The organism is Nocardia higoensis, from assembly GCF_015477835.1.
Taxonomy (GTDB): domain Bacteria; phylum Actinomycetota; class Actinomycetes; order Mycobacteriales; family Mycobacteriaceae; genus Nocardia; species Nocardia higoensis_A.
Map to the genome: position 1 here is coordinate 2468602 of NZ_JADLQN010000001.1, position 461373 is coordinate 2929974.

At 69.4% G+C, this 461373-nt stretch carries 417 protein-coding genes, 3 tRNA genes and 4 pseudogenes (2 of these 424 cut by a window edge); 208 read left to right on the top strand and 216 right to left on the bottom strand.

All coding sequences use genetic code 11. From position 1 onward, the window contains the following. From IU449_RS11185 to narI, 4 genes and pseudogenes are all read left to right on the top strand, one after another. Positions 1-2917: the 3' portion of a nitrate reductase subunit alpha gene (locus IU449_RS11185; protein ID WP_195001746.1), read on the top strand. The gene continues 878 nt to the left of window position 1, outside the view; the window shows 2917 of its 3795 coding nt (coding positions 879-3795); its start codon lies off the left edge, out of view; its stop codon occupies positions 2915-2917. A 10-nt stretch (positions 2918-2927) separates the two neighbouring features. Further along, a pseudogene (narH, locus tag IU449_RS11190) lies at positions 2928-4523 on the top strand (nitrate reductase subunit beta); the annotation flags it as partial. Positions 4524-4828: 305 nt separating this feature from the next. After that, complete coding sequence (gene narJ / locus IU449_RS11195; RefSeq protein ID WP_195001747.1) at positions 4829-5509, top strand: nitrate reductase molybdenum cofactor assembly chaperone; 681 nt, start codon at positions 4829-4831, stop codon at positions 5507-5509. After that, positions 5506-6264 (top strand): respiratory nitrate reductase subunit gamma, encoded by a 759-nt coding sequence (narI, locus tag IU449_RS11200; RefSeq protein ID WP_195001748.1) that lies wholly within the window; start codon positions 5506-5508, stop codon positions 6262-6264. The genes narJ and narI overlap by 4 nt, the downstream gene beginning before the upstream one ends. A 100-nt stretch (positions 6265-6364) precedes the next feature. Here the strand turns inward: narI and IU449_RS11205 are convergent, their stop codons facing one another. Further along, positions 6365-6685 (bottom strand): DMT family transporter, encoded by a 321-nt coding sequence (locus tag IU449_RS11205; RefSeq protein WP_195001749.1) that lies wholly within the window; start codon positions 6683-6685, stop codon positions 6365-6367. Positions 6686-6729: 44 nt separating this feature from the next. Then, complete coding sequence (locus IU449_RS11210; RefSeq protein ID WP_195001750.1) at positions 6730-7101, bottom strand: DMT family transporter; 372 nt, start codon at positions 7099-7101, stop codon at positions 6730-6732. Between the two features lie 152 nt (positions 7102-7253). On the opposite strand from IU449_RS11210, the gene IU449_RS11215 reads away from it, so the two are divergent. Then, complete coding sequence (locus tag IU449_RS11215; RefSeq protein WP_324188184.1) at positions 7254-7724, top strand: MarR family winged helix-turn-helix transcriptional regulator; 471 nt, start codon at positions 7254-7256, stop codon at positions 7722-7724. 111 nt (positions 7725-7835) lie between these two features. Here IU449_RS11215 and IU449_RS11220 read toward each other — a convergent pair whose 3' ends face one another. The 6 genes from IU449_RS11220 to IU449_RS11245 all read right to left on the bottom strand — a co-directional run bounded on the left by IU449_RS11220 (position 7836) and on the right by IU449_RS11245 (position 14657). Then, positions 7836-8159, bottom strand: a complete 324-nt coding sequence (locus IU449_RS11220; protein WP_195001752.1) for a hypothetical protein — start codon at positions 8157-8159, stop codon at positions 7836-7838. A gap of 53 nt (positions 8160-8212) precedes the next feature. Further along, positions 8213-8956, bottom strand: coding sequence for a sirohydrochlorin chelatase (locus IU449_RS11225; RefSeq protein ID WP_195002491.1), 744 nt, complete (start codon positions 8954-8956; stop codon positions 8213-8215). Further along, positions 8953-10176, bottom strand: coding sequence for a uroporphyrinogen-III synthase (locus IU449_RS11230; RefSeq protein ID WP_195001753.1), 1224 nt, complete (start codon positions 10174-10176; stop codon positions 8953-8955). Before IU449_RS11230 ends, IU449_RS11225 begins: the two co-directional genes overlap by 4 nt. A 7-nt stretch (positions 10177-10183) precedes the next feature. Next, positions 10184-10579 (bottom strand): nitrite reductase small subunit NirD, encoded by a 396-nt coding sequence (nirD, locus tag IU449_RS11235; protein WP_195001754.1) that lies wholly within the window; start codon positions 10577-10579, stop codon positions 10184-10186. An 88-nt stretch (positions 10580-10667) separates the two neighbouring features. Then, positions 10668-13193, bottom strand: a complete 2526-nt coding sequence (gene nirB, locus IU449_RS11240) for a nitrite reductase large subunit NirB (protein WP_195001755.1) — start codon at positions 13191-13193, stop codon at positions 10668-10670. 27 nt (positions 13194-13220) lie between these two features. Further along, positions 13221-14657, bottom strand: a complete 1437-nt coding sequence (locus tag IU449_RS11245; RefSeq protein WP_195001756.1) for an MFS transporter — start codon at positions 14655-14657, stop codon at positions 13221-13223. A gap of 343 nt (positions 14658-15000) precedes the next feature. On the opposite strand from IU449_RS11245, the gene IU449_RS11250 reads away from it, so the two are divergent. Further along, positions 15001-15678: a FadR/GntR family transcriptional regulator gene (locus tag IU449_RS11250; RefSeq protein WP_195001757.1), complete on the top strand. Its 678-nt coding sequence runs from the start codon at positions 15001-15003 to the stop codon at positions 15676-15678. A 145-nt stretch (positions 15679-15823) separates the two neighbouring features. After that, entirely contained in the window at positions 15824-17308 is a 1485-nt protein-coding gene (locus IU449_RS11255) for an MFS transporter (protein WP_195001758.1), read from the top strand. A gap of 283 nt (positions 17309-17591) precedes the next feature. Here the strand turns inward: IU449_RS11255 and IU449_RS11260 are convergent, their stop codons facing one another. From IU449_RS11260 to IU449_RS11270, 3 genes are all read right to left on the bottom strand, one after another. Beyond that, complete coding sequence (locus IU449_RS11260) at positions 17592-18452, bottom strand: TIGR02569 family protein (RefSeq protein WP_195001759.1); 861 nt, start codon at positions 18450-18452, stop codon at positions 17592-17594. 98 nt (positions 18453-18550) lie between these two features. Beyond that, a complete protein-coding gene (gene moeZ / locus IU449_RS11265; protein WP_324188185.1) occupies positions 18551-19735 on the bottom strand; it encodes an adenylyltransferase/sulfurtransferase MoeZ in 1185 nt (394 codons plus the stop codon). Positions 19736-19831: 96 nt separating this feature from the next. Continuing rightward, positions 19832-20914: a DUF3152 domain-containing protein gene (locus tag IU449_RS11270; RefSeq protein WP_416382128.1), complete on the bottom strand. Its 1083-nt coding sequence runs from the start codon at positions 20912-20914 to the stop codon at positions 19832-19834. Positions 20915-21113: 199 nt separating this feature from the next. Here IU449_RS11270 and IU449_RS11275 point away from each other — a divergent pair, with 199 nt between their 5' ends. Then, entirely contained in the window at positions 21114-21788 is a 675-nt protein-coding gene (locus IU449_RS11275) for a TetR/AcrR family transcriptional regulator (RefSeq protein ID WP_195001761.1), read from the top strand. Positions 21789-21875: 87 nt separating this feature from the next. On the opposite strand, the gene IU449_RS11280 is transcribed toward IU449_RS11275, so the two are convergent. The 3 genes from IU449_RS11280 to IU449_RS11290 form a co-directional block, all read right to left on the bottom strand. Next, positions 21876-22103 (bottom strand): DUF3107 domain-containing protein, encoded by a 228-nt coding sequence (locus IU449_RS11280; RefSeq protein WP_195001762.1) that lies wholly within the window; start codon positions 22101-22103, stop codon positions 21876-21878. Positions 22104-22277: 174 nt separating this feature from the next. Then, the gene (locus tag IU449_RS11285) at positions 22278-23012 is read right to left on the bottom strand and encodes a ferritin-like fold-containing protein (protein ID WP_195001763.1); all 735 of its coding nucleotides are present in this window, start codon (positions 23010-23012) and stop codon (positions 22278-22280) included. Positions 23013-23079: 67 nt separating this feature from the next. Then, positions 23080-24138, bottom strand: coding sequence for an alpha/beta fold hydrolase (locus IU449_RS11290; RefSeq protein WP_324188186.1), 1059 nt, complete (start codon positions 24136-24138; stop codon positions 23080-23082). 540 nt (positions 24139-24678) lie between these two features. Here IU449_RS11290 and IU449_RS11295 point away from each other — a divergent pair. The 4 genes and pseudogenes from IU449_RS11295 to IU449_RS11310 form a co-directional block, all read left to right on the top strand. Then, positions 24679-26086 (top strand): annotated as a pseudogene (locus IU449_RS11295) (DEAD/DEAH box helicase); the annotation flags it as partial. A gap of 1742 nt (positions 26087-27828) precedes the next feature. Beyond that, positions 27829-29055, top strand: coding sequence for a PQQ-binding-like beta-propeller repeat protein (locus IU449_RS11300; RefSeq protein ID WP_195001765.1), 1227 nt, complete (start codon positions 27829-27831; stop codon positions 29053-29055). A gap of 109 nt (positions 29056-29164) precedes the next feature. Beyond that, positions 29165-29656 carry a GNAT family N-acetyltransferase gene (locus IU449_RS11305; RefSeq protein ID WP_195001766.1) on the top strand — a complete coding sequence of 164 codons (492 nt, stop codon included), beginning with the start codon at positions 29165-29167 and terminating at the stop codon, positions 29654-29656. A 19-nt stretch (positions 29657-29675) separates the two neighbouring features. Then, entirely contained in the window at positions 29676-30383 is a 708-nt protein-coding gene (locus IU449_RS11310; protein WP_195001767.1) for an endonuclease V, read from the top strand. A gap of 49 nt (positions 30384-30432) precedes the next feature. Here IU449_RS11310 and IU449_RS11315 read toward each other — a convergent pair whose 3' ends face one another. Beyond that, the gene (locus IU449_RS11315) at positions 30433-30843 is read right to left on the bottom strand and encodes a hypothetical protein (RefSeq protein WP_324188240.1); all 411 of its coding nucleotides are present in this window, start codon (positions 30841-30843) and stop codon (positions 30433-30435) included. Positions 30844-31009: 166 nt separating this feature from the next. On the opposite strand from IU449_RS11315, the gene IU449_RS11320 reads away from it, so the two are divergent. After that, positions 31010-31951 carry a diacylglycerol/lipid kinase family protein gene (locus IU449_RS11320; RefSeq protein WP_195001768.1) on the top strand — a complete coding sequence of 314 codons (942 nt, stop codon included), beginning with the start codon at positions 31010-31012 and terminating at the stop codon, positions 31949-31951. Positions 31952-32209: 258 nt separating this feature from the next. Continuing rightward, positions 32210-32464, top strand: a complete 255-nt coding sequence (locus IU449_RS11325) for a WhiB family transcriptional regulator (RefSeq protein WP_195001769.1) — start codon at positions 32210-32212, stop codon at positions 32462-32464. A 270-nt stretch (positions 32465-32734) separates the two neighbouring features. Here the strand turns inward: IU449_RS11325 and IU449_RS11330 are convergent, their stop codons facing one another. Then, positions 32735-34249, bottom strand: coding sequence for a sensor histidine kinase (locus IU449_RS11330; RefSeq protein WP_195001770.1), 1515 nt, complete (start codon positions 34247-34249; stop codon positions 32735-32737). 21 nt (positions 34250-34270) lie between these two features. Further along, positions 34271-34486: a biotin/lipoyl-binding carrier protein gene (locus tag IU449_RS11335; RefSeq protein WP_195001771.1), complete on the bottom strand. Its 216-nt coding sequence runs from the start codon at positions 34484-34486 to the stop codon at positions 34271-34273. A 91-nt stretch (positions 34487-34577) separates the two neighbouring features. Here IU449_RS11335 and IU449_RS29825 point away from each other — a divergent pair, with 91 nt between their 5' ends. Continuing rightward, a complete protein-coding gene (locus IU449_RS29825) occupies positions 34578-34652 on the top strand; it encodes a 50S ribosomal protein bL37 (RefSeq protein WP_110293457.1) in 75 nt (24 codons plus the stop codon). Between the two features lie 91 nt (positions 34653-34743). On the opposite strand, the gene rsrA is transcribed toward IU449_RS29825, so the two are convergent. Both rsrA and IU449_RS11345 read right to left on the bottom strand, forming a co-directional pair. Further along, positions 34744-35016 carry a mycothiol system anti-sigma-R factor gene (gene rsrA / locus IU449_RS11340; RefSeq protein WP_195002494.1) on the bottom strand — a complete coding sequence of 91 codons (273 nt, stop codon included), beginning with the start codon at positions 35014-35016 and terminating at the stop codon, positions 34744-34746. Positions 35017-35039: 23 nt separating this feature from the next. Continuing rightward, positions 35040-35750, bottom strand: a complete 711-nt coding sequence (locus IU449_RS11345; protein WP_416382162.1) for a sigma-70 family RNA polymerase sigma factor — start codon at positions 35748-35750, stop codon at positions 35040-35042. A 199-nt stretch (positions 35751-35949) separates the two neighbouring features. Between IU449_RS11345 and ybaK the strand changes: the two genes are divergently transcribed. Both ybaK and IU449_RS11355 read left to right on the top strand, forming a co-directional pair. Then, entirely contained in the window at positions 35950-36441 is a 492-nt protein-coding gene (ybaK, locus tag IU449_RS11350) for a Cys-tRNA(Pro) deacylase (protein ID WP_195001772.1), read from the top strand. 158 nt (positions 36442-36599) lie between these two features. Further along, positions 36600-36971 carry a hypothetical protein gene (locus IU449_RS11355; protein WP_195001773.1) on the top strand — a complete coding sequence of 124 codons (372 nt, stop codon included), beginning with the start codon at positions 36600-36602 and terminating at the stop codon, positions 36969-36971. A 30-nt stretch (positions 36972-37001) separates the two neighbouring features. Here IU449_RS11355 and IU449_RS11360 read toward each other — a convergent pair whose 3' ends face one another. Continuing rightward, complete coding sequence (locus tag IU449_RS11360) at positions 37002-37838, bottom strand: SOS response-associated peptidase (protein ID WP_195001774.1); 837 nt, start codon at positions 37836-37838, stop codon at positions 37002-37004. 174 nt (positions 37839-38012) lie between these two features. Here IU449_RS11360 and IU449_RS11365 point away from each other — a divergent pair, with 174 nt between their 5' ends. From IU449_RS11365 to IU449_RS11390, 6 genes are all read left to right on the top strand, one after another. Further along, entirely contained in the window at positions 38013-39512 is a 1500-nt protein-coding gene (locus tag IU449_RS11365) for an aldehyde dehydrogenase family protein (protein WP_195001775.1), read from the top strand. A gap of 131 nt (positions 39513-39643) precedes the next feature. Then, positions 39644-40969 (top strand): 3-phosphoshikimate 1-carboxyvinyltransferase, encoded by a 1326-nt coding sequence (gene aroA / locus IU449_RS11370; RefSeq protein WP_416382129.1) that lies wholly within the window; start codon positions 39644-39646, stop codon positions 40967-40969. Further along, positions 40966-41967 (top strand): ribosome small subunit-dependent GTPase A, encoded by a 1002-nt coding sequence (rsgA, locus tag IU449_RS11375; protein ID WP_228804466.1) that lies wholly within the window; start codon positions 40966-40968, stop codon positions 41965-41967. Before aroA ends, rsgA begins: the two co-directional genes overlap by 4 nt. A gap of 188 nt (positions 41968-42155) precedes the next feature. After that, a complete protein-coding gene (locus IU449_RS11380; protein WP_195001777.1) occupies positions 42156-42542 on the top strand; it encodes a DUF732 domain-containing protein in 387 nt (128 codons plus the stop codon). A 166-nt stretch (positions 42543-42708) separates the two neighbouring features. Then, the gene (gene gdhA / locus IU449_RS11385) at positions 42709-44058 is read left to right on the top strand and encodes an NADP-specific glutamate dehydrogenase (RefSeq protein ID WP_195001778.1); all 1350 of its coding nucleotides are present in this window, start codon (positions 42709-42711) and stop codon (positions 44056-44058) included. A gap of 102 nt (positions 44059-44160) precedes the next feature. Next, positions 44161-44595 carry a hypothetical protein gene (locus IU449_RS11390; protein ID WP_195001779.1) on the top strand — a complete coding sequence of 145 codons (435 nt, stop codon included), beginning with the start codon at positions 44161-44163 and terminating at the stop codon, positions 44593-44595. A gap of 379 nt (positions 44596-44974) precedes the next feature. Here the strand turns inward: IU449_RS11390 and IU449_RS11395 are convergent, their stop codons facing one another. Together IU449_RS11395 and IU449_RS11400 are read right to left on the bottom strand one after the other, a co-directional pair. Next, complete coding sequence (locus tag IU449_RS11395; RefSeq protein ID WP_228803907.1) at positions 44975-45946, bottom strand: fatty acid desaturase family protein; 972 nt, start codon at positions 45944-45946, stop codon at positions 44975-44977. 234 nt (positions 45947-46180) lie between these two features. Beyond that, positions 46181-47185 (bottom strand): DUF2797 domain-containing protein, encoded by a 1005-nt coding sequence (locus IU449_RS11400; protein ID WP_195001780.1) that lies wholly within the window; start codon positions 47183-47185, stop codon positions 46181-46183. Positions 47186-47279: 94 nt separating this feature from the next. On the opposite strand from IU449_RS11400, the gene IU449_RS11405 reads away from it, so the two are divergent. Continuing rightward, on the top strand, positions 47280-47471 hold the full coding sequence (locus tag IU449_RS11405) for a hypothetical protein (RefSeq protein WP_228804684.1): 192 nt from the start codon (positions 47280-47282) through the stop codon (positions 47469-47471). A 24-nt stretch (positions 47472-47495) separates the two neighbouring features. Here the strand turns inward: IU449_RS11405 and IU449_RS11410 are convergent, their stop codons facing one another. Then, on the bottom strand, positions 47496-48296 hold the full coding sequence (locus IU449_RS11410) for an SDR family NAD(P)-dependent oxidoreductase (RefSeq protein ID WP_195001781.1): 801 nt from the start codon (positions 48294-48296) through the stop codon (positions 47496-47498). Positions 48297-48298: 2 nt separating this feature from the next. Continuing rightward, positions 48299-48877: a hypothetical protein gene (locus IU449_RS11415; protein ID WP_195001782.1), complete on the bottom strand. Its 579-nt coding sequence runs from the start codon at positions 48875-48877 to the stop codon at positions 48299-48301. Between the two features lie 180 nt (positions 48878-49057). Between IU449_RS11415 and IU449_RS11420 the strand changes: the two genes are divergently transcribed. Together IU449_RS11420 and IU449_RS28990 are read left to right on the top strand one after the other, a co-directional pair. Continuing rightward, a complete protein-coding gene (locus tag IU449_RS11420; RefSeq protein WP_195001783.1) occupies positions 49058-49759 on the top strand; it encodes a TetR/AcrR family transcriptional regulator in 702 nt (233 codons plus the stop codon). Positions 49760-50003: 244 nt separating this feature from the next. Beyond that, positions 50004-50987: a uracil-DNA glycosylase gene (locus tag IU449_RS28990; RefSeq protein ID WP_228803910.1), complete on the top strand. Its 984-nt coding sequence runs from the start codon at positions 50004-50006 to the stop codon at positions 50985-50987. 21 nt (positions 50988-51008) lie between these two features. Here the strand turns inward: IU449_RS28990 and IU449_RS11430 are convergent, their stop codons facing one another. Beyond that, positions 51009-51623, bottom strand: coding sequence for a helix-turn-helix domain-containing protein (locus tag IU449_RS11430; protein ID WP_324188188.1), 615 nt, complete (start codon positions 51621-51623; stop codon positions 51009-51011). A gap of 98 nt (positions 51624-51721) precedes the next feature. Here IU449_RS11430 and IU449_RS11435 point away from each other — a divergent pair, with 98 nt between their 5' ends. Genes IU449_RS11435 through IU449_RS11450 form a run of 4 tightly spaced genes read left to right on the top strand, consistent with a single transcriptional unit; the run spans position 51722 to position 56055 of the window. After that, positions 51722-52615 carry a metal-dependent hydrolase gene (locus IU449_RS11435; RefSeq protein ID WP_195001784.1) on the top strand — a complete coding sequence of 298 codons (894 nt, stop codon included), beginning with the start codon at positions 51722-51724 and terminating at the stop codon, positions 52613-52615. Positions 52616-52647: 32 nt separating this feature from the next. Beyond that, positions 52648-53652 carry a PDR/VanB family oxidoreductase gene (locus IU449_RS11440; RefSeq protein WP_195002501.1) on the top strand — a complete coding sequence of 335 codons (1005 nt, stop codon included), beginning with the start codon at positions 52648-52650 and terminating at the stop codon, positions 53650-53652. Between the two features lie 55 nt (positions 53653-53707). Then, positions 53708-55174 (top strand): flavin-containing monooxygenase, encoded by a 1467-nt coding sequence (locus IU449_RS11445; protein ID WP_195001785.1) that lies wholly within the window; start codon positions 53708-53710, stop codon positions 55172-55174. Further along, positions 55171-56055 carry a short-chain dehydrogenase/reductase gene (locus IU449_RS11450; protein WP_195001786.1) on the top strand — a complete coding sequence of 295 codons (885 nt, stop codon included), beginning with the start codon at positions 55171-55173 and terminating at the stop codon, positions 56053-56055. The genes IU449_RS11445 and IU449_RS11450 overlap by 4 nt, the downstream gene beginning before the upstream one ends. 178 nt (positions 56056-56233) lie before the next feature. Here the strand turns inward: IU449_RS11450 and IU449_RS11455 are convergent, their stop codons facing one another. Together IU449_RS11455 and IU449_RS11460 are read right to left on the bottom strand one after the other, a co-directional pair. Then, positions 56234-57394 (bottom strand): hypothetical protein, encoded by a 1161-nt coding sequence (locus tag IU449_RS11455; RefSeq protein ID WP_195001787.1) that lies wholly within the window; start codon positions 57392-57394, stop codon positions 56234-56236. Between the two features lie 136 nt (positions 57395-57530). Then, a complete protein-coding gene (locus tag IU449_RS11460) occupies positions 57531-59564 on the bottom strand; it encodes an N-6 DNA methylase (protein ID WP_195001788.1) in 2034 nt (677 codons plus the stop codon). A 145-nt stretch (positions 59565-59709) separates the two neighbouring features. On the opposite strand from IU449_RS11460, the gene IU449_RS11465 reads away from it, so the two are divergent. The 4 genes from IU449_RS11465 (at position 59710) to IU449_RS11480 (ending at position 63699) form a co-directional block, all read left to right on the top strand. After that, positions 59710-60006, top strand: coding sequence for a hypothetical protein (locus tag IU449_RS11465; protein ID WP_195001789.1), 297 nt, complete (start codon positions 59710-59712; stop codon positions 60004-60006). Positions 60007-60124: 118 nt separating this feature from the next. Further along, on the top strand, positions 60125-60823 hold the full coding sequence (locus IU449_RS11470) for a vWA domain-containing protein (RefSeq protein WP_324188189.1): 699 nt from the start codon (positions 60125-60127) through the stop codon (positions 60821-60823). Then, positions 60823-61695, top strand: coding sequence for a PP2C family serine/threonine-protein phosphatase (locus tag IU449_RS11475; protein WP_195001790.1), 873 nt, complete (start codon positions 60823-60825; stop codon positions 61693-61695). Before IU449_RS11470 ends, IU449_RS11475 begins: the two co-directional genes overlap by 1 nt. A gap of 3 nt (positions 61696-61698) precedes the next feature. After that, positions 61699-63699, top strand: coding sequence for a hypothetical protein (locus tag IU449_RS11480; protein ID WP_195001791.1), 2001 nt, complete (start codon positions 61699-61701; stop codon positions 63697-63699). A gap of 53 nt (positions 63700-63752) precedes the next feature. Here the strand turns inward: IU449_RS11480 and IU449_RS11485 are convergent, their stop codons facing one another. Continuing rightward, the gene (locus tag IU449_RS11485) at positions 63753-65114 is read right to left on the bottom strand and encodes an FAD-binding oxidoreductase (RefSeq protein WP_195001792.1); all 1362 of its coding nucleotides are present in this window, start codon (positions 65112-65114) and stop codon (positions 63753-63755) included. Positions 65115-65330: 216 nt separating this feature from the next. On the opposite strand from IU449_RS11485, the gene IU449_RS11490 reads away from it, so the two are divergent. Beyond that, a complete protein-coding gene (locus IU449_RS11490) occupies positions 65331-66491 on the top strand; it encodes a helix-turn-helix transcriptional regulator (RefSeq protein ID WP_195001793.1) in 1161 nt (386 codons plus the stop codon). A 61-nt stretch (positions 66492-66552) separates the two neighbouring features. Here the strand turns inward: IU449_RS11490 and secA are convergent, their stop codons facing one another. After that, the gene (secA, locus tag IU449_RS11495; protein ID WP_195001794.1) at positions 66553-69351 is read right to left on the bottom strand and encodes a preprotein translocase subunit SecA; all 2799 of its coding nucleotides are present in this window, start codon (positions 69349-69351) and stop codon (positions 66553-66555) included. 285 nt (positions 69352-69636) lie between these two features. Between secA and IU449_RS11500 the strand changes: the two genes are divergently transcribed. The 6 genes from IU449_RS11500 (at position 69637) to bluB (ending at position 76592) form a co-directional block, all read left to right on the top strand. Then, a complete protein-coding gene (locus tag IU449_RS11500) occupies positions 69637-71058 on the top strand; it encodes a WS/DGAT/MGAT family O-acyltransferase (protein ID WP_195001795.1) in 1422 nt (473 codons plus the stop codon). Between the two features lie 55 nt (positions 71059-71113). After that, complete coding sequence (locus IU449_RS11505; protein WP_195002503.1) at positions 71114-71662, top strand: DUF6912 family protein; 549 nt, start codon at positions 71114-71116, stop codon at positions 71660-71662. 302 nt (positions 71663-71964) lie between these two features. Then, positions 71965-73101 carry a ferredoxin reductase gene (locus IU449_RS11510; RefSeq protein ID WP_195001796.1) on the top strand — a complete coding sequence of 379 codons (1137 nt, stop codon included), beginning with the start codon at positions 71965-71967 and terminating at the stop codon, positions 73099-73101. A 50-nt stretch (positions 73102-73151) separates the two neighbouring features. Then, a complete protein-coding gene (locus tag IU449_RS11515; protein WP_195001797.1) occupies positions 73152-74492 on the top strand; it encodes a fatty acid desaturase family protein in 1341 nt (446 codons plus the stop codon). A gap of 110 nt (positions 74493-74602) precedes the next feature. Continuing rightward, complete coding sequence (locus IU449_RS11520) at positions 74603-75853, top strand: fatty acid desaturase family protein (RefSeq protein ID WP_195001798.1); 1251 nt, start codon at positions 74603-74605, stop codon at positions 75851-75853. Positions 75854-75902: 49 nt separating this feature from the next. After that, positions 75903-76592: a 5,6-dimethylbenzimidazole synthase gene (bluB, locus tag IU449_RS11525; RefSeq protein WP_195001799.1), complete on the top strand. Its 690-nt coding sequence runs from the start codon at positions 75903-75905 to the stop codon at positions 76590-76592. A 123-nt stretch (positions 76593-76715) separates the two neighbouring features. Here the strand turns inward: bluB and IU449_RS11530 are convergent, their stop codons facing one another. The 16 genes from IU449_RS11530 to cofD form a co-directional block, all read right to left on the bottom strand. Further along, positions 76716-78008 (bottom strand): acetyl-CoA C-acyltransferase, encoded by a 1293-nt coding sequence (locus tag IU449_RS11530; RefSeq protein WP_195001800.1) that lies wholly within the window; start codon positions 78006-78008, stop codon positions 76716-76718. Between the two features lie 151 nt (positions 78009-78159). Continuing rightward, a complete protein-coding gene (gene hpf, locus IU449_RS11535) occupies positions 78160-78825 on the bottom strand; it encodes a ribosome hibernation-promoting factor, HPF/YfiA family (protein WP_195001801.1) in 666 nt (221 codons plus the stop codon). A gap of 311 nt (positions 78826-79136) precedes the next feature. Further along, complete coding sequence (locus IU449_RS11540; RefSeq protein WP_195001802.1) at positions 79137-79781, bottom strand: ComF family protein; 645 nt, start codon at positions 79779-79781, stop codon at positions 79137-79139. 110 nt (positions 79782-79891) lie between these two features. Beyond that, positions 79892-81703, bottom strand: coding sequence for an MtrAB system accessory lipoprotein LpqB (lpqB, locus tag IU449_RS11545; RefSeq protein ID WP_195001803.1), 1812 nt, complete (start codon positions 81701-81703; stop codon positions 79892-79894). Then, entirely contained in the window at positions 81700-83562 is a 1863-nt protein-coding gene (mtrB, locus tag IU449_RS11550; RefSeq protein WP_416382163.1) for an MtrAB system histidine kinase MtrB, read from the bottom strand. The genes lpqB and mtrB overlap by 4 nt, the downstream gene beginning before the upstream one ends. 41 nt (positions 83563-83603) lie before the next feature. Beyond that, entirely contained in the window at positions 83604-84281 is a 678-nt protein-coding gene (gene mtrA / locus IU449_RS11555) for an MtrAB system response regulator MtrA (protein WP_067863212.1), read from the bottom strand. 135 nt (positions 84282-84416) lie between these two features. After that, positions 84417-85073, bottom strand: a complete 657-nt coding sequence (locus tag IU449_RS11560) for a dTMP kinase (protein ID WP_195001804.1) — start codon at positions 85071-85073, stop codon at positions 84417-84419. Further along, complete coding sequence (ahcY, locus tag IU449_RS11565; RefSeq protein WP_195001805.1) at positions 85073-86557, bottom strand: adenosylhomocysteinase; 1485 nt, start codon at positions 86555-86557, stop codon at positions 85073-85075. The genes IU449_RS11560 and ahcY overlap by 1 nt, the downstream gene beginning before the upstream one ends. Positions 86558-86665: 108 nt before the next feature. Continuing rightward, on the bottom strand, positions 86666-87865 hold the full coding sequence (locus IU449_RS11570) for an alkane 1-monooxygenase (protein ID WP_195001806.1): 1200 nt from the start codon (positions 87863-87865) through the stop codon (positions 86666-86668). A 149-nt stretch (positions 87866-88014) separates the two neighbouring features. Continuing rightward, the gene (locus IU449_RS11575; protein ID WP_416382130.1) at positions 88015-88635 is read right to left on the bottom strand and encodes a TetR family transcriptional regulator; all 621 of its coding nucleotides are present in this window, start codon (positions 88633-88635) and stop codon (positions 88015-88017) included. A 1-nt stretch (position 88636) separates the two neighbouring features. Continuing rightward, a complete protein-coding gene (locus IU449_RS11580; RefSeq protein WP_195001807.1) occupies positions 88637-88819 on the bottom strand; it encodes a rubredoxin in 183 nt (60 codons plus the stop codon). After that, positions 88816-88989 (bottom strand): rubredoxin, encoded by a 174-nt coding sequence (locus IU449_RS11585; RefSeq protein WP_195001808.1) that lies wholly within the window; start codon positions 88987-88989, stop codon positions 88816-88818. The genes IU449_RS11580 and IU449_RS11585 overlap by 4 nt, the downstream gene beginning before the upstream one ends. Continuing rightward, on the bottom strand, positions 88986-90221 hold the full coding sequence (locus tag IU449_RS11590) for an alkane 1-monooxygenase (protein ID WP_195001809.1): 1236 nt from the start codon (positions 90219-90221) through the stop codon (positions 88986-88988). The genes IU449_RS11585 and IU449_RS11590 overlap by 4 nt, the downstream gene beginning before the upstream one ends. A 173-nt stretch (positions 90222-90394) precedes the next feature. Then, positions 90395-90913: an NUDIX hydrolase gene (locus IU449_RS11595; RefSeq protein ID WP_195001810.1), complete on the bottom strand. Its 519-nt coding sequence runs from the start codon at positions 90911-90913 to the stop codon at positions 90395-90397. Further along, positions 90910-92274: a coenzyme F420-0:L-glutamate ligase gene (locus tag IU449_RS11600; protein WP_195001811.1), complete on the bottom strand. Its 1365-nt coding sequence runs from the start codon at positions 92272-92274 to the stop codon at positions 90910-90912. Before IU449_RS11600 ends, IU449_RS11595 begins: the two co-directional genes overlap by 4 nt. Further along, a complete protein-coding gene (gene cofD, locus IU449_RS11605; RefSeq protein ID WP_324188190.1) occupies positions 92271-93305 on the bottom strand; it encodes a 2-phospho-L-lactate transferase in 1035 nt (344 codons plus the stop codon). The genes IU449_RS11600 and cofD overlap by 4 nt, the downstream gene beginning before the upstream one ends. Positions 93306-93754: 449 nt before the next feature. On the opposite strand from cofD, the gene IU449_RS11610 reads away from it, so the two are divergent. The 6 genes from IU449_RS11610 (at position 93755) to manA (ending at position 99223) form a co-directional block, all read left to right on the top strand. Then, entirely contained in the window at positions 93755-93988 is a 234-nt protein-coding gene (locus IU449_RS11610; protein WP_040797961.1) for a WhiB family transcriptional regulator, read from the top strand. 99 nt (positions 93989-94087) lie between these two features. Continuing rightward, a complete protein-coding gene (locus IU449_RS11615; RefSeq protein ID WP_169333755.1) occupies positions 94088-94567 on the top strand; it encodes a metallopeptidase family protein in 480 nt (159 codons plus the stop codon). A gap of 153 nt (positions 94568-94720) precedes the next feature. Next, the gene (locus IU449_RS11620) at positions 94721-95098 is read left to right on the top strand and encodes a DUF3499 domain-containing protein (protein ID WP_195002507.1); all 378 of its coding nucleotides are present in this window, start codon (positions 94721-94723) and stop codon (positions 95096-95098) included. A gap of 176 nt (positions 95099-95274) precedes the next feature. Beyond that, a complete protein-coding gene (locus IU449_RS11625; protein ID WP_195002508.1) occupies positions 95275-96645 on the top strand; it encodes a phosphomannomutase/phosphoglucomutase in 1371 nt (456 codons plus the stop codon). Positions 96646-96740: 95 nt separating this feature from the next. After that, complete coding sequence (locus tag IU449_RS11630) at positions 96741-97976, top strand: tobH protein (protein ID WP_195001812.1); 1236 nt, start codon at positions 96741-96743, stop codon at positions 97974-97976. Continuing rightward, positions 97976-99223, top strand: coding sequence for a mannose-6-phosphate isomerase, class I (gene manA / locus IU449_RS11635; RefSeq protein ID WP_195001813.1), 1248 nt, complete (start codon positions 97976-97978; stop codon positions 99221-99223). Before IU449_RS11630 ends, manA begins: the two co-directional genes overlap by 1 nt. Before the next feature lie 245 nt (positions 99224-99468). On the opposite strand, the gene IU449_RS11640 is transcribed toward manA, so the two are convergent. From IU449_RS11640 to rfbD, 3 genes are all read right to left on the bottom strand, one after another. Then, positions 99469-100938, bottom strand: a complete 1470-nt coding sequence (locus tag IU449_RS11640) for a phytoene desaturase family protein (protein ID WP_195001814.1) — start codon at positions 100936-100938, stop codon at positions 99469-99471. Positions 100939-101267: 329 nt separating this feature from the next. Then, complete coding sequence (locus IU449_RS11645; RefSeq protein WP_067863171.1) at positions 101268-102347, bottom strand: sugar phosphate nucleotidyltransferase; 1080 nt, start codon at positions 102345-102347, stop codon at positions 101268-101270. 252 nt (positions 102348-102599) lie between these two features. Then, positions 102600-103457 (bottom strand): dTDP-4-dehydrorhamnose reductase, encoded by an 858-nt coding sequence (gene rfbD, locus IU449_RS11650; RefSeq protein WP_324188191.1) that lies wholly within the window; start codon positions 103455-103457, stop codon positions 102600-102602. A gap of 157 nt (positions 103458-103614) precedes the next feature. Here rfbD and IU449_RS11655 point away from each other — a divergent pair, with 157 nt between their 5' ends. The 3 genes from IU449_RS11655 to IU449_RS11665 all read left to right on the top strand — a co-directional run bounded on the left by IU449_RS11655 (position 103615) and on the right by IU449_RS11665 (position 107298). Then, entirely contained in the window at positions 103615-105177 is a 1563-nt protein-coding gene (locus IU449_RS11655) for an LCP family protein (RefSeq protein ID WP_195001815.1), read from the top strand. Then, the gene (locus tag IU449_RS11660; RefSeq protein WP_195001816.1) at positions 105165-105887 is read left to right on the top strand and encodes a TIGR03089 family protein; all 723 of its coding nucleotides are present in this window, start codon (positions 105165-105167) and stop codon (positions 105885-105887) included. The genes IU449_RS11655 and IU449_RS11660 overlap by 13 nt, the downstream gene beginning before the upstream one ends. Positions 105888-105990: 103 nt before the next feature. Then, on the top strand, positions 105991-107298 hold the full coding sequence (locus IU449_RS11665; protein ID WP_195001817.1) for a cytochrome P450: 1308 nt from the start codon (positions 105991-105993) through the stop codon (positions 107296-107298). Between the two features lie 4 nt (positions 107299-107302). Here the strand turns inward: IU449_RS11665 and IU449_RS11670 are convergent, their stop codons facing one another. Continuing rightward, entirely contained in the window at positions 107303-108880 is a 1578-nt protein-coding gene (locus IU449_RS11670) for a carboxylesterase/lipase family protein (protein ID WP_195001818.1), read from the bottom strand. Between the two features lie 215 nt (positions 108881-109095). Here IU449_RS11670 and IU449_RS11675 point away from each other — a divergent pair, with 215 nt between their 5' ends. Continuing rightward, positions 109096-109323 (top strand): FmdB family zinc ribbon protein, encoded by a 228-nt coding sequence (locus IU449_RS11675; protein ID WP_195001819.1) that lies wholly within the window; start codon positions 109096-109098, stop codon positions 109321-109323. A gap of 49 nt (positions 109324-109372) precedes the next feature. On the opposite strand, the gene IU449_RS11680 is transcribed toward IU449_RS11675, so the two are convergent. From IU449_RS11680 to IU449_RS11695, 4 genes are all read right to left on the bottom strand, one after another. Continuing rightward, entirely contained in the window at positions 109373-109648 is a 276-nt protein-coding gene (locus tag IU449_RS11680) for a SelT/SelW/SelH family protein (protein ID WP_195001820.1), read from the bottom strand. Positions 109649-109683: 35 nt separating this feature from the next. Then, positions 109684-110070: a YchJ family protein gene (locus IU449_RS11685; protein WP_195001821.1), complete on the bottom strand. Its 387-nt coding sequence runs from the start codon at positions 110068-110070 to the stop codon at positions 109684-109686. A 133-nt stretch (positions 110071-110203) separates the two neighbouring features. Then, positions 110204-110671 (bottom strand): hypothetical protein, encoded by a 468-nt coding sequence (locus tag IU449_RS11690; RefSeq protein WP_324188192.1) that lies wholly within the window; start codon positions 110669-110671, stop codon positions 110204-110206. Continuing rightward, positions 110668-113244, bottom strand: a complete 2577-nt coding sequence (locus IU449_RS11695) for an AAA family ATPase (RefSeq protein ID WP_324188193.1) — start codon at positions 113242-113244, stop codon at positions 110668-110670. Before IU449_RS11695 ends, IU449_RS11690 begins: the two co-directional genes overlap by 4 nt. A gap of 461 nt (positions 113245-113705) precedes the next feature. Between IU449_RS11695 and IU449_RS11700 the strand changes: the two genes are divergently transcribed. Genes IU449_RS11700 through IU449_RS11715 form a run of 4 tightly spaced genes read left to right on the top strand, consistent with a single transcriptional unit; the run spans position 113706 to position 121279 of the window. Further along, positions 113706-116453: a DUF5691 domain-containing protein gene (locus tag IU449_RS11700; protein WP_195001823.1), complete on the top strand. Its 2748-nt coding sequence runs from the start codon at positions 113706-113708 to the stop codon at positions 116451-116453. After that, on the top strand, positions 116450-117556 hold the full coding sequence (locus IU449_RS11705) for an ATP-binding protein (RefSeq protein WP_195001824.1): 1107 nt from the start codon (positions 116450-116452) through the stop codon (positions 117554-117556). Before IU449_RS11700 ends, IU449_RS11705 begins: the two co-directional genes overlap by 4 nt. Before the next feature lie 47 nt (positions 117557-117603). Then, positions 117604-120108 carry a DUF5682 family protein gene (locus IU449_RS11710; RefSeq protein WP_416382164.1) on the top strand — a complete coding sequence of 835 codons (2505 nt, stop codon included), beginning with the start codon at positions 117604-117606 and terminating at the stop codon, positions 120106-120108. Further along, positions 120101-121279: a VWA domain-containing protein gene (locus tag IU449_RS11715; protein WP_195001825.1), complete on the top strand. Its 1179-nt coding sequence runs from the start codon at positions 120101-120103 to the stop codon at positions 121277-121279. The genes IU449_RS11710 and IU449_RS11715 overlap by 8 nt, the downstream gene beginning before the upstream one ends. Positions 121280-121485: 206 nt before the next feature. Here IU449_RS11715 and IU449_RS11720 read toward each other — a convergent pair whose 3' ends face one another. The 3 genes from IU449_RS11720 to IU449_RS11730 all read right to left on the bottom strand — a co-directional run bounded on the left by IU449_RS11720 (position 121486) and on the right by IU449_RS11730 (position 128146). Further along, complete coding sequence (locus IU449_RS11720; RefSeq protein ID WP_195001826.1) at positions 121486-124038, bottom strand: ABC transporter permease; 2553 nt, start codon at positions 124036-124038, stop codon at positions 121486-121488. Continuing rightward, positions 124038-124814: an ABC transporter ATP-binding protein gene (locus IU449_RS11725; RefSeq protein ID WP_195001827.1), complete on the bottom strand. Its 777-nt coding sequence runs from the start codon at positions 124812-124814 to the stop codon at positions 124038-124040. Before IU449_RS11725 ends, IU449_RS11720 begins: the two co-directional genes overlap by 1 nt. 71 nt (positions 124815-124885) lie before the next feature. Next, the gene (locus IU449_RS11730; protein WP_195001828.1) at positions 124886-128146 is read right to left on the bottom strand and encodes a BTAD domain-containing putative transcriptional regulator; all 3261 of its coding nucleotides are present in this window, start codon (positions 128144-128146) and stop codon (positions 124886-124888) included. A gap of 27 nt (positions 128147-128173) precedes the next feature. On the opposite strand from IU449_RS11730, the gene IU449_RS11735 reads away from it, so the two are divergent. Continuing rightward, a complete protein-coding gene (locus IU449_RS11735; RefSeq protein WP_195001829.1) occupies positions 128174-128914 on the top strand; it encodes a hypothetical protein in 741 nt (246 codons plus the stop codon). 52 nt (positions 128915-128966) lie between these two features. Here the strand turns inward: IU449_RS11735 and IU449_RS11740 are convergent, their stop codons facing one another. The 6 genes and pseudogenes from IU449_RS11740 to IU449_RS11765 form a co-directional block, all read right to left on the bottom strand. After that, entirely contained in the window at positions 128967-129545 is a 579-nt protein-coding gene (locus IU449_RS11740; protein ID WP_195001830.1) for a TetR/AcrR family transcriptional regulator, read from the bottom strand. A 14-nt stretch (positions 129546-129559) separates the two neighbouring features. Beyond that, positions 129560-131029: an FAD-dependent oxidoreductase gene (locus IU449_RS11745; protein WP_195001831.1), complete on the bottom strand. Its 1470-nt coding sequence runs from the start codon at positions 131027-131029 to the stop codon at positions 129560-129562. 184 nt (positions 131030-131213) lie between these two features. Continuing rightward, a pseudogene (locus IU449_RS11750) lies at positions 131214-131567 on the bottom strand (carboxymuconolactone decarboxylase family protein); the annotation flags it as partial. Continuing rightward, positions 131567-132445: an NAD(P)-dependent oxidoreductase gene (locus IU449_RS11755; protein WP_195001833.1), complete on the bottom strand. Its 879-nt coding sequence runs from the start codon at positions 132443-132445 to the stop codon at positions 131567-131569. The gene IU449_RS11755 and the pseudogene IU449_RS11750, both read right to left, overlap by 1 nt. After that, positions 132442-133191, bottom strand: coding sequence for an SDR family oxidoreductase (locus IU449_RS11760; protein ID WP_195001834.1), 750 nt, complete (start codon positions 133189-133191; stop codon positions 132442-132444). Before IU449_RS11760 ends, IU449_RS11755 begins: the two co-directional genes overlap by 4 nt. A 58-nt stretch (positions 133192-133249) precedes the next feature. After that, a complete protein-coding gene (locus IU449_RS11765; RefSeq protein WP_195001835.1) occupies positions 133250-134716 on the bottom strand; it encodes an aldehyde dehydrogenase in 1467 nt (488 codons plus the stop codon). 212 nt (positions 134717-134928) lie between these two features. On the opposite strand from IU449_RS11765, the gene IU449_RS11770 reads away from it, so the two are divergent. Both IU449_RS11770 and IU449_RS11775 read left to right on the top strand, forming a co-directional pair. After that, positions 134929-136542, top strand: coding sequence for a succinic semialdehyde dehydrogenase (locus IU449_RS11770; RefSeq protein ID WP_195001836.1), 1614 nt, complete (start codon positions 134929-134931; stop codon positions 136540-136542). Between the two features lie 88 nt (positions 136543-136630). Continuing rightward, complete coding sequence (locus IU449_RS11775) at positions 136631-137095, top strand: glutathione peroxidase (RefSeq protein WP_228804496.1); 465 nt, start codon at positions 136631-136633, stop codon at positions 137093-137095. Between the two features lie 18 nt (positions 137096-137113). On the opposite strand, the gene IU449_RS11780 is transcribed toward IU449_RS11775, so the two are convergent. From IU449_RS11780 to IU449_RS28995, 3 genes are all read right to left on the bottom strand, one after another. Continuing rightward, positions 137114-138448, bottom strand: coding sequence for a serine/threonine-protein kinase (locus IU449_RS11780; protein WP_324188194.1), 1335 nt, complete (start codon positions 138446-138448; stop codon positions 137114-137116). After that, positions 138424-140199, bottom strand: coding sequence for a serine/threonine-protein kinase (locus tag IU449_RS11785; RefSeq protein WP_195001838.1), 1776 nt, complete (start codon positions 140197-140199; stop codon positions 138424-138426). Before IU449_RS11785 ends, IU449_RS11780 begins: the two co-directional genes overlap by 25 nt. Positions 140200-140304: 105 nt before the next feature. After that, positions 140305-142032, bottom strand: a complete 1728-nt coding sequence (locus IU449_RS28995) for a serine/threonine-protein kinase (protein WP_324188195.1) — start codon at positions 142030-142032, stop codon at positions 140305-140307. A 201-nt stretch (positions 142033-142233) separates the two neighbouring features. Between IU449_RS28995 and IU449_RS11795 the strand changes: the two genes are divergently transcribed. Both IU449_RS11795 and IU449_RS11800 read left to right on the top strand, forming a co-directional pair. Further along, positions 142234-143004: a deoxyribonuclease IV gene (locus IU449_RS11795; protein ID WP_195001839.1), complete on the top strand. Its 771-nt coding sequence runs from the start codon at positions 142234-142236 to the stop codon at positions 143002-143004. A 304-nt stretch (positions 143005-143308) separates the two neighbouring features. Continuing rightward, positions 143309-144280, top strand: coding sequence for a hydroxymethylglutaryl-CoA lyase (locus IU449_RS11800; protein ID WP_195001840.1), 972 nt, complete (start codon positions 143309-143311; stop codon positions 144278-144280). Positions 144281-144338: 58 nt separating this feature from the next. Here IU449_RS11800 and IU449_RS29830 read toward each other — a convergent pair whose 3' ends face one another. Next, complete coding sequence (locus IU449_RS29830; protein WP_416382131.1) at positions 144339-144650, bottom strand: hypothetical protein; 312 nt, start codon at positions 144648-144650, stop codon at positions 144339-144341. A gap of 280 nt (positions 144651-144930) precedes the next feature. On the opposite strand from IU449_RS29830, the gene IU449_RS11810 reads away from it, so the two are divergent. Beyond that, positions 144931-145662 (top strand): hypothetical protein, encoded by a 732-nt coding sequence (locus IU449_RS11810; protein WP_195001841.1) that lies wholly within the window; start codon positions 144931-144933, stop codon positions 145660-145662. Positions 145663-145969: 307 nt separating this feature from the next. Here the strand turns inward: IU449_RS11810 and IU449_RS11815 are convergent, their stop codons facing one another. Both IU449_RS11815 and IU449_RS11820 read right to left on the bottom strand, forming a co-directional pair. Then, on the bottom strand, positions 145970-147106 hold the full coding sequence (locus tag IU449_RS11815) for an acyl-CoA dehydrogenase family protein (RefSeq protein ID WP_195001842.1): 1137 nt from the start codon (positions 147104-147106) through the stop codon (positions 145970-145972). 9 nt (positions 147107-147115) lie between these two features. Continuing rightward, on the bottom strand, positions 147116-148288 hold the full coding sequence (locus tag IU449_RS11820; protein ID WP_195001843.1) for an acyl-CoA dehydrogenase family protein: 1173 nt from the start codon (positions 148286-148288) through the stop codon (positions 147116-147118). A gap of 239 nt (positions 148289-148527) precedes the next feature. On the opposite strand from IU449_RS11820, the gene IU449_RS11825 reads away from it, so the two are divergent. After that, on the top strand, positions 148528-149283 hold the full coding sequence (locus IU449_RS11825) for a hypothetical protein (RefSeq protein ID WP_195001844.1): 756 nt from the start codon (positions 148528-148530) through the stop codon (positions 149281-149283). Positions 149284-149467: 184 nt separating this feature from the next. Here the strand turns inward: IU449_RS11825 and IU449_RS11830 are convergent, their stop codons facing one another. Beyond that, entirely contained in the window at positions 149468-149821 is a 354-nt protein-coding gene (locus IU449_RS11830; protein ID WP_195001845.1) for a DUF6191 domain-containing protein, read from the bottom strand. Between the two features lie 194 nt (positions 149822-150015). Between IU449_RS11830 and IU449_RS11835 the strand changes: the two genes are divergently transcribed. From IU449_RS11835 to IU449_RS11855, 5 genes are all read left to right on the top strand, one after another. Further along, positions 150016-150882: a glycosyltransferase family 2 protein gene (locus IU449_RS11835; RefSeq protein ID WP_195001846.1), complete on the top strand. Its 867-nt coding sequence runs from the start codon at positions 150016-150018 to the stop codon at positions 150880-150882. A 94-nt stretch (positions 150883-150976) separates the two neighbouring features. Next, positions 150977-151702 (top strand): alpha/beta hydrolase, encoded by a 726-nt coding sequence (locus tag IU449_RS11840; RefSeq protein WP_195001847.1) that lies wholly within the window; start codon positions 150977-150979, stop codon positions 151700-151702. A 56-nt stretch (positions 151703-151758) separates the two neighbouring features. Beyond that, positions 151759-152157, top strand: a complete 399-nt coding sequence (locus tag IU449_RS11845) for a hypothetical protein (RefSeq protein WP_195001848.1) — start codon at positions 151759-151761, stop codon at positions 152155-152157. Next, positions 152150-153799: a PPE domain-containing protein gene (locus IU449_RS11850; protein ID WP_195001849.1), complete on the top strand. Its 1650-nt coding sequence runs from the start codon at positions 152150-152152 to the stop codon at positions 153797-153799. The genes IU449_RS11845 and IU449_RS11850 overlap by 8 nt, the downstream gene beginning before the upstream one ends. Beyond that, positions 153796-154677, top strand: coding sequence for an ESX secretion-associated protein EspG (locus IU449_RS11855; RefSeq protein WP_195001850.1), 882 nt, complete (start codon positions 153796-153798; stop codon positions 154675-154677). Before IU449_RS11850 ends, IU449_RS11855 begins: the two co-directional genes overlap by 4 nt. Before the next feature lie 177 nt (positions 154678-154854). Here IU449_RS11855 and IU449_RS11860 read toward each other — a convergent pair whose 3' ends face one another. Together IU449_RS11860 and IU449_RS11865 are read right to left on the bottom strand one after the other, a co-directional pair. Continuing rightward, the gene (locus IU449_RS11860; protein ID WP_195001851.1) at positions 154855-155481 is read right to left on the bottom strand and encodes a phosphoribosyltransferase; all 627 of its coding nucleotides are present in this window, start codon (positions 155479-155481) and stop codon (positions 154855-154857) included. Positions 155482-155494: 13 nt separating this feature from the next. After that, the gene (locus IU449_RS11865) at positions 155495-156346 is read right to left on the bottom strand and encodes a carbon-nitrogen hydrolase family protein (protein ID WP_195001852.1); all 852 of its coding nucleotides are present in this window, start codon (positions 156344-156346) and stop codon (positions 155495-155497) included. A gap of 62 nt (positions 156347-156408) precedes the next feature. Here IU449_RS11865 and IU449_RS11870 point away from each other — a divergent pair, with 62 nt between their 5' ends. Together IU449_RS11870 and IU449_RS11875 are read left to right on the top strand one after the other, a co-directional pair. Continuing rightward, entirely contained in the window at positions 156409-158235 is a 1827-nt protein-coding gene (locus IU449_RS11870) for a DEAD/DEAH box helicase (protein WP_228803922.1), read from the top strand. A gap of 119 nt (positions 158236-158354) precedes the next feature. Next, positions 158355-161699, top strand: coding sequence for a bifunctional RecB family nuclease/DEAD/DEAH box helicase (locus tag IU449_RS11875; protein ID WP_324188196.1), 3345 nt, complete (start codon positions 158355-158357; stop codon positions 161697-161699). A gap of 100 nt (positions 161700-161799) precedes the next feature. Here IU449_RS11875 and IU449_RS11880 read toward each other — a convergent pair whose 3' ends face one another. Both IU449_RS11880 and IU449_RS11885 read right to left on the bottom strand, forming a co-directional pair. After that, a complete protein-coding gene (locus IU449_RS11880; protein ID WP_195001854.1) occupies positions 161800-162987 on the bottom strand; it encodes an amino acid deaminase/aldolase in 1188 nt (395 codons plus the stop codon). Between the two features lie 44 nt (positions 162988-163031). Further along, the gene (locus IU449_RS11885) at positions 163032-163403 is read right to left on the bottom strand and encodes a TetR family transcriptional regulator (RefSeq protein WP_324188241.1); all 372 of its coding nucleotides are present in this window, start codon (positions 163401-163403) and stop codon (positions 163032-163034) included. Positions 163404-163939: 536 nt separating this feature from the next. Here IU449_RS11885 and IU449_RS11890 point away from each other — a divergent pair. Further along, positions 163940-164686 carry a tyrosine-protein phosphatase gene (locus IU449_RS11890; protein WP_195001855.1) on the top strand — a complete coding sequence of 249 codons (747 nt, stop codon included), beginning with the start codon at positions 163940-163942 and terminating at the stop codon, positions 164684-164686. Here IU449_RS11890 and IU449_RS11895 read toward each other — a convergent pair. Next, positions 164683-165885 (bottom strand): class I adenylate-forming enzyme family protein, encoded by a 1203-nt coding sequence (locus IU449_RS11895; RefSeq protein WP_195001856.1) that lies wholly within the window; start codon positions 165883-165885, stop codon positions 164683-164685. The genes IU449_RS11890 and IU449_RS11895 overlap by 4 nt on opposite strands. Before the next feature lie 123 nt (positions 165886-166008). Next, positions 166009-166812, bottom strand: a complete 804-nt coding sequence (locus IU449_RS11900) for an enoyl-CoA hydratase/isomerase family protein (RefSeq protein ID WP_195001857.1) — start codon at positions 166810-166812, stop codon at positions 166009-166011. 38 nt (positions 166813-166850) lie between these two features. Here IU449_RS11900 and IU449_RS11905 point away from each other — a divergent pair, with 38 nt between their 5' ends. The 8 genes from IU449_RS11905 to IU449_RS11940 all read left to right on the top strand — a co-directional run bounded on the left by IU449_RS11905 (position 166851) and on the right by IU449_RS11940 (position 182833). Continuing rightward, positions 166851-167873, top strand: a complete 1023-nt coding sequence (locus IU449_RS11905; protein ID WP_195001858.1) for a glutathione S-transferase family protein — start codon at positions 166851-166853, stop codon at positions 167871-167873. A gap of 125 nt (positions 167874-167998) precedes the next feature. After that, a complete protein-coding gene (locus tag IU449_RS11910) occupies positions 167999-168757 on the top strand; it encodes a hypothetical protein (protein ID WP_195001859.1) in 759 nt (252 codons plus the stop codon). Further along, the gene (locus IU449_RS29675) at positions 168754-169887 is read left to right on the top strand and encodes an ATP-binding cassette domain-containing protein (RefSeq protein ID WP_195001860.1); all 1134 of its coding nucleotides are present in this window, start codon (positions 168754-168756) and stop codon (positions 169885-169887) included. The genes IU449_RS11910 and IU449_RS29675 overlap by 4 nt, the downstream gene beginning before the upstream one ends. Then, a complete protein-coding gene (locus IU449_RS29680) occupies positions 169884-170663 on the top strand; it encodes an ABC transporter permease (RefSeq protein ID WP_195001861.1) in 780 nt (259 codons plus the stop codon). Before IU449_RS29675 ends, IU449_RS29680 begins: the two co-directional genes overlap by 4 nt. A gap of 201 nt (positions 170664-170864) precedes the next feature. After that, positions 170865-174686, top strand: a complete 3822-nt coding sequence (locus tag IU449_RS11925) for an ABC transporter ATP-binding protein (protein ID WP_195002515.1) — start codon at positions 170865-170867, stop codon at positions 174684-174686. Positions 174687-174879: 193 nt separating this feature from the next. Further along, positions 174880-178710, top strand: coding sequence for a multifunctional oxoglutarate decarboxylase/oxoglutarate dehydrogenase thiamine pyrophosphate-binding subunit/dihydrolipoyllysine-residue succinyltransferase subunit (locus IU449_RS11930; protein WP_195001862.1), 3831 nt, complete (start codon positions 174880-174882; stop codon positions 178708-178710). Between the two features lie 443 nt (positions 178711-179153). Then, positions 179154-180959, top strand: a complete 1806-nt coding sequence (locus IU449_RS11935; RefSeq protein WP_195002516.1) for an ABC transporter ATP-binding protein — start codon at positions 179154-179156, stop codon at positions 180957-180959. Further along, positions 180956-182833: an ABC transporter ATP-binding protein gene (locus IU449_RS11940; RefSeq protein WP_195001863.1), complete on the top strand. Its 1878-nt coding sequence runs from the start codon at positions 180956-180958 to the stop codon at positions 182831-182833. The genes IU449_RS11935 and IU449_RS11940 overlap by 4 nt, the downstream gene beginning before the upstream one ends. A 123-nt stretch (positions 182834-182956) precedes the next feature. Here the strand turns inward: IU449_RS11940 and IU449_RS11945 are convergent, their stop codons facing one another. Both IU449_RS11945 and IU449_RS11950 read right to left on the bottom strand, forming a co-directional pair. Further along, positions 182957-183259, bottom strand: a complete 303-nt coding sequence (locus tag IU449_RS11945) for a hypothetical protein (RefSeq protein WP_195001864.1) — start codon at positions 183257-183259, stop codon at positions 182957-182959. A 168-nt stretch (positions 183260-183427) separates the two neighbouring features. Continuing rightward, positions 183428-184054: a LysE/ArgO family amino acid transporter gene (locus tag IU449_RS11950; RefSeq protein ID WP_195001865.1), complete on the bottom strand. Its 627-nt coding sequence runs from the start codon at positions 184052-184054 to the stop codon at positions 183428-183430. 70 nt (positions 184055-184124) lie between these two features. On the opposite strand from IU449_RS11950, the gene IU449_RS11955 reads away from it, so the two are divergent. From IU449_RS11955 to IU449_RS11990, 8 genes are all read left to right on the top strand, one after another. Continuing rightward, positions 184125-185024 carry a LysR family transcriptional regulator ArgP gene (locus tag IU449_RS11955; protein WP_195002517.1) on the top strand — a complete coding sequence of 300 codons (900 nt, stop codon included), beginning with the start codon at positions 184125-184127 and terminating at the stop codon, positions 185022-185024. A gap of 127 nt (positions 185025-185151) precedes the next feature. Continuing rightward, positions 185152-185673 (top strand): TerD family protein, encoded by a 522-nt coding sequence (locus tag IU449_RS11960; protein ID WP_324188197.1) that lies wholly within the window; start codon positions 185152-185154, stop codon positions 185671-185673. Positions 185674-185696: 23 nt separating this feature from the next. Continuing rightward, positions 185697-186500: an aminoglycoside 6-adenylyltransferase gene (locus IU449_RS11965; RefSeq protein ID WP_195001867.1), complete on the top strand. Its 804-nt coding sequence runs from the start codon at positions 185697-185699 to the stop codon at positions 186498-186500. Positions 186501-186562: 62 nt separating this feature from the next. After that, positions 186563-186760 carry a hypothetical protein gene (locus IU449_RS11970; RefSeq protein WP_195001868.1) on the top strand — a complete coding sequence of 66 codons (198 nt, stop codon included), beginning with the start codon at positions 186563-186565 and terminating at the stop codon, positions 186758-186760. 73 nt (positions 186761-186833) lie between these two features. Next, a complete protein-coding gene (locus IU449_RS11975; RefSeq protein ID WP_195001869.1) occupies positions 186834-187346 on the top strand; it encodes a hypothetical protein in 513 nt (170 codons plus the stop codon). Between the two features lie 70 nt (positions 187347-187416). Then, positions 187417-187743, top strand: a complete 327-nt coding sequence (locus IU449_RS11980) for a hypothetical protein (RefSeq protein WP_195001870.1) — start codon at positions 187417-187419, stop codon at positions 187741-187743. Between the two features lie 371 nt (positions 187744-188114). Continuing rightward, positions 188115-188825: a hypothetical protein gene (locus IU449_RS11985; protein WP_195001871.1), complete on the top strand. Its 711-nt coding sequence runs from the start codon at positions 188115-188117 to the stop codon at positions 188823-188825. Further along, on the top strand, positions 188822-189211 hold the full coding sequence (locus IU449_RS11990) for a hypothetical protein (protein ID WP_195001872.1): 390 nt from the start codon (positions 188822-188824) through the stop codon (positions 189209-189211). The genes IU449_RS11985 and IU449_RS11990 overlap by 4 nt, the downstream gene beginning before the upstream one ends. 368 nt (positions 189212-189579) lie before the next feature. On the opposite strand, the gene IU449_RS11995 is transcribed toward IU449_RS11990, so the two are convergent. Then, entirely contained in the window at positions 189580-190083 is a 504-nt protein-coding gene (locus IU449_RS11995) for a hypothetical protein (RefSeq protein ID WP_195001873.1), read from the bottom strand. Between the two features lie 167 nt (positions 190084-190250). Here IU449_RS11995 and IU449_RS12000 point away from each other — a divergent pair, with 167 nt between their 5' ends. Together IU449_RS12000 and IU449_RS12005 are read left to right on the top strand one after the other, a co-directional pair. Next, on the top strand, positions 190251-190580 hold the full coding sequence (locus IU449_RS12000; RefSeq protein WP_195001874.1) for a hypothetical protein: 330 nt from the start codon (positions 190251-190253) through the stop codon (positions 190578-190580). After that, positions 190577-190960 carry a hypothetical protein gene (locus IU449_RS12005; protein ID WP_195001875.1) on the top strand — a complete coding sequence of 128 codons (384 nt, stop codon included), beginning with the start codon at positions 190577-190579 and terminating at the stop codon, positions 190958-190960. Before IU449_RS12000 ends, IU449_RS12005 begins: the two co-directional genes overlap by 4 nt. Positions 190961-191519: 559 nt before the next feature. Here IU449_RS12005 and IU449_RS12010 read toward each other — a convergent pair. From IU449_RS12010 to IU449_RS12020, 3 genes are read right to left on the bottom strand one after another with little or no spacing between them, the layout of a single operon-like run. Continuing rightward, on the bottom strand, positions 191520-191789 hold the full coding sequence (locus IU449_RS12010) for a hypothetical protein (protein WP_195001876.1): 270 nt from the start codon (positions 191787-191789) through the stop codon (positions 191520-191522). 60 nt (positions 191790-191849) lie between these two features. Then, positions 191850-193109: a cytochrome P450 family protein gene (locus IU449_RS12015; RefSeq protein ID WP_195001877.1), complete on the bottom strand. Its 1260-nt coding sequence runs from the start codon at positions 193107-193109 to the stop codon at positions 191850-191852. Between the two features lie 18 nt (positions 193110-193127). Continuing rightward, on the bottom strand, positions 193128-194648 hold the full coding sequence (locus IU449_RS12020; RefSeq protein WP_228803926.1) for a cytochrome P450: 1521 nt from the start codon (positions 194646-194648) through the stop codon (positions 193128-193130). A 301-nt stretch (positions 194649-194949) separates the two neighbouring features. On the opposite strand from IU449_RS12020, the gene IU449_RS12025 reads away from it, so the two are divergent. From IU449_RS12025 to IU449_RS12075, 11 genes are all read left to right on the top strand, one after another. After that, entirely contained in the window at positions 194950-196371 is a 1422-nt protein-coding gene (locus tag IU449_RS12025) for a hypothetical protein (RefSeq protein ID WP_195001878.1), read from the top strand. After that, positions 196368-197204: an NAD(P)-binding domain-containing protein gene (locus IU449_RS12030; RefSeq protein WP_195001879.1), complete on the top strand. Its 837-nt coding sequence runs from the start codon at positions 196368-196370 to the stop codon at positions 197202-197204. The genes IU449_RS12025 and IU449_RS12030 overlap by 4 nt, the downstream gene beginning before the upstream one ends. A 213-nt stretch (positions 197205-197417) precedes the next feature. Then, positions 197418-197951: a hypothetical protein gene (locus IU449_RS12035; protein ID WP_195001880.1), complete on the top strand. Its 534-nt coding sequence runs from the start codon at positions 197418-197420 to the stop codon at positions 197949-197951. A 54-nt stretch (positions 197952-198005) separates the two neighbouring features. Next, positions 198006-199388: a hypothetical protein gene (locus IU449_RS12040; RefSeq protein ID WP_195001881.1), complete on the top strand. Its 1383-nt coding sequence runs from the start codon at positions 198006-198008 to the stop codon at positions 199386-199388. 124 nt (positions 199389-199512) lie between these two features. Further along, positions 199513-199758, top strand: coding sequence for a hypothetical protein (locus IU449_RS12045; RefSeq protein ID WP_195001882.1), 246 nt, complete (start codon positions 199513-199515; stop codon positions 199756-199758). 112 nt (positions 199759-199870) lie between these two features. After that, complete coding sequence (locus IU449_RS12050) at positions 199871-201922, top strand: ATP-binding protein (RefSeq protein ID WP_228803928.1); 2052 nt, start codon at positions 199871-199873, stop codon at positions 201920-201922. Positions 201923-202331: 409 nt separating this feature from the next. Continuing rightward, entirely contained in the window at positions 202332-203459 is a 1128-nt protein-coding gene (locus IU449_RS12055) for a hypothetical protein (protein ID WP_195001884.1), read from the top strand. Between the two features lie 100 nt (positions 203460-203559). Continuing rightward, on the top strand, positions 203560-204105 hold the full coding sequence (locus IU449_RS12060; RefSeq protein WP_195001885.1) for a hypothetical protein: 546 nt from the start codon (positions 203560-203562) through the stop codon (positions 204103-204105). Then, positions 204102-204536 carry a hypothetical protein gene (locus IU449_RS12065; RefSeq protein WP_195001886.1) on the top strand — a complete coding sequence of 145 codons (435 nt, stop codon included), beginning with the start codon at positions 204102-204104 and terminating at the stop codon, positions 204534-204536. The genes IU449_RS12060 and IU449_RS12065 overlap by 4 nt, the downstream gene beginning before the upstream one ends. Before the next feature lie 304 nt (positions 204537-204840). Continuing rightward, the gene (locus tag IU449_RS12070) at positions 204841-205077 is read left to right on the top strand and encodes a DUF5652 family protein (protein WP_195001887.1); all 237 of its coding nucleotides are present in this window, start codon (positions 204841-204843) and stop codon (positions 205075-205077) included. A 44-nt stretch (positions 205078-205121) separates the two neighbouring features. After that, positions 205122-205526 carry a PaaI family thioesterase gene (locus IU449_RS12075; protein ID WP_195001888.1) on the top strand — a complete coding sequence of 135 codons (405 nt, stop codon included), beginning with the start codon at positions 205122-205124 and terminating at the stop codon, positions 205524-205526. A 99-nt stretch (positions 205527-205625) separates the two neighbouring features. Here the strand turns inward: IU449_RS12075 and IU449_RS12080 are convergent, their stop codons facing one another. Beyond that, on the bottom strand, positions 205626-206321 hold the full coding sequence (locus tag IU449_RS12080) for a TetR/AcrR family transcriptional regulator (RefSeq protein WP_195001889.1): 696 nt from the start codon (positions 206319-206321) through the stop codon (positions 205626-205628). A 68-nt stretch (positions 206322-206389) separates the two neighbouring features. Between IU449_RS12080 and IU449_RS12085 the strand changes: the two genes are divergently transcribed. The 4 genes from IU449_RS12085 to IU449_RS12100 all read left to right on the top strand — a co-directional run bounded on the left by IU449_RS12085 (position 206390) and on the right by IU449_RS12100 (position 211847). Beyond that, positions 206390-208021 carry a flavin-containing monooxygenase gene (locus IU449_RS12085; RefSeq protein WP_195001890.1) on the top strand — a complete coding sequence of 544 codons (1632 nt, stop codon included), beginning with the start codon at positions 206390-206392 and terminating at the stop codon, positions 208019-208021. Next, positions 208018-208851, top strand: a complete 834-nt coding sequence (locus IU449_RS12090; RefSeq protein WP_195001891.1) for an SDR family NAD(P)-dependent oxidoreductase — start codon at positions 208018-208020, stop codon at positions 208849-208851. Before IU449_RS12085 ends, IU449_RS12090 begins: the two co-directional genes overlap by 4 nt. Positions 208852-209049: 198 nt before the next feature. Further along, positions 209050-209964, top strand: coding sequence for an alpha/beta hydrolase (locus IU449_RS12095; RefSeq protein ID WP_324188198.1), 915 nt, complete (start codon positions 209050-209052; stop codon positions 209962-209964). An 89-nt stretch (positions 209965-210053) separates the two neighbouring features. Further along, the gene (locus IU449_RS12100; protein ID WP_195001892.1) at positions 210054-211847 is read left to right on the top strand and encodes an AMP-dependent synthetase/ligase; all 1794 of its coding nucleotides are present in this window, start codon (positions 210054-210056) and stop codon (positions 211845-211847) included. 68 nt (positions 211848-211915) lie between these two features. Here IU449_RS12100 and IU449_RS12105 read toward each other — a convergent pair whose 3' ends face one another. Further along, a complete protein-coding gene (locus IU449_RS12105; RefSeq protein ID WP_195001893.1) occupies positions 211916-212332 on the bottom strand; it encodes a winged helix-turn-helix transcriptional regulator in 417 nt (138 codons plus the stop codon). 111 nt (positions 212333-212443) lie between these two features. Between IU449_RS12105 and IU449_RS12110 the strand changes: the two genes are divergently transcribed. Further along, entirely contained in the window at positions 212444-212851 is a 408-nt protein-coding gene (locus IU449_RS12110) for a RidA family protein (protein ID WP_195001894.1), read from the top strand. Between the two features lie 276 nt (positions 212852-213127). After that, a complete protein-coding gene (locus IU449_RS12115; RefSeq protein ID WP_195001895.1) occupies positions 213128-214780 on the top strand; it encodes a molybdopterin-dependent oxidoreductase in 1653 nt (550 codons plus the stop codon). 27 nt (positions 214781-214807) lie between these two features. On the opposite strand, the gene IU449_RS12120 is transcribed toward IU449_RS12115, so the two are convergent. Together IU449_RS12120 and IU449_RS12125 are read right to left on the bottom strand one after the other, a co-directional pair. Beyond that, positions 214808-216283 (bottom strand): DHA2 family efflux MFS transporter permease subunit, encoded by a 1476-nt coding sequence (locus tag IU449_RS12120; RefSeq protein ID WP_195001896.1) that lies wholly within the window; start codon positions 216281-216283, stop codon positions 214808-214810. 47 nt (positions 216284-216330) lie between these two features. Next, the gene (locus IU449_RS12125; RefSeq protein ID WP_195001897.1) at positions 216331-216930 is read right to left on the bottom strand and encodes a PadR family transcriptional regulator; all 600 of its coding nucleotides are present in this window, start codon (positions 216928-216930) and stop codon (positions 216331-216333) included. Between the two features lie 236 nt (positions 216931-217166). On the opposite strand from IU449_RS12125, the gene IU449_RS12130 reads away from it, so the two are divergent. After that, positions 217167-217511, top strand: a complete 345-nt coding sequence (locus tag IU449_RS12130) for a hypothetical protein (RefSeq protein WP_195001898.1) — start codon at positions 217167-217169, stop codon at positions 217509-217511. A 94-nt stretch (positions 217512-217605) separates the two neighbouring features. Here IU449_RS12130 and IU449_RS12135 read toward each other — a convergent pair whose 3' ends face one another. The 8 genes from IU449_RS12135 to IU449_RS12170 all read right to left on the bottom strand — a co-directional run bounded on the left by IU449_RS12135 (position 217606) and on the right by IU449_RS12170 (position 225270). Further along, a complete protein-coding gene (locus IU449_RS12135) occupies positions 217606-218541 on the bottom strand; it encodes a glycine betaine ABC transporter substrate-binding protein (protein ID WP_324188199.1) in 936 nt (311 codons plus the stop codon). A gap of 129 nt (positions 218542-218670) precedes the next feature. Continuing rightward, complete coding sequence (locus IU449_RS12140) at positions 218671-219867, bottom strand: NAD(P)-dependent malic enzyme (protein ID WP_416382132.1); 1197 nt, start codon at positions 219865-219867, stop codon at positions 218671-218673. 428 nt (positions 219868-220295) lie between these two features. Continuing rightward, the gene (locus IU449_RS12145; protein ID WP_195001900.1) at positions 220296-221921 is read right to left on the bottom strand and encodes an FAD-binding protein; all 1626 of its coding nucleotides are present in this window, start codon (positions 221919-221921) and stop codon (positions 220296-220298) included. Between the two features lie 51 nt (positions 221922-221972). Then, entirely contained in the window at positions 221973-222230 is a 258-nt protein-coding gene (locus IU449_RS12150; RefSeq protein ID WP_324188200.1) for a hypothetical protein, read from the bottom strand. A gap of 5 nt (positions 222231-222235) precedes the next feature. Beyond that, complete coding sequence (locus IU449_RS12155) at positions 222236-223090, bottom strand: PHP domain-containing protein (protein WP_195001902.1); 855 nt, start codon at positions 223088-223090, stop codon at positions 222236-222238. Between the two features lie 74 nt (positions 223091-223164). Next, positions 223165-223743, bottom strand: coding sequence for a suppressor of fused domain protein (locus tag IU449_RS12160; protein ID WP_195001903.1), 579 nt, complete (start codon positions 223741-223743; stop codon positions 223165-223167). Positions 223744-223745: 2 nt separating this feature from the next. Continuing rightward, entirely contained in the window at positions 223746-224237 is a 492-nt protein-coding gene (locus IU449_RS12165; RefSeq protein WP_040798083.1) for a general stress protein, read from the bottom strand. Between the two features lie 88 nt (positions 224238-224325). Beyond that, positions 224326-225270 carry an HpcH/HpaI aldolase/citrate lyase family protein gene (locus IU449_RS12170; RefSeq protein WP_195001904.1) on the bottom strand — a complete coding sequence of 315 codons (945 nt, stop codon included), beginning with the start codon at positions 225268-225270 and terminating at the stop codon, positions 224326-224328. A gap of 54 nt (positions 225271-225324) precedes the next feature. On the opposite strand from IU449_RS12170, the gene IU449_RS12175 reads away from it, so the two are divergent. The 9 genes from IU449_RS12175 (at position 225325) to IU449_RS12215 (ending at position 233521) form a co-directional block, all read left to right on the top strand. Then, positions 225325-226605, top strand: a complete 1281-nt coding sequence (locus tag IU449_RS12175) for a magnesium transporter MgtE N-terminal domain-containing protein (RefSeq protein ID WP_195001905.1) — start codon at positions 225325-225327, stop codon at positions 226603-226605. Further along, positions 226602-227195: a DUF1003 domain-containing protein gene (locus tag IU449_RS12180; RefSeq protein WP_195001906.1), complete on the top strand. Its 594-nt coding sequence runs from the start codon at positions 226602-226604 to the stop codon at positions 227193-227195. Before IU449_RS12175 ends, IU449_RS12180 begins: the two co-directional genes overlap by 4 nt. 143 nt (positions 227196-227338) lie before the next feature. Then, positions 227339-228763: a lytic transglycosylase domain-containing protein gene (locus IU449_RS12185; RefSeq protein ID WP_228803930.1), complete on the top strand. Its 1425-nt coding sequence runs from the start codon at positions 227339-227341 to the stop codon at positions 228761-228763. A 502-nt stretch (positions 228764-229265) separates the two neighbouring features. Further along, positions 229266-230117, top strand: coding sequence for a lytic transglycosylase domain-containing protein (locus IU449_RS12190; protein WP_195001908.1), 852 nt, complete (start codon positions 229266-229268; stop codon positions 230115-230117). 19 nt (positions 230118-230136) lie between these two features. Beyond that, entirely contained in the window at positions 230137-231273 is a 1137-nt protein-coding gene (locus tag IU449_RS12195) for an Mrp/NBP35 family ATP-binding protein (RefSeq protein WP_195001909.1), read from the top strand. 7 nt (positions 231274-231280) lie between these two features. After that, positions 231281-231742 (top strand): DivIVA domain-containing protein, encoded by a 462-nt coding sequence (locus IU449_RS29835; RefSeq protein ID WP_416382133.1) that lies wholly within the window; start codon positions 231281-231283, stop codon positions 231740-231742. After that, positions 231739-232392 carry a DNA-3-methyladenine glycosylase I gene (locus tag IU449_RS12205; RefSeq protein ID WP_195001910.1) on the top strand — a complete coding sequence of 218 codons (654 nt, stop codon included), beginning with the start codon at positions 231739-231741 and terminating at the stop codon, positions 232390-232392. Before IU449_RS29835 ends, IU449_RS12205 begins: the two co-directional genes overlap by 4 nt. Before the next feature lie 102 nt (positions 232393-232494). Continuing rightward, entirely contained in the window at positions 232495-232662 is a 168-nt protein-coding gene (locus tag IU449_RS12210) for a DUF3117 domain-containing protein (protein ID WP_011211259.1), read from the top strand. Continuing rightward, positions 232649-233521, top strand: a complete 873-nt coding sequence (locus tag IU449_RS12215) for a putative RNA methyltransferase (RefSeq protein ID WP_324188201.1) — start codon at positions 232649-232651, stop codon at positions 233519-233521. The genes IU449_RS12210 and IU449_RS12215 overlap by 14 nt, the downstream gene beginning before the upstream one ends. A 108-nt stretch (positions 233522-233629) precedes the next feature. On the opposite strand, the gene glgA is transcribed toward IU449_RS12215, so the two are convergent. Continuing rightward, a complete protein-coding gene (gene glgA, locus IU449_RS12220; protein WP_195002522.1) occupies positions 233630-234799 on the bottom strand; it encodes a glycogen synthase in 1170 nt (389 codons plus the stop codon). 137 nt (positions 234800-234936) lie between these two features. Between glgA and glgC the strand changes: the two genes are divergently transcribed. Further along, positions 234937-236151 (top strand): glucose-1-phosphate adenylyltransferase, encoded by a 1215-nt coding sequence (gene glgC / locus IU449_RS12225; RefSeq protein WP_195001911.1) that lies wholly within the window; start codon positions 234937-234939, stop codon positions 236149-236151. Between the two features lie 43 nt (positions 236152-236194). Here the strand turns inward: glgC and IU449_RS12230 are convergent, their stop codons facing one another. Then, positions 236195-236416 carry a hypothetical protein gene (locus IU449_RS12230; protein ID WP_195001912.1) on the bottom strand — a complete coding sequence of 74 codons (222 nt, stop codon included), beginning with the start codon at positions 236414-236416 and terminating at the stop codon, positions 236195-236197. Between the two features lie 82 nt (positions 236417-236498). After that, complete coding sequence (locus IU449_RS12235) at positions 236499-237131, bottom strand: O-methyltransferase (RefSeq protein ID WP_416382134.1); 633 nt, start codon at positions 237129-237131, stop codon at positions 236499-236501. 288 nt (positions 237132-237419) lie between these two features. Between IU449_RS12235 and sigE the strand changes: the two genes are divergently transcribed. From sigE to IU449_RS12260, 5 genes are all read left to right on the top strand, one after another. Further along, positions 237420-238178, top strand: a complete 759-nt coding sequence (gene sigE / locus IU449_RS12240) for an RNA polymerase sigma factor SigE (RefSeq protein ID WP_228803934.1) — start codon at positions 237420-237422, stop codon at positions 238176-238178. A gap of 62 nt (positions 238179-238240) precedes the next feature. Next, positions 238241-238681 carry a zf-HC2 domain-containing protein gene (locus IU449_RS12245; protein ID WP_228803936.1) on the top strand — a complete coding sequence of 147 codons (441 nt, stop codon included), beginning with the start codon at positions 238241-238243 and terminating at the stop codon, positions 238679-238681. 10 nt (positions 238682-238691) lie between these two features. After that, positions 238692-240251 carry a S1C family serine protease gene (locus tag IU449_RS12250; protein ID WP_416382135.1) on the top strand — a complete coding sequence of 520 codons (1560 nt, stop codon included), beginning with the start codon at positions 238692-238694 and terminating at the stop codon, positions 240249-240251. Between the two features lie 33 nt (positions 240252-240284). After that, positions 240285-240728, top strand: coding sequence for a Sec-independent protein translocase protein TatB (gene tatB / locus IU449_RS12255; RefSeq protein WP_195001913.1), 444 nt, complete (start codon positions 240285-240287; stop codon positions 240726-240728). 123 nt (positions 240729-240851) lie between these two features. Beyond that, positions 240852-241706, top strand: a complete 855-nt coding sequence (locus IU449_RS12260; RefSeq protein ID WP_195001914.1) for a hypothetical protein — start codon at positions 240852-240854, stop codon at positions 241704-241706. 50 nt (positions 241707-241756) lie between these two features. On the opposite strand, the gene IU449_RS12265 is transcribed toward IU449_RS12260, so the two are convergent. The 5 genes from IU449_RS12265 to dapE all read right to left on the bottom strand — a co-directional run bounded on the left by IU449_RS12265 (position 241757) and on the right by dapE (position 246518). After that, positions 241757-242695: a glucosyl-3-phosphoglycerate synthase gene (locus IU449_RS12265; protein ID WP_195001915.1), complete on the bottom strand. Its 939-nt coding sequence runs from the start codon at positions 242693-242695 to the stop codon at positions 241757-241759. Next, positions 242692-243660 (bottom strand): dihydropteroate synthase, encoded by a 969-nt coding sequence (gene folP, locus IU449_RS12270; RefSeq protein WP_228804540.1) that lies wholly within the window; start codon positions 243658-243660, stop codon positions 242692-242694. The genes IU449_RS12265 and folP overlap by 4 nt, the downstream gene beginning before the upstream one ends. Before the next feature lie 89 nt (positions 243661-243749). Then, a complete protein-coding gene (locus tag IU449_RS12275; protein ID WP_195001917.1) occupies positions 243750-244334 on the bottom strand; it encodes a TIGR00730 family Rossman fold protein in 585 nt (194 codons plus the stop codon). Continuing rightward, a complete protein-coding gene (locus tag IU449_RS12280; protein WP_195002527.1) occupies positions 244328-245065 on the bottom strand; it encodes a TIGR00730 family Rossman fold protein in 738 nt (245 codons plus the stop codon). Before IU449_RS12280 ends, IU449_RS12275 begins: the two co-directional genes overlap by 7 nt. 343 nt (positions 245066-245408) lie before the next feature. Beyond that, positions 245409-246518, bottom strand: coding sequence for a succinyl-diaminopimelate desuccinylase (gene dapE, locus IU449_RS12285; RefSeq protein WP_195001918.1), 1110 nt, complete (start codon positions 246516-246518; stop codon positions 245409-245411). A gap of 78 nt (positions 246519-246596) precedes the next feature. On the opposite strand from dapE, the gene dapD reads away from it, so the two are divergent. Beyond that, positions 246597-247553: a 2,3,4,5-tetrahydropyridine-2,6-dicarboxylate N-succinyltransferase gene (gene dapD, locus IU449_RS12290; RefSeq protein WP_195001919.1), complete on the top strand. Its 957-nt coding sequence runs from the start codon at positions 246597-246599 to the stop codon at positions 247551-247553. 45 nt (positions 247554-247598) lie between these two features. Here dapD and IU449_RS12295 read toward each other — a convergent pair whose 3' ends face one another. Further along, entirely contained in the window at positions 247599-249056 is a 1458-nt protein-coding gene (locus tag IU449_RS12295) for an acyl-CoA synthetase (protein WP_195001920.1), read from the bottom strand. A gap of 150 nt (positions 249057-249206) precedes the next feature. Between IU449_RS12295 and IU449_RS12300 the strand changes: the two genes are divergently transcribed. Continuing rightward, positions 249207-250073, top strand: coding sequence for an oxygenase MpaB family protein (locus tag IU449_RS12300; protein WP_195001921.1), 867 nt, complete (start codon positions 249207-249209; stop codon positions 250071-250073). A 9-nt stretch (positions 250074-250082) separates the two neighbouring features. Here the strand turns inward: IU449_RS12300 and IU449_RS12305 are convergent, their stop codons facing one another. Next, a complete protein-coding gene (locus IU449_RS12305; RefSeq protein WP_195001922.1) occupies positions 250083-250760 on the bottom strand; it encodes a TetR/AcrR family transcriptional regulator in 678 nt (225 codons plus the stop codon). Between the two features lie 298 nt (positions 250761-251058). On the opposite strand from IU449_RS12305, the gene IU449_RS12310 reads away from it, so the two are divergent. Next, positions 251059-251901, top strand: coding sequence for an oxygenase MpaB family protein (locus IU449_RS12310; protein ID WP_324188202.1), 843 nt, complete (start codon positions 251059-251061; stop codon positions 251899-251901). Positions 251902-251905: 4 nt separating this feature from the next. Here IU449_RS12310 and pruA read toward each other — a convergent pair whose 3' ends face one another. The 4 genes from pruA to IU449_RS12330 all read right to left on the bottom strand — a co-directional run bounded on the left by pruA (position 251906) and on the right by IU449_RS12330 (position 257903). Next, positions 251906-253540, bottom strand: a complete 1635-nt coding sequence (pruA, locus tag IU449_RS12315; protein ID WP_195001924.1) for an L-glutamate gamma-semialdehyde dehydrogenase — start codon at positions 253538-253540, stop codon at positions 251906-251908. A 168-nt stretch (positions 253541-253708) separates the two neighbouring features. Then, the gene (gene dapC / locus IU449_RS12320; RefSeq protein ID WP_416382136.1) at positions 253709-254839 is read right to left on the bottom strand and encodes a succinyldiaminopimelate transaminase; all 1131 of its coding nucleotides are present in this window, start codon (positions 254837-254839) and stop codon (positions 253709-253711) included. 6 nt (positions 254840-254845) lie between these two features. Then, positions 254846-255166, bottom strand: coding sequence for a ferredoxin (gene fdxA, locus IU449_RS12325; protein ID WP_195001925.1), 321 nt, complete (start codon positions 255164-255166; stop codon positions 254846-254848). A 124-nt stretch (positions 255167-255290) separates the two neighbouring features. Continuing rightward, positions 255291-257903: a bifunctional FO biosynthesis protein CofGH gene (locus IU449_RS12330; RefSeq protein ID WP_195001926.1), complete on the bottom strand. Its 2613-nt coding sequence runs from the start codon at positions 257901-257903 to the stop codon at positions 255291-255293. A 240-nt stretch (positions 257904-258143) separates the two neighbouring features. Here IU449_RS12330 and IU449_RS12335 point away from each other — a divergent pair, with 240 nt between their 5' ends. Together IU449_RS12335 and IU449_RS12340 are read left to right on the top strand one after the other, a co-directional pair. Next, positions 258144-258641 (top strand): PH domain-containing protein, encoded by a 498-nt coding sequence (locus IU449_RS12335; RefSeq protein ID WP_195001927.1) that lies wholly within the window; start codon positions 258144-258146, stop codon positions 258639-258641. Next, positions 258638-260467 (top strand): PH domain-containing protein, encoded by a 1830-nt coding sequence (locus tag IU449_RS12340; RefSeq protein ID WP_228803939.1) that lies wholly within the window; start codon positions 258638-258640, stop codon positions 260465-260467. The genes IU449_RS12335 and IU449_RS12340 overlap by 4 nt, the downstream gene beginning before the upstream one ends. 67 nt (positions 260468-260534) lie before the next feature. On the opposite strand, the gene IU449_RS12345 is transcribed toward IU449_RS12340, so the two are convergent. Genes IU449_RS12345 through typA form a run of 4 tightly spaced genes read right to left on the bottom strand, consistent with a single transcriptional unit; the run spans position 260535 to position 265641 of the window. Further along, positions 260535-261056, bottom strand: a complete 522-nt coding sequence (locus IU449_RS12345) for a hypothetical protein (RefSeq protein ID WP_195001928.1) — start codon at positions 261054-261056, stop codon at positions 260535-260537. A 10-nt stretch (positions 261057-261066) separates the two neighbouring features. Further along, positions 261067-261963: an N-acetyl-1-D-myo-inositol-2-amino-2-deoxy-alpha-D-glucopyranoside deacetylase gene (gene mshB / locus IU449_RS12350; RefSeq protein ID WP_195001929.1), complete on the bottom strand. Its 897-nt coding sequence runs from the start codon at positions 261961-261963 to the stop codon at positions 261067-261069. Then, positions 261960-263732, bottom strand: coding sequence for an ABC transporter family substrate-binding protein (locus IU449_RS12355; protein WP_416382137.1), 1773 nt, complete (start codon positions 263730-263732; stop codon positions 261960-261962). Before IU449_RS12355 ends, mshB begins: the two co-directional genes overlap by 4 nt. Before the next feature lie 10 nt (positions 263733-263742). Next, positions 263743-265641, bottom strand: a complete 1899-nt coding sequence (typA, locus tag IU449_RS12360) for a translational GTPase TypA (RefSeq protein WP_195001930.1) — start codon at positions 265639-265641, stop codon at positions 263743-263745. A gap of 148 nt (positions 265642-265789) precedes the next feature. Between typA and IU449_RS12365 the strand changes: the two genes are divergently transcribed. Both IU449_RS12365 and IU449_RS12370 read left to right on the top strand, forming a co-directional pair. Then, positions 265790-265966 (top strand): hypothetical protein, encoded by a 177-nt coding sequence (locus IU449_RS12365; RefSeq protein ID WP_195001931.1) that lies wholly within the window; start codon positions 265790-265792, stop codon positions 265964-265966. Positions 265967-266023: 57 nt separating this feature from the next. Further along, entirely contained in the window at positions 266024-266332 is a 309-nt protein-coding gene (locus tag IU449_RS12370; RefSeq protein ID WP_195001932.1) for a 4a-hydroxytetrahydrobiopterin dehydratase, read from the top strand. Positions 266333-266336: 4 nt separating this feature from the next. On the opposite strand, the gene IU449_RS12375 is transcribed toward IU449_RS12370, so the two are convergent. After that, positions 266337-267581 (bottom strand): mannosyltransferase, encoded by a 1245-nt coding sequence (locus IU449_RS12375; protein ID WP_195001933.1) that lies wholly within the window; start codon positions 267579-267581, stop codon positions 266337-266339. A 362-nt stretch (positions 267582-267943) separates the two neighbouring features. Between IU449_RS12375 and IU449_RS12380 the strand changes: the two genes are divergently transcribed. Together IU449_RS12380 and IU449_RS12385 are read left to right on the top strand one after the other, a co-directional pair. Continuing rightward, positions 267944-268693 carry a hypothetical protein gene (locus IU449_RS12380; RefSeq protein ID WP_228803940.1) on the top strand — a complete coding sequence of 250 codons (750 nt, stop codon included), beginning with the start codon at positions 267944-267946 and terminating at the stop codon, positions 268691-268693. A 193-nt stretch (positions 268694-268886) separates the two neighbouring features. Next, on the top strand, positions 268887-269246 hold the full coding sequence (locus IU449_RS12385; protein WP_195001935.1) for a hypothetical protein: 360 nt from the start codon (positions 268887-268889) through the stop codon (positions 269244-269246). A 4-nt stretch (positions 269247-269250) separates the two neighbouring features. Here IU449_RS12385 and IU449_RS12390 read toward each other — a convergent pair whose 3' ends face one another. From IU449_RS12390 to IU449_RS12410, 5 genes are all read right to left on the bottom strand, one after another. After that, complete coding sequence (locus IU449_RS12390; RefSeq protein ID WP_195001936.1) at positions 269251-269988, bottom strand: DUF1906 domain-containing protein; 738 nt, start codon at positions 269986-269988, stop codon at positions 269251-269253. 196 nt (positions 269989-270184) lie between these two features. Continuing rightward, positions 270185-271327 carry a hypothetical protein gene (locus IU449_RS12395; RefSeq protein WP_195001937.1) on the bottom strand — a complete coding sequence of 381 codons (1143 nt, stop codon included), beginning with the start codon at positions 271325-271327 and terminating at the stop codon, positions 270185-270187. Positions 271328-271517: 190 nt separating this feature from the next. After that, positions 271518-272111: a CHAP domain-containing protein gene (locus IU449_RS12400; protein WP_195001938.1), complete on the bottom strand. Its 594-nt coding sequence runs from the start codon at positions 272109-272111 to the stop codon at positions 271518-271520. 176 nt (positions 272112-272287) lie between these two features. Continuing rightward, positions 272288-272911 carry a DUF305 domain-containing protein gene (locus tag IU449_RS12405; protein WP_416382138.1) on the bottom strand — a complete coding sequence of 208 codons (624 nt, stop codon included), beginning with the start codon at positions 272909-272911 and terminating at the stop codon, positions 272288-272290. After that, positions 272908-274467 carry an LVIVD repeat-containing protein gene (locus IU449_RS12410; protein WP_416382165.1) on the bottom strand — a complete coding sequence of 520 codons (1560 nt, stop codon included), beginning with the start codon at positions 274465-274467 and terminating at the stop codon, positions 272908-272910. Before IU449_RS12410 ends, IU449_RS12405 begins: the two co-directional genes overlap by 4 nt. Positions 274468-274571: 104 nt before the next feature. Between IU449_RS12410 and IU449_RS12415 the strand changes: the two genes are divergently transcribed. After that, complete coding sequence (locus IU449_RS12415; protein WP_195001939.1) at positions 274572-275126, top strand: TetR/AcrR family transcriptional regulator; 555 nt, start codon at positions 274572-274574, stop codon at positions 275124-275126. 26 nt (positions 275127-275152) lie between these two features. Here the strand turns inward: IU449_RS12415 and IU449_RS12420 are convergent, their stop codons facing one another. The 6 genes from IU449_RS12420 to IU449_RS12445 all read right to left on the bottom strand — a co-directional run bounded on the left by IU449_RS12420 (position 275153) and on the right by IU449_RS12445 (position 279748). Continuing rightward, the gene (locus IU449_RS12420; protein ID WP_195001940.1) at positions 275153-275524 is read right to left on the bottom strand and encodes a hypothetical protein; all 372 of its coding nucleotides are present in this window, start codon (positions 275522-275524) and stop codon (positions 275153-275155) included. 127 nt (positions 275525-275651) lie between these two features. Then, positions 275652-276023 (bottom strand): hypothetical protein, encoded by a 372-nt coding sequence (locus IU449_RS12425; protein WP_195001941.1) that lies wholly within the window; start codon positions 276021-276023, stop codon positions 275652-275654. A gap of 11 nt (positions 276024-276034) precedes the next feature. Further along, positions 276035-276511, bottom strand: a complete 477-nt coding sequence (locus IU449_RS12430; protein WP_324188203.1) for a roadblock/LC7 domain-containing protein — start codon at positions 276509-276511, stop codon at positions 276035-276037. After that, complete coding sequence (locus IU449_RS12435) at positions 276508-277650, bottom strand: hypothetical protein (protein ID WP_195001942.1); 1143 nt, start codon at positions 277648-277650, stop codon at positions 276508-276510. The genes IU449_RS12430 and IU449_RS12435 overlap by 4 nt, the downstream gene beginning before the upstream one ends. After that, positions 277640-278032 carry a hypothetical protein gene (locus IU449_RS12440; RefSeq protein WP_195001943.1) on the bottom strand — a complete coding sequence of 131 codons (393 nt, stop codon included), beginning with the start codon at positions 278030-278032 and terminating at the stop codon, positions 277640-277642. Before IU449_RS12440 ends, IU449_RS12435 begins: the two co-directional genes overlap by 11 nt. Positions 278033-279088: 1056 nt before the next feature. Continuing rightward, entirely contained in the window at positions 279089-279748 is a 660-nt protein-coding gene (locus IU449_RS12445) for a TetR/AcrR family transcriptional regulator (protein ID WP_195001944.1), read from the bottom strand. Between the two features lie 112 nt (positions 279749-279860). On the opposite strand from IU449_RS12445, the gene IU449_RS12450 reads away from it, so the two are divergent. The 5 genes from IU449_RS12450 (at position 279861) to IU449_RS29015 (ending at position 285592) form a co-directional block, all read left to right on the top strand. Then, complete coding sequence (locus IU449_RS12450) at positions 279861-281294, top strand: cytochrome P450 (protein WP_195001945.1); 1434 nt, start codon at positions 279861-279863, stop codon at positions 281292-281294. Between the two features lie 77 nt (positions 281295-281371). Next, entirely contained in the window at positions 281372-281953 is a 582-nt protein-coding gene (locus IU449_RS12455) for a Uma2 family endonuclease (RefSeq protein ID WP_195001946.1), read from the top strand. A gap of 77 nt (positions 281954-282030) precedes the next feature. Then, positions 282031-283299 carry an MFS transporter gene (locus IU449_RS12460; RefSeq protein ID WP_195001947.1) on the top strand — a complete coding sequence of 423 codons (1269 nt, stop codon included), beginning with the start codon at positions 282031-282033 and terminating at the stop codon, positions 283297-283299. A 245-nt stretch (positions 283300-283544) separates the two neighbouring features. Continuing rightward, complete coding sequence (locus tag IU449_RS12465; protein WP_228803942.1) at positions 283545-285128, top strand: GMC oxidoreductase; 1584 nt, start codon at positions 283545-283547, stop codon at positions 285126-285128. Between the two features lie 161 nt (positions 285129-285289). Continuing rightward, complete coding sequence (locus tag IU449_RS29015) at positions 285290-285592, top strand: hypothetical protein (protein WP_228803943.1); 303 nt, start codon at positions 285290-285292, stop codon at positions 285590-285592. A gap of 85 nt (positions 285593-285677) precedes the next feature. On the opposite strand, the gene IU449_RS12475 is transcribed toward IU449_RS29015, so the two are convergent. Then, the gene (locus IU449_RS12475; protein WP_067863882.1) at positions 285678-285881 is read right to left on the bottom strand and encodes a cold-shock protein; all 204 of its coding nucleotides are present in this window, start codon (positions 285879-285881) and stop codon (positions 285678-285680) included. A 178-nt stretch (positions 285882-286059) separates the two neighbouring features. Continuing rightward, a complete protein-coding gene (locus IU449_RS12480; protein WP_195001948.1) occupies positions 286060-286407 on the bottom strand; it encodes a hypothetical protein in 348 nt (115 codons plus the stop codon). 199 nt (positions 286408-286606) lie between these two features. On the opposite strand from IU449_RS12480, the gene IU449_RS29840 reads away from it, so the two are divergent. The 3 genes from IU449_RS29840 (at position 286607) to IU449_RS12490 (ending at position 288395) form a co-directional block, all read left to right on the top strand. Continuing rightward, positions 286607-287065 (top strand): Scr1 family TA system antitoxin-like transcriptional regulator, encoded by a 459-nt coding sequence (locus IU449_RS29840; protein ID WP_416382139.1) that lies wholly within the window; start codon positions 286607-286609, stop codon positions 287063-287065. Beyond that, a complete protein-coding gene (locus IU449_RS12485) occupies positions 286975-287748 on the top strand; it encodes a 2-phosphosulfolactate phosphatase (RefSeq protein WP_324188204.1) in 774 nt (257 codons plus the stop codon). Before IU449_RS29840 ends, IU449_RS12485 begins: the two co-directional genes overlap by 91 nt. A gap of 293 nt (positions 287749-288041) precedes the next feature. Beyond that, the gene (locus IU449_RS12490) at positions 288042-288395 is read left to right on the top strand and encodes a DUF4870 domain-containing protein (RefSeq protein ID WP_228803944.1); all 354 of its coding nucleotides are present in this window, start codon (positions 288042-288044) and stop codon (positions 288393-288395) included. 221 nt (positions 288396-288616) lie between these two features. Here the strand turns inward: IU449_RS12490 and IU449_RS12495 are convergent, their stop codons facing one another. Further along, positions 288617-288967: a hypothetical protein gene (locus tag IU449_RS12495; RefSeq protein WP_228803945.1), complete on the bottom strand. Its 351-nt coding sequence runs from the start codon at positions 288965-288967 to the stop codon at positions 288617-288619. 95 nt (positions 288968-289062) lie between these two features. Continuing rightward, positions 289063-290142, bottom strand: coding sequence for a redox-regulated ATPase YchF (gene ychF, locus IU449_RS12505; protein ID WP_195001949.1), 1080 nt, complete (start codon positions 290140-290142; stop codon positions 289063-289065). A gap of 191 nt (positions 290143-290333) precedes the next feature. Here ychF and IU449_RS12510 point away from each other — a divergent pair, with 191 nt between their 5' ends. From IU449_RS12510 to IU449_RS12535, 6 genes are all read left to right on the top strand, one after another. Beyond that, entirely contained in the window at positions 290334-291173 is an 840-nt protein-coding gene (locus IU449_RS12510; protein WP_195001950.1) for a helix-turn-helix domain-containing protein, read from the top strand. Between the two features lie 10 nt (positions 291174-291183). Continuing rightward, on the top strand, positions 291184-291612 hold the full coding sequence (locus tag IU449_RS12515; protein WP_195001951.1) for a VOC family protein: 429 nt from the start codon (positions 291184-291186) through the stop codon (positions 291610-291612). 70 nt (positions 291613-291682) lie between these two features. After that, positions 291683-293953, top strand: a complete 2271-nt coding sequence (locus tag IU449_RS12520) for a carbon starvation CstA family protein (protein WP_195001952.1) — start codon at positions 291683-291685, stop codon at positions 293951-293953. 70 nt (positions 293954-294023) lie between these two features. After that, a complete protein-coding gene (locus IU449_RS12525) occupies positions 294024-294266 on the top strand; it encodes a YbdD/YjiX family protein (protein ID WP_195001953.1) in 243 nt (80 codons plus the stop codon). A gap of 51 nt (positions 294267-294317) precedes the next feature. Then, positions 294318-295811, top strand: a complete 1494-nt coding sequence (locus IU449_RS12530; protein ID WP_195001954.1) for an AlkA N-terminal domain-containing protein — start codon at positions 294318-294320, stop codon at positions 295809-295811. A 25-nt stretch (positions 295812-295836) separates the two neighbouring features. Next, positions 295837-296397 carry a methylated-DNA--[protein]-cysteine S-methyltransferase gene (locus IU449_RS12535; protein ID WP_195001955.1) on the top strand — a complete coding sequence of 187 codons (561 nt, stop codon included), beginning with the start codon at positions 295837-295839 and terminating at the stop codon, positions 296395-296397. Positions 296398-296675: 278 nt separating this feature from the next. Here the strand turns inward: IU449_RS12535 and IU449_RS12540 are convergent, their stop codons facing one another. Next, complete coding sequence (locus IU449_RS12540; RefSeq protein WP_195001956.1) at positions 296676-299867, bottom strand: AAA family ATPase; 3192 nt, start codon at positions 299865-299867, stop codon at positions 296676-296678. 61 nt (positions 299868-299928) lie between these two features. Next, positions 299929-301248 carry an exonuclease SbcCD subunit D gene (locus tag IU449_RS12545; RefSeq protein WP_195001957.1) on the bottom strand — a complete coding sequence of 440 codons (1320 nt, stop codon included), beginning with the start codon at positions 301246-301248 and terminating at the stop codon, positions 299929-299931. 95 nt (positions 301249-301343) lie between these two features. Between IU449_RS12545 and IU449_RS12550 the strand changes: the two genes are divergently transcribed. After that, positions 301344-302306, top strand: coding sequence for a DUF6542 domain-containing protein (locus tag IU449_RS12550; RefSeq protein WP_195001958.1), 963 nt, complete (start codon positions 301344-301346; stop codon positions 302304-302306). A 33-nt stretch (positions 302307-302339) separates the two neighbouring features. On the opposite strand, the gene IU449_RS12555 is transcribed toward IU449_RS12550, so the two are convergent. Next, positions 302340-303350, bottom strand: coding sequence for a 4-hydroxy-3-methylbut-2-enyl diphosphate reductase (locus IU449_RS12555; protein WP_195001959.1), 1011 nt, complete (start codon positions 303348-303350; stop codon positions 302340-302342). A 63-nt stretch (positions 303351-303413) separates the two neighbouring features. Between IU449_RS12555 and IU449_RS12560 the strand changes: the two genes are divergently transcribed. The 3 genes from IU449_RS12560 (at position 303414) to IU449_RS12570 (ending at position 305762) form a co-directional block, all read left to right on the top strand. Further along, positions 303414-304097 (top strand): lipid droplet-associated protein, encoded by a 684-nt coding sequence (locus IU449_RS12560; RefSeq protein ID WP_195001960.1) that lies wholly within the window; start codon positions 303414-303416, stop codon positions 304095-304097. Positions 304098-304170: 73 nt separating this feature from the next. Then, positions 304171-305523, top strand: coding sequence for an exodeoxyribonuclease VII large subunit (gene xseA, locus IU449_RS12565; protein WP_228803946.1), 1353 nt, complete (start codon positions 304171-304173; stop codon positions 305521-305523). 2 nt (positions 305524-305525) lie between these two features. Next, positions 305526-305762, top strand: coding sequence for an exodeoxyribonuclease VII small subunit (locus IU449_RS12570; RefSeq protein WP_195001961.1), 237 nt, complete (start codon positions 305526-305528; stop codon positions 305760-305762). A gap of 122 nt (positions 305763-305884) precedes the next feature. Here IU449_RS12570 and IU449_RS12575 read toward each other — a convergent pair whose 3' ends face one another. After that, a complete protein-coding gene (locus IU449_RS12575) occupies positions 305885-306451 on the bottom strand; it encodes a DUF4245 domain-containing protein (RefSeq protein WP_195001962.1) in 567 nt (188 codons plus the stop codon). Between the two features lie 130 nt (positions 306452-306581). Here IU449_RS12575 and glpX point away from each other — a divergent pair, with 130 nt between their 5' ends. Together glpX and IU449_RS12585 are read left to right on the top strand one after the other, a co-directional pair. Next, on the top strand, positions 306582-307625 hold the full coding sequence (gene glpX / locus IU449_RS12580) for a class II fructose-bisphosphatase (RefSeq protein ID WP_195001963.1): 1044 nt from the start codon (positions 306582-306584) through the stop codon (positions 307623-307625). Between the two features lie 163 nt (positions 307626-307788). Further along, on the top strand, positions 307789-309192 hold the full coding sequence (locus tag IU449_RS12585; RefSeq protein WP_195001964.1) for a class II fumarate hydratase: 1404 nt from the start codon (positions 307789-307791) through the stop codon (positions 309190-309192). A 53-nt stretch (positions 309193-309245) separates the two neighbouring features. On the opposite strand, the gene IU449_RS12590 is transcribed toward IU449_RS12585, so the two are convergent. The 3 genes from IU449_RS12590 to IU449_RS12600 all read right to left on the bottom strand — a co-directional run bounded on the left by IU449_RS12590 (position 309246) and on the right by IU449_RS12600 (position 313211). Beyond that, entirely contained in the window at positions 309246-310004 is a 759-nt protein-coding gene (locus tag IU449_RS12590; RefSeq protein ID WP_195001965.1) for an ESX secretion-associated protein EspG, read from the bottom strand. Then, positions 310001-312811 (bottom strand): hypothetical protein, encoded by a 2811-nt coding sequence (locus IU449_RS12595; protein ID WP_195001966.1) that lies wholly within the window; start codon positions 312809-312811, stop codon positions 310001-310003. The genes IU449_RS12590 and IU449_RS12595 overlap by 4 nt, the downstream gene beginning before the upstream one ends. Positions 312812-312920: 109 nt before the next feature. Continuing rightward, positions 312921-313211 carry a hypothetical protein gene (locus IU449_RS12600; protein ID WP_195001967.1) on the bottom strand — a complete coding sequence of 97 codons (291 nt, stop codon included), beginning with the start codon at positions 313209-313211 and terminating at the stop codon, positions 312921-312923. Between the two features lie 315 nt (positions 313212-313526). Here IU449_RS12600 and IU449_RS12605 point away from each other — a divergent pair, with 315 nt between their 5' ends. After that, on the top strand, positions 313527-314945 hold the full coding sequence (locus tag IU449_RS12605) for a PhoH family protein (RefSeq protein ID WP_195001968.1): 1419 nt from the start codon (positions 313527-313529) through the stop codon (positions 314943-314945). A 223-nt stretch (positions 314946-315168) separates the two neighbouring features. Continuing rightward, a complete protein-coding gene (locus IU449_RS12610) occupies positions 315169-316035 on the top strand; it encodes an acyl-ACP desaturase (RefSeq protein WP_195001969.1) in 867 nt (288 codons plus the stop codon). 77 nt (positions 316036-316112) lie between these two features. Here IU449_RS12610 and glyA read toward each other — a convergent pair whose 3' ends face one another. Genes glyA through IU449_RS12620 form a run of 3 tightly spaced genes read right to left on the bottom strand, consistent with a single transcriptional unit; the run spans position 316113 to position 318824 of the window. Next, the gene (gene glyA / locus IU449_RS12615) at positions 316113-317408 is read right to left on the bottom strand and encodes a serine hydroxymethyltransferase (protein ID WP_195001970.1); all 1296 of its coding nucleotides are present in this window, start codon (positions 317406-317408) and stop codon (positions 316113-316115) included. Between the two features lie 30 nt (positions 317409-317438). Then, a complete protein-coding gene (locus tag IU449_RS29475) occupies positions 317439-317564 on the bottom strand; it encodes a hypothetical protein (RefSeq protein ID WP_267468264.1) in 126 nt (41 codons plus the stop codon). A 48-nt stretch (positions 317565-317612) separates the two neighbouring features. Further along, on the bottom strand, positions 317613-318824 hold the full coding sequence (locus tag IU449_RS12620; RefSeq protein WP_195001971.1) for a DUF885 domain-containing protein: 1212 nt from the start codon (positions 318822-318824) through the stop codon (positions 317613-317615). A 192-nt stretch (positions 318825-319016) separates the two neighbouring features. Between IU449_RS12620 and coaA the strand changes: the two genes are divergently transcribed. Further along, positions 319017-319949 carry a type I pantothenate kinase gene (gene coaA / locus IU449_RS12625; protein WP_195001972.1) on the top strand — a complete coding sequence of 311 codons (933 nt, stop codon included), beginning with the start codon at positions 319017-319019 and terminating at the stop codon, positions 319947-319949. A gap of 30 nt (positions 319950-319979) precedes the next feature. Here the strand turns inward: coaA and IU449_RS12630 are convergent, their stop codons facing one another. After that, positions 319980-320768, bottom strand: a complete 789-nt coding sequence (locus tag IU449_RS12630) for an isoprenyl transferase (protein ID WP_195001973.1) — start codon at positions 320766-320768, stop codon at positions 319980-319982. A 218-nt stretch (positions 320769-320986) separates the two neighbouring features. On the opposite strand from IU449_RS12630, the gene trhA reads away from it, so the two are divergent. Further along, the gene (gene trhA / locus IU449_RS12635; protein ID WP_195002538.1) at positions 320987-321610 is read left to right on the top strand and encodes a PAQR family membrane homeostasis protein TrhA; all 624 of its coding nucleotides are present in this window, start codon (positions 320987-320989) and stop codon (positions 321608-321610) included. 114 nt (positions 321611-321724) lie between these two features. After that, positions 321725-323332: an adenylate/guanylate cyclase domain-containing protein gene (locus IU449_RS12640; protein WP_195001974.1), complete on the top strand. Its 1608-nt coding sequence runs from the start codon at positions 321725-321727 to the stop codon at positions 323330-323332. A gap of 101 nt (positions 323333-323433) precedes the next feature. Here the strand turns inward: IU449_RS12640 and IU449_RS12645 are convergent, their stop codons facing one another. From IU449_RS12645 to mca, 4 genes are all read right to left on the bottom strand, one after another. Then, complete coding sequence (locus IU449_RS12645) at positions 323434-325476, bottom strand: thioredoxin domain-containing protein (protein WP_324188205.1); 2043 nt, start codon at positions 325474-325476, stop codon at positions 323434-323436. Between the two features lie 62 nt (positions 325477-325538). After that, on the bottom strand, positions 325539-326102 hold the full coding sequence (locus IU449_RS12650; RefSeq protein WP_195001975.1) for a TIGR03086 family metal-binding protein: 564 nt from the start codon (positions 326100-326102) through the stop codon (positions 325539-325541). Between the two features lie 196 nt (positions 326103-326298). Continuing rightward, entirely contained in the window at positions 326299-326583 is a 285-nt protein-coding gene (locus IU449_RS12655) for a hypothetical protein (protein ID WP_195001976.1), read from the bottom strand. Further along, positions 326580-327467, bottom strand: a complete 888-nt coding sequence (mca, locus tag IU449_RS12660) for a mycothiol conjugate amidase Mca (RefSeq protein WP_195001977.1) — start codon at positions 327465-327467, stop codon at positions 326580-326582. The genes IU449_RS12655 and mca overlap by 4 nt, the downstream gene beginning before the upstream one ends. A gap of 103 nt (positions 327468-327570) precedes the next feature. On the opposite strand from mca, the gene IU449_RS12665 reads away from it, so the two are divergent. Together IU449_RS12665 and greA are read left to right on the top strand one after the other, a co-directional pair. Further along, positions 327571-328011, top strand: coding sequence for a DUF4307 domain-containing protein (locus IU449_RS12665; RefSeq protein ID WP_195001978.1), 441 nt, complete (start codon positions 327571-327573; stop codon positions 328009-328011). A gap of 345 nt (positions 328012-328356) precedes the next feature. Next, positions 328357-328851: a transcription elongation factor GreA gene (gene greA, locus IU449_RS12670; protein WP_195001979.1), complete on the top strand. Its 495-nt coding sequence runs from the start codon at positions 328357-328359 to the stop codon at positions 328849-328851. An 83-nt stretch (positions 328852-328934) separates the two neighbouring features. Here the strand turns inward: greA and IU449_RS12675 are convergent, their stop codons facing one another. Beyond that, positions 328935-330080 carry a cystathionine gamma-synthase gene (locus IU449_RS12675; protein WP_195001980.1) on the bottom strand — a complete coding sequence of 382 codons (1146 nt, stop codon included), beginning with the start codon at positions 330078-330080 and terminating at the stop codon, positions 328935-328937. 293 nt (positions 330081-330373) lie between these two features. Continuing rightward, positions 330374-331762: a cystathionine beta-synthase gene (locus tag IU449_RS12680; RefSeq protein ID WP_195001981.1), complete on the bottom strand. Its 1389-nt coding sequence runs from the start codon at positions 331760-331762 to the stop codon at positions 330374-330376. A gap of 73 nt (positions 331763-331835) precedes the next feature. On the opposite strand from IU449_RS12680, the gene IU449_RS12685 reads away from it, so the two are divergent. From IU449_RS12685 to IU449_RS12695, 3 genes are all read left to right on the top strand, one after another. Then, positions 331836-332297 carry a hypothetical protein gene (locus IU449_RS12685; RefSeq protein WP_195001982.1) on the top strand — a complete coding sequence of 154 codons (462 nt, stop codon included), beginning with the start codon at positions 331836-331838 and terminating at the stop codon, positions 332295-332297. A 70-nt stretch (positions 332298-332367) separates the two neighbouring features. Then, positions 332368-333306 (top strand): SGNH/GDSL hydrolase family protein, encoded by a 939-nt coding sequence (locus IU449_RS12690; protein ID WP_195001983.1) that lies wholly within the window; start codon positions 332368-332370, stop codon positions 333304-333306. Positions 333307-333540: 234 nt separating this feature from the next. Continuing rightward, complete coding sequence (locus IU449_RS12695) at positions 333541-334761, top strand: acetyl-CoA C-acetyltransferase (RefSeq protein WP_195001984.1); 1221 nt, start codon at positions 333541-333543, stop codon at positions 334759-334761. Between the two features lie 86 nt (positions 334762-334847). On the opposite strand, the gene IU449_RS12700 is transcribed toward IU449_RS12695, so the two are convergent. Both IU449_RS12700 and IU449_RS12705 read right to left on the bottom strand, forming a co-directional pair. Further along, on the bottom strand, positions 334848-335717 hold the full coding sequence (locus IU449_RS12700) for a Bax inhibitor-1/YccA family membrane protein (protein WP_195001985.1): 870 nt from the start codon (positions 335715-335717) through the stop codon (positions 334848-334850). A gap of 130 nt (positions 335718-335847) precedes the next feature. Further along, positions 335848-336999 (bottom strand): methyltransferase, encoded by a 1152-nt coding sequence (locus IU449_RS12705; protein ID WP_195001986.1) that lies wholly within the window; start codon positions 336997-336999, stop codon positions 335848-335850. A gap of 72 nt (positions 337000-337071) precedes the next feature. Between IU449_RS12705 and IU449_RS12710 the strand changes: the two genes are divergently transcribed. Both IU449_RS12710 and IU449_RS12715 read left to right on the top strand, forming a co-directional pair. Next, positions 337072-337683 (top strand): hypothetical protein, encoded by a 612-nt coding sequence (locus IU449_RS12710; RefSeq protein ID WP_195001987.1) that lies wholly within the window; start codon positions 337072-337074, stop codon positions 337681-337683. Between the two features lie 160 nt (positions 337684-337843). Further along, complete coding sequence (locus IU449_RS12715) at positions 337844-338377, top strand: hypothetical protein (RefSeq protein WP_195001988.1); 534 nt, start codon at positions 337844-337846, stop codon at positions 338375-338377. Between the two features lie 16 nt (positions 338378-338393). Here the strand turns inward: IU449_RS12715 and IU449_RS12720 are convergent, their stop codons facing one another. Continuing rightward, on the bottom strand, positions 338394-338855 hold the full coding sequence (locus tag IU449_RS12720) for a hypothetical protein (RefSeq protein ID WP_195001989.1): 462 nt from the start codon (positions 338853-338855) through the stop codon (positions 338394-338396). Between the two features lie 205 nt (positions 338856-339060). Between IU449_RS12720 and IU449_RS29480 the strand changes: the two genes are divergently transcribed. The 5 genes from IU449_RS29480 to IU449_RS12740 all read left to right on the top strand — a co-directional run bounded on the left by IU449_RS29480 (position 339061) and on the right by IU449_RS12740 (position 342762). Beyond that, positions 339061-339183 carry a hypothetical protein gene (locus tag IU449_RS29480; protein ID WP_267468265.1) on the top strand — a complete coding sequence of 41 codons (123 nt, stop codon included), beginning with the start codon at positions 339061-339063 and terminating at the stop codon, positions 339181-339183. 3 nt (positions 339184-339186) lie between these two features. Beyond that, positions 339187-339414, top strand: a complete 228-nt coding sequence (locus tag IU449_RS12725; RefSeq protein ID WP_195001990.1) for a DUF6480 family protein — start codon at positions 339187-339189, stop codon at positions 339412-339414. A gap of 79 nt (positions 339415-339493) precedes the next feature. Further along, positions 339494-340153: a GntR family transcriptional regulator gene (locus IU449_RS12730; protein ID WP_195001991.1), complete on the top strand. Its 660-nt coding sequence runs from the start codon at positions 339494-339496 to the stop codon at positions 340151-340153. Further along, positions 340153-341373, top strand: a complete 1221-nt coding sequence (locus IU449_RS12735) for an MFS transporter (RefSeq protein ID WP_195001992.1) — start codon at positions 340153-340155, stop codon at positions 341371-341373. Before IU449_RS12730 ends, IU449_RS12735 begins: the two co-directional genes overlap by 1 nt. Positions 341374-341433: 60 nt before the next feature. After that, positions 341434-342762 (top strand): serine hydrolase domain-containing protein, encoded by a 1329-nt coding sequence (locus IU449_RS12740; protein WP_195001993.1) that lies wholly within the window; start codon positions 341434-341436, stop codon positions 342760-342762. A gap of 9 nt (positions 342763-342771) precedes the next feature. On the opposite strand, the gene IU449_RS12745 is transcribed toward IU449_RS12740, so the two are convergent. Then, positions 342772-344025, bottom strand: coding sequence for a serine hydrolase domain-containing protein (locus tag IU449_RS12745; protein WP_195001994.1), 1254 nt, complete (start codon positions 344023-344025; stop codon positions 342772-342774). 90 nt (positions 344026-344115) lie between these two features. Between IU449_RS12745 and IU449_RS12750 the strand changes: the two genes are divergently transcribed. Next, complete coding sequence (locus tag IU449_RS12750; RefSeq protein WP_195001995.1) at positions 344116-344541, top strand: nitroreductase/quinone reductase family protein; 426 nt, start codon at positions 344116-344118, stop codon at positions 344539-344541. A 103-nt stretch (positions 344542-344644) separates the two neighbouring features. Here IU449_RS12750 and IU449_RS12755 read toward each other — a convergent pair whose 3' ends face one another. Continuing rightward, positions 344645-345835 carry a helix-turn-helix domain-containing protein gene (locus tag IU449_RS12755; protein WP_195001996.1) on the bottom strand — a complete coding sequence of 397 codons (1191 nt, stop codon included), beginning with the start codon at positions 345833-345835 and terminating at the stop codon, positions 344645-344647. Between the two features lie 134 nt (positions 345836-345969). Between IU449_RS12755 and IU449_RS12760 the strand changes: the two genes are divergently transcribed. Then, on the top strand, positions 345970-346263 hold the full coding sequence (locus IU449_RS12760) for a hypothetical protein (RefSeq protein ID WP_195001997.1): 294 nt from the start codon (positions 345970-345972) through the stop codon (positions 346261-346263). 767 nt (positions 346264-347030) lie between these two features. Here IU449_RS12760 and IU449_RS12765 read toward each other — a convergent pair. Further along, positions 347031-347585: a hypothetical protein gene (locus IU449_RS12765; protein WP_195001998.1), complete on the bottom strand. Its 555-nt coding sequence runs from the start codon at positions 347583-347585 to the stop codon at positions 347031-347033. 387 nt (positions 347586-347972) lie between these two features. Between IU449_RS12765 and IU449_RS12770 the strand changes: the two genes are divergently transcribed. Continuing rightward, entirely contained in the window at positions 347973-349133 is a 1161-nt protein-coding gene (locus IU449_RS12770) for a helix-turn-helix domain-containing protein (RefSeq protein ID WP_195001999.1), read from the top strand. Positions 349134-349398: 265 nt separating this feature from the next. On the opposite strand, the gene IU449_RS12775 is transcribed toward IU449_RS12770, so the two are convergent. Beyond that, positions 349399-350571, bottom strand: coding sequence for a helix-turn-helix transcriptional regulator (locus IU449_RS12775; RefSeq protein WP_324188206.1), 1173 nt, complete (start codon positions 350569-350571; stop codon positions 349399-349401). A gap of 207 nt (positions 350572-350778) precedes the next feature. On the opposite strand from IU449_RS12775, the gene IU449_RS12780 reads away from it, so the two are divergent. Continuing rightward, positions 350779-351072 (top strand): hypothetical protein, encoded by a 294-nt coding sequence (locus IU449_RS12780; RefSeq protein WP_195002001.1) that lies wholly within the window; start codon positions 350779-350781, stop codon positions 351070-351072. Positions 351073-351299: 227 nt separating this feature from the next. On the opposite strand, the gene IU449_RS12785 is transcribed toward IU449_RS12780, so the two are convergent. Then, a tRNA-Leu gene (locus IU449_RS12785) sits at positions 351300-351373 on the bottom strand. Further along, a complete protein-coding gene (locus IU449_RS12790) occupies positions 351364-351900 on the bottom strand; it encodes a winged helix-turn-helix transcriptional regulator (protein WP_228804588.1) in 537 nt (178 codons plus the stop codon). The genes IU449_RS12785 and IU449_RS12790 overlap by 10 nt, the downstream gene beginning before the upstream one ends. 94 nt (positions 351901-351994) lie before the next feature. On the opposite strand from IU449_RS12790, the gene IU449_RS12795 reads away from it, so the two are divergent. Both IU449_RS12795 and IU449_RS12800 read left to right on the top strand, forming a co-directional pair. After that, positions 351995-352696: an SDR family oxidoreductase gene (locus IU449_RS12795; protein WP_195002003.1), complete on the top strand. Its 702-nt coding sequence runs from the start codon at positions 351995-351997 to the stop codon at positions 352694-352696. Between the two features lie 37 nt (positions 352697-352733). Then, positions 352734-353159 (top strand): tautomerase family protein, encoded by a 426-nt coding sequence (locus IU449_RS12800; RefSeq protein ID WP_195002004.1) that lies wholly within the window; start codon positions 352734-352736, stop codon positions 353157-353159. A 154-nt stretch (positions 353160-353313) separates the two neighbouring features. On the opposite strand, the gene IU449_RS12805 is transcribed toward IU449_RS12800, so the two are convergent. The 7 genes from IU449_RS12805 to IU449_RS12835 form a co-directional block, all read right to left on the bottom strand. Continuing rightward, positions 353314-354828: an amino acid permease gene (locus IU449_RS12805; protein ID WP_195002005.1), complete on the bottom strand. Its 1515-nt coding sequence runs from the start codon at positions 354826-354828 to the stop codon at positions 353314-353316. A 17-nt stretch (positions 354829-354845) separates the two neighbouring features. Then, a complete protein-coding gene (locus tag IU449_RS12810) occupies positions 354846-356309 on the bottom strand; it encodes a peptide MFS transporter (RefSeq protein WP_195002006.1) in 1464 nt (487 codons plus the stop codon). Positions 356310-356557: 248 nt separating this feature from the next. Continuing rightward, the gene (locus IU449_RS12815) at positions 356558-357505 is read right to left on the bottom strand and encodes a Ppx/GppA phosphatase family protein (RefSeq protein ID WP_195002007.1); all 948 of its coding nucleotides are present in this window, start codon (positions 357503-357505) and stop codon (positions 356558-356560) included. A 1-nt stretch (position 357506) separates the two neighbouring features. Beyond that, the gene (locus IU449_RS12820; RefSeq protein WP_195002008.1) at positions 357507-358025 is read right to left on the bottom strand and encodes a DUF501 domain-containing protein; all 519 of its coding nucleotides are present in this window, start codon (positions 358023-358025) and stop codon (positions 357507-357509) included. Next, positions 358022-358684, bottom strand: coding sequence for an FtsB family cell division protein (locus IU449_RS12825; RefSeq protein ID WP_195002009.1), 663 nt, complete (start codon positions 358682-358684; stop codon positions 358022-358024). The genes IU449_RS12820 and IU449_RS12825 overlap by 4 nt, the downstream gene beginning before the upstream one ends. Positions 358685-358699: 15 nt before the next feature. After that, positions 358700-359986 carry a phosphopyruvate hydratase gene (gene eno, locus IU449_RS12830; RefSeq protein WP_195002010.1) on the bottom strand — a complete coding sequence of 429 codons (1287 nt, stop codon included), beginning with the start codon at positions 359984-359986 and terminating at the stop codon, positions 358700-358702. A gap of 208 nt (positions 359987-360194) precedes the next feature. Next, positions 360195-360917, bottom strand: coding sequence for a lytic murein transglycosylase (locus tag IU449_RS12835; RefSeq protein WP_195002540.1), 723 nt, complete (start codon positions 360915-360917; stop codon positions 360195-360197). Between the two features lie 236 nt (positions 360918-361153). Between IU449_RS12835 and IU449_RS12840 the strand changes: the two genes are divergently transcribed. The 5 genes from IU449_RS12840 (at position 361154) to IU449_RS12860 (ending at position 367587) form a co-directional block, all read left to right on the top strand. Beyond that, positions 361154-362365, top strand: a complete 1212-nt coding sequence (locus IU449_RS12840) for a TauD/TfdA family dioxygenase (protein WP_324188207.1) — start codon at positions 361154-361156, stop codon at positions 362363-362365. Further along, positions 362337-363347, top strand: a complete 1011-nt coding sequence (locus tag IU449_RS12845; protein WP_195002012.1) for an ornithine cyclodeaminase family protein — start codon at positions 362337-362339, stop codon at positions 363345-363347. The genes IU449_RS12840 and IU449_RS12845 overlap by 29 nt, the downstream gene beginning before the upstream one ends. Before the next feature lie 302 nt (positions 363348-363649). Further along, positions 363650-364963 carry an alanine racemase gene (locus tag IU449_RS12850; protein WP_228804596.1) on the top strand — a complete coding sequence of 438 codons (1314 nt, stop codon included), beginning with the start codon at positions 363650-363652 and terminating at the stop codon, positions 364961-364963. A gap of 85 nt (positions 364964-365048) precedes the next feature. Continuing rightward, positions 365049-366083: a PLP-dependent cysteine synthase family protein gene (locus tag IU449_RS12855; RefSeq protein ID WP_195002013.1), complete on the top strand. Its 1035-nt coding sequence runs from the start codon at positions 365049-365051 to the stop codon at positions 366081-366083. A gap of 106 nt (positions 366084-366189) precedes the next feature. Beyond that, on the top strand, positions 366190-367587 hold the full coding sequence (locus IU449_RS12860; RefSeq protein ID WP_195002014.1) for an MATE family efflux transporter: 1398 nt from the start codon (positions 366190-366192) through the stop codon (positions 367585-367587). 22 nt (positions 367588-367609) lie between these two features. Here IU449_RS12860 and IU449_RS12865 read toward each other — a convergent pair whose 3' ends face one another. Together IU449_RS12865 and IU449_RS12870 are read right to left on the bottom strand one after the other, a co-directional pair. After that, complete coding sequence (locus IU449_RS12865; RefSeq protein ID WP_195002015.1) at positions 367610-368185, bottom strand: TerD family protein; 576 nt, start codon at positions 368183-368185, stop codon at positions 367610-367612. 72 nt (positions 368186-368257) lie between these two features. After that, positions 368258-368713, bottom strand: a complete 456-nt coding sequence (locus tag IU449_RS12870; RefSeq protein WP_324188209.1) for a hypothetical protein — start codon at positions 368711-368713, stop codon at positions 368258-368260. Between the two features lie 374 nt (positions 368714-369087). Here IU449_RS12870 and IU449_RS12875 point away from each other — a divergent pair, with 374 nt between their 5' ends. Then, entirely contained in the window at positions 369088-370539 is a 1452-nt protein-coding gene (locus tag IU449_RS12875; RefSeq protein WP_195002016.1) for a stealth family protein, read from the top strand. Here IU449_RS12875 and IU449_RS12880 read toward each other — a convergent pair. The 4 genes from IU449_RS12880 to IU449_RS12895 all read right to left on the bottom strand — a co-directional run bounded on the left by IU449_RS12880 (position 370487) and on the right by IU449_RS12895 (position 377950). After that, positions 370487-371440, bottom strand: a complete 954-nt coding sequence (locus IU449_RS12880) for a phosphodiesterase (protein ID WP_195002017.1) — start codon at positions 371438-371440, stop codon at positions 370487-370489. The genes IU449_RS12875 and IU449_RS12880 overlap by 53 nt on opposite strands. Before the next feature lie 261 nt (positions 371441-371701). Continuing rightward, positions 371702-372331, bottom strand: a complete 630-nt coding sequence (locus tag IU449_RS12885) for a MazG family protein (RefSeq protein WP_228804601.1) — start codon at positions 372329-372331, stop codon at positions 371702-371704. A 143-nt stretch (positions 372332-372474) separates the two neighbouring features. Continuing rightward, positions 372475-376086: a transcription-repair coupling factor gene (mfd, locus tag IU449_RS12890; protein ID WP_195002019.1), complete on the bottom strand. Its 3612-nt coding sequence runs from the start codon at positions 376084-376086 to the stop codon at positions 372475-372477. Between the two features lie 427 nt (positions 376087-376513). After that, the gene (locus tag IU449_RS12895) at positions 376514-377950 is read right to left on the bottom strand and encodes an amidase (protein ID WP_195002020.1); all 1437 of its coding nucleotides are present in this window, start codon (positions 377948-377950) and stop codon (positions 376514-376516) included. A 136-nt stretch (positions 377951-378086) separates the two neighbouring features. Between IU449_RS12895 and IU449_RS12900 the strand changes: the two genes are divergently transcribed. Next, positions 378087-379112 (top strand): helix-turn-helix transcriptional regulator, encoded by a 1026-nt coding sequence (locus tag IU449_RS12900; protein WP_195002021.1) that lies wholly within the window; start codon positions 378087-378089, stop codon positions 379110-379112. A 77-nt stretch (positions 379113-379189) separates the two neighbouring features. Here the strand turns inward: IU449_RS12900 and IU449_RS12905 are convergent, their stop codons facing one another. Together IU449_RS12905 and IU449_RS12910 are read right to left on the bottom strand one after the other, a co-directional pair. Further along, complete coding sequence (locus tag IU449_RS12905) at positions 379190-379816, bottom strand: TetR/AcrR family transcriptional regulator (RefSeq protein WP_195002022.1); 627 nt, start codon at positions 379814-379816, stop codon at positions 379190-379192. Between the two features lie 185 nt (positions 379817-380001). After that, entirely contained in the window at positions 380002-380625 is a 624-nt protein-coding gene (locus IU449_RS12910; protein ID WP_195002023.1) for a TetR/AcrR family transcriptional regulator, read from the bottom strand. A gap of 299 nt (positions 380626-380924) precedes the next feature. Between IU449_RS12910 and IU449_RS12915 the strand changes: the two genes are divergently transcribed. From IU449_RS12915 to IU449_RS12925, 3 genes are all read left to right on the top strand, one after another. Further along, positions 380925-380995, top strand: a tRNA-Gln gene (locus IU449_RS12915). Between the two features lie 89 nt (positions 380996-381084). Continuing rightward, positions 381085-382575, top strand: a complete 1491-nt coding sequence (gene glmU / locus IU449_RS12920) for a bifunctional UDP-N-acetylglucosamine diphosphorylase/glucosamine-1-phosphate N-acetyltransferase GlmU (protein ID WP_195002024.1) — start codon at positions 381085-381087, stop codon at positions 382573-382575. Beyond that, positions 382572-383552 carry a ribose-phosphate diphosphokinase gene (locus IU449_RS12925; RefSeq protein ID WP_067852922.1) on the top strand — a complete coding sequence of 327 codons (981 nt, stop codon included), beginning with the start codon at positions 382572-382574 and terminating at the stop codon, positions 383550-383552. The genes glmU and IU449_RS12925 overlap by 4 nt, the downstream gene beginning before the upstream one ends. 71 nt (positions 383553-383623) lie before the next feature. Here the strand turns inward: IU449_RS12925 and IU449_RS12930 are convergent, their stop codons facing one another. Beyond that, entirely contained in the window at positions 383624-383929 is a 306-nt protein-coding gene (locus tag IU449_RS12930; RefSeq protein WP_195002025.1) for a hypothetical protein, read from the bottom strand. A 245-nt stretch (positions 383930-384174) separates the two neighbouring features. Here IU449_RS12930 and IU449_RS12935 point away from each other — a divergent pair, with 245 nt between their 5' ends. From IU449_RS12935 to IU449_RS12945, 3 genes are all read left to right on the top strand, one after another. Then, positions 384175-384873 carry a hypothetical protein gene (locus IU449_RS12935; protein WP_195002026.1) on the top strand — a complete coding sequence of 233 codons (699 nt, stop codon included), beginning with the start codon at positions 384175-384177 and terminating at the stop codon, positions 384871-384873. 238 nt (positions 384874-385111) lie between these two features. Continuing rightward, a complete protein-coding gene (locus tag IU449_RS12940) occupies positions 385112-385915 on the top strand; it encodes a DUF4190 domain-containing protein (RefSeq protein ID WP_195002027.1) in 804 nt (267 codons plus the stop codon). Between the two features lie 101 nt (positions 385916-386016). Next, a complete protein-coding gene (locus IU449_RS12945; protein ID WP_195002028.1) occupies positions 386017-386661 on the top strand; it encodes a DUF2461 domain-containing protein in 645 nt (214 codons plus the stop codon). A 33-nt stretch (positions 386662-386694) separates the two neighbouring features. Here the strand turns inward: IU449_RS12945 and egtD are convergent, their stop codons facing one another. From egtD to egtA, 4 genes and pseudogenes are all read right to left on the bottom strand, one after another. Further along, positions 386695-387666 (bottom strand): L-histidine N(alpha)-methyltransferase, encoded by a 972-nt coding sequence (gene egtD / locus IU449_RS12950; protein ID WP_195002029.1) that lies wholly within the window; start codon positions 387664-387666, stop codon positions 386695-386697. Positions 387667-387860: 194 nt separating this feature from the next. Further along, a pseudogene (gene egtC / locus IU449_RS12955) lies at positions 387861-388676 on the bottom strand (ergothioneine biosynthesis protein EgtC); the annotation flags it as partial. Next, positions 388676-390001 (bottom strand): ergothioneine biosynthesis protein EgtB, encoded by a 1326-nt coding sequence (gene egtB / locus IU449_RS12960; RefSeq protein WP_416382141.1) that lies wholly within the window; start codon positions 389999-390001, stop codon positions 388676-388678. The gene egtB and the pseudogene egtC, both read right to left, overlap by 1 nt. A gap of 448 nt (positions 390002-390449) precedes the next feature. Beyond that, complete coding sequence (egtA, locus tag IU449_RS12965) at positions 390450-391763, bottom strand: ergothioneine biosynthesis glutamate--cysteine ligase EgtA (protein ID WP_195002030.1); 1314 nt, start codon at positions 391761-391763, stop codon at positions 390450-390452. Positions 391764-391883: 120 nt separating this feature from the next. Here egtA and IU449_RS12970 point away from each other — a divergent pair, with 120 nt between their 5' ends. The 4 genes from IU449_RS12970 (at position 391884) to IU449_RS12985 (ending at position 396367) form a co-directional block, all read left to right on the top strand. Continuing rightward, positions 391884-393062 (top strand): aminotransferase class V-fold PLP-dependent enzyme, encoded by a 1179-nt coding sequence (locus tag IU449_RS12970; protein ID WP_195002031.1) that lies wholly within the window; start codon positions 391884-391886, stop codon positions 393060-393062. After that, the gene (locus IU449_RS12975) at positions 393063-393980 is read left to right on the top strand and encodes a ribonuclease Z (RefSeq protein WP_195002032.1); all 918 of its coding nucleotides are present in this window, start codon (positions 393063-393065) and stop codon (positions 393978-393980) included. Between the two features lie 123 nt (positions 393981-394103). Beyond that, a complete protein-coding gene (locus tag IU449_RS12980; RefSeq protein ID WP_195002033.1) occupies positions 394104-394553 on the top strand; it encodes an SRPBCC family protein in 450 nt (149 codons plus the stop codon). A gap of 170 nt (positions 394554-394723) precedes the next feature. Then, positions 394724-396367, top strand: coding sequence for a fatty acyl-AMP ligase (locus IU449_RS12985; protein ID WP_195002034.1), 1644 nt, complete (start codon positions 394724-394726; stop codon positions 396365-396367). Positions 396368-396528: 161 nt separating this feature from the next. Here the strand turns inward: IU449_RS12985 and pth are convergent, their stop codons facing one another. Together pth and IU449_RS12995 are read right to left on the bottom strand one after the other, a co-directional pair. Continuing rightward, positions 396529-397110: an aminoacyl-tRNA hydrolase gene (gene pth / locus IU449_RS12990; RefSeq protein ID WP_195002035.1), complete on the bottom strand. Its 582-nt coding sequence runs from the start codon at positions 397108-397110 to the stop codon at positions 396529-396531. A gap of 36 nt (positions 397111-397146) precedes the next feature. After that, positions 397147-397740 carry a 50S ribosomal protein L25/general stress protein Ctc gene (locus IU449_RS12995; protein WP_195002036.1) on the bottom strand — a complete coding sequence of 198 codons (594 nt, stop codon included), beginning with the start codon at positions 397738-397740 and terminating at the stop codon, positions 397147-397149. A gap of 370 nt (positions 397741-398110) precedes the next feature. On the opposite strand from IU449_RS12995, the gene IU449_RS13000 reads away from it, so the two are divergent. Continuing rightward, the gene (locus IU449_RS13000) at positions 398111-399754 is read left to right on the top strand and encodes a peptide chain release factor 3 (RefSeq protein WP_195002037.1); all 1644 of its coding nucleotides are present in this window, start codon (positions 398111-398113) and stop codon (positions 399752-399754) included. Between the two features lie 37 nt (positions 399755-399791). On the opposite strand, the gene IU449_RS13005 is transcribed toward IU449_RS13000, so the two are convergent. Further along, entirely contained in the window at positions 399792-400328 is a 537-nt protein-coding gene (locus tag IU449_RS13005) for a nuclear transport factor 2 family protein (protein ID WP_195002544.1), read from the bottom strand. A gap of 442 nt (positions 400329-400770) precedes the next feature. Further along, positions 400771-401646 carry an Abi-alpha family protein gene (locus IU449_RS29020; protein WP_324188210.1) on the bottom strand — a complete coding sequence of 292 codons (876 nt, stop codon included), beginning with the start codon at positions 401644-401646 and terminating at the stop codon, positions 400771-400773. Between the two features lie 183 nt (positions 401647-401829). On the opposite strand from IU449_RS29020, the gene IU449_RS13015 reads away from it, so the two are divergent. Next, complete coding sequence (locus tag IU449_RS13015; protein WP_324188211.1) at positions 401830-403200, top strand: hypothetical protein; 1371 nt, start codon at positions 401830-401832, stop codon at positions 403198-403200. After that, positions 403191-404084, top strand: a complete 894-nt coding sequence (locus IU449_RS13020; protein WP_228803950.1) for an Abi-alpha family protein — start codon at positions 403191-403193, stop codon at positions 404082-404084. The genes IU449_RS13015 and IU449_RS13020 overlap by 10 nt, the downstream gene beginning before the upstream one ends. A 69-nt stretch (positions 404085-404153) precedes the next feature. Here IU449_RS13020 and IU449_RS13025 read toward each other — a convergent pair whose 3' ends face one another. Together IU449_RS13025 and IU449_RS13030 are read right to left on the bottom strand one after the other, a co-directional pair. Beyond that, positions 404154-405971 carry an ABC-F family ATP-binding cassette domain-containing protein gene (locus IU449_RS13025; protein WP_195002038.1) on the bottom strand — a complete coding sequence of 606 codons (1818 nt, stop codon included), beginning with the start codon at positions 405969-405971 and terminating at the stop codon, positions 404154-404156. A 125-nt stretch (positions 405972-406096) separates the two neighbouring features. Continuing rightward, entirely contained in the window at positions 406097-407020 is a 924-nt protein-coding gene (locus IU449_RS13030) for a 4-(cytidine 5'-diphospho)-2-C-methyl-D-erythritol kinase (protein ID WP_195002039.1), read from the bottom strand. 145 nt (positions 407021-407165) lie between these two features. Between IU449_RS13030 and IU449_RS13035 the strand changes: the two genes are divergently transcribed. Then, positions 407166-407372 (top strand): heavy-metal-associated domain-containing protein, encoded by a 207-nt coding sequence (locus tag IU449_RS13035; RefSeq protein WP_195002040.1) that lies wholly within the window; start codon positions 407166-407168, stop codon positions 407370-407372. A 45-nt stretch (positions 407373-407417) separates the two neighbouring features. Here IU449_RS13035 and rsmA read toward each other — a convergent pair whose 3' ends face one another. From rsmA to IU449_RS13050, 3 genes are all read right to left on the bottom strand, one after another. Further along, entirely contained in the window at positions 407418-408323 is a 906-nt protein-coding gene (rsmA, locus tag IU449_RS13040; RefSeq protein WP_195002547.1) for a 16S rRNA (adenine(1518)-N(6)/adenine(1519)-N(6))-dimethyltransferase RsmA, read from the bottom strand. A 141-nt stretch (positions 408324-408464) separates the two neighbouring features. Then, positions 408465-409589: a resuscitation-promoting factor gene (locus IU449_RS13045; RefSeq protein ID WP_195002041.1), complete on the bottom strand. Its 1125-nt coding sequence runs from the start codon at positions 409587-409589 to the stop codon at positions 408465-408467. 188 nt (positions 409590-409777) lie between these two features. Beyond that, complete coding sequence (locus IU449_RS13050; RefSeq protein WP_195002042.1) at positions 409778-410605, bottom strand: TatD family hydrolase; 828 nt, start codon at positions 410603-410605, stop codon at positions 409778-409780. A 181-nt stretch (positions 410606-410786) separates the two neighbouring features. Here IU449_RS13050 and metG point away from each other — a divergent pair, with 181 nt between their 5' ends. Then, entirely contained in the window at positions 410787-412355 is a 1569-nt protein-coding gene (metG, locus tag IU449_RS13055) for a methionine--tRNA ligase (RefSeq protein WP_195002043.1), read from the top strand. 45 nt (positions 412356-412400) lie between these two features. Here the strand turns inward: metG and IU449_RS13060 are convergent, their stop codons facing one another. Continuing rightward, the gene (locus tag IU449_RS13060) at positions 412401-413153 is read right to left on the bottom strand and encodes an isocitrate lyase/PEP mutase family protein (protein ID WP_195002044.1); all 753 of its coding nucleotides are present in this window, start codon (positions 413151-413153) and stop codon (positions 412401-412403) included. A 70-nt stretch (positions 413154-413223) separates the two neighbouring features. Then, positions 413224-413715 (bottom strand): redox-sensitive transcriptional activator SoxR, encoded by a 492-nt coding sequence (soxR, locus tag IU449_RS13065; RefSeq protein ID WP_195002045.1) that lies wholly within the window; start codon positions 413713-413715, stop codon positions 413224-413226. 156 nt (positions 413716-413871) lie between these two features. Here soxR and IU449_RS13070 point away from each other — a divergent pair, with 156 nt between their 5' ends. Next, the gene (locus tag IU449_RS13070; RefSeq protein WP_195002046.1) at positions 413872-415137 is read left to right on the top strand and encodes an arginine deiminase; all 1266 of its coding nucleotides are present in this window, start codon (positions 413872-413874) and stop codon (positions 415135-415137) included. An 8-nt stretch (positions 415138-415145) separates the two neighbouring features. Continuing rightward, entirely contained in the window at positions 415146-415502 is a 357-nt protein-coding gene (locus tag IU449_RS13075) for a GntR family transcriptional regulator (protein WP_195002047.1), read from the top strand. Positions 415503-415506: 4 nt separating this feature from the next. Here the strand turns inward: IU449_RS13075 and IU449_RS13080 are convergent, their stop codons facing one another. Beyond that, positions 415507-417099 carry a dolichyl-phosphate-mannose--protein mannosyltransferase gene (locus tag IU449_RS13080; RefSeq protein WP_195002048.1) on the bottom strand — a complete coding sequence of 531 codons (1593 nt, stop codon included), beginning with the start codon at positions 417097-417099 and terminating at the stop codon, positions 415507-415509. 355 nt (positions 417100-417454) lie between these two features. Here IU449_RS13080 and rsmI point away from each other — a divergent pair, with 355 nt between their 5' ends. After that, positions 417455-418321 carry a 16S rRNA (cytidine(1402)-2'-O)-methyltransferase gene (gene rsmI / locus IU449_RS13085; RefSeq protein WP_324188212.1) on the top strand — a complete coding sequence of 289 codons (867 nt, stop codon included), beginning with the start codon at positions 417455-417457 and terminating at the stop codon, positions 418319-418321. Positions 418322-418338: 17 nt separating this feature from the next. On the opposite strand, the gene IU449_RS13090 is transcribed toward rsmI, so the two are convergent. From IU449_RS13090 to IU449_RS13140, 11 genes are all read right to left on the bottom strand, one after another. After that, positions 418339-419097, bottom strand: coding sequence for an ESX secretion-associated protein EspG (locus IU449_RS13090; protein ID WP_195002050.1), 759 nt, complete (start codon positions 419095-419097; stop codon positions 418339-418341). Between the two features lie 111 nt (positions 419098-419208). Then, a complete protein-coding gene (locus tag IU449_RS13095; protein ID WP_195002051.1) occupies positions 419209-420405 on the bottom strand; it encodes a hypothetical protein in 1197 nt (398 codons plus the stop codon). Between the two features lie 40 nt (positions 420406-420445). Then, entirely contained in the window at positions 420446-420919 is a 474-nt protein-coding gene (locus IU449_RS13100; RefSeq protein ID WP_228803951.1) for a hypothetical protein, read from the bottom strand. A gap of 75 nt (positions 420920-420994) precedes the next feature. Then, positions 420995-421579, bottom strand: a complete 585-nt coding sequence (locus IU449_RS13105) for a DUF3558 domain-containing protein (RefSeq protein WP_228803952.1) — start codon at positions 421577-421579, stop codon at positions 420995-420997. Between the two features lie 287 nt (positions 421580-421866). Further along, a complete protein-coding gene (locus tag IU449_RS13110; RefSeq protein WP_195002053.1) occupies positions 421867-422994 on the bottom strand; it encodes a glycosyltransferase in 1128 nt (375 codons plus the stop codon). Positions 422995-423162: 168 nt separating this feature from the next. Next, entirely contained in the window at positions 423163-425004 is a 1842-nt protein-coding gene (locus IU449_RS13115; protein WP_324188242.1) for a putative bifunctional diguanylate cyclase/phosphodiesterase, read from the bottom strand. A gap of 43 nt (positions 425005-425047) precedes the next feature. Next, positions 425048-427552 (bottom strand): Rv1355c family protein, encoded by a 2505-nt coding sequence (locus IU449_RS29025; protein ID WP_228803953.1) that lies wholly within the window; start codon positions 427550-427552, stop codon positions 425048-425050. Further along, positions 427549-428298, bottom strand: coding sequence for a hypothetical protein (locus IU449_RS13125; protein ID WP_195002054.1), 750 nt, complete (start codon positions 428296-428298; stop codon positions 427549-427551). The genes IU449_RS29025 and IU449_RS13125 overlap by 4 nt, the downstream gene beginning before the upstream one ends. Positions 428299-428545: 247 nt before the next feature. Then, positions 428546-428980, bottom strand: coding sequence for a GyrI-like domain-containing protein (locus tag IU449_RS13130; RefSeq protein WP_195002055.1), 435 nt, complete (start codon positions 428978-428980; stop codon positions 428546-428548). Further along, positions 428977-429420, bottom strand: coding sequence for a GyrI-like domain-containing protein (locus IU449_RS13135; RefSeq protein ID WP_195002056.1), 444 nt, complete (start codon positions 429418-429420; stop codon positions 428977-428979). Before IU449_RS13135 ends, IU449_RS13130 begins: the two co-directional genes overlap by 4 nt. A 247-nt stretch (positions 429421-429667) precedes the next feature. Then, the gene (locus IU449_RS13140) at positions 429668-431764 is read right to left on the bottom strand and encodes an acyltransferase family protein (protein WP_195002057.1); all 2097 of its coding nucleotides are present in this window, start codon (positions 431762-431764) and stop codon (positions 429668-429670) included. A 215-nt stretch (positions 431765-431979) separates the two neighbouring features. Here IU449_RS13140 and IU449_RS13145 point away from each other — a divergent pair, with 215 nt between their 5' ends. Both IU449_RS13145 and IU449_RS13150 read left to right on the top strand, forming a co-directional pair. Continuing rightward, the gene (locus IU449_RS13145) at positions 431980-432795 is read left to right on the top strand and encodes a hypothetical protein (RefSeq protein WP_195002058.1); all 816 of its coding nucleotides are present in this window, start codon (positions 431980-431982) and stop codon (positions 432793-432795) included. A gap of 126 nt (positions 432796-432921) precedes the next feature. After that, a complete protein-coding gene (locus IU449_RS13150) occupies positions 432922-433788 on the top strand; it encodes a hypothetical protein (RefSeq protein WP_195002059.1) in 867 nt (288 codons plus the stop codon). A 177-nt stretch (positions 433789-433965) separates the two neighbouring features. On the opposite strand, the gene IU449_RS13155 is transcribed toward IU449_RS13150, so the two are convergent. The 5 genes from IU449_RS13155 to IU449_RS13175 all read right to left on the bottom strand — a co-directional run bounded on the left by IU449_RS13155 (position 433966) and on the right by IU449_RS13175 (position 440562). Continuing rightward, a complete protein-coding gene (locus tag IU449_RS13155; RefSeq protein WP_195002060.1) occupies positions 433966-435789 on the bottom strand; it encodes an ATP-binding cassette domain-containing protein in 1824 nt (607 codons plus the stop codon). 39 nt (positions 435790-435828) lie between these two features. Then, a complete protein-coding gene (locus IU449_RS13160; protein ID WP_195002061.1) occupies positions 435829-437025 on the bottom strand; it encodes a type III polyketide synthase in 1197 nt (398 codons plus the stop codon). A 78-nt stretch (positions 437026-437103) separates the two neighbouring features. Continuing rightward, a complete protein-coding gene (locus IU449_RS13165) occupies positions 437104-438573 on the bottom strand; it encodes a cytochrome b5 domain-containing protein (RefSeq protein ID WP_195002062.1) in 1470 nt (489 codons plus the stop codon). A gap of 407 nt (positions 438574-438980) precedes the next feature. Next, positions 438981-439823: an LppX_LprAFG lipoprotein gene (locus IU449_RS13170; protein ID WP_324188213.1), complete on the bottom strand. Its 843-nt coding sequence runs from the start codon at positions 439821-439823 to the stop codon at positions 438981-438983. Positions 439824-440160: 337 nt separating this feature from the next. Beyond that, entirely contained in the window at positions 440161-440562 is a 402-nt protein-coding gene (locus tag IU449_RS13175; RefSeq protein WP_195002063.1) for a DUF6223 family protein, read from the bottom strand. A gap of 232 nt (positions 440563-440794) precedes the next feature. Between IU449_RS13175 and IU449_RS13180 the strand changes: the two genes are divergently transcribed. Both IU449_RS13180 and IU449_RS13185 read left to right on the top strand, forming a co-directional pair. Further along, positions 440795-441901, top strand: a complete 1107-nt coding sequence (locus IU449_RS13180) for a histidine kinase (RefSeq protein WP_195002064.1) — start codon at positions 440795-440797, stop codon at positions 441899-441901. Further along, the gene (locus IU449_RS13185; RefSeq protein ID WP_195002065.1) at positions 441898-442560 is read left to right on the top strand and encodes a response regulator; all 663 of its coding nucleotides are present in this window, start codon (positions 441898-441900) and stop codon (positions 442558-442560) included. The genes IU449_RS13180 and IU449_RS13185 overlap by 4 nt, the downstream gene beginning before the upstream one ends. Positions 442561-442710: 150 nt before the next feature. Here IU449_RS13185 and IU449_RS13190 read toward each other — a convergent pair whose 3' ends face one another. From IU449_RS13190 to IU449_RS13225, 8 genes are all read right to left on the bottom strand, one after another. Further along, positions 442711-443718 (bottom strand): DUF5914 domain-containing protein, encoded by a 1008-nt coding sequence (locus IU449_RS13190; RefSeq protein ID WP_195002066.1) that lies wholly within the window; start codon positions 443716-443718, stop codon positions 442711-442713. Then, positions 443715-445292 (bottom strand): NAD(P)/FAD-dependent oxidoreductase, encoded by a 1578-nt coding sequence (locus IU449_RS13195; protein WP_195002067.1) that lies wholly within the window; start codon positions 445290-445292, stop codon positions 443715-443717. Before IU449_RS13195 ends, IU449_RS13190 begins: the two co-directional genes overlap by 4 nt. Then, the gene (locus IU449_RS13200; protein ID WP_195002068.1) at positions 445292-446047 is read right to left on the bottom strand and encodes a class I SAM-dependent methyltransferase; all 756 of its coding nucleotides are present in this window, start codon (positions 446045-446047) and stop codon (positions 445292-445294) included. Before IU449_RS13200 ends, IU449_RS13195 begins: the two co-directional genes overlap by 1 nt. A gap of 563 nt (positions 446048-446610) precedes the next feature. Next, a tRNA-Ala gene (locus IU449_RS13205) sits at positions 446611-446683 on the bottom strand. 78 nt (positions 446684-446761) lie between these two features. Next, complete coding sequence (gene glpR / locus IU449_RS13210) at positions 446762-448243, bottom strand: gephyrin-like molybdotransferase receptor GlpR (RefSeq protein WP_195002069.1); 1482 nt, start codon at positions 448241-448243, stop codon at positions 446762-446764. 291 nt (positions 448244-448534) lie between these two features. Further along, positions 448535-449185: a GNAT family N-acetyltransferase gene (locus tag IU449_RS13215; RefSeq protein WP_195002070.1), complete on the bottom strand. Its 651-nt coding sequence runs from the start codon at positions 449183-449185 to the stop codon at positions 448535-448537. A 42-nt stretch (positions 449186-449227) separates the two neighbouring features. After that, the gene (gene glp / locus IU449_RS13220) at positions 449228-450484 is read right to left on the bottom strand and encodes a gephyrin-like molybdotransferase Glp (protein WP_195002071.1); all 1257 of its coding nucleotides are present in this window, start codon (positions 450482-450484) and stop codon (positions 449228-449230) included. A gap of 115 nt (positions 450485-450599) precedes the next feature. Next, entirely contained in the window at positions 450600-451589 is a 990-nt protein-coding gene (locus IU449_RS13225) for a UTP--glucose-1-phosphate uridylyltransferase (RefSeq protein WP_228803954.1), read from the bottom strand. Between the two features lie 81 nt (positions 451590-451670). Here IU449_RS13225 and IU449_RS13230 point away from each other — a divergent pair, with 81 nt between their 5' ends. The 4 genes from IU449_RS13230 to mscL all read left to right on the top strand — a co-directional run bounded on the left by IU449_RS13230 (position 451671) and on the right by mscL (position 454039). Then, a complete protein-coding gene (locus tag IU449_RS13230; protein WP_195002072.1) occupies positions 451671-452267 on the top strand; it encodes a 5-formyltetrahydrofolate cyclo-ligase in 597 nt (198 codons plus the stop codon). A 70-nt stretch (positions 452268-452337) separates the two neighbouring features. Continuing rightward, positions 452338-452685 (top strand): FmdB family zinc ribbon protein, encoded by a 348-nt coding sequence (locus IU449_RS13235; RefSeq protein WP_195002073.1) that lies wholly within the window; start codon positions 452338-452340, stop codon positions 452683-452685. 189 nt (positions 452686-452874) lie between these two features. Further along, positions 452875-453519 (top strand): SAF domain-containing protein, encoded by a 645-nt coding sequence (locus IU449_RS13240; RefSeq protein ID WP_195002074.1) that lies wholly within the window; start codon positions 452875-452877, stop codon positions 453517-453519. A gap of 112 nt (positions 453520-453631) precedes the next feature. Then, positions 453632-454039 carry a large conductance mechanosensitive channel protein MscL gene (gene mscL / locus IU449_RS13245; RefSeq protein ID WP_195002075.1) on the top strand — a complete coding sequence of 136 codons (408 nt, stop codon included), beginning with the start codon at positions 453632-453634 and terminating at the stop codon, positions 454037-454039. Positions 454040-454116: 77 nt separating this feature from the next. On the opposite strand, the gene IU449_RS13250 is transcribed toward mscL, so the two are convergent. The 7 genes from IU449_RS13250 to IU449_RS13280 all read right to left on the bottom strand — a co-directional run bounded on the left by IU449_RS13250 (position 454117) and on the right by IU449_RS13280 (position 460541). Beyond that, the gene (locus IU449_RS13250; RefSeq protein ID WP_195002076.1) at positions 454117-454794 is read right to left on the bottom strand and encodes an MspA family porin; all 678 of its coding nucleotides are present in this window, start codon (positions 454792-454794) and stop codon (positions 454117-454119) included. 66 nt (positions 454795-454860) lie between these two features. Beyond that, the gene (locus tag IU449_RS13255; RefSeq protein WP_195002077.1) at positions 454861-455535 is read right to left on the bottom strand and encodes an MspA family porin; all 675 of its coding nucleotides are present in this window, start codon (positions 455533-455535) and stop codon (positions 454861-454863) included. A 522-nt stretch (positions 455536-456057) separates the two neighbouring features. Then, a complete protein-coding gene (locus tag IU449_RS13260) occupies positions 456058-456246 on the bottom strand; it encodes a hypothetical protein (RefSeq protein ID WP_195002078.1) in 189 nt (62 codons plus the stop codon). After that, positions 456243-456734: a MogA/MoaB family molybdenum cofactor biosynthesis protein gene (locus tag IU449_RS13265; RefSeq protein ID WP_228804624.1), complete on the bottom strand. Its 492-nt coding sequence runs from the start codon at positions 456732-456734 to the stop codon at positions 456243-456245. The genes IU449_RS13260 and IU449_RS13265 overlap by 4 nt, the downstream gene beginning before the upstream one ends. 107 nt (positions 456735-456841) lie before the next feature. After that, positions 456842-458191 carry a S1C family serine protease gene (locus IU449_RS13270; protein WP_195002079.1) on the bottom strand — a complete coding sequence of 450 codons (1350 nt, stop codon included), beginning with the start codon at positions 458189-458191 and terminating at the stop codon, positions 456842-456844. Between the two features lie 181 nt (positions 458192-458372). After that, a complete protein-coding gene (locus tag IU449_RS13275; protein WP_195002080.1) occupies positions 458373-459842 on the bottom strand; it encodes a sensor histidine kinase in 1470 nt (489 codons plus the stop codon). Between the two features lie 12 nt (positions 459843-459854). Beyond that, a complete protein-coding gene (locus IU449_RS13280) occupies positions 459855-460541 on the bottom strand; it encodes a response regulator transcription factor (protein WP_067853068.1) in 687 nt (228 codons plus the stop codon). A 438-nt stretch (positions 460542-460979) separates the two neighbouring features. Between IU449_RS13280 and IU449_RS13285 the strand changes: the two genes are divergently transcribed. Next, on the top strand, positions 460980-461373 hold the beginning of the coding sequence (locus IU449_RS13285) for a sensor histidine kinase (RefSeq protein ID WP_324188214.1). 2402 nt of this gene lie beyond the right edge of the window; the window shows 394 of its 2796 coding nt (coding positions 1-394); its start codon is at positions 460980-460982; the stop codon falls past the right edge of the window.

Genomic DNA, 461373 nt, shown 5'->3' on the forward strand with positions numbered 1-461373 from the left:
CTACCGCGGCCAGAAGGTGGTCGTGGTCTCCCCCGACTACGCCGACAACACCAAATTCGCCGACGAGTGGGTGCCCGCGCGACCGGGAACCGATGCGGCGCTGGCCATGTCGATGGGCCACGTGGTGCTCAGGGAGTTCTTCGTCGAGCGGCAGACGCCCCGCTTCCTGGACTATGTCAAGCGCTACACCGACCTGCCGTACCTGGTGTGTGTGGACGACCCGAGGGGCTGGGACGCCGAGGGCGTCTACCACCACGACGGCGCGACCGCGGGCAAGTTCCTCACCGCCGCCGATCTGGGTCGCGACGACCAGAACGCCGCGCACAAGCCGGTGTTGCTCGACGCCGCGGGCGAGCCGGTCGTGCCCAACGGCGCGCTGGGCCATCGGTTCAACGAGTCCGACGCGGGCAAATGGAATCTCGATCTCGAGGGCGTCGACCCGCTGCTGACCCTCTACGGGCGCGCGGACGCCGAGCCGATCGCGGTGCGCATGCCGCGCTACGACGGCGACCAGCCGGGCGTGGTGCTGCGCGGCGTCCCGACCGTCACTGTCGCGGGCAGGCGGGTCACCACGGTGTTCGATCTGCTGCTCGCCCAGTACGGCGTCGGCCGCGACGGACTGCCCGGCGAGTGGGCGAGCGGCTACGACGACGCCTCCTCGCCCTACACCCCCGCCTGGCAGGAGACCATCACCGGCGTCCCGGCCGTGCAGGCCGAGCGGATCGCGCGCGAATTCGCCGACAACGCCGAGCGTTCCGGCGGCCGCTCGATGATTCTGATGGGCGCGGGCACCAACCACTGGTTCCACTCCGATCAGATCTATCGGGCCTTCTTCACCCTCACCCTGCTCACCGGCTGCCAGGGCGTGAACGGCGGCGGCTGGGCCCACTACGTCGGCCAGGAGAAATGCCGTCCGGTGACCGGCTGGGCCACCCTCGCGTTCGGCCTGGACTGGCAGCGTCCGCCGCGCCAGATGCAGGGCACGGTGTTCTGGTACCTGACCAACGACCAGTGGCGCTACGACCCGTTCACCGCCGACGCGTTCGCCTCCCCGCTGGGCAAGGGCGCGTTCGCCGGGCGCACCGCCGCCGACAATATCGCGCTGGCCAGCAGGCTCGGCTGGATGCCCAGCTACCCGACCTTCGACCGCAATCCGCTGGACCTCGCCGACGAAGCCGAGGCCGCGGGGGTGAGCGCCGCCGATCACGTGGTGTCCCAGCTGAAATCCGAGCAGCTGCGTTTCGCCTGCGAGGACCCCGACGCCCCGGAGAACTTCCCGCGCTGCCTGACGGTGTGGCGAGCCAACCTGCTCGGCTCTTCGGGCAAGGGCAACGAGTACTTCCACCGGCATCTGCTCGGCGCGGACTCCAATCTGCAGACCACTGACGACACCGGCGTGCGCCCGCAGGAACTGGTATGGCGCGACGAGGCCCCCACCGGCAAGCTCGACCTGCTGCTGAGCCTGGACTTCCGGATGACCAGCACCACCTTGTTCTCCGACATCGTGCTGCCCGCGGCCACCTGGTACGAGAAGCACGATCTGTCCTCGACCGATATGCACCCGTTCGTGCACGCCTTCTCCCCCGCCATCTCCCCGCCGTGGGAGGCCAAGACCGATTTCGACGCCTTCCACCGCATCGCGCGGGGCTTCTCCTGGATGGCCGAGAAGCACCTGGGCGTGCGCAAGGACATCGTCGCGGTGCCACTGCAGCACGATTCGCCGGACGCGCTGGCCCAGGCAGGCGGCCGGGTACTGGACTGGAAAGCCGGCGAATGCGAGCCGATTCCGGGCAAGACCATGCCGAAGCTGGTGGTCGTCGAACGCGACTACCCGAAGGTCGCCGAGAAGATGGCCGCCCTCGGTCCGCTGGTGGAGACGCTCGGCCTGACCACCAAGGGCGTCACCACGCTGCCCGACGCCGAGGTCGAATACCTGGCGGGCAAGAACGGCAAGGTCGTCTCCGGCATCGCCCAGGGCAGGCCGTCGCTGGCCAAGGACACCCATGCCGCCGAGGCGATCCTGGCGCTGTCGGGCACCACCAACGGCAGGCTCGCGGTCGAGGGCTTCCACGCCCTCGAGCGCCGCACCGGTACCGAACTGGCCGATCTCGCGCTGGAAGCCGAGGGCAAGCGGATCACCTTCGCCGATACCCAGGCCCGGCCCGTCCCGGTCATCACCTCGCCGGAGTGGTCGGGCAGTGAGACCGGCGGACGCAGGTACTCGCCGTTCACCATCAACACCGAACGGCTCAAGCCCTGGCACACCCTCACCGGCCGCCAGCACTTCTACCTCGACCACGACTGGATGATCGAACTCGGCGAGCAGTTGCCGATCTTCCGTCCGCCGCTGGACATGACCGCGCTGTTCCGTGAACCGGGCGTCGGCGATGTGACCGAGCGCGGCGTGACCGTGCGCTATCTGACCCCGCACTCCAAGTGGTCCATCCACTCCGCCTACCAGGACAACCTGCACATGCTGACGCTCTCGCGCGGCGGTCAGTCGATCTGGATGTCGGACAAGGACGCCGCCAAGATCGGGGTGGCCGACAACGACTGGATCGAGGCGGTCAACCGCAACGGCGTCGTGGTCGCGCGCGCCATCGTCTCGCACCGTATGCCCGAGGGCACCGTGTTCATGTACCACGCCCAGGACCGCGCGGTGGACGTGCCGCGCATCGAAGGCACCGACCCGAGCGGCTTCGACTGGCCCAAGCCGGGCCTGCAACCCGGCGAGCAACCCGGTAAGGGCAAGCGCGGCGGCATCCACAACGCGCTGACCCGGATCATGATCAAGCCCTCCCATCTCGTCGGCGGCTACGCCCAGCAGTCCTTCGCGCTGAACTACCACGGCCCCACCGGCAATCAGCGCGACGAGGTCACCACCATCCGCCGCCGGTCCCAGGAAGTGGAGTACTGACATGCGCGTCATGGCACAGATGGCGATGGTGATGAACCTCGACAAGTGCATCGGCTGCCACACCTGTTCGGTCACCTGCAAGCAGGCCTGGACCAACCGTGGTGGCACCGAGTACGTCTGGTTCAACAATGTCGAGACCAGGCCGGGTCAGGGATATCCGCGGCAGTACCAGGACCAGGAGAAGTGGAAGGGCGGCTGGACGCTCACCAAGCGCGGCAAGCTGACGCTGAAGTCCGGCTCACGGTTCAAACGGCTGCTCAACATCTTCGCCAACCCGGACCTGCCGACGGTGTCGGACTACTACGACCCGTGGAGCTACGACTACGACAACCTGCTGTCCTCGCCGCCGGTCGACACCACCCCGGTGGCACGGCCGAAGTCGCTGATCACCGGCCAGGACACCAAGGTCACCTGGGGTGCGAATTGGGACGACGATCTGGGTTCGGGCCCTGAGCAGGTCGGCAAGGACCCCTTGCTCGACCGGCTCTCGGAGAAGGTGAAACTGGAGTTCGAACAGACCTTCATGTTCTACCTGCCACGCATCTGCGAGCACTGCCTCAATCCCTCGTGCGCGGCCTCCTGCCCATCCGGCGCGATCTACAAGCGCGCCGAGGACGGCATCGTGCTCGTCGACCAGGACAAATGCCGTGGCTGGCGGCAGTGCATCACCGGTTGCCCGTACAAGAAGATCTACTTCAACCACAAGACGGGCAAAGCGGAGAAGTGCACCTTCTGCTACCCGCGCGTGGAGGTCGGCATCCCGACCGTGTGCTCGGAGACCTGTGTGGGACGGCTGCGCTACATCGGCGTGATGCTCTACGACGCCGACAAGGTGCTCGAAGCCGCGTCGGTGACCGACACCGCCGACCTGTACCCCTCGCAACTCGGCGTGTTCCTCAATCCGCACGACCCGCGGGTGATCGCCGAGGCCGAGCGGGCGGGCATCTCGCCGGAATGGATTCAGGCCGCCCAGGATTCGCCGGTCTACAAGCTGATCGTCGACTACCAGATCGCGCTGCCGCTGCATCCCGAGTACCGCACCATGCCGATGGTCTGGTACGTGCCGCCGCTGTCGCCGGTGGTCGACGTGCTCTCGGAGACCGGGCACGACGGCGAGAGCGCCCGCAACCTGTTCGGCGCGATCGACGCGCTGCGCATCCCGGTCGAGTATCTGGCCGAACTGTTCACCGCGGGCGAGGTCGGCCCGGTGCGGGCGGCGCTGCAACGGCTCGCGGGGATGCGCTCGTTCATGCGCTCGGTGAACCTCGGTGAGGAGCCCGATCCGGCGATCGCGCCGTCGGTGCGGCTGGAGCCGGAGGAGATCGAGGCGCTCTACCGGCTGCTGGCGATCGCCAAGTACGAGGACCGCTATGTGATCCCGCAGGGGGCGACCTCCCAGGCCCACGAACTGGACTCGCTGGCGACGGGGTGCAGTCTCGACACCGACGGCGGCCCGGGCATGACCGCGTTCGACCAGATGGTCGAGAAGTTCCATCTGACCGACACGCCGCTGTCGGACACCAACGCCGCCGCACCGGAGGCGAAGTCGAATCGGATCAACCTGTTGAACTGGGACGGCAAGAGCACCGCGGGACTGGTGCCCGTCGGTGCGGCGAGCTCGAACGGCGGCAGCGCCGACGCCGGTGTCGCCGAGTACGGGGCAGCGGTCGGGGCCGCGACCAACGGCGCAGGTCTGGACAGCGCAGGACTGAACGGCCCGGCCGCCGACGGCGCCGGACCGACCGGCGCGAACAACGGTACGGCCGAAAACCACGCGAGCGGCAGCGGCGGTGCGGCGCCCGGCAATGGCGACAAGGGCTCCGGCATCAACGGCGCGGCCGGGAACGGCAGCGGGGCGAACGGCAACGGCGCCGGCTCCGCTGCCACCCCCGATGTGACGGGAGCGCCGCGATGAGTCTGTTGAAATTGCGCCGCAGGCCCGAGCCGGTGGTGCGCATGTCCGAGCGCGACCGTCGCCTGGTGTGGCGGCTGGCGGCGCTGGTCCTGGACTACCCGGGACAGCCGCTGCTGGCCATGCTCGACCAATTGTCCGGCGCGGCCGCGGAGTTGCCCGACGAGGTGCGCCGCCCGCTCGAGCCGCTGCTCGCGCACCTGCGGAGCACCCCGCCGCTGACGCTCGCCGCCGACTACGTGGCGACGTTCGACCTGCGCAAGCGGGCCAGCATGCACCTGACCTTCTACGCCTACGGCGACACCCGCAAACGCGGTATGGCACTGCTGCGTTTCAAGCACGCCTACCGGCACGCGGGCGTGGAACTCGGCGACGAGGAACTGCCCGACCACCTGCCGGTGCTGCTGGAGTTCGCCGCCACCGTCGATCCGATCGGCGGCGAACGCCTGCTCGGCGAGCACCTGCCGGTGATCGAGCTGCTGCGGCTGTCGCTGGCCGACAACGGTTCGCCCTACGCGGGCGCGCTCGCCGCCGTGGTCGCCACCCTGCCGCCGCTGACCACGGCCGACCGGCGCCGCATCGCCGAACTCGCCGCCGAGGGCCCGCCGGAGGAAGAGGTCGGTCTCGACCCGTTCGCCTTGGACCCCTCGCTGTTCACCGACTCGGAAGGGCGCCGATGAACGCCAGCTTGAACCTGCCCGCCGAACTGTGGATGATCCTGCCCTACATCGCCTTCACCTCGTTCGTGCTCGGCCACGTCTGGCGCTACCGCAACGACCAGTTCGGCTGGACCACCCGCTCCTCGCAGGTCTACGAGAGCCGGCTGCTGCGCCTGGGCAGCCCGCTGTTCCATTTCGGCATGCTCGGCGTGTTCGGCGGGCACGTGCTGGGCGTGCTGATCCCCGAATCGTGGACCCACGCGGTCGGCATCTCCGAGCACGCCTACCACCTGATCGCTGTCGGCGCGGGCTCGGTCGCGGGCCTCGCTGTGCTGGCGGGCGTCGCGATTCTGCTCTACCGCAGGGTCACCGTGCCCGCGGTGCGCAAGGCCACCACCGCCAACGACAAGGTGATGTACGCCTTGCTCGCCGCCGCGCTGGTGACCGGACTGCTCAACACCTGGGGCAGCAATCTGCTGTGGGGCACCTACAACTACCGCGAGACCGTCTCCCCCTGGTTCCGCAGCCTGTTCACCCTCGCCCCGCAGCCCGAACTGATGGTCGGCACGCCGTGGACCTTCCAGTTGCACGGCCTCGTCGTCCTCGTCCTGGTCGCCCTGTGGCCCTACACCCGCCTGGTCCACATGTTCAGCGCCCCGCTCGGCTACCTGACCCGCCCCTACATCGTCTACCGCGCCAAGGAGACCAACGCCGCCGACACCCGCCGCTACGCGCGGGCGTGGGATTCTCCGGTGACCCCGGAACGCTGGCGCTGAGGATGTCGTTGTGCCCGCCGAAACCCGACGGGCACAACGACATTCACCGACTTTTACCACAACCGGACATTCACCGCCGCCGGCGGCGTTCGCGCACGGCTCAAGCGCCCGCGGCCAGACGCAATACGACGACCCCGGCGATGATCGCGCCGAACGAGACCACCTTGGGGACGGTGATCCGCTCCTTGTAGATCAGCGCGCCGAGCACCACCGTGCCGATCGCGCCCAGCCCGGTCCACACCGTGTAGCCGACGCCGACGTCCAGCGTGCGCAACGCCAGGCTCAACGTGTAGATGCCGCCCGCCGCGGCGAGCAGCGTGAACACCGAGGGCCACAGGCGCGTGAATCCCTTGGTGGCATTGGTGCCGAGCGCGAACGCGATCTCGAACACCACGGCGATGAGCAGATAGATCCAGGCCATGACAACTCCTTACGAACGAATGGGTGGGATCGCGCGCGGCGGGATCAGGCGGGCACTTCGGAGCGGCCCGCGGGCACGTGTCCCGCCGAGTCCTCCGCGAGCTTGTCCGCCAGGCGCAGGCCGAGCACCCCGCTGATGATCAGCACGAAGGCCACGATCTTCGGCGCGGTCATCGCCTCGCCGAACACCACGGTCCCGAGTACGACCGTGCCGACCGACCCGATGCCGGTCCAGACCGTGTAGCCGACACCGACGTCCAGCGATCGCAACGCCAGACTCAGGAAGAAGATCCCGCCCGCCGCCGCGGCGGCGGTGAGCAAGGACGGTCCCAGCACGGTGAAGCCGTTCGTGGCATTGGTGGCCAGCGCGAAGACGACCTCGAAGACGGAGGCGATGAGCAGGTAGACCCAGGGCACGGTCACTCCTTCGAACTATTTGTATGTATATGCAACTTCCTGCTGCCGGAGATAAGGATGCATGTACATGTAAACTTGTGTCAAGCCACGGGTTCACCCGGGCGGTCCCTGTCCGTCTCCTGGAGGAGTGCCGTGCCGAGAAAGTCAGCGCCGTGACCGCGACGGCCGATGTCGAGCTGTGGAATCGCCTGCTGCGAATGCATTCTCAGGTCGAGAACCGCCTCGCCACCACGATGCAGCGACGCCACGGGCTCGGCCTGTCGGAGTATCGCGCGCTCGGCCTGCTGGACGGCGCGCCGCGCCGCGAGTTGCGCATGCAGGAACTCGCCGACGGCCTCGGTTTGAACCAGAGCTCGGTCACCCGGCTCGTCGGTCGCCTCAACGCCGCCGGATACACCGTCCGTGACCTGTGCCCGGACGACAAGCGCGGCGCCTACACCGTACTCACCGACGCCGGGCGCACCCGCTACCGCGAAGCCCGCGCGACCTACACCGCCACGCTCGTCGACGCACTCGCCGACATCGCCGCGGACGACCCGCGGACCGCCGCGATCCTGGCCGCCGCCCGCGAATCCCTTCAGCGAGAACACATCCGGTCATCCGCCGCTGCGCCGCCGCCGTGACCGCGCTCCCTCGCACCTATTTCGCCGGCAACGGGAATCGCGCATCTTGTCGCACCGGCACGACAGCGCGTGGTAGCGCGCCGGATCCGCTGATGCCGGGGCCTGCACCGCTCAGGAACGGTGCGGGCGGTCGACCGAATCGAGGACGGCGCGCCGCAACTGCGCGGGATCGACCGACAGCGGGTCCAGCGGCAGCGGATCGAGGCGTGCGGCTTCGGCGAGGACGCGGTCGAGGCGTTCACAGGCCGGGTCCGCGTGCGACACGGCGTAGCGTGACGGGCCCACGACCGGGCGGGGTCGACGCCGGGAGGGTAGTGCGCCCAAGGACCTGCCGCCGACGGTGATCTCACATGCCGCGCCCGCCGCGACCCGTCGAGAGACGGCTCGCGCGTGATCGAGCAGTGACTGCTCCGATACCCGCTCGCGCTTGGACATATCTACGAGCCTAGACCTACCGGCGGTGTGAGCAACGCCTCGCAGGTAACAACTCAGCGTACGTGCACGGCGGCCGATTGCGCTGCGGCGCTGCGATAGCGGTCGGCGAGCAGGCGAACGACCGCGGGATGCACGCCGATCGGCTCGGCCACACCGTCGGCGCCCGCCTCGTGCAGCCGCTGCTGGAACAGGCCCTGCGCCAGCAGATAGGAGGCGATGAAGACCCGGCGCCTACCCGAGTCACGAAGTTCGGCAACGACTTCCGGGACCCGTGGCGTACCGGTGGCGACGTAGGCGATGCGCACCGGAGCGTCCAGATGCGCGGTGAGCAGCGCGGCCGCGCGGCGCACGTCGGCACGGGCGCGGGCGTCCGACGAACCGGCGGCGGCGAAAACCACCGCGTCGCCGCGCCGCATGCCCGCAGCGCGCAGGCGCATGGTCATGATCCGGGCCAGTGCCGGATCAGGGCCCATCGCCGGGGTCACCGTCACCGCCGGATGCCCGCTCTCGCCGACTTCGCGCGGAACGTCCTGATACACGTGGTAACCGGAGGCCAGGAAGGCCGGGATCACCACAGCGGGCGTGTCCGGGGCGGCGGCGCGCAGATCACGCAGCACCTCCGACGGGGAAGGGCCGAGCACATCGACGAAGGCGGTGCGCACGACCGGCGCGAGGATTCCACGCGCGCAGGATCCGGACAGCTCCCCGGTGACCGCCTCGGCGAGCGCGGCGATCATCTCCACTCCCCTGGTGCTCCTGGTGCCGTGCGCCACCAGGACCAGGGCCGGGCCGTTCACCACGCCCCGATCGTGGGCGCGTAGCGCGGCGCACGGGCGGGGATCCCGATCGACGGGCGCAGCACAGGCGCGTTGTCGTCGGCGCATTCGGCGGCGTCGAGCGCCAGCCGGTAACCACGTTTGACCACCGTCTGAATCGCCTTGGGCGCCCCGAGACCGGCGCGCAGGCGGGCGATCGCGGTCTCCACCGCGTGGGTGTCCTCACCGCCGCCGGGCAGCGCGGCCAGCAGATCCTCACGCGAGACCACCCGACCGGGCTGCCGGGCCAGTGAACGCATCAGGGCCATGGGGGCGGGCGCCAGTTGACGCACCTCGCCGTCGACGACGACGCACCCACCGCGCACGCTCACGATGTGCCCGGCGGCGTGGATACGGTTGGCCCGGCGCGGCAGTTCCTCGGCGACATGCCTGGCCAGCGCGCCGAGGCGGGCGCGAGCGGGCATGGAGGTCGGTACGCCGAGCTCTTCCAACGGCGCCGCGGTGATCGGGCCGACACACGCGGGCAGCACCCGGGTCCGCAGCGCGTGCAACAAGCCCTCCAGCAGGCCGGTCTCCTTGGCCCGCATCAGCATCGAGGCCACCGCGGGCGCGCTGGTGAACGTCACGCAGTCCAGCCCGGTGGTGACGATGGATTCGATCAGCTGGTCCATGGGCCCCTGATCCGCGGGCGGAATCCAGCGGTACACCGGCACCGGCACCACATCGGCGCCCGCGCAGCGCAGTACCTCGCAGAAGTCGGGTACCGGCTCCCATTCGGTGGTGGCGCCGTGCAACTGCACCGCGATGCGCACGCCGTCCACCCCCTCGGCGAGCAGGTGATCGAGCACCTCCGCCGAGGACTCCGAGGCCGGTGACCACTCCTCGCGCAGTTCCGCGGCGCGGATCGCGCCCTTGGCCTTCGGGCCGCGTGCCAGCATCCTGGTCCCGGCCAGGGTGTCGCGCAACTGTTCGGCCAGACCCCAGCCCTCGGCCGCCTCCATCCAGCCGCGGAAACCGATGCCGGTGGTGGCGACGGTCAATCGCGGCGGTTCGGCGATCAGAGTGCGGGTCACTCGTTCGAGTTCGGTGTCGTCGGCCAGCGGAATGATCCGGATGGCCGGCACCGAGACGATCGACGCCCCCCGCCGGGTCAGCAGCTTGGCGAACTCGTCGGCGCGGCGTGCCGCGGTGATTCCGACAGTGAATCCGGCTAGGCCGTCGCCCGCGTCAATGGTGTTCATAGATAACTCATCCGTCCGAGGATTCGACCGTGACCGGCTCGTTGGAAATCGAAACGATGCCGTCGTCCACGCGCACCGCGTATACCGGCAACGCCGCCGATTCGTCGTCGAGGCAGTGTCCGTCGAGGAGCGAGAACGCCTGCTTGAGCAGCGGCGACGCCACGACGGGAATGCCGCCCCGATCCCCGACGATGCCGCGCGACATGACCGCCGCCCGACCGAAGGGATCGATGTTGCCGACGGCGGACAAGGTGCCGTCGGTCATCAGGAACAGGGCCGCCTGCCTCCCGCCTCGCAACAGTACCGCCACGCCACGGCCCGGAATCAGAAAGTCCAAGCGGCAGGCCTGCGTCCAGCCGGTCACGGTGGACGGTGCGAAGCTGGGTGTATCGATTACGGTCATCGGGTTCCTCCTCCGGAAGCCTGTCCCAATTGTTCAGGCGTCCTGTTTCCGCCTGGTTAAGCCGTTATTGCGCCTGGCCGGAAGTGGCTCATTTCGCAGTGGCGCGCGCCACTTCCGGCATGCCGAGCAGGACCGGGACCTTGCGCTCGCCGCTGTCGTCGAAGGAGATGGTCGGGTCGGACTCCTCCGGGGCGTTGACGAAGGACACGAAGCGCGAGAGCTTGTTCTCGTCCTCGAGCACCGCGGCCCACTCGTCCTGATAACCCTCGACATGCCTGGCCATCGCGGCTTCCAGCTCGTCGGCGATGCCGAGGCTGTCGTCGCAGACGACGCTCTTCAGGTAGTCCAGACCACCTTCGAGCGCCTCCTGCCACGGCGCGGTGCGCTGCAACCGGTCGGCGGTGCGGATGTAGAACATCAGGTAGCGGTCGATGTACTTGACGAGCGTCTCGTCGTCGAGTTCGCCCGCCAGCAGCACCGCGTGCTTGGGCGTGAGGCCGCCGTTACCGCCGACGTACAGGTTCCAGCCGTTCTCGGTGGCGATGACGCCGACATCCTTGCCGCGGGCCTCGGCGCATTCGCGGGCGCAGCCGGAGACGCCCAGCTTGAGCTTGTGCGGGGAACGCAGGCCGCGGTAACGCTTCTCCAGCAGCACTGCCATGCCGACCGAGTCCTGCTGACCGTAGCGGCACCAGGTCGAACCGACGCAGCTCTTCACCGTGCGCAGCGACTTGCCGTAGGCGTGGCCGGATTCCATGCCCGCGTCCACCAGCCGCTTCCAGATCAACGGCAGCTGTTCGACGCGCGCGCCGAACAGGTCGATGCGCTGACCGCCGGTGACCTTGACGTAGAGGCCGAATTCCTTGGCGACCTCGCCGATGGTGATCAGCTGCTCGGCGGTGACCTCGCCGCCGGGCATCCGCGGCACCACCGAGTAGGTGCCGTTCTTCTGCAGGTTGGCCAGGAAGTGATCGTTGGTGTCCTGTAGCGCGGCGGCCTCGCCGTCGAGGATGTGATCGCTCGAGGTGGAGGCCAGGATCGAGGCCACCGTCGGCTTGCAGATGTCGCAGCCGGAACCCTTGCCGTACTTGGCGATCAGGCCGGAGAAGGTGCGGATGCCGGTGACCTGGACGATCTGGAACAGTTCGGCACGCGACTGCTCGAAGTGCTCGCACAGCGCCTTGGACATCTCCACGCCGGACTGTTCGAGCAGCTTCTTGAGCATCGGCACACAACCGCCGCACGAGGTGCCCGCGGTGGTGCAGCTCTTGACCGCGGCGATGTCGCAGGCGCCTTCGGCGATGGCGCCGCAGATGGAGCCCTTGGAAACGTTGTTGCAGGAGCAGATCTGCGCGTCGTCGGGCAGCGCGTCGGCGCCCAGTTCGGCGCCGGCCGGGGAGATCAGCGCGGCCGGATCGGCGGGCAGCGGACGGCCGACCAGCGGGCGCAGCGCCGCGTACTGGCTCGCGTCGCCGACCAGGATGCCGCCGAGCAGGGTCTGCGCGTCGTCGGAGACGACCAGCTTGGCGTAGGTACCCTTGGCGGCGTCGTGCAGCACGACCGACAGCGCGCCCTCGGTGGTGCCGTGCGCGTCGCCGAAGCTGGCCACGTCCACACCCATCAGCTTGAGCTTGGTCGACATGTCGGCGCCGGGGAATTCGCCCGCGCCGCCGAGCAGCCGGTCGGCGACGATCTCGGCGGTGGTGTAGCCGGGGGCGACCAGGCCGTAGCAGGTGCCCTCGACCGCGGCGCACTCGCCGATCGCCCAGATGTTCGGGTCCGAGGCCCGCATGCCCAGGTCGGTGACGATGCCGCCACGCGGACCGACGTCCAGGCCGGCGTCGCGGGCGATCTGGTCGTTGGGGCGGATGCCCGCGGAAAACACGACCAGCGCGGCGTCGATGGTCGACTCGTCGGACAGGGTCAACCGCAGGCCGGTCTCGGTCCGCTCGATCGAGGAGGTGCCCACGCCGGTGTGCACGTTCAAGCCGAGGTCGGTGACCAGGCGCTCGAGGACCGCGCCGCCGCCTTCGTCGACCTGGGCGGGCATCAGGCGATTGTTGTACTCGATGACGTGCGGCGTCATGCCGAGCAGCTTCAGCGCGTTGGCCGCCTCCAGCCCCAGCAGGCCGCCGCCGATGACCACGCCGTGCGCGCCCGGTCCGGCTGCCTCGGCGGTGGCGCGGATGCCGTCGAGATCGTCGAGGGTGCGGTAGACGAAGCAGCCGGGCAGGTCGTGACCGGGCACCGGCGGCACGAAGGCGTAGGAGCCGGTGGCCAGCACCAGCGCGTCGTAGCCGATGATCTCGCCTTCGGAGGTGGTGACCTTGCGCGCCTCGCGGTCGATGGACTCCGCGCGGCGGCCCAGCTTCAGCTCGACCAGATCGTCACCGGCGTACTCGTTGCCGGGCAACGCGAGCGCGGCCGGATCCCAGGCCCCGACGTAGGAGGACAGCCCCACCCGGTCGTAGGCGGGCAGCTGCTCCTCGCCGAGGACGACGACCTGCCAGTGCCCCGCCTCGTCGCGGGCGCGCAGCGCCTCGACGAAGCGATGCCCGACCATGCCGTGGCCGGCCACGACCACTGTCTTGCGTGTGGTGGTTTCGGGGTTCATGAGAGACCTCCCAGTGTGGATCGGGCGTCAGGCGCCGGCGGACACGACGGACGGAGTGGCGGGAGCGGATTCGACGACCGCGTCGCCCGCGGGCGAGCGCAGGCTCGGCCGGCGCATGAAGACCATCCAGGTGACCGCGGCGCAGACGATGTAGAAGGCCAGGAAGACCCAGAACGCGGTGGTCGCGGAGTTGGTGGAGGCGTAGGAAGAGCGCAGCACCAGGTTGATGCCCACGCCGCCGAGCGCGCCGATGGCGCCGACGAAGCCGATGAGCGCGCCGGAGGTGTTCTGCGACCAGGCCGAACGCGCGGCCGGGCTCATGTCCAGGCTCTTGGACTTGGCCTCGAAGACCGACGGGATGATCTTGGTGACCGCGCCGTTGCCGATGCCGGAGAGCACGAACAGGGCGACGAAGCCGATGACCAGCACGGCCATCACGCCTCCGCTCGCGACGCCCGCGTTGCCGTCGGCCATCGTGCTCGCGCCGATGACCAGCACGGTGGCGGCCATCATCGCGGCGAAGGTGGCCAGCGAGACCTTGCTGCCGCCGAGGCGGTCGGCCAGCTTGCCGCCGTAGGGGCGGGCCAGCGATCCGAGCAGCGGGCCGATGAAGGCGATCTGCGCGGCGTGCAGTGCGGCCTGGGCGGCGGTGTCCCCGCCCGCCTTGAAGCTGATCTGCAGGATCTGGCCGAAGGCGAAGCTGTAGCCGATGAACGAGCCGAAGGTGCCGATGTAGAGAAAGGCGATGGCCCAGGACTGCGGAACCTTCAGCGACTCGAGCATGAAGGACAGGTCGGCCTTCTGGTTACGCAGGTTGTCCATGTACAGCGCCGCGCCGATGCCCGCCACCGCGATGGCGACCAGGTAGATCGCGCAGATGAGGGTGGCGTACTCGTTGCCGAGGGTGGCGATGACCAGCAGGCCGATCAGCTGGATCACCGGCACGCCGATATTGCCGCCGCCCGCGTTCAAGCCCAGCGCCCAGCCTTTGAGCCGCTGCGGGTAGAAGGCGTTGATGTTGGTCATCGAGGAGGCGAAGTTGCCGCCGCCGATGCCCGCGAAGGCCGCCACCACCAGGAACGTGGTGTACGAGGTGCCGGGCTGGTTGATGAAGTACAGCGTCAGCAGCGCCGGGATCAGCAGCAGCACCGCGGAGAACACCGTCCAGTTGCGACCGCCGAAACGGGCGGTGGCCACGGTGTAGGGGATGCGCAGCAGCGCGCCGACCAGGGTCGGCACCGCCATCAGGAAGAACTTGCCCGCGGCATCGATGCCGTACTTCTCGGTCGGCATGAACAGCACCATGACCGACCAGATCGACCAGATCGAGAATCCGACGTGCTCGGCGAACACCGACCAGATCAGATTGCGACGGGCGATGTCCTTGCCGCCCGCCTCCCAGGCGACGACATCTTCGGCATCCCAGTGCTCGATGTTGTGGTTACGCGTCAGCGTGCTCAACAAGGGCCTCCCAAAATCGGTTGGCCCCCACGGTAGGGAGTAGGTATTGCCGAAATGCTGCCGTGCGTGACGGGTCGATCAACGGTTGCTCACCTGTTCCGGCGAGCCGAGGTGAGTTCCGTGCTCGTGTTTCGCGCATGTGACACAGCGGTTTTCGGCAGGTCACGAAGTGTCACGGGCCACCGGAAGCGGGCTGTGAGTGTGACGCGCACAGCATGCGCCCCCCTCGTGTCCCTCGCAACCGGAACGTCGTGGCACCCGCTCAGGGGCGGCTCTCGGCACCCAGATTCATGGGATGATCCGATGAAACGAGCCGGCCGAACAGATCAGCGGTACCCTGTTTTTCGTGCAACCCGTCCGGCGCACCAGCCTCATCGCCCAGGTAACCGAGCAACTGCGCGCCGAGGTCCGCTCCGGCCGGTGGCCGATCGGCTCCCGCATTCCCACCGAACCCGAACTCACCGAATTGACCGGCACCGGGCGCAATACCGTCCGCGAAGCCGTGCAGGCCCTCGTGCACGCGGGGATGCTGCAGCGCCGCCAGGGTTCGGGCACCTACGTCGTGGCGGGCTCGGAGGTCGGCGGCACCCTCGGCAAGTACTTCGCCGACGCCCGCGACCGTGACGTGATCGAACTGCGTCTGGCACTGGACACTACCGCCGCCGCGCTGGCCGCGCGCCGCCGCGACGACGACGACATCGCCGAACTGCGCAGGCTGCTCGCGGCACGCGTCGCCCAGGACTGGCGCCTCGACCCCGAGGCGATGGCCACCGACGTGGCGTTGCACCGCGCGATCGTGGCCGCCAGTCACAATGCCGTCTATCTGGAGTTCTACGACTCGCTGGTGTCCCGGATCGAAGAGGTCAACCGCGCGCACGCCGCGAAGACCGACCAGTCCTATAGCGACGAGCACACCGCACTCGTCCAGGCGATCATCGACGGCGATCCCGAGCGGGCCGCCCGGACCGCGCGCTGCCTTCTGCACACGGTCCTGGCCGTGTATCCCGATCCCGACCTCGCGTGACCGACCCGACGTAACCAACTGTGCACCACGCGCGGTCCCGCGATGTGAGACGGATTTGCCGGGAACGTCACCGGCGCTCATGGCGACGCAACAACCGGCTTCTACGTTCGACTCGACCGAATTACGAGGCGTCGAGAGGAAGCCGATGACCGCCACAGCAGCTGCCGCCGGCCAGCATTCGGAAACGCCGGCATTCACGCACCAGAAGCGTGGACGCTGGCTCGACAGATGGGATCCCGACAACACCGCGTTCTGGGAATCCGGCGGAAGCCGCACCGCCCGAAAGAATCTCGGCTTCTCGGTGTTCGCGGAGAACCTCGGATTCAGCGTCTGGGTCATCTGGGGCACCGTTGTCACCAGCATGGGCGCCGCGGGCTTCTCGTTCCTCGAGGGACTCGGCAAGGGCAACCCGATCGCGGTGAGCAACGCGCTGCTGCTGACCTCCACCCCGACCCTGGTCGGTGCGGCGCTGCGCATCCCCTACACCTTCGCCATCCCTCGCTTCGGCGGCCGCGCGTTCACCGCGTTCAGTGCCGCGATGTTGCTGATCCCGACTCTCGGCCTGGCCTGGTTCGTCAACCAGCCCGGCACGCCGATGTGGGTGTTCATGCTGCTGGCCGCGCTCGCCGGTTTCGGCGGCGGCAACTTCTCCTCGTCGATGGCCAACATCTCGTTCTTCTTCCCCGAGGGCAAGAAGGGCGCCGCGCTGGGTATCAACGCCGCGGGCGGCAACCTCGGCGTCGCGCAGACCCAGCTGATACTGCCCCTGCTGATCACCCTCGGCACCCACCTGACCGCGAAAGACGCGGCGGGCTACCGATTCGGCATCACGCTCTCGGTCCTGGTCTGGGTGCCGTTCATCCTGATCGCGACCTTCGGCGCGCTGCGCTACATGGACTCCATCACCACCGCCAAGTCCGACGGCAAGTCCTACAAGCTGGCCCTCACCAATCGGCACACCTGGGTGATGTCGTTCCTCTACATCGGCACCTTCGGCTCGTTCATCGGCTTCTCCTTCGCCTTCCCGACCCTGATCAAGGCCAACTTCCCCGACCTGGCCAAGATCAGCTGGATCACCACCCTGGGCAATCTGGCCTTCCTCGGCGCGCTCGTCGGCTCGTTCAGCCGTCCGCTCGGCGGGTGGATCTCCGACAAGATGGGCGGGGCGAAGATCACCGTGGCGGTCTTCACCGGCATGGCGCTGTCGGTGGCGGCCATCGTGGCGGCGCTGGAGCTGCGCAGTTTTCCGCTGTACCTGACCGCGTTCCTGGTGCTGTTCGTACTCACCGGTATCGGCAACGGCTCGACCTACCGGATGATCCCGTCGATCTTCAGCGCGGAATCCAAGAAGTACGCCGCCGAACACGGCCTCGACCTGACCGAAGCCGCGGCCTCGGCCAAGCGGCAGGCCGGTGCGGCGATCGGCGTCATCGGCGCGATCGGCGCCTCCGGCGGGTACCTGCTGCAGCAGGCGCTTCGACTGTCCAACATCAACTTCGGCAGCATGACCCCGGCATTCTGGGCCTACGCGGGAGCCTTCCTGGTGATGGCCGGCGTCACCTGGTTCTTCTACCTGCGTTCCTCGTTCGTGGTCGGGCGGGTCCCCTCGCTGGCTTACGCACGGGTGTGACGTCTGCCCGCCGACTCGGTGTCGGCGAGTCCTGAACCGGAACATCCTCTGTGTCAACGAATGCCGCGCCGGTCCACCGGCGCGGCATTCTCCTGCCCGGACACATCCGGGGTGACGAACACAGCCGGATGCCGAGCCCGTAGGCCGCCGATGCCGATGACAGCGGGGGCGAAGCGGTGGGGCGAACCGACATCGACGCGGTACCGGCTCTCGGTGACCGGGCGCTCCGCACCGGAGCGCAGGTACCGACCGACCGAGCGATCGGAGCAGGAAGCGGACCACGTCAGAGCAGAAAGCGGACCATGTCCGCGGTGCGCGCCAATCCCGGGAACGCATCGGGTGTCGAGCGTGGATGCAGTGCGTGCACCGCGAGCCGAAACATGACCGCTCGCAACAACATCTGCGGCCACTCGGGTAGCTCCGACCAGCGCTCGAGCAGGCCGTCGTCGGCGCCGCCCCACGACAGCGCGTCGACCACCACCACGCCCGCCGCCCAGGGGGCGGGCCGCCAGTACGGCACGATGTCGGACAGGCCGGGCACCTCGGCACCCTGGAACAGCACGGTGCCGAACAGGTCGCCGTGCACGAGTTGCGGCGGAGTGCGCACCTGCTTGCGCAGAGTGGCCAGCTGACCGATCAGTTCCAGGCTGCGATGACCGTCCGGTGTGCTGGGCGTGGCGATCCCGCCCGCGCGCAGGCTGCGCAGCGGCACCTGTTCCCAGGCGGCGCGGTCGGCGGCGACGAAGATGTCCACCTCGGCCCAGGGCGCGATGGGTGGTTGGGCCAGGAACCGGGGACGTTCCAGGTCCGCGGTGGCCTGGTGCAGCCGCAGCGACACCGAGACGACTTCGTCGTGACGTGGTTGCGGGGCGCCGGACAGATAGGTGTCGGCGCGCCAGCCCGACACCACATACCTGCCGTCGGTGGCGCGCACCGGCCGCGCCAGCCGCAGACCGTCCACGCGCAGCGTCTCGCGGACCCGCGCCGACCACGCGGCTCTCGCGTGATCGGCGACCGGCGTCAGCACCACGTCGCCACAGCGCCAGCCCCCCTCCCAGTCGCCCAGGTAGACGGGCGCGATCCCACGCAGACCGAACGTGGAGCGCACGTGCTCGGGGGGTTCCGCGTCGCCGGGGGTGGTCACGACTCGTACGTTAACGCCGTGACGACGCCCGATTCGGTACGGCGCGCCGTGGGTGCAGCGTCCGTGATCTGCCGAGGTCCGACGCGGTGCGGAGGCTGTCAGTAAACCGGCAGCGACGGGTCGATCTGGGTGGCCCAGGCCACGATGCCGCCCTGCACATGGGTGGCATCGGAGAAACCGGCGCTCTTGAGCACGGCCAGCGCTTCGGCCGAGCGGATGCCGGTCTTGCAGTACAGCACGATCGGCCGGTTCTGCGGCAGATCGGAGAGCGCTTCGCCGGAGAGGATGCGATCCTTCGGGATCAGCGTGGCGCCCTCGATACGCACGATGTCCCACTCGACCGGCTCGCGCACATCGATCAGCTCGATCTCCTTGCCCGAGTCGATCAGATCCTCGAGCTCCTTCGCGGTGATCGTGGACCCGGCGGAAGCGGCCTGGCCTTCCTCGGACACCACACCGCAGAAAGCCTCGTAGTCGATCAGCTCGGTGATCGGGCGACGTTCCGGATCGCGACGCAGCTTGATGGTCCGATAGGTCATGTCCAGTGCGTCGTAGACCATCAGCCTGCCCAGCAGCGGCTCGCCGATGCCGGTGATCAGCTTGATCGCCTCGGTGACCATGATCGAGCCGATCGAAGCGCACAACACGCCGAGCACGCCACCTTCGGCGCAGGAGGGCACCATGCCCGGCGGCGGGGCCTCGGGGTAGAGGTCGCGGTAGTTGATGCCGCGGCCGTCCGGCGCGTCCTCCCAGAACACCGAGGCCTGGCCCTCGAACCGGTAGATCGACCCCCAGACGTACGGCTTGCCCGCCAGCACGGCGGCGTCGTTGACCAGGTAACGGGTGGCGAAGTTGTCGGTGCCGTCCAGGATCAGGTCGTACTGGGCGAACAGTTCCACGGCATTGTCCGGTTCCAGACGGAACTGGTGCAGCCGCACGTCCACATCCGAGTTGATCTCGAGAATGGAATCGCGGGCGCTCTCGGCCTTCGGCCTGCCGATGTCGGACTGACCGTGGATGACCTGACGCTGCAGATTCGACGCGTCGACCTCGTCGAACTCCACGATGCCGAGCGTGCCGACACCTGCGGCGGCCAGATACAGCAGGGCGGGTGAGCCGAGTCCGCCCGCGCCGATCACCAGCACCTTGGCGTTCCTCAGCCGCTTCTGCCCGTCCACACCCACGTCGGGAATGATCAGGTGGCGGCTGTAGCGAGCGATCTCGTCCTTGCTCAGATCCGCGGCCGGCTCGACCAGCGGCGGCAGGGACTTCGATAGTGACACGTCGGGGACTCCTCGCATCGTGTGGGCCGAATCCCGAGGTACAACGTCGGGGAATGGGTTGTTCTTCCCGGTACCGCCCGGCGGCGGTCCGGCTGGTCAGCCGCGCGGATAGGGCCAGGGATTGAACCGGCAACTCTTGCTGTCCATCGGCACCACCCCGCCCGGATCGAGAGCGGCGATGGCGTCGTTGTCGGTACCGAAGGTCTGCTGCATCATGATCGGCGCCAGGCCGCCGTCGGTCTCACACGGCTGATGCTGGTGGTACCCGATCGCATGGCCGACCTCGTGATTGACCAGGTATTGACGGTAGGAGCCGATGTCGCCGTCGAAGGCCAGGGCGCCGCGCACCCAGCGCGCCTCCGAGAGCAGCACCCGGTCCAGGCCGGCGTTGTAGCAGGAGGAATCGATGGGGATCTCGAAACCACAGGCCGTCCGGACCGTCTGGCGCGAGGTGAGCGAGATACGGAAATCGGGAGTGCCCGCATCGACGCGGCGGAAGGCGAACTTCGGATCGTGCACCCAGCTCTTGGGATTGGCCAGGGTGCTGTCGATCATCTTCGCCACCGAGGCATCACCGCCGAAACCCGAGGTGTCCACACCGTTCTCGATCTCGACGGTGTAGGAGAAGTGGTATTCGGTTCCCGAGCCCACCTCGGGACTCGTACCGGGGACCACCCGCCACTGGCCCGTGCCCGCCTCGGCGAAGGGGCCGCCGTCGGGCAGCGCGCCGGTCGGCAGATCGGCGGGGAAGGTGCCGTCACCGGGCGGAGCGCCGATCACGCCGCCCTCGGTCGGCGCGCTCAGTGCGCCGAATCCGGGTTCCTCACCGTCGGCGGTGAGGCCGGGACCACCGCGCATCGCGTCGACCAGCACCAGCGCGGTCACGGTCAGCAACACCGGCAGGGCGTAGGCGCGCCAGCCGTAGGTGGACACGAAGCGGCCGAGCGCGCTCTGCTTCTTGACCGGGCGATCGGGGCGCGGAGCACGGCGGGCGTTGTCGGTGGCGGCGGTCGGGTCCCAGCGGGCGCGCAGCGGTTGACGGGAACGGTCGGGACGCGCCCAGGTCTCGGTCGCGGTTCCCGGGGATCGGCCGTTGCCTGCGAGTGCGTCCGGCCGCGATGCCACTCCCGAGGTCACATCGTGCCCGCCGCCGGACGGTCTTTCCGTTCGGTCGGTCACGACGACCAGGTTCTCACAGTGCGCGATCGGCGACACCGGCCGCGTACCGCACGCGCCGGAAGGCTGCGAGAAATCTCACCGGCGGGCGATCTCATCGCGCACCCGGGTCGGCTGAGGACACCCGAGCGAGTATCGTGCAGGGAATACCCGGTGTACAACCCCTTTCTTGCCCCGGGGAATCGACTGGGAGAGCGAACATATGACCGACCTCGTGGACCGGATGACAGGCCGCAGGCTGTCCTCCGATGCCCCGCAGCCGACCAAACGCGGCACCCGGCTGCCGCGCGACGAACGGCGGCAGCAGCTACTCCACGCGGCGAGCGAGGTGTTCGTGCTACGCGGCTACCACGCCGCGGGCATGGACGAGATCTCCCAGGTCGCTGGCGTCAGCAAACCCGTGCTGTATCAGCACTTCACGAGCAAGCTCGAGCTCTACATCGCGGTACTGCAGAACTATGTCGACATGCTGGTGTCGAGCGTGCGCCAGGCGCTGCGCTCCACCACCGACAACAAGCAGCGCGTCCGCGCGGCCGTGCAGGCCTACTTCGATTTCGTGGACAACGAGATGCAGGGCTTCCGGTTGGTCTTCGAATCGGATCTGACCAGCGAGCCGCAGGTACAGCGCCGGGTCGAGCAGGCCACCGAGGCCTGTGTGGACGCGGTCTTCGACCTGGTCGCCCACGACTCCGGTCTGGACCCCTACCGCGCCCGGATCCTGGCCGTCGGCCTGGTCGGCGCCAGCCAGTTCACCGCGCGCTACTGGCTGGAGGCGGACCGCCCGATCCCGAAGGAAGAGGCCGTCGACACCACCGTCGCGCTGGCCTGGGGTGGTCTGTCGCACGTCCCGCTGCACAACGAGGAACGCCGGGTCTAGACCGCGGACTCCACCGACGAACACACCGCGCCCTCGGCATTCCTTCCGGAAGGAATGCCGAGGGCGCGGTGTGTTCGGTCCGCCGGATCAGATGGCGGCGAAGCCGACCCGGCCCACGGTGGAGGTGCCGATCTCGACGTAGGCGACCTTGGCGGCCTGCACCAGGAACGTACGCCCCTTGTCGTCGGTCAGCTTCACGATGCCCTCGGCCCCGTTCAGCGCCTCGGACACCAGCGCCTCGACCTCATCCGGCGTCTGCGTGCTGGTGATGACCAACTCGCGGGGGCTATCCGAAATACCGATCTTGACCTCCACGGCCAACCTCCGAACTTAGAGTCCTGTGCTGTCCGAACCAGGCTAGTGCAGTCGCGGCCCCCTGGAGCACACGAGTGCTGTGCTCTGAGCGAACCGAGGCATCCGAGCGAACCGAGGCACCCGAGCGAACCGAGGCACCCGAGCGAACCTGGGCACCCGAGCGAACTCGGCGCCTCAGATGCCCAGCACGGCCATCCGCTCGGCATGGCTGGCCTGCATGCGCTCGAACAGCGCGCCGATGCCGTTGAGATCACCGGTCACGGCGAGTACCAGGTCGGTCAGCTCGTCGCGCTGGGCCATCACGTACTGCGCCTGGGTGATCGCCTCGCCGAGCAGGCGCCTGCCCCACAGGGTCAGCCGGTCGCGCTCGGAGCGGTTGTCGCGCACCGCGCGACGCACCTCCTCCACGACGAACTCCGAGTGGCCGGTCTCGGCGAGCACGTCGCGCACGATGGCGGTCACCTCGGGGGTGAGCGCGCCCGCGATCTCGGTGTAGAAGTCCGCCGCGATGCCGTCGGCGACGTAGAACTTCACCATCGACTCGAGCCAGGTGGAGGGATCGGTGGAGGCGTGATAGGCGCTCAGTGGCCGCACGTAGGGCGCCATCGCGTCGAACACGTCGACGCCGCGCTCGCTCAGCGCGGTGCGCAGGGTCTGGAAGTGGGCCATCTCCGAGGCCGCCATCTCGGCCACCGCGACCTTGCCACGCAGCGAGGGAGAGAGTTCGGCTTCCTCGGCGAGACGGTAGAACGCGGAGATCTCGCCGTAGGCCAGCACCGCGAACAGTTCGGTGACACCCGGATGGTCGGCGGCGATCGGCGGATTCGCCCGAGTCTGCGCAGACGAAACGGACTGTGCCGACGGGACAGATGACGAAACACCGATCGCTGCGGATGACTGTGCTCCCATGCCGCCCAGCGTAGCCCTCGTGGCAGGAACGGTAGCTCCCGTGTCGCCCGCGGGGATCCGGCGTCGGTCAGGACACTTCGGCGAGGAACTTTTCCAGATGGGCCCAGGTGGTCTCGCGTGCGGTTTCGCCGGTGAGAATGCCCAGATGGCCGCCGGGCACCGTGTCGTAGCGGACGAACGGCGCACCGCTCAGCAACCGCGCGCCCGCCGCCACGGCCCTGGCCGGGGTGATCACGTCGGTCGTGCCGCCGATGAGCAGCACCGGTGTGTTCACCTCCGACAGCGCGATGCGCCTGCCTCGCAGGTTCAGCCCGCCGCGACCGATGTCGTTGGCCAGCACCAGCCGTTCCCACAGCTGCGCGTAGAAGCGGCCCGGGTAGCCGGGCATCGCGGCCATGAACCGGTCGATGGACTCCATCTTGGCCAGTGATTCGGTGCGCGCGATATTGCTGGCGACGAACCAGGGCCTGGTCAGTTCCCGGTTCCACGCCGTCGCCCGATAGGCGGCGCGGGTCAGCGGCGCGGGCACGCCCGTGGCGCGCACGGCGGTCGAGACGGTGCGGCCGCCGTCGATCCTGGCGACGGTGCGCACCGAACTCATCCCCGGCATCTCGTCGTAGTCCAGCGGCGAACCGACCGCGGTGATGGAGCGGATCGGCAGATGCGCGTGCGCGGCGGCGGCGAGCAACGACAGCGTGCCGCCGATCGACCAGCCGACCAGGTCGACCGGTGCCCCGGCGGCATCGGCACTGGCCCGCAGGACGGCGTCGGGCAGGATGTCGTCGATCCAGTCCTCGAAGCCCATCCGCCGGTCGGCGTAGCCGATCTCGCCGTAGTCGACCAGGTACGGGGTGCGCCCGGTCCCGAGCAGGAAGCGTGCCAGGCTCTGGTCCGGCCGCAGGTCGAAGCAGCTCGCGGGCGCGGCCAGCGGGGGCACCAGCAACACCGGCGGGTGCGCGCCCCCGGCGCCGTCGCGGAGCTCGTCGCGCTCGAATCGGCGCAGTTGCCGATGCGGTCGATCCCAGAGCACCGTCGACGCGGTGGGCTCGGGCGCTTCGACGCCGGTACCGAAGGTCAGTGCCCAGGCATTGCGGGCGGCGAGGGTGACGGTGTCTGCGATGCTCACGCCCAAGAATGTCTCACAGCCTGTCACAGACAGCTGCGGGCCACTGTCGCGGCGGAGGCGGCCCGCGACGCCGGTCACTCCGGTACCGGGAGGCCGGCCCGGGCGGACCGGGTGCCCGCCGAATTCACCTGTCGCGCACAGTGAATCCCTTGCCCATACCGCGTCGATGATCATTCGCCGAAAATCCACCGGCCCGAAAATTCGGGGGCTGCACATTATCACGCTACAATCAAGGCGGACTGTGGAGAATTTCGCTCCCGAGCCCACCACGAAGTCGCGCCGAACAGCGGTCCGTACACCGATGACCGCGGCGGTGACACCAGGTGGACACCGATGCGTTCCGCAGTCCGGAAATGTGCGCGCACCAGATCCGCATCACCCCGCGCCGCGCCGATTGCTCCGGGCCGAAAGCGCCCACCGCCCGCCGTCGATCACGACGGGCCAGCGACATCCGGCAGCGCCCACGGTGAACATCACAGGCGGATACGTGGTCGTCGCGGACCGGCCGGTCCGCCCCACGCCTCGTGCGCGCGTGACGCGATGACGAGGAAAGGCACGATCCTGAGCAAGATCACTGTCGAGCAGGAGCCAGGTCTGACGGACACTCTGGTGACGGCCGAACTGGACAACACACATACCGCCCCGACTTTCGCCGAATTGGGAGTGCGCGAGGAAATCGTCCGCGCGCTCGACGAGCGGGGTATCGAACGTACATTCGCCATTCAGGAACTCACCCTGCCGTTGGCGTTGGCCGGTGAGGACCTCATCGGTCAGGCCCGCACCGGTATGGGCAAAACCTTCGGATTCGGCGTCCCGCTGCTGCATCGCGTGGCCACCGCCGATTCCGGCACCACTCCGCTGGACGGCACCCCGCGCGCACTGGTCATCGTGCCCACCCGCGAGCTGTGCATCCAGGTCACCGAAGATCTCGAGCGCGCGGGCAAGTACCTGCGCAACCACAAGGGCGCGCTGAAGGTCTCCGCGATCTACGGTGGCCGCCCCTACGACTCCCAGATCGCCGCCCTGCGCGACGGCGTCGACGTGGTCGTCGGCACTCCGGGTCGCCTGCTGGATCTGGCCAAGCAGAACCATCTGATCCTCGGCAAGATCGGCGTGCTGGTTCTCGACGAGGCGGACGAGATGCTCGACCTGGGCTTCCTGCCCGATATCGAGCGCATCCTCACCATGGTTCCCGCGCAGCGCCAGACCATGCTGTTCTCGGCCACCATGCCCGGGCCGATCATCACCCTCGCCCGCACTTTCCTCACCCGCCCCACCCACATCAGGGCCGAGGAACCGCATGATTCCGCGGTGCACGACCGCACGGCGCAGTTCGTCTACCGCGCGCACGCGCTGGACAAGGCCGAGCTCGTCGCGCGGGTACTGCAGGCCGAGGGTCGCGGCGCCACCATGATCTTCACCCGCACCAAGCGCACGGCTCAGAAGGTGGCCGACGACCTGGCCGAACGTGGATTCGCGGTCGGCGCGGTGCACGGCGACCTCAATCAGGTGCAGCGCGAGAAAGCGCTGGACAAGTTCCGCAAGGGCGCGATCGACGTGCTGGTCGCCACCGACGTGGCCGCGCGCGGCATCGACATCGACGATGTCACCCATGTCATCAATTACCAGTGCCCGGAAGACGAGAAGACCTACGTCCACCGCATCGGCCGGACCGGTCGCGCGGGCCGCACCGGTGTCGCGGTCACGCTGATCGACTGGGACGAACTCAACCGCTGGGCAGGCATCGACACCGCCCTCGGTCTGGGCATTCCCGAGCCGGTGGAGACGTACTCGCGGTCCCCGCATCTGTTCGCCGAGCTCGGCATCCCGGAGGGTGTCACCGGCACCGTGCGCAAGGCGCCGCGTGTCCGAGAAGCCGATGCCGTGGTGGAGGAGCGTCCCGCCCGCGCGCCGCGCAAGCGCAACCGCAGGCGGACGTTGCGCGGCAAGCCGCTCGACGAGTCGCAGACCACCGAGCACAGCGAAACCCCGGCGGGCGACGCCGCCGAACGCGTCTCCGCCGACGCCGCGGTTGCCGATACCTCCGCGGTTGCCGATACCTCCGCCCCGGAAACGCCGACCGGAAACGATCGGGTGGGCGCCGATGAAGCTCCGGCCCGTCGCAGGCGCAGGCGCCGCCGTGGTGGCTCCTCGGCGAACAGCGCTGGCGCCCAGGCAGGTTCGGCCGACGCGAACGTTGCGGCGCCGACCGACGCCGCAACGCGCGCCGACGCGGCGCCCCAGCCCGACGCGGTGACGCAGCGCGGAGCCGCGGAGCCGCGCGACAGCTCGGCTTCCGACGGCGCCGCCACGTGTGCCGATACCTCGGCGAGCGAGGCGGAGACCGCGAATACCGCTGCTGCACAGGTCGATTCGGCCGGTCAGAGCGTCGATGCGGCCGCTGCTACGGCGGCAGTCCCTGATGCCGGGACGACAGCCACGCAGAACTCGGCCGCGGCGACGGATTCGGCTTCCGTACCGGCGACCGACGCGCCCCGTCGCCGGACTCGGCGTCGCACCGGTGCCACCGAGCCTGCCGACACCGCGGCCACCGACACCACCGTGACCGCTGCGCCGACTGCCCCCACATCGGCCGAGAGGGAGTCGGCGCAGGACACCGACGTCGCGCAGGTCCCCGCCGAGCCGGTCGAGGGCACCGCCCCTGCCGCCACCGAGGTGAGCACGGCGGACGGACAGACCGCTCCGCGCCGTCGTACCCGCAAGGCCGCGACCGGCGAAGCCTCGACCTCGGAAAACACCGGGGCGACGGTGCAGCCGGCCGAGGCAGCGGAAGCCCCGGAGGCAGCGACCGCGGAGGCGGTCGAGGGCGGCAAGCCCGCACCCCGCAAGCGCGCCCCCCGCAGGACAGCGGAGGCCGCGACCGCGGAGACGACCGACGGCGACACCCCGGCACCCCGCAAACGCGCCACCCGCAAGAAGGCGACCGCCGAGGCCGACGCATCGGCCGCACCTACGGCGACCGCAGCGGCGACCGCGTCGGGCCCGGACACCACCCCGGCCGACCCCGTGGCCCAACCCGCCGAGGCGACTCACGCCCCGACCGGGATCGACACGGCACAGGCGAACGGCGCGACCGGCGCCGCTCCTCGCCGCCGGGCCCGCAAGGCCGCCGCGACCACCGAAGCCGCGACTACGGCAAGCATCGGGGCGGCGACAGCAGAGCCGGCCGAGGCAGCGACAGCGGGAGCGGCCGAGGGCGACAAGCCCGCACCCCGCAAACGCGCCCCCCGCAAACCGGCGGAGGCCGCGACCGCGGAGACGACCGACGGCGACACCCCGGCACCCCGCAAACGCGCCACCCGCAAGAAGGCGACCGCCGAGGCCGACGCATCGGCCGCACCTGCGGCGACCGCAGCGGTGGCCACGTCGGCCGGGCCGGACACCACCCCGGCCGACCCCGTGGCCCAACCCGCCGAGGCGACTCACGCCCCGACCGGGATCGACACGGCACAGGCGAACGGCGCGACCGGCGCCGCTCCTCGCCGCCGGGCCCGCAAGGCCGCGACCGCGGAAACCGATGGGGCCACGGGAGAAGCGGCTGGGGCCGACAAACCCGCGCCCCGCAAACGCGCCCCCCGTAAGAAGGCCGACTCGAGCGCCGATGCGGTGGAAACGACGGCGGGATCAGCGGCTTCGGCGTAGAGCGGGCTATCGACTAATCTCGCATTCGTGCTCGCACCAGAGCGGCGAACGCGCGCCGACATCATCGCCGCCATCGGTATCGCGGTCGCGGTGCTGCTCGCCGCGATCGTGGTGTGGGCGCGCGGCGACGCCACCGGTACCGAATCGGTGACGGCGGTCGAGCCGGCGACCACCCCGTCGGCCGCGGTCGAACTTCCCACCACTCTGCGGGAGTTGTGGCACGCCCCCGACGACGCGAGCGATCGCGCTCTCGTCGCCGGGGGCGCGGTCGTCACCGCCTCCGACGGCACCGTCACCGGACGCGATCCGGACAGCGGCGCCGAACTGTGGCACTACCGCAGGGACATGCCGCTGTGCGGGGTGGAAGCGCAGTTCGGCATGGTGGTGGCCGTCTACCGGGACGAGCGCGGATGCAGCCAGGCCACCATGCTCTCCGGCAACGACGGCGCGCGCCGCACCGCACGCAGCAGTTACATGGACGACGAGGTACGGCTGTCGGTGGACGGCACCTACCTGCTGGCCTACGGCGACGAGCGACTGGAAGTGTGGCGTTCGGATCTGGTGCGCACCGTCGAATACGGCTATGTCGACGCGCCGGTGAACGTGAAAACCCAACCCCGCCGGGGTTGCGCGCTGCTCTCGGCGGCCTCCGGCTCGTCGCGGCTGGCGGTGCTGGAATCGTGTCCGGACGACGCGGCCATCCGCCTGACGGTGATGAACCCGTCGCCCAAGGACAACACCGTCCCCGAGGAATACGGTTCCCGCGTACTGACCGGGCCCGGGGCACAGTCGCGTGAAGCGAAGGTGCTCGCGGTGTCCGACAGCAAGATCCTGCTCTACCAGCCGGGCGCCGAGTCGGGTTCGGAGTCCGTGCCGCCGCGCCTGTCGGTTTTCGACGGCAACGGCAATCCGCTTGCCGTGCACGAGCTTCCGGCGCCGATGAAGGATCCGCGGACGACCAGGGTGGGGTCGGTGTCGTTGGTGCACACCGGCTCGGACCTGATCGCGCTGAACTCGGCCACCTTCGAGCCGCAGTGGACGGTCCCGGGCGCGATCGGCACACCGGCGGCGATGGCGACCCGGCTGCTGGTGCCGGTGCCCGATGCCATCGTGGCCGTGGATCTGATCAGCGGGGCCGAGGTGGCACGTATCCCCGTCGACCGCTCCGGCGGGGCGGACGCGGAGATATCCCTCGCCGTCCTCGGCGAGATCGTGCTCGAGCAGCGCGGCGACACCCTCTTCGGGCTCGGCTGACCGGAGCCGCTCGCCCCGCGCGCGCACCCGACCGTCCCGCCCGGCCGAGCGCAGATCTATCCGACCGGAGTCCGTGAGCACCGGACTCCCCCGACCGACGGAGCACCCGATGTCCGAATCGCCGATCCGCCGCGCCACCCGCGACGATGTTCCCGCCCTGGTGCGTCTGGTCTACGACCTGGCCGAATACGAGCGTGCCCGCGAGGAGTGCACTCTCACCGAGGAGCAGTTGCGCACCGCGTTGTTCGGCCCCGCGCCCGCCCTGTTCGCGCACGTGGCCGAGGACGAGACCGGCGCGGTCGTCGGCTGCGCGATCTGGTTCCTGAACTACTCCACCTGGGACGGCGTGCACGGCATCTATCTCGAAGACCTCTTCGTCGACCCGGCGGCCAGGGGCGCCGGTCTGGGCAAGGCGCTGATCGCCGCGCTGGCGAAGGAGGCCGTCGATCACGGCTACAGCCGGGTGTCGTGGTCGGTGCTGACCTGGAATACACCCTCGATCGAGTTCTACCGGGCGATCGGCGCGGCCGAGCAGGACGAGTGGGCCGGCTACCGCCTCAGCGGCGCGCACCTGTCGGCGCTGGCCGCGACCGTCTCCTGAGTCCTGCGAAACGACACCCGTGCGCATCCCCACGACTTTCACGCTGCCCGCGAACGCCGAAGAGGCCACGGCGATCCAGAACGAACTCCGACGTGGAGTGATCACCGTGGACCCGCGCCCACCGGCCTTCGCCACCGTCGCCGGACTCGACTCCGCCTACGACGACGCGACCGGCCTGGCCGCCTCGGCCGCGGTCGTGCTGGACGCCCGGTCCCTCACGCCTATGGAGACCGCCGTCGCGCACGGTGAGGTGCGGTTTCCCTATGTGCCCGGCCTGCTCGCCTTCCGCGAACTGCCGACCACCCTGGCCGCGCTGGAACAGCTGACGACGACCCCCGATCTGCTGGTCTGTGATGCGCAGGGCGTGGCCCACCCGCGCCGCTTCGGGCTGGCCTGTCACGTGGGCGTGCTGTGCGAGCTGCCGACGATCGGTGTGGCCAAGAACGCGTGGGGCGTGTGGAGTGAACCGGGCCCGCGCCGCGGCGACGCCACCGACATACTGCTCGACGGCGAGGTGGTCGGGCGCGCGCTGCGCACCCGCGACGGCGTGAAACCGGTTTTCGTCTCGGTGGGTCACGCCATCGGCCTGGACACTGCCTGCGCGCAGGTACTGGCTCTCACCCCGCGCTATCGCCAGCCGGAGACCACCAGGCAGGCCGACCAGCTCTGTCGCCGCGCACTCGCCGAGGCCGTCGCGGCACGGTCCGAGCCGAACGCTCGTCCCTGAATCCGTTCGTCCCGAGCCCGCTCACGCCGGGCCATTCACGCCGGGCCGTTCATCCCTGGGGAGACGCGCCCCCATAGTCCTCGGCCATCCAACGGTTCGAGGCGGGCGCGAACAACATCACCAGCGCCGCGACCACGATCACGGCGAGCAACGTGCCGAGTACAGGCTGATGGGAATCGGTGAGCAGCGACCATGCCACGGGCAGCAACAGAATCTGCGCGATCACCGCGATCGAGCGTCCCCAGCGGTGCCCGAGCAACAGCCCGATGCCCGCCGCGAACACCCCGCCGCCGAGGATGCCGAACCACGCCGCCGTGCCGTAGCCACTGGCCTGGGACTGATCGTGGCCGAGCAGGCCGCGGATCACCAGCACGATCGCCACGGTCACCGCGACGCCGCCCTCCAGGGTCACCAGCGCGCCCGCGCCGCGCACCGTGACCGGTGTCGCGTCCGCCGAAATCTCACCCGGGTCCGAGATCTCACCCTTGCCGGTCCCATCACTGTCGCTGTCAGCCACGCGGCCAAGCCTACGACGCGCGCCGCGCTCGTCACGCCGCCCGGTCGGCCCGGTCGGCCCGGTCGGCCGGATACGAGCCGCCGCCGCTCGCGCAACTAGGCTGCTCGGCGTGCGCACGCTGCTGATCGTCAATCCCAATGCCACTTCGACCACCCCGGCCACCCGCGATCTGCTGGCGCACGCGCTGGAAAGCCGCACGCAGTTGACCGTCGCACACACCCAGCACCGCGGTCACGCGGCCGAACTCGCCCAGTGGGCCTCGACCAACCAGATGGATCTGATCGTCGTACACGGCGGCGACGGGACGGTCAACGAGACCATCAACGGTTTCGTCCCGCTGCCCGAACTCGACGACGGACAGGTCTGGCGCCCGCGCCTGGGCATCATTCCCGGCGGCTCGGCGAATGTCTTCGCCCGCGCACTGGGAATTTCGCCGGACCCGGTCACAGCGACCAACCAGCTCATCGACCTGCTCACCCTGAATCGCGACCGCCGAATCGGCCTGGGACTGGCCGACGACCGCTGGTTCACCTTCAGCGCCGGCGTGGGCTTGGACGCCGATGTGTGCGAGGCCATAGATGCCGCCCGCGCGAAAGGCCATTCGGCCACTCCGGCGCGCTATCTTCGCACAACAGTTCGACAATTCTTCCGCGCCAAGGGGCATGAACCGAAGGCGCGAATCACCATTCCAGGACATGAGCCGATCGACGGTGTGCATTACGTCTTCGTGACGAACACCGATCCGTGGACATATCTGAACTCCACTCCCGTGCGCACCAATCCCGGCACGAGGTTCGAGACCGGCCTCGGGGTGTTCGCCATGAGATCGATGTCACTACTGCCCACCCTCCTGGTCGCCGGGCAACTTCTCGCGCCGGAGGGAAACCCGCAGTCGCGCCAATTGTTTCGCCAGGACGACGTCCCGGCCGTGCATATCGAGGCGCGGGAGCCTCTCGGCCTGCAAATCGACGGCGACTTCATCGGCAAGCGCGAGACGGTGGATTTCACCGCCGTCGCCGGCATGCTCGATGTCGTGGCTCCGCAGTCGTGAGAGCGACCTCACACCTGTGACGAACCTCCCGGTTGCGCTGCGAAAAGCCGGGCGAGCGAGTAAAAAGGAACGGACGGGCACCCCATGCGGGAACCCCGATCGCGTGAGCTTCCCCACGGTGACCTGGATACCTATTGACATCTACGGTGTTCGTGAAAGCATTCACAAGCAACCGTGCGGAAACCTTCAGGTCGCACAAGTTAACGAACCACAAACCACTAAGGCGCCTCTCCGGGCGCCCAGCAAAGGAGCAGAGGAATGGACTGGCGCCACAAGGCCATCTGTCGCGACGAGGACCCCGAACTGTTCTTCCCGGTGGGTAACAGTGGTCCTGCGCTCGCGCAGATTGCCGATGCCAAGCTGGTCTGCGCCCGCTGCCCCGTCACCGCCGATTGCCTGTCCTGGGCCCTGGGCTCCGGTCAGGACGCGGGCGTATGGGGTGGTATGAGCGAAGACGAGCGCAGGGCGCTGAAGCGTCGCAACGCGCGCACCCGCACCCGCACCACCGTCTGAGAGACGACGCAGCGATACCGGGCCCTATTCGGCGGCCCGGTATACGCATTGAGCCCGGCACACGGACAAGTGCCGGGCTGTTTTATTTTCGCGGAATTGTCTGCAATTTTTCGGTAATAGACGAACGATTCACAACGTGTCCTACACCACATGAATAACTCCGCTTTCATTCGGCGCGCGCACCGCCGGTAAAGGCAAGGCATCTTCTCGGCAAATGCCGGCGGCGGAACGTCGGATACCGAGGCCGGGCAGGATGGAGCGGCCGGGCCGTCAGCGCCCTTGACGACGGCCGAGCGGCACACGCAGCACCGCGTCGGTTCCGACGTCGGCACCGGGGTGCAGTCCGATCGAGCCGCCCAGTTCGGCGGTCACCAGGGTCCGCACGATCTGCAGCCCCAGCCGATCCGAGCCCTCCAGACTGAAACCCGGGGGCAGGCCGCGGCCGTCGTCGCTGATGATCACGTCGAGCCAGCGGGCCGAACGCTCCGAGCGGATGGTGACGGTACCGGTCTGGCCGGAGTCGAAGGCGTGCTCGATGGCGTTCTGGACCAGCTCGGTCAGCACCATCACCAACGGGGTGGCGCGCTCGGCGGAGAACACGCCGAGAGAGCCGGCACGGCGGACCTTGATCCGGGTCGTGTGCACGGTGGCGACGTCGGCCATGATCGGCAGCAGCCGGTCGACGACCTCGTCGAGATCGACCTCCTCGTCCACCGACATCGACAGCATCTCGTGCACCGAGGCGATCGAGGTGACCCGGCGGACCGACTCGGTCAACGCGACTCTGGCTTCCTCGTTCTCGGTACGCCTGGCCTGCAGTCGCAGCAGCGCCGCGACAGTCTGCAGATTGTTCTTGACCCGGTGGTGGATCTCGCGGATGGTCGCGTCCTTGGACAGCAGCGCGCGGTCGCGGCGTTTGACCTCGGTGACATCGCGGACGAGCACCGCCGCGCCCGCCAGCTCACCGTGCGGTCGCAGCACCAGGGTGCGCAGCAGGACCGTGGCGCCCCGCGCCTCCACCTCCATGCGGCGGCCGGTTCGCCCGGCGAGCGCGGCCTGGATGTCGCCGACGACCTCCTGGGCGTCGAACGGATCGGTGATCAGCGACCGGGTGGTGGCGGCCAGGTCCTGCCCGTCGAGATCGGCCTGCAGCCCCATCCGGTGATAGGCCGACAGCGCGTTCGGGCTGGCATAGACGACGATGCCCTGGGTGTCGAGACGGATGAACCCGTCACCGGCACGTGGACTGGAGTGCGTGGCCGCGCGGTCCTCGGTGGTGGGGAAGGTGCCCTCGGCGATCATCTGGCACAGATCGTCGGCACAGGCGACATAGGCGATCTCCAGGCTGCTGCGCACCCGGGAACGCTGCATGTCGGTGTCGCGGGAGAGCACGGCGATCACATGGTCGCCGCAGCGCACCGGGATGGCCTCGCGCACCGCGTGTACCGGGTGCGGGTGGTAGACGCCCTTCATCTCCGCGTCGCCCTCGGTACGGGTCACCGTGCCGGTCAGCAGCGCCTCGAACACCTGCGGATGATCCTCGCGCGAGGCGACCGTACCGACCATGTCCTCGACGTGCACGGTCGACGCCGTCGTGGGACGGCACTGGGCGACGCAGACGAGATCCGCGCCGTCCTCCACCGGACCGGCCCCCACCCACAGCAGAAGATCGGCGAAGGACAGATCGGCGAGCAGCTGCCAGTCCCCCACCACCCTTTGCAGATGGTCCACGGCCAGGCCGGGAAGGTCGGTGTGTTCGGCGAGGAGTTCGCTCAGCGTCGCCATATCGGGTCCGGCGCCGGACCGCTAGGAGATGACGGCGATGAGATCGCCGGCCTGTAGCACCTGGCCGGGCTCGACCTCCACGGCGGTGACCTCACCGGCGATCTCGGTGAGCACCGGGATCTCCATCTTCATGGACTCGAGCAGGATCAGCGTCTGGTCCTGTTCGACCTTGTCGCCGACGCTGACCTCCACGGTCAAGACGGTGGAAACCATCTCCGCGCGCACTTCCTCAGCCATGACACCTCATTCGTTCGGTTGGCCTGTATCCGCTGAAGCTACAGCCAACCACACGTGAAAGAATGGCCTTCAATCAGAAGGGAGACTACCGATGGGTAAGCGTGGACGTAAGAAGCGTAGCCGCAAGGGCAATGCCGCCAACCACGGCAAGCGGCCCAACTCCTGAGCCGCGGCCGGCAGGCTGAACATCGAGCGGCACGCCACCCCGTTTCCGGGAGGCGTGCCGCTCGGTTTCGTTTCGATGGCGGCTGTGCCGCTCAGGCGGTGTCCGCCGGGCTGTCGCTGCTCTCGATGATCGTCACCGACCTGCGGATCTCGACCGACAGCCGCGCGCGTAGCGAGTCGGGTGCCTTGTCCCCGCCGCATTTACGACTGAGCAGGCTCTTGACCTTCTCCTCGATACCGTATGCCTCGATGCACGGCGAACAGTGGTCCATGTGGTGCTGCAACCGGGCACGGGTGGCATCGTCGCACTCGCCGTCGAGCATCAGCCAGACGTCGGTGAGCACGGCCGTGCAGTCCATCTCCATGTCGGGGTCGTCGTGCTCGACACTCACTGCTTGACCTCCTGACGCTCGCCCCGGTGGAATCCCCGCTCGCGCGCCACGTCGGCGAGCAGGCCCTTCAGTTGCTTGCGGCCGCGGTGCAGCCGCGACATCACGGTACCGATCGGGGTCCCCATGATGTCGGCGATTTCCTTGTAGGGGAAGCCTTCGACATCGGCGTAGTAGACCGCCATGCGGAACTCTTCGGGCAGTTCCTGGAGTGCCGCCTTGATGTCGTCGTCGGGCAGGGCGTCGAGCGCCTCCACCTCCGCCGAGCGCAGTCCGGTGGAGGTGTGCTCGGCGGTGGCGGCGAGCTGCCAGTCGGTGATCTCGTCGGTCGGGTACTGCGCGGGCTGGCGCTGCTTCTTGCGGTAGGAGTTGATGTAGGTGTTGGTGAGGATGCGGTACAGCCACGCCCGCAGGTTGGTGCCCTCCTTGAAGGACTTGAACCCCTGGAACGCCTTGACGTAGGTCTCCTGGACCAGGTCCTCGGCGTCGGCCGGGTTCCTGGTCATGCGCAGCGCGGCACCGTAGAGCTGATCGAGCAGCGGGAGCGCGTCACGCTCGAACCGCTGCGCCAGGCTCGCCTCGTCCTCGGACTCGGCCGGTCCGGACACCGCGTCATCGTCGCTCGTCACACCTGTCCCTTCGATCGGCGTCCCTGCCGAATCTACCGGCTCGACGCGATCGTGCGGGAACCCGGCGTCCGTCGGGGCCATCAGGCCCCGTAGCGGGCGTTCGTCGAGCAATACCGACACCGGCCTCTCCTTCACTTGTCCTCGGGGTTTCCCCTCGCATGCAACACACCCGGGCGGCGCGGTGTTCCCGGCGGATCCCGCCGACGACGCCGGTCACCGCGGTGGGGAGCCGGCGGATAACCGGTGGCCGCGCGCGGGCGCGCGGCTCTAGGGTGTCGCCATGGCCGCCGCTCCGACCCCCGCCGTCCGCACCCTGACCACGGCGAAGTTGCCCCATCGCGTGCACTCCTACAAGCACGACCCGCGCGCCGATTCCTTCGGCGCGGAGGCCGTCGCCGCGCTGGCCGCCGACCTCGGCGTCGAGCCCGAGCAGATCTTCAAGACGCTGGTCGTGGAACTGTCCACCGGTGGGCTCGCCGTCGCGGTGCTGCCCGTCCCGAACTCGTTGTCGCTCAAGGCCGCCGCGAGCGCCCTCGGCGCGCCGAAGGCCGCGATGGCCGAACGCGCGGCGGCCGAGCGCAGCACCGGGTATGTCCTCGGCGGTATCTCCCCGCTCGGTCAGCGCAGGAAACTGCCCACGGTGATCGACGAGTCCGCCCTGCGGTGGGACCGCGTCCTGTGCAGCGCGGGCAAGCGCGGCCTCGAGATCGAGCTCGCCCCGGACGATCTCGTGCGGGCCGCCGACGCGGTGGTCGCGCCGATCACCGCCTGAGGGTCCGCCTGCCGACACGCCGCGCGTGCCTCGCCCGGTGTCGGAGTACTCACAACTCACCGGCGACACGCCATGAACGGGCGACGTCTGCCCGCGCCGTGTGCGTTACTGGGTGGGCGTTTTCCAGCCAGGTCCGACTCGTCCGACCCGAGGAAGTGATGCGAATGTCCGCCCGCCCGTCGACCCCGCGCCGCTCGCGCATCCGCCGTTCGCTCGCCGCTCCCGCACTCACCGCGACACTGCTGCTGACACCGGCGCTCACCCCGGTGTTCGCCCCGGCCGCAGGCGCGCAACCCGGGCTCGGGGAGGTCATCCCGGCACAGCCCGGCCCCTCCGAAATGCCTTTCGACGGTCGAGAATCCGACGATTCCCGCAGTGATCAGACAGGCGGCGATCAGCCAGGCAGCGACCTGACCCGTAAGGCCGAGGAGTTCGGCGGCTCGGTCGTCAACGAGGTCATCGACCTGAGCACCGGCATCGTCAAGTGCGTGATCAATCTGGCGACCGACTCGGTACCGTGTCCGCTCTGATCCGCGAGGTCTACGCGCCCGGGCCCCCGGTCACAGCAGGCTGATCTGCCCCGGTCGCTGCGCCTCGTCCCGGGATTCGTCGACTTCGGTCAGCAGTTCGGGCCCGTTGTTCTTGACACTGTTGACCAACGTCGACACCGGCCGCACGACGATGTCGCGCACGACCTCGTCCTCCGGCGTCGCGAGCAGTTCCGCGGGCGCCGGATGGTCGGGGTCGAGCCAGGCGTCCCAGTGCTCACGCGGCATGGGTAGGGGCATCCGGTCGTGGATGCGGGTGAGGTCGCCGACCGCGTCGGTGGTGAGGATCGTGCAGGACAGCAGTGGTTCGCTCGCAGGCAGCGCGCGATCGCGCCATACCGACCACAGCCCGGCCATGTACAGCCGCGAGCCATCGCTGTTGGTCATGAAATAGGGCCGTTTGATCGCCTTGCGCCCGCCGGCCGGGTCGGGTTCGACCAGCCACTCGTACCAGCCGTCCATCGGGACCAGACAGCGCCGGTATTTCACGGCGTCGCGGAACGACGGCGTGGTGGCGGCCTTGTCGGCGCGGGCGTTGAACAACGGTTTGCCCTTCACGGGCACCCCCGGCTCGGCGGCCTTCGTCCAGGCCGGAATGAGCCCCCAGCGCATTCGCCGGATCCGCAGCGTCGGGTCGTCTTCGGGGTGCTCGCGGTCGTGCCGGGAGACGATCGTGAGCACCGTGTTGGTCGGCGCGACGTTGTAATTCGCGTCGTCGGCGTTCGCCGCGCTCCGCCCGCCCCCGGAGGACGGCGCGTTCGAGGTCTGCGGGCCGGCGGTTTCGTCGATGGCGTCGAGCTCTACCGCGAGCCTTCCCGGATTCGTCGTGGTGGCATATCGTCCGCACATATTTCCGAGCATGGCACCCCCCGCCGACACCGGTGGCAACAATTCGGGGGATAGTGGGTGACCTGGTGAGAGTTTTGACTTAGCATTCTCTCAACGGATGGAATGCATCACACCTGTCCGCTCCGGCACGCGCACCGCCCGGCCAACGCATGAAGCAAGAGGAGAGCCACCGACGTGACAACTATCGAGACCGCCCCCGACACCACCCTCGAATCGGTCAACCCGGCGACGGGCGAGGTCCTCGCCACCTACCCGGTCGCCGACGAGGACGCGGTGCGCGCGGCCGTCGCGAAGGCCCGCAAGGCCGCCAAGGTGTGGGGCGCGCTGAGCTTCGACGAGCGCCGTAAGCACCTGCTGCGCTGGTCGAGCCGCCTGGTCGCCGATGCCGACGAGTTCACCGAGCTCATCCACAAGGAGAACGGCAAGCCGCGCGACGACGCCTTTCTGGAGCTGATGCTGGCCCTCGAACACATCGCCTGGGCCGCCAAGAACGCCAAGAAGATCCTCTCGCCGAAGAAGATCTCCTCCGGCGCGATGATGTCGAACTTCGCCGCGCGCATCGAGAGCCGCCCGCTGGGCGTCGTCGGCGTGATCGGCCCGTGGAACTACCCGGTCTACACCCCCAACGGCTCCATCGGTTACGCGCTGGCCGCGGGCAATACCGTGGTCTTCAAGCCCAGTGAGTACTCCACCGGCATCGGCAACTTCCTGGCCCAGGCGTTCAAGAAGGCCAACCCCGAACTGCCCGAGGGTGTCTTCGAGACGATCAACGGCTACGGCGCGACCGGCGCGGCGCTGGTCACCTCCGACATCGACAAGATCGCCTTCACCGGCTCCACCGCCACCGGCAAGCGCATCATGGCCGCCGCCGCCGAGAACCTGACCCCCGTGCTGCTCGAGTGTGGCGGCAAAGACGCGGTCATCGTCGCGGCCGACGCCGACGTGAAGGCCGCCGCCGACGCGATCGCCTGGGGCGCCACCGCCAACAGCGGCCAGACCTGCGCCGGTGTGGAGCGCGTCTACGTGCACAAGTCGGTCGCCGACGAGCTGATCGCCGAGGTCAAGCGCATCCTCACCGACGTCAAGCCAGGTTCGGACGACAAGGCCTCCTACGGCCCGATGACGATGCCGAGCCAGATCGACATCGTCAAGCGCCACATCGAGAGCGCGCTGGCCAACGGCGCCACCGCCGTGCTCGGCGGTCCCGAGTCCGTCAAGGGCCCGTTCATCGAGCCGGTCGTGCTGGTCGGCACCGACGAGAACTCCGAGGCCGTGACCGAGGAGACCTTCGGCCCGACCATCACCATCCGCGTCGTCGACTCCGTCGACGAGGCGGTCGAACTGGCGAACAAGTCGAAGTACGGCCTGTCGTCGTCGGTGTACTCGAAGAAGGACGGCCTGGCGATCGCCCGTCGGCTCGAGGTCGGCGCCACCTCGGTGAACTCCGTGCTCGGCTTCGCCGCGATCCCGGGCCTGCCCTTCGGTGGCGTGCGCGACTCCGGCATCGGCCGTATCCACGGCGAGCCGGGCCTGCGCGAGTTCACCCGCCCGCACTCGATCGCGATCCAGAAGTTCACGATCCCGGGCATGGCGCTGCTGAGCTACTCGCGCACCGAGCAGAACATGGCGATGCTGCGCAAGGTCGTGCCGTTCCTGCACGGCCGTAACAAGTAATCCTTGATCCGGGGCGAGGCGCACCGGCGACCAGCAGGGTGCGCCTCGCTTCGACGCACGGCACCGATGAACGCGGGGTCGGTGCCGTGCGTCGAATGGGCCACAGTTCGCATCCGCCCGCGTGTCCACGGATGCGATCGGCAAAGATGGACCCCGTGACTCATTGGCCAGCGCCCCACGTCGACGTCCCCGTTCACGCGACCGTGACCCTGCCCGGTTCCAAGTCGATCACCAATCGCGCGCTGATCCTCGCCGCGCTGGCCGACGGCCCGTCCACCATCACCGGCGCACTGCGCAGCCGCGACACCGACCTGATGATCGCCGGTCTGCGTGCGCTGGGCACGCGCATCGAGGGCGAAGCCGACACCCTGACGGTCACCCCGGCCCCGCTGCGCGGCGGCAGTGTCGACTGCGGCCTGGCCGGGACCGTCATGCGGTTCCTGCCGCCGGTCGCCGCGCTGGCCGCGGGCCGGGTCTCCTTCGACGGCGACAGCCAGGCCAAACTCCGTCCGCTCCGGACCATTCTCGACGCACTGCGCACTCTGGGCGCCGAGATCGAGGGCGACGCATTGCCGTTCACCGTCTCCGGTGCGGGCACGCTGCGCGGCGGCCCGGTCACCATCGACGCCTCCGGCTCCTCGCAGTTCGTCTCCGGCCTGCTGCTGTCGGCGGCCCGGTTCACCGAAGGCGTGACCGTGCACCACGACGGCGCGCCATTGCCGTCCATGCCGCACATCGAGATGACCGTGGAGATGCTGCGCCGCGCCGACGTGGAGGTCGAGGCCCCCGCCGATGTCCGCGCACCGCAGATCTGGTCGGTGCATCCCGGCGTGATCCGCGCCGTGGACTGGGAAGTCGAGCCGGACCTGTCGAACGCCACCCCGTTCCTGGCCGCTGCCGCGGTGACCGGCGGACAGGTGAGCATTCCGCACTGGCCCCGGCTGACCACCCAGCCCGGTGACGTGATCCGCGAGATCCTGGTCAGGATGGGCGCCGAGGCGCGCTTCTCCGAAAACGTGCTGACCGTGCACGGCCCGGATCGCCTGGCGGGCATCGACATCGACCTGCACGACGTGGGCGAGCTCACCCCCACGGTGGCGGCGCTGGCCGCGCTCGCCGATTCCCCGTCCCGGCTGCGTGGCATCGCGCATCTGCGCGGGCACGAGACCGACCGGCTGGCCGCGCTGTCCACCGAGATCAACCGCCTCGGCGGTCAGGTCACCGAGACCGAGGACGGCCTCGAGATCTCTCCCGCGCCGCTGCACGGCGGCATCTGGCACTCCTACGCCGATCACCGGATGGCCACCGCGGGAGCCATTCTCGGCCTGCGGGTGCCGGGCATCGAGATCGAGGACATCGGCACCACCGCCAAGACCCTGCCCGATTTCGTCGAGCTGTGGGACCGGATGCTGGTCGGCGATGCGGCGGTCGCCGAATCGGGCGGAGCCGCACGCTGAATCCGCCACGCCGCTCCGCCTCCGGCTACGACGAATCCGATGTCCGGGTTCGTCCGGGCCGGAGTTCACGTCCGCGCACCAAGACCCGCCCGCAGCACACCGACGCCGAGCAGGCGATGGTGGTGGCGGTGGACCGCGGCCGCTGGGGCTGCGTGCTGGACGGCGATCCGGACCGGCGCATCGTCGCCATGCGTGCCAGGGAACTCGGCCGCACCCCGATCGTCGTGGGCGATCAGGTGGATGTGGTCGGCGATCTCAGCGGCAAGCCCGACACCCTCGCGCGGATCGTGCGGGTCAACGAACGCCGCACCGTGCTGCGCCGCACCGCCGACGACACCGACCCGTTCGAGCGCATCGTCGTGGGCAATGCCGAGCAGCTGTTCATCGTCGTCGCGCTGGCCGATCCGCCGCCGCGCACCGGATTCGTGGAGCGCGCCATGGTCGCCGCCTATGTCGGCGGCCTGCGACCGGTTCTCTGCCTGACCAAGCGCGACCTGGCCGCGGACTCCGAGTTCGCCGCCGTCTTCGCCGATCTCGACCTGACCATCGTGCACGCGGGCATCGACGACCCGCTGGGACCCGCGCTGGATCTGCTCACCGACCGCCTGACCGCCTTCATCGGGCATTCCGGGGTCGGCAAGTCCACCCTGGTGAATCGCCTGGTGCCCGACGCCTATCGCGCCGTCGGCGAGGTCTCCGGCGTCGGCAAGGGCAAACACACCTCCACCCAGTCGGTCGCGTTGCCGCTCCCCGGCGGGGGCTGGGTCGTCGACACCCCCGGCGTGCGCTCCTTCGGCTTGGCCCACATCACCCCCGACGACGTGATCGCCGCCTTCAGCGATCTGGCCGAAGCCATCGAGGACTGCCCGCGCGGCTGTACCCATCTCGGCCCGCCCGCCGACCCGGAATGCGCACTCGACGAACTCCCCGGCACCGAGCAGCGCGTGGCGGCCATCCGCCGATTGCTGGTCGCGCTGAACTCCAACGATCCCTGGTGAAGACCGCCCCGTATCCCACCACCGCGCCAACCCCGCGGACGGATCACCCGGCGAGTTCGAACCGATAGTCCGCCCCACCCCCAAATGTCGTCCGCTATCTGCGGCAAAATCCCTCCTACCTGCGTTTTCAGCGCTAGCGTTCACCGCGCCCGGTGTCATCAACCCGCTCTCGGCCAGCAGAAGGACACATGCGCACGCACCCCCTCCGTTCCCGCTCCCTCCCCACTCTTGTCACCTTTTCCGCGCTATCGCTCGGACTGTCGGCCCTGCTGTCCGGCAGCGGCACACCGGCCGTGGCGACGCCCGATATGCCTTCGGCCGCAACGCATTCCGGTGCCCACACGCTTGTCGACCGCCAATTCCTGCGAGAGAGTTTCTTCGACGACGAATCCGCGGCGGTCCAGAACGCCGCCATCAAACTCGCCCGCAGTCAGTGCGCCTATCTCGACACCGCGGGCAACCGCCCCGCCGACCACATCTATCTCGCCGAATCCGCCACCGGCACAGTGGAATACCCACATCTGTTCCTGGAGGCCGCCATCCACGCCTACTGCCCGCACAATCGGCTGCTCTGATTCGTCGCACGATCGAGGTGAAGCGGGTCGGCACAACCGGGGGGGTGCGAGTCGCCCTGAACAGCCACTGCGCGACCGCCGAGGAGGTCCCGGCGCAACAGTGACCTCACACACCCGGGCGCGGCCCGGTGAGTTCGCCGGATACGGCGGGGAGGATGATCGGCTCATGGCTGACTTGGACGCGAGGCTGCGCGACATCTACGAGGAGATCCTGCACCGAAATCCCGGTGAAGCGGAATTCCACCAGGCTGCTTACGAAGTGCTGGAGAGTCTCAGCCCGGTCGTGGCCAAGCATCCCGAGTACACCGACGGCGAGATCATCCGGCGGCTGTGCGAGCCGGAACGCCAGATCATCTTCCGGGTGCCGTGGGTCGACGACCAGGGCCGCGTGCAGATCAACCGTGGCTTCCGGGTGGAATTCAATTCCGCGCTCGGGCCCTTCAAGGGCGGACTGCGCTTCCACCCCAGCGTCTACCTCGGCATCGTCAAGTTCCTGGGTTTCGAGCAGATCTTCAAGAACTCGCTGACCGGCATGCCGATCGGCGGCGGCAAGGGCGGATCCGACTTCGATCCCAAGGGCCGCTCCGACGGCGAGGTCATGCGGTTCTGCCAGTCGTTCATGACCGAGCTCTACCGCCATATCGGTGAGTACACCGACGTGCCCGCGGGCGACATCGGCGTCGGCGGCCGGGAGATCGGGTTCCTGTTCGGCCAGTACAAGCGCATCACCAACCGCTACGAGTCCGGCGTGCTCACCGGCAAGGGCCTCACCTGGGGCGGCTCACAGGTGCGCCCGGAGGCCACCGGCTACGGCACCGTCTACTTCGTCGACGAGATCCTGCGCTCGCGCTCGGACAGCTTCGAGGGCAAGCGCGTCATCGTCTCCGGTTCCGGCAATGTCGCCATCCACGCCATCGAGAAGGTCGCGCAGCTCGGCGGCCTGGTCGTGGCCTGCTCCGATTCGGCCGGCTACATCGTCGACGAGAAGGGCATCGACCTCGACCTGATCAAGGACATCAAGCTGGCCCGTCGCGACCGCATCAGCGTCTACGCCGAGGAATGCCGCGGCGAGGCGCACTACGTCGACAAGCAGTCGATCTGGGATGTTCCCTGCGACATCGCCCTTCCGTGCGCCACCCAGAACGAGCTCGACAAAGACGCCGCCGCCACGCTGGTCCGCAACGGCTGTACCGTCGTCGCCGAGGGCGCGAACATGCCGTGCACCCCCGAAGCCGTGCGCACCCTCTCCGACGCGAATGTCACCTTCGCCCCCGGCAAGGCGGTCAACGCGGGCGGCGTGGCCACCAGCGCCCTGGAGATGCAGCAGAACGCCTCCCGCGACTCCTGGACCTTCGAGTACACCGACGCACGCCTGGCCGAGATCATGCGCGGCATCCACGACCGCTGCCTGGAGACCGCCGACGAGTACGGCTCCCCCGGCAGCTACACCGCGGGCGCCAATATCGCGGGCTTCATCCGGGTCGCCGACGCCATGCTCGCCCTCGGCGTGATCTGAGGGCTCGCGAATTCTTCGCGAAACCACTACGCACACAAAAGCGAAGTACTAGCGTTTCGCATTGCTCGCCCTCGATGCGGGCAATGCGAAGGAGTACCACTCATGAAGAAGTCCCAGCGTGCCGGCGTCGGCACGACCGCGTTCGGCGCCCTGGCCGCTGTCGCGGTGCTCGCGGCACCGAACGCGAACGCCTTGGTCACCGGCGTCAGCGTCGCCGGCGTCACGTTCTGCGCCGGTGACACCTATACCGTCACCGTCGAGACCACCGTGACCTCGTTCCTCTTCGACGTCACCCTGACAGACAACGGCGTCGAGATCGGCAAGAAGAAGCCTTCCGACAGCAAGGCCGTCTTCTCCTGGACACCGGCCTCCCCCGGCGAGCACACCCTCGAGGCCGTGCAGGAAGTGATCAGCAAGAAGTCCGTCACCGTGGCTGTCGAGGACTGCACCCCGCCGCCCACCGGTGGCGACAGTGGGTCCGCGGTCGGCAGCGGCGGCCTGGGCGCGCTGCTGCCGAGCCTCTCCGCGGGCGACTGACGCCCCGCTTCCCGACCGGTCAAGGGGACTCCCGGCAAGAGCATCGTCACGACGCCTTCCAGGAGTCCCTTCGTCTGCGCGGTTATCGCTGTCCCGTTCCTCCACACGCCGGACAGTGAATCCACGAACCGACGTCGATGTATCCGCCGGTCCCCGAGCACCGCGAACACGAGACGATCCGTAGCGACCACACGATGTGTGCCATTTCCCCTGCTACCCCTTTCTCGGGGCCGCCCTCGGTTCGAGGACGACCCGGCTCCGATGCTGCCATTCCGCGAGCCGGGTGTCTGTCCTCCAACTGCCCGACGGACCCACACCGGCGAGCCGAATCGGCCGCACAGTCGGATAATCGGCGGACAGCGGGACGGTGTTTCGGACGTCAGCTCCGTGATCGAGCGAACAGGCCGATCCGATGCAGGAATCCCACCGCCTGCCGATAGGAGTCGATCAGCCCGACCTGGTGATAGGGCACCCCGATCTCGGCGCAGTACGCGATGACCACGGGCTGGGCGCGCCGGAGATTGCCGCGCGGCATCGACGGGAACAGGTGGTGCTCGATCTGGTAGTTGAGCCCGCCCATGGCGGCGTCCAGCACCCATCCACCGCGCACCGTGCGTGAGGTCAGCACCTGCCTGCGCAGATAGTCGACCGTGTCCTCGGCCGAGAAGACGGCCATGCCTTTGTGATTGGGCGCGAACACACACCCCATGTAGAACCCGAATGCCGCCTGGTGCACGGCGAGGAACGCCACCGCCTGCACCGGCGTCAGCACGGCGAACGCCACGACCACGAGCCCGGCCAGATGCGCGAACAGCAACAGACCTTCGGCGAGCCGGTTCGGGATGTCACCGCCGAGCACCGCCCGAACGCTCTTGTTGTGCAGACTGAACGCCTCCAGGCACACCAGCGGGAAGAACAGCCAGCCCTGATAGCGGAAGATCCAGCGCCGGAAGGTGCGTTCGGCGCGCGCCCGCTCCTCGGAATGCACCAGGACGCCGGTGATGTCCGGGTCGGCGCCTTCGGTGTTGGGATGGGCATGGTGACGGTTGTGACTGCTGGTCCACCATCCGATGCTCACCCCGATACCGAGATTGCCCACCAGCAGCCCGTACAGGTAGTTCGCCCGCCGCGTCGCGAAGATCTGCCGATGCCCGGCATCGTGGCCGAGAAAGGCGAACTGCGGAAGGATCGCGCCGAGGAAGGCGGCGGTGAGCAGCTGCCACCAGGTGGCGCCGAGTACGAAGAACACGCCCCATCCGACGATCGATGCCCCCGCCACCACGGCGGTCCGCACCAGGTGATACGACGGCCGCCGCTCCATCAGCCCGGCATCGCGGACCCGTCGAAGCAATACCGCATAGTCGCTACCGTTTCCACGCGCCGGGGCGTGGGCCACCGGCCCTCCGGCGGATACCGTCGTCAATTTTTTTCGCGCCCGTTCGCTCCGGTGGACCCTGCGTCCCCGCTCACCGAACCGTATCGGGCCGCGGATGTCCACTCGAACGCGGGCCGGGTTCCGCGACGCCGACGCAGAGCGGGGCCCTCCGGTGGCCGAAACCGTCCTCGGCAGAGCTGTTCCGCTCGATCAGAACAGGCCGATCTGCGTCGCGGAAGGTTTGTTCTCGATGGCATCGTCCAGCGTGATCCGCCGCCCGATGAACGGGGATTCGTTGACCAGTACCAGCTCCGCCGATCCGTCGCTCTCGCGGCAAAGCAAAGTGTGCCCGTGCGCGTCGACAGCGTCGAGGACATACTCTCCGGGCCCGCTCGGCGGCGGCGCTACCTCGAGGAACCGCCCGTATTCCTGCAGCCGACGATAGAACCGCCTGCCCCCGGTCCAGGGCTCGGACAATATCGTCGTGCCGGCGGGAAGCTGGTCCACCGCCTGGGAGACCGCCGTCTCCAGCGTGCGTTCCAGCTTCGGCCAGTCCTCCAGCACCCCGGTCAGGGCGGCCATCTTGGCCCTGATGGTCACCGCTTCCGCGAGCCCGGCCGCCGACACCAGCCGTTCCAGTTCGCGCACATGCAGTCCGTCGGGCGAGGACGCCACGAAACGCGCCAGCAGGGCACCCTGTTCGTACAACCGCTTGTTCCGCCGGGTCAGTGTGGCGGTGCCCACCTTGCATTCCCCGTTGCCGAAGCACGCGATATAGAGCAGGTGCGGCTGCCCGATGTATTCGCGGATCTGCAGCGGCAGTTCCGCCAGAGCGCCGCGATGCCGGTGCACGACCGAGAAGCCCTCGCGGAGCCGGCAGCGGTCGCACTGCCTGCCGCTGGTCACCTCGGCGCCCCGCGCACACGGCAGCCGATCGCCGACACCGCCGTCGAAGGTGAAATAGCCCAGACACCAGCGCTTTTCATCACAGATGCGGAAGGCCAGCCGGTGACCGGCGCCGGGTATCTCCTCGAACGAGCCGTCCGGGGAGATCATCTGGTGGTACCAGCTGCCGTCGTCACGCCAGCGCAGTCCGCCGTACAGAAATGCCCCCGCCGGAAATGCCGCGCCTGCCACGATCCCGCTCCCTTTCACCCGAACAGATGACAGTACCTGGGCACAAACGATGAGACGATACGTCCGCCGCCGCGGCATTCGCGCTCGTCGCGGCGATCCTCCCGGCTTCTACCCGATCGGAACCGCACGGAAGAGGAGAAATGTCGCTGCCCTCGTCACCCGGCGGACCATCGTGACCTCCGAGCCGGACTACGTCCACGCAGACGACGCGCGGGTCGAGACCATGTGCAAGGTCAGGGTCATCGGGCTCGACTACAGCCGCGCGGTGGAACTGCTTCGCCTGCATTCGAACTGCGTGGCCGACGAATGCGATGTCCACCTCGCCTGCGCCGTCCACGTCGCCGACTGGCTGTACGGCCGTTGAACCGGCACGTCGCGTGCGGAGAAATCAGGACCGCGCGATGTACCCGGCTCGGTCGGCGTGATTCACCCCGTCGAGCAACCGCCGACCGTCGACCAGCCCGCGCAGCCGATCCATGACCGCTTCCGGCACGGCTTCTTCGACGACCCCCATCGCGCCGACCCAGCGCGGCAGGACGATCTCGCGGCGCCCGCTCCTGGCGGAATCGACTATCGCCGCGGCGACGTCGACAGGGTCCAGAGTCGGCACGCCGCGGGTGGACAGGCCGGAAGTGAGCTCGGTGCGCACCGCGGAGGGCAGGACTGTGGAGACAGTGACCTCGGTATGCGCGATCTCCGCGCGCACTGCCCGTGACAGCGCGACCACCGCGGACTTGCTCGCGTTGTAGGTGGCCGCACCGGGGACGGTGATCTTGCCTGCCATGGATGCCACGTTGACGATGTGCCCGGTGTTGCGCGCCATCATCGTGGGCAGCACCAGTCGCATGCCGATGACGACACCGGTGAGGTCGATCGCGATCTCCCGAAGGTGTTCGCCGACATCGAGATCGACGAAACGCCCCACGTGCATGACACCGGCGTTGTTGACCAGCATGGACACCGGGCGCCCCGGCGCGGCGAGAAACTCCTGGAACGATGCCGGATCGGTGACGTCGAGCCGGTGTGCCCGGACCCCGAGTTCACGCGCGGTCCGATCGGCGACCGCGGCGTCGATGTCGCCGATCCACACCTGCGCCCCTTGCTCGGCGAGCAATCGCGCGGTTTCCCGGCCGATCCCCCGTGCCGCGCCGGTGACACACGCGACCGCGCCCTCGAGATCGATGGCCATGATCAGCGACCACCGAGTTCGGGCCGCAGGGCGAAGTAGCCCGACAGCACATGACCTCCGGACGGCCCGGGCACGGTCGCACGCCCCAGGTAGACACCTGGCACGATCTGGACCAGCTCGTCGATGACGTCGGCCAGCAACGCCACCCCGGAAGGATTGTGGTACTCCGGGCGGTTGTAGGTGATCGCGACTACGTCGACGTGCGGTTCCACCACTCCGCGCGCGACGGCGGTGTCGAACGGGAAGCTCGTCACCTGCCCGCCCTCGCGGCGCATCCATCGCGGATTGAGCACTGCCACAGCGGGCGCCGCCCACCACTTGACGCGGTTGTAGCCGCCGCCTCCGGGATGGAAGGTCTTCCCGGTCCACGGGCAGTTGGCCGCCAGGATCGCGTTGGCGATGCCCTCGAGCGGAATGTGGCGCATTCTGCCGACCGGGATGCCTTCGGTGCGGGTGCGGGGAGCCTCCGCCACGCCATGACCGAAGAGTTCCGCCAGAGCGGCTCGGTCGTCGGCGTCGCCCAGTTCGCGTATCCACTCCCACGCGAGCTCTTGCGCACGACGCGGATCGGTACCGGTCATCTCCCGAAGCGTCGTCAGACGGGACCGGCTCCGCCGCGCCTGATCAGGGGTTTCCGCACGCACCATGGATGTCCTCCTTCGAACAGTATCTAGAACCATTTCGTTCTAGATATCATGTAGAACTGTATGGTTCCAGATCCTCGTTTGTCAACGGCCGGAGGCGCGCAGGATGATGCGAGGATGGCGAACACGCAGGTACGCAGCTATGCCGGGCAGACCGGCGCCGAGCGGGTTCAACAGCGACGCCAGGCCCTCATCGAAGCCGCGCTGGATGCGACCGACCTGCCGGGCGGGTGGCGCAATCTGACGGTCGACCGCCTCGCCCGCGGCGCGGGCCTGAGCAAGCGGTACTTCTACGAGAGCTTCACCGACCTCGACGACCTCGTGACAGCCACGGTCGACCACACCTTCGCCGAACTGCAGGAGGCGGGACTGTCCGCCTTGGGCGTCTACACCGACATCGCCGAATTGGCCCGTGCGACCATCGCCGCGGTCGTCGTACACCTCACCGACGACCCCCGGCGGGCCCGGTTGATCTTCGGTGAGATGAGCGCGAGCGAGGCCGTCCAGCACCGACGCAGCCAAGCCATGCGGCACATCGCCGCCGTGCTGGTCGCGCACGCCCGGATACTCCACAATGCGGGCGACCGCACCGACACCATCATCGACACCGCGGCGACCTTCCTCATCGGTGGCACCGGCCAGACGATCATGAGCTGGTTGCGCGGCGAATTGGATTGCACCCGTGAAGAACTCGTCGACGACCTCACCAGCCTGTGGCTCATCACCGGCAACGGCGCGGCCGAGCACGCGTGGCGCAGGCAGCCCGCCACGGAACAACTTCAACCGGAATCCATTCCCGACCTACCCGCATCCGACTGATCGATCCGACTCCACGCCCTGATCGCGCGCAGCGTGCCGTCGCGAAAGCTCGCTTCCGTCCGAAGGGGACGCTCCACCGGGCCGAAGAGCCCCGATGACCAGCACTCGGGTACCGAGTTCGACGCAGGTCGGGCCAGCGACAGCAGACCAACAGCGCTACTCTCATGATTCGACCGACCCGACATTGCGGACAGGTCGAGCAATACCGTCGGCGTAACCGCCGACCAGGAACGGAGTGTCACTGATGGCGATCGGCAAGAGCACGCCCCGCGGAATCGTTCAGCGGGCCAAAGCCACGCTCACGCGTTTCCTACCCAAGCGGGCAGACGGCTCGGTCGCCGAGCCGGCGGATGCCCCGGCGAACGCCGCCCCAGCGGATATCTCGCCCGCGGACAAGGAATCCACGACGGTGCAGCCGCCGCAACCGGCAGCAGCGGTGGAACCGCCGAAGCCCGCTCCCGTGGCGGCTGTCGAGCAGACCGCTGCGCCGACAGCGGAGAACGCGGCCGTCGAGATCGTCCTCGCCGAGGAAGCGGTCGCGGAACTCGCGGCCGCCACTGTCACCGTGAGTTCCGCGGCGACCGGAACGGCGACACTCGTCGCCCGCCGCATGAGCGACCCGGCGTACCGGCAAGCACAGTACGCGGACCGCTATGCGGGACGCGTCGCACCGATCAACCGTCTCATCGACGAACTGGTCGAAGAATCCGGCGAATGGATGCCCTACGTCGCCCCGGTGTACGGCGGCACCGAAGCGCGTCTGCTCACCCTGTTCCGTGACCCCGGTCCGAAGACCAAGGTGGACAAAGGCAGCGGCATGCTCTCCCTGGAGAACGACGATCAATCCGCCGAACGCTTCCTGAGCTTCTTCGAGGAAGCGGGCATGCTGGTCGATGATCTGATGACCTGGAACACCTATCCCTGGTACATCAATCGCAAGCCGAGCGCCGCCGAGATCGACCGCGGCCTCGAGCCGCTCGAGCGCGTCATCGCCCTGTTGCCCGAGCTGACCGTCGTCATGGCCCACGGCGGCGACGCGCAAACAGCCTGGCGGCGTTTCGAACGCAAGAACCCCGCCGTCGCGGAGAAGTTCCTCGTCATCCCCACCTACCACACCAGCAAGCAAGCGCTGTTCACGCCGGATCCGGACGTCCGCGCCGCGCGCGAAGCGAAACTCCGCGACGACTTCGCCCGTGCGGCAGCGCATCTCGCTTCCCGGAAGACGTAGCGGCGCCCGTTCCGCGGGTTCTCAGCCCTTGACGATGGGGAGCAGATAGGCGCGCGCGAAGGCCGCCATCTCTTCCTCGTCGTGGAACTGTCCCGCGCCGTAGGGCGCGAGGATCAGTGAATGCACCATGCGGCAGATCAACTCCGCGCGCACGGACAGGTCCGGCGCGGCTCTCAGCAGGCCGCGATCCACCGCGCGCTGCAGCGCCGTCGCCGTCGCCGCGACACACATGGCGAAGGTGGTCGCGCCCTCGGCGGTCAGCTTCATGATGACGCGTTCGGGCTCGAGCGCCATCATCCGCTCGACGAGTGGGTTGGTCCGCCAGCGGGTGAGCACGGTGACGAAAATGTCGGTGACCAGGTCGTCCACGGTGTCGTGGCGCTCGGCGATCTCGGCGAGCTCGGTGAGCACGGCCGTGACCTCCCGGCCGACCACGGCCATCACGACATCGTCGCGCGAGCCCATCCGCCGGTAGACGGTGACCCGGTCGACGCCCGCCTGGCGGGCGATGTCCTCGATGGTCGTCTTCTTGACGCCGACCTTCTGGAACCGGACGAACGCCGCGTCGAGGATGCGCGCCTCGATGCCGTCGACGGCATTGTCCCGGGTAGAGGCAGTTTTCGGCGCACTGATCACATCGTCCACGCTAACAGAGCAGACCCCGGCTGCAACATTCTCGAAAAATTTGTTGCTGCAACATTGCAATGCAAAATGTTGCGATGTACGTTCGCTCCATGGCTGAGACAGCAGGCGCAACGAGGCGCCCCTACCGCGACGAGGCGCACGCGATCAACGCACGCGACGTGCACTTCGACTTCTCCACCGTGCCCATGCACTACATCCCCGGCGAAGTGCTGGCCACCCACATCATCAACGTGATGCATCTGCTGCTGCCCGAAGGCGAACGGGCGATGGCGCAGGCGCTGGCCGAGTCGCTGCCCTACATCGACGACGAACGCCTGCGCGAGGAGGTCACCGGCTTCGTCGGCCAGGAGACCATGCACGCCGCCACCCACGAGGCCGCGCGCAAGCATCTGCAATCGCTCGGTCTCGACGTCGACTCCTATATCGCCAGGATCGGCTGGGCGGTGGATCGAATCCTCGGCGATCACGGGCTCAGCGGCCGCGCCAAGGAGGAATGGCTGAAGGAGCGTCTCGGCCTGTTCGCCGGCATGGAGCACTACACCGCTGTATTCGGCGAATGGCTGCTCAACGCCGAAGTGCTCGAGCGCAAGGGCATGCATCCGGCCATGCTCGACCTGGTGCGCTGGCACGGCGCGGAGGAAGTCGAGCACCGCAGCGTCGTCTACGACGCGTTCATGCACGTCGACGGCAGTTACGCCCGCAAGGCCCGCACGGCGCTGGTCGCGAGCGCGACGCTGCTGCCGCTGTTCATCCTGTCGGCCGGATACATGTACCGGAAGGACCCGTCGCCGGACAAGGGCCGGTTCTGGGGCTGGCAGTTCGTCAGCGCCACCCGCAGGAAGGTGATCCCGAGCTGGACCTCGTTCTTCACCGAGGTCCCGCGCTACCTGCGGCCGGGATTCCACCCCTCCCAGCTGGGTCCGATGGACACGGCGCTGCGCTACCTCGCGCACTCGCCCGCGGCCAGGGCGGCGCAGCAGTGAGCGCGGCTACCGACGTGCCCGCTGGGCTGCGGATGCTCGGCGGCGTGATCGACGTCTACAAGCACCTGTTCGTGTCGGGTCCCGCCGCGACCGTACTGTCGCGGCCGAACCCGGTGCGGCGCGCGGGCTTCGACCTCGATCTGGTAGTCGAGTCCGTGACGCAGGAGGCCGATGACGTGGTCGGCGTGACGCTGCGAGCGCCCGGCAGCGGACAACTGCCGAGCTGGCGGCCCGGCTCGCACCTGGACGTGTTCCTGCCCTCGGGCCGTCAGCGGCAGTACTCGCTGTGCGGCGACCCGGCCGACCGGCACCGCTATCGGATCGCGGTCCGCCGCATAGCCGACGGGGAGGGCGGTTCCCTGGAGATCCACCAGACGCTGCGGGCGGGCGACACCTTGCACGTCCGCGGGCCGCGCAATGCCTTCCCCCTCGTCGACGCGCCGTCCTACCTGTTCCTCGCGGGCGGCATCGGGATCACCCCGATCCTGCCGATGGCGCGGGCGGCGGGCGCGCGCGGACAGCTGATCTACACCGGACGCACCCGCTCGGCCATGCCGTTCCTGGCCGAACTGCCCGCGAACGCCGACATCAGGCCGGACGACGAGCGCGGCGTGCCTGTAGTCGAGGAGCTGATCGCCCGTGCCGAGCCCGGCGCGGCGGTCTACGTCTGCGGCCCCCCGCCCATGCTCGAGGCAGCCCAGCGGTGCAAGTTCGAACTCGATCCCACCGGTTCCCTGCACACCGAACGTTTCTCCGCCCTCCCGGTCACCGACGGCAGGCCGTTCCGGATCGAACTGGCCCGCTCACGCAAGGCGGTGCGGGTCGAGGCGAACGAGACCGCGCTGAGCGCGATCCGCCGCGTCGCACCGGACGTCACCTACTCCTGCCGTCAGGGGTTCTGCGGAACCTGCCGGGCAGGCGTGCTCGCCGGCGAGGTGGACCACCGCGACCGGCTGCTGACCGACGCCGAGCGCGGCGATCGGATGCTCATCTGCGTCTCCCGCGCGGCGGGCGACGAACTCGTGCTCGATCTCTGATCCCCGCGAAAGGACAACGGTGTCCGAGAAAATCAAGACACAGAAGGAATCGCCGGTGAGCACAGCCATCGAGCACAAAGACATCGCCATCGTCGGCGCCGGCTTCGGCGGCATCGGCCTGGCGATCAAACTCCGCGAGGCCGGGTTCGACGATCTGGTGATCCTGGAGCGCGCGAACGACCTCGGCGGCACCTGGCAGGCCAACACCTACCCCGGCTGCGCGTGCGATGTCCCCTCCCACCTGTACAGCTACTCCTTCGCGCCGAACCCGGACTGGTCGCGGACCTACGGCAAGCAGCCGGAGATCCTCGAATACATCCGCTCGGTCGCGCAGCGATTCGACGTGGTCGGCCACATCCGGTTCGGCACGGAGCTGATCGACGCCCGCTGGGACGAGGATGCCTCGCTCTGGCGGATCGAAACCTCCCGCGGCGCGCTCACCGCCGATTACCTGCTCTCCGCCGCCGGAGTCTTCGCCGAGGCGAAGTATCCCGAACTGCCCGGTCTGGACACCTTCGCGGGCACCGCGTTCCATTCGCTGCACTGGGACCACGACCACGACCTCACCGGCGAGCGGGTCGCGGTCATCGGCACCGGCGCCTCCGCCGTGCAGTTCGTGCCCGAGATCCAGCCGAAAGTCGGCAACCTGCTGCTCTTCCAGCGCTCCGCGCCCTGGATCGTCCCCCGGATGGACCGCGCCACGCTGGGAGCCGAGAAGCTGCTCCTGCGCGCGTTGCCGATGATGCAGAAGACGATTCGGGGCGGCTGGTACGCGACGATCGAGGCGTTCGGCCTGATCTCGTTGGTGGACAAGCGTTTCCGGCACCCCTACGAGGCCATCTCGAAGCTGCACCTGCGACGCCAGGTGCGCGACCCGCGGCTGCGCGAGAAGCTGACCCCCGACTACGTGATCGGCTGCAAGCGCGCGATCTTCTCCGACGCGTACTTCCCGGCGCTGGACCAGCCGAATGTCGAGGTGATCACCGAGTCCATCGCGGAGGTACGGCCGCATTCGATCGTGCTGCGCGACGGATCCGAGCACGAGGTCGACACCATCATCTTCGGCACCGGTTTCGACCCGATCCCGTCGGTGTTCGACCGCTACCACGGGCGCGACGGCCGCACCCTGGCGCAGCTGTATCACGAGCAGCCGCAGAGCTATCTGGGTATCACCCTCGCCGGGTTCCCCAACTTCTTCTGCACACTCGGCCCGTTCGGCGCGGTGGGCAACCAGTCGGCCATCTACATGATCGAATCCCAGATCACCTACATCGTCGATGCCCTGAGCACGCTGCGCCGCCGCGGCGCCCGCAGTGTGGAACTGCGTCCGCAGGTCCAGCGGCGGTTCGTGGAGGAGATGCAGGAGCGCAGCACGTCCACGGTCTGGCTCACCGGCGGATGCCAGACGTACTACACCACCCCCGACGGCCGCCACAACGCCGGCCTGTATCCGAACTGGAGCTTCGAATACCGCCGCCGCACTGCCGGTTTCGACGCCGAATCCTACGAGGTGCACGCATGATCGACATCGCCGGACTGCTCGGGCGCGCGGGCCTGGGCTCGACGCGCTACGACGTCGACGGCCGGGTAGCGCTGATCACCGGAGCCGGTCAGGGCATCGGCCGCGCACTGGCAGCCATTCTGCATCAACGCGGCGCCCGTATCGCGGCGGTCGATATCGATGCCGCCGCGGCGGCAGGCACCGCGGCGCGACTCGGCTCCAACGCGGTGGGCATCGGCGCGGACGTGGCCGACCGGGCCGCGATGGAAAACGTTGTCACCCAGGTGCTCGACGAATTCGGTCGATTGGACATCGTGGTCGCCAACGCGGGCGTCGTTCCCGAACCCGCGACCCTGCGCACCATGACCGGATCGGCGTTCGACCGAGTGCTGGCCATCAACCTCACCGGCGTGTACAACACCGTGCACCCGGCGCTGGACCAGATCGTCGCCCAACGCGGACACGTGGTGGTCGTCTCCTCGTGCGCGGCGTTCACCCCTGGCATGGCCGGCTCGCCGTACATGATCAGCAAGGCCGCCGTCGAGCAGTTGGGCCGCGCCTTGCGGGTGGAGCTGGCCGGGTTCGGCGCGACGGCGGGCGTCGCGTATTTCGGCGTCGTGGAGACCGAGATGACGCACAACACTCTCGACCGCGACAGCATCGGCCACGAACTCGACGAGCTGATGCCCTGGCCGCTCAACGTCCGCATCACCGCGACCGAGGCAGCCACCGTCATCGCCGACGGCATCGCCCGCCGCGCGCCGCGCACCATCGCACCGCTCGGGTGGGGGCCCTACGCGCTGCTGCGCGGCGTGGTCAATGTCGTGCTCGACAGCCGGCTTGCCGCAGATCCCCGCATGCACGAGCTGATTCGGCACGTCGAGCAGCGGGCGCGAGCATGAGTGACCCCGCTGCGGTCGCGGTGTGACGCGAACGGCTGCGAGGGCATCGCCACGCCGATCGGCCGCCTGGTCGACGGAGTCGTCGAGGATTCCGGCCGGATGGATGCCGTGCGCCGCCCTGCCGGAGCGATCGCCGAGGCAGACGGGACGCCGAACCAGGACACCGCGCGGCGAGAACTCAGCGGTGGCCGGAATGGTCGTGCGCGCAGGTGTCGGTGCGGCGGCCCTCGGCCGAGGCGGCCGCCTGCCCGGCGCCGTGACCTTCCAACGCTGCGAAGGGACCGCACTGGTGCGCGGCGATCCACACGTGCACCATCGGATTGCCCGCACCGGGGTTGATCGAGTGCGGCGGGCAGGTGCCCTGGGCGTCGGTGACACCGGCGACCTGTGGACCGTTGTCGCCCGCTTTCCAGCACAGGTTGTCGTGCACGTGCCACTGCATCAGGGCCCCACCGTAGTTCGTCAGCTCGGGGTCGTCGATCTTCTTGCCGTCGGCGATGTACATGGCGGAGACCAGCGTGCGGTTCGCGCCGTCGACCCGGTAGACGAGCGACTCGGGGCGGGTGGCATCCAGGAAGCCGTCGTCGCGGAGGTAGCCGAAGTTGACGTAGTGCTCGTATCCGGTGGCGGCGTCGCCGATGGACCGGAAGCCGAGCGCGCCGGCGGAGTCGACGCCGGCGAACGCGGGCAGGTTGTCGAGAGTGCTGCGGATCAGCGCGGTCGCGCGCTGTTCCTGTTCGGCGGTCACGCCGGGGACACCGGAGACATCGATCGGTTGCGCCGGGTCGAACGGGCGCGGCCACTGCGCTGCCACGTCCTGGTCGCCGTGACCGTGTGCGGCCGGGTCGGCGTGCGCGTGACCACCGTCGTGACTGTGCACATGGCCGACCCCGTCGAGCATCGCCGCCACGGCCAGCACCCCCGCCGCCCCCGCGGCGAACCCGGTGCGCAGCGCGGGCAGCTGGGCTCGCGGCCGCAGCAGCGCGGTACCCGCGCCGCCCACCACGGCCAGCAACCCCAGCATCGCGCACACGGTGTCGAGCATCTGTGGCGCTTCCGCGACATCCAACCCGTCGATCCACGGCACACCGGCGAACCGGGTGTAGGCCCACATGGAGACAGCGAACAGATCGACCCCGATCATCGAGACGGCGACGAATCGGCGATTGCTCGACAGCGCGAGTACACCCACCGCGCACTGCGCTGCCGCCAGCACGACCATGAGCCGCGCCAGGGTGGCGTGCTCGGTGTGCAGGCCCGCGGCGAACAGATGCAGCGCACCCGCCCCGATCGACGCCGCTCCGCCGAGTAGTAGGAATCCGTTTCTCGCGTTGATCATCGCCGCTGCCTTTCCGTCGCGCCTGAACGCTAACGCGCGGGATTGTGGGGCCGCTGAGAAACCTCTGTGATCTGTGGCCGCCGTGCCGCCGTGCCGCCGTGCCGCCGTGCCGTGCACTACACCGCGACGACGATGCTCACTTCCCACCCTCCGGCGTGATGGCGGGCTCCAGCGCACCCACGGTGAGGCCGTCGACGACCAAGCGGTTGATATGGGCGGCCAGGTCGTCGGTGCGGCGGGCGGCGGTGCGTAGGTGGTGCAGGCGGGCGAAGGCGGCTCCGTATTCGCGTTGCCTGGGCAGCGGGAGCAGGGGGATCCGGATGCGCTGAGGCATCAGGCGGATCGAGGAGCCGAGGGTGGAGGCGGCGGTGTCGGGACCACCGGCGAAACCGGCCACGAACCAGGGGTCGAGGCGGTCGGGGTCCACGCGGAGGGCGATGACGTTGGGGCCGATGGCGGCGCCGACCCATTTCTCGGGTGTCACCCGAGCGTTGCCTGTGCGGTCACGGCCGCCGTGGACCAGGGCAACGATCACGTCGTTGCCCTGGATGCGCACGACGGCGCGCTGCCAGGTGTCGTCGACGATGCCGCTGGGGTCGCTGTCGGTGGCGGCGTCGCGTCCGGTGAGGGCGGGGGTGCCGAGGTCCGCCTCGGACGGGTCGGCGCCATGGCCGGGATTCAGGACTTCCAGTGCGCCGCCCGCGGCCAGATCGCGCACGGTGGCGGTGCGCCAGGCGGGGGCGTCGACGGTGGTGAGGAATTCGAGTTCGGCTGCCGCGGCGCGTATCTCGTCGATCTCGGTGAGCAGATCGCGGAGGGCGGTGGTGACGGCCTCACCGGTGCGGTCGGCATCGACGGCGGCGCGGACGTGGCGGGCGGGGGTGAGGTCGACGTCGTCGTCGAGGACGTCCATCACACGCAGCACCGCGGCCGCGTCGACTGCGGCGGCGGCTTCGCGGTCGCCGCGGGCGAAGGCGCGCCAGGTGGTGATGACCAGGCGGCTGAGCTGGTCCCAGGGCAGGGCGTCTGCCGGCGGATTGGCGGCCTGGTCGGCGCAGAGGCGGGCGGTGTCGAGGAAGAGCACCTCGTCGGGCGCGGGCAGATCAGGGGCGGGGCGGATCAGCACCCACAGTTGCAGCGCGATCTGACGAGGCGGGGCGAGCCCGGCAGGCAGGCCGATCACGGCGCGTAATGCGCCCGCGCGCAGAAGGTTCGCGCGGATGCGGCGGCCGCTGGAACGCATCGCGACGGCGGGTGGCAGCAGCAGCACGGCGCGGCCACCGGGGCGCAGATGCGACAGGGCGTGCTGGACCCAGGCCAGCTCGGACTCCACGCGCGGGGGGACGCCGTATTCCCAGCGGGGGTCGAGGGCCAGGCGGTCGGCACCCCAATCCCGTTGCTGGAAAGGAGGATTGCTGATGACGGCGTCGAAGGTGAGCCCCGTGAAGGCATCCTCGGTGAGGCTGTCGCCCTCCTCGACGGAGACCAGCATCTTGCCCGGGGCTTCGAAGGAGTTCGCTCTGCGCTCGGCTTCGAGAGCGAGCAGGGCTCGGGCCCGGTGGACCTGGACCGCCAGCAGATCCTGGCCGAAGAGTCCGCGCGCCCCGGCCTGCGCGGCGGCGCGTAGCAGGGCACCGCTGCCACACGCCGGGTCGAGCACTTCGGCGGGCACCGCGAGGCCGGTATCGCGAGCGTCCTCGACGCCGCGGATCAGTTCGACGATCAACTCCGCCAACGGTTCAGGAGTCGGATAGACGCCGGTGGTGGGGTTCTCCTCCAAGCCGCGTTCGGCCAGCACGTCGAGTACGGCGGCTGGGTCGTCGGCGTGCGCGGCGGCGCGAATGGCGCGTAGCACCTCGTCGTCGGCCTCGCGCGGACGCGGATCGGCGGCGAGAGCGGGCAACTGGTCGATGAGGGCGGCAATGCCCTGCGGTCGCACGGCGGCGCGCAAGACGGTGCGCAGCTCGCGCAGCGGGGACTCGGCCGCCTCGTAGCCGTGCTCGCGCAGCCAGTCGCGTACGTCGGCGAGTTCGAACAGCGGCCGGGTGTCGCTGCCGCCGCTGGGCGACGGAAAGTCGGGGTGGCGTCGCCGCCAGTTACTGACGGTGGCGCGGGTGACGCCGGCCAGCCGGGAGATCTCCGCGGCCGTGACCTGTGGGGTGTCGTTCATCCCCCTCCTTTCGTGTCGGCCCCAGCTTCGACCACATGAGTCCGGTTGTCAATCACCTCCAAACCAGTTGACAATGTTTTCGTGTTCATCCTATGTTGGGCGTCGCCCGAAGAAGAGCCGAAAACATTGTTCACCGCAACGACCCATGAACGACAAGACCCCTGGACAGCGCCATTCCCAGCAATCACATCCCGGCCATCAGCGGCACGATCACCAGCAGCCCCATCCTCAGCACACCGCTGCTCAGCACTCCCATCCTCAGCACACCGATCCTGTGCCGCCCGTTCCCCCGCCGCCCGCTGCCCCCGAGCCGGATGCGGCGCCCACGGGCGCGGCCGTACCGGACGGTGAGTTCGAATTCCGGGTGACCGCCGTCGACGCGCCGGTGAAGACGGTGGGTGACAACCGATTCCCGAGCGGCGCGAAAGTCGTTCTACGCTGAGCGAATCGGTCGGTGGATGCTGAACCGACAGACACCGGCCGGTGCGCAATGTCATGCTGACGATCCCCGAATTCCGTTCGGGGCGTACTGAATCGCGAATTCGCCAGGAGGCGGACCTGTGCCGGATATCACCCTTCCACTGAACGAAGCCAACCCTGATCCCCGCGTCGCCTGCATCGTCCTCGCCGATGTCTCGGGCTCGATGTCGGGTGCGCCGATCGCCGCACTACAGAACGGGTTCGCCGCGTTCGTCGAATACGTCACCGGGGACGACCTGGCGCGCAAGAGGGCTGAGGTCGCGGTGATCACCTTCGGCACCGAGGCCCGGGTGGTGGTGCCGCTGCAGGAAGCCCGCATGCTCGAGCCGGTCCCGTTCTCCGCGGGCGGCAGCACGAACATGGCCGCCGCCATCGATATGGCTATCGACATGATCGACGAGCGCAAGCGCGAATACCGGGCCGGCGGCATCCAGTACTACCGGCCGTGGTTGCTGCTGCTCACCGACGGCGCACCCAACCCGATCGGCTTCGACGCGGCGGTCGCGCGGTTGAACGCCCTCGAGGCGGCCAAGGGCGTCACGGTGTTCGCGATCGGCGTCGGCGACAATGTCGACTACCAGCAGCTCGAACGGGTGACCACACAGCGTCCGCCCGCGCCGCTGGCCGGGCTGCGGTTCAACGAGTTCTTCGAGTGGCTGTCGACCTCGCTCGGCAACATGGCGAGCTCGGGCAACCACGGCCGCTCCGACGAGCAAGTGGCGGCCAACTCCGACCAGCAGGTGGCACTCGCACCGCTGTCGGGCTGGACGACCGTCTGATGGTGTGGCTCCCCCGGCACTGGAGGGTCACCGGGGCATCGGCGGCCGGCGAAGCACACCTCCGCAGAGGACTCGGCTGCGACGACGCGTTCGCCTACGCGATCACCGGCGACCTGGTCGTCGCCGCGGTCGCCGACGGCGCGGGCAGTGTCACGCAGACCTCGGCATGGGGTTCCTACACCGTGTGCGACCGGGTCGTGACCACCGCGCTCATCCCGGAGTTCCGCGACTGGTTCGGCGATGTCCGGCGCGGTGAGGTGGCTCCGGAATGCTTGATGGAGTGGCTTTTCCGGCAGGCTCTCGACGCGCTGCACGCGCGGGCTCGCGGCACCGGGCAGCCGGTCGCCGAACTCGCCACCACACTGGCGGTGGCGATCGCCACGCCGGACTTCGCGATCTTCGCGCAGATCGGGGACGGTGTGATCGCGCTGCGGGAACGTGACGGAGTGCGGACGGTGCTCGTCGAGGAGAAGGGCGAGTACGCGAATCTGACCTGGTTCGTGCAGTCGCGCGATGCCTTCACCACCTCGTTCCGTGTACACACCGCCGTCGACGTGACGGCGTTCGCGCTGAGCACCGACGGGATGGCGTACAAGATCACCGATGTGGCCAGCGGGGCCGCGTTCGAGCCGTTCTTCACGGGCGCGTGGGCGGCGACAGCGGCCGACGAACTCGGGGAAGCCGAACTCGAAGCCTGGCTGGCCGGGATCGCCGACGATCAGACCGGCGACGACAAGACCGTCGTGCTGGCGGTGCTCACCGGCACCGCCGAGGGCGACGACGCGACCGCGGCCCCCGCCCTGGAGCGCCGGGTGCAGTCGCGGCGGCCACCGGTATATGTCGCGCCTACCGTGGAAAGCATCGAAAGCTGAGTCATGCAGGTGTTCCGGCTCGACGACGGACGGGTGGTGCGGCTCGGCAAGGAGTTGGCCAGTGCCGGTGAGGGCGTGGTCAGCGAGGTGATCGGCCATCCCGAATGGGTAGCCAAGATCTACCATGCGCACCTGCCGGAGCAGGGGCTCGCGGCGCGCGACCGGAAGGTGCGCGCGATGGCGGCCGCGAAGCCCCCGGGCGCCGAACAGGCCGACGGTTTCGTGGTGCTCGCCTGGCCGGAGCACGCGGTGGTCGGCCCGGACAATCGGGTACGCGGGTTCGTGATGCGCAGGATCGACACCGTCGAGACGGTCGAGGTGCACAGGTTGTCGAATCCGGCCGACCGGGCGGACCCCAATCCCAAGGGCCCGCAATGGCCGAAGAAGGTGACCTGGCTGCATCTGGTCAATATCGCCCGCAACCTGTGCCGCGCGGTCGACACCGCGCACACGGCGGGTGCGGTGATCGGGGACTTCAACGAGCGCAATATCCTCGTCGCCGACACCACGCTGGTGAGTTTGGTCGACTGCGATTCCTTCCAGTTCCGCTCCGGTTCGACAGTGCATCCGTGCGGGGTGGCGCGGCCGGAATTCCTCGCACCGGAATTGGCGAGCGTCGATCTGGCCCGGCATATCAGGGACAAGTCCTCGGACCTGTTCGTCCTGGCAATTCACATATATCTGTTGTTGATGGCGGGCAATCATCCGTTTTCGCGCGGTGACTGGACCGGGCGCGGCGAGAAACCGGACGCGCTGGCGCTGGCCGTGGGCGGGCACTGGGCCGGTGGCGCCCGATCGAAACTGAAATGTCATCCGGCGGCGCCCGAGGTCGGCATGTTGCCCGTGCCCGTGCGGGATCTGTTCGAGCGGGCGCTCGGCGCCGGGGCGAGACAACCGGCTCGACGTCCTTCGGCCGCCGAATGGGAGCGGGCGCTCGCGGCGATCACCTCGAGCCGGTGCGCGCGGGACACGACGCATTACTACCCGGATCGGAGTCGCGACTGCCCGTGGTGCGCGCTCGCCGAGCGGCAGAACGGTGGCACGCGCGTCACGGCGAGATCGAGAGCGAAGACGCTCCCCACGCGGGGGACGGGCACCGCGCGGGTCACCACCTGCACCGCGACGCTCGGCACGAAACCCCGAGGGCAGACGACGGCCATCGGCCGAGCGGCCACTGTCACCCGGCCCTCACTCGCTCGGCCCGCCGCGACACGGCCGCCCGCCACGGCCCGAACAAGCAAGGCCGACCCGGTGGTCACCGAACGCCGGGAGATCGACCGCACCGTCGGACGCCTCGTGCTCGGCGCGACGTCGACATGCCTGACTCCCTGGTTGCTCGGCCATTACCTGCTGCGCGGCAGCTACCTGCCGGTGTCCGGTGAGGTCTACAACGACGAGATCCGGGCCTGGTGGCCGTATTTCTGGGCCGAGTTGCGCGGTGGCTGGGCACTGCTCTGGCTGCTGGCGGCGGTGTTCCTGCTGGTACGACCGTGGCGCGGGCGATGGCTGTCCCTCCTGGCCGGTGTCGCGCTGCTGTCCATGGCGATCTGGGTCGGCCCCGGCGCCGCGGACAGCTTCGCGAGCGCCGAGCGGACATCGGTGGCGGAGCTGGACTCGACCAGGTTCCCGTTCTCCGGGCATCACACCACCTGCGGATCCGTCGACGTGGGTGTCCGGGCGTCCGAGCACGCTCCGGTGCATTCCCTGTGGCAGATGTACGTGTTCACCGACAGCGGCGAAGCCGGCTCGGTCTGTGATCAGGTCGCGGTCTATCACGGCTGGCAGGAGACTGCCTCCCTGCGACTGCCGGACGGCATCGCCTTCGAGGATTTCGGCAGCAGCATGTCGGTCTACTTCCAGGACGTCGGCGAGTCCTATCCGTCCGGCTGGGCTTTCTGGGACTACGACCTGTCCCGGGTGTGGCTCACCGTCCACACCACCAACGGCCGGGTCGTGTCCACGAACCTGCGCGACGCGGCCCACGGAGGGCTGGCTCTTCGATGACGCGCTGGGGGCGCCGGCGAAGCCGCCGACGCCCCCAGACCCCTCGAGTCGTCCTACAGAGCGTGATTCGCCACGAACACCGAGCCCGGCGCGACGGTATCGCGCAACTGGCTCAGGCGGGCCCAGTCCTCGCCGTCGAACAGCCTCCCGCTGTCGACGCGATTCTCGGCGAAGGTCGCGACGAGATGGGGCAGCGACCACGGCGCCATCGCCCGCACCACCGCGAAGCCCGCCGCCTTGCCCGCCACCGCGGCCTGCGGTGTGGGCGCCACCGCGACGCACAGCAGGGCGTACTCGCCCGGAATGTGTGACAGCGCACCGCCGTTCGCGTCGGGGCGGGCGATGGCGCCGCCCAGGTGGCGAAGTTCGGCGAACATCAGTCCGGAGGCCGTGCCGTCGCCGACCCGGTCGAGGAAGGCCGCGACGGCTTCGACGTCGAGCGGGCCGAGGACGCTGTGGTCGCCGACCGCGGGGGTGGGGGCGGGCGGGTCCATGTGCACCTCGACCAGTGCCTGCGCCGGGATGCGGCCGAAGGTGTCGACTTCGGGGGTCAGCGCGCGCAGGGGGGCGAGCAGATCGGCTGCGACCTCGTCGGATTCGAGGATCGCGCCGTCGATGACGACGATGTCGCGGCCGGACAGGAACGGCGGGAGTTCCGGCAGCGGCGGGAAGCTCATCACGCGCAGCGAGGTGGTGGCCGACTCGGGGACGGTCTCGGTCCACCGGACCCATGCCGGGACCACCTCGGCCGCGCGCGACCGGTCCCACAGCAGCATGCCCGCGAAGACATCGGCGTAGGGCAGCAATTCGATGTCGATGGCGACGACCACGCCCAGGTTTCCGCCGCCGCCGCGCAGCGCCCAGAACAGCTCCGGGTTCTCGGTGGCGGAAGCGTGCGCGACGGTGCCGTCGTGCAGGACCACCTCGAAGGCGCGCACCGAGTTCGCGGCCACGCCGTGGGCGCGGCCGTAGAAGGACAGGCCGCCGGACAGGATGTAGCCGGCGACGGCGACGTCGGGGGCGCTGCCGTGCAGGGCGGTCAGGCCGTGCGGGGCGGCGGCGGCCAGCACCTCCTGCCACAGGGTGCCGCCGAGCACGCGGGCCGTGCGGGCGACCGGGTCGACCGTGACACCGGTGAACTGTGACAGCCGCAGCAGCACCACGTCGTCGAGGGCCACCTCGGCGAGCGGGCCCGCGCCGTGACCGGTGCTCTGCGGCGCGATCCGCAGGCCGGCGGCGGTGGCGGCACGCACCACCGCCGCCACCTGTTCCACCCCGGTCGGGACGGCGACCGCGGCGGGGCGCTGGTCGACGGCGATGTTCCAGGGAGCGCGGGCGGCGTCGTAGCCGGGGTCGCCGGGCAGATGGAGTTCGCAGTGCGCGCGCACCGATTCGAGAGCGAGAGCGAGAGTCATGCCGACAACATTCGGCCGACGCGCCGCTCGCCGACATCCCGCGTCGCGGGGTATTTTCCGACCCGCGATGCTGGGGGTGGCCGTCCCCAGAAATCTGGGACGCGGGCGCGACTCCCACGGCAGTGGATTCGATCGTGGCAGAATACCGGCAAAGTGTGGCCGCGAACCCAGAGTTCTGGGATGGTGCCGCGACCGCGGACAGGGCACACTCTGCTCATGGCTCGAGGACTGACAGCGGCACGGGTGCGACAAGATGTGGACGTGGTCGCCCGCGCGGGCCTCGACCTGGAAACCTTCCTGCAGGAAGCCGTGGACTCGGTGGCGCGGGCGGTGCCGTGGGTCGGGGCGTGCGTGGGCACGCACGATCCGGCCACGCACATGCTGACCAGCGCGCGCAAGTACGGCCACCTGCGGGATCGCAACAGTCACGATCACGAATTCGGGCTCATCGAGTACGGGACCGTGGAGCCGACGGCGTTCACCGAACTGGCGCGCGCGCAGGTGCCCGCCGCGGCCGTGCACTTGATGACCGGCGGGTCGGTCGAGGAATCGGGCCGGATGGCGATGTTCATGAAGCCGCACTTCGATTTCGCGGACGAGGCCAGGCTGGTGTTCCGCGACGGCAACCAGGTGTGGGGCGCGATGGCGCTGTTCCGGGGCTCCGACGACCGGCCGTTCGACGCGGCCGAGGTGCAGTTCCTGGCGTCGCTGGCCGCGCCGTTCGCCCACGGGGTGCGTACCGGACTGCTCACCCGGCTGGCCGAGGGGTTGCCGCCGACCGCGGTCACCGGGCCCGCGGTGGTGATCGTCGGCGCGGACGACGAGATCGCGCAGATGAGCCTGGGCGCCGAACAACGGCTCGCCGACCTGAACTACGGCGCCGCGGGCTGCGACCCGCTGGCGGCGGTCTCGGCGCTGGTCGGCGCGGCCAGGCGTTACGGGCGCGGGGAGACACCGGTACCGCCGCGCTGCAGGCTGCGCACGGTGAGCGGGATGTGGCTGGTGTTGCACGCCGGGCCGTTGATCTCCCGCGACGGCCGGCAGGGCGAGGTCGTCATCACCATCGAGGAAGCGCGGCCGCCGGAGATCGTCTCGATCGTGGTCGCCGCCTACGGACTCTCGCCACGCGAACGCGACGTCGTGGCGCTGGTGCTGCAGGGCATCGACACCAAGGAGATCGCGGCCACTCTGCACCTGTCGACCTACACCGTGCAGGACCATCTGAAATCGGTCTTCGACAAGGCGGGCGTGCGGTCCCGCCGCGAACTCATCTCCCGCGTCTACTTCGACCAGTACGTGCCGCGCATGGGTACCGACCTCTCGCCCGGCGGGTGGTTCACCGACGCCGCGGCGAGCAGTCAGCCGATGGGCGCCTGAACCGCGATTCGGCCGCCGGCGGCAGGCGCGGAGCGAATCTCCGACGCCTGCCCGGCTCGATTCAGTGCCTGCGGCGCGACTTCGGCGCGCGCTTGGCCTTGCCCTCGGCGCGAGCCGCTTCCCGGCGCTCGCGGCGGGGAACGGGGCCACCGTTGCCGCCGTACTCCTCGGCGTCGCTGTGGACCTCGGCGCGACCGCCCTCGTCGGGTCCGATGTAGTTCAGGCCGCGCGGGGTCCGGTCGTCGATGCCCTTGGCCAGCAACGGGGCCGGGGCCGCGGGCGGCGGGGTGGCGCCGATCGGCGAACGCAGGCCGGGGTCGACGGAGACGCCGGCGGGCTGCGGCTGCTGGACTTCGACCTTCAGGTTGAACAGGAAGCCGACCGACTCCTCCTTGAGGCCGTCGAGCATGGCCATGAACATGTCGTAGCCCTCGCGCTGGTACTCGACCAGCGGGTCACGCTGGGCCATGGCGCGCAGGCCGATGCCCTCCTTGAGGTAATCCATCTCGTAGAGGTGTTCGCGCCACTTGCGGTCCAGTACCGACAACAGCACCTGACGTTCCAGGTTGCGCATGGAGCCCTCGCCCGCCAGGCCGTCGATCTCCTGCTCACGCTTGGCGTAGGCGGCGTGGGCGTCGTCGAGGACGGCCTCGAGCAGGTCTTCGCGGGTCAGGTCGCGTTCCTCGCCCGCGAGTTCACCGGTCAACTCACGGTAGTCCAGGCTCACCGGGTACAGGGTCTTGAGCGCGGTCCACAGCTTCTCCAGATCCCAGTCCTCCACGTAGCCTTCGGCGGTCGCGCCGTCGACATAGGCGGTGAACACGTCGGTGATCATGTTCTGGACCTGACCCTCCATGTCCTCGCCACGCAGGATCCGGTTGCGCTCGCCGTAGATGACGGTGCGCTGCTGGTTCATGACCTCGTCGTACTTGAGGACGTTCTTGCGGATCTCGAAGTTCTGCTGCTCGACCTGGGTCTGCGCGCTCTTGATCGCCTTGGAGACCATCTTGGCCTCGATCGGCACATCGTCGGGCAGGTTCAGGCGGGTCATGATCGACTCGAGCGCGGCGCCGTTGAAGCGGCGCATCAACTCGTCGCCCAGCGACAGGTAGAAACGGGACTCGCCCGGGTCGCCCTGACGGCCGGAGCGGCCGCGCAGCTGGTTGTCGATACGGCGCGAATCATGGCGCTCGGTGCCCAGCACGTACAGGCCACCGGCCTCGATGACCGCCTCGGCGTCGGCCTCGGTCTGCGCCTTGACCTTCTCCAGGGTGGGCAGCCAGGCCGCCTCGTACTGCTCTGGGGTCTCGACCGGATCCAGGCCCTGCTTGCGCAGCAGCAGATCGGCGATGATGTCGGGGTTGCCGCCGAGCACGATGTCGGTGCCTCGACCGGCCATATTGGTGGCGACGGTGACCGCGCCCGGCCGACCGGCCTCGGCGATGATCTCGGCTTCCTTCTCGTGGAACTTGGCGTTGAGCACGTTGTGCGGGATGCCGCGGCGGGTGAACTGCTTGGACAGGTACTCCGAACGCTCCACGCTGGTGGTGCCGATCAGCACCGGCTGGCCGAGTTCGTGGCGTTCCACGACATCGTCGACCACGGCGTTGAACTTGGCTTCCTCGGACTTGTAGATCAGGTCCGACTGGTCGATGCGCTGCATCGGGCGGTTGGTCGGGATCGGGACCACGCCCAGGTTGTAGATCTGGTGCAGCTCGGCGGCCTCGGTCTCGGCGGTGCCGGTCATGCCGGACAGGCGGCTGTAGAGGCGGAAGTAGTTCTGCAGGGTGATGGTGGCCAGCGTCTGGTTCTCCGGCTGGATCTCCACCCCTTCCTTCGCCTCGATGGCCTGGTGCATGCCCTCGTTGTAGCGGCGCCCGACCAGGATGCGGCCGGTGAACTCGTCGACGATGATGACTTCGCCGTCGCGGACGATGTAATCCTTGTCGCGCTGGTAGAGCTCCTTGGCCTTGACGGCGTTGTTCAGGTAGCTGACCAGCGGCGAGTTCGCGGCCTCGTAGAGATTGTCGATGCCGAGCTGGTCCTCGACGAACTCCACGCCCGCCTCGTGCACGCCGATGGTGCGCTTCTTGATGTCGACCTCGTAGTGCACGTCCTTCTTCAGCAGCGGGGCGATGCGCGCGAACTCGGCGTACCACTTGGAGGACGCGTCGGCCGGACCCGAGATGATCAGCGGAGTGCGGGCCTCGTCGATGAGGATGGAGTCGACCTCGTCGACCACGGCGAAGTTGTGGCCGCGCTGCACCAGGTCGTCGAGCGAGTGCGCCATGTTGTCGCGCAGGTAGTCGAAGCCGAACTCGTTGTTGGTGCCGTAGGTGATGTCGGCGTGATAGGCGACGCGGCGCTGCGGCGGGGTCATGCCGCCGAGGATCACGCCGACCTCGAGGCCGAGGAAGCGGTGCACCCGGCCCATCCACTCGGCGTCGCGCTTGGCCAGGTAGTCGTTCACGGTGACCACGTGCACGCCGTCGCCGGACAGCGCGTTGAGGTAGGCGGGCAGCACACAGGTCAGGGTCTTGCCCTCACCGGTCTTCATCTCGGCGATATTGCCCAGATGCAGCGCCGCGCCACCCATGATCTGCACCTTGTAGTGCTTCTGGTTGAGCACTCGCCAGGAGGCCTCGCGCGCGACGGCGAACGCTTCCAGCAGCAGGTCGTCGAGGGTTTCACCGTCGGCGTAACGCTGGGTGAACTCCGCCGTCTTCGCCCGCAGCTCGGCGTCGGTCAGATCCTCGTAGTCGGGACCCAGCGCGATCACCTCGTCGGCGAGATGAGCGAGCCGCTTGACGGTGCGACCCTCACCGATCCGTAGCAACCTCGAAAGCGTCAGCGCAGGCACGGGTCTTTTCAGTCCTCTGGTCGGGTGTCGGTTCGGTTCCCCCCACAGGCTCCGCCGAGTTCGGCGGAATCCGCGGCACGAACTCATGGTAGTCGCGCTACCTGGGCACAGTGCGACGCACTACCTCGGCACAGTGCTATGCAGGCGGGCGTCGGCTGTGATCGAATCGAAGCATCGCGCCACCGTAACGCCGCCGCCGCTCGCCTCGAGCCGGTGGCCGCGCCGAACGGTGTCGCGGTGACGAGCAGGTCGGGCGTCACCAGCATCGAAAGGAGCGGCTGCAGCGTGATCATCAGATTGACGCCTCAGGACGCGGCGTTCTACCGGCTGGAGTCGAGCAGCAATCCGATTCACATCGGATCCCTGATGATCCTCACCGGTCCCGACCCCGGTGACGGCGGCTCGTCACCGGGGGTGGACTACGACAGCCTGGTCGAACTGGTGGAGAGCCGGTTGGCGCTGGTGCCGCGCTACCGCTGGAAGGTCCGCGAGATCCCGTTGTCGCTCGGCAAGCCGGTGTGGGTGGAGGACAGCAAGTTCGACATCACCTATCACGTCCGCCGCTCCGCGCTACCCAGTCCGGGCACCGAGGAACAACTGCACGAGCTCGTCGCGCGGCTGGCTTCCCGGCCGTTGGATCAGAGCAGGCCGCTGTGGGAGATGTATCTCATCGAGGGGCTGGCGGGCGGACGCAGCGCGATCTTCACCAAGACGCACGCGGCTCTGGTCGACGGCGAGGAAGCGCTCGAGATCGGCCACGTCATCCTCGACACCAGCCCGTCGCCGCGCGAGCTGGCCGACGTCCCCTGGGAGCCGCTGCGCGAACCCACCGATGTCGAACTACTGGTCGGTGCGCTGTCCCGGCTGGCCGCCCGGCCGAGAGAGGCGATGACGGTGGCGCGCGAGCGCAGCTCGGAGGCGTTCGCGATGGTCGGGGCCGCGAGCCGCGCGCTGGACTCGGTGGTCTCGGCGGTGCGCGCGGTCGCGGTCGGCGCGCCGGACAGCCCGCTCAACGCGCCCACCTCACGGCATCGACGCTTCGCTGTGGCCGATACCGACCTGGCCGTCCACCGCAGGATTCGCAAGCACTTCGACTGTTCGCTCAACGACGTCATCCTGGCGGTGGTCACCGGGGCGTTGCGCAACTGGCTGCTCTCCCGCGGCGAAGGGCTGGTCGAGTCGACCACGCTGCGGGCGGTGGTGCCCATGTCGGTGTACATCGAGGGCGACGGCGCCGGGCAGCCCGCCCCGGCCAGCGAGGTGTCCTCCTTCCTGTTGGACTTGCCGGTGGGGGAACCGAATCCGGTGATCCGGTTGTCGCACATCGCGCACGCCAACGAGGCCAATACCAGGTACCGGCGCGGCGTGCGAGCGCGCACGCTGGTGCATCTGTCGGGCTTCGCTCCGGCGAGCCTGCACGCGGTCAGCGTGCGGGCGGCGAGTACGTTCGCTGAACACACATTCAATCTGGTGATCACCAACGCACCGGGTCCGCAGCGGCCGATGTACGTCGGCGGCGCGCGGATGCTGGAGATGTACGCGGTGTCGCCGCTGCTGCGCAATCAGGCCTCGAGCATCGGGATCACGTCCTACGACGGGCGGGTCTTCTACGGGCTCAACGGCGATCGCGAGGCGATGGCCGATATCGGCGTCCTGGCGGCCGCGGTGCACGAATCCTTGGAGGAGATGCTCGGTGCCTGTGCCTGACAGGAACTCGCCCGACACGAACGTTCTGCGGGTCTACGTGCCCGTGACGGTGCCGATGCTGCGCCGGCTGCTCGCCGAGCGCGAGATCTTCCCGCCCGGCGGCACCGCGTTCGCGGTGACCCCCGCGCTGCGCGAGGCCTACGCCTCCGGCGACGACGAGGAACTGGCCGAGGTGGCCATGGCGGAAGCCGCGCGCGCCGCACTGCGGTTGATCGCCGCCGAACGCGAGGATTTCACCGACTCGGTGGAGGAAGCCCTCGAGCCCTCCGGCGACGCCGACGCGCCCCCGGCGCCCGGCTCGGGTATGCACGGCGGCCCGGTGTACCGGCGGGCGGTGCTCGCGGCCGACGTGTCCGGGGCGAAGCTGCGACCGGACCTCGACGACGCGGTGGTCAAGCTCTCCGGGCCGATCCCCTACGACCGGATCGCCTCGGTGCACGTCGACCTGGCCGAGGCCGAGCCGGAGGTGGCCAAGGCGGTGGACGTGATCGACGCCGCCGATCTCGGCGACGAAGATGCCGAATTCGTGCTCGGCGACGCCGAGGACCACCAGTTGGCCTGGTATGCCAACCAGGAGCTCGCCTTCCTCGTGGAGCTGCTCTGAGGGTGGAGCTGCTCTGAGGGGGGTGGAGCTGCTCTGAGGCGGTAGCGCTGCTCCGATCCGCGTCCGGCCGAGCATGTCGTTGCCGGCAACGGTTACCGAAGGCTCCCGCTGGGAGTGCCAACAGCTCTTCCCCCGATCAACCTACGATGCCGTAACCTGACAGTGAGCGGGCCCGCCCCCGGGCGGCGCAACCGCACGCAGACTTCTGCGACCGCGAGCCGGTCGGCGTTCGCCCCTGCGGCGAACACGGCTTCAGCGACGACAACACCGCGACGACCGAACAGAAAGACGAAACAGCGCCGATGGTTCTGAAGAATGTCCGTGACTGGCTGGAGGCGCCCGCGGCGAATGTCGCCGAGCGCGGAGGCCGGCTCAATGTGCTGCGCGGCGCCGTCGCCCGGGTCACCACCCCCCTGCTGCCCGACGACTATCTGCACCTGGCCAATCCGCTGTGGTCGGCGCGCGAACTGCGTGGGCGCATCGTCGACGTGCGCAAGGAGACCGCGGACTCCGCGACCATCGTCATCCGGCCGGGCTGGGGTTTCGACTTCACCTATCAGCCGGGTCAGTACATCGGCATCGGCCTGCTGGTGGACGGTCGCTGGCACTGGCGTTCCTACTCGCTGACCTGCCCGCCGAACTGGAGCTCGCCCGAGCACGGCGGCAAGAAGGTCATCTCCATCGCGGTCAAGGCGATGCCGGAGGGCTTCCTGTCCAGCCACCTCGTCGGCGGCGTGCGGCCGGGCACCATCGTGCGTCTGCAGACCCCGCAGGGCGGTTTCGTCATGCCTTCCCCGCCCCCGCCGAAAGTGCTGTTCCTGACCGCGGGCAGCGGCATCACCCCGGTGATGTCGATGCTGCGCGCGATGGACCGCCGCGACGGCATCGCCGACGTGGCGCACCTGCACTCCGCGCGGTCGGAGCAGGACGTGATGTTCGCCGCCGAGCTGCGCGCGCTGCACGAGAAGCATCCCGGCTTCGCCTCGCATCTGCGGCTGACCGCGGAGCAGGGCAAGTTCGCCCTGGCCGATCTCGACACCGAGTTCCCGGACTGGCGCGACCGCGAGACCTGGGCATGCGGGCCCGCGGCGATGCTCGACGAGATCGAGAAGCACTGGCAGGCCGCGGGCCTGTCGGCGAAGCTGCACGTGGAGCGTTTCGAGATCGAACGTTCGGCGGTCGGCGAGGGCGGCACGGTCACCTTCGGCAAGTCCGGGCGCAGCGTCGAAGCCGACGGCGCGACCAGTCTGCTGGAAGCGGGCGAGTCGGCCGGTGTGCAGATGCCGTTCGGTTGCCGGATGGGCATCTGCCAGACCTGTGTGGTGACGGTGGCCGAGGGCCACGCACGCGACCTGCGCAACGGCGACGAACGCCGGGCCGGCGACAAGGTGCAGACCTGCATCTCCGCGGCGGCCGGCGACTGCACGCTCGATATCTGAGCCTCCGCGTACCCTCGACAGCAACGTCCAGCCACAGAAGGGACTGGCCGGTGGCCATCACCGATATCCAAGCTTTCTCCCACCTCACGACCACCGACATCGAAGCACTCGGCCACGAGCTCGACACGATTCGCCGCTCGGTGGAGCAGTCACGTGGCGAGCGTGACGCGAAGTACATCCGCCGCACCATCGCCGCCCAGCGCGGACTCGAGGTGGCGGCCAGGGCCGTGCTGTTCGGCAGCCGCAATCGGTGGGCTTGGCTCGCGGGAACCGCGATGCTCTCGGTCGCCAAGATCATCGAGAACATGGAGCTGGGCCATAACATCAGCCATGGTCAATGGGACTGGATGAACGATCCCGAGATCCACTCCGGCACCTGGGAGTGGGATATGACCGGCCCTTCGGCGCAGTGGCGGCGCGCGCACAACTACTCCCATCACACCTACACGAATGTGCTGGGCAAGGACGAGGACCTCGGCTTCGGCATCCTGCGTATGACCAGGGACGAGCCGTGGCGGCCGATCAATCTGGCGCAGCCGGTGGCCAATCTGATCCTGGCGGCCACCTTCGAGTGGGGCATCGCCTTGCACGACTGGGACATCGAGAAGCAGCTCTCGAACACTCCGCGTCGGCAGCTCCTCTCACCACCGAACCGGGAATTCGCCCGCAAGATCCGCCGTCAGGTCGCCAAGGATTTCGTCATCTATCCGGCGTTGACCGGACCGGCCTGGAAGTCGACGCTCAAGGCGAACGCCACCGCCAACCTGGTCCGCAATCTCTGGGCATACGCGGTGATCTTCTGCGGGCATTTCCCCGACGGCGCGGAGAAGTTCACCACCGAACAGCTCGAGGGCGAGACGCAGTCCGAGTGGTACCTGCGCCAGATGCTGGGCAGCGCGAATTTCGACGCCGGTCCCGTGATGGCGTTCATGAGCGGCAACCTCTGCTACCAGATCGAGCATCATCTGTTCCCGGATCTGCCGAGCAATCGGTATCCCGAGATCGCCGAGCGGGTGCGCGAACTCTGTGACAAGTACGACCTGCCCTACACCACCGGATCCCTGGGCAAGCAATACCTGCTGGCATTCCGCACCATTCACAAGCTGGCGCTGCCCGACCGCTTCCTCAAGCGCACCGCCGACGACGCGCCGGAAACCTCGTCCGAGCGCAAATTCGCCGGTATCACGTTGCCGCACACCGAACGCTGGGGCGAGCACAATCGACTGATCACCGACCCGGTGACCGGACAGCGGCGTGGGCTGCGATCGGCCATCCAGGAAGCCAAGATCGTGCTCGAGGAGAAGGCGCGCTCCGAAAAGCAGATGCTGCGGGAGAAGAAAGCCGCATTGAAGGAGCTCAAGCGCTCCAGGATGCGCGCCCGCCGCAGCTGAATTACCATGCCCCGACCGCGAATACAATGCGGGATTTGCCACAGCCGGATGCGGGATCTGCCACACATCCGACAACCTACGCTCTCGTAACTTACGGTACTGTAACCACCATGGCGATCTCGGATGTCAAGGAGTACGCGCACCTCACCGAGGCCGATGTAGAGGCCCTCGGTGCGGAGTTCGACGCGATTCGACGGGAAATCGAAAGTTCGCGCGGCGAATCGGACGCGCGCTATATCCGCAATGTCATCAGGCTGCAACGTGGCCTCGAGATCAGCGGTCGCGCGGTCCTTTTCGCCAGCCCGCTGCCGCCCGCGTGGCTGGCAGGCGCGGCATTGCTGGGCGTGGCCAAGATCATCGAGAACATGGAGATCGGTCACAATGTGATGCACGGCCAGTGGGACTGGATGAACGACCCGGAAATCCATTCCAGCACATGGGAATGGGACAACACCGACCCGTCCAAGCACTGGAAGCACACCCACAACTACCTGCACCACAAGTACACGAATGTGCTCGGCATGGACGACGACATCGGCTACGGCCTGCTGCGCGTCACCCGCGACCAGCGCTGGAAGCCGTTCAACCTCGGTAACCCGGTCTACAACCTGATCCTGCAGCTGCTGTTCCAGTACGGCGTCGCGATCCAGCATCTGGAACTGGGCAAGGTGGCCACCGGCCGTATCAAGCCCGGCACGCCCGAGCGCGCGGAATTCGAGCGCAAGCGCTCGGAGGTGCTCGAGAAGGTCGGCAGGCAGGTCCTCAAGGACTACGTGATCTTCCCGGCGCTGACCGGCCCGGCGTTCTTCTCCACGCTCACCGCGAATATGACCGCGAACGTGATCCGCAATGTCTGGTCCAACGCGATCATCTTCTGCGGCCACTTCCCCGACGGCGCGGAGAAATTTACCAAGGCGGATGTGGACAACGAGAGCCGCTCCGAGTGGTACCTGCGCCAGATGCTGGGCAGCGCCAATATCTCCGGCGGCAAGCTGATGCATTTCATGTCGGGCAACTTGAGCCATCAGATCGAGCACCACCTGTTTCCCGATCTGCCGAGCAACCGGTACGCCGACATCGCGGTGCGGGTGCGCGAACTGTGCGACAAGTACGACCTGCCCTATACGACCGGCTCGTTCCCGGTGCAGTACTTCAAGGCCTGGCGCACCATCGTCAAGTTGTCGCTGCCGAACAAATACCTGCGTCACACCGCCGACGACGCCCCCGAGACCGCCTCGGAGCGCCGCTTCCACGGTGCGACCGCGCCCACCTACGACCCGGTGACCGGCAGACGGCAGGGTCTTCGCACCGCACTGGCCAAGCAGGGCCGCCGGTTCGCTCGGCGCTTCGCACCGGCCTGAACCGCACCGAACGCAGCACGCGCGTCGGCGTCCCTGGTTGACTGAGACGGTGAACCAGGATCAAGTCGGCCTGTACGAGGCCATTCGGACGCGGCGCGACGTGCGCGCGGAATTCACCGGCGAGGTCGTCGACGACGCGGTGCTGTGGCGGCTTCTCGAGGCCGCGCACCGCGCCCCCAGCGTCGGCAATTCCCAGCCGTGGGATTTCGTCGTCGTGCGCGACCCGGCGACATTGCGGCGGTTCGCCGACCACGTGGCGGAAAAGCGGGTCGCGTTCCGCGATGCGCTCCCGCCGGAGCGCGCCGCCACCTTCGAACCGATCAAGATCGAGGGCATCGTCGAGAGCGGCACCGGCGTCGTGGTCACCTACGACCACGAGCGGGGCGGTCCCCAGGTGCTCGGCCGGGCCACCGTCCCGGAAACCGGCATCTTCTCCACCGTGCTGGCCATCCAGAACCTGTGGCTGGCCGCCACCGCCGAAAAGATCGGCGTCGGCTGGGTGTCGTTCTACGACGCCGACTACCTGTCCGATCTGGTCGGCCTTCCCGAGGGCATCCGGCCGGTCGCCTGGCTGTGCGTGGGGCCGGTACGGGAGTTCCAGACCGTGCCCGATCTGGAACGCTTCGGCTGGCGCAGCGGCAGGCCGCTCACCGAGGCCATCCACCACGAGAAGTTCGGGACAGGCCTCGGCGCGTCGGCCGCCGGAGCGGAGATCGTTGCGCCGGAGACACATTCCTGACCTGTGGCGCGCCGCGGCTGGATCGGCGGGCGTTCTGGGCCGAATGCGTCCCGACCGTGAGAACGGCCCGGGCGCCGCACTCCCGTCTCCCGCCCGCCGGTCAACCTGCCGAGGAGCGGACGCTCAGACGGCTTCGAGTACCGCCGACGCCCCGATCCCGCCGGCCGCGCAGATGCCCAGCAGGGCGGTCTGCTTACCGGTGCGAGCGAGTTCGTTGGCCATCGTGATCACCATGCGGGCGCCGGTCGCGCCGAAGGGGTGACCGAGGCTGACCGAGCCGCCGTGGACATTGAGCTTGTCCGGATCGATCGCACCGACAGCGGTGTCGCGATCGAGGCGGGTCGCGGCCCACCGTTCGTCGGCCAGGGCCCGAACCACCGACAGCGTCTGGGCGGCGAAAGCCTCGTGGATGTCCACGAAATCGATGTCGGCGAGGGTCAGGCCGGCTTTGTCCAGAGCGCGGGGCATGGACACGGCCGGGCCGATGAGCACCTGGTCGGTGGGGTCGACGCTGACGTAACTCCAGGAACGGAACGCCGCAAGCGGCTTGTAGCCCAGTTCCCCGGCTTTCTGCTCGCTCATGAGCAGGACCGCGGCGGCGCCGTCGGTGAGCGGGCTGGCATTGCCCGCGGTGACAGTGCCGTTCGCGGCGAAGACGGGCTTCAGCTTCGCCAGCTTCTCCAGGGTGGTGTCGGCCCGCACGAGACCGTCGCGGGCGACCTCCGTGCCTTCGGGGGTGCGGACCCGCAGCACCTCGTCGTCGAAGCGGCCGGAGTCGATGGCCGCGGCGGCGCGGTGGTGCGAGCGCAGGGCGAACTCGTCCTGCTCGGCGCGGCCGACGCCGTGGATGCCCGCCATCTTCTCGGCCGACTCCCCCATCACCTCGCCGGTGGTGCGTTCGGCGATCTCGGGCCTGCGGGGCAGGATGTCGGTGAACGGCGCGAGCTGAGCGGCCGCGGAGAGGTAGTCCCTGAGCTTCGGCTTGCCCAGTGCCAGCGGGGCTCCCGCGTGGACGAGCTTCTGCGGCAGCTTGATCTCGGCGTTGGAGGTGGAGTCGCTGCCGCCGGCGATCATGACGTCGTATTCGCCGCGCTCGATGGCCGCCGCCGCGGTGGTCACCGCCTGCAGGCCCGACGCGCAGGCGCGGGTGACCGTGTGGCCCTCACAGCCCGGGTCCAGTTTCAGGTCGAGAGCGATCTCGCGGGCGATATTGGGGGCTGCGCTGGGCAGGATCACCCCGCCCCACACGATGGACTGCACGTCCGTGCCCGGCAGGCCCGTGCGCTCGAGCAGGCCGCGCACGGCGGCGTCGGCGAGAGCGATGGAGTCCATCGTGGTGAAGTCGGTGAACGCTCGCACGAAGGGCGTACGCGCACCACCGACGATCACGGCGCGCCGAGCAGCCTTGGCAGCCATAGGAGTTCCTCTCCCCGCGGGTTCAGCTCTACCTCGAACTTACTGGGCGGTCAGGAATTTGGCCAGGGGTCGCGCCGCGCAACCGGAGCCGGGCTCACGCAGGCCGACGGCCCGTCGCCGTGTTCGTGGCGACGGGCCGTCGAGAGCTGTCCTACGCGAGCCTGATCAGGCCGTAGTCGTAGGCGTGGCGACGGTAGACCACCGAAGGACGGTCGGTCTCCTTGTCGTGGAAGAGGAAGAAATCGTGCCCGACGAGTTCCATCTGGTAGAGCGCGTCGTCGACGGTCATCGGTGTGGCGGTGTGGACCTTGGTACGCACGATGTGGCCCGGCCCGAGGTTCTCGGGCGCTTCGACATCGTGGGCGACATCGTGGGCGTGCGCCGTCTGCCCGTCCGGACTACGCGTGAACAGCGCGTCGTCGAGCAGGCTGGCGGTGGCCTCGGCGACCGAGAGCGGCGTCTTGTCGCCGTGGTGCACGCGCCTGCGGTCCTTGGTGCGCCGCAGCCTGCTCTCCAGCTTGTCGGTCACCGACTCGAAGGCCGCGTAGAAGCTGTCCGCGCAGGCCTCGGCCCGGACGATCGGCCCCTTGCCACGAGCGGTGATCTCCATGCGCTGGCACGCCTTGCGCTGGCGGCGGTTGCGCTCGTGGAACAACTCCACATCGAAGAGGAAGATCGTCGGATCGAAACGCTCCAGCCGGGAGAGCTTGTCGGACACGTGAATTCGGAAGTGGTCGGGTACTTCCACATTGCGCCCCTTCACCACGATCTCCGCACGGTTGGGCCGTAGCTGCTCGGCGGATTCGTCTGGTGCCATCGCGGCGGGCGTCGTATCGCGCTCCGGCGCATCGATGGTCGAGGGTTCTTTCACTGAAGGTCGTGAAGACGTCACGCGTACCTCCCGGATCTGGCCGCACCGATCTTTGCGTGTGCGGCGGGGTTGAGCCGTACCGTGGCTGACTGATTCCGGCGATGAGAATTCACGGGCTCCATTCGACCCGTTCACGCCGCGAATCACACGGCACGAAGTTTCCGAGGCGCCACCTCCAAACTCCCGGTTCGGGTGTGTGATCGCGACGGTAGTCCGACCACGGGAGGTTTGCCACTGTTCACGCAAATTTCCTCGAGTCAAGCAACACACGTCACGAAAAAGGCCACCACGGGCAGGCCGGAAGCCCGCAGCACCCGCACCGACTCGGCCGCGGTCGCGCCGGTCGTGAGCACGTCGTCCACCACCACGACCTCGCATTTCGCGCTCCAGCCCGCCCGCGCGCGGGTGCCCGGCGCCAGCGATACCCGGCCCCGCAGATTGTGCCTGCGCTCACCCGGCGACAGGCCCACCGAGTCGTGTACCCCGCGCCACACACGCAGCATCGGAATCGTGCGGCAATCTCGCAGCCATCCGGTCGCAATACCGGCGACACGAACCACCGGATCTCCCCCGCGCACACGGGCGGACGCGGATCGGCTGGGCGCGGGCACCAGCAGCAGCGGCCGCCCCGGCGTGCGCAACCGGGCCAGTCCGCGGGCCAGCGCGAGACCGAGCGGCCGCGCCAGATCGCGGCGGCCGCGCTCCTTGATCGCCAGGACCGCCGAACGCGCGGGGCCGGTGTAGGGCGCCAGCGCCCAGCACGGGACACCGGGATCGGTCCGGGGACGCACGCGCAGAGGCGGACCGGACAACGCCTCGTCGCAATCCGCGCACCAAGCCGTGTCCGCGCGGCCGCAACCGCCGCAGGCCGCCGGGAGGATCAGATCCAGCAGGGTTCGCATGGGCCGAGTGTGCGCGCACCCCGGCGTCCGAACGACCGGCGAGCACCGGGTTGTCCACAGCCGCAGCGGTTGTGGACAACCCGGCCCGTCCCGAAAGCTCGGCCGGGAGGTCAGCCGGGCAGTACCGGGGTGGCGTCGTTGCCGACCAGGCCGGGCACGTCGGTCCAGTAGGTCGGCTCGCCGGCACTGCCGGTCAGTTGCAGCACCCCGCGCGCGTCGGCGACATACTGGGCGCTCGCGGCGGCGGCGACCACACGCACCGGCGGAGTCAGGTTCGGCGAGGTGACCGGACGCCACTCCGAGCCGTCGATGCGCACGGTGGACACCGGGTCGATATTGCCCTCCCTGGCGATCAGCAGGGTGTCCCCACCGACCCAGCTCAGCGACACCGCGCTGCTGCTCAGGCCGACCGCGACCGGGACCGGCGTGGTCAACGCGTAGCCGCCGTCGGGGCGGCGTTCGATCAACGCCACGTAGACCTTGCCGTCGGCGATGAGGGCCGCGCGGACGCCGGTACGGGAGATGCGCAGTTCGGTGATCGGCATCCGCAGCGTCGGCCCGGACGGGTCGGAGGTCAACCCGCTGATGTCCACACCCTGCCTGGACACGGTGTTGGTGGCGCTGTCGCGCACCGCCCTGATCACCTGCGTGCCGTCGATCACCGCCCATGCCGCGCTGCCGTCGGCGTTCCAGGAGGGCCGTGAGATGGTCGTGCCCTCGGCGACCGGAATGGCCGTACCGCCGTAGGTGCCCACCATCAGCGTGCGCTGCGGCTCGGGCGCCGGGCGGCCCGCGTCGGCGACCGCCGCGACGAGTTGGCCATCCGGGGACAGCGCCGCCGAGCGCAGATTGTCGACCGTGCCGAAGTAGCCGGGGACGTCGACCACCCCGCCGTCGGTGACCTGTGCCAACGTGCCGCCGCGCAGAGCGTGCAAGCCGGTGCGATCGGCCGCGCGCACCGACGGGTCGAGGTAGTCGACGTCGCCCACCGTCCAGCCGGCGACCGCGAAACGGGAGTCGAGCGGCTGCCCGTCGGCCAGCAGGATGTAGGGCCCGGGAATGTCGGCCTTGGACAAGGTGAGCACGACCTGCCCGGCCAGCATCTCCTTGTCGCGCTGATTCAGCTCGCTCGCGCCCGCGAAGTCGATGCGCACGCCGCCGAGCCCGAGCCCGACGTCCTGCGGGTCGCCGTTGGCCTTGGTGATCGGGCCGCGCAGCGTGACCGGCGGCGCCAGCCGATTGCGGACCACCGGCGCCAGCGTGTCGTTCGGCCCCTCGATGAGCAATCCGAGCAGCCGTTGGGTCAGCTGGTTCTTCGGCACCGAGAGCCAACGCAGGTCCGGAACCGCCGCGGTGCCGGCCTGATCGGCGAAATACAGCACGTACCGGCGATAGGACTTGGCGAACGCGGCGGTGTCCATGACCACGCCCGGTGGCAGGGACTCGATGCGCCATTCGCCGTCGACCTTGACCAACTCGATCTTGTTCTCGAGCGTCGGCTCGGTGACCGCGCTGTACGCGCCGTCGGCGGACAGCTCGGCGACCCGCTGGGCGCGGATCCGGTAGACGGCCCGCTCGCCCTCGCGCGATTCCAGCAGGGTGTCGGGACGTTCCACGATGGTGGTACTCACCGTGTCGTCCCATTGCGCCGACGCCGCCGGGGTCATGTACTGGCGGGCGGCCAGATGCCGGTTGGCCGGGTCGGCGGTGGCCGCCAGGAAATCGCGCAGCAGCAGATCAGGGTCGCGGCCGGAGATCGGCGGGGTCGGCCCCTCGGCAGCGGGCTCCCGGTCGATGGTGCGCAGCGCCTGCGGGGCAGAGGATGCCGGCAGGCTCGCGCAGCCGGTCGACACCATCGCCACGATGAGCAACAACGCGGAGAGCCAGGTACGACCGGAGGACCGGACAGCGCGCATCGTCATGACTGTTCACCTCCACGTTCGGTGAGCACGTGGCCCCCGCCCGCGGAATCGGACGAACGTCCGCCTGCGCCGTTCTCGCTCGGGACAGGAGGAACCAGCCCTTCGGTCTCGACGGCATCGGTATCGGCGGCGGTGTCCGAGTGCATTGTCCGGCCGGTTCCTTCCGACCCGACCGGGGCGGCGGGCGCGCGGAGCGCGGGCCGGGATGTCGGCGCTGTCGGGATGTCCACCGGGTCGCCCTCGATCGGCACCGGATCGCAGGCCCGCGGCGGCGACTTGCGCACCGCGGCCTCCAGCGGCAGCGGGCTGATGCCCATCTTGCGACCGCGCGTCATCGGCAGCGTCAGCCGGAAGCACGCACCCACGCCGAGCTCGCCCCACGCCTCGAGCCTGCCCGCGTGCAGATGGGCATCCTCGACACTGATGGACAAGCCGAGGCCGGTGCCGCCCGAGCGACGCATCCGGGAGGGGTCCGAGCGCCAAAACCGGTTGAAGACCAGCTTGTCCTCGCCCGGGCGCAGACCGATGCCCTGGTCACGAACCACGAACGCCACGGCGTTGGCCTCGGCATCGCCGCGCATCCGGATCAGCACCGGCTTGCCCTCGCTGTGGTCGATGGCGTTGGCGAGCAGATTGCGCAGCACGCGCTCCACCCGGCGCGGATCGACCTCGGCGACGACCGGATCCTCCGGCAGGTCGGTGACCACCTCCACGCCCGCGTCCTTGGCCAGGTGGCGCACGGTGGAGATCGCGGCACGCGCGCACATCCGCACGTCCAGCGACTCCACCTGCAACTCGGCCACGCCCGCGTCGTGCCTGCTGATCTCGAGCAGGTCGTTGAGCAGCCCCTCGAAGCGATCGAGTTCGGTGACCAGCAGCTCGGCGCTGCGGGCCAGCGCCGGATCCAGCTGGTCGCTAGAGCCGTGGATGAGGTCGGCGGCCATCCGCACGGTGGTCAGCGGGGTACGCAGCTCGTGGCTGACATCGGAGGTGAACCGGCGCTGCAGGTTGCCGAACTCCTCCAGCTGAGTGATCTGGTTGGACAGGCTTTCGGCCATCTCGTTGAACGCCTGCGCGAGCCGCGCCATGTCGTCCTCACCTCGCACCAGCATGCGCTCTTTGAGGCGCCCGTCGGCGAAGCGACTGGCGATGCGCGCGGCCGAGCGGATGGGCAGTACCACCTGCCGGGTGACCAGCGCGGTGATGGCGGCCAGCAGGACCAGCAGTACCAGGCCGCCGATCATCATGGTGCCGCGCATCAGCGCGAGGCTGCTCTCCTCGTTGGCCAGCGGGAAGATCAGATAGACCTCCAGCGTGGGCACCTCGGCACTGGGGCTGCCGATGATCAGCGCGCGCCCGTGGTAGCCGTCGGGGTCGGCGACCGTGGCGAACTGGTAGCTGATCTGGTTGCGCTGCACGAAGCGACGCAACTCGGCGGGCACCTCGGCGACCGGCCCGGCTTCGACCTGCTGCTGGGTGGAACCGCCGACCGCGATCAGGGCGGTGTCGAAGCTGCCCGCCGCGCCACCGGAACGGCCCGTGCCGCCGCTGTCGGACACCTCGCCGCGCGCGTCGGTCAGCGTCTTGCGCAGGGTGTCCACGTCGTACACGCCGGAGACCTTGTCCTCGACCACCGCGCGCACCCGGTTGATCTCCTCCTCCGCCGCGTTGACCTTCGCGTCGAGCAGGCGGTCGGTGATCTGACTGGTCAGCACGACGCCGAGGATGGTGATGACGATCAACGACAGCGTCAACGTCGAGACGATGACGCGCAGTTGCAACGAGCGACGCCACAGGTGCCCCGACGCGGTGCCCAGATCGGTGAACCAGGCGCCGATCGGGGCCAGCGACCGTTCCAGTCGTGGAATCACCCCGCGCGAGGCGGGACGCTTCCCATCGGTCACGGCGGTCCGGCCTTGTAGCCGACACCGCGGACGGTCAGCACGATCTCCGGATTCTCCGGATCCTTCTCCACCTTCGCGCGCAGCCGCTGCACATGCACGTTCACCAGCCTGGTGTCGGCGGCGTGGCGGTAGCCCCACACCTGCTCGAGCAGCACCTCACGGGTGAAGACCTGACGCGGCTTGCGGGCCAGCGCCACCAGCAGGTCGAACTCCAGCGGCGTCAGCGAGATCTGCTGCCCGGCTCGGGAGACCTTGTGCGCGGGCACATCGATGAGGATGTCGGCGATCTGGAGCTGCTCGGCGGGCTCGTCCTCGGTGCGACGCAACCGGGCACGCACGCGCGCGACGAGCTCCTTGGGCTTGAACGGCTTGACGATGTAGTCGTCGGCGCCGGATTCCAGCCCGAGCACCACGTCGACGGTGTCGGTTTTGGCGGTGAGCATGACGATCGGCACGCCGGAGTCGGCCCGCAGCACCCGGCATACATCGATGCCGTTCATGCCGGGCAGCATCAGGTCGAGCAGGACCAGATCGGGGCGGATCTCGCGCACCGCCGCCAATGCCTGTGTACCGTCACCGACCACGTGCGGGTCGAAACCCTCCCCGCGTAGGACGATCGTCAGCATCTCGGCGAGCGCCATATCGTCGTCGACGACCAGAATCTTCGGCTTCATAGTTATATGTTGTCATCTCCCAGGCGAGTATCGGGCCGCCACGCCAAATAACGGCGAGCAGCCGAAGGAATATAGGTCGCCGAATTGCCGAAAGCAGCCGAGACGGCACAGGCGAGCCGGAAATCCCATGGAACTTTATCGAGCGATCATCTCGGCCAGACGCGCGGCCAGTGCCGTCGGATCGTCGCCGGGCCGGTATGTCCACCACGGTCCGTACCAGTTCCGATCGGCGAGCTCACGGTACACCGCCAGCGTGCGCCGTTGCAGTCCCCCGTCGCGTTCGTAGGCGTCCAGCGGCCGGTTGCCGTCGAGTTCGGTGCGCTTGCGGGCGCGTTCGGCGGCGAGTTCGGTGTCCACGTCGAGCAGCAGCTGCACGTCCGGTACGGGCAGGCCGAACCGGCCGAACTCCAGATCCGCTGTCCAGCCGACGATCTCGCCGTCGGCGGACTGGTGCAGTCGGGCGGCGTTGTAGGCGGCGTTGGAGGCGACATAGCGGTCCAGGATCACGATGTCGTTGGCGGCCAGCAATTTCGACAGCTCGTCGCGGGCGTCGGCGCGGTCGAGGGCGAACATCAGCGCCATCGCGTAGACCGAGGACGCGAGGTCGCCGTGGGCGCCGTGCAGCGCCTCGGACGCCAGATCCGCGTGCACCGAACGCCCGTAGCGCGGGAAGGCGAGCGTCGCCGCCCGCACTCCCCGCGCCCCGAGCGCGGCGACGACGGCGTCGGTCAGCGTGCGCTTCCCGGCGCCGTCGAGGCCCTCCAGTGCGATCAGCACCTGATGATCGGACATCAGTAGCGGTAGTGCTCCGGCTTGTACGGGCCTTCCACGTCCACGCCGATGTACTCGGCCTGGTCCTTGGTCAGCTTGGTGAGCTGACCGCCCAGCGCCTCCACGTGGATGCGCGCGACCTTCTCGTCGAGGTGCTTGGGCAGGCGGTAGACCTCGTTGTCGTACTCCTGCGGCTTGGTCCACAGCTCGATCTGCGCGATCACCTGATTGGAGAAGCTGTTCGACATCACGAACGACGGATGCCCGGTGGCATTGCCGAGATTGAGCAGGCGGCCTTCGGAGAGCACGATGATCGAGCGGCCGGTCTCGCCGAAGGTCCACAGGTCCACCTGCGGCTTGATCTCGAGACGGGTGGCGCCGGAGTTCTCCAGGGCGGCGATGTCGATCTCGTTGTCGAAGTGGCCGATATTGCCCAGGATGGCCTGTTCCTTCATCGCCTTCATGTGATCGAGGGTGATGATGTCCTTGTTGCCGGTCGCGGTGATCACGATGTCGGCCTCGCCGATGGCCTGCTCGACGGTCACCACGTCGTAGCCGTCCATCAGCGCCTGCAGCGCGTTGATCGGGTCGATCTCGGTGACCTGCACGCGGGCACCCTGGCCGGCGAGCGAGTCCGCACAGCCCTTACCCACGTCGCCGTAGCCGCAGATGAGCACCTTCTTGCCACCGATGAGCACGTCGGTGCCGCGGTTGATGCCGTCGATCAGCGAGTGCCTGGTGCCGTACTTGTTGTCGAACTTGGACTTGGTGACCGAGTCGTTGACGTTGATCGCCGGGAAGGAGAGTTCACCCGCGGCGGCGAACTGGTACAGACGCAGCACGCCGGTGGTGGTCTCCTCGGTGACGCCCTTGACGCTCTCGGCGATGGCGGTCCATTTGCCCTTGTCCGAGGCCAAGCGCTCGCGCAGCAGGTTAAGGAAGACCTTGTACTCGGCCGAGTGGGTCTCGTCCTCGGGCGGGACGATGCCGGACTTCTCGAACTGGGCGCCGCGCAGCACCAGCATGGTGGCGTCGCCACCGTCGTCGAGGATCATGTTGGCGGGCTCGCCCGGCCAGGTGAGCATCTGTTCGGCCGCCCACCAGTACTCCTCCAGGGTCTCGCCCTTCCAGGCGAAGACCGGGGTGCCCTTGGGCTCGTCGACGGTGCCGTGCGGCCCGACGACCACCGCGGCGGCGGCGTGATCCTGGGTGGAGAAGATGTTGCACGAGGCCCAGCGCACCTCGGCGCCGAGGGAGACCAGGGTCTCGATGAGCACGGCGGTCTGCACGGTCATGTGCAGCGAGCCGGAGATGCGCGCGCCCTTCAGCGGCTGCACGTCGGCGTATTCACGGCGTAGGGCCATCAGGCCGGGCATCTCGTGCTCGGCCAGCCGGATCTCCTTGCGGCCGAAATCGGCCAGTGCCAGATCAGCCACCTTGTAGTCGATGCCGTTGCGGACATCCGCGGTCGGGGACGTGCGAGCGGGAAGTTCTGAGGTCGTCATCTGCCTCTCCTGGTTCGGCTGTACCGGTGCAAGGCTAGCGTCGCCTGCACGGCGGACGCCCCCCAACCTACGCACTCGGGTGTCCCTGCCAGGGACCGATCGCCGCGCTCAGGCCGACACGCCGTGAGCGGTCAGGATCCTGGAGCGCTTGCGCGGCGCGATATTGGCGCGCGTGACGTCGCCACCGTAGTGTTCGAGCACCCGGTGATCCATCACCGCGCGCCACAGCGGCGGGATGGCGGCGAACAGGATCATGGTCGCGTAGCCCGCGGGCAACTGCGGAGCGACATCGCAGGTGCGCAGGGTCTGATAGCGCCTGCCCGGGTTTGCGTGATGATCGCTGTGACGCTGCAGATGGAACAGGAAGATATTGGTCACGAGCCGGTCGCTGTTCCAGCTGTCGCGCGGTGAGCAGCGCGCCCAGCGGCCGCCCTCACGCCGCTCCCGCAGCAATCCGTAGTGCTCGACGTAGTTCACCGTCTCGAGCAGACCGGCGCCGATCACCGCCTGCAGCAGCAGCCACGGCAGGATGTGCCAGCCGAAAGCCAGCATGAGTCCGCCGAAGAGAACCACCGTCATCGACCAGGCCTGCAGGATGTGGTTGTGCACGCTCCACCAGGACTTCCCCCGACGCGCCAGGCGCTCCCTCTCCAAGGCGATACCCGAGCGAAAGCCCCCGACCACGCTGCGCGGCAGGAACTCCCACAGCGACTCGCCCAGCCGGGCGCTGGCGGGATCGTCGGGCGTGGCCACGCGCACGTGATGACCGCGGTTGTGTTCGACGAAGAAGTGGCCGTAGCCGGACTGGGCGAGCGCGATCTTGGCCAGCCAGCGTTCCAGGCTCTCGACGCGATGGCCCAGTTCGTGGGCGGCATTGATGCCGATACCGCTGACCAGGCCGAGCGTGGTGGCCAGGCCCGCCTTGTCGAGCAGGCTGAGTTCGTCACCCGCCCACATGGCCGAGGCGATCATCAGCCCGATCATCTGGACGGGCAGGAACAGGAAGGTGCACCACCGGTAATAGCGGTCGTTGGACAGCCGCTCGTAGTCCTCGTCGCGGGGATTGCTGCCGTCCTCGCCGACCGCCCAGTCCAGCAGCGGGATGATCACCAGCACGATGATCGGCCCGATCCACCAGAAGAACTCCATGCCGGTCCGCAGCACGAGCTGGGAAGGCAGCAACGCGGACGCTGGGGCGATCAGCCCGAGAATCCAGAGGTGGCGTTTGGGATCCAGCGCAATCGCCGATTTGCCATCCGTTTGCAACTTTGCCCCGCTAAATGAATCCCGACGACATTGCAAGGACATACATACAGGGTCACCGGCCGTTACAGGGTGCCCACCCCCGAAAATGGGGTCACGATAACACTCGATCAGTCGGTTCGACCGACCTACAGCGCAAGATCAAAGCATACAGCACACGTCCAGCAAAGCGAAATTCGAGGAGAGCAGGTCCACTAATTCGCCTCCCGAGCGGCCAGAATTCCGGCCACGTACGGACTCAGCAAATCCGCCAGCTCGGCCGGTCCGTTGCGCCCCGGACCGGGCGGATTCGGGATGTAGCTCAGCGCGATCCGCACGAGCGCGTGGGCGAGCACATCGGCCTCGGTGGGGGTGGCCTCGACCCAGCTGTCCACGAACACCGCTGTCAGCCGCGCGGTCGCGTGCTCGACGAGCGGTCCCGCGTCCAAGGTGATCAGCCGCAGCAGATCCGGCTTCGCCTCCCCGGCCAGCAGCGAGCAGACCAGCGGATCCGTCGCCGCATCCAGAAAGAAGCCGGACAACCCTTCGCGGATCGCGGCGCCCGCGGCGCCCACGTTGGCCGCCACGGCGGCGCCCACGTGATCGACCAGGTCGTCGGCCAGACGCAGGGCATAGCCCTGCGCCAGGCCGGCCCGTGAGCCGAACTCGTTGTAGACGGTCTGCCTGCTCACCCCCGCGCGTCCCGCCACATCGCCGACGGTGATCTTGGACCAGTCCCGCTCGGTCAGCAGTTCGCGCATCGCGTCCAGGATCGAGGCGCGCAGCAGTTCCCTGCTCGCCTCCTGATACGGCGAGGACAGTCCGCGGCCCGCCACCTCAGGACCGCTCGATCTCGACCATGAAGAAGTCGGACTTGGCCGCGCCGCAATCGGGGCAGGTCCAATCGTCGGGAATGTCGTCCCAGCGGGTGCCCGCGGCGATGCCGTCCTCCGGCCAGCCCTCGGCTTCGTCGTATTCGAAGCCGCATTGGACGCATTGATACACCTTGTATTCGGTCACAGCGCTACTCCCACCGGTTCGAAATCGATCTTCTCACGGACTCCGCAGTCCGGGCAGCACCAGTCGTCGGGCACGGCCGTCCACGGGGTTCCCGCCGGAAACCCCTCGTGCGGAGCGCCTTCGGACTCGTCGTAGACGTAGTCGCACACGGGGCACCGAAAAGCGCTCATGCCGAAGCCTCCGCCCCGTATCGGGCCAGCACCCTGTCCCTGGTACGTGGATGGATGTTCGCACGGGTCACATCACCGTCGTAGTGCGCGAGCACCCGCTTGTCCATCACCTTCCGCCACAGCGGCGGGAAGTACGCCAGCATGATCATGGACGCGTAGCCGCTGGGCAGGTTCGGCGCGCCGTCCCAGCTCCGCAGCGTCTGATACCGCCGGGTCGGATAGGCGTGATGGTCGCTGTGGCGCTGCAGATGGTACAGAAAGACATTGGTGACCAGGTGGTCGCTGTTCCAGCTGTGCGTCGGGGCGGCTCGCTCGTAGCGCCCGGAGGCGGCGCGCTGACGGGCCAGCCCGTAGTGCTCGAGATAGTTGACCACCTCGAGCAGGCTGAATCCGAACACCGCCTGCAGGATCAGCCAGGGCACCACCCCGACCCCGAACACCGCGATCAACACCGCGTACAGCACCACCGACATCGCCCAGGCCTGCAGCACCTCGTTGCGCCAGGTCCACGGCCCCGTCCCGATCCGCTCCAGCCGTGTCTTCTCCAGCCGCCACGCCGAGAGCACACTGCCCTTGACGGTGCGCGGCAGGAATTCCCAGAACGACTCGCCCAGCCGCGAACTGGCCGGGTCCTCGGGCGTGGCCACCCGCACATGGTGGCCACGGTTGTGCTCGATGTAGAAGTGGCCGTAGCACGTCTGGGCCAGCGCGATGCGCGAGAGCCAGCGCTCCAGGCCGACCTTCTTGTGGCCGAGTTCGTGCGCGGTGTTGATGCCGATGCCGCCGATCAGCCCGACGGTGATCGCCAGACCGACCTTGTCCACCACGTGCAGGCCGCCGTCGATGCCCAGCCAGCCGAGGTCGTTCGCGGTGATCAGGTAGCACGCCATGACCAGGGCGGCATATTGGAATGGCAGGTACAGGTAGGTCAGATAGCGGTAGTAGCGGTCGTTCTCGAGGTGGGCTATCACCTCCTCCGGCGGGTTCTCCCCATCCGGGCCGATGAACCTGTCGGCGAGCGGGATGACGATGTAGAGCAGGATCGGCCCGAGCCAGAAGGGCACATGGGCCAGACCGTGCAGACCCCCTTCGTTCAGTAGCCAGATCAACGGCAGGCCGATGGTGAACAGGCCCGTCGGCACGAACAGGCCCCACAGCCAGTAGTAGCGCTTGCGGTCGCGCCAGTCGGGGGTCTCGACCGTCCGGTCGGCCGCGTCGGCATCAGTAGACATCGTCGTCTCCATTCGGGAACGCTTGTGACACGCGTTACATACGCCATGGACAATACGACGATTCCTGTCGATCGTCTATACAAATCGTGAAATTTGTACAGCTGTGACTCGCGACGCCGGACGCGGCTGGACCGTGACGATCCCCGGAACGTTCTCAGCCCCTCTCGGCCGACCTACCGCATCGGCACGTCGAAACCGGGCGGCAGCCCGTCGACCGGCCACCAGCGAAGGTCGGTGGATTCGGCGCTGCGCACCGGCACCGCGCCCGACGGCGCGGTGACGCGGAACAGCAGGTCCAGATGCCGGGTCGGCTGCCCGAGTGAGCAGGTGATCGGATGCGCGTGCGCGCCGTAGAGCCCCGGCTCGAGGCGCAGTCCGGCGATACCGGACTCCTCGGTCGCTTCCCGCAGCGCCGCGTCGGCCACCGACTCGTCGGACTCCTCGCAGTGCCCGCCGAGCTGGAGCCACCGGCCGACCCGCGGATGCAGCGTCAACAGCACCTCGCGCCGGTCGGCCGAGAACACCACCGCCGAGGCGGTGATATGCCCCGGCACGTGCTCGCGCAGACAGCCACGCGGCGCCGAACCGAGAAAGGCGAGCATCGATTCGCGGATCGACCCCTCGGCCGCGGACCGGATGTCCCAGCCGTGCAGCAATTCGGTCGCCGACGCGTGCAAGGATTCCGCGCTCACAGCTCCAGCAGTCCTTCCCCACCCGTCCGCGGCGGCCGCGGCGCGAGCTCCTCGGTCGGATACCCCACCGCCACCGCGCCCAGCGGATGCCAGTCCGCGGCCAGGCCCAGCTCGGCGCGGGTGACCTCCGGGGCGAAGATGGTCGAGCCGATCCAGCAGCTGCCGACACCCTCGGCGGCCAGCGCCACCAGCAGACCCTGCACCGCCGCGCCCGCCGCGACGGTGAACATGGTCGTTTCGGCCGCCTGCCTGCGCTCGTCGGGATAGTGATGGGCGCCGTCGGGCACCATGCACGGGATGATCACCTCGGGCGCGTCGAACAGGATGCGCCCGCGCGCGACGCGCCGCTCCACTCGCTCGGGGTCGAGGCCGTCGGCGGTGAGATCGGCGCGCCATCTGTCCGCCAGCGCGGTCAGCAACCGCTCGCGCCGGTCCGCCTCGCGCACCCACACGAAGCGCACCGGCCTGGTGTGGTGTGGAGCGGGCGCGGTCAGCGCGACCGCGACCGCCGAGCGGATGTGCTCCGGTTCCACCGGGGTGTCGGCGAATTCGCGCACCGAGCGACGCAGCAGCACGGCCTCCCGTCTGCCGCGCGCCAGGGCTTCGGCGGTGCCCAGCCAGAACAGGTCCTCGTCCCCCGAACGCAACAGGTCCACCGCGCCGGAACCGTCGTCGTCGTGGGGCAATCCACGCACCACGGCCACCGGGACCGCACGCAGCTTCCCTTTCACCAGATCGGCAGCGGCGGCCAGCTCGTCGGCGATCGCGACCTGGGTGACGTGCAGTTCGTTGCCCTGACCGTCGATCGCGCCGTCGTAGTCGTGCAGCACCCGCAGACCAGAGGACCCGATCGCGGCATCGGTCTGCCCGTTGCGCCAGGCCCGGCCCATGGTGTCGGTGACCACCACCGCGACCCGGACGCCCAGTCGCCGCGCCAGGCCGGCGCGCAATTCACGGGCGCTGGCATCGGGATCGGAAGGCAGCAGCACCAACTCGCCGCGCTCGACGTTGGATCCGTCCACACCCGAGGCGGCCTGCACGATGCCGAGCTTGTTCTCGGTGATGAGGGTCCTGCCTTTGCGCGCGAGTACCCGCACGGCCTCCTGCTCGACCAGTGCGCGCCGCACCGCATCGCGTTCCTCGGGATCCACCGGCGCGGCCACCACCCGGCCCTCGGCCTTGGCGATGATCTTGCTGGTGACCACCAGGATGTCGCCGTCGCGCAACCACGGCGCCGCCTCGGCGATCGCGGCGGTCACATCGTCGCCGGGCCGGAACTCCGGCAGTCCGGCCACCGGCAGGATGCTCAGGCCCTCCGCCGCGTGATCGACAGGGCCGCCGTGGGCCGCGGGCGCGCTCACAGCCGCACCCCGGCCAGATCCAATGCCTCGCGCACGATTTCGGCGGTGGTCGGCGGATCGGTCATCAGCAGCGGCACGCTGCGCACCTCGACGCCAGGCACGTCGGCGGTGTCGGTGCTGTGGACGAGCCAGCCGTCGAGAATGCCGTTGGCCGACCGGGCGCCGTAATGCCTGCCGACGGCCTCGGCGGTGGTCTCCACCCCGATCACCGACAGACACTCGTCGGCCATACCGCGCAACGGCTTTCCGTCGATGACTCCGGACACCCCGACGACCTTCGCCTTCGTGGTGCGCAACGCGCCGCGGATTCCGGGGACGGCCAGGATCGAACCGATGCTGACGACCGGGTTCGACGGCGCCAGCAATACCGCATCACAGCGTTCTATGAGATCGATCACACCTGGTGCCGGTTTCGCGTCTTCTGCTCCGATGGAGGCAAAACCATGAGTTTCGACGTTTGCGCGATACCGCACCCACCACTCCTGAAAATGGATCGCGCGACGTTCGCCAGGGTTCTCCGGATCACTCACAACAACATGCGTTTCACACCGGTCGTCGGTTGCCGGGATGAGTTCAATGCCTGGTTGCCACCGGTTGCACAGCGCTTGGGTGACCGCGGACAGCGGGTAGCCGGCCCGTAACATTTCGGTGCGAATCAGATGCGTGGCGATATCACGATCCCCCAGGCCGAACCAGTCGGGCTGCGCACGATAAGCCGCGAGCTCCTCCTTCGCGTGCCAGGTCTCGCCGACCCGGCCCCAGCCACGCTCGGTATCGATGCCGCCACCCAGCGTATACATGCAGGTATCGAGGTCGGGGCAGATTCTGAGACCGTGCATCCAGACGTCGTCACCGACGTTCACGATCGCCGAGATCCGGGAATCGGGGAGAAGTTCACGCACGCCCTGCAGGAAGCGCGCGCCGCCGACGCCGCCGACGAGCACGGCGATCTCGGGGCCCGCGGCAGGCGTGATGTCCGCGTGTTGTCCAGTCACATCCACACAGCCTATGCGTTGCATCGGGAAGCTCACGATCCAGCATATTTGCTGCTCATTTGCTATACCGCCTCAGCGGAGGGCTGCATAAATCGGGTCCGGATAGTAACGGAATAGCGACAGCGGCTTGACCATCGATACATCCGGCGTGTCTAATCGCAACATGTCATTCCGAGTTCGCGCGAGACCGCATGGCGCGAACAGCATTTCGAACAGGTGTTCGCATCGGATTGATGTGCTCGGGGATGTCCGCGGGACTACGTCGCGGGGTAGGGCCGTCGGTGTGCGTGTTGGTCCGACGGAAAGAAGCATTCTGCGCTAACACACAGTGAGGAGGCGGAGCGATGACCGAAGACATGGTCGCGCGAACCGATTCCACAGCAGGCGCAGCACGTGGCGTCTGCGCTGACATCGGCCGCGAACACGATGGGGGTGAAGCGGTGTCGACTCCTCGGCTCAGCCTGGTGATCACAGGCTTTGACGAGATGTTCGAATCGATCGAAGAGCAGTGGCAGGAACGCGCGCTGTGCGCGCAAACGGATCCGGAGGCGTTCTTCCCGGAAAAGGGCGGCTCCACGCGCGAGGCGAAGCGGATCTGCATGGGTTGCGAGGTGCGCGACGAGTGCCTGGAATACGCACTCGCCCATGACGAGCGTTTCGGTATCTGGGGCGGGCTCTCCGAGCGGGAGCGCCGTCGCCTCAAGCGCGGCATCATCTGACGGGCTTCGACTCGTACCGGCCCCCGTTCGCGGGGCCGGTACGCGTTCCCCGGTCCCCGGTCCGCACCGCGTCCGGAGTCTTCGCCTAGATTTTCTTTCATGGCCCGCTCTCGCAATCGACGACCGCCGACCGCCCGGTCGGTCATCCGCCGCGGCCGCGGAGTGCGCGGTCCGATGCTTCCGCCGACCGTGCCCGCCTGGCGAACCAGGGGCCAGCAGTTCGACCGCCTGGTCCTCGAGGCCTTCGCCCCCATCGATTCGCGCTGGCACGACCGGCTCACCAAACTGGACATCGCTGTCGACGACGTGCCGAAAATCCGCCCGCTCCACCCTGATTCGGTCACCTGGCCGGACGAGGTGGTCGCCGACGGCCCGGTGCCGCTGTCGCGTCTGGTACCCGCGGGCGTGGACCGGCACGGCGCCGCCACCCGCGCGCGCGTGGTGTTGTTCCGCAAACCGCTGGAATTGCGCGCGGGCGACCCGGACGATCTGGTCGATCTGCTGCGCGAGGTGCTCATCCAGCAGGTCGCGACTTACCTCGGTGTCGATCCCGATGTGATCGATCCGGACGCGCAATGACGACCGGCGAAATAGTCCCCGTCGTGTGATGTGTCCCAATTCACGCCCCGGGAGTTCGCACGTTTGCGCCCACGATCGGGCAGGCGCGAAGTCGGCCAGCGTGTCTGTACACATCCCGGAGGCGGGCGCGATACCCTCGACGTCGTGATCCCCATGCGTCGTTGCTGCCGACCAGGCTGCAAGAACCCGGCCGTCGCGACGCTCACGTATGTCTATTCCGATTCCACCGCGGTGGTCGGCCCGCTGGCGACAGTGGCCGAACCGCATTCCTGGGATCTGTGTGAAACCCACGCATCCCGGATCACCGCGCCGAAGGGCTGGGAACTGGTCCGCCACGAGGGCAGTTTCTCCAGCAATACCGACGACGACGATCTGACCGCGCTGGCCGAGGCCGTGCGGGAGGCGGGACTGCGCAGGCGCCCCCCGGAGTCCGACCATCGCGGCTATCGCGAATACGCGCCGCCGCAGCAACGGGCCACCCGAACCGGACGCCGTGGCCACCTGCGCGTGCTGCCCGATCCGCCGAGCTGATCCGGCCCCGAGCTGATCCGGCCCCGAGCCGGTCTTCCCGCCGAGCCGATCTTTCCCCGAGCTGATCTTCCCGAGCTGATGTGTTCCCGAGCTGACCTGCGCCGGTCCGGTGAATGCGCTCGGGTGGGCAGTCGCGCCGGCGCAACAAGGCGCCCACTAGGGTGTGGGGCATGACAGTGGCCCGCTCTGCCGAGTCCGTTAATGCGGTGATCAAGGCATACGACGTGCGTGGTGTGGTCGGTGACCAGATCGACGCCCGCTTCACCCGGGACGTGGGAGCGTCCTTCGCCCGACTGATGCGCGCCGAGGGCGCGACCCGGGTGGTCATCGGACACGACATGCGCGAGTCCTCCCCGGAACTCGCCGACGCCTTCGCCGCGGGCGTCACCGCGCAGGGTCTCGACGTCACCCATATCGGCCTGGCCTCCACCGACGAGTTGTACTTCGCTTCCGGCCGATTCGGCTGCCCGGGCGCGATGTTCACCGCCAGCCACAACCCCGCCCGCTACAACGGCATCAAGCTGTGCCGAGCCAACGCGCTCCCGGTCGGCCAGGACACCGGCCTGGCGACCATCAAGGACGAACTCGTCGCGGGCGTCCCTGAGTACGACGGCGAGCCGGGCGGCATCGACACCGTCGATCTGCTCGACGACTACGCCGAGTTCCTGCGCGAGCTGGTGCGGCTGTCGGCCGAACGCCCGCTGACCATCGCGGTGGACGCCGGCAACGGCATGGGCGGGCACACCGTCCCCGCTGTGCTCGGCGCACTCGAGCACGTGAAGATCGTTCCGCTGTTCTTCGAACTCGACGGCACCTTCCCCAATCACGAGGCCAACCCGCTGGACCCGAAGAACCTGGTCGATCTGCAGCACCTCGTACGCGAGTCCGGCGCCGACATCGGCCTGGCCTTCGACGGCGACGCCGACCGCTGCTTCGTGGTGGACGAGAAGGGCGACCCGGTCTCCCCCTCGGCGATCACCGCGCTGGTCGCCGAGCGCGAACTCGCCAAGGAGCCGGGGGCGGCGATCATCCACAACCTGATCACCTCGAAGGCCGTTGCGGAACTGGTGCGCTCGCTGGGCGGCACCCCGGTGCGCACCCGGGTGGGCCACTCCTTCATCAAGCAGCAGATGGCCGCCACCGGCGCGGTATTCGGCGGCGAGCACTCGGCGCACTACTACTTCCGCGACTTCTGGGGCGCCGACTCCGGCATGCTGGCCGCACTGCACGTGCTGGCCGCCCTCGGCGAAACCGATCGGCCGGTCTCGGAGCTGATGTCGTCCTACACCACCTACGCCGCATCCGGCGAGATCAACTCCACCGTGGACGACGCCGCGGCCCGCACCGCCGCGGTGCTGGACGCCTTCGCCGATCGCGCCAGGTCGGTGGACCGGCTCGACGGAGTCACCGTGCAACTGGCCGACGACGCCTGGTTCAATCTGCGCGCCTCCAACACCGAGCCGCTGTTGCGGCTCAATGTGGAAGCCCGATCGACCGAAGAAGTAGACGCACTCGTGACCGAGATCCTGAGCGTCGTTCGGTCCTGACTGCGATAGTGGAATAACAGACGTTGGATTTCGCCCGACCAGGGCTCGGTGTGAACGATCCGGACACAGCGCGACGAGGGGAGGTGAGAGGCCGGATGATCGCTGGAACACCGGTACTCGACCTCGACGATGCCGATTCACTCGAAGCGGCCGACAGCGGCGGCGCACTCCGGTCGGCCGCCTCGGGCGGCGCGCTGGTGCGCGCCACCGCGGCGGCGGTCGGAGAGGATGTGCTCGCCCGCCTGAGCGGTCTGCAGCCACGCAGCGTGGTATTCGTGTGCGGCGCGGGCCGCGCCGCACGTGCGGCCGGACTGCTGATCGCCGCACTGGGCGAGCGGGCGGGATTGCCGATCGTGCTCACCTCCGGTCTGCCGCCGTGGGTCGGTCCGCTGGACGTGGTGCTCGTGACGGGCGACGACGCCGGGGATCCCCGGCTGATCGAAGCGGTGGACCGCGGCCTGCGCCGCGGCGCCGAAGTCGTCGTCGCCGCGCCGGACGAGGGGCCGTTGCGGATGGCCGCGGCGGGCCGGGCGTTGATGCTGCCTCCGCGCGTTCCCGTGCTCGATCACAATCGCCTGTTGCGCTACCTGGCGGTGGGTGTCGCGGTGCTGCGCCTGGTCGACTCCTCCCGCAGCGGCCCGGTGACGCCGGAGCTGACCGCGCTGGCCGATGTCCTCGATGCCGAGGCGTTGCGCGCGTCTCCGCAGATCGAGGTCTTCCGCAATCCGGCCAAGACGCTGGCCGCGCGCATGCAACAGCACGGCGTGGTGTTCGCGGGCGACTCCCCCGCCACCACGGCGCTGGCCGAGCACGCCGCGGAGGTGCTGTTGCAGGCGGCGGGGCGGGTGTCGAGCGCGGCGAGCCTCGCCGAGGTCGTGGCCGCGCAGCCGCGGATCGTGGCGGCGGCCGGACAGGCCGCGCCCGGCTTCGATCCGATGTTCCACGACGAGGAACTCGACGGTCCCGCACCGGTCGAGCGAGTGCGGGTGCTGGTGCTGAGCACCGACCGCGACGAGTCCGCGGCCCGGCGCAGGATCGCGGTGTTCGGCACCGGCGGCCTCGTCGACGCCGACCTGGTGAACGCCGACATCGATCTGCTGCGATCCTCGCTGACCGACCCCGCCGCACCCGCCGCGAACGCCGGTGACGGCGCGCAGGCCACCAGCGGCGACGAGGTGGAGCAACTGGCCGTGCTCGCCCTCCGCATCGAGATGGCCGCCGCCTACTTGCGTCTGATCAACGGGCAGCAGCCGCAGGCTGTGGGCCGCGCGGAATACGCGGGTGGGGACGACTTCGACCCCACCGACCGGTACGACGGGGGACGCTTCTAGTGCACGAACTCGTTGGTGCGCTGCGTTCCTATGCATGGGGCTCACGCACCGCCCTAGCCGAACTGTGCGGCCGGCCGGTGCCCTCCGCCCATCCCGAGGCCGAGCTGTGGTTCGGCGCACACCCGGCCGATCCCGCCTACGTCACCCTCGCCGAGGGCACCACCAAGTCGCTGTTGGATCTCGTCGCGGCCGATCCCGAGCGCGAACTCGGTGCGGCGGCCGAGCAGTTCGGCGACAAGCTGCCGTTCCTGTTGAAAATCCTGGCAGCCGAGGAGCCGCTGTCGTTGCAGGCGCATCCGTCCGCCGAGCAGGCGCGCGCCGGGTTCGACCGGGAGAACCGCGACGGGGTGCCGCTGGACTCGCCGATGCGCAACTACCGCGACGACAACCACAAGCCGGAACTGGTCGTCGCGCTGGGCCGCTTCGAGGCGCTGGCCGGTTTCCGGGAACCGCTGCGCACGGTCGAACTCTTCCGGGCGCTCGCGGTGCCCCAGCTGGAGCCCTACACCGAGATGCTCGCCTCGCAGCCGGATTCCCAGGGGCTGCGGGCGCTGTTCACCACCTGGATCACCCTGCCGCACCGGGTGCTCGACACCTTGCTGCCCGCCGTGCTGGACGGCTGCGTGCGGTATCTGTCGGCGCGCGGCATGCGCCGTTTCACCCCCGAGGCGCGCACCACCCTGGAACTGGCCGAGAACTACCCCGGTGACGCGGGCGTGCTGGCCGCCCTGCTGCTCAACCGCCTCACCCTGCAACCCGGTCAGGCGCTGTTCCTCGACGCGGGCAGCCTGCACGCCTACCTGCACGGCGTCGGCGTCGAGCTGATGGCCAACTCCGACAATGTGCTGCGCGGCGGCCTCACGCCCAAACACGTCGACGTCCCCGAACTGCTGCGCGTGCTGGACTTCGAGCCCCTCGATCTGCCGATCGTGCTCCCCGAGCCCGCGGGCGACGGCTCGGTCCGCTACAGCACCCCCGCACCGGAGTTCGCGCTGCGCCGGTTCGACCTCACCGAGGGCTCCGGCCAGGTCCCGCTGACCGACGCGGGCCCGGGCATCGTGTTGTGCACCTCGGGCACCGCCCGGCTGCTCCACGGCGACGACGAGCTGATCGTGGCGCGCGGGTCGGCCGCGTGGATCTCCGCCGCGGACACCGGAGTCCGCGCACAGGCGGTCGATGGTCCCGCTCAGCTGTTCTGCGCGTGCGTCGGCGACGGCGACGGCGCGTGCGTCGGCGACGGCAGCTGACACGCCGCTTCGCGGGTACGGGCGGCGGTGCCGGACCTATGACACGCCACGGCCGGCCACCGACCAGCTCGGTGATCGCGATGCCTGTCGCTCACCCCACCACGCTGTCCACGACGGCGAGCACCGGCAGGGTCAGGGCATCGTGTTCCGGCGTCCCCGGCAACGCCTCCGGAATCCACGCCTGTCGGCCCGTGCTGCATGTCCACAGCGGTCATCGGCTCCTCTGATCCGACGCGGGCGCGATGTCACCCGCGCGCCGGAACCACCGAGCGCAGCAGCGACGGCGGGTCGGTGGTGACGCCGAATTCGCGGCGCAGGGCGTGGCGGGCGGCGTTGAGTCCGCACATGCCGTGGACGCCGCCGCCGGGCGGGGTGGACGACGAGCACAGGTAGACGCCGGGCAGCGGAGTGGCGTACGGGTTCCATCGGGGGGCGGGGCGCATCAGCATCTGTTTGACGGTCATGGCGCCCGCGGAGATGTCGCCGCCGATGTAGTTGGCGTTGTAGCTGGGCATTTCGACGGCCGTGCGGGTGTTGTGCGCGAGGATCAGGTCACCGAAGCCGGGCGCGAAGCGTTCCACCTGGGCGATGACCTGATCGGTGATGTCGCGCTGCGAGCCGTTCGGGACGTGGGCGTAGGTGTAGAAGGCGTGATGCCCGGCCGGGGCGCGGGAATCGTCCACCACGCCCTGCTGGATCGCCAGCACGTAGGGGCGTTCGGCATGCCTGCCCGACGCCACCGCGCCTTCGGCGGCCATGGCCTCCGCCCGGCTGCCGACCAGGTGCAGCGTGCCCGCCTTCGCACAGTCCCGCGCCGCCCACGGCACCGGACCCGACAGGGCGAAGTCGACCTTGCACGCTGCGTTCCCGTACCGGAAGTTTCCGAGCTGCCGAGCGTATCGGCTCGGGAGCCGATCTCCGGCCAGCCGGACCAGTTCGGCGGGCGAGGTGTCGAGCAGCACGGCCTTCGCCGCACTCACCTCCGCGAGAGAATCCACCCGGTGCCCGGTGTGCACGCGACCGCCGAGCCGCACGAGTTCCCCGATCAGCGCGTCGACGATGGCCTGGCTGCCGCCACGCGGTATCACCCACCCGTCCACGTGCGCGAGCGTGCCGAGCAGCAGCGCGGCTCCGACGGCGGACACCGCCCGCGGCGAAGTGATGGCGTGCGCGGCCACCCCGCTGAACAGCGCGGGCGCGATATCCGCCGAGAAGCGCGAATTCCACAGCGGAGACCCCTGTTCCAGCATCCGCAACCCGAACCGGAGCGCGGTGGGCAGGTCCGGGGGCAGTCGACGCAGGTCCGACATCGCCACGCCGACGACGCCCTCCCACTCGCGCACCAGCGGCCCGAACAGCGACCGCCAGGCCGCGCCATCCGGACCCAGCCCCTCCACGGTGCGCTCGAGATCGACCCAGGCGACGCCGGCCCGCCTTCCGTCGAGCGGATGCGCATAGGACGCCTCCGGCCGCAGCAACTCCACTCCGTGCGCGACGAGGTCGAAGGCACGGAAGAACGGCGAGGCCACCGCCATCGGATGCGCCCCCGCGCAGACATCGTGCCGATACCCGGGCAGTGTCAGCTCAGCCGTCCGGCACCCGCCGCCCACTGTCTGCTCGGCCTCGAACACCTCGACCGACAAGCCCGCCGCCGCGAGCGTCACCGCCGCCGCGAGACCGTTGGGACCGGACCCGACCACCGCCACATCAGCCACGCCCCCACGCTAGGCGGTCGGGCACCTCCCGGCCACACCTCCGCGGCCTCGATTCAGTTCCGATGCCGTGGGTCAGCTCCGGCTGCCGTTCCCGCCGGAGCGACCGCCGACGGCGCCGTTCGGCAGGCGCAGCGCCGACTCCCGCCGCCATTGCGCCGCAGGCAGCTCCAGCGTCGATCCCGGAACTCGGGCACCAGGCGTGCGCGACACTGTCGTGCTGATGGTCCGGAGGACAGCCGATCCGGCCCGCGAGCCGCGGCGAACGCCTGCAACGCGGGGGGTCCATGGATCATTCACGGGCCCTCGCGTCTCGCCGCGTGCGGCGAGTGTCAGACGTCGGTGGAGAAGCGGATACCGCCGTCGGGGATCTCGACGCCCGGCCAGACGCGCGCGCCGCGCAGGAGTTCGCAGCGGGCGCCGATGTTCGCGCCGTCGCCGATGACGCCGTCGCGGACCAGGGCGCGCGGGCCGATGCGGGCACCGAAGCCGACGATGGTGCGTTCCACCGTCGCGCCCGCCTCCACGCGGGCGCCGTCGAAGATGACCGCGCCGTCCAGCCGTGCGCCCGCGCCGATCTCGGCGCCGCGGCCGACGACGGTGCCGCCGATGAGCAGCGCACCGGGGGCGATGCCCGCGCTGGGGTGGACGAGGGATTCGCCGCGCTGGCCGGGCAGGGCCGGCGAGGGGGCGATGCCGCGGACGAGATCGGCGGAGCCACGCACGAAATCCTCCGGCGTGCCCATGTCCCGCCAGTAGGAGGTGTCGACATGCCCCTGGACGCGGGCGCCCTCGGCGAGCAACGCGGGGAAGACCTCGCGTTCGACCGAGACGGGCCTGCCGGAGGGGATCTTCTCGATGTATTCGCGGCGGAAGACATAGCAGCCCGCGTTGATCTGATCGGTCGGCGGGTCCTGGGTCTTCTCCAGGAACGCCGTCACCCGGCCGTCGGCGTCGGTGGGCACGCAGCCGAAGGCGCGGGGGTCGCCGACTCGGACCAGATGCAGGGTGACATCGGCGTGGGTCGAGTGGTGGGTGTCGAGCACCGCGCGCAGGTCGGTGCCACCGAGCACGTCGCCGTTGAACACCATGACGGTGTCGGCGCGCAGCTTGGGCAGCACGTTGCGGATGGCGCCGCCGGTGCCCAACGGCTCCGTCTCGGTCACATACTCGATCTCCAGCCCCAGGTCGGAGCCGTCGCCGAAGTGCTCTTCGAACACCTCCGCCTTGAACGAGGTGCCGAGCACGACGTGGGTGATCCCGGCCTCGGCGATACGCGCCAGCAGGTGGGTCAGGAACGGCAGTCCGGCCGTGGGCAGCATCGGTTTGGGCGCCGACAAGGTCAGCGGACGCAGCCGCGTGCCCTGACCTCCGACCAGAATCACGGCGTCGGTGCCGGAATCTCCTGCCATCGTTGTTCCCCTGTTCACACTGGTACTACCGATCGCGACAGCGCGCCTGGTGGCGCAGCGCAGATCGAACCGCACTTCGGGAGCGAATCGCAAGTCCGGGCCCTCCGGACCGGCCGCTCGGTGCTCGCCATCAGCGTCGACAGCGGATGCCGGAGAACCACGGGGCGCCGCGGCGGGCGAGCAGGTGCGCGCCGTCCGGAGTGCGTGACGAGCGCGGGGGCGGCGGCGATCGCAGCGGTCGCGGCAACCGCCTCAACCGTCGGTCAGCGCGGCATGCAGTGCCGACCGCCAGTCCCGCAGCGGGGTCAGGCCCGCCGCGCGCCAGGCGCGGTCGGACAGCACCGAGTAGGCGGGCCGGGCCGCCGGTCGGGGGTAGGCCGAGGAGTCACAGGGGCGCACCCGCTCGGGATCGGCGCCGAGTTCGGCGAACACGGCGCGGGCCAGCTCGAACCAGCTGGCCGAGCCGGCGTTGGTGGCGTGCAGAACGCGGGGGGCGGTGGGCGTGGCAGCCAGTTCGAGCAGGCCCGCGGCGAGGTCGGCGGCGTAGGTGGGGGAACCGATCTGATCCTCGACGACCTCCACCGTGGGCCGCTCGGCCTCCAGTGCGCGCATGGTGGCGACGAAGTCGCCGGAATCGCCGGTGTAGACCCAGGCGGTGCGGACCACGTGCGCGGCGGGCGCCAGGTCGAGGACGGCGCGTTCGCCCGCGAGTTTGGAACGGCCGTAGACGGTGACGGGACCGGTGTCGTCGTCGGTCTCGTAAGGGGTGTCGTGCGCGCCCGCGAAGACGTAGTCGGTGGACAGATGGATGAGGCGGGCCCCCGCGGCGGCGCAGGCGGCGGCCAGGACCGCCGCACCGGTCTCGTTGATCGCGAAGGCTGCGTCGGGGTCGGCCTCGGCGCGGTCGACGGCGGTGTAGGCGGCGCAGTTGACCACCACGTCACCGGGGGCGAGAACGGCGCGGACGGCGTCGGCGTCGGTTATGTCGAGTTGCGCGCGGGTATATCCGAGCGCGTGCGGAGCCAGACGGGTCAGCTGCCTGCCGACCTGTCCGCTCGCGCCGGTGACGACGAGTCGAGCGGAGGGAAGGCGCGGTGGTGCGACGATCACGCGGCAAGTCTGGCACGCCGGAAAGCGCCGAGGTGCCCACGGCGACGGTAACCGTTGGATAGCCTGAGTCCGGTCGGCCCGGTGAGTTGCGCTGTGGGGTGAGGGTCGACGGTGGTGCGGGGGATTTTTCCGGGGGTGTCGCCGATTCGTCGAGAGGATGCTCGGTTTGCCGCGAAGCAGGAACTCGTCGCGCAGCGTAGGCCGGCGCGACACGGAGGGGCCACGTCGGCGGGAACCGCTGCGGGCGCGGCCTTCCGGACCCGTGAACGCCCAGGCATCGCCGCGCCTGGCGCGGGTCGTGTTCGCGGTGCTCACCGCGGTGGTGCTGGTGGCGACCGGCTTCGCCTGGCGCAGCGTCGACTCCCTGGTCTCCCAGATCGAACGCATCGGCGACCTCGGTCTCGGCGGCGGCCGCGACGGCGCGGTGGACATCCTGCTCGTCGGGGTGGACAGCCGCACCGACGCGCACGGCAACCCGCTCACCGACAGCGAACGCGCCATGCTGCACGCCGGCGACGAGATCGGCACCAATACCGACACCCTTGTCCTGATCCGGGTGCCCAACGACGGCAGTTCGGCCACCGCCATCTCGCTGCCCCGCGACTCCTACGTCGACATTCCCGGGCTCGGCAAGGGCAAGATCAATTCCGCCTACGGCATCACCAAGGAGAACGAGCGACTGGAACTGCTCGACAGCGGCGTGTCCGAGGCCGACGCCGAGAAGCGGTCCACCCAGGCCGGACGGCAGGCGCTGATCGACACCGTCGCCGGGCTCACCGGCATCTCGGTGGACCACTACGCCGAGGTCAGCCTGCTCGGTTTCGTTCTGCTCACCGAAGCCGTCGGCGGGGTCGAGGTGTGCCTGAACGCCCCGGTGGACGACGAGTGGTCCGGGGCGCACTTCCCGGCGGGTGAGCAGCGCCTCGACGGACCGCAGGCGCTGAGCTTCGTGCGGCAGCGGCACGGCCTCGAGCGCGGCGACCTCGATCGGATCGTGCGCCAGCAGGTGTTCATGGCCCAGCTGGTCGGGCAGGTACTCAGCGCGAAGACGCTCACCGACCCGGGCCGGCTCGGCGAACTCGGTGAGGCGGTCGGCCGCACGGTGGTCCTCGACGACGACTGGGACGTGCTGGCCTTCCTGCAGCAATTGCAGGACCTGTCCGGCGGGCAGGTGCGGTTCGAGACCATCCCGGTGGCCGACCTGAACGGGATGACCAGCGACGGCGAATCCGTGGTCCGGGTCGAGCCGAAAGAGGTGAAGTCCTATGTGGCTTCGCTGGTCGGGGCCGATGCCGGTACCGACACCGGCGCCACGACCCCGCGCGTCGCGCCGTCGAGCGTGACCGTGAACGTCTACAACGCGAGCTCGATCGGCGGGCTCGCGGGCGAGGTGTCGCAGGCGCTGGTGGGCAGAGGTTTTCGGGCCGGTGCGGTGGGGAACTACACCGGGATGGGTGTGACCGGTTCGCGGGTGCTCGCCGCCGACAGCGATGACGCGGCGGCCGAAACGGTGGCCGAGGCGCTCGGCGGGCTGCCGATCGTGGCCGACGCGACACTGCCCGCAGGGGCGGTATCGGTGGTCTTGTCGAGCGACTACAGTGGCCCGGGCTCACAGGCGGCCGCGATGTTCGACTTCTCCGAAACCTCGACCACCGCGACGCCCGTGCCACCCGCACCACCGATCGACGCAGGCCAGAACGGACCGAAATGCGTGAACTGACCAAGACTTCGACACTGACCGAGGCGATCCTGGACCCGATCCTGGCCCAGGACCCGGCGGCGCCGCGCATCACCTACTACGACGACGCCCTCGGCGCCCGCGTCGAACTATCCGGCGCGACCCTGGCGAACTGGGCGGCCAAAACCGCCAATCTGATTCGCGACGAGTTCGGGCTCACCATCGGCGCGCGTGTCGCGGTGCTGCTGCCCGCGCACTGGCAGACCGCCGCCGTACTGCTCGGCTGCTGGTGGGCGGGCACGGAGGTGGTGCTGAACGCCGACCCCGATGCCGACCTCGCGCTGGTGACCCCGGATCGGATCGACGAGGTGGGCGCCCTCGCGGAAGTGGCGGCGCTGTCGCTGGATCCGATGGGTGCGCCCGTGCGGGATCTGCCGGTCGGCGTCACCGATTTCGCGACCTCGGTGCGGGTGCACGGCGATCAGTTCATGCCGCGCGGCACCGGAGTCGCGCTGGAGGGCGACCTGGTGGCCGAGGTGTTCGACGCCGCGCGCAAGTCGGCGCTGCGCAAGGGCATCGGCGCGGGCGACCGGGTGCTGTCGAGCAGGCCGTGGGAACATGCGAGTGATCTGGTCGACGGACTGCTCGCGGTGCTGGTGGCCGGAGCCTCGCTGGTTCAGGTGGTCAACCCCGATCCGGCGGCGCAGCAGCGGCGGATCGAGACCGAGCGCATCACCGTCACGCTGGACTGACCTCCTACCGGAGTAGGAGCCACCGATCCGCCCGCAGGCCGTTCCCTCCCGCCGCCAACGCCCGTACCGTGGTCTGCATCACAGGAGAGCGGGTGGTGAAGACATGGATCCGGCAGCATGGTGGCGGTGGCTCTTCGCGCAGGGCGTGCCGAGGTTCGTCCTGCGCAATCAGGCGCGGCGTGGTGACCCCTTCGCACGGCTGATCGCCGGGGACGAGGGGATCGACGATCCCTATCCGCTGATCGAGCAGTTGCGCGGAGATCAGCCGCTGGTCCGGACGCCGCTCACCTGGGCGTCGTTCGACCACGAGACGGTGCGGACGATCCTGCGCGACAGCCGCTTCGGCGTGCAGTCGCCGCAGCACTTCGTGCCGTTCGAGGCGGTCAGGTCGCTGATGCCGACCACCCCGCTGCCGCCGAGCCCGGTCGAGCCGCCGTCCATGCTGGTGATCGACCCGCCGGAGCACACCGCCATGCGCAAACCGGTGGCCGCGGCGTTCACTCCGCGCGCCATCGGCAGGCTGCGCGACCGGGTCGCCGGGGTCACCGCCGAACTGCTCGACGGGCTGCCCTCGGACGGATCGGCCGATCTGGTGGCCGCCTACTCCGCGCAGGTGCCGATCGCGATCATCTCCGAGATGCTCGGTTTCCCCGACGCCGACCGCGAGATGTTCCTCGACTGGGGCGATGTGATGTCGCCGCTGCTGGACCTGGGCATCTCCTGGCGGGTGCAGCGGCGCGCGAACCGGGCGATGCACCTGATGAACGACTACCTCGACGACCACATCGCGGCCCTGCGCCGCGAACCCGGCGAGGACATCCTCAGCGCGCTGGTCAGCGCGGGCGATCTGGACCACGACGCGCTCAAGGCGACGGCCAGTCTGCTCATGGGCGCGGGATTCGAGACCACCGTCAATCTGATCAGCAACGGCGTGGTGCAACTGCTGGCCCATCCCGATCAGCTGGCCCGGTTGCGCGAGGAGCCCGATCTGTGGCCCAACGCGGTCGAGGAGATCCTGCGCTTCGACCCACCGGTGCAGGTGACCGGGCGGGTGGCGCTCACCGAACTGGAGCTGGCGGGGGTGCCGTTCCGGCCCGGTCAGGCGGTCACGGTGTCGCTGGCAGGCGCGAACCGCGACCCGAAGGTGTTCGCCGACCCGCAGCGCTTCGATATCGCCCGCGCCAACGCCAAGGACCACCTGTCGTTCAGCAGCGGCATCCACGTCTGTCTGGGCGCGAGCCTGGCCAGGATGGAAGGCGTCTACGCGCTGCGGGCACTGTTCGAACGCTTCCCCGGCCTGAGCCTGGCCGCGACGCCGCGCAGGCGGGAACTGTTCACCCTGCACGGGTATCAGCGGCTGCCCGTGCGGCTGGGCACCCGCACGCCCGCCGGGCAGACCTCGCTCGCCTGAGCGGTCAGCGGAAGCCGACGGCCTGATCGCCCCACGCGCTGTGCAGCGCGTGGTCGGGATCTGCGACCACGCGGTCGATGGCGTCGACCAGCAGAGTGTGGCGGGTGTCGGATCGATACGGCGCCCAGTGCTTGGAGCCGTCCAACGCCGCGGGCACCCCGTGCTCGGCGAAGGCCAGCCAGCGGCGCATCATCCGCCCCGACACCTCGACCGCCTGTTTGCGCCCGCCCAGCCAGAACGTCGGATCCCGGTTGAATGTGCCGAAATTGCCGAACACATAGGGCAGTTCGGTGGCGTGCCCGGCGCCGACCCGGGCCGCCCGCAACATCGGGGTGGCGTGGTCGAAGCGGTAGACCCAGGTCATCGAGTGGGCGGAGTGGCCGTCGGCGACCCAGCGGGCGGGCAGCCGGAAGGCGGCGTCGGTGGAGATGGCCATGGCGCCGCGCGGGGTGGTGAGATCCGGGTAGGCCGAGGCGATCTCGGCGAGCCGCTCGGGTGAGAGGTCGGGATGGCTCCGGGCCACATCGCGCAGCATGATGTTCACCGCTTCCGGAGTGACCGGCATGATCGGCGAACGGAACACCTTGAACAGCGACGCCTCGTCCTTGTTGCTGCCGACGATCAACGGCACCCGATGGGATCGGCCACGCTGGAAGCGGTTGATCGGATAGTCGGGCAGCAGGTCCCCATCGACCACCGGCGCGGCCGCCAGCCGGCCCGGCTCCTTGGTGGGCACCTCGTCGAACAGGGTGCCCGCGGCCTGGACCAGCCGCTGCATCGGCAACTCCGTCAGGTCCGCGACGCGGTGCGGCGACAGGTCGAGGAGTTCGGCGAAGCGCTTGGCCACCGATTCCCCGCGCTGTCGGCCGAATACCGTGGTCGCGGGCGGGCTCTGCGCGATGGCCTTGTGGAACAGGCCCTCGGCCGCCGGGGCGGTGAGCAACGCCGTCACGCAGCCCGCGCCCGAGGATTCGCCGAACAGCGTCACATTGCCGGGGTCGCCGCCGAACGCGGCGATGTTCTCGCGCACCCATTCCAGCGCCGCGATCTGATCGCGCAGGCCGAGGTTGGCGGTGAAGTCCGCCGACAGCGAGGTCAGGTCGAGGAAGCCGAGCACGCCGACGCGGTAGTTCACCGTGACGACGACCACCCCGCCGTGCTCGGCGAGTGCGCGTCCGTCGTAGATGGGCTGGGCCGCGGTGCCCAGGCAGTAGGCGCCGCCGTGCAGCCACACCATGACCGGGCGCGGCGCCCCGGATTCGCTCGGCGCGGCGGGCGCCCAGACATTCAGCCACAGGCAGTCCTCCCCCATCCGCAGCGCGGAATCGACCGGCACCATCGGGCCGAGGGATTGCGGGGAGACCTCGCCCACGGTCAGGCAGTCGCGGACGCCGTCCCAGGATCGTGGCGGGCGCGGCGGGCGCAGGCGGTGGGAACCGGTGACCGGGGCGCCGTAGGGGATGCCGCGCCACACCGCGACGGACCCGGCCGTGGCCCCCCGGACGCGGCCGCTTCGCGTGTGCGCGATCGGCCCGGAGTCCTCGAAGTGGATGCCCGCGTCGGTGTCGTGTCGTGTCGTCATCGCGCACCTCCTGATGTCCTGCGGCGGCGGCCCGCAGCAGCGACGACGAATGCGCCGCGACCTCGGCGGCGTCGGTGCGCCACATCCGCGGGGCCCGCACCTGGTGATCTCTTTCGAGGGTACGTCCGCGAACGACTGTCCGGTCTCGGATCGCCGACGCGAGCCGGGCATTCGCGGCGCTACCCGCGGCGCGCACCGCCCGCTAACCTGGGCCTGTGCCGAACTACAGCTTCCGGTGTCGCCAGTGCGGCGACACGTTCGAGGAAAACCGTCCGATGGCGCGTTCCGGCGAGCCCGCGACCTGCCCGGCCGGGCACGAGGACACGGTCAAACTGTTGACCACCTTCGCCACGGTCGGCCGTTCCGGCGGTGCGCCCGCCGCGACCCCCGCGCCCGCCGCCCCGGCCGGCGGGGGTTGCTGCGGCGGCGGCTGCTGCGGCTAGCGCCTCGGTAACTCTCCCGCTCACGCACGCCCGGAGTCCGTCGGCGGCGTCAGTGCTTGCGGTCGGAGTGCCCGAGGTCGCGATCCGGCGCCACCCGATCACGCACCCGCTGCTTGAGGACAGTGATGTCGGGGAAACCGCCGTCTGCTCGGCGTTCCCACACCTGCTCGTCGTCGACGGTGATCCGGAACACCCCGCCGGAGCCGGGGACGAGCGCGACCTCACCGAGTTCGGTGCCGAACGTGCTCAGCAGTTCCTGTGCCATCCAGCCCGCCCGCAACAACCAGCGGCACTGGGTGCAGTACTCGATCGCGACCCGCTTCATGGGTGAGAACGCTACCGCCGCGCCGAGCACATCGCTCAGCCGTCGATATCGCCGTCGAGGTAACGCCACTGCCCGTCCTCGCGGGTGAACCGGCTCACCTCGTGCAGCACCCCACGCCCGGCGGGCGTGCGATAGTGCGCGACGAACTCGACCACCCCGGTGTCGTCGAACAGGCCGCCGCGCTCGGTGCGCACGATCTCCAGGAACTGCCAGCGGGTGTCGTCCAGATCCAGCCGCGCGGGCCGGGTGCTCGAATGCCACGTGCGCAGCAGGTAGCCGGCGTCGCCCTCGGCGAACGCGGTGTAGCGCGAGCGCATCAGCGCTTCGGCCGTCGCCGCGGGGCGGTCACCGGCCAGCAACGGCCCGCAGCACAGGGCGTAGTCCTGGCCGCGACGGCAGGGGCAGCTCCGCGATGCGCTCATGAACCCATTCTCGCCGGTGTCCCCTCTGCTGACCATCCGGTCGGAGACGGCTCCACCGGGAGAAACTGATCCGCGGGCCGCGCGGCCGCCGATCGCCGATCGCCGAGCGCGATGGCCCGTGCGGACGCGGCGGTCAGTCGAGTTCGGTGCGCACCCAGGCGAATCCGGCGGGGCGGCCGGTCTGCGACAGAACGGAGGACAGGGTGGCGGTCTGTTCGCGCCAGCGGCGCAGGTCCGCCACGGCGGGCGCGAGGTCGTAGTCGTGGTGGTGGGCGGCGCGGGACAGAGCCGACCACAGGGCGGCGACGGCGGCGGCGGTGTCGGGGCCCGCGTAGGTGCGCAGGGCGAGCAACTGGGCGCGCATCGGGCAGCGCGCGAGGGCGGGGGCGAGGCGGTCCCACAGGTCGTCGACGGCCTGTTCCAGGGCCAGGCGCAGGATCCAGGCGGTCGCGCGCGACCAGACGCCGCCTGCCGCGGTGACCTCGCCGTCGAGGAGGCGGTCGACAGCTGCCAGGCGTTCGGCGACGGTCGGGCGTGGCGCGGGATCGTGGTCGCGGCGACGCGTGCGGGTGCGGCGGGCGCCGCGGGTCCGGTCGCTCACCGTCGCAGCCAGGCGATGAATCGTTCGGTTTCGCCGATCAGTTCGCGCATGCCGCGGCCGATCGGCACGTGGGCGGCGGCGGTGATGTCGCGCAGGGCGTCGACCAGCCACTTGCCCTCGCGGGCGAGGTGTTTGTTGAGGTGGTCGACGTTGTAGGTCACGCCCATCACCGCGAGCGCGACCATGGCACGGGTGGTCTGGGCGTTCTCGATGTGGCGCTCGACCTCGCGGTGGTCCATACCCGCGGCGAGCAGGTCACGTCTGCTGCGAGCCAGTGCCGCCGCCTCCACCGCCGAACGGCAGCAGGTGGCGACGAGTTCGTCGGCGATGGCGGGCGGTAGCTGCGGAGTCCGCAGCAGCGAGCGGGCGTCGGCCAGGTAGCGGCGGACCGGGTCGCCGACAGTGCGCACCTCCACCACGGATCGTTCCCGGCGCTGGACTTCCAGCACGTGCGCGTTCAAATCCATGCGGCGCACCGCCTCGGCCAGGCGCTCGTCGTGGGTGAACACCACCACCTGCCGGGTCTCGGCGACCGCGGCCAGGACCGTCGCCAGGCCGTCGACCTTGGCCGGATCCATCGCCTGCACCGGGTCGTCGATCATGACGAAGCGGAACGGACTGTCGGCCACGGTGGCCCGAGGCAGGAACAGCGAGAGTCCCAGAGCGTGCAACTCGCCCTGGCTCATCACGCCGAGCGCCGCGCCGTTCACCTGGTCGACGGTCACATCGAGCAGCACGCGGCGGGCACTGCCCGCATTGCCCTGCAGGCGGATGCCACCCAACTCCACATTGCTCTGCTGGCGCAGGGTCTGCCAGATCCAGCGCGACTGTTCCTGCAGCGGGGCCATCCGCTCGTCGCGCATCCGCACCGTCAGGGCTTTGAGCCATTCCTCGGCCCGCTTGAGCGTGCGCAGTTCGGCGGCATGGCTGTGCACTTCACGGGCGTCGTCGAGCCAGGCGACCAGGCGGGGGGCCAGGGGGCTCCACACGCTGTCGAGGCGTTCGAGCTCCTTCCGGGCGCGGGCGCGCACGGCGGTGAGTTCGTCGGTGAGACAGAGGTGGGCATGGCGCAGACGCTCGGCGAGGTCGCGCGCGTCGGCCGCGGTCACCACAGGCGCGTCCGCCGACTGCGCGGCGGCGACCGGACGCCCAGCGGCGAGCGGACGGGCTTCGTGACGATCTTCTTCGCCGGTGGCCCGCGCGGCTCGATCGACCGGTGTCCGGCCGGTCGCGGGCGCGAAGCCGATGTCGGCCCAGCGGGACCAGGCGCGGCACAGGGCAGCGGTGTCGACGGCGGGCGGGACGGCGCGGGACGGGTCGAGTTCGGCGGGCACCGGGCTCGGCAGGGCGCGGGCGGCCTGCCAGGCGGCATCGAGGTCGCCGCGGGCGGCGGTCACAGCGGCCAGGCGGGCGCCGAGTTCGGTGAGGGTGCGGTCGGTGGCGGCGAGCCAGTCCTGGTCCAGGGTGCCCTGACCGCAGACCGGACAGGCGCAGGCGCTGGTGGCCGCGACGTGGTGGCGAGCGCGGCGCAACAGGTCGAACGTGCGCAGGTCGGCTTCGCTGTCGGTCGTGGTGCGCTCCTCGAGCGTGGCGGCGCACGCGGTGAGCCGGTCGGCGAGAGCGGTGACCTCGGCAGGGTCGGGGATGGTGAGGGCGAGGATGGCCCGCAGGGCGGTGGTGTCGCCGGTGTCGGCGTCACCACGCAGGGAGCCGGCGAGGGTCCCCAGATCCGGGGGATCCGCGCGCAGGGCCGCTGCCGCGCGGGCGGCGCGGTCGTCGGCGAGGGCGTCGAGTTCGGCGATCAGGGCGGCGCGGTCGAGGCGGGAGTGTTTGGCGGCGCGTTCGCCGTCGAGCCTGCGGGTCCGCAGCCGGTCCTGGGCGGCGATGAGTTCGTCGAGGCCGAGGAGTTGGTGCAGGGCGTCGAACAGGTCGCTGGGGCGGCCGTCGACCAGGCTGCCGAGTTCGCTGTAGGACAGGAACGGGCGATAGAGGTCCAGGATCGGCGACCAGGCGGCGACGTCGAAATCGGTGGCGGTGCCGTCGGGGTGGTGCAGCGACCAGCGGGCTTCGTCGAGCGCCGCGTAGGTGTCCCATTCCTTGACGACCAGTGGCGCGGGTTCGGCGCCCGCGGTGAGCAATTCCAGTTCGATGCGGGTGCCCGCGCCGTCGTGCAGGTTGCGCCAGCCCTCCCGCCACTCGGCCGAACGACCGTCCCATCGCCGGTTTCCACCGGTCAGGGCGAGTTCGGCGGCCTCGGCGAAACTGGACTTGCCGCTGCCGTTGCGCCCGACGACCAAGGTCAGGCCCGGTCCGGGCCGCAACTCGAGCTCGGCCTGCGCGCCGATGCCACGGAATCCGCGCACCCGGATCGCCCGCAGGAAGACCCCGGCGACATCGACGCCGTCGGTGGCGCCGAAACCGGTTGCGGGCGCATCGGAGAGGCGGGCGTCGAGTGCGTCCAGGACGACCGTCTCGACCTCGGCGGACACCGTGGGATCGGCGGCGATCCGCTGGGCGACCAGGGCGGCGAGACTTTCCGCACCTGCCGTGTCGAGCGACCGCTGCCAACCCACTGCGGGTAATCCCCCTCCAGCACGGCCGGATCCGCCCCGCGTCCGGCGTCCGTTGTCGAAAACCGAAGGGAACGCTACCCGATGGCCCGGGTTCCGCACATCGGCCGAAGAACGGACACCGACCGGGAAGCGGACGCCGGCGGAAGTCCTCGCGCGAACCTGCCCGCAAGGGATGGCAATGGCCATCGAAGGAGCCGCTGCGCTTCGATGTCCACCCCTCGACCAACCCAGACGGGCAGCTCGACGCGAAGCACCCGCGAGGCGGGTGGTCCGGCGGAGCCGAACAGGACAGAATGCCAGACCGGTTGGTTCGGCGCAAGTCGACGTCGCCCGCGAATTCCGCCCGGGCACAATCGTTTCCGTGAAAACGCCAGGGGCCAGCGGTCGCGGTGTCGGTGCTCTCGGGTAGAAATCGGGCCAGAGACAGCGACCGCACCGACTCCGAGGACGACACTCATCCGATGACAGCCAGGCCGGCCACGACCCGCACGCCCGATCCGGCGACAGCCGCGCAGCGGCGGCGCCGGGTCACCGCGGGCCTGGCCGAACTCGATATCTGGCTGGCCGATCAGGTGCGCACCGGCCTGGCCAGGATCGACGGGTCCACCGGGGCGTTCGAGGCGATGGCGGCGCGGATGGTCGATGCCCAGGCTCCCGCCGTCGCCGCCCGGCTGCGTGCGCTCGCCTACGGCGACCGCGCCGCCGCCGACCGGCCACGCCGGATGCTGGCCGAACTCGCGGCTCTGCACCTGCTGGTCACCGCCCATCGCGATCTCGACGATCTACCCGAGGCGCAGTCCGCCACGGTCCGAACCCACATCGGCTACCCGATGCCCACCGCGAGTGTTCGGGAACGGCCCGCTGTGCGCGACCACTGGATGACCCTGGGGATCCGGGTCAGCGCCGAGGACCGGCTGCACACCAGGCGCACCTGGCTGCGCGGCCGCCGCACCCACCAATGGGCGCTGCTCGTCGAGCACAGTTTCGGCGACGATCCCGCCTTTCCCGCGACCGCCCCGCCGCCGGGGCGGATGGTCGACGCCGAGGTGCACTACTACCCGGGCGCCCCGCGGCTACGAGCGCTGTGGGGTGTCCGGCACGGGGCCGAGGAGCCTTTCACCACCCTTCCCGCCGCGGCGCCCACCCGAGCATCGGTCCCGGACAGCGGCCACGCGCGGCCCGGCCGCGGGCCTGGCCCCGACAGCGGTCGCGGCGCGGATATCCGAGACGCCAACGGCCGCGGCCCGGACCTCCGAGGCGCCCGCGACCCGGAAGTCGAGAACGGCTGCGACCCGGACCTCGAAGGCGACGGCGACTGCGCTGCGGCGGCCGCCGCCTACGCCTCGGCACTCACGGCGGACCCGTGGCTGCGCTCGTGGCCGGTTCTGCTGCGCGAGGTGATCCCCGCCGTCGACGGCGGGCGGCAGGTGCTGGTGGACCGGGCGGGTGCGGCGCTGCCGATGACCGGTCTCGAGCAGCCGTGGCGGATGCTCGGTACAGCGGGCGGGCATCCGGTGACGGTCGTGGGCGAGTGGACCGCCGACGGGCTGGTGCCGATCTCGTTGCTGGCCCAGGGGGAGATCGTCGACGTGCGCGAGCCGGACGCCCTCGCCGACCCGACGCGCGCGGCAGACGCGCCGGACATGCTGACCCCGTCCCCACCCGACGACCTGACCACGACAGCGCTGCTCGGCACGGCCCACCGGTCGCTCGATTCGCAACGCCTCCCGCCGCCGGTCGCCGAGCTGGTCGCCGAGCTGTCCGGCGACCCGCCGCGGGTGCTCTTGGCGGCCGCGGCTCTGCGCGAGGCCTACGACCGCGCCGCGCGCACTCCGGAGACCGCCACGCCGCCCGCTCCCGCGCCCGACGACCCGCGACGGCTCCTGCCGGGTCCCGCGGCGGTCCGCCTGTCGGACATGCTGCGGGTGCGCTCGCCGTTCCTTCCCGAGTGGTTCGAGGCCGCGCTCCCCCACGACTACCGCGCGCCCGACGCGCTGTGCGCGCGACTGCTCGAGACCGCCCGCGCCGACCCGGCCCTTCGCGACCCGCTGCTGCGCCTGGCCGGTGCTCGCGGGCGCTGGCTGGCCGCGCGGCATCCGACCTGGCACGAGTTGTTCGCCGACGCCTCACCCGGGCACGGCGCCATGCCACCGGCGACCGGGCGAACGACCTCGGACACCTGGCTGTCCGGCCCGCCCGCGCATCGGCGCGACCGGCTCGCAGGCCTCCGCCGCCGCGACCCCGAGACCGCCCGCCGCGTCCTCGAGCAGGCGTGGCCGGAGGAACCCGATCCGGGCAGGGCCGAGCTGCTCGCCGTCCTCGCCGACGGGCTCGATTCCGGCGACGAGCCGTTGCTGGAAGCCGCACTGGACGACCGCCGCTCCGACGTCCGTCGCACCGCCGCGGGTCTGCTCGCCGTGCTGCCGGACTCGGCCTTCGCCGGCCGGATGCGGGCGCGCGCGGCGCGCTGGCTGCGGATCGAGCACACCGGGGATGTCGTGGCGGTGCACGTGGACATCCCCGAGGACCTCGACGACACGGCCCGGCGAGACGGCATCACCGACCGCACCGTCGAGTTCAGCTACCGCTGGAACGGCGTGCCCGACTACGCGGCGGGCCGGTTGCGGCAGCTGGTGGCCGCGACGCCGCTGAACCACTGGCGGGCATCGGCCGGCGAGCCGCGCGCGGCACTGCGGGCGCGGGTTCCCGACCGCTACCGCCAGCCGCTGCTGGACGGCCTGCTCGACGCCACCCTGCATCAGCGTGACCCCGCCTGGGCCGCGGCGTTGTTCGCCAACGGCGTCCCCTCCGACACCGCACTGCTGCGCCGCCGCGAACTGTTCGCGCTCATGCCGTGCCAGGCCCGGGTGGCCCACCTGCGCCGCCTGGACAGCGCTTGGCTGTCGGAGCTGGAGGCCCTGCTGCCCGCGATGGAGCACCCCTGGCCGCAGGAGCTGGCCCAGCACGTGATCCTGTTGCTGTTGGAGCGGGCGCGGATCTGCGAACAGAACCAGGGCGCGCACGGCACCGGGCCCGCCGCGCATCGGTCGCTGCTGACCGCGGCCGCCACCCACCTGCCCGTCGACGCGACGGGGCTGGTCGGGGTGGCGGCGGGCCGCTGCGCCGACCCCACCTGGCAGCGAGCCTTCGACCGGCTCGCCGACGATCTCACCCACCGCTCGAAGATGCTCGAGGAGTTGCAGCAGTGACCACCCCCGACCGGACCGCCACACCGGAGTTGTTGCGTCCGCACGCCGAGCAGGCCTTCGCCGCGGAACTGCGCGCGCTGGCCGCCGCCGACGAGCGCCCGCGCCCGCCGTCGTGGCGGCTGTCGCCGTGGGCGGTGGTCACCTACCTGCTCGGCGGCACCCTCGCCGACGGCACCGTCATCACCCCCAAATACGTCGGCCCGCGCCGGTTGATGGAGGTCGCGGTCGCCACGCTGGCCACCGATCGCGCACTGTTGCTGCTCGGCGTCCCCGGCACCGCGAAAACCTGGGTGTCGGAACATCTCTCGGCCGCCATCGCCGGGAATTCGACGTTGCTCGTGCAGGGCACCTCCGGCACCACCGAGGAGTCCGTGCGCTACGGCTGGAACTACGCGCGGCTGCTGGCCGAGGGCCCCACCGAGGCCGCGCTGGTGCCCTCCCCCGTGCTGACGGCGATGCGCGGCGGCTCCCTGGCCCGCATCGAGGAACTCACCCGCATCCCTTCCGACGTGCAGGACGCGCTCATCACGGTGCTCTCCGAGAAGACCCTCCCGGTTCCCGAACTGGGCACGGAAGTGCAGGCCGCCAAGGGGTTCAACGTGATCGCCACGGCCAACGACCGCGACCGCGGTGTGCACGAACTGTCCTCGGCGCTGCGCCGCCGGTTCAACACCGTGGTGCTGCCGCTGCCCGCCGACGAGGAGGACGAGGTCGCCATCGTCGCCCGCCGGGTCGAACAACTCGGCGCCGCACTGGAACTGCCACCGGTCCCGGCCGCCGCCGACGAGGTGCGCCGGGTGGTGCGGGTCTTCCGTGAACTGCGCTCCGGGGTGACCTCCGACGGCCGCACCAAACTGAAATCCCCCTCGGGCACCTTGTCGACCGCCGAGGCGATTTCGGTGCTCACCAACGGAATAGCGCTGTCCACCCACTTCGGCGACGGCGTGCTGCGGCCGACGGATATCGCGGGGGCCCTGCTCGGCGCGATCGTGAAGGATCCGGTCGCCGACACCGCCGTGTGGACCGAGTACCTGGAAGCCGTCGTGCGGGAGCGCCCCGACTGGGCCGATTTCTACCGCGCCTGCCGCGAGGTCACCGGTTGACCCGCGCATCGGCAACGGCCGATCCCGGCGCCGCCGGGCCCACGACGATGACCGGCGTGCCGGGCGAGAACCACTCGCCGACAACGAGTTCCGTCGCGCCGGAATCAGCCGAGGCGTACGCGCCCGGGACCGGCCGGGCCGAGGACGCGGTGACCCGAGTGTTCGGCATCAGGCACCACGGGCCGGGTTCGGCGCGCTCGCTGGCGACGGCATTGGCGTACTTCCGGCCCGACGCGATCCTGATCGAAGGTCCGGCCGACGCGGATCCGCTGATCGCCCATGTCGCCGACGAGAGCATGATCCCGCCGGTCGCGCTGCTGGCCTACGTACCCGCCGGTCCCGACCGCGCGGCGTTCTGGCCGTTCGCGGTGTTCTCCCCCGAGTGGCAGGCCCTGCGCTACGCATCGGCGCACTCGGTCCCGGTCGGCTTCTGCGATCTGCCCGCGAGCATGGTGCTGGCCGCCGACGAGGCTCCCGGCGACCGCTCCGACCCGTTGGCCCGGCTCGCGGCGGCCGGCGGCTACGACGACGCCGAAAGGTGGTGGGACGCGGTCGTCGAGTCGGCGCCCGGCGCGAAACGCCCGCTCGGCACGGACACCGCCGGTTCCGCGCGGGCGGATCGGGGAACCCGAACCGGCGCGGAACCCTCGCCCGAGCACGGCGCGGCCGAACTCTCCGGCGGGGGCTCGATCGATGAATCCCGCTCCGACAGCGACATCTTCGACGCGTTGATCGAGGCGATGGCCGCCCTGCGCGAGGACGCCGGGCACATCGACGAGCACACGCTGCGACGCGAGGCGTACATGCGGCAGGCGATGCGCAAGGCCGTCAAAGGCGGTGCGCGCAGGCTCGCGGTGGTGTGCGGCGCCTGGCACGCGCCCGCGCTGGCGGGCCCGCTCGGGCCCGCGGCTCCGGACGCCCGGTTGCTGAAGGGTATGCCGAAGGTCAAGGCGAGCCTGACCTGGATCCCCTGGACGCATTCGCGGCTGGCGAGCACGTCGGGTTACGGCGCGGGGATCGGCTCGCCCGGGTGGTATCACCACTTGTTCACCGCCACCGAGCAGCCGATCGTCCGCTGGCTGACGCGGGTGGCGGGGGTGTTGCGCGCCCACGATCTGCCGGTGTCGAGCGCGCACGTCATCGAGGCCGTGCGGCTGGCCGACACGCTCGCCGCCCTGCGGGATCGTCCGCTGGCGGGATTGTCGGAGGTGACCGAGGCGGTGCGCGCGGTGATGTGCGGCGGCGACGAGACGATGGTGCGGGTGGTGACCGACGAACTCGTCGTCGGAGAGGCACTCGGCGCGATCCCGGACCGCGTCCCCACGGTCCCGCTGGACGCGGATCTGCGGGCCACGGCGCGCAGGTTGCGGTTGAAGCAGGAGCCCACCGGGCGGGCGGTCGATCTGGACCTGCGCAAGGAACGGGAGCGGGAACGCTCGCATCTGCTGCACCGGCTCGCCCTGCTCGGCATCGATTGGGGCACCCCGGCCACCAGCGACGTGCGGGCGACCGGCACGTTCCGGGAGAGCTGGACGCTGCGCTGGCGCCCGGAATTCGCGGTGGCGGTGATCGACGCGTCACGCTGGGGCACGACGCTGCGAACCGCGGCGGAGGCGAAGATCCTCGACACCGCCGCCGGGCCGGATCGCAGCCTGGCCGACCTCACCGACGCCCTCGAACGAGCACTGCTCGCCGACCTCACCGGCGCCGTGCCCGCGCTCATCGACCGGCTGGCCGAGGTCGCCGCGCTCGATCACGATGTCACCCATCTGCTGGCCGCGCTGCCGGGCCTCGTCCGGACGCTGCGCTACGGCGATGTGCGCGGTACCGACACCACAGCACTGGCGGGGGTGGCCGACGGTCTGCTGCTGCGGGCCTGTGCCGGCCTGCCCGGCGCGGTCACCGGTCTGGACACCGCGGCTGCCGAGCAGTTGCGCGGCCAGCTCGACGCCACACACCTGGCCATCCACACCCGCGACGATGCCGCCGCCACCCTCATGTGGACCGACGCGCTCACCCGGCTGGCGAACCGCGACGACGTGCACGGCGCGCTGGTCGGGCGGGCCGTGCGGCTGCTCACCGACGCGGGCGTGCTCACCTCCGGTGATGCGGCCGTCCGGCTTTCGGCGGCACTGTCGGTGGGCGCCACCGCCGCGCAGAAAGCGTCCTGGGTCGACGGTTTCGTCGGCGGGCAGGGTCTGCTCCTGGTGCACGACCGCCCGCTGTTGCGGCTGATCGACCGGTGGCTGCGCGGACTCGACGACGAGCAGTTCATGGAGACGCTGCCGGTGCTGCGACGGACCTTCGGTGCATTCGAATCGGGCGAGCGGCAGGCGATCGGGCGGGCCGTCCGCGATACCGGCGCCCCCACCCCGGCGCCCGCGGTCGCTCCGGCGGCGCTCGACGACGAACGCGGACGCCGCGCGATGGGCACCGTCGCCGCCCTGCTCGGCATCTCCGGGAGGGACGGCCTGTCCAGGAAGCGCGGCCCGTCCGGGGAGGACGGCGACTCCGGGGAGGACGGCGACTCCGGGGAGGACACTGATGCCTGACACCCCCGATACCGGCGACACGCATGCCCGCCGTTGGCGCCTGGTGCTCGGCGCCGCCGCCGAACCCGAGCTCGGCGGTCTCGGCACGGCCGAGGACACGGCAGTGGACCGGGCGCTCGGCGCGCTCTACAACACCGGCGACGAACCCGGCGGCGTCCGCGGCGGCGGGCTGGGCGGGTCTGCCCCGCGCGTGGCGCGCTGGCTCGGCGACATCCGCACCTATTTCCCGTCCACCGTCGTCGAGGTGATGCAGCGCGACGCGATCGACCGGCTGGACCTCACCGAACTCCTGCTGGAACCGGAACTGCTCGCCGCCGTCGAACCGGACGTGCACCTGGTCGGCACCCTCATCGGCCTCAATCGCGTCATGCCCGAGACCACCAAGCAGACCGCACGGCAGGTGGTCGCCCAGGTGGTGCGCGGGATCGAGGAGCGCATCGCCACCCACACCCGCGCGGCTGTCGGCGGCGCGATCGACCGGGCCGCCAGGACCTCGCGGCCCGCGCCGCGAGATATCGACTGGGACCGCACTATTCGCCGCAATCTCGCGAGCTATCTGCCCGAATACCGCACCGTGGTGCCGAAACACCTGGTCGGCTACGGCCGCAAGAGCCGAGCCGTGCGCCGCGAAGTGGTCCTGGCCATCGACCAGTCCGGCTCGATGGCCGCCAGCGTCGTCTACGCCTCGGTGTTCGGCGCGGTCCTGGCCTCCCTGCGTTCGATGCGCACCCACCTGATCGCCTTCGACACCGCGGTCGTCGACCTGACCGATCAGCTCGACGACCCGGTCGAGGTGCTCTTCGGCACCCAGCTCGGCGGCGGCACCGACATCAACCGCGCCCTGGCCTACTGCGAGTCGCTGATCACCCGCCCCGACGACACCCTGGTCGTGCTGGTCTCGGACCTCTTCGAGGGCGGCATCCGCGCCGAGATGCTGCGGCGTGTCCGATCCATGCGCGAATCCGGCGTCCAGGTGGTGGTCCTGCTCGCCCTCAGCGACGAAGGCGCCCCGGCCTTCGACCACGACAACGCCGCTGCCCTCGCCGGGCTCGGCATCCCCGCGTTCGCCTGCACTCCCGACGCCTTCCCCGACCTGCTCGCGGTCGCGTTCGATCGTGGGGACATCGGTGCGTGGGCGGATGCGCATGCCGGGCGATCCGGCCGACGCTGACGCCGGATCCCCGCGCTCGGTGGTCGTCGCGGAGTCCTCGCTTTCGCGTCACCGCATCAGACGGTCGGCGGCACCAGCGACGGGCGCGTCCGTGGTCGCCACGCACACCGTCGCGGCGGGGTGCGGGCACCGGTGAGTAGGCTCCCCGCCGGAAACGAACGAGCGCGCGACGGGATTCGTCGCGCGCTCGTACCGGGGTGGGGTCGTCAGAGATCTGCGATGGCCGCCAGGGGTGGCGTGCGGGCCGCGCGGATGGCGGGCCACACGGCGGCCAGCACACCCACGACAGCCGCGGCGATCAGCACCGCGATCAGCTGGCCCCACGGAACAGCGATCTGGTCGATACCGAAATCGCGCAGAGTGCGCAGGAATCCGACCCCCAGGCCGAGACCGAGGACGACGCCGACGATCGCGCCGAACACCGCGATCAGCACCGACTCCAGGTAGATCGTGCGCCGGATCTGCGAGCGCAGCGCGCCGACCGCGCGCAGCATGCCGATCTCGCGGCGACGCTCCACCACCGACAGTGCCAGGGTGTTGATGATGCCGAGGATGGCGATCACCACCGCCAGGGCGAGCAGACCGTAGAGGACGGCCAGCATGGTGTTGATCTGCTGGCCCTGGGTGCCCTTGAACTCCTCGCGGTCCTGGACCTGCACGATCACGAACTGATCGGTGGCTTGCTCCAGCTCGGCACGCAGCGCGGCCGGGTCGACGCCGTCCTTCGCGGTGACCAGGACGAAGAAGTTGCTGCGGAACGTGGGCGGGGTGACCTCCTCGAAGACCGAAGGCGAGACCACCAGTTCCGACAGCAGCGGGGTGTTGCGGTAGATGCCCGCGACGGTGACCGCGACCTTCTGATTGCGGTCCAGCCCGGTCAGTTCGGTGCTCTGGCCGACACTCAGGCCGTGCTCCTCGGCTTCGTTCTGCGAGACGAGGATGTCGCGGTCACCGATCGTCGCGGTGCCTTCGAGGATCTCGTAGTTCAACGCCCCGCCGATCGGGCCGTCCGGGGAGACGCCGGTGGTCCGGTCGTCGCCGATGCGGACCACCACGCCGCGGAAACCGACCACCTCGGCGGCGTCGGGCACATTCGCGCGCACCGCGTCGGGCACCGCGAGCGGCAGGCCGATGACCTGCTGCGGAGGCCCGGTGAGCACGAAATCGGACTGCACGCCCTTGTCGACGAGCACCCCGATGCTCTCCTTGGCCGAAGCGCCGAGCATGCCGATCGCGGTGACCAGCATGAGGCCCAGGGTCAGCGCGAAGGCGGTCGCGGCGGTGCGGCGCGGATTGCGCACGGCGTTGTTGCGCGCCATCCGCCCGACCGGTCCGAATGGCTTGAACAGCATGCCGAGCGCGCCGACCACCGGCTGGGACAGCGCGGGCGAGGCCAGCAGCACCGCCAGGATCAGCGCGAGTGCGCCGATGCCGACGATCGTGGCCGCGGTGCCGCCGGTCGACTGCGCGCCGAGCACGACCAGCCCCACGCCGACCACCGCGAGGACCACGCCGACGAGGGTGCGCACCTGCAGCGATTCGCCTGTCGAGGCGAACTCCTCGCGCATCGCCTCCACCGGCGGGATCTTGGCGGCCCGACGCGCGGGAGCGTAGGCGCTGACCACGGTGACCAGCAGGCCCACCAGCAGCGCGACCAGCACGGTGCGCGGCAGCACCGCCATCGAACCGGTCGGTACACCGAGGTCGAAGGCATTGAGCAGCTCGGACAGGCCGAACGCCAGGGCGATGCCGCCCGCGAGCCCGAGCAGACTGCCGATCACGCCGATGACCAGTGCTTCGACGACCACCGAATTGCCGACCTGCCTGCTGGAGGCGCCGATGGCTCTCAGCAGCGCCAGTTCGCGCAGGCGCTGGGCGACGATCATCGAGAAGGTGTTGTAGATGATGAAGGTGCCGACGATGAGCGCGATCGCGCCGAAGGCCAGCAGGAAGTAGTTGAGGAACTCGAGCGCCTCGGAGATCTGCGCCTGCAGGTCCGCGCGCACCTGTTCGGCATTGCGGACCGCGTAGTCCGGCAGCGCCGCGGCGAGCCGGTCGCGCAGTTCGTCGGGGTCGGTTCCGGGCGCGGCGGCGATGTCGATGTGCGCCACGTGCTTTCCGTCGGTGAACAGTTCGCGGGCCTGCGCCTCCTCGAAGAGCAGGCCGACGTAACCGCCGACGTCGGTGGGCACGTCGTAGATGCCGGTCACCGTCACGTCGATCACCGGCATCTGCTGCGCGCCCGCCGAGGGGATCAGGACCTTGGTGCGGTCACCGACGCGCAGTCCGGCCCGTTCCGCGGCGCTGTTGTTGATGGCGACCTCGCCGGGGCGGGCGGGTGGCGTGCCCGCGAGGAAGGTCGCGGTCTCGCCGACGGCCTGATCCGGCGGCAGGTAGGACTCGCCGACGCTGGGCGCGCCACCGGTCTGCACCGGCTTCGTGCCCTCCGGGTCGAGCAGCAGGATCACGCCGCTCACCGCCGGGGCGACCGCGCGCACCCCCTCGGTCTGCTTCACCTGCTCGACGACCTCGATCGGCACGCCGAAGGACTGCATCTCCTCCGTGCTCACCCGCACGTCCACGCCCTTGGCCTCGTCGGCGAAGATACCGTCGAAGGTGCGCTGCAAGGTATCGGTGAAGACGAACGATCCGGCGATGAAGGCCGTGCCGAGCACGACCGAGAGCAGGGTCAGTGCCAGGCGCACCTTGTGCGCGGCCAGATTGCGCAAGGCGACCTTGCGCATGGGAGACGACGCCATCAGAGCTTCTCCAGTGCCTTCATCCGGTCGAGCACGGACTCCGCGGTGGGATCGCGTAGTTCGTCGACGATCCGGCCGTCGTTGAGGAACACCACCCGGTCGGCGTAGGCGGCGGCATAGGGTTCGTGGGTGACCATGACGACGGTCTGGTCGAACTCGTCCACGGCGGTGCGCAGGATCGAGAGCACTTCGCCGCTGGACCGCGAATCCAGGTTGCCGGTGGGCTCGTCGCCGAAGATGATCTCCGGCTTGCCCGCCAGCGCCCGCGCGCACGCGACGCGCTGCTGCTGACCGCCGGAGAGCTCGCTGGGGCGGTGGGTGAGCCGGTTGGCCAGGCCGAGGCGGTCGACCACGGTGTCGAGCCACTGCTGGTCGGCGGTGCGACCGGCGATGTCCAGCGGCAGGGTGATGTTCTCCAGCGCGGTGAGCGTCGGCACCAGGTTGAACGCCTGGAAGACGAAGCCGATGCGGTCGCGCCGCAGCATGGTCATCTGCTTGTCGTCGAGGTCGGTGAGGTCGGTGTCGCCGATCCGCACGACGCCCGAGGTCGCGCTGTCGAGGCCGGCCAGGCAGTGCATCAGGGTGGACTTGCCCGAGCCCGAGGGCCCCATGATCGCGGTGAACTCGCCCTTGGCGAATTCCACCGTGACTCCGTCCAATGCCCTGACCTGGGTGTCCGCCGAGCCGTACACCTTGGTCACGTCGATGGCGCGCGCCACGATCTCCCCCGGACGCACCGGGTCCGCTGATTCGACGCCAACAGCTTGCGATGTCATGCCCACCAGTCTGTCGTGTCGCCCCGGCCCGCGCCATCAGGGAAACCCCCCACGTCACGGGGGCAGGCGGCTCAGGTGAACGGCCAGGCCGCCAGCCGGTCGGCGGCGCGGGACTCGTAGGGGAGCGCGCCGAGGGCGCGAGCGCGCCTGTGTGCGGCCTGCACCTCCGCCCGCGCGCCGGGGAGCCCGAGGATGCCGCGCGCGGTGCCACGGTAGAGGCCTGCCGGGCCGAGGCACACCAGCCCCGGCCACTGCACCAGCAACGTCTCGCCCCAGCCACGGGTCAGCGGTTCCAGTTCGGCGGTCAGTTCGCCGACGCGACCACGGTGGCGGGGCGCGAGCCTGCCGACCGAGAGCAGAGCTTCGATCAACAGCGGTGCCCGAACCACCACGCGCGGCCCGTGCCACCTGCCCGGCAGGGCGAGGATCGACTCGATCGTGGCCAGCGCGCGTTCGTGGTCTCCGTCCTGCGCCGCGGCCATGGCGACGACCAGCGCGAAGTCCTCGTCGAATTCCTCGGCCATGCGGCTCGCGGCGGCCAGCGCCTCCCCGAGGCGGCCTCGGTGCCACAGTTCGATCGAGTTGCTCGTCAGTATCGATGCTTCGGCGAGCAACCGGGCGCGGTCGTCGACGGCGCCGAGATCCTCGGCGAAACGGGTGGTCAACGTCTGCGATCGGGCATAGTCGCCGCGCAGGAGCGCGACCATGACCTGCCACCACAACTGGGTGGCGGCCAGATCCGCGCCGCCGTCGTCGGCCAGCCGGGTGAACTCGGCCGAGAGCCTGCGCACCAGCCGCAGATCGCCGGACTCCAGTGCGCACACACGGCGCAAATGCACCGCTGTCGCCCGGGCCGCGCGGTCGTGGCCTGCCAGCTCCTCCAGTTCTTCGGCGATCTTGCGCCGGTCGGCGACGGTGGTCGGATCCCAGGTGCACAGGAATTCGGCCAGCAGCACTTGCGGCCACGAACGGCTGCCCGGCGCACTGCGCGCCTGCGCGTCGGCGAGGGCGTCGAGATCGCCTTCCAGACCATGGATGGCGCGGTCGGCGGCCTCGATCGCCTGTATCTCGGCGACCAGGTCGTTGTCCAAGCGCAGACGATGGACCAGCGCCTGGTTGCGCAGCGCCGACGAACCCGACTGCACCACACCGTATCCGGAGAAATAGCCGGCGACCCCGCGGGCGGCGGCGAGCAGTGCGGTCGCGGCCAGTCCCGGCCAGTCCGCGCGGTCGGCGCAGTGGCGGCCCGCGCGGTCGAAGCACGCGGTGGCGGCGTCGTAGCGGCCGAGGCGATTGTGGGCCTGGCCAGCCAGCAGATCGAATTCGATCAGCAGTGCGGTGTCGGCGGGGTCGGTGTGGCCGGTTCCGCGTGCGGCGAACTCGGCGCATTCGGTGGCCGCGTCCGTGCGCAGCGCGTCGCGGGCGGCCGCCAGGCAGGCGTGCGCGGCCCGCGGGTCGAGTGAGCCGAGGGCGGCGGCGCTGCGGTGCAGGGCCAGCGCCGCGTGCGCGTCCGGGCGCTGCTGGTCGATGGTGTCGGCGACCAGCGCGTGCCACCGCGCGGTGCGCAGGTCCCCGAGGGTGGCCAGGACAGCGGCGCGCACGAGTTCGTGGCCGAAGGCGATGACGCCGTCGGCGACGGTGACGACCCGAGCGGCGACGAGTTCACCGACCCGCTCGTCGAATCCGGGCACGGCCGATGGCTCCGTGCGCTGCCCCTCCCGCAGGGGAGCCGGCCTGCCCTGGCGCCTGTCGTCGGCCCCGGCGAGCAGGGCGACGGGCGCCTGCAGGCCGAGCACGGCCAGCAACTCGGCGAGTTCCCTGGCCGAGTCGGACACGACGCCCAGTTTCGCGGCGGTGATCTCGGCGGCACTGCCGGTGTCCAGCGCGCGGCCCGCCCGGACGAGATCGCACAGCTGCGTGGCGACGAAAGGGCTGCCCGCGCTCAACTCGACGATCCGGCCGGTCACGTCGGGGTCGGCGACCCCGACCTCGGCGCGCACCAGATCGCGCACCGCGGCATCGGGCAACGGCGTCAGTTCGACCGCGAGGTGCGTGCCCGCGGTGCGCAGCGCCCGCAGCGCCGCGTCCACCTCGCCGGGCAGCGGGCCGGGGCGGACGGCGAGCACGAGGAGCACGGGGTGCGTGCGCAGCGCCCGCATCGCGGCCGCGACCACGCGCAGCGAATCGGGGTCGGCCCGGTGCGCGTCGTCGATGACCGCCAGTACCCGGCCGGTCTCCCTGGCGACCTCCGCGAACAGTGCCGACAGCGCGCGCGAGGTCACCGGCTCCGGCACCGGACGACCCGCCAGTGCCGCCTGGTCCAGCCACGGCATCAAGGTGGCCAGGGCCGACGCGCCGCCGTCGCCTGCTCCCGCGGTGACGAAGGCGTCCCCGCCGTGGCGGCGCACGGCGTCGTCGACGACGGCGGTCTTGCCCAGGCCCGCCGCGCCGCGCACCGTCACGACGGTCAGTCCCCGCCGGGACCGGTCCACGGCTCGATCGAGCACGGCGGCGACGTCGTCACGCCCGGACAGCCGCGGCCTCGGCTCCGGAACCGGGACGGTCGCCGGAGCGCGGATCTCGCTCTCCACCCGGACCGTGTCGGGTGCGGGGTCGAGGCCGAGATCCGCACGCAGGTCGCGGCGCAACCGGACCAGCGCGTCGAGGGCCTCGGAGGTCCGCCCGCAATCGCGCAGTGCCAGCGCCAGCAGCCGGGCAGTGCCCTCGCGATGGGGATGCCTGGCGCATTCGTCGCTGAGCAGAGTCACCGCGTGCCCGGCGCGGCCGAGCACGAGCAGGCCCTCGGCGCACATGTCGACCAGTTCGGCGCGCAAGTCCGCCAGCCGCGTCCGCTCCGGCGCGAGTTCGGCGATGTCGCCGACGTCGGCGAGCGCTTCGCCGCGCCAGAGTCCGAGCGCGTGTTCCAGCATGCCGACCGCACGCGGCACGTCGCCGTCGGCGTGCGCCGCCCTGGCGTCCCGGGACAGCAGATCGAGCAGATCGAGGTCGGTGCCGGATCCGCCGCAGCGCAGCACATATCCGTTGGGCCGGGTCTCGATCCGGACATCGGGCAGCGGAGCCAACGTTCTGCGCAGACGCGACACATAGCCCTGCAGGGTGACCAGAGCGCTACCGGGAGGAGATCCACGCCAGAGCAGCTCACACAGATACTCGGCGCTGCGCGTGGTGCGTTCGGCGGCGAGGATGACGAGCAGATCGGCGTGCTTGCGCGCGGGAACGGCGATCGGTGATCCGTCGGGCGCACGCACCTCCAACGGCCCGAGCACCGCGACGGCGGGCGCGTCGTCGGACCAGTCGCGCACCAGCGTCACACCAGCGCCCTCGCCGACTCTCGGTTCATGACACACACTCGAGAACTCCTGCCAACGACCACCGGCGCGGAGCGGACCCCCGGCCCGTCCCGAGAGACTGTACTGCGGATGTGCGGTGCGGCGCTGGCCATCGGCGGCCCGCTGTGCATCGCGGGCGGCACCATCCATCCGATCGTCGACGGCAAGGGCCATTCGGTCGAAGCGCTCACCAGCCCGGGCACCCCGCTCGCGCAGTCCCTGCTCGGCATCGGCACCGTCCTGCTCGTCCTGGGCCTGCCCGGCCTGTACGCCTGGATGCGCCCGCGTCTGGGCACCGTCGGTTTCATCGGTCTGCTCTGCTACCTGGTCGGCAACATCACCACCGCCGCCGGGCACCTCACCGTCGAACTGTTCGTCGCCCAGCGGCTGGCCTCCGATCCCGCCACCGCCCACCTGATCGCCGACAACGACAACATGATCGACAGCACCGCGTTCCTGATCTTCAACCAGGGCGGCGGCCTGGTCATGCTGACCGGCATGGGTCTGCTCGGCGCGAGCATGCTGCGCAACGACACGGTCCCCCGCTGGATCGCGGTGCTCACGCTGATCGGCATGGTCGCGTTCTTCCTGCCCATGCCCGCCGTCCAGCACCTCACCGGGTTCGTCTGGGAGGCGCCGCGCGGCATCGCCGTCGCCGCCCTGGGCATCCTCATGCTGCGTCACACCGATGGATTGCGGCGCTGGGCCGGGCCCCTGCGCGGCGCACCCGCTCCCGTCCCCGCCGCATGACCCTCGGTTCGCCGCGCCGCCGATCTCCCCGGCCGCGCGGCGAATTCACGATCTAGCGCAGGATCATCAGCGCCGACTTCTCGATACGGTCGGCGATCTGCGAGTACGAGCCGTAGCCCATGCCCGCGCGCACGAGCGCGCCCGCGTACAGCAGTTCGAGCGATTCCACGACGTCCGGATCGGCCTCGGGCCCGAGCGCGCGCACGATGCGCTTACGGATCTCCGCGCCGATCCGGTCGCGCAGGTGCGCCACATCGGGATCGCGGCCGAGCAGCGCACTGGTGACCGCGCCGGAGAGTTCCTGCTCGTCGGCCACCAGCAGCGCGATATCGCGCAGCTCGGCGATCACCCGCACGACCGGATCGTCGGAGTCGCTGGCGGGACTCTGCGAAGCCACGAGCCTGCGCCAGAAGATCTCGGCGACCAGGTGTTCCTTGGAGGAGAAATAGGTGTAGGCCGTCGCCGTGCCGACTCCCGCCGCCGCGGCGACCAACCGGATCGTCATGCCCGCGAAGCCCTCACGCGCGAGCACCTCCACCGCGGCCTTGGTCAGCTTGTCGACGGTGTCGGCCTGCTTCCCGCTCAGACGCCGCCGGGTGGCCTCGACCGGAGTGGAGTTTTTTTCGGACATGTGTCCAGACACTATCAGTTCTTGGCGGCGGCCACTCCCGCGCGACGCCCGTAGAAGCTGCCGTCACCCAGGGACGCACCGCTGACGTAGCCGCCCGCGGCCAGGCCGGAGGTGCAGCGGCCCGCGGCGAACAGGCCGGGGATGGGTTCGCCGCTGACGTGCAGGACGCGCGAATCGAGGTCGGTGCGCAGGCCGCCCAACGTGAATCCCGCGGTCATGCCGCGCAGATCGAAGCCGGCCAACGGCGTGCCGATCGGGCGCACCCACTCGGGCTTCTTGCCCAGCATCGGGTCGACGCCGTCGGCGGCGTGGCGGTTGTAGACCTCGACGGTGGCTTGCAGCGCGCCCGCGGGCAGCCCCATGTCCGACTCCAGTTCCTCGACGGACTCGGCGGCCCAGGTCGGGGGCTGGCGGAAGAAGTGGGTGGCGCTGACCGTCTTCAGCGCTTCCTCGTAGGACTGCTCGTCGATGACCAGGTACGCCTGGTTGTCCTGCTGGATGAGGGTGGCCTGGCCGATGCGGCCGGGGTAGGTGTCCTCGGTGACATAGCGCTGGCCGCGGCCGTTGACCAGGATGCCGCGCGCCAGCAGTTGCGGGTCGGCGAAGAAGGCGACCTCGGTGGCGTCCATGTGGGCGAGGTCGGCGCCGAGCGCCTGGGCGACCCGGATGCCGATGCCGTCGTGCTCCTCGATGGCGGCGGCCGGGCGGCCGATCAGGCGGGGCGCGAAACCCTCGATCATCCGGTCGGCGTAGGCGAAGCTGCCGGTGGCCAGCACCACCCCGCGGTCGGCCTTGATCACCACCTCCTCGCCGAACCGGGTGGCGACGAGGCCGACGACCCGGCCCTCGTCGTCGACGACCAGCCTGCGGATCCTGGTGTCGTACTGCACCTGCACACCGAGTGCTTCGGCGGTGTCGGCCAGCGGCTTCATCAGCATGTAGCCGCCGCCGCGCTGGGCGATGCGCTTGTTCGCGTACTGCGGCACGTGACCGCGCGGGGCGGGCGGGATCTCGGTGTTGAACGGCGCGGCGTTCTCGCCGCCGGAGTACATCAGGCCCTCGTCGTGCGGGGGTTCCCAGCCGGGCTCGCCCCAGAACTCCTCCTTGAACGGCACGCCGCAGGAGACCAGCCAGTGGTAGTGCTCGACCGAACCCCGGCTGTAGTCGGCGATCTTGGCCTCGTCCACGCCGGGGCCGAGTGCGGCGGTGAGGAACTTCTCCATGTTCTCGGGGGTGTCGGAGAAGCCGAGGGCCTGCTGCAGCGGAGTACCGCCGCCCAGATAGATGAATCCGCCCGACATCGCCGCGGCACCGCCCCACCCGCTGGTGCGTTCCAGGATGAGCACCGACGCGCCGGCGCGCGCGGCCTCGATCGCGGCGCACACCCCGGCGATGCCGTACCCGGCGATCACGACATCGGCGCCGGGGCCCCATTCGGCGACCTCGGCGGCGCGCAGCGGGCGCAGTGACTTGGCATCGGACATGGTGTGCTACCTCGTGTTTCGGTCGCGGGCGGGAATGGGTGCCCGGCGGCTGGTCGCCCCCGGGCTGCGGTCAGTTCTGAACGGATTCGGCTGCTTCGGGATCGGCTGCTGCTTCGGGATCGGCGGCCGCGGGCCCGCCTGCTGCGGGCTGGGGTTCCTCGGCTCGAGCGGCCTCGGCGGCGCGGCGGGCGGCCTTCTTCCACCGGCCGACCACCGAGCCGACGCGCATGTCGAGGGAGGTGCCGCGGGGCCAGCCGACGTAGTGGCACAGGAAGATCGCGATCTCGTGCAGTTGCGCCTCGGTCAGCTCGTCCGCGTCGAGGGCGGCGCGCATCTGCTCGGCCGCGTCGTCGATGCGGTTCTGCTGGGTGAGCGCGCCGAGCAGCAGGAGCTTGCGGTCACGGTCGCTGAGCCCCGGCCCCGACGCGGCGGGATCATCGCCGCGACCGGGATCGGCACTCTCCGCGGCATCGGCACCGCCCCTGGGCTCCACACCGCTCACGGGCTCGGCACGGCCCCCTCTTTCGACACCGCTCATCAGCTCTCTCCCTGCCGCGCGATCTCGCCGGTCCCCACTCCCAGACCCGGACCGAGATGGCGCAAGGCCAGTGCCGCCAAGGGCAATTCGACGCCGAGCCGTTCGCCCAGTCCCAAGGCCAAGCCGAGATCCTTCTCGCCCAGATCACGGACATGACTGAGGATGGGCAGCCAGAAATCGCCCTCCTCGATCGGCGCGGTGTTCTCGCGCAGCATGATCGCGCCCGCACCGCCGGTCACCGCGTCGGAGTGGCGAACCACCTTGCCCAGCGCGGTGATGTCGAGCCCGGCGGACTCGGCCAGCCGCTGCGACTCGGTCGCGGCGGTGAAGGCGACGAAATGCAGCAGATTGCGGGCCAGCTTCATCCGGGTGCCCGCCCCGACCGGACCGGCGTGCACCACGAGGTCGGCGAAGGTCCCGAAGGGCTCGCGCACCCGCTCGAACGCCGCCTGGGAACCGCCGACCATGACCGCGAGCCTGCCGGACTTCGCGCCGCCCGCACCGCCGCTGACCGGTGCGTCCACCAGGTCGACGCCGCGTTCGGCGCAGACGGCGGCCAGTTCTTCGGCCGTGCGGTCGGAGATGGTGGAGTGCACCGCGATCACCGTGCCCGGCCGCGCGGTGCTCAGGATGCCGCCGGGGCCGGTGACCACGCCGCGCACCTGGGCGTCGTCGAGCACCGCGACCGAGATCACCTCGGCGTCCTCGGCGACGGCGGCCGCGGAATCCACGCCCCTGGCGCCCGCTTCGGTGAACGGGGCGACCACATCGGGGCGCATGTCGCAGACGGTGAGCCCGCCGGGCCAGGCCAGCAGGCGCTGGGCCATGGGCGCGCCCATATTGCCCAGGCCGATGAAACCGATTCGCTTGTCGCTCATGACCGGATGATCTGTCCGCCGTCGATGTTGAAGATCTGGCCGGTGACCCAGGACGCCTCGTCGGAGAGCAGGTAGAGGCAGGCGCCGACGAGATCGGCCGGGGTCCCCATGCGCTTGAGCGGCAGGCGCTTGACCATGTCCTCGACGATACTGCCGGGCGTCACGGTCTTGGTGGCGTCGGTGTCGATCGGTCCGGGGGCGATCGCGTTGACGCGGATGTTGTTGCCGCCGAGTTCGACCGCGAGCTGCTGGGTGAGGCTGTTGACCCCCGCCTTGGCCAGGCCGTAGAAGCCGGAGTAGACCCAGGCGGCGGTGGAGGACTGGTTGACGATCGAGCCGCCCGCCATCTTCATGTGCGGGTAGACCGCGCGGGTCACGTTGAGCGCGCCGTCCATGTTCACCGACATGAACTTCTTGTAGTAGTCCCACGGGACGGTGATCAGCAGGTCCAGCTTCATGTCGCCGTAGATGGCGGCATTGTTGACCAGGTGGTCGATGCGGCCGAAGCGTTGCGCGGTGGTCTCGGCGAGCGCGGCGGCGGATTCGGGGTCGGCGACGTCGACCTCGGCGAAGATCGCACTGCCGCCGTCGGCGGTGATGTCGGCGGCGACAGTCTTACCCGCGTCGATATTGCGGTCGGCGACGACCACATTCGCGCCCTCGCCTGCCAGGGCGGCGGCGTACGCGGCGCCGATACCTTGTGCGGCGCCGGTGACGATGACCGTCCGGTCGGTGAAACGCCCCATGTCGGGCTCCTCGAAAGTCGTTGGAAGGGTGAGTTTTTCGCTGGCAGGGGACCGTCGCTCAGACCGCGGTGGCGATCAGCTTGGTCTCCAGGTACTCCTCGAACCCGGCCGTGCCCATCTCGCGTCCGATGCCGGACTGCTTGTAGCCGCCGAACGGCACGTCGGCGCTGTACCAGATGCCGCCGTTGACGCCGAGCGTGCCGGTGCGGACCCGGTGGGCGACCGAGGCGATGCGCTCGGGATCGGTGCCGTAGATCGACCCGGACAGGCCGTAGGGGGAATCGTTGGCGATGGCGACGGCCTCGTCGTCGGTGTCGTAGCCGATCACCACCAGGACGGGACCGAAGATCTCCTCGCGTGCGACGGTCGCGGAGTTGTCCAGACCGGTGATCAGGGTCGGCTCGATGAAGTAGCCGCGGTCGCGGTCGGCGGGACGGCCGCCGCCGGTCACGATCTGCCCGCCCTCGGCGCGGGCGATGTCGATGTAGTGCTGCACGCGGTCGCGCTGGCGCGCGGAGATGAGCGGGCCGCAGATGGTGCGTGAACTGGCGGGATCCCCCGGCCTGATGCCGCCGAGAGTGGCGGCGGCGATCTGCACAGCCTCGTCGTAGCGGCTGTTGGGCACCAGCAGGCGGGTGCTCAGCGCACAGCCCTGACCGGCGTGCACGCACACCGAGAACGCCGCCATCGACACCGCGGCACCGAGGTCGGCGTCCTCGAGCACGATGAAGGCGGACTTGCCGCCCAGTTCCAGGAATGTCTTCTTCACGGTCGCGGACGCGGTGGCCATGACGGTGCGGCCGGTGGCGGTGGAGCCGGTGAAGCTGACCATGTCGACGCGCGGATCGCCGCACAACTGGCTGCCGAGCGCGTGGTCGGCGGAGGTGACGATATTGATCACGCCCGGCGGGATATCGGTGTGCTCGGCGATGATCGGGCCGAGCACGGCCGCGCACCACGGGGTGTCGGGAGCCGGCTTGAGCACGACGGTATTGCCCGCCGCGAGTGCGGGGCCGAGCTTGGCGAAGGTGATCTGGTGCGGGAAGTTCCACGGCGTGATCGCGCCGACCACGCCTACCGCTTCCCTGCGCAGCCGCCGATGAGTCGCGATCCCCATCGGGCTCGCGACACCGAGATCGGTCTCCCACCCGTAGCTCGCGGCCAGATTCGTGGGGAACGCCAGATCTGCGACCGGACCCTCGAGCTGCGGACCGCTGGTCAGCATGACCGGCGCGCCCGCCTCGGCGACGGTGACCGCGCGGACGTCCTCGATGCGGTCCTGGACGGCCGTGCGCAGCTGTTCGAGACAGCGCACCCGGAACTCGTGGTTCGTCGACCAATCGGTCGTGTCGAAGGCGGTCCTGGCGGCGCCGATGGCGGCGTCCATGTCCGCGCCCGAACCGTTGGCCGCCACGCCGAGCACTTCTTCCGTAGCCGGGTTCACCGTGTCGAATTCGCCCGCGGCACCCGGCGTCAGCTTGCCGTCGATGAACAGGCGCGTGCCGTCGGTGGGAAGACCGCTCATGATCGCTCCGATACTGTCTGGACAGGTGTACGGAATATAGTCCAGCTCACGCGCCAACCGCAAGAACATGTTCCATTATTGCCACCTTCGCCGCAGGATGTATGTGCGATGATCCGATGGAATCGGTTGCCGTCCCGTGGGCCGCTCATGCCCGGGATCCACGGCAGACCGGCCGGTCACCGCCCGCGAGCACCAGCACCCGGAGAGAGCCGATGACAAGCACCGAGACCACGCCCACGGCCACCGTGCCCCAGCGTGTCACCCCCGAACTGATCGACCGGCTCACCGCGCGGGTCCGGGCGAGCGGCGACGCCGACGGCGGGCCCGGCCGGGCCAGGACGCCGTTCCCGTTGATCGAGGTCTACACCGGCGCGACCTACGGCGCACTGCCCCAGTCCCGTCCGCAGGATGTGATCGACGCCTTCGCCACGGCCCGCGCGGCGCAGCGCACATGGGCCGCCACGCCGCTGAAACGGCGGCTCGCCGTCTTCGCCCGCGCGCACGAGCTCATCCTCACCGAGCGCGAGACGATAGCCGATCTCATCCAGGTCGGCTGCGGCAAGACCCGGCGGATGGCCTTCGAAGAGTCCTGCGACGTGCCGATGATCATCAGCCACTACCTCGCGACCGCGCGCCGGATCCTGAAGCCGCGCACCCACGGTGGCCCGGTGCCGCTGCTGAGCGCCTCCCTCGAGGAGCACCGCCCCAAGGGTGTGGTCGGCGTGATCGCGCCCTGGAACTTCCCGTTCGCGCTGGCGCTCTCGGATGCCGTCGCCGCGTTGATCGCCGGCAATGCGGTAGTGCTCAAGCCGGACAACAAGACCGCGCTGTGCGCGCTGTTCGGCGTGGAGCTGCTGCACCGCGCGGGACTGCCGGAGGGGCTGTTCGAGGTGGTCTGCGGCGAGGGCCCCGACATCGGCGGCGACCTGGTCGACAACAGCGACTTCGTCATGTTCACCGGCTCGACCGCCACCGGCAGGCTGATCGGCGAACGGGCCGGGCGCAATCTCATCGGATGCAGCCTCGAACTCGGCGGCAAGAACCCGCTGATCGTGCTCGACGACGCCGATCTGGACGCGGTGGTGCCGGGCGCGGTGTTCGCGACGTTCGCCAATTCCGGGCAGGCCTGCATGCACATCGAACGCATCTACGTCCACGACCGCTGCTACGACGAGTTCCTGCGCCGGTTCGTCGATGCCGCCGCCGATCTCGGTACGAAGGCCGGGGCGAGTTACGACTACACCCCGGAATTCGGATCGCTGATCTCCCCCGAACACCTGGCTCGAGTGTCGGCGCATGTGGACGAGGCGCGAGCCGCGGGCGCGACGGTGCACACCGGCGGCCGGGCTCGCCCCGACATCGGCCCGGCGTTCTACGAGCCGACCGTGCTCACCGATGTCCCCCCGCATGTCGCCCACGCCACCACCGAGACCTTCGGGCCGGTCGTCACCGTCTACCGGGTCGGCTCCGAACAGGAGGCGATCAACCGAGCCAACGCCACCGACTACGGACTCAACGCGAGCGTGTGGAGCTCGGATCGGCGCAGGGCGCTGCGGGTGGCGCGGCGACTGGAGGCCGGGAACATCAATGTCAACGACGGGTTCGTCACCAGCTACTCCTCCAAGGCGACACCCTCGGGCGGGGTGAAGCAGTCCGGTATCGGGGCCAGGCACGGCGATCAAGGACTGCTCAAATACACCGACACGATCAATGTCGGCGTACTGAAGAGCCAGGTGATCACCGCTCGCGCGAAGTTGGCCTACGACAAGCAGATCGCCTCCACTCTGGCCACCCTGCGGATCATGCGCCGCACCCGGCTGCGCTGATACCGTGACGCCGGAGCGGGTACGAACACACTCGACCCGCATCGGCACGACTCGAGGAGCGACACGAGTGAGCATTCGCGACATCACGCTGCGGACCCTCTCCGGCGAACAGACCACGCTGGCCGAACTGGCGGGTGACAAGGCGGTACTGGTGGTCAATGTCGCCTCGAAGTGCGGTCTGACGCCCCAGTACACCGGTCTGGTGGAACTGCAGCGCACCTACGGCGACCGTGGATTCACCGTGGTGGGCGTGCCGTGCAACCAGTTCATGGGCCAGGAGCCGGGCACCGCCGAGGAGATCGAGCAGTTCTGCTCCACCACCTACGGCGTGGACTTCCCGCTGCTGGAGAAGACCGATGTCAACGGCGAGAACCGGCACCCGCTCTACGCGGAGCTCACCCAGACCGCCGACGCCGAGGGCGGCGTGGGCGATATCCAGTGGAACTTCGAGAAATTCCTCGTCGACCGCGACGGCAAGGTGGCCGGGCGATTCCGTCCGCGCACCGAGCCGAACGATCCCGCGATCGTCGCGGCCATCGAGAGCGCGCTGTAGGGGGCCTCGGCCGAGCGATCACTTGTCCTTGTCTTTGTCCTTGCCTTTGTCTTTGCCCTTGTCCCCGTTGCCGGGGCCGTCCGTCGGGGCGACGCCGGACGACGGGACAACCGACGGCGGGGCGGTGACGGCGGCCGGGCCGGACTGCGGGATGGAGGTCTGCGGGGACGGCGGGCTGGGCGTCGACTGATCGCGCGTGAGGACCAGGACGATCACGACCAGCAGAACCGATACGGCCGCCGCCACCGCCATGATCACCCCCGCGGGCGGACGTGACGGCGGCGAGCCCGGCGGGATGTAGGCGCCCGCAAGCGTTTCGCTGTGCCCTGGTCCCATCGGAAGCGTTTCGCTGTACCGAGCGGCGGACGGCAGCGATCCCGGATCGGCGAACGGCATCCGGGCGGCCGGTGCCGGCGGCACCCGCGTGGCCGACCCGCCCTGCCGATCCAGCACAGGCGAGTGCGGGGCGGGCAAGACCGCGTGGGCCTGCGACGGGGCGGTGAGGGCCCGCCGGGCGGCCTCGGCGAACTCGGCGCAGCTGTCGAAGCGGTCCCGCGGTTGCTTCGCCATGGCCCGGGCCAGTACCCCGTCGAGCGCCACGGGCACGTCGGAATGCCGCCCGGAGGCGGAAGGCGGCGGGTCGTGCAGGTGACCGGAGATGATCCCCACCGGGTTGTCGGCCGGGAACGGAAGACCTCCGGTGACCAATCGGAACAGCGAGCAGGCCAGCGAGTACTGATCACTGCGGTGGTCCAGCCGCGCACCGGAAAGCTGCTCGGGCGAGGCGAAAGCCAGGGTCGCGGTGAAGGTACCGGTCCGGGTGAGCGCGGCGGAATCCTCTTGCGGCCGGGCGATGCCGAAATCGGAGAGGTACACCCGCTCGTCCGCACCGGCTTCGCCGGGCTCGAGCAGAATGTTGGCGGGCTTCACATCCCGATGCAACACCCCGCGCGCGTGCGCGAAATCCAGTGCCTTCGCCGTCTCGCCGACGATCCGCACCGCTCGCCACGGCGGCATCGCGGCGCGGTCGATCGAGGCCGCGTCCGAGCCGTCGATGTAGCGCATGGAGATCCACAGTTGCTCGCCCTGCACGCCGCGGTCGTAGACCCCGACGATGTTCGGGTGGTCGAGCCGGGCGACCAGCTCGGCCTCCCGCTCGAACCGCGCGCGGATCTCGGCGTTGTAGAACATTTCCCGGTCGAGCAGCTTCAACGCCGTCCACCGGGGAAGCCGGGGATGGCGAGCCAGGTACACCGCGCCCATGCCACCTCTGCCGAGCAGCCGCTCGACGGTGTACCCGGCGAAAACCGCTCCGTGTTCGAGCACGGTCAGTTCAGCGGGGCCGAACGCCACCAGCGCAACACCTCGTCGATGCTACCGACGATGCCGTCGGTGTACATCAGGAACTGCGCGCGGTCCGGATCGCCGGTGAAGACGGTGACCATCTTCGGCCCGCTGTTGTCGAACTTGTAGTTGGTGTAGGACTGGCCACCGTTGGTATCGGTCGACTGCACCGCGTCCGACGGCAGGTTTCGCAGCGCCGCTTGCGCGTCTTCCGGCGAGTCGTAGGCGTAGATGGTGAAGAACGGGTCGGCGTTGTCGCCACCGCCGAAGCAGTCCCATTGATGGACCCAGTCGCCGAAGTCCGGGGTGCCGTCGGTCGGGATCGACGGGCGATCGTAGCTGTAGGAACCACAGGTCGCACCGTTGTAGCCGACGTCACCGTCTTCGTTGTCGGGCACCATGCGGGGGAACTCCCGGCTGATGGCATCGCTGTCGGCGACGATCGGCGTCGCCGACATCGTCGTGCTCGGGCTCGTGCTCGTCCTGTCGTCGGCGGCCGGATCTCCGCCGCCGGAGGCCAGCACACCGACAATCCCCAACCCGACCAGCAGCAACACCACGACACCGACGGCGATGGCGACGATCAACCCGGTATTGGACTTGCCGCCCGGCTTGCCCGGCGGCGTCGGCGGACGTCCACCGTTACCGGCGAAGCCGTAGGTCCCCGGCGGGGTGTACGGCGGGGCCTGGCCGCCCTGCTGCGCCATGGCCGCGGTCGCCGTCTGCCCGGCGTGGTTGACCATCGTCGGCCCGCCGGTCATGGCCTGCGGGCCGCTGGTCATCGGTCCCTGCGCGAATTGCTGATACGGCGCGCCGGTCAGCTGCCCGCCGGTCATCGAACCGGCCATCTGGTGCGGCCCCGAGGAGATCGGGTACTGCGGGCCGGTCCCCTGGGGTCCCGGCGTCAACGGCAGCGCGGGCGAACTCTGGCCGTCCAGCGCTGCCTGCGCGGCGGCGGCGAACTCCGAGCAGGAGGCGAAGCGATCCTCCGGCCGCTTGGCCATCGCCTTGGCCAGCACCGCGTCCAGCGCGTAGGGCAGGCCGGGACGCACGCTGCTGAGCGCGGGCGGCGGGGTCTGCAGATGTCCCTGGATCACCTGGGCGGGATTGGTCGCCGCGAACGGGCCGCTGCCGGTGAACAACCAGAACATCGTGCAGGCCAGCGAGTACTGGTCGCTGCGCCCGTCGAGGCTCGCACCGGTCAGCTGCTCGGGCGAGGCATAGGCCAGGGTCGCGGTGAAAGTGCCGGTCTGGGTGAGATGGCCGGTGTCGTCGCGCAGGCGGGCGATGCCGAAGTCGGTGAGGTAGACGCGTTCGCCGCGGCCGCCGCCGGAACGAGCCAGCAGGATGTTGGCGGGCTTCACGTCCCGATGCAGCACACCCATGCTGTGCGCGTAGTCGAGCGCGTCGGCGGTCTCCTTGATGATCTGCACCGCGCGCGCGGGCGGCAGCGTCTTCGGATCCACCGAGGCGGCATCGACCCCGTCGATGTACTGCATCGAGATCCACAGCTGCTCGTCTTCGATGCCGCGGTCGTAGACGGTGACGATATTGGGGTGGTCGAGCCGGGCGACCAGATCCGCCTCCCTTTCGAACCGCGCCCGCACCTCCTTGTCGTCGAACATCTCCCGGTTCAACAGCTTCAGCGCTGTCATTCGCGGCAGCCGCGGATGTTTTGCCAGGTAGACCGATCCCATGCCACCGCGGCCGAGTTGCCGCTCGATGACATAGCCGGCGAAGACCTCACCGCTGGCCAGCATGTCTGCTCCAATTCTCGCCCGCACCGGGACCCGCCGGGGGACGTTAAGCATGAGAAATCATCGAAACCATAGCAGTCGTCGCATGCGCCGAATGCCATCGAAGTACTACGGCGGAGGTCGTCCTTCCCCGTCCGCGGCGCCGCTTGCTCCGCCGTTGCCCGCGGGGGCGGGACGCCCGCGCCGGACGCGGTCCGGCAGGGCGATCACGATCGGACGCGGAGTGCGTCCGGAGGCGCGCCCCGGGGGACCCGAGGCAGGCCGATCCGCCGCGGGCGATCCGGCGGCAGGCGGCTGGGCGGGGTGCGGCGGCCCGGTCGGTGGGCGCGGCGGAACCGGCCCGGACGCACCCTGGTGATACGGACGCGCGAGATCCACCGCGCCCGGCGATGCGGGGAACGGGGTGGTCGGCGGCAACCCGGGCGCGGTCTGATGCGACCCCGGCTGCGATGACTGTCCCTGGGCTCCGCCGGCATTCGGATATCCCGGGTGGCTCTGCGGATTACTCGCGGGCGATCCGGTGACGGCTCTGCCCGCGCCGCTCGCCGGAGGCGGGCCGAACGGCGGGGACGCGCGTCCGGTGCCGGGCCTGTTCGGGTACCCGGCCGGGAGGCGGCGCGCGCCGGGCGTGGGATAGGGCCCATAGGTCGCCGGGTAGGACGGGTTGGCCGGATTCGACGCCGGGAAGGGCGGATTCGACGCCGGGAAGGGCGGATTCGCGCCGGGCCGCGGCCCGCTCACCGGATACGGCGGGTTCGTGCCGGTACGCGGCCCGGCGGGGGAAGGCCCGTGTGCCGTGGGGTACGGATTCCCGGCCGGATGCGGATTTCCCGGGTACGGCGCCGTGGGGTACGGCCCGTTCGGCGCCGCCGACGGCGCGGCGGAGTACCCCGTGGGCCGGTAGCCGTGATTCGGCTGCGCCGGACCGGGCGGGTAGCCGGTGGGCCCGGCGTGGGGCGCGTACGGCTGGGGCGGGGCCGTCGGCGCACGCCCGGCCGTCAGCGCCTGCCGGGCGGCGACGGCGAACTCGGTGCAGCTATCGAACCGGTCGGCGGGATTCTTGGCCATCGCCTTGGCCAGGACGGCGTCGAGCCGCGGCGGCAGGGCGGGCCGGGTGGCGCGCACCGACGGCGGGGGGCTGTAGAGGTGATCGTGGATCACCTTGGCCGGGTTGCCGTCGGGGAACGGCGCCGAGCCGGTCAGCAGCCAGTACAGCGTGCAGCCCAGTGAGTACTGGTCGGCGCGGTGATCGAGGGGACGCCCGCCGAGTTGCTCGGGAGCGGCGTAGGCCAGGGTGGCGGTGATGGTGTCGCCGGAGGCCAGTGTGGTGTCGGAATCACGCACCCCGGCGATGCCGAAATCGGTGAGCAGCACCCGTTCCGGATGACCGATCGGCGCCTTGGCCAGCAGGATGTTCGCCGGTTTGATGTCGCGGTGCAGCACACCGTTGGCGTGCGCGAAATCCAGTGCGGCGCCGACCTCGGCGATGATCTGCACGGCGCGGGCCGGGGCGAGCACATCGACATCGACAGCGGCGGCGTCGGACCCGGAGATGAACTGCATCGAGATCCACAGCTGGTCGTCCTCGGCCCCGCGGTCGTAGACGGTGACGATATTGGGGTGGTCGAGCTGGGCGACCAGGTCGGCCTCCCGCTCGAATCGGCCTCTGATCTCGGCATCGGTGTAGAGCTCGCGGGCCAGCAGCTTCAGCGCGGTCAGGCGCGGCAGGCGCGGATGCCTGGCCAGGTACACCGTGCCCATGCCACCCTTGCCCAGCACACGTTTGATCTCGTAGCCGGCGAAGGTTTCGCCGATCTGCAACACGGTGATCCTCACCCCCTCCAAACCGATATCCGCGCGACCACGATCGGCCCGACCTCCTACCGATGTATCTCTCCGGAGCCCGCCGGTGCAACAGTGGCCTGTCTTCCCGCGCCGATCTTCCTAGCATTGTCGGTCATGGGGGCGTTGCGCGCGCATGGTCCGTCGGGATCGACGGCAGGGTCGGATGTCGGCCCCACTCGTTAGGCTGTGGGCATGCGCATCGGAGCACACGTCCGGCTCGACGACGACCCCATCGGCTTCGGCAAGAAGCTGGGCGCCGACGTCATCCAGATGTTCGTCGTCGACCCGCAGAGCTGGGACAAACCCGTCCCGCATCCGCGTGCCGAGGAGATCCTGGCCAGCCCGATCGAGGTTGTGGTGCACTCCTCCTATCAGATCAACGTGGCCAGTACGAACAACCGGCTGCGCATGCCCTCGCGCAACGCGGTCGCCCAGCAGGCGAAGGCCGCCGCGGATCTGGGTGCGTTCGGGCTCGTGGTGCACGGCGGTCACGTCCGCTCCGACGCCGAGATCGACGCAGGAATCGACAACTGGCGCAAGCTGTTCGAGCGCCAGCAGGACAAGGGCGGCTTCGCGGTGCCGATCCTGATCGAGAACACCGCGGGCGGCAACCACGCGATGGCCAGGCACTTCGACATGATCTCCCGGCTGTGGGAGGCGGTCGGCGACTACGGCGCGGGCTTCTGCCTCGACACCTGCCACGCCTGGGCGGGCGGTGAGGATCTGGTCGGCGTGGTCGACCGGATCAAAGCCATCACCGGCCGTATCGACCTGGTGCATCTGAACTCCTCGCGCGACGCGTTCGACTCCGGCGCCGACCGGCACGCGAACTTCGCCGACGGCACCATCGACCCGCAGTTGCTGGCCGAGGTGTGCCGTACCGCGGGCGCCCCGGTGGTGCTGGAGACCCCCGCCGACGGTGTCGCCGAGGACCTGGCCTACCTGCGTGAGCACGTCGGCTGACCGCGCGGGCCCGGCACGCGGTTGCACCGGGCTGGACCCACGCCGATCGAGTCGATGGTCCACACTGGTGGGCATGATGAGCAAGGCAGGCAATGCCGCAGCCGTGGTCACCGGCCACAGTGCGTCGAGGGCACATGAGGCGTAGGCGCGAAGAGGGCAGGCGACCGATCGGCCGCGACCGATGGGAGTCGCGCGCCCCGGGTCACGCCAGGCCGACGATCAATCCGAACCCCGCGGGCGCGAATCAGAAACCGTGGGGCGGTGTGATGTGCGTTCCTCCGCAGGCCAGGGAGGACCGTCCACGATGCTGATCAGCGGCAGCGGTTCGGCCTCCCGTTCGGCGGCGCTGCGCGGAGCCACCCTCCGGGATGTGACCCTGCGCGACGGGCTCCAGCTCACCGGCAAACCCCTGCCGCTCGAGCGCAAGATCGAGATCGCGCGCACGCTGCTCGAACTCGGAGTGCCCGAACTCGAGATCGGGTCGATGGCGCGCCCGGACCTGGTGCCGCCGATGGCCGACACCCTGGCCCTGGTCGAGGCGCTGACCCCGGAGGAGCTGTCCCGCTGCTGGGTGTGGGTGGCCACGCCCCGGCACGTGGAGAAGGCGGCCGCGGCCGGTGTACGGAATTTCCAGTACTGCTTCTCGGTGTCCGACGCGCACAATCGCGCCAATATCGGCCGCGACACCGAAGCGAGCGTCGCGGCCATGCCCGAGGCGGTGCGACTGACCCGGTCCGTGGACGGGCGCATCCAGTTGTGCCTGGCCACCAGCTTCACCTGCCCCTTCGACGGCGACGTCGATCCGGAGCGGGTGGTCTCGATCGCCTGCGATCCGCGTACCGACGGCGCCGTGGACGTGGTCGTCGCCGACACTCTCGGCCAGGCCCATCCCGGTCAGGTGCACGCGCTGATCGCCGCGATCAGGGACAACTCGCCGCATCGGCGGATCGTCTTCCACGGTCACGACACGTGGGGCATGGGTGTGGCCAATACGCTCGCCGCGATCGACGCGGGCGCGAGCATGGTCGACGGGTCGCTCGGCGGGTTGGGCGGATGCCCCTTCGCGCCGGGAGCCAGCGGCAACACCTCCAGCGAGGACATCCTGTTCGCCACCCGACCGGATTGGCTCACGCCCGCGGCGCTGGCCACCCTGGTCGATCTGTCCGAGCGGCTGCTCACCGATCTCGGGGAGCCGAATCGTTCACGCACCGCCCAGGGCGTGCGCACCGAGTCGACGCCGTTCTCCTGGACCGCCGCGGTCGCCCGGGGGAACTGAACCGCCGAACCGAATCGCGTGTGACCGGGCGGGTACCCCGGGGTACCGCGGCCACCTCTCAGGCGGTTTCCTCGGCGGGCGAGGCGTCGGCGCGAATCTTGAGCAGCACCAGCCCGGCGGTGCAGGCCAGGATGAGGCCGGCCACGGTGACCTCCACGTGCAGGCCCGCGATGCCGAGGACCGCTCCGACCAGGCCACCGGCGAAGAACAGCCACGCCGCCCACTTGGCGGGCACCGCGAAACGCATGGGTCTGTGCGGTTCGGCCGGAGCCGATGCCGTGATCACGGGCTCCTGCGGCGGCGTGGCCGCCTGCTCCCCGGAGGCCGGATCGGCGGCGGGTACCCGGGATGCCGAGTAAGCTCCCATCATCAACTCCTCGATGACGCCGTGCGGGTGATGCTGTCGCGCAGGAGCTTCAGCGCGTCGTTCGACTTCTGGCGTCTCATGCGTAACTGCCACCACACGCTACGACCACCCGATCCCCCCGACCACGACACGTAGTCGCGACACGCCGACGAAATCATTTCGAGATCTGAAGTGTAATTGTTTCAAAATCCCTGTTCACGGCGATGATCATCACCTCCCACGTGGCCGCGCGGCGGGGCCTGGTCTAAGGTGAGCCTCGACAGACGCACGAGGAGTAGCCCCGATGAAGAGCAGCAGGACCACGCTCGTGGGGCCGGGAATAGCGGTCGGCGCGGTATCCCTCGGCCTGATCGTGATCGGCTCCTGCGGCATCGGCGGTGAGGACACCTACGTGCCGCCGCCCCCGCTCGACAACCGGCCCGCCGCGGCAGCGGTCGCGCGGGACGACGGTTCGAGTTCGACCCTGGCGCCGGTGGTGATCCCGCCTTCCCCGAGCTGGCAGGTCGCCCCGGCCGGGCCGCCGCGCAGGCCGGCCGGCTACCGCACCATGACCACCACCCCGGAGGACGACCCCACCACCGGTTCGTCCCGCACCACCGCACCCGGCGCTCCCGAGGAACCCGACGACGTCGACGAGCCGACGACGACCAGGCGCACCCTCTCGCGCACGCCGTCGACGCCCGCGCCGGTGGACGAAACCACCGACAGCACATCGGCTCCCGAGGACGACCGGCCGACGGACGACGACGAGTCCGCCGACGGCGGCCAGGCCACCGAGTCGGAACCGGCCTCCGAGCCCCGCACGCCCGCCGCGGGCGTCGGCGTCGAGCCGCACAGCGTCCCACCGGAGAGCGCGCAGCCGCAGCCGCACACCCAGAGCGCGCAGCCACCGGCCGACCCGCGGCCCCTCGACGCACCGCCGGGCGGCGAGTCGCCGACCACTCCCACGCCGACCACTCCCGTGCCCATCGATCCCACGCCGACCGATCCCACGCCGACCGGCGCGCAGCCCTGACACCGAGCGTCTCGGCGTCGAGTGCCTCACCTCGAGAGCGGGCGCAGTTCCCGTCGTCGAGGAAGAACTCGGAGGCTTCGACGAACGGCCACACCTCGACGCATCGGCACCTCCCGGATGCCGACCACCCCAGCGCGTCGCGGCTCGGCGACCAGGCCGAGGCACACGGCGGGGTGACAGGACGCGATCACCCACGGACCCGATACTCGGGGAGATACGAACGCGCGGGCGGACACTCGAAAAACACTCAGCGGCGGCGCGCCGTCGCGCGCCGCCGCTGGGTCCGAACCGAGACCGGCAGCCGTTCCTACAGCTCGACCAGGTCGTAGCCGCGGGTGGCCTCACGAAGCACGGCCAGGTGCTCGTGTTCGCCGCCGAGCGTGCGCCCGATCGCGGTGAGCCTGGCGACATAGTGGGCCACCGGGTACTCGGCGGTGATGCCGATGCCGCCGTGCATCTGGATGGATTCCTGCCCGACGTGCCTGGCCGCCTTGGCCACCTGCAGGCGCACCCGCGAGATGACGACCGGGTCGAACACGCCGTCGGCGACGGCCGCGGTCAGGTACAGGTTCATGCTGCGCGCCAGCTCCAGCGAGACGTACATGTTGGCCGCGCGCTGGGTCAGCGTCTGGAACTTCGACAGCGTCACGCCGAACTGCTTGCGGGTGCGCAGGTATTCCGAGGTCAGCCGCAGCGACTCGGTCATCGCGCCGACGGATTCGGCGGCCAGGCCCGCATGGGCGTAGCCGAGCGCCTCGCGCACCGCGGCGGCGGTGTCGGCGCCCGCCTCGCCGAGCAGTTCGGCGGGGGCGGAAGCGAATTCCAGCTGCGCGCCGCGCAGGCCGTCGATGGTGCGGTAGCCGGTCCGGGTGACGCCCTCGGCATCGGAGGCGACCAGGAACAGACCGAGGCCGCCGTCGGGCAGCACCGCGCTGACCACCAGCCGGTCGGCGCAATCACCGTGCGGCACCGGGTTCTTCACACCGGTCAGCGTGTACCCCTCGCCCGAGGTCGCCGCCTCGGCGCGGGTGGACAGCTCTTCGGAGGGCCAGCGCACGCCGGGCTCGGAATGCGCGAAGGCGAGCAGCAGCTCACCGCCGGCCACGGCGGGCAGGATCGCCGAGCGCTGCGCGTCGGTGCCCAGGCGCGAGACCAGCGAGCCCGGCACGACCACCGCGTCCAGGAGCGGTTCCGGGGCCAGGCGCACGCCGAATTCCTCGAGCACCACCAGGGTCTCGACCGGGCTCGCGCCCGCGCCGCCGTCTTCCTCGGCGAAGCCGAGGCCGAGCACGCCGAGTTCGGCGAGCTGACGCCACACGTCGCGGCTCCAGCCCAGCTCGGTGTCGGTCACCTTCAGGCGGGTTTCGGAGTCGTAGGCGCGGGAGAGGAGGTCACGCACGGTGTCGCGCAGCATGACCTGTTCTTCAGTGAGTTCGAAATCCATGCCCTGTCCTCACAATCCGAGGATCGTGGAGGCGATGATGGTGCGCTGCACCTCGTTGGAGCCTCCGTAGATGGTGGTCTTGCGGTAGTTCAGGTATTTGCCGCCGCTGCGCTGGGCCCAGTCCGGGGAGGCGATGCCCTCCGCGCCGACCGGGACGGCGTCCGGCCCCGCGATGTCGAGCAGCAGTTCGGTGGCCGCCTGCTGCAGTTCCGAACCGCGCAGCTTGAGCACCGAGGAGGCCGGATTCGGCTTGCCGTCGGAGGAGTTGGACACGACGCGCAGCTGGGTCAGCTCCAGCGCGATCAGCTCGTTCTCCAGTTCGGCGATCCGGCTGGCGAACACCGGATCGTCGAGCAGGGTGCCCGAGCCGGACTTCACCTGGCGCGCGTGCTCCTTGGCGACGGCGATCTTGACCTTGGTCGAGCCGACGCCGGTGATGCCGGTGCGCTCGTTGCCGAGCAGGAACTTCGCGTAGGACCAGCCCTGGTTCTCGACGCCGACCAGCTGATCGGCGGGCACCCGGACGTTCTCGAAGAAGACCTCGTTGACCTCGTAGCCGCCGTCGATCGTCTTGATCGGGCGGATGGTGACGCCGGGCGACTTGACGTCGAACAGCAGCATCGAGATGCCCGCCTGCTTCTTCAGCGCGTTCGGGTCGGTGCGCACCAGGCAGAAGATCCAGTCGGCGTACTGGGCCGAGGTGGTCCAGATCTTCTGGCCGTTGACGATGTAGGAGTCGCCGTCACGCACGGCGGTGGTGCGCAGCGAGGCGAGGTCCGAACCCGCGTCGGGTTCGGAGAAGCCCTGGCACCACCAGATGTCGAGGGCGGCGGTCGGCGGCAGGAAGCGTTCCTTGAGCTCCTGGGAGCCGAAGTGCGCGATGACGGGGCCGATCATCGTGGCGTTGAACGTCAGCGGCTCGGGCACCGAGGCCAGCTGCATCTCGTCGAGCCAGATGTGGCGCTGCATGGGGGTCCAGTCCTTGCCGCCCCATTCGACCGGCCAGTTCGGCACGGCCAGTCCGTTGTCGTTGAGGATCTTGTGCGTGGTGACGATGTCCTCGCGAGACAGCTCGCGCCCGTGCTCGACACGATCACGAATCTCCGCGGGGATCTGCGTGCGGTAGAACTGCCGCAATTCGTCGCGGAAGGCTACCTCGTCAGGGGACAGGGATATTTTCATACGCAACTCCCGTTGTGTCTCGTACGTACGCTTAGAACCTACCCGCGAGTCAACCGGCTCTGTCGAGTGGACCACACCTTTTCCCCATGGTGGGCTGCAACACCGCACCGAACCGGTGACAGGAGAGACCGAACCCCGCATTTCGGGCGCTCATCCGGCCTCCTCGCACGGCGCTCACCGGGCTGGACTGGTAGCTTGACGCCCTAGAGACACGCCCGAGAGGTTCGAGGAGTTATTCGGTGAACGGCAGAACACTCGCACTTTCCGCCGTCGCCGCTCTCACGCTGGGCGTGGGCGCGGTCGCGACCGCGGTCCCCGCGGTCGCGGAACCTTCGGTCGCCGATTCCGAGAGCGCGCCGGTCGCCGGGGCGCTCACCGAGCTGACCGAACGCGCGGGTGAGGACCAGGCCGCCCGAGCGGGTGTCGGCGCCCTCCGCCGGTACACCGAACTGGTCGACGTGGCGCAACTGCGCGACATCGCCGGCGTATGGGCGCCCTTCGCCTACGCCGCGCCCACCTTCGGCTGCGGCAGCAACGGCCCCATCACCACCATCATCGCCGCGGCGACCACCTACGGCCGCACCGCCGAGAACGCCGAGCGTCCCGAGCCGGGCAGGCTGCGGTTCAGCGCGACTCCCGCCCACTCCGGCATGCCGCTGAACTCCGGCCTGGTGGTCGCCTGGGTCAATGTGAACAACGGCCGCAGTGGCATCGACATGCTCGACGACCGCACCGCCGAGGGCATGCCCACGCTGTCGCGCACCGTCGAGAGCGGCCCCGGCACCGTGATCGCCTCGATGTGGGGCGTGATCGGCTACCCCGGCGCGCACTGCGTCATGACGCCGACGGTCGGCACCTTCTCCGTGCCCGACGCCCCGCTGCCGCCCGCACCCGAGGGAGAAGGCGCACCCGTGCCGAACCCCGCCATCGCACCGGTGCCCGATCCGGCCCTGGTCCCCGCGCCGGAGCCGCCCCCGGCCGCCGCGCCCGCCTGACGAGCACGGCTCACCGCCGAAACCGTTCCACACATCCGGTCCACGACGCGAGCAGGCCACGGTCCACGGCCGGGAGACTTCGCTCCGAAACATGAAATGCGTTGTGGTGCCGCGTCTCTCGGTCTCCCGTCGGGTACGGGTCGCCACTGCTGCACCGATATTCCGGCGCGGCGGAGGCAGATGATCACCGTGCCGGATCGCGATCAGCGTGAGCGTCCCGGACGGCCGACGGGCGATGCTCCACCGACGGTGCGCCGGTCAGATAAACCGTCCGGGATTCCAGGTCCAGTGCGCCACCCGAGGCGTTGATGTCGACGCGCATCAGTTGCTTGTGCTCCCGCTCTTCGAGGAGATGGCGCTTCGCAGGATCGAACAGGTTGTCCATCACACCGAAGACCCCGCCACCCGCGTCGCGGCCACCCTCGGACTTGCGCCAGTACATCCACCCGCGCCGCTCGGCCCACAGCGCCAGCTGATCGAGCGCGACCGATACCGCGACCACCGCGATCGCGAACACCAGGTATCCCATTCTTGTCATTCCCCTCGGCGGACCGAGAACGCCTGCGCAGTCCACAGTACGAGATCCGAGCGTGCGCGGTCTGTGCCGAAACGGGTTCGCCGCAGGTGGGCGGAACCTCGCCGCATGGGAACGAAAAGCAGGCCGAGCGGTCCGGTCATGCGGGTCGATCCCGGCGTTCTCGCGGGGCCCCGGATGCTGATAGGTTCGCGGCCATGCGCGACAAGACGGTCGGCGTGCTCCTGATCACATATCAGAGCGCCGAGGATCTGCCCAGCTTTCTCGACTCCCTCGAAGCCGCTGTAGAACCTCTGCAGTTGGACGTGGTGTGTGTGGACAACACCTCCACCGACAACGGTCCCGATCTGGTCGCCGCCTACGGTGGCCGGGTCACCCGCAACGAGCGCAATGTGGGTCTGTCCACCGCCATCAACCAGGCGGCCGCCCAGACCGACGCCGAGTGGTTGCTGGTGGCCAATCCGGACACCCAACTCTCCCCCGCCTCGATCGCCACCCTGGTGGAGACCGCGCGCTCGGACGAGCGAATCGGCATGATCGGCCCGCAGATCCTGCGCATGGACGGCACCCCGTACCCGAGCGGCCGGGCGTTCCCCTCGCTGCTGGTCGGTATCGCCCACGCGCTGCTGGGCGGCGTGTGGCCGGGCAATCCCGCCACCCGCCGCTACTTCGGCAAGCAGCTCACCACCGCGGGCGATGTGGACTGGATCTCCGGCTGCTGCATGCTCTTCCGTCGTGAAGCCTTCGAGCAGGTCGGCGGCTTCGACGAGCGCTATTTCCTGTACTTCGAGGAAACCAAGATGGCCCTGGACATGCACCGCGCCGGCTGGCGCGTGGTGCTCGACCCGAGCGTGGGCATCAAGCATCGCGAGGGCGGCAGCATGCGCTCGGCGCCGTTCCGCAAGGTCCGCAGCCACCATCGCAGCGCGCTGCGGTTCTACGTCGACTACCACCGCGGTACCCCGTGGATCGTGTTCGCGCCGCTGGTCGCCGCGGGGCTCGCGGTGCGCGCGGTGGTCGCCTCGGCGCGCACCGCCGTCACCGGGCGGCTGGCCAGGAACTGAGCGCCGGGACCGCGGAACCGGCCGCGTAGTGTAGCCGATTCGCGAGAAAGGTGTGAAGTATCCTGAGACGCACAAGATTTGGGATCATCGACAAATGCTCTTCTTCGACGGCACACGCGGACGCTTGCACTATCGGCGGTGGCCGGTACCTTCTCCCGACGCGGTGGCGGTGCTGCTGCACGGTCTGGGCCAGCACAGCGGCAACTACCATCGCTTCGCCCGATCACTGAACGCCATCGGCGTCGAGGTCTGGGGGCTGGACCTGGCCGGTCACGGACTCAGCGAGGGCGACCCCGAGCAGCCGGGCACACTTGCCGAACTGGTCGCCGACGCGACCGCGCTGGTGGAGCGCGCGCACGAGGAGCAACCGGAGTTGCCGCTGGTGCTGATGGGTCACTCGCTGGGTGCGGTGACCACGCTCGGCCTGCTCGGCGCGGCGGTACCCGACACCACGAGCGAAGCCGACCTCGGCGGCGTGGAGTCCAGTTATCCACTGACGCCGAGTGTTCCGCTGGAGTGGCTGCACGGGCTGGTGCTGTCCGGTGTGCCGCGCCGCGCGCTCGGCGGCGGGGCGCCCGGGGCGCCCGGAACCCCGCTGCCCACAACGCTTCCGGTACTGGCCGTACACGGCGCCGAAGACCGCCGGGCTCCGGTGGAAGGAATTCGGCTCTGGACTGCGCGCCACGAATCGGTAGATTTGCGGGAGTACGCCGAGGCCGGGCACGATCTGCTGCACGAACCGGTGAAGGGGCGCGTGGCCGCCGATATCGCGCGGTGGCTGCGTGAGGTCGTCCTCGTGGACGCGGTGCTCACGAAGTAGTAGGCGGGGCACGGCGGCGCGGGGCAGGCGGCACGACGAGTTAGGGGGACGGTGCGATGCGACCACAGTTGGCGGCCCTGGCCAGGGCGGCCGAGGAGGGCTCACTCCACATCGACGGAGTACTGATCGCCGAAGGCGCGCACGAGCAGTGCGCGCGGCGCTACGAACAACTCGCCGACGAAGTGGAAGCACAGCTGGCGGTGCTCGGCCCCGCCACCTCGCTGCCCGGCTTCGGCGGATTCGACTCCGGGGCGGCGCTGCGGCAGGGTTTCGAGGACAAGGCCGACACCGCACTGGTCCTGCTGCGCGAATACGCCTCCTCGGCGAGGGAACTCGCCGGAATCTTCCGCGCCGCGGCGACCGCCTACGAGGCCGCCGACACCGCACTCGCGGGCTCGCTCACCGCCGTCGACCCCACCGTCGACCCCGCGATGCGGGAGGCGAGCCGTGCGTGAGATCCCCTTCGCCGCCGAACGCGGCACCCACACCCGCACCGATCCGACGTACGCGCCGAATGCCGAAGTCTTCGACGGACTCTCCCACGACGAGATCTTCCGCAATGTCCAAGCCCTCGACCCGAGCCTGCTGAGCGCGGGCGCCCAATCCTGGCAGGCGACGGCGACCGGTCTCACCGACGCGGTGTCCCAGGCGCACACCGAGATCCGCGGCGCCATCGCCGACGGCTGGCGCGGCGCCGCGTCGAGCACGGCCGCGGCCGCCGTGGCCGCGTTCGAACTGCACGGGCAACAGTTGGCCGATGTGATGGCCGTGGTGTCCCAGCGGCTGGTGCGCGCGGCCGAGGCCGCCGAGGCGCTGCGTTCGGCGGTGGGCACGCCGTCGAACGCGCAACCGGATCTCGCTGCCGCCCTGCTCGATCCGACGCAGGCCACAGCGAACATCGACACGCAGAAGACCGTCGAGGGCGAACGGCTCGACGTCGTGCGCGCGATGGACACGATCTACACCACGGCTTTCCTCGGGACCGGCGTGGACGTGCCCGCCTTCCCCGAGACCACGCCCCCGATCGACACCGGCACTCCCTCCGGCACACTCGGCGCGGTCGGCAGCACGGAGCCGGAGACCGCCGATCCCTCGTCCACGGTCGCCACCCGATCCGCTGCGGCGACAGCTTCTCCCACGTCGGCCATACCGACGCCCGCGACGCCGCCCGCCGCGAGCACGCCGATGTCCCCGGCCGCACTGCCCACCTCCGCTGTCCCCACCGGCTCGCCGGTCGCCGGGGCCGGTGGCACCCCGACCACTGCCACCACCGCCGCGACGTCCCCCGCCGCGACGACGTCGGCGAATCTCGCCGGTGCCACCACCACCGAGCCCACGTCCACCCGTGGAACTGCGGTGCCACCGGCCGGTTCGGTCACCACCGCCGGTTCGTCGCGACCGGCCGCCGACAGGGAACGCAGGCGCGGGGGGCACGGCGGCGCGGACACGACCGACACCCCAGCAGCGCGCACGGGGGAAGCCGACACGGGAGCGGGCGCCGACACCGCGAAGACCACCGCCAGCGCATCCGGCACGGGCACGGACATGGGCGCGGGCACGGACATGGGCGCGGGCGGTGTGAACGCGACCGGTACGGGCGAGAGCGCTCCGGGCACGCGCGGGCCCGATCGAGACGGGGAATCGGCGGTCGGGGCGGGGGCGGGCGCCGGTGCGGTCGGCGGCCTGCTGGGCGGCGCGCTCGCGGCGGGCGACACCCCGCGTTCGGGCTCGTCGGTGCCGTCGAGCACCGCACGATCCGAGCGCGATCGGCACGACGAGGACGACGAACTCGATTGGGCCGAAGAGGATTTCGTCTTCGACGAGCTGGATGCCGAGTTCGGCGGCGGGCACGACGCCGGTCGCGGCGGCCACGGTTTCGACGACTCCGGCTTCGGTGGAGCGGCTTCCGGTCACGGCGGTCAGGGCCACGGCTATGGCGGCTCGGAATACGGCGGCTCCGAATACGGCGATCCGGGCTATGGCGGTTCCGGCTTCGGTGATGTCGCCTTCGAGGGCGGCCGGGCCGCCGATGAGCTCATCGGGGATCTGGATCCGGCGACGCCTCCGGTGGTCGGCGATTGGCCCGAGAACGAGTGACCTGGACGCTGACGCCCGACCAGTTCGCCGCGGCGTGGGCGCGTGCGGACGGTGATCGCATCCCCTATCCGCTGGCGGTGCGCCCCTCCGCGCGCGACGCGTTCGAACGCGCCGCCCGGCAACCCGAACTCGACGAGTGGTGTGATCGGACGCTCGACGCCGATCTCGAAGCCGCCCTGCGGGTACTGGCCCGGCCGACGGTGCTGATCGAGGTGTTCGGACGGCACGCGGCCGCCACGAGCGCGGAGGCGGTCGTGGACGAGGTCGGCGGCGACGAACCCGCGGTCGCGATCGCTCCCCCGCCCGAGACCGCCTCGGCCGACTTCGTGGATCGCACGAACGCGGCGGACGCCCGTCCGGTGCGAATCCTCGGTGCGACCTCGGGCAATATCGCGGTGGTCGCCGCCCAGCGGCCCGGTCCCGATCCGGAGCGCGGTGGTCCGGTGCGGCTCTACGTCGGCAATCCCGACAACGTGGCCGCGCGGATCGTCTCGGCGCTGCCGCAATGCCCGCCCGGCGGCGGGGCACGCCTGAGCGCCCCGCTGGCGAAGGTGAAAATGGACAGCCGCGATCTGGTGACGGTTCCGGTCTCCGGCCCGACGACGGACGCGCGCATCCGCAGACTGCTCGGCCGTCCCCGGGCGGGGATCGGGCAGATCGTGGTGTCGGCCCGGCGGCGCACCGGCGAGACCGGACCGACGACCCTGCGCCCGTTCGGGGTGCTGTGCTGGATCGATGTCGGTGGCGACGGGCGGTACGCGGTGCGCACCGGCGCCGAGGTGCACGTCGCGCCGGTCACCGCGGAGGCTTTCGGCGCGCACCTGCGGCCGATGCTGGAGGCCGCGGAGAAGACCGCCGCGCACGCCGAACGCTGGTGAGCGCGCCTACGGTGGAGCGGTGCCCCGAGAACGCCGATGTGCAGGACAACTCGGTGCTGCACGGTCCCCAGGACGCGCGATGCCGCACATCCCCCGCTACCGCGAGCCCCATGTCCCGGAGCCGCACGCCCCGTGGTTCCGCCGGACGATCCGCGCGAGGCCGGGCGCCACGGCGGCTCAACGGAGCAGCGTCGTGACCTCGCTGTCGTCCAACTGATGGAAGTCGATATACGCGCCGCCGACCCCGCCGAGTTCGACCGGAACCCACGGGCAGACCACCTCGTCGGCTTCCCCGGACACCCAGGCGTGCGCCTCCACCGACGCGATCGGGACCGCGACCACCAGGCGGGCGGGCGCGTGCGAGCGCACCACTCGGCAGGCCGCCACCATGGTGGCACCGGTGGCCATGCCGTCGTCCACCACGATCACCGTGCGGCCGGTCATCGGCAGCGGGTCGCGGTCGCCGCGCAGGGCGTGCACGCGGCGGGCCAGTTCGGCCTGTTCTGCGCGCTCGACCTCGGCCAACTGGTCGGGGCGCACGCCGAGTCTGCGGATCACGTCGTCGTTGAGGACCCGGACCCCGCCTTCGCCGAGGGCGCCCATCGCGAGTTCCGGATGCCACGGCACGCCCAGCTTGCGGACCAACAGGATGTCGAGATCACCGCCGAGGGCGCGGTGCACCTCGGCCGCCACCGGCACGCCGCCCCGGGGCAGACCGAGCACGAGCGGCTCCGTCGCACGCAGGTGGGTCAGTTCCGCGCCCAGCGCGCGACCGGCGGCGACCCGATCGGCGTAGTGGTTCATCTCCCTTCGAACGCTACTCCTGCGGGCGGGGCTCGGTGATCACGAATCGGCGCAACGCGAGGCTGGGGTTGTGGGTGCGCACCGCATCGAGGTGGTCGAGTTCGGCGGTCGCGGTGAGCACGCCGGGCTCGGCGCCCAGTTCGGCCAGGACCGCGCCCGCCGGATCGATGATCATGGAGGCGCCGGAACCGAGGGGTTCGGCCTGGTCGGCGGCGGCGAGGTAGACGGTGTTCTCGATCGCCCGGGCGCGCAGCAGGGTGGTCCACTGATCGACCTTGCCCGGTCCGGGAATCCACTGCGCGGGGACCGCGATCACCTGCGCTCCGGCCGCGGCGAGTCGCCGGAAACCCTCGGGGAAGCGCAGGTCGAAGCAGGTCTGCAGGCCGATGGTCACCCCGTCGGCGAGGAAGGTGACCGGTTCGGTGAGCGGCCCCGGCTCGACGACATCGGACTCCTTGTGGCCGAAGGCGTCGTAGAGGTGCACTTTGCGATAGACCGCGACCCGCTCACCGCCGGGATCGACGGCCACCAGGGTGTTGCGGATACGGGTGTCACCGCCGGTCTCGATCATGCCCGCCACCAGGAAGACACCGGCCGCACGCGCCAGTTCGGCCAGGCCGGTCGCGAACTGGCCGTCCAGCGGTTGTGCCACCGGCACCACCCGTCGGTCGAGCCTGCGCACCGCGTGCATCGCGTACTCCGGGGCGATCACCACGCGCGCCCCGCGCCCGGCGGCCGCGCGGACCTGCTCACCGAGGGCTGTCAGGTTCGCCTGCGGGTCGGTGCTCGGAGTGAACTGGACCACGCCGAGGGTCACCGCGGGGGCGCGCAGCCCCTGTTCGGAGGCCTGGTGCTGGAGTCGCATACGTCTCACCGTATTGGCCCGGTGACCGGGGAGGCCACCGGCAGGCAGTAAACTCCTGGTCAATGAGTACTAATCAGGTCGACAGCGTTCCTGGCGACGACGACAGGGACACGGGCGGAACCGAAGCCGGTTCCGACCCGGCCGGCCCGTCCTTCGCCGACTTGGGCATCGACGACCGCATCCTGCGGGCAATCGCCGATGTCGGTTACGAATCTCCCTCCCCCATCCAGGCGGCGACCATCCCACCGCTGCTGGCGGGCGCCGATGTGGTCGGTCTCGCGCAGACCGGCACCGGCAAGACGGCCGCCTTCGCCATCCCGATCCTGATGGGTCTGGAAACATCCGGCAAAGCGCCGCGCGCCCTCGTGCTCGCCCCCACCAGGGAGCTGGCCATCCAGGTCGCCGAGGCCTTCGGCCGTTACTCCACCCACATCCCCGGACTGCACGTGCTGCCCATCTACGGCGGGCAGAGCTACGGCGTGCAGCTGTCGGGCCTGCGCCGTGGCGCGCACGTGGTCGTCGGCACCCCGGGCCGGGTGATCGATCACCTGGAGAAGGGCACGCTCGACCTGTCGCAGCTGCAGTACCTGGTGCTCGACGAGGCCGACGAGATGCTCAAGATGGGCTTCCAGGAGGATGTCGAGCGGATCCTCGCCGACACCCCGCGGGACAAGCAGGTCGCGTTGTTCTCGGCGACCATGCCCTCGGCGATCCGTAAGATCTCCAAGCAGTACCTGCGCGAGCCGGTCGAGATCACCGTCAAGGCCAAGACCCAGACCGCGACCAACATCACCCAGCGGTGGGTGCAGGTCTCCCATCAGCGCAAGCTGGACGCGCTGACCCGGGTGCTCGAGGTCGAGCCGTTCGAGGCGATGATCATCTTCGTCCGCACCAAGCAGGGCACCGAAGAACTCGCCGAGAAGCTGCGCGCCCGCGGCTTCTCCGCCGCCGCCATCAACGGCGACATCGCTCAGAACCAGCGCGAGCGCACCATCGGCCAGCTCAAGTCCGGCACGCTGGACATCCTGGTGGCCACCGACGTCGCCGCGCGCGGCCTGGACGTGGACCGTATCTCGCACGTCGTCAACTACGACATCCCGCACGACACCGAGTCCTACGTGCACCGCATCGGCCGCACCGGCCGCGCCGGGCGCAGCGGCAAGGCGCTGCTGTTCGTCGCGCCGCGCGAACGCCATCTGCTCAAGGCCATCGAGCGCGCCACCCGGCATCCGCTCGAGGAGATGCAGCTGCCCAGCGTCGAGGACGTCAACGCGCAGCGGGTCGCCAAGTTCGGCGACACCATCACCGAGAATCTCGCCTCGTCGAACCTGCCGCTGTTCCGCAAGCTCATCGAGGACTACGAGCGCGAGCACAACATCCCGCTGGTCGACATCGCGGCCGCGCTGGCGATCGGTTCCTACGACGGCGACAACTTCTTCATGGAGCCGGAGCCGGAACCGGAACGCCGCGAACGTGTTCCGCGTGAACGCCCGGACCGCCGCTTCGACGAGGAGCGCGGGCCGGGTGGCGGCTCGCATCACCGGGCGACCGGTACCGAGCTGGCCACCTACCGGATCAGCGTGGGCAAGCGGCACCGGGTGGTGCCGGGCGCGATCGTCGGCGCCATCGCCAACGAAGGCGGTCTGCGCCGCAGCGACTTCGGCCACATCAGCATCCGGCCCGACCACAGCCTGGTCGAGCTGCCCGCACAGCTGCCCGCCGAGACGCTGGAAGCTTTGCGGCGCACCAGGATCAGCGGCGTGCTGATCCAGCTGCAGCTCGACTCCGGTCCGCCGTCGCACCGCGCGGCTCCGTCGTTCAGCAGCCGGGGTCCGCGCCGCGAGCGCGACACCGGCAAACGCCAGGAACGCCGCAAGCCGCGATCCTGACCCGGGGTCCACCGAGGTCAGACGCACTGGCTTACAGTGTTGCCGACCGGCGCGCATCGGGCGCGCCGGTTGCTGGTGTCCCGGCTGGCGGCCGTCGAACGGGAGGCGCGCGTTTGTTCGTGTTCGGTGATCGTGTAGTGGCGACCGCCGCCGATCTGGTGCGGGCCGCGCGCTGCGAGTTCGCGGTGCTGCGTGCCCTCGACGCCGAACTCGGCATGGTGGACACCGCGCCCGACTGCACCGCTTCGCCGGACTTCACCACTCCCGTCGGCTCCTACGCGCCCGGCGGCGACCGGCTGCACGCGCGCATGCGCGCGGTATACGGATCCTCGATCGCCGAGATCTCCGCACCCGACCGGCTTTCCGCGTTCGGCGCCGATGCGTCCGGGGCCGATGCCCTGCGCGCGGCGCACACCGCGACTGTCGACGCGCTCAGCGGCGGAGCGCGGGTCGTGCGGAACGCGACGGTCCTGAGCGACCGATTCGCCGCGCGCTGTGACTATCTCGTACGCGTGGAGCATGGCGGTCACACCCTGCACGGGACCGCCGCCTCGCCCGCGACTCGGCTCGACACCGTGCTCGAACTGGCCGCCTGCGCGCAGATTCTCACCGCCTCGGGCGCGGTCGGGGTGCCGCCGACGCTCGTATTGCACTGCGGTCCCGTGGTTTCCGAGCATCCGCTGGACGCGGCGGCTGCGGTGTACCGGGCCGGGCGAGAGCGGACCGGTGAGATTTTCGAGGAGAAGCTCGACGAGCTGCTGCCTGTGCAGTGGGGCGATCCGCGCTATCTGGCCTGCGGGCGCTGCGCGGTGTGCCTGCCCGAACTGACCGCCGCCCGGGATCTGCTGCTGGTGGCGGGTATGCCGGGCACGGCACGGGCGCGGCTGCGCGACGCCGGGGTGCACACCGTCGATCGGCTCGCCGTCACCGACGACGAGATACCCGGCCTGTCCGTGCGCACGGTGGCCGCTCTGCGCGGACAAGCCGATCTGCAATTGCGCACCGAGGCGTCCGGCGTGCCCGCCCATGCCCTGCTCGACCCGGCCGCACTGTCCGCCCTGCCCGAGGCACATCCCGACGATCTCGCGCTGACCCTGGAATCGGCACCGGACGGCCGCGCCGGGCACTGGCGCCTCGGGAACCGCACCGGCACCCTGCTGAGCCTGCCCGCGGGCCCTGGTTCGGTCACCGAGGTCCTCGTCCACTCCGCCGCGCATCTGGGCTCCCATCCCGGCGCACACCTCTACCACTACACCGGCGACGTGCGAGCGGCGTTGCTGGCCGGGGGCGACGGTCCCGGCGACGAGGAGGCCCTCGACGACCTGCTGCACGCGGGTCTGCTCGTCGACCTCTATCCCGTCGTCCGCAATGCCGTCCTCATCGGCGTGGCATCCTATGGTCTCGATCGGCTCCGTCCCTTGATCCCCGGCGCACCGTCGGACGACGTGATGCTGGTGCTGCTGAGCGACTGGCTGCGCGGCCTCGGCGACGCCGCGCGGTGGCGCGAATCGTCGACGTCGGTGGCCGCGCAGACGCGCCCCGGCAGCGCGGCACGGCCTCGAGGAGCAGCCGTGGACTCCGACTGGGCGGACGCAGACCCCGCGACGGAGGACCCGTCCCCGCCCCCCTCGTCGGTCGAAGCGGCGTTGTGGGAATACGCTGCCGGACAAGGTGATTCGCGGCACCCGGCGGCGGTGATGGCGGCGGTGGCCGGGTATCGGCGCCGGGAACGGCGCGCATGGAGTTGGGCGCACACCGATCGGCTGACCCATCCGGTGCGGGACTGGGCGGACGCCCCGGGTGTGCTCATCGCCGACCGCTGCACCGTGGACACCAAGTGGCATCGCAGCCCCGACGGCGCGACCATGCGGCGGTTCCTGACCTTGACCGGGCGCATCGGTTCGGGCGGGGGGCTGCGGCCCGGGCCGACGAGCACAGCCGCGCCCGCCGCGCTGCCGCCGGGCACTCGGGTGCACACGTTCTACGACCGAGTCGGCGCGTTCGGGCGTCGCACCACCGGGACCGCCGTCGTGCTCGGCTGCGCGGTGGACGCCGACTTCGACGACGCGGTACGGCTGGAGGAGATCCAGCCCGAGGACCGGGTACCCCACGACGACCTGCCGATCGCCATCGCGCCGGGGGTGCCGCGCTGGGATGCCCGCGCCGAGGCAGCGGTCGAAGCCACGGCGCAGCGGTTGCTGATGACGCTGCCCGAGCTGCCCACGGGCGCGTTCTTCGACATTCTGGGCAGGCGGACGCCCCGGCTGCACGGTGACGCGTTGCCGCCGGTGCACGGGGACCACATCACCGCGCTCACCGCGGCGGTCTCCGGCCTCGACGATTCCTATCTGGTGGTCCAGGGCCCGTCGGGGACCGGCAAGACCGAGGTCACGGCTCAGGTGGTGGCGCAGCTGGTGACCGGGCGGCACTGGCGGATCGGCATCGTCGCGCACAGCCGCCGCACGGTGGAGAACCTGTTCGAGGCCATCGTCGCGGCCGGTGTGCTGCCCGAACTCGTCGCCGAATCCGAGGCCGAGGCCGTCGCGCCGGAGTGGGCGGTGATCGACCCGCAACGGTTCGCCCGGTTCCTCGATCACGCCGTCAACGGTTGTGTGATCGGCGGGCTCACCGAGGATTTCACCGATCCGGCGCGGGTGCCCGCGGGCAGTCTGGATCTGCTCGTGGTCGCCGACGCCGGCCGGTTCCCCCTGGCGGAGGTGGCGGAGGTGGCAGGTGGCGCGCGTTCGCTGCTGCTGGTCGGCGACCCGCAGCCCGCCCTCGCGCGCGCCGCCCATCCCGCGCCGGTCGCGGCCTCGGTGCTCGGCTGGTTGCTCGACGGGCGTGACACGGTCCCCGCCGGACGCGGCTACTTCCTCGACCGCACGCGGCGGATGCATCCACGGGTGTGCGAGCCGCTGTCGCGGCTGTACTACGACGGCAGGCTGATCTCGGACGAAACCGTCACCACGGCACGGCGACTCGATGGCACCGCGCCCGGTATCGAGACCGTGACGGTCTCGCATCACGGCGATTCGACCGAGTCCGTGGCCGAGGCGCGCGAGGTGGTACGCCAGGTGCGCGCTCTGCTCGGGCGCCCGTGGACCGAGGGCGGACAGACCCGGCGACTGCATCCGCACGATCTGTTCGTCATCGCGCCCTACGAGGCGCAGGTCGGGCGTATCCGAACCCTGTTGGCGCGGGCCAAGATCGAGGATGTGCTGGTGGGCACCGTCGACCGGTTCCGGGGCAGGGAGAGCGCGGTCGTGCTGATCTCGATGACCACGTCGTCGCCGCAGGACGCGCCGGACGGCATGGCGGCATTGTTCTCCCCCGGCCTGATCCGTGCGGCGGTCAGCCGGGCCATGTGGAAGGCGATCGTCATCCGTTCGCCGCTGCTCACCACCTACCTGCCCGAGACTCCCGAAGAACTCGTCGAACCGGGACGATTCCTGCGACTCGGGTGACTCCCGGGTCGGTGGAACTTCCGCAAGCCGTCGCCGCGGTGAACGTGGCCTGTACCCGCGTGCCTGCCGGGGCGTAGGTGAGCGGGCGCGCGGTGGCGCCTCAGCCGAAGTTCTTGCCCTCGCCGCGGTAGGTCGGCACCGTGGTGCGGGAGCCGTCCGGTTCGACCAAGTGCACCGCGTCGAAGCGCTCGCAGAGTTCGCCCGCCTTCGCGTGCCGGAACCACACGCGATCGCCCAGGCGCAGGGACCGCGCACCCGACAGCGGCGTCTGGACTTCTCCCGCGCCCTCGGTGCCGAGCAGGCGGAGCCCCTCGGGCCACACCGGCTTCGGCACCCGGGACACACCCGCCGGACCGGAGGCGATGTAGCCGCCCGCGAAGACGGTGGCGATGCCGGGGGCGGGCCTGCGCAGCACGGGGGTGGCGAAGAACAGCGCCGGTCGCGGGGTGAAAGCGCGATAGTGGTCGAACAGGGTCGGTACATAGAGGCCGGATCCCGCGGTGACCTCGGTGACCTGCGGGTCGGCGGTGCTCACCTCGAGCGATCCGGTGCCGCCGCTGTTGACGATGCGCAGCGGGCCGGTCACCGAGCGCACCGCGTCGAGCACGGCGGCGCGACGGCGGCCGATCTCGGCGGCGGAGAGCTTCTTGACCAGACGCACGGCCGGATTGCTGTCGGGCAGCCCGGCGATCTGCGCCTCGTAGGTCATCACGCCGACGACCTCGAACCCGGCGGCGCGGGCGGCGCGCGCCAGTTCGGCGGCCTGCTCCGGGGTGCGCAGTGGGGAACGGCGCACGCCCAGGTGCACCGGCCCCAGGCGCAGGGAGGCGTCCACGTCAAGGCACACCTGGGGACGGACCTTGTCGGTGCCGAGTGCGGCGCGGGTCAGCTCGAGCTGAGCGATGTCGTCGATCATCAGGGTGATCGCCGACGACATCGTCTCGTCGGCGGCCAGTTCGGCCAGCGCGGCCCGATCGACGGTGGGATAGCCGAGCAGGATGTCGCGGGCGCCGAGGCGAGCCAGCCACAGCGCTTCGCGCAACGAATAGGACATGATGCCGGCGAACCCGGCGGCGGCGGTGAGGCCGGAGCCGAGCACCGTCTCCAGCACGGCACGGCAGCGCACGGATTTCGAGGCGACCCGAATCGGCGTGCCCGCGGCGCGGCGCACCAAGTCCACGGCGTTCGCGCGCAGGGCGGTGAGATCCAGCGCAGCCAGCGGCGGATCGAGGTCGGCGGTGGCCGCGTGCAGACCGGGAATCGGCGAGGTCTCACTCACCCCACCCACTCAACCACCTAGCTGGACAAACGTCCAGTAGTGCGGATGCGAGTTCAGGCGTCGACCGCGCGGGCGGTCAGGCCACTGACCAGATCATCGAGCACGACCAGCGTCGTCTCGTCGTCGCAGCACGCCAGCCAGCGCAGCACGGTGCCCTGCAGCATCGACACGCAATACGCGGCGATCGCGTCGACCGGTTCGAGCCACTGGGTGTTCGAACGCTGCGCGCACAGTTCCAGGAAGAAGGCTATCTCGGCATCCATCTGCTGGAACGTCATCGCGGTGATCGGGTCGGCCACACATTCGGAACTGGATTCCCAGCGCTCCCTGATGGTGCGCACGGCCGACTCGTAGGCTCTGATCTGCTTGTAGGGGGTGGCCTTGATCAGCGGCCAGTAGGCGGTGATGCCGGCGTGCAGCAACACTCGCAACGCTCGAACTCCGCCGTGATCGAGCGAGGCTGCTGCCGTTTCGACTGCCTCGCAGACGGTCGGCCGCAACCGGCTTTCCACAATTTCTCCACGTGCGCTCAACGACGACTCCCTTGGCGAAAGACATCACGCCCCTGCACGGCGCGAATCGCTGAACTCGGCGGACAGTCAGGCTTCCACCGGACCGCCCGGTCCAACGTTCATCAATGGTAGAGGGTTTCCATGATTTGAGAACGGGTACAGCACTATTTTCAGACTGAAAGATTGTTTTGTTATCCGACCGGGACTGCACCGCAACGTTGCGTTGCTTGCCTGATCGCCGAACCCGCGCTCCGGACCCTCGTTACCCGGTTCCCACCTGGTGCGGATGCGGTTAGGCTTACCTGCCCGATACCGCACCTTGGTCCAGGGTACGGATCCCGCACCGCCGCGCTACCCCCTTGTGGCCGAACACACAGTGGAAACGGGTGTAGCGGACAGCGCGGCCCACTCGCAGCCCACCGCCATCGGGCCGCCGATAGCCTGTAGCCGTGACCTCCACGTCTTCAGCCGATCACTTCCGCCTCACCGGCACCTTCAACTTCCGAGACACCGGCGGTCTGCGCACCGCGTCCGGCGCCCGGATCCGTCCCGGCGTGCTGCTGCGCTCGGCTCAGCTCAGCGGTCTCGACGAACGCGGTCACGCCGTGCTGCGCGAACTGCGCGTCACCGACGTGCACGACCTGCGCGGACTGCACGAGATCGAGAACATCGGCCACGACAACCTGCCCGACGACGTACGACTGCGGGTGACGCCGTTCGACTCACGGATGGGCGCGGCACCGCCGCACGATGCCGACGGCACCTCCGCGCTCACGCACATGCTCGAGGTCTACCGGGTCTTCCCCAAGCTGCCCGAGGCCAACGCCGCCATCACCGAGATCGCCGAATCCATCGTGCGCGGGCAGGGCGCCGTGCTGGTGCACTGCGCGGCGGGCAAGGACCGCACCGGGTGGGCGGTCGCCACCATCCTGCGCGCGGTCGGGGTGGTCGAGGAAGACGTCTACGCCGACTACATGCTGAGCAATCACGCGGTGCCCGCGTTGCGCGCGATGCTGGCCCAAACTCTCGGCCCCGGCGCGGAACCCTCCCCGGATCTGCTCGGCGTCCGCGAGGAGTATCTGCGGATCGGCACGGATTCGGTGCACGAACTGCACGGTCACCACGATGCCTTCGTCGAGGCCGCGGGCATCGACACGAAACTGCTGGAGCGGTTGCGCGAGCGCCTGCTGGTCTAGCCGCTCAGGCGGTGCACCAGGCCGTCGGCGGTGATGCGGACCTGGTCGCCGGTATGGAACCAGCCGCCGGTGAACCGATCCGCCGTCGAGGCCGGATCGTTCCAGTAGCGGCTGCTGACATTCGGTCCCCGACAGAGCAGTTCACCGTGACCGGCGGCGGCGCGCGGTCCCGACAGCGCCAATTCCGTTCCGCCGAAGGGCCGTCCGAGCACGGTGCCGGAATCGGCGTCGTCGGCCGCGAGGCCGATTCCGCTGGTCTCGGTGGCTCCCCACAGCGACCAGCGCTTGGCCGCCGGAAAGGTCTCGCGCAGCGCCTCGGTGACTTCACCCGCCGCCGGGACCGGATGTTGCGCGCGCCTGCCCGCGCTGCTGAGGCGGCGCACGCCGTGGGTGCAGATGCCGTCCGAACGCATGGCGGCCAGCGTGGGACGCAGGTCGGCGAACACCTCCGGGGTCGCCGAGATCATGTCGACCCGTTCTGTCACCAGGGCTTCGGCGATGCCCGCGATGTCGCGCGCGAACACCACGGTGCCGCCGACGGCGAAGGTCGGCAGCAGTTGGTCGACGCAGCCCCGGGTGCCCGCCAGCGGCAGCAGGACGAGATTGCGCACACCGTCGGTCGGCAGGTCGAGGGTCGAGACGACGGACCTGACCGCGGACAGCAGGTTCTCGTTGGTCAGCTCCACCCCCCTGGGCTCGTGCCGATCGCTGGTGTAGCAGAGCACCGCGAGCTCGTCGAGCGCGGCGCCGTCGTCGATGAACGACGGGCCGTCGGGCAGCGGGGTGCCCGTGCCGAGCACGAAATCGGCCGCGCTGTCGGCGAGGACACGCTCGGCGACGCTGTGCGGCAGTCCGCTGGGCACCAGCACCGGCACCGCGCCGCTGAGCAGGGCGCCGAGAAAGGCGCGCACCCACCGCAGGCCCGCGGGCATCCGCACGGCCACCCGATCGCCGTAGCCGATGCCGTGTTGCTGCAATCCGCCCGCGATGCGCGCACCCGAATGCCACAGCTCGCGGTAGGTGAGCCGGGGCCCACCCACCTCGACGACCGCTTCCCGGTTCGCGAACGCGTGCACTTGACGGTCCAGCAGTTCCGTCAGGGCGGGATGGAGATTGCCGTACCTGAGCACCCCGTCCGCGCCTCGCGCCATGGGGGCGTGGCGACCGTCCACCGGGTACTCGACCACCAACTGCGTCATTCGTCCTCCGCGGGCCTGGATCCAGCAGGCACCTGCACTATATGACGCGTATCACATTTCCGCCGGTGGATCGTCGTTACGCGGGGATCGCCTCTTCCGCCCGTGGCTGCTCGGCAGGCACAGTCACCGGCCCTGGTAAGTGGCCTTGCCCGGTCCGTTCTCCAAGAAGCTGCGCACGCCGCCCCGCAGGTCGTCGGTGTCGAACAGCACGCCGGAGACCTCGGGGGTCACCGCGTCCGCGTGCGCGACGCCGCCCGAGCGCCAGGCCTCGATGATCTTCTTGGTGGCCGCGTGCGCCTTGGTCGGGCCGTCGGCGAGCTTGTGGGCCAGCGCTCGTGCCGCCGGGTCGAGATCGTCGTGGATGTAGTTGACCACGCCCCAGTCGGCCATGGTGGCGGCGTCGTAGAGGTCGGCGGTCATCACGAACTCGCGGGCGCGGCCGGAGCCGGCCCGCTCGGCCAGGCGCTGCGGGCCGCCCATCGACGGGGTCAGGCCCACCACGGTCTCCACCAGCCCGAACTTCGCCTTCGGTGTCGCGAGGATGATGTCGCAGGCCAGCGCCACCTCGAACGCGGCGGTGAGGGTGAGTCCGTGCGCGGCGAACAGCACCGGACACGGCAGCGCCTCGAGCGGATGGATGATGTCGTCGAACAGCCTGCGCCACAGGGCGGTGCCCGTCTCGACGGTCAATCCGTCGAAGGTGTGCACGTCGACGCCACCGGAGACGACCTTGCCCTCGGCGCGCAACAGCACCGCACGCGGCGGGTTCGCGGTCAGCGCGGCGATATCGGCCACCAGGCCGTCGAACATGGCCTGGTCGAACAGGTTCAGCGGCGGATTCGCCAGGGTAAGAACCGCGACTTCGGCGCCTGCCGCGGTGGTCTCACGTTCCAGCCGGGTGGCGGTCTTCGGGGTGTTCTCGCTCATACCGGCAGCCTAAGGGGTCGATCTGCGAGACTGGCCGGGTGACCGAGACGGAGTCCACAGCCGGTTCCTATGTCGAGCCGGGCGAGTTCGAGCGCGACACCAACTACATCACCACCCGGATCACCGCCGACGGCCGTGACGGCTATCCGGTCGAATCCGGGCGGTACCGGCTGGTCGCCGCGCGCGCCTGTCCGTGGGCCAATCGCACGCTGATCGTGCGCAGGCTGCTCGGGCTCGAGGACGCGATATCGCTGGGCCTGTGCGGGCCCACGCACGACAAATACAGCTGGACCTTCGACCTCGATCCGGGCGGGGTGGACCCGGTGCTCGGCATCCCCCGGCTGCGCGAGGCCTACCTGGCCCGCTTCCCCGACTATCCGCGCGGGATCACCGTGCCCGCGATCGTGGACGTGCCCACCGGTCAGGTGGTCACCAACGACTACGCGCGGATCACCCTGGACTTCTCCACCGAGTGGACGCGGTTCCACCGGCCCGGCGCGCCGCAGTTGTATCCCGAGGAACTGCGCGCCGAGATCGACGAGGTCGCCGAGCTGATCTTCCGCGATGTGAACAACGGGGTGTACCGCTGCGGATTCGCCGGTGCGCAGGACGCCTACGAACGCGCCTACGATCAGCTGTTCGCCCGGCTGGACTGGCTCACCGAGCGGCTGTCCGACCAGCGCTACCTCGTCGGCGACACCATCACCGAGGCCGACGTGCGGCTGTTCACCACGCTGGTGCGGTTCGACCCGGTCTACCACGGCCACTTCAAGTGCAACCGGCAGAAACTGAGCGAGATGCCGGTGCTGTGGAGCTACGCGCGAGACCTGTTCCAGACGCCGGGATTCGGCGACACCGTCGACTTCGGCCAGATCAAGACCCACTACTACGCGGTGCACACCGACGTGAACCCGACCGGTGTGGTGCCCAAGGGCCCCGACCTGTCGAACTGGCTGTCCCCGCACGGTCGCGAGGTGCTCGGCGGCAGGCCGTTCGGCGACGGAACCCCGCCGCCTCCCCCGGCTCCCGGCGAGGAAGTTCCCGCGGTTCCCGGCGCCTGAGGACGTCACGTTTTCCCGCTCTCAGCGGGGGAACCCGCCATCTGCACGGTTCGTTGCCGTGTTGGGCCGGCATGGGTTCGGTGCCATAGAGTTCAGCCAGGCCGGATCGAAGGGGTAGTGAGGTCATGAATATCGGCGCGTTCGAGAAGACCGTGGTCGCTTTGCTGGAGAACGGTGCCAAACTGCAAGGCCCCGCGGTGGAGAAGTACATCGAGCGCCTGCGCCGCGCACACCCCCGGGAAAACCCCCACCAGATCGTCGCCAGGATCGAGAAGCAGTACCTGCTCGCGGTGACCGGCAGCGGCACGGCGGCGGGCGCCACGGCGGCCATGCCCGGTGTCGGCACGGTGGCCTCGCTGGCCACGATCACCGCCGAGACCGCCTTCTTCCTCGAAGCTTCCGCGCTCTACACGCTGGCCATCGCGGCCGTGCACGGGGTCGCGCCGGAAGCCAAGGAGCAGCGCCGGGCGCTGGTGCTCGCGGTGGTGCTGGGCGACAGCGGCATGCAGATCGTGGAGCGCTCGGTCGGGCGCTCGGCGAAGAACTGGGGCACGCTGCTCGGCGAGAAGGTGCCCGGCCTGTCGAGCATGAACGACTCGCTGATGAAGCGCTTCATCGTGAAGTTCCTGACCAAGCGCCTGGCATTGATGGCGGGCAAGGTGATCCCGATGGGCATCGGCGCGGTGATCGGCGGCGTCGGCAACCGGGCGCTGGGCCGCATCACCGTCGACAATGCCCGCAAGGCCTTCGGTCCCCCGCCGCTGGACTGGTCCAACCACCGTATCCCGGTGATCGACGCGGCCCCGCTGCCTGCCATCGAGGCCGTGAAGCAGGCGGATCCGGCGCGGCGGGCCACGCCGTCGAAGCCGATCGAGCGCCGGTGACGGCATCGCGCGCCGCTGTCGCCGTTCGCGCGCTGACCAAGCGCTACGAGTTCGTGCCCGCGCTGGAAGACGTCAGCTTCACCGTCGCGCCGGGCACGGTCACCGCACTGGCGGGCCCGGCCGGGTCGGGCAAGACGACGGTGCTGCGGGTGCTGCTCGGGTTCACCGCGCCGGACGCGGGCAGCGCGAAGATCGGCGTCCCGGGTCCGGTGGGCGCGGTGCTGAGTCCGCGCGGGCTGCATCCGGCCAGGGCCGCCGCCGATCATCTCGACATCCACGCCGCCGCGGCCGGGGTGCCGCGCGACCGGGTGGACGAGGTGCTCGCCACGGTCGGGCTCGCCGACCAGGCCCGCACCCGCGCGGGCGCGTTGTCCTTCGGGCAGCAGACCCGGCTGGCGCTGGCCACCGCGCTGCTGCCCGATCCCCGGCTGTTGCTGCTCGACGACGCGGTCGAAGGACTCGACGCCGCCGAGCGCGGCTGGTTGCACGATGCCCTCCGCGCGCACGCCCGCCGCGGCGGCGCGGCGGTCCTCACCAGCGCCACGCTGTCGTCGGTGGTGTCGATGACCGACCAGCTGGTGGTGCTCAGCGAAGGGGCGGTGGTCTACCAGGGAACCCCGGCGAAGCTGCGGCGCGGCAATCCCGACCGGCTGATCGTCGCAGCCACGGTGCCGGTGGCGCTGGCGACCGCGCTGGCGGCGCGTGGCTTCACCGACGCCGTCATCCGCCCGGACGGCCGGCTGGCGGTGGCCGAAGCCACCGAGGCGCAGATCCGCGAGATCGCGCGCGCGGCCGGGGTACGCGTCGAGGGCATCGTGGCCGACCCGATCCACCCGGATCGCGTGCTCGCCTCACTCACCAAGCCGCGCACCACGACCGCGCTGCACGCACCGCCGTCTTTCGTGCCACCGTCGTCGTTCGGATCGTCGTCGTTCGGATCGTCGTCGTTCGGATCGTCGACATCATTCGGACCGTCGGCATCGTTCGGTCCGTCGGCATCGTCGCAGCGCTCGCCCTACTCCGCGCCCATGCGCCCGCCGCCCGCGCATCCGCCGTCGATCCCACCAGGAATGCCGCCACAACCGATGCCGTCCCATGGAATGCCACCACAAGGAATGCCACCTCGATGACAACGCTGCTCGAGCGACTGACTCGGCCGGTCACCGCGGAAGTCCGCAAGGTGACGACCCTGCGCTGGTGCGTGCTGCTGGCCGCGCTGCTGCCCGCCGTGGCGCTGGTGGCCAGTTCGGTGACCGCGGGCATGGCCGGGCCGGTCGACCCCCGCGCGCAGCCGGTGACCGGGCCCGCCACCATCGGGCTGCTGCTGGCGATCCTGGCTACCGTGCTCGGCGCGGGCGCGTTCGGCGCGGCCATGACCGGCGGCGAGTTCCGCTACGGCTCGATGCCGCTGACGGTCGTGTTCACCCCCGACCGTGACCGGCTGGTCGCCGCGAAGCTGCTGGTCATCGCCGTCGCCGCACTGGCCGTGGCACTGGTGACCGAACTCGTCGCGCTCGCCTGCCTCTTCTTGTTCGGACGCGGCGCGTTCGACGTCGACGGCAGGCTGTGGGCGACGTTGGGAGCCGGCCTGTTCGCGACCGTCTGCTGGGCGCTGATCGGCGCGGGGCTCGGTCTGATCCTGCGCACCTCCACCGGCGCGATCGCCACCCTGATCGGCTGGCTGCTGATCGGCGAGCCGCTGGTCTGGCTGGTGGCGAAGGGCATCGGCCTGGGCGGCCTGGCGACGCTGCTGCCCGGCTCGGCCACCGTCGGGACCGTGGCTGTCGGCTCGTTCGAGGATGCCGGGATCTTCGCGCCGACACCGGCCGCGCTGGTCGTGCTGGCGCTGTGGGCGATCGCGAGCGCGGGCGCGGGCTGGTGGCTGTTGCGCGAGCGCGACCTCTGAGTGTCGCCTCGGGGCGATGTTTCCGCCGCGCTCCGGTTCCTTACCGACTACACGGGCTTGCCGCAGCATCTCGGAGCAGCCGGGGCCGTGGGGCGGGCGGTGTGATGTGTCCGGGCGAACACCTCACCTGTCGGTCGAGGTGGTTAACGTCGAACACGGTGACGTGAGATGGGACGGCGGAACGGTGGTGTCGGCGAGGCGATGGGGACAGGTTCCTCGGGGGTGACAGATGCTGTGGGGGCGCCGGCGGACGGTACCGGACAGAGTGCGTCCGGGAACAGCGGTGCGGGCGCGCCCGGCTGGATTCGGCGACTGTGGACGGAGAGCCTGCGCCATCCCGGCACCCTGGCAGGCATCGGGGCAACGCTGCTGGCGGGCGCGCTCGTCGAGGTGGCCGCCCCGCTGCTGACCAAGCGCGCGCTTGACGCGGCGAGCGTCGGCGACACCGGCGTCATCGGGACAGTCGCGATCCTGCTCGCCCTGCTGGCCGTGGGGCGTTTCGGCGCGGCATTCGGCCGCAGATTGCTGGCCGGGCGGTTGTCGCTGGATGTCCAGCACGGCCTGCGCGTGCGGGCGCTGCGCTCGCTGCAGCGTCTCGACGGCGCCGGACAGGACGCGCTGCGCACCGGCCAGGTGGTCTCTCGTTCGATCACCGATCTGCAGCTGGTCCAGGGGTTGCTGGCGATGGTGCCGCTGTCGGGGATGGCGCTGTTGCAGTTCGCGCTGGCCGCGACGGTGATGGTGTGGCTGTCGCCGCCGCTGGCCGTGGTCGCGCTGCTGGTGGTACCCGGCATCGGGTTCACGGTCTACCGGATGCGGCCGCGGCTGTTCGCGGCGACCTGGTCGGCCCAGCAGCGCGCCGCCGACCTGGCCCAGCACGTCGAGGAGACCGTCACCGGCGTGCGAGTGGTGAAGGGCTTCGGGCAGGAGGCCAGGATGGTGGACCTGCTCGAACGGCATGCCCGCCGCCTCTACAGCGAAAGGATGCGGGCGGCCGTCATCGACTCGCGGTTCGCGCCGGTGGTGGCGGCCATCCCGCAAGCCGGTCTGGTGGCGGTGATCGCCTTCGGCGGCTGGCTGGCGTTGCGCGGCTCGATCAGCGCGGGCACCTTCCTCGCCTTCGCCGCCTACGTCTCGACCATGACCTCCGCGACTCGCGCGATGTCCTCGGTGGTCATCCTGGCCCAGCTCACCAGGGCCGCCGCCGAGCGGGTCTACCAGGTCATCGACACCGCGCCCACCCTCGTCGACCCGCCGCACCCGCGGCCGCTGCCGGACGGCCCGCTCGGCATCGAGATCGACGCGCTCACCTTCGGCTTCGAGCCGGACCGCCCCATCCTGCGGGATTTCGACCTCACCGTCCGTCCGGGCGAGACCGTCGCGATCATCGGGCCCGCCGGCGCGGGCAAGACCACTCTGTCGCTGCTCCTGCCGCGTTTCTACGCCCCGGACTCCGGCGCCATCCGCCTCTTCGGGGCCGGCGGCGCTGCCGCGGTTCCCGGCACGACCGGCCCGAGCGGCGGAAACGGTTCGGGCCGCCCGGACGGATCGGCCGAAGGAAGCGCCGCGCGCGACGGGGCAGGATCCACGCCCCGAGCCGGCTCCGCCGACAGCGTCGACCTCGCCGACGTCGCCGCCGACGAACTGCGCGCGGCGGTGGGCGTCGTGTTCGACGACCCGTTCCTGTTCTCCGACACCATCGCGGCCAACATCTGTCTGGGCAGGCCCGAGGCGACCGACGCCGAGATCCGCCGCGCCGCCGAGATGGCCGCCGCCGACGAGTTCATCGCCGAGTTGCCCGACGGCTACGACACCGTGGTCGGCGAGCGCGGCCTGACGCTGTCAGGCGGCCAGCGCCAACGCATCGCCCTGGCCAGGGTGCTGCTCGCCCGACCGCGGATCCTCGTCCTCGACGACGCCACCTCGGCTGTCGACGCCGTCACCGAGGCCGCCATCTTCGACTCCCTGCCCGATCAGGGCGGGCGGACCACGATCATCCTCGCGCACCGGGAGTCCACCCTCGCGCACGCCGATCGCGTGATCCGGCTGCCCGGCGCGGCCGGCCCGTCGGTGCCCGTCGCCGACACCGCGCCGGTCGTGCGCACGCGCAAGCTCGCCCCGGCGACCAAGCCGGGCGGCTTCGGCCGGGCGGCCGCCGACATCGCCGAGACCCCGCAGCTGCGCCGCACGCTGGCGGCCCTGCCGCCCGCCACCGAGGAACCCGGACTCGACGACGCCCGGCTGCGCACGCCCGATCCCGGCTTCCGCCTGGTCCGGTTGCTGCGCCCGGTGCGTCTTCTGGTCGCCTCCGTAGTGGCGCTGCTCGCCGCCGACGCGCTGCTCGGCGTCGCCTTCCCGCCGCTGGTCCGCTACGCCCTCGACACCGGCGTGGGCGCGGGCGAATCCGGTGCTCTGGTGCGCGCCGCGATCATCGGCACGCTGCTGGTCGCGGCCTCGCTCGCGATCGGCGCGGTGACGATCGTGCTGACCGCCCGCACCGGCGAACGCGTCCTCTATGGCCTGCGCGTGCGCAGCTACGCGCACCTGCAACGGCTCGGCCTGGACTATTACGAACGGGAGCTGTCCGGCCGGATCATGACCAGGATGACCACCGACGTGGACGCGCTGTCGAGCTTCCTGCAGACCGGGGTGGCGACCACGTTGATCGGGCTGCTCACCGTGGTCGGCATCGCGGTCGCGCTGCTGGTCATCGATTTCTCGCTGGCGCTGGTCGTGCTGGCCGCGGTGCCGCCGCTGATCCTGGCGACGGTGCTGTTCCGGCGGGTGTCCTCCACCGCGTACTCGATCTCGCGCGAACACGTGTCGGCGGTGAACGCCGACTTCCAGGAGAACGTCACCGGCCTGCGCGCGGTGCAGGCCAACCGGCACGAACCCTTCGCCGCCCGCCGCTTCGCCGAGTACTCCCAGCGCTACCGCGACTCCCGGATGCGCGCGCAGCGGGCGATCGCGCTGTATTTCGCGTTCGTCGTGTCCTGGGCGGATCTGGCGCTGGCCGTGGTGGTGTACTTCGGCGCCCGCGAAGTCGCCACCGGCGCCACCACGCCGGGCACGCTGGTGGCGTTCGTGCTGTATCTGCAACTGCTGTTCGGCCCGATCACCCAGCTGTCCCAGGTCTTCGACGGCTACCAGCAGGCTCGGGTCGGCCTGCGCCGCATCGGCGACCTGCTGCGCACCCCCTCCTCGATCGCCGCCGATCCACCGGGAGCCACCCCCGTCACCGGTCACCTGCGTGGCGAGGTCGGGTTCGACGACGTGCGCTTCCGCTATCCCGGGACCGCCGATCCGGCGCTGTGCGGCGTCACCCTCGCGATCCCGGCGGGCTCGACGGTGGCGCTGGTCGGTCCGACCGGGGCGGGCAAGTCGACCATCGTCAAACTGCTGGCCCGCCTCTACGATCTGCCCCGCACCGAGACCGCGGGCGGGTCCATCGAGGTGGACGGGGTGGACCTGCGCGATTACCGGCTCGCCGACTACCGTGCCCGCCTGGGCATCGTGCCGCAGGAAGCTCACCTGTTCACCGGCGACGTGGCCAGCAACATTGCATTCGGGAAACCATCCGCGAGCGAAGCGGAGATCGCCGCCGCCGTCGACGCGGTCGGCGCGACCGCCATGATCGCCTCGCTGCCACGGGGACTTCGCCAGCCGGTCGGCGAGCGCGGACGCGGGCTCTCGGCGGGCCAGCGCCAGCTGATCGCGCTCGCCCGCGCCGAACTCGTCCGCCCCGACCTGCTGCTGCTCGACGAGGCGACCGCCACCCTCGACCCGGACACCGAGGCATCGGTGCTGGCAGCGAGCAGTTCCGTGGCCCGGGGACGCACCACGGTGGTGGTCGCGCACCGGCTGGCGACCGCGGCGCGGGCCGACGCCATCGCGGTCGTGGAGCGCGGACGCGTCGTCGAGTTCGGCCCCCACGAGCGCTTGCTGGCCGGGGGCGGACCCTACGCGCGGCTGTGGTCGGCGGGGCTCGCGACCGCCTCGCCCGGCGCCGTCACAGAAGGGTGACGCGGACGACACTGTTCGGAAGCGAAGGAATAAGGTCGACGCCGGACGGGTCGAACACAAATGGGTTCGGTTCCGGTGGGTGGTGCTGGCAACGCTGATCGTCTGCTGGGCATATCCTCGACAGAGGCGCATCGGCGCGCACCCGCCGATCCCCGTGCCAGCACGTCACAAACGTCGCAGCGCAAAGAACGAAATGAGGCGAACACCTGCTGTGAGCAGTTCAACTTCCCAGTTCGGTCAGAACCAGTGGCTGGTCGACGAGATGTACCTCAAGTTCCAAGAGGATCCATCTTCGGTCGACGAGAGCTGGCACGAATTCCTCGCCGACTACACACCCGAGCCCAACTCCGAAGCAGGCGACAACGGCCGCGTGGCCGCCGCCCCGCCGGGTGCAGCTCCCTCACAGCAATCGGCAACGCCCGCCACCGAGACGGCCGCGTCCCAGGCTCCCGCTCCCCAGGCCGCCGCGCCGAAGGCAGCCGCCCCCAAGGCGGCGCCCGCGGCAGCGCCCGCGCCCAAGACGGCGGCTCCCAAGGCCGCGCCGGCTCCTGCGGCGAAGGCCCCCACCACGCGCGCCCCGCAGACCACCCCGGCCCCCGCCTCCAACGCCGCGCCGACTTCCGGCGGTCCCAAGCCCGCCGCCGCCGACGACGAATCCAAGGTGCTGCGCGGCGCGGCCGCCGCCGTCGTCAAGAACATGTCGGCCTCGCTGGCCATCCCGACCGCCACCTCGGTCCGCGCCATCCCGGCCAAGCTGATGATCGACAACCGTCTGGTCATCAACAACCACCTCGCCCGTACCCGCGGCGGCAAGATCTCCTTCACCCACCTGCTCGGTTACGCGATCGTGCAGGCGGTCAAGGCGTTCCCGAACATGAACCGCCACTTCGCCGAGATCGACGGCAAGCCGCACGCGATCACCCCCGCGCACACCAACCTCGGCCTGGCCATCGACCTGCCGGGCAAGGACGGCAGCCGCTCGCTGGTCGTCGCCGCCATCAAGGCCACCGAGGACATGGGCTTCGCCCAGTTCCACGCCGCGTACGAGGACATCGTCCGCCGCGCCCGGGTGAACAAGCTGACCGCCGAGGACTTCTCCGGCGTCACCATCTCGCTGACCAACCCCGGCACCATCGGCACCGTGCACTCGGTGCCGCGCCTGATGCCCAACCAGGGCGCCATCATCGGCGCGGGCGCCATGGAGTACCCGGCCGAGTTCCAGGGCATGAGCGACGAGCGCATCGCCGAGATCGGCGTCGGCAAGCTCATGACGCTGACCTCGACCTACGATCACCGCATCATCCAGGGCGCGGAGTCCGGTGATTTCCTGCGCACCATCCACCAGCTGCTGATCTCCGACGAGTTCTACGACGAGATCTTCCACGGCCTCGGCGTGCCCTACGAGCCGGTCCGCTGGCGCAAGGACGTCAAGGAACGCGGCGTCGACAAGAGCACCCGGGTGCTCGAGATGATCGCGGCCTACCGCAACCGCGGCCACCTGATGGCCGACACCGACCCGCTGCGCCTGGTCAAGGACAAGTTCCGCAGCCACCCCGACCTCGACGTCACCACCCATGGGCTGACCCTGTGGGATCTGGACCGCGAGTTCAACGTCGGCGGCTTCCACGGCCAGGAGCGGATGAAGCTGCGCGACGTGCTGTCGGTGCTGCGCGACGCGTACGCCCGTCACGTCGGTGTCGAGTACACCCACATCCTCGACACCGAGCAGCTGCAGTGGATCCAGGACCGCGTCGAGCAGAAGCACGTCAAGCCGACCGTCGCCCAGCAGAAGTACATCCTGAACCGGCTCAACGCCGCCGAGGCGTTCGAGACCTTCCTGCAGACCAAGTACGTCGGCCAGAAGCGCTTCTCGCTGGAGGGCGCCGAAGCGGTCATCCCGATGATGGACGCCGTGCTCGACCAGAGCGCCGAGCACTCGCTCGACGAGGTCATCATCGGTATGCCGCACCGCGGCAGGCTCAACGTGCTCGCCAATATCGTCGGCAAGCCCTACTCGAAGATCTTCACCGAGTTCGAGGGCAACATGAACCCGGCCGCCACCCACGGCTCCGGCGACGTGAAGTACCACCTGGGCGCCAAGGGCACCTACCTGCAGATGTTCGGCGACAACGAGATCCAGGTCTCGCTCACCGCCAACCCCTCGCATCTGGAGGCGGTCGACCCGGTGCTCGAGGGTCTGGCGCGCGCCAAGCAGGACCTGCTCGACAAGGGCGACGGCCCCGAGGGCTTCTCGGTCATGCCGCTGATGCTGCACGGCGACGCCGCGTTCGCCGGTCAGGGCGTGGTCGCCGAGACGCTGAACCTCTCGGGCCTGCGCGGTTACCGCACCGGCGGCACCATCCACATCGTGGTGAACAACCAGATCGGCTTCACCACCGCCCCGGAGAACAGCCGCTCCACCGAATACTCCACCGACATCGCGAAATTCATCGGCGCGCCGATCTTCCACGTCAACGGCGACGACCCGGAGGCCTGCGACTGGGTCGCGCGCCTGGCCGTCGACTTCCGCCAGAAGTTCCGCAAGGACGTGGTCATCGACCTGATCTGCTACCGCCGTCGCGGCCACAACGAGGGCGACGACCCGTCGATGACCCAGCCGTACATGTACGACGTCATCGACACCAAGCGCTCGGTCCGCAAGAGCTACACCGAGAGCCTGATCGGCCGTGGCGACATCTCGCTCAAGGAGGCCGAGGACGCGCTGCGCGACTACCAGGGCCAGCTGGAGCGCGTGTTCAACGAGGTCCGCGAGCTGGAGAAGTACCCGCCGGGCCCCAGTGAGTCCGTCGAGGGCGACCAGACCGTGCCCGGCACCGTGCACACCGCGGTCGACAAGTCGGTCCTGCAGCGCATCGGCGATGCCTTCCTCAATGTGCCGGACGGCTTCAACGTGCACCCGCGCGTCAAGCCGGTGCTGGAGAAGCGCCGCGAGATGGCCTACGAAGGCAAGATCGACTGGGCCTTCGCCGAGTTGCTGGCCTTCGGCACACTCATCGACGAAGGCAAGGCGGTCCGCCTCACCGGTCAGGACTCCCGCCGCGGCACCTTCACGCAGCGCCACGCCGTCCTGATCGACCGCAAGACCGCCGAGGAATACACCCCGCTGCACAACATCGGCAGCGAGAACCCCGGCTGGTTCGCCGTCCACGACTCGGCGCTGAGCGAATTCGCCGCCGTCGGTTTCGAATACGGCTACTCGCTGGGCAACCCGAATGCCCTGGTGCTGTGGGAGGCGCAGTTCGGCGACTTCGTCAACGGCGCGCAATCCATCATCGACGAGTTCATCTCCTCCGGTGAGGCCAAGTGGGGCCAGCTCTCCGATGTCGTGCTGCTACTGCCGCACGGCCACGAGGGCCAGGGCCCGGACCACACCTCCGGCCGCATCGAGCGCTTCCTCCAGCTGTGCGCGGAGGGCTCGATGACCGTGGCGGTGCCGTCCACCCCGGCGAACTACTTCCACCTGCTGCGCCGCCATCACCACGACGGCATCCGCCGCCCGCTGATCGTCTTCACCCCGAAGTCGATGCTGCGCAACAAGGCCGTGGTCTCCGACATCAAGGACTTCACCGAGTCGAAGTTCCGCTCGGTGTTCGAGGAGCCCGCCTACGAGCAGGGCATCGGCGACCGCTCCAAGGTCAAGCGCGTCCTGCTGACCAGCGGCAAGCTCTACTGGGAGCTGGCCGCGGAGAAGGCCAAGCACAAGCGCGAAGACGTGGCGATCGTGCGCGTCGAGCAGCTCTACCCGATGCCGAAGTTCCGCCTGAACGAGGCACTCGAGGGCTACCCGAACGCGACCGACATCGCCTGGGTCCAGGAAGAACCGGCCAACCAGGGCGCCTGGCCCTTCTACGGCCTCAACCTGCCCGAGCACCTGCCCGAGCGCTTCGGCCGCCTGCGCCGCATCTCGCGGCGCGCCATGTCGGCGCCGTCCTCGGGTTCGTCGAAGGTGCACGCGGTGGAGCAGGCCGAGATCGTCGGCGAGGCTTTCGCCCCGACCAACTGATCTCCACCGGCGTGGCGTGGGGCCGGGCAAGCATGGGCTTGCCCGGCCCCACGCCATTTCTATGCCCCTGCCTGAGCCGCGCTGCGTGGTCGGAGTCATCGCACGTAGCGCTGGCAGCGCTCCTGTCCCGGGACACCCGTGTCAAACCCGGACTTCTGGGTCGGGGGTCGGCCCGGACATGTTGCCGGAGAAGCACTTTGCACCGACATCGAGCGCTTCCTCATCGGACATGTCACATCACAGACAGCAGGTCCGACAGCGCGTGCGGGTGAACTGCCGGCCCGGTGGTGAAGACGATGCCGGCCGCAGTACCCGATGTCGCGGGGGCGGGTGCACCCTGCGGAAAATCGGTTGGCCGCCGTGCCCGATGCTGCCAGGCTGGATGCTCACCGGCGCCGGGGGCGCCGACCGTCGCCATCGGAGAGGAGCTCAGTGTGTCCGTCATGGTCGACGAACGTGCCGACGCCGAGGTCGACAGACCGGGGCCGCGGCAGCGATCTCGCGGCAGATGGACGGCGCTGCTGCGTTTCCTGCCGTACCTGCGGCCGCACCGGATCACGCTGATCGCGGCCACCGCGCTGTCTGTGGTGGCGATGCTTACCGCAGTGCTGACGCCGCTGGTGGTCGCGCGAATCGTGGACGGCCCCATCGCGGGAGGAGATCTGCGCGGGGTGCTGCTGCCGGTGACCGCGGTGCTGGTATTGGGTGTGATCGAGTCCGTGGGTGTGTGGGGGCGACGCTGGCTGCTGGCAGAACCGGCCACCCGCTTCGAGACGACCATGCGCGCCAAGATGTTCGGCGCGCTGCAGGCGCGGTCGATCGGCCGCCACGACGCCTGGGAATCGGGTCAATTGCTCTCTCGCGCCGTCGACGACCTCGCGACCTTGCGCCGGTTCATCGCGTTCGCCGGTCCCGTGCTGGTGATCCACCTCGTGGTGATCCCGATCGGGTTGGTGGTGCTGGCGGTGATGAGCTGGCAGATCGGGCTGGTCTACGCCGTCGCCGCGGTGCCGCTGGCCGCCGTCTGCGCGCGCTTCGAGCGCCGCTACGCGGTGGCCTCGCGACGTTCGCAAGATCAGGCGGGCGATCTGGCGACCACCGCCCAGGAGTCGGCGCAGGGTATCCGGGTGCTCAAGGCGTTCGGCCGTGGTGTGTTCTTCGAGGCGCGGTTCGCGGCGCAGGCACGGGAGCTGCGGCGGACCGAGATGGACAAGGTCCGCCTCGACGCCACGCTCTGGTCGGCGATGGTGTCGCTGTCGGAGCTGATTCTGGTGTTCGCGCTCGGATTCGGCGTCTATTCGGTGGTTCAGGGGACGATGTCGCTGGGCGCGGTGGTCGGCACGATCACGTTGGCCACCTTCCTGCAGTGGCCGATCATCTGGACCGGCTTCCTGCTCGCCGAGCTCAACGACGCCGCTACCGCCGCCGACCGCTACTGGGAGATCGTCGACACCCCGGTCGACATCACCGATCCGGCCGATCCGGTGCCGCTGCCGGACCGGCCGCGCGGCGAATTGTCGCTGGAGAACGTTTGTTTCGCCTTTCCGGATGCGCAAGCGCCGGTGCTGCACGACATCTCACTGAGGGTGCGCCCGGGCGAGACGGTCGCGCTGGTCGGCGCGACCGGCAGCGGAAAGACGGCGCTGCTCAACCTGATTCCGCGGCTGCACGATGTCACCGGCGGATCCGTGCGCATCGACGGGATAGACATCCGGCGGCTGCGGCTGACGGACCTACGGTCGCTGGTAACGGTGGCTTTCGAGGAGCCGGTGCTGTTCTCGGCGAGCGTGCGGGAGAACGTCGCGCTCGGTGATCCCACGGCGAGCGACGCGCAGGTGCGGGCGGCACTGGAGGTCGCGCAGGCGAGCGAATTCGTGGACAGGCTGCCGTGGGTCCTGGACACCCGGATCGGAGAGCAGGGCCTGAGCCTGTCGGGTGGACAACGGCAGCGCCTCGCCCTCGCGCGGGCGGTGCTGAGCAGGGCCGGGCAGGAACGGCGGGCCCGCATCGTCGTCCTGGACGATCCGCTCTCGGCCCTGGACGTGCAGACCGAGGAACGGGTGCAGCAACGGCTGCGCGGCGCACTGGCCGGAGCCACCACCGTGCTCGTCGCGCACCGGCCGTCGACGGCCGCGCTGGCCGACCGCGTCGCGTTACTCGCCGAGGGCCGCATCGTGGCCGAGGGCACCCACGAGAACCTGCTGCGGACCAGCAGCCGATATCGCGAGCTGATGGGAGGCGAACCGTGAGCGCTGAGGGCAGCGTGGCCGAGCGTGAGGCGGGCCCCGACGACGCTTCCGAATGGCGGGGCATCGCCAACGAGGACACCGAGGTCACCGAGAGCGGCAACCTGGTGCTCGCCCGCCGGTCGCGGCGGCTGTTGGCGGAACTCGTTCGCCCCTACCGTGGATTGCTGGCGCTGGCGCTGGCGATCATCGTGGTGGACAACGCCGCCACGGTGGTCGGGCCGCTGTTCATCGCCTACGGACTCGATCGCGGCATCGCCGCGGGAAGCCAGGGCGACTGGGGGCCGGCGACCGTGGCCATCGGCGGCTACCTGGGCGCGGCGCTGCTGGGCGGGGTGACCACGTTCTTCTTCGTCCGCGTCGCGGGCAGGCTCAGCCAGAACGTGCTCTACGACCTCCGCATGCGCGCCTTCGCCCACACCCAGCGGCTCGACGTCGGGTTCCACGAGAAATACACCTCGGGCAAGATCGTCGCCCGCCTCACCGGCGACATCGAGACCTTGCAGGAATTGCTGGAGGGCGCGCTCAACGAGGCCCTCAGCGCGATCCTGTCCGTGCTCACCATCGCAGTGCTGCTGGTGTATCTCGACCGACCGCTGGCCGCGGTCGTCTTCGCCGGTTTCGTGCCGCTGTACCTGGTCACCCGCTGGGCGCAGCGCAGGCAGCGCGCAGGTTACCGCCGTACCCGCGGCGCCATCGCCGCGGTGGTGGTGCATTTCGTGGAGGCGATGGGAGGCATGCGCGCGGTGCAGGCATTCCGGCGCGAGGGCCGCAACGAGGCGGTGCTTGCCGCCGAGGATGGCGCCTACCGCCGGGCCAACGTCACCGCCTCGCGCGGAATGGGCGACTACGCGGGCCTGACCCGATTGCTGGGCAACCTCACCATGGTGGTCGTACTCGTGGTGGGAGCGCAGCGGGTGATCCACGGCGACCTCGCGGTCGGCGTGCTCGCGGCCTACCTGCTCTATCTGAAGAACTTCTACGGTCCGCTGGACGAACTGGCACAGGTGTTCAATTCCTACCAGTCCGCCGCGGCGGCACTGGAGAAGATCTCCGGTGTGCTCGAGGAGCGGCCTTTGGTGCCCGAGCCGACCGATCCGATTCCGCTGCCGAAGGTGTCGGGCGCGGTGCGGATGGAGCGCGTGTGGTTCGACTACGGGGGCGCCGACGCCGAATCGCGGCGAGCCACCGGTCCGGTGCTGCCGGAGTTCACGCTCGACATCCCGGCCGGACAGGTGGTCGCCCTGGTAGGGCCGACGGGATCGGGCAAGTCGACACTGGTCAAGCTGCTCACCCGCTTCTACGATCCCTCGGGTGGCCGGGTGAGGCTGGACGGCGTCGACCTGCGCCGCATCGCCGACGCGGATCTGCGCCGCCACGTCGTCATGATCACCCAGGAGTCGTATCTGTTCGCCGGTTCGGTGGCCGACAACATCCGCCTCGGCCGGCCCGGGGCCACCGACGCCGAGGTGCATGCCGCCGCACGCGCGGTCGGTCTGTTCGACCTCGTCGCGGAGCTGCCCGACGGCTTCGACACCGACGTGCGCCGGCGCGGCGGCCGCCTGTCGGCCGGGCAACGCCAGCTGGTGGCCTTCGCCCGGGTGTTCCTGGCCGATCCGGCGGTGATCGTGCTGGACGAAGCCACCTCCAGCCTGGACATTCCCGGCGAACGCCTGGTGCAGCGAGCGCTGGAAACCGTGCTGCGCGACCGCACCGCCGTGATCATCGCCCACCGCCTGTCCACGGTCGCGATCGCCGACCGGGTGTTGGTGCTCGAGGACGGCCGCATCATCGAGGACGGCGTACCCGCCGAATTGATCGCGGGCGATGGCGTATTCGCGGGTATGCACGCGGCGTGGCGGGAATCGCTGGTCTGATCATCGCGGCCCGTGGCTGATGGAGGCCGGGGAAGGTCCCGAACCAGGGCAGGGTTCGGGACCAGGGGCAGGGGCGAGAGCGGGAATGCCGAGAGCGGAAGGGGATCTCGGCGACGTCGGAACTTAGGTCGGCGGATATGCCGATGGCCGATCGTCGGCCTCCGCCCCCGCCGTGAGCGCCAGGATGACCACGAGACCGAGTCCCAGCATCGGGACCAGCAGGCCGAACACTTGCGGCCGCGACGTCAACGGCTTTCCGGGATCCATCGGCAGATGACCCGAACCCGAGTTCGGCGCGGACAGTCCTCGCACCTTGTCTCGCTCGATGAGATTGCCCAGCAACACGATCGGATTGACGATCAGGGAACTCGCACTCCACCAGCCCTGCCACAGGCTGTCGCCCTGGAATCTCCGGAACACGGCCATGCCGCAATCCCGACAAAACGTTCCCTCCTCCCTGTGAGAGCGCGTGAACATGACCATCCCCTGATGCGCCCGGAATGCGGCGGGCACAGAGGGCACCGTCCCCGCACAACCCGAATCGGTACATGTCCTTGATATCGCCTGCGGGCTGGTGGACCACGTCCTGCCCCGTCAGAGCGTGCGAACGAGCAGTGCGGCGCCCATCGCCAGCATGGTGGCCGCGACGAACAGATCCAGCACCCGCCAGGAGGCAGGCTTGCCGAGGATCGGTCCGAGCAACCGCGCGCCGTAACCGAGACCGGCGAACCAGACCAGGCTCGCCGTCATCGCGCCCATCCCGAAAATCCAGCGCAGCGAACCGTGGTCGGCGGCGATCGAGCCGAGCAGCAGCACGGTGTCGAGGTAGACGTGGGGGTTCAGCCAGGTCAGGGCCAGGCAGGTGAGCACGGCGGCGCGCACCGAGCCGGTCGTGGTGCCCGTGGTGACGAGCCCTTGCGCAGCGGCTGGGCGCACGACGCGATGGGCGGCGAGCAGGCCGTAGCAGATCAGGAACCCGCCGCCCGCTACACCAACTGCGGTCAGCGCGGCGGGCCAGGCGGTGACCACCGCGCCGAGCCCGGCCACTCCGAGCGCGATAAGGATGCCATCCGAGAGCGCGCAGATCCCGACCACCGGACCGATCGAATGCCCACGGGCACCGTGTCGCAAGACGAACGCGTTCTGCGCCCCGATCGCGACAATGAGCGACAGGCCCGCGCCGAATCCGGTGCCCGCCGTCGTGAGAATCCCGCTGTCCATGTCCCCCGACGCTAGGCAGCGCCTCATCATCAGTACAGCTGAAGTTTCTTATCTATCATTAGCGATCGTGATGCACGACCTACCGATCGACCAGGTGCTCACGCTGCTCGCGGTGGTCGACGAGGGCACCTTCGACGCGGCCGCGGCCGCACTGCACGTGACGCCCTCGGCCGTCAGCCAGCGCATCAAAGCGCTCGAACAGCGCACCGGCCGAGTCCTGGTGACCCGCACGAAACCGGTCCGCCCCACCGAATCAGGCCAGATCGTGGTGCGTTTCGCCCGTCAACTCGCGACGCTGCAGCGCGACGCCGGGCGCGAACTCGGCATCGCGGCGGAATCCGGCCCGGCTCGGCTGTCCATCGCGGTCAACGCCGATTCGCTGGCGACCTGGTTCCTGCCCGCCCTCACCCGCGTCCCGCAGGACCCGCCCATCCTGTTCGATCTGCACCGTCAGGACGAAGCCCACACCGCGACCCTGCTGCGCGAGGGACGGGTGATGGCCGCGGTGACCTCGGCGGCCGAACCGGTCACCGGGTGCGGCGTGCGCCGACTCGGCTCCGCACGCTATCTGCCCGTCGCGACTCCCGCCTTCAGCGCCCGCCATCTGACCGGCGGACCGCTGCGTGCACGCCTGCCCGACGCACCGGTGATCGTCTTCGACCGCCAGGACGATCTGCAGGACACCTTCGTCCGGACACTGGCCGCACGAGCCGCCGGCGCGAGCGGGAACCGCCACCACATCCCCACCTCGGAGGGCTACCGCGATGCGGTCGCCGCCGGACTCGGCTGGGGCCTGCTGCCCGAATCCCACGCCCAGCCCCTGATCGACGCGGGCATTCTGGAGAACCTGACACCGGGCCGATGGGTCGATGTCCCGCTGTACTGGCAGCAGTGGAAGCTGGACGTCCCCGCCCTCGCGCTCGTCGCCGACACGATCGCCGCGGCGGCAGCCGAATCCCTCCACCGCTGAGCCGTCGACGAAGAAGTCGGCAGGCGCATGCCTCTTGCCGTATCGACCCGGCAACATCATCGTGTGCCGGGGTATAGCGTGGGGACACGGCACTTTTCGTGTCAGGGCGGTCGACGAGAGGGTACGCGTGTCGCAGACAGGGCTGTCGTTGGTGACATTGGGGCTGGGCTGGGACCCGGCCGATCGGGCGAGATGGACGCGAGGCCGCAAAAGGATCGATCTCAACGCCGCCGCAATGCTTTTCGCGGGTCACCAACTGGTGGACGTGGTGTATCACGAGCAGTTGTTCTCCCAGGACGGCGCGGTGCGGTTGCTCGGCGACTCCACCGACGGGGAGGGCGCCGGGGACGACGAGATCATCACCGTGGATCTGACCAGGATCACCCCGGTGGTGACGGCGGTGGTCTTCCTGATGACCTCCTACACCGGCCAGACCATGGAGGAGGTGCAGAACTCCTACTGCCGTCTGGTCGACGGAGTGACCGGCGAGGTATTCGCGCACTACGTGCTCGAGGATCCGGCGCACGGCTTCCTGGCCGGCGAGCTGGTGCGCGAGGGAGACGGGTGGCAGTACCGGGAGATCGCCACGGCCATCGACGCCCAGCACCCGGTCGAGGCGATCCAGCAGCTGGACCAGTACCTCCCCTGAATCGCACGAGCCACCGAGCCCATATGGACTACAGCGAAGCCATCTCCGCACTCGTCTCCTGGGCCGAGGCCCGCTCGGACGTGCGCGCGCTGATCCTCACCGGATCAGCCGCGCAGGGCACGGCCCACCCCCTGTCGGACCGTGACATCCAGGTCTTCACCACCGACATCCCCGCACTGCTCGACGACGAATCCTGGTGGACGGGGCTCGGTGAAGTCCTGGTCGTCGAACGCCTCGAGGACGGCGACGGAAATCCGACTCGGCTCGTGTACTACGCCGGCGGCAAACTCGATCTCACTCTGCTGCCCGCCGACAGCCTCGAAGGACGTGTCTACGAACACCCGTTCGAGGTCCTGTTCGACCGGGACGACGCCGCCCACACCCTCACGCACCAGCCGGAGACGGCCGCGGCGCCGACGGTCGAGGAGTTCAGCGAGTCGGTGCATTGGGCATGGGCGGCAGCCCTGATGGAGGCCAAGGCGATTGCGCGCGACGAGCCGTGGTCGGCCCGGCTACGGCATCGCGACCTCGAAGAGGAACTGCTGCGCATGATCGAGTGGGATCACCGGGCCCGCTACGGCGGCGACTTCGACACCCGGCACCTGGGCACGCGCATGCGCTCCTGGATGGACACCGACATCCAGGCCGACCTCGAGCGATGCTGGTCCGGATTCGGCGCGCGGGGTACCGAACAGGCGCTGCTCGCCACCGTGGATCTGTATCGCGGGCTCGCCGAGCGCACCGCCCAGCACTTCGATTTCCCGGCCTTCGATCACCAGCGCCTCGCAGCGGAATTACACACCATTCTGCGTTTCGGCCGGAGATGACGACGTCGATGCCGCTGCGCCACACCGGGTATCGTGGGCGAGGTTCTTGATCGAACGGCGCTGTGGGGACGGCGTCGTTGTTCTCCGGGGGCACGGTGTCGGGCGACCAATCGAATCCGTTGATCGCCGAGGTCGAGGATTCCATCGAGTGGTATACCGGCGTCTCGCCATTCGAGTCGGGTTCGTTGCGCTGGAAGCCCGCGGTCAACGCGTTCGCGATCACCTTCGCCGACCGCTGGCCCGACGCCCGAACCTACTGAGAGAAACCGCCGGAAACACCGTTGGCGAGATAGTCCCCCCACGCCTCGCCAACCAGGGTTCGACCTGCATCGAGTGACAGATCCTGAGTATGTCGGAAAATTCGTGGACGAGATGTACGACAAGTGGAACGGCGCACAACGTTTCCTGGATGATCTGACGAAGACCCTGGAACGACGCATTGGAGGCATATTCAAGGGACGAGAGGTACCCAAGAGTCGAGCGCGAGTCGACGAAAAGCTCGTACAGTACAAGAACGATGCTGCCCGACTTGTCGATCTGGCCGGATCGAAGATCACATTCGAGCGGGTCGATCAGATTTATCGAGCCCTCGACCACATCGAGCGATCCGGCGTGAGAATACTGAGAGTAAAGGATCGATTCATCGATCCAACAGCAAGCGGGTACCGCGACATACTCATGAACGTGCAAGCACCAAACGGTCTCGTTATCGAACTTCGACTACACCTCAAGAGCATAGACAAGGTTTCCGACAAGTTCGACCACGCCCTATATGAAGTCGTTCGCGGACTAGAAATACACACCGGATCACCCTTGGATGATATTGCCAGCCCCGCGGACAGGTGATCATCGATGGACTCAGTCACCGGACTAATGACATATTCATCCAAGCTCTCACGAAAGGAAAGTCCAAGCTGTGACCCACGCTGAATACTATCACTATTTTGGAAGTCAATTGAAAATCGAAACGCGCGATGACGGAGCGCAGCAGGGATCAGTTCTGGACTGGAAGACCGGACATTTCGTTGAAGCCGAACGCGGAATCGTGGCAGAAGCCCGGGCCAACATGACAAGTGCGGATATCTGGCGCATGACTTTCGAAGAATTCGTTTCCGAAACAGAAAGAGCGCGAGCCACCTTCGTTTCGGGTGAGGGGTCCGGTGTTCCCTCTCTATCAGATCGCCAAGGGCATATACGAAGTCGCGCAGCGAGAAAATCGAAGGCTCACTCGAGAGGAAATTGAGCTGATCAACAGGATCTACCAACAAACGTTCGCCCTGTGGGAGGCCGGCGAAGCCTTGTCATGATATGGCCCATAACCAGGTGGGGTGTCGAAGCGAGGCGCTGCTGATGAACGAGCAGCTTCGGCGCAACCCCGACACCGAGAGTGCCGACGACTGGACGAGATCGAAGCGACGCTCCGGGGTGGCTCGTGGTCGTCCGCGAGGTTACGAAGAACTGTGACGCGCTGATCGCGGACGTCGGAACACAGTCGAGCAAGGGGAAGAAGGCGAACCGGTTCGGAAGCCCATCTCCACTGCCCTGAGTTCCTCTCATGGGCCGGCGATCACGTCGAACTCTCCGCGCTATGAGGGGCTGAGGAGCACTCGCGAAATGCTGATATCGTCGAAGGTCAAGGATTCACAGACAGCCATTTCTGAACGCGCAGAAATGACAGCGCTCGCAAATCGCAGAGGAGCCCCCAAACCTCGCCAGCCAGATTTCGACCTGAAACAGATGTCAGATCCCGAGTACGTCGGAAAATTTGTTGACAACATGTACGACAAGTGGTCTGACGCGCAAGAATTCCTGAATAAGCTGACGAACACACTCAGGAACCGCGTAGGAGGTATAGCCAAAGGACGGGAGGCGCCGAAAGGGCGCGCACGCGTCGAAGAGAAGCTCATCGAATACGAGAACGATGCCGGCCAACTGGTTGACCTGGCGGGGGCCAAGATCACATTCGATAGAGTGGAGCAGATCTATCGAGCTCTCGACCACATCGAACGATCTGGTGAAAAGATCCTGAGGGTGAAGGACCGGTTTATCGTCCCAGCAGATAGCGGGTATCGTGACATACTCATGAACATCCAAGCCCCGAATGGCCTCGTTGTCGAACTCAGGTTACATCTCAAGAGCATAGACAAGGTTTCAGACAAGTTCGACCACGCCCTCTACGAGGTCTCTCGGGGACTGCAAGTCCATACCGGAAACCCTAGGAACACGATTCCGAGCCCCGAAGGAGAAGCCATCATCGCCGGCCTCAACGTGCGAACTAGTGATATATTTCTACCCGAACTCATGAAAGGATTGCCGAAGCCATGACCGAGACAAAGTATTATCACTACTTCGGACGCCAACTGAGGATCGAGATCGGCGAGAATGGTGAACGTGTGGGATCGGTTCTGGACTGGAGGACCGGCCAGTTCGTGGAAGCCGAAGACCGGATCGTAGGCGAGGCGATGATCAACATGACCAGCGCAGATATCTGGCGTATGACTTTCAAAGAATTCGTTACCGAAACCGAAAGCACGCGAGCCACCTATGTTTCGGGCGAAGGTCCCGTTTTTCCACTCTATCAGATCGTCAAAGGCATATTCGACGATGTGGAACGCGAGGATCGAAGGCTCACGCACGAAGAGATCGAACTCATCGACAAAATATATTCTCAGACATTCGCCATGTGGGAGGCCGGCGAAGCCTTGTCATGATATGGCCCATAACCGTGGGGCGTCGAAGCGGGGGGCTGCTGGTGAACGAGCAGCCCCGGCGCGACCCCGACACCGATAGAGCCGACGACTGGACGAGTCAAAGCGATGCTCCGGGGTCGCTCGTGGTCGTCCACGAGGTTACGAAGAACTGTGACGCGCTGATCGCGGACCTCGGAACACAGTCGAGCATGGGGAAGAAGGCGAACCGGTTCGTAAGCCCATCTTCACTGCCCTGAGTTCCTCTCATGGGCCGGCGATCACGTCGAACTCTCCGCGCCATGAGGGGCTGACGTGCACGCACGGGGCGACGGACGGGGCCAGGATGTGCATCAGGCTGGTGGTGAACGCATGCTCGGCATCGAAGTCTGTCAGCCGGCCGCTGCCGCGCTCGTCGCGTGCCGCGTGGGCGAGGTGGATCGCGGCGACGACCAGCCAGTCGGCGGGGAGCCGGCTGCCGAACTCGCCCGTGTCCTGTCCGCGCCGGATCCCCCGCCCGACTCGGTCCGCGATCGGCGCGTGCCGAGCCAATCCTCCCGCGCGGTCACCGGCAGCGCGTCAATCCGTTGCAGCAGGGCCGCGTAGCGACCGGATTCCTTTGCAGCCGCTTCGAATACACGTAGCAATGCCTCGGCCGCCGGGCCTTCGTCTGGTTTGGCGGCGTCCATCGCCGCAGCGGTCAGCTCGGTGAGTCTGTCCAGGACCGCCAGCAGTAGCCGCCCGGAGATGACGACGTCGATGCCGCTGCGCCGCAACAGGTATCGTGGGCGAGGTTCTTGATCGAACGGCGCTGTGGGGACGGCGTCGTTGTTCTCCGGGGGCACGGTGTCGGGCGACCAATCGAATCCGTTGATCGCCGAGGTCGAGGATTCCACCGAGTGGTATACCGGCGACTCGCTGTTCGAGTCGGTTTCGGATGTGAGACAGGCGATTTCGTCGGGATCGTGGATCGAAACAGTGAGCGCCCCTCCGGCATAGCCGGTCTGCGCTACGACGTCGCCCGAATCTTCCTCACCCCGGCCCGCGCCAGTACAAGGCGCTCATGACACGGATGAGCCAAGAGCGCACCCCTTTCGACGCCATCGTCGTCGATCCGACCTTCATCGGCGCGCTGCTGGTGAGCGGCCACCCCCGCCACGCGCACCCGCCGGTGATCGTCGCGGGCATGCTTACCCTGCCGCTGAGTTCCTCCGCGGTGCCGCCGTTCGGGCTGGGGATGCGACCCTGGCGCGGGCCCACCAACCACGTCCGCAACACCATTCTGCGGGCGCTGGGCGAGAAGTGGATCTTCGCGCCCGTCCAGGCCGAACTCGACACTCTTTACCACGGCATCCACGACCGCGACGCCCCGGCCTTCGTCGTCAACGGATGAGCACCGCCGATGCGATCGTGCAGTTGTCGGTCCCGGGCTTCGAGTATCCCCGTCCCGACCTCGCCGTGCCGCTGCGCTTCGCGGGCCCGGTCATCACGTCCTCCGACAGCGCGCTTCCCCCGTGGTGGGAGGATATCGTCATCGCCGGTGACACCGAGGACGAGCCCGAGGTCGCCGCTCGCCTCGTGTGGTCCGGCGCCGGAATCGACCTGCGCACCGGGCGACCCGAGGCCGCCGCTATCCGCCGCGCTGTGCGCACGATCCTGAGCACACCCCGATACCGGACAGCAGTCCCCGCACTCGCCGAGCAGATCGGCGCCGCACGCGCTGTCGAGGAACTCGTGGACGCCGTGTCCGCCGCATCGGCTGTCGGGCACTGACCCTCGAGAGTCCAGCAGGATCTCACGCGTCGTCGGGCAGCGTCATGAGCGGGTGCGGCGCTCACGAAGGCGCAGCACTCCGCGGTCGTGCCCGGCGCGGGCCACAGCGCCCACGCGGCGATCAAGAGGGCCGTCACGGCTATCACGACAAGAATCACCCGACGCATCGGGTTGCCTTGTCTCCATGAAGGTTTCGACGGATGCCGACGGACCGGTTCGGTGTCGAGAGGCGGGACGACGCCGGGGACGACCAACTCCGCGACGAGGGGCAATACCCGAGCGGACACCCCGAAGTGCTCGAAGCTCGGGGCCAACAGGGCGGTGGCGTGGGCCGTGCGGACACGTTCGGCGATGTATGCGGTCGGCATATAGGTCTCGTCGTCGATGGTGAGCACATCGATGAGGCGGTAACCGCTGGTTCGGGCGAGTTCCTCGAGCAAATGCCGATCAGCCGTGCGGGATTCGCTGACGCCGAGATTCAGCAGGCCGAGCGCGGCCTCCGTGGCTGTCCTCTCGGACGGTTGCTCAACCGCAGGTCCGTGCATAGGAAGGGTTCCTTTCAGTCGATGACGCCGCGGTCGCGGAAGTACTGGTAGTCGTCGGCGCTGACGATGAGCGCGGCGATGCGGGTCGAGCAGTGCCAGGGACATCCGCCGTGCAGGTGCAGCGCGGCCGCGGCTGCCGCTGGGGAGCGCACGGGCCAGTGCGGGTTGTCGTGACGGCGCTTGTCGGCGGTGGGCTGGAATCCAAGGACGCTCGCGGCCTGGTCGATCGGGACAACGGCGCCGATCGACCGTGACCTGCTCGGCCGTCGGGTGTCAGCGGCCACGGCGATTCCATCCGCTGCCGCATGCCCGCGTCGGCGTATCCCGTCCGAGCGCGGGCGTGCTCATCGGCCGGACTTCCCGGCCGCGCGGTCCGCGCCGAGCTGCCCGTCAAGCAGCACCGGCAACCGCTGATGGCCGTGAGAGATGAAGCTCGCCAACGGTTTCACCGCCTCCGGCGCGACCGCGAGCGTCATCGCCGGGAATCGCCCGAACAGGGCAGGCAGCGCGATCACGGCCTCCATGCGAGCCAAGGGCGCGCCGAGGCAGTAATGCGGCCCGTAGCCGAAGGACAGATGCTCTTTGATCGGCCGGGCCGGGTCGAACTCGTCGGCGGCGGGTCCACACAGATTCGGGTCGCGATTGGCGGCGGCGAAGCAGGCGAGGATGGCCTCCCCGGCCTTGATCCGCGTGCCCGCCACGTCGATGTCGACGAGTGCGTAGCGCAAGGGCAGGTTCGCCACCGGCGGCGTGTGACGCAGGGTCTCCTCGATCAGGTGCGACCAGGTGAAGGCGCCGACGCGCAACTGTGCCAGCAGTTCGGGCCGGGTCAGCAGCTGATAGACGGCCTGGTCGAGCAGGTTGACCGTGGTCTCGTATCCGGCGCTGATCACCAACAGCAGCGTGTGGACGAGTTCCTGTTCGGTGAGCCGGTCGTCGTGGTCGCGGCGGCTGACGAGCAGGCTGGTCATGTCGGGCCCCGGCTCGGCGCGGCGGCGAGCCACCAGTTCGGTCAGGATGCTCACCATCTCGGCGAGCGTGGCCTGTGGATCACGCTCCGGAGCGGTGGATATCTCCTCGACACACAGCCGCAGCCCGGCCCGCAGATCGTCCGGGACGCCCATCAGCGCGGTGATCACCCGCAGCGGCACCTGCGCGGCGAACTCCTCCCGCATATCCACCACCCCGTCCGCCCGCGCGGCCAGCCCGTCGAGCAGTTCGGTGACAATCTGCCTGATCCGCGGCCGCAACTCCGCGACGCGGCGCGCGGTGAACGCGGGCCCGACGAGTTTGCGCAACCGCTGATGGTCTTTGCCGTAGGCGGTGAACATGTTGCGCACCGACACCCACGAGATCAGCGGCCAGTCCGGCGGGATCTCCCCGGCGATATAGGCCGGCCAGTGCTGGGCGGCGTCCTTGGACACCCGCCAGTCGACGAACAGTTCGCGCAGCAGTTCGGCATCGGTCACCGCCCAGGCGCGTACCCCGCCGGGCAGTAGTACCGGGACCAGCCGCCCCTGTTCACGGAGCCGGGCGGCCTCACCCGGAATATCGGAGCCGGTGACATCGAGCGCGATCGGAGCGGGGACAGGATGAAGAGTCATCGGAATTCGCCTTTGCGGTCAGCGGATGGGCACGGTCAGCGGCGCAACGGGGGTGAAGACGACAGGCAGTTCCTCGAGCGCCCGATGGAACGGCCCCGGCCGCCACCGCAACCGCTCATAAGGTCTGGCGAGCACCATCTCGGGCAGAGCGTCGAGGAGCTGATCGATCGCCTCCCCCGCGATCAATTCGGCCAACATCCGCGCGGGACAGCGGTGCGGTCCGGCCCCCAGGCCCAGGTGCGACTCGTTGCCGCGGATATTGCCGCCCACCACGGCCGGATCGTTGTTGCACGCGGCCAGGCTGATCACCACCGGCCGATGCGCCGGCACCCACATACCGTCCACAAGCTGCGTCTGACGCGGATAGCTCATGCAGAAATTCGCGATCGGCGGGTCACGGAACAACACATGCGTCAGCGCGTCACGCGTCGACAAACCCCCGCCCACGACCTCACCGCCGAAGTCCGGATGGGTCAGCATCCACGACAAGGTGTTCACGATCAGATTGGTCAGCGGCTCGCTCGCGGCACCGTAAAGGGTGACCAGCTGGTGGATGGTCTCCTCGTCGGACAGACCGGTGGGATCGGCCAGCAGCCAGGAGGTGATGTCCTCCCCCGGACGGGCACGCTTGCGACGGACGAGCTCGGCCAGCGCGGCCACCATCAGCTCGTTGCCAGCAGCCGCATCGGCGGTGTCGAAGATCATCGCCATCCCCCTCGCGGCCCGGACGCTGACATCGGGATCGCAGCCGATGAGCTCTCCGATCACCTCGAACACCAATGGGGACGCGAAGTTCCGGAGCAGATCAGCCCGGCCTAGACGGCAGAATTCATCGACCAGCGCCACCGCGATCCGCTCGACCACTCGGCGAGTCCTGTGCAGATCCACCCGAGCCAATGCATTCACGGTGGCCGAACGGTAGCGGGCATGCTCGAAGCCACTGCTGCGCAATGCGTTCGGGCGCCACTGCATCATCGGACGGACCGGGCAGCCCGAGGGGATGTCCCCCTCCCAGGCCCGTGGATCGGCCGGGAAATGCTCGGGATCGTGCAGGATTCTCAGGGCGGTCCAGTAGCCGATCACCAGGGTTGCCGGGACGCCAGGGGCCAGCCAGATCGGCACCAGCGAACCGAACCGCTCGCGCATGTGGGCGTAGGCGGCCTGCGGGTCGGCGGCGAACTGATCGGTGTAGATCGCGACGCGGAGGCCGTCGGGTGGGTCGAGCGGTGTCCCGCGTCTTGCCAGCCCAGCACTGGGCGGGGCAGGCACGAAGGCGCTGGACAGTGCCGTGAACGGGCGGGAACTCCAATCCTCATGTCGTGGACAGATCAACGTGGGCGGGCGCGGACACACCGTTGCGATGGCGTTCGAGAACCCGTCGACGGTCGTGCTCACCGCCGCCATGCGGACTGGTGGACGGGGGACACGAACACCCCGGCGCGGCTCATGGTGGATGAGCCAGGGCATGACGTAGATGACCACCGCCAGACCGACCACCATGCCGATCACGACGACGGATGTGCTTGCGAGTTCGGACAACGATTCCCCCTGAATGTCCTGAAGTAGCGGAAGTGAGATGCAGCTTGCGGCTTGGCCGGAAGCGCTGGTCAACGAAATCGATCTCGGCAGACACGTGGACTGGAGCTCTTCGGATCTGCCGAGATTCACGTGTTGATGCGTCTGATCATGTGCTGGCGCCCACAGACGCGGGGGTGTCATTCCACTGACATTCCAATGACATTCGCCTGTCGCGTCGACCCCGCGCATGACCGAACCGACGTAGCCTGAGTTCGCGTTGCACCGAGTCCGGCGTCAGTGCCATAAGGGAGAAGGTGGTGGGGTGGCCGATCGAATCGCTCGTACACGCTTGGAAGAACTGCTCCTGGCTCAACGGTTGACGATCGGCGAATTCGTCCGCGCCTTCAACCAGACCGCGGCGACGATCGCCCAGCACACCTCAGGTGCGGCCTCCATCTCACATCGTCAGGCGATGCGATGGATCAGCGGAGAGATGGTGCAACTGCCGCACCCCGCAGCCTGCCGGGTGCTCGAGAAGATGTACTCCGGTGAAACAGCCGACACATTGTTCGCCGCCCCGATCACGCAGGAAAGGCACGCACTGCCAGCCGGGAGAGCAGTCCTGCACTCTGCACCCGGTGTACCTACGCTTTCGCTGCATCGCGCCTATTTCACGGATCGACATGCAGCACCAGAACCACCGATTTCCCAAGACACGATCGAGGAGGCACTATCCATGGCAGCAGCCGAATCTGCACGATTCGGCCAGTTCGCCGAGCAGACGAACGTGGGACCACACACACTCGATCAGCTCCGCGCCGATTTGCGTCGCATCGTCAGCGTGTACCCGAACAGGCCGGTATATCCACTCTTCGTCGAGGTCCTCGCCCTACGTAACCGGGTCTTCGAACTGCTGGAGGGTAGGCAGCTACCCGGCCAGACTCGCGAGCTGTATCTGATGAGCGCCGCACTGTGTGGTGTGTTGGCGAACGCGTCGTTCGACCTGGGCAACTTCGCCGCCGCCGAGACCCAGGCCAGGACCGCTTTCCTGTCGGCGGAACTGGCCGGCCACAACGCGATGCGCGCATGGATCCGCGGCACGCAGGCCCTCATCGCCTACTGGGACGACCGCCCCAAAGCCGCAGCCGATCTTGCCGTCGACGGCTGGCGGTACGTGCCGGAAAACGGCACCGCACGCGTCCGGCTCGCATGCATCGAAGCACGTGCCCGAGCACGTCTGCGGGACTTCGGTGGCACGGCCGATGCTCTACAACGCGCCGAGCAAGCCCGTGAACAAGTCGCCGCGCCCGACGATCCGGGAGGGATGATGGCGTTCCCGATGGCCAAGCAGCAGTTCTACGCTGGCGCAGCGCATCTGTGGCTCGGCGACCGCATCAACCTCGCCGAAGCAGAGCGGCTGGCCGGCCATGCAGTTGCACTCTACGAAGCCGACGCACCCGAGGATCGGCGCATCGGTGAAATGTCGCTTGCCCGGCTCGACTTGGCGGTTACCCGCCTGGCTCAGCGCGATCTGGACAGTGCCGCCGAGCAAGTAGAACTGGTCCTCGAAGCCGGTGGAAGACGCCGCACCGAAGCCGTGGCTCGACGCCTACAACAACTCGGCGCCGCTCTCGAGCGACCCCACTACCAAACTTCTGCACTGGCGACGACCATGCGCGAACGCATCAGCTGTGCACCCATCCGCATACCACCTGCTCTACCCGATGAGGAGATGCGCCAATGATCATCGGACTCCTCCATCCAGGCCAGATGGGTGCCGCTGTCGCAGCCCGTCTTGTCGCTCACGGGCACACCGTCCTTTGGAATCCCGAGGGACGCAGTCCTGCGACAAGAGACCGCGCATCCGACGCGATGTTGCAGCCCGCCGAAAGCCTCTCTGGACTGCTTTCCGATGCCGAGCTGGTGCTGTCGATCGTTCCTGCCTCCGCAGCCGAGAGTGTCGCCGAACTCGTCGCCGACCACGGCTACAACGGCGTCTACGTCGACGCCAATGCCACGAGCCCGAGGCGGATGCAGCGCATCCACGAGTTGTTGGACCCGCGCGGCACAGAGGTGATCGACGCTGTGATCAGTGGCCCACCACCACGCGGCGACACTTCGCCAAGGATCTATCTCGCCGGCGGCGCCGAAGTCACTGCACCGGTCCGCGACCTGTTAACTCACTGCGACTTCCTCGCGACAGAACTGTCTGAAAGCATCGGCGCTGCAAGCGCATTGAAGATGGCTCTCGCATCCTATCTGCGTACCAACAGACTGCTTGTGGCAATAGCCCATGCCCTCGCCGACGAGCACGGCATCACCTCGACGCTCATCCACGAAGCCGAGCAGTTCGGAGCCGACGCACTCACCGACCGCGCGTATCTGTCCAGCGTGGCCGCCCGAGCTTGGCGATGGGAAGCGGAAATGGGCGACATAGCAGAAACTCTCGAGGAGTCGGGGATTCCAACTCAGCTGGCCGATGCCAGTGGAGAGTTGTACCACCGACTAGCAGCCGCGAAGGACCAGTGGTCCATCACACCTGAAGAAGCGTTGCAGCTACTCAAGCAGAAGTTGTAAATGACTGAACACTCACGCAAGCAAGACAGGCCGCCGACTGCGGTTCACACTTCACGAGCGGGTTCGCAGACGGTGACACGACATACGTTCCGGAACCGTCAGAGGGGGCAATGAGGTGAATTCAATGGCAACCGACCGAAGGGGAATCGTGGGGACCGATAAACAGTTCGACCTCGAATTCGAGCCGAGGTTCGGACCAGCGGAAGGAAGGGTATGAGCAACGACGATCAGTTGATCATGGATCTCGGTGTTCCCGTCGAACGCACCGAGTGGGGGAAGTGGGTGGATCCTGATCGCCGCGAGGCACAGGTCCGCAAGTTCCTGGAGCACGCGGGGATCAGCGAGATTCCGTCGGAGCCATGGCCGGAGGACTCGGCGGAAGTGAGGCGACTGAACCCCATCGTCGCCGACCTCTTCCCGGACATGGCTACCGCTATGGCTCCGGAGAATGCAGACATGGCGGATGCCTTCATCTGCTTCATCGGCGAATGCTTCATCAGATTCGCGGGCGCGACATGGATCGAATACGAGTGGTTCGGTCGCGAGCACTCCTTTTACGATCACGTCAATCCAGCGCTTCGGTTCGACACAGCGGACGAAGACGAAATTACCGCCTGGTATCTGATGGACAGCATGATCGGTTATGCCCCCGAACGGTACGAGGGGATGTTCTCCGAGATATCCGCGACGGTTCGGGATTACGCCCGATACCGCGAAGAGGAGCGAAACAGCATCGACACCGATTGATAGTTCCATATAAACCCTTCACCACCGTTCCATCATTCGGGGGTTGGCGCAGCCATGGACGGATACGACAGGGATCGCAGAAGCACTGACAACAACACGCGTGGAAGAGTTTTCGAGAACGGCGCGGACCTGTTTTTCCGAGACAGCGCAAATGGATATATCAAGCAGTCGGGGATACTGAATACTCACGCAGGTGCGGTTCGTTTCGATAAGTTCAAGAAGGCGCACGGCTGCATACGGTCGATCGAAGAAAAGTCCGGCCGATTGGAGGGCAAGAAGGACGAGAAGCAGCTACACGCCGTGCGAGTCCTTCTCGAGAACAATGGGAACCACTATCACGTGCTACGTTCGGTCGAGGGCGAACACGTGTCGAAAGAGGTTCGCGAACTGATCGAGGGACTTCAACGAGACTTCCCGAAACAGTTCACCCACCGGATTGTATCGAGGGCTGAGGCTCGCGAGATATGGGCGCTCGGACTGCAACTGGAACGAGGTCAGCAACTCGAACTGCCGGGTGTCGGCAGGCAGGCACGGGAGCAGGTTCGGGAGCGCAAGGATCCTGGGCGGCAGAAAGCGTTCACGAAGGCGCTCGCGGCGGGCAAGTCCCTGGCGAATCAGCGTGAGCAGCACCGCGAGCAAGTGCAAAAGCAGCTGCGCGGGATTGCCGAGCGCGCCGAAAACGGAAAGCCGCTCGACCCGGGGACCTTGGAGAAGCAGCATGAGCGGTTGACCAGGAGGCTCGAGAACATCAGAGAGGCCGAGCGCCGGAACGAGCGCGCTCTCCTGCAATCGCTGGGCCTGCAACTGAGCGACACTCCGATGCGCACGCTGGAACAGCTGAAAGAAGAGCAGCGCGAGCAGCGGCGTCAGGATGTGGTTCGCGGTCTCGAACAGATCGGACGCGAGGTCGAGCGTGGGCACTGGCGGGAGATCGCCGACCAGCACAACACACGGGTGCACCGATTGGGCGTCGAGTACGTGCGGTCCATGGAACAGCGCTACCACGGCCGAGAAGGAGCCGAGCGGGAAATCGCGATCGACCAGGCTCGTCGGCAGGCCGAGCGGTTGCTGATCACGCCGGAGAAGGTCGCGGGCCTGGACCTGGAACGGTTCCGTGCCGTGCGCGACGGTCACGAAGCCGGATACAACTCACCGAACAAGACTCACACCTACCAGCGGTCCGGAATGCCCGCCGTCGAAGTCGAACACGATGCACCGGAGCGGCGCTTGGCCCGGATGGTGCACGATGTCGACCGCGGTTTGGCGGTGGACCAGGTCTTGATGCGAGAGGTGCTGGAGGTCAGCACTTTCGAACCGGCCACCGAGGCGGTGCGACGTGATGTGGGCCATCGGCAATCATTGAGCCGAGGACGGCATCGAGCAGCCGAACGCGACCGGGAACGAGGAATCGATCGAGGGCCGGATCGCGGCCGATAGCCTTCGGCTCGAACCGCCACCATCGTCGGCGAGCCCGCGCCATCGACCGGCGACGATGCAGCTTCGGCCCACATGAAAGACACAGGCTCGTTCGGCTCGGACGGGAGAGGGGACACACGTCGAGGTGGTTGCCGAATTTCCGGCCACCCAACTCGCGGACTTCACCACAGCATCGCGACTCGGCGAATTCACCGCGGGCGTACCGAGCAACTGGCAGAAGCACTATTGGCAGGACAGCGGCATAGCGGACTCCCTGAGCGCCGAAACCAACGAGAACTTCTCCGACTGGGACGGAACGACCGGACGTCAGGTCGTCGTCCACCACCTCGACGCCGACACGGTGCGGGTCTTCACCCGAGGTTGGTGCTGACCGGCTCTTGGGGCCTTCGCCTCGGACGACAGCCGGCGCACCAGCGCCGGATGAGATGATGCACGTCGGAGTGTGTCGTTAGGGTGGGAATCTCCAAGCATCGAGAGAGGGCATGATGGCGCTGACCACTTCGCTGGCAGGTCGGGTGCGGAACACCAGCCTCCCGAAGAGCCATTCACTGCTACCTCTGCTGGAGGCTGTCGTCAACGGCCTCCAATCGATCGATGCGCGTTTCGACGAGGATGCCGGGCAGGGGCGCTTGCGAGTCGTCATCGAACGGAGTGGAGAAGCCGAGCTGGACCTCGGCCTCTCCGGTCCCGGCCGAACGGCCCTGAGACCGATCGCGGGCTTCCTCGTCGAGGACAACGGCCTGGGTTTCACCCCGGAGAACATGAAGTCGTTCGAGACGCTGGACAGCGACTACAAATCCGGGATGGGTTGCCGCGGAGTGGGCCGTCTGCTCTGGCTGAAGGCATTCGACAGGGTTTCGATCCGCAGTGCGTACCGGGACGAGTCGGGCGGACTTCACACCCGACACTTCCGGTTCTCTGTGGACCGGGAAGTCGAGCACATCGAGGCGCCGAACGATTTCGGCGATACCGGGGCCGCAGTGCATCTGGACGGTTTCAAAGCCGCTTTCCAGCGCCACGCGCCGAAGACCATCGACGTGATCGCGCGCGAGGTGTTCGAGCACTGCATCTGGTACTTTCTTCGGCCGGGCGGCCCGCCGGAAGTCACGATCGTCGACGACGCGGAAAGCGAGATCATCTCCCTCAGCAAGCTGATGGAGGACTTCATTTTCTCCGATCTGCCGACGACCAGCCTCGACGTCGGGGGCCGGAAGTTCGACATGGTCAACCTCTGCCTGAAGTCGTCGACGCGCAATCTCATGCCACGGCTGTATTGGTGTGCCGCGAATCGTGTCGTCGCCGAGGAGAATCTCACCGGCAAGATCCCGGGGCTCTACGGACGGCTGAAGGACGAGACGGGCACCGAGTTCACCTACGTCTGCTACCTGTCGTCCGACTACCTGGACGCGAATGTCCGCTCCGACCGCACGGCATTCGACATCGCCGAGCGGACGGCCGGACCGACGCTGGAGAACGACCTTTCGCTCGAGGACATCCGCGCCGGCGTGCTGAGCCAGGTGGAGAAACTCTTGACGACCCCGCTTGCCGCTGCCCGCAACGAGGGCAAGGCACGGGTCCATGAGTTCGTGAGCAACAAGGCGCCGCGATATCGACCGGTTCTCTCTCGCCTCGAGGCGCTCGGGGTGACCGTCGATCCGTCGATCAAGGACTCGGACCTCGAGCTGCTGCTGCACCGCAACCTCCAGAAGCTGGAGACCGAAGCACTGGCACAAGGCCAGGCGATCTTCACGCAAGCGGGTTCGGCTCACCTGGAGGGCTATCAGGAACGGCTGCGGCGCTACCTCGATATCGTCGATGACATCAATCAGTCCGACCTCGCGGCGTATGTCGCTCGGCGGCGGACCATCCTCGACATCCTGACCAAGCTCATCAGAGTCAACGATCAGGGCGGATACTCGCGGGAGGACGCCGTTCACCAGTTGCTCATGCCGATGCGCACCGACTCGAACGAGATCGGAACCGATGCGTCGAACCTGTGGATTCTCGACGAACGGCTGGCGTTTCACGACTATCTGGCCTCGGACAAGACTCTCAGGAGCATGCCGATCACCGGGTCGGAGTCGACCAAGGAACCCGACATCCTCGCGACGCGACTCGTCGATGTTCCGGTGTTGGCAGCCGAGGGCGAGAAGTTGCCGCTGGCCTCGATCGTCGTGGTCGAGATCAAGAGACCGATGCGTAACGATGCCTCGGAAGGCAACGACCCGATCGCTCAGTGCATCGACTACGTCAAGCGCGTACGCGGCGGCGGCGTCCTGACAGCTTCGGGGCGCCTGATCCCGCCTACGCCGGAGCCGCCTGCCTTCTGCTACATCGTGGCTGACCTGACGCCGACGATGGTGAGCCGATGCGAACTGGTCGGCTTGCAGCGCACGGCCGACGGTCTCGGCTACTTCGGGTTCAACGCGCCGTCGAAGACATACATCGAGGTCATATCGTTCGACAGACTCGTGAACGCCGCCAACGAGCGCAATCGTGCGTTCTTCGACAAGCTGGGGCTGCCGTCGAGTTAGCGTCTGGCGGCATCGCGTCCTCGTTCATGTTCCCTCACCCGAGCTTCCCGTCCAGCGCAGTGTGTACCACTGCCCAGGGGCGGAGGCTCACGATCCACTTACCGATGTAGCGGCGGCATACTCACCGCGAGTACCCGTGCGACGTCGGGCGGTAGTCATGCAAGAACTTGCGCCCGCGCAGCCGCGTTGCCTTCGCCTTGGACAACAATCGGGATGTTTGCCCAGGATTCGAGATCGACGGGCTGCTTGTTCTTCAACATCTCCCGCACCTAGAATCGCATCCATGATGCTCGACGGGGGAGATCTATCCGGCATGAAATCACTGAACCGCGGTCGGTACCGCGACCGAAGAACCAGTCGGCCGGTCAGGGAGCGCTCAGCACACACCAATGTGTAGACCGGATCGGGCATGACCGAATTCACCGTCGACCTGTCCACACTGGCCGGATTCCAACTGGATCTCCAGGATGCGGGTTCCACATTTTCGACCAACGGCGCACGCCTGGTCCCCGGATTGACACTGCCCGCCGGAACCTCGGGCCTGATGGCTGCACTCGCACCGGCGCTGGGGTCCCTGCAGAACACGCTCACGACCGCGCACCAACAGGACCGGTCGACCATCGACAACCTCGGCACCGACCTGTCAGGTGCGGCAACTCGGTACCGGGCCACCGATAGTTCATCGGCGCAGGCGATATCGGCCTCCGCGCAGTCCGCTTTCGGCGACTCCGGCACGGTCGTCACCAATGCCGGCGACAGCGCCACACGCTTTCCCGGGTTGAACCTACCGGCCCTGCCCGGGGTCGAGGAGGCTTCTTACGCAGTTCGGCAGGTGATCACCGCGAGCATAGAGGCCATCGATCAGTTCGATGAGGCGCTGAGCGCGAGCATCGGCATGAAACCCGCTGCAGACTATTTGACGCCGCTGGTTGCGGACTGGGAAGCGCTGCAGGCCATCGGGAAACGCGTCGGGTTTCTCGGCATCAACGACTACGTCACCTCGGACAACCTGATCAACGGAACCAGGTGGCTACGCAACAGTTGGTCGGGCGATGCTGCCCAGTCCTTCGAGAATGGAACGAACGCTCTGGGCCAGGCGGTGGCAACACGCAGCACCGACCTCGATGCGGTCGCGAAGATCATCGAACACGGTGGCGCGGCACTCGAGCGCCTGACCTACAACCAGGCGCTCGGCGTGGCATCTGCTCTCACTCAACCGATCAGCGCCGTGAACTTCACACTGCCGCTGGGAGTGTGGGCTCAACTCATCGACAAGCCCATGCCGGAGTCGGTGCGGTCTGTGGTCACTTCGGCGATCGACAGCATGAAGACCGCCGCACTGTCCCGGCAGGACGCGATCACCGCGCTCATCGATCGCATCGCTGCGGCGCTGAACTATTCGCCCGGCCGGGCCGCACCGACCTTCAACGCGAGCGACTTCGAGATTCCGGAAAAGGTGGTCGTCGACATGGGAATGTTGCGCTACGGATACGGCGGCAACGCCTGGTGGGAGGACTCCATTGCGTCCGCCACCTGATCCCGCAATTCCGTCCAGCCATCCCCAATTCGGATCCGATCGCAGCATTCTCAACCGATCGGAAGCGGGCCTGATCAGCACTTCGACCGCTCCTGCGGTGATGCTGTACTTCGAGACGAAGGGATATACGTTCGCTGCCGACATATTCGATGCCTATCTGGCCAACCACGGACCCGACTACGAGTACATCATCAGCGCTGAAAATGTGAAACAGATCGTGCAGACGCAGGTCGTCATCGACACCGCGGCTGCCCATGTGGACTGGATCAAACAGGAAGCGAAACGCAATCCGGACATGATCGGCACCACGCAGGAGATAACACACCCCTGGGAACCGATCACGGTCACCGACAACTCCGATGTCGTCCTCGCACTCGGAACCTTCTCGGTGGCAGTCGGTGCCGACGCCCTGGTACAACGCTCCGGTGAAACACTCCAGGCAGAGATCCGCTACCGAATCTATGCCTACGACCTGTATGACTTCGACAAGACTGTCGACTGGACGTCGATGGATGTGGAACTGTCGGTCAAGAAGGGACTGAACCACGACATGCGGCAGTTGGAGGAAGCCGGCTGGGCGCGCAGTTTCAAAGCCCGCGGCAACACCGAAGCTCTCGGCGACTACTCCTGGTCCGGGAACCTGTGAACCGCACCGGAAGGGTGCGCGCGATCCCGGCCTGGGTCGTGGCAGGTGTGTTCGCGCTGGCCGGCTGCGGCAACTCGCCAGAGGACACGGCCGTGCCCGAATGCGGCAACATCCACTTCCCCGAGAGCGCCCACATCGTCTACCAGACCGGCGATCAAGAGTTCAGCGGGGAGGCCCACGTGGAGGTGGTTGCCGAATTCCCGGCTGCTCAACTCGCGGACTTCACCACAGCATCGCGACTCGGCGAATTCACCGCGGGCGTACCGAGCAACTGGCAGAAGCACTACTGGCAGGACAGCGGCGTGGCCGACACCCTGGGCGCCGAAACCAACGAGAACTTCTCGGACTGGGACGGTACGACCGGACGTCAGGTCGTCATCCACCACCTCGACGCCGACACGGTGCGGGTCTTCACCCGAGGTTGGTGCTGACCGGATCGCGGGTTTGGCCGAAAACCATCGACGTGATCGCCCGCGAACTCGGCGAGCTGAGGCTGATCACCAGGTCGGTATCAGGTGCCCTCGACAATCCAGCGGAACTCGGTGCGCCGGGTGCTGTACCAGTCGCGGAGCCACGGGGTCGCTCGGGCCGGCGGAAGGATGGATCGGATGGTCTCGTCGTCGGAGCGGGCCGACACCGGGCGCCGAAACGTTCCAGCGGGCCGATCCCGGCTTCTGGGAGGGGCATCGGTGAGAATGGCGGTGATATCGCACCTGCTCGAGGAAAGAGATCACCATGGCGAAGCGGAAATGGAAAGACCTGAGCGTTCGTAGCCGCAGGTTGATCGTGGTCACGACGGTGCTCGAAGGAATTCTGAAGATCGCGGCGCTGGTGGACCTCGCGCGCCGCCCGGCGACGGAGATCCGCGGTTCCAAGCGTGCGTGGGCGACGGCCGTGCTGCTGGTGAACTCGGTGGGCGCCGTGCCGCTCGCGTACTTCCTGTTCGGCCGGCGGCGGGCACGCAGGGCCTGACGGCCGACATGCTGGACGGCCGTACAGCGTAAACTCCCGGCGCTATGACGGGACACCTGAATCTCGACGGCGGCTTCGGCGCGCTCATCGGACTGGATATGGTCGAATTCGATCCACCCGGTGCACGCAGTGTCTGTCGGATCGCCGTCGCGGCCAAGCATCTCAATCCACACGGCGTGCTGCACGGCGGGGTGATGTACTCGATGGCCGATCAGGGCATGGGCGCGGCCGTGTATTGCGTTCTCGCCGAAGGCGAATCCTGCGCCACGATCGAGATCAAGATCGTCTACCTCGCCGCCGTCCGCGACGGCGTGGTCGAATGCGAGTCCCGCGTGATCAATCGAGGCCGACGGGTCATCGCCCTCGAGTCGGAGATCCGCAACGCGGGCCGCCTGGTCGCCAAGGCCCTGGGCACATTCGCCGTCTTCCCCTCTCCAGCACGCGAATGAGCGCGCGGCGCTTTCGGAATCCCGGCTCATGCAGCGAGACCTTCGAACGCGCCAAGGCGGCCATCGCGGAGTGTCAGGCGGATTTCACCGATCCAGCCGTCAGCCCAGGAGTTCCCTCATGTGATGCGATCGCCCGGTCGACTGCATGACACGTTGTCCGTCCGTCGCACCCAGGGCCTCGGCGAGGGCGGGTTCCAGCGAACCCGCCAGGCCGGTCAGCGAATCGACCAGCAGGTCGAGCAGATCGGCGCGGGGGACGGGCTCGGTGCGCAGCCAGGTGAGGGTGGTTTCCTCGACGAAGGCGATCCAGCCACGGATGCCGAGCAGGAGACGGGGGCGGTTCTCTTCGGCGACAGGGGTCGGCAGTTCGGTCAGCAGGAGTTCGACGACGGCGTCTCGGGTGGCGTCGACCAGCGGCCCGAGCTCGGGGTCGACGCTGGTGGGGCCGCGCAACAGGGCCAGGTACGAGCTGCGGTTCTCGCAGACGTAGTCGATATAGCGGGCGATGGAATCGCGCAGCATCTCGGGGATGGACAGCGTGCGGTCGGGGGTGAGGCGGGCCAGGAGTTCGGCGTTGGCGTGGCCGACGACGGCCCGCTGGAAGTCCCTCTTGGTGGGGAAGTAGTGGAAGAGCAGGCCGCGGGAGATACCGGCTTCGGCGGCGATGGCGCTGATCGAGATCTCCTCGATCGCGCGTTCGCCGAGCATCTTCGCGCCCAGCGCGATCAGTTGACTACGCCTTTCGTCCGGGCTCAGCCGGATCCTTTTGGCCCTTTCGCCGGATTGCACGCTCACGAGATCATCTTACTGAACGTCGCTCAATACTGTTGACTCACGCTCAGTAGCGCCGTAATCTGCATTACATGAGTCGCAAGGTTACAGACAATGCGGTCGTGACAGACGATGCCGTCGTGACAGACACTGCCGTCGATGACGGGCAGCGCACGCCCCGGCATGTGAAGACGATCATCATCGGCAGCGGATTCGCCGGCCTCGGCCTGGCGATCAAGCTGAAGCAGCAGGGCCGGACCGATTATCTGGTCCTCGAGCGCGGTAGCGACGTCGGCGGCACCTGGCGCGACAACACCTACCCCGGCGCGGCCTGCGACGTGCCCTCGCACCTGTACTCGTATTCCTTCGCGCTCAACCCGAACTGGTCGCGCTCGTTCTCCCGGCAGGGCGAGATCCAGTCCTACATCCGCTCGGTCGCCGAGAAGTACGACGTGCTCGACAAGCACCTGTTCGACTGCGACGTCACCGGCGCGCGCTGGAACGCGGCCACCGCGCAGTGGGAGATCACCTCCAACCGCGGCGACTTCACCGCCGACACCGTGGTCTCGGCGGTCGGCGCGCTGTGCGAGCCGAATCTGCCGGATATCAAGGGCATCAACAGCTTCGAAGGCGAGATCTTCCACTCCGCGCGCTGGAACCACGACGCCGTGCTCGACGGCAAGCGGGTCGCGGTGATCGGCACCGGCGCTTCGGCGATCCAGATCGTGCCCTCCATCGCCCCGCGCGTGGCGCACCTGGACCTCTACCAGCGCACCGCGCCGTGGTTGCTGCCGCGCTTCGACCGCGCCTACACCCTGCCGGAACGCCTGGCGTTCAAGCACATTCCCGGTGCGCAGCGGCTCTCGCGCGCGGCGATCTACGCGGCGCGCGAGACCCAGGTGGTGGGCCTGGCCAAATTCCCCGCGCTGATGCAGGGCTTCGAACTGCTGTCGAAAGCCAAACTGCGCATGGAGATCCGGGATCCGGAGCTGCGCCGCAAGGTCACCCCGAACTACCGCATCGGCTGCAAGCGCATGCTGATCTCCAACGACTACTACCCGGCGCTGGACCGCGACAATGTCGAGGTGATCACCGAGGGCATCACCGAGATCCGGCCGCACTCGATCGTCACCGCCGACGGCACCGAGCGCGAGATCGACGCCCTGATCGTGGCGACCGGCTTCCACGTCACCGACTCCCCCACCTACGAGACCATCGTGGGCAAGGACGGGCGCACGCTCAGCGAGGTCTTCGACGACATCGGCCAGCAGGGCTACAAGGGCTCGGCCATCGCCAACTTCCCCAATATGTTCTTCCTGCTCGGGCCGAACGTCGGGCTCGGCCACACCTCGATGGTGTACATGATCGAATCGCAGATCAATTACATCGCCGACGCGCTGGCCACCGTCGACCGGCTCGGGCTGCGCACGGTGGAGGTGCGCCGGGAAGCGCAGGACCAGTACAACAGGCAGCTCCAGAGCAAGCTGGGCGCCTCGGTCTGGAACACCGGCGGCTGCGCCAGCTGGTATCTGGACAAGCACGGCAACAACACCACGTTGTGGCCCGATTTCACCTTCCGTTTCCGCGATATCACCAGGCGTTTCGACATGACGGCTTACCTGACGAGCGCCGCTGATCCGAAGAGCACCACCGCGACGCCGAGCACCGCTTCGAAGCCGGAGCCGGTCGCCGCGTCCGCCGATCCGAAAGTTGTCCAGCCATGAGTAACAAAGACGCCTACTTCCACAACAAGGTCTGTGTCATCACCGGCGCGGGCTCCGGCATCGGCCGCGCGCTGGCCGAGGCGCTGGCGAGCAAGGGCGCGAAGCTGGCGCTCTCCGATGTCGATGTCGAGGGACTGGCCGAGACCGTGAAGCGCTGCCAGGCCCTCGGCGCGGAGGTGAAATCGGATCGGCTGGACGTGACCGAGCGCGAGAACGTCCTGCTCTACGCCGACGCGGTGAAGGAGCACTTCGGTGTGGTGCATCAGATCTACAACAACGCGGGCATCGCCTTCCACGGCGAGGTGACCCGGACCGAGTTCAAAGACATCGAACGCGTCATGGATGTCGACTTCTGGGGCGTCGTCAACGGCACCAAGGCGTTCCTGCCGATGCTCCTCGAGTCCGGCGACGGTCACGTGATCAATGTGTCGAGCCTGTTCGGCCTGATCGCGGTGCCCGGCCAGGCCGCCTACAACTCGGCTAAGTTCGCGGTGCGCGGGTTCACCGAGGCGCTGCGCCAGGAGATGCTCATCGCCAAGTCGCCGGTCAAGGTGACCTGTGTGCATCCGGGCGGCATCAAGACCGCCGTGGCCCGCAACGCCACCTACGCCGAGGGCATCGACCCGCACGCCACCGCCGCGCAGTTCGACAAGAAGTTGGCGATCCACACTCCGGAGATGGCGGCCGAGACCATCCTGAACGGCGTCGCCCGTGGCGAGGGCCGAGTGCTGATCGGCTGGGAGGCCAAGCTGCTCGACCTGTTCGTGCGCGTCACCGCCTCCGGGTATCAGCGCATCGCCGCCCTGGTGTCCGGTCGCTTCCTGCCCTGAGCGACCGGCCCGCTTCTCTCGCCCGCGCTCGACCGCCGGGCTCGGCCCGACCGCCGAGCCCGGCGTCGCCGCGACCGCCCCGCGCATCACACCGAGCCCCTTCCCCTGCGTCGGGCGCACACCATCGCATCGTGCCGCACGAGATCGGCGAACCCGTGCACATCACCCTCCTACCTCCCCGCGAACGGAGCCAGACCTGTGCGTGACCTCGATATTCCGCTGCCCGTCATGCGGGCGGTGCTGACCCCGCTGTACCGGGTGCTGATGCACCACCGGATGCCCCTCACCGCGCAGCGCGCGATCAGTGACGTCGTCGCGCGCGTCCAGTTCGTGCCGGCGAACACCACGGTCACGCCGCTGCGGCTGGGCGGCCGGCCGGCGGAACGGCTGACCGCGGGCACGTCGACCCCGGAGACCGCCGTGCTCTACCTGCACGGCGGCGGCTACACCATCGGTTCGCTGACCACCCACCGCTCGCTGGCCGCGCGCCTGGCCCACGAGACCGGCGCGGCGGTCTACCAGCTCGACTACCGGCTCGCGCCCGAACACCCCTACCCCGCCGCGCTCGACGACGCCACGGCGGCCTTCGACGAACTCCTCGACGCCGGGTACTCCCCGGAGCGGATCGCCGTCGCCGGTGACTCGGCGGGCGGCGGGCTGAGCCTGGCGACCGCGCAGCGCCTGATCGCCCAGCGCGGGGTGGCGCCGGGCGCGCTCGGGCTGATCGCGCCGTGGGTGGATCCGGGCGGACCCAGCACAGCAGACCGCGATCTGGTGGTGAACCGATGGTGGTCGAACCGGTGCGCCACCGACTACCTCGGCGCAGGCGATCCGCGAGCCATCGGCTACGCACCGCTGCACGGCCCGATGGCCGGATTACCGCCGAGCTACGTTCAAGCGGATACCAGTGAATTGCTGTATAAGCAGTGCGTACAGTTGGTGTCGGCACTGCGTGAAGCCGGCGTGAACGTAAGGTTCAGCGAAAGTAACGGACTGTGGCATGTCGCCCAGCTACAGGCTTCGCTGACCACGCCCGCGGCGGCTGCTGTGCGCGAACTGTCGGCGTTCCTTCGGGCGGCACTGCAACCTGTGGACATACGCGACCTCGGTTGATCGTCGAGCCGGATCGCGGCGGCCGGACAGACACCACGCGGCGGGGTGTCGTAGATTACTTGCGAGTTAACTAACGTGGAAGGGCACTGATGCGAGAGTTCGAAGTCCCGGCTTCCTACACAATCCCGGATGACGCGAACAATTCCGACAACGTCTTCCGCCATGCCGAACAGTCGCCGAACGCCGTGCTGTTCAAGGTGCCGAATGGCGAGAACAGCTGGTCGGATGTCACCGCGGCGCAGTTCGCGGCAGCCGTGACCGGCGTGGCGAAGGGTCTGATCGCTTCGGGCATCGAACTGGGCGACCGGGTGGCCATCATGGCCCCCACCCGCTACGAGTGGGCGCTGCTCGACTTCGCGATCTGGGCCGCGGGCGGCTGCACGGTGGCCATCTACGACAGTTCCTCGGCCGAGCAGGCGAAGTGGATCCTGCAGGACTCCGCGACCAAGCTGCTGGTCGTCGACAGCGACAAGCACCGCGCCGTGATCGACGAGATCGAGGACGGCGCGCTGCCCGCGCTGGCCGAGATCCTCCAGATCGACAAGGGCGCGATCGAGCAACTGACCGAGCGCGGCAAGGATCTCGACGACGCGCAGGTGCACGAGCGGCGCAAGCAGGTCGTCGCGAGCTCGCCCGCCACCCTGATCTACACCTCCGGCACCACCGGCCGCCCCAAGGGCGTCATGCTCAGCCACGCCAACCTGTGGGCGGAGTCCGTGGCCGACCGGCACGCGCTGCCGGAGTACGTCAGCGAGGGCAAGAAGACCCTCATGTTCCTGCCGCTGGCGCACGTGTTCGCCCGCGCGGTGGCGCTGGCCGCCTTCGACGCGAAGGTCATCGTCGCGCATTCCTCGGACTGGACCACGCTGGTCGACCAGTTCGGCGCCTTCAAGCCCGACTTCATCCTCTCGGTGCCGCGCGTGTTCGAGAAGGTGTTCAACGCCTCCAAGCAGAAGGCGCACGACGGCGGCAAGGGCAAGATCTTCGACGCCGCCGCGGCGACCGCCATCGCCTACAGCGAGTCGCTCGACACCGGCGGCCCCGGCCTGGGTCTCAAGCTCAAGCACGCGCTGTTCGACAAGCTGGTCTACAGCAAGCTCAAGGCCGCACTCGGCGGGCAGTGCCAGGCCGCGGTGTCCGGCGGCGGCCCGCTGGGCGCGCGCCTTGGCCACTTCTTCCGTGGCGTCGGCGTGACGATCTACGAAGGCTACGGCCTGACCGAGACCACCGCCGCGGTCAGCGTGAACACTCGCAGCAACATCCGGGTCGGCTCGGTGGGCCGTCCGCTCCCGGGCCACGCCGCCAAGGTCGCCGAGGACGGCGAGCTGCTGCTGCGCGGACCGGTGGTGTTCAGCGGCTACTGGGGCAACCAGGAGGCCACCGACGATGCTTTCGTCGACGGCTGGTTCAAGACCGGCGACCTCGGCGCGATCGACGAGGACGGGTTCATCACGATCACCGGCCGCAAGAAGGAGATCATCGTCACCGCGGGCGGCAAGAACGTCTCCCCCGCGCTGCTCGAGGACTCGCTGCGGGCGCACCCGCTGATCAGCCAGGTGATGGTGGTCGGTGACGGTCAGCCGTTCATCGGCGCGCTCATCACGCTCGATCCGGAGGCGCTGCCCGGCTGGAAGGAACGCCACCAGCTCGGCGAGGAGGTCACGATCGAGCACATCGTCGAACACCCCGAGATGCTCGCCGAGATCAAGGCCGCGATCGACGAGACCAACCGGCTGGTCTCCAAGGCCGAGCAGATCAAGAAGCACTCGATCCTGACCGTCGACTGGACACAGGAGACCGGCGAACTCACCCCGAAGATGTCGCTCAAGCGCAATGTCGTGATGAAGCAGTACGCGGCAGAGGTCGACAAGATCTACAGCTAGTCATCTCGGGCAGACGCGGCGCCGTCGGCGGATTCGTTCCGCCGGCGGCGCTTTCGTGTGCTGAGGAATCATTCGTCGAAGCGGCGGCGGGCGTCCTCGATATCGGTGAGGAAGCGCTGCGTCCAGGCGCACATGGTGTCCACGGTGGCGCGCAGCGCCCGGCCGGGATCGGTGAGCCGGTAGTCGACGCGGGGCGGCACGACCGAGTGGACGGTCCGCTCGACCAGGCCGTTGCGTTCCATCATGCGCAGATTCTGGGTGAGCATCTTGTGGCTGATGCCCTCGACGCGGTTGCGCAGTTCGGTGAAGCGCAGGGTGTCCTCGCCGATCGTCTCCACGATCAGCAGGGTCCACTTGTTGGCGATATCGGAGAAGATCTCGCGCGCCAGTGAATCCGCGCGCGAGAGGTCGGACGGATCGGGCCGGTCTGCGTCGCCGGTCACATCCGCGTGGTCGGCCGGGGGTGTGAACTGCTTGGTCACCATGGGGTTCCTCGGTTACGAAAAGGTGCGTTCTTCCAGGTCACGGTTCACTCTCCTATGGTTACCGAGTAACCGCAAGTGACCGGATGCCACGAGTACCGAGGAGCACGAAACATGTCCATCACGCTGGTGAACCCCGATGCCCTGCCGAAGGTCGACGCCTACCGTCAGGTGTCGGTCGCGACCGGGTCGACCCTGATCTTCGTCGCCGGGCAGGTCGCGGTCGACGCCGAGGGCGCCACCGTCGGTGCGGGCGATGTGGCGGCACAGGTCGAGCAGAGCTACCTCAACGTCGGCACCGCCCTGGCCGCGGCGGGCGCGAGCATCACCGACCTGGTGAAGGTGACCGTCTACGTGGTCGATTGGACGCCGGACAAGATGGCGCAGTTCACCGAGGGCGTCGCCCGGGCCGCGGCGAGGTTCGGCGTGACGCCCGTTCCGCCCGGCACCTTGATCGGTGTCGCCGCGTTGGCCGATCCGGCGTATCTGGTCGAGATCGAGGCCACCGCCGTCATCGGCTGAGCACAGCCCACGGCGCGCCTGCCCGGCCGAGCCTCCTGATCTCCTCGGCCGATCGCTTTCCCGGGCGTACGGCAGCGCCACCCCGGCGATGACGGGAACGACAGCGACGCCGAGCGGGAAGGCCGACACCGTAGCCACGAGGGCGCGCTGGGCGGCACGACCGGAGCCGCCCCGGCCGGAGTCGGCGCTGATCGGTGTCGCCCGGATCGTTGATGGCGACCGCTGATCGCCCTTTTCCCGGCGCGCGGGTGGGCGGTCCGGCAGTAGGCTCGCGGCATGGCGCTGGTGCGATGGCGGGTCGCGACCGGAGTGGTGAGCGCGATCGTCGTCCTCGGCGTCGCCGAACTCGTCGCGGCCTTCGTCCGGCCCGGCAGTTCTCCGCCCTACGTGCTCGGCGCGGCGGTGGTCGACCACACGCCGGAAAGCCTGCGCGAGTGGGCGATCCAGACCTTCGGCACGGCCGACAAGATCGTGCTGTTCGTGTGCATGACGCTGGTGGCTCTCACCGTGGCCGGGCTCGCCGGTGCGCTGGAACGGACGCATCGCGCCATCGGGACCGCGCTGTTCGCCGTGTTCGCGGTGACGGCAACGCTGCTCGCCGTGAACCGGCACGGTGGGCCCGGCGCGTTCGCGACACTGCTCGGCGCGGCAGCCGGGATCTGGGCACTACGCAGTCTCACCCGGCGCATCGACGATGCCGAGCAAGCGTATTCACCCGCGCCGGAGCTCGGTAGCGCGGCCGTCGGTGGCGCCGAGCCATCCGACTCCGCCTTCGGCGACGGCACAGAGGCCGCCGGCAACGGCCGCGCCGCGGGCGCGGGCGGCGGGGCCGGGGAAGGCCGGACGCCGGAGGCGAGTGGATCGGCCCGGCGAGAACTGTTGCGTGGCATGGCGATCGCCGGTGGCGCCGCGGTCGCGGCCGGGGTGGCCGGCCGCTGGCTGGGCGGATGGCGAGCCGGGGTGGGCCCCGAGCGGGCGGCGATCCGGTTGCCGGAGGCGAGCGGGCCGCCGATCTCGCTCGCGCCGGGGGCCGATCTGAAGGTGCCGGGGCTGTCGTCGTTCGTGACGTCCAACGCCGATTTCTACCGGATCGACACCGCGTTGATCGTGCCACAGGTGTCGGTCGAGGACTGGTCGCTGCGGATCCACGGGATGGTGGAGCGGGAGATCCGCATCGGATGGGCGGAGCTGGCCGGGCGCACGGCGATCGAGCGGTTGATCACGCTGGCGTGTGTGTCCAATCCGGTGGGTGGCGATCTGATCGGCAACGCGCTGTGGCGCGGCTACCGGCTCGACGAACTGCTCGCCGAGGCGGGCCCGCTGCCCGACGCGGACATGGTGCTCTCGCGCAGCAAGGACGGGTGGACGGCGGGCAGCCCGCTGGCGGTGCTCACCGATGGGCGCGACGCCATGCTGGCGGTGGGGATGAACGGGGAGCCGCTGCCGGTCGACCACGGCTATCCGGCCCGGCTCGTGGTGCCCGGCCTCTACGGCTATGTCTCGGCGACGAAATGGGTGACCGAACTCGAGGTCACCCGGTTCGATCGGGCCACCGCCTATTGGACACGGCGCGGCTGGTCGGCGCGCGGCCCGATCAAGACCGGCACCCGGATCGTTACGCCGGGGCGGAGAACGAAGCTGACGGCCGGGCGGATCCCGGTGGCCGGGGTGGCCTGGGCCCAGCATCGGGGCATCAGCGCGGTGGAGGTCCAGGTCGACGATGGTCCGTGGCAGCGGGCGCGGCTGTCCACCGTGCAATCCGTCGACACCTGGCGGCAGTGGGTCTTCGACTGGGAAGCCACGACCGGACCGCACACCCTGCGCGCCCGGGCCACCGACGGGACCGGTGAGACCCAGACGAGCGAATTCGCCGGGTCGGTGCCCGACGGCGCGACGGGCTATCCGAGCGTGACGCTCCGGGTCGAGTGAGCGAAGCGCGCCGCGGCGGGGCATCGTCTAGGCCGACACCGAATCCGCGTCGGCCGACTCGACCTCGGCCTTGCGCGCGGGATGGCCGACGAACAACGCCGACGCCACCACGCCGATCAGCAGGATCGCACCGGGCAGGATGATCGACTGGGCCAGCGAAGAGCTGAACCCGTCGAGCAGTTGCGGCGGAAGCGCGCCCTGGTGCCCCAGGCCCTCCCCCACCGGACCGCCGTCGCCGAGCCCGTGCGCGGCCAGTCGCGAAGCGATGAGCGCGCTGATCGCGGCCGTGCCGAGCACCGAACCGACCTGGCGGGTGGTGTTGTAGATGCCCGAGCCCGCACCCGCCTGCCGGACCGGCAGGTTGTGGGTGGCGGTGGAGGCCAGCGGCCCCCAGATGCAGGCATTGGCCAGACCGGCGATGCCCGCGGCGATCAGGAACCACGCCAGGTGCGACTGCGGGGTCATCACCGCCGACCACCAGAAGATCATCAGGGCGAAGCCGAGGAATCCGAGGGTCGGTATCACGCGCGGCGGGAGCCGGTCGGAGAAGCGGCCGATGAAGGGCGCGGTGAACCCGGTGACGATCGCCATCGGCGCCAGCACCAGCGCGGAGGCGGTGGGCGACATGTCCCGCACCGACTGCAGATAGAAGTAGACCGGCACCATCACCGAGGTGACCGCGGCGCCCATCGCGGCGATCGCCACGTTCGCCAACGCGAAGTTGCGGTCCTTGAACAGCTCCAGCGGCACCAGCGGCTCTCCGGTGTTGCGCGCCTGGTTGACCAGGAACAGGCCCAGGACCGCCACACCCGCGCCTATCAGCAGCCAGATCCGCAACGACCAGTCGTAGGCGCTGCCCTCCTGGATGCCGAAGACCAGCAGGAACATGCCGAGACCGCTGAGCAGCACGCCGGGGATGTCGAACTTGTGCTGATTCGTCGGCAACGCGGGCACCAGCCACATCGCCAGCGCGAAGGCGACGATGCCGACCGGCACGTTGACGATGAAGACCCATTCCCAGCTCAGCGTGTCGACCAGGACGCCGCCGAGCAGCGGACCGACCAGCGTCGCCAAGCCCGCCACGCCGCCCCACAGGCCCATCGCGGCGCCGCGCTTGTCCGGCGGGAAGGTGCGGGTGATCACCGCCATGGTCTGCGGCGTCATCAGCGCCGCGCCGAGGCCCTGCACCGCGCGGGCGACGATCAGCATCTCGACGGTGCCCGACAGGCCGCACCACAGCGATGCGGCGGTGAACACCGCGAGGCCGAGCAGGTAGATCTTCTTGGGACCGAAGCGGTCACCGAGCCTGCCGGTGATCAGCAGCGGCACCGCGTAGGCGAGCAGATAGGCGCTGGTCACCCAGATGACTTCGTTGATGTCGGCGCCGAGGTCGGTCATGATCACCGGATTGGCGACCGCGACGATGGTCATGTCGAGCAGGATCATGAAGAAGCCGACGACCAGCGCCGACAGCGCGAGCCACGGATTACGGCTTTCGGACACGGGGATGTTTCCTCACTGCGAATTGCGGAAAAGCTGTGGGACAGGGGTCAGGCGGTGCGTTCGCCGGGTTCCGGCTCGGACTCCTCCCACTCCAGCTCGCCTCGGGCGAGTTCGTCGACCATCCGCGCGAGCCAGTCGCGTTGCGCGCGAACGGTTTCGCGCCGGTACGGCAGGACGAGCCAGTAGCGCCTGGCGACGAGGCGTGCGGCGGCGGCGATCGCCGCATCGAGTTCGGCGATTTCGGCATCGAGCTGCGCGATCCGGTCCCGCAGCAACTCGACCACCTGATCGGCGGGCAGCGAGTGCGACTCGGCCAGTCCCAGCAGGAATTCCGGATACTCCGGCGCCGGCGCGCGCAGCATCTCCGCGATCCGGGCACGCAACGTCGCACGCCCCTGCCCGGTGATCCGGTAGGTGGTGCGTTCGGGCCGGTTGCCTTCCCGGTCCACCCCGCCCGCACACACCAGTCCTTGATCGGTCAATCGCGCGACCGTGTGGTAGAGCGAGCCCGGCCGCACCTTGACCAGCCGGTCCTCTCCGCGGCCGACCATCGTCTGGAACATTTCGTAGGGGTGCATGGGCCGTTCGTCCAGCAAGGCGAGCACCGCGATCGCCAGAGCGGTCGGTGTGCCGCACACCTTTCCCATCGCGGGTCCTTTCCTCTGCCGCACGATCCCGCCCGCGGGCGCCGATATGTTCGAACCGGAATACTCCACGTGGACTATACGCCCGCACCCACCGGGGCGGCATCCCGATTTCTCGCAGACGGCCACGCGCCCCTGAAAATGGGGGCACACAATCTGAAACAGATAGTTTCCAGAGTTCCTACACTGAGCGCGTCCGCCAGTACGGCCGTCGGCCGATCGCCTCGAAAGATGCACCAGTGAAACAACATTCGTCATCACACCCAGCACGCAACGCCGCCACTGTCGCCGCCGTCGCCGCCGTCGCCCTGGCCACTCTCGCCGGTACCGGGACCGCCACGGGCGAGCCGCTTCGGCTCGAATACCCGGCGAGCACATCCACCCCGAGCGGATCGGGGAACGCCGCCACCGGCAGCGTCGACACCACCGGCAGTACCGAGGGAGACCCGTTCGTCGGCTCGGCGGTGATGGCCTGGATCATCGACGACCCGTCCTTGCTGATCAGGCTCCCGGTCTGGTGGGTGACATGCCACTTGCAGAGCGCCAGCGGCGACGAGACCTGCTGGGGAAACGGACGTCTGTAATCCTGCCGTGCGTCCTGGCGGTGTCCGCGGTAACCACAGCCGCCCCTGGTCGAGGCCGTCCTCTGTGGTCGTTTGCCGGATTCCCGTCGGGGGGTCAGAGACCGTGCTGGTCGAGCCAACGCCGGGCCAGCTCAGGTGCGGAACCACCCGCCTCGACGGCCCGGATCAGCTCGACCAGCTCGGCGGTGGTCAGCTCCCCCGCCACGTAGTTGAGCTTGCGCATCCGCACCTCGTCGAGCAGTCCGCCGCGCAGTAGCGGAACGATGTTCTCGGCGCGGATCGCGTAGTCCTCGTCGGCGAGCACGGTCAGGCCGTCGGTCGCGCCGGGGGCCAACTCCGGCGGGCCGGTGAGCAGGCCCGCCTGGAGCGCGCCGGATCGCAGGGATTCGCGCAGCGCGACCGGGTCGGATGCGGGCGCGAGCGTGGCGAAGGCGCAGTTGTGAACGACGACTTCCGTGGCATCGCGCAGCAGGCCGGGAAGCACAGCCAGAGCCGCCGTGGTCTCGGCGCAGCGCGGAAGGAGATCGCCGACGGTGTCCAGGCCGTCGACGGCCGCGCGGTCGGCGGCGACGACGAGCCGGGCGCGCATGTCGACGCCGTCGGCGGGATCGGCCACGGTGAGATCGGCGGGCAGGGCGCGCGACAGGGCCGTGACGACATCGTCGGGAGTGCGCGCGGTGGAGCCGGAATCCAGGGCGGCGAGCAGATCGCCGGTCTGCTCGCCGACGAGGTCGACCACGCCCGCGTCCAGCGCGGCGAGGTAATCGGAGCGCCGACCGAGATCGGGCCGCACGCGGACGGGCAGACCGGTGCGCGCCAGCGCGCCCGCGTAGATTTCGGCGAGTACCCGGGATTCGGCGCTCTCGCCCGCGCCCACGACGAAGGTCCGGTCCCGATCGGCGCTGCCGCAGGAGACCGTGAACGCCGCGAGCGCGACGACCGCGACCGCGACGACTCTGAGTGCGACGGCCCGAATCCGGGGCGAGCGCTTCGACGACCTGGTCACACGGGCTGAGAGCGGTTCGGGCACCGCTGAAATGTACCGTCGGCCGGTTGCCGAGTCACCGACCGGCCGCACCGCTGACCCGTCGTCGGAGAAACGGCGAGGCGCCCCGTTCCGGTGGGAGCGAGGCGCCTCGGCGAACCAGCTGATCGAGTACTACACAACACCTTCGGCATGCGCGGCGGCCGCGACGGCCTCGGCCACGGCCGGGGCGACGCGCGGATCCAGCGGGCTGGGCACGATCTTCTCCGGGCCGAGTTCGTCGGCGACGACGCTCAGGATGGCGTTGGCGGCGGCGATCTTCATGCCCTCGGTGATGCGGCGGGCGCCCGCGTCCAGCGCGCCCTTGAACACACCGGGGAAGGCCAGCACATTGTTGATCTGGTTGGGGAAGTCGCTGCGGCCGGTCGCCACGATCGCGGCGTACTTGCGCGCCACGTCGGGGTGGATCTCCGGGTCCGGGTTCGACATGGCGAACACGATCGACTCGGGGGCCATCGTGGCGATGAGCTCCTCGGGGATCACGCCCGCCGACAGGCCGAGGAACACATCCGCGCCCGCCAGCGCCTCGGCCGAGCCGCCGACCAGGCCGCGCGGGTTGGTGCGCTGGGCCAGCTCGGCCTTGACCGCGTTGAGGTCGCCGCGGTCGGCGCTGACGATGCCCTTGGAGTCGAGCACGGTCACATCGGCCACGCCCGCGGCCAGCATGATGTTGGTGCACGCGACACCGGCCGCGCCCGCACCGGACACCACGACCTTCAGGCCCTCGATGCCACGGCCCTGCACCCGGGCCGCGCCGTTGAGGGCGGCCAGCACCACGATGGCGGTGCCGTGCTGGTCGTCGTGCATGACCGGGCAGTCCAGCGCCTCGATGACGCGCTTCTCGATCTCGAAGCAGCGCGGGGCGGAGATGTCCTCCAGGTTGATCGCGCCGTAGCTCGGGCGCAGCCGGATCAGGGTCTCGACGATCTCGTCGACGTCCTTGGTGTCGAGCACGAGCGGGATCGAGTCCAGGCCGGCGAACTTCTTGAACAGCGCCGCCTTGCCCTCCATCACCGGCAGCGAGGCGCGCGGGCCGATGTCACCGAGACCGAGCACCGCGGTGCCGTCGCTGACGACGACGACCAGGCGGTCGGTCCAGGTGTAGCGCTTGGCCAGCGATTCGTCCTGCGCGATCGCGCGGCTGACCTGCGCGACGCCCGGGGTGTAGGCGATGGACAGGTCCCGCTGGGTCTCCAGCGGTGAGGAGAGCTCGACCGAGAGCTTGCCTCCGAGATGTCCGGCGAAGATTTCTTCTTGGGTGATTTCGGACAAACTCGCGGTGGCATTCGGTGCGTCAGTCACAGATGACACGATTTCACTCCTGCTCGGTTCTGGCTCAACCGGGGGACGGTTACCGCCGGGTAGTTGATATCTGGTGCTCGGTGCCGCGGATCGCGAGCGCCTGCCGGAATTTCGTCGTCGCGACCGTACCGGAACAGTCGGGGAAAATTCGGGATGTGGCGCCGTGCTGATCACGGGGCGGAGCCGGACGGGTGTGTCCGGACGGAATGATCGGGGCGGCCCACGGGGCGACGGTACGTCGGGCGGCGGGGGTCACCGTGCTTCCGGACCCGGCGGTGGCAAGGATACGGAATCCGCAACATTCTGCCAGCAGGGCCGACGACATGCCAAACCGGTGTCGGGGAAACCGGTGCTTGGCCATATCCCGAGCGTAGGGCCCGGGAATTACCTCCGGGTTAGGGGAAACTCGCCGTCGGGGCACGGCGCGCGGTGAGCTGTCACATCGGGACCGGATCGACCGGGGTGAGATCGGGTCTCGCCGCGCCGGACCGGTCCGGCTGCCTGGCGGCGGGCGACCGACGGGCGGGCGGCGATGCGGCGGCGGCCGGCCGGTCGCGCGCCACCGCGACCTCGTCGAGCCCCTCGACGAGCAGGCGGGTACGCCACTGGGGGGACAGGGCGGGGTGATCGGTCCGATGGTGCAGGCCGCGGGTCTCGGTACGGGCCAGCGCGCTGTGGACGGTCCAGCGCGCCACCGCCAGCATGGCGGCCGCCTCCCGCGCGCGCACCAGATCCGAGCCGCGCCCGCCCAGGTCGAGGCGGGCGCCGGGCCAGATGAGATCGAGTTCGCCGATGCTGTCGCGCAGGCTGCCCGCACTGCGCAGGTAGCTGCGCCGCAGCGGCAGCGTGTGTTCCTGCACCAGCCCGATCACCGCTCGCGGATCGACCATGGAGCGGGCAGCCAGACCCGCGCCGGGCACCGGGCACACTCGCGCGGGCACGCCGAGTTCCCGCGCACGCGCGGCCGCGCCCCGGCCCGCCCATACGCCCGAGGCGATGGCCCAGGCGGCGTGCCTGCCGCTCGCGCCGCCCGCGGCGCCGGAGACCGCCTGACGGTCGGCGACATCGCCCGCGGCGTAGAGGCCGGGCACGGTGGTAGCGCAGTCCGGACCGGCCTGCGCCAGGCCGCCGCTGCCGCGCACCGTGCCTTCCAGCACGGCGCGGATCGGTATCCGGCCGGCGGCGTCGAGCAGGCCGATGCGGGTGAGCCGTTCCCTGGTAGCGCTCAGCAGACCGGTCGGCTCGGCGAAGACCCGCCTGCCCGCGGCGAGCGCGGCCAGCGCGGCGGACCGGTGTCCGGGCAGCGCGGCGCCGGATTCGTCGTAGAGCGGCGCGGCGCGCAGGACCGGATGCAGGGCGAGCGCCGAGCGGTCGATCGGCCCCGCGGCGCTGTGTGCCACGGCGATCCCGTAGGCGCCGGAGAATTCCATGCCGGACAGGCGCGCGCCCGCCTCGGCGGCCATCAGCAAGCCGTCTCCGGTGGCGGTCTCGGTGCCCACGGCGGCGGAACGGAACGCGCAGCCGCCGGTCGCCATGACGACCGCGCCCGCTCGGACGGTCCAGCTCCGGTATCGCTCGCGCGGGGTCGTCCCGGAGGCACCCGCGACCGCTCCCGAAGCGTCCACCAGCAGCTGCAGCGCCGGATGATGATCGAGGATGAGCACACCCGCCAGGCGTAGTCGGCGACGCAGCAGCCGCAGGTAGCGGGCGCCGTCGAGGCGGGCACCGGCGGGCGCGACCGCCCGGCGCGACATCGGGAAGCGATATCCCCATCGCTCCAATTCCCCTGCGCGACGGTGTGTTTCGTCGAGAACGCGATGCATCCACAGCGGGTCGGCGAGCCCACCGCCGTGCCGCAGTGCCTGGCGCACCGCCTCCTCGCGCGCCGGACCGGGTGGGGTGGTCCACAGCGGGCGGATCCCGTCGACGGCCGGTCCCCCACCCGCGCAGCGCGCCTTGTCGGCCAGAACGACGCGAGCACCGTCGGCGGCGGCCGAGAGAGCTGCCCAGATGCCCGCGGGCCCCCCGCCGAGAACCAGCACATCCGTCTCGATCTCGGTCATACAACGGAATATTCGGCCACATTTCACCGGGCCGCAACCTTTACCCGGGGCTCAACCCCACCATTGTGTCCAAATCAATATCGCCGAAGACAGGAAAACGATCCCGGAGCCGATCAGGGCGGCTATTCCCCCGCGACGATCCGAGAAAAGTTGCGCGCCGATCACTGTGGCCGCGACCGCGATATGCCAGAACACCGATTCACCACCTGGACCGGGAAAACCGCGCCGCGCGCCGATGAACGCCGCACCGATCACCACCAGCGCGAGCACCACCGTTCCGGCCGCGACCGTGCCGCTGAGCGCACGCACCGGTCTCACGAGGTGATCACCGGCACCCCGGTCGCGCCGGCCACCAGCCGCTCGAATTGATCTGGGCCGGTGGTGAATTCGCCGAGTTCGATGGTCTTGTTGGCGCCGTGGTAATCCGAGGAGCCGGTGGTGAACAGGTCGAGGTCGGCGGCGAGCCCGGTCAGCAGCGCCCGGTCGGCGTCCGAGTGGTCGGGATGGTCGACCTCCAGGCCGCCCAGCCCCAACGCGGCGAGTTCGCTGATGTCCTGCGTGGCCAGCAGCCTGCCGCGCTTGCGCGCCCTGGTGTGGGCGAGCACGCTGACCCCGCCCGCCTCCGCGATCATCCGCACCGCCCGGCGCAACGGGGTGTCGACCTTGTCGGCGTAGTAGCGCCCGTGCGGGGCGAGCAGTTCCAGGAACGCGGCGTCCACACTGGGGACCACCCCGGCCGCGACCAGCGCCCTGGCCAGATGCGGACGTCCGGCCGACGGGCCCGCGGAGGCCAGCACCTCGTCGGGGTCGATGGGCAGGCCGTCGTAGGCCATCAGCTCCGCCATCGCCCGCAGCCGATCGGTCCGCTCCGCGCGCAACCGCTCGCGTTCCTCGGCGAAAGCGCGGTCGGACGGGTCGAAGAGGTAGGCCAGCAGGTGCACGGCCACCGGGTAGCCGTCCTCGCCCTGCCCCACGCACGACATCTCCATCCCGCGCACCAGGGTGAGGCCGGCGGGCAGCGCGTCGACGGCCTCGGCCCAGCCCGCGGTGGTGTCGTGATCGGTGATGGCCACGACGTCGAGCCCGGCGGCGGCCGCGTTGGCGACCAGTTCGGCCGGTGAGTCGGTGCCGTCGGAGGCGGTGGAATGGGTATGCAAGTCGATGCGCACACATCCAGTCTTACAGCGCAGGCCGCCCGTTCCGCACCCGCGGTGTGACCGGCGAGCGACGCGGCGCCTCGGGACTAGAGCGCGGCCGCGCCGCGGCCGGGGTCGCGCACATCGATGCCCGCCTCGGCCCACGCGTCGCGCAACGCCTGCGCGCCACGCACCCGCACCCAAGCCGCTTCCGTCGCGGTCACCGGGGTGACCGCCAGACAGCGCACCGCCTCGGCGGGTTCGGGTAGCGTCACCGGCTCGATCTCGCTCTCGCCGAGCAGTACCGCGGTGAACGAGGAGCCCTGCCACAGCTGTTCGCCCAGATCCAGCAGGGCGTCGGCCTGCAACACCACGCCTTCCACGGCGGGACTGGCGACCAGCACACCCAACGCCCTGGCCACGCCGGGCAGGGCCGTGCCCGAGCGCACGCTGAGCACCAGTTCCACCCTGGGGCCGCGCACCGGGTCGGCGACCGGATCGTTGGGGTCACCCATCGGATGACGTGACCCGCCCAGGGTGACGTAGTGCACGACGTCGCCCTCGGCGATGCGCAGGATCTCGATCGGTTCGAGACCGAGGAAGGTCACCGACGCCGAATCCACGCCGGAGGCGTCCACGCCGAAGTGCTCGAGCACTCCGGTGCGGACCCGGTCCAGAACGTCCATGCTCAGATCGCCAGGCGCGCGAGCATGTCACGAGCCTGCTCGGCGGTCTTCGGGTCGCACAGCACGTCGTAGCGACCGGCCACCAACTGCATGCTGGAGGCGAAGTCCCGCTGACCTCTGGTCGCCGCGTACGGGATCGAGGTCGAGATGACGCCGAAGATGATGCCGCCGATCAGGCCGACGGCCAGCGGGCCGAAGGCGCTGCCGGTGGTGAACAAGCTCAGCAGCAGACCGAGGAACAGGCCGAGCCAGGCGCCGGAGACGATGCCCCCGCCGATGACCTTGCCCCAGGTGAGCCGGTAGAGAACCCGTTCGACCTGCATCAGGTCGACGCCGACGATGGTGACGTTCTGTACCGGGAACTGGTTGTCGGCCAGGTAGTCCACGGCCCGCTGCGCCTCGGCGTAGGTGGGATAGGACCCCACCGGCCAGCCCGAGGGCGGCGTCGGCAGACCCGAGCGGGCGTTGTTCGCGCTACCGAGTGGGTTCGTCATAAGGCCATTATGGCTGCCACGCGCACCGACACGCCGCGCGCACCACGCCCACGGTGTCCGATGTGTCCGAATTCTCGATCGGGCTCGCTCACTCCGGCGGGGTGAACGAGGTCGTGCGGGCCATCCCCGCCGCGCGCCCCTTCTCCGCGATGACCACGGCCATCTTGGCGCTGGCTTCGTCGATCATCTCGTCGCCGAGCATCACCGCGCCGCGCGCGCCACCCGCGCCGGAGGTGTAGTGGGCATAGGCGTCGAGGATCTCCTCGGCGCGGTCGTAGTCGGCCTGGCGCGGGCTGAAGATCTCGTTGGCGGCCTCGATCTGGGTCGGATGCAGCACCCATTTGCCGTCGAAGCCCAGCGCCGCGGTGCGCGCGGCCGCCCGGCGGAATCCGTCGAGATCGCGGATCTGCAGGTAGGGGCCGTCGATCGCCTGCAGACCGTGTGCGCGGGCGGCGAGCAGGATGGTCATCAGGATGTGGTGGTAGGCGTCGCCGGGTTCATAGCCCTGCGGCTGCTCGCCGACCACCAGGGTGCGCATATTGATACTCGCCATGAAATCGGCGGGCCCGAACACCAGCGCCTGCACGCGCGGGCTGGCGGTGGCGATCTCGTCGATATTGCGCAGGCCGAGCGCGTTCTCCAGTTGCGGCTCGATGCCGATGCGGCCGACCTCGAGTCCGCACGCGCGTTCGAGCTGGGTGAGCAGTAGATCCAGCGCCCGGACCTGACCGGCGTCGGTGACTTTCGGCAGCAGGATGGCGTCGATCGCCGCGCCCGCGCCCTCCACGACGGAGATCACATCGCTGTAGGTCCACTGTGTGGTCCAGTCGTTGACCCGCACGACCCGCAACTGCGGCCCCCAGCCCGGCTCGTTGAGCGCCGCCACGATGTTCGCCCTGGCCACGGCCTTGGCCACCGGCGCGACGGCATCCTCGAGATCGAGGAACACCTCGTCGACGGGCAGGCCCTTGGCCTTCTCGATCATCTTCGGATTGCTGCCTGGCACCGCCAGAACCGAGCGACGTGGCTTCATTGCGCCTCCTGTGTTGCGACGACCGGTGGCCCGCGAACCTCTAGCCTGGCAAGCATGGCAGCAACCAGGGTGTACGTCGCCAGGCTGGCCGGCCTGGTGGTGCTCGGACCGGACGGTGAGTCTATCGGCCGTATCCGCGACGTCGTCGTGGCCGTCCGCTACGACCGGCAGCATCCCCGGGTCCACGGCTTGGTGGTCGAATTGCCGACCCGGCGGCGGATTTTCGTGCCCATGCTGCGGGTGACCTCAATCGAGCCGGGCATGGTCACGCTCAACACCGGCACCGTCAGCCTGCGCCGATTCCAGCAACGGCCCGGCGAGATGCTGGCGCTGGCCCAGATCGTCGACTCCAAGGTGCGCGTGGACGATCCGGAACTGCCCGACCTGTCCGGGGTCGACGTGTTCGTCATCGATCTGGGCATCGAGCAGATCCGGACCCGGGATTGGCACGTCAGCCGGGTGGCGGTACGCGGTCATCGCCGGATCGGGCGGCGCCGCGAAGTGCATGTGGTGGACTGGAAGCAGGTCACCGGCCTGACGCCGTACGAACTCGGCAGGCCGGGGCAGGACGTCACCCAGTTGCTCGGCCAGTTCGAGGGATTGCGCGCCGCCGACGTGGCGCACCTGCTGCGCGAACTGCCGGAGAAGCGCCGCGTCGAGGTCGCCGTGGCGCTCGACGACGAACGCCTGGCCGACGTGGTGCAGGAGCTACCCGACGACGACCAGATCGATCTGCTCGGCCACCTCGAGGTGCACCGCGCCGCCGACCTGCTCGAAGCGATGGATCCCGACGACGCGGCCGACCTGCTCGGCGAATTGCCCACCGGGGAACGCGAATCGCTGCTGGCGCTGATGGATCCCGAGGAATCCGAACCGGTCCGGCGGCTGCTGCAGCACTCGCCCGACACCGCGGGCGGTCTGATGACCCCGCGCCCGATCGCGGTCACCGCGTCCACGACCGTCGCCGAGGCACTGGCGCGGGTGCGCAATCCCGATCTGACGCCCGCGCTCGCCTCGATCGTCTTCGTGGTCCGCCCGCCGACCGCGACCCCCACCGGCAGGTATCTGGGTTGCGTACACACCCAGCAACTTCTCCGCGAGCCGCCCGCGCACCTGGTCGGCGGCATCGTCGACACCGATCTCGCGCCGTTGCGCCCGGACGCCACGCTCGGCGCCGTCACCCGCTATCTGGCCACCTACAACCTGGTGTGCGGACCGGTCGTCGACCGCGAGAACCACCTGCTCGGCGCGGTGAGCGTGGACGACGTGCTCGACCACCTGCTGCCCGAGGACTGGCGCGAGACCGAACAGCGCGAGGGGGTGGCCGCGCCATGACCGACAAGACCGGTTCGCGCCAGCGTCTGGACACTCCCATGCTGACCCGCTACCGGGTCGGCTGGGATGCCGAAGCCCTCGCGCGCAGCAGCGAACAGGTGGCCCGCTTCCTCGGCACCGGCCGCTACCTGGCCATCCAGACCGTGCTCGTGGTGGTCTGGATCCTGCTCAACGTGTTCGCGGTGTCGCTGCGCTGGGACCCCTACCCGTTCATCCTGCTCAACCTGGCCTTCTCCACCCAGGCCGCCTACGCCGCGCCGCTGATCCTGCTCGCGCAGAACCGGCAGGACAATCGCGACCGGGTCTCGCTGGAGGAGGACCGGATGCGGGCGGCGCAGACCAAGGCCGACACCGAGTTCCTCGCCAGGGAGCTGGCGGCGCTGCGACTGGCCGTCGGCGATGTCGCGACCCGCGACTATCTGCGCCGCGAACTGGACGAAGTACGCGAACTGCTCGAACGCATCGAGGCCGCGACCGGTCCGGCGGACGGCGAGGCGCGGCCACCGAAATCGGGCAAGTCCAGGAAGAAAGGCGCGACCACCGGCGGTTCAGCGAAGATCCAGCACACCACCGCCGTCGCCGACGATTGATCGGAAATGCTCAACAACATACTGACTCGTGGGTAGCCTGGTGAGCGTTGTCCGAAGCGCGCCTGGGGCAAGTGGTGGTGCCGGGCCGCTCCCACGACGTAGAGGAATGGTGTGGCCGAATGCGCGTTTCTGCTCCGATAACGATGTCGGCCCTCGTCATTGCCGGTCTGGTCGTCACAGGTTCGGTGGCCGACGATCCCGCCTCCGACGATCCCCCCACGACGCGGGAGGCCGTGCTGGCCGCCGCCTCGGCCGATCCGCGCACGCACGATCCCGCGGCGACGGATCCCGACTCGACATCCTCTGCCACGGTCGGACTTCTGCCGGTCGCCCCGGAGACCTCCCGCAAACTTCGAGCAATGGATCCGACGGCGGACGCGGGCCTGCCGGCGTTCGCCGGAACGGTCCCCCTACGTGAGATCTCCCTCCCCGCTACCGGCGGCGTGCTCGGCATCCCGGAAATCGTGCTGGCGGCCTACCGCAATGCCGAATTGGCGATGGAATCCGCGATGCCCGGCTGCGGACTGCGCTGGAACCTGCTGGCAGGCATCGGCCGCATCGAATCCGCGCACGCGAGCAGCGGCCGCACCGACGCCGCGGGCACCACGGTCTCGCCGATCTTCGGCCCGGCACTGGACGGGACACTGCCGGGCAACGAGATCATCAAGGCGGCCGACGGCGGGTACGTGCGCGCGATCGGCCCGATGCAGTTCCTCCCCTCCACCTGGAGCCGCTATTCCGCGGACGGCAACGGCGACGGCGTCGCCGACCCGCACAATGTCTTCGATTCGGCCCTGGCCGCGGGGAAATACCTGTGCTCCGGCGGACTGGATCTCACCGATCCGCAGCAGGAACTGCGCGCGGTGCTGCGCTACAACAATTCGATGGCCTATGCCGCCGACGTGCTGAGCTGGTCGGCCGCGTACCGCACCGGCGGCGCGCCCAGGCAGGTCACGATCGCCCCGGAGCTGATCCCGCCGGGCTCGGCCCCCATCCTGGCCGCGCCGACCCCGGACATGAGCGCGGTCGGCACCGAGGCGCCCACGACCACGCCCGCGCCGAAGGACCCCACCGAACTGCCGCCGGGCACCACGCTCACCCCGGGCGCCACGCCCGAGCAGACCATGATCCACATCCCCGGCCTGCCGCCCATCCCCTGCGGCATCTTCTGCCCGCCGCCCGCACCGGCCGACCCCTGCGTGGAAGCGGCGGTTCCGGCGCCGATGCCCGACCCCGTCGTACCCGCGCGACCGCTCTCGCCCGGCCGCGAATTCGGCGCCCAGCAGTCGGCGCCCGCCGAGCAGGCCGGTCAGCCCGATCCCGCATGCCGGCAGCCGCAGGTGCAGCCCGCCGCACCGGAGTCCGCCGCACCCCAGCAGGCGGCACCCCAGCAGGCGGCACCGGCCGCACCGGCCGAGCCCACGCCCGCGCCGGAATCGACGACGCCCCCCGAACCACAGCCCACGCCGGTCGCGCCCACACCGCCCCCCGCGCCCGCCATCACGCTGCCGTTCGGCATCACCATTCCGCTGCCGCCCGCGCCCGCACCGGTTCCGCCGCAGGGCTGAGCACGCCGCAGGGGCTGTGTACGCCGCAGAAGCTGAGTACGCCGCAGATCCGAGCACTTCCGCAGGGCTCAGCACGCCGCAGGGCCGAGTACACAGCCGGACCTCACCCCGCCGCTACGACCGGGCCGACCGCCCCACTTACGGTCGGCTCCGATCGCGACTCCCTACCCGCGCGGCAGAAGATGTGCGGTACAGCGACTCTCGGCACACGCGACACCAGGACACCGCGCGAGGGCGGCCCTGCTCCGAAGGCCGGACGGAGCACCTGATTCCTCGGCGGCGCCGAATCCGACCGGACGGAACCCACCGCACGGGATGAATTCGCGCGAATAACCGGTTTCATGCTTGTTACACATCACGAAGGGGTAACGAAAAGATCTCGGATGCTGTAACCTCTCTCTCGTCTACACAGGAGCCCGGTGCCATCAGCGGGTGAAACTTCGTTATCGCGTTGTGCCGCACCGGATTCCTCGGCTGGTCGTTCGAGGAGGGTCACCACACCGTGGGGCGTCATCGTAAGCAGTCCCCCGCGCCGGTCCGGCGCGGTTCCGTTCTCGCACTCACCGGATTGGTACCGGCCGGGCTGGTCACCTGCGCGGCCACCTCGGGGCTCGACGGCGACGCCGGCATCCTGCCGGTGGCCGACGGCAGCGCCGGGCCGGGCACGGAGGCCTTCGGCGCCGCGGCACTCGATGTGGACGAACAACTCACCCACGCGCTGGCCGCCCAGCACACCAAGCCCAAGCCGCAGGTGAAAAGCGTTGCGCTGTCCGGTGATCGGGTGGCCGCCGATCTGCCGAAGGGCACGCTCGGCATGCCCGGCATCTCCGAGGCCGCCTACCGGGCCGCCGAACAGACCCTGGCCGCCGAGGACCCGCAGTGCCACATGCCGTGGACGATGCTGGCCGGCATCGGCCGGGTGGAGTCGACGCACGCGTTCGGCGGCAAGGCCGACGCCGAGGGCAATCCGCTGAAGCCGGTCTACGGGCCGGTGCTCGACGGCTCGCTGGCGGGCAACGCCGTGATCTACGACAGCGACAACGGCAATCTCGACGGGCTGTCCGGCTACGACCGCGCGGTCGGGCCCATGCAGTTCCTTCCCGAGACCTGGAAGCGCTACGCCGCCGACGGCAACGACGACGGCATCGCCGACCCGCAGAACCTCTACGACGCGGCGCTGACCACCGGAAAGTACCTCTGCGACGGCGGCCTGGACATGCGTGATCTGTCCCAGCAGAGCCGCGCGATCCTGCGTTACAACAACTCGATGGCCTACGTCGCGAATGTCATGGCGTGGGAGAACGCCTACGCCAACGAGGTCGCGCCCCAGCCCGCGCAGCTGCCGCGAATCTAGAACGCCTAAAATTCCGGGCATGCCACAGCTGACGGAATCGGACGTACGGGGCGCGCTCGCCAAGGTCGACGACCCGGAGATCCGCAAGCCGATCACCGAACTCGGCATGGTGAAGAACATCGCCATCGACGACGCGGGCAATGTCCACATCGAGGTCTACCTGACCACGTCGGGCTGCCCGCTGCGGACGGAGATCATCGAGCGGGTGACCAAGGCGGTGGCCGACGTTCCCGGAGCCGGTGCGGTCACCGTCGAGCTCGATGTGATGAACGACGAGCAGCGCACCGAGTTGCGCAAGCAGTTGCGCGGCGATTCCGCCGACCCGGTGATTCCCTTCGCCCAGCCCAATTCGCTGACGCGGGTGTACGCGGTCGCTTCGGGCAAGGGCGGTGTCGGCAAGTCCAGCGTCACCGTCAACCTGGCCGCGGCGATGGCCCAGCGCGGGCTCTCGGTCGGCGTGCTCGACGCCGACATCTACGGCCACTCGGTGCCGCGCATGCTCGGCACCGACGCCCGCCCCACCCAGGTGGAGCGGATGATCATGCCGCCGATCGCCCACGACGTGAAGGTCATCTCGATCGCGATGTTCACCCAGGGCAATACGCCGGTGGTGTGGCGCGGTCCGATGCTGCACCGAGCGCTGCAGCAGTTCCTGGCCGACGTGTTCTGGGGCGATCTGGACGTGCTGTTGCTCGATCTGCCGCCGGGCACCGGCGATGTCGCGATCTCCATCGCGCAGCTGATCCCGAACGCGGAGATCCTGGTGGTCACCACCCCACAGGCCGCCGCGGCCGAGGTCGCCGAGCGCGCGGGGTCGATCGCCCTGCAGACCCGTCAGCGCATCGCGGGCGTCGTGGAGAACATGTCCTGGCTCGACCTGCCCGACGGCAGCCGCATGGAGCTCTACGGCTCCGGCGGCGGCCAGACCGTGGCCGACAGCCTGACCCGCGCGGTCGGCGCGACTGTCCCGCTGCTCGGTCAGATCCCGCTCGAGCAGGCGCTGCGCGAATCGGGCGACGAGGGCACCCCGATCGTGCTGCGCGACCCGGACAGCCCGGCCGCCAAGGCGCTGCGCGAGGTCGCCGAAAAGCTGGCCGTACGCAGGCGCGGGTTGGCGGGCATGTCGTTGGGTATCGACACCACCAGGCACCTGTAAGGCCGCCGTGCTGACATTGCTGGGGTACGTGCTGATCGTCGGCGTGGTCGCCGGCGTGCTGTTCCTGCTGGCGAGTGTGGTCTTCGGACGCGGCGAGGAGCTGGGCCCGCTGCCGGAGGGGACCACCGCGACGGTGCTTCCCGCCGAGTCCATCACCGGCGCCGACGTGCGGGCCCTGCGTTTCCAGCAGGTCGTGCGCGGTTACAAGGCCGGTGAGGTCGATTGGGCGCTCGCCCGGCTGGCCGCGCGTATCGACGAGTTGCAGGCCGAACTCGCGCAGGCGCGGGCCGCGACCGCCCCCGCCTCGCCGACGCAGCGGACCGCCGTTCCGCCGGAAGACACCCCCACCGAGGTGCCCCGGCCCCGAACCGTCGAGACCACCGGCCCTCGGCCCGCCGACCCCACCGCGAGCCCCGCGGACCGGGCCCGGACCGACCCGCCCGTGTCCAACGGCAGGACCCAGCCGTGACCGCTCCCGTCGACGGCGACGGCCACCACCGCTGTTCCTGGGCACGATTCACCCAGGATTCCCCGTCGGCTCGGCTCTACCGCGAGTACCACGACTTCGAGTGGGGCGTGCCGCTGCGGGGCGCGGACGCGATGTTCGAACGGGTCTGTCTGGAGGCCTTCCAGTCCGGACTGTCCTGGATCACCATCCTGCGCAAGCGGGAAAGCTTCCGCCGCGCCTTCGACGGGTTCCGCATCGAACGGGTCGCCGCGTTCGGCGCCGCGGATGTCGAGCGGTTGCTGGCCGATTCCGGCATCGTGCGCAATCGCGCGAAAATCGAGGCGGCCATCGGCAATGCGCGGGTCGCCGCGGAGCTCGACACCGCCCTCGACGAACTGGTGTGGTCCTTCGCGCCGCCTGCGCGCCCGCGTCCGCGAGACGGCGCGGAAATCCCCGCGACCAGCGCCGAATCCGTGGCTCTGGCAAAAGAATTGAAGCGGCGCGGATTCCGTTTCGTCGGACCGACCACCGCGTACGCGCTGATGCAGGCCACCGGAATGGTCGACGATCATCTGGCCGATTGCTGGGTCGGCGGCGAGGCGCACCGTGCCGCCGCCGCGATCACATTTCGAACTCAGGTATCCACCATGATCGGCGATAGGGAAGAATAGGTTCGGTGTAGCTCGCCGAATACCGGCGAGCTACCTGGTTGGTGACAACTGTAGTTCCAAGAAAGTGCGCAGAATACCGCGCAGATCTGGAGGGAGCAGAGGATGGCGGCCATGAAGCCCCGCACCGGGGACGGTCCCCTCGAGGCAACCAAAGAAGGGCGTGGAATCGTGATGCGGGTTCCACTCGAGGGTGGCGGGCGGCTGGTCGTAGAGCTCACGCCGGATGAGGCCGCTGCGCTCGGTGACGAACTGAAGAGTGTCACCAGCTAGGAGATCGGCGCTGGCCGAGGTCGCCGATCTGCTGGCCTGTCCGGAATGTGGGCAGGCCATGCGGACCGAGCCCGACGGTCCCGATACGCCACGGGCACTGCACTGCGTCCGTGGGCACAGTTTCGACATCGCCCGTCAGGGATACGTCGGTCTGCTGACCGGTGCCTCCACCAAGATGACGGGCGACACCGCGGACATGCTCGACGCCCGCGCCGCCTTCCAGCGTGGCGGCGGCTTCGCACCCATCGCGGACGCGGTGGCCGAGGCCCTCGTCGCGGGCGGATCGGCGTCGCAGGCGCTGCTCGAGGTGGGTGCGGGTACCGGTTACTACCTCGCCCGCGCCCTCGACGCCCGCCCCGAAGCCAGGGGCATCGCGCTGGACGTGGCCAAACCCGCCGCCCGGCGGTGCGCGCGAGCGCATCCACGGGCCGCCGCCGTGCTCGCCGACGCCTGGCGTGGTCTGCCCGTACGTGAGGGCGTGCTCGGTCATGTGCTGACGGTGTTCGCTCCGCGCAACCCTGCCGAGGCGGCCCGGGTACTCGCGCGGGAGGGACGCTACATCGTGGTCACCCCCACGGCCTCGCACCTGAGCGAGCTCGTCGGTCCGCTGGGCATGGTGCGCGTCGACCCGGACAAGGACCGCCGCGTCGCCGAGGCGATGGCCGGTCATCTCGAACAGATCGATCGCAAGATCGTGCAATATCCGATGGAACTCACCCGCGACCAGGCCGCCCACGTGGTCGGCATGGGGCCATCGGCCCACCATCTCACGGGGCCCGCCGACACCCGCTTGGCCGCGTTACCCGAACGTATCGAGGTCACCGCCTCGGTCGCCGTGTCGGTGTACCGCCCCTCCTGAGCAGCCCGCCCCGATCGAGGGAGAGTCGCTCCGGTTCCAGTGGCGACATCTGTGGCCGAGTCCGGGCGCGGCCGTGCGAAGCCGGGCTCACAGCTCGCGAAGCCTGGCTCAGAGCTTGCGGACGTGGTCGTAGACCTCCACGGTGCGCGCCGCGATGCGCGTCCAGTCGAAATCGGCGATGGCACGGGCCCGTCCGGCCTCGCCGTACCGCGCGGCCAGCGCCGGATCGGTGGCGACCGCGTTGACCGCTTCCGCGAGCTGTCGTTCGTAGTCCAGCGCGGTCAGCGGGTCGTAGTGCACCAGGCGGCCGGTCACGCCGCCGTCGACGACCTCGGGGATGCCGCCCACATCGGAGGCGACCACCGCGGTCGCGCACGCCATCGCCTCCAGGTTCACGATGCCGAGCGGCTCGTACACCGAGGGGCAGACGAAGACCGCGGCGGCGGCCAGGATCTGGCGGATCTGCTCGGTCGGCAGCATCTCCCGCACCCAGAAGACGTGGTCGCGCCCTTCCCGCAACCGAGCCACCGCCGCGGCGGTCTCGGCGGCCAACTCCGGGGTGTCCGGGGCGCCCGCGCACAGCACCAGCTGGATGTGGGGGTCGAAATCCCTGGCCGCCGCCAGCAGGTGGCCCACGCCCTTCTGCCGGGTGATGCGGCCGACGAAGGCCACGATCGGCAGATCGGGCCGCACGCCCAACTGCTCCAGGATCGGCCGCTCACCAGCGGGCGGGGCGCCCGGATGCCACAGCGTGGGGTCGATGCCGTTGTGCACCACGTGCACCCGGTCGGCATCGATGGCGGGATAGGCGTCGAGCACGTCGTGGCGCATGCCCTCGCTCACCGCGATGACGGCGTCGGCGTGCTCCATCGCATTGCGCTCCGACCACGACGAGATCCGGTATCCGCCGCCGAGCTGCTCGGCCTTCCACGGCCTGCGCGGCTCCAGCGAATGCGCGGTGAGCACGTGCGGGACGCCGTAGAGCGTGGCGGCCAGATGCCCGGCCAGACCGGTGTACCAGGTGTGCGAGTGCACCACGTCGACCGCACCGGCGGCATCGGCCATGCGAAGTTGCGCGGAGAGCATCCGTACCGCCGCGTTCGCGCCGTCCAGCGCCGGGTCGGGGTCGTGCACGATCGCGTCCGCGCGCGGCGCGCCCATGCAGTGCACGTCGACGTCGGTCAGGTTCCGCAGGCGCGCGGTCAATTCCGTGACGTGGACTCCGGCCCCGCCGTAGACCTCCGGCGGATACTCGCGGGTCAGCATGGCGACGCGCAATCGATGTCCCGCATCGCCCGCCACGCCGGAGCCCACCGGCGAGTGCCCGTCGTCCGTGCCTGAACTCACCGGTCCAAAGTAGACGCTCACCCCACGGCGGGCCACTCGCAGCCCGACGACACTGTAGTTTGGGCAGGGTGAGGAGCCAGCCGCACGTACTAGGGATCGTGCTCGCCGGTGGCGAGGGCAAACGCCTGTTTCCGCTCACCGCTGACAGGGCGAAGCCGGCAGTCCCCTTCGGCGGTGCGTATCGACTGATCGATTTCGTACTCAGCAATCTCGTCAACGCGGGATATCTGCGACTGTGTGTACTCACCCAGTACAAATCACACTCGCTGGACCGCCATATCTCCCAGACCTGGCGTCTTTCCGGGTTCGCCGGTGAATACATCACGCCGGTGCCTGCCCAGCAGCGGCTCGGCCCCCGCTGGTACACCGGCAGCGCCGACGCGATCATGCAGTCGTTGAATCTCATCTACGACGAAGACCCCGACTACATCGTGGTTTTCGGCGCCGATCACGTGTACCGGATGGACCCCGAGCAGATGGTCCAGCACCACATCGATTCCGGCCTCGGAGTGACCGTCGCCGGTATCCGGGTGCCGCGCAGCGAGGCCGGCGCGTTCGGATGCATCGATTCCGACGAGTCCGGGCGCATCACCCAATTCCTGGAGAAGCCCGCGCACCCGCCGGGTACCCCCGACGATCCGAATGTGACGTTCGCCTCGATGGGCAACTACGTCTTCACCACGAAGGTGCTGGTGGATTCGATCCGCGCCGACGCGGAGAACTCCGACTCCGATCACGACATGGGCGGAGACATCATTCCCTCGTTGGTGGCCGCGGGCGAGGCGGGCGTCTACGACTTCGCCGACAACCAGGTGCCCGGCGCCACCGAACGCGACCACGGCTACTGGCGCGATGTCGGCACCATCGACGCCTTCTACGACGCGCACATGGACCTGGTCTCGGTGCACCCGGTGTTCAACCTCTACAACAAGCACTGGCCGATCCGCGGCGCCGCGGAGAACCTGCCGCCCGCCAAATTCGCCCGAGGGGGCCTGGCCGAGGAGTCCATCGTCGGCGCGGGCAGCATCCTGTCGGCGGCGACGGTGCGCAGTTCGGTGCTCAGCTCCAATGTCGTCGTGGACGACGGCGCGACCGTCGAGGGCAGCGTGCTGATGCCCGGCGTGCGGATCGGGCGCGGTGCCGTGGTGCGCCGGGCCATCCTGGACAAGAACGTGGTGGTCGGCGAGGGCGAGATCCTGGGCGTCGATCTCGAGCGCGACCGGGAGCGGTTCGCGGTCAGCAACGGCGGCGTGGTCACCGTCGGCAAAGGTGTGTGGGTCTAGAGACCGTGCCGGTCGGTCCGGGCGATGTGCCGCTCCGGGACGGTCACTGCGTCCGCGGCTTCAGGCAGAACGGCTCGCAGGGACCGGGCGAAGGCTGCGGGGTCGAGGTCCGCGTGGTCGGGTTGTCGGTCTCGCCCGTGCCGAAATCGGCCGTGTTCACCAGTACGGCCAGTCCGATCGCGGCGAGCAGCAGCAGTCCGAACACCACTGTCGCGCCGCCCCATTCGATCCGGTTGCGGTCGTCGTTGTTGTCGAGCAGGAACACCTCGGGTCCCCTCCTGCCCCACCCTCGGTGTGGCGCAACGACGGTTCGACACGGGTGGGGGTGACGAGCGTGCGTGGACGGATCAGCATCGGGACGCGCACAGCAACCCGTCGCCCACCGGAATGAGCACGCTGGTGAGTTCCGGGTCCTCGGCGACCGCGCGGGTGGCCGCGCGCACCGCGTGGGTCACCGCGTCGCGCTGATCGGGGTCGGGCACCCGCCCGGCGAGCAGCGCGTTGTGCAGGATGATCACGCCGCCCGGCCGCAGCAGCCGCACGCCCTGCGCGATGTACTCGGGGTGCTCCAACGGCGCGGCATCGACGAAGACCATGTCGTAGGCGCCGTCGGCCAGGCGGGGCAGCACGTCGAGCGCGCGGCCGTTGATCAGCCGGGTGCGCGCGGGCAGGATGTCGGCGGAGCGGAAGGCTTCCTTGGCCGCCCGCTGGTGCTCCGGCTCGGAATCGATGGTGGTGAGCGTGCCGTCCTCGCGCATGCCGTCCAGCAACCACAGCCCGCTGATGCCGGCGCCGGTGCCCACCTCGACGACCGCCCTCGCACCGAGGACCTGGGCCATCACGCTGAGCAGTGCGCCGACCGAGGCGGGCACCGGGGCGGCCCCCAGCTCCACGGCACGTTCGCGCGCGCTGACGAGGATCTCGTCCTCCACGACGGATTCCTCCACGTAGGCGAGATTGCGCTCCAGGTTCGATGCCACGGGTATGAGGCTAATGGGGCACCCCCGCTATCGGCGCTGCGACAACAGCAAACGAGGGCCACCGTTTTCTCAGCAGGTCCTCAGTATCTCCATATCCAGGGCATATCGGGACAGGAAAGAGTAGGCCCAGGCAAGACCAGTAGAGCGTGGCAGCCGCGGAACAACCACCCGGCGGCGGGAACAACGAGACACCTTCGCCTCGTTGTACCGGATACGCGACGGTTCGAGACCCGGACCGCAGCGGGTACCGCGCGTTTACGGTCCCGAGTAGGAGGTAGCCCCATCCACATGGTCAAGGGTTCGTTCGCGACACTTCCGGGGCAGACGGCGGCACAGGCTCGACGAGCCGACGCCGCTGCGCCCACCGTTCCCGTCGGCTACACCGTACCGCCCGAACCGGCCGGTGCCGAACTCGCATCCGATGCGCTGCCGGTCGTCGGGCAGTCCTTGGCGGAGATGTCCGAAGAGGAGCTTTCCGGTACCGCGGCCTTCGACGCGACCGGCGATCGGTCGGTCATGCCGTCCTGGGACGAACTGGTCCGTGAGCATGCCGACCGCGTCTACCGGCTGGCCTATCGCCTCTCCGGCAACGCGCAGGACGCCGAGGACCTCACCCAGGAGACCTTCATCCGGGTGTTCCGTTCCCTGTCGAACTATCAGCCGGGCACCTTCGAGGGCTGGCTGCACCGCATCACCACCAACCTGTTCCTCGACATGGTCCGCAGGCGCAACCGCATCAGGATGGAAGCGCTCCCCGAGGACTACGACCGGGTGCCCGCCGAGGGGCCCGGGCCCGAGCAGGTCTATCACGACGCCCGGCTCGACCCCGACCTGCAGGTCGCCCTGGACGCGCTGGCCCCGGAGTTCCGCGCCGCCGTCGTGCTCTGCGACATCGAGGGCCTGTCCTACGAGGAGATCGGCGCCACCCTCGGCGTCAAGCTCGGTACCGTCCGCAGCCGGATCCATCGCGGCCGTCAGGCACTGCGCGAGCACCTTGCGCATAATGGATCGCAGCAGCGCTACAACGCTGATGTGAAAGTCGGGTGATCGACCACCCCCGGGTCGGCGACCCGGTCGAGTGGAATGACGGTCGGAAGGTGAGCTCCGTGATGAGTGGCGAGTCCAGCACGCCCGGCAACGCGCACGCTTCGAGCCGACCACCTCGGAGCCATGCGCCTCAGGGCCGGGCACAGCGGTTCGCGCCCACCGAGCATCTGGCCAGCGAGGCCGTCGTCGCCTACGTCGACGGCGAGCTGCGCATGAACGCCTACCTGCGCGCGGCCCAGCATCTGGCCCAGTGCCCGGAATGCGTCGCCGAGGTCGAGGCGCAGCAGCAGGCGCGCATCGCCCTGCGCCAGTCCGGTCCGATCGCGATACCGCGCGGCCTGCACGACAGCCTCGCGCGCATCCCGCTGGCCGAGCTGCCCAGCGCCGACCGCGCATCCGACGCGAGCGCCTCCGGGCGCGGAAACGCCCGCAACGAGGCGGTTCTCGGTTTCCTGCCGGATTCGTTCACCGCGACCCGGTGGGCAGCCTGGTGGCGCAAGTAGAGTTTGGCGCGTGACCACCGAATCGCAGAACAACTCCACGGTGCCGGAGCCGCGACCCGCCGCGAACGACACGTCCGATTCGGCGTCCGACCGGGGGAATATGCGACCGTCGGACGCGCCCGTACTCGGGCCGCGCCCGGTCTATCGCCCCCATGTGGACTCCCATACCTCGCACGCTTTCCGCAGGCCGAACGGCGAGCGCGGTTCGTTCGCCGAGCGTGCGTCCGGCGCGGCGGCCACCGCCCCCGCCGCGGCGCAGCTGCCGCACAACCGCCCGCCGGACGCGGTGCTGGCCGAGGCGTTCGGCCGGCCCGAGGGCTCCGACGAACTGCTGCAGCGCGACCCGGACGCCGTCGGCGCCGCCGAAGCTCCCGCGGGCCCGGTCGATCCGTGGCGCGACCCGGAATCCGGCGCTCGGCTCGGCGCACCCGCGGTCGCCACCCCGCGCCCGGAACCGCTGCCGCTCGCACGCAAGCTCAGCGCCAGGGAAGTACTCTTCGGCTCCCACGTCGCGCCCAAGGCCCTGGCCCTGCTCGCCGCGCTCGCGCTCGCCATCGGCGTGGTCGGCGGCCTGGTCGGCCGGCTGACCGCCGAAACCAGCACCAACCTGACCTCCCGCAAGGTGACCCTGGAGCAGAGCGAGGGCATCGAGGGCCCCAGCGGACAGATCGCCCAGGTCGCCAACGCGGTCCTGCCCTCGGTGGTCTCCATCCGCACCACCGTCGGCGACAGCGGCTCGACCGGTTCGGGCGTTGTGCTCGACGGTGCGGGCTACATCGTCACCAACAACCACGTGATCTCGATGGCCGCGCAGGACACCAGCGACCGGGCGAGCATCCAGGTGACCTTCGCCGACGGCAGCCGGGTGCCCGCCGAGATCGTCGGTCGCGACCCCAAGACCGACCTGGCCGTGCTCCGGGTGGACGTGAAGAACCTGACCGTCGCCGAACTCGGTAAGTCCGAGGACGTGCAGGTCGGCGAGGACGTGCTCGCCATCGGCTCCCCGCTCGGGCTGAGCAAGACCGTCACCTCCGGCATCGTCAGCGCGCTGCACCGCCCGGTGAAACTCTCCGGCGAGGGCAGCGACACCAACGCGGTGATCGACGCGGTGCAGACCGACGCCTCGATCAACCCGGGCAATTCCGGCGGCGCGCTGGTGAACATGGCCGGGCAGGTCATCGGCATCAATTCCGCCATCCGCAGCGAGACCGGCGGCTCGGTGGGCCTGGGCTTCGCCATCCCGGTCGACACCATGACCGAGGTCGCACAGACCTTGATCCGCGACGGCGTCATGCACCACCCGAAGATCGGCGTCTCCGCACGCACCCAGACCGTGGCCAACGAGGTCATGAGCGGCGCGGCGGTTGCCGATGTGGAAGACGGCGGCCCGGCCGCCAGGGCCGGCATCGTGGAGGGCGACGTGATCGTCAAGGTCGGCGACCGGGAGGTCACCGGACCCGAGGAGCTGACGGTGGCGGTGCAGTCCCGCGACATCGGCGAAACGGTGACGGTCCGGTTGATTCGCGACGGCAGGCAGGTGGACGTTCCTGTGACGTTGGAATCCGACTGACCGATCCGGTGTAAGCCCAGGTAGCCTTGATTCGTGTTCAGCAATATCGGCTGGGGCGAGATGATGATCCTGCTCGTCGCCGCCCTCGTGATCCTCGGGCCGGAGCGGCTGCCCGGCGCCGTGCGCTGGACCACGAACTCCCTACGACAGATCCGCGACTACGCCAGCGGCGCGACAGCGCAGCTGAAGGAGGAACTCGGTCCGGAGTTCGACGACCTGCGCAAGCCGCTGGCCGATCTGAACGAGCTGCGCGGGATGACTCCGCGTTCGCTGGTCACCAAGCATCTGCTCAACGGCGACGACTCGGTACTGCGCGACCTGGAGAAGTCGGTGCCGACCAAGGACGAGTTGTACGGCGGTGGTTCGCCCGGCGGTTCCTACGGGACATTCGGCTCGAAACCGAACCTCAGCAAGCCGTCGCTGGAAAAACCCTTGGCCCGCAACGAACATCCCCCGATCGACCCTGACGCCACCTGAGTCACACCACGCGGCGTGTCCCGCGCGAAACGCCGGAAATTACCAAACCGACTGGGCTGTAGGGAAGTACAGTCGTCAAGCCGGGTATACACGGACGGCTGTCGAGCTGTCTAAACTTCGGACATGTCGGCCGATGACGTGGCGCGGGTCTTCGCGATAGAGGACAAAGTCGAAAGACTCAAGGCCGCGACCGAAGGGGTGGCGGCTGCGCAGCAGACGATCAACGAACTCACCAGAATTCGTCGCGCAGTGATCCGGGAATTGCACGAAGAGGGGTGGACGTTCGCCAGAATCGGTGCGGCCGCGGGGCTTTCCCGCGCCCGCATCCATCAGGTGAGCAGCCAGGGCCCCGCTCCGGAAGGATTGTTCTTCGGGCACAGCGCGATCACCGTGCTCACACCGGAAGTACGCGCGGGCAGACTGCTCGGCGCGCCCGATCCGAGCGCGGCGACCAAACTCGTCGACCTGTTGCGCGACTTGGGCTTTCCGGCCACGGTGGAGTACTTCGCGCCGGGCCGCCCGGTGGATCTCAACCGCGACGGACTGATCGTGCTCGGCGGCCCGGAACTCTCGCCCAGCCTGCGCCAGCTCGCCGCCGCCGATCCCCGGCTGCGCCGCACCGTCGTCCGCCCGGGCGATGCACGCCGTGGCATCGAGGACCGCGCCGCCCGCCGGGTCTACCGGCCCGCCGGTCCCGAGCCACACGACATCGCCTACCTGGCCCGGCTGCCCCGCCCCGACGGACGCGGCAGCTGCCTGCTCATCGACGGCCTGCATCCGCCGGGCTCGCTCGGCGCGGTACGCCTGCTGGCCACTCGGCTCGCCGGGCTGCACGAGCGCGCCGAGCACCACCTGTTCTCGGTACTCATCGCGGTGCGCTACGACCGGTCCACCGGCGAACCGCTGGACGCCGACCTGCTCACCCCGGTGTATCTGCACCAGGGCGACCCGCGCACCAATGGGCGCGTGCGCCGCTGATACGCACGGGTCGCCACCGGACGCGGCGCACAATCCGCGCGGTACGGAGGTCAGGCCGCGACGCGCGAGGGGCGCAGTGTGTTCATCGGCGGCCGGTCGGCCAGCGAGACCTCGGTGTGGTGTGCGGTGAATTCGTCGTCGATCACCGGGAACTGGGTCAGTGCCGCGCCGGAGTCGGCGACCCCACTACGTCCGAGCACCGTGCCCAGGATCTGACGGCTCATCACACCGAGTTCGGACAGCGGGCGGTTGCGATGGGTGCGCACCCCCAGGTTGACCTGGCCGATGGCCGACAGGCCGAGCTGGTCGTAGGTGTCGAGCAGCAGCCCGATCTCCACGCCGTAGCCGGGGGCGAACGGCACCGAGGTGAGCAGTTCCCTGGTGCCCGCGTACTCGCCGCCGAGCGGCTGGAGCACCGCGGAGAGCTCGGGGCGCAGCGCGGCCAGCAGCGGGCGCGCCACCAGTTCGGTGACCCGGCCGCCACCGTGTGCGTCCACCGCGCCGCCCTGGCGGAGCGGACGACGGTAGTAGGCCTTCACCAGGTGCATGTTCTCCACGCACAGCAGCGGCCCGAGCAGTTTCGGCACGAAGGCCGGGTCGGGATCGATGAGGTCGGAGTCGACGAAGGCGATCAGCTCGCCCGAGGTCGCGGCCAGCGAGCGCCACAGCACTTCGCCTTTGCCCGGCACCGGCTCGAGTTCGGGCACGGCTTCTTCCCGGGAGACGACCTCCGCACCGGCCGCGCGGGCCCGGGCCGCGGTGGCATCGGTGGAACCGGAGTCGAGCACCACCAGTTCGTCGACCAGGCTGCCCAGCAGCGGACGGATACTGGCCACCACGTCGGCGACGGTGTTCTCTTCGTTCAACGCGGGCAGCACGACCGAGACGGTGCGTCCCTGTTTGGCCTCGACGAGTTCGTCGACCGTCCATGCCGGGGTGTCCCAGGTGTTCGTGCGTGCCCAACCGGACTGACGATGTTGGTTTTTCATACCAGACCTCGCAAGGTTCGTGCGGGGGGCCGGAAGCCCTGGATCGCGGCGATCATGTCCACCACGCGCCGGGTGTGCGCCACTTCGTGGACACGGAAGACGCGGGCCCCCGCCGCGGCAGACCACGCCGTCGCCGCCAAGGTGCCCTCCAGTCGTTCGGAGAGACCCACACCAAGAGTCTCCCCGATGAAATCCTTGTTACTCAGTGCCATCAGCACCGGCCATCCGCTTTTTACGAGAACGTCCACTCCTCGCAACAATTCGAGCCCGTGATAGGTGTTCTTGCCGAAATCATGGGTCGGATCGATGAGGATCGAGTCCCTGCGCACCCCGGCGTCGGCGGCCCGCTCGGCGGCGCGCACCACAGTGTCGGTGACCTCGGCCACCACATCGGCGTAGCGCACGCGGTGCGGCCTGGTGCGCGGGATCGCGCCGCCGGTGTGGCTGCACACGATGCCCGCCCCGAGATCGGCGGCCACTCGGACCAGATCCGGGTCCGCGCCCGCCCAGGTGTCGTTGATCAGGTCCGCGCCCGCGGCCACCGCGTCGCGCGCCACCTGCGAGCGCCAGGTGTCGACGCTGATGAGTAGTTCGGGGTAGGCGGCGCGGATGGCGGCCACGAAGGGCACCACCCGGCGGGTCTCCTCCTCGGCGTCGACCACCTCACCCGGCCCGGCCTTCACCCCGCCGATGTCGACCAGATCGGCGCCGTCGGCGACGGCGCGGTGGACCGCCGCCATCGCGGCCTCGTCGGTGAAGGTGGCGCCGCGGTCGTAGAACGAGTCCGGGGTGCGGTTCACGATCGCCATCACCAGCGCCCGGTCCGTCGCGACCGGCTTGCCGCAGAGGGTGGGCCGCCACGCCGCCGGAGGCGAGGACACAGCAGGCGAGGACACAGCAGGCGAGGACTCAGCGGGCGACGACACAGCAGTCGACTCCGCGCACGACGACACCGCGGACTCCATCTCCGCGGACTGCGGTGCTGTACGTCGGGGCACCGCAGAAGGGCTGAACATGACTCGACTGTACCGACCACGGTCACGACCGTCGGGGCTCAGCTGGGCAGCGGACCGCCCGGCTCGGGCCGCAGCGCGACGAAGGCGGTGCTCAGCTCGGTGGCGACGGTCAGGCGGGCGCGGGCCCGTGTGGAGATGACGCCGTCCCCCAGTCCGTCGATCCAGTCGAACAGCCCGCGGTAGTAACCGTCGTGGTCGAGCAGCACCACCGGCTTGCCGTGCTCGCCGAGATAACCGCCGGTCCATGCCTCGAAGAACTCCTCGAGGGTGCCGATGCCGCCGGGCAGGGTGAGGAAGGCGTCGGCGCGCTCCTCCATGACCTTCTTGCGCTGGCGCATGGTGTCGGTGACGATCAGCTCGTCGGAGTCGGTATCGGCGACTTCCTTGTGCACCAGATGTTTCGGGATCACCCCGATCGTCCTGGCCCCGCCGGCCCTGGCCGCGGTCGCCACCGCGCCCATCATCGAGACGTGGCCGCCGCCGGAGACCAGTTGCCAGCCGCGCCGGGCGATTTCGGTGCCGACGCGGGCGGCCAGGTTCAGTAGTTCCGGATCGGTGGTGCTCGACGAGCAGTAGACGCAGACCGCGAACCTGTCGCTTCCCTGGTTGTCGTCGCTCACCACAGATCCTCGGTGCCGTAGGTGCTCAGGTCGGCGCGGGAGTCGGCGGCGCGGGCGATGATGTCGACCACCTCGTCCACATGATCGGTGACATACAGCAGGTCGAGATCACCCGGCGAGATCTTGCCGAAGCCCTCCAGCGAACTGCGGATCCAGTCCACCAGGCCGGACCAGTAGGAGCGGCCGAACAGGATGATCGGGAATCGGGTGATCTTGCCGGTCTGGACCAGGGTCAGCGCCTCGAACAGCTCGTCGAGGGTGCCGAAGCCGCCGGGCAGGCAGACGAATGCCTGGGAGTACTTCACGAACATCGTCTTGCGCACGAAGAAGTAGCGGAAGTTGATGCCCAGATCGACCCAGTCGTTGATGCTCTGTTCGAAGGGCAGCTCGATGCCCAGGCCGATCGAATAGCCGCCCGCCTCGCCGGCGCCCCGGTTCGCCGCTTCCATCGCGCCCGGACCGCCGCCGGTGATGACCGCGAAACCGGCGCGTGCCAGCGCCGCGCCGATCGCGTACCCGGCCTCGTACTCCGGGTGGTCGACCGGGGTGCGCGCCGAACCGAACACCGTGACCGCGCGCGGCACCTCGGCGAGCGCGCCGAAACCCTCGACGAATTCGGCCTGGATGCGCAGCACCCGCCAGGGGTCGGTGTGGACCCAGTCGGCATCCCCGCGGCTGTCGAGCAGATTGCGGTCGGCGGTGCGGATGCCGGGCTTGCGGTCGCGCCGGTACATGACCGGTCCCCGGAATCTCGCGGTGGACCTGGCTTGCGCGGCGGTTCGCCGGTCGGCGACCGCCCCTCGGTGATCCGCGAAACCCAAGTCCGCACCTGCCGAATCAGCGCCTCCCGGATCCGTGCTTCCGGCACCACCGCTGCCGGAACGAACTCCGCCGAAGGGGGAATGGCCGGCGGGGTCGGCGTCGCCGGAGGGGGAATGGCTGCCGGAATTCGCCCTGTCCGGGTTTCTGCTCTCGGTGGGATCGGCGGCGTCGGTGGACATGGGTCCACGCTACCGGGCCGGACGCGCCGGAATCCGTCGCCGTGGTGAATGCCCCGGGACGGCACGGCGACGCTCGTCAGGCCGGTGCGACGCCGCCGGTCAGATAGCTGCGCAACATCGCGGTGACCGCGGTGATCTGCGCGGTCGGGACGTGCTCGTCGCGCTTGTGCGCCAGGCTCGGATCGCCGGGGCCGAAGTTCACCGCGGGGATGCCGCGCGCGGCGAAGCGGGACACGTCGGTCCAGCCGTACTTGGCCCGTACTCCGCCGCCGCCGGTCGCGTTCACCGACTCGATCAGCGCCTTCGCGGCGGGAGCGGTGAGGCCGGGCAGCGCGCCCGGGGCGGCGTCGGTGACCTCGAAGCCGATGTCCGAGCCGGCGAAGACCTCACGCACATGCGCGATCGCCTGCTCGACGCTGCGGTCGGGGGCGAAGCGGAAGTTGACCGTCACGCCGGCCGCGTCGGGGATCACGTTGCCCGCCACTCCACCGTCGATCGCGACCGCCGACAGTCCCTCCCGGTAGACGCAACCGTCGATGTCGACGTCGCGCGGGGTGTAGCTCTCCAGCCGGGCGAGCACCGGCGCCAGGCGATGGATGGCGTTGTCGCCCATCCACGCCCGCGCCGAATGCGCTCGCACGCCGGTGGTGCTCAGCCGCACTCGCAGCGTGCCCTGGCAGCCCGCCTCGATCCAGCCGCCGGAGGGTTCGCCGAGCACGGCCAGGTCACCGTCGAGCCAGTCCGGAAGATCGCGTTCGATGTGGCCGAGGCCGTTGTACTCGGCGGCGATCTCCTCACCGTCGTAGAAGATCAGGGTCAGGTCGTGCACCGGGTCGGCGACGGTGGCGGCCAGATGCAGGAACACCGCGTCGCCGGACTTCATGTCGACCGTGCCGCAGCCGTGCAGCAGTCGCTCGCCGTCGGGGCCTACGCCGAAGCGGCTGGGGACGTTGTCCGCGATCGGCACGGTGTCCAGGTGGCCGGCCAGGATCACCCGGGTGGGCAGGCCGCGGTCGGTGCGCGCCAGCACCACGTTGCCGTGGCGCAGCACCTCGAATCCGGTGGTCTGCTCGCGCAGCGCACGCTCCACGACGTCGGCGATCGCGCGCTCGCCGAGGGAGACACTGGGGATATCGACCAGCGCGGCGGTCAGGGCGATCGGATCGGCGGACAGGTCGATGCTCACCGGGTCAGCCTACGACCTCCTCGCCGGGCCGGAGGTAGCTCACCACCCGCGCCGCGGGAGTGGGTAACCTCTGACGACGTGAGCATTCAGGGAGCAACAGCAGTCGGTATCGCCAATGTGACCGCGGACGGCACCGTCCTGGACACCTGGTACCCGAGCCCGGAACTCGGTTCCTTCGAGACCACCGGCACCGAGCGCCTCGACGCGGCCGCCCAGGACGCCGCCGGGTTCGCCGACCTGCTCGGCGTCGACTCCGCCCGCGGTGTCGACGTGATCGCGGTGCGCACCACCATCGCCGACCTGTCTGTCGCCCCGGCCGACGCCCACGACGTCTACCTGCGCCTGCACCTGCTTTCGCACCGCCTGGTCACCCCGCACTCGGTGAACCTGGACGGCCAGTTCGGCCTGCTCAGCAATGTGGTGTGGACCAACCACGGCCCGGCCGCGGTGGAGGGCTTCGAGCAGACCCGCCTGAAACTGCGCGCCCGCGGCCCGGTCACCGTCTACAGCGTCGACAAGTTCCCGCGCATGGTCGACTACGTGGTGCCCTCCGGCGTGCGCATCGGCGACGCCGACCGGGTCCGGCTCGGCGCGCACCTCGCCGCGGGCACCACCGTCATGCACGAGGGGTTCGTCAACTTCAACGCGGGCACCCTGGGCGCCTCCATGGTCGAGGGCCGCATCTCGGCGGGTGTCGTGGTCGGCGACGGCTCCGACATCGGCGGTGGCGCGTCGACCATGGGCACACTCTCCGGCGGCGGCACCACCGTCATCTCGATCGGCGAACGCTCGCTGCTGGGCGCCAACTCCGGCCTGGGCATCCCGCTCGGCAACGACTGTGTGATCGAAGCGGGCCTGTATCTGACCGCGGGCACCAAGGTCACCACATCCGAGGGTCAGGTCGTCAAGGCCGCCGAACTCGCGGGCCGTGACAACCTGCTCTTCCGCCGCAACTCCACCACCGGCGCGGTCGAGGTGGTGCATCGCAAGGGCACCGGGATCGAGCTCAACGAAGATCTGCACGCCCACAACTGATTCCCGTCCCCGGGCCCACCTGCCATGGGTGCGCCCGGGGCCGAATCAGGCCCGGGCGGCCAGGACCTTCTTCTGCACTTTGCCCATGGCGTTGCGTGGCAGCGACGAGACGATCCTGACCTCACGGGGGCGTTTGTGCACCGAGAGCTGTCCGGCCACCAGGTCGATCAGCTCCTGCGGCAGCGCGGCGGTGTCGACGTCGGCGCGCGGGACGACGAACGCGACGATGCGCTGGCCCAGATCGTGGTCGGGCAGCCCGACCACGGCCGCTTCGGCGACGGCGGGATGCCCGAGCAGGACGGTCTCCACTTCGCCCGCGCCGACGCGGAATCCGCCGGACTTGATCAGGTCCACCGATTCGCGTCCCACGATCCGATGGAACCCTCCGGCGTCGACGGCCGCGACGTCGCCGGTCTTGAACCAGCCGTCCTCGGTCCAGCTGTCCGCGGTGGCCTCGGGCCTGTTCAGGTAGCCGGCGAACAGCATCGGGCCGCGGACCTGCAGGCCGCCGATGCTCTGCCCGTCGTGCGGGACCGGAGCGCCGGTCTCGTCGCGCAGCCTGGTCTCGACGCCGCGTACCGGCAGACCGACCCAGCCGGGCCTGCGTTCGCCGTCGGCGCGGGTCGACAGGGTGATCATGGTCTCGCTCATGCCGTAGCGCTCCACCGGAGCGTGCCCGGTGAGTTCACGCAGCCGCTCGAACACCGGCACCGGCAACGGCGAGCTTCCGGAGACCAGCAGCCGCGCCCCGCTCAGTGCCTTCGCGGCGGCCTCGTCCTCGACGATGCGCGACCACACCGTCGGCACCCCGAAGTACAGCGTGCCCTCGGCCGCCGCGTACGCCTGCGGCGTCGGCTTGCCGGTGTGCACCAGCGGGCTGCCGAACCGCAGCGGGCCGAGCACGCCGAGCACCAGGCCGTGTACGTGGAACAACGGAAGGCCGTGTACCAGGGTGTCTTTCGAGGTCCAGTCCCATGCCTCGGCCACCGCGTCCAGACCCGCGGCGATGGCGCCACGGGTGAGCACGACCCCCTTGGGCAGGCCGGTGGTTCCGGAGGTGTAGAGCACGAAAGCCGGTGCCTGCGCGGGCGGTTCGGGATAGGTGTGCCACGAGCGCGCGTGCAGCCGGACCGGGATCACCGGCAGACCGCCGCTCTCCGGTGGCGCGACGCCTTCGGGCGCCTCGCCGAGCCAGGCCCGGGCCCCGGAATCGGCCAGGATGTGGGCGAGTTCGGCGGCGCCGGAATCCGGCGGCACCGGCACCACGGTCACTCCGGCGATCAAGCTGCCCACCACCGCGAGCACCGTGCGCAGGTTCGGCCGGGCCAGGACGGCGACCCGCTCCGCGCGGGCGACGCGCTCGGCCACCGAGGTCGCCGCGCCGAGCAGATCCGAACGCGACAGTGTCGTGCCCTCGATGGTGACCGCGTCGGGGATATCCGCACCCGCCGCGACCGCGGCCGGATTCAGGGAACTGAGCAGCAAGCTGGCACCGGACGGCATGGTCTCGAACCTACTGTGCGGCACGACGGGACCCGGCTACCGCCCCGCGACATCACGCCCCGGCCTCGATCACATGTGACCGTTGACACCTACGAGAGAGAATGAGAACGTCGAGTCACATCCTTCTCAACGCCGAGAACGGGGATCGAAATGGCCAGTCCACTGCGCGCCGCACGCTCGAGCGCGCCCACGTCGGGCAGCGCCGATATCGGCTTCGACATCCGCGACCACGTCGACGCGACGTCCGCGTTCTTCGGGGCCGCCACCAACGTCATCATGCAATTGAGCATGCCGCCGGTCGGTTACGGCGTGGTGGAGAGCAAGGTCGACAGCGGCAACATCATGGTGCACCCGGTCAAGCGCGCCCGTACCACGCTGACCTACCTGGCCGTGGCCATGGTCGGCACCGAGGAAGATCGCCTGGCCTATCGCGCGGCCGTCGACAGCGTGCACCGCGCCGTGCGCTCCGGCCCCGACAGCCCGGTGAAGTACAACGCCTTCGACCGGCGGCTGCAGTTGTGGGTGGCGGCCTGCCTGTACTGGGGCGCGCGCGACCTGCACGAACGCATGCACGGCCCCATGAGCGCCGCCGAGGCCGACGCCTTCTACCGCACTGCCGAGCGGCTGGGCACGACGCTGCAGGTCCATCCCGATCAATGGCCCGCCGACCGCGATGCCTTCGACGCCTACTGGCACGAGCACCTGGCGACGACCCGCATCGACCCGCCGGTGCGCGATTTCTTCTGGGACCTGGTGAATCTGAAGATGTTCCCGCTGCCGGTGCAGCTGGCCCTGGCTCCGCTGCACCGCTGGGTCACCGCGGGCCTGCTGCCCGAGCGGTTGCGCGAGCAGATGGGAATGCGCTGGAGCCCTGCCGACGACCGCAGGCTGGCCGTGCTGCTGAGCACCGTCGGGGCGGTGGAGGACCGGCTGCCGCGGGCGGTCAAGACGCTGCCGATCAGCGCCCTGCTGTGGGATATGCGGCTGCGCAGGCGACTCGGGTTGCCGATGGTCTGAACAGCCGCGCTACTCGCGGGCCTCGGAGGCCGGCACGGATTCGCGTTGCGGCGTGACCGGGACGCGGAAAGACACCACCACGTGATCACGGGCGAACGCGCGCGCCAACTCGTCGTCGCCGACCGGGATGACCGTCTGCGGGGTCAGCGCCATGGACACCGCCGTGCGGGCGATCATCTCCGCCAGCGGCTCGGGATCGTATTCGGGCAGCTTGCCCTCGGACTGCAGCCGCCGGATGAACTCGGAGAGATAGTCGCGGCCGAGCTCGATGATCGGCGCGCCGCGCGTGGTGAGGAAGGGCAGCACCAGTTCCGGCTCGGTGGCCAGCAAGCGGTGGATCAGCTGGTTTTCCCGCAGTCCGTTGATGAAGGCCACGAACAGCTCGACGATCTGGTCTTCGGCGCCCGCGTCGCGATCGACCTGCCGCGCCAGCACCTCATCGACGCTGTTGACGAATTCCCTGGACTGTCGCAGCGCCACCGCCTCGATGAGATCGGACTTGCTGGCGAACCGGCGGTACAGCGTGGCCAGCGACAGCCCGCAGCGGCGGGCGACTTCGACCATACTGGTCCGCTTGATCCCGAAGTCCAGGAAGGCCAGCAGGGCCGCGTCGAGGACACGGGACTGGTTACGGTCCTCGGGACCGCTGTTGCGAACCGCCGGGAGAAGCTTCTTCAGCCTTGCCATGTTCTTCCTCACCTCATCCGCGCCCCCGAAACGATGACACCCTCAGCATCGCATACCGCCATGAACCGCCCGATCGATTGACAGCCACGATCAGACAATGAGAAGGTTCATGATACTTCATCTCATCAGGGCACAAAGTCCCATTGACACACCACACCCAGGGTGAGAATCTGAGGCGACAACCTTCTCATCGCGTCACCGCTGCGCTGTATCACTCAGCACTGGCGACCGCGAGCCGGAAAGACGAGGAATGATGAGCGCGCCCCTTCGTGCAACGACGCCCGAAACACCGACCCCCGTGCGGGCTTCGAGCCCGAGCCGACCCACCGTCACCGACGACTTCCGGATGGAGGAGTTCTGGTACGGAAGCACCGCCCTGCTCGGTGGCGTCGCCAACGTCATCATGCAGCTCAGCCATGCTCCGGTCGCCTACGGCGTGCTGGAGAGCACCGTCGACTCCGGCAAGGTCACCCTGCACCCGCTCAAGCGCCTGCGCACCACGCTGACCTACCTCTCGGTCGCCATGATGGGCACCCAGGAGGAGATCGACACCTACCGTGAGGCGGTCAACACCTCGCACCGCTCGGTGCGTTCCCATTCCGACAGCCCGGTCAAGTACAACGCCTTCGATCCGAAGCTGCAGCTGTGGGTGGCCGCCTGCCTGTACTACGGCATCGTGGACCTGCACGAACGGCTGCACGGCGGCCTGGACGAGGCCACCCTCGACGCCCTCTACGCCAAGTCGGTCAATCTGGGCACCAGCCTGCAGATGCGCCCGGAGATGTGGCCGGCCGACCGCGCGGCCTTCCAGGAGTACTGGGACGCCGAACTGGCCGAGAAGAAGATCGACGCGCGGACCAAGGCCTACTTCGACGGCCTGATCGATCTGACGATGGCGGCGCTGCCGATCCGGATCTTCGCGCCGTTCCACCGCTTCGTCGTCACCGGCCTGCTGCCCGAGCACCTGCGCAACGAGATGGGCATGACCTGGTCGCCCATGCAGGAGCACACCCTGCGACTGCTGCTGCTGGTGATCGGCAAGGTGCAGTCCAAAACGCCCAGGGCGGCCCGCATGTTCCCGATGAACTACTACCTGTGGGACTTCCGCAAGCGCGTGCGCAGCGGCAGGCCGCTGGTCTGAGCCGTCAGTCCCCCATGTGGGGGTAACGGTGGCCGGTGGGTGGCGCGAACGTCTCCTTGAGCGTGCGTGGCGCCACCCAGCGCAGCAGATTCAGCGGTGAGCCCGCCTTGTCGTCGGTCCCGGACGCCCGGGCACCGCCGAAAGGCTGCTGACCGACCACCGCGCCGGTCGGCTTGTCGTTGACGTAGAAATTGCCCGCCGCGTAGCGCAGGACATGCGCGGCGCGTTCGATGGCCGCCCGCTCGCGGGCGAAGACAGCTCCGGTGAGCGCGTAGGGCGCGGCCGATTCCGCCTCGCTCAGCACGGATTCGAAGGCGTCCGGCTGACCGTCGTCGTAGACCCGCACGGTCAGGATCGGGCCGAAGTACTCCGTACGCAGCGCCTCATCGGCCGGATCGTCGCAGAGCAACACCGTCGGATCCACGAACCAGCCCTGCGCATCGTCGTGCCCACCGCCGACGGCCACGGTGAGGCCCGCGTCCCGAGCCCTGGCGAGCGCGGCGACATTCTTGTCGTAGGCGCGCTGATCGATCAGCGCCCCACCGAAGTTCGCCAGATCGGCGACATCGCCGTAACGCAGATCGGCCACGCTGCCCAGGAACCGGTCGCCCATCTCCCGCCACACCGAGCGCGGGATGTAGGCGCGGGAAGCGGCCGAACACTTCTGCCCCTGGTACTCGAAGGCGCCGCGAATCAGCGCGGCGGTCAACGCTTTCGGGTCGGCGGAGGGGTGCGCGACGATGAAATCCTTACCGCCGGTCTCCCCCACCAGTCGCGGATAGCCTTGGTAACGGCCGATATTCGCCCCCACCTCGCGCCACAGGTACTGGAACGTCGCGGTCGAGCCGGTGAAATGAATGCCCGCCAGACGCGGATCGGCCAGGGCCACCTCCGACAGGTGCACGCCGTCGCCGGTGACCATGTTGATCACCCCGGGCGGCAGGCCGGCGGCCTCCAGCAGGCGAATCGTGTAATAGGCCGACAGCGTCTGCGTCGGCGCGGGCTTCCACACGACGGTATTGCCCATCAGCGCGGGCGCGGTGGGCAGGTTGCCCGCGATGGCGGTGAAGTTGAACGGGGTGATCGCGTAGACGAAGCCCTCCAGCGGGCGGTACTCCATCCGGTTCCACACTCCGGGCGAGGACTGCGGCTGCATGGCGAGGATCTCGCGGGCGAAGTGCACGTTGAAACGCCAGAAATCCACCAGCTCGCACGGCGCGTCGATCTCGGCCTGCGCCGCCGATTTGGACTGCCCGAGCATGGTGGCGGCAGCCAGCGTCTCGCGCCAGGGGCCCGCGAGCAGTTCGGCCGCGCGCAGGAAGACCGCGGCCCGCTCGTCGAAGGGGAGTTCGCGCCAGCCGGGACCGGCCGCGACGGCGGTCTCGATCGCGGTCTCGGCTTCGGCGTGGGTGGTGTCGGTGTAGGTCCCCAGCAGCAGGTCACGCCGGTGTGGCGCGAGGATCGCGTGCCGATCCCCGGTCCCCGGCCGATGCTTGCCGCCCACCACCAGCGGTACATCGACGGTTTCGGCGGAGATCTCCGCGATTCGCGCCAGCAGCAGCTCCCGCTCCCCACTTCCGGGGGCGTAGGAGTGCACCGGCTCGTTGACGGGCGTCGGGACCACTGTGGAAGCGTCCATAATCAAGGCTAGCCCGGTGCGCGCGCCCCTGGCGATGATTCTCCGGCCCGCGAGTCGCGGCCACCCACGACCCGGCCGCGCCCCGGACCACGCGACCGCGGGAGGCCCACGATCGCCGCCGCCGCGTGACCGTCATCGGCTCGGCCGACGAGGGCGCGCCCGACCAGCTCAGGCCCGCGCGGCCTTCAGGCGCGCCACCGCCGCCGCGACGCGCTCGTCGGTGGCGGTGAGCGCGATGCGCACGTGTCTGCCGGAGCCCGGCCCGTAGAAATCGCCCGGAGCGGCGAGGATGCCGCGCTCGGCCAGCCAGTCCAGGGTCGTGCGCGCGGACTCGCCGCGCGTCGACCACAGGTACAGCCCGGCCGCCGACAGATCGACGGTGAAGCCCGCCTCCACCAGCGCCGCGCGCAGCACCTCGCGCCTGGCCCGGTAGATCTCACGCTGACGCTTCTCGTGGGCGTCGTCGGCGAGGGCGGCGGTCATGGCGGCCTGGATCGGGAAAGGCACCATCATGCCGGAGTGCTTGCGCACCTCGAGCATCTCGGCCACCAGTGCCGGATCACCGGTCACGAAACCGGCGCGGTAGCTGGCCAGGTTCGAGGTCTTCGACAGCGAGTGGACCGCCAGCAGGCCGGTGTGGTCGCCGTCGCAGACCCGGGGATCGAGGATCGACACCGCGGGCTCGTCCCAGGCCAAGCCCAGATAGCACTCGTCGGAGGCGACGATCGCGCCGCGCTCGCGAGCGAAGTCGACCACTTTGCGCAGGTGCTCGACACCGAGCACCTTGCCGGTCGGGTTCGACGGCGAATTGAGGTAGATCAACGCGGGCGATTGCGGGCCGAGCTGGGTGAGCCCATCGGCCCGCAGCACCCGAGCGCCGGCCAGCAGCGCGCCCACCTCGTAGGTCGGATAGGCGATCTCCGGGATGACCACCAGATCGCCGGAGCCGAGGCCCAGCAGCCGGGGCAGGCCCGCGATCAGTTCCTTGGTGCCGATCACCGGCAGCACGGCCGAGGCAGACACACCGGTGATGCCGTAGCGGCGCTCCAGCGCCGCCACCGCGGCGGCCCGGAGTTCAGGGGTGCCGTGCGTGGTCGGGTAACCCGGCACGTCGGCGACGGAGCTCAACGCCGCGCGGATCACCTCGGGCACCGGATCGACCGGCGTGCCGACCGAGAGATCGACGATGCCGTCGGGATGGGAGGCGGCCTTCGCCTTCACCGAAGCGATGGTGTCCCAAGGGAAATCGGGCAGCAGCGCGCTGACCCGGCCACGTACGGCCACTCGGGGCTGACTCACCCGATCTCACTCACCCATCGGAGGGAGTCCCTTGACGAACGGCGGGTCGTAATCGACCTTGCCGACCTTCGTCGCGCCGCCCGGGGAGCCGAGATCGTCGAAGAAATCGACGTTCGCGCTGATGTACCCGCTCCACTGGTCCGGGGTGTCGTCTTCGTAGAAGATCGCCTCCACCGGGCACACCGGCTCGCACGCACCACAGTCCACGCACTCGTCGGGATGGATGTACAGCATGCGACCACCCTCGTAGATGCAGTCCACGGGGCATTCCTCGATGCATGCCTTGTCCTTCACGTCAACGCACGGTTCAGCGATGATGTACGGCACTGCCGTTCTCCTAGTCTGTCCTGACCTGTGGGGTGGTACGCCCTGCAAAACCCTATCCCGGACGCCGTGTTCGGCACCGATCAGCCTGCCCTAACTCGCCGGTATCACACGACACCCGCGCCAGCTATCCCACCGTCGCGATCGGCACCTGCGCCCGATCCACGCGGCCGTAACTCGTGGTGCGCTGACGTACCGGCCTGCCGATGCCTTCGGCGATCTCGGTGAGCTCGGCGACGGTCTTGGCCGATCCGTGCTGGGAACCCGCCATCCGGGAGATGGTCTCCTCCATCAGCGTCCCGCCCAGATCGTTCGCCCCGCCCTGCAACATCACCCTGGTGCCCGCGACGCCGAGCTTGACCCAGCTGGTCTGGATGTTGTCGATACGCCCGTGCAGCATGATGCGGGCCAGCGCGTGTGCGGCCCGGTTGTCGCGGATCGTCGGGCCGGGTCGCGCCGCGCCCGCCAGGTACAGCGGCGAACTCTGATGCACGAAGGGCAGCAGCACGAATTCGGTGAATCCGCCTGTCTCGTCCTGGATTCCGCGCAGCACGCGCAAGTGCCCCACCCAGTGCTTCGGGGTGTCCACGTGCCCGTACATCATGGTCGAACTGGACCGCAGCCCTACCTTGTGCGCGGTGGTCACGACCTCGATCCATGCCGAAGTGGGCAGTTTGCCCTTGGTGAGCACCCAGCGCACCTCGTCGTCGAGAATCTCCGCGGCGGTACCGGGAATGGTGTCCAGGCCGGCTTCCTTCAGCGCGGTGAGCCAGTCGGCGATGCTCTGGCCGCCGCGGGACGCGCCGTTGACGATCTCCATCGGACTGAAAGCGTGCACGTGCATGGAGGGCACGCGGGCCTTGACCGCCCTGACCAGATCGGCGTAACCGGTGACCGGCAGTTCGGGGTCGATGCCGCCCTGCATGCAGACCTCGGTCGCACCGTCGACATGAGCCTCCCAGGCACGGTCGGCGACTTCCCGCGCACTGAGGGTGAAGGCGTCGGCGTCGCCCTTGCGCTGGGCGAACGCGCAGAACCGGCAGCCGGTGTAGCAGATGTTGGTGAAATTGATGTTCCGGTTGACCACATAGGTCACCTCGTCGCCGACGGTGTCGCGGCGCAGTCGGTCGGCCAGCGCCGTCACCGCGTCCAGGTCGGCGCCCTCGGCGGTGGCCAGTGCGAGGTACTGCTCGTCCGACAGCGCCGCCGGGTCGCGTTCGGCGGCCCGCAGCGCGGCCGCCACATCGGAGTCCAACCGCTGCGGCGCCCCCACCGGCACGTCCGCCAGGCCGCGGGCGTGCTCGCGGATGGTGTCCCAGTCGCCGAACGCGCCGAACGCCTCACCGGAGCCGCCGAGCCCGGCATCGCTGCGGGTGTCGGTGTTGCGGCCCTCGGTGTCGATGGCGGTCTCGAGATCCACCCGCCCCGCCGACTCCCACGACTCGTCGGGCTCCTGCCACGGCAGGCCCACCGGCATCGCGTCGGGACGGGCCAGGCCGGTCGCCGGATCGGTGAGCGCGGCGACGTGGGCGCCGATGCGTGGATCGATCCACGGATTGCCCGCCCTGACGTACTTCGGGTGCGCGGAGGTGCGCTCGGCCAGGGTGAACCCGGCGGCCTCGGTGAGCTCGCGCAGCGTCTCCAGGTTCGGCCACGGCCGCTCCGGATTGACGTGGTCGGGAGTCACCGGGGAGACCCCGCCCCAGTCGTCGATGCCCGCCTCGATCAGGTCGCGGCACTCCTGCGCGGAGACCAGATTCGGCGGCGCCTGCACCGTCACGTCCGGCCCCATCAGCAGTCGGGTGACCGCGATGGCCGCGCGGAACTCCTCGAGTCCGGCGTCGGGCCGATCGCGCATGGGGGTGTCGTCCTTGGCCAGGAAGTTCTGCACGATCACTTCCTGGATGTGCCGGAATTCCTTGTGCAACTTGCGAATCGCCATGATCGACTCGGCCCGCTCGGTGACCGTCTCGCCGATGCCGATCAGGATGCCGGTGGTGTAGGGCACCGAGAGCCTGCCCGCATCGGTGATGGCGCGCAGTCGCACCGCCGGATCCTTGTCGGGACTGCCGTGGTGGCACTGCCCCTTCTCGGTGAACAACCGGGTGGAAGTGGTCTCGAGCATCATGCCCATCGACTGCGCGACCGGCTTGAGCCGCGCGATCTCCGCCCAGCTCATCACCCCGGGATTCAGATGCGGCAGCAGGCCGGTCTCCTCGAGCACCAGGATCGAGACGGCGCGCAAGTAGTCCAGGGTGGAGTCGTAGCCGCGTTCGTCGAGCCACTGCGCGGCCTCGGGCCACCGGTCCTCCGGTCGGTCGCCGAGGGTGAACAAGGCTTCCTTGCAGCCGAGTTCCGCACCGCGCCGGGCGATGTCGAGCACTTCGTCGGGTTCGAGGAACATGCCCTTGCCCTCGGCGCGCAGTTTGCCGGGAACGGTGACGAAGGTGCAGTAGTGGCACCGATCGCGACAGAGCCGGGTCAGCGGGATGAAGACATTGCGGGAATAGGTGAGGACACCGGAGCGACCGGCCGACTCCAGCCCGGCGTCGCGCACCCGCGCGGCACTGCGACACAGGTCGAGTAGGTCCTCGCCGCGCGCCTGCAACAGCACGGCGGCTTCGTCGACGTTGAGGCTCACCCCGTCCCTGGCCCGGCGCAGCGCCCGGCGCATGGCCGACGGCGAGGGCGGGGCGGGCGGAACGGTCGGGGTCGCTAGCTCGGTCACGCCCTCGATCATGCGCTAACCATCCTGGACTGTCTCCCTCCAGTGCGTCCGATCGAGCCTAGCGAGCCGGTCGACGGCCCGAGCGGCTGGTGGCCACGGGCGGCGCTCGCGAGACAGCGGACACAGTCTCGTCGTGAGCGTTCACAACCTCGCCCACGCCCGCGCTATTCCACGGCCGCGCATCGCCCCTCCCGAGTCGTCGTTCGACTTCGGGCACGGCGGACGTCCCGAGCGCGTGCGAGTATGGCGGACATGGCACAGCCGCGAACGATCCTCGCCGGGCCGGCCTGGCGGCCGAGCCCGAAGGCGAAACTGCTGTGGGCCCTGCAGACCGCGAGCGGGTGGGCCACGCTGTCGGTGGCGGTGATCGTGTGGGCGATGGTCGATTCCGGCCACCGCGGCTGGCAACTGCTCGCCGCGCTCGCGATCCTGGTGGCGGGTGCGATTTCCGTCGCGGTGGTGCCGTGGTGGCGTTACGCGGTGCACCGCTGGGAGATCACCGCCGAAGCCGTCTACACCCGGGTCGGCTGGCTGAGCCAGGAGAGCCGGGTCGCGCCGATCTCGCGAGTGCAGACGGTGGACATCGAACGCGGCCCGCTGGAGCGGTTGCTCGGGCTGGCGACGGTGACGGTGACGACCGCGTCCTCGGCGGGCGCGGTGACGATCACCGGTCTGGATCTGCCGGTGGCAGAGAAGACGGTGGCCGATCTCACCGAGATCGCTGCCCGGCATCGCGGAGACGCGACATGAGCGCGTCCGAGGAATCGGCCCCACCCCCGCCCGTCCCTCAGGACGCGCCCGCCGCGCCGGGCGCCTCCGGCGGTCCCCGTCCGCGGGGCGCGGCGGGCGCCGGCCCAGGTGAGCAGCGGCCGTGGGCCCGACTGGACCAGCGCATGTTGCTGGTGTATCCGGTGACCGAGGTCGTCAAGTTCATTCCGGTGCTGTTCGGCACGGTCCTGGTCGGCACGAGCAGCGGCAATCCGCTGTGGAGCGTGATCCCGCTGATCGCGATCGTCGGTTTCGCGCTGACCCGCTGGTTCACCACCACCTACCGGGTCGGCCCGACGCACGTCGAACTGCGCACCGGGCTGGTGCGGCGGCGCACCCTGTCGGTGCCGCGCAGCCGGATTCGCTCGGTCGACATCGAAGCCGATCTGCTGCACCGGATCCTGGGGCTGGCCGTGGTGGTGGTCGGTACCGGGCAGCAGGCCGAGAGCGGCGAGAAGTTCGAGCTCGACGCGTTGTCCGCGCAGGTCGCGCCGGTCCTGCGCGCCGAACTGCTCGCCCATACCGCGGGCGGCGATACCGCCGTGAGCCACGGCGGTATCGCGGCGCCGACCGGTGCGCATGGCCGGGAGATCGGGCACTGGCAGCCCGGCTGGGTCCGATACGCTCCGCTGTCGCTCACCGGTTTCGCGGTCATCGCCCCGCTGCTCGCGCTGCCCTTCCAATTCGGCCTCAGCGAGTTGTCCATCGATGCCGACACCCCGCGCTGGGTCGAGAACAATGTCGTCCTCGTGATCGGCCTCGCGGTGCTGATGTTCCTGCTCGCCGTCGTCGTCGTGGTCAGCATCGCCGCCTGCGGCCGCTACCTGGCCACCTACTTCGGCCTGCGCGTCGTCGACGACGGCCGCACCCTGCACCTGAGCCACGGGTTGTTCACGACCCGCCAGATCACTCTGGACCTGGCGCGCTTCCGCGGCGCCACGATCAACGAACCGCTGCTGCTGCGCCGCGCCGGAGCCGCCGAACTGGAAGCCATCATGGTCGGGGAGAACCCACGCCAGAAGATCCTTCCGCAGGCCCCGCGCGCCGCCGTCGAACGCACCCTCGGTGAACTGCTCGGCAGCAGGCAGCTCGCCTCGGCGAAGAACACCGCAGCACGCCCGGCGAAGTCCCGCACCGATCCGGTTGCCTCCGAAGCACTCCCGAGCGGCGCCGCCATCCCGGCCCGCCCCGACGCCCCACACCATCTCGACACGCCGACCGCCACCACCGGCTCGACCGTCGCCGAGCACTCCTCCCGGACGGACGACTCGGCCGCCACCGACGAGCAGGCCGGGCCGGAGGCGACCGCGCGAGCCGAGGTCGACGCCAGCGCCCACCTGTCGGCCCCGCTCACCCCGCACGGCCCCGTCGCACGCCGCAGACGCTGGGTCCGCGCAGTGCTGCCTGCCTGCGTTCCCGCCGTCGTCCTGGCTGTCCTGACGATCTCCGCGCAGTCTTACCCCCCTTGGCTGTGGCTGCCCGTCGTCGTCCTGATCGCGCCGGCCGTCCTGCTCGCCGAAGACCGGTACCGGGGCCTCGGCCACACCGTGCTCCCCGGCACGGCGCACGGCCCCGCCTGGCTCATCACCCGGTCCGGTTCCCTGGACCGCGATCGCGATTGTCTGGAGGCTCCCGGCATCATCGGATGGACGGTCCGCCAGACCTTCTGGCAGCGCCGTTCCGGCATCGCCACGGTGGTAGCCGCCACCGCCGCGGGCAAGAAGAGCTATCGCATCGTCGACGTTCCGCTCGAAAGGGCGTGGGAGATCATCGAAGACGCCACTCCGGGGGCTCTCGGCCACCGCTAGTCCTCCCGGCCGACCGTGCCGGCGTCCGCGGCCGGGCGCTCGAGTGCGCTGCCGTGCGCCTACGCCGCTATCGCCGTGTCGGTACCGGGGCCGGGGGCGCGACGGCAGTGTTCACGTTGAACGCGTACAGCAGGGGTGGGACCGTTCCGCAGACGAGCAGCAGCAGTGTGGGCCAGTCGCCCATGAGCAGCGTGTCGGAGCCGGGACCGGGGAAGGTGCACAACAGGAAGCCGAAAGCCCACGCGACCACGGGCAGCAGCGCGAGGCGCAGACTGTCGGTCAGCGTGCGCATCGCCGCGACCAGGGCGATGTTCAGGACGGCCGCGATCAGTGCCGTCACCGGAACCGGAATCGCTCCCGAGCCGAGCGGGGCGGCCAGCTGCCCGCCGGCGGCCTGTGCGAGATCGGCGGGCGCCGCGTCGGGCGTCCACGAACCGCCCACGTAGAAGGGCAGATACAGCACTTCGACGGCGACGCTGAACAGGGCCGCCGCGACGAGCGCCGCTATCGCGATCCCGCGACCCGCCGCGCCGAGCCGGGCTCGGGTCGCATCGTCGGTCGCATCGGCCTGCCGGTCCCGGATCTCCACGGCAGCGAGTCTAGGCGGACAGCGCGGCGAGCCCCGCGAACAGATCGTGCTCGCGGCCGTCCACTCCCACCGGACCGCGCTTGCCGCGCACCAGCACGAAGTGTTCCTCCGGCAGGACGGGCTGGGCGATGTCGTTGGAGAGGGCGAACTCCCGGCCCGACGGCGCGACGCTCACCTGGGTGGCGTGGGCGCGCAACGCGGCGCGTTTGGCCGAGAGCACCTCGGAGACATCGACGACGGTGGTGATGGTCTCGCTCTCCACACCCGCCAGTTCGCCGACGGCGGGCAGCCGCCAGCCCGCGGGCAACGCGCCCGGCAGGCCTTCGGCGGTGCGCCGGGCCAGCGATTCGGTGTGCAGGGCGAGCAGATGCAGGTCGGTGACGGTCCAGTACACCTTCGGCACGTCCCAGCCGAGCTCGGCGGCGGCCTCGACGGCCGCGGTGGTGATCTCGTGGGCGCGGACGTGATCGGGGTGCCCGTAGCCGCCGCGGGGGTCGTAGGTGATCACGACGCGGGGCCGCAGCTCGAGCAGCACCTCCACGAGCGCCTCGACCGCTTCCGGCCCGGAGTTCACGAACGCTCGCGGGTGCCGCGCCGAAGGGGAGTCGGCCATGCCGGAGTCGCGCCAGCGGCCCGCGCCGCCGAGAAACCGGGGCTCGCCCGCTCCGAGCGCGGCCAACGCGCCGGTCAGTTCCAGGATTCGATAGCCGCCGAGCTGGTCGGCCTGATCGGCGGTGAGCTGGGCCCACTGCTCGCCGATGACCTCGCCCTCCTCGCCGAGCGTGCAGGTCACCACGGTGACCGGAACGCCGCGGGAACGGTAGAGCGCGATGGTCCCGCCGGTGGTGATCGACTCGTCGTCGGGGTGGGCGTGCACGAGGAGCAGTCCACCGGTGGACACGGTCACGGGATCCTCCTCCACATTGCCGCATCACCGAAGATACCGACCGGGATGGCACCGCTCAACGACGCGCCGTCCACGTGCGGCCCGGCCGCCGCGACCAGGTTGTCCTGCACGATCGGCAGCACCGTCGACAGATTCCACAGCGCGGGCTCGGCCTCGGCCAGGGTCTTGGGCACGTCGATACCGCGCAGGGCGGCGTCGATCGCCGGCTGCAGGGCGACATCGCATATCCCGGAAAGATTGGCCGGTGCGCGCCGCGCCGCCTCGAGCGCCGCTTCGACCTCGCCGTCGGCGGCGGGCTCGGCGCTCGGCGGGCAGCCGTAACGGGAGGCGAGCACGTTCGCGGGATCGCCACCTGCCACTTCCCAGCCGACGATCGCGTCCACGTTGCCGTCCACCAACTCCTTGCCGTAGAGCTCGTCGGCGGGCAGCGCGCGCACGGTCGCGTCGATGCCCGCACTGCGCAACTGGTCGGCGGCGGTGTGGGCGACGGCCTGGGCGGTCGCGTCGTCGGTCACCGTTCCGATGCGCACCGTCAGCTTGCGACCGTTCTTCGCCAACGACCGCGGCTGCGGCGCGGGCGAGGTCGGCGACAACTCCTGCGGAGTCTCGGGAGCGCGGGCGAATCCGGCCTCGCCCAGCAGCGCGAAGGCTTCCTCGGCCGAGGGACGCGGCGGATCGGTGGGCACGTAGCCGCGGTCCGAGGGCGAGAGGATCTGCGCGCGCACCGGTTCCACCCAGCCCCCGGTCTGCGCGCCGACGGTGGCCAGCAGGGCCGGATCGAGCAGCGCGAGCACACCGCGCCGCACCCGCGGATCGACCAGATCCGCGCTGCGCCCGTTGAGGACCAGCCGCAACGTGCGCGACTGCGGCATGATCGCGGTACGCACCGAGGCGATCGCCCCCAGCTGCGCCTGGGTCGCGACACCGCCGTGCACCAACGCCATCTGCGCGTCGCCGGTGCGCAGTGAATCGGCCAGCTGGGCGGGAGTCCCGCCGCGTCGCAACAGGATCTGATCGGGGGCCGCCGGGGTGCCCCAGTAGCGGTCGTTGCGCTCCAGCAGGATCTCGTCGCGCCCCTGGTCCACCGATTTGATGGCGAAGTTGCCGCCGGAGACGGCGATGCCCTCGGCGAGCCCGTTGACGAACCCGCCCGGCTGGTCCTTGATCAGATGCGAGGGCAGCAGATTGGCGAACAGCTCTCGCCAGGCCGGATAGGGCCTGCTGAGCACCACGTTCACCGTCTTGCCGCCGCCGGAGGAGGTGACATCGGTGATCAGCCGGTAGGCCGCCGGATCGACCACGCCCGGCTGGCTGATCATCTGCTGCCACAGGAACCGGAAATCCTCGGCCGCGATCGGCGCGCCGTCGGACCAGTTGGCCTGATTGCGCAGCGTGTAGGTGATCGTGAACGGCTCCTGCGCGGTCACCTCGGCGGAGGTGATCAGCGCGGTGTCGGGCACCCACAGCGCCGCGCCCGGCGCCGCCGGATCGAGGACCGGACGGAACGGGCTCGGCAACACCATCGACGCGACCGCCGAAGCGGCGGGCGACTGATCGGCGCGCAGATGCGGATTGAATCCGACACCGACGTCGTCGATCGCCACCACGACGGTGTTCTTGCTCGGCCCCTCCGTCGTCGTCTTCGGAGAATCCGTGCTCTCGATGGGCGGCGGCGGGTTCGCGGTGCAGCCCGCGAGCACCGCGACCGACACCGCGGCCAGCAACTGGATGACGCGCACCGTCGCGCGCCGTCGGGCCCCCGGAATCACGCTGGGCACTCTACAGCGCGGCCCGGTCCCGTGCCTTCCGCCGCGACAGCTCGCGCGCCCGCTCGTTGGCGTTGAGCACGACCTTGCGCACCCGCACCACGTTCGGGCCGACCTCGACGCACTCGTCGCCCGCGCAGAACTCCAGGGCGCCTTCCAGATCCAGCACCAGCGGACGGGCCAGGGTCTCCAGCACGTCGCCGGTGGCGCTGCGCATATTGGTCAGCTTCTTCTCACGGGTGACATTGATGTCGAGATCCTCCGCACGCGGATTGATGCCGACGACCATGCCCTCGTAGGCCTCCGCGCCCGGCTCCACGAAGAAGGTGCCGCGATCGGCCAGCTGCAGCATCGCGTAGGCGGTGACATTGCCCGCGCGGTCGGACACCAGCGAGCCGGTGTGCCGGGTGCGGATCTCGCCCGCCCAGGGGGCGTAGCCGTGCGCGACGGCGTTGGCGATGCCGGTGCCGCGGGTCTCGGTGAGGAAGTCGGTGCGGAAACCGATCAGGCCGCGCGAGGGCACGATGAACTCCATGCGCACCCAGCCGTGCCCCTGGTTGGACATCTGCACCATCTTGCCCTTGCGGGCGGCCAGCAACTGGGTGACCGCGCCCAGGTGCTCCTCGGGCACGTCGATGGTCAGTTCCTCGAACGGCTCGTGCACCTTGCCGTCGACGGTCCTGGTGACCACCTGCGGCTTGCCGACGGTGAGCTCGAAGCCCTCCCGACGCATGGTCTCCACCAGGATCGCCAGCGCCAGCTCGCCGCGGCCCTGCACCTCCCAGGTGTCGGGGCGCTCAGTGTTGAGCACGCGCAGCGAGACGTTGCCGATCAGTTCCTGATCCAAGCGCGCCTTGAGCATGCGGGCGGTCAGCTTGGTGCCGCCGTTGCGGCCGGCCAGCGGCGAGGTGTTGATGCCGACGGTGACCGAGATGGCGGGCTCGTCGACGGTGATGCGCGGCAGCGCCACCGGGTTCTCCGGGTCGGCCAGGGTGTCGCCGATCATGATCTCCGGGATGCCCGCGACCGCGACGATGTCGCCCGCGACGGCTTCCTCGGCCGGGTTGCGCTCCACGCCGACGGTGGCCAGCAGCTCGGTGATCTTGACGGTCTTGGTGCCCTCGGCGCTCATCCACGCCACGTTCTGGCCCTTGCGCAGGGTGCCGTTGTGGATGCGGACGAGCGCGAGACGACCGAGGAACGGGGAGGCGTCGAGGTTGGTGACGTGCGCCTGCAGTTCGGCCGCCGCGTCACCCTTGGGCGCGGGGACGCATTTCAGCAGCACGTCGAACAGCGCGTCCAGGTTCGGCGCGTCGGGCGCGTTGCCGTTCTCGGGCTGCTCGGTGGAGGCCTTGCCCTCGCGGCCGGAGGCGTAGAGGACCGGCAGGTCGAGCGCGAGTTCGGCGGCCTCGGCGGCCTCGTCGTCGAGGTCGGAGGCCAGGTCCAGCAACAGATCGTGGCTCTCTTCGACGACCTCGGCGATACGGGCGTCGGGCCGGTCGGTCTTGTTGACCACCAGGATCACCGGCAGCGAGGCGGCCAGCGCCTTGCGCAGCACGAACCTGGTCTGCGGCAGCGGGCCCTCCGAGGCGTCCACGAGCAGGACGACGCCGTCGACCATCGACAGGCCGCGCTCGACCTCACCGCCGAAGTCGGCGTGGCCGGGGGTGTCGATGACATTGATGACGGTCACCGACCCGTCCAGGTGATGACGGTGCACGGCGGTGTTCTTGGCGAGAATGGTGATGCCCTTCTCGCGCTCGAGATCCCCGGAGTCCATGACGCGGTCCACCGGTTCGGCCCGTTCGGCGAAAGCGCCGGACTGACGGAGCATGGCGTCGACCAGTGTCGTCTTGCCGTGGTCTACGTGCGCCACGATGGCGACGTTGCGAAAATCGCGTGCAGACGACACGCTGAATCCTCCTGCTGATAGGTATGGGTGCCGACACCTGAGAACAGATGGAGAATCGAATCCACCGGGCGTCGCGGCCGACTACACACACTACCGGCAAGTCGTCACTTCATATGCTTCAGCCACCGGTTAGGTTATGCTAACCAACATGGGCAAAGTCAAGGCGAAGAAGGTTTCGAGCCTGAAACCCAAGAAGAAGTGCTGCCGCAAGAAGACGCGATGCGTGAAGTGCCCGGTCGTCGTCATGCGGATGAAGAAAGCCGAGGCCGCGGGGCTACACGGCAAGGATCTGAAGAAGGCGCTCGAGCGGGCCCGCGCGGCCTGAACCTGGAATTTCCCTGTGTCGCGAGATCATTCGGCCCGCTTCGGGTAGTACCGGGAGATGACCGCAGAACTGCTTCCCGAAGATCGCATCGCCGACGCCATGACCGGCCTGCCCGACTGGTCACGCGCGGACGCGCAGATCTCGCGCACCGTCACCGCCGCTTCCTTCCCCGCCGCCATCGAACTCGTGCGCCGCGTCGCCGACGCGGCCGAACGTGCGAATCATCACCCCGATATCGATATCCGCTGGCGAAAAGTCACCTTCACCTTGTCGACGCATTCCGCGGGCGGCCTGACCGCCGCGGACTTCGCCCTGGCCGAGCAGATCGACGTACTCGCCGACGCGACCGCCGGTTCGGACGCCTGACAGTTCAGGACACCCCGGCACGCTCGGTCGCCGGGATCGCCGCGCGTGCCCGCCTGCCCGAGACGATCACCCAGACGAGCAACGCCAGCACGCCCACCACATTCACCGCACCCAGCCAGGACAACACGCCCGGCCGGGAGATCTCCCAGATCGTCGGCTGGAAGAACGACAGCACCCATGGCACCCCGATCAGGGTGGTCACCAGCCAATAGCCCGCGAGCACGCGCGCGCCGGGCGCCTCGCGCAGCGGTCCGTAGAGCAGCCACAACACCAGCGGCAGCAACCACACCCAGTGATGCGACCAGGAGATCGGCGAGACCATCAGGCCGAACACCTGTACCAGCAACAGCGTGCCCAGCCGGTCGTCCGGGCCGAGGCAGCGCCAGGCCGCGATCGCCAGCGCCGCGACCACCAGGACCGCGCAGATCCAGACCGGTCCGGTCTCCACGTCGTAGCCGAGGATGCGGCTGAGCGTTCCGCGCAGTGACTGATTCCACACCGAACCCACCGGCCCGATCCGGTCCGCGTCGCCGAGCAGGGTGCCGAAATAGCGGCGCGCCTCGTGGCCGTTGAGCAGGTAGCTGATACCGACCGTCAGGCCGAACGCCACCGCCGCGAACACCGCCGCTCCCCACCGGCGCCGCGCCAGGAAGTACAGCCCGGTGATCGCCGGCGTCAGCTTGATGCCGGCGATCACGCCGACCAGGCCACCGGATATCCACCATCGCGAACTGCGCACCGCGAGCATGGCGCCGAGCACAAGGAAGACGTTGACCTGCCCGTAGTCGATGGTCGTCCGGACCGGCTCCAGCCACACACCCACCGCCGTCCAGGCGATCGGGGTCACCCGCCACGCCGGCTCCCGCAACCGCTCGCGGCCGAGAATCATCTCCAGGGTGATCCACACCACGCCGTAGAGCGCCGCCACGGTCGCCAGTAGCCATCCGATGGCCACCGTGGTGAACGGCAGGAAATGCAGCGGATAGAAGACGAACGCGGCGAAGGGCGGATAGGTGAACGGCAGCGGGAAGTCCGGCGTCTTCTCGGCATAGGTGAAGTCGTAGAGGCGATCGGTGCCCACCGAGGCCGAGCCGTCGACGTAGACGTGCAGATCGACCAGGTTCATCCCGTTGTCGGACAACAGCATCCACAACATCCGGGCGAGGACGGACAGCCCCAGTGCCAGCGCCGCCCATCGCCATCGGGTAGCGGCCGGACGTCCGTCCGTCCGAGCGCTCTCTCGGTTCAAATCGCAGGCTTTCGGGGTGTGAGGTCAGGTCGCGAAGGTATTTCCGCTGTTCGGCGCACGCGAGCCGAAGGTGCTGACTAGATTAACCGGAGATCACCAGGCCCCCGGCGTGGCCTATCCCCTTGCTCTTGACCACAGCGGTAACATTTGCATCACTGTTCACTCCAGTAACGCCGAAACAAACTACTCTCCGGTAACACTGATCGTCCACGACAGAAACTCCGGAGCGCGGCGGCTGTACAAGCCGGTACCGATGTACTTAGAGTGACCCGGAAAACAACGGGCCCGCGCCCGTTGCACCAGATGTACCCGAGGTAAGGACGGCAAGACCAGTGCTTCGCACCCGAGGATCGCGGATCGCCATGACCGCACTCGCCCTGGCGGCGAGCGCTTCGCTCGCCCTGCCGGCCGCAGTAGCCGCGCCGGACACCGCCCCTGCCGCGGCCAACAACAGCGTTCCGATGGTGCCCGAGGGCGTCCCGGTCGACGCGATCGCCGCGCTGACCCCCGCCATCGTCGGCGCCATCGCGGGCCCGGCCGATATCGCCGAGGGCCCGCAGGCCGCGATTCTGGCGCAGGCCCGTGCGCTGCTCGCCACGCTGAACCTGCCGCCGCAGATCAAGTCGACACTGGAGCGGATCATCACGTTCCTCGACGGCAGCGGCGGCGGCGGCCCCGAGATCCCCGAGGACGGCCCGGTCATCGCGCAGTTCCTGTACCCGAGCATCGGGAAGGGCTGCATCAGCGATTCCGGCGATTCGATCGGCACCGCGCTGGCTGTGCCCGGCCCCGCCGAGCTGCCCCCGCCCGGACCGCAGGCGGGCCAGACCGGCTTCGTGTTCACCGCGCTGGGCACCAAGTCGCCGACTGCCGAGCAGAACCCGCCGCTCACCGTGCAGTGGCTCAACCTCGACACCCGTCAGTCCGGGGTCGCCCAGCTGACCGACGAGGCCAAGATCAACCCGGACGGCCCGGCGACCCTGTCGGCGATCGTCGACACCGGCCGCGGCCGGATCGCCGCGGTGGTCGGCGGTTCGCTGACCACGCAGGCCGAGGGCGCCGAGCCGCGGACCTGCTCGTTCCTGCCGATCGTCGGGTTCTTCACCGCCTGAGTCGAATTCACGCGAAGCCCGGCCGCCGGATCACCGGCGGCCGGGCTTCGTCGTTCGCCGACCGGCTCACCTCGGACCCCCGGCTTGCCGTGGCTCGGCGCGGCCCGTTCGGTGTCGCTTCCACGTCCAGGCGATCTCACATCGGTTCGCGTCGAAACGATTGACCGCGCCTCGACCGTGGTAGACCGGGGGCATGGTGACCAGCGACCTCACGACACAACTCCCGCGCTCGATCAGGAGCAGGCGTTCGCGCCGGTCGATCCTGTCCATCCGGTCGGAAGGCTCGATCCTGTCGATCGGCTCGGCGTATTCCATTCTGTCCATCGGCAGCGTCGGCTCGGTGCTGTCGATCGGCTCGGTGGGTTCGTTCGGGTCGATCATCTCGACCGGATCGTTGGCCAGTCTCGCCTCGGCGTTCTCGGGTCTGTCGCGCTGGTCGCTGTTCTCCTGGCGCGGCGATCACCAAACTCCCGACGACCGGCCCTGCCTGCGCGTCGTCCCCGACGACGAACCGGAGATGCGGCTCACGCCCGCCTCCCATAGCCAGACGTAGGGCTCTACCACTGCCCGTATTCGGGCTTCAGGATCGCGTTGAGGTCGACCCCGATGCCGTCCACGGCCCGCTTGTCGATCTCGAACTGGTGCAGATGGGCACCGGGGTGCACGAACCCCTTCGGGGTGCCCCAGTTGTGCTGCCAATACCACGCGCCCAATCCCGCCACGCGGGCCAGTTCGATGGTGGGCGCGTTGGCGTAGACACCGACATTCTCGCGGCCGAGCACCGCGTGCCAGCCCAACAGGTACGGCGCGATCATGGCGGCGAACTCGACCGGGGTCGGATTGTCGTCGATCGAGGCGTAGATGGGCCGGTCGGCCGGACCGCCCGCGGCCAGGTGCAGTTCCAGACCGCGTTCGGCGTGCCGTTTGCCCGCCTCCATACCGCCGCGCCAGTCGGCAGTGGCGGCCTTGCCGTACTGGTAGCAGGAAACGATGCTCAGGCCGTGCGCTCGCAGGTCCTCGACCTCGGTCGCCAGCAAGGGCTTGCCCGCCATCCATTCCGCACCGGGCCGTCGGTCGGAGACATAGCGGATGACGCCGACGTGCCCGGCGGCTTTGATCCGCGCGGCGGACGGCACGCCGGCGGCGTAGTCGAGCAGGGTGCCGTGGCCGGGGTCCGCGGCGGCGGACCCGGCCGAGACCGTCATGCCGAGAGTCGCCGCGGCAGCGGCGCACACCGTCGCCGCGGCGGAGGTGTGGGTGAGAAAGCTACGACGGGACAGATCTGGAGAACGCATCGTCGACTCCTTCGACCGAACCCCCGACCGATTGGGTACAAGCAAGCCCGGCGCGCCTTCCCCAGATCCGTTCACGCGCCGGGAGCCTCGAACGTGGACTCATTCCACCACATTCCCACTGGGCATGCCAGACCTCAGGAACAACACCAACCCCATAGGAAACAGCGTCGAAGCGCGCGTGACGCCGATGCCCGGCTCAGACGAGACGGTCGATGCGGGCGCCGACGTCGATGATCCTGCCCTCGCCGCGGGCTATCTCCCGCTGCACGACCCCGAGCACCCGGTTCAGCACCTGCTTCCTGATCCCGGCCAATGCGCCGAAAGCCGCCGCGCGCATGCCCTCGGCCTCGAGCTGCAACCGCAGTTCCTCCGGCCGGGGTGGGAACGGATCGATCACGACCCACAGTGGTTCGGCTGCGCGTGCGGTGAGCAACAGCGGGATCTCGACCTCGGCACGATAGCGATTGGACCCGAGCGCCCGCACCGTGATGTCCAAGGCGACCGGAAGCACCAGCTCGAACCGGTGATACCCGTCGTGCGGATCGGCCGGTTCGCGCTGGGCCAGCAACGGGGTGCCGATCGCGCCGCGCACGGTGACAGTCGCGCGGTCCCCCGGTCCCGTTCGCAGCGGGCCGACCTCGACAGGACGACCTGCCATCCGGTCGATCACCTCACCGATGCGCCGCGTGGTGACGATCCGCTCGAAGAAGCGACGACCGAACTCGCCGTAGTCGATCCACTCGAACCGCTCGGGCACCGGGCCGCGCGCGCGGCGGCCGTCGACCAAGGCCTCGAGATCGAAGATCCGGGCGCGACGGGCACGCGGCTCGGCGAGCATCGCGTTGACCCGCTGGGCCACCTCGCGTTTCACCCAGCCCGCGATCGGTTCGAGCAACCACTCCCCCGCGGCGTCCACCGCGGACGCCCGGAGCAGGAAACCGACGTTCTCCGCCGCGATGGGCGGGATGTCGATGACGATGAGCACCGGTTCGGCGGTGCGGGCGTGCAGGGTCAGATCGATATCGAGGAGGGCCTCCAGCCGCAACGTCTTGCCGCCGAGCAGAACCTTCACCGCCAGGGTGACCGGCACGCTCACGTGGAAGACGACGGCCTCGTCGTGGCGCGAGACCCGGGGCGTGCCCACCTTGCCCTCGGCGAGGAATCCGGCGATACCCGCCGGAGCCAGATTGACCGGGCCGACGGTGACACCCTGTCCGACCATGCCGGAGACCGCCGCGATGATGCGTTGCTCGGTCACCGCGTGCGCGACGAAGCGTTCACCGAACTCGGCGTAGCCGATCCAGTTCGGCCCCTCCTGGCTCTCCACACTGTGCTGCATGAGCTCTACCGCCAACCCTCACCTCCGCACGGACATCCGACACGCTACGCGACGAGGGTTGCGCGGGCGCGACGGCAGCGTACGCATCGGGCGGGCCCTGTCCTGCCGATGAGGGGCGAGCAGGACAGGGCCCTTGTCGACAGCGCTGCCGGGCACTGTCGTCTTCCATAGTAGAGGCGAGCCGAGTTCCTCAGAATCGCCCGTAGCCGACGACATCAGCCACGTCCGCGAGCCGGAACCGATGAATGCGCACCTGGTCGAATTCGTTGCCGCCGATCGTGGTGACCGCCCCGTCGCCTGCGGCGAGTACGAGATTGGTGTGGTGACCGAACGGACTGTCCGGCCCATAGAGCAGCACGTCGCCGGTCCGTGGCTGATAGCCCGCCCCGGCGGGCACGAACCGGTCCACACTCTCGTAGTACTCCTGCAGCGTGTAGACCCCGGGTATCCGCCAGGAGCCGGAGTGCGGATTCGACAGCGGCCGACCCGCCTCCCGCATCGTCCAGCTGACGAAATCGGCGCACCATGCCTCGACCTGGCCTTCGGCGTAGTCGGGGCCGCTGCCCGGGTCGGCGAATTCACGTCGCAGGACCGCCACCAGGGTGCGCTGCTCCGCGTCCAGCACCGATGGATCCAGCTCCGGAAACGACGTGAGCCGCTCCCCGACCAGGGCGCCACCGCCCGAGGACTCCTGCCACCACCGCACCCCGAGCACCGCGGCCACCGCCACGACCACCGCCAGCGCCGCGACACCCAGCCACAGCCGCGCCCTCGTCACCCGCATCGACTTCCCCTCCCGTTGCCAACACGATTGTCGTGCAGAACATCTGGATTCTTCCTACCCGACGGCGCGAGCGGAACTCGTCCACTGGTTGTGACGTCCGAGCGTGCGTGCCGGTTCCCCGGCCTGCGTTCCGGCTCTCGCGCTGCCTGTGTCCTTCAGACGGACTGCTGGGTCGGTCAGTTCTGCATGCGCGCCAGCATCATTCCCATCAGCCCCGCCTCCCGACCCTGCGAAGTGATCATGTCGCGGGCCGCCAGCTTCACCGGACCGCTGCTCAACAGCCGGTCGGCGGCCTGGGCCATCACCACGGCACCCTGGTGATGGCGTTGCATGAGCCGCAGGAACATCACCTCCGAGTCCCGGCCGCGGGCGACCGCGAGGCGATCGAGTTCGTCTTGGGTGACCGCGCCCGGCATCGTGGCCGATTCCGCGGCCGCCGAGCGGTGGTCGTGACCGGGCATGCGCATCCACGCCATCGGCTCGGGATTGGTGACCGTGGCTCGCGCCAGGGTGAGCCAGCCCAGCATCATCCCGAGCTCGGTGCGCTGGGTGTCGGCCACCTGTTGGGCCAGCAGCCGCACGGTCGGATCGACATCGTCGGCCAGCCGCTGAGTGAGCAGGAGCGCCTGCTGGTGGTGCGCGGTCATGTCCTGCACGAAGGCGATCTCCACCGGGCCGAGTACCGGAGCGGGCTCGGCCCGGTCGGCGATCAGCAGCGGCCGGGCCGCCGCGCCGAGCGCGAACAGCCACAGCGCCGTACAGACCGCCGCGCCGACGGCGAGCCCGCCGCGCACAGTCACGACCCGACGGTGGAGAGCTGGTCGGCCGGCGGGGTGTAGACCGCCGGATCGAGCTTCAAGGTCATGAACCCGTTGTCGGTGCACGTCACGTACAGCATGTCCCCGCGCCACTCCGGGGGCGAGAAGCACCAATCGCTGGACAGATCGCCGCCCAAGACCATGCCGCTGCGCTCACCGAGCGCCTGAGCGGGATCGAATCGACCTGCCACGCCGGACTGCAGCACCGCGGGCAACTCCAGAACAGGGACGCCGATGATCGAGGCCACCGCGTGTACGGAGTTCCACAGTTCCGGGCCGCGGCCGGTCTGCGCGGGCGGGTTGTAGTAGGCGATTTCGCGGGGATGGAACGGGTCGCGCACATCGAACACCCTGACCCCCGAGGAGGCCCAGCCGCAGGCCAGAGCGGTGGGGTCCACCGGGCGGTCGGCGGCGCAGTAGTGCGAGTCGTAGGCGAACAGCGAGCCGCCCATCGCCGAGGCCAGCATCGAATCCTGGTGATGCGGCAGATTGACCTCGAGTTTGATCGCGTGCGCGATCCGCGGTGCGGCCGGATCGGCGACGTCGATCAGCTTCACACCGCCGGAACCGGCCTCGTCCACCGTGAACAGGTACGGCCGCCCGTCGTAGGTGACCGCGATGCTGTGCTGGGTCGCCCAGCCGTCGGTCCATGTGGTCTGCGACAGCACCGGCACCTGCGGGTTCGGTGCACGGCGCTGCACCTGCGAGGTGTCGAGCACGGTCAGCCCGCCCATATTGTTCGACAGGTACATCCGGGTGCCGTCCGGGCTGAATCCCATGCCGTGCATGGACATTCCGGGCAGACCTTGCCAGAGCACGCGCGGTGCGGACGGGTCGGTGATGTCGACGGCGCTGACGATGCCCGGCGCGGTGCCGGAGGTCCAGTAAGTGTTGCCGTCCGGCGAGAAGCCGCCCTCGTGTGCGGTGAGGGGCAACGGCATGGCCAGGTCGGTGCCCGGTCCGGGATTGAGCAGGCGCGGATGCGCACAGTCGGTCACGTCGTAGATCGACAGCAGCCCGACGCCGGTCAAGGCGGGCACCCCGGCGCCGACGAGGAGTTTGCGCCCCTGGTGCACCTTCAGCGTCTCCCAAGTCCCCGCCAGCATGGCCGGTTCGGTCAGGACGGTCGACAGCACCGGAGCGGTGGGCGTGGAGGCGTCGACCACCTGCACGCCCGCTGCCGGGTCGAGCAGATTCCCCGGGAAGAAGGAGCCCATATAGGCGCAGTGCTCGAAACTGGTCGAGGTGATGGCCCCACCACGTCCGGGATAGGCGCCCAGGCGGGTGATGTTGCAGCTGTAGCCCTGGGTGCTGCGGCCGCTGGTCCGGTCGCCGGCGGGCACATCGCCCTGCAGACCGGTTTCCGGCGTCGCTCCCGGACCACACACGGCGCGCTCGGCGGCCACGTCGACGACTCCGGCGGTCTCCCGCACACCGGGGTCCGCGGGCTGGGCGAGAACATCGCCGAACGGCAAGACGGTGGCCGCGGCTATCGCGAGCACGGACAGCCGGGCTACGCGGGACAACGAGTACGACATCATGGTCGGCCCCTCGACATTGAGGGCACTTTCGTGCATCTACGGCAGCCGACATGGCCGGCACCCGAACCGGACTAGGCTGTCCGGTTGTTAGAGTAGTGTGCGTGACATCACCTCGCCGCGTCAACCGTGGCCCGAGCGCAGCCGCCGACAATCGCGCGGCACTGATCGTCGCCGCGCGAAAGCTGTTCGCCGAGAGCGGCTACGACGTGCCGATGAGCCTGATCGCCCGCACCGCGGGTGTCGGCCAAGGGGTGCTCTACCGTCACTTCGCCACCAAGGACGCGCTCGCGCTCGCCGTGTTCGAGGAGAACATCATCGAGGTGGAGAAGATCGCCGCCGATCCGAGCACCACCGTCGAGGACGTCCTGAAGGTCATCATCGACCAGATCACCGCCTCGGCGGCCTTCATCGCCATGCTGAACCCGAGCAGCGACGACCCACGCATCTTCGAGCCCGCGTTCCGCCTGCTCACCCTGGTCGGTGACAAGCTCGCCGACCCGGTGCAGCGCGGCGGTATCCGCGCCGGCATCGAGGCGACCGACATCGTGCTGGCCGTGGGCATGGTGGCCGGCGTGCTCACCCGCACGGACGCGGGGTCCCGGCAGTACACCGCCGAGCATGCCTGGTCGTTGCTGCTGCACGGCATCCACGAGTGACCCGGGGCGGAGGGTCCCCCGGCCGTTCAGATCTCCAGATCCTCCTCGATGCTCCGCAGCCGGTGGCGGGCCAGCGCCAAGTTGCCGCGGGTGCGGTCCAGAGCCAGGTAGAGGAACAGTCCCCTCGACTTGCGGCCGGTCATCGGCCTGATGATGTGGTACTGACCCGACTGCGTGATCAGAATGTCCTCGATCTCCTCGTCGAGGCCCAGGCTTTCCATCGTCCGCAGCTTGGCGCGCACCACCTCGGTGTTGCCCGCGGCGGCGACCTGCAGGTCCAGTGCCTTCGAACCGCCGAGCATGCCCAGCGCCATGCCCGAGTTGTAGTCGACGACCGCGGCGCCGATCGCGCCGTCGATCACCATCATGTCCTTGAGGGCCACGTCCATAGCGGTCATGGGGGATTCCTTTCACTACCTTTGTCGATCACTGTGTGTCTCGACCCGCCTCGCGATCGCCTCGGATGCCCGGCGACGACACGGGCCATCGGCCGCTGCTCCGGAAGCCGCGCCGACGAAGGACGCCTCAGACCTCGAGGTCTTCCTCGATACCCTTGAGCCGGTGCCGGGCGAGCGCCAGGTTGGCCCGGCCACGGTCGAGCGCGAGGTAGAGGAACAGGCCCTTGGACTTGCGCCCGGTCATCGGCCTGATGATGTGGTACTGGTTCGACAAGGTGATGAGGATGTCCTCGATCTCGTCGTTGAGGCCGAGGCTGTCCATGGTGCGCAGCTTGGCGCGCACCACCTCGGTGTTGCCCGCGGCGGCGACCTGCAGGTCCAGCGCCTTCGAACTGCCGAGCATGCCCAGCGCCATGCCCGAGTTGTAGTCGACGACCGCGGCGCCGATCGCGCCGTCGATCACCATCATGTCCTTGAGGGCCAGATCCATATTGCTCATTCGTGTTCCTCTCATTCGACCTTTGTCGGCTGTTTGTGTCTCGGCCCGTTCGACAGCACCGTCAGATGATCGGCGATGGCGCGAGCCACCGGCCGCGACTCCAGGTGGAGGCGGCCGACGTTCACTTCGGATTCCGCGAGGACGGTCAGCGAGGCCCAGCCCGCGGTGTAGATGACCACGTAACCGCCGGAGCCGTGCACGACGACCTCGTCGAATCCCCCGCCGTGCGCGGTACTGGACAAGCGATAGGACAGCGCCAGATGCGAGGCGGTCAGCGCCGCCATGCCATCGGGCTCGATGTGGCCCGGCAGATCGTGGGTGATCAGCAGGCCGTCACCGGATGCCACCAGCGCACCGGTCAGCCGGGGCACACGATCGCGCAGCCCGTGCAACTCGGCCAGCACCACCGCGTACGGTTCGGGTCCCGACATCGCCACCTTGGTCAACCTTCCCATCCAATCGCCGAGCAGTTTCTTCCGCGCGGTCACTCGAGCTCCTCCAACGCCGCCCGCACCCGGACGAGCACGCTCATATCCACCTGCTCCCAGCGCTCCCGCTCGGCGGCGGGCACGGCCCGGCGTATTCGCTGCCGAAGCGGCTCGGGCGGTGCGGGATTCGGCGCGGGATTCGGCGCGGGCGCGGCGCGATTCACCGGCGCGACCGAGCGGGCCGGCGGGGCGACCGGTCCGGGCGGCGGGGCGATGGGCGCACCGCGCACCGGCCGCGTCACAGGCGGTAGCAGCGTGATGTTCGCCCGCTCCTGCCGTGCAGGCACAGGCACACGCTCCGGCGGGGGCATCGGTTCCGCGCGACCGGTCATCGGCGCACGCCCCGACCGGGACAGCAGCTCCGCACAGCCCCGGCTCTCGGCCCGCTCCGGCCGCGGCGGTTCGACATGATCGGGGGAAGGCGTTCGCTCCGGCAGCGCGGGGAGCCGGAGGCCCGACGAGCGCGAACCCCCGTCCGCACTCTCGGTCAGCGCCACGTGCGGCGAATCCGGTTCGAGCGCAGCCGGTTCGATCAGACCGGCGACGGTGAGTTCGCGCACCGCCGTGAGGCATCCGTAGGTGGTGCGGCCGAGGTAGCGAGCGATGTCGGTGACGCTGCGCCTGGTGTCGGCGGCAGCAAGTACCTCCGCTTGCCCGGCGGTGAGCACCACCCGACGACGATGCACCCGTCGCACGGGAACCACCGGCGCCCGGTCGACCAGTTCGGCGGGCCACGGCCCCGATCCGGGATCGCCGCGCCGCTCGCATTCGCGCACCAGTTCCCGAGGCCGCACATGACATACCCGTGCCAGCCAGTGCGCGGGCGCGGGCCGGAACTCCGGCGCGGCGCCGGAGGAGAGCAGGAAGTACGCCGCGTCGTATACCGACAGCAGGGCAAGGGTTTCCAGTTGCGGCTGCTCGAGCACCCGGCTGGGATCACCGGCCCCGGCGCGCTGCCAATCCTCGGGGGTGGCCACGCCCGCTTCCACCACCAACCGATCCAGACCGGTTGCCCGATGGCAGTGCGCGGACGCTATCGCGCCGTAGGCGAGGTGGAATTCCCCGTCACCGGCCAGCAACACGCCGGTACTGCCCTCCTGCTCCAGCCTGCGCAGTTCGACGGCGAGGTCACCGCTCATCGTCACCCTCGACGAACTCGGTGAGGACGGCCTTCAGCTGGAAGCGGGCCAGTCCCAGATTGCCGGTCTCGGCGTCGCAGACGACGTGCACGAATATGCGCCCGTCGAAATCGCCGTCCACCAGATACAGCAGGTGATAGCCGCCCCCGCCGCAGACGATGATCTCGCTGATGTCGTCCTCGCCGGACCCGCTCGCCAGGGCCGAGCAGCCGAGCACCGCGCGTACCACATCCGTCGTCCCCGCGGCGTCCTCGTGCTGATCGACCAGCTCGTGCCTGCCCGCCGCCGCGATCGCCAGACCGCTCGCACCATCCACCATCGTCACGCTGCGCGCACCGGGAATGTCCATGATGCGTTTCAGGCAGCCGTCTATACCGAGCACCGCTTCACCGCTTGTCTTCCGAAGGTTTGCCCTCGTTTATCGCCAAGGGCTGACAAGTGCCCGACGCTACACACGAAAGGCGAAAGTTGCACGGCGAACGCAGTGAAACTCATTTATTCCCAGCATTTCCCCCGCTCACGCAACAAACAATACCTCTCGGTTTTCAAACCGCCGAGTATTTCATACCAGTCGGTATAGTTTGCCACCATGTGCGTCGACTACAGAACGAATACTGCAAAAGGAAATCTCCGGTCGGCTGCGGATCGCGGCACCGACGAGCGCCCGCGCGGCTTCGCTCACTGCCCCAGGGCCTCGTCGGAACCGGCGCTTCACCGGCCGGACAGCAGGCATGACCACCGGCGCACTCGCCTCGATCGCCCGGCCGAGCCGCGCCTCGCCCGCCCGCGAACTCCGAGCCCCGCCCGCACCCGAGGACCACCCGTCGGCGCCGTTCTCCCCATTTGCCCGCATCGGCATGTCGGCGCCTGCAATAGGCGATCACCCCGGCGATCCACACCGGATGAGAAATCGAGACTCTTCCGGAGCAAATTCTCCGAAGCCCCTCCCCATTCCGCCCGATTTCGGGACAGGCGCTCACCGTGAATCCATTCCGCATCCATTTCTCCGAATTCTCCGCGGAACACCCTCTCATATCTCCGGGGCAGCGGTTCGCCACAGCCGATTCCACACCACAGGAGAATTCGGCAGTTGCGAACCGGTCCACCGGCGGCGCACGCCACACAGCCGTGAGCCCATCGATCCGCGTCGCGCACCATCGAAACCGAGCGGCAGGACCACGCGAAGGCGGCGGCCGGCTCCACGGGGACGCAGTGGCCGACCCCTCCGTCCGCCGACTGCCCCGCGAGCGCGGAGACACCGACAGCAGTCGTTTTCCCAATATTGCGAACGCAAATCTGCGTCCGACCTACGGCAGCGCGAATCGTCATGGCGAAAACCCGATTTCACGGGTCCGGCGGCATCGCACAGCGACCGAGACCCGAACTCCGCGCAGCGCAGTTTACGATCCGCAACCCCGGTCGGCGACGGAATTGCGGATCAGAGCTTCCCGTCGGTAGATATGAGAGCGGGCCGATCGGCCAGATAGGCGTCGGCGAGGATGTCGCCGAGGCGGTTCGTCTGCCCGATGAGCCCGGGGATGTCGATCGCGACCACACCCGCCTGCCAGGCCCCGGTCAGTTCCACGAATCCGCCGACGGCCATCAACACCATGCGATGGAACTCGCCGAAATCGACTCCGGCCCGCAGGTAGGGCTCCATACTCGTCGCCAGCATGTCGGTGACGACCAGCACCAGGTCGCGACGACGGCGCTCGAGCACTTCGCTGCCCGCGTGATCGCCGAAGAGCACCTGGGTGCGGCGCGGGTCCTCGGCCAGACCGCGCACCACCGCCTCGACCGCGCGATGCAGCACATCCAAGGGCAGCGCGTCGGCCGGATCCCCGATGGCGGCGGTCAGGATGGCGGTGGTCTCGTCACGCACGTGGTCCCACGCGGCGGCGAGCAGTTCGGAGCGATCGGCGAAGCTTTCCCGGAAGTACCTGTCGTTCAACCCCGCTCGCGCGCAGACACTGCGCAGGCTGACCGCCGCCCAGCCGCTCTCCACCCACACGTCGATGGCGGCGTCGATGAGCTGGGCGCGGCGGGCGGCGCGGCGGGCCTCGACAGTCCGTCCGCCCCACCTCGATGGGCTGGTCATGAGTCCATCTTGACAAAAGGAGGCACCACAGGAGTCAATTGGTGACGAGTCGTCACCAATTGATGACGCACCGGCTCGCCTCGACCTTCGCAGCGCCGCGAAAGGACAGCAGATGTACACACGACTTCTCCGTGGGCTCAAGCAACGTGCCGCCGATCTCGCCGACCTCTACCCCGCCAGGCCGGGCCCGCTCGCCGAACCACCGGCGGGCAGCGGCCTGCTGCCCGTGCTCGGCGATGGCGGAGCGCCGTTGCTCGGCCACTCCCTGCGCGTCTACCACGACCCGATCATCTGGGCCCGCAACGCCTTCGACAAGTACGGCGAGGTGTCCTGGACGAGCGTCTTCGGCCGCCGTGCCGTCGCCGTATTCGGACCCGACGCGCTCGAGGTCGTCTGGAGCAACAAGGACAAGGTCTTCTCCAGCGAGCAGGGCTGGGAGTACTGGATCGGCCCGTTCTTCCGTCGCGGCATCATGCTGCTCGACTTCGACGAGCACCTGCACCATCGGCGTATCATGCAACAGGCGTTCACTCGCCCGCGGCTGATCGACTATCTCGACATGATGCGTCCGGGTATCGATCGCGAACTCGCCTCATGGCAGCCCGAACCCGGTTTCCTGCTCTACGCCAATGTCAAGCAGATGCTGCTCAACCTCGCCACCGAGGTCTTCGTCGGCGCGGAGCTCGGCCCGGAAGCCAAGCGAGTCGAGCACGCCTTCGAGGACACCGTGGTCGGCGGTCAGGCGTTGATCCGCACGCCCGTTCGCGGCGGCACCTGGGATCGCGGCCTGCGCGGACGACGACTGCTCCAGCAATACTTCCGCGACCAGCTGCCGGCCAAGCGCGCGGGCGACGGCACCGACCTGTTCAGCGCTCTGTGCCGCGCCACCAGTGACACCGGTGACACCTTCAGCGACGAGGACATCGTCAACCACATGATCTTCGTGCTGATGGCCGCCCACGACACCAGCGCCGTCACCCTGTCCATGCTCACCTACCTGCTCGGCAAGAACCCGTACTGGCAGGAACGCCTACGGGCCGAGTCGCTGGCCCTCGGCAAGGATTTCCTGGAATACGACGACCTCGACAAGCTCACCTCGCTGGACCTGGCCTTCAAGGAAACCCTGCGCATGTACGCCCCCGCGGGCGTGCTCATGCGTCAGGCTCTGCGCGACACCGACATCCTCGGCCACTACATTCCGGCGGGCACCGACATCATCATCGGCGCCTACCCCTCCATGCGGCTGTCGCGCTGGTGGCCCCGCCCCGACGAATTCGACCCCGAACGCTTCGCCGACGACCGCCGCGAGGACAAGATCCACCGCTACGCCTGGTCCCCCTTCGGCGGCGGGGCGCACAAGTGCATCGGCCTGCACTTCGGCGGCATGACGGTGAAGTCGATCATGCACCGCATGCTGCTGCAGTACGAGTGGAGCGTCCCCGAGGACTACCAGGTGCCGCTGGCGTGGGGCACGGGTCCGACCCCCGAGGACGGCCTGCCGATCAATCTCCGCCCGCGCTACACACGCAGGGCCGAAGAGGTGTAGTCGACGACACGCTGCGCCCTGAACGCTCCCCGATGTTTCTCGTGGCCCGAGCCCCTCGGGTTGGCTACGGTTGAGCCATGACCGCACTGCCCGACTGGATGCGCCCACCACGCGCCGAAGGCTGGTTCGCGGAAGACCTCGACCGCCTTCCCGAGGCGCCTCGCCACACCGAACTCATCGACGGAGCCCTCGTCTTCATGATGTCGCCGCAGCGCTCGTGGCACGGGCGCCTGGTCACCGCCTTGACCACGACCCTGGGGAAACAGGCGCCTGCGGGCTTCGAGGTCGAGCGGGAGATGACCGTGCGCCTCGACGCACGCAACCGGCCGGAGCTGGATCTCCTCGTCACCACCGCACCCTACGACCCGGACCGCACCTGCTATCACGCCGACGAAGTGGTTCTCGTCGTCGAGGTGGTCTCCCCCGAGTCCGCCCACCGAGATCGCACGGTGAAGCTCCGCAAATACGCCGAGGCCGGCATCCCGCACTACTGGTGTATCGAGGAGGAGAGCGGCGCGCCGGTCGTCCATGCCTACGAGTTGGACGGACCGACAGGCGTCTACGCCCCGGCGGGTATCTTCCGTGGCACGTTCCAGCGGCCGGTCCCCTTCGAGGTCGCCGTCGACCTGAACGCACTCGTTCCGCATCCGCGCCGCTGAGGGGCTCCGGACGATCCCTCGACCACGACCACCGGCAGGGCCTGAGGGATCCAGGCTGATCTGCCAGGATCGTCCGCATGAGAACAGCGGCCCGGGGCGGCATGATTCCTGGCGGCACCCTGGTTCTGCTGTCCGCCCTGTATTTCGCCCAGGGCCTGCCCTATGGCTTCTTCACCCAGGCGCTGCCGGTGGTGCTGCGCGAGTCCGGTTTCTCGCTGGTCGAGATCAGCACCACCGGCATCCTGTTCGCACCGTGGGGCCTGAAGTTCCTGTGGGCGCCCTACGTCGACCACTACGGCACCCGGCGGCAGTGGTTGCTGTCGCTGCAGCTCACGTCGGCGGCGGTGGCACTCGGTCTGGCCTGCCTGGACCTGTCGTCGTCGTTGCGCTGGCTGTTCGTCGGTATCGCGGTGGTCAATCTGGTGTCCGCGACGCAGGATATCGCCACCGACGGGCTGGCCGTCGGACTGCTCGGACCGCGGGAACGCGGTCTGGGCAACGGGATTCAGGTGGGCGCTTACCGGATCGGGATGATCGTCGGCGGCGGCGCGCTGCTGTGGTTGTTCGCGTTCGCGGGCTGGCGCAGCCTGTTCGTCGCGATGGCGGTCCTGTTGCTGGTGACAGTGATCCCGGTCTGGTGGCTTCCGCAGACCTCGACGCGCGGCAGCTCCGAGACTGCGCGAACGCGACCGGTCACGTTGGCGACCGGCTGGTGGAAGCGTCTGCGCAGACCGGGCATGCTCGCGTTCATCCTGCTCCTCGGCGGCTTCAAGTTCGGTGACTCGATGGGCTCGTCGATGGTCGGCCCGTTCATGTCCGACTCCGGCCTCGGCCTGGAGCAGATCGCACTGGTCAAGGGCGTCCTGTCCTCGGTGGGCGCGCTGGCGGGCGCGGCGGCGGGCGGCTGGCTGTGCTTCCGGCACGGACGTCGTCAGGCACTGCTGATCGGCGGGGTCACCCAAACCGCGAGTCTCGCCCTGTATGTGCTCGCCGCGCTCGGCGTCGGCGGATTCGGGCTCATCGTCTCGGCGAGCCTGGCCGAACACATCCTCGGCGGCGCCGCGACCGTCGCGGTGTTCGCGCTGATGATGGACGCCTCGGACCCCGACCACGCGGGCAGCGACTACACCCTGCTGGCTTGCGCGGTCGTCACCGTCCAGGGGCTCGCCGGATTCGCCGCAGGAGCCGTCGGCGATCTTCTCGGCTATCCGGCCTTGTTCGGGACGAGCCTGGTTCTGTCGGGAATCGGTTGCGCCGCTCTGCTTGTCGCCATCGACCGAGGTAAGGGGCCGAGCGGCGTCCACGGGGCGTGGGCGAAGCCCGTCTTCGCCGCACAGCAGAGCTGAGCCAGGCTCCACCGCTGATCTCGACGTCCACAAGACCCCGGCAAACCTGAGGAACCGGGCTCGGAGCCGCGCGGACATCGACAGCAGAGGAAGCCCGAGAGGACAGGTCCGACCAGACTTTCGACTGCCGTCGACACGCGGACCTGAGTGAGCCGACAGTCCCCTCTCTCGCTACCGGGGCAGCGCCGATGCGGGCGGAAAAATGATACTGGGCGGTTGCTATGTCACCGCCTATGCTTCTCGGCATGCACGCCGACCCCACGACCGACAACGACGCCGACGTGATCATCGTCGGCAGTGGCTTCGGTGGCGCCGTGAGCGCGCTTCGACTGGCTGAACAGGGCAAACGGGTCATCGTCCTCGAACAGGGACGGCGCCACACCCGCGACGACTTCACAGCCGCCCGGCGTGACCTCCGCAAGTACCTGTGGCTGCCCGAACTCGGCCTTCGCGGATTCTTCTGGCAACGCGTCCTCGCCCACGTCGGCATCATCGGCGGCGCGGGCGTGGGCGGCGGCAGCATCGTGTGGGCGGGCGTGCTGCTCGAACCCGAGGAAGAGTTCTTCACCGACCCGGCCTGGCCGGAATCACCGACCGGCTGGCGCGCCGAACTCGCCCCGCACTACCGGACGGCGGCGCGCATGCTCGGCCGCGCGGTCTCCCCTTTCGCCGGGCCGATGGACGAACACCTGCGGTCCGCCGCCGAGACCCTGGGTGCGGGCGGCACCTACGGGCCGACTCCGATGGCCATCTATTTCGGCGAGGAGGGCGTGACGGTGCCCGACCCGTTCTTCGGCGGCGAAGGCCCCGACCGCACCGGGTGCCGACTGTGCGGCGCCTGCCTGATCGGCTGCGCGTACGGCAGCAAGAACACCCTCGACCTCAACTACCTCTGGCTCGCCGAACGCCGCGGCGCCGAGATCCGCTCCGAGCGGCACGTGACCGAGGTCGCCGAACTCCCCGGCGGCTACGAGGTCCGCACCGCTTCGGGCGAGCGGTTGCGCGCACCGGAAGTGGTCCTGGCCGGGGGTGTGCTCGGCACGGTCGAACTGCTGTTCCACTCCCGCGAGGCCGGACTGCTGCCGCGCGTGTCCGACCGGCTCGGGATGGGTGTGCGCACCAACTCGGAAGCGATCACCGCCGTGCTCGCCGACGATGTCGACACCGATTTCACCCGCGGCCCCACCATCTCCAGCGAGTTCTATCCGGACGCGAAAACCCATGTGACACAGAACCGCTACGTCGGCGGATGGCACATGCGTTTCCAACTCGGCCCGCTGGTCGACGGCGACGATCCCGCGCGACGCCGCCGCCGCACCGCGCGCGCCCTGCTCGCCCACCCTCTCCGGCAGTTGCGTGTCGTCTTCGCCCGCAACTTCCTGCGCCGCCTCAGCGTGTTCACCGTGATGCAGAGAGTCGAGAACGAGATCCGGCTCGTGTTCGACCGCTCACCGGTGCGTCCGTGGCGCAAGGTCCTGCGCTCCCGCTCGGTCGCCGACAAGCAGGCCCCCAGCTACCTTCCCCAGGCGAACGACGTGGCCCGCGCCTTCGCCGCCTCGGTCGGCGGCCGCCCGCTGAACCTGCTCCTGGAGAGCATCGGCGGCAAATCCATCACCGCCCATATCCTCGGCGGCGCGTCCATGGGCCGCGACGCCTCCGACGGCGTCATCGACACCGATCACCAGGTCTTCGGCCATCCCGGCCTGTATGTCGTCGACGGCTCGGCCGTCCCCGCCAATGTCGGCGTCAGCCCGAGCCTGACCATCACCGCGATGGCCGAACGCTTCGCCGCCCGCCACGCGGCCCGTACCGGAAGAGCAGTCAGCTGAACGCATCCCGCCCCGAAATCCCGCAGTCCCTGACCCAGCTGCGAGGGCTGTTCGGCACCTCGTCCGCCGGGGACACACCGATCACCGGCAGCTACCGCGCCGAGTTCGTCGGCCCCCGGCCGCTGCGGTTCGCCGCGCCCCGCGCCATCGCCCTCGGCGGCATGCGCCGCTGGCACGGCAAGCGGTTCGCCGGGGACGGGACTGCGATCAACGTGCTCCGCTCGCCCGGCGACGAGGCGTCACTGGTCGAACGGCTGCCCATGACCGTGGCCACCGAGCCGTCCTGGCTGGACGGGCAGCCCGCGATCGCGGTCTCCTACGGCAGCGGCGGACCGATCCCGTGGCGATGGGTTCGTGACGAATTCCGGGTACTCGACGAGAGCACGCTGCTCGGACTCACCTTCGTCGGCGGCCGCTGGTCACGCATCGCCGCCGCCCCGTTCCTGCTGATCCGAGAGGATTGACCCGCCGTCCCACGGAGCGCTGATGCGGGCGCCCGGAAAAGCAGAAAACCCGCGCCGAGGCGCGGGTTTCCTTGTCTGTCAGCTCTTAGATAGCGCGGACGCTCTGAGCCTGCGGACCCTTCTGGCCCTGCCCGACCTCGAACTCGACACGCTGACCCTCATCGAGGGACTTGAAGCCGGAGCCGGAAATCTCGGAGTAATGCACGAAAACGTCCGGACCGCCACCGTCTTGCGCGATGAATCCGAAGCCCTTTTCGCCGTTAAACCACTTCACACTGCCTTGCGACATACTGTTGTCTTACTTCCTGTTGTGAGCCGGGCGATCACTTCAACAACCCGTGCTCATCACCGAGCCTGCCACAGTCCCGGCTGTCTCAGCCCCAAAGGTGAGGCAGCGCACGTCGGCGAATACCTCGGCACGCCCCTCACCCGATCGCCCTGTGGGCCGAGACCCGCGCGGCGCTCGATCAGACCTGATCGGGCTTGCTCGCCGTCTCGGCGGTCTTGCCGTCTTCGGCGGTTCGTTCCGCGCGCTGCGCTTTCACATCGGCCTGCCACTTCTCGAAGTCCGCCCGCATCACCTCGATCTGACGTTCGACGGCTTCCCGGGTATCCGACCACCAATTCTGCGCGGCCTCCCGCAGGTCCGCCGTGGTCTTCTCGAACTCGTTCCCCTCGCGCTCGAGGGTCGCGCTCAACTCCTCGCGCCGAGCCTGCAGCGCGGCGCGACTTTTCTCCCGAGCCTCGGCCGACGACTCTTCGTACTGCTTCACGCGGGCCGCGAGTTCCATCAGCGATTCCGACAACGGTTTCATATTCGTGCCCTCTCGAATCCTCGATCGTCAGGAAGAACCGGCATCCATCCCCCTGAGCATGGCTCTCGCGTTCCCGTTCCGCCAAGGGCACGATGTCACCTCATATCCCCCGACTTCCTCCCCTCGAGGTTCGGACGAGTCGGGGGGGAAGCCGGGCGCATCCGCCTGCACGACATCCATGCCCTGTGCCAGGTCTGTGATGCTCCCGAGAAGCTGCCGGGCCTGCTCGACCTGGCGAAAGTCGCCGCGTCCCACGACGGCGACGGCCTGTGGTGGTATAAGCCCCCCTGTTGAGCCGGACCACCGTGTCGCGGTCCGGCTCAACAGGCAGCGGATCATCACCAGGAAGCGAAGCCCGGTCCAGGTGAACCTGCTGCTGGACGAAACCGTCGTGCGGCGAGCCGTCGGCGGCGCGAGAACGATGGCTGGCCAACTGCATAATCTGGCCGCCCTCCCGGCGAACGTCCACCTTGCTGCCGTTCAGCAGCGGATACCCCCTGGGCGTGGCATGCGCCTTCCACAGTTCGGCGGCAACTCGCCGCAGCGTCGCAGCACTATGGTGAACATGTGGATTGGCTTGTGCAGACGGGCGCGGGTATTCGAGTCGAATGGGGCCAGGCCGGTGCCCAGACGTTGGGACCGCACAGCGCGGCGCTGATGGTAGTCGATGTGTTGTCGTTCACCACCGCGGTATCGGTTGCGGTCGACGCCGGAACTGCGGTGCTTCCCTATCCGTGGCGGGACGGCGGCGCGGAGGAATACGCGGCACGACACGATGCCACGTTGGCGGTGGGACGGCGCGCGACATCGCCGCAGCGGCCCTGGTCGCTGTCGCCGACCGCGTTGCGGCTTGCGCCCGCGCCGCGGCGATTGGTGCTGCCTTCACCCAATGGCTCGGCGATCGCGGCGGCGGTCTCCGGGGTGCCGGTGATAGCTGCGTGCTTGCGCAACGCCACCGCTGTCGCGGCGTGGATGGTCCGACAGGGGTGGGGCACAGCCGACCTACCGATCGCGATCATCCCCGCCGGGGAACAGTGGCCCGGCCAGGACGCCGTGAGGCCTGCCGTCGAAGACTGGATCGGCGCCGGGATGATCGTGTCCGCTCTGGTCGCGGCCGGGGCAGGACCATTGTCGTCGGAAGCATCGGCGGCCAAGACCCTCTACGAGGGATCCAACGACGTGCCCGGCCTCGTAACCGAATGCGCGTCAGGGCGTCAGCTCACCGACATGGGCTTCGGAGACGATGTGGTGGTTGCCACGGAGATGGACTCCAGCACCGCGGTTCCCGTGCTCATCGACGGCATGTTCGTCGACGGGGGCACTTCTCGGCGCGTCGTCTGACGCGGGGAGAGGCGATTCCGGCTTCTGGGCCATCACGGGACCGCGCCGCCGAGTGCGGGCCGGCGAGACCCTGCGTACGAAGACCACGTGGTGGGGCGAAATCTGCATATCGACGGCCTGCCACACACAGTCCTGCCGCATCCCGCGCTGACCAGACCGATCATCAAGGGTCGACAGCTGTCGCGCGACCTGGGTGTTCGTGCGGAACTTGGGATCGGTAGGTGGTGCGCGTGGCGTCTACTCACCCCATGACATCTTCTCAACCTCCCAAGAACCAACCGCAGTCCACCGGCTTGGACAAGAAGACCAGCGCGATCCTGTCGTACGCACTGGGATGGCTCACCGGAATCATCTTCCTGTTCGTAGGAAAGAACGATCCCGATGTGAAATTCCATGCCTCGCAGTCAATCGTCTTCTTCGGGGCGGTATCGGTGGTCAACATCGTTCTGAGCATCGTCGGCTCGCTCATCGGAGTCCTGGGGATCATCTTCAGCCTCGCCGGACTCGCAGTCGCGGTCTTCGCAGTCGTCGTCTGGATCATGGCCATGGTCCAGGCGAACAACACCGGCGGTGTCCGCGCAGAGCTTCCCATTGTCGGGAAATTCACTGCCCCGTATGCCGATCAGCTGGCCAACTCGGTCGAGTAGCGGCACATTCGAAGCCCCAACCGATCACCCTGATCAAGGATGCCGGTGGCACCCTACTGGCGGCGGCCGGTTACGACAGTCGGACACCAACGGCCCGAGGCTATCTCGGGCCGTTGGTGTCCGCGCGGAACGTCTGACCACCGCTTCCAACGCCCGCTCACTTCTTCGCAGACGACGATCCGCTAGACGTTGAAGCGGAACTGTTCCGGCGCGAAGCACCGTCATGACGAAGGCGCGATGTACTCGCACTGTAGGTCGGACACTCTCGCGATGTGCTCGAAGTCGTGGTCCGCGGCGAGCACGGTCGCATCGTTCACGATGGCGTAGCCGGCGATGAGGATGTCGAGCGAGCCGGCCGCGCCGACGAGTCCCGCATTCCACAGCGCTTCCTGGATATCGAGCACGAGCGATTCGTCGGGTGCGTGCTCGAGCGGGAACCCGAGGGAGATCTGCTCTCGGTAGTGTGCGTACCCCTCGGCGAGGTCGAAGACGGCTCGATTCGATCGCTCGCCCGTGAGCGCCTTGGCACGCTCGATCAGCTTCGGATCACAGTCGACGCCGGTGACTGCCATGATGGCCCCCTATCGTCATGACCACCTCACCCACACGCTCCACCGGCAGCTACCTCACGACGTGCGCCATCAGTGATGGCGGGCAGACCGCGCTCTCAGACGTTGAAGCGGAACTCGACCACGTCGCCATCGGTCATGATGTAGTCCTTGCCCTCCATGCGCACCTTGCCCGCGGCCTTGGCGGCAGCCATCGAGCCAGCCGCGACCAGGTCGTCGAACGCCACGACCTCGGCCTTGATGAACCCGCGCTCGAAGTCGGTGTGGATGACGCCGGCGGCCTTGGGCGCGGTGTCACCCTGGTGGATGGTCCACGCGCGCGCTTCCTTCGGACCGGCGGTGAGGTAGGTCTGCAGGCCGAGGGTGTGGAAGCCGGCGCGGGCCAGGGCGTGCAGGCCGGGCTCGGTCTGGCCGATGGATTCGAGCAGTTCGGCGGCGGACTCGTCGTCGAGTTCGAGAAGTTCGGCTTCGACCTTGGCGTCTAGGAAGACGGCGTCGGCGGGGGCCACGGCGGCCTTCAGCTCGGCCTTGCGGGCCTCGTCGGTGAGGACGGACTCGTCGGCGTTGAAGACGTAGAGGAAGGGCTTGACGGTGAGCAGGGACAGTTCCCGTAGCAGCTCGGTGTCGATTTCCTTCTGGGCGGCGAAGAGGGTGCGGCCCGCGTTCAGGATTTCCTGGGCGGCCTTGGCGGCGTCGGCGACCGGTTTGCGGTCCTTCTTGACCTTGGCTTCCTTGTCGAGGCGGACGACCGCCTTCTCCAGGGTCTGCAGGTCGGCGAGGATGAGCTCGGTCTCGATGACCTCGATGTCGGCGAGGGGGTCGACGCGGCCGTCGACGTGGATGACGTCGTCGTCGGAGAAGACGCGCACGACCTGGCAGATGGCGTCGGCTTCGCGGATGTTGGCGAGGAACTTGTTGCCCAGGCCCGCGCCTTCGGAAGCGCCCTTGACGATGCCCGCGATGTCGACGAAGGAGACGACAGCCGGAACAGTGCGCTCGGAGCCGAAGATCTCGGCGAGCTGGTCGAGCCTCGGATCGGGCAGCGGGACGACGCCGACGTTGGGTTCGATGGTCGCGAACGGGTAGTTCGCGGCCAGCACGTCGTTCTTGGTCAGCGCGTTGAACAGCGTCGACTTTCCGACGTTGGGCAGGCCGACGATTCCGAGGGTGAGACTCACGAGGAGTGGAGTCTACGCGGTGCGCGCGGCGGTCCGGCCGCCGCCGTCGCCGGAGGCAACGCCCGCCGGGACGGGGCTACGGCACGACGGCCCCGCACTCACGCCGCCCGCCGCCCGGCGAAGGATTTCCAGGCGCGAAACGGCGCTCGGTGGACGGGACCGATGCCGCGCCGACGGCGTAGCGTGAACGCATGGAGCCGACCTCCGAAACGGTGACGGCGCGGCCCGCTTCCGTACTGGCCGGGTTCGTCGACCACTACATCGGCTATCGGATGACCGGATACGCGCCCGGCCTGCACCGGGGACTGCCGTCGCGCCATCAGACCTTCATCGTCGCCATCGGGCCGACCATCGACGTCGTCGCCCAGACCGACCGCACCCAGAGTCCGGCCGACTACCGCTGCGTCCTCAGCGGGCTGCAGGCGAGCGCGGCCGCGATCGCGCACACCGGCCATCAGGAAGGGGTCGGGATCGCGCTGACGCCGCTGGGCTGCCGAGCGTTGTTCGGGTTGCCCGCGGGGGCGCTGTGGAACACGACGCTGGAGTGCGCGCAGATCGCCGGGCCGGTCGCGGACGAGCTGTGGGAGCGGTTGCAGGGGCCCGCGTCGTGGCCTGCTCGATTCGCGGTGTGCGACGAGGTACTGACACGGCTGGCGAACCCGCAGCGGCTGGTGACACCCGAGTTGACCTGGGCGTGGCGGACGGTGACCGGCAGTGGCGGGCAGGTGAGCGTGTCTGGGCTGGCCGATCGGATCGGCTGGAGCAGGCAGCATCTGACCAGGCGGTTCACCACGGAGTTCGGGCTCGGACCCAAGCTCGCCGCGCGGATCACCCGATTCGAGCGGGCGCGACGGATGATCGTCGGGACGCCGTCGTTCGTGACGCTCGCGCAGGTGGCCGCGAGCTGCGGGTACTACGACCAGGCGCATCTGAACCGGGACTTCGCGGAGCTGGCGGGGTGCAGCCCCACCACCTGGCTCACCGAGGAGGAGATTCCATCCGTCCAAGACGAGGCCGACGCCTCGGAGTGAGGCTGGAGTCATGACCGATTCGACAATCACCCCAGCAGAGACACAGACCGGCACCGCCGTCTGGCCGTGCCTGAGCTTCCGGGACGCGCACGCGATGATCGCGTTCCTGACCGAGGCCTTCGGCTTCGAGAAACGCGCCGTCTACACCCGGGAGAACGACGAGACGGTCGTCGAGCACGGCGAACTGCGCTGGCCGCTCGGCGGCGGCATCATGTTCGGCTCGGCGGGCAAGGACGACACCCCGTTCGGGCAGCGCACGCCCGGAAACGACTCGATCTACCTGGTGTGCGAGGACCCCGACGGCCTGTTCGCCCGCGCCACCGCGGCCGGGGCGGAGGTGGTGCGCGAACTCCGCGACGAGGACTACGGTTCCCGGGGATTCACAGCCCGCGACCCCGAGGGCAACCTGTGGAGTTTCGGCACCTACCGGGGCGAATAGGGGCAGCGGCTGGATCGCCATCCGTTACCTTGTGAGCTGTTCTCGGTGCCTCGCGTCACAGGAGTAGCGGATGGCGACAATCGAATATCTTCGGACCGACCCCGGTCTACCGCCGGTCGGGGTGGTCGACAGATCGCCGATGACCCCGGTCAAGAAGGGGGTCTTCGCCGCGATCGCGATACTCGGCGCGCTCGCCTGGGCGATCCTGGCCGTCGCGCGCGGCGAGAACGTGAACGCGGTCTGGATCGTCATCGCCGCGGTCTGCACCTACGTCATCGCCTATCGCTTCTACGCGCGATTCATCGAATGGAAGATCACCAAGCCGCGCGACGATCTGGCCACCCCGGCCGAAATCCTGGAGAACGGCAAGGATTTCATGCCGATGGACCGCCGGGTCCTCTACGGCCACCACTTCGCCGCCATCGCGGGCGCCGGTCCGCTGGTCGGGCCCGTGCTGGCGGCGCAGATGGGCTATCTGCCCGGCACGATCTGGATCGTGGTCGGCGTGTGCCTGGCCGGCGCGGTGCAGGACTACCTGGTGCTGTGGGCCTCGACCAAGCGGCGCGGGCGCAGCCTCGGGCAGATGGCCCGCGACGAACTGGGCGCGGTCGGCGGCGTGGCGGCCATCGTCGCGATTCTCGTGATCATGATGATCCTGCTGGCGGTGCTGGCGCTGGTGGTGGTCAACGCGCTCGGGGAGAGCCCGTGGGGTGTTTTCTCCATCGCGATGACCATCCCCATCGCCCTGTTCATGGGCGTGTATCTGCGGTTCATGCGGCCGGGGCGGGTCGGGGAAGTCTCGGCGATCGGCATCGTGCTGTTGCTGCTGGCCATCGTCGGCGGCGGCTGGGTGTCGGAAACCGAATGGGGCGCGGACTGGTTCACCCTCTCGCGGACCACCATCGCCTGGGCCCTCATCGGCTACGGCTTCCTGGCCTCGGTGCTGCCGGTGTGGTTGCTGCTGGCCCCGCGCGACTATCTGTCGACCTTCATGAAGATCGGCACCATCGGCCTGCTGGCCGTGGGCATCCTGATCACCATGCCGGTGCTGACGGCGCCGGCGATCTCGGACTTCGCCGCCACCGGGAGCGGCCCGGCCTTCGCGGGCAGCCTGTTCCCGTTCCTGTTCATCACCATCGCCTGCGGCGCGCTGTCGGGCTTCCATGCGCTGATCTCCTCCGGCACCACGCCGAAACTGCTGGAGAAGGAATCGCACGCGAGGATGATCGGCTACGGCGGCATGCTGATGGAGTCGTTCGTCGCGGTCATGGCGATCATCACCGCCTGCATCATCGACCAGCACCTCTACTTCGGCATGAACGCGCCGCTGTCGCTCACCGGCGGCACACCGGACAAGGCCGCGGCCTACACCAATTCGCTCGGCCTGGCAGGCGCGCCCGCCACCGCGGACACCTTCGCGAAGGCGGCCGAGGACGTCGGCGAGACCACGATCATCTCCCGCACCGGCGGCGCGCCCACCCTGGCCGTCGGCATCTCCGAGGTGTTCCACAAGTTCCTCGGCGGCGAGAGCATGAAGTCGTTCTGGTACCACTTCGCGATCATGTTCGAGGCGTTGTTCATCCTCACCACCATCGACGCGGGCACCCGCGTCGCGCGGTTCATGGTCTCCGACGCGCTCGGCAATTTCGGCGGGCCGCTGCGCAGGCTCAAGGATCCGTCCTGGCGGGTCGGCGCGTGGGTGTGCTCGCTGGTGGTGGTCGCGGCGTGGGGGTCGATCCTGCTGATGGGCGTCAGCGATCCGCTGGGCGGTATCAACGCGCTGTATCCGCTGTTCGGCATCGCCAACCAGCTGCTGGCCGCGGTGGCGCTGACGGTGGTGACCACCATTCTGGTGAAGAAGGGGCTGGGCAAGTGGGCCTGGATTCCCGGCCTCCCGTTGGCCTGGGATCTGGTGGTGACGATGACGGCGTCCTGGCAGAAGATCTTCTCCGCGGACCCCAAGCTCGGCTACTGGAAGCAGCACAGTCTGTGCCAACAGGCGCAGGAGGCGGGCAAGCTGTGTCTGACGGCGAAGACGCCCGAAGAGGTCGACATCGTGGTGCGCAACACCTTCATCCAGGGCACACTGTCGATCCTGTTCGCGGTACTGGTGCTGATCGTGGCGGTCGTCGGGGTGCTGGTGTGCGTGCGCGCCTGGCGGTCCGGGGACACCAGCACCACCGAGTCGCCGGAGGAACCGTCGAAGATCTTCGCGCCGAGCGGGTTCGTCGCCACCCCGGCGGAACGGGAAGTGCAGAAGCAATGGGACGAGTTGATCGCCTCCGGCGCGATCCGGGCGCCCGGCGCGGCCCACACGGTCACCGTGAAGTCGGGCGCGTGAGGACCGGTCTGCACGTCGATGCCGGGCTCGCCGCCGCGCGGCTTCGGAGGCGGGCCCGGCGGGAGCGGCCATGAGTGCCGAGCGAGCCGGCGCGGCATCCCGGTGTGCGCGCCCCGGTCCGGCCCGGCGGGCGCGCGCGGCGGTCCGGGCGGCGCTGTGGTGGCTGGATTCGGTGGTCGGCGGCCAGGACTACCAGCGTTATGTCGCGCACCTGCGCCGCCGTCACCCGGACCGACCGGTGCCGACCGAACGCGAGTACTGGCGGGAGCGGCACGCCTACGCCGATAATCACCCGGCGGGCCGCTGCTGCTGATCCGTGACGATGTCCTTTTTCCGCTAGCACGGGGGTCGCGCGGCTGACATCGTGGAGGGCGTGACGATCACGGCACTGGATTTCGAGCGATGCTATCGGGCGGTCTCGACCCGCGACTCCCGATTCGACGGTCAGTTCTTCACCGCCGTCCGGACGACCGGAATCTATTGTCGCCCTTCATGTCCGGCCATCACCCCGAAACGGGTGAACGTGTCGTTCCTGCCGACCGCGGCGGCGGCGCAGCAGGCCGGTTACCGCGCGTGCCGCCGATGCCTGCCGGACGCGGTGCCCGGGTCGCCGCTGTGGAACACCCGGGCCGATCTCGCCGCCAGAGCCATGCGGCTGATCGGCGACGGTGTGATCGAACGCGGCGGCGTGCCCGCGCTGGCCGCGGCACTCGGCTACTCCCAGCGGCAACTGACGCGGGTGCTCACCACCGAACTCGGCGCGGGACCGCTCGCACTGGCCAGGGCACATCGCGCGCACACCGCGCGCCTGCTCGTGCAGACCACCGAGATGCCGATGTCGGACGTGGCGTTCGCGGCCGGATTCACCAGCATCCGCCAGTTCAACGACACCGTGCGCGAGGTCTTCGCCGTCAGCCCGACGGTCATGCGGTCCGAAGCCCGCCGCCGCGCCGGCTCCCCCGCTCTCGCCGCCGACGGCGTGCTCACGCTGCGCCTGCCCTACCGGGAACCGCTCGACCGCACCTGGCTGGAATGGTTCCTCGGCGCGCACGCGGCGCCGGGCGTGGAGCAGTGGTCGGGCGGGGTCTACACGCGCAATCTGCGCACCCCGCACGGGCACGCCACCGTGGCGCTGCGGATCCGGCCCGGGCATGTGCAGGCCGAGATCGCGCTGCGCGACATGCGTGATCTGGCGCCGACGGTGGCACGGGTCCGGCATCTGCTCGATCTGGACGCCGACCCGGTCGGTATCGACGAGGTGCTCGGCGACGAACTGCTCGGGAACGCGTTCAGCCCGGGCATCCGGGTGCCCGGTTGCGCCGACCCGGCGGAACTGCTGCTGCGCACCATGATCGGTCAGCAGATCTCGGTCTCCGCCGCCGCCACACACACCGGACGGCTGGTGCGCGAACTCGGTGAGAGCGTGACCGGCCCGGTGCCGCGCCTGTTCCCGACCGCCGGGGCCATCGCCGAACACGGTGCGCGGGTGCTGACCGGCCCGGCGCGGCGCATCGAGGCGATCGTGCGAGCGGCGGCGGCCGTCGCCGCCGGTGACCTGGCTCTGCACCCGGGCCGCCCCGCATCGGAATTACGCGCGGATCTGCTGGCGCTGGACGGCGTCGGCCCGTGGACAGCCGACTACGTCACCATGCGTCTGCTCGCCCACCCGGACACCCTGCTGAGCAGCGACCTGGTGGCCCGGCGCGGCGCCGAGCTGCTCGGCGTCGATCTCGGCGACACGGCCCGCTGGTCGCCCTGGCGTTCCTACCTGTCCATGCACCTGTGGAAAACCGCGCTGGCCGCGCGTGCTCTCGCCCGCCCGGCCGACTCCGGCGACGATCACCGCCGCGCCGGCTGACCACCATCCCTGGAAAGCGAGTCCCATGTCCCTCTCCGTTGCCGACTTCGCGACAACCGCGACCCCGATCGGCCCGTTCACCGCCCTCACCGACACCGACGGCGCGGTCCTGGCCTCCGGCTGGACCGCCGACGCCGACGATCTGCGCCTGCTGATCCACCCGTCCTTGCGTCCGGACGAGCTCCGGGAGCGCGACTCGCTCGGCGCGGTCACCCGGGCGGTAGTCGCCTACCACGACGGCGACACCACCGTGATCGACACGGTGCCGGTGCGTCAGTATTCCGGGGAATTCCTCACCCATGCCTGGGAGATCCTGCGCAAGGTTCCCGCGGGCGAGCCCGTCACCTACACCGCCTTCGCCGCCCTGGCCGGACGGCCGTCGGCGACCCGCGCCGCTGCCAACGCCTGCGCGCGCAATGCCGCCGCGTTGTTCGTGCCGTGCCATCGAGTGCTGCGCGTCGGCGGAGCGCTGGGCGGATTCCGCTGGGGGCTGGCGGCCAAGCGGTGGTTGCTCGACCACGAGAGCGAGCCGACACTTCGTGCGCGTGCGCACGGCGGCATTCCAGCCCCCGTTTCGGTGGGGTAGCGCCTACGGCTCGAACGGTTCGAAGCACTCCCGTCACCCGACGTGCGCGGGCGGGCGATGGTTCATGCTCCCGCGCGCTTTCCGAACGCGGATCACCCCGGACCGGTACGTCTGGCTCGTCGAACTACCGGCCCGGCTACGGCCGCGGGCGCACGCAACCGCCGTCCGTCCCTCGGTTCGTCGCCCCTTTCGCCCCCGCCTCCGCGGCACGCTCGGCGATGAGTTGCCTCGGACGACGAAGTTCCGCGGCGGCGAAACAGGCCGGCAGGCGGGCTGTCTCAGGCGACCGTAGCGTGCAGGGTCGACCCGTCGCGACCTCGGACGACGTGCAGGCGGCTGGGGATGCGCTGGCGCATCTCGTCGACGTGGCTGACGATGCCGACGACCCGGCCGCCCGCCCGGAGTTCGTCGAGGACCCCCATGACGGCGTCCAGGGTGTCGGAGTCGAGGCTGCCGAACCCTTCGTCGATGAACAGGGTGTCGAGCACGACTCCGCCGGCTTCGGCGGCGACGGTGTCGGCCAGGCCGAGCGCCAGCGCGAGGGAAGCCATGAAGGTCTCACCGCCGGAGAGGGTCTTGGCCGGGCGGATGGCGCCGGTGTAGTCGTCGCGGATGTCGAGGCCGAGGCCGCCGCGCCTGCCGCGCGGGCCCGCCTTGTCGGTGTGGACGAATTCGTAGCGCCCGCCCGACATCCGGCGCAGGCGGACCGATCCGGAGATCGCGACCTCTTCCAGCCGGGCGGCGAGCACATAGGAGCGCAGGGACATGCTGCGGTTGTTCTCGCCGCGACCGGCGACGACGTCGGCGAGGCGATCGAGTTCGTCGTGGGCGCGTCTGCGCGGAACCAGGCGCTCGGCCTCGCTCCACAGCTGGGCGCCCAGTTCCTCGAGCGAGTGCACACGGCGGCTCGCTTCGGCGCGGGCGGCGATCGCCGCGTTCGCGCGTTGCCGAGCTTCCTCGACCGCTCGCTGCACCGCCGCCAGGTCACCCGGTTCGGCTTCGGCGGCCGCTCGGATCTCGGGTTCGGCCAGAACGGCCTCGGCGGAGGCGCGCAGACGGTCGGCGGTCACGAGTTCGGACTCGATCTCGCTCTGGCGCTGCGGGGTCCGCGCGGCCGCTTTGACCACCTGGGCGTAGGCGCTCAGCCGAGCGACGGCATCGGCATCGTCGGGCAGCGGCGACTCCGGTGCGAAACCGGCCGCGGCGGCGCGGTTCTGGACGCGCTCGGCGACGAGGGCGACCTGTTCACACGCGCTGACGACCGCCGACCGCGCCCGGGCGAGCTCGGCGGCGGCGTCGACGAGGGCGTCCAGACGCGCGCGGCGATCCTGGAAGCTGCTGTCCGCGCCCGCGGCCTCGCGCAGGCGCGCATCGGCCTCGGCCAGACGACTCTCGGCAGCGCGGATGCGGGCGCCGATCTCGCCGCGGCGCACCTGCGCGGCGCGCAACCCGTCCTGCACGCTGGACTGCTCCTCGCGCAAGCGGGTGAGCGTCGCGTCCGCCGCGTCGAAGGTGCTCGCGGTGTCGGCGGTGTCCTCGTGACGTCCGATCGCCGAGCGCAGGTTCGCCGCCAGCTCGACGGGATCGGCGTCGCCGCCCCGGGCCAGCAGACCTTCGATCTCCCGCTCCAGCTCCGCGACGCGGACACCGATCAGATCGCGCCGCTGTTCGGCCACGCGTTCGGCTTCGGCCGCCGCTTCCTCGGCATCCACCGACACCGCGTCCACGGTGCTTTCCGCGGGCGCGGGATGGGCGGTCGAACCGCAGACCGCGCACGGCAGGCCGAGGACGAGCGCACCGGCGAGCTCGGCGGCCATCCCGGCCAGTCTGCGTTCTCGCAAGGTGAGCACCAGGTCGCGGGCGTCGTTGTGGGTGGCACGGGCGGACTCGAACTCGACGCGGGTCGCGTCCAGATCGATACGACGGCGCGCCAGGTCGGCGGCCGCGCTCGCCGCGGTGTGCAGGCGTTCGCATTCCGAGACCAGCGCGGGCAACGCGGCCTTGGCCGCGCTCGCTTCCCGCAGCTGGTGTTCGGCGGCGGTGATCGCCGCAGGCAGTTCGCGGTGGCGGTGGGTCAGCTCGTCCTCGCGGCGGGCCAGCTTCGCGTCCTCGGCGCGCAATTCGGCCAGTTCCCCGGACAATTCGGCAGCGGCGGTCGCGTCGACGCGCACGGCGTCGAGCGCGCCGGCCTGCGCGCTCCACGCCCGCACCGCGGCGTCCAGATCGGCGTCTTCTCGCAGGCGCGGCGAATCCGCCGGGACCGATCCACTCTCCGGTTCGCCGCCCCGACCGTCGGCACCGGATCCATCACTGCCTCCACTGTTCCCACCGCCACGAGCACCGGGCGACGCCGCCGAGGACAGTCCCGAGGAGGTCTCGGACAGCACCGTCGCCGGCAGGTCGAGCCGCAAGTCGGCGGCCTCGGGGACGGCGAGCGCCGCGGCCAGGCGGTCAGCGGATCGATGAGCCGCTTTCTCGAGCGTGCGCGCGGTCACCACCTTCTCGCGCGCTTCGTCGATGGCTTCGATGACCGGCTGCGCGCGGCGGGCGGTGTCGAGTTCGGCCTGCGCGGCCCGACGCTGCTCGGCGGTCGCGTCGTATCGGGCGAGTTGGTCGCGTGCCGCCGTCATCCGCCTGCGCGACTCGTCGAGGGCACGGACCTCGTCGGCCCGTTCGCGCAGCCGGGCGCATTCCTGTTCGAGCGCTGCGGCTTCCGCGGTCGCCGTGGCGAGATCGGCGCGGGCCTGCGACAGCAGTCGCTGCGACCAGTCCACCGAGTCCTCGACCGTCGCGGTCTCGGTGACGGTCAGGCCTGCCGCGCCCCTGATCTGAGCTATCAGCCGTTCGATGCCCTGCTCGGACTCGCCGAGCGCGGCGCGGGAGGCGCGACGGCGCTCGGCCAGCCACTGTTCGGCGAGGCCGAATCGGTGGGTGTCGAACAGCTTTTCCAGCAGTTTCTCGCGGTCTTCGTTCTCGGCGCGCAGGAAACGCGCGAAATCGCCCTGCGGCAGCAGGACCACCTGGAAGAACTGGTCGGCACTCATGCCGAGCAGGCGCACGACCTCCTCTCCGATGTCGGGAATGCGCGAAAGGTTCTCACCGCGACCGTCGAGCCATTCCAGCGTGGCCTTCGGCTGTTCTGTGCGCATGCCGGTGCCGCGCCGTTTGGGGCGCTCGAATTCCGGCGAGCGGGTCAGCCGCAGCCGTCGTCCGCCCAGCGTCGCCTCCAGCACGACCCGCGGCGGCGTGTCGGCGGGAGCGTGGTCGGAGTGCAGGCGTTTGCTCTCACCGCGCGCGCCGGGAACGCGACCGTAGAGGGCGAAGGCGATGGCGTCGAGCACGGTGGTCTTGCCCGCCCCGGTCTGCCCGTGCAGCAGGAACAGGCCGTCGGCGCCGAGGCTGTCGAAATCGACCGCCGTCGGGGCGGCGAACGGGCCGAACGCCGTCATCTCCAGCCGGTGCAGTCTCACGAGGCACGCCCGCGTACGACGATCCCGACACCACCGCAGGCGATGGACACCCCGGTTCCCTTCACGCCGTCAGTTCCCCTTCCAGATCGTCTCCGTCCGAACCGGCGCCCGCTCGACCGATGCCATCGAGCCCGGCGTCGCGCGGCACAGCACCGTCCGGCGCACCCCCGACGCGCCGGGCACCTCCGGACGCGGTCGCGTTCGGCCCATCGTCGCGGCGCTCGGCATCGGCGAGCACCGACGCCTGCTCCGGCTCGCCGACCGCGGCCGCCAGCGCCCGCTCCATCCAGCGCACCTCGGACGCCGACGGCTCGCCCCGCACGTCGGTCAGGAAACCGCGGGCCACCTCGCCGTCGTCGCGGCCGCGGACCCGCTCGCGATAGTGCAGCACCGCCTCCGCGTCGGGGCGATTCCATTCCACGTGCACCGCGTGCGGGAAGCGCGTCCGCAGCCTGCGCATGGCGTCCAGCGGCCGTGCCCGGTCGGTCAAGGTCGCCGACACGTAGTGGTCTCCGACGTCCTCGTAGGTGGGGTCGGACAGCAATTCCTCGACCGTGCCCGTCAGCCGGGACAGCCCGCGCACCGTGGGAAGGTCGCGCCGGCGGACCTCGGTGAGCCCGGATGCGTCCAGGTCCACGATCCAGACCGCTTTGCGGTGCGAGGACTCGCCGAACGAATACGGCAGCGGGGATCCCGAGTACCGCACCGACTCCGACAGGGTCTGCGGGGAGTGCAGGTGTCCGAGCGCCACATAGTCGACACCGTCGAAGGCCGACAGCGCGACGGTCTCCACTCCGCCCACCGAGATCGAGCGCTCCGAACCGGTCGCCGCGCCACCGACGACGAAGGCGTGCGCCAGCAGCAACGACCTGGTGCCCGGCCGGTTCGCCAGGTCGGCGCGGATGCGGTCCATCACCACGTCCACCACCTCGGCGTGCGAACGAGCGCGCGGCACCCCCAGCTCCGCGCGCACCACCTCCGGCTCGAGATAGGGGATGCCGTAGAACGCGACGTCACCGTGCTCGTCGGACAGGATCACCGGCTGATCGGCGTCGGCCACTCTGGTCCGCAGATACAACCCGCCCGCCGCGGCGAAGCTCGCGCCCGCACCGAGCCGGGCGGGGGAATCGTGGTTGCCGGAGGTCGCGACAATCTTCGCGCCCGCCGCGGCGACGGCCTCGAGGCCACGTGTGCAGACCATGATGGCGTCGGCGCTGGGAATGGAACGGTCGTAGATGTCGCCGGGGACGACCACCACATCCACCGATTCCTCGGCGACCAGCTCCGCGATCGCCGACAGCGCGCGCGCTTGATCGACCAGGAGGTCGACGCCGTGAAACGTCCGGCCCACATGCCAATCCGAAGTGTGCAGCACCCGCATGAGCGGACACGGTAGGCGCCCGCACCGACATGTGTGGATCACACCCCCCGCGCGGCAAATCGACGCCGCAAATAACACCCGGTTAGTGTCTTGGGGTGGCTGCTTCCCAACGTGTGCGATCCCGGGTGCCCGCGCTGCAACGATCGATCCTGCCGACGGTGCCTGGCGTACCCGCGTGGTCTGCTGTCCTCGTCGCGATCGGCTGCACGCTCCTGGGCTTCCTGCTCGACGCGAGCGGCGACAACACCGAGCTCACCGCAACGTTCTCCACGCTGTATGTCGTCGGTTGCGTCGCCGCCGCCCTCGCGGTGCGGATGCGCGGACTGTTCACCACCATGGTGCTGCCCCCGCTGTTGTTGTTCTTCGCGGTGCCGCTGGCCTACCGCCAGCTCAGCGGCGGCGGCAGCGGACTCAAGGACATCCTGCTCAATCTCGCGATCCCGCTGGTGAACCGGTTTCCGACGATGATGATCGCCACGGTGCTCGTCTGGGCCATCGGCGCGTACCGGACCGTCGCCTACCGCAAGGAGACCGGGCGCGGTACCGCCGACCGCGGTGCGGCGAGCCGTGCGGGCACGAAGCGCGGTGCCGCCAAACGCGGTGGCACGAAACACGGTGACGCCAAACGCGGGGACGCCGAACGCGGTGACGCCAAGCGCGGCCAGGCCGAGCGACCGGCCGGACGGAGCAGGGGCACGGACAAGCGGCCGTTGCGCGCCCAGGACGAGCCGGGAGGCAAGCCCGCGGGCCGGAGGAAGGTCAAGCCGCCCAGGTCGCAGAGCGTCGAGGACATGGTCACCGACAAGTACGAGGCGCCTCAGCTCGGGCGCAGGCCGTCGAAGGAGGTCGCCGACACCCCGCCTCGGGTGGGCGGCAGGCCGCCGCGCGAAGGACGGCCGACCGCACGCAGCACCGCGGCGAGGGCGACCGCGGCGCGCGCGGAACCCGAACCGACGCGCGGACGCACGCGCGGGGCCACCCCGCCGCACCCACAGGCCAATGTGCGCTATCGCGATCGTGACGCGGGGCGCCCGCGACGCAAACCGGAAAGCCTCTGACGAAGCACGCCGGGCGCTCCGCGGTGCGGGGTTTCAGCTACGCGCGGCGCGCAATTCCCGCGGCAGGGCGAACACCAGGGTCTCGTTGGCCGTGGTGACCGACTGCACGTCACCGAAGCCGTGCTCGGCGAGCATGTCGAGCACGCCGCGCACCAGGATCTCCGGGACCGAGGCACCCGAGGTGATGCCGACCGTGCGCACGCCGTCGAGCCAAGCCGGATCGACCTCGCGGGCGTAGTCGACCAGGTACGCGGCCCGCGCACCCGCGTTGAGCGCGACCTCGACCAGGCGCACCGAGTTCGAGGAATTGCGGGAACCGACCACGATCACCAGATCGCATTCCGGTGCCATCGCCTTCACCGCCACCTGGCGGTTCTGGGTGGCGTAGCAGATGTCGTCGCTGGGCGGATCCTGCAACAAAGGGAAACGCTCGCGCAGCCGCTGCACGGTCTCCATCGTCTCGTCGACGCTGAGCGTGGTCTGCGACAGCCAGATGACCTTGTTCTCGTCACGCACCCGCACCCGGTCCACCGCGTCGGGACCGTCGACGAGCTGCACGTGGTCGGGTGCCTCGCCCGCGGTGCCCTCGACCTCCTCGTGGCCCTCGTGGCCGATGAGCAGGATGTCGAAGTCGTCACGGGCGAAGCGCTTGGCTTCCTGGTGCACCTTGGTGACCAGCGGACAGGTCGCGTCGATGGTGTGCAGATTGCGGGTCGCGGCGGCTTCGTGCACCGCGGGCGAGACGCCGTGCGCGGAGAACACCAGCACCGAACCTTCGGGCACCTCGTCGGTCTCGTCGACGAAGATCACGCCGCGCTCGCGCAGTGTCTCCACCACGTGCCGGTTGTGCACGATCTCCTTGCGCACGTACAGGGGGGCGCCGTGCTTGTCGAGCGCCTTCTCCACCGTTTCCACCGCCCGGTCCACGCCGGCGCAGTAGCCGCGCGGCTCGGCCAGCAGGACGCGCTTGGCGCCCTCGGCGTCGATCGTCCCGGTACCCGCGGAGCGCGCGATACCGACGTTCAAGGGGATGGCCGAAGACATGTCCCACAGCTTACGTGGATGTTCTGTCTTTGCAGATCACACCCCATCGGGCAGGCTGGGAGCATGTTCCGACCACCGTTCCTGGCCCGGGTCGCAGCCGGCGCCGCCGTCTACGCCCTGGAAGAGACCCGTCGGCTACCCAGTGCCGCGATCAAGTTCCCGATCACGGCGATCAGCCAGATCCTGCAGACCGGCATGCATCTCCAGCAGTTCGTGACCAGCCTCGCCCTCAAGGGTGACGCCGTCTTCGACCGCCTCGTGCCCGCCACGGAGGAGCAGCCCGAATGGGCCACCTTCGACGAGGATCTGGATGCCGGGCAAAGCAACGGCAATGATTTCTCCGGCTGGGCGAGTCGCTTCGATCTGCACGCGGGCGAGGAGTCCTCGGCTGTCAACGGGCGTACCGGCTCCGGTGTGACCGCGGTCGCCACCGGGTTCGCCGAACTCGGGGCCGAGCCCGCGCCCACCGCGTCCGATACGGCGCCCGCCGACACGGGCGTGGAGGCCGAGCTCACCACCGAGACGGCCGCTGCCGAGCCCGAGGTGACCGAGCCCGAGGTGACCGAGCCCGAAGTGGCCCGCCGCTACAACTACGCCGACATGACGCTGGCGCAGTTGCGCGCCCGCCTGCGCATGCTCTCGCTCGACGAACTGACCACGCTGCTCGACTACGAACAGCGGACCCTCGCCCGGGCGCCCTTCGTGACCATGCTCACCAACCGGATCGCCACCGTCCAGGCCCAGTGAGGCCGCCCCGCACGCCACGCCGACGGCCGACCGGAGAGCTGACCGGTCGGCCGTCGCGCGTATACCTGAGGCCATGACACAGGACGGTTCGGCGAACGCGCCCGCCAACTCCGCCGAGCACCCGTGGCCCGTGCGCACGGTGTCGGTCAAGGTGATGCAGTGGATCGACCGGCTCGGCAGCATCTGGGTCGAGGGGCAGATCACCCAGATCAACCTGCGCCCCGGCGCCCGCACCGCGTTCCTCGTCCTGCGCGATCCCTCCGCCGACATGTCCCTGCAGCTCACCTGCGACTCGGATCTGATCCGGCGGGCGGCGGCGCCGCTGCGGGAAGGCAGTCGCGTCGTCGTGCACGGCAAGCTGGTGTTCTTCCCCGCTCGCGGCAGCATCTCGTTGCGGGTCGTGGAGATCCGTCAGGTCGGCGTCGGTGAACTGCTGGCCAGGATCGAACGGCTCAAGGCGCTGCTGGCCGCCGAGGGCTTGTTCGACGAACGGCTCAAGCGGCCGATCCCGTTCCTGCCCAGGATGATCGGCCTGATCACCGGCCGGGGCGGGGCCGCCGAACACGATGTGCTGACGGTGGCCGCGCAGCGCTGGCCCGCGGTGCGTTTCGAGGTCCGCAACACCGCGGTGCAGGGTCCGACCGCGGTGCCGCAGATCCTCTCGGCACTGAGCGAACTCGATCGCCACCCCGGGGTGGATGTGATCGTGCTGGCGCGTGGCGGCGGCAGTGTGGAGGATCTGCTGCCGTTCTCCGACGAGGCGCTGTGCCGGGCCATCGTCGCCGCGACCACCCCGATCGTCAGCGCGATCGGGCACGAGCCCGACAACCCGCTCTCGGACTACGTCGCCGACCTGCGCGCCGCGACGCCGACCGACGCCGCCAAGCGCGTGGTTCCCGACGCGGGCGCCGAGCTCGCGCTGGTGCGGGAGTTGCGCGCCCGCTCCGCCGCGGCGCTGCGCGGCTGGGTCGAGCGTGAGTCCAGGGCGCTGGCCCAGCTGCGCTCACGGCCGGTGCTCGCCGACCCGGTGCGTGAGATCGACCGGCGCGCGAGCGAGATCGAACGCGCCCGCGCCGACGCCCGCCGCTGCGTCGAGCATCTGCTCGCGGTCGAGTCCACGGCCACACGTCATCTGCGGGAGAAGCTCACGGCCGTGGGTCCGGCCTCCACATTGGCGCGTGGTTACGCTGTCGTGCAGCGGGTCCAAGGCCGCGAACGGCACGTCGTCCGCTCGATCGAGGACGCGCCCACGGGCAGCCAGCTGCGCATCCGGGTCGCCGACGGTGCGGTCACGGCGGCTGCACTGGGCACCACAGCACTGGGCACCACAGCACCGGGCACCACAGCGGTATCGGGCACGGCGGCATCGGGCTCGACCGCGACCACCGGCCGGAATCGTCCGGCCGACGACACAGGAGGGAACTGACCTTGGCCGACTCGGACAAGGACGAGCTGGCCGAGATCGCCGGCTTCGGCTACGAACGCGCGCGCGACGAGCTGGTGAACGTCGTGAAGATGCTCGAGCAGGGCGGCATGGATCTGGACGAATCGCTGGCGCTGTGGGAGCGCGGCGAAGCACTGGCCGATCGTTGCGAGGAACACCTGGCCGGGGCACGGCGTCGGGTCGAGGACGCGCTCGCGGGCACGGGCACCGACGAGTCCTGAGCGAGTCGCGATCGGGCGGCAGCGGTCACGGATTCGCGGACAGCTCGGCCGAGCTGCTGTTCGGGCACGGCGCCGCGGTCGAGTCGAGCTGGTGACGTGCGGTTCGCGTCGAGCTGGCCGGGTCAGCTCGCGAGCGGCTGGGCCGCGGTGACGGCCTGGGCGAGGGTCGTGAACGCGGAGGCGTTGCCCGCGCCGGTGATGAGCACCCTGACGTCGCCGAAATCGGCGATCCAGGCGGTCTCCTCGGTCGGCTCGGCGTAGACGACCCACTTCTGGCCGCTGATCTGCTCGACGCCGCCGGCGTAGCGAGAGCCGAGCACGAACCTCGACAGCGCCTGCTCGGTGGCGTTCGACTGCGTCATCCGCATGTAGGTGCCCGCCTCGGTGATGTAGCCGACCGTGCTCACCTGACCGCCGCCCGCACCCACGATGGTGTCGCGGGAGCCGGAGTTGGGGGTCCACGAATCGGGTACTTCCGGATCGCGAATCGGGAACGGCAGCGTCCGGGCGTCGGACTCCAGCGCGGTCGCGGCGTCGAACGTCGGAATCTGCCCCGGGGTCGGCCCCTGCGCCGCGAAGCTGCATTGGCTTGCCAGACCCGCGAAGACCACGACGATCAGCACCAACGGGAGCAGCGAAAACAGCAGGTCCTTGTAGTTGTGCAGGATGCGTGGCTTCTGGTACGACACGCCACCCAGTATCCACGCCGCCGGACACCGCGGGAGCGCGCACCCCGTCGCTCCACCGGGCGTGCACGAACCGGCCACCCTGCAATGAGACAATTGTCCGGTAACACACAACCCGAGGAGGCACCCCGCTATGACGGCATCTTCGCCCGCATCCCGCCGCCGCGAGGCTCCGGACCGCAACCTGGCGCTCGAGCTCGTCCGAGTCACGGAGGCGGGCGCAATGGCCGCCGGTCGCTGGGTCGGCCGTGGCGACAAGGAGGGTGGCGACGGCGCCGCCGTCGACGCGATGCGTCAGCTGGTGAGCTCGGTATCCATGAACGGCATCGTGGTGATCGGTGAGGGCGAGAAGGACGAAGCGCCCATGCTGTACAACGGCGAGTCCGTGGGTGACGGCACCGGTCCCGACGTGGACTTCGCGGTGGACCCGATCGACGGCACCACCTTGATGTCGAAGGGCTCGCCCGGCTCCATCTCGGTGCTCGCGGTCGCCGAACGCGGCGCGATGTTCGACCCCTCGGCGGTGTTCTACATGCACAAGATCGCCGTGGGACCCGAGGCCGCCGACGTGATCGACATCACGGCCCCGATCGGCGAGAACGTCCGCAAGGTCGCCAAGGCGAAGCATCTATCGGTCTCCGACGTGACCGTGTGCATCCTCGACCGGCCCCGGCACGCCGAGCTGATCCAGCAGGTCCGGGACGCGGGCGCGCGCATCCGGCTGATCTCCGACGGTGACGTGGCGGGCGCGATCGCCGCGGCCCGCCCGGAATCCGGCACCGACCTGCTCGTCGGCATCGGCGGCACTCCCGAGGGCATCATCGCCGCGGCCGCGCTGCGCTGCATGGGCGGCGCGCTGCAGGGCATGCTCGCTCCCAAGGACGACGACGAACGGCAGAAGGCCGTCGACGCCGGCCACGACCTCGACCGTGTGCTCCGCACCGAGGACCTGGTCTCCGGCGACAACGTCTTCTTCTGCGCGACCGGCGTCACCGACGGCGACCTGCTGCGCGGCGTGCGCTACTTCCCCGGCGGCGCGTCCACCCAGTCGATCGTGATGCGCTCGAAGTCCGGCACCGTTCGCATCATCGACGCCTACCACCGTCTGACCAAGCTGCGCGAGTACTCCTCGGTCGACTTCCACGGCGACGAGGACGCGGTGCCGCCGATGCCCTGATCAGGGGGTCGATCACCTGTTCTGCCCAGCGGCCGCGCCGGAGTGTTCCGGCGCGGCCGCTGTGTATCGCGGGGAGCCGTTGTGCCCGACCGGTTCCGGCGGTGTGTCCCGGCGCCGCGCGTGGCGTCCCCACGGACCCGCCGCGCGGCCTACTGTCGGAATCATGACCGAGGAGACGCAGTACCGCATCGAACACGACACCATGGGCGAGGTACGGGTCCCGGCGCAGGCGCTCTGGCGTGCGCAGACCCAGCGGGCCGTGGAGAACTTCCCGATCAGCGGCCGAGGTCTCGAGCGTGCGCAGATCCGCGCGCTCGGCCTGCTCAAAGCCGCCTGCGCGAAGGTGAACCGGGATCTCGGCCTGCTCGCGCCGGAGAAGGCCGAGGCCATCATCGCCGCGGCGGACGAGATCGCCGACGGCAAGCACGACGACCAGTTCCCGATCGACGTGTTCCAGACCGGTTCGGGCACCAGCTCGAACATGAACGCCAACGAGGTGATCGCCTCCCTCGCCGCCGCCAACGGCGTCGCGGTGCACCCCAACGACGACGTGAACATGTCGCAGTCCTCCAACGACACCTTCCCCACCGCCACTCATCTCGCGGCGACCGAGGGCGTGATCACCGAACTGGTCCCGGCGCTGGAGCATCTGCGGCTCGCGCTGCTGGACAAGTCGGTCCAGTGGCGCACCGTCGTCAAGTCGGGCCGCACCCATCTGATGGACGCGGTGCCGATCACCCTCGGCCAGGAGTTCGGCGGCTACACCCGCCAGATCGCGGCGGGCATCGAACGACTGATGGCGACCCTGCCCCGGCTCGGCGAACTGCCCATCGGCGGCACCGCGGTCGGCACCGGGCTCAACGCGCCCAACGGATTCGGCAGCAAGGTCGTCACCGAACTGGTGCGCTCGACCGGCATCGACGCGCTCAGCGAGGCCGCCGACCACTTCGAAGCGCAGGCCGCGCGCGACGGGCTCGTCGAGCTCTCCGGCGCGCTGCGCACCGTCGCGGTCAGCCTCACCAAGATCGCCAACGACATCCGCTGGATGGGCTCGGGCCCGCTCACCGGGCTGGCCGAGCTCCAGCTGCCCGATCTGCAGCCCGGCAGCTCGATCATGCCGGGCAAGGTCAATCCCGTGCTGCCCGAAGCGGTGACCCAGGTCGCCGCCCAGGTGATCGGCAACGACGCGACCGTGGCGTTCGCGGGTGCGAGCGGCGCGTTCGAACTCAACGTCTACATCCCGGTGATGGCGCGCAACGTGCTCGAGTCGATCCGGCTGCTGGCCAACGTCTCCCGGTTGTTCGCCGACAAGTGCGTGCACGGCCTGGTCGCCGATGTCGACCGGCTGCGCACGCTGGCGGAGTCCTCGCCGTCGATCGTGACGCCGCTGAACTCCGCGATCGGCTACGAAGAGGCGGCGGCCGTCGCCAAGGAAGCGTTGAAGGAGAAGAAGACGATCCGTCGGACGGTGATCGACCGCGGACTGATCGGTGACGAGCTCAGCGAGGCGGAGTTGGATCGGCGGCTGGACGTGCTGTCGATGACGAGGATCGACGAGATCGGGTAAGCACCGCGACGGGTGTCGGGCGGCGGTCCGTCGTGCGCGGGAGGGGTGTGCGCTCATCGCATCGGCCGCTCGAAGTTCTCCGACGTGGCGCGGGCCAGCACCCCGGCGAGGTGGCGAACCATGTCGCCAGGGGCCGCCGGGCGGATCATCAGCGCGCGATTGGCGAGGGTCTCGAGGTAGCGGCCCTCGAGAGTGTCGATCCAGCGCACGGCGGTGATCCGAGGTGACTGCGCGCCGAGGCCACGGAGGACGGTGACCGCGCCTCGGCTCTGGTGTGGCTGATTCCAGAAGCGGTGGTACTCCTCGGCATGCGCCCGGCGCGCGTCCGCTCGGAACGAATCGCGGCGTTCGACGGCGAGATCGTCGAGGAGGAAAGCGCGTTCGGCGGTGGTACCCGGTGCTCGGTCCGGGAGCAGGGCAACGAGTTCGGTCGTCAGTCGGGTCGCCGGGCAACGCCGTAACCGGACCGCGCCGGTCTCGGCGTCCTGCACCGCCACCACCGCGTCCTTCCCGCCCGTGACCCCGCCGACCGCACGGATCTCGGCACCGGCCCGCCGGTTGTCGTGACCGAACAGCTCGACGCGCCAGGGCGATTCGGACAGCGTGAGAATCGCTCGCCGGATCGGCTCGTTCTCCGGACGGTTCAGCACCTCGCGCACCTTCCGCTGATACGAGCGATACTCGCGGGTGCTCTCGAAACGACTGGTGAACCGCAAAGGGAAAGGCATGCGGTCGATCCCGGTGCCGAACCACGCCGCGGCGAATTGTTCACCGCTGGCGGTCCACAGGTACTTCTTCGACGGCGTGGTCATCGGTTCTCGTCGCCCTCCGCCGCGCCGGAGCCGAAGTCGGCGGCCGGGGTGGCCCGGCCGACCCCGTGGGGATTCTCCGCCGACGGTGCAGGCCGTGAGCCGATGGGTGCCGCCTGCCCGGGCGGGACCGGGATCGGGAAGTCGCCGGTCCGGCCCCCGCCGTCCCGCTCGTCGCGGAATCCGGTGACGTGAGAGCGATCGATCGGGGGCAAGCTGAGCGAACAGTCGCCGGTGTGGTCGGTGGCATCCGGCGATTCCGCGCCCCGGCGCACGAACGGCCGCTGGTCCGGTAGGCGAGGGGTCGCACCGGTGACCTCGGTCCCTGAACCAGCCGGGCGATCATCGGCACCGATCGCCGGCGGCACCGTCTTCGGCGGCTCCCCCAGCAACTCCTGCCCGTACCGCGGCGAGTACCGGTGTCCCATCGAACCGGGCGTGGTGTCGGTGACCTCGCTCCTGGCAAGACCGGCCGGGCGATCGTCGGCGCCGATCGCCGGTGGCACGGTCTTCGGCGGCTCCCCCGGCAACTCCCGTCCGTGACGCACCGACCACGGGTCCGGCACGCGGGCAGCAGCCTGCGGGTCGTCCGGACCCACCGGAAGGCCGTCTGCGCCGATCGCCGGTGGCACCGTCTTCTCCGGCTCGCCGAGCAGTTCACGTTCGTCGTGCCGCACCCGGGGGTGGATCGGCGCGCGACGCGCTGTCGGCGGAGGATCGTCGGCGCCCAAGGCCTGCGGCACCGTCTTCTCGCGCTCTCCCAGCAGTTCCCGTCCGCGCTCCGCGGTCCGCAGGTAGTCCGGCGAGCGGTGTTCGGTCTCGGGTTTCGCGCCGAGCCGCGCGGCGGCGGCGAGTACACCTGCCAAACCGGGCAAGCCCGTGACGGCTGCCCGGGGAATCGGGGCTACCGGCGACGCGGTCGACGCGCTCGGGGTCTGCGCGCTCGGGGTCTGCGCGGACGACCGGGGCACGGAGCTGCCGGGGCCGGGTGCCGGGCCCTCGGCACCCGGCGGTCCCGGAGCGTCCGGCGACGAGGTGGCGACGGCGGCGTTCGGCCGGTCACCGGTCGAGGGAGCGGGAGGCGGCGTCGGTGCGTAGGTGGGCGCTGCCGCCCCGGGTGCTGCCGGGGCGAGCGAGGGTAGCGCCGAGGCAGCAGGCGGGAACGCCGCCGGTGCGGGCACCGCCGATGCGACGGGCGGCGGCATCGCCGGTACAGCCGGAGGCGGTACTGCCGGTGCAGCGGGACTCGGCACCGCTGGTATGGCGGGACTCGGCACCGCCGGAGCGGCCGGAGTCGGCGACGCCGGGACGGGAGGAGTCGGTGTGGATGCGCCGATGCCGGGAGCGGCGGGGGCCGAGACCGCGGGCGCGTTGTATTGCGGTGTGCCGCTGCCCCACTGTGTCATCGGAGAAGCGGTGGGAGTGGGCAGCGGGGAGGCCGGGACAGAAGACACCGGTGCGGCGGAGCCGGGCGGAGGTGAGGTGGGCGTGACGAGCTGCCGCCCCGCAGGTTCGGCGGCATGCACGTTCGCGGCCGGGCCGGCGCCGGCCGCTGCCGTCTGCCCCGCACCGAGGGCCGACGATTCGTGCTCCGTCATGGTGCCCGGCAGATGATCGGCACGCCTGTCGAGGCCTGGACCGCCGTCGTACGCGGCGTCCAGGCCATCGACGGCACCGAGGCCGCTCGATCCGTCAGCGGAAGACCCGATCCCGCCGGTCGGGCTGCCACCCGGCGCACCGACGCCACCCGGGCTGCCGCCCGCCGAGTGGTCGCCGGGCACGTTCTCGGCGACAGCACCGTCGCTGTCTCCCGCACTCGGTTGCCCGGCACTTCCTTGCCCCGCGTACGGCCGACCGTCTCCGTTCTCCCCGTCCGCATCGGACGTGTCGGCACCCGGTGCCATGGCATCCCCGTGCACCGACGCGTCTTGCACGATCGCCACGCCCGGCGCGGGCTCGTGCTGCACCTGCCCGCCGATGTGGGGATCCCTGTCCATGGCGTAACCGAAGAGGCTGCTGTCCGCGAACCCGCTCTGCCCCGCATCCTGAGAACCGACCGGCATCCCGGCAGCCGGCCCGGCGCCGTCGGCCACCACCGGCTCCGGGGCGTCCCGCCCGGCAGCCGGCGTGGCGCCATCGGTGACTTCTGCCTCCGTCGTGCCCTGCTCCGGCAAGCCGGCACCGCCCTCGGCCGGGTCCCCGTCGGTGGGAACATCGACCGACTCCGCGCTGAACACGGCGGCGCCGAGCAGCTGTCGCGGATCACCCGTCCCTTCGCTCGCCCCTGGACCGGGACCGGCGAGCGCCCCCGCGACAGGCGGGGGAAAGCTCGGCAATGTCGGGGCGATCGCGGTGTAGGGCCGCAGGTACAGATTCGCCATGTCGTCGCGGGCCTGTTCCTCGGCGGCATTGCGAGCGCGTGCGGCATCCGATCCGGTCGCGGCCTCGACGGCAGGGGGAATGGCGGCACGGAATCGGGCGGCCGCGTCGGCGGCGGCCTGCAGAGGGCCGGTTTGGGCCGCCAGTGCGGCGGCGAGCGCGCCGAGGCCGGTGAGCAGCTCACGAACGCGGGGCTGCGCGGCATCGGCGGCGGCGCCTTCCCAGCCGAGTTCGACCGCTCTGGTCACCGCCGCCTCGAAGCGGTCGGCGGCGTCGGACACGACGGCGGCAATCTCGGTCCATGCGTCCACCGCGGCGGTGATGTCGCCGGGCGCCATCCGGCTCGCGGCCTGCTCGATCCGCGCGTGCGAGAAATTGTGCGGGTTCTCGGTGTCGGAGATGACCCGGCCGTCGGTTCCGTGGGTGTGCATCGCGCCCCCTCGCATCGATGTCGTCGATCGGGTTAGACGCGACCGGCCCGGGCACGGTTCCGTCGAATTCCGTTGCCCGAGGGGAACAGCCGGGAGAACCCGGGAACTGCTAGGAGTGCTCGGCCAGGTAGCGGATGTAGAAGGGGCGCAACTGGTCGGCGATCTCGCTCTCCCCGGCGTGCAGGTAGTCGTCGAGCAGCGGCAGCACGTACTTGATGTCGAGTTCGCTCTCGGAGAGATTGCCCGCGGCGGCCTCGGCGGCGGGGATGAGAGTCAGCAACTCCCACAGGTACTTCACGTCCACGTGGCGTACCGCTGTCTTCACCGCACGCTCGTGCAACTCCTTGGACGAGAGCTTGTCCAGCTCCTCGTACTTGCTCAACTCCGCGTCACCGGCCATGCCGCGACTCTATCGCCCACCCGGCGACGACGCCTCGAGTTCTTCCACACAGCCTTCGTGAGCTGCGAGTTAACCGGAACTTCACTTAGGAGCATTGCTGATCATCGAGCGCGGACCCGGCAACGCCCTGTAGCGTCGATGATGCGGATCGCGTTGGTGTGGTTCGTACGGGAGGTCCTGACTTTGACTGAGCTATTCAGTTCGAGGGGGCCGGCACCCGGCCCTCATGACCACGACTGACGTCGGGTCATCAGGACGGACCGGTCCAGCGAGATCGTTCGCACGGGTGCCGGGCGAACGCAAAAGGAGCCCACCGTGACTGCTGCACGCTCCGTTTCCGCCTCCTCGGCGACCTCCCATTCCACCGGTATCGGGGAAGACCTCGAAACAAGAACTGCCGGTTCGAGCGCGCCCGAGGAAGCCCGCGCACCGCATCACACGGCATCCAAGACCTTCGTCATCGACACGTCGGTCCTGCTCTCCGACCCCTGGGCCTTCACCCGGTTCGGCGAGCACGACGTCGTCCTGCCGCTGGTCGTCATCAGTGAGCTGGAAGGTAAACGGCACCATCACGAACTGGGCTGGTTCGCGCGGGAAGCCCTGCGCAACCTCGATGACCTGCGCGTGGCGCACGGCAGGCTCGACGAGCCCTTGCCGATCGGCGTCGAGGGCGGAACCCTGCAGGTGGAACTGAACCACACCGATCCCTCGGTGCTCCCGGTCGGCTTCCGCACCGAGACCAACGACTCCCGGATCCTGGCCTGCGCGTTGAACCTCGCGGCCGAGGGTCGCCGGGTCGTGCTGGTGTCCAAGGACATTCCGCTGCGCGTCAAGGCGAGCGCGGTCGGCCTGCGCGCCGACGGCTACCACGCGCAGGACGTGGTGACCTCCGGATGGACCGGCATGGTGGAACTCGACGTGGCCTCCACCCAGATCGATCAGCTCTACGCCGAATCGGTTCTGGACCTGGACCAGGCACGAGAATTGCCCTGCCACACCGGCATCCGGCTGCTCGGCAGCAGCTCGAGCGCCTTGGGCCGGGTGACCCCGGACAAGCGGGTGCAACTGGTGCGCGAACGCGAAGCGTTCGGTTTGCACGGACGTTCCGCCGAGCAGCGCATCGCGCTGGACCTGCTGCTCGACGAGAGCATCGGCATCGTCTCGCTGGGCGGCAAGGCGGGCACCGGCAAGTCGGCGCTGGCGCTGACCGCGGGCCTGGAAGCGGTGCTCGAGCGCCGTTCCCAGCGCAAGGTGGTGGTGTTCCGGCCGCTGTACGCGGTGGGCGGGCAGGAGCTGGGCTACCTTCCCGGCAGCGAGAGCGAGAAGATGGGCCCGTGGGCCCAGGCGGTGTTCGACACCCTCGACGGCCTGGCCTCGCCGGAGGTGATGGAGGAGGTGCTCAGCCGGGACATGCTGGAGGTTCTGCCGCTGACCCATATCCGCGGCCGGTCGTTGCACGACTCGTTCGTGATCGTCGACGAGGCGCAGTCGCTGGAACGCAACGTGCTGCTCACGGTGCTGAGTCGGCTCGGTTCGGGGTCGCGGGTGGTGCTCACCCATGACGTGGCCCAGCGCGACAACCTGCGGGTCGGCAGGCACGACGGCGTCGCGGCGGTCATCGAGAAGCTGAAGGGGCACCCGCTTTTCGCGCACGTCACGCTCACCCGCAGCGAGCGCTCGCCGATCGCGGCGCTGGTCACCGAGATGCTCGAGGAGTACGGCCCGACGTCCTGAGCCGCACTCGTCGATATCACGGCCGGGGGCCGTGCGGCGCCGCTTCCCGCGGCGGCGCACGGCCCCCGGCGAGATGGTCGCAGGCAGGTGACCACACAGTGCGCGGCCGACCACGAGTCGCCGACAGGTCCCGGCCGCGCCTGTGCGATCGAGGCGTCCCCCGTCCGGGCGCGATTCTCGCCCGACTCCCCCATCTCGGGCGCACAACGGCTAGGTTGTCCTCGTGCAAACACTGTTGACCGATCGCGAGCTGCTGGAGTCACTCGCCGACGAGGCGGAACTGAATCTGCGTCGTCATGTCGCCGTCGCCGACGGGTGGCAGCCCCACGATCTCGTCCCCTGGGACGACGGACGCAACTTCGCCTTCCTCGGCGGGACCGACTGGGAGCCCGGCCAGGCCCAGCTCAGCGAGGTCGCCGTGGTCGCGCTGACCGTGAGCGTGCTGATCGCCGACAACCTGCCCTCCTACCACCGCGAGCTGGGCAAGTACCTGCGCACCGGTCCGTGGTGGCGCTGGGTGGGCCGGTGGACGGCCGAGGAGAACCGGCACGAAATCCTCATCCGCAACTACCTGATGGTCACCCGCTCGGTCGATCCGGTCGAGCTGGAGCGGGCCCGGATGGACCACATGACCCTCGGCTTCCGCCGCGAGCCGCTGCATCTGCTCGACGTGCTGGCCGCCAACGCTTTCGAAGAGTCCGCGTCGGCGCTGCGGCACCGCAATACCGCCGCGCTGAACGAGAACCCGCTGGTCACCGCGATCGCCGAGCGCATCGCCGCCGACGACGCGCTGCAGTCGGAGTTCTTCGCCGCGATGGTCGCCGCCGCGTTCGAATTGGCGCCGGACCAGACCATGCGCGCGGTCGCCGATCGGGTGGCCGGGTTCTCGGTGCCGAAGGTCGAACTGCCCGACGGTCGTACCAGCGACGTGATGTTGGCCGAGGCGGGCATCTACGACCCGGCCGTCGAGGGCGAGCAGATCTTCGCTCCGCTGCTGCGCCGGTGGAATGTCTTCGGTCGCAGCGATCTCGGGGTCGAGGGTGAGGCGGCCCGCGCCGAACTCGAGCACCTGCGCGCGTTCGCTTCCTGACATACGAGAAGGCCGGACCCGGTTTCGCACCGGCTCCGGCCTTTCTCGTCGTCGGGGGCTACCGCCTCGGCGGCAACTCAGCCCAGCAGGCGCCAGTCCTCGAGGCCCTGGTAGAGCGGAACGCTCTGGGCCAGCTTCGCGACCCGGCCGCGCAGGGTCGCCACATCCGAGCCGCCCGCCAGCGCGGTGGCGATGATGTCGGCCACCTCGGTGAACTCGGTGTCGCCGAAACCGCGGGTGGACAGCGCCGCCGTGCCGATGCGCAGGCCGGAGGTCACCATCGGCGGGCGCGGATCGAACGGGACCGCGTTGCGGTTGACGGTGATGCCGATCTCGTGCAGCAGATCCTCGCCCTGCTGACCGTCGAGTTCGGAGTTGCGCAGGTCGACGAGCACCAGGTGCACGTCGGTGCCACCGGTGAGCACGCTGATGCCCTTGGCCGCGACATCGTCGCCGGTCAGGCGCTCGGCGAGGATCTTGGCGCCGGAGAGGGTGCGTGCCTGGCGGTCACGGAACTCCGCGGTGCCCGCGATCTTGAAGGCTACGGCCTTGGCGGCGACGGCATGCATGAGCGGACCGCCCTGCTGGCCGGGGAAGACCGCGCTGTTGATCTTCTTGGCGAATTCCTGCTTGGCCAGGATCAGGCCGGAGCGAGGGCCACCGAGGGTCTTGTGCACCGTCGAGGAGACGACGTCGGCGTAGGGCACCGGCGAGGGGTGCAGACCGGCGGCGACCAGGCCGGCGAAATGCGCCATGTCCACCCACAGGTAGGCGCCGACCTCGTCGGCGATCTCGCGGAAGGCGGCGAAGTCCTGGTGGCGCGGGTAGGCCGACCAGCCGGCCACGATCACCTTCGGCCTGGCCTCGAGGGCGATGGTGCGCACCTCGTCCATGTCGACGCGGTGGTCTTCCTTGCTCACCCCGTAGGAGTGCACCTCGTAGAGCTTGCCGGAGAAGTTCAGCCGCATGCCGTGGGTCAGGTGACCGCCGTGCGCGAGGTCGAGGCCGAGCATCTTCTCGCCGGGGTTCAGCAGTGACATCAGCACCGCGGCGTTGGCCTGCGCGCCGGAATGCGGCTGCACATTGGCGAATTCCGCGCCGAACAGTTCCTTGGCGCGCTCGCGGGCGAGATTCTCCACCACATCGACGTCTTCGCAGCCGCCGTAGTAGCGCCTGCCCGGGTAGCCTTCGGCGTACTTGTTGGTCAGCACACTGCCCTGGGCCTGCAGCACCGCGCGCGGCACGAAGTTCTCCGAGGCGATCATCTCGAGGGTGTCGCGCTCGCGGGCGAGTTCGCCTGCCATCGCGGCCGCGAGCTCGGGATCGAGCTCACCGAGAGACTGGGTATTGACAGAGGCGGTCGTCTGCGTCACCGGTTCAGTCTATGGGGACCTCGGCGGCGCTCACGCGGGGGGTTGCCGCGCGACGCGCTGTTGTTCGGCGGCCGGCAACAGCAGCAGATTCTCCTCGGCCTCGTCCAAGGGCCGAGCCGACTTCGCCGCGCGGGCCACCAGGATCGCACCTTCCACCGTGCTGACGAGGGGATACCACCCGACCACGGAGGCGGGGCGTCCGCCTCAGGCGGCGCCGACCAGTTCCCGGCGTACCGCGGCGGGGGTGAGCGGTTCGTCGAGCAGGCGGCGGAATCGCTCGCTGCGCTCCCCCGCGTCGGCGGCGCGATCCAGCCAGTCGCCGAGCAGCTTGTAGCCCTCCACGTAAGTGGAGATGTAGGCCCGCCACAGCGGCGAGGACAGGAAGCGCAGCTGCTGGCGCGCCCGCTCCGCGGTGACCAGGCTCCAGCGCTGCAGGAACTCCGCGACCTCGGTCTCGGTGCGGCGGCGGTCGTGCAGCAGCAGCGCGGCATCCTGGCGGACCGAGAGCAGTTTCGCCGAAGCGCGCGATAGCCGCTCGGCACGTTCGCCGTCGAAACGCAGGCCGAGATCGGCATAGATCTCCTGCGCCCACAGACCCCAGCCGGGTCCGACGATCGAGCGCAGCGCCAGGTCGGCCAGCCCCTCGGCCATCAGACACTGTGGGGTGTTGACCAGGAACAGCGTCTGTTCGGCATGGCCCGCGGCGACCAGCCCGGCCTCCTTGCGGCAGTGCTCGGTGTGATGCCCCGGGTAGGACTCGTGCGCGATCAGGTGCGGCAGGTTCGCCATGTGCTGCTTCAGATCGGAGTTGATCGCGACGCGGGAGTGATAGTTGCCGAGGTAGTAGTTGAATCCCGACCACGGCTTGTCGCCGACCACCTCGTAGGTGACGTGCTCGTGGTCGGGCAGCGGGTAGCGTTCGCGCACCTTCTCACGTAGCGCGCCCGAGAACGCCTCCACACAGGCGGCGAGCCGTTCCGGCGGAATCTCCTCCGAACGCCGGTGTGCGGCGATGCGCTCGGCCAGCATGCCCTCCCCGGCCAGCACCTCGTCCATCTGCCGGTGCGCGTCCAGGTAGTCCTCGACCTCGCCGGGCGCGATCTCGACGTCGAAATACGCGCGCACCTCCTCGACGAAGCCGATGTCCTCGCCGGCGAACTTGCGGCCGGAGCATTCCAGTGCGCGCAGATGCGCGTCGAGGAATTCCACCCGCTGCTCGTCGAGCCCGGAATCCGTCAGGGCGGAACGCAATTCGGCGGCTTTCCGGGCCAGATCCCGCGGTTGCGGCGCGGGGGCGTCCTGCACCGCGCGGCGCAGGTCCGGGTCGCCGGTGAAGGCGTCGACGAAACCTTCTTCGAGACGGTCGAAGCTCAGACCCAGCCGCAGATAGTCGGCCACGAGCGGATGCGCATCCATGCCCGCGACGATACTGCGCACCCGCGGCGCTGTCCGCCCGGTGTACCTGCGGTTACCTCCCGGTAGCGGTACCCCCTGTCTTCCGTGCCGAGAGCCGGGAGGACAATTCGCCCTATGCGGCGAGAGCTGGTCCGGAAGTCACAGTGCCCCCACGGCATGTGTGCGTGTTTGCCGAAACGGAGCGTCGGGTAAGTGGCACGAATGAGCGAGCCGAGCCCCTATGTGGAATTCGATAGGAAGCAGTGGCGAACACTGCGCAACTCGACTCCACTGGTGCTCACCGAGGAAGAACTGACCGGCCTGCGCGGTCTCGGCGAACAGATCGATCTGGAAGAAGTCGCCGAGGTCTACCTTCCGCTCGCTCGACTGATCCACCTCCAAGTAGCCGCCAGGCAGCGCCTTTTCGCGGCCACCGCGACCTTCCTCGGGGAGAAACACCCCGATCGGCAGGTGCCCTTCGTCATCGGCGTCGCGGGCAGTGTGGCGGTCGGCAAATCGACCACCGCCCGCGTGCTGCAGGCATTGCTGGCGCGCTGGGAGCACCACCCCCGGGTGGATCTGGTCACCACGGACGGATTCCTCTATCCCACGGCCGAACTCACCCGGCGCGGCATCATGCACAGGAAAGGATTCCCGGAGAGCTACGACCGGCGCAAGCTGCTGCGCTTCGTCACCGAGGTGAAATCGGGCGCCGCGGAGGTGTGCGCGCCGGTCTATTCGCACATCTCCTACAACATCGTGCCCAATGAGATGCACTGCGTGCACCAGCCCGACATTCTCATCGTCGAGGGCCTCAATGTGCTGCAGACCGGGCCGCGGCTGATGGTCTCGGACCTGTTCGACTTCTCGATCTACGTCGACGCGCGCATCGAGGATATCGAGAAGTGGTATGTCCAGCGCTTTCTCGCGTTGCGCAAGACCGCCTTCGCCGATCCGGAGGCGCACTTCCACCATTACGCCGATCTGACCGACGAACAGGCCACCCTGGCCGCGCAGGAGATCTGGAATTCGACCAACCGGCCGAACCTGGTGGAGAACATTCTGCCGACCCGCCCGCGCGCGACCCTGGTATTGCGCAAAGATGCCGACCACACCATCAACCGACTGCGGCTGCGCAAGCTCTGAGCCGCCTCCCGGGATGCGCGGCAGTGGCACTCACACGCCGAAACGGCGGTGTCTGGCGGCGTAGTCGCGCAGCGCGCGCAGGAAGTCGACCTTGCGGAACTCCGGCCAGTAGACCTCGGTGAACCAGATCTCGGAGTATGCGCTCTGCCACAGCAGGAAGCCCGACAGGCGTTGCTCGCCCGAGGTGCGGATGACCAGGTCGGGATCGGGCTGGCCAGAGGTGTAGAGATGCTGGCCGATGGCGTTGACGGTGATCGACTGCACCAGATCCTCGCCGGTCTCCCCCGCTGCGATCTCCTGGCGGACCAGCGAGCGCACCGCGTCGGCGATCTCCTGACGGCCGCCGTAGCCGACGGCGACGTTCACGTGCACGCCCCGGCGGCCTTCGGTCTGCTCGGCGGCGGTGCGGATGCGTTTGGCGATCAGTTCCGGGAAGCCGACGAGCGAGCCGACGATGCGCACGCTCCAATCGCGCTCCGGCGCGGACAATTCCTCGACCACATCGGTGATGACCTCGAACAGGGTCTCGAGTTCTTCGGGATCGCGCTGAAGGTTCTCGGTGGAGAGCAGGTAGACGGTGACCATCTCGATGCCGGACTGCGAGCACCATTCGACCAGCTCGGCGATTTTCAGCGCGCCGACCCGGTGGCCGTGACTGACGTCGGTGAATCCGTTCTCGCGGGCCCAGCGTCTATTGCCGTCGCACATCACCGCGACATGTCGAGGATGTTGTTTTCCGGCCAGCTGCTTGGACAATCTGGCCTCGTAGATGCGATACGGAAGGCCACGCACCCGGTTCCGAAACTCCACGGCGACCAACAGTACGCCTCATCGCCGGGATCTCCGCAGCGGCCGCGATCACAGTGCCGAACGGTGGTGTCCGCGGTAAACCTACGCTACCGTAAGTTACTCATCGGTTTACAGGAGGTACGTCCGTGTCCGACGCAACCGAGCTATCCCGGGCAACCGATACCACCGACTCGGCGCTGTTGGCCGCTTCTCCCGCCGAGGCCGTCGACGCGCTGGCCAAGCCGAGCATGCGCGGCTGGATCCACACCTGGGCACTGGCCGTCTCCGCCGTCGCGGTCGCGATCCTGGTCTACGTCGCGGCGGGCATCTCGGCCTCGGCAGGCTGGTCGACGCTGGTCTACGGCGTCTCGGTCTGCCTGCTGTTCGGCATCAGCGCCATCTATCACCGGATCACCTGGAAGACGCAGCGCACCCGCATCAGGATGAAACGTGCCGACCACTCGATGATCTTCCTGTTCATCGCGGGCAGCTACACCCCGTTCGCCGTGCTCGGACTGCCGGAGACCACCGGTCGGATCTTGCTGACGGTGGTCTGGGCGGGGGCACTGGCCGGGGTGGCGCTGAAACTGCTGTGGCCGACCGCGCCCGCGTGGGTGGGAGTGCCGTTGTATCTGGTGCTGGGCTGGGCGATCGTGCCGGTGGCCGGAACGCTGCTCGACGCGATCGGCTGGACGCCGCTGATCCTGCTCGCGCTCGGCGGTGTGATGTACAGCGTGGGCGCGATCCTCTACGCCACCAAGTGGCCGAATCCGTGGCCGCTGGTGTTCGGCCATCACGAGTTCTTCCACGCCGCGACGGTGCTGGCGGCGCTGTGCCACTACATCGCGATCTGGATGGTCGTGCTGCGCTGAGCAATGCGCACGACCACACCGACAGAGGCCACTATGCTGACTTTTCGTGTCCTCCCCGTGCCGCACGTCACCACGTGATCGCAGGCGCATGCCCGGAGCGGGTGTGCGCTGGTCGTGATCGCCGAGCTCATCGCGTGGACGCTGCGGGCGCGTTGGGGGCTGGCCGCTGTGGTCATCACCGCGAACCTGGCCGGCGTCGCGGTCATTCTCACCCAGTTGTGGCTCAGCGGTTTCCTGGGCCGGATCGGCCCGGACTGGCCGCACACGCTGGCGCTGATCTCGATCTATCCGGTAATCGGCCTGCTGACCGGTGTCGTCCTGGCCTACCGTGATCGCACGATCCACCTGGGCTGGATAGACCAGAAGCGAAGACCGACACCCGATCAGGCGCACCAGCTGCTACGGCTGCCGATCGTCGTCTCCGCTCGCGCGCTCGGGCTGTGGATTCCCGGCGTGATCATCTCGGTGTCGCTGTTCGCGAAGTTCACCCCGGAGAACGATCCCGCGGTGACGACTGCGCTGATCACCATCGGCGCCTTCGAGTCGGCGGCGCTGACCTTCCTCATCGTCGACCGGATGACCCGCCCGGCCATGCCGGTGGTGGCGCAGGTACTCGGCGAGACCATGCACTGGAGTTCCTCGGTGCTGTCCCGGGTGGTCGTCACCTGGGCGGTGTCCGGCGCGTTGCCGTTGCTCATGCTGATCGTCGTGCTGGCCGACCCGGCCGCGGGCGCATCCGACCGCATCCGCACCGCCGTCTACCTGTCCGCCGTCGGCATCGCCGTCGGCGCGCTGGCCACCGCGTTCCTGGCCCGCTCCGTCGCCACACCGATGCGCACACTGCGCTTGGCACTGGAGCGGATCAGCGACGGGCAGACCGATGTGCGCGTCCCGATCGGCAGCGCCAGCGAGATCGGTCGGCTGGAGAACTCGGTCAACGCGCTGGCCGCCAACCTGCGCGAGCGCGACCGGATGCGGGCGGTGTTCGGCCGTCACGTCGGCGACGAGGTGGCCGAACGCGCGCTGGCGGGCGGTGCGAAGCTGACCGGCGACGTGCGGGTGGTGTCGGCGCTGTTCGTCGACGTCACCGGCTCGGTGACCCTGTCGACGCAGCTGGCGCCGGAGGAGTTCGTGGCCAAGCTCAACCGGCTGCTCGCGATCGTGGTCGCGGCGACCGAGGACAACAACGGCTTGGTCAACAAGTTCGAAGGTGATGCGGCACTGTGCGTGTTCGGCGCGCCGGTCGCCCTGGGCGACGACGCGACCCCCGCGCTGCGCGCCGCCCGGCGCATTCGCGACGAAGTGCGGGCCCTCGGCGAATTCGACATCGGCATAGGGGTGGCGCGCGGCCAGGTGTTCGCCGGTGACGTCGGCACCGCCAGCCGCCTCGAGTACACCGTCATCGGTGACGCGGTGAACGAGGCCGCCCGGTTGACCGGCGAGGCCAAGCACGCTCCCCGGCGAATCCTGGTCAGCGGCTCGCTCATCGAAGCCGCCGCGCCGCACGAACGGGTGAAGTGGACCGTCCACGAGCCCATCCTGCTGCGCGGCATGAGCGAGCCGACCGCCACCTGGACCGACGTCGACGTCACCGCGATCGCCGACGCGCCCTCCGAAGAGACGATCGCCCCCTCCGCGGAAGCGCTCGACGCCGCAGGAGAGCCGTCGAGCAGCGCCATCACCGAAATCCGTTCCGCCACAACCGACGACGAGCATTCCTAGACGTCGCGGCGACGCGATCGACGCGTCGGCGCCGGGTTCGGCGACCCGCGTCCGGATCGGGTAACCGGCGAAGGCCGCGACGTCCTCGGCGGCGGGCGGTTCTACCCGGCGAGCGAATCGCGCAGCGCCGCCACATCGGTCACCGGCAGATCACACACCGAGCCTCGGCACACGTAGGCGGCCGCCGCGGGTCCGACCGGCCCGCGATCGGCCAGCAGCGGTGCGGAATCGACTGCGCCGGAAAGGATCACGGACCCACCGGGCGCCGCGGCACGGGCCGCCGCGAGCAAGGGCGCACCGTCCTCGGGACGATCCGCCGCGGTCGCGACCGCGACCTGTATCGGTCCACGCAGCGCCGCCTCGGCGACAGCGAGCCACTGTCCCGCCGAGCGCGGCGCGCGCGCCAGAACGAGGGCGCCTCTGCGCAGGGTCTGCTCGGCGGCCTCCCGATAGCCGGTCGCGCGGGCGGGGTCGGAGAGAGCCGACACCGTCAGCAGGGCTTCGGCCAGTGCCGACGCCCCGGCCGGGGTGGCGCCGTCGATGGGATCGCGCGGGCGGGCCACCAGTGTCTCGGCGTCGTCGGCGGTGTCGAACCAACTGCCCGGCGCGTGCGGATCGGCGAAGTGGCGCAGCGCGCTGTCGAGGACGAGCTGGGCGCGCGTCAGCCAATCCGCTTCGGCGGTGGCCTGATAGAGGGCCGACAGCGCGGTCGTGAGCCAGGCGTAGTCCTCCAGCACGCCCGGCGAGGCGCCCGCCTTCCCGTCCAGCGACGCGCGCAGTACCCGGCCCTCACGCACGTGCTCGGCGAGCAGGAACCGGGCGCAGGCGGCCGCGGCGTCGATCCACTCCGGTTCGCCGAGCGCGGCGCCGGCTTCGGCGAGCGCGGTGATCGCCAGCCCGTTCCACGCGGTGACCACCTTGTCGTCACGCGCGGGCTGCGGCCTGCGCTGACGGGCGGCGCGCAGCATGTCGCGCACCCGCTCGAACCGCTGCGTGTCGTCGGGGTCGGCGTAGCGGGTGAGCACCGAGGCGCCCTGTTCGAAGTTCCCGCCGGTGGTCACACCGAGGATCTCACTCGCCCACGCGCCGTCGATCGGTCCGAGTTCGCCGACCAGTTCGGCGGGCGACCACACGTAGGTCGCGCCCTCCACGCCGGGCCCCTCCGGGCTCACGTGGGTGTCGGCGTCCAGCGCGGAGGCGAATCCGCCGTGCTCGGTGCCGAGATCGTCGAGGATGAACCGCGCCGTCTCCCGCGCCACCCGGGCGGGGAGATCGGTGGCGGCCGGGTCGGTGCGGCGGGCGAGGTGGGCGTAGGCGCGCAGGAGCTGGGCGTTGTCGTAGAGCATCTTCTCGAAGTGCGGCACCACCCATGCCTGGTCGACCGAGTATCGGGCGAACCCACCGCGCAACTGGTCGTAGATGCCGCCGCGCGCCATCGCCTCGGCGGTGCGGCCGACCACGCCGAAAACGGCGGGATCACCGCTGCGCTCCCAGCTGCGCAGCAGACCCTCCAGCAGTGCCGACGGCGGGAACTTCGGCGCGGTGCCGAATCCGCCGTGCTCGGCGTCCTCGTCGCGCAGTACGGCGGCGACCACGTGGTCGAGCAATTGTGGGGTGATGACGAGCTCGCCTTCGGGCAATCCCGAGTTCTGCGCCCGCAGGGCCTCGACCACCTGCGCCGAGGCACGATCCACCTCCTCGCGCCGGTTGCGCCAGGTGTCGGCGACCGCGGTGAGCAACTGCGTGAACGACGGCATGCCGCCACGCGAGGTCTTCGGGTAGTAGGTACCGCAGTAGAACGGCTCGCCGGTGGGAGTCAGGAAGCAGGTCATCGGCCAGCCGCCCTGACCGGTCATGGCGACGGTGGCATTCATGTACACCGCGTCGATGTCGGGACGTTCCTCCCGATCGACCTTCACGCACACGAAGTTCTCGTTCATCAGCGCCGCGGTCTCCGGGTCCTCGAACGACTCGTGCGCCATCACATGACACCAGTGACACGAGGCGTAGCCGACCGACAGCAGGATCGGCACATCGCGATCCCGCGCCTGCGCCAGCGCGGCCGGTTCCCACTCCCACCAGTGCACAGGGTTGTCCGCGTGCTGACGCAGATACGGCGAGGTCGCACCGGTCAATCGGTTCACAGCTGCCAGCCTTCCACATCCGGTGCGCGCCGGGGTGGACCTGTGCGGCTACCTGCCGCGGTTCACCACTTGCGGCCGGTGTAGGCCATCAGCGCGCGGTGCCCGGGCGCATCGTCGTCCACCGGCAGCGCGGGCGCGAACAAGCCTGCCTCCCGATAGACGTCGATCCCGCCGTAGCCGCGCATCGTCTCCAGCAACTCCGCGCACATCGCGTCGTCGATCAGGTCCGCCCGGCCGATGGCCAGCGCCAGATCCAGACCGTGCACCACGAGCTCGGTCAGATGGATCTGCACCGCCGCGGGCGCGGGCACCGGCCCGATGCCCAGGTGCACCGTCGCGGTCGGCACATCCGGCCGCCGCCATGCCGCCCGATCGATCTCCGCCGCCGCCGCGTACGCGGTCTGCGGATCCGACCCGAGCCACCCGTCGGCATTGCCCGCACCGGAGTCGTTGCCGCTCAGCTTGGTGGCGAACGCGTGCATCCCACCGACCAGGTGGTTGAGCACCGTCCGCACATCCCAGTCCGCGCAGGGCGTGGCCGCGGTGAGCTGATCGTCCTCCACTGCGGAGACGATCGCGGCGGTCGTGTCCAGCGCGCGGTCGATCCGGCCGAGCACAGTATCCATGGGCGTCCTTCGGTCGTTCGGGTAAACATTCAAACACGGGCTCCCGACGAATGCCCGGCTGCCGCAACCCCGTTCGGCCCCGCGCCGGCACTGCGCGCCGCACGGCTCCGACGCGGCGGACGGCCTGAGGGACGACAACGACCGGGACGAAACCCGGCCGCTGTCGCACGATCGTTCTTCTACACAGGCGGCGAACTCACTCGGTCCGCTTCTGGTCCGGCCTGCCGGATTCGGCATCGTCGGGAGACTTCTGCAGCGGCACCGCACCGGGGTCGGTGCCCTCGTCGGCCACTTGGTCGGGTTCGGGGTGCTCGGGCTCGAAGGTCGGCGGAAGGTTCTTCAGGTGCCGGTTCATGGAGCGGACCAGCAGGAAGGTGCCCACCAGCAGGAGCAGGACGATGGCGAGGCCGAGGGGGGATGCCTTGCCGAATTCGGGGCCGGTCGGGGTCCCCGGGGTCTGGGCGAGAAATTCGACGATCACCGCTGCGCTTCCTCGATACCTGCGAAAAGATCGGTTTCCGGGATGGCTGTACGCACCCTGGTCTGGGCCAGTTCGAATTCCTCGGTCGGCCACAGGCGCTGCTGGAGCTCCACCGGGATCGCGAAGAACGCGCCGTTCGGGTCGATCTGGGTAGCGTGCGCGCGCAGGGCGTCGTCACGCTGTGGGAAGTACTTGCCGCACTCGATCTGGGTGGTGACCCTGCCCATGATGTCGCCGCCGCGCGCGCTCGCCCGCGTGCGGCTCATGTCCAGCCATTCCTGCAACGGGAACGGCCGGCCCAGCCGCTCGTACTCCTCAGCGAAGATTTCGAGTCGCCGCAGGATGAAACCGTGGCTGTAGTACAGCTTGAGCGGGGTCCACGGTTCCCCGGCGTCGGGGAACCGTTCGGGATCGCCCGCCGCCTCGAATGCCGCGACCGACACCTGGTGGCAGGCGATGTGATCGGGATGCGGATACCCGCCCATCTCGTCGTAGGTGGTGATGACGTGCGGCTTGAACTCGCGCACGACGCGCACCAGCGCTTCGGTCGACTCCTCGAGCGGCACCAGCGCGAAGCATCCCTCCGGCAGCGGAGGCGGCGGGTCGCCCTCGGGCAGGCCGGAGTCGACGAATCCGAGCCAGCGATGCTGCACCCCGAGCGCGCGAGCGGCCGCGGCCATCTCCGCACGGCGGATCTCGTGGATACGGTCCAGTACACCCGGGGTGTCCATCGCGGGGTTCAGGATGCTGCCGCGTTCGCCGCCGGTCAACGACACGACGAGGACCTCGTGCCCCTCGTCGGCGTAGCGCGCGGTCGTGGCGGCACCCTTGCTGGATTCGTCGTCCGGGTGTGCGTGTACCGCCATGAGGCGAAGGCCACTCACGTCTTGTTCACCATCGCTCTCGGTCGCGGGTGTCGGCTCGTCATTACCTATAGTTCCATTCGAGCCTTCGTTGTTCCGACCTACCCCCCGGGAGCGAGCCGTCATGAGCGATCCAGTACCGAACGGCGTCGGCGCGCGCCCCGCCGACCGGTACGGCGCCACGCCGGGAGGGCGTCCGAAGTGGCTGGTCCCGCTCCTCGCGCTGGTGGTGCTCGCGGCCGGCGCCGGGGTCGCCTACCTGGGCTTCCAGAAGTACGGGCCGGCCGAGATCGAGGCCGACGAACTCGGGTACACGGTCGTCGACGACTCGACGGTGTCGCTGCGGTTCAAGGTGACCCGCGCGGATCCGCGGCAGGCCGTGGTGTGTTTCGTGCGCGCCATGGATCGCGACACCATCGAAGTGGGCAGACGTGAGGTCTTGATCACCGGATCCGAGCACGGCACCGTCGAGGTGACCACCGAGATCCGCACCTCCGCGCGCTCGTCCTCGGGCAGCGTCTACGGATGCAGCGCAACGGTTCCGGAGTACCTGCGGGCGCACTGAGCCGCCACCGCCCGGGCAGGTGCGCCCGAGGCCCGCTCGACGACCTGAAATCCCGCTCGGAGCGGCAAAAATATATTCCCACCTGCATCTTTGTGAATCATGCTAAAATGGCGTGATACACGGTTCCGTGCCTCGGAGCCGTGTTTGCTGCATTGGCGGCAGGCGCAGCGCGGTCACCGGATCTTCACGGGTTCATCCGGCTACCGCGCACGTCGGGGTCATCGAAGCCATGACCCCCGGTTTCTGCGTCTGTCGTCGGCTGGTGCATGCCCGCCCTCGGACGGGTCGCGCGCCGGTTTCAGGGAATCCCGGCATGCCGGGAACAACTACGAGGGAGTGATCGAGATGACCGAGACGAATGTGACCTGGCTGACCCAGGAATCGCACGACAGGCTCAAGAGCGAGCTCGACGCGCTCATCGCCAACCGTCCGGTCATCGCCGCGGAGATCAACGAGCGTCGCGAAGAAGGCGACCTCAAGGAGAACGGCGGATACCACGCCGCGCGCGAGGAACAGGGCCAGCAGGAAGCTCGCATTCGCCAGCTGCAGGAGCTGCTGAACAACGCCAAGGTCGGCGTCGCGCCGACCAAGTCCGGCGTCGCGCTGCCCGGCTCGGTTGTCAAGGTCTACTACGACGGCGACGAGAGCGACACCGAGACCTTCCTCATCGCCACGCGCGAGGAAGGCCTCGGTCATTCCGAGCTCGAGACCTACTCCCCGAACTCCCCGCTGGGCGGTGCCCTGATCGACGCCAAGGTCGGCGAGACTCGCGAGTACTCGCTGCCCAACGGCAACATCATGAAGGTGACTCTGGTCAGCGCGGAGCCCTACCACGGCTGACCCCGCGTCTCCTCCGAACCCGGCACAGATGCGAGCGGCCGCACTCGAATACGAGTGCGGCCGCTTCGTCATCTCCGGGACTCCTACTTCGCCAGTGCCTGCTCGATGTCGGCGAGCAGATCGCTGACATCTTCGATACCGACCGACAGCCGCACCAGATCCGCGGGCACCTCGAGTTGCGAACCCGCGGTCGAGGCGTGGGTCATCGCGCCCGGATGCTCGATCAGCGACTCCACGCCGCCCAGCGATTCGGCCAGGGTGAAGATCTTCGTGCGCGAGCAGAAGTCGAGCGCCGCCGCCTTGCCGCCGTGCAGCCGCACCGAGATCATGCCGCCGAAGCGGCGCATCTGCTTGGCGGCGACGCCGTGACCGGGGTGTTCGGCCAGGCCGGGGTAGATGACCTGGGAGATGGCCGGGTGTCCGGCGAGCAGCTCGGCGATCGCCTCGGCGTTGTCGCAGTGCCGTTCCATCCGGACAGCCAGCGTCTTCGTGCCGCGCATGGTCAGGTAGGCGTCGAACGGGCCGGGCACCGCGCCCGCGCCGTTCTGCAGGAAGGCGAACGCCGCGTCGAGTTCGGGGTCGTCGGTGATCAGCACGCCACCGACCACATCGGAATGCCCGCCCAGGTACTTGGTGGTCGAGTGCACCACGATGTCGGCGCCGAGCAGCAGCGGCTGCTGCAGGTACGGGGTGGCGAAGGTGTTGTCGACCACCAGCTTCGCGCCCGCGGTGTGCGCGACCTCGGCCAGGGCCGGGATGTCACCGATGTTGAGCAGCGGGTTGGTGGGTGTCTCGACCCACACCAGCTTGGTGTTCGGGCGCATGGCCGCGCGGATCGCGTCGACATCGGTGATGTGCGCGGGGGTGTGTTCGATGCCCCACTGGCTGAACACCTTGTCGATGAGACGGAAGGTGCCGCCGTAGGCGTCGTCGGGGATGACGATGTGATCGCCGGGGCGCAAAACGGCGCGCAACGCGCAGTCGGTGGCGGCCATGCCGGAGGCGAAGGCACGACCGTGGCGACCGGACTCGAGCGCGGCGAGGTTGGCCTCGAGCGCGCTGCGGGTGGGATTACCGGTACGGGCGTATTCGAAACCGCCGCGCATACCGCCCACGCCGTCTTGGGCGAAGGTCGAGCTCGCGTAGATCGGCACGTTCACCGCACCGGTCTGGGGATCGGGGTCGAACCCGGCGTGCACGGCCCTGGTGGAGAATCCCAGATCGCTCATAGACGACAGCGTAGAGGTCGCGTCTCGGTGACTTTCCGCCGGAGGGTGGTCCGTGACCTTACCGTGCCCGCGCGCGATGCGCTCGCTGTGACGGCCCGCACCCGCGCAGTCCGGCGCGTATCACCGATCACGCCCGCGGACAGCGGCGCGGTCGAGTTCGCGCAGGGACCGGCACCGGCCTCGCCGATCCTCGTCCGGACCGCGAGAATCGCGGGCTCGGCAACGACGAACGCCCGCCACGGATTCACGGCGGACGTTCGTCGCGGGCCGCACATCGCTCGGCCCGGGGAAGATCAGTGCCCGATGGAGCCGGTGCTGAGGAAACCGAGCAGATCGTGGCGGGTGATCACGCCGACCGGCTTGCCCTCCTCGACCACCATGAGCGCGTCGGTGTCCGAGAGCGCCTTGGTGGCGGCCGAGATGGGCTCGCCCGCGCCGATCAGCGGGAACGAGGGGCTCATGTGCTGGGCGACCGAGTCGGTGAGCTGGGCGCGGCCCTCGAACACCGCCGAGAGCAGGTCGCGCTCGGTGACGCTGCCCGCCACCTCACCGGCCATGACCGGCGGTTCCGCGCCGACCACGGGCATCTGCGAGACGCCGTACTCGCGCAGGATCTCGATCGCGTCGCGCAGGGTCTCCGACGGGTGGGTGTGCACCAGATCGGGCAGTTCACCGGACTTGCCGCGCAGCACGTCACCGACCAGCGGTTCCGGACTGCCGTCCAGGCGGGTCCGCAGGAAGCCGTAGGAGCTCATCCACTGGTCGTTGAAGATCTTCGACAGGTAGCCGCGACCGCCGTCGGGCAGCAGCACGACCACCAGCGAATCGGGATCGCGCCGCGCGACCTCGATCGCCGCCACCACGGCCATGCCGCAGGAGCCGCCGACCAGCAGGCCCTCCTCGCGGGCCAGCCTGCGGGTCATCTCGAAGGAGTCCGCGTCGGAGACCGCGATGATCTCGTCCGGGATGGACGGGTCGTAGGCCGACGGCCAGAAGTCCTCGCCGACGCCCTCGACCAGGTAGGGCCTGCCGGTGCCGCCGGAGTACACCGACCCCTCGGGGTCGGCGCCGATGATCTTCACCTTGCCGCCGGAGATCTCCTTGAGGTAGCGACCGGTGCCGGTGATGGTGCCGCCGGTGCCGACGCCCGCGACGAAGTGGGTGATCTTGCCGTCGGTGTCGCGCCAGATCTCCGGGCCGGTCGTCTCGTAGTGGCTTTCCGGGCCGCCCGGGTTGGAGTACTGATCCGGCTTCCACGCGCCGTCGATCTCGCGGACCAGGCGGTCGGAGACGCTGTAGTAGCTGTCCGGGTGATCCGGCGGGACGGCAGTCGGGCAGACCACCACTTCGGCGCCGTAGGCGCGCAGCACATTGCGCTTGTCCTCGGACACCTTGTCGGGGCAGACGAACACGCACTTGTAGCCGCGCTGCTGGGCGACCAGGGCCAGACCCACGCCGGTGTTGCCGGAGGTCGGCTCGACGATGGTGCCGCCCTCCTTCAGCTCTCCGGACTTCTCGGCGGCCTCGATCATCTTGACCGCGATCCGGTCCTTGGAGCTGCCGCCCGGGTTGAGGTATTCGATCTTGGCGGCGACCAGTCCCGCGTCCGGTCCGACGACCGAGTTCAGCCGGACGAGGGGCGTATTGCCGATGAGGTCGACGACGTGGTCCGCGATGCGCATAGCTCCATCGTTGCAGAAGCACCCTGTGTGAGTTCGCGCACGTCACCTGTTCCGCGCTTTAGGATCGGCAGCCATGAGGCAGACCCACTTGCGCCGGGTCGCCGCGGTACTCGCCGGCGTCGCGGCGACCGTGGTGGCCGGATCGAGCGCCCAGGCGCAGACCGACACCGTGAGATTCCCACAGGTACCGACCATGGCCAGGGGCGGGCTGTGCTGGACTTCGCTGCAGACCTGGGCCGACACCGGTCCGGACTGGCCGGGCCGCGCGGTGTTGAACGTGCAGGCGGAGCCGGTCGTCGGCGTCGGGTCCGGCAGCCACCCCTTCGCCCCGCTGTGCGAGGTCCGCACCACGATGACCTGGCGCAATCTCGACACCGGCGCGACGGGGGCGTTCGACAACGTCGTGGTCACCGGCATCTACGGCAGCATCCTGTACTCGCTGTTCCAGGACACCGGCCCCGGCCGCGTCGAGGTCACCGTGACCACCGACACGCCGAGCATCCCCGCCAAGGGCGTCTTCACCGTTCCCGCCTGAGCTGTCGCGCCGGGGCGGTGAACAGCTCGCGCCCGGCTCCGGCGGGCTCGTGGCACGTAAACTTCTCGACGTGGCAGCACCTCGCATCGACAGGCGTGCCGCGGCGCTGACCGGCCTGACGACGGTGCTGGCCGGTTCCGGCGCCGGCACGCTCTCCTGGCTCGCCTACCGGATGCTGACCGCCCAGGCGGGCGTGGCCCGCGGCGTCATCGGCCGCGACACCTCCAGACCGCCGGAGGCCGACGGCATCTACACCGCCGGTTGCCTCGCGCCCGAGCCCTGGCGTACCGGCACCCCCTTCGACCTGCACCTGATGATCTTCGGTGATTCGACCGCGGGGGGCGTGGGCTGCGCTACCGCCGATGGCGTGCCGGGTGTACGCATCGCCCGCGCCGTGGCCGAGGCGACCGGACGGCGAATCCGGCTGAGCACCAAGGCCATCTCGGGCGCGACATCCAAGGGTCTGGCCGGGCAGGTCGACGCCGTGTTCGTCGCGGGCCCACCGCCGGACGTGGCGATCATCTTCGTCGGCGCCAACGACGTCACCAAGAAGCACTCCATCGGCGCCTCGGCCCGCAGGCTCGGCGCGGCGGTGGCGCGATTGCGCGCGGCGGGCAGCGTCGTCGTGGTGGGCACCTGCCCGGATCTGGGCACCGTGTCGGCGATCCCGCAGCCGTTGCGCGCACTGGTGCACAACTGGGGCGCGCGTCTGGCCGCGGCGCAGGCCGCGGCCACCACGGCGGCGGGCGGGCTCGCTGTGCCGCTGTCGGATCTCGGCCCGGAATTCCTCACCGCACCCGACCGGATGTTCTCCGCCGACGGCTTCCATCCCTCCGCCGACGGCTACCAGCTCGCCGCCGGGCGCATCCTGCCCACCCTGCTGGCGGCGCTGGAAACCCGTGGCGTCGAGACCGACCACGGTCCGGGACCGACCCAGCGCGGGCTGACCGCACGGCTGCGCGCACTCGTCTCCCAGACGCAGACGATCACGACGATGCGCGGCAGATGACACCGGGTCCCGGAGGTGGCGCGGCACGGCGCGGGAGACGCGAACAAGTGAATCGGCATTCCGGACGATCCGCTTCGAGGCGGGACGGCGGGCTTCCCGCTGAATGGAATCGACTGCCCACCGGATGTTCTCCCGCGCGGGGACGCGACGTAGATTCGAAGTGATCCGTACCCGCGAGTAGCGCGCGACCAGGTCGTCGACCACCGTGCGCGCTCCGAGACATAAGGAGTCCTCATGCCCGAGGCCGTCATCGTTTCGTACGCACGCTCCCCCATCGGCCGCGCAGGCAAGGGTTCTCTGGTGAGCATGCGGCCGGACGACCTCGCCGCGCAGATGGTTCGCGCCGCACTGGACAAGGTCCCCGCGCTCGACCCCACCCAGATCGACGATCTGATGCTCGGCTGTGGCCAGCCCGGCGGCGAGGCCGGCTTCAACATGGCCAAGGTCGTGGCCACCCACCTCGGCTACGACTTCCTGCCCGGCGTCACCCTCAACCGGTATTGCTCGTCGTCGCTGCAGACCACCCGGATGGCCCTGCACGCCATCAAGGCCGGTGAGGGCGAGGTGTTCATCTCCGCGGGCGTGGAAACCGTCTCGCGCTTCCCGAAGGGCACCTCCGACGGCTGGCCCGACAGCCACAACCCGACCTTCGCCGAGGCCGAGGCCCGCACCGTGCGGCGCACCGAGGCCGGTTCCGACGCCTGGACCGACCCGCGGGAGAAGGGCGAGCTGCCCGACATCTACATCGCGATGGGCCAGACCGCCGAGAACGTCGCCCAGTTGACCGGCATCTCGCGCGAGGACCAGGACCACTGGGGCGTGCGCTCGCAGAACCGCGCCGAGGAGGCCATCAAGTCCGGCTTCTTCGAGCGGGAGATCACCCCGGTGACCCTGCCGGACGGCACCGTCGTCTCCACCGACGACGGCCCGCGCGCGGGCACCACCTACGAGAAGATCTCCCAGCTCAAGCCGGTCTTCCGCCCGGACGGTACGGTCACCGCGGGCAACGCCTGCCCGCTCAACGACGGCGCCGCCGCCCTGGTGATCATGAGCGACACCAAGGCCAAGGAGCTGGGCCTGACCCCGCTGGCCCGCGTGGTCTCGACCGGCGTGTCCGGCCTCTCGCCGGAGATCATGGGCCTTGGCCCGATCGAGGCGGTGCGCAAGGCGCTGAAGTTCGCGGGCAAGACGGTCTCCGACATCGACCTGTTCGAGATCAACGAGGCCTTCGCGGTGCAGGTGCTCGGCTCGGCCCGCGAGCTGAAGATCGACGAGGACAAGCTCAACGTCTCCGGCGGCGCCATCGCGCTGGGCCACCCGTTCGGCATGACCGGCGCACGCATCACCGCGACGCTGATCAACAACCTGCAGACCCACGACAAGCAGTTCGGCGTCGAGACCATGTGCGTCGGCGGCGGTCAGGGCATGGCGATGGTGCTCGAGCGCCTCAGCTGATCGGCTGAGGAGCACCCATCGGGTGAACGACGAGGGCGGCCGCCGGATCTCTCCGGCGGCCGCCCTTTCTCGTCGGGATGCGCGTACTAGTCGTTCTGGAAGTAGCTCAGCAGACGCAGGATCTCGATGTACAGCCAGACCAGGGTGACGGTCAGGCCCAGTGCCACGCCCCAGGCCGCCTTGGACGGCGCGCCCGCGCGGATGAGCTGGTCGGCGGCGTCGAAGTCGAGCAGGAAGCTGAACGCGGCGATGGCGATGCAGACCAGGCTGAACACGATCGCCAGCGCGCCGCCGTCACGCAGGCCGAAACCGCCGTCGGTGAAGAAGCTCGCCACCAGGTTGCCCAGCATGAGCACCACGACGCCGATCATGGCGCCGATGAGCATGCGGGTGAATCGGGGGGTGACACGGATCGCGCCGGTCTTGTAGACCACGAGCATGCCGGCGAACACACCGAAGGTGCCCAGCACCGCCTGACCGATCAGCGCGCTACCGCCCGCGCCGCCGAACTCGACGCCGGTGAACATCAGCGACAGCGCGCCCAGGAACAGGCCTTCGGCGACCGCGTAGGACAGCACGATGGCCGGGTTGTCCATCTTGTTGCCGAAGCTCGCGACAAGCACCAGCACGAAGCCCACCAAGCCGCCGCCGATGACGAACAGCGGTGCCAGACCGGAGTTGGCCGAGCTCAGCGCGAAGGACAGGATCGCCGACAGCGTGAGCACACCGAGGGTGATGCCGGTCTTGGTCACCACGTCGTCGATGGTCATCGACCTGGTGGTGGGGGCCTGCTGGTACGGCTGCTGGACGGGCCTGCCGTACTGATCGGTGTACTGGTTGCCGAACTGCTGCCCGAACTGCCCGGCACCCGCCACACCCGAACCGAAGTTGGCGTATCCGCCTACCTGCTCCTGCTTCGGGAGGTTCTTGAAGATCGGATTGCTTGTACTGCGCACCGTGAGTGCCTTTCTGGAGTCGTTGCGACTGTCGTGTCGAGCTGACGCTCGATCTCCATCCGTTGCCCTATCCAACGTACGGCTCCGCCGAGTAGTTCCACGGAACCCAACGAGACAGACAAATCGGACTCTACCTGGGGCGGGCGTCGCGCAGCCCACGCACCGACCGGGTGACGGTGAACTTCTTGTTGCGCCCGATCACGTCGGTGTGCCCGACCATCCGTTCCACCACGCCCCGGTAATTCAGGTGCGTGTTGTACACGGTCCACAATTCTCCGCCCGGGCGCAGAACGCGACCCGTTTCACAGAACATCTTGATCGCGGATCCGGTGTGCACCGCCGCGCCCACATGGAACGGCGGATTGCAGACCACCAGATCGGCGCTGTTGTCCGGCAGCGAGGACATCGCGTCGTCGCGCAGCACGCTCACCCGGTCGGCGACCCCGTTGGCGACGGCGGTCGCCGCGGCCGAGGCGACCGCCGCCGCGGACTGATCGGTGCCGACCACCCGGATACCCGGCCGGGAGCGCGCCAGCGCGACCGCGAGGATCCCGGTACCGCAGCCGAGATCGATGGCTTCGCGGGCGTCGGGCTTCATGAGCTTGAGGTGATCGAGCAGGAAGCGGGTGCCGATGTCGAGGCGAGTGCCGGAGAAGGCGGCGCCGTGCGCGATCACCTCGAGATCGAGTTCGTCGAGATGTTCGCGGACCGGGAACCGCGGCTCGCCCACCGGTTTGGGGCCGCGCACGGTCAGCGTCCGGGATTTCTGCCTGCCGCGGCTGGCCGTGACCTCGCAGAACGATTGCGCCAGCACGTCGTTCATGGTCTTGGTCAGATACTTGTCGCGCCCGCCCGCGATCACCAGCACTTCCGGATCGGCGTGGCGGGCGATCGCCTCGGCGACCTCGGCGAGCCCGGACAGCACACGCGGCAGCCGCATCAGTACCACCCGTACGCCGGCGAGCAGTTCGCCGGCGAGCGGATGGGCGGTGTAGCGGTCGGCCAGCCCGAGGGTGCGGGCGTTGCCCGCCAGCGCCAGTTCACCGGTGAGCAGATCCTGGTGGACCCGCACCGCGCGCAGATCGTGGCGGGCGATCAGGCCGAGGGTGAGCGCGCCGTAGGCGTCACCGATCACCGCGACACGCCCGTCGTCCGACGCGTCGACGATGTCGGCGGCGGCGTCCAGGATCAGCCGGTCGGCGGCGTCGACGGCAAACAGGTTGAGCGCCTCCACGTCCGGGTGACGCCGCAGGCGGGCGAGAATGTCCTCGACATCGTGCACGAAGTCAAGTGTGCTCGATCGTTGCCGCGGGATATCGACCGCCCCCGCGCCGCGCGCACTACCATCGGCCCCATGCGTAACAAGACGGCGGTGCTGGTGACAGTGGCGGCGGCAACCCTGGCCTGCGGGGTGCTGGCCGGTTGCAACGACGCCCGGCCCGACGCCGAGCCGAGGACCTCCGCGGCATCGGCCACCTCCGCGACGGCCGCCGTCCCGGCCCCGCTGCGCGAGGCCCCCGTCCCCACCGACGCCGCCCCCAAGCGCGCCGACGCCTCCCCCGATGCCCGGCTGACCGTCGCGGGCGTCCGCATCGGCAGCCACGAAGGGTTCGACCGGGTCGTCTACGACCTCGGCGGCTCGGGCACCCCCGGCTGGGTCGTCGAGTACACCGATCGCGCGGTGCAGGACGGCAGCGGGCGGGAACTCGACGTGGCGGGCGACTCCGTGCTCGAGGTCAGGATCACCGGCTCGGCCTACCCCTTCGACTCCGGCGTGAGCCCGTACTCGGGCCCTGATCCGGTCACCGATCCGGCCGTTCCCGGCATCGTCGGTGTGTCGAGTCCGCTCGTGTTCGAGGGCATCAGCCAATCGTTCATCGGTGTGACCGGCGAACGGCCGGCCTTCTCGGTCACCGCGCTGAGCAATCCCACCCGCCTGGTGATCGACATCGCCACTGCGGGCTGATCGCTGTCGCCACCCCGCTGAGCGGCGCGCCTTCGATATCGGTCCGGTGATCGGTTCGGTCACCGAACCCTGACGAGCCGTGCGGGGGCGAGTACTTTCGGAAGGTCCGGCGCCGCACCGGATCCCCGAGGGGGAGAACGAACAGAAGGGCGGATCAGACATGCGACGTCTCGAACGCATGGGCTTGGTCGCGACGGTGGTGTCCACCGTGAGCGGGTTGGCGCTCGTCGGAGCGTGCTCGAACCAGATCTCGGGCAGGGCCGACGCGGATCCGTCCGAAGTAGCCGCCTACGTCTCCGAGGTGGCCGCGTCGTCGGCGGCGGCGTCCTCGTCGCGGGCGGCCGCCATCGAGCGGGCCGCGGGCACCGCCTGTGACACCTTCGCCGAGAACAACGAGACCGCGGTGGACACCTTCAACGTCTATATCGAGGCCAGCAACAACAATGCCCCCGACCAGGAGGCCAAGGCGAACGCCGCGGTGGCCCAGCTGCGCGCGGGTGCCAGCGCGGTCGAGGCCAAGATCACTCGCGACGTGCCCGCGGCCGTCGCCGACCCGCTGCGCGCCTACCGCGACGACACCAACGCCCTGGCCGACACCCTCGAGCGCCGCGCCGACGTCGACACCCTCAATGCCGCCATCGACAAGTTCAACGCCACCAAGGACGGCGCGCGCGACGCCTGCCGCGCGTACTGAGCCCGCTGCGCGGCGCTCACCAACTCAGTGCCCGCGACCGCTCTCGCAAGTCCGAACGCCGTGCCGCGGCGAGCAATTCGGCGACGAACGGCGCGGGCTGGGGCAGCTGGTAGCCCGGCGGCCACAGCCAGCGCCGCTCGTCACCAGGGGCCGCGCTCGCCTCGCTCAGCACCGGCAGCGCGACTTCTTCGTCCCTGGCGAGGACGCGCGCGCCCGCGTCGGCGAGCAGCACCTGGTGGGCGGGTGCGACCACGGGCATCCCGTCGAGCAGGAAGAACCAGCGGCCCGCTCTCGGGTCGGTGAACACCGGTCCGGCGAGTTGCTCGGGCTGTAACTGGTTCTGCACCACCGCGCCGAGCGCATCGGGCAGCACGATCACTCCGATCGCGCCCACCCGGAGCATCACCTGGCGTCCCGACGAGGAGACCGGAAATCCGTAGGTATCCCGATAGGTCAGGTAGCTGTGCCGCACCGCCATCGAAGTCCACCTTCACATTCGCTCGTGACCGAGAGTGACCCGTAACACATACACGGGTTCGGACTCGATCGTGGCCGGATCGGTGGTGCAGGACAACAGGTTGTCCCATCAATGGGACGATCACCAGCGAACCCGGGCGGACGCCGGGACCCGACACAACGGTCCGAGGCCGATTGACCCTTCCGAACGGGGGTACGCGCCGTGCATGGAGATACTCGTGATCGTCGGAATCGCCGTGCTGGTGGGCGCGGTGGTCCTGTCCCGCAAGGCCAAGGGCCGCGGTAGCGAGCCGGGCACCCCGGAGGTTCCCGGCAACGACGGGAAGTGAGTCATGTCGATGGATCCTGATCCGGACCGCACCCCCGATCTCGAACCCGGCGGCGGCGTCGCGCCGGGCTCGACTCCGCCGGACACTCCGCAGACCTCGGGGCTGTCCGCACCGGAACCGCGCACCAGCAACACTTTCCCGCCGACCGGCGTCGGCGCGGTCGCGCTGATCGTCATCCTGGCCGTGGTGTTCCTGATCGCGGCCATCGGGATCATCCTCACGATCATCTGACCCGCCGCGCGCGCTCGGCGTACCCGCTGGGTGGCCGATCCGACGGATCGGCCACCCTCGAGCGTGCCCACACGGCCGCATGTCTAAGATACAACTTGTGTCTAAGACGTATTCATCGGCTGAATCAGCCTACCGGGCCGTCAAGGAGCGCATTCTCTCCGGCGGCCTGACCGGTGGCGAGCTGATCAGCGAGGGCGAGATAGCGGCCGAGCTGGGCACCTCGCGCACCCCGGTCCGCGAGGCGTTCCTGCGTCTGGAAACCGAGGGGTGGATGAAGCTCTACCCCAAGCGCGGTGCGCTCGTGGTGCCGGTTCCCCCCGACGAGGCCGAGCACGTCGCCCACGCGCGCTACGTCGTGGAGACCGCCGCCGTGCGCGCCGTCACCTCGGGTGATCCCGCCACGCTGAGCGCGGAGCTCACCGCCAACATCGCCAGGCAGCGCGAGCTGGCCGAGGCGGGCGATCTGGAAGCCTTCGCCCTGGCCGACACCGACTTCCATCGCGGCTACGTCGTCGCGGGCGGCAACCCCCTGCTCACCGACTTCTACGATTCGCTGCGCGAGCGCCAGCGCCGGATGAACAGCCTCGCGCTGCGCCGCGGCCCGCTCGACATCGCACAGATCATCGACCAGCACGTCCACCTCGCCGGCCTCATCGCCGCTCGCGACGCGGACGGTTTCGCGACGGCGCTCGTCGAGCACTTCGCCGGCGTGCACCAGCTGGAACTACGGGGCCTGTGATGACGGTGACGACTTCGGCGCGCACCCGCCACACCGCTGCCCAGGTCCACCGGCGGGCCTGGTGGGGCGTGGCCGCCGCCGTCTTCGCGATCGCGTGGGGCGGCAACGAGTTCACCCCACTGCTGGTCATGTACAAGAACGACGGCCTGCCCGGCACCGCCGTCGACCTGCTGCTGTTCTACTACGTGCTCGGCATCGTGCCCGCGATGCTGATCGGCGGCCCGCTCTCGGACCGCTTCGGCAGGCGCACCCTGCTGCTGCCCGCTCCGCTGATCGCGGCGACCGGTTCGCTGCTGCTGGCCTGCGGCGGCGGCTCGGTGGCACTGCTCGCGCTGGGGCGGGTACTCTCCGGCGTGGCGCTGGGCCTGGCGATGGCCGTCGGCGGCAGCTGGCTGAAGGAACTGTCCCCGCCCGGGCGCGGTCCTCGTCGCTCCGCGATGAGCCTGACCGGCGGCTTCGCCGTCGGTGCGGGAGTGGCGGGCGTGCTCGCGCAGTGGGGTCCGCTGCCGGACGTGCTGCCCTATCTGGTCAATGCGACCCTGTGCCTGGGCGCGGCCGCCTGGATCGCCGACGCGCCGGAGACCGTGGCGCGGCGCGACGGCCGGGACGGCCTGCTGTCGGAGTTGGCGATCCACGGCCTGCGCGAGCCACGCTTCCGGCAGGTCGTGCTGCCGACCGCGGTGTGGGTGTTCGCGTGCAGCGCCACCGCCTACGCGGTGCTGCCGAGCCTGATGGCCGAGCAGGTCCCGGGCGCGCCGATCGCCTTCTCCGCCCTGCTCACCGTGATCACACTGGGGTGTGGTTTCGCCATCCAGTCGGCGGCCAGACGCATCGACCGGCCCGGCACCGCCCGCGCCTCGGTGGTCGGTCTGCTGCTGGTGATCTGCGGTCTGCTCATGGCCGCGTTCACCTTCGGCACGCTCACCCTCTGGGCGGCGATTCTCACCACGGTCGTGCTCGGCGCCGCCTACGGCATCACCCTGGTCGCGGGCCTGCAGGAAGTCGATCGGATGGCCGGTCCGCGCGATCTGGCCGGGCTCACCGCGGTCTTCTACTCGCTCGCCTACCTCGGCTTCGGCCTGCCCGCCCTGCTGTCGGCGCTGAACGAGCGCTTCGGTCTCGGCTACCCCGTCATGTACCTGGGGTTGGCGTGCCTGGCCGCGTGTTGCCTTCCCGTCGTGCTGCGCAACTACCGGAACGCAATCGTGCCCATTCCGTAACGTCGTCCCGCCTCTCCCGATGTGATGGTGAACCACCGGACCGAGGGATGTGGACAACGCATGCGATCACTCAAATCCATTGCGGCACTTGCTATCACATGTGCGGCTCTGACGGTAGCCACCATTTCCACGGGCACGCTCGCCGCTCCGGCGCCCGCCGCCGCCGACGGCCTGAAGCACTGCGCGCCGCCACAAGGCCGGGAGTTCGAGTCCGCCACACCGGAAGAGGTCGGCATCGACTCGGCCGCCCTGGCGCGGGCGATGGTCGCCATGGACAATCCGACCCGGTTGAACATCAAGCTGTTCCGCAACAACTGCCTGATCGCGACCGGCGCGGGCAACGACCGTTCCGCCGACCTGCCGTGGAATCTGTGGAGCGCCACCAAGAGCGTGCTCTCGCTGGTCGCGGGCATCGCCGTCGATCAGGGCAAGCTAGGTCTGGACACCCCGATCGGCGCCTACCTACCCGAGGGCCTCGGCAGTGCCGAACACCGGGCGATCCTGGTGCGCAATATGCTCACCGAGTCCTCCGGGATGGATGTCGCGGTGCTCTCCGAGGGCATCACCGGCATCACCGGCCTGGACTCCAATGTGGTCGCCCAGGCGCTGGGCACCCCGGTCGTGCACGAGCAGGGCACCACCTACGGCTACAGCCAGCGCGGCGTCGATCTGCTCGCCTACGTCGTCTCCCGAGCGGTCGGGGAAGACCTGCAAACCTACGCCCAGCGGGAACTGTTCGCCCCGTTGGGCATCGACCCCGCCACCTATCACTGGGCCCGCGACCGCAGCGGCAACACCTACGGTCACGCGCACCTGCTGATGTCTCCCGACGATTTCGCCAAGATCGGCCTGCTGGTGGCCGACCGGGGCCGGTGGGGCGACCGGCAGATCGTCTCGTCGGAGTATCTGACCGCGGCGGCCCAGCCCTCACCGTCGATGAGTTGCTGGGGTTTCCTGTTCGTGGTCAACGGCGAGAAATGCGAGTCGGAGTTCGCCGGCCTGCCCAAGGATTCGCTGAAGATGTCCGGCATGCTGCGCCAGGACAACTTCATCGTCCCCAGCCTCGGCATGGTGCTGAGCTGGACCGGTGTGACCGTGCCCGGCAGCGCGGTCAGCTACCCGCACGATTCGCTGCGCGCCGTCACCGCCGCCTTCCGCGATCCGGTGCTGCCCGATCCCGGCGACTACGTGCCCGCCCCCGACGTCAACCTGTTGGACCCGCGCATGACCGACCCGACCGCCACTTTCGCCGCCCTGGGTCTCGGCCCCTACGCCTACCCCGGCTGCGACCCCATAGTCTGCCTCGGTAAGCCGCTGCCCCCGCCGTTCGCCGACTGGCCGCGCGGGTGCGTGATCCTCGGCTGCTTCACCCCGCGCCCGAACGACTGAGCCGGGACCTCACAGGTCGAACACCCGATCGGCCGGGACCAGCGGAGCCAGTCGCGCGGAGATCAGCGCGACCAACCGCGCCGGCCGATCCCCGTCGATCCTGGCCTTCCCACTGGTCAGGAAGGCACAGGCGAGACCGCGCGCCGGATCGGCCCAGCCGTACTGGGTGGTCAGGCCGCTGCGCCCGAAATGCGCCTCGGTGTCGCGACCGAACTTCGAGCGTTTCGCGCCGAGTTCGTATCCGCCACACGACACCCGCCCCGCCACTCCCGGCAGCCGGGGGGCGGGGCGCGCGGCCGCCCTGATCGCCTCCGCCGACAGCATCCGCACGCCGTCGAGTTCGCCGCCGCGCGCAAGGATTTCGTAGAACCGCGACAGCTCCTCGGCTGTGGTGACCAGATTGCCCGAGGGCAGTTCCGCGGTCAGGAAGCCGCGCAGCTTCTCCCCTGTCACCCGCCCGTCCATTCCCCCGCCGAGTGCCTTGCGCGCCAGGAAGGTGGAGACCTTCGTGGCGGGCGGCCCGGTCTTCACGCTCGGCACCACCGCCGCGACGTCCTCCGCCGCGACTCCGAAGTTGTTCCACCGAAAACCCAACGGCCGCAACACACGTTCGGCCAGGTGCTCCCGCATGCGCTTGCCGGTGGCCGCCTGGACCACCGCCCGCTGGATCAGCCCGCCGGTCAGCGCGTGATACACCCGGAACCGTCCCGGCGGCCAGCTCGGTTTCAGATCCACCAGCCCCTGGAGCGCCAGCTCCTCGTCCACGACCAGTTCCGAGCCCCGATACGGTGGCGTCACGAACGGGATCCCCGCCGAATGCGACAGCACGTCACCGATGGTGATGCGCCCCTTGCCATTCGCCTCGAACCCCGGGATGTAGTCGGCCACCGGGTCCGTGACCGCGAACGCCCCGTCCTCGATCAGCATGGCCGTGACCGCCGCCGCCACCCCCTTGGCGGTCGAGAACCCGCAGAACGGCGACTCCGTCGTGACCGGCACCTTCTCCGCCTCGGGCCCGTCCTTCGGGGCATTGCCCCGCTCGTGCCCGATCGCCCGGTTCAGCACGATCTTCCCATTGCGCCGCAGACACACCTGGATCGCCGGCGAGGTCCCCATTCGGTACCAGTCCTGCACGAAGTCCCACACCGCGTCCACATCGGCCCGGCGCAGCCCGGCCTCGGCCGGGTCGTCCTCGTGACCGACACAGGTCACGGAATCGAGGTCGTCGGCGATCGGCACCAGCGCGGGGGCGTCTGCACTCATTTCCGCCAGGATAGTCGCGCGGCGAACCACCGTGTTCGCTGTCGGCGTTGCGCCCTCGACGCCGTGACCGGGATGCGACAGGATCTCCTCATGCCCAGCGACCGCGTCCTCAAGCTGCAGAACACCCTGCACCGTGCCCTGCTGAAGCTCACCGGAGGAAGGGTCGGCCGCAGCTTGGGCGGCATGCCCACCCTCGAACTCACCACCACCGGCCGCAAGTCCGGCCGCCCCCACAGCGTCCTGCTGACCGCCCCCATCGTCGACGGCGACACCCTCGTGGTCGTGGCCTCCCGCGGCGGCGACCCGATCCACCCCGCCTGGTTCCTCAACCTCCGCGACAATCCCACCGTCGAGGTGTCGGTCCAGCAGGGGCCACGCAAGGCGATGACCGCCCACATCGCGACTCCGGAAGAACGCGCCGAACTCTGGCCCAGGGTGGTCGCCGCCTCGGACTTCTACGCCGGTTACCAGCGCAAGACCACCCGCGAGATCCCTCTGGTACTCCTGAGGCCGTGATCGTCGCCCTCGGCCGGGTGGCCGAGTTCGCCTCCCGGCCGGGCTGCGCACAACCGGCATGTCATGCGGATGCTCCCACCCCCGCGGCCCGCGGCAGCGGTCGCTAGATCTTGATGTCGGCCCACTTGGCGAAACTCGCCAAGGCGTCGGTTCCCCGGCGCGTGTGAGCGAGCACGCGCACGGTCTCGTGGACCTGGGGATGGTTGCGAGTCAGTTCAGGGGCGACCTTGCGGGCTTCGGTCAGGCTCGAAAGCGCGCGGTGTTTGTCGCCGTGGAGCAGCCATGCGCGAGAAACGTCTATCCAGTGATGGCCGGCGCGCGACGGGGCGACCGACGCCGGTAGCCGGATCTGCTCGGCACGGGCAACCGCGGTGGCGCCATCGGAGAGCTCGACCGGGACGGCCACGGCGTGAATCGCGACATTCGGCAACTGGAACTGTGTGTCGTAGTCCTCGAATCCCGCGGGCGCGGTGATCGCCTCACCGATCCGGCGCGCTTCGCGAAGGTGCTCGTCGGCGGTATCGCCGTCGAGCGCGCGAGCAGACAGGATCGCGCCGCGCAGATGCAGCGCACCCCGTACAGCGAGCAGCCCCGGTGTGGTGGACAGGTGCTCGCTCGAGTCGCGGGCGCGGTCGATGACACGCACACCGCTGGCGTAGGCGCCGGAGTACAGCAGGATCAGCGCGCGGTGATAGTCCGCGGCGATGGGCCAGACCGGATCGCCGCTGCGTTCGGCTGCCCAGACACACCGCTCGGCGGCCAGTCCGGCAAGGTCGAGGTACCCGTAGCGGTAGGCCATCGACGAGGCACGGTTGTAGGCGCGGGCGAGCGTCGCGTGGATTCGCTCGAATCGGCGGCCCGGCTGTTCGTCGGCGGCCAACACATGCAGCCCGTGAATCACATCGGGCAGCTCGGCGGTCAGGTCACCGTATCGTGCCCGGCGCATCGCTTCGACCACTCGCTCGAGCGCGGCGCTGAGCTCCTCGAGCGAGCGCGGATCGATGATCGGTTCATCGTTGAACGCCAGCAACTTTCGGCGCAGCTCGCGAATGGTGGCGTGCGCGGCGGCGTCGTCGCGAACCGAGATATAGGGCTGGCCGGTCAAGTCCTCGATGTTCACGCCGAGCGCGTGCGCGACGGCAGCGATGAACGCCGGTGATGCCGGACGCGAACCCTGCTCGACCTTGCGCAACAGCGATAGCGACACGTTGGCCTTCAACGCGAGCTGCGTTTGCGTGAGTCGCGCGAACTTGCGCGCCCTGGCAGTCCGATCCCCTATCCCGGCGTCGTCCATCTCTCCACGGTGACACACGCTGTGCCACTTCGCAGAAGCACCGACCGACAGGGTTGAACCACCACCCGCCGCCGGGTCGAGCGCGGCGCTCCTCGGCGGCGGGTGTCACCAACAACGCCAGGGGAAGGCAGGGGATGAACGCGCTCGGATGGATAGACCCGTGCTCACCGACACCGCAATGGGATACCGCGCAGATACGCCGGTTGGCACGCCGGTTGGGGTATCCGCTTCGGTGGGCCGATCCCGCTTCCGCCCTCGGACTGGTCGAGCAGGTCGAGGCCGCCGGAGCCGAGGTGGTCCTGTTGTCGTCGTCGGCCCATATCGACGTCGTGACATTGGATCGGTTGATGTCGTGCGCCGACGTCGAATGCGCGGCGCCGCGAGCATCGTTCGGCCGCTGGTCACCATTGAGCGGGGTGCGCCGGTGACCGGGACGGACATCGGACTCGCCTTCGTGATCGCGCTGCCTCTCGCGGTCGTCGCAGCCATGATCTTCTGGCCGTCCGACTACGACTGAGATCCGGCAGGGGGCGGGACGGAGCACGCCGACACTACCGCTCATGGCAAGTTTCAGGGTCACGACATCGTTGGTCGTCACAGGTCATATTGCGCGACTGAAAGGCAGCCGTTGGCGCGGTTGGCCCGAGTCGGCGCTGGTACGGACGCGCTCGCCTTCATCTCAGACCGAGGCTCGTCAATCCGTCACCGTCAGCACGAGCAAAGCACCATGGGATTGTGCACTCAGCACGAAATGATCGGAGGTGTCGGCGTAACAGGTCTGCAGTACAAAGCTCGACCGCACGGCGACTCGGATCGTCCCGAGGTGTTCTTAGATCGCCGTCGCAAGTGCCTGAACTTCCTCGCGTGTCAGCCGGGCATGGTCGCGAAGATGCCCTGACTTCATGCTGCCGATGGACGCGTGCAGCAATCGGTCAGCATTCGGCCAGCTTGATCCGGTTGAACGGGATCGGCACGAGCCGCCGCACGATATCGGGTAAGGGTTCGCGCAGCGGGAATCCACTGACGAGCGGGACAACGGAGCCGTGGTCGATCCGCGAAGTCGTGATCGATAGCCGATATTGCCTTTCGATCGGACACGTCATTCGGCGAGTGCGCGCTGCACGATTGTCACCAGCGCATTATCCGGGCACCCGACACAGAGTCGCTAGAATAGCCCGACAGGTAAGCACAGCAGCTATTCTCTCAGCAGGACCTCAAGAGTGGCGTACGCCTTGTTCACCTCATCGACAAGAACGGCCAGCTTAGGAAATTCATCGTCAAGGACATTCCAATCACAATTTATTGCACAATCCACCGAAATTGTGAGAACCTCGACAAAGTGGTGAATCGATTCTTGAATATGACCATAGTAGACAACAGGGTCGCGAATCGGCTGACTGCCGCTCGGAATACGACGCACAAACAAGGACCGCTCCGGTTCCGGCCCGTAATCCGGGTCGCCGAGGCCAGCACCTCTGCGAATGAGATCAGCGGAATGGAGCACCAGATTGTCGAAATTGCTGCGTCGCGCAGCTTTCCTGCCTACCTTCGTGAACTCTTCGACCAGGTAGCCAAGATAGTGACTCTCCGGCTTCTCCCAACGTAGGCGCCCGACACGATCAGCTATCCAGCGTGCCCGATCTCCGACTCCCCGCAGCTCAGCGACTTCTCGATCCCACTCTGACACCAACTCGTTGAGTGGGCTGCCGTCCAATTCATCCCGTTCACCATCGAGCATAGCGCCTCCCATTTTACGAATCCTACTCGGGTGCAGCGTAGTTCAGGATACCGATCCGATCCAGGGCGTAGCTCGGCTTGACGAAGACTGATGGTGGTATTGGCGGTTCTCGTTGACCAGCCCCCCGGAATAGAGCCGGTGATTTCGTTCTGTGTTCAGGCAGCCCGCGAGCCAGCGGGTATCGGGTATTGGCGCAGCGCGCTCGGAGCGGAACCTATCAAACCAGACGAGGGCGGCGTTGAGGACACTCGACGTCGAGGGCAGGTCGAGTTCGATTCGCCCCTGCGTCGAGTGGTTGTCGACAACTATCGCCCCGCGTGAGGTCTGGAAGGGACAGCCGGGGGACAACCGAAGGCCAGCCGAAGGACAGCCGAGCGGGATCGCCTTACCCTCGATGACATGAGCGAGTACGTCGGTCAACGGGTCGCCTTGGAGCGCAGGATCGCCGGGCTGAGCCAGCAAGCCCTGGCCACCCGCGCGGCCTACAGCCTCAGCATGATCAAGGCCGTCGAACAAGGACGTGAGCCGGCCTCCCCTGGTTTCATCTCCGCCGTGGCGCGCGCACTTCGCATTCTGCCCGAACAGCTCACGGGCGCACCGTACGACGACGGCAAGCCACTCTCCGATGCGATCAACGAGCTGTCGGTGCTGCTGGCCGAGGGCCGCCACGCCCGCGCCGTCGATCCTGGCCCGCTGTCACAGATCGCGGCCGATATAGCGGCGGCGCAACAGCTTTACCGCAGTGACCGCACCCGCCAAACCATCGAGGCGCTGCCCGGCATCATCCGGCGGCTGCACGGCGCGATGGGGGAGCTGGACGGCGACGAAAAGGCCCGCGCTTACACACTGCTGACGGCGGCGTATGTCCTGGCGGAGTGGTCGGCGCGGCGGGCAGGCCACCTCCTGCTGACACTCCCCGCATTGGACCTAGCCGACACCTACGCACCGCTGGCCGATGATCCATACTGGGGTGCATTCTCGATCTTGGCCCGTGCCCGGGTGCTCACCCACTACGGCGAGTCCGGGGTGGCGGGTCAGCTGATCGAGTCCACCATGTCGGTGGCAGACGAGACACGTGCGGGCCTGGTACTGGCGGGGTACTCCCATCTCGCCGCTGCGGTGAACGAGGCGCGGAAGCTCAACTACTCCGGCGCGGTGGACCACATCGGTGCCGCACGTGAGATCGTCTCCCACACAGGCCAAACCGATCTCTACATGACCGCGTTCAGCCCTCTGAATGTCGATATCCACGCCCACGCGATCGAATTGGAAGCAGGCGATCCGCACCGTGCCGCGCACGAGGGAGCCATACTCACCTACCCTTCCGACGCTCCACCGACCAGAATCGGCCATCACTGGCAGGACAACGCCCGCGCCTGGCTCATGGCGGGCAAGGCCGACAAGGCCCTGGCCGCGCTGAACAAGGCTCGTGCTGCGGCCCCTCAGCAGACCCGCCTGCATCCCAGCGTGCGGGAGACTGTGCAGGGGATTGCCTCACTGCAACGGCGTCAGAGCGAAGGGCTCGTCGGGTTCGCATCCTGGCTCGGGGCCGTCCTGTAGGTACACGCTCTACGCCCGGAGGGAGGACGTTTTCCCGGCTCCGGCCGGGCAGAACCTTCACAACGTCTCAGCTTGTCCGCCCTCGAGCGATTGCGAACAGCTGCAGATGACGACTCGGAGCCGCAAACGGAATCCCGTCCGTAGCCGATCACCGAGAATGACGCTGCCGCCGGCTCCACCCATACAGCGCCGCCATGCGCATCCGGCTTGATCCAGACACGACAGCACCGGGAATGCGCAGGCTACTGCCTGCAAGCCGTGGTCGTCAGATCTTGACGTTCACCCACCGGGCGAAGCTCGCGAGGCTGTCGGTGCGCCGCCGCTCGGCCGCTGCGACCGCGTGCAGGGTCTCACGCACGGACGGGTGGAGTCGGGTCTGTTGCGGCGCCACAGCGCGCGCGGCGTTCAGCGCGCGTAGCGCCTTATCCGGCTGGCCGACGAGCACCCACGCGCGCGCCACGTCCTGCCAGTGGTGGCCTGCGCGCGGCGGGGCGATGCCCGCGGGCAGCACCATCGCCGAGCCTTCGCGCGCCGCACGGTCGGGGTCGCCGGATTCGAGCGCGACGGCGCACGCATGGATGCCGACGTTTCCGGGGCCGAACAGGGTGCCGTAGAGGTCGGACTCTCCGGGCATCGCCGGGGCGATCCGGCGCGCGTGTTCGATGTGCTCGGCCGCGATATCCGGCCGACACCCGCGGGCGGCGACGATCGCGCCGCACAGGTGTCCGTAGCCGCGTACCGCGTTCGCGGCTTCGCTGTCGCCCTCGATGTCGTCGAGCGCGTTCTCCACCAGAGCTAGGCCGGTGTCCGTTCCGTTGTGATACATCAGGATTCGCGCGCGCTTGATCTTGGCTTGTGCCGAGTACAGCGGATCGTCGGCGACGGCGGCCGTCCACTCGAGGCGATCGAGCACGGCCGGGGCGAGGTGGGTGAATCCGAAGCGTCGACACAGCCGTTCCGCGGTGACGTATGCGGCCGACAACAGTGAAGCGACCTTGCCGCGGTCGTCGTCGCTCGCGGCGTGCAGTGCGCCGTAGAGCTGACGCAGCAGCACCGGCAGGCGGGAGAGCGCCAGGCGGCCCTTATCGTTGCGGTACGCCGCGTCCACCGCGGCCATCTCGGTGGCGAGTTCGGCCAGCGGCGGCGGGTCGACACCGCGCACATACGGCCCCTCGGCGAGCAGGGCGCGCAGTTCGGCCAGACCGTCGAGCAGACCGCCTTCCTCGATGATGTCGTAGTACGGGGCGCCGGTCAGATACTCCGGTTCGACTCCGAGGACCGCGGCGACCGCGGCGACGAATCCCGGTGAGGCCGGTTCCCGGTTCTGTTCGACAGCGCGCACCATCGAGACGCTGTATTTCGCGCGCTGCGCGAGCTGCACCTGCTTCAGGCCGGCGAGCTTGCGCAGGCCGGCGATGCGGTCCCCTGTGGTAGTCACCGCGGAACCTCCGATGTTCGGGGGCGGTCTCTCACGTTGGTACACATCGAGCCTAACCGAGTTACGCCTGGTCATCCCGGCTCTGTCACTCGACTGTCACTCCCCGACAACGATTCCCGCGACGCTGGGCCGCAACACCCGCCGCCGGGTCGAGCGCGGTGCTCCTCGGCGGCGGGTGTCACCACCGACACCAGGGGAAGGCAGGGGATGAACGCGCTCGGATGGATAGACCCGTGCTCGCCGACACCGCAATGGGATACCGCGCAGATACGCCGGTTGGCACGCCGGTTGGGGTATCCGCTTCGGTGGGCCGATCCCGCTTCCACCCTCGGACTGGTCGAGCAGGTCGAGGCGGCCGGAGCCGAGGTGGTCCTGTTGTCGTCGTCGGCCCACATCGACGTCGTGACATTGGACCGCCTGATGTCGCGCGCCGACGTCGAATGCGCCGCGCCACGAGCATCGTTCGGCCGCTGGTCACCATTGAGCGGGGTGCGCCGGTGACCGGGACGGACATCGGACTCGCCTTCGTGATCGCGCTGCCTCTCGCGGTCGTCGCAGCCATGATCTTCTGGCCGTCCGACTACGACTGAGGTCCGCCGGCGGGGTCTGGGCACGCCGAAACCCCAGCTCGTGGCTACGGCGGGCAGGAAAGTACGGGATCGGCGGCCCACCGGCGCGAGGCCGACCGGTCGCGGTTTTCGTCCGCGAAGGCAGCACCTGTTCTCCGGTGCCCCCAGTCGGACTCGAACCGACACTGTGCGGATTTTAAGTCCGCTGCCTCTGCCAATTGGGCTATAGGGGCGTGGGCTCAGAGTACCCAGCCGTACGAGCGTCCTGAGAGCGGGCACGGTCCTGCCGTCGATCCGGATTCAGCCGGATCTCGATCCGGTCGGGCTCGGCGTCCTCGACCGGGTCGGCGGTGACGCGGACGCGGACGGGGCGCCCGGTGCCGGTTTCGACGAACGACAACGGCGGGCGGCCGCCTTGGAGGTGCTTGTCACCCCACTGCATCAGCGACAGGAAGACCGGCAGGAGGTCTTGGCCCGCCTCGGTCAGCCGGTACTCCTGGCGGGCGCGGCTGCCCGGTTCCCGATAGGGCACGCGGGTGACGATGCCCGCGGACTCCAACTGTTTGAGCGCCCGGGAGATGGCCGGGGCGGAGGTGCCTACACGGGTGACGAAATCCTCGAATCGTGTGGTCCCGTAGAAGAACTCGCGTACCACAAGAAACACCGTCTTGGTGCTCAGTAGTTCCAGCGCACGCTCGGCCGAGCAACCGTCGCCGATCGACCAGGCGCCCCGGTCGCGCAAACGCTCCTCGAACTCCATCGCCATGCCGACCATTCTAACTAACGGTTGCGTTAGCCACGCGTGTCGTGCTCTCATCTAACTAACGACATCATTACTCAGATGGAGGACAGAGATGGTCGAGATAGCTGGCCAAGTGGCCGTGGTGACAGGCGGGCGGCGCGGGCTCGGCGCGGCGCTGGTCGAGGAGTTGCTGGCGCGCGGAGCGCGGAAGGTGTACTCCACGGCGCGCTCGGAGTTCGCCGACGAGCGGCCGGAGGTGGTCACCGCCGAGCTCGAGGTCCGCTCGGCGGAAGCGGTGGCGGCGCTGGCGGCACTGGCGGGCGACGCCGAGATTGTGTTCAACAACGCGGGCGTACTGGTGCCCGAGGCATTGCTGACCGGCGATCTCGCGGGCATCACCGAGACCTTCGAGGTCAACACACTCGGTCCGTTGCGAGTGGCGCGGGCGTTCGCGCCGATCCTGGCCGCCAACGGCGGAGGCGCGCTGGTGAACATGCACTCCGTGCTGTCCTGGCTGGCCGGAAGCGGGGCCTACGGCGCGTCCAAAGCGGCGGCGTGGTCGGTGACGAATTCGCTGCGCCTCGAGCTGGCACGGCAGCACACGCAGGTGGTCGGTGTACACGCGGGGTTCATCGACACCGAGATGGTGGCCGCGATCCCCCGGCCCAAGGCCACGCCCGCCGAGATCGCCGCGCGCATCCTCGACGGGCTCGAAGCGGGCGAGAGCGAAGTGCTCGCCGACGACGTCACCGTCGCCGTCAAAGCCGCGTTGGGCGGGCCGGTCGAACGGCTGACCTTCGCCGCCGCCGGCTGAACCACATCATCCATCGATCGAAGGAGAACGAACCGCCATGCCTTTGTGGAGCATCCACCACACGCCCGGCATTTTCACCACCGAGCAGAAGCACGCGCTCGCCGCGCACATCACCGACCACTACGAGCAGGTCGGGCTCCCCCGGTTCTACGTGATCACGCTGTTCCACGAGATCCGGCCCGCGGACTTCTTCGTCGGCGGCGAACCGACCGAGGTCGGCGTCCGGATCGTCATCGACCACATCGCCCGGGCCGCGCCCGATCAGGAGTCGCGCAAGCAGACCGCCCGCTGGATCAACCGCATGCTTCGGCCCCACCTCACCGGGCGCACAGGGCTGCACTGGGAGTTCCACGTGGACGAGACCAGCGCGGACTTGTGGATGATCAACGGGATCGCGCCGCCACCGGGCGGTTCCGAGGCCGAGCGTAGCTGGGCGCGGCACAACGCCACCTCGCCCTACTGAACCTCGGTCACCTCGGCGGCGATGTCGATCGACACCTCGGCCCGGGCCACGCACGATCGGATCCCCGGCCCTGTCGAAGGTCGCCCTGCCGAGGACCGGCCCCTGCCGATCGATCGGCGCGGCGTGCAGCCCGCACCTCGATTCCAGCCGGAGCTCAGGCGGGGTCTGTGCGGAGCTCCACGTCGGCGGCGGTCGCCGACAACTGCTTGCCGAGCAGCGAGTGGCGGCGGCTGTAGACGAAGTAGACCAGCAGGCCGAGCCCCATCCAGACGACGAAGCGGATCCAGGTCTCGATGGAGAGGTTGACCATCAGCCACAGGCAGGCCAGCACGGCCAGGATCGGCAGGACCGGCACCCAGGGGACGCGGAAGCCGCGGGGCAGGTCGGGACGGGTGCGGCGCAGGATGATCACCCCGACGGCCACGAGGACGAAGGCGAACAGGGTACCGATATTGACCATTTCCTCGAGAGCGCCCATGTCGACGAAACCGGCGAGAACGGCGCAGGCGATGCCGACGATCACCGTCAGGCGGACGGGGGTGCCATGCCTACCCGTGTGGGCGAGCTTGCGCGGCAGCAGACCGTCACGGGACATCGCGAACAGCACCCGGGTCTGGCCGAGGTAGAGGACCATGACGACGGTGGTCAGACCGGCCAGCGCGCCGATGGAGATGATCTTCTCGGCCCAGGTGACGCCGTTCAGGGCGAAGGCGGTGGCCAGCGTCGCGTCGGTGCCCTGGAGTTCGGTGTAGGACACCATGCCGGTGAGGATCAGGGCGACGGCGACATAGAGCACGGTGACGATGGCCAGGGAGCCGAGGATGCCGCGCGGGATGTCGCGTTGCGGGTTCTTGGTCTCCTCGGCGGTGGTGGCGACGACGTCGAAGCCGATGAAGGCGAAGAAGACCAGGCTGGCCGCGGCGAGCAGGCCGTACCAGCCGAAGGTGCTGTTGCCCGCTCCGGTGAGCCAGGAGAACAGCGACTGGTGGATGCCGGTGTCGCCTTCGCCGGGCTGCGAGGGCGGTACGTAGGGCGAGAGGTTGTCGATGTCGAAGTAGGCCAGGCCGACGGCGATCACCAGGGCGATCACGCCCAGCTTGATGGCCACGGCCAGCGCCGAGACCCGCGAGGAGATCTTGGTGCCGATGGCCAGCAGCACACACAGCACGGCGATGAGAAGCACAGCGCCCCAGTCGAAGCGGATGCCGCCGAGGGAGACGGTGGTCGATATGTCGCCGAGGACCGAGCCGAGGTACTGCGACCAGCCCTTGGCGACCACGGAGACCGCGAGCGCGAATTCCAGGATCAGATCCCAGCCGATGATCCAGGCCACGAATTCACCGAAGGTGGCGTAGGAAAAGGTGTAGGCGCTACCCGCCACCGGGACCGTCGAGGCGAATTCGGCGTAGCAGAGGGCGGTCAGGCCGCAGGCGACGGCGGCGAAGACGAAGGCCAGCGACACCGAGGGGCCGGCGACATTGCCCGCGGTGCGGGCGGTGAGCGTGAAGATACCGGCGCCGACGACGACGGCGACACCGAAGATGGTCAGGTCCCAGGCGGTGAGGTCTTTGCGCAGTTTGGAGTCGGGCTCGTCGGTGTCGCGGATCGACTGCTCCACCGATTTCACGCGCAGCCGATGGGCGGCACTGCCTTTGTAGGGGGTCGACATCAACGCACTCCTCACTGCTACCGGACGCCGGCCATCGCGCGGCTGATCCACGGACCCACGGCGGCCACGAGCACCCCGACCCCGATCGCGACCGCGCCGACGACGCCGAAGTAGGCGGCCTCGTGGGCGGGATCGTAGAAACGGGCCAGAACACCGGACATAGATGTACCGATACCCACCGAGAAGAAATACAAAGCCATCATCTGCGCTCGGAATGCCTCGGGCGCCAGCTGGGTGGTGACCGCGAGCCCGATCGGGGACAGCAGCAGCTCCGAGACCGCGAATCCGCCCATGACCGCGAACACGAGCAGCGCGGGCACCGCGCCGTCGGCGAATCCGGCCAGCGGCACGAACGACAAGAAGGCCACGCCCATCCCCATCACTCCCAGCGCGAACTTGTTCGGGGTGCTCGGTGCGCGCTCGCCCAGGCGCGTCCACATCAGCGCGAACAGCGGCGACAACACGATGATCCACACCGGCTCCACCGAACCGATCCAGTTACTCGGGGCCGTCCAGCCGAGAACGGTCCAGTTCATCCGCTTGTCGGAGTACACGGCGAACACGGTGAAGATCTGCTGGAACAGCGACCAGAAGACGGCATTGGCGACGAACAGCGGCGCGAACGCGCGCACCCGGCTGCGTTCCAGCGCGGTGACGGTCGGGCTGCGCAGCATGACAACGAAGTAGCCGATCGAGACCGCCACGATGACGCCGGTGATCACCTCGGCCAGGTTGGCGAGCGAGACCAGACCGATCGACCAGGCCGCGACCGCCACCGACGTGGCCGCGGCCAGCGCGCCCATGATGGGGACGAACTGACGCCGCGGCATCGGATTGGGCACCTCCCGGCCCGCGGTGCCCAGGTTCCGGCGGAAGATCGCGTACTGGGTCAGGCCGAGGGTCATGCCGAGGGCGGCGGCGCCGAAGCCGTAATGGAAGCCCAGGTGGGTCTGCAGCAGGCCGGTGAGCAGCGGGCCGAGGAACGCGCCGAGGTTGATGCCGAGGTAGAAGAGGGTGAAGCCGCCGGCGATGCGGGCGTCTCCCGGGGCATAGAGGGTGCCGAGCAGGGAGGACGCGTTGGCTTTGAGGGCGCCGCTGCCGAGGGCGACCAGCGTCAGGCCGAGGCCGACGCCGGACAGGCCGGGCAGCACCGCCAGCGCCACGTGACCGGCGACCACGACGACGCCGCCGTAGAAGACGGTGCGTTCCATCCCCAGCAGCCGGTCGGCTGTCCAGCCGCCGAGCACGGTGGACAGGTAGACCAGACCGCCGTAGGCACCGACGATGCCGACAGCGGTGTCCTGCTCCATCCCGAGACCACCGTCGGTCACCGAGTAGTACAGGTAGTAACCCAGGATGGTGAGCATGCCGTAGAAGGAGAACCGCTCCCACAGCTCGACGCCGAACAGGTTGGCCAGCCCGACCGGGTGCCCGAACAACGTTCGCTCCCGCGCCACATCCGATCGGACGACTGAGGACATGGACCGACGATTTCACATGCCGGCTACCGACCAGCGATCACCACGCCGGAGAACGGAGCGAGCGTGTGCCCGCGATCGCCGGACGACCTCCCGGCGACCGGCCCATCGGACGGCCACCGATCCGGCGTCGGCAGTCCAGGCCGTGATCGGCCCGGGCGCCCTGAGGTCCGCGAACAACGGCGATGAACAGCCGGCGAGGGTCATGCTCCGAGGGCACGGCCCCACACCACCGCGGACAGCTGTGCGGGTCAGGCGATCGACAGGGCGATGCCGTCGAGGATGTCGTGTTCGCTGACGATCAGCGCGCCGATGTCCGCCCGGCGGGACAGTTCGTCGGCGAGCAGTTCGGTGATCACCGCGCCGCCGCCGATGACATCGACCCGGCCGGGATGAACCGGCCCCAGCGCCGCGCGCTCGTCATGGCTGAGCGAGACCAGGCGACGGCAGGTCTCGTGCACCTTGTCCAACGGCAGCTCGGCGAGATGGACCCGCTCGGCGTCGTATTCGGGCAGTTCGAGAGCGACCGCGGCCAGGGTGGTCATGGTGCCCGCCACGCCGACCCAGGTGTGGGCGCGCTCGAGCGGAATGGTGTCGAAAGCCTCGGCCAGACGCTCGGCGGCGAATTCCCGGCCCGCGGCGAGCTGCTCGGCGGTGGGCGGGTCGTCGTGCAGGCAACGTTCGGTGATGCGGACGCAGCCGATGTCGCAGGAGACGGCGAACTGGACGCCGTCGGCGTCACCGAACACCAGCTCGGTGGAGCCGCCGCCGAGGTCGACGACCACGAACGGGCCCGCGCTGCCGGACAATTCGCCGATGGCGCCGGTGAACGACAGCCTGGCCTCCTCGTCGCCGGTGATGACCTCGGCTTCGGCGCCGGGCACCGCGCGACCGAGTTCGGCGCGGGCCATGGCGAAGAAGTCCTCGCGATTGGCGGCGTCACGGGTGGCGGAGGTGGCGACCATGCGCACCCGGGTGACCCCGGTGTCGACCATCGCGTCGACGTAGTCGGCCAGCGCGGCGCGGGTGCGTTCGATCGCTTCGGGGGCGAACGCGCCGTTCGCGTCGACGCCCTGGCCGAGGCGCACGATGCGCATTTCGCGGTGCACGTCGGCGAGGCGGCCGTCGGGTTGCACGTCGGCGATCAGCAGCCGGATGGAGTTCGTGCCGCAATCGACCGCGGCGACCCTGTTCGACATGTCAAGCTCCATCCTTGCGCGGGTACTCCGGCCAGTCCGCCGGAACGACGGTGCCGCGCATACCGTGCTCGGCGGCCAGCGCGACCGACTCGTCGCCCAGCGGGTTCACCCCCGGCCCCTTGGCCAGCGAATGCGCGATCAGCACGTGCAGGCACTTGACCCGTTCGGGCATGCCGCCGCCGGTGAAATCCGTACCGAGGGATTCGATCTCGTCGCGCTCGGCCAGATAGCTCTCGTGCGCGGCGCGGTAGGCGGCGGCCAGTTCCGGGTCGGTGGCGAGGCGTTCGGTCATCTCGCGCATGACACCGGCCGATTCCTGCCTGCTCGCCTCGGCCGTCAGGCGCGGATCGGTCAGGTAGTACAGGGTCGGGAAGGGGGTGCCGTCGGGCAGCCGTGGCGCGGTCTTGACCACGGCGGGCACCCCGTCAGGGGTGCGGTAGGCGATGGCGAGCACGCCTCGGGGGGCGCGGCCGAGCTGCTCGGCGACGATCTCGAGGTCTCGGTCGGTCGGTGCGCTCACCGTGGTCCTTCCGGGGCGGGCGTGGGCGGCGGAACGGATCCGGCCGCCGGGGCGGGCGAGGGTGGGGCGGACTCGGCAGGCGGCGGCTCGGCGAGGGTGTGCCAGAGGTCGGTGTACCAGGGGTCCGGGGTCTTGGACTGGGTCGGACCCGACGGCCGCGGCGGGGCCTCGATGCCGGGCACCTGCACGATGTAGGGGGTCTCCCCCGGCATCACCAGGCGCAACCGGTCCTTGGCCTCGGAGCGGATGAAGGCCGGATCCTGCTGCTGCGCACGGCGATCGCGCAGGCGGGCCAGATCGGCTTCGAGCTCACGGCGCTCCTGGGCCAGTTCGGTGGCCTCGGAGCGCTGGCTGAAATAGGTGCGCATCGGCACCGACAAGGTCAACGCCAGCGCGCACACGACCATCGCGAGGATGATCGCCTTGCCGCGGGACAGTCCCAGGATCGTGTGTTCCTGCTTGTCGGCGGCCCGGCGCGCGGCGATCTTGCGGGGTTCGGCGCGCAACTTGTCCCCGGACTCGACCCGTTTGCGCGGGCGCGCGGCGGCCGGGCGGGCCGCCGCCTCGGCGTCCGGGCGGGGACGGGAACGAGCGGAACGCGACGTGCGGCGGTCACCGCGCCCTGCCGGGCTGGTCCCGCGCGCACGTCGCTCCGTCATGAAACTCCCCGGTCCTTACCCTTCGAACACGAACCGCGGGAAGGCGACGTCACCGGCGTAACGAGCGGAATCGCCGAGCGCGTCCTCGATACGCAGCAACTGGTTGTACTTGGCGACGCGCTCGGAGCGAGCGGGCGCACCGGTCTTGATCTGGCCGCTACCCACCGCCACGGCCAGGTCGGCGATGGTGGTGTCCTCGGTCTCGCCGGAACGGTGCGACATCATCGTCTTGTAGCCGCTACGGTGCGCGAGCTCGACGGCGTCGAGGGTCTCGGTCAGCGTGCCGATCTGGTTGACCTTCACCAGCAGCGCGTTGGCCGCGCCCTTGGCGATGCCGTCCTCGAGGCGCTCGGGGTTGGTGACGAACAGGTCGTCGCCGACCAGCTGGATCTTGTCGCCGATCTGATCGGTGAGCGCGACCCAGCCGTCCCAGTCGTCCTCCGACAGCGGGTCCTCGATGGAGACCAGCGGGTAGGCGGTGAGCAGCTCGGCGTAGAACTGCGCCATCTCCTCGGCGGAACGAACGGTGCCCTCGAACTTGTAGCCGCTGCCCGAGGTGTAGAACTCGGTGGCGGCGACGTCGAGCGCCAGCGCGACATCGGTGCCCAGCTTCAGGCCGGTCTTGGCGATCGCCTCGCCGATCAGGTCGAGCGCCTCACGGGTGCCCGCGACGTCGGGGGCGAAGCCGCCCTCGTCGCCCAGGCCGGTGGACAGGCCCTTCGACTTCAGCACGGCCTTCAGCGCGTGGTACACCTCCGCGCCCCAGCGCAGCGACTCCTTGAAGGTCGGCGCGCCGATGGGCGCGACCATGAACTCCTGGACGTCGACGCCGGTGTCGGCGTGCGCGCCACCGTTGAGGATGTTCATCATCGGGACGGGAAGCACGTGGGCGTTCGGACCGCCCAGGTAGCGGAACAGCTCCAGGCCCGAGGACTCCGCGGCCGCGCGCGCCACCGCGAGCGAGACGCCCAGCAGGGCGTTGGCGCCCAGACGCGACTTGTCGGGGGTGCCGTCAAGGTCGAGCAGAACCTGGTCGACGGTGCGCTGCTCGACCGCGTCCAGGCCGATGACGGCGGGCGCGATCTCGTCGAGGACGCCCTCGACAGCCTTGAGCACGCCCTTGCCGAGGTACCGGTCGCCGCCGTCACGCAGCTCGACGGCCTCGTGCTCGCCGGTGGAGGCGCCGGACGGCACCGCGGCCCTGGTCAGGGTGCCGTCGTCGAGGGCGATCTCGACCTCGACGGTGGGATTTCCGCGGGAATCCAGGATTTCGCGCGCTCCGACCTGTTCGATGATGGCCACGAAAACGACTCTCCTTCGGCTGCTGGCACGGTGGGTCTGACGGGGTTGAGCCGTGCGGTGCCGAGCCTAGCGCCCCGGCCGCGCACGAGGTAACCGGCACTCCGAGTCCCCCGAGATCACCGCCTCCCCCGCGCGCCCGCTCCCGCTCCGCGATCACCGAGTGTCGCCCCGCGCTCCCGGAACCGCCGCACGCCCGCCGAGCGCGAGTTCACACGCGGCGGCCGACGCTGTAGGCCGCGGCGCGGTGGCGGACGGTGTTCAGGTAGCTCGTCGACTGGTTGTAGGTGAGCACCGCCTGTTGCCAACCGCCCTTCGAGGTGAGGTCGCCACCGCTGACGCACAGATAGCGGGCGGCGGTCAGGGCGGCGTCGTCGATGCTCTGTGGATCGAGCACGCCGTCGCCGTTGGCGTCGACCGCCCAGCGCTGCCAGGTCTCCGGAATGAACTGCAGCGGCCCGACCGCCCGGTCGTGCACCGGGTCGCCGTCGAGGGCGCCGCCGTCGGTGTCGGCGATGGTCGCCACGCCGGGAGCGCCGTCCAGGGCGATGCCGATGATGGGCGGGCGCACCATGCCGTCGTCGTGGAGTTCGGCGTCGCGGTGGGTGCCGTGTCTGCTCTCCACGCTGGCGATGCCCGCCAGCGTGGTCCAGGCGATCCCGCATGCCGGCCGGGAGACCGCCATGACCGCCGCGGCGTAGCCGTAGGCCTCCAGCGCGACGGTCGGGATGCGCAGCGCGCCGGACTGCTCCTCGGCCCAGGTGCGCAGTTGCAGAGCGGCGCGCCCGGGCGCATCCACATCGATGACGGGCAGCGGCGTCCCCGGCCCCGGCGGGATGCCTTCCGGAATCGGCGGCTGACCCACACCGCATCCGGCGACCACGGCGGCCGTCAGTGCGGCTGTGACGATCAGAACGCCGGAATTCTTCGACAACACCCCTCAATGATGCCGATTTCGGCGGCCGACACCGTGACGCGCGTTCACAGACCGCTCGGTACGTCCGGCAAACGCCGCGACATGAGCCTCGAAGACCGTAGGCTTTCATGCGATTTCGCTCTTTTTCGGCGACATTATTAGGTAAGGCTTGCTTAAGCAGCGGTTACCGGATACCTTCGCATTCCATTCGCCACCACCGCTTTTCGGCCCGATGCGACGAAGGGATCCGCCAGGTGAAAAGCGTTCTCCCCGAACGTAAGACGCTTCACCCCTCGAACTTGGAACGCCGCGAGCTCTCCCCGGCCGCCGCGCACGCCGTGCGCGCGCTGGCCGACGAGATTTCCGACACACTGACCCGATTACCCGAGCTTCCCGAGCGCAGCCGGACACTCACCGATCCGGCGCTGATCGACCTGGTGGACGAACACCTCGGCGAACTGCCGGGGGAAGTGCGTGCCGCCGTCGGTCCCCCCGAGGGCACGGCCGGAGCGGCGATCCTCGGCACACTACCGGTATCCGAAGCGAAATTGGGTGCCACACCGCATGATTGGCGCGATGCCGCCCGGCAGGCGGGCAAGCCGGGGCATCGGGAATCGCTGAGCCTGGACATCGCGGTGCTGCTGCTGGCCCGGTGCGCGGGCGAGCCGTTCGGCTGGGCGGGGCAGCAGGCGGGCCGGTTGATCAACAACATCCTGCCCACCCCCGGCCACGAGCTCGAGCAGTCGGGGGCGAGCAGCAAGACGCTGCTCAGCCCGCACACCGAGGACGCCTTCCACCCGGATCGGGCGAATCTGCTGCTCCTGGCATGCCTGCGCAATCCCGATGCGGTCGGCACCACGGTGTCCTCGGTTCTGCTGACCGAACTCGCGGAGAGGGACCGGGCGCTGCTGGCCGCCCCGACGGTGCCGATCCTGCCGGATGTCTCCTACGGCGACGCCCACCTCGGCCACCCGGCCCCGCCTCTGCCGACGCTGTGGCACGAGGGCGGGAACGGCACGGACACAACGCATCCCACTCTGCGCTACGATCCCGCCTACACGCCGCTCGACGACGCGGACCCGGCCTTCCGCGCCGCCTACGCCCGCTTGGGCGCGGAGCTGGAACGGGTCTGCGTCACCGTCGCGCTGGCGCCGGGCGAACTGCTGCTGGTGGACAACGATGTCGCCGTGCACGGCCGGGTACCGTTCACCGCGCGATACGACGGCACCGACCGGTGGCTCAAGCGGGTCAACATCCGTGTGCCGGATCGCAAGCGCCGCAGGGCCGAAGCCGACGAGAATGGCTACGGGCAGCACACCGTTGCCCCCTTCGGACGAGCCCCCTCCGGACGAGCTTCCTTCGGACGAACCTCGTTCGGAGGAGCCCCGTTCGGGGCGCGGACGGGCCGGGCGGAAGCAGAGCGGGAAACGACACCTGATGGACGAGGACGCCGTGAACACTCGTGACCGAAGCACGCCGCTGCGCGTGCTCAGCCGCAGCGATCTGGCCGATGTGCCGATCACTCCGGGCGAGGTGGTCCGCGCCGTCGAGGACGCGTATCTGGCCTTCGCGGCCGGAGATTCGGACAACCCACGCAAGCTGAGCGTGGCGAATCCGGACGGCTGGTCGGTCGCCTACGCCATGCTCGGCCGCGACGGCAGGCGGCGGGTGGTCGCCATGAAGACCAGCTACAAGTTCGATCCGGGGCATGACCGCAGCACCAAGCGTTACTACACGACCATCACGCTCTACGACGACACCACCGGCGCGCCCATCGCCATGATGGACTGCGCGCGCGTCGGCGCCTTGCGCACGCCCGCGGTGTCGGCGCTGCTGGTGCGCGAGACCGTCCGGCGCGGCGCCGAGAGCGTGCTGCTGATCGGCACCGGAACACAGGGCCGCAACGCGCTGCCGCACCTGCTGGCGGCGAATCCGCACCTGCGCAAGCTGATGGTGTACGGCACCCACCCCGAAGGACTCGCGGCGGTGCATCGTCACCTGGCCGAATACGACCGGCAGGCGGTGCTCGAGACCGTCGACGATCCGCGGGCGGCGGCCGCGGTCGCGGACGTGGTGCTGGCCACGGCCGGGCCGGGTACCGAGGTCGCGATCGAGGCCGATGATCTCGCGCCCGGGTCGACCGCCGTGCTGGTCGGTTACGGACTCGCGCCCTCCGCGCTGGTGGAGGCCGACCGGGTGATCGCCACCAGCGCCGAGCAGATGCGCCTGACCGGCACCGACATGGCCGGGCCGGACGGCAGGCTGCGCGACGCCGACGCCGAACTGGCACGCATCCTCGACCGGCGCGCGGTCGGCCGGCGCGGCGACGAGGAGAAGATCTTCGTCTACAACAGCGGCCTGGTGCTCACCGATATCGCCGTCGCGCACGCCCTCGCCGAACTCGCCATCTCGCAGGGGCGCGGCACGGAGGTCGCGCTGTGGGACTAGAGACCGCCGTCGATCTCGCCACCGCCGAGGACATGGTCCTCTTCGAGGTCACCGAGGAGATGGTCCTCTTCGACGTCGATCCGGCCGATCGGGTGGCCGCGCCGCAGGCCGCCCACGACGAGCCGCCAACTCCGGAGCCGGAGCCGTTGCCCGATATGACCGAACCGCTGCCGATCCCGGGGTGGACGGTGCCCGCCGCCGCTCCCGAGACGACCGACGCATCGGTCGGCGAGACCGGCCCGCCGCCCACTCCCGCCGAGAGTGTGGCTGCGCCGGGCGAGACGGCGATCACGGCAGCTCCCATGCCCGCGCATCTGGACCCGTGGGAGCAGCGGGTGCTCACCGACCCGGATCTGTTGGGCGACATCGCTTTCGCGGTCGGTACTCCGTTCCACCTGATGTATCCGGCACGGGTGCGAGGCAATATCGCCGAGTTCCAGCAGGCCTTCGACCGGGCGGGCGTGGACGGCGTCGTCTACTACGGCAAGAAGGCCAACAAGGCGGCGTGTGTGGCACGGGCGTGCGCGGAGCAGGGCGCGGGCATCGATGTCTCCAGCGTCGGCGAGCTGACGGCGGCACTGGCGCACGGGGTGCGCGGTGACGAGCTGATGGTCACCGGCCCCGCCAAGTCCGCGGAGCTGCTGTGGCTGGCGGCGCGGCACGGCGCGTCGATCGCGATCGACGCGCTCGACGAACTGGATCGACTGCTGGACTCCGGGATCACGGCACGGGTACTCCTGCGCGCGCTGCCGGAGGGGTCGAGCAGTCGATTCGGCATGACCGGCGCGGAACTCGATCGGGCGGTCGAGCTGCTCGCCGGTGATACCGCGGTCCGCCTGGAAGGGTTCAGTTTCCACCTGTCCGGCTACGACGCGGCCGCTCGTGCGGTGCTGGCCGCCGAGCTGATCGGACGGTGTGTCCGGGCGCGCGAACTCGGCCACGCGATCACCACGCTGTCCATCGGCGGCGGATTCGGCGTGGACTATCTCTCCGCCGACGCCTGGGCCCGGTTCACCGCACAGGCCCGGGCGAGCTGGTTCCACGCGGGCACGTCCTTCGGCTCGTACTACCCGTATCACTTCCCGGTCCCCGGCGCGGCCATGCTCACGGCGATCCTGGCCCACCGCGGTCCGGGCGGCGACGATCTGGCGAAGACACTGCGCGACAACGGCATCCGTATGGCCGTCGAGCCGGGCCGGGCACTGCTCGCGCACGCGGGCAGCACGGTCTTCGGAGTGCGCGGCGCCAAGACCCGCCACGCGCACGGCAGTCCCTACCGGCTGCTGACCGTGGACGGCACCAGCCTGAGCCTGTCCGAACAGTGGTTCGACAGCGAATACCTGCCCGACCCGCTGCTGTGGCCGCCCCGCCGGGACACCCGCGAGACGCCGACCAGCGTCGGGGCCGCGACTTGCCTGGAATCGGACATGGTGAGCCGGCGACGCATCCCGCTGCCGCGCCCCGCCGAACCAGGCGACCTGCTGGTCTACCCGAATACCGCCGGCTACCAGATGGACTCCAACGAGTCCGCTTTCCACGATCTACCCCTCCCGCCGAAGGTCGTGCTGCACGAGACCGACGGCGACACGTTGCGCTGGGCTCTCGACGCCCGCTGAGCGCCCCACTGCCCCACGACCTGTCGGTCACCCTCGCGCGCCGATCAGCCGCGCCGTGACCGCCCCCTGTCCCGAGGAGACAGCCATGCCGCTCGTCACGCGTGTGACCGACCTGATCGGCCGCACCCCCTTGTTCGAACTCGCCGCCACCGGCTCCGGCACCCGGTTGCTGCTCAAACTCGAGCAGTTCAACCCGACCGGCGCGGCCAAGATCCGGATGGCGCGCGAGATGGTGCTCGATGCGGAGCGTCGCGGATTGCTGGAAGATGGCGGACATATCATCGAGTCCACGTCCGGCAACACCGGGCTCGGCCTGGCGGTGGTAGCCGCCGAACGTGGGTACCGCTTCACCGCGATAGTCGACCACCACGCCTGTAAGGACAAACTGCGCGCGATGCGAGCGATGGGTGCGGAGCTGGTGTACGTCGCCGACGACGGCGACGACAACCTGGCGACCTCGGCCAGGGAGGACCTGGCCGAGGCGATGGCGGCCGCGCAGGTGGGCGCCTACTTCACCGAGCAGCACAACAACGACGCCAACGCGATCGGCTACTACCCGGTCGCCGAGGAATTGCTGGAGGATGTCGAGCGGGTCGATATCCTGCTTTCGGCAGTCGGCACCGGAGGGTCGCTGTTCGGCACCGCGACCCGGCTGCGCGAACTGGGTTGCCCCCCGCGGGTGATCGGCGTGGAGCCGGTGGGCTCGATCGCCTTCGGCGGGCCGGGCGGTCCGTACTGGCAGTCCGGCACCGGCACGCCGCCGGGCGCGACCATCGGTACCGCCGTGGACTATTCGCTGCTCGACGAGGGCGTGAAGGTCTCCGATGTCGACGCCTTCGCCACCGCCCGCGCGGTCGCCGCGGAACTGGGCCTGATGATCGGCGGCTCGGCGGGCGGCTCGGTCTTCGTCGGCCTGGAACGGCTCGAGCAGTTCCCGCCGGGTTCGACGGTGGTCACCATCGTCTGCGACGGCGGCGAGAAGTACCTCGACACCGTCTTCGACGACCGCTGGATGGGCGAGCGCGGGTTGCTCGATCCGGCCGCCGAGGAACGGGTGCGCGCCATGGTGCGCCGGTACGCGCCCGCCGCCCGGCGAACCGACATGGCGGACGCCCGATGAGCAAGTGCGAAGAATCACGTTCTCGCAGCGGTGGCGATAACTTAGGGTTGGTTTACCTGAACTTCGATTCCGCATCGGATCCGGCCGTTCCCGACGAGGTGGGCACATGACTCTCGCAGCGTTCACCCCGGAGGGGCGCCGGTTGGCCGCGTTGGCCACGCCGATCGCGCTCACCCAGCTGGCGCAGGTCGCCGTCTCCACCACCAATATCGCGCTCATGGGAACGCTCGGCGTCCGCGAAGTCGCGGCGGGCGGTCTGGCGCTGGTGCTGTTCAACCAGATCCGCACCATGGGCGTCGGCCTGATCACCGGCACCGGCAATCGTGTCGCCGCGGCGGTCGGCGGCGCGAGCAAGCGGGGGGAATCGGCGGAGCGGGAGGTGCGCGAGATCGTGCGCGCCGGCATCCTCGTCGCCACCGTGGCCGGTCTGCTCGGCGGCGCGCTGCTGATCGGACTCGGCTGGTCGTTGCCGTGGCTCGGCCAGGACGCGGGCGTGCTCGCCGACGCGCGCCCGCTCATGGTCGCGCTCGCGCCCGGCCTGCTGCCGTGCCTGTGGTTCCAGGTGCTGCGCCAGTACACCGTCGGGATGCAGCGGCCGCAGGCCCTGCTGACGGTGACACTCGGCTCGATCGTGCTGAATCTGGTGCTCGCGCTGACCTTCATGCACGGCTGGGCGGGCCTGCCCGCGCTGGGCCTGACCGGCATCGGCGTCGCGACGTCGCTGGTCTTCCTGATCACTTTCGGCGTCTTCTGGGCGATGGTGCGGCGCGACGACGATCTGGCGCCGATGCTGTCGCTGCGGCCGTGGCCGGTCCGGCGCGCCACCGTCGCATCGGAGCTGCGGCTCGGCACACCGATCGCGCTGACCTACGGGTCCGAGGCGGGCATGTTCTCGGTGCTGGCGCTGGTCATGGGCACCCTCGGCCCGGCCGCGCTGGCCGCCCACAATGTCGTCTACCAGATCATCTACATCGTGTTCCAGGTCGCCATCGGTATCTCGCACGGCGCCTCCATCCTGGTCAGCCGGGCCGTGGCACGCGACGAGCACCGACTGGCTAGGGGATTGGCCTGGCTGGCGCTGCGTTACGCGGGCGTGGTCGCCGTGGTGACCGGCGCGGCGTACATGCTCGCGCCACAACTGGTACTGCGGCCGTTCCTGGCCGACGACGACATCGCCGGGCTGGAGGTCGCGCGCACCCTGCTGCTCATCGGGATCGTGCTGCAGTTCTTCGACGCCGCCCAGAACATCGGCACCGGCCTGCTGCGCGGATTGCAGGAGACCGGCGCGGGTTTCCGGCTCTCGGTGATCGGTTACTGGGGCGTCGGCCTGCCGAGCGCGCTGCTGCTCGCGCTGCCGCTGGGTCTGGGCGCGGCGGGTGTCTGGTGGGGTCTGACGGCAGGTCTCGCGGCGACCGCCGTGCTCATGCTGCGACGCTACTTCGCCCTGCTCGACGACCTGGCCCGGCCACGGCTGCGGCGGGTGCCGCAGACCATGACCGGGTAGTACCGCCGGAAAGCGCGTGGAATCAGACGTTCACGCCGTAGTCGCGGGCGATGCCGGCGAGACCGGAGGCGTAGCCCTGGCCGATGGCGCGGAACTTCCACTCGCCGTTGTGCCGGTAGAGCTCGCCGAAGATCATCGCGGTCTCGGTGGAGGCGTCCTCGGACAGGTCGTAGCGGGCCAGTTCGGCATTGCTGTTGAGATCGACGACGCGGATGGAGGCGTTGCGGATCTGCCCGAAGGACTGGCCCCGCGCGTCGGCGTCGTGGATGGAGACGGCGAAGAAGATGTTGGTGATCGACGGCGGGGTGGCCGCCAGATCGATATTGATCACCTCGTCGTCGCCGTCACCCTCACCGGTGAGGTTGTCACCGGTGTGCTCGATGGTGCCCTCCGGGGACCGCAGATTGTTGTAGAAGACGAAGTGCAGATCCGAGAGCACCTTCAGGTTGGGTCCGCATGCCAGGGCGCTGGCGTCGAGATCGTAGTCCGCACCGGTCGTGGTGCGCACATCCCAACCCAGGCCGACCGCGACCTTCGTCAGATTCGGGGCCTGCTTCGACAGCGAGACGTTGCCGCCCTTGGCCAGTGTGACGCTCATGATCCCCTTTCCGTCCGCGCATCCTCGCACGGAGTTTTTCGATGTGACAGATGTCGATCCGGGCTCGCCGAATCAGTCCGGGTTCGCGGCCCAGTCACGAAGCGTCGCGACCCGGCCCTTCAGCGCGTTCAGCTCGGACTCGTCGAGCACGGTGCGCTGGATACCCTGTGCCACCGAGAACGCCGACTGCCGATGATCGTCGATCACGGCCACATCCAACTGAACAGCGACGTAATCTTGCGCAGCGGGCATCTCCTCGGCGATCACCTTCGCCTCGCCCCGCGCGCACAACGCCACATCCCCGCCCCCGAGGATCAGCAGAGCGACCTCCGGCCGTTCCCGCAACCGCGCCAGCGAACCCCGATCGGACTTCAGCGAGATCAGGATGCGACGCTCACCCGCGCGTACCGGCCAGGACACCGGGATCGCGTGCGGCGCAGGATCGGTCGTGACGAGCACGGCGATGGTCTCCTGCGGCCACTCCGGGAGCACATCCAATTCGGGATGATCCGATATCAACTGCGTCACCTCGTGGGATCGTCGTGCGCGGCGGGCTGTGCCGACAGTGCCAGTCTAGGTCGATGGCTACGCGCGTGCTGGCGCATCGGAACTCGTACGCCGCTCCCGAGCGATCGGCACTACCACACCACAGGGTGATCCGACGGCGAACCGTCGCGATTGACGGACTCTGCTCACCGGTGCATCATTCGTAGTCGACGCCCTGTTCACCGGGCGTTCGTTCGAATGCTGGCCGATGGCTGTCCGGCTTTTTGCGTGCTGTTTTCCCTGCCGCGCTCGAGCCGCCCACCCTCGTTCCGCGCCGGCCGGAAAGACCGCACTCCCCCGTCGACGACGCTGTGTCCGTGCGACGCGCGTCCAACCGTGAGTGAGGTGAGAACGACATGGTGTACCGACCGTCGGGAGCACAGGGTCCGACCGGCCCCGTAGCGGGCAATCTCGTGTATTCGCAAGCGGTGGTGGCGGATCTGATCTGGCTGCGCGAGCAGTTCGACGCCGCGGGCGTGCCGTTCCTGCTGATACGCGACCGGGACCACCGGCTGATCCTGGCCGCCGACGCATCTCACCGGGAGATCACCGACCGGCTGACCGCGGCCGCGCAGGCCGCCGGCTTCCTCTGCGACACCGTGTCCTGCGGGGTACTGCGCCTCGGCCGCGATCTCGACCCGGCCCACCACATCGAGCTGGAACTGTGGGAGTACCACGGCGACACCGTGTCCTGCCCGCGCCCGAACGCCCTGACCCGCACCGTATTCGACCTGGCCGATGTGGAGTTCGCCGACATCTCCCTGTTCGATCACCAGTGGCCCACGCTGGCGGGCATGTTCGCACCGCACGCCGGCGACGTCGATTTCGACATCGACATCGTGTTCTCCTGGGTGGACGGCTCCGATCCGGAATTGCGCGCCCGCCGGGCCGGAATGATGGCGCAGGTGGTCGTCGGCGAGGGCGACGACGCCGATGCCAGGATCCGCCAGATCGACGAACTCCGTTTCGCACTGCGCTCCGTGCACAAGAACGCGCCGTGGATCCGGCGCATCTTCATCGCCACCGATTCCCGCCCGCCCGCCTGGCTGGCCGAGCACCCGAAGGTGACGATCGTGCGCGCGGTCGACCACTTCGCCGACGTCTCCGGCCTGCCCACCTTCAATTCCCATGCCGTCGAGAGCCAGCTACAGCACATCGACGGGCTCAGCGAGTATTTCCTCTACTCCAACGACGACATGTTCATCGCCCGCCCGGTGCGGCCGTCGATGTTCTTCACTCCCGGCGGCATCAGTCGTTTCGTGGAGGCCGATCTGCGCATCGGGCCGGGGGTGAGCAACGAGCGGCGCAGCGGCTACGAGAACGCGGCCAGAGTGAACCGGGCGCTGCTGGCGGAGCGGTTCGGCCACCTGATCACCCGCCATCTCGAGCACACGCCGGTCCCGTTGCGGCGCAGTGTGCTGCGTGAGATGGAAGCGCGCTTCCCCGAGGATTTCGCCCGCACCAGCCACAGCCGATTCCGCTCCGCCACCGACATCTCGGTGACCAACTCGCTCTACCACTACTATGCGCTGTTCACCGGCCGCGCGGTGCCGCAGGAGACCGTGCGCTTCCGCTATGTCGACACCACCCTGCGCCGCGGCCTGGCCCTGCTCGACGATCTCGCCGAACGCCGCGATCTGGACTTCTTCTGCCTCAACGACAGCAGTTTCCCGGAGATCCCGGAATCGGAACGGGTGCGCGAGGTCTCGCGGTTCCTCGCGGACTACTTCCCGGATCCGGCGCCGTGGGAGCGCGTCAGCGAACCGGCTCGTCACCAGCGTGTGGAGCCGACTGCCGGCGCCGCATAACCTGCGGGATGCGGGCCGCCGGGGCGATCACGATGCCCTCGGCGGCCAGCCGCGCCGCCGCCTGCTCCGGCGTGGCGGGCTCGCCGACGGTCGCGCCCGCCTCGATCGACACCACCGAATGCATGACCGTGTCCGGGTAGACGTGCACGAAGTTGAACGCCTGGGCGCCGTCGCGACCGCGGAGGCCGCCCTCGGCGACCGACAGGTCCTGGGTGTAGCAGCTGGCCGAAGCCACCGAGACCGGGATGCCCGCGAAGGTGGCGAAGGTCGAGAAGTGCACGTGCCCGGCCAGAATGGCGCGCACATCGGTGCCGCGTAGTGCCTTCGCGAGTCTGCGCTGTTCGCGCAACTCCACGGTGACGGCCAGGTCGAGCAGGCACGGCACCGGCGGATGGTGCATCGCGAGAATGGTGCCGAACGGGGCCGGCTCGGCGAGCACCTCGCGCAGCCAGTCCAACTGCGCGTCGGTGATCTCGCCGTGGTGGTGGCCGGGCACGGTGGTGTCCAGCGCGATGACCCGCAGCCCGTCGAACATGTGCACCTGGTCGAACGGCGCTCCGGTGGGCGGTTCGTCGAGCAGGCGCCTGCGCAGCGTGCGCCGGTCGTCGTGATTGCCCATCACCCACACCACCGGCGCGCCCACCCGCCGCGCGAACGGCTCGACCAGTGCCCGCAGCTTGTCGTAGGCGTCCGGCTCACCCTGGTCGACCAGATCACCGGTGAACACGATCGCGGTGGGCCTGATCCGGCTCGCCTGCGCGTGCGCGAGCAGCTCGCGCAACCGCTGGTCGGCATCCACCGCGCCGTACAGGTCGCCGTCACCGGCGATCAGATGCGTATCACTGAAATGGAACAGTACGTGGTCCGGACGCGGATACTCCGCGACTCTGTCGATCGGCACCGGACTGGCACCCCTCCCGGTGGAACCACCACCGTCGGTTTCGGGAATCTGACGCCAGAATATCGAAGCCGAGTCGCGGGTGGGCCATCAGCACGGTGACGGGTCGGTGACTCGGCGGGCATCAGCGGTGGCCCCGCCCCGCGCCCATCCCGCCGAAAGCTCGCGCGTCCCTCCATTCCGCCGCGCCTGAGCTCTGTAGTAGCCGTGAACGATCGAGCGCGCATGGACCGACCTTGCGCCGCCCGGTTGGCAGGGCGCGGGCTATCGCAGATAGCGGCGCCAATCGTCTCCGGTGAGGGGCGCGCGTTCGCCGCGTTCGGCTTCGGCGGCATCCTCGGCGGCGCGGATGCTCGCGGCGAAGGCGAGGACGGCTTTGCGGAGGCGTTCCTCGGCGCTGTCGGGACCGCCGAGGTGGACCACGCGCAGCTCGGCGGGGACCAGGTCGGCGGGCAGCCCGGCCGTTCGGCTGCGGGAGATCACCTTCTCGGCCAGCGCCAAGGCGGGCTGGGCGAGGGCGATGCCGTCCAGACAGGAGCGGCGGGTCTTCTCCGCGGATTTGCGTTCCTGCCAGGCGCGTTCCTGGGCTTCGATTTTCTCCTCGATCGAGGCGTCCGGGTCGATGACCGAGTCGAGCAGATGCGGGCTGCGGTTGACCAGTTTCGCGACCAGGGCGGCGGCGACATCGTGGACGGTGAATTCGCCCGCGGCTTCGGCGATCCGGGAGTGGAAGAGCACCTGGAGCAACAGGTCGCCGAGTTCCTCCTTGATGGTCTCGGCGTCGTTCTCCCCGATGGCGTCGAGCAGTTCGTAGGTCTCCTCGAGCAGGTAGGGACGCAGCGAGTCGTGGGTCTGGGTGATCTCCCAGCCGCCGAAGCGCCACAGCCGATCCATCACCTCGACCGCGCCGGTGAGCCCGGCCGATACCAGGTCCACGTCGGCGGCGTTGTCGGGTTCGGTGGGGCTGTCGGGCTCGGTGGAGTTCCGGGGTGCAGCGGTGCCCGGGTCTGCGGCGGAACCGTGCGGCTGAGCAGCGCTCATCGGGCGGCCGCGACCTCGGTCGCCACGCTCATATCGACCGCGCCCTTGGCCTTTCCGTCCAACGCCAGCAACAGGTCGGCGACGAACTGCAGCAGGGTCACGTCGCGTACCCGATCGGCGCCGACGCTGTCCTCCACGCGCGGCAACGGCAACTGCACGACGCCGCTGGCCGCCTTGTAGGTGGCCGTCGGATAGATCCGCTTGAGCCGCAATTGTTTCGAGTCGGGCAGGTTCAGCAGCGGGGAGATCTTCACCGTTGTGCCGGTGACGGCGATCTCGGTGACGCCGTACTCCCTGGCCAGCAGGCGCAGCTTGGCCACCGACACCAGGCGGCCGACCTCCACAGGCAGCGGGCCGTAGCGGTCGACGAGTTCCTCGACCACCGCGGCCAGTCCCGAATCGTCCTGCGCCGCCGCGAGTTTGCGGTACGCCTCCAGCCGCAGACGGTCGCTGGCGATGTAGTCGGGCGGGATGTGCGCGTCGACGGGCAGGTCGATGCGCACCTCCTTGACCTCCTCGGTGGTGATCGGCTTGCCGTCGGCGGCCGCGCGGTAGGCTTCCACGGCCTCGCCGACCAGTCGCACGTACAGGTCGAAGCCGACGCCCGCGACGTGGCCGGACTGCTCGGCGCCGAGCACATTGCCCGCGCCGCGGATCTCGAGGTCCTTCATCGCCACGGCCATGCCCGCGCCGAGGTCGGAGTTCTGCGCGATGGTGGCCAGGCGGTCGTAGGCGGTCTCGGTGAGCGGCTTCTCCGGCGGGTAGAGGAAGTAGGCGTAGCCGCGTTCGCGCGAGCGTCCCACACGACCGCGCAACTGGTGCAGCTGGGACAGGCCCAGGCTGTCGGCGCGCTCCACGATCAGCGTATTGGCATTGGAGATGTCCAGGCCGGTCTCGATGATCGTCGTACACACCAGCACGTCGAACTCGCGCTCCCAGAACCCCTGCACGGTGCGTTCGAGGGTGTCCTCGTTCATCTGGCCGTGCGCGACCACCACCCGCGCCTCGGGCACCATGTCACGAATCTTCTTGGCCGCCTTGTCGATCGAGGACACCCGGTTGTGCACGTAGAACACCTGGCCGTCGCGCAGCAATTCGCGGCGGATGGCGGCGGTGACCTGCTTGTCGTTGTAGGCGCCGACGTAGGTGAGCACCGGGTGGCGTTCCTCCGGCGGGGTGAGAATCGTCGACATCTCGCGGATGCCCGCCAGGCTCATCTCCAGGGTGCGCGGGATCGGGGTGGCCGACATGGTGAGCACGTCGACGTGGGTGCGCAGCGCCTTGATGTGCTCCTTGTGCTCCACGCCGAAACGCTGCTCCTCGTCGACGACGACCAGACCGAGGTTCTTCCAGCGCACCCCGGTCTGCAACAGCCGGTGCGTGCCGACCACGATGTCGACCTCGCCGTCGGCCATGCCCCGCAGCACCTCGCGGGACTCGGCCGGATCGGTGAAGCGCGACAGCCCCTTCACGGTGACCGGGAAGCCCGCGACCCGTTCGGTGAAGGTCTGCAGATGCTGCTGGGCGAGCAGCGTGGTCGGGACGAGCACGACGACCTGCTTGCCGTCCTGCACCGCCTTGAACGCCGCGCGCACCGCGATCTCGGTCTTGCCGTAGCCGACGTCGCCGCAGACCACGCGGTCCATCGGCACCGGCTTCTCCATGTCCGCCTTGACGTCGGCGATGGCGGTCATCTGGTCGACGGTCTCGGTGAAGGCGAAGGCGTCCTCCATCTCCTTCTGCCACGGGGTGTCCGGGCCGAAGGCGTGCCCCGGCGCGGCCTGGCGGGCGGCGTAGAGCTGCACCAGTTCGCCCGCGATCTCGCGAACGGCTTTGCGCGCCTTGCGTTTCGTGTTGGCCCAGTCCGAACCGCCGAGCTTGGACAGGCTCGGCATCTCACCGCCGACGTAGCGGGAGAGCTGGTCGAGCGATTCCATCGGCACGAACAGCCGGTCGCCGGGCTGACCGCGCTTGCTCGGCGCGTACTCGATGACCAGGTACTCCCGGCGCGCGCCGCCGACGGTGCGCTCGATCATCTCCACGAACTTGCCGATGCCGTGCTGGTCGTGGACCACCATGTCGCCGGCGTTGAGAGCGAGTGGATCGACCTGGTTGCGGCGCTTGGCGGGCAGGCGCTTGCCCTCGCCGGGCGCGGTGACACGGTTGCCGGTCAGATCGGATTCGGCGACGACCACCAGATTCGCGTCGTCGAAGATCACGCCGTCGTGCAGTGACCCGCACAACACACCGACCACACCTGGCTCGGGTTCGGCGCCCGCCGCCAGCGAGGCGGCGGGCACCTCGGCATCGGCCAGACGCTCGGAGACGCGCTGGGCGGTGCCGTGACCGGCGACCACCACCACCGCCCGGCCACCGGTGGTCACGTGGGCGCGCAGCGAGGCGAAGATGGTGGCGACCAGTTCCTCGGAACCACGCGCTGTCGGGGCCTGCTGCACCGGCAGCACCACCTCGGCCGGATCGCCGGAAGCCAGCGGGCTCAGCGACCACCAGGGCAGTTCGTGTCTGTGCGCGTCTTCGGCGATCTGCGACAGCGGGCGATACGACGACGCGGCGAGGTCCAGACCGCCCGCGCCCAGCGGCGCGTCCGCACCGAAGGAGGCCGCCGTCCAGGAGGCCTCCAGGAACTCCGCGCCGGTGCGCACCAGGTCGGCCGCGCGGGTGCGGATCTTCTCCGGATCACACAGCAACACGTGGGTGCCCTCGGGCAGCAGTTCGGTGAGCAGCCGCAGCTCACCGGGTTGCAGCACCGGAAGCAGGGCCTCCATGCCCTCCACCGGGATGCCCTGGGCGAGCTTGTCGAGCATCTCCACCAAGGCCGCGTCGGCCGCGTTCTCCGCGGCGACGTCGGCGGCGCGTGCGCGCACCTGCTCGGTCAGCAGCAGCTCACGGCACGGGGTGGCGACCACCACACCGGTCTCGACATCGGTCAGCGACCGCTGGTCGGCGACCGAGAAGGCGCGCACCTGCGTCACCTCGTCGCCCCAGAACTCCACGCGCACAGGGTGATCCGCGGTCGGCGGGAACAGGTCCAGGATGCCGCCGCGCACCGCGAACTCGCCGCGCTTGCCGACCATGTCCACCCGGGTGTAGGCGAACTCGACCAGCCGCACCAGCAGGTCGTCGAAGTCCAGTTCGGCGCCCTCGCGCAGCACGATCGGCTCGATGTCGCCCAACCCCGCCGCCATCGGCTGCATGAGCGAGCGGACCGTGGTCACCACCACCCGCAGCGGCGGGAACTCGGTGTCCTCGGGATGGGCCAGTCTGCGCATGACCTCCAGCCGCCTGCCCACGGTGTCCGCGCCGGGCGAGAGCCGCTCGTGCGGCAGCGTTTCCCAGGAGGGGAACTGCGCCACCGTGTGACCGAGCATCTCGGTCAGCTCCACGGTGAGATCGTCGGCCTCGCGCCCGCTGGCGGTGACAACGACGACGGGCCGCTTGCGCGCCAGTGTCGCCGCGACGAACGACCGGGCCGCCGCGGGCGCCACCATATCGACCGACGACGTTCCGACCAGTTCGGAAACGGTGCGCAACGCGGCGTCGGCACCGGCCACCGCGGCCAGTCCGGCGAGTGGTGGACGAGAGGACATCAACGACTCCTGAATCCGGGTCGGGCGCTCAGCACAGCTCACCGAGTCTAATCACCACCGTTGTTCAGCGATTCTTCCGCCCCGCAGGGCCCACTTGCGACCAGCCGTACTCGGTGGCGACGCGGCGCCGGCCTTCCGGATCCGGTTCGACGAGACATGAGGCGGCGCTGATCCCGAGGGCGGCGGCCTCGGCCTGGTAGCCGGGGCTCGACCACCCCGTGGCGAGAGCGATAGACCCGCCTCGGGTCGAGCGCTCGAACATCGACCGGCCGAGCTCGCCGCCCACGAGATCCCACACATAGCGGCGGGGCCGTGCGGCGATTCCCGGAAGTAGGAGAGCTTCGGCCGACACGCTGACGGGCAGGCCGATACGGCGGCTCGAGAAACGTCGCGGCCCGCATCCAGGCTTATCAGGGCGCCGCACGCATCACAGCAGCGTGGTCACATGGACATCGGGACGTCGACCGGCCCACGGCAGGGCGTTCTCGAGTTCCGCCGATACGCGCAGCAGCATCGCCTCCGAGCACATGGGTCCGGCCAACTGGACACCGATCGGCAAGCCCTGTGCCGACTGCGCGAGCGGCAGACTGATCGCGGGGGTGCCGGTCGCGTTGAACAACGGGGTGAACGAGCAGGTGTCGAAGATCTGCTTGGTCCACTCCACGGCGGTCAGATCGGCGTTCGCGTTCAGCTGACCCAGCGGGACCGACGGGGAGTTGGTGGTCGGAGTCAGCAACACATCGTATTCGGTGAAGAACCGACCCACCGCACGCGATACCGCGTTGATCGTCGCGTTGGCCATGCCGAGTTCCACCGCGGTGACCCGACGGCCGTATCGGACGCATTCCCACGTGGTCCGCTCGAGATTGTCCGGACCGGCGAGGATGCCTGTCATGGCCTCGACGCCGGCGACCGATTCGGCCAGGAATGCCGACCAGATCACCACGTGAGCCTCGAGCAGCTGCCCCCAATCGAAGATCGGTGTAGCGCGATCGACGTGGTGACCCGCGGCATCGAGAGTGGCTGCCACCGAGTCGACGGCGGCGGCGACCTCCGGATCGACGTAGGCGCCCGCCCACGACTCGGTGTGGACAGCGATCCGCAGCCGGCCCGGATCGGCACCGACCTCGTCGATCCACGGACGGCTGGGGGGAGCGATGACGAAGCGATCGCCGGGATAGGTCACCGCCACCTCGTCGAGCAGCGCGGCAGTGTCCCGGACCGAGCGAGTCACCGCGAATTCCATCGCGAACCCGCTCAACGCGTCTCCCAGGTCGGGGCCGAGCGGCACTCGACCACGGCTTGGCTTGAGGCCGATCAGTCCGTTGCAGGCGGCCGGAATACGGATCGAGCCCCCACCGTCATTCGCGTGAGCGATCGGGATCGCACCTGAGGCGACGAGCGCGGCCGAACCACCACTCGATCCTCCCGCGCTGTAGCCGAGATTCCACGGATTCCGCGTCGGGCCATAGGCGAGGGCCTCGGTAGTGGCATTGAAACCGAACTCGGGCGTCGTGGAGACTGCGAGTGTCGCGAGACCGGCGGCGCGGAAGCGTTCCATCAGATGGGTGTCGGCGGGCGGGCGCACTCCGTCGCCCAGCATGCGGGTACCCATCCGCGTCGGTACGCCCTCGGCATGGCACACCAGATCCTTGATCACGAACGGCACACCGGCGAACCGACCGTCCTCGGCGTAGTCGAGGGGCTTCTCGAACGGTCCCGTCGCTATGGCATTGAGCTTGTCGTCGACCGCGGTGAGCGCCTTCGTGGCGATAGCGGCAACTTCGCCGGCGGTCACCTCGCCCGCAGCGATCACCTCAGCCATTCCGGTCGCATCAAGGGCTGCGTACTCATCGATGTTCACGGATGATTCTCCTCTATGTTGGGGGGCGGTCACCCACTCGGCATGATTCGCGGTCGATAGTGCCCGCCTGTGTCGTGGACCACATCGGCCGAACGGCCGATACCGCGGGTACACTGCGGCCGGCACGGGAGGTCATGTGGCGAACAGCATGCGGTGGTGGACTCGGTTCGCGGCCGAGGTGCGCGCGGCGGCACACGGTGACCTGCCGGTCGATCGGCCCATCCGCACCGCACGCGACGGGTTGGGCTTCGACTGCGCCGCGCTCGTGGGACGCGGAACCGGCGGTGCGGATCGCGGCCAGCCGGTACTCGTCAACATCGACTATCCACGTGATGTCGTCGAGTTCATCACCACGACCTACGCCCGTAGCTGCCCCGGCCACAGCTACGCGCTGAAGCACCCCGTTGCCCTGCGGTTCATCGACCTTCCGTTCGACTTTCGGTCGACACGGACCTATCGGGAGGCGCTGCAACCGAACGGTTTCCATGAGGGCTTGACGTTGCCGTTGGCCGTCGACGCGGGTGGCGCGGTGCGCCCCGGGTTCGTCGCGATGAGCTCGACGCACGCCCGTCCACTCGATGATGACGCTCGATTGGCGCTGACGGTGCTGTCGAGCGAGCTTGCCGGACTGCTCGATCCGGGTGCCGACACCGACGACTCCCCGGCCGAACTCGTCGCCTGGGTGACGGGAGACTCGGTCGACGTTCGGGTCGGAACGCTGGACGGTGCTGTGCTGTCGACCACGGATCTGAGTCGACTGGCTCGCCTCGTGGTGACCGACGGCGCCGTTCGGACCGGCCTCCATCAGCGCGGTGCCGATGGGCAGTGGTGGCGCGTGCGCGTCGTCGCCAGGTCGGGTGCCGCACTGGTCAGGATCGGCCGAGCCGACGTTTTCGGCGGCCTCACCGCCCGTGAACTCGATGTCGTCGGCCTCGTCGCCCGGGGCTGGCCGAATGAGCAGATCTCCGAAGCGCTGGGCATTTCGGTCCGCACCACGCGCAGCCACATCGAGTCGGCGTTGAACAAGATCGAAGCACCCAATCGCACGGCGCTGGCCCGCGCCGCGTTCGAGCACGACCTCGACAGTTTCGACGCCCTGCGGTGCGCGGCGGAGTCGACGCGATTCCCCAGCCGATCCCCCGCCTCGACGGATTTCGGATAGGCCATCGCCCAGGCGGCCTCGTCCGTGTCTGGTTCCTCAGCCGTTCGATCGATGACCTACGGCACGTAGCGGCGCAGTCAACGGGCCGCGAATTCCCTGAAGTACGAGAGCTTTTCGGGCGGCACGATGGCGGGCAGCAGGAAGTACCAGGCCCGTTCCATCCGTGCCGCCATCTGATCGATCGACTCGGTACCCACCGCGACGATGTGGACGCCCGAGGCGATCTCGTGCAACAGCATCCCGACCGTCTCCGGGTCGAGATCGGCTTCCAGGTCACCCTGGGCGATGGCGCGCTCGGCGAGCAACTGATAGGTCTCGGCCCAGTTCTTGGAGACGTTGTCGCCTTGGGCGCCCTTGTAATCGCCGATCTGGTGGGTCAGCTTGAGCATGGCGCCGACCATCGGGTCGTTCATCGACAGATCGGCGACGACATAGGTGATCCCGATACACGCTTCCAGCGCGGGCACCCTGGTGTCGAAGAAACCCTGACAGGAGCTGATCAGTCGCTCGTTGCCCTGGTCGACCACGGCACGCGCCAGTTCTTCCTTCGAGCCGAAGTGAAAGTACAAGGCGCCCTTGGTCACATTGGACTGCGCGATGATCTCGCTGAGGCTCGCGTTGGCGTAGCCCAACCGTAAGAAGACATCGGCAGCACCCGCGAGGACGGAATCACGGGTGATCTCCGCACGCGCTTGCCTAGCCATCAGATCCGCCTGTCATCACTGAATCCAGCCATCCTGAAGTAGACCGACATCCTGAACTACGACCGACATACCGCCCGAACAGCACCCAGAGGTTGGGAGAACCGTACCACCAGGTGGCCGACGGTCGACCAATTCGAGCATCCGTCCGGAGATGCACTGCAATCCGCTGGTTACCACCGACGACCTCAGTCCGCCGCGGCTCCGGTCGGCCATTCCGAATCCAACTGGGGGTCGGACTCGAGGCCGCTCAGACCGTTCCAGCACAGATTCACCAGGTGCGCGGCGACCACTTCCTTGGAAGGTTCACGCACGTCCAGCCACCAGGTCGCGGCGGTGGAGACCATACCGACCAGCGCTTGGGCGTAGAGCGTGGCGAGGCCGGGATCGAGGTCGCGACGGCCGAAGTCACCGGCCAGGATGTGGGCGACCTCGTTGACCGCTTCGTTGAGCAGGCTCGAATAGCGGCTCTCCTCGCCGGTGCCGGTGCCTGCCTGGTCGCGGACCAGGATGCGGAAGCCGTCGGTGCGCTCCTCGATATAGGTGAGCAGCGCCAGCGCGACCTGTTCCAGACGCACCCGCGAGCGGTTGCGGGTGAGCGAGGAGGTGATCATCTCCAGCAGCATCGACATCTCGCGGTCGACCACGACCGCGTATAAGCCCTCTTTACCGCCGAAGTGTTCGTACACCACAGGTTTGGACACCTGGGCGCGCTGGGCGATCTCCTCCACCGAGGTGGCGTCGTACCCGCGTTCGGCGAACAGCGAACGACCGATCTCGATCAGTTGCTGGCGCCGCTGGGTTCCCGTCATCCGTGGGCGCGGCACCCGGTTCGGTTCACCCGACGACACTGGTCCGCCTCTCACGTGTCATGACCGGACGGCGAGGTCACCGGTCGCGATTCCACTCGTCGCGCACCGGGAACGATGCGGCACATGCCCCCGGCGCCTCGGCGTCGACCCTACCGTCCGGTACGCGACGCGCCGCCCCGCCCCACCGCGACACAGCGATCGCGCCGTGCCGCGGTTCGACTCGAGACGGGGTCTCGTGCGAGTATTTCACTCGTGCCGAGGCACAGCGGCGGGCTCGCCAGCATCCGCCGGTGCGACGGTCCGCCGTGGTGTAATGGCAGCACCTCTGATTTTGGTTCAGATAGTTCAGGTTCGAGTCCTGGCGGCGGAGCACACCGGCACCGTGACTATCGTCGGCCCCGCAATCGCCGACCACGCACGTCACACGCAAGCACGAGGACAGGCGCCCGAGGGAGATCCATGCCACAGCAGACCGCCGTCGTCGTTCTCGCCGCCGGAGCCGGGACGCGAATGCGGTCGAAGACCCCCAAGGTGCTGCATTCACTCGCCGGCCGGAGCATGCTCGCCCACGCGTTGCATGCCGCGAACGAGATCGACCCGACCCATCTGATCACCGTCGTCGGCCACGACCGCGAACAGGTCGGCGCGGCTGTCGCCGACGTCGCCGCCGAACTGGGCCGTGAGATCACCCCCGCGCTGCAGGAGCGGCAGCTCGGCACCGGCCACGCCGTGCAGTGCGCGCTGCGTTCGCTGCCCGCGGACTTCACCGGTGACCTGCTGGTCACCTCCGCGGACGTGCCGCTGCTCGACGGCCACACCCTGAGCGCGCTGCTCGACGAGCACCGCAGCTACCAGGAACGTTCCGCGGTCACCGTGCTGACCTTCGTCCCCGACGACCCGAACGGCTACGGCCGCATCGTGCGCGACGACGACGACCAGATCGTGGCGATCGTCGAACACGCCGACGCCACCCCCGCGCAGGCCGCGATCTGCGAGGTCAACTCCGGCGTCTACGCCTTCGACGTGACCGTGCTGCGCGCCATGATCGGCCGGTTGTCCACCGCCAACGCCCAGCACGAGCTCTACCTCACCGACGTGCTGAAGCTGGCCCACGAAGCCGGCCACCCGACACACGGCGCGCGGTTGGTCGACGCGGCCAAGGTCACCGGCGTCAACGACCGGGTGCAGTTGGCCGAAGCCACCCGCAGGATGAACCGCTACATCCTCGAACGGCACATGCGCGCCGGGGTGACGATCATCGATCCGGCCACCACCTGGGTGGACGCGGGCGTGCGGATCGGCCGCGACGCCGTGCTGCGGCCGGGTGTGCAACTGCTCGGCAGCACCGTCGTCGGCGAGGACGCCGAGGTCGGCCCGGACAGCACGCTGACCGATGTGGCGGTCGGCGAGGGCGCCTCGGTGGTGCGCACGCACGGCTCCGGCGCGGTCATCGGCCCCGGCGCGAACATCGGACCGTTCGCCTATCTGCGCCCGGGCACCACCGTCGGCGAGGCAGGCAAGCTCGGCGCGTTCGTCGAGACCAAGAACGCCTCGATCGGTGCGCACTCCAAGGTTCCGCATCTCACCTACGTCGGCGACGCGACCATCGGTGAGCACAGCAACATCGGCGCGTCCAGTGTGTTCGTCAACTACGACGGGGTGACCAAACACCACACCGTGGTCGGTTCCCATGTGCGTACCGGCAGCGACACCATGTTCGTCGCGCCGGTGACCGTGGGTGACGGCGCCTATACGGCGGCGGGTACTGTACTGCGCAGGAACGTTCCGCCAGGAGCTCTGGCGGTGTCCGGCGGGCCGCAGAAGAACCTCGAGAACTGGGTGCCGCGGAACCGGCCGGGAACCGCGGCGGCGATCGCGGCGGCCCGCGCCCTCGCGGCAGATGAGAAGTCCAGTCACGCAACAGAGCAAAAGGATGGCGAACAGCAGTGACCGCATCATGGATCGATAATCAGAAGAACCTGATGCTATTTTCCGGACGCGCTCATCCCGAGCTCGCCGAGCAGGTCGCCAAGGAACTGGACGTCCAGGTCACCCCGCAGACCGCGCGCGATTTCGCCAACGGCGAGACCTTCGTGCGCTTCGAGGAGTCGGTGCGCGGCTCGGACGCCTTCGTGCTGCAGAGCTTCCCCGCGCCGGTGAACCAGCACCTGATGGAACAGCTCATCATGATCGACGCGCTCAAGCGCGGTTCGGCCAAGCGGATCACCGCGGTGCTGCCGTTCTACCCCTACGGCCGTCAGGACAAGAAGCACCGCGGCCGCGAGCCCATCTCCGCTCGCCTGGTCGCCGACCTGCTCAAGACCGCGGGCGCGGACCGCATCATCACCGTCGACCTGCACACCGATCAGATCCAGGGCTTCTTCGACGGCCCGGTCGACCACATGCACGCGCTGTTCCAGCTCTCCGAGCACGTGCGGGCGAACTACAGCCTGGAGAACATCACCGTCGTCTCCCCCGACGCCGGTCGCGTGAAGGTCGCCGAGAAGTGGGCCAACGCCCTCGAGGGCGCGCCGGTGGCGTTCATCCACAAGACCCGCGACCCGCTGGTGCCCAACCAGGTGAAGTCGCACCGCCCGGTCGGTGACGTCGACGGCCGCACCTGCATCCTGATCGACGACATGATCGACACCGGCGGCACCATCGCCGAGGCCGTGCGCGTGCTGCGCGAGGCGGGCGCGGGTGACGTCGTCATCGCCGCCACCCACGGGGTGCTGTCGGCGCCCGCCGCCGAGCGTCTCGCCGCCTGCGGCGCCCGTGAGGTCGTGGTCACCAACACCGTGCCGATCACCGAGGACAAGAAGTTCCCGCAGCTGACGGTGCTGTCCATCGCCCCGCTGCTGGCCCGCACCATCCGCGAGGTCTTCGAGAACGGTTCGGTCACCGGCCTGTTCAACGGCAACGCTTAGTATTTCGACGCGCGAAGGGCGGTCCCGGATGATCCGGGACCGCCCTTCGCGTGTGCTCGCGTCCTCCTGTGTCAGCCGCAGAGTCCCGGCTCGCAGGGACCCTGCGGTCCGGCGGACAGGGTGGACAGGGTGGACATGATGAGGAACAGGACGGAGTAGGCGCCGTATGCGGCCGACCCCGCTTCCGGGCCGACCTGCGGAATCTCGATGGGCAGGAAGCCCGAGCCGGAGCCGCCTGCCGTGTCGCCGAGTTCTTGGACCGCGGTGCCGGTCAGCGGTTCGAGGGGCAGGCCGGGAGCCGCGGTGGCCTGGCCCGCGCCCATTACCGCCGAAAAGGTGATCGCCGCCGCCGCGAGGCTCGTCAAGGTTCGCCGCACAGTCTTCCTCCTGTCGCGCGCCCCTATTTCTCGGGGCAGGACTTCTTTGGGCATAGAGTGCTAGGTAATCCATTGCAGGACAACCATTTTCGCTGTCGCAGCCTATTGGCGAACAAGCGGGTACGCAAGGGCTGGACCGATGACCGGGCCCGTCCGGCGTGCGCGATGTCCGAGGTGCGTGGTACGCATGGGGTGCTGGCGACGGCCGATTGCGCTGTCGCAGGTCGAAACAAGGGGGGAACTTCATGACGACGCCGGAGGATCCGCGGCCGGGGATCGATCTCGGGAAACCGGGGCCGGACCCGGCCCAGGCCGACCCGACCCTGCTCGCACAGCCGAGCGGTTCGCCGATGCCGCAGGCGCCCGCGCCGGGGTTCGGCGGAGCAGGAGATCAGGTGCCGGGGACGCCGCCGTCGGCCTACCCCTCATATCCCTCCTACCCCGCCCAGCCGGCGCCGCCCGGGCACCAGGCGTCCTACGGCTCGGGGTACGGTCCGCACACCGGGTATCCCTCGGCTCCGGGATACGCGGGTCGTCCGCCGCATGCCGCGCCGCCCCCGCCGTCCGGGAGTCCGTATCCGGCGCAGGGCGGGTTCGCGCCCGCTCCCCCGCCCGGGCCGTACGGCGCCCCGTACCCCGGCGCCTACGTTCCGCCGCCGGTCTACAGTCCGCCCGGCGTGCCGACCGCGCACGGCTACCAGGAGCAGCAGACGCCGATCTTCTCGATCATCAGTTTCGCCCTCGCCGCCGCGAGCGTGGCCGCGATCGTGATGCTGTGCGGCTTCCCGGCGTTGTTCACCGCGCCCGTGGGCATCGTGCTCGGGATCATCGGACACAACAAGAAGGAGTCGCTCGGACTGGGCGCGGCCATCACCAATGGGGTGATTCTGGCGCTCGTGCTGGTGGTGATCCTGTTCGTGGCGGGCGCGATCTGGTCGGTGTGAGCACCACGCCCTCGGATCGGTCCGCCGGACGTGTGCTTCGGGATCCTGAGACGAGATCGCCCGAACCGCGAATTCCCGATGTCACCTCCCTGCCTCGGAGTATCCCGGGTCGATACTGGTTCGGGACTCGCGTGCCGTCGATGCGCCGCTGCCACCGCGGTGGGCCGGTGAGCGGTAGAGATGCGAGCGAGGTGGTACACCGAGCGTTGGTGATGCCGACACGACGAGGAGGACGTCCATGACCGATCCGAAGAATCCCGAGGACCGAGGCGACCCGGATACCGGCGCCACACCACCGGAGCGCGAGGAGACGCCGCCGTCGTTGTCGAAGGAAACCGGAGGTTCGCCCGCGTCCGGCACGACACCGCCGTCCGGCACGACACCGCCGTCGTCCGGCGGCACGCCGTCGAACTCCGGGGCGGAGCCCTCCACCGGTGGGCCGAGTTGGGGTGAGCCGAACGAAACCACCGGCTATCCGGGTGAGCCGACGCACCGGGACCAGCCGCCGCCGTACCCGGGCCAGTCGCCCTACCCGGGCCAAGGGCAACCCCCGTATCCCGGGGCCGGGCAGACGCCGTACCCGGGCCAGGGGCAGTCGTCCTACCCGGGCCAAGGGCAACCCCCGTATCCGGGGGCCGGACAGACGCCGTACCCGGATTCCGGCCATGAGCCTTATCCCGGCGCGGGCCAGGGTGGCTACCAGGGGTATCCGCCGGCCGGTGGGCAAGCACAGATGCCGGGGCAGGGCGGTTATCAGCAGTATCCGGGATACCGGTCGCCGTACGAACCGTTCGGCGCGGAACAGCCGCAGCGGCAGGGACCACAGGTCATGTCGATCATCGGATTCGTCTGCGCGGCCGTCGCGCTGTTCTTCTGCCCGGTTCTGTTCGGGCCGGTCGGCATCGTGCTGGGCGTGATCGGGCACACCAGGGGCGAGTCGCTGGGTAAGTGGGCCGCGATCGTCTCGGCGGTGGCGCTGATCGTGGGCCTGCTGCTCGGTCTGGCGATCTACAACTCCGATATCGTGCCCAACCAGACCTGATCCCGGCCGGAGCTGATTTCGGTCAGGACTGATCCGGCCGAAACCGCGGTAGCACGATCCCGGTCGCCCGCGCACAGCGGTGTCGGCCGTAGGGTCGGTGCATGGCTGGATTCGGTGGCTTCCCGCTCGCGGGCCTGGACCTCTACGAAGATCTCGAGGTCGACAATTCGAAGACGTTCTGGACCGCCCACAAGCACATCTACGAGCAGGCCGTGCGCGATCCGATGCTGGCGCTGACCGCCGAACTGGAAGCCGAGTTCGGCCCGGCCAAGATCTTCCGCCCCTACCGCGACGTGCGCTTCGCCAAGGACAAGGCGCCGTACAAGACACACCAGGGCGCGGTGGCCGGGACCGCGCCCGGTGTGGGCTGGTACGTCCAGATCGGCGCTGCGGGCCTGTTCGTCAGCGGCGGCTTCTACCGCGGATCCGCCGAACAGGTCGCGCAGTTCCGCCGGGCCGTCGACGACGACGTACGCGGCCCCGAACTGGAGTCCATCCTCCGCCCCATCGTGAACGCTGGGTTCGTCCTCGGCGGCGAGACGTTGAAGACCAGACCCAAGGGTTACGACGCCGACCATCCGCGCATCGCCCTGCTCAGGCACAAGTCGATCACCTGCTCCCGCGCCTTCGGCGCGCCGGACTGGCTGTCCACCCCGCAGACCGCCGACCAGGTCCGCGCGGCGTGGGCGACGTTGCGCCCGCTGGTGGAGTGGTCGACCGCCGTGGTGGGCCCGGCCGGCGCCTGATCGACGCCCGGCCGGGCGGAGCGGCGGCTTGATTCACTGCCGGGTGGCCAGCGCCAACGCGAAGCGGTTGTCGGGGTCAGTCCACACCTGCTCCACCGCGAAGCCGGACTCGGCCAGTTCGGCGGTGAGCCCGTCGATGCGGAACTTGGCCGAGATCTCGGTGCGCATCTGCTCGCCGCGTGCGAAATCGACGGTCAGGCCCAGATCCGCGACGGTGACGGTCATGTCCTCGGTCGCGGCCAAGCGCATCTCGATCCACTCGTTGTCGGCATCCCACACCGCGACGTGCTCGAACTTCTCCGGGACGAAGTCGGCGCGCAGGCGGTGGTTGAGCACGTGCAACACATTGCGGTTGAACGCGGCGGTCACGCCGCGCGCATCGTCGTAGGCGGGGACCAGCACGGCCGGGTCGATCACCAGGCCCGCGCCGAGCAGCAGGCGCTCGCCGGGTTCGAGCACCTCGTGGATGCCGGCGAGGAAGTCCCGGCGTTCCTCGGGGACCAGATTGCCGATCGTGCCGCCCAGGAAGGCGATCATCCGGCGTCCGCCGCGCGGCAACGTCTGCAGCGTGTCGGTGAAGTCGCTGACCACGCCGTGCACGGCCAGGCCGGGAAACTCCGCGGCCACCTCGGCCGCGGCCACGCGCAGCGCCGCCGACGAGACGTCCTGCGGCACATAGGTGTGCAGCGGACCCCGCGCTGTCAGCGCGCTGAGCAGCAGCCTGGTCTTGGCGGCCGAACCCGCCCCGAGTTCGACGAGCACCTCCGCCTGGGCGAGTCGGGCGATCTCGCCGACGACGTGCTGCAGCAGCGCGCGTTCGGTCCGGGTCGGGTAGTACTCCGGCAGCTCGGTGATCTGTTCGAACAACTCGCTACCCCGCGCGTCGTAGAACCACTTGGGGGGCAACGACTTGGGATCGGCGGTGAGTCCGCGCTCGGCGTCCGCGCGCAGGGCCGAGGTGAGGTCGGCGTCGGTGAGGTGCACTTCCATGGTCGGTGCTGTCATGCGTTCGGCCTTTCGGTGTGCGCGGCGTCTGCCGAATCGGTGGGGGCCGGAGGGGAGAAGGAAAGGGCCGGGTCGCCGACGTGCCGAGCGGTGTCGGCCCGGTCGGCCTCGGGTGGCGGTACGGATGCCGAGCGGGCCGAATCGGTGGCCCGCGGGGCCGGATCGGATATCGGCGGCGCCGGGACGAGCGCGGTGGCGCCGGTGACGACGAGGGGGTCGACGGCGAGGAAGCCGGGTTCGGCCCGGACGAGGCAGCGGTCCGGGATCTGCCGCCAGCGGGGGTCGTCGTCGTAGGGCTCCGAGCACAGGATCGCGACATCGTCGGTGACCAGGGCGGCGAGTGAGTGGTGGACGGTAGTGGCCAGCAGGCGGGAGCCGTCGCAGAGCAGGAGATTGAGCCGGGCGGCCGGGGCGTGGTCCAGGACGGCCGCGGCGAACAACCGCAGCGCCGACGCCGGGTCGTCGCCGTAGCCACCGCTCTCCGCGGCGATGACGAGATCGCCGAGCAGCACCCACAGCGCCGCGGCATCGGTGGAAGCTTCCGCTTCCAGCATCCGGGCGGTCTGGAAGAGCCTGGTCTGACCGGCGCGGGTGGCGGCGGCGTCGAGATCGGCGACGACCGCGGTGAGCGTGTGCCGCCAGTCCGGCACGACGCCGTTGTGGCTGGCCGCCCAGCGACCGGTGAGAAACGGAGCGCAGGCGCTGCGCTCGATCGGCATGCCGACGGTGGCCGAACGCACCGAGCCGAGCACCGCGGTCGACTCCAGTTGCCCGAGGACTTCGGTGACCGCGGGGTCGCTCCAGATCGGCTCCCGGTTGCGGTAGCGGCTCACCCGCGGACCGTCCGGGCCGGGACGCCACCAGGCCGCGCCGAACCCGTCGGCGTTGATGGTGCCGCCCTCGCGCATGTCGCGGGGCGCCCACGACTGCCGGTACAGCGAATGCGGGCCACGGGTGAGCAGTTCGCCGACCGCGACCGGCGGGCCGACGTAACCGAGATGCCTGCACATCAGCGCTCCTCCGCTCGCAGGTCGCGCGCCAGCCGGAAGCCGGCGAAGATCTGCCTGCGGATCGGGTGATCCCAGTTGCGGAAGGTGCCGCGACAGGCCACCTGGTCGGTGCCGAACGATCCGCCGCGCAGCACCCGGTAGTCGCCGCCGAAGAACACCTCGGAGTATTCGCGATAAGGGAAGGCGCGGAAGCCCGGATAGGGGTCGAAGCCCGAGGACGTCCATTCCCAGACATCGCCGACCATCTGGTGCGCGCCGGTCGGCGACGCCCCCGCCGGGTAGGCGCCGACCTCGGCGGGTTCCAGATGCCGTTGTCCCAGATTGGCTTTCGACTCGTCCGGGTCGGCCTCACCCCATGGGTACCGGCGGGAGGTTCCGGTGGCCGGGTCGAAGCGGGCCGCCTTCTCCCATTCGGCCTCGGTGGGCAGGCGTTTGCCCGCCCAGCGCGCGAAGGCCTCCGCCTCGAACCAGCACACGTGCACCACCGGCTGCCGGGGCCGAAGCGGGGTGATCGCGCCGAAGACCCGCCGCCACCAACGGCCGTCGCTGTCGCGCTCCCAGAACTGCGGTGCGGTCAGGCAGGCGTTCGTCCGATGCGCCCAGCCGCGTTCGGACCACAGCTCCGGCCGCCGGTAGCCGCCGTCGTCGACGAAGGCCAGGTATTGCTCGTTGGTGACCGGTGCGGCATCGATGACGAAGGCGGGCACGTGCACCGGGTGCGCGGGCCGTTCGTTGTCCAGCGCCCACGGGTCCGCCGAGGTACCCATGACGAATTCGCCGCCGGGCACGATCACCTCGCCGGCGACCTCGGCCCGTGCCGCCGGGGCGGGTGGGGCGGCCAGCACCGGCTCGCCCGCGCGTAGCTGGTGGGTGGCGAGCATGGTCTCGTCGTGTTGCTGCTCGTGCTGGGCGATCATGCCGAAGGCGAAACCGCCCTCGATCAGCGGACCGCCGCGCAGGGGACTGTGGTCCAGCACATCCCAGACCTTGTCGCGCACCGTGCCGACATAGCCGCGGGCCTGGGCGGGATCGAGCAGCGGCAGCGCCGGACGGTTCGCCCTGGCGTGTTTGAAGGCGTCGTAGAGCTCGTCGATATCGGCGCGTACGGCCGCCCGGCCACCCACGTCGCGGACGAGCCACAACTCCTCCTGATTGCCGATATGCGCCAGATCCCAGACCAGCGGGCTCATCAGCGGGGAATGCTGGGCGATCAGGTCGCTCTCGTCCACGGCGTCGGTGAGTGCCGCGGTGCGGGCGCGGGCGGTGGTCAGCACTTCGGCGATCCGGGCACGGAGCAGGTCGGTGTGCGCCCGATCCGTCGCCACGAATGCGTTCGTCGCCGTACCTTCGGAGGGCGCCTTCGCACCGCCGGACGGTGCCTTCGCACCACGGCTCGGGTCTGCGCGGCCGGTCGAGCCGAGCCCGGTGGCGGGGGCGTCGGGGGGCGGTGTCGGGCTGTGGGTGGGGGTCGAGGGGTCGATCACGATCGTGCTCTCCCGGTAAGCAGATGTGCGAGCGCCGGGGCAGGCTCGCGGAGGGACGGTCGGCACAGCTCCCCGCCGGAGAATCGGCGGAGATGCACGGCTGGAGGTCGGCGGAGATCACTCGGCGGATACCGGCCGAATCCGGAGGACACAGGATGGCGGGGACGCGTCTCGCCGCGAGACGCCGCAAAGCCCTCGACAGGTCCCACCCGAGAACTCGGGCAGGAGCCGCCGCGGGCTCGCTGGATGTCCGGGGACGAGGCGGCACGCCGGCACATGCGAGCGATCCTCACGACGCCACCCGCACGGGCTCGTCGGCCGGTGTGCGCCCGGCGCGGCAGCGACGCGCGGCGGCGGCGAGATCGGTGGCCGCTTCGGGCGTGCGGGCGTGCGCGGTGGCCAGGTCGAGCAGGGCGGCGGCGGCCGCGCGGATGTCGGGGTCGGCCAGGCCGCAGCGCGCCGCGTGCGACCACTGGCCCGCGGTCGAGCCGGCGAGGCGGGTGGCCTCGGCGACGACCTGCGGAGTGGACAGCAGCGCGTCGAAGAGGTGGATGGGGACGATCCAGTCCTCGCCGGGCTGGGCGTCGAGATAGCGGATCTCGAAGTAGCCCGAGGCGCGGACCGGGGGGAACAGGGTGGTCAGGTGGTAGCAGAGGTCGTCGGTACCGGGGCGGCGACCGACCTCGTCGTCGAGAGCGCCGGACAGCCAGTCGGCGAAGGTGGCGCCGGGCGGCGGTGACCAATCGGGGTAGCCGGGCACGGACCTGTCCGCGGGCCCGTCCGTTCTGCGCAGGCACAACAGCGGCACATCCAGGGCCCAGCGGGGATAGCAGGTGATCGGGTCCGCCCAGTCCTGCACGGGCGGGCGGGTGCGGGTGTTGTCCAGGCGCAACCAGGTGCGCATGCGCTGGGAGGCCCAGGCGCCGGGCGGCGCGCCACGCAGATCCGGTGAGCAGGCGAAGGCCGCCACCAGGGCGGGACCGGCCGCGTAGAGCATCGACCAGCGCGCGGTCACCTCGGCGGCGTCGGCACCCGCGTCGACGCTGACCTGCGTGGCTGCGGTATTGCACATCATGAGCTTGCCGAACGGGCCGACGCCCGCGAAGAACCGTTCCATGGCCCGGTAGCGAGGAGAGCGCAGCAGCCGGTCGGCGTAGCGGTCGGCGTCGGCGGCGCGGGCGACGGGCCTGATGCCCGCGGCGGCGAGGAGTTCGGTGAGCAGGCGGGCATCGGCACGCAGGTTGTCGCACAGATCGGCGGCGGTGGTGAACGGGTCGCTGGACAATTCGATCTGACCGCCGGGTTCGACGGTGACCCGGCTACCACCCGGCAGCGGAAGTGCCGGGGAGCCTGGGACGAGTGAGAGGGGGGCGTGCGGGCCGAGAGCGGCGGCGAGTGCGGACAACCGCGGGCGTGGGACGGGACCGGACGCCGGATGCTCACCCTGCACGGTGAGCCATTCCAGTTCGGCGCCGATCAGGGCGGGTGGCCCGAGTTTGAAGCACACGCCGCCCAGGAAGGCTTCCGCGGCGGCGCGCGAGGACAACGCGCCGGAGGAATCGACCAAGTCGGCCGGACCCTGATGTTCGAGCGTGACCGCCATGCGAGCCTCCCACCGGGTGTGGTTTCGGACAGGGCATTCACCGACAAGATCCAGCGTAGCGATCATCACCGACAAGAAACGACCTGAAAGCGGACATCCGGTCGGGCTAGGGTCGTCGGCATGCTGGACGACATGCGTGTGCGCGCCGACACCCCTGGCCTGCTGGCCGACCCCGACCTGGTCTTTCTCGACAGCGCGGGCTCCTCGTTGCCCCCGCGCGTGGTGCTCGACGCCCAACTCGGGCACCTGCGGCGGGAAGCCGAGGTCGGCGGGTATCGGGCCGCCGCCGAACGCCTCGACGACCTGGCCGCGGTCAAGTCGGCCATCGGTGAGCTCATCGGCGCCGACCCGGCCGATGTCGCGCTCAGCGACAGCGCCACCCGCTCCTGGTCCGACTTCTTCCACTCGGTGCCGCTCCGCCCCGGCGATCGCGTACTCATCAGCGGCTCGGACTACGCCAGCAGTGCGATCGCCGCCCTGCACCGGGCCGCCGAGACCGGCGCGACGGTCGAACAGATTCCCGACGACGACACCGGACAGCTGGATCTGGACGCCCTCGCGGCCATGGTCGACGAGCGAGTCGCCCTGGTCTCGCTGCTGCACGTCCCGACGAACGGCGGACTGGTGAACCCGGCCGCGGAGGCGACCGCGATCGCGCACTCGGTGGGCGCGCTGGTGCTGCTCGACGCCTGTCAGTCGGCCGGGCAACTCCCCCTCGACGTCACCGCGCTCGGCGTGGACGCGCTCTCGGTCACCGGTCGCAAATGGCTGCGCGGTCCCCGCGGTACCGGATTCCTGTACGTGCGACCCGATTCCACCGCCGGGCTCGTCCCGCAACGCCTCGACCTGCACAGCGCGCAGTGGACCGCGCCGGACGCCTACGAACTCGCTCCCGACGCCCGGCGATGGGAATTCTGGGAGTGCGACGTGGCGGCCAGGCTGGGACTCGGCGCGGCCGTGCGCTACCTGCTCGACCTCGGCCCCGACGAGGTCTATACCGCCATCGCCGAGCGCGCCGCCTACCTGCGCGCCGCGCTGGCGGACCTGCGCGGGGTCACCGTGCGCGACAACGGAGTCCGGCATGGCGGCATCGTGTCGTTCACCGTCGACGGGTTCGAGGCCACCGAGGTGCGCGATCGGCTCGCGGCCGAGAACATCACCCTCACCGTCAGTTTCGCCCACTCCACGTTGCTGGACATGACCGCGCGCGGGCTGCCCGCGGTGGTCCGGGCCTCTCCGCACTGCTTCGTGAGCTACCCGGAGCTGGACCGCTTCGTGCGCGCGCTGGCGGCACTGTAGATGTCGCAGCGGGAACTGATCGTGCTCGGCACCGGCAGCCAGGTGCCGACCAAACAGCGCAACCACAACGGATACCTGTTGCGTTGGGGCCGCGAGGGGTTGCTGTTCGATCCGGGTGAGGGCACGCAGCGGCAGATGTCCTTCGCCGGGGTCGCCGTCTCCGATCTCACCCACATCGCGTTGACCCACTTCCACGGCGACCACTGCCTCGGCCTGCCCGGCATCGTGCAGCGCATCAACCTCGACGAGGTCGCGCACCCCGTCGACGCCTACTACCCCGCGTCCGGCCAGCTGTTCTTCGACCGGCTGTGCGCGGCCAGCGCCTTCTACCACTGCATCGACCTGCGACCGCACCCCATCGCCGCACCGGGCCCGCTCGACACCCCCGACGCGACGTTCGAACTGCGCGCGGTGCCGCTCTCGCATCCGGTGGAGGCGTTCGGCTACCGGCTCACCGAACCCACGCGCCGTCGGATGCTCCCCGATCGGTTGCACGACTTCGACATTCGCGGACCACGTATCGCGGAACTGCAGCAGGCGGGCAGCATCGTCGCCGGTGATCGCATCGTGACCCTCGACGAGGTGAGCGAGCCCCGTCCCGGCCAGAGTTTCGCCTTCGTCATGGACACCCGGCTGTGCCCGGGTGTGCTCGAGGCCGCCGCCGGGGTGGATATGCTGGTCATCGAGGCCACCTTCCTCGACGCCGAGGCCCATCTCGCCGAGGAGCACGGTCACCTCACCGCGGGCCAGGCCGCCCGCGTCGCCGCCGAGGCGGGCGTCCGCACCCTCGTCCTCACCCACTTCTCTCAGCGCTACCGCACGCTGGAGGACCACCGTCGCGAGGCCGAAGCGCACTTCTCCGGGGAGATATTCGTCGCCGAGGATCTGCAACGCATCCCCTTCCCCGCACGAGAGTGAGCGGCGGAGCGGCCCCTGGCAGTGAAGAATTCCGCCGAGTCCCTTCGCGACGCCGGAATCTCGTGAAATGCTGGGTGTTATGGCCGTTTTCGTCGAATCGCGCCGTTGCCAGGGGGTGGGCTGTTGAACTTCGATGCCGAACTCAATCCCGCAGAAGTGCAGATCGGGTATTACCTCGCGCAGCCCCCGGACGCCGTGTGGCGGGCGCTGACCGAACCCGACCTGCTCGCCGAGTGGCTCATGCGCCCCATCGGGTTCGCCACCCTCGTCGGCACCCATTTCATCTTCGAGGTCCCCACCGACCCGCCCGGTGAGGTGGCCAGCGAGGTGTTGCTCGCCCGGCCCGGCGAACAACTCACCCTCACCTGGGTCGACCTGCGCTCCGAACGGCCCGCGCGCTGGGTGCTGGACTGGAGCCTGGTCCCGCACGGCCGCGGCACCCGGCTGCTGCTCACCCACGGCGGCTTCGACATCGAGCATCCCCGGCAGAAGATGGCGCGCAACGCCATGGAGCGGGGATGGCGCAGCGCGCTGGGGAAGCTGCGCACCGTGCTGGACCGCACCCAGAACTGAGGTGCTCGACCGGGCGAACGCACTCGGGCGTCCTGCGACCGGTGGGGCGCGTGTGGCCGGAACGGATATCCACGGGCAGCAGGGGGTTAACACGGGCGGGTGTCGCGCGGGATAGTTGGACGAGGCCGGTTCGCGGCGGTGGGCGCGGGGCCGGCAGAAGGAGTCCGACCTTGAGCAAGTTCACCGACGAGATGTACGCGACCGCGCTGAGCTCCCCCTACGGCCTGGTGACCGGGGAGCCGGACGCGCCCGTGCGGCATTCCTGGGGACAGGTCCACGCGGTCGCCCGGCGGATGGCGGGTGCGCTCGCCGAAGCGGGGATCGGGCGGGGCGATGCCGTCGGGGTGCTCGCGGGCATGCCGGTGGACATCGCGCCCGCCTGTCAGGCGGTGTGGATGCGCGGCGGGTCGATCACCATGCTGCACCAGCCGACGCCGCGCACCGATCTGGCCTTGTGGGCACGCGACACCGAGACGGTGCTGCGGATGATCCGGGCCCGGGCAGTGGTGCTCGGCGCGCCGTTCGAGATGGCCGAACCGCTGCTGCGCGAGCGCGGCATCGCGGTGGTGACGCTGGAGCAGTTGCGCGCGGGCTCGGAGGTCGAACCGGTGGACACCGCCGAGGACGATGTCGCGCTGCTGCAGCTGACCTCCGGTTCGACCGGCTCACCGAAGGCGGTGCGCATCACGCACGGCAATTTCTACGTCAATGCCTACGCGATGTTCGACCGGGTGAAGTTCCGCCCCGACAGCGATGTGATGATCAGCTGGCTGCCACTCTTCCACGACATGGGCATGGTGGGCTTCCTCAGCGTGCCCATGCAGATCGGCGCCGAGGTGGTGTGCGTGACGCCGATGGACTTCCTGCGCAGACCGCTGCTGTGGGCCGAGCTGATCGACCGGTACCGCGGTACCGTGACCGCCGCCCCCAATTTCGCGTACTCCCTGCTGGCCCGCCGATTGACGCAGGCCGAACCGGGCTCGATCGATCTGAGCAGCGTGCGCTACATGTGGAACGGCGCCGAGCCCGTGGACGCGGACACCATGAACGCGCTGGCCCGAGCGGGTGCGCCGTTCGGCCTCGACCCGATGGCCCTGACCCCGGTCTACGGGATGGCCGAGACCACGCTGGCGGTCTCCCTCCCGGACCCGGGCAGAGGACAGGTACTCGACGTGGTCGACGCCGATCTGCTCGAGGCGCTCGGCAAGGCCGTGCCGGTCACCGACCACGGTCATCATGGCACGGTGCGGCGCCTGCCCACCCTCGGCTATCTGGTCGATCACCTCGAAGGCCGAGTGGTCGACGCGGATCGCCATCCGCTGCCCACCCGTTCGGTCGGGGTGATCGAACTGCGCGGCCCCGCCGTCACCACCGGCTACATCACCGTCGACGGATTCGTGCCCGCCCAGGACGCCGACGGCTGGCTCGACACCGGCGACATCGGTTACTTCACCGAGGACGGGCTGGTGGTGGTATGCGGGCGGGTCAAGGACGTCATCATCATGGGCGGGCGCAACATCTTCCCCACCGACGTGGAGCGCGCGGCGATGCGGGTGGCCGGAGTGCGAGCGGGCAACGCGGTCGCGGTGCGGCTGGACGCGGGGCAGAAACGGGAGAGTTTCGCGGTGGTCGTCGAGTCCAACGACCACGAGGACGAGGAGGCTGTCCGGCGCATCGAGCGCGAGATCGTGCACGCGGTGTTCAGCGAGGTCGGGGCGCGGCCACGCACGGTCGCGGTGCTCGGTCCGGGGGCGCTGCCCAAGACCTCCTCGGGCAAACTGCGCCGGGCGGCCACCGCCGCACATCTGCGGTGAACCGCGACATAGTTACTCACGCGACGGACTCGCTTGCGGCATATCGTGATCCGACCCGGATCGCCAACCGTGCGGCGTCGCTATTCGTGCGGCATCGCGATCCGGCCTATGGTCGTTCCGACCTGGATCGCGATCCGGCGACATCGGCAGTGCGGCCAGAGTCAGTGCAGTTGGTTCTGCGCGGCTTCCAGACCGAGGCGAAGCAGCAACTCCACGGCGTCGGCGGCCTGTTCGACGATCACCGGCACCTCCTTGCGCTCGGCGGCCGCGAACGGCTTGAGCACGAAATCCGCGGGATCCTGACGGCCGGGCGGACGCCCGATGCCTAACCGGACCCGTAGATAGTCCTTGGTGGTCAGCGCGGCGGAGACCGAACGCAGCCCGTTGTGGCCCCCCTCGCCGCCGCCCCGCTTGAGGCGCACCGCGCCGAAGGGCAGATCGAGCTCGTCGTGGACGACGATCACCTCGGTCGGCGGCACCGAGAAGAACTTCGCCAGCGCGGCGACCGGTCGGCCGGACACATTCATGAACGTGCGCGGTTTGGCGATCAGCACCTGACGCCCGTCCAGGCGCGCCTGGATCAGGTCGGCGCCGGATTTCTTGTGCACGGCGAAACGGCCGCCGACGCGCTCGGCGAGCGCGTCGGCGACCATGAAGCCGACATTGTGCCGGGTGCGTTCGTATTCGCCGCCCGGATTGCCCAGGCCGACCACGAGCGCGGGCCCGGTGGCCGGACCGGTCATCGCTGTGTTGTCCGGTGTCGTCTCGTTTACGCCGAATTACTCGGCGGACTCGCCCTCGGCGGCTTCACCTTCGGCGGCCTCGGCGGCGGGGGCGGCGATCACGTTGACGATCAGCAGCTCGGCGTCGCCGGCCAGGGTCACACCGGCGGGCAGCTCGAGCGAGCCCGCGGTGAACTGGGTGCCCGCCTCGGCGCCCTCGACGGAGACCTCGATGGTCTCGGGCAGGTTCAGCGCCTCGGCCTCGATGGACAGGGTGGTGGCTTCCTGGGTGACCAGGGTGCCGGGGGCGGCATCGCCGGTCACGGTGACGACGACGTCGGCGACGACCTTCTCGCCACGCTGGACGATCAGCAGGTCGGCGTGCTCGATGTAGCGGCGGATCGGGTGCACCACAACGGACTTGGTGAGCGCCAGCTGCTTGGTGCCCTCGATGTCGAGGTTGAGCACCGCGTTCGTGCCGTGCTCACGCAGAATCGCGGCGAACTCCTGGGCGTTCAGCGACAGGTGCTTCGGCTCGGCCTGGTGGCCGTACAGAACGGCGGGCACGTTGCCCGCGCGGCGGGTGCGACGTGCGGCGCCCTTACCGAACTCGGTACGGACGGAGGCTTCGAGGACCTTGACGTCGGACATGACTGGATCTACTCCTACGGCTCTTCCGGGCTGGTCAACAGTTCCCGACAGGGTGGGTGGCGCCCTGCATGGTGGGGTGGTCTACTCGTCGGGGCGAGGACCGAACATGGACGGCCGGAAGCCGCGCCGCGTCGATCACGGTGTCGCACACATGCGTCACACGTCTGGAGGACACCCTCGCCGAGACAACCCGAACACCATACCTCGAGCGCGGCATCCGCCTTGAATCGGCTGGTACGCGAGATGCCTGACGGCGGTGGACGCACGCGGCAACGCCCCGACGGCCGCGCGGGCGGAGCGCGCGATTAGGCTGGCTCGGTTGTCCGCCCTGTCTTGTCCCCTCACCGATCCGCGCGAAAGGCTCCCCATCGTGACCGCCCCCGAAGACGTCGCCGCGCCCACCCCCCGCGGGCTGCCCGCCGAAGTCGCCCGGCGCCGCACCTTCGCGGTCATCTCGCACCCCGACGCGGGCAAGTCGACGCTCACCGAGGCGCTGGCCCTGCACGCCAAGATGATCTCCGAGGCGGGCGCCATCCACGGCAAGGCGGGTCGCAAGTCGACCGTCTCGGACTGGATGGAGATGGAGAAGGCGCGCGGCATCTCGGTCAGCTCCACCGCGCTGCAGTTCAACTACCGCGCCGCGGGCAGCGATGTCGACAGCGTCGTCAACCTGGTCGACACGCCCGGTCACTCCGACTTCTCCGAGGACACCTACCGGGTGCTGACCGCGGTCGACGCGGCGGTCATGCTCATCGACGCGGCCAAGGGCCTGGAACCGCAGACCCTCAAGCTCTTCCAGGTCTGCCGTCATCGCGGCATCCCGGTCATCACCGTCATCAACAAGTGGGACCGCCCCGGCCGCGCGCCGCTGGAACTGCTCGACGAGATCGAGGAGCGCATCGGCCTCACCCCGACCCCACTGTTCCTGCCGGTCGGTATCGCGGGTGACTTCCGCGGTCTGCTGCGGCGCGGCCCCGAGGGCGCGGCGACCGAATACATCCACTTCACCCGGACCGCGGGCGGGGCGACCATCGCCCCGGAGGAGTCGCTGACCCCCGAGCAGGCGCAGGCGCGCGAGGGCGAGGCATGGGCCACCGCGGCCGAGGAGAGCGAACTTCTCGCGGCCACCGGGCAGGACCACGACCAAGAGATGTTCCTGGCCGGACAGACCTCCCCGGTCATCTACGCCTCGGCCATGCTCAACTTCGGCGTACGGCAACTGCTGGAGACGCTGGTGGCGCTGGCCCCGGCGCCGGGTCCGCGCCTCGACATCGCCGGAGTGCCGCGTCAGACCACCGATCCGTTCAGCGCGGTCGTGTTCAAGGTGCAGGCGGGCATGGACACCGCGCACCGCGACCGCCTGGCCTTCATGCGCATCGTCTCCGGCGAGTTCGAGCGCGGCATGGTCGTCACGCACGCGCAAACCGGGCGGCCGTTCGCCACCAAGTACGCGCTGACCGTGTTCGGCCGGGAACGCTCGACGGTCGACACCGCCTACCCCGGCGACGTGGTAGGCCTGGTGAACGCGACAGCGCTGGCCCCGGGCCACACGCTGTTCGTGGACAAGAAGGTGGAGTTCCCGCCGATCCCCTCGTTCGCGCCGGAACACTTCGCGGTGCTGCGCGCGCAGAGCGCGGGCAAGTACAAGCAGTTCCGCAAGGCCATCGACCAGCTCGATTCCGAGGGGGTCGTCCAGGTGCTGCGCAACGATGTGCGCGGCGACGCCTCGCCGGTGCTGGCGGCGGTGGGTCCGATGCAGTTCGAGGTCGTGACCGCGCGCATGCTCGCGGAGTTCAATGTCGAGACCACGATGGAGCATCTGGGCTACTCGCTGGCGCGGCGCACCGACGCCGAATCCGCCGACGAACTGGGCCGCCAGCGCGGGGTGGAGGTCTTCACCCGCACCGACGGCGTGATCCTGGCGCTGTTCAGCGACAAGTGGCGGTTGCAGTACATCGAGAAGGAGCACCCGAAGCTCACCCTGGAGCCGCTGGTCGCCGCCGCCGACAACTGATCGGCGGACTCCCGGCCGCCCGAACCCGGCCCCGGGCTCAGGCGGTGTCGGATTCGCGGTAACCCGAGGTGGCGCGCGGATCGCGCTGGATCGAGGTCACTCCGTCCTCGTGCGCGATGATGCCCCAGCGGACCGAGGTCACCCGCAGGCTCGGCAGATCGCTGAGCGAGAGCACCACCTCGTAGGTGCGCTCGTAGCCGGTGTGGCTGATGCGCCACTTCCCGTCGTCGCAGCGGACGTAGCGATCGGTGTAGTAGGCCGCGCCGCGCATCAGCAGGTTGTGTTCCGGGATGAGCACGGTGTCGGCGAGCAGCCAGGTGCCGGTCGCGGTGCCGCCGGTGATGTCGATCTCGGGGTGGTCGCAGCGATGCTCGGTGATGACGCGTGGTCCGAGGGTGTTGCGCAGGAAAGCCACGAACGCCTCGCGCGACTCGAATTGCAGGTATTCGCTGTAGGTGGCGGTGGCCTCGGGGATCATGGTGTCGGCCAGGTCTTCCCACGACTTGGTGTCGAGGCTGCGCAGGTAGCGGTACTTGAGCCGGGTGATGGCCGCGATCTCGGCGAAGGTGGCCAGATCGGTGGCGGCGGCGGCCTCGCGGGAGGCGGCGGTCTCGGAGAAGGCGACATCCTCGGGAGACAGACCATCCTCGGAAGACAGACCATCCTCAGGGGACACGCCGTCCTCGAAAGAAGGGTCCGGCCGGCCGGAGTCCGTCCCGGCGGCGTCGGTCTCCGCGGCGTCGGCCCCGCCGAGGGTGGTGTCGGAAAACGATGCGGCGACCTCCGCCGCATCGGGTGGCCCGGTCGACCGATCGGAGCGCTCGCCGCGGGCGAAGATGTCCGCGACCTCGCCCGGGTCCCGGTCGTGCTCGCCGTTGCGCTCCATACCATTCACCATCCCATCGTCGGGACGCGGTACCGAGAGCCTTGCCCAGATCTGTATCAGATCGCGACCCGCGCCGGGCCACGGCCACCGCGCCGACCGCAGCCGCGATCAGTGGGTCACGATCGGAGGATCACAGACCGAGCGAGAAACAGGTGCGGCAGAAATCCTCGCCGAACTCGGTGAGCCGGATACTCTTGCGCACGATCTTCGGCGCGCGGCCTGCCTTCTTCAACGCTTCTTCGACGATCGGCTGCACCTCGAGCACCATGTACCGGCTGAGCACCACCGGATCGTCGGAGGTGCGGGTGAGCCCGAGCCGGTTGAGGTTGATCAGATAGGAGCGGGCGCGGTCCGGGTAGCGCACCCCCGCCTGTTCCGGCACCGAGGTCAGATCGCCGCTGACCAGTTCCGAGCCGATGCCCAGCGGCCGGTTGGTGCGCACGTCCACCGAGGGCTGCGGGCCGTTGAGCGCCATGAAGCGCAACATCCGGGCTTCGTCGGGAGCCAGTTCGTCGAGGATCCTGTCGTAGGCCGGGTGCACGTCCTCGGTGAAGTACACGTCCGCCGACCTGGCCAGCAGCGCGTCGCCACGGCGGCGCAATTCCGCGGTCGTCGCCGAGCGCAGGTAGGACCCCACCGGGATGGCCTGCTGATTGGGCCCGGAGGGGGTGGGTACATAGCTGACGATCTCGCGCACCGATCCCTCGGTGACGCCGAGCGCGCTGCGGGCGATCGAGCGCAGGGCATTGCCGGTGCGCTCGGCGATGTCGGCGGAGGACTCCCCGTCCAGGGCCGCCTTGGTGATCTCCTTGGTCACCTCGAGCGAGGTGTTCACCGCCCACTGGCTGCCCCGCACAGCGGTGCCCGCGGCGAGCCCGGCGGCGCGGAACACGCCGCGGATCAGCCTGGCCTCATTGCTGATCTGTCGCTGTTCGACGTCCGAACCGCGTTCGACCGAGCGGGAGCCGGCCCGGGCCACCCCCTGTGCGGTCCTGTCGTCTGCCACGTCAACTCCGAAGTATCGCCAAGTGAACGAATCCGCTCACAGATTATTGCCCGCACGCACCTCGCCGCGAACCCGACCGTCCGCATCGGAAGCGGACATTACCCTGTGCCGCGGACCACCCGCGTTCCGACACCGTAGGGCCGATCACAATGCGACCCGTTCCGCATGGTGGTGCTACTTTGAGTGCCCGGTGAGGAGGTGGTCACCGGAATTCCGCAGGAGGGTGTCGTCGTGTTGGAGAGCGTTTTCGGTGTGCACCCGACGATCCTGCTCGAGCTTGTGACAATTCCCCTTTTCACTGGCGTCATCGGATACATCACCAACTGGACCGGCATCCTGATGCTGTTCCAGCCCATCAGCTTCCACGGCATCAAGGTACTCGGGCTGCGTTCGCTGTATCCGTTCCTGCCCAAGCGTATCCAGGTGCTGCCGCTGCTCAGCTACGACGGCAGGCTCGGCTGGCAGGGCATCGTGCCCTCGCGGGCGGACAAGATGGCCAGCATCGCGGTCGACAAAGGCTTGTCCAAACTCGGCAGTGTCTCGGACTTCTACCGCGAACTCGACCCGGACAAGCTCGCCGAACATCTGGCCGCCACGGCCGACGCGCAGATCACCGACATCATCGAAGAGATATTGCGCCGCGAGCATCCGCAACTCTGGTACAACCTGCCCAGCCAGGTCCGGGAACGCGTGCACGCGCGAGTTCGCCAGCAACTGCCCGACATCCTGCGCGAACTCACCGACGAACTGGGCAAGAACATCGATCAGCTGCTCGATGTCAAACAGATGGTGATTCGCTATTTCCAGGCGCGCCCGCACCTGTTGAACACGCTGTTCCAGGTCCTCGGCGCGAAGGAACTGCGTTTCATGCAGAACTTCGGCTTCTATTTCGGCGCCCCGATGGGCGTCGTGCTGGTGGCGGTGCTGCACCTGACCGGACTGTCGTCGTGGGTGGTGCTGCCGGTCGGCGGCGTGATCATCGGCTGGGTGGTCAACTGGATCGGCCTGAACATGATCTTCGCCCCGGCCTACCCGAAGTGGTGGTGCCCGTGGCGCCAGGGCCTGCTGATCAAGCGTCAGCACGAGATCACCGACGGCTACGCCGAACTCGTCTCCTCCCAGGTGATGACGGTCGCCAACATCGGCGACGAACTGCTCAACGGCCCGCGCTCGGACCGCACGCTGCAGATGCTCGAGGAGATCCTGCGTCCGGCCGCCGACCGCGCGCTCGGTGCGGCGCGGCCCGCGGTGAAGTTCGTGCTGGGCAGCCGGGAGTACGACACGCTGCAGAAGACGCTGACCAACGAGGCCATGTCGATCGCGCCGATCGCCTTCGCCGACCCCGAATTCAACGTCCGCCAGGGCAAACAGATCGGCGACTACATCGCCAAGCAGATGGCCGCCCTCGCTCCGCCCGACTTCGTGGACATGTTGCGCGCGGCCATCAAGCAGGACGAGTGGCTTCTTTTCGTTCATGGCGGTGTGCTCGGCCTGCTCGCCGGATACGCTCATATCCTGATCTTCGGAACGGAAGTGGCGACGACATGGATATGACGGACTCCTCCGACGGCGACCATACGCCGGGCGATCCCGGTCATCCCGCCGGCGAGCCGGCGCCCCGGCCACAGGCCGCGCCGGTATCGCGATCGCGACGGGTCTCCCTGGTCAAGATCCCTCGATTCGAGATCATCTCCCCACTCCGGACCGCGCGGACCGCGGGCGGCGTCGCCAAGGTGGCGCTGACCGCCGCGGGGGAGGTCGCCGCCTGGTCGGTGGACACCGCGATCGGTGTCACCGGCACCGTGGTCAAGGGGTCGATGTCCGGCATGCCCGCCCGAGAGGTGCTCGCCGAGGCCGAAGCCGAGGTACGCGACGCGGTCCGGCGGGCGCTGCGCCTGCCCCCGAGCCCGGACACCGAGGCACCGGGCCTGCCGACCCTGCGGGAACAGGGCGCGGCGCTGTTGCGCCTGTCGGCCGGCGCCGAACACGACCAGGCCGACATCCACCCGGCTTACGCGGGCATGCTGGCCGAACTCACCCCGGACGAGGCGCGCATCCTGCGCCTGCTCTACCGCGACGGTCCGCAGCCCGCCATCGATGTCCGCATCGGGCGCCCGCGCGGGCTCGGCGCCGAGCGGCGGGTCGACGGACTGTGCGTGATCGGCGATCACGCCGGACTGCGCTTTCCGAACCGGGTGCCGCAGTATCTGACCAATCTGCGCAGGCTGGGCCTGATCGAGATGGCCAAGGAACCGGTCGACAACCCGAACCGCTACCAGTTGATCGAAGCCCAGGCCCCGGTGCGGGAGTTGTTGAAGCGCTCCGGTTTCGGCACCAAGGTGCACTACCGCAGCATCGTGATCACGCCGTTCGGCGAGGACTTCGTGCGTACCTGTCTGCCGGGGATCGTGCAGGGCCGCAGCGCCGAATCCAGCTGAGCCGAGCTCGCCCACCCGAATTCGCCCAGCCGAATTCGAGTGGGCGCCGTCGAGCGGGGCTCGGACGGGTCAGGCGTCTTCGGCCAGTTCGAGCCAGCGGGATTCGGCGGCTTCCTTCTCCGCGAGCACCTGCTGGAGCTCGGCGCCGAGGGTGACCAACTTGTCCGGATCGGTCGCCGCGTCGACCAGGGCGACGTGCAGGCGCTGTTCGCGTTCGGAGAGCTTGTCGATGGCGCGCTCCAGCTTGGCCAGTTCCTTGCGCGCGGCACGATAGGCGGCCGAGTCGGTGGCCGGAGTGCCGGCGGCCGTGGCCTGCCCCGAGGGGCCCGCTTGCCGCGACGTGGCGGTACCACCCGACTGCCCGGTGGTGGCCGAGCGACGACGCAGGTACTCCTCGATGCCGCCGGGCAGGTTGGTCAGCTTGCCGTCGCCGAACAGCGCCCAGGTGGAGTCACAGATGCGCTCGATCAGGTATCGGTCGTGGCTGATGACCACCAGCGTGCCCGCCCAGTTGTCGAGCAGATCCTCGAGCTGCTGCAGGGTGTCGATGTCGAGATCGTTGGTGGGCTCGTCGAGGAGCAGGACGTTCGGTTCCGACATGAGGATGCGGGTGAGCTGCAGCCTGCGGCGCTCGCCGCCGGACAGGTCGCCGACCGGCGTGCGCTGACGGGCCGGGGTGAAGCCGAGACGCTCGGCCAGCTGCCCGGCCGAGATCTCCTTGTCGCCCAGCACGATGCGCTGCGCGACCTCCTGCACCGCCTCGAGCACCCGCATGTCGGTGGGCAGATCGTCGAGTTCCTGGCGCAGCCAGCCGATCCGCACCGTCTGGCCCTGGATGCGCTTGCCCGCGGCCGGTTCCACATCGCCCGCCAGCACGCGCAGCAGCGTGGTCTTGCCCGAGCCGTTGACCCCGACCAGACCGACCCGCTCCCCCGGCGCGAGCCGCCAGGTCAGATCGCGGACCAGTTCGCGGCCGTCGGGGGTGGTGAGCGTGGTGTCCTCCAGCTCGATCACCACCCGGCCGAGGCGTTTGCGGGCGAAGGAGGCCAGGCTGACGCTGTCGCGCGGCTCCGGCACGTCGGCGATGAGCGCCTCGGCCGCCTCCACCCGGTACCGCGGCTTGGAGGTGCGGGCCTGCGGGCCGCGACGCAGCCAGGCCAGTTCCTTGCGGGCCAGATTGCGCCTGCGCGCCTCGGTCGCGTCGGCCTGGCGGGCGCGCTCGGCTCGGGCGAAGATCCAGTCGCCGTAGCCGCCCTCGTAACTCTCGACCTTGCCGCCGACGACCTCCCAGGTGCGGGTGGCGACGGTGTCGAGGAACCAGCGATCGTGGGTCACCACGACCAGCGCGCTGCGCCGGTCGAGCAGGTGCCGGGCCAGCCACTGCACACCCTCGACGTCGAGGTGGTTGGTGGGCTCGTCGAGGACCAGCAGATCCAGATCGCGCACCAGCGCGGCGGCCAGCGCGACCCGGCGGCGTTCACCGCCGGAGAGGTTGGTGACCACGGTGTCCAGGCCGAGGTCCTGGATGCCGATGCCCTCCAGCACCGAGCGCACCCGGGAGTCGGCGGCCCACTCGTGCTCGGCGAGTGAATCGCTCACGGCGTCGTCGGTGAGCCCGGCGAGCACCACCTCGCCGATGGTGGCGCCCTCGGGCAGCACGCCGCGCTGAGTGACCACGGCCATCCGCAGCCCGCCGAGCCTGCTGACCCGGCCGGAGTCGGGGGCTTCCAGACCGGTGAGCACCTCGAGCAGCGTGGTCTTGCCGCCGCCGTTGAGGCCGACCACGCCGATGCGCTCGCCGGCGTGCACGCCGAGGGAGACGCCGTCGAGCAGCGGGGTGATCCCGAAGCTCTTGGAGACCTGCTCGAGATTGATCAGGTTGGACATGAAACCTTCCGACTCACCGGTGACGCGGCTGCGCGGTGATCGCGCGGCTCGCCCGAAGTGTTGGCGCCAGTCGCGCGAACCGGACAAGCCTACCGAGGGCGTCGCTCGCCGAGACCGGCGCGGGCTCAGTCCTCCCGCTCGATCACCCGGGCGCCCGGGACAGGTCCGCTCGCGGTGCGGATCCCGCGCGCCACTCCCGCGCCCGCCAGTTCGGCGGCGACGGAGACCGCGGCCTCGGCGCTCTCGCAGAGGAAGGCGCAGGTGGGGCCGGAGCCGGAGACCAATCCGGCCAGGGCGCCCGCGTCCACTCCGGCGCGCAGGGTGCGGCGCAGGTCGGGAGCCAGGGAGACCGCCGCGGCCTGCAGGTCGTTACCGAGCAGCGGGGCCAACTGCCCGGGGTCGCCCGCGGCCAGTGCCTGCATGAGTGCCTGCGGGTCGCCGAGGCGCGGGGGGTCGCCGTGTTCGCGCAAACGGTCCAGTTCCGCGAACACGGTGGGGGTGGACAATCCGGTCTTGGCGATGGCAAGCACCCAGTGGAAGGTGTTGCGGGACAGCACAGGAAGCAACCGCTCGCCGCGTCCGGTGCCCAGCGCGGTGCCCCCGTGCAGGGCAAAGGGCACGTCGCTGCCGAGTTCGGCGGCCACCGCGGACAATTCCTCGCGGTCCAGACCCATGTCCCACAGTTCGTTGAGGCCGACCAGGGTGGCGGCCGCGTCGGCACTGCCACCCGCCATTCCGCCCGCGACCGGGATGCCCTTGTCGATGACGATCTCGACCAGCGGCGCACGACCGACCATGTGCGCCAGGCGAACCGCCGCCTTCCACACCAGATTGCCGCGGTCGGTGGGCACCTCGGCGGCGCCTTCGCCGTTGACCCGCACCGTGAGCGCCGCGGCGGGCGAGATCCGCAGGTCGTCGCCGAGCGACAGCGCCTGGAACACCGTCGTCAGATCGTGGTAGCCGTCCGGACGCAGGTCGCCGACGCCGAGGTGCAGATTCACCTTCGACGGCGCGCGCACGAGAACCGGACTTGGCACAACTGACAGCACGAGAGCACAGCCTAACCCCTGTCCCCGACACCCGCCGGGCGCAGGCACGCACCACGACCACTTGCCACAAATACCCCCTAGGGGTATGTTCGAGGTGGCGGGCAGACCGACCGCCCGGAGCAACGACATCGGAGGAGTCACGACCATGACCACGACCACCTACACCGTCAAGGGCATGACCTGCGGCCACTGCGCGAGCGCGGTCGAGAGCGAGATCAGCAAGATCGACTCGGTGACCGGCGTCGCGGTGGACGTGGCGTCCGGTGCGGTACGCGTGGAGAGCACCGCACCGCTGGCCGACGCCGATGTCGTCGCGGCGGTGGACGAAGCGGGCTACGAAGTCGCACTCTGACCCCATGCCCGGCGACGACGGCAGCGTCTTCGATGTCGCCCGGCCTCAGCGCTGGGCGGCCAGCCGCACATAGGCGGCCGTATCCAAGGTTTCACCGCGCGCGGTCGGGTCGATCCCCGCGGCGACCAGAAGACGCTCGGACTCGGCCGTACCGCCGGCCCAGCCCGCCAGCGCGGCACGCAAGGTCTTGCGCCGCTGAGCGAAGGCCGCGTCGACGACCTCGAAGACGCGGCGGCGGTGTTCCTCGTCGGTCGGCCACGGCGGCTCGGCGTAGCGCTGCACCCGAACCAAGCCGGAATCGACCCGAGGAACCGGCCAGAACACCTGGGTGCCGATCGCGCCCGCCCGGCGCACCGACCCGAAGAAGCCGGCCTTCACACTGGGCACGCCGTACACGCGGCTGCCCGGTTGGGCGGCCAGCCGGTCGGCCACCTCCGCCTGCACCATCACCAGGGCCGTCGTCAGGCTCGGCAGTTCGGCCAGCAGATGCAGCAGAACCGGCACCGCGACGTTGTAGGGCAGATTCGCGACCAGCGCGGTCGGCGCGAAGGGCAGTTCCCCGGCCCCCACCCGCAGTGCGTCGGCCCGCACCACATGCAGCCGATCGGCCAGCGTGGGCGCGCGATCGGCGACAGTGGCGGGCAGATGCTCGGCGAGCACCGGATCGATCTCGACCGCCACCACCTTGTCGACGACATCGAGCAGCGCCAGGGTCAGCGAGCCGAGGCCGGGGCCGACCTCGAGCACGGTGTCGGTGCGGCCCACCCCGGCGGCGGCGACGATCCGGCGCACGGTATTGCCGTCGTGCACGAAGTTCTGTCCGAGCTGCTTGGTCGGGCGTACGCCGAACCGCTCGGCCAGCGTCCGCACCTCGGCGGGCCCGAGCAATGCGGCCTCGCCGCGCGCTGAGGTCTGCGCGCTGTCAGCGGCCTTGCTGCCGACAGGGGTCACGCCGTCGCCCACCACCGAACCGTCGGCTGCGGTCTCGGCGCGGTCGGAGTTGTCACCTCGAGCGGGGATATCGGCGGACGGCACCGCACGAACCTACCAATCGCCGGGCCCGCCGCCCCTCCGCCCGCCTCGGTGGTGAGCTCACACGCCCATACGGGCGGTGCAAGCGGGCCAAGCGCCCCACCCCTGACGGGCGCGGGTGACCTCGGCGATGGCGATCTGCTCTTCGCGGGTGGCCATGTCGGCGCGCGGCGCGTAGCGCAGACCACCCTGGCGCTCCCAGGTGCTCTGATCGAACTGGATGCCGCCGTAGTAGCCGTTGCCGGTGTTGATGGCCCAGTTGCCGTTGGACTCGCAGTCGGCCAGCGCGTCCCAGAGGTCGCCGTCGCGGACCGGTGGCACTTCGGTACCCGGCTTGGCGCCCTTGCGGACGGTCGTGGGCTGGGCGGGGATCTGCACCACGGAGTCGATCGCGGTGCGCTCGACCTCCCGGCCGTTGACCTTGGTGACGGCGAAGGTCACATCGTGCACGCCGGGGGTACCCGGCTCCTCGACGATGGTCCGGCTCATGTTCATGGTCTCGTCGTGGATGACGTTCTCCGGCGGATCCAGCGGAAGGGTCTCGGTGATGTTCTCTACCCGTTTGCGGGTCACCACCACCTGCATGCCCTCGGCCAAGGGCGTGTCCGGGGCGGGTTCGACCGTGTCCTGCTGGACCAGCGGGACACCGGCCACCGAGAGGAATTCGCCGACGGTGGGCGCGGCCAGGCGGACGTCGACGGGCTCGCCGATGCCGTCGAGCAGCGAGACCGTGCGCGGGCTGGCCACGTTCAGCACCGCGCCGGTGAGCGGCAGCGGGTTGTCACGGCCGGGCCGGACGTAGACGTCACCGGGCAGATTCAGCTGTTCGAGCGCTTCACCCGCGGTCAGGCCGGTGGTCCAGACCTGGCGCAGCCTGCCGTCCACCGAGAGCGCCACCTCGCGCGCACGGTTGAGCACGATGGTCGCACCGTCGACCACGGAGGAGCCGAGCCCGGGCTTCACCAGGTCGCGATCGGTCACGTCGAAGCCGGCCGCTCGCAGCACCCCGGCCACATCGCGCGACATGGTGGTGCGCACTGTCTGATTGCCGTCCACCACGACGGTGACGGTCTTGCGGTTCACGATCGCCATGGCGGCGCCGACGATGAGCGTCAGCAGCAATGCCGCCACGGCCGCGTAGAGCAGCGGTGAACGCGACTGGTTGATCTTCGCGAGCGGAGACATGATCACAGGACAATAACGAGGGGAATTCGACCCGACAACCGCAGCGGGGTGAACAGCCGGATCCTCGATCACGGTCCGATATCGACGCCGCAGCTAGCCGACATCACTCGCCATTGTCTGTGATCTGTCTCACATATGCGTTTTCGATCTTCCCGTTCCGGTAAATGCCCGAGCCGGTTCCCCGGAATTCAGATGCGATAGAGCCTGCGAGCGTTCGCCGTGGTGATCTCGGCCAATTCCTGCGGGTCCTGCCCGCGCAATTCGGCCAGCGCGCGCACGGTGTAGGGCAGGCAATAGGACTCGTTCGGCGCGCCGCGGAACGGATGCGGGGTGAGATACGGCGCGTCGGTTTCCACCAGGATCTGCCCGTCGGGCACCACCTTCGCCGCCTCGCGCACCTCGTGGGCGTTCTTGAAGCTGACATTGCCGGAGAAACTGAGCACGTATCCCTCGTCGACGCAGGCCATCGCCATGTTCGGGTCCGAGGAGAAGCAGTGGAAGATCACCGTGGCCGGCGCGCCCTCGTCCAGCAGGACGGTCAGCAGATCGTGATCGGCTTCGCGGTTGTGGATCATCAACGGCTTGCGCACCCGCTTGGCCAGGTCGATGTGCCAACGGAAACCCTCGATCTGGGTCTCGATGTCGGCACAGCCGTCGAGCTTGCCCGGCCAGTAGTAGTCCAGCCCGGTCTCACCCACCGCGACCGTGCGGGGGTCGGCGGCGAGGCGCTCGAGTTCCGCCTCGGCCTCGGCGTCGAGCGCGTTCGCGCGGGTCGGGTGCAGGGCCACCGCAGCGAACACGCGCGGATCCCAGTGCGCCGCGTCGACCGCCCAGCGCGCCGCGTCGAGATCGTCGGCCACGGTCACCACGCGCCCCACACCGACCTTCTCCGCCCGGTCGAGGATCACCGCCGTCGACTCGGCGTCCGTGGCGCCGCAGGCATCCAGGTGGGTGTGTGCGTCGACCAGCGGAGCGAGCGGTTCGGGCAGGTCTGGGGCAGGACGCTTGGCGCTCATCGATCTCCTGACTGGCGACTTCACGTGGCGAGCGGTGCCGCGCGGGTACGAATTCGGCGACTCCACCGGCCTCGCGAGATCGGCCGGGCCGGCCTCCGCGGGGCGCGGCGTCCACCGCACCGGCCGTAGTGTCGATGCGATACCCGCGTGCAGTCGCTGTCCAACTACAGTAGTCAGCACCATGAACGCGGACGCACCAGCCTTCTACGTCACCACGGCCATCGCCTACCCGAACGGCGCACCGCACATCGGGCATGCCTACGAGTACATCTCCTCCGACGCCATCGCCCGGTTCAAGCGCCTCGACGGCTTCGACGTGTTCTTCATGACCGGCACCGACGAGCACGGTCAGAAGATGCAGCAGACGGCGGCCGCCGAGGGCATTCCGGTCCAGGATCTGGCCGCTCGCAACTCCGATGTCTTCGAACGGCTGGACAAGGCCCTCGACATCTCCTACGACCGGTTCATCCGCACCACCGACGCCGACCACCTGCGCGCCAGCGAGGTCATCTGGCAGCGGATGCTGGCCAACGGCGATATCTACCTCGACAACTACTCCGGTTGGTATTCGGTGCGCGACGAGGCTTTCTACACCGAGGAGGAGACCACGCTGCTCGACGACGGCAGCCGCATCTCCACCGAGACGAAGACGCCGGTCACCTGGACCGAGGAATCGAATTTCTTCTTCCGGCTCTCGAAGTACCAGGACAAGCTGCTCGCGCTGTACGAGGAGCACCCGGAATTCGTCGCGCCCGCGACCCGCCGCAACGAGATCGTCAGTTACGTCAAGGCGGGGCTGAAGGATCTGTCCATCTCGCGCACCACCTTCGACTGGGGCGTGCCGGTTCCCGACCACCCCGATCACGTGATGTACGTGTGGGTGGACGCGCTCACCAACTACCTCACCGGCGTCGGTTTCCCCGATCTGGATTCGCCCGAGTTCCAGAAGTACTGGCCGGCCGATCTGCACATCATCGGCAAGGACATCACCCGTTTCCACACGGTGTACTGGCCCGCATTCCTGATGTCGGCGGGCGTGGCATTGCCGAAACGCGTTTTCGTGCACGGCTTCCTGTACAACAAGGGCGAGAAGATGTCGAAGTCGGTCGGCAATGTCGTCGACCCCCTCGACCTCGTCGACGAATACGGCCTCGACGCCGTGCGCTTCTTCCTGTTGCGCGAGATCTCCTACGGTCAGGACGGCAGCTACAGCCACGAGGCGATCGTCTCGCGCATCAATGCCGATCTGGCCAACGAATTCGGCAATCTGGTGCAGCGCAGCCTGACCATGGTGAACAAGAATTGCGACGCGGCGGTGCCCACGCCCGGCGCGTTCACCGACGAGGATCGCGCGCTGCTCGACCGCGCCGACGGCCTGCTCGAGCGCTGCCGCGCCGAATTCGACAACCAGCAACTGCATCTCGCGCTCGAGGCGATCTGGCTGACGCTCGGCGAGACGAACCGCTACTTCTCCGCGCAGGCCCCGTGGGCGTTGCGTAAATCGGGCACCGAAGAGGACCTCGCCAGGATGGCGACCGTGCTCTACGTCACCCTCGAGGTGGTGCGCATCGTCGCCATCCTGGTGCAGCCGGTCATGCCGGGGTCGGCGGCGCGGATTCTGGATCTGCTGGGGCAGCGGGCTCGCACGTTCACCGATATCGCGACGCCGCTCACGCCCGGCACCGCACTGCCCGCCCCCGCGCCGGTGTTCCCGCGCTATGTGGAGCCCAAGGACGGCGAGACGAAGTAGAGCGGCGAGAACCGGACCACGTCAACGGTTCTCGCCGGTCTCGACTCACCGCCAGCCGGCCAGCAGACGCTCGGCCTCCTTCGCGAGGGCGGCCTGCAGGAACGGCCCGAAGCTGATCCTGGCCACACCCTGTGCGGCCAGCTCGGCCTTGGCCGGGATGTCGGGGACGCCGATGGCGTTCACCGGCAGCGGCAGCCGGGAGGTGAGCGCGCGCATGTCCTCGGCGGAGTGCCTGCCCACCGGGTACAGCACGTCCGCGCCCGCCTTCGCCGCCAGCGTCAGTCGGTCGACGGCGCGATCGAGGCGATCGGACTCCTCGCCGTCCTTGCGCAGGAACAGGTCGGTGCGCGCGTTGACCACCACGTGCACCCCCGCCGCGTCGGCGTATTCGCGCAGCCCCCGCACCAACTCGGCGTGCTCCTCGGCGCCGCGCAGGCGACCGCCTTCGCTGTGTACGGTGTCCTCGATATTGAGGCCGACCGCACCCGCCTCGAGCAGGCCGTCGACGAGCTGGGCCGGGCTGAGCGCGTAGCCGGATTCGATGTCGACCGAGACCGGTACGTCGACGGCGGCGGTCACCTGCCGCACTCTGGTGAGCAGTTCGGTGTAGGTCATGCCCTCGTTGTCGGCGCGGCCCACCGAATCGGCGACGGGATGGCTGCCCATGGTCAGTGCCGGAAATCCCGCTGCCACCGCGAGGTTCGCCGACCAGGCGTCCCACACGGTCGGCAGCACGACGGGATCGCCAGGGCGGTGCAGCGCCAGCAGGGCCTTGGCTTTGCTCTCCAGAGTCGTCATGCCTTCGATCATGGTCGCCGTGCGCCCGGCCCGCAGCCCGACACGCACGGTCGCGCGGCCACGCCCGCCGTCAGTCGCAGCTCTGCTCGGCGGAGTCGACGCGGCAGGCGTGCGTGTCGAGAACCCGCGCGCCCGGCCCCTCGTCGCCGAGGCGGTCGCGTTCGTTGACGATCTTGCACACGCCGAGCGACAGGCAACCGCAGCCGATGCAACCGGTCAGACTGTCGCGCAAGCGGATCAGCTGCTCGATGCGATCGTCCAGGTCGGCGCGCCAAGTGGTCGACACCGTCTCCCAGTCGCGCTTGGTGGGGGTGCGACCCTCGGGCAGCCGATCGAGTTCGGCCTTGATCTCGCTCAGCGGGATGCCCACCCGCTGCGAGATACGGATGAACGCCACCCGGCGCAGCATGTCACGTGGGTAGCGACGCTGGTTGCCGCTGGTGCGACGGCTGGAGATCAGGCCCTCGCGTTCGTAGAAGTGCAGAGCCGACACCGCGACGCCACTGCGCTGCGACAGTTGACCGGGGGTCAATTCCTTGGCTCGCCAATCGGCTGTCGACATCACGCTCCTTCGCTCGAGGTGAACCATACTTCAGGTTCACCGCGCCCGGACCATTTCGGACACATGAGCATAAATGTTTCTTTCCGACGCCGAATTCCCGGGACGGCGCGCCGCGATCAGCGTGCTCACCGGGGCCGGGCGCATTACGGTCGGAGCATGAACCACCACGGCTGGAGCACGGACCACGGTTACGGCGTCACCTCCGAAGTGGGCGTGCTGCGTACGGTGATGCTGCACCGGCCGGGTGCCGAACTGCGCAGGCTCACGCCGCGTAACAGCGATCAGCTGCTCTTCGACGGCATCCCCTGGGTGGAGCGCGCCCAGCAGGAGCACGACATCTTCACCGAGGTGCTGCGCGGGCGCGGGGTGGAAGTGCTGCTGCTGGCCGACCTACTGGCCGAGACACTCGAGGTCAGCGGCGCGGCCCGTGTCCAGGGCATCAGCGCCGCCGTCGACGCGCGCAGGCTCGGGCACACTCTGGCCGACGAGCTGGCCGGTCACCTGCGCGGCGTGGCGGCCCGGGAACTGACCGAGATCCTGATGGCGGGCATGACCTTCGACGAACTCCCGTTCGCCCCCGACGGCACCTCGCTGGTGCGCCGGATGCACCACGGCAGCGACTTCGTCATCGATCCGCTGCCCAATCTCCTGTTCACCAGGGATTCCTCGTTCTGGGTCGGCCCGAGGGTGGCGATCACCTCGCTCGCACTGCCCGCCCGGATGCGGGAGACCTCGCTGACCGACCTGGTCTACGCGTTCCACCCGCGCTTCCTCGGTGTGCGCCGGGCCTACGAATCCCACACCGCCCCCATCGAGGGCGGCGACGTGCTGCTGCTCGCGCCGGGAGTGGTCGCGGTCGGCGTCGGCGAACGGACCAGCCCGGCGGGTGCGGAAGCCCTGGCGCGCAGCCTCTTCGACGACGATCTCGCGCACACCGTGCTGGTGGTGCCGATCGCGCAGAGCCGCGCCACTATGCACCTGGACACCGTGTGCACCATGGTCGACACCGATGCGGTGGTGATGTATCCGGCGCTGCGCGACGAACTGCGCGCGTTCACCATCCGGCGTGGCGATGCCTACGAGGGAAGGGACCACGGCGGGCGCGCGGATCCCTCCGGGGTCACCATGGCCGGACCCGACCCGTTCCTGCCCGCCGCGGCCGAGGCCATGGGCATCGGCAAGCTGCGGGTGATCGACACCGGCTCGGATGTGGTGACCGCCGAACGCGAGCAATGGGACGACGGCAACAACACCCTGGCGCTCGCCCCCGGCGTGGTCGTCGCCTACGAACGCAACGAGGTGACCAATGCCCGGCTCGCCGACGCCGGGGTCGAGGTGCTCACCATCCCCGGGTCCGAGCTGGGTTCCGGCCGCGGCGGCCCGCGGTGCCTGTCCTGCCCCCTGTCCCGCGAGACCGTCTGAGAGTCCACGTGCGCAATCTCACGATCGATCACGACACCTCCGAACCGCCGTTCGAGCAGCTGCGGACGGCCGTCTTCGCCCGGGTCCGCTCCGGCGAACTGGCCGCGGGCACGAAGATGCCGACCGTGCGCGCGCTGGCCGCCCAACTCGGGCTGGCACCCAATACCGTCGCCCGCGCCTACCGGGAACTCGAGGAGGACGGCGTCCTGGAAACCCGCGGCAGGCTGGGCACCTTCATCGCCTCCTCCGGCGATCCCACCAACGACGCCGCGGGCCGGGCCGCCGTCGCCTACGTCGCCACGATCCGGCGGCTCGGGCTCGACGACGAGGCCGCCCTGCAGTTCGTGCGCGCCGCGCTGGACTGACCGCCTACCGCCAGCTGGGCAGCCAGAGCCGGATCTGCCACTCCTGCGGGCTGATCGCCATCGCCGACATGATCGGCCAGAACCAGATGAAGTTGGCGACCACCAGTCCCAGGTAAAGGCAGACCGCCAGCAAGCCGAGATTGCGCCGCTCGTCGGGAACCAGGAAGGCGTTCCGGTCGACGGAGCGATGCGGAGCCGCGCGGGCGGGGCCGATGATGTCGCCGAGTACCAGCGCGACCGCCATCATCAGGAACGGGGCCAGCGGGACCGCGTAGAAGAAGTACATCTGCCGGTCCAGCGTCAGGAACCACGGCAGCAGCCCCGCGCCGTAGCCGACGAGCACCGCGCCATAGCGCCAATCCCTGCGCACCGCACAGCGCCACAATCCCCAGGCCAGCACCGGCAGCGAGATCCACCAGATGGCGGGCGTGCCGATCAGCATGACCGCCTTCACGCACTGTCCTGGCTCGCAGCTGGCGACATTGTCGGCGTAGTAGTACAGCATCGGCCGCAGACCCATCGGCCACGTCCACGGCTTGGACTCCCAGGGGTGGATGTTGCCCGCGGAGTTCGTCAGCCCCTCGTGGAAGTGCAGGGATTCGCCGCTGTAGAACCACAGCGAGCGCAGCGCCTCGGGCAGGAACGACCAGGTGCCGTCGGTGCCGAGCTGGTTGCCCACGGCGTGCCGGTAGACCGCGGTCTCGCTGGTGAACCACGCCCAGTACGACGACAGGTACACCCCCAGCGGCACCAGCACCAGCGCGTACAGCGCCGGACCGACATCGCGCACGACGGTGCCACGCCACGGACTCGGCACACCGTAGGCGCGGCGGGCCGACAGATCGAAGAAGACGCTGAGCAGGCCGAACGCGGCGATGAAGTACAGGCCCGACCACTTGGTGCCGCAGGCCAACCCGAGCAGCACGCCCGCGCCGAACCGCCACCAGCGCACGCCCAGTCGCGGACCCCATCGGGTCATCGCGATCCGGCCCTCGGCGTCGGCGCGGGCCAGGCGTTGTCGCACGTCGTCCCGGTCGACGATCAAGCAGCCGAACGCGGCGGTCACGAACAGGGCCATGAAGATGTCGAGCATGCCGATGCGCGAGGACACGTAGAGCACGCCGTCGGCGAGCATCAGGATGCCCGCGATCGCGCCGACCAGGGTGGAGCGCGCCATCCGCCGCACGATCCGGATCACCAGCAACACCAGCACGGTGCCCGCCAGCGCGGCGGTGAAGCGCCAGCCCCAGCCGTTGTAGCCGAACAGCAGCTCGCCGATCGCGATCATCTGCTTGCCGACCGGCGGGTGCACGACCAGGCCGTAGCCGGGATTGTCCTCGACCCCGCCGCCGGTCAGCATCTGCCACGCCTGCGGGGCGTAGTGCTTCTCGTCGAAGACCGGGGTGCCGCCGTCGGTCGGATAGTTCAAGGCGCTGAACCGGGTGACGGCGGCCAGTGCGGTGAGCACCGCGGTCACCAGCCAGCCACGCAAGGTGTCGACCGGCCCGAAATCCGGGGAAGGGCGGAGCGGGGCGGGGCTCGACCAGGTGGTGGCCACGGCCCCGGGTGCGGTCGCGCGGTCGGTCACCTGGGTCACGGACCCGATCGTATTCGGTCGCCCCGACCGGAGGGGGAATCGGCGGGCCGCAGCGGCTCCGCTCCCGGCCACACGCGCCGGGACGGCGAGCGGGTGGTCGGACACCGCCGATTAGGCTGACAACACCACACCCACACCTACCGCCCGCTCCACCGAGGCCGAACGACGGACCGCAGGGCATCGGAGAGCGATCGCCACACCGCGAGGAATGGACGCGGGAAGGACGACCGATCTCTCCGACGCCGCAGTGGTGTGGACGCAACGCCGGCGGTATGGACGACAGCGGTATGGGCGGCAGCGGTATGTACGGCAGCGGTATGTACGGCAGCGGTATGGAGTACCAGACGGGAGCACGGTGACAGCGGAGCAGACAACGACCGGTTCGGTCGGCGGCAGGCTGGTGCTGGCCGCCACCCCGATGGGCGATATCGGCGACGCCTCCCAGCGCCTGCGTGACGCGCTGTCCACCGCCGATGTGGTCGCCGCCGAGGACACCCGCCGCACCCGCGCCCTGGCCAAGGCGCTCGGCCTGGAGATCTCCGGCCGCGTCGTCAGCTTCTACGACCACGTCGAGACCGCCCGCATCCCGGCGCTGCTCGACGACATCGTCGCGGGCCGCACCGTTCTGCTCGTCACCGACGCGGGGATGCCGTCGGTCTCCGACCCCGGCTACCGCATGGTCGCCGCCTGCGTCGCGCGCGATCTGCCGGTCACCTGCCTGCCCGGCCCGTCCGCGGTCACCACCGCCCTGGCCCTGTCCGGGCTCCCGGTGGAACGCTTCTGCTTCGACGGCTTCCCGCCCCGCAAGTCCGGCGCTCGCAAACAGTGGTTGCGCACCCTGCGCACCGAACCCCGCGCCTGCGTCTTCTTCGAAGCCCCGCACCGCCTCGCCGACTGCCTCGCCGACGCCGTCGACGTTCTTGGTCCCGACCGCCGCGCCGCCGTCTGCCGGGAACTCACCAAGACCTACGAACAGGTGGTCCGCGGCACTCTCGCCGAACTCGCGGCCTGGGCCGTCGACGGTGCCCGCGGCGAGATCACCGTCGTCCTCGAAGGCGCCACCCCCACCGAAGCCGACCCGGCTTCCCTGGTCGACGAAGTCCAAGCCCTCGTCGACGACGGCATGCGCTTGAAGGACGCCTGCGCGCAGGTGGCCGAGGCCACCGGAGCTTCGCGCCGCGAACTCTACGACGCGGTACTGGCCGCCCGCGCCGGGCGGTGACCGGGACAGCGGCGGCTTCAGCGGCTCCGGCGGGCGTCGTCCCCGATCCGATCGAGGGCGCGCTCGATCCAGCCCGCGTAGCAGCCCGCGATGTCGCGGGCGGTGGCAGGCCGGACGGCGACGTGCTCGCGGGTGCGGGTCTCCAGATAGCGGCCGTCACCGGCGATGTCGTACCACTGGGCCTGAAACCACGGCGCCGGCCGCGACAGGACCGATCCGACGAGCAGGCCCGCGTTTCCACCGCCGTCCGCGGGGCGGCCCGCGATCCGTTCGTAGTTCTCGCGCGGGCTGCGCCGTGCGGAGGCGTGCCCGGCCCCGGCCGACAACTCGGCCGAGTGCACTGTGGTGGCGGGCTCCCGACCGGGATCGCAGGGCGGTAGCAGGGTCGCGAGCCGGGTCGCGAGGCTTTCGGCGGGTAACAGCCGGACGTGCACGGACCCGTCGACCCCGTCGACGGCCGACTGCGCCAGGACCACCGCGTGATGGGCGGTACGTCCGCCGACGATGCGGTATTCACGGACGCGGCCGCGCCGGGTGGCCGTCGAACCACCCAGGACTTCGATCCGCAGTTGCGCGGCCGTGAGGGTGTGCAAGGCCAGGCGGATCGTTTCGTGTTCGTCGCGGTCGTAGCGGGCGCGGACCTGCGCGGCATGCGACTCGAACGGGGTCCGGGTCTTGAATCTGCTCAGGTAGCGCAGCGGCCGCGGAAAGCGATCCATGCCGTCGCGGAGCCATAGTGCGGCGAAATCGTCTGGCTCCCAGGTCCATTCGGACATCGGTAGGTCATCCCCCTCGTGTGGTTCTCGTCTCGCGCGGCGCGGGGCGCCCCGTGGCATCCGGGCCGCCGGGGTCCCCGGCTCTGTTGTCGTTCAGCCGTAGCCAGTGGGTCATGCCGGGAGCGGCGGCTCGTCGGCACCGATCACGCCGCCGGGCAGCGCGGGCGGCGGGTCGCCGAGCAGTTCGGCGGTGTTCTCGGCGGTGATCAGATAGTCGGGGATCTTGTGCTCGTCGTCGCTGCCCTGTTGTCCCCGGCCCGCGCCGGGCGCCATCATGCCCGGCGTTCCACTGCGCCCCGATGCCGCGGCTGTCGTGGAGGTGGCGGCGGTCGCGGCGGGCACATTCACCGCGCCGGGGACACCGGGGATGCTGCGGCCTGCCCCGGGGCCGACCGGCGATCCGCCCGGCGACGATGGGGATCCGCCCGGCGATCCGGGGGAGGACGGGGTGCCGCTGCCGGGGTTGGTGCCGCTGGGGTTGGTGCCGTCCGGCAGCAGCCCGCTGGGCTGGGTGAGGCCGGACGGTTCGGTGGTGTCACCGGGATCGGTGGTCCCGGACGGCTCGGAATCCTGGCCGTCGGAATCCTGGCCGTCGGGCTCCTGGGCCGGATCGTCCTGCCCAGCGGGCTGGTCGTCCGAGCCGGGATCCTCGCCCGCCGGATCTGTCCCGGGGGTGCCCGGTCCGGACGGGCTGCCGGTACCGCCGCCCGGCCCGGACGTTGCGCCCGGGCCGGGGGTGCCGCCCTCGGGCAGGTCGCCGTGCAAGGGAGCGAGCGGGCTGATCGGGGTGGGGAGCACCGGGATGGTCCGGTCGGCCTCGGCGAATTCGGTGACGTAGTACTGGTTCATCACCTGCCGGGCCTGCTCCTCGGCGTCGCTGCGTTTGCCGCTGTTGTTCGAGCCCACCCAGGGCCACGATGCCGGGTTGTACCAGGGTTTGGACTCGAGCACCTCCGGCAGATTCGTCTGCGTGCGGATGATCGAACCGACGGTCTGGTCGACGCGGACCCCGAGCAGGTGCAGCGCGTCGCCCAGTTCCTCGGCGCGGGTGGCGTAGTTGCCGATCGCCTCCCTGGACTGCTCGGCGGCAGCGCCCTCCCAGGCCGCGGCGCTCGACCGCCGCAACTGCGCGGCGAATACCGACACCCCCTCCTGCCAGAGCTGGGCGATCTGGCCGTATTGGTCGGCGGCGGGCTGTGCCTGCGCCGCGGGCGTGAGCGGGCCGAACGCGTCGTTGATCTCGGTATGGGTGAAGCCGTCGGGGTTCTCCGGGTCGGAAATCCTGGGCTGTTCGTTCTCGACGGTCACTGTTCCCCCTGCCGAGGATTCGAGAATTGTCCGGTCACGCTCACACCGCCAGTCCGCCCGTCGGATTCACCGCACCGGGGTCCGCGCCGAGCTGTGTCGGAGACGGCGGCGGCAGCGTGGCGACGAGTTCGTTGTAACGGGAGGCGAACTCCGCATCGGTGTCCAGATACCGCTGAGCGATCAACTGATGAACCCGACGAATATCCTCGACGATCCGATAATGCTGCTCGAGGATCTCGTGCACCGCGTTACCGTCCTCGGCCCCCACAGCCTTGGTACGGAACCGGCTCACCAACGTCTGCCCGGAAAGCAGATCAGGATGCGCCTCCCCCAAATCCCACCGCTCACGCTTCCAAATGTCGTATGCGATGCCCTGAAGGTCGCGGATCAGTTGCAGGAAGCTGTCGCAAGCACGATCGATGCCGACGAACTCTTCGGCGTTCACCCGCACCGAATCACCCGACCCCACCCCGAAATCCACCGACAACCGGCCCTCACGCGCCTGCTCGATCAACCCCGCCAACGGCCGAACCCGATCATCCTCACTCATATCCGTCCCCCTTCGTTGCGACCTAACCGCCCAGACATCTCAATCATCGGGAATCAACGGTGCCAGCTTCTCCGCCAGACCACGCGCCAACTCACACGTATCCAGATGGCCGGTCTTGTCATTCGACGCCGGATTGATCATCGACAACTCCAAGCTGCCGCCCGTCATCTCGACATAGAACGAACACGACGCCCGCGGATCGGGATCATCGACGGCATCGACCGCCATCGCCGCCCGCCCGTCGATCACATACTCCTGCCGAACCGTGAAGTCGGGGTTGTCCCGCACCACCGCGAACGTCAGATTCGTCGTCGTGATCCCCACCGCATAACTGTCCGGAGCGACGAAACTGCACCCCCGCCACTTGATCCCCCGACCACCGTCGTAATTCGCGTTCTTCCGAGCTCCCCGGCGCAGATTCTCCGAATCCAGCACCGACTGCGGAATATCGGTACACGGATCGAACGACGCCGGCGCCTCCGCCGCGATCGGCAAGCCCGTCGTGGTGGTCACCACCGGCGACGCCTCCCCACCCGTGGAACACCCCGCCAGCATCAGCACCGAAGCGGCGCTCACCACCATCACCACGCCAGAGGCCCGCACGACACCCTCCCCTTCGGCCAACCGTCACAGGGAGTACGACACTCCCGCAACAGACCTCGACGCTACCGGCCTTCCCCGCGACCGATCAACCGAGCACACCGCACCCGGGGAACAGGACAGTGCGACAGGACAGTACCGAGCAAGACACTTCTTACCCGGCTCGAGTCGAATCCATGCCCCGGTCCGTGGCCCGGATCGCGGCGGACCTCCGGTTCCGGACGGTCGGACACGGCCACGAGCACGCGATCGACGCGATGCTTCGCGCGACCGAAATCCGGTGCGGCGGAGACGTCACCATCCGGCCGATGTCAGCGCCCGAGGACAGCGAGCATCCCGTCGACCGCGCGTGGCCAGGTGAACTGTTCGGCACGGTGGCGGGCGGCCTGTCTGCGGGTGGCGGTGGGGCGGGCGAGGACGTCGGTGACAGCGGCGGCGAAAGCGGAGGGGTCGTCGGCGGCTACGGCCCCGCAGTCGGCGGTGACGATGTCGGCCAGGGCCGAGGAACGGCTGGCGACGACCGGGGTGCCCGCGGCGAGGGCTTCGAGGGCAGCGAGGCCGAAGGTTTCGTGCGGGCCGGGCGCGAGGGAGACATCGGCGGTGGCCAGCAGGGTCGCTACGCGGTGGCGATCGGTGAGGAAGCCGGTGAAGTGGACGGCGGGGCGGCCGTCGGGGAGCACCGGGACCGCGCGGGCGCGCTTCTCCAGAGATTCTCTGCGAGGGCCGTCGCCCGCGACGACCAAGCGGACGGGCCGACCCGCGCGGGCCAGTTCGGCGGCGGCCTCGATGCTGCGATCCACCCGTTTCTCCACCGAGAGCCTGCCGCAGTGCACGAGCAGCGGATGGCCGGGCACGCCGAGGTCGGCGCGCAGCCGGCCGTCGCGACGCTGCGGGCTGAACAGGTCGAGGTCGACGCCGAGCGGAACCAATTCGACATTCCGCGCGCCGATGCGGCGGAATTCGGCGCGGGCGAAATCGGTGGTGCAGACGACGATGTCGTAGTCGTCGGCGGTGCGGCGATTGGCGCTGTCGGCGATTCGGCGGGCGGCGGGCCCGGGCAGGATCTGACCGAGCAGGCGGTCGAGGCGTTCATGGGAGATCATCACGCTCGCCACGTCGCGGCGGCGGGCCCAGCGACCGAAGCCGCGCAGGGTGAGGCGGTCGGACACCTCGAGCACGTCGGGGCACAGGCCGCGCAGCACGTCGGCGACGCGGCGGGGGTCGGCCGCGCGATAGCCGCCGGTGAGCGGAATCGGCGTGGCGGGCAATGTGATCCGCAAGGCGCCGCCGGGAAGGATCTCTTCGGCGCGGCGCGCGCCGGGGACGATCAACACCACCTCATGACCTGCCGCCGCATAGCCGGCGCCGAGATGGTGCAGCGCGGTGCGCAACCCACCCGAGCGAGGGCCGTAGAAGTTGGCCAGCTGCACGATGCGCATGTCGCCGATCGTGCTCGGGCGGGGTTACCGGAGACCCCCGACGACACAACGGACCGTGAACAGCGGTCAAAGATCAGGCGCCGACCAGGCGGTGCGACAGATCGGGCGCCGCACCGGGATCGGCGACACCGCGGCCCCCACGACAGTCGGCGGCAGGTCCGGGAACCGTCAGCGTCCCGCGACGCCACGGACCGCGCGCGGCAGATCCAGGTCCAGCGGGATATGCCCGACGACGAGGTGGGTTTCCACTTCGGCGGCGGGCATCGGACGGGCGATGAGGAACCCCTGCGCCCGGTAACAGCCGAGCCCCACCAGGGTGCGCGCCGCGACGGCGGTCTCCACCCCCTCGCCGACCACGCCGAGACCGAACGAACCGGCGAGGCCGATGATGGACTTCACGATGGCCAGATCGTCGGTGCTCGCGCCGAGCCGCTGCACGAAACCGCGGTCGATCTTCACCGCGTCCACCGGCAGCGCCTTGAGATGCGACAGCGAGCTGTAGCCGGTGCCGAAATCGTCGATGGCGATCTGCACGCCCATCCGCTTGAGTCCGCGCAGTGTCACCTGGGTGCGGGCCAGATCCTGCACCACCACGTGCTCGGTGATCTCCAGGCACACCGCGCTGCCGTCGATGGCGAACTCGCGCAGGATGTCCTCGATGCGCTCGACGAAATCCAGGCTCACCAGCTGCACCGGTGAGACGTTGATGCGCATGACGGTTCCGGCGGCCAGTCCACGCGCACGCCAGTCGGCGAACTGCTTGCACGCCGTGCGGATCACCCAGCGGCCCAGCTCGCCTGCCAGATTGGTGGCCTCGGCGACGGTGACGAACGCGGCGGGCGGCAGCAGCCCTCTGGTCGGATGCATCCAGCGCACCAAGGCTTCCAGCGCGACCACCCGGCCGGTGCGCAGATCCACCTCGGGCTGGTAGTGCAGCAGCAGCGAGCCGTCGGACACCGCGCCACGCAGATTCAGCTCCACGTCGTCCTGGAGCTCGAACTGTGCGCGCATGGCGTCGGTGAACACCGCGACGCCGTTGCCCCCGCCGGACTTGGCCGACAACAGCGCGTGATCGGCACGGCGGAGCACATCGGCGACCGTGGTCTGCCCGGGAATGCCGACCGCCACGCCGACACTCGCGCCCCGGCTGACCGATTCCCCGCCGACCGTCACCCGTCGGCCGATCAGCTGCTGCAGGCGGGTCGCCTCCAGTTCCGCGGCCACCGAATCCATCGGTTTCTCCGGGACGATGACGAATTCGTCGCCGCCGAGCCGGGCGATCATCGCCTCGGGACCCAGATTCTCCCGCAACCGCGCGGACAGTGTGCGGATGAAATTGTCGCCCGCGGTGTGGCCGAGGAAGTCGTTGAGCGCCTTGAGCCGATCGAGGTCGAGGAAGAACGCCGCGACCGGGCCCGGCTCGCCGGGACGCAACCGGTTCTCCATGTACTCGAGCAACGCGCGCCGGTTCGCCAAGCCGGTGAGATCGTCGTGCAGGGCGATGTAGCGCAGTCGCTCCTCAGCGGCCACCCTGGCCTGGACCTGCGCGAACAGCGTGGCGATGGCGGTGAGCGCGTTGAGTTCGCCGGTGTTCCACGCCCGGTCGCCCGACTTGACGAAACCGAGCAGGCCGGTGGACTCCCCGCGCGAGACCAGCGGGACGCAGGCCATGGTGACCTGTGGAATCCCGGAGGACTTGCGAATGGTCTCCTGATAGTCCTCGGATTCGGCGCCGGGGCGCACGATGACCGGCTCGGTCGCGAACTCCAGCTCGCGGAACACCGAATCGGCCTCGGCGAAACGCACCACGGCCAGCGGATCGGGATCGGGGACGTCGGTGCGATGCGGCCATTCGGCGATCAGGACGGTGGTGCGGTCCTCGCGGTTGGTGTGGCGCAGGTATCCGAAGTCGATGTCGAAATGATCGACCAGCGCGGCCAGCACGCGTTCGCTCGCCGCCACCATGCTGATGGCGTCGACGCCCATCAACTCGGAGGCGACATCCGTCACCAATGAGTCGAGCGTTCGCCGAGGCACACTGTCTCCGATCGTGCTAGCTGCCCTGGCCCGTGCCCGGCACTGGAAGCCGCCTGCTGCGAACCGAGGCTGCTGCCGCGTAACTCAGGCGAAGCACCAGCGCCATGATCTCATGCCCAGGCACTCCCAGCAGGTCCAGGAAACGGCCCTGAAGTGAGGTCAGTGTATCCGCGAAATCCTCTGAAATCGCGACCAGATCCTCCTGGTCGTGTGCGTAGCCGAACACCGGCGACATCGGCTGCACCGCCAGACCGCGCCGTCCGGCCTCCAACCACACCCGTTCGACGGCCATTCCGGCCCGCGCGTAATCGATCAGCGACGCGCCCGCGCGCCCGGCCGGACACGGCATGGTGACCGCGATCAGAGCCGAACCTGACAGCAGTTGATCGCGCGTGGCCTCACCGAGACCGTGGCCGCCGGACCAGACGCGCAGCAACTCCACGACATCGGGGCGCGAGGCGATGCGCAGCTTGGCCAGATCGGCGTCGTCGAGTTCCATACTGCGCAGGTCGATGCCGTCACGCACATCCTCGCCGGGGCCACGCAACTCCGAGAACAGCTCCCGGTGCATGCGCGGGGTCAGCATGCGGACCCGGTCCGAGGCGCCGAGCAGCTCGGCGGCCTCGGCCAGCGCCCCGCGGTCGGTGATCGCGCGGACCAGCGCGCCCTCGGTGCGAGCCGCGGCGTCGAGCGCGGCGAGCACGCCGTCGCGGATGGGCGCGCGATTGCCTTTGCGGCGATTGGTGCAGCGCGTCAGGGCCGCGGGGTAGTCGCGGGCCAGCAGCGGATCACCACCGGCGCCGAAGCGCAGGACAGCGGTGAGCGGGGCGGACGGGGGCGCGGCTGCGGCGATCAGGCGGTGTTCGCCGAGCAGGCCGTACGCGGCCGCGGCGGCGCGGGCGTTGTGCAGCGCGGCGCCGATCGCCACGGCGCTGCCCCGGTAGGCGACATCCATCGTCGAGGAGCGTTCGGGCGCCAGGTCGATCCACAACGCGTCCTCGGTCGGTCGCATCGTCCATGGCTGGACATTGCCGCCGGAGGGAGCGCGCTGGGCTGCCGCGACCACCTCGGCCCGTGGCGGGCCGGGCGGGAGCAGATCCGGTACGGCCTGCTGCCGGTATCCGGCCCCGTTCGGGCGCGACTGCGCCCTGCGCGGCCCGCCGTCGGCGTGTCTGTCACCGGGCCGGAATGCTGCGGTGGGCTTCGACGCGCCGTTACCGCGCATGCTCGCCCCCGACGCGGACTCGACCTCGGCGCGGCTCGGCCGCCGCGCTCCTCGGCCGGTGTCGCCCACTCCCGCGCCGAACAAGGCGGCATCGGTGGCATCGCCGACACCGTCGGCGATGGCGCGACCCGGCTGTCCCCCGTCCCGGCGCAGGCCCGCGCCGTCGTGACCGGGCGCCTCGAGATCGTCGTCCGCTCCCGCCCTGGACCAGCGGTGGTCGGTGGACATCGGTTCGACGAGCCCGTCGAGTTCGCGTTCCAGATCCACCCTGGTCCGCCCGGAGGGCAGATCGCGGCCCAAACCGATACGGCGCACGGCCGTGGCGGCGATGGCCGCGCCGAGCTGCACGTCCCCGCCCAGCTGCGGCCAGGTCGTCACGGTGCGGTCGATCTCGGCGAGGCTGGCCGCCATGCGGGCGGACAGCTCGCCCGGGCCGAGGATCCGCAGCACATGCGGGGCCTTGTCCTTGGTGGACAGACCGCGCAGATCGGCGGCAGCGGTCTCGCCGAGCAACCCGTGGAAAGGCGGGCGATCCGGTTCCAGGTCGAAGCGCTCGACATCGAACAGGCCGCGATCACTGGTGTCCATCAGCAGCGGCAGCCGATGTCTGCGGGCGCCGTCGCGGACCGCGAACTTCACATCCAGCGAGTCACACTCCTCGAGGACCAGTGACAGGCCGCTGAGGAACGCGTCGACGGAGTTCTCGTCGACGCCGCCGGTACACACCTCGACCGGCAGGTAGGGGTCGAGTTCGGCGATGCGCCGCGCGGTGACGACCGCCTTGTTCAGCCCCAGGTCGAACAGCGTGCCGGGCACCCGGTTCAGGTTGGACAGTTCGATGTCGTCGAAGTCGGCCAGCCGCAGCAGACCGCAGGAGCCTTCCAGCGCGAGCGTGTGCGCGATCGCGTGGCCGACGCTCTGCCCGACCACGCCGACCGCCATCCCGGCGAGCCGCTCTTGTTCGGCGACGGTGAGCTTGTTGCGGTTGCGATCGAGGCGGACGGCGCGGAACGCGCGCGGCCCGGTCAGGCCGACCAGCGTCCGCCGCCACGGGTAGTACACCCAGCGGTCGGCGGCGGCGTCTTCGGTGTCGATCCGCGGATCACAGATCCGGGACAGCTCCGCGCGGATCGAATCCCGCAGGTCGAGAATGCCGACCGTGGGCGTGGTGCGCAGCCGGGTGAGCACGGCGGTGTGGTCGGCGTCGTGTTCGTCGAGGATGAGCGGACGGTAGCGTTCCGCCGCGTCGGCCGGGCCCACGCCGGGCGCGCTCGGGCGGGTGCCGGAAGCCGTCATCGGGCGATCGACTTTCCCGCCGCGGGTGCGGCAGCCGCCGATCGCGGGCAGGTCGTGCGCCAAGCACGCAGCGCGGCGCGCTCGAGGACGATGAGCGCGCTCTGGGTGCGGGTGGCGTGCGAGAGGTGGGCGTGGGTGTCCCACCACAACGGCACGGTGCGGTAGCGGTGGTCCGGGTAGGCGACCGCGCCGACCTGCTCGGCGATCCGCGCGCCGCTGGAGGTGTATCGCTCGATGCCGTGCTCCGCGGACGTGGCGAATCCCCATCGCGCGTCGAGCAGCCAGGCGGCGTGCACGACACACCGCGCGACCGCGGCACCCAGCGCCGATCGGTGCGCGGCTCGCCGATCGACCCAGACCGCCTTCACCTCGACGATGCCCTCGGGGGCGCGATCGTCGATCATGGCGCGCAACACGTCCTCGCCGGGCTGGCCCGCCCAGGCGGACAATCCGTGGGCCTCGGCCGAACCGGAGTACGGCCCCTGGACGCGCAGACCTGCCACGACCTCGCCGTCCGGATCGACCGCGGCGAAGAACAGAGCGGTGGATCCGCCGTCGGCCACGGACTCGTACTCGAGCGCGGACTCGACGCCGAACCGGCGGTAGACCCGGTGCGCCCCGGCCAGGTAGCGCTGCCACAGATCGGGGTGAGCCGCCGGAGTGGTCACCTGGAAGGCGTGACCGGAGTGCATGTCACGAAACCGCAGCACCCGCTCGGCGCCGACCGTGACCATCTCGACAGTCATGTGTTCCTACTCCGTCGTCACCGCAGGCCGCGCCCACGCGGGGCGGCCCTACCCGCTCTCCGGGAGACTTAAACATCCAGAAGAGTCGCCTACGGCAGTATCCGTCATCCCGCGGGAATTGACCAGAAAACCGGCAACTCTGTCGGAACTCGCCACACGACGGCAAAAACGCTGTTGGAGAACGTGTTATCCGGCTCACATGGCGACCAACGGACCGATTGGTCGCAAATAGTTAATCAAGAGCTATTTACACCAGAATGGAAATGTACAGCTCGACATCCTGGGGGCCGCGCCAGACCTCGATCTCCTCCCGGTAGGCGCGGGTGATCTCCGCCGACGCCGTGGCGTCGTCGACTTGCGCCCAGACGTCCTCCACCGGGTCGTGATAATCACCGTTGGGCTCGAAGCGCGCGTACACACCCTTGGGCACCCGGACGAGCAGATCGCCGACCGGCACCGCCGACGGGTCGAGGTACTCGAAGCACACCATCGCGTTGTGACTACCCGCGGGATCAGGCACATAGACGGTGTACATCGGACGGTCCCCGCCCTCGCGGTCACGCAGGCGATCCTTGAGGAACTCGATCAGCTCGCTGTTGCTGACCTTGAAACTCGGTGTCACCCTCGGCACCACCAGCCCGCCGTAGATCGCCTCGTTGCGGACTGCGATCGTGTACGTCATCGGGGGTCCACCGCCAGGTACAGCTCGATCTTGTAGGCGTGCGGATAACACTCGAAATCGCCGGAATAGGTGCGCTTGATCTGGTTGTGCTCTTCGGCGTAGGAGATCTGTGTCCACAGGTCGGTCATCACCTGCGGGAAATCGCCGACCGAGGAGAACTTCGCGTAATAGCCGCGCGGCAGCCGGGCCACCAGATGACCGCGGGTGACGTCGTCGAAGGAGTGACAGCGGTAGCCGACGATCTGGGTGTTGTAGGTGCCGAGTTCACCGGTGTAATCGGTATAGGCGCTGGCCAGCGGGCCGCCGAGCTCCTGATGCAGCACCGCGGCCCAGGCCGCTTCCAGGGCGTGATCCCGCAGTTCCCCGAGAGCGCGTTTCGGACTGCGGACGGGCAAACCGGCGACCCAGGTCTCGTCCCGCTCGACGATTTCAAACTGCATGGAAAACTCTCTCGAGGTGCATCGGCGTGCGCACCCGCATTCCGGTCGGCTGGAAAATCCATGCTATCAACTCGATCATGAAGAGTCCGCGCGCGGCGGCCACCGTCGCCCGGTCGGCAACCCGGCGCTGAACTGGACAAACGTCCTGGAAAGCGTCCGGATCCGGCGCGCACCCGCCGCCCGCGTCCGACGCGGGGAATTCGCGGGCGAATCGTCGGCTATCGATGCGCGCACCGACGCGGCGGTCTCACCACCACCCGAGGATCGGGCCGAGCCTGCGGCCGAGCTCCGGGGCCATGGAACGCGAGTAGCTCGCCGTCAGGTGGTGTTCGTCGTGATAGACCAGGACATTGCCCTCCACCACCGGGCAGATGTCGGCCCCGCACACCGCGTCGGTGAGATCGAGGGTGAACACGTTCGGGAACGAGGCGGCGGGCTCCTCGGCCGGATTCACCGGATCGAAGGCGTCCGCCCGGCGGATGCCGCAGCTGAGCCGGTCGCCGTTGCCGGCCAGGCAGTCGATGGCCCGGTAGCGCACCCCGTCACGCCGCAGCCACGGGGTGTCGCGGATCGCCAGGATGTTCAAGCCGTGCTCGGACAGCCGCGACCAGACCTGCACATAGTCGTCGGGGGTCTCGTCGCCGATCAGGTCTCTCGGCCTCGTCCCGGTGGTGAAGACCCAATCCGGGCGGTCCACGCCGAGCCGGTCGATCACCTCCAGCGACCAGTCGCGGCAGTCCGGGATCGACTGCCCCTTGTACGAGGTCTCCTCCGCCACTGTCAGCGGGCAGCCCATCTTCAGGTAGACGGCGATGCGGATGCCGTACTCCCGGCCGAGGAGGTCCAGGGCGGGCACCCAGTGCTCGGAATGGGAGTTGCCGACCACCGCGATGGTGCGGTCGGCGTCGGAATCGCCGTACGAGCAGGTGATCACCTCGCGGGTGTCCCAGTCCGCGATGCACCCGTCGCGGGTGGGATAGGCCGCGTCGGCAGGCGCGTCGAACACGCTGGGCCGTATCTCGGCCGCAGGCGTGTCCGCGCCGCCGACCAGCGCCTCGGCCCCGGGATAGCGGACAGGTTCCAGTGTGTTCACCGGCTGCGGCGGCGACAGGCTGGTGACCACCTGGGAGGTGACCGTCAAAGCGAGCACCGTCACGCCGAGGGCGAGCATCACCCGGTGTCCCACCTCCACCCGGGGGGCGCGGACGGCGGCGGGCGCGCGCAGCGGCTCCTCGACGAATCGGTGTGTCAGATACGCCAACAGCAGCGACACGGCCAACACGGCCAGCCCGGCGCGCAGATCGGTCCGCGCGTCGCCGAGGTGAGCGAGCACGAAGATCAGCAACGGCCAGTGCCACAGGTACAGCGCGTAGGCCATCTCGCCGAGCCGGACCGCCACGGCGGAGGCCAGCAGCCGGTTGGGCAGCGGCAATTGCTCGGCCGACAGGTTCTGACCGGCCAGGATGAGGGCGATGGTCGCCCCGACCGGGATCAGCGCGGCCGGACCGGGGAACAGCGAGCCGCCGTCGACGATCCAGCCGCAGGCGAGCACTGTCGTGGCACCCGCCAGCGCGAGCAGCGCCCGCAGCACCCGATGCAGACTCACGGCGGGTAGTACGACCGCGACGAGCGCGCCCGCCAGCAGTTCCCAGGCCCGGGCGAAGCTGTCGTAGTAGTTCCACCCCTGATGCAGTCCGACCCCGCGCGCGGCGTAGACGAACGAGGCCGCTGTCAGCACGGCCAGCACGAACGCGAGGACCGGCCGGATCGCGGCCGGTATGCCCAGGCTCCGGCAGGCCCACACCAGCGCCGCGATGCCCATCAGCGCGGCCAGATAGAACTGCCCCTGCAACGACATCGACCACAGGTGCTGCAGCGGGCTCACCGACGGATCGGCGGCGAGGTAGTCCGCCCAGGAGAACGCCAGATACCAGTTCTGGAAGTACAGCAGCGAGGCGAGCGTCTGCGCCGCCAGTTCGGTCCACTGGGTGTAGGGCTTGGTCAGCACCACGACGAGCGCGACCACCGCGAGCACCAGCACCAGCGCGGGGAGCAGGCGCCTGGCCAGCCGGGCGGCGGTCTCACGAACCGAGATCCCGGCGCGGGACTCGGCGCGGCGCAGCAGTGAGGCGGTGAAGAAGAAACCCGCGAGCACCAAGAAGACATCGACGCCGCCGGAGACCCGGCCCATCCAGATGTGGAAGACGACCACCAGGGCGATCGCGACGCCACGCAATCCGTCCAGATCCGTGCGGTACCCCTGGGCCCGCGTCACTCCCGGGGCGGGCGGGACAGTGGAAGTGGCGGTCGCGGGCGCCACACCCGATTCTCGAGCCGCCGTCATCGTGCTACCGGACGACACCCGGGAGCGAAACCCGGGCACGCGACGACGCTGTCGCCGAAGGGGACGAACGGTGAACGAGACATGACCATCCTCTTATCACGGAGGGCGGAGACAGGTCCAACCCGCGATCCCGCCCGACACGCCGAGGATGTCATCCGCCCGGTCCGCAGCTCCGAATCAGATCCGTAGGTCGTCCCTTCGGAATGAGGTAGCCAATGGGCAAGCACGCTGCGGGCACACACAACCGGCCCGCCGCTGGACACCGCGGTTTCGTCTTGCGTCCCGCAACGGTTCTACTCAGCGGGGCGGTCTGCGCGGCGGTGGTGGGAACCACTCCCGCCGTCGCCGACGACCGCCCGCTCGTCGCACCGGTCGGGGAACTCCCGGTCCTGCCGGGCGCGGTGGCGGCACCAGCGCACGGCTCCCCGCTCGGCGTCATCGATTTCGGTGTGCCACCGCGGGTCTCGGCCGCTCTCGAGCACGCATCGGCGAACGTCGCGGTGCCGGTCGCGGTGGCGCCCGCACCCGCCGCCACCCCGATCGCCGAGCCGGAGCCGCAGGCACCGCCGATGCCGCTGCAGGACAACCGGGTCCGCATCGGCAGCCTCCAGGTGGACCGCCCCGAGTTCGTGCCGCCCGACATCGCGGCCCAGGTCAACGACGGCGCGCTCGCCGCGGAGACGGGGCTGTCCGACGCGCTCGACACGGCGGGCATGGATCCCGCGCGTTCCGATGTGGTCGCCCAGAAGATGATCGGCAACGCGGCCATCGGCGCGATGGTCGGTAATACGCTGTCCTCCCCCATCTCCGGTGCGGGCGCGATGGTCGGCGCCATGGCCGGGTTCATCGCGGGTATCCCGTTCCTGCCCGCGGGCCTGGTGGTGTTGCCGGTGGTCGGCGCGGCCATGGGGTACGCGTTCATCGCCGCCCCCGCCGCCGCCGCGGGCGCGCTCATCGGTGGCGCCGTCGGCGCCATCGAGGGCTCGATGGTTCCCCTCGAATCCGACCTTCCCGCACCGCCTGCCGCCTGAGCAGCACCGCGCACACGAGTCGGGCTCCGGCACCCGCCGGGGCCCGGCTCGTCGTCGGCGCGCATCCGTTCGGCCTGCCGCTCCGAATCCCCTTCCGTAGGTCCTTCCTTCGGAATGAGGTAGCCAATGGCCACATCCAGCAGGCCCGACGCTCCACACCGCACATTCGCCCTGCGCGCCGCGACGGCCGTGGTGGTCGGTGTGGTGTGCGCGGCGATGGCCGGGACGGCACCCGCCGCCGCCGACGACCAGCAGTTCACCGCGCCGGTCGAGCAACTCCCCGCCCAGCTCACCGAGCCACTCCGCACAGGTCAGGTCCCACTCGCGGGCTTCGGATTCGGTGGGCCGACACCGGTCGCGCCGCCCCGATTCGATCCCGGCCCGCCGCCATCCGCTCCGGATCTCGTCCAGATGGTGACCTCGGCGCTGGGAATTGCGCCGATAGCACCTGTTCCCGCTCCGGCGGTGGTTCTCCCGCCACCCGCTCCGGTGCAGGCCGAGCCGCTCGTCGCACGAGTCGCCCCGGTGGCGCCCGCGGCCGACGCACCGGCGAACGCGGAACAGATCCGTATCGGCAGGGTCGAACTCGGTCGTCCCGGCATCATCACCCCTGACCAGGCCGCCGAGATCAACGAGGGGGCGGCGGGTTTCGAGAACGCGCTCTCGGATGTACTCGACAGCACCGGCGTGGACCCGCGGCGTTCGGATGTGATCGCCGAGTATGTAATCGGCGACGCGGCGATGGGCGCGGTCATCGGCGGCGTGGCGATCGCCCCGGTCGCGAGCCTGGCAGCGGTCGCGGGCGGCATGGTCGGGTTCCTCTTCGGGATTCCCTTCCTGCCCACCGGTCTGGTCATCGGGCCGGCGGTCGGCGCGGCCATGGGTTACGCCTTCGGCACCGGCCCCGGCGTCGTCACCGGCGCGGTCATCGGCGCGGCTGTGGGCGCGATCGAGGGCTCGCAGGTCCCCCTCGATCCCGCACCGGCCGCCTGAGCCCCGAGATGTCGCCAACTCCGGCCGGTTCGCGCGATTCTCCGGTCACACCTTCGCCACCGCACGGCACGCCACCGTCGTTCGCCGCGCCACACGAGGCGGAGTCCGGGCGATCCGCGTCCGGTCACACCGACGCCCGGTGACACACGAAGCGTCACCGGGCGTGGGCGGTAGCGGTCAGCCCTCGACGGGGACCGGCTCGGCCATGCGGCCGAGTTCCAGCTTCACCAGCCGATCCGCGCAATCGAAGTACCGGTCGTCGTGGGTGATCACGACGACCGTCTTGCCGCGCCGTTTGAGCCCGACGAGGATCTCCTTGTAGAACACCTCCCGGAACTTCGGTTCCTGGTCGGCGGCCCACTCGTCGAAGACGTAGATCGGACGGTCCTCGAGCAGCGCGGTCAGCAGGGCCAGGCGCTTGCGCTGGCCTTGGGACAACGCGATGGTCGTCAGCGTGCCGTCGCGGACGTCGACCTTGTCGTCGAGCCGTAGTTCCCGCAGATACCGGCGGACCTCGTCGTCGATCCCCGGCTGGTCGAATCCGAGATAGTCCTCGAACAGATGGAAATCGGTGAAGATCGCCGAGCTGTTCTGCCGGAACCACTCGATGTTCTGGTGATCGATCACCTCGCCGTTGAGCGAGACGGTGCCGGTGCGCGGCACATACAGTCCGGTGATCAGCTTGGCCAGCGTCGATTTGCCGCTGCCGTTGCCGCCGACCACGAAGGTGATCTCGCCGGGCTCGAAGACCAGCTCCAGCGGGCCGAGCGTGAACCCGTCGTCCTCGCCGGGCGGACCTGCGGGCGGCGGACCCAGCGGAACGGGTCTGCCGTCCACCCCGGCGTGACTGACCTGGCGCTTGCCGTTGACATCGGGCACGCCCTGGCGCGGACCGCCCCCGTGACCGGGCGGCGGCAGCGGCGGATGCCCGCCACCGGGATGGCCGTGCGGTCCGGGGGGACCCGGCGGCATCGCCGAAGGCGCGTCCTGGCGGTAGTGATAGCTCACGCCGGACAGCTCCAGCCGGGCCGACTCGACAGCGGGCCGCTGCGCGTACGGCAACTGATCTTCGTCGTGCAGGGTCTCCAGCGAGAAGTTCATCGCCCGGATCTTGGCCAGTGCGACGTCGCCGCGAAGCAGGTCGGGAATGCGGTGCATGAAGTTCTGCATCGGCATCGCCAGGAAGGTCGTCACCAGGATGTAGCCGACCATCACCTCGCGCGGCATCTCCATCGCCTTGGCCACGCCGAACAGGATCAGCGCCATGGTGCCCAGCTGCAGCAGCTGCCCGAGGCTCTGTGCCACCGAGAACTTCGAGCCCGCGTCCACATTCTGCGCCCGCAACTGCCTGGCGGTGCCGAGCAGATGGCGGTCCATGAAGTCACGCCGCCTGCCGCGGTGCAGCTTGAGCTCCTTGATGCCCAGCGTGACCGCCTGGAAGGAGCGCAGCAGCGCGTCCTCGTTCTCCCGCGCCGCGTGGTAGATGCGGCGCACACGGCCGAGGAACACCTCGACGCACGCGACACCGATCAGCGTCCCCGCGATCGTGATCGCGAAGATCGGCCCGGACACGGTGGCCAGGTAAACGAAGCAGCCGATGATGGTCGCCACGTCGATGCAGATGGCCGGGATCGCGGTCACCGCCTGGGACAGCGAGCGCACGTCCTCGGTCAGCGTGGCGACCAGCCGGTGCATGCCGAGCCGTTCCAGGTGCTCGAGCGGGGCCGCGACCACGCTCGAACTCAGATCCGAGCGCAGCCGGAAGATGGCGTCCTGCGCCAGGCGGATCAGCAGTACCTGCGAGAGCAGGCCGCTGATCAGGACCACCGCGATGGTGAGCAGGAACTGTTCGACGGTGGCCCGCGGATGCGGGGAGGGCGAGACCACCGCGTTGATCAGAGTGACCAGGTAGGTGTTGGCCGCGCCGCAGACCAGGCCGGTGACGATCACCGCGGCAATGCGCGCCCAGGAGATCGAGACCAGGAATTTGATGAGTTGCATGATCAGGTGCTCTCTCGAGAGAAGCGATGGGTCGCGAGATCAGCGACGGATGATGTCGAAGATCAGACCTTCGAGCGTGACCCCGGGCGCGAAGGAGAAGGCCACACCGGTCGAGATGGACTCGCCCGCCGTGGACTGCCGGATCATCTGTTCCAGCACGAAGATCAGGGAAACCGACAGCATGTTGCCGTAGCGGGCCAGCACATCCCAGCTGGGCGCGGCCTGATCGGGATCGAGTCCGAGCGAACGCACCGATTCCTCGATGATCTTCGGACCGCCCGGGTGGATCGCCCACAGGTCGACGTCGGCCTTGGTCAGCCCGTTGCGCGCCAGGACGCCCCGCACCACCGGATCGACGCCGCGATAGATGTACTGCGGCAGATTCTCCGACAGCTCGCAGGTGATGCCGTTGTGATTCACCCCGAGCACGATGCCGTCCTCGGCGCCGGCGAACAGATGGCTGAAGCTGTCGCGCACCACGATCCGGCCGGGCGCCAGCGGCTGCCTGGCCTGCCGCGCGCCGACGACCACCGCGCCACATCCGTCGCCGAAGAGGCTGTGGATGATGACGTCGTTGACATCGTCGGCGAACACGGCGTTCACCGAGCTCAGTTCCAGGCAGACGACCAGCGCCTTCTTGTCCGGATGTGCCCGCACGTAGTCGGTCGCGGTGCGGATGCCGTTCATCGCGGCCGCGCACCCCATGAAGTTGACCACGACTCGACCGACGGTCGGCGAGAGCCCGAGTTCGGTAAGCACCGCGACATCCACGCCGGGCGCGATGAACCCGGTGCTGGTGACGAACACCAGCTGCCCGATCTCCTCGGCCGCCGCCCCCGAATCGGCCAGCGCGCGGCCGGCGACATCGACCGCCAGCGGCGCGGCGTGCCGGTAGTACAGGTTCATCCGATCGCGGAGATTGCCCGGCCGCCTGCTGAATTCGAGGAATTCGGGATCGGTCGGATCGACGGCCATCCGGCGGGTGTCGATCCTGGTCTTGTCGTAGATGCGGGCGATGCGGGCCTGCTGCCGGGGATCGGAGAACAACCCGGCGACCTGTTCCGCCGCCCCGGCCTGATCGACGCTGCGCTCGGGAGCACCGGTGGCGATGCCCTCGATGACGCCGATGGTGACCGGCGGCGAAGGCGGCATCGGAGAATGCTCGACAGCGGGGGCGATACGGTGGCGGGGCTCGGTGGCGGGGCGTGCGCCGCCCTGGTCGACGGTGATGGACATGGTCTTTGTTCCCTTCGAGGAATGTGGTGGTCGGCGGCGCGGCCTCCGGTGGTGATCGGTGCGGTCAGCGGGATCGGGTCAGACGGTCCCGATTCCGGTGAAGCCCTGGACCGTGTAGGTCGCGCAGGTCTTCAGCGCCGTCGGTGAAAGGTGTTCGCGTACGAAGCCCCAGTTCTTTTCCTCGGCCTCCCGGGAGGGAGCCAACAGGTAGGTGCTTATCTGCTTCGGGAAGCGATCGGTGAAAAAGCTCTTGGCGGGCAGCCATTCGACGCCGAACTCCGCGGATTCCGCACGCAGGATGTCTTCGGTGGCGATATTGGCGAAGCCGCTGCGCTGGTAGGGCAGCACGTGGTGGACACGATGCGAGCTCAGGCCCGCGGCGAGGAAGCAGTCGATGTAGCGGTTGCCGATGACCTTCAGGTCGTAGGCCTGCTCGATCTGGTTGACCGCCCAGTCCTCGGTGTCGGACTCGGGCAGCGCGTCGGTCTCGACCTCGAAGTCGTGGCTGGCCACCACCAGGAAGGTGCTGATCCACAGCGTGATGACGAACTGCAGTGCCCAGGCCAGGAAGTCACCGGCCACGGTGAAGACGATCAGCTCGCCGAGCAGCAGCGCGCGCATCCCGAAGGAGCCGATGAAGTGCGGGAGCGCGCCACGCATGCTGCCGTACATCTCCTTGACGCCCACCTTGCGGGTGAGCCGGACGACGTCGAGCAGCCGGATCGTCATACCGGTGACCGTGTGACCGAACTTGTGCAGCGTGTGGATCGGCACCCGGTACAGCCGAGGCACCTGCATCATCATCGTGAAGACGTTCTTCTTGATGTCGACTTCACTCTGGGTGTGCGGGTGGTGCAGCAGCGCGTGACCGTCCGCGGTGACGAAAGCCAGCGCGACATAGTTGATGTCGAAGGCGTTCGTGTAGATCTTGTTCATGCCCTTCTGGGCCCGGTGGATGGCGTAGTGCCCGAACCCGGCCAGCGAACTGCGCAGCAGCACCATGGCGAGCACGAACACCGGCAGCGGCATCCAGGCCGGCTCGGCCAGCCGCACGCCCTGCACCGCGAAGTACGCGATGGCCAGCACGATCACCACGATGTCGAAGATCCGGTCCATCCGCTTCATGCGGGCGGCGACCTCGGGGTCCTTCAAGCGCGCCTTGACCTTGTGCAACAGATCGTTCTTGTTGTCGAAGCGGTACTTCGGGGTGTCGCGCCAGCTGTCGAAGCCTTCCTTGAACAGGAAGTCCGGCGCGTTGGCCTTGGGGTGGATGTCCTCTGGCCTGGCCTCACGATCGAGCGAGTAGCGCGCCAGCATGCGCTCGATGCGCTCGGGATCCTTGTGGTAGGAACCGATGATCGAGGTGATGTCGCGATTCTTGGTGCGCCCGATGAAGAACTCGCCGCCGGGATGCTTGGAGATCCACTCCGACAGGTCGTAGGCTTTGCCGTTGTACACCCAGACGTTCGAGACGGGCGGCGGGCCGGTCGGCGCGGGGGGTCGACGGAAGTCCCGCTCCTCGACCTCCGGGCGGTCACTTGTCGTCATGTCAATCCTCCGTGTCCGAACGGCGTTTCCTGGTGCCGATCAGGTCGCCGGCGCTGTCGTCGAGAGTGAATGCTTCCCGCGGCGCCTTGTACTTCACTGAACAATCTCTTAAGCGGTCGCCGAGGTGCCCGCGCGAGGCGGGGCGAGAGGTGGACCGGCATCGGCCGGACCTCGTTGCGCGGCGGACGGAATCGCCGTGCCCGGCGATGTCGCGACAACGACGGTTCGCGGGCCGGCCTCCCCACCAGGCATGCGAACGGCGTTGTCGGAATGTATTTTTCGCCCACCGCGCTGCCGGAGCGGCAACGGTGGGTCAGATGAAGGCGCTGGGAACGCAGCCGGTCCGGAAACGCGAGCGGCTGGGCCGTCTCACGCTCCGGACCGGGTGTCCTGTCGCCTGCCCGGCGTCAGCTCGCGGGCTTGATGACGTTGACCGGCTCCGCCCACTTGGACAGGGTCACCTCGACGGTGCCACCGTCCTTGTCGACGACGGCGCGCACCAGGTTCGGGCCGTCACCGGTGGAGGCGGCGTCCGAAGGGCGGGTCGACTCCGAGCCGGTGTCGCTCGGCGGGGGCACGTCGGCGATCCACAGCGTGATCGGCAGGGTGCCCGCACCCTCACCCAGACGCGGCACGACCGGATCGATGACCGAGCCGTCGATGGTGCCGGTGACCTTGACCACGGCGATGCCGTCGAGGGTCTCGCGGCCCTCGGCCTTCGGGTTCTCCACCTGCGCGATCACATTGGCCAGGCCCTTGTCCTTGTCCAGGATCACGCCCGGATCGTAGACCTGCTCGGCCGGCCCGACGGGCGCGTAGCTGGAGCTGTTGACCGCGGTGTAGAGCGTCTTGTCGACCACGATGAACTTCGTGTCGATGAACGGCTCCTCGGGCTTGGTCCTGACCTTGGCCTCCCCCATGGCCTGGCCCGCACCCTGCGGCTGGTTGGTCACATCCGCGGAGACGCTCTCCACCGGCAGATTCGGCACATCGGTCACCTGGATGTCCAGATGCACCGACTGCAGGGTCTGGGTGGTCCGCGAGGACTCCTGGATGATCTGCGCGGCGTCGGGTAGCGGCCCGGTCACCGGCGCGGCGGTGGTGTCGCCACCGTCGTCGGACGACGAGCAGCCTGCCACCAGAGCCGCGATCAGCGACGCCGCCAGCAGCGCGGGCGCGGCACCGCCCAGCCGCGAGCGGCGGGATCGCTTGTTGCGCAGGGCGGAGCCCCGCGTGGTCTTGTCGGTCACGTGTACCCCCGGAGAGTTTCCGTGGCGCCGGCGTGTTCCGGCGCCTGTGTACGAGGCAGCGACGCTGCCCCGCACAGAGTATGCAAGCACATCGGGGTATGCGCGAGTGATCGGGCAGAACGTTTCCCGGCAAGGGGCCTTCGACCACCGGCCGCAGGGCACGGCCGGGGACAGGGACTGGTGTCAGGGCGATCACCCCTCGTCCATGATCGCCCTGACACGACCCGCATGATGAACAGCGGCGTCTACCATATCAGCGGCGGGCCCGCCAGGGAGCCGAGGCGATCACCCCGACCGAGGGAATCAGGGCGCGAACCGGACGAGGGCTGTGCCGGGCTCAGCCCGCGCGCCGGGCGCGGGCCAGCGCGCAGCCTCCCAAGATCGTGGCGATCAACCCCAACACTACGGCGATGGCGGCACCGAGGATCCCGTTGCCGGTACCCGGCCCGCCGTCGGCGGTGGCGGCGAACAGCCCGCCGAGGACCACGCTGATCGATCCCGCCACCGAGGCCACGACAGCAGCCGCGGGCCTGCCACCGGAGCGGGTCAGCGCGAGCCCGCCGCTGATCACACCGATCAACCCCACCAGTGCGGTCAGGGTGGGTCCGAGTCGCCCGGACGTCATGCCGGTGACAGCGGCGGTGGACCGGATCGAGGCATCGGCCGCCGCGGGCACGGCGAACGCGATTCCGGTGAGCAGGGCGGCTGCCACCATGGTGAGCAGGCGACGGAAAGACATGGCGGGGCTCCTTCGCGGATGACGAATTCACAGGTGAGGAATCGACTCGTCCGATACTGCGGTGCGACCGGCCACGGAACATCCCGCGGTCGCGGACAATTCGCGCTGCCACGGATGCGGTAGCCGTCCATCCGCACGATCGCGTCGACCCGCCGGTGTACCGCGGGCGCGGTAGGCGCGGATCATCCGCGCGCGGGATTCGCCCGCGACACAACCCGATTAGGGTGCTTTCATGGGCCGGAGACCGATCTGGGACTGGGCGATCGCCGTCGGTGTGGCGGTGATCCTGGTGATCACCGGCCTGTCCGAGCGACCCCTGCTCACGAGCCTCGACCTGCTCGGCTACGCATTGCTGGCGACCAGCGGCCTGGCGTTGGCCGCGCGGCGCGGCGCCCCGATCACCGTCCTGGCCGTGACCGGGCTCTGCGCGCTGGGCTATCAGGCCGTCGGTTTCGACGTGCCCGCCGTCGCGTTCCTGTTCGCCGTGTATGTCGCGGTGCGGGCCGGTCATCGCATCGTCGCGGTCGTGGGGTCGGCGATCGTGGTGGTCTCGCTGCCGCTCGCGATCGTGGCGTCGGTGGGCGACATGGGCGAGGCGTTCGCGCGAGCCCGCGGCGCCCTCGAACTGGCGTGGCTGATCGCCGCGGGCGCCGCGGGCGAGGCGCTGCGACAGGCCGAACGCCGGGCCGATGAGGCCGAGCGCACCCGGGAGGAGACCGCGCGACGCCGGGCGGACGAAGAGCGGTTGCACATCGCGCGGGAACTGCACGATTCGCTCACCCATCAGATCTCGGTGATCAAGGTGCAGTCCGAGGCCGCGGTCCACGTGGCCCGCAAGCGTGGCGAGGAGGTGCCCGAAGCGCTGCTGGTGATCCGGGAGGCCGGCCGGGAGGCCGCCCGCGAACTGCGCGCGACCCTGGAGGCTCTGCGTGACGACGGCACCAGTCCGCCGCGCGGCCTCGCCGACGTCGCGGGCCTGGTGGATCGGGCCAGGGCGGCCGGCCTGGACGCGACGCTGACCATCGAGGGACACCACCGGAATCTGCCTGCCGCGGTGGATCGGACCGGCTATCGGATCGTGCAGGAATCGCTGAACAACATCGCCAGGCACGCCGGGGCCGAGTCCGCGTCGGTCCGGATCGACTACCAACCCGACGCGCTGATCATCCTCGTCGACGACGACGGCACGGCTACCCCCGAGGCCACACCGCCGCCCGGGGTCGGCCTGCTGGGGATGCGCGAGCGGGTCACCGCCCTCGGCGGTCGCCTGCGGGCCGCACCACGCCGCGAAGGCGGCTTCCGCGTCCACGCCGCGCTCCCGGTGGAGCACACATCATGATCCGAGTTCTGCTGGTGGACGATCAACCGTTGATCCGCAGCGCATTCCGCGCCCTGCTCGACCTCGAAGACGACATCGAGGTGGTGGCCGAGGCCGGTGACGGCGGCGAAGGCTTGACGCTGATCAGGCATCACCGGCCCGACATCGCTCTCATCGACATCCAGATGCCGATCGTCGACGGCATCGAGGCCACCCGGCGCATCGCCGCTGACCCGGCTCTGTCCGCGGTGCATGTGGTCATCCTGACCAATTACGGATTGGACGAGTACGTCTACGACGCACTGCGCGCCGGCGCGGCCGGATTCCTGGTCAAAGACATCCACCCGCAGGACTTCCTGCATTCCCTTCGGGTCGCCGCGCGCGGAGACGCGCTGCTCGCACCCGCGATCACCCGCAGACTGATCGACCGATACTTCACCCGCACACCGCGCAGCGCCGATACCCGTGCGCTGCAGGAACTGACCAATCGCGAACGCGAGGCCGTGTCGCTCGTCGCGCACGGCCTCACCAACGACGAGATCGCCGACCATATGGTGATCAGCGCACTGACCGCGAAAACCCATATCAACAGGGCGATGACCAAACTGCACGTCCGCGATCGCGCCCAGCTCGTCGTCCTCGCCTACGAATCCGGCCTCGTGATCCCGCGCGGCCACTGACCGTCAGGGCACAGGAATCCCTCGACTCCTCTGTGTGCGGCCCGCGTCGGAGGAGTTCTCGGGCGTCCACGGCCTCGCTCGCGGCTGTGTCGTGTCGGACTGCACAGGTTGCCGAGTACGGGCCGTGGCGCTCGTCGCCACGCTGTGAATCTACCGCCTCCGCTGTTGGTAGCGGCGTTCGGCGTAGGCCAGGTCGTCGCGCCACAGTCGGGTCGCGGCGCGGGTCATGATCGGCCGCAGGATGGGTGTGGCGCGCCGGGCGTGGGCGAAGCCGGGGCGGGTGGAGTCGGCGATGACCGCCTCGATGACGGCGGTTCGTGGACGTCCGTCGGGTCCGGGCCCCAGTGGTGTGGCATGGGTTTCGACGACGCTGCCGGCTCCTTCGCCGTCGAGAATGCACATGGTGACAGTCCTGGGATCCGGGCTGGTGAACTCGGCTCGCACGGGGACGCCGAGCCATCGGCCGACTCGGAAGGTGACCGCGACGAGGAACCGGTCCTCGGATTCGATGGAGTCCTGATGTAGCGGAGGGGTTTCGAGTACTTCGAGATGGGTGAAGGAGTAGGGGTGGAACCAGGCGCCGTGCCAGGGGTCGAGCCGGTTGGCGACGACATCGGTGGGTTCGCACACGCCGCTGACGGTCGCCACCGCGGAGACGGCGCGGTGCGCGGGCGGGCGGGCGCCGATCACGGGTGTTCCGAGGGGGCTGCCGCCGTCGACGGAATCGAGGCGGACCCAGGCCAGGACGCCGTCGTCGTGGCAGGGCAGCGGTGTCCAGCCGGGTGCGCCGCCGCTGTCCAGGCGCAGTCCGTGCCATCGGCACACGAGTGCGCCGCAGTCGACGCGTGCTTGCGCCATCGGCGCACCCAGGTGTGGGCACGCTCCCGGCCCCACGGTCAGTCGCTGTCGTCTGTCGCGCCACGCGACGAGTTCGATTCCGGCGACGGTGAATCCGAACGGCCGATCGGTGCGGATGTCTCGGGTGGCCGCGAAGACATACCAGTTTCCGGATGGGCGTCGCTGTGCGCGTTCGAGGGCGGCGGCGATGATGGCCGGTTTCGCGGCGAGGTAGGTCGGTTGCTGCTCTGTCCAGCGATCGAGATCGACGGGTTGCAGTGGCCATCGGGCGGGCCATCGTCGAAACAGGGTGTGGTTCATCGGGAGTCCTCAGCAGACGCGGTCGCCGATCCGTAGCGGGTGGCGAGCCGGCGGAGTAAAGCGTTGCGGCCGCTGGTCGGCACGGTGTGCAGATCGTGACCTGGTAGTCCCCATCCGGTGAGCAACGCGTTCGCCGCTGTCCATCCGGTGGTGGCCGCGCGCTCCATCAATGCGACAGGCAGGTCGACGCGGATGCCGTCGCCTGCCAGCACGAGCTGGTCGTGTGGTGTGCGTACTGTGGGCCGGTGCGCGTGGTCGCCGACTCCGAACAGGGGGCAGTCCTGGTTCCATTGCAGGTGTTCGCCGAGGATGCGGGCGTCGGCGGTTTCCGGGTAGAGATGGTGCAACCGAGCGCGGAGCCGAACGCGGACATCGTGCTCCTGGACCGGCGTGAGCTGCTGGGGCAGGGCGTAGGCGTGCAGTTCCAGCACGGCGCCGCCGTGGCGATCGGCCCACGTCCGGGCCTGCCGCTCGTAGTGGTTCACCACACTGATGTTGTCGAGCGGGGCGAGCCCTCCGGTGGCCAGGAACGGCGGTCGATCCGACGCGACCGGCTTGTCCAGCCAGATCCGGTACACCAGGAATGGTGGCGCACTGCGTAACCGCCCGATCGATGCACGCCAGGCGTCGTCACCCAGTCGCGGCGAGCGCTCGACGATGCGACGCAAACCGGCGACATCCGTGGCGATGACCACGGCGTCGGCGGCGACGTCGCCACCGTCTCGTTCGTACACCCGGAAGGCGCGTTCGCCGCCGGGCTCCACCGCGGTGACCGTGACACCGGTGCGGATCCGGACGTCGTGCGAGGCGAGGTACTCCCGCAGCGGCAACCACAAGGCGGTGTCGTAGTTCGAGGTGGGGACGTCGAACAGCAGCCCTTCGCTGGAGCCGAGGAAGTAGATGTGGAACATGGTCGCCAGCTCGGCCGCCGACAGCTCGCCGGCCGGCGCGAAGAAGCTGCGGGAGAACACGTCGAAGGCGAGGTGACGGGCGCTTGCGGGGAAGTTGATCCGCTGCAGGAAGGTCTCGGCGTCGAGATGGTCGAGCAGGTCGTAGATCTCAGGCACGGACACCGCCGCGAGCGGCGCCGCGGCGCGCGCATCGATGCGACGCAGGTCCCGTAACGGGAAGGTGCTGCTGCGGGCGGCGAACGCGAGGGCGTTCCATGGCGGGGTCCGCGGCAGGCCTCGGAAGGTGTCGCGTCGTCCGTGCCCGTCGACGAGGGGGTAGTCGTCGATCGCGACGAGTCGGTCCAGCTGCGGATCGGTGCGGCGGAGCAGGGCGCGCAGGTTGTAGTACTGGCGGAAGAAGGCGTGGAATCCACGGTTGACCGCGATCGCGGTGCCGTCGGGCAGGTTGTCGGTCCAGCCGCCGGCCCGGCCGCCGAGATACGGTCGGCGCTCGATGATCTCCACCGCGATGTCACGTTCGGCGAGCCCCGTTGCCGCGGTGAGACCGGCGATGCCCGCGCCGACGATCACGACACGTGGGCGGTGGCCGGGACGGCTGTGTCCCGAGGCCCGTGGGGCGCGATGGTGGACGACACGTCGGTCGCGGCCGTAGCGGTCACGCATTACGGTGTCCCTTCTTCGGCGTCGGGCCGCGGCACGGTCGCGGTGAGGGTGTGCACGATGCCGTGCTGCCACCCGGGCACAGTCCTCGACCGGATCGCGGTGAAGCCGTTGTCACGCAACCGCGCCCGGAGCTGGGGCACGCTGTCGAACGAGGTCACGCTGCGACGCAGATGCCGGTACAGGGTGGCGTCGCCGGTGAGCAGCGTGCCGGCCGGAATGATCACCGCGCCGCAGACCGCGTTCCAGACCAGACGGGCCCACAGTGATCCGCGCACCGAGTATTCGTGCACCGCGAGCGGGGCACCGGGACGCAGCAGCGCCGCGAACGCGCGCAGTTGCGCGTCGGGGTCGGCGAGGTTGCGGAGCAGGTACGCGGCGAAGATGCCGTCGAAACGGCCGATATCCGCCGCATCGAGGTCTTCGATGCGGGCGTGGTGGAAACGCACTGTCGCGGGCCAGGATTTCGCTCGTGCGCGGGCGAGCATCTGCGCCGATGCGTCGACGGCGAGAATCTCCGCGTCCGGGGCGACCGACAACAGCGCCGCGGTCGACGCGCCGGTACCGCAGCCGGCGTCGAGCAGCCGGAGTCCGGCGCCGTTCCCGGGGAGCCGCATGCGTCGCGCGGACAGGCGTAGATGCTCGTGATAGCCGGGGTTGAATCCGACGAGCCGGTCGTAGTAGGCAGCGCCGTTGTCGAATGTGGCCGGGACCTGGTCCCGTGGAAGTCCGGTCGGGCCGAGCCTGGCGCGCCTCACGGCGCTACCCGGCGGCCGACGCGGTGTTCGTTGCGGCGGCGGTGTTCCCGCAACCGCGGAACCGCCGCCACCATCGCGAAGCCGAACAGGAAGGGTTCGACCGGGATGAACACCAACTCTTCGATCGGTACCTCCCACGGTAGGAGTCGGCCGGTGCGATAGCGCGGATTCCGACTCCACATCGGCGGCGGCCGCGATCGCGTCCCACACCAGCAGTATGCCCGTGACCGGCAACACACTGCGGACAAGACGCGCCGGGGTGTCGTTCGAAGCGGGCGCCGAGGATTCCCTGCGGGGCGGCCCGGCTACGAGGCCGAAGGCCTGGAGCGGGGTGCCAGGGTGCCGAACCGATCGACAATGCCGAGGCCCGGCGCCCCCTGGTCGCCGTCCCCCGAGTCGAGTGTGCCCACCGGGCCGGAAACGCACACTTCGACCGAAGCAGAACGGGACCGCGCCTCGATCAGGCGACGGTCCCGCGGTGGTGGATCATGTCGGGCTGTACTTCAGGGCCTTCACGCTTCAGGGCCTTGACTTCGGCCCATCTTGTGGTGAACCCTCCGGGGTGGAGCTAAGGGGAATCGAACCCCTGACCTTCTCGATGCGAACGAGACGCGCTACCAACTGCGCTATAGCCCCGTGCGGCTCCTGCGAACCGCGCTGTGACACTGTATCAGGCGGACGGTCCGGATACCGAATCGCCCGCCTGATCTGCGATTATTCTCCCGCCGCCTGCCTGCGCGAGTCGGTGCCGGTGCGCCGGCGCAGAGCCCGCGCGGTGGCCGGGTCGAAGGGTTCGAGGTGCTCGAAGAGCGGATCCTCGTCGTCCACATCGAGCAAGGACGAGCGGCGGCGCAGGGCACGCGCGGTGGCGCGATCCATGCCGCCGGTGGCGATCCTGACCCGTTCGTCGGCGCTGAGTTCCTGCTCGTCGAACTCGTCGTCGTCCTCGGCTTCGCGGTGGCGGCGACCGAGGCGGGCGGCGCGACGCCTGCGGATCTCCTCCTCCATCCGCACCTGCTTGCGCAGATAGGCGAGATAGGCGCCGAGCACGAATATCGACAGGCCGCTGCCCCACCAGAACATCGGGCTGATGATCAGTCCGAGCGCACCGGTCATGAGGGCGGTCAGCATGAGCGCGAGCACGGCGCGCTGACGGAAGGTGTATCGGGCGGCGCGGGCGATCGCGTCGGCCTCCGGATCGTAACCCCCGCGCCCGCGCCGGGTCGGCACGAATTCCGGTTCCGGATCGTCGGATCGGACCTCGTGAGTCTGCTGATCCCGGGTCTCGAAGTCGCTGTCCGCTCCGTGGTCCGCGTCATCGGAATCGGACTCGGAATCGGCATGGTGACGCTCGGATTTCCGGCGATCCGCGCCGCGGCGACCCGAACGACGCCGGTCCGAGCGACGGCCGTCGTTGCCGCGTCGATCGGAATCGGCGTTCCCGGCCCCCTCATCGGCGTACTCGCCATCGGCGTCGGGATCGTCGTCGGCGTCCCTGGAGTCGCCGTAGCCGGGATCGGGCGCTCGCACGGGCGCGGTGGAGCGAGCCGGTGGAATACGGGCCGTGATCTGTCGCGTCCCGGCGCGCGCGGTCCGCCTCGCGTCCTCGGCCTCGATGTCGCAGCCGTCGGCCTCCACGACCTCCGCGTCCTCGACATCACCGGTGTCGGCGACATCATCGGCGTCATCGGCTGCGCCGATGCCCTCGGCGGCATCGTCGGGGCCGAGATCGGCGTCCTCGGCGGCGGTTCGGGTGGCGCCGCCGCGACGGATGGTGCGCTCGCGGCGCGGGCCGTCGTCGGTGTCGTCGATATCGACGGGATTGCGCTCCCGGCCCTCCTCGGACGAATCCGTATCGCGCACCGACGCATCGGCGCGAGCGGAGCGGGACGACGCGGCCCGTTTACCGCGCCGGTCGTCGGTGGCCTCGTCGAGGAATTCGGCGAGGTCGTCGGAAACTTTCTCGTCGGCCGGTATGGTCATCCGGTCCTCCGCATCATCGCTGTGGAAACGCTTTCTCCGCACTCGGTTCGGTCGATAGCGCAGCCGCCGTTTGGAGCCGCCGCGATGCAACACTCTGGTCGCGAGCGCGGCGTCGGTCGTCTGCCGGATTCTGGGGTGCCGGTCGGCGAGAATCGGGAACAGGACGAAGACCCAGAGCACGACCAAGCCGATCCACAGGATCGAATTCGGCATCAGACCGTCACCTCCGTCCCCACCAGTTCAATCCTTTCGGGCTGTCCGTTCAGCAGTGGCGTCGCTCGCGAACGGCACACCTCCGACGTCGGTAGGTTAATTCGCTCGGAGGTGGTGATCCCGCAGGCGCGCCGTGCACACGGGTCACACCTGTCACAATGCCACCACCACGAGAGTAGGCGTGAACCCGAATCCGACGCGAGCCGGAATTACCGCCTGAATGCAGAACAGAACGATACGACGCGCGATGATTCGCCTACCAGCACGATTCGCCTACCAGCACGATACGGCTCAAGGCAGCACGATACGGCCCGCGCGGGCCAGCCGCTCGACAACGGTGCCGCCCAATTCCTCGACGGTGATACCCACCAGCAGATGATCACGCCAGGCGCCGTCGACGTCCAGATAACGCCGCAGCAATCCTTCTTCCCGGAATCCGCAGTGGCGCAGCACCGCCTGGCTCGCCAGATTCTCCGGCCGGACGGTGGCCTCCACACGATGCAGTCCGACGGGCCCGAAACAGTGGTCGAGGCCCAGCGCCAGCGCAGCCGTCGCCACGCCCTGCCCGCTGCGATCCTTGGCCACCCAATAACCGATCCAGGCCGAACGCAGCGCGCCGCGCACGATATTGCCGACGGTCAGTTGTCCCGCGAACGCACCGTCGACTTCGATGGCGAACGGGATCATCGCGCCCCGACGCGCCTCGGCTTTCAGGCTCGACCACAGCGAAGGCCAATTCGACGCGTGGTTGCGCGCCTCCCAGCTGCCGCGCCCGGTCGGCTCCCACGGTTCGAGATGCTCACGGTCGCGCAGTCGCAGTCTGCTCCACGCGGCGGCGTCGCGGAATCGCACCGGCCGAAGTGTCACCGCACCGGCGGCCACGTGCACCGGACCGAGGCGGGCGGGCCATCCAGGATGCTGCGTGGCCCGGAATACGTTCATACTCTCCATAGTTCAGTCATGCCCCGAAGCTGCGCGGCCGAGTCAGCCACGCTGGGACAGGAAGGCGACCTGTACCTCGTCCCCGGTCCGGAAATCGGTGTCGTCCGGTTCGACGATGATCAGGCTGTTCGCCTCTGCCAGAGTCGCCAGCAGATGCGAGGATCCCGCCGCACCGCCCAGCGGCTGCACCAGGTAGTCGCCGGTCGCCTCGTCGCGCATGAGCTGGGCGCGCAAGTAGCCCTTGCGCCCCTCCATCGAACTGATCGGGGTGATGGTCCTGGCCCGCACGATCCGGCGCATCGGATGCCTGCGCCCGAGCGCGATGCGGATCAGCGGCCGCACCATCACCTCGAAGACCACCAACGCGCCCACCGGATTCGAGGGCAGCAGGAAGGTCGGCACCTCGTCGCGGCCCAGCCTGCCGAAACCCTGCACCGAGCCGGGATGCATGGCGACCCTGGCGATTTCGAGTTCACCGAGCCCCTCGAGCGCCTCGCGCACCTGCTCGGACGCCCAACCGCCGACCGCTCCCGCGATCACCACGACTTCCGAGCGCACCAACTGCCCCTCGACCACGTCACGCAACCTGCGCGGATCGGTGCTGACGATGCCGACCCGGTTCACGTCGGCGCCCGCGTCCCGCGCGGCGGCGGCCAATGCGTAGGAGTTGACGTCGTAGACCTGGCCGGGACCGGGCGTCCTGTCGATATCGATCAGTTCTCCGCCGACCGAGATCACCGAGAGCCGGGGCCGCGGGTGCACCAGCACCTTGTCCTGGCCGACCGCGGCCAGCAGACCCACCTGGGCCGGGCCGATGATGGTGCCCGCGCGCACGGCCACGTCGCCGGGCTGCACGTCGTCGCCGACGCGGCGGACGTAATCGCCCGACCGCACCGGCTCGTACACCTTGATCCTGGCCCGGCCGCCGTCGGTGAAATCCAGCGGCAGCACGGCGTCGGCGAGGGTCGGCAACGGCGCGCCGGTGTCCACGCGCACGGTCTGGCGCGGTTGCAGCCGGATGGGCTGGCGTGAGCCCGCCACCACCTCGCCCACCACGGGCAGCGTGAGGTCGACGAGTTCGCCGTCCTCGTCGCGGATCTCGCTACCCGCGGCGGCCACATCGACACTGCGCACGGCGTAACCGTCGATGGCGGCCTGGTCGAAACCGGGCAGCGGACGCTCGGTGACGATGTCCTCGGCGCACAGCAGCCCCTGCGCCTCGGAGATCGCGACCCGGACCGGCCGCGGTGCGACCGCCGCCGCGGTCACCTTGATCTGCTGATCCTCAACCGAGCGCATCCAGCCCTTCCTGATCCTCTCCGCACCTGTTCACGGTCCGGCCCTCCCGGGCCCGGCCGTGATCGCCCGCCCCGCACATTGTGGTACCCGACCGCAGGCGCGCCAGGCGCGGCTCCTACTCGTCGGTCGCCAGTTGCGGATCCCAGTCCGAACTCAGCCGATGATGCAGCCACTCCCGCAGGGCGGGGCCGTATTCCTCCCGTTCGAGGGCGAAATCGACCGCTGCTCGAAGATAACCGCCCGGGTTGCCCAAATCGTGGCGCGACCCACGGTGGACGACCACATGTACCGGATGTCCTTCTTCGATCAGCAGCGCGATGGCGTCGGTGAGCTGCAATTCACCACCGGCGCCGGGCTCGATACGCCGCAGCGCGTCGAAAATCGCCCGGTCGAGCAGGTACCGGCCGGCCGCGGCGTAGGTCGAGGGCGCGTCGGCGAGTTCGGGCTTCTCCACCATGCCTTTGACACGCAGCACATTCGGGTTGACGGCGTCGGGCACCGGGGCGACGTCGAAGACGCCGTAGGCGCTGACCTCGTCCTTGGGAACGTCGATCGCGCACAGCACCGAGCCGCCGCGCTTGCGCCGGACCCGGCTCATCACGTCGAGCACACCGCAGGGCAGCACCAGATCGTCCGGCAGCAGCACGGCGACGGCGTCCTCGTCGTCGTCGAGCACACGCTCGGCCTGCGCCACGGCATGTCCGAGCCCGAGCGGTTCCTCCTGCACCACCGAGGTGACATCGAGCAGCGCGGGCGCCTTGCGCACCTTCTCCAGCAGGTGGAACTTGCCGCGCTCGGCCAGCGTGCCCTCGAGCACGAGGTCCTCGACGAAGTGCGCGACCACGCCGTCCTTGCCGGGCGAGGTCACGATCACCAGGCGCTGCGCGCCGGAATCGGCGGCCTCGGAGGCGACCAGTTCGATGCCGGGGGTGTCGACCACCGGCAGCAACTCCTTGGGCACCGTCTTCGTCGCGGGCAGGAACCGGGTCCCCAGCCCTGCCGCCGGAACGACGGCCGTGCGGAAACACGACGCCACTCCCTGCGAGGACACCGTGTCCGCCGGGGACACTGCGGCCTGCGCGGACTGTCCGGCCTTTGCTGTCATACGCCTACCCTATCCATCCATGACACCGCCGATGAACGTCGTCGCGACGATCCGGCTGCGGCTGAGCTTAAGGTGATCCCCATGGGGATGCCCCGTCAGCGCGACAAACAGACATGGCGTGAAGAAATTCTCGCTCGGCGGGCCGGCCTCGACCCGGCGCGGCACGCGGCGGAGGCCGCGGCCCTGGCCGCGGCGGTGCGCGAGCTGCCCGGCGACGGCGTCACCTGCGCGTACGTGCCGGTGCGCGGCGAACCCGGATCGACCGCCATGCTCGACGAGCTGCGGGCGCGCGGCGGTCGGGTGCTGGTGCCGGTGACCGGTGCGCCGGGAGCGCTGGCCTGGGGCGAGTACACCGGCGCGGGCGATCTGCGGCCCGCGCGCTACGGGTTGCTCGAACCGGCAGGCCCCGCACTCGGGCCGGAGGTGGTGGCCGAGGCCGATCTGATCCTGTTGCCCGCGCTGGCGGTGGACCGGCGCGGCGTGCGCCTGGGTCGCGGGGCCGGATACTACGACCGCACCCTCGGCGCGGCCGGGTCGCACGCCCGGCTGGTCGCGGTGGTGCGGGACGAGGAGTTCGTGGCGTCGCTGCCCGAGGAGGAGCACGATGTGCGGGTCGGCTGGGTTCTCACGCCCGGTGGCGGACCGATCCGGCTCGACCGCGACGAGTGCGGGGAATGACACACCGACTGGCGATGTTGGCACTGTCGGCGCTAGAGTGCTAGATCGACGGAAACTCGCGGAGGATGCTGTGCCAACTTACTCGTATGCGTGCACCGAGTGTGACAACCGGTTCGACATCGTTCAGTCGTTCTCCGACGATGCCCTGACCGTGTGTGAACAATGCTCCGGGAAGCTGCGCAAACTGTTCAATTCGGTCGGCATCGTCTTCAAGGGCAGCGGCTTCTACCGCACCGACAGCCGTGGCGGCGCGGTCCCCGCGGGTGATTCCGCCAAGTCCGACTCCTCGTCCGGCAGCTCGGATTCGTCGTCCAGTTCTTCGTCGTCCAGTTCTTCGTCGTCGAGCTCATCGTCGTCGAGTTCGTCGTCGAGCTCGACCTCGTCCAGCACCGCGACCACGAGCACCTCGGTCGCCTGATCTTCTTCGCCCGGACGTCCGACCGCGTGCGGCCGGTCCGCCCCGTTCAGACCATCGAGGCGCCCCCGCGCGCGCTCGCCACTGTCGCGTCGCGCCGATCTCCGGGTGATCCATCCCCAACCCGATAGTTGTCCCCAGTCGCCGGTACCGCCGGTGCGCCAGGCCGATTCGCGGCGATAGCGTCGCCGCATGCCCCGCCTGTTCAGCGATCTCGGTCGTGACTCCGTCCTGCGAACGCTCTGGTGGAACCGGCCGCCGTGGATCGACGCCGCACTCGCACGCCGTGTGCTGGCCGCCGCACTCGTCGTGGCGGCCGCCCTCCTGCTGGTGCGCGGCGATCCGGATGCGAAACGCGTTTCGGTCGTTCTCGCGAGCCGTGATCTGCCGCCCGGCGCCTCCCTCACCGCCGCCGACGTGACCACGGCGCCGCGAGAAGCGGGCTCCTTGCCGACGGGCGCCGTACGCGATCCGGGCGATCTGCTCGGCGCGACGCTCACCGGCGCGATGCGCACCGGTGAGGTGTTCACCGATCTGCGGGTCGTCGGTCCGCGACTGGCCGAGGTCGCCACCGGCGCGGCGGAGTCGCGCATCGTCCCGATCCGGTTGGCCGATACGGCGGTCGCGGGCATCCTGCGCGCAGGCGATCGGGTCGACGTGGTGGGCGCCGAGGAGCGAGCGCGCACGCTGGCGAAAGACGCCGCCGTGGTGCTCGTCGCCGAATCCGGAGAACGCGATCGCGCCGGGCCCGTGGTCCTGGTGGCCATGGACGCCGAACACGCCGTCGCGGTCGCGGCGGCATCGCTGCATACCGCTCTGACCGTCGTATTACATTGACCGACCGAGTTCGCCGGTCGATTGCCGATATCGTGAAATACGATCCCGATACGGCGGATGAGTATTTCGCCGAGCGCGACCGTTGGATTCATCCCGAAGAGGAGAACTCGGCATGCTCAAGGGTTTCAAGGATTTTCTGCTCCGCGGAAATGTCGTCGACCTGGCGGTTGCCGTGGTCATCGGCACCGCATTCGTGGCGATCGTCACCGCATTCAGCGATGGGATCATCAATCCGCTACTGGCGGTATTCGGTGACGCGAATGACATCGGGCTGGGTTTCCGATTGGTTGCCGACAACCCGGCCACGTTCGTCGCGGTCGGCCCGATCATCACCGCGGTGATCAACTTCATCCTCATCGCGGCCATCCTCTATTTCATTCTGGTGCTGCCATCGATCCAGATGAAGAAGCGTCGAGGCGGGGACGCGGAAGAGCCGCTCAGCGATACCGAACTGCTCGTGCAGATCCGCGATCTGCTCGCCCAGGGGCAGCAGAGCTCGGGCGGACGTCACGAGTTCTGATGCCCCGCAAGGGCTCTGGACAGCGAACGAGCCCGCCACCACGCGGTGACGGGCCCGTTCGAGTGGTTTCGTCCGGATCAGCCGAGGCTGAACGGCTGACCCCACAGGGTCACCGAGGTGATGACGTTGTCGGTCTCCACCTCGACATCGACGAAGGCGCGCGCCTGCGCGTAGCCGCCACAGCCGGACAGGCCGATGGTCGAGTCCGCCCAGGTCACCGAGCCGCTGTTGCCGCTGAAACCGTTGCGGGCCGAGTGGTCCTCACTGCCGAAGTCGTCGGCTTCCTCGAGATCGAGGAGGTAGAACTGCTGGGCCTGGCCGGGGCCGAGCGAGAGGTCGCCACCACCGTTCGCGCCGACACCGCCGGTGACCGTCTCGCCGCTCCAGTCCGCGCTGCCTTCCACGCCGCCGCCGACACCGCCGCCTGCGATATTGACCTGGCAGCCCACCACGTACCCGGGCTTGATCTTGCCGCCGATCTCATCGCTGACGCCACTGATCTCGACCTGCGCGCTGCCGGAGACCCAGGCGTTGCGATGCACCGGGGTGGAGCCCATGGACGGGCTGATCAGGGCAGACTCGCCGACCAGACGAACGGTGACGACCGTGCCGTCGGAGAGCGTCTTGACGATCTCGCCGCCGGGCAGGGGAACGAAGGTGTCGGCGTTGGCCGCGCCGGTGGAGAGCAGGCCCATGGTGATAGCGGCAGCAGCCCCGACCCCGGCCGCCCGCGCCGCATTCTTACGGTTGATCATGTATCCAATACCCTTCGAGGGTTGATTCGCTTGCGCGAGAAGTTTTTCGGTGTTTCTTGGGCGGCGTCAGCCGATGCTGAACGGCATTCCGTAGAGCGTGGTCTTCGAGTAGTGGTCGCCGATGATCTCGACGACGGTGTAGGCGCGCGCCTGGGCGTACCCCGCGCAGCCCTGGATCTCGATCTCCACGTCCTGGTACTCGACGGAGTAGACACCGGGCTCGGCGATGTCCTTGTAGTTGATCTGCACGAACTTCACCTCGCCGGGGCCGAGGCTCACGCCGAAGGAGCCGCCGAGGCCGCCGTCGCTCAGGCTCACCGAACCCGACATACCGAGGCTGATCGCGTCATCACCGATGCTGACCTGGCAACCGACGATGTAGCCGGTGTTCAGCTGGGAAATCCCGTGGGTCGACGAGTTGTTGGTGCCCGAGTCGCCGGTGGGGCCGTTGTTCGGGCCGGCTTCGCCTTCCGGCGTCACGGTGACATCGGCGGTCGCGTTTCCGGAGACCCAGACGACGCGCCCGGCGCCGTTGGCCGCCATCGACGGCGAAATCAGAGCACTCTCACCCGTACGGGTGATGGTGACGCCCGGTCCGACCTTCTCGCCGTCCGGCAACGGCACGAAGGTGTCGGCGTTGGCGGCGCCGGTCGAAAGCAGGCCCATGGCAACGGCCGCCGCCGCGCCGACGCCCACGGCGCGGGCGCCGTGACGCAGACCGTTGGTGCGGTTCTCGCTCATACTTCCCCTCATCAGGTTCTAACAGTCCGACCTCGACCATCGAGGTGGACAAGTGGTCCTCACAGGCCCAGCCCAGTCTGTCGCCTATTTGTTGCCGGTACGTAACCGGTTGTTATTTCGGCGCTACGTGGTCGGGACCGAAAAGCCACCTGGGACAGCGCTCGCCGCCTCCGGAGAAAGCGAGTTCTCGGCGGCGGATACGGCATCTCGAACGTTGTTCCGAGCGGAAGATTAAACGCTGGGTTAAGCGGCGGCAACGGTTGCAGAAAAAGCCGGTGCCCGTGATGTGAATCACATTCACTGACATCGCAATATCGCTTGACGTGCATAAATGCACTGTGCGGGGGGCGCGCGGTACGCACGCGGAGTCACCCGGCGAACTGTCGGCCCGAGCGATGCTCAACCGCCGCGACCAGCGACGATGAGATAGATCACAGATCGATACCGGAAAGGGGAACGGAAACGGTGAGAAGTTCCGTCAGCGGGAAAACCGCGCGGAAGAAGGGCATTCGCCGGGACGCGTCAACCGTGGTGCGGAGGCACCTGGGAGCGTAGCCAGTCGTCGCCGGACTCGGGGCGCTCGCGCGGATCGTCGCCCCGCTCGTCCGCGGTGGTGTCGGGCAAGGTGTCGCCGAAGATGCGCGCCAGGCGCGCGGCATCCCCGGCCCGGCGGCGTGCCGGGCGGGGATCGTCGGAGCGTTCTGCGGTCATTCCGCCAGACCGGACAGTTCGCCGATCACCTTGCCCGCCAGCGGGGTCAGCGTCGCCATCGCGTCGCGCACCGCCGCGCGAGTGCCGGGCAGATTCACCACGAGGGTGGAACCGGAGATGCCGGCCAGCCCGCGGGACAGGCCGGCGTCCAAGGATCCGGCGACCCGGCCGGAAGCGCGCAGCGCCTCGCTGATGCCGGGCAGCTCCCGGTCGAGCACCTGCGAGGTGGCCTCGGGAGTGACGTCGCGCGGAGACATGCCGGTACCGCCCACGGAGACGACCAGATCGACGCCGCCGATCACCGCCGTGTTCAACGCGTTGCGGATCTCCACCTCGTCGGCCTGCACCGACACCGAGGCGTCGACCAGGAATCCCGCCTCGGTCAACAGCTCGGTGACCAACGGTCCGATAGAGTCCACGCCGCCGTGCGCGGTCCGATCATCGACGACAACCACGAGTGCGCGACCTGCCACAGGATCGATTTCCATAGGGCTCACCGTAGCGCCTGCGTCGAGCAAGTCCTCGGCGGCGCTGGACAATTCCGGGCTCAGGCCGTCCAGCGCGATCATCCGCAGCCGGCCGCTGCGCGGGCCCGTCATCGTGCGCCCTCCGAGGGGGCGGCGGTGAGGGTGACCTCGACCGTGGTCGGGTTGTTGCCTTTGTCGTCGGTATAGGTGACCTTCACCTTGTCTCCTGGTTGCCTGGACCGGACGGCGGCGATGAGTGCCTCGCCCGAATCGATGGTGCGGTCGTCGAGCTCGGTGATGACCGCACCTGCCGGTATACCCGCTTCTGCCGCCGGTCCACCCGGTGTGGCCTCCAACACCAGAGCGACGCTGTCCTGCGGCCGTAACTTGATGCCGATCTGCGCGTAGGTGGCCCGTCCGGTGTCGATCAGTTCCTGGGCCACCCGGCGCGCCTGATCGACCGGGATGGCGAAACCGAGACCGATCGAACCGCTCTGCTGACCGCCCAGCCCGCTCGAACCGAGCGTGGCGATGGCGGTGTTGATGCCGATCAGCCTGCCCTCGTAGTCGACCAGGGCGCCGCCGGAATTGCCGGGATTGATCGCCGCGTCGGTCTGGATGGCATCGATGACCGGCTGCGGCGCGTTCGGATTGTCGGTGCCCTCACCGCTGGTGGAGACCGGCCGGTTGAGGGCCGAGACGATCCCCGTGGTGACCGTGCCCGCCAAGCCGAGCGGCGAGCCGACGGCGATGACCGGCTGGCCGACCTGCAGGCCCGCCGAGGCGCCCATCTCGATGGGAGTCAGATCGGTACGGCCCTCCACCTTGATCACCGCGAGATCGGAGACCGGGTCGGCGCCGACGATGCGCGCGGGCGCGCTGCTGCCGTCGGAGAAGCGCACGACGATGGAGGCGCCGGTACCGCCGCCGGAGGCGACATGGTTGTTGGTCAGGATCAGCCCGTCGGAGGACAGCACGACCCCGGAGCCCTCGCCCTCGGCGCGGTTGCTGGCCACCTCGATCATCACCACGCTGGGCAGCACCTTCTGCGCGACCGCCTGGGTCGAACCGGCGGGGGCGTTGGCGACAGTGCTGACGTCCGGCCGGGGCGCGTCCAGAGCGTTGGTCACCGACGCCCGGCCGTCGTCACGGGTCGCCACCACGCCGACCGCTCCGCCGATACCACCGCTGACCAAGGCCAGCGCCACCGCGCCGGCGATCAAGCCGACGCGCGCCGAGCGAACCGGACGCTGCGCGGCGGCAGGATGAACAGCCGAGCCGAGCGGCCCCGGGACCGGACCGGAGAACGGCTGGGTCGGATAGTGCCCGTAGCCCTGTCCTGGAAAGCCGCTGTGATCGGGGTGGGCCGCCGTCCCCGGGCCGGGCTGCCCGCCCGTGTGCTCGGTCGAGCCCGGACTCGTGATCGGGTGCGGCTGGTGGGGAGGCCGAAAGCCCCCTGGCTGGAAATCCTCCGTCATGGCGTACTCGTTTCTCCTCACGTCCACCGTCGAGCCTGCCCGCGACGGCTTAAAGCGAACTGAGACCCTGCTTGCAGTTATCCGAGAGTGACCGTCCCACCCTGTCCTCGTACAACGACTCCGGCCGCGCGGCCGTTCCATGCGAGGCCGTTCCGTGTCGTCCGGCCCGCGACGCTCCGGCTCATTCGGACCGGTCCGCTGCGCCCCTCGGGGTTCCCGCCTCGCCGGGCAGCACGATCCGGACGGACGCGCCGCCGCGATCGGAGTTCTCGATGGTGATGGTGCCGCCGTGCTTGGTCACCACTTGTTTGACGATGGCCAGCCCCAGCCCGGAACCGGGCATCGACCGCGACGCGGTGGTGCGGTAGAACCGCTCGAACACCAGTTCGCGCTCCTCGGGCGCGATGCCGGGCCCCGCGTCGTCGACGTTCAGTTCCAGCAGTCCGCGCCCGGTCTCGCGCATGCTCACCCGCACCTGTTCCCCCGCCGGACTCCATTTCGCGGCATTGTCGAGAACATTGAGGATCGCGCGCTCGAGCGCGGAGTCGTGGCCGTAGACGAACCACGGCCGCAACTCGGCGACGAACTCGACATCGGCGCGACGGCGCCTGGCTCGTTCCAGCGCCCGCTCGGTCACCTCCCCCAGATCGACGCGGTCGTAGACGGTTTCCGGGGCGTCCTCGCGGGCCAGGTCGACCAGGTCGCCGACCAGCGTGGACAGCTCCTCGATCTGGGCGACGACGTCGGCGCGTAGCTCGGCCATGTCCTGCTCGGGCAGCGTGGGCGCGTCGGGACGGCCGGCGGCGATGAGCAGTTCCATATTGGTGCGCAGGGAGGTCAGCGGCGTGCGCAGTTCGTGTCCGGCGTCGGCGACGAGCCTGCGCTGGCGATCCCTGGATTCGGCCAGCGCGCGCAGCATCGTGTTGAAACTCTCGGTCAACCGGGCCAATTCGTCGTCCCCGCTGACCGGGATCGGAGTGAGGTCGTCGGTGCGGGCGATGCGTTCGGTGGCGGCGGTGAGCCGGGCGATGGGCCGCAGACCGGTCCGCCCGACCGCGGTGCCCGCCGCGGCCGCGAGCACGACGCCGCAGCCGCCGACCACGAACAGCAGCCAGGCCAGCCGGTCGAGCACCTCCCTGGTCGGTTCGAGCCGTTGGGAGATCACCAGGGTGGCGCCCGAATTCGTGTGCACGGCCAGCACGCGCTGATTGCTGACCGTTCGCAGCGATGTGGCCAGCTCCCCGTCGGCCACCGCCAACTCCTGCTCGCCCACCGGCGGGATGGTCTGCTGCGGCGGCATATAGGGCTTGTGATCGGCGAAGATCAGCGCGACGCCGACATCGTTGGAGTACAGCCCGGCCAGAATGATCGACTGGAAGCCGAGGCTCTCGAAGTTGTTGTCGATCATGGTGGCCGCGCGCGCTCGCAACGCCTCGTCGACATCGGCGTAGAGCGCACGCGCCACCATCGCGTAGGCGGCGATCGAGGTGACCGCCACCGCGATGGCCACCACCGAGGCCGCCAGCAGGGTGACCCGCCAGCGTAGTGAGACCGAACTGGTCAGCGGCATCGGCGGACGCATCGCGGCCGGCTGGGCGGCGGCCAAGCCGACAGGAGCGAGTGCGGGACGTCGGGGATTGCTGCGTGCCATGATCGCGGCGCCTTACGGCGGCGTCTCGCGCAGCACGTAGCCGACCCCGCGCACGGTGTGGATCAGCCGCGCCTCGCCCTCGGCTTCGGTCTTGCGCCGCAGATAGCCGATGTAGACCTCGAGCGCGTTGCCCGAGGTGGGGAAGTCGTAGCCCCACACCTCCTCGAGGATGCGGCTGCGGGTGAGCACCCGGCGCGGGTTGGCCATCAGCATCTCCAGCAAGGAGAACTCGGTGCGGGTGAGGCTGATCGAGCGGTCCGCGCGCGACACCTCGCGGGTCACCGGATCCAGCGAGAGATCCGCGAAGTGCATTGCCTCCGAGATCTCCCCGGGATCTGCGGCACGGCGGCGCAGCAACGCCCGCAAACGTGCCAGCAATTCCTCGAGCGCGAAAGGCTTGGGCAGATAATCGTCGGCGCCCGCGTCCAGCCCCGCTACCCTTTCGGAAACCGAATCGCGCGCTGTCAAAACCAGAATCGGAAGATCGTCTCCGGTACTGCGCAATCTCCGGCAAACTTCCAGCCCGTCCAGGCGCGGCATCATGACGTCCAGCACCAGCGCGTCGGGGCGCTGCGCGGCGGCTTTCTCCAGGGCGTCGATCCCGTCCACGGCGAGGTCGACGGTGTAGCCGTTGAAGGTCAACGACCGGCGCAGCGATTCCCGGACGGCACGATCGTCGTCCACTACCAGAATCCGCATGAGACCAGTCTGACCGTACCGACTGAGAGCCGACTGAGAGGGTCCACGCGACACGCCGCGGAGCCGGTTCCCCGACCGACACGCCGGGCCGGAGGGGGTGACCAGCACCTTTCGTGGCAAACCCGCGCGAGCCTCGGCCGCGCCTTCGAGCAGGTCTCCTCGTTTCGCTGCGAAAGCCGTTAGCGGCGGGCATATTAGAGAATAATCGAGCCGCATGCCCCGGATTGCCGTTACAAGTCAGGCACGGTATGTTCCCTGCGGTAAAAACAAGACCTCGAGTTGGTTCTCAATGGGTTGGTTCCGAGACTTATGCTGAACAGCCGCTGACCATCCCGGGGAACCCGCGCGGAGTGGAGGCGACGGAAGCGGATGGATGCAACACCGCGTTCCCGGCAATTCAGCTTGTCGAACTGGCCAGTCACCCGCAAGGTCGGGATCGTGCTACTGCTGCCGGTGGTGCTCGCATCGACCTTCGCGGCGCTGCGCATCAACGACGAGCTCGCACTGATCTCCCAGCTCGACGCGGCGACCGGTCAGGCCCAGCTGGTCCGGCCGATGCTCGAATTCGGCGCATCCGCCGAGCAATTGGCGATCGCCGCGGTCACCGCCGATCCGGCGCGCAATCCTGATCCCGCCACGGACGAGGCGGCGGCGAAGTTCGACCAGGCCGCCGCCGACCTGGAGACGGCCCTGCGCTCGGTCGAAGCCGACAGCGTCACCGAAGAGCTCAACGGCGCCATCGCCGCGGGCCGGGTCATGCGCAACGGCCTGCGCGGCAGCTCGCCGGTGACGATCGCCGAACAGGTCGGTCAGGTCGGTGACCGGATCATCG

Excerpts from the sequence above, each read along its gene's own strand:
- IU449_RS11770 (WP_195001836.1), top strand. The coding sequence starts at position 134,929 with ATGACAAGCACCGAGACCACGCCCACGGCCACCGTGCCCCAGCGTGTC.
- IU449_RS12715 (WP_195001988.1), top strand. The coding sequence starts at position 337,844 with ATGCGACGTCTCGAACGCATGGGCTTGGTCGCGACGGTGGTGTCCACC.
- IU449_RS13160 (WP_195002061.1), bottom strand. The coding sequence starts at position 437,025 with ATGTCCATCACCGTCGACCAGGGCGGCGCACGCCCCGCCACCGAGCCC.
- IU449_RS12435 (WP_195001942.1), bottom strand. The coding sequence starts at position 277,650 with ATGAGCGGTGACCTCGCCGTCGAACTGCGCAGGCTGGAGCAGGAGGGC.
- IU449_RS11835 (WP_195001846.1), top strand. The coding sequence starts at position 150,016 with ATGCGCGACAAGACGGTCGGCGTGCTCCTGATCACATATCAGAGCGCC.
- IU449_RS12040 (WP_195001881.1), top strand. The coding sequence starts at position 198,006 with ATGGACGGATACGACAGGGATCGCAGAAGCACTGACAACAACACGCGT.
- IU449_RS11715 (WP_195001825.1), top strand. The coding sequence starts at position 120,101 with ATGCCTGACACCCCCGATACCGGCGACACGCATGCCCGCCGTTGGCGC.
- IU449_RS12090 (WP_195001891.1), top strand. The coding sequence starts at position 208,018 with ATGAGTAACAAAGACGCCTACTTCCACAACAAGGTCTGTGTCATCACC.
- IU449_RS12195 (WP_195001909.1), top strand. The coding sequence starts at position 230,137 with ATGCCACAGCTGACGGAATCGGACGTACGGGGCGCGCTCGCCAAGGTC.
- IU449_RS12425 (WP_195001941.1), bottom strand. The coding sequence starts at position 276,023 with ATGAGCAATATGGATCTGGCCCTCAAGGACATGATGGTGATCGACGGC.
- IU449_RS11415 (WP_195001782.1), bottom strand. The coding sequence starts at position 48,877 with ATGACCGGTACCGATCCGCGTCGTGCGCAAGAGCTCGCGTGGGAGTGG.
- IU449_RS12535 (WP_195001955.1), top strand. The coding sequence starts at position 295,837 with ATGTCCCTCTCCGTTGCCGACTTCGCGACAACCGCGACCCCGATCGGC.
- IU449_RS11725 (WP_195001827.1), bottom strand. The coding sequence starts at position 124,814 with ATGACATCGCAAGCTGTTGGCGTCGAATCAGCGGACCCGGTGCGTCCG.
- IU449_RS11610 (WP_040797961.1), top strand. The coding sequence starts at position 93,755 with ATGTTCGAATCGATCGAAGAGCAGTGGCAGGAACGCGCGCTGTGCGCG.
- IU449_RS12825 (WP_195002009.1), bottom strand. The coding sequence starts at position 358,684 with ATGACGGAGCGACGTGCGCGCGGGACCAGCCCGGCAGGGCGCGGTGAC.
- glpR (WP_195002069.1), bottom strand. The coding sequence starts at position 448,243 with ATGCCGAATTCGATCCTGTGGATCGGCTTGGTCGTGCTCTGGGTCTTC.
- IU449_RS12105 (WP_195001893.1), bottom strand. The coding sequence starts at position 212,332 with ATGGTGACCAAGCAGTTCACACCCCCGGCCGACCACGCGGATGTGACC.
- IU449_RS11285 (WP_195001763.1), bottom strand. The coding sequence starts at position 23,012 with ATGGGAGCACAGTCATCCGCAGCGATCGGTGTTTCGTCATCTGTCCCG.
- IU449_RS12525 (WP_195001953.1), top strand. The coding sequence starts at position 294,024 with ATGAGTGCCGAGCGAGCCGGCGCGGCATCCCGGTGTGCGCGCCCCGGT.
- IU449_RS12000 (WP_195001874.1), top strand. The coding sequence starts at position 190,251 with ATGACACGGATGAGCCAAGAGCGCACCCCTTTCGACGCCATCGTCGTC.
- IU449_RS11945 (WP_195001864.1), bottom strand. The coding sequence starts at position 183,259 with ATGGCCGTGTTCCGGAGATTCCAGGGCGACAGCCTGTGGCAGGGCTGG.
- IU449_RS13145 (WP_195002058.1), top strand. The coding sequence starts at position 431,980 with ATGGGCAAGCACGCTGCGGGCACACACAACCGGCCCGCCGCTGGACAC.
- aroA (WP_416382129.1), top strand. The coding sequence starts at position 39,644 with ATGCGATCGGCAAAGATGGACCCCGTGACTCATTGGCCAGCGCCCCAC.
- nirB (WP_195001755.1), bottom strand. The coding sequence starts at position 13,193 with ATGAACCCCGAAACCACCACACGCAAGACAGTGGTCGTGGCCGGCCAC.
- IU449_RS11685 (WP_195001821.1), bottom strand. The coding sequence starts at position 110,070 with ATGAGCGCATCGCGGAGCTGCCCCTGCCGTCGCGGCCAGGACTACGCC.
- IU449_RS13280 (WP_067853068.1), bottom strand. The coding sequence starts at position 460,541 with ATGCGGATTCTGGTAGTGGACGACGATCGTGCCGTCCGGGAATCGCTG.
- soxR (WP_195002045.1), bottom strand. The coding sequence starts at position 413,715 with ATGTCGACAGCCGATTGGCGAGCCAAGGAATTGACCCCCGGTCAACTG.
- IU449_RS12910 (WP_195002023.1), bottom strand. The coding sequence starts at position 380,625 with ATGACGGGAACCCAGCGGCGCCAGCAACTGATCGAGATCGGTCGTTCG.
- IU449_RS13035 (WP_195002040.1), top strand. The coding sequence starts at position 407,166 with ATGACCACGACCACCTACACCGTCAAGGGCATGACCTGCGGCCACTGC.
- IU449_RS12560 (WP_195001960.1), top strand. The coding sequence starts at position 303,414 with ATGTTCCGACCACCGTTCCTGGCCCGGGTCGCAGCCGGCGCCGCCGTC.
- IU449_RS12770 (WP_195001999.1), top strand. The coding sequence starts at position 347,973 with ATGAGCGAGTACGTCGGTCAACGGGTCGCCTTGGAGCGCAGGATCGCC.
- IU449_RS13190 (WP_195002066.1), bottom strand. The coding sequence starts at position 443,718 with ATGAACCACACCCTGTTTCGACGATGGCCCGCCCGATGGCCACTGCAA.
- IU449_RS12395 (WP_195001937.1), bottom strand. The coding sequence starts at position 271,327 with ATGCAGCACAGTGTGGAGAGCCAGGAGGGGCCGAACTGGATCGGCTAC.
- IU449_RS11590 (WP_195001809.1), bottom strand. The coding sequence starts at position 90,221 with ATGTCTACTGATGCCGACGCGGCCGACCGGACGGTCGAGACCCCCGAC.
- IU449_RS11900 (WP_195001857.1), bottom strand. The coding sequence starts at position 166,812 with ATGAGCGAGAACACCCCGAAGACCGCCACCCGGCTGGAACGTGAGACC.
- IU449_RS13250 (WP_195002076.1), bottom strand. The coding sequence starts at position 454,794 with ATGATCAACCGTAAGAATGCGGCGCGGGCGGCCGGGGTCGGGGCTGCT.
- IU449_RS11220 (WP_195001752.1), bottom strand. The coding sequence starts at position 8,159 with ATGTCCAAGCGCGAGCGGGTATCGGAGCAGTCACTGCTCGATCACGCG.
- IU449_RS13045 (WP_195002041.1), bottom strand. The coding sequence starts at position 409,589 with ATGTCTCCGCTCGCGAAGATCAACCAGTCGCGTTCACCGCTGCTCTAC.
- IU449_RS12545 (WP_195001957.1), bottom strand. The coding sequence starts at position 301,248 with ATGCGGGTGCTGCACACTTCGGATTGGCATGTGGGCCGGACGTTTCAC.
- IU449_RS13125 (WP_195002054.1), bottom strand. The coding sequence starts at position 428,298 with ATGACTGTCGAGATGGTCACGGTCGGCGCCGAGCGGGTGCTGCGGTTT.
- IU449_RS11930 (WP_195001862.1), top strand. The coding sequence starts at position 174,880 with ATGAGGCGAACACCTGCTGTGAGCAGTTCAACTTCCCAGTTCGGTCAG.
- IU449_RS12210 (WP_011211259.1), top strand. The coding sequence starts at position 232,495 with ATGGCGGCCATGAAGCCCCGCACCGGGGACGGTCCCCTCGAGGCAACC.
- IU449_RS12015 (WP_195001877.1), bottom strand. The coding sequence starts at position 193,109 with ATGACTCTTCATCCTGTCCCCGCTCCGATCGCGCTCGATGTCACCGGC.
- IU449_RS12815 (WP_195002007.1), bottom strand. The coding sequence starts at position 357,505 with ATGTCGAACAGGGTCGCCGCGGTCGATTGCGGCACGAACTCCATCCGG.
- IU449_RS13195 (WP_195002067.1), bottom strand. The coding sequence starts at position 445,292 with ATGCGTGACCGCTACGGCCGCGACCGACGTGTCGTCCACCATCGCGCC.
- IU449_RS12510 (WP_195001950.1), top strand. The coding sequence starts at position 290,334 with ATGGAGCCGACCTCCGAAACGGTGACGGCGCGGCCCGCTTCCGTACTG.
- mscL (WP_195002075.1), top strand. The coding sequence starts at position 453,632 with ATGCTCAAGGGTTTCAAGGATTTTCTGCTCCGCGGAAATGTCGTCGAC.
- IU449_RS12465 (WP_228803942.1), top strand. The coding sequence starts at position 283,545 with ATGCACGCCGACCCCACGACCGACAACGACGCCGACGTGATCATCGTC.
- IU449_RS13020 (WP_228803950.1), top strand. The coding sequence starts at position 403,191 with ATGGATATGACGGACTCCTCCGACGGCGACCATACGCCGGGCGATCCC.
- IU449_RS12125 (WP_195001897.1), bottom strand. The coding sequence starts at position 216,930 with ATGGGAAAGGTGTGCGGCACACCGACCGCTCTGGCGATCGCGGTGCTC.
- IU449_RS11760 (WP_195001834.1), bottom strand. The coding sequence starts at position 133,191 with ATGGGGCGTTTCACCGACCGGACGGTCATCGTCACCGGCGCCGCACAA.
- IU449_RS11400 (WP_195001780.1), bottom strand. The coding sequence starts at position 47,185 with ATGCCGCGGCGGCGGACGTATCGTCTCATCGTTTGTGCCCAGGTACTG.
- IU449_RS12480 (WP_195001948.1), bottom strand. The coding sequence starts at position 286,407 with ATGAAACCGTTGTCGGAATCGCTGATGGAACTCGCGGCCCGCGTGAAG.
- IU449_RS11460 (WP_195001788.1), bottom strand. The coding sequence starts at position 59,564 with ATGAACGACACCCCACAGGTCACGGCCGCGGAGATCTCCCGGCTGGCC.
- IU449_RS11645 (WP_067863171.1), bottom strand. The coding sequence starts at position 102,347 with ATGGCAGGAGATTCCGGCACCGACGCCGTGATTCTGGTCGGAGGTCAG.
- IU449_RS11680 (WP_195001820.1), bottom strand. The coding sequence starts at position 109,648 with ATGAAGCGGGTCGCGATCGAGTACTGCACCCAGTGCCGCTGGTTGTTG.
- IU449_RS11710 (WP_416382164.1), top strand. The coding sequence starts at position 117,604 with ATGACCGGCGTGCCGGGCGAGAACCACTCGCCGACAACGAGTTCCGTC.
- IU449_RS12620 (WP_195001971.1), bottom strand. The coding sequence starts at position 318,824 with ATGGATGCGCATCCGCTCGTGGCCGACTATCTGCGGCTGGGTCTGAGC.
- IU449_RS12300 (WP_195001921.1), top strand. The coding sequence starts at position 249,207 with ATGGCCAGTCCACTGCGCGCCGCACGCTCGAGCGCGCCCACGTCGGGC.
- IU449_RS12855 (WP_195002013.1), top strand. The coding sequence starts at position 365,049 with ATGCCGCTCGTCACGCGTGTGACCGACCTGATCGGCCGCACCCCCTTG.
- IU449_RS11985 (WP_195001871.1), top strand. The coding sequence starts at position 188,115 with ATGCTGATATCGTCGAAGGTCAAGGATTCACAGACAGCCATTTCTGAA.
- IU449_RS11505 (WP_195002503.1), top strand. The coding sequence starts at position 71,114 with ATGCTGCGCCGGCTGCTCGCCGAGCGCGAGATCTTCCCGCCCGGCGGC.
- IU449_RS11745 (WP_195001831.1), bottom strand. The coding sequence starts at position 131,029 with ATGTCCGATGCCAAGTCACTGCGCCCGCTGCGCGCCGCCGAGGTCGCC.
- IU449_RS11670 (WP_195001818.1), bottom strand. The coding sequence starts at position 108,880 with ATGACGACACGACACGACACCGACGCGGGCATCCACTTCGAGGACTCC.
- IU449_RS12460 (WP_195001947.1), top strand. The coding sequence starts at position 282,031 with ATGAGAACAGCGGCCCGGGGCGGCATGATTCCTGGCGGCACCCTGGTT.
- IU449_RS11830 (WP_195001845.1), bottom strand. The coding sequence starts at position 149,821 with ATGACAAGAATGGGATACCTGGTGTTCGCGATCGCGGTGGTCGCGGTA.
- mtrA (WP_067863212.1), bottom strand. The coding sequence starts at position 84,281 with ATGAAGCCGAAGATTCTGGTCGTCGACGACGATATGGCGCTCGCCGAG.
- IU449_RS12370 (WP_195001932.1), top strand. The coding sequence starts at position 266,024 with ATGACCGCAGAACTGCTTCCCGAAGATCGCATCGCCGACGCCATGACC.
- IU449_RS11485 (WP_195001792.1), bottom strand. The coding sequence starts at position 65,114 with ATGACTCTCGCTCTCGCTCTCGAATCGGTGCGCGCGCACTGCGAACTC.
- IU449_RS12100 (WP_195001892.1), top strand. The coding sequence starts at position 210,054 with ATGCGAGAGTTCGAAGTCCCGGCTTCCTACACAATCCCGGATGACGCG.
- IU449_RS12685 (WP_195001982.1), top strand. The coding sequence starts at position 331,836 with ATGAGGCAGACCCACTTGCGCCGGGTCGCCGCGGTACTCGCCGGCGTC.
- IU449_RS12170 (WP_195001904.1), bottom strand. The coding sequence starts at position 225,270 with ATGAAGCCACGTCGCTCGGTTCTGGCGGTGCCAGGCAGCAATCCGAAG.
- IU449_RS11480 (WP_195001791.1), top strand. The coding sequence starts at position 61,699 with ATGCAGGTGTTCCGGCTCGACGACGGACGGGTGGTGCGGCTCGGCAAG.
- IU449_RS12935 (WP_195002026.1), top strand. The coding sequence starts at position 384,175 with ATGACGACGCCGGAGGATCCGCGGCCGGGGATCGATCTCGGGAAACCG.
- IU449_RS12380 (WP_228803940.1), top strand. The coding sequence starts at position 267,944 with ATGACCGCACTCGCCCTGGCGGCGAGCGCTTCGCTCGCCCTGCCGGCC.
- IU449_RS11925 (WP_195002515.1), top strand. The coding sequence starts at position 170,865 with ATGGGGACAGGTTCCTCGGGGGTGACAGATGCTGTGGGGGCGCCGGCG.
- IU449_RS11660 (WP_195001816.1), top strand. The coding sequence starts at position 105,165 with ATGCGTGAACTGACCAAGACTTCGACACTGACCGAGGCGATCCTGGAC.
- IU449_RS13135 (WP_195002056.1), bottom strand. The coding sequence starts at position 429,420 with ATGCAGTTTGAAATCGTCGAGCGGGACGAGACCTGGGTCGCCGGTTTG.
- IU449_RS13260 (WP_195002078.1), bottom strand. The coding sequence starts at position 456,246 with ATGACCGCAGAACGCTCCGACGATCCCCGCCCGGCACGCCGCCGGGCC.
- IU449_RS13265 (WP_228804624.1), bottom strand. The coding sequence starts at position 456,734 with ATGGAAATCGATCCTGTGGCAGGTCGCGCACTCGTGGTTGTCGTCGAT.
- IU449_RS11345 (WP_416382162.1), bottom strand. The coding sequence starts at position 35,750 with ATGGCCCCGACGGACGCCGGGTTCCCGCACGATCGCGTCGAGCCGGTA.
- IU449_RS12280 (WP_195002527.1), bottom strand. The coding sequence starts at position 245,065 with ATGTACCGGCGCGACCGCAAGCCCGGCATCCGCACCGCCGACCGCAAT.
- IU449_RS13275 (WP_195002080.1), bottom strand. The coding sequence starts at position 459,842 with ATGGCACGCAGCAATCCCCGACGTCCCGCACTCGCTCCTGTCGGCTTG.
- IU449_RS13140 (WP_195002057.1), bottom strand. The coding sequence starts at position 431,764 with ATGACGGCGGCTCGAGAATCGGGTGTGGCGCCCGCGACCGCCACTTCC.
- IU449_RS12665 (WP_195001978.1), top strand. The coding sequence starts at position 327,571 with ATGAGCGATCCAGTACCGAACGGCGTCGGCGCGCGCCCCGCCGACCGG.
- IU449_RS11530 (WP_195001800.1), bottom strand. The coding sequence starts at position 78,008 with ATGGCTGCCAAGGCTGCTCGGCGCGCCGTGATCGTCGGTGGTGCGCGT.
- IU449_RS29015 (WP_228803943.1), top strand. The coding sequence starts at position 285,290 with ATGCGCCGCTGGCACGGCAAGCGGTTCGCCGGGGACGGGACTGCGATC.
- IU449_RS13185 (WP_195002065.1), top strand. The coding sequence starts at position 441,898 with ATGATCCGAGTTCTGCTGGTGGACGATCAACCGTTGATCCGCAGCGCA.
- IU449_RS12905 (WP_195002022.1), bottom strand. The coding sequence starts at position 379,816 with ATGGCTAGGCAAGCGCGTGCGGAGATCACCCGTGATTCCGTCCTCGCG.
- IU449_RS11810 (WP_195001841.1), top strand. The coding sequence starts at position 144,931 with ATGAAGAGCAGCAGGACCACGCTCGTGGGGCCGGGAATAGCGGTCGGC.
- IU449_RS11845 (WP_195001848.1), top strand. The coding sequence starts at position 151,759 with ATGCGACCACAGTTGGCGGCCCTGGCCAGGGCGGCCGAGGAGGGCTCA.
- IU449_RS13240 (WP_195002074.1), top strand. The coding sequence starts at position 452,875 with ATGCCCCGCCTGTTCAGCGATCTCGGTCGTGACTCCGTCCTGCGAACG.
- IU449_RS12850 (WP_228804596.1), top strand. The coding sequence starts at position 363,650 with ATGCCCGCGCATCTGGACCCGTGGGAGCAGCGGGTGCTCACCGACCCG.
- IU449_RS11735 (WP_195001829.1), top strand. The coding sequence starts at position 128,174 with ATGACACACACTCGAGAACTCCTGCCAACGACCACCGGCGCGGAGCGG.
- IU449_RS12180 (WP_195001906.1), top strand. The coding sequence starts at position 226,602 with ATGACCGACAAGACCGGTTCGCGCCAGCGTCTGGACACTCCCATGCTG.
- IU449_RS12875 (WP_195002016.1), top strand. The coding sequence starts at position 369,088 with ATGGTGTACCGACCGTCGGGAGCACAGGGTCCGACCGGCCCCGTAGCG.
- IU449_RS12765 (WP_195001998.1), bottom strand. The coding sequence starts at position 347,585 with ATGGGAGGCGCTATGCTCGATGGTGAACGGGATGAATTGGACGGCAGC.
- mfd (WP_195002019.1), bottom strand. The coding sequence starts at position 376,086 with ATGTCCTCTCGTCCACCACTCGCCGGACTGGCCGCGGTGGCCGGTGCC.
- IU449_RS12555 (WP_195001959.1), bottom strand. The coding sequence starts at position 303,350 with ATGTCTTCGGCCATCCCCTTGAACGTCGGTATCGCGCGCTCCGCGGGT.
- IU449_RS11785 (WP_195001838.1), bottom strand. The coding sequence starts at position 140,199 with ATGCTGGCCAGCGGTGAGGTCTTCGCCGGCTATGTCATCGAGCGGCAA.
- IU449_RS11655 (WP_195001815.1), top strand. The coding sequence starts at position 103,615 with ATGCTCGGTTTGCCGCGAAGCAGGAACTCGTCGCGCAGCGTAGGCCGG.
- IU449_RS11230 (WP_195001753.1), bottom strand. The coding sequence starts at position 10,176 with ATGAACACCATTGACGCGGGCGACGGCCTAGCCGGATTCACTGTCGGA.
- IU449_RS12885 (WP_228804601.1), bottom strand. The coding sequence starts at position 372,331 with ATGGATCGGCTGTGGCGCTTCGGCGGCTGGGAGATCACCCAGACCCAC.
- IU449_RS11475 (WP_195001790.1), top strand. The coding sequence starts at position 60,823 with ATGGTGTGGCTCCCCCGGCACTGGAGGGTCACCGGGGCATCGGCGGCC.
- IU449_RS12810 (WP_195002006.1), bottom strand. The coding sequence starts at position 356,309 with ATGTCCTCAGTCGTCCGATCGGATGTGGCGCGGGAGCGAACGTTGTTC.
- IU449_RS13225 (WP_228803954.1), bottom strand. The coding sequence starts at position 451,589 with ATGACAGCAAAGGCCGGACAGTCCGCGCAGGCCGCAGTGTCCCCGGCG.
- IU449_RS11455 (WP_195001787.1), bottom strand. The coding sequence starts at position 57,394 with ATGATCAACGCGAGAAACGGATTCCTACTACTCGGCGGAGCGGCGTCG.
- rsrA (WP_195002494.1), bottom strand. The coding sequence starts at position 35,016 with ATGGAGATGGACTGCACGGCCGTGCTCACCGACGTCTGGCTGATGCTC.
- IU449_RS11440 (WP_195002501.1), top strand. The coding sequence starts at position 52,648 with ATGCTCGGCGGCGTGATCGACGTCTACAAGCACCTGTTCGTGTCGGGT.
- IU449_RS11955 (WP_195002517.1), top strand. The coding sequence starts at position 184,125 with ATGCACGACCTACCGATCGACCAGGTGCTCACGCTGCTCGCGGTGGTC.
- IU449_RS12245 (WP_228803936.1), top strand. The coding sequence starts at position 238,241 with ATGAGTGGCGAGTCCAGCACGCCCGGCAACGCGCACGCTTCGAGCCGA.
- IU449_RS12175 (WP_195001905.1), top strand. The coding sequence starts at position 225,325 with ATGGCAGCAACCAGGGTGTACGTCGCCAGGCTGGCCGGCCTGGTGGTG.
- IU449_RS12760 (WP_195001997.1), top strand. The coding sequence starts at position 345,970 with ATGAACGCGCTCGGATGGATAGACCCGTGCTCACCGACACCGCAATGG.
- IU449_RS12845 (WP_195002012.1), top strand. The coding sequence starts at position 362,337 with ATGGACGAGGACGCCGTGAACACTCGTGACCGAAGCACGCCGCTGCGC.
- IU449_RS11435 (WP_195001784.1), top strand. The coding sequence starts at position 51,722 with ATGGCTGAGACAGCAGGCGCAACGAGGCGCCCCTACCGCGACGAGGCG.
- IU449_RS13230 (WP_195002072.1), top strand. The coding sequence starts at position 451,671 with ATGGGGATGCCCCGTCAGCGCGACAAACAGACATGGCGTGAAGAAATT.
- IU449_RS12975 (WP_195002032.1), top strand. The coding sequence starts at position 393,063 with ATGTCGCAGCGGGAACTGATCGTGCTCGGCACCGGCAGCCAGGTGCCG.
- IU449_RS12795 (WP_195002003.1), top strand. The coding sequence starts at position 351,995 with ATGGTCGAGATAGCTGGCCAAGTGGCCGTGGTGACAGGCGGGCGGCGC.
- IU449_RS13130 (WP_195002055.1), bottom strand. The coding sequence starts at position 428,980 with ATGACGTACACGATCGCAGTCCGCAACGAGGCGATCTACGGCGGGCTG.
- IU449_RS11465 (WP_195001789.1), top strand. The coding sequence starts at position 59,710 with ATGAACGACAAGACCCCTGGACAGCGCCATTCCCAGCAATCACATCCC.
- narJ (WP_195001747.1), top strand. The coding sequence starts at position 4,829 with ATGAGTCTGTTGAAATTGCGCCGCAGGCCCGAGCCGGTGGTGCGCATG.
- IU449_RS12945 (WP_195002028.1), top strand. The coding sequence starts at position 386,017 with ATGGCTGGATTCGGTGGCTTCCCGCTCGCGGGCCTGGACCTCTACGAA.
- IU449_RS12075 (WP_195001888.1), top strand. The coding sequence starts at position 205,122 with ATGACGGGACACCTGAATCTCGACGGCGGCTTCGGCGCGCTCATCGGA.
- IU449_RS29830 (WP_416382131.1), bottom strand. The coding sequence starts at position 144,650 with ATGATGGGAGCTTACTCGGCATCCCGGGTACCCGCCGCCGATCCGGCC.
- greA (WP_195001979.1), top strand. The coding sequence starts at position 328,357 with ATGACCGAGACGAATGTGACCTGGCTGACCCAGGAATCGCACGACAGG.
- IU449_RS12085 (WP_195001890.1), top strand. The coding sequence starts at position 206,390 with ATGAGTCGCAAGGTTACAGACAATGCGGTCGTGACAGACGATGCCGTC.
- IU449_RS12055 (WP_195001884.1), top strand. The coding sequence starts at position 202,332 with ATGACCGAATTCACCGTCGACCTGTCCACACTGGCCGGATTCCAACTG.
- IU449_RS12720 (WP_195001989.1), bottom strand. The coding sequence starts at position 338,855 with ATGGCGGTGCGGCACAGCTACCTGACCTATCGGGATACCTACGGATTT.
- IU449_RS29480 (WP_267468265.1), top strand. The coding sequence starts at position 339,061 with ATGGAGATACTCGTGATCGTCGGAATCGCCGTGCTGGTGGGCGCGGTG.
- IU449_RS13025 (WP_195002038.1), bottom strand. The coding sequence starts at position 405,971 with ATGTCCAACCTGATCAATCTCGAGCAGGTCTCCAAGAGCTTCGGGATC.
- IU449_RS12050 (WP_228803928.1), top strand. The coding sequence starts at position 199,871 with ATGATGGCGCTGACCACTTCGCTGGCAGGTCGGGTGCGGAACACCAGC.
- IU449_RS12295 (WP_195001920.1), bottom strand. The coding sequence starts at position 249,056 with ATGCCGTCCGGTGCCAGCTTGCTGCTCAGTTCCCTGAATCCGGCCGCG.
- IU449_RS11510 (WP_195001796.1), top strand. The coding sequence starts at position 71,965 with ATGGTTCTGAAGAATGTCCGTGACTGGCTGGAGGCGCCCGCGGCGAAT.
- IU449_RS12745 (WP_195001994.1), bottom strand. The coding sequence starts at position 344,025 with ATGAGTGCAGACGCCCCCGCGCTGGTGCCGATCGCCGACGACCTCGAT.
- IU449_RS12400 (WP_195001938.1), bottom strand. The coding sequence starts at position 272,111 with ATGCGGGTGACGAGGGCGCGGCTGTGGCTGGGTGTCGCGGCGCTGGCG.
- IU449_RS12590 (WP_195001965.1), bottom strand. The coding sequence starts at position 310,004 with ATGACCACGCCGTCGAAGAAGTACCTGTGGACCGCCAGCGGTGAACAA.
- IU449_RS13090 (WP_195002050.1), bottom strand. The coding sequence starts at position 419,097 with ATGTCCGAATGGACCTGGGAGCCAGACGATTTCGCCGCACTATGGCTC.
- IU449_RS11585 (WP_195001808.1), bottom strand. The coding sequence starts at position 88,989 with ATGAGCGCTTTTCGGTGCCCCGTGTGCGACTACGTCTACGACGAGTCC.
- ybaK (WP_195001772.1), top strand. The coding sequence starts at position 35,950 with ATGGCCGCCGCTCCGACCCCCGCCGTCCGCACCCTGACCACGGCGAAG.
- IU449_RS13165 (WP_195002062.1), bottom strand. The coding sequence starts at position 438,573 with ATGACGACAAGTGACCGCCCGGAGGTCGAGGAGCGGGACTTCCGTCGA.
- IU449_RS12060 (WP_195001885.1), top strand. The coding sequence starts at position 203,560 with ATGCTGTACTTCGAGACGAAGGGATATACGTTCGCTGCCGACATATTC.
- IU449_RS12115 (WP_195001895.1), top strand. The coding sequence starts at position 213,128 with ATGGCGCTGGTGCGATGGCGGGTCGCGACCGGAGTGGTGAGCGCGATC.
- IU449_RS12365 (WP_195001931.1), top strand. The coding sequence starts at position 265,790 with ATGGGCAAAGTCAAGGCGAAGAAGGTTTCGAGCCTGAAACCCAAGAAG.
- IU449_RS13255 (WP_195002077.1), bottom strand. The coding sequence starts at position 455,535 with ATGAGCGAGAACCGCACCAACGGTCTGCGTCACGGCGCCCGCGCCGTG.
- IU449_RS13155 (WP_195002060.1), bottom strand. The coding sequence starts at position 435,789 with ATGCAACTCATCAAATTCCTGGTCTCGATCTCCTGGGCGCGCATTGCC.
- IU449_RS11895 (WP_195001856.1), bottom strand. The coding sequence starts at position 165,885 with ATGACGCAGTTGGTGGTCGAGTACCCGGTGGACGGTCGCCACGCCCCC.
- IU449_RS11630 (WP_195001812.1), top strand. The coding sequence starts at position 96,741 with ATGATCGCTGGAACACCGGTACTCGACCTCGACGATGCCGATTCACTC.
- IU449_RS11795 (WP_195001839.1), top strand. The coding sequence starts at position 142,234 with ATGCGCATCGGAGCACACGTCCGGCTCGACGACGACCCCATCGGCTTC.
- IU449_RS29025 (WP_228803953.1), bottom strand. The coding sequence starts at position 427,552 with ATGACGGCTTCCGGCACCCGCCCGAGCGCGCCCGGCGTGGGCCCGGCC.
- IU449_RS12110 (WP_195001894.1), top strand. The coding sequence starts at position 212,444 with ATGTCCATCACGCTGGTGAACCCCGATGCCCTGCCGAAGGTCGACGCC.
- IU449_RS12185 (WP_228803930.1), top strand. The coding sequence starts at position 227,339 with ATGTCGGCCCTCGTCATTGCCGGTCTGGTCGTCACAGGTTCGGTGGCC.
- IU449_RS12755 (WP_195001996.1), bottom strand. The coding sequence starts at position 345,835 with ATGGACGACGCCGGGATAGGGGATCGGACTGCCAGGGCGCGCAAGTTC.
- IU449_RS12710 (WP_195001987.1), top strand. The coding sequence starts at position 337,072 with ATGCGTAACAAGACGGCGGTGCTGGTGACAGTGGCGGCGGCAACCCTG.
- IU449_RS11840 (WP_195001847.1), top strand. The coding sequence starts at position 150,977 with ATGCTCTTCTTCGACGGCACACGCGGACGCTTGCACTATCGGCGGTGG.
- folP (WP_228804540.1), bottom strand. The coding sequence starts at position 243,660 with ATGGAGTCCGCGGTGTCGTCGTGCGCGGAGTCGACTGCTGTGTCGTCG.
- IU449_RS12805 (WP_195002005.1), bottom strand. The coding sequence starts at position 354,828 with ATGTCGACCCCCTACAAAGGCAGTGCCGCCCATCGGCTGCGCGTGAAA.
- IU449_RS12800 (WP_195002004.1), top strand. The coding sequence starts at position 352,734 with ATGCCTTTGTGGAGCATCCACCACACGCCCGGCATTTTCACCACCGAG.
- IU449_RS12070 (WP_195001887.1), top strand. The coding sequence starts at position 204,841 with ATGGCGAAGCGGAAATGGAAAGACCTGAGCGTTCGTAGCCGCAGGTTG.
- IU449_RS12455 (WP_195001946.1), top strand. The coding sequence starts at position 281,372 with ATGACCGCACTGCCCGACTGGATGCGCCCACCACGCGCCGAAGGCTGG.
- IU449_RS12735 (WP_195001992.1), top strand. The coding sequence starts at position 340,153 with ATGACGGTGACGACTTCGGCGCGCACCCGCCACACCGCTGCCCAGGTC.
- IU449_RS11820 (WP_195001843.1), bottom strand. The coding sequence starts at position 148,288 with ATGAAAATATCCCTGTCCCCTGACGAGGTAGCCTTCCGCGACGAATTG.
- IU449_RS11205 (WP_195001749.1), bottom strand. The coding sequence starts at position 6,685 with ATGGCCTGGATCTATCTGCTCATCGCCGTGGTGTTCGAGATCGCGTTC.
- IU449_RS12160 (WP_195001903.1), bottom strand. The coding sequence starts at position 223,743 with ATGGACGTTCTGGACCGGGTCCGCACCGGAGTGCTCGAGCACTTCGGC.
- egtD (WP_195002029.1), bottom strand. The coding sequence starts at position 387,666 with ATGACAGCACCGACCATGGAAGTGCACCTCACCGACGCCGACCTCACC.
- IU449_RS12860 (WP_195002014.1), top strand. The coding sequence starts at position 366,190 with ATGACTCTCGCAGCGTTCACCCCGGAGGGGCGCCGGTTGGCCGCGTTG.
- IU449_RS11990 (WP_195001872.1), top strand. The coding sequence starts at position 188,822 with ATGACCGAGACAAAGTATTATCACTACTTCGGACGCCAACTGAGGATC.
- IU449_RS11355 (WP_195001773.1), top strand. The coding sequence starts at position 36,600 with ATGCGAATGTCCGCCCGCCCGTCGACCCCGCGCCGCTCGCGCATCCGC.
- IU449_RS11620 (WP_195002507.1), top strand. The coding sequence starts at position 94,721 with ATGCGTCGTTGCTGCCGACCAGGCTGCAAGAACCCGGCCGTCGCGACG.
- IU449_RS11390 (WP_195001779.1), top strand. The coding sequence starts at position 44,161 with ATGAAGAAGTCCCAGCGTGCCGGCGTCGGCACGACCGCGTTCGGCGCC.
- IU449_RS12385 (WP_195001935.1), top strand. The coding sequence starts at position 268,887 with ATGGTGACCAGCGACCTCACGACACAACTCCCGCGCTCGATCAGGAGC.
- IU449_RS13180 (WP_195002064.1), top strand. The coding sequence starts at position 440,795 with ATGGGCCGGAGACCGATCTGGGACTGGGCGATCGCCGTCGGTGTGGCG.
- IU449_RS12030 (WP_195001879.1), top strand. The coding sequence starts at position 196,368 with ATGATCATCGGACTCCTCCATCCAGGCCAGATGGGTGCCGCTGTCGCA.
- IU449_RS12865 (WP_195002015.1), bottom strand. The coding sequence starts at position 368,185 with ATGAGCGTCACACTGGCCAAGGGCGGCAACGTCTCGCTGTCGAAGCAG.
- IU449_RS12390 (WP_195001936.1), bottom strand. The coding sequence starts at position 269,988 with ATGCGTTCTCCAGATCTGTCCCGTCGTAGCTTTCTCACCCACACCTCC.
- IU449_RS11870 (WP_228803922.1), top strand. The coding sequence starts at position 156,409 with ATGAGTACTAATCAGGTCGACAGCGTTCCTGGCGACGACGACAGGGAC.
- IU449_RS11255 (WP_195001758.1), top strand. The coding sequence starts at position 15,824 with ATGACCGCCACAGCAGCTGCCGCCGGCCAGCATTCGGAAACGCCGGCA.
- glpX (WP_195001963.1), top strand. The coding sequence starts at position 306,582 with ATGACGGCATCTTCGCCCGCATCCCGCCGCCGCGAGGCTCCGGACCGC.
- IU449_RS11380 (WP_195001777.1), top strand. The coding sequence starts at position 42,156 with ATGCGCACGCACCCCCTCCGTTCCCGCTCCCTCCCCACTCTTGTCACC.
- IU449_RS12585 (WP_195001964.1), top strand. The coding sequence starts at position 307,789 with ATGACCGAGGAGACGCAGTACCGCATCGAACACGACACCATGGGCGAG.
- IU449_RS12005 (WP_195001875.1), top strand. The coding sequence starts at position 190,577 with ATGAGCACCGCCGATGCGATCGTGCAGTTGTCGGTCCCGGGCTTCGAG.
- IU449_RS11665 (WP_195001817.1), top strand. The coding sequence starts at position 105,991 with ATGGATCCGGCAGCATGGTGGCGGTGGCTCTTCGCGCAGGGCGTGCCG.
- IU449_RS11570 (WP_195001806.1), bottom strand. The coding sequence starts at position 87,865 with ATGTCCTTGCAATGTCGTCGGGATTCATTTAGCGGGGCAAAGTTGCAA.
- IU449_RS11490 (WP_195001793.1), top strand. The coding sequence starts at position 65,331 with ATGGCTCGAGGACTGACAGCGGCACGGGTGCGACAAGATGTGGACGTG.
- trhA (WP_195002538.1), top strand. The coding sequence starts at position 320,987 with ATGCGCGGCTGGATCCACACCTGGGCACTGGCCGTCTCCGCCGTCGCG.
- IU449_RS12780 (WP_195002001.1), top strand. The coding sequence starts at position 350,779 with ATGAACGCGCTCGGATGGATAGACCCGTGCTCGCCGACACCGCAATGG.
- IU449_RS11540 (WP_195001802.1), bottom strand. The coding sequence starts at position 79,781 with ATGCGAACCCTGCTGGATCTGATCCTCCCGGCGGCCTGCGGCGGTTGC.
- IU449_RS12260 (WP_195001914.1), top strand. The coding sequence starts at position 240,852 with ATGTCGGCCGATGACGTGGCGCGGGTCTTCGCGATAGAGGACAAAGTC.
- IU449_RS12340 (WP_228803939.1), top strand. The coding sequence starts at position 258,638 with ATGAGCGCGTCCGAGGAATCGGCCCCACCCCCGCCCGTCCCTCAGGAC.
- IU449_RS11615 (WP_169333755.1), top strand. The coding sequence starts at position 94,088 with ATGGCCCGCTCTCGCAATCGACGACCGCCGACCGCCCGGTCGGTCATC.
- IU449_RS13070 (WP_195002046.1), top strand. The coding sequence starts at position 413,872 with ATGAACCACCACGGCTGGAGCACGGACCACGGTTACGGCGTCACCTCC.
- IU449_RS11865 (WP_195001852.1), bottom strand. The coding sequence starts at position 156,346 with ATGCGACTCCAGCACCAGGCCTCCGAACAGGGGCTGCGCGCCCCCGCG.
- IU449_RS11410 (WP_195001781.1), bottom strand. The coding sequence starts at position 48,296 with ATGGCCATCGATCTCGAGGGCGCGGTCGCGTGTGTCACCGGCGCGGCA.
- glmU (WP_195002024.1), top strand. The coding sequence starts at position 381,085 with ATGCCACAGCAGACCGCCGTCGTCGTTCTCGCCGCCGGAGCCGGGACG.
- IU449_RS13060 (WP_195002044.1), bottom strand. The coding sequence starts at position 413,153 with ATGACGACTCTGGAGAGCAAAGCCAAGGCCCTGCTGGCGCTGCACCGC.
- IU449_RS13110 (WP_195002053.1), bottom strand. The coding sequence starts at position 422,994 with ATGCGCATCGTGCAGCTGGCCAACTTCTACGGCCCTCGCTCGGGTGGG.
- IU449_RS11815 (WP_195001842.1), bottom strand. The coding sequence starts at position 147,106 with ATGGATTTCGAACTCACTGAAGAACAGGTCATGCTGCGCGACACCGTG.
- IU449_RS11420 (WP_195001783.1), top strand. The coding sequence starts at position 49,058 with ATGGCGAACACGCAGGTACGCAGCTATGCCGGGCAGACCGGCGCCGAG.
- IU449_RS12970 (WP_195002031.1), top strand. The coding sequence starts at position 391,884 with ATGCTGGACGACATGCGTGTGCGCGCCGACACCCCTGGCCTGCTGGCC.
- IU449_RS12750 (WP_195001995.1), top strand. The coding sequence starts at position 344,116 with ATGCCCAGCGACCGCGTCCTCAAGCTGCAGAACACCCTGCACCGTGCC.
- IU449_RS13175 (WP_195002063.1), bottom strand. The coding sequence starts at position 440,562 with ATGTCTTTCCGTCGCCTGCTCACCATGGTGGCAGCCGCCCTGCTCACC.
- IU449_RS11335 (WP_195001771.1), bottom strand. The coding sequence starts at position 34,486 with ATGGCTGAGGAAGTGCGCGCGGAGATGGTTTCCACCGTCTTGACCGTG.
- IU449_RS13215 (WP_195002070.1), bottom strand. The coding sequence starts at position 449,185 with ATGAACGTATTCCGGGCCACGCAGCATCCTGGATGGCCCGCCCGCCTC.
- pth (WP_195002035.1), bottom strand. The coding sequence starts at position 397,110 with ATGACCGGTCCGGCCACCGGGCCCGCGCTCGTGGTCGGCCTGGGCAAT.
- IU449_RS12445 (WP_195001944.1), bottom strand. The coding sequence starts at position 279,748 with ATGACCAGCCCATCGAGGTGGGGCGGACGGACTGTCGAGGCCCGCCGC.
- IU449_RS12410 (WP_416382165.1), bottom strand. The coding sequence starts at position 274,467 with ATGTCGTACTCGTTGTCCCGCGTAGCCCGGCTGTCCGTGCTCGCGATA.
- IU449_RS12265 (WP_195001915.1), bottom strand. The coding sequence starts at position 242,695 with ATGAAAAACCAACATCGTCAGTCCGGTTGGGCACGCACGAACACCTGG.
- IU449_RS29680 (WP_195001861.1), top strand. The coding sequence starts at position 169,884 with ATGACAACGCTGCTCGAGCGACTGACTCGGCCGGTCACCGCGGAAGTC.
- IU449_RS13050 (WP_195002042.1), bottom strand. The coding sequence starts at position 410,605 with ATGAGCGCCAAGCGTCCTGCCCCAGACCTGCCCGAACCGCTCGCTCCG.
- IU449_RS11935 (WP_195002516.1), top strand. The coding sequence starts at position 179,154 with ATGGTCGACGAACGTGCCGACGCCGAGGTCGACAGACCGGGGCCGCGG.
- IU449_RS12330 (WP_195001926.1), bottom strand. The coding sequence starts at position 257,903 with ATGATCGAGGGCGTGACCGAGCTAGCGACCCCGACCGTTCCGCCCGCC.
- IU449_RS11360 (WP_195001774.1), bottom strand. The coding sequence starts at position 37,838 with ATGTGCGGACGATATGCCACCACGACGAATCCGGGAAGGCTCGCGGTA.
- IU449_RS12495 (WP_228803945.1), bottom strand. The coding sequence starts at position 288,967 with ATGGCAGTCACCGGCGTCGACTGTGATCCGAAGCTGATCGAGCGTGCC.
- IU449_RS12675 (WP_195001980.1), bottom strand. The coding sequence starts at position 330,080 with ATGAGCGATCTGGGATTCTCCACCAGGGCCGTGCACGCCGGGTTCGAC.
- IU449_RS12305 (WP_195001922.1), bottom strand. The coding sequence starts at position 250,760 with ATGGCAAGGCTGAAGAAGCTTCTCCCGGCGGTTCGCAACAGCGGTCCC.
- IU449_RS12790 (WP_228804588.1), bottom strand. The coding sequence starts at position 351,900 with ATGGAGTTCGAGGAGCGTTTGCGCGACCGGGGCGCCTGGTCGATCGGC.
- IU449_RS12740 (WP_195001993.1), top strand. The coding sequence starts at position 341,434 with ATGCGATCACTCAAATCCATTGCGGCACTTGCTATCACATGTGCGGCT.
- IU449_RS28990 (WP_228803910.1), top strand. The coding sequence starts at position 50,004 with ATGGCGATCGGCAAGAGCACGCCCCGCGGAATCGTTCAGCGGGCCAAA.
- IU449_RS11700 (WP_195001823.1), top strand. The coding sequence starts at position 113,706 with ATGACAGCCAGGCCGGCCACGACCCGCACGCCCGATCCGGCGACAGCC.
- IU449_RS12995 (WP_195002036.1), bottom strand. The coding sequence starts at position 397,740 with ATGTCCGACGTCAAGGTCCTCGAAGCCTCCGTCCGTACCGAGTTCGGT.
- IU449_RS11330 (WP_195001770.1), bottom strand. The coding sequence starts at position 34,249 with ATGGCGACGCTGAGCGAACTCCTCGCCGAACACACCGACCTTCCCGGC.
- egtA (WP_195002030.1), bottom strand. The coding sequence starts at position 391,763 with ATGGCGGTCACGCTCGAACATCAGGGTCCGGCCGACTTGGTCGATTCC.
- pruA (WP_195001924.1), bottom strand. The coding sequence starts at position 253,540 with ATGGACGCTTCCACAGTGGTCCCGACGCCCGTCAACGAGCCGGTGCAC.
- IU449_RS11450 (WP_195001786.1), top strand. The coding sequence starts at position 55,171 with ATGATCGACATCGCCGGACTGCTCGGGCGCGCGGGCCTGGGCTCGACG.
- IU449_RS11860 (WP_195001851.1), bottom strand. The coding sequence starts at position 155,481 with ATGAACCACTACGCCGATCGGGTCGCCGCCGGTCGCGCGCTGGGCGCG.
- IU449_RS12600 (WP_195001967.1), bottom strand. The coding sequence starts at position 313,211 with ATGGCCGGTGACGCGGAGTTGAGCAAGTACGAGGAGCTGGACAAGCTC.
- IU449_RS11560 (WP_195001804.1), bottom strand. The coding sequence starts at position 85,073 with ATGTCCGATCATCAGGTGCTGATCGCACTGGAGGGCCTCGACGGCGCC.
- IU449_RS12650 (WP_195001975.1), bottom strand. The coding sequence starts at position 326,102 with ATGGATACTGTGCTCGGCCGGATCGACCGCGCGCTGGACACGACCGCC.
- IU449_RS12725 (WP_195001990.1), top strand. The coding sequence starts at position 339,187 with ATGTCGATGGATCCTGATCCGGACCGCACCCCCGATCTCGAACCCGGC.
- nirD (WP_195001754.1), bottom strand. The coding sequence starts at position 10,579 with ATGACCGTAATCGATACACCCAGCTTCGCACCGTCCACCGTGACCGGC.
- IU449_RS12165 (WP_040798083.1), bottom strand. The coding sequence starts at position 224,237 with ATGACGAACCCACTCGGTAGCGCGAACAACGCCCGCTCGGGTCTGCCG.
- IU449_RS12940 (WP_195002027.1), top strand. The coding sequence starts at position 385,112 with ATGACCGATCCGAAGAATCCCGAGGACCGAGGCGACCCGGATACCGGC.
- IU449_RS12680 (WP_195001981.1), bottom strand. The coding sequence starts at position 331,762 with ATGCGCATCGCGGACCACGTCGTCGACCTCATCGGCAATACGCCCCTC.
- IU449_RS12145 (WP_195001900.1), bottom strand. The coding sequence starts at position 221,921 with ATGACCGAGATCGAGACGGATGTGCTGGTTCTCGGCGGGGGGCCCGCG.
- IU449_RS11765 (WP_195001835.1), bottom strand. The coding sequence starts at position 134,716 with ATGAGCGGTCTTCCCACCGACGGCACGCGCCTGTTCATCGACGGCAAG.
- IU449_RS12595 (WP_195001966.1), bottom strand. The coding sequence starts at position 312,811 with ATGCACACCCACGGAACCGACGGCCGGGTCATCTCCGACACCGAGAAC.
- IU449_RS12475 (WP_067863882.1), bottom strand. The coding sequence starts at position 285,881 with ATGTCGCAAGGCAGTGTGAAGTGGTTTAACGGCGAAAAGGGCTTCGGA.
- IU449_RS12335 (WP_195001927.1), top strand. The coding sequence starts at position 258,144 with ATGGCACAGCCGCGAACGATCCTCGCCGGGCCGGCCTGGCGGCCGAGC.
- IU449_RS12515 (WP_195001951.1), top strand. The coding sequence starts at position 291,184 with ATGACCGATTCGACAATCACCCCAGCAGAGACACAGACCGGCACCGCC.
- IU449_RS29840 (WP_416382139.1), top strand. The coding sequence starts at position 286,607 with ATGCTCCCGAGAAGCTGCCGGGCCTGCTCGACCTGGCGAAAGTCGCCG.
- IU449_RS13150 (WP_195002059.1), top strand. The coding sequence starts at position 432,922 with ATGGCCACATCCAGCAGGCCCGACGCTCCACACCGCACATTCGCCCTG.
- IU449_RS11520 (WP_195001798.1), top strand. The coding sequence starts at position 74,603 with ATGGCGATCTCGGATGTCAAGGAGTACGCGCACCTCACCGAGGCCGAT.
- lpqB (WP_195001803.1), bottom strand. The coding sequence starts at position 81,703 with ATGACGATGCGCGCTGTCCGGTCCTCCGGTCGTACCTGGCTCTCCGCG.
- IU449_RS11950 (WP_195001865.1), bottom strand. The coding sequence starts at position 184,054 with ATGGACAGCGGGATTCTCACGACGGCGGGCACCGGATTCGGCGCGGGC.
- IU449_RS11720 (WP_195001826.1), bottom strand. The coding sequence starts at position 124,038 with ATGGCGTCGTCTCCCATGCGCAAGGTCGCCTTGCGCAATCTGGCCGCG.
- hpf (WP_195001801.1), bottom strand. The coding sequence starts at position 78,825 with ATGGCACCAGACGAATCCGCCGAGCAGCTACGGCCCAACCGTGCGGAG.
- IU449_RS11325 (WP_195001769.1), top strand. The coding sequence starts at position 32,210 with ATGGACTGGCGCCACAAGGCCATCTGTCGCGACGAGGACCCCGAACTG.
- IU449_RS11800 (WP_195001840.1), top strand. The coding sequence starts at position 143,309 with ATGCTGATCAGCGGCAGCGGTTCGGCCTCCCGTTCGGCGGCGCTGCGC.
- narI (WP_195001748.1), top strand. The coding sequence starts at position 5,506 with ATGAACGCCAGCTTGAACCTGCCCGCCGAACTGTGGATGATCCTGCCC.
- IU449_RS11740 (WP_195001830.1), bottom strand. The coding sequence starts at position 129,545 with ATGTCCGAAAAAAACTCCACTCCGGTCGAGGCCACCCGGCGGCGTCTG.
- IU449_RS11910 (WP_195001859.1), top strand. The coding sequence starts at position 167,999 with ATGAATATCGGCGCGTTCGAGAAGACCGTGGTCGCTTTGCTGGAGAAC.
- IU449_RS12035 (WP_195001880.1), top strand. The coding sequence starts at position 197,418 with ATGAGCAACGACGATCAGTTGATCATGGATCTCGGTGTTCCCGTCGAA.
- sigE (WP_228803934.1), top strand. The coding sequence starts at position 237,420 with ATGGTCAAGGGTTCGTTCGCGACACTTCCGGGGCAGACGGCGGCACAG.
- IU449_RS12730 (WP_195001991.1), top strand. The coding sequence starts at position 339,494 with ATGTCTAAGATACAACTTGTGTCTAAGACGTATTCATCGGCTGAATCA.
- xseA (WP_228803946.1), top strand. The coding sequence starts at position 304,171 with ATGACACAGGACGGTTCGGCGAACGCGCCCGCCAACTCCGCCGAGCAC.
- IU449_RS11755 (WP_195001833.1), bottom strand. The coding sequence starts at position 132,445 with ATGAGCGACAAGCGAATCGGTTTCATCGGCCTGGGCAATATGGGCGCG.
- IU449_RS12520 (WP_195001952.1), top strand. The coding sequence starts at position 291,683 with ATGGCGACAATCGAATATCTTCGGACCGACCCCGGTCTACCGCCGGTC.
- IU449_RS11275 (WP_195001761.1), top strand. The coding sequence starts at position 21,114 with ATGACCGACCTCGTGGACCGGATGACAGGCCGCAGGCTGTCCTCCGAT.
- IU449_RS12695 (WP_195001984.1), top strand. The coding sequence starts at position 333,541 with ATGCCCGAGGCCGTCATCGTTTCGTACGCACGCTCCCCCATCGGCCGC.
- IU449_RS12450 (WP_195001945.1), top strand. The coding sequence starts at position 279,861 with ATGTACACACGACTTCTCCGTGGGCTCAAGCAACGTGCCGCCGATCTC.
- metG (WP_195002043.1), top strand. The coding sequence starts at position 410,787 with ATGAACGCGGACGCACCAGCCTTCTACGTCACCACGGCCATCGCCTAC.
- IU449_RS11305 (WP_195001766.1), top strand. The coding sequence starts at position 29,165 with ATGTCCGAATCGCCGATCCGCCGCGCCACCCGCGACGATGTTCCCGCC.
- IU449_RS12420 (WP_195001940.1), bottom strand. The coding sequence starts at position 275,524 with ATGACCGCTATGGACGTGGCCCTCAAGGACATGATGGTGATCGACGGC.
- gdhA (WP_195001778.1), top strand. The coding sequence starts at position 42,709 with ATGGCTGACTTGGACGCGAGGCTGCGCGACATCTACGAGGAGATCCTG.
- ahcY (WP_195001805.1), bottom strand. The coding sequence starts at position 86,557 with ATGACGACCTCAGAACTTCCCGCTCGCACGTCCCCGACCGCGGATGTC.
- glp (WP_195002071.1), bottom strand. The coding sequence starts at position 450,484 with ATGCGCTCGGTTGAGGATCAGCAGATCAAGGTGACCGCGGCGGCGGTC.
- IU449_RS13270 (WP_195002079.1), bottom strand. The coding sequence starts at position 458,191 with ATGACGGAGGATTTCCAGCCAGGGGGCTTTCGGCCTCCCCACCAGCCG.
- IU449_RS11965 (WP_195001867.1), top strand. The coding sequence starts at position 185,697 with ATGGACTACAGCGAAGCCATCTCCGCACTCGTCTCCTGGGCCGAGGCC.